The sequence below is a fragment of the Bradyrhizobium sp. AZCC 2262 genome, from assembly GCF_036924535.1.
In the GTDB taxonomy this organism is placed as follows: Bacteria; Pseudomonadota; Alphaproteobacteria; order Rhizobiales; family Xanthobacteraceae; genus Bradyrhizobium.
Genome location: NZ_JAZHRT010000001.1, coordinates 3,481,165 through 3,932,127, shown reverse-complemented (window position 1 = coordinate 3,932,127; position 450,963 = coordinate 3,481,165). Strand labels below are relative to the sequence as shown.

General features: G+C 62.4%; 438 protein-coding genes, 4 tRNA genes and 10 pseudogenes (1 of these 452 only partly in view). 251 read left to right on the top strand and 201 right to left on the bottom strand.

What is annotated here, in order from left to right; translation table 11 throughout:
- Positions 1 to 1,228 carry the 3' portion of a glutamine--tRNA ligase/YqeY domain fusion protein gene (locus V1283_RS18740; protein WP_334387927.1) on the top strand. The gene continues 455 nt to the left of window position 1, outside the view, so 1,228 of the gene's 1,683 nt are visible here — the last part of the coding sequence; the start codon falls outside the window, past its left edge; it ends in the stop codon at positions 1,226 to 1,228.
- A gap of 9 nt (positions 1,229 to 1,237) precedes the next feature.
- A complete protein-coding gene (locus V1283_RS18735) occupies positions 1,238 to 1,642 on the top strand; it encodes a nuclear transport factor 2 family protein (protein WP_334387926.1) in 405 nt (134 codons plus the stop codon).
- 12 nt (positions 1,643 to 1,654) lie between these two features.
- Here V1283_RS18735 and V1283_RS18730 read toward each other — a convergent pair whose 3' ends face one another.
- Complete coding sequence (locus V1283_RS18730) at positions 1,655 to 1,912, bottom strand: hypothetical protein (protein ID WP_334387925.1); 258 nt, start codon at positions 1,910 to 1,912, stop codon at positions 1,655 to 1,657.
- A gap of 154 nt (positions 1,913 to 2,066) precedes the next feature.
- On the opposite strand from V1283_RS18730, the gene V1283_RS18725 reads away from it, so the two are divergent.
- Positions 2,067 to 4,358: a ComEC/Rec2 family competence protein gene (locus tag V1283_RS18725; RefSeq protein WP_334387924.1), complete on the top strand. Its 2,292-nt coding sequence runs from the start codon at positions 2,067 to 2,069 to the stop codon at positions 4,356 to 4,358.
- A 68-nt stretch (positions 4,359 to 4,426) separates the two neighbouring features.
- Here the strand turns inward: V1283_RS18725 and V1283_RS18720 are convergent, their stop codons facing one another.
- From V1283_RS18720 to V1283_RS18700, 5 genes are all read right to left on the bottom strand, one after another.
- On the bottom strand, positions 4,427 to 4,708 hold the full coding sequence (locus V1283_RS18720; RefSeq protein WP_334387923.1) for a hypothetical protein: 282 nt from the start codon (positions 4,706 to 4,708) through the stop codon (positions 4,427 to 4,429).
- A 37-nt stretch (positions 4,709 to 4,745) separates the two neighbouring features.
- Entirely contained in the window at positions 4,746 to 5,162 is a 417-nt protein-coding gene (locus V1283_RS18715) for a hypothetical protein (RefSeq protein ID WP_334387922.1), read from the bottom strand.
- 223 nt (positions 5,163 to 5,385) lie between these two features.
- Positions 5,386 to 6,087 carry a transcriptional repressor LexA gene (gene lexA, locus V1283_RS18710; RefSeq protein WP_334387921.1) on the bottom strand — a complete coding sequence of 234 codons (702 nt, stop codon included), beginning with the start codon at positions 6,085 to 6,087 and terminating at the stop codon, positions 5,386 to 5,388.
- Positions 6,088 to 6,300: 213 nt separating this feature from the next.
- Positions 6,301 to 7,512, bottom strand: a complete 1,212-nt coding sequence (locus V1283_RS18705; RefSeq protein ID WP_334387920.1) for a molybdopterin molybdotransferase MoeA — start codon at positions 7,510 to 7,512, stop codon at positions 6,301 to 6,303.
- A gap of 113 nt (positions 7,513 to 7,625) precedes the next feature.
- On the bottom strand, positions 7,626 to 8,249 hold the full coding sequence (locus tag V1283_RS18700; RefSeq protein WP_334387919.1) for an HAD-IA family hydrolase: 624 nt from the start codon (positions 8,247 to 8,249) through the stop codon (positions 7,626 to 7,628).
- Between the two features lie 178 nt (positions 8,250 to 8,427).
- Between V1283_RS18700 and V1283_RS18695 the strand changes: the two genes are divergently transcribed.
- The 5 genes from V1283_RS18695 to V1283_RS18675 all read left to right on the top strand — a co-directional run bounded on the left by V1283_RS18695 (position 8,428) and on the right by V1283_RS18675 (position 15,769).
- Complete coding sequence (locus V1283_RS18695; RefSeq protein ID WP_334387918.1) at positions 8,428 to 8,727, top strand: hypothetical protein; 300 nt, start codon at positions 8,428 to 8,430, stop codon at positions 8,725 to 8,727.
- Between the two features lie 62 nt (positions 8,728 to 8,789).
- Positions 8,790 to 9,953, top strand: coding sequence for an NADH:flavin oxidoreductase/NADH oxidase (locus V1283_RS18690; RefSeq protein WP_334387917.1), 1,164 nt, complete (start codon positions 8,790 to 8,792; stop codon positions 9,951 to 9,953).
- A 266-nt stretch (positions 9,954 to 10,219) separates the two neighbouring features.
- A complete protein-coding gene (locus tag V1283_RS18685; protein WP_334387915.1) occupies positions 10,220 to 11,554 on the top strand; it encodes a S41 family peptidase in 1,335 nt (444 codons plus the stop codon).
- 267 nt (positions 11,555 to 11,821) lie between these two features.
- Positions 11,822 to 12,964 (top strand): hypothetical protein, encoded by a 1,143-nt coding sequence (locus V1283_RS18680; RefSeq protein ID WP_334387914.1) that lies wholly within the window; start codon positions 11,822 to 11,824, stop codon positions 12,962 to 12,964.
- A 1,257-nt stretch (positions 12,965 to 14,221) separates the two neighbouring features.
- Positions 14,222 to 15,769: a Do family serine endopeptidase gene (locus tag V1283_RS18675; protein WP_334387913.1), complete on the top strand. Its 1,548-nt coding sequence runs from the start codon at positions 14,222 to 14,224 to the stop codon at positions 15,767 to 15,769.
- Between the two features lie 403 nt (positions 15,770 to 16,172).
- Here the strand turns inward: V1283_RS18675 and V1283_RS18670 are convergent, their stop codons facing one another.
- The 7 genes from V1283_RS18670 to V1283_RS18640 form a co-directional block, all read right to left on the bottom strand.
- A complete protein-coding gene (locus V1283_RS18670) occupies positions 16,173 to 16,646 on the bottom strand; it encodes a cupin domain-containing protein (protein WP_334387911.1) in 474 nt (157 codons plus the stop codon).
- A 178-nt stretch (positions 16,647 to 16,824) separates the two neighbouring features.
- A complete protein-coding gene (locus V1283_RS18665) occupies positions 16,825 to 19,557 on the bottom strand; it encodes a bifunctional diguanylate cyclase/phosphodiesterase (RefSeq protein WP_334387910.1) in 2,733 nt (910 codons plus the stop codon).
- A 285-nt stretch (positions 19,558 to 19,842) separates the two neighbouring features.
- A complete protein-coding gene (locus V1283_RS18660; protein WP_334387909.1) occupies positions 19,843 to 20,103 on the bottom strand; it encodes a hypothetical protein in 261 nt (86 codons plus the stop codon).
- Positions 20,104 to 20,210: 107 nt separating this feature from the next.
- On the bottom strand, positions 20,211 to 20,744 hold the full coding sequence (moaC, locus tag V1283_RS18655) for a cyclic pyranopterin monophosphate synthase MoaC (protein WP_334387908.1): 534 nt from the start codon (positions 20,742 to 20,744) through the stop codon (positions 20,211 to 20,213).
- Positions 20,745 to 20,747: 3 nt separating this feature from the next.
- Positions 20,748 to 21,569 carry an indole-3-glycerol phosphate synthase TrpC gene (gene trpC, locus V1283_RS18650; RefSeq protein ID WP_334387907.1) on the bottom strand — a complete coding sequence of 274 codons (822 nt, stop codon included), beginning with the start codon at positions 21,567 to 21,569 and terminating at the stop codon, positions 20,748 to 20,750.
- 18 nt (positions 21,570 to 21,587) lie between these two features.
- Positions 21,588 to 22,601: an anthranilate phosphoribosyltransferase gene (gene trpD / locus V1283_RS18645; RefSeq protein ID WP_334387906.1), complete on the bottom strand. Its 1,014-nt coding sequence runs from the start codon at positions 22,599 to 22,601 to the stop codon at positions 21,588 to 21,590.
- A gap of 64 nt (positions 22,602 to 22,665) precedes the next feature.
- Complete coding sequence (locus V1283_RS18640) at positions 22,666 to 24,567, bottom strand: peptidylprolyl isomerase (protein ID WP_334387905.1); 1,902 nt, start codon at positions 24,565 to 24,567, stop codon at positions 22,666 to 22,668.
- A gap of 257 nt (positions 24,568 to 24,824) precedes the next feature.
- Between V1283_RS18640 and tpiA the strand changes: the two genes are divergently transcribed.
- Complete coding sequence (gene tpiA / locus V1283_RS18635) at positions 24,825 to 25,577, top strand: triose-phosphate isomerase (protein ID WP_334387904.1); 753 nt, start codon at positions 24,825 to 24,827, stop codon at positions 25,575 to 25,577.
- Positions 25,578 to 25,613: 36 nt separating this feature from the next.
- On the opposite strand, the gene V1283_RS18630 is transcribed toward tpiA, so the two are convergent.
- The 4 genes from V1283_RS18630 to V1283_RS18615 all read right to left on the bottom strand — a co-directional run bounded on the left by V1283_RS18630 (position 25,614) and on the right by V1283_RS18615 (position 28,756).
- Positions 25,614 to 27,020: an MFS transporter gene (locus V1283_RS18630; RefSeq protein ID WP_334387903.1), complete on the bottom strand. Its 1,407-nt coding sequence runs from the start codon at positions 27,018 to 27,020 to the stop codon at positions 25,614 to 25,616.
- 239 nt (positions 27,021 to 27,259) lie between these two features.
- Positions 27,260 to 27,793, bottom strand: coding sequence for a GNAT family N-acetyltransferase (locus V1283_RS18625; protein WP_334387902.1), 534 nt, complete (start codon positions 27,791 to 27,793; stop codon positions 27,260 to 27,262).
- Between the two features lie 36 nt (positions 27,794 to 27,829).
- The gene (locus V1283_RS18620; protein ID WP_334387901.1) at positions 27,830 to 28,183 is read right to left on the bottom strand and encodes a hypothetical protein; all 354 of its coding nucleotides are present in this window, start codon (positions 28,181 to 28,183) and stop codon (positions 27,830 to 27,832) included.
- Positions 28,184 to 28,189: 6 nt separating this feature from the next.
- On the bottom strand, positions 28,190 to 28,756 hold the full coding sequence (locus V1283_RS18615) for a helix-turn-helix domain-containing protein (protein ID WP_334387900.1): 567 nt from the start codon (positions 28,754 to 28,756) through the stop codon (positions 28,190 to 28,192).
- A 226-nt stretch (positions 28,757 to 28,982) separates the two neighbouring features.
- Here V1283_RS18615 and secG point away from each other — a divergent pair, with 226 nt between their 5' ends.
- From secG to V1283_RS44765, 8 genes are all read left to right on the top strand, one after another.
- Positions 28,983 to 29,363: a preprotein translocase subunit SecG gene (secG, locus tag V1283_RS18610; protein ID WP_334387899.1), complete on the top strand. Its 381-nt coding sequence runs from the start codon at positions 28,983 to 28,985 to the stop codon at positions 29,361 to 29,363.
- A gap of 167 nt (positions 29,364 to 29,530) precedes the next feature.
- A complete protein-coding gene (locus tag V1283_RS18605; RefSeq protein ID WP_334387898.1) occupies positions 29,531 to 31,162 on the top strand; it encodes a CTP synthase in 1,632 nt (543 codons plus the stop codon).
- A 181-nt stretch (positions 31,163 to 31,343) separates the two neighbouring features.
- On the top strand, positions 31,344 to 31,670 hold the full coding sequence (locus tag V1283_RS18600; RefSeq protein WP_334387897.1) for an NIPSNAP family protein: 327 nt from the start codon (positions 31,344 to 31,346) through the stop codon (positions 31,668 to 31,670).
- A 93-nt stretch (positions 31,671 to 31,763) separates the two neighbouring features.
- Positions 31,764 to 32,615: a 3-deoxy-8-phosphooctulonate synthase gene (gene kdsA, locus V1283_RS18595; protein ID WP_334387896.1), complete on the top strand. Its 852-nt coding sequence runs from the start codon at positions 31,764 to 31,766 to the stop codon at positions 32,613 to 32,615.
- A gap of 88 nt (positions 32,616 to 32,703) precedes the next feature.
- Positions 32,704 to 33,894, top strand: coding sequence for an MFS transporter (locus tag V1283_RS18590; protein WP_334387895.1), 1,191 nt, complete (start codon positions 32,704 to 32,706; stop codon positions 33,892 to 33,894).
- Between the two features lie 361 nt (positions 33,895 to 34,255).
- On the top strand, positions 34,256 to 34,723 hold the full coding sequence (locus tag V1283_RS18585) for a hypothetical protein (RefSeq protein ID WP_334387894.1): 468 nt from the start codon (positions 34,256 to 34,258) through the stop codon (positions 34,721 to 34,723).
- Positions 34,716 to 35,948 (top strand): HlyD family secretion protein, encoded by a 1,233-nt coding sequence (locus tag V1283_RS18580; protein WP_334387893.1) that lies wholly within the window; start codon positions 34,716 to 34,718, stop codon positions 35,946 to 35,948. Before V1283_RS18585 ends, V1283_RS18580 begins: the two co-directional genes overlap by 8 nt.
- A 241-nt stretch (positions 35,949 to 36,189) precedes the next feature.
- Positions 36,190 to 36,522, top strand: a complete 333-nt coding sequence (locus V1283_RS44765) for a hypothetical protein (RefSeq protein WP_442895757.1) — start codon at positions 36,190 to 36,192, stop codon at positions 36,520 to 36,522.
- A 60-nt stretch (positions 36,523 to 36,582) separates the two neighbouring features.
- On the opposite strand, the gene queF is transcribed toward V1283_RS44765, so the two are convergent.
- The 3 genes from queF to V1283_RS18560 are packed head-to-tail and all read right to left on the bottom strand — an operon-like array spanning position 36,583 to position 38,467.
- Positions 36,583 to 37,047, bottom strand: a complete 465-nt coding sequence (gene queF / locus V1283_RS18570) for a preQ(1) synthase (protein WP_334387892.1) — start codon at positions 37,045 to 37,047, stop codon at positions 36,583 to 36,585.
- A gap of 56 nt (positions 37,048 to 37,103) precedes the next feature.
- Positions 37,104 to 37,439, bottom strand: a complete 336-nt coding sequence (locus V1283_RS18565) for a c-type cytochrome (protein ID WP_334387891.1) — start codon at positions 37,437 to 37,439, stop codon at positions 37,104 to 37,106.
- Between the two features lie 35 nt (positions 37,440 to 37,474).
- Entirely contained in the window at positions 37,475 to 38,467 is a 993-nt protein-coding gene (locus V1283_RS18560; protein WP_334387890.1) for a Vgb family protein, read from the bottom strand.
- Positions 38,468 to 38,644: 177 nt separating this feature from the next.
- Between V1283_RS18560 and eno the strand changes: the two genes are divergently transcribed.
- The 3 genes from eno to V1283_RS18545 all read left to right on the top strand — a co-directional run bounded on the left by eno (position 38,645) and on the right by V1283_RS18545 (position 42,228).
- Positions 38,645 to 39,928, top strand: coding sequence for a phosphopyruvate hydratase (gene eno, locus V1283_RS18555; RefSeq protein ID WP_334387889.1), 1,284 nt, complete (start codon positions 38,645 to 38,647; stop codon positions 39,926 to 39,928).
- A 47-nt stretch (positions 39,929 to 39,975) separates the two neighbouring features.
- A complete protein-coding gene (locus tag V1283_RS18550) occupies positions 39,976 to 41,112 on the top strand; it encodes a zinc-binding dehydrogenase (protein WP_334387888.1) in 1,137 nt (378 codons plus the stop codon).
- Positions 41,113 to 41,226: 114 nt separating this feature from the next.
- Positions 41,227 to 42,228, top strand: coding sequence for an MBL fold metallo-hydrolase (locus tag V1283_RS18545; RefSeq protein ID WP_334387887.1), 1,002 nt, complete (start codon positions 41,227 to 41,229; stop codon positions 42,226 to 42,228).
- Between the two features lie 83 nt (positions 42,229 to 42,311).
- Here V1283_RS18545 and V1283_RS18540 read toward each other — a convergent pair whose 3' ends face one another.
- Complete coding sequence (locus V1283_RS18540; RefSeq protein WP_334387886.1) at positions 42,312 to 43,427, bottom strand: D-alanine--D-alanine ligase family protein; 1,116 nt, start codon at positions 43,425 to 43,427, stop codon at positions 42,312 to 42,314.
- Positions 43,428 to 43,753: 326 nt separating this feature from the next.
- Between V1283_RS18540 and V1283_RS18535 the strand changes: the two genes are divergently transcribed.
- A complete protein-coding gene (locus V1283_RS18535) occupies positions 43,754 to 44,305 on the top strand; it encodes an NADPH-dependent FMN reductase (RefSeq protein ID WP_334387885.1) in 552 nt (183 codons plus the stop codon).
- 264 nt (positions 44,306 to 44,569) lie between these two features.
- Positions 44,570 to 44,887, top strand: a complete 318-nt coding sequence (locus tag V1283_RS18530; RefSeq protein WP_334387884.1) for an FtsB family cell division protein — start codon at positions 44,570 to 44,572, stop codon at positions 44,885 to 44,887.
- 104 nt (positions 44,888 to 44,991) lie between these two features.
- Here V1283_RS18530 and V1283_RS18525 read toward each other — a convergent pair whose 3' ends face one another.
- Positions 44,992 to 45,942 carry a LysR family transcriptional regulator gene (locus V1283_RS18525; RefSeq protein ID WP_334393098.1) on the bottom strand — a complete coding sequence of 317 codons (951 nt, stop codon included), beginning with the start codon at positions 45,940 to 45,942 and terminating at the stop codon, positions 44,992 to 44,994.
- Between the two features lie 96 nt (positions 45,943 to 46,038).
- Here V1283_RS18525 and V1283_RS18520 point away from each other — a divergent pair, with 96 nt between their 5' ends.
- The 10 genes from V1283_RS18520 (at position 46,039) to V1283_RS18475 (ending at position 60,258) form a co-directional block, all read left to right on the top strand.
- A complete protein-coding gene (locus V1283_RS18520) occupies positions 46,039 to 47,019 on the top strand; it encodes a Bug family tripartite tricarboxylate transporter substrate binding protein (RefSeq protein ID WP_334387883.1) in 981 nt (326 codons plus the stop codon).
- 361 nt (positions 47,020 to 47,380) lie between these two features.
- Positions 47,381 to 48,400, top strand: a complete 1,020-nt coding sequence (gene pdhA, locus V1283_RS18515) for a pyruvate dehydrogenase (acetyl-transferring) E1 component subunit alpha (protein ID WP_334387882.1) — start codon at positions 47,381 to 47,383, stop codon at positions 48,398 to 48,400.
- A 107-nt stretch (positions 48,401 to 48,507) separates the two neighbouring features.
- Positions 48,508 to 49,899: a pyruvate dehydrogenase complex E1 component subunit beta gene (locus V1283_RS18510; protein WP_334387881.1), complete on the top strand. Its 1,392-nt coding sequence runs from the start codon at positions 48,508 to 48,510 to the stop codon at positions 49,897 to 49,899.
- Positions 49,900 to 49,905: 6 nt separating this feature from the next.
- The gene (locus tag V1283_RS18505) at positions 49,906 to 50,211 is read left to right on the top strand and encodes a DUF5076 domain-containing protein (protein WP_212419061.1); all 306 of its coding nucleotides are present in this window, start codon (positions 49,906 to 49,908) and stop codon (positions 50,209 to 50,211) included.
- Between the two features lie 2 nt (positions 50,212 to 50,213).
- Positions 50,214 to 51,551 carry a pyruvate dehydrogenase complex dihydrolipoamide acetyltransferase gene (locus V1283_RS18500; RefSeq protein WP_334387880.1) on the top strand — a complete coding sequence of 446 codons (1,338 nt, stop codon included), beginning with the start codon at positions 50,214 to 50,216 and terminating at the stop codon, positions 51,549 to 51,551.
- A gap of 129 nt (positions 51,552 to 51,680) precedes the next feature.
- Positions 51,681 to 53,099 carry a dihydrolipoyl dehydrogenase gene (gene lpdA, locus V1283_RS18495; RefSeq protein WP_334387879.1) on the top strand — a complete coding sequence of 473 codons (1,419 nt, stop codon included), beginning with the start codon at positions 51,681 to 51,683 and terminating at the stop codon, positions 53,097 to 53,099.
- A 175-nt stretch (positions 53,100 to 53,274) separates the two neighbouring features.
- A complete protein-coding gene (locus V1283_RS18490) occupies positions 53,275 to 54,516 on the top strand; it encodes a threonine synthase (RefSeq protein WP_334387878.1) in 1,242 nt (413 codons plus the stop codon).
- A 32-nt stretch (positions 54,517 to 54,548) separates the two neighbouring features.
- Complete coding sequence (locus V1283_RS18485) at positions 54,549 to 55,517, top strand: tripartite tricarboxylate transporter substrate binding protein BugD (protein ID WP_334387877.1); 969 nt, start codon at positions 54,549 to 54,551, stop codon at positions 55,515 to 55,517.
- A gap of 406 nt (positions 55,518 to 55,923) precedes the next feature.
- A complete protein-coding gene (locus V1283_RS18480) occupies positions 55,924 to 57,099 on the top strand; it encodes an efflux RND transporter periplasmic adaptor subunit (protein WP_334387876.1) in 1,176 nt (391 codons plus the stop codon).
- A gap of 21 nt (positions 57,100 to 57,120) precedes the next feature.
- Positions 57,121 to 60,258 (top strand): efflux RND transporter permease subunit, encoded by a 3,138-nt coding sequence (locus V1283_RS18475; protein ID WP_334387875.1) that lies wholly within the window; start codon positions 57,121 to 57,123, stop codon positions 60,256 to 60,258.
- Between the two features lie 18 nt (positions 60,259 to 60,276).
- Here the strand turns inward: V1283_RS18475 and V1283_RS18470 are convergent, their stop codons facing one another.
- The gene (locus V1283_RS18470; RefSeq protein WP_334387874.1) at positions 60,277 to 62,478 is read right to left on the bottom strand and encodes a lytic transglycosylase domain-containing protein; all 2,202 of its coding nucleotides are present in this window, start codon (positions 62,476 to 62,478) and stop codon (positions 60,277 to 60,279) included.
- A 485-nt stretch (positions 62,479 to 62,963) separates the two neighbouring features.
- Positions 62,964 to 63,914: a calcium-binding protein gene (locus tag V1283_RS18465; RefSeq protein WP_334387873.1), complete on the bottom strand. Its 951-nt coding sequence runs from the start codon at positions 63,912 to 63,914 to the stop codon at positions 62,964 to 62,966.
- 897 nt (positions 63,915 to 64,811) lie between these two features.
- Between V1283_RS18465 and ilvD the strand changes: the two genes are divergently transcribed.
- Positions 64,812 to 66,536, top strand: coding sequence for a dihydroxy-acid dehydratase (gene ilvD / locus V1283_RS18460; RefSeq protein ID WP_334387872.1), 1,725 nt, complete (start codon positions 64,812 to 64,814; stop codon positions 66,534 to 66,536).
- Positions 66,523 to 67,374: a tetratricopeptide repeat protein gene (locus tag V1283_RS18455; RefSeq protein ID WP_334387871.1), complete on the top strand. Its 852-nt coding sequence runs from the start codon at positions 66,523 to 66,525 to the stop codon at positions 67,372 to 67,374. Before ilvD ends, V1283_RS18455 begins: the two co-directional genes overlap by 14 nt.
- Positions 67,375 to 67,448: 74 nt before the next feature.
- On the opposite strand, the gene V1283_RS18450 is transcribed toward V1283_RS18455, so the two are convergent.
- The 3 genes from V1283_RS18450 to xth form a co-directional block, all read right to left on the bottom strand.
- Positions 67,449 to 68,816: an IS5 family transposase gene (locus tag V1283_RS18450; protein ID WP_334385573.1), complete on the bottom strand. Its 1,368-nt coding sequence runs from the start codon at positions 68,814 to 68,816 to the stop codon at positions 67,449 to 67,451.
- 256 nt (positions 68,817 to 69,072) lie between these two features.
- Positions 69,073 to 69,573 carry a GNAT family N-acetyltransferase gene (locus V1283_RS18445; RefSeq protein WP_334387870.1) on the bottom strand — a complete coding sequence of 167 codons (501 nt, stop codon included), beginning with the start codon at positions 69,571 to 69,573 and terminating at the stop codon, positions 69,073 to 69,075.
- Positions 69,570 to 70,361, bottom strand: coding sequence for an exodeoxyribonuclease III (xth, locus tag V1283_RS18440; protein WP_334387869.1), 792 nt, complete (start codon positions 70,359 to 70,361; stop codon positions 69,570 to 69,572). Before xth ends, V1283_RS18445 begins: the two co-directional genes overlap by 4 nt.
- 209 nt (positions 70,362 to 70,570) lie before the next feature.
- Between xth and V1283_RS18435 the strand changes: the two genes are divergently transcribed.
- From V1283_RS18435 to V1283_RS18420, 4 genes are all read left to right on the top strand, one after another.
- On the top strand, positions 70,571 to 71,701 hold the full coding sequence (locus V1283_RS18435) for an efflux RND transporter periplasmic adaptor subunit (RefSeq protein WP_334387868.1): 1,131 nt from the start codon (positions 70,571 to 70,573) through the stop codon (positions 71,699 to 71,701).
- 3 nt (positions 71,702 to 71,704) lie between these two features.
- Complete coding sequence (locus tag V1283_RS18430; RefSeq protein WP_334387867.1) at positions 71,705 to 74,833, top strand: efflux RND transporter permease subunit; 3,129 nt, start codon at positions 71,705 to 71,707, stop codon at positions 74,831 to 74,833.
- Positions 74,833 to 75,693 carry an amidohydrolase family protein gene (locus tag V1283_RS18425; RefSeq protein WP_334387866.1) on the top strand — a complete coding sequence of 287 codons (861 nt, stop codon included), beginning with the start codon at positions 74,833 to 74,835 and terminating at the stop codon, positions 75,691 to 75,693. The genes V1283_RS18430 and V1283_RS18425 overlap by 1 nt, the downstream gene beginning before the upstream one ends.
- Before the next feature lie 163 nt (positions 75,694 to 75,856).
- On the top strand, positions 75,857 to 76,174 hold the full coding sequence (locus tag V1283_RS18420) for a hypothetical protein (protein WP_334387865.1): 318 nt from the start codon (positions 75,857 to 75,859) through the stop codon (positions 76,172 to 76,174).
- A 110-nt stretch (positions 76,175 to 76,284) separates the two neighbouring features.
- Here the strand turns inward: V1283_RS18420 and V1283_RS18415 are convergent, their stop codons facing one another.
- From V1283_RS18415 to V1283_RS18400, 4 genes are all read right to left on the bottom strand, one after another.
- Complete coding sequence (locus V1283_RS18415) at positions 76,285 to 76,593, bottom strand: HigA family addiction module antitoxin (RefSeq protein ID WP_334387864.1); 309 nt, start codon at positions 76,591 to 76,593, stop codon at positions 76,285 to 76,287.
- Between the two features lie 8 nt (positions 76,594 to 76,601).
- The gene (locus tag V1283_RS18410) at positions 76,602 to 76,898 is read right to left on the bottom strand and encodes a type II toxin-antitoxin system RelE/ParE family toxin (protein ID WP_334387863.1); all 297 of its coding nucleotides are present in this window, start codon (positions 76,896 to 76,898) and stop codon (positions 76,602 to 76,604) included.
- Positions 76,899 to 77,096: 198 nt separating this feature from the next.
- Positions 77,097 to 78,065, bottom strand: a complete 969-nt coding sequence (locus V1283_RS18405) for a tripartite tricarboxylate transporter substrate binding protein BugD (protein ID WP_334387862.1) — start codon at positions 78,063 to 78,065, stop codon at positions 77,097 to 77,099.
- Between the two features lie 80 nt (positions 78,066 to 78,145).
- A complete protein-coding gene (locus V1283_RS18400; protein WP_334387861.1) occupies positions 78,146 to 79,219 on the bottom strand; it encodes a tartrate dehydrogenase in 1,074 nt (357 codons plus the stop codon).
- 223 nt (positions 79,220 to 79,442) lie between these two features.
- Between V1283_RS18400 and V1283_RS18395 the strand changes: the two genes are divergently transcribed.
- Entirely contained in the window at positions 79,443 to 80,348 is a 906-nt protein-coding gene (locus V1283_RS18395; protein ID WP_334387860.1) for a LysR family transcriptional regulator, read from the top strand.
- A gap of 319 nt (positions 80,349 to 80,667) precedes the next feature.
- Positions 80,668 to 81,597 carry a TAXI family TRAP transporter solute-binding subunit gene (locus tag V1283_RS18390; RefSeq protein WP_334387859.1) on the top strand — a complete coding sequence of 310 codons (930 nt, stop codon included), beginning with the start codon at positions 80,668 to 80,670 and terminating at the stop codon, positions 81,595 to 81,597.
- Positions 81,598 to 81,685: 88 nt separating this feature from the next.
- On the opposite strand, the gene erpA is transcribed toward V1283_RS18390, so the two are convergent.
- Positions 81,686 to 82,015 carry an iron-sulfur cluster insertion protein ErpA gene (erpA, locus tag V1283_RS18385; RefSeq protein ID WP_334387858.1) on the bottom strand — a complete coding sequence of 110 codons (330 nt, stop codon included), beginning with the start codon at positions 82,013 to 82,015 and terminating at the stop codon, positions 81,686 to 81,688.
- A gap of 123 nt (positions 82,016 to 82,138) precedes the next feature.
- Here erpA and V1283_RS18380 point away from each other — a divergent pair, with 123 nt between their 5' ends.
- The 11 genes from V1283_RS18380 to V1283_RS18330 all read left to right on the top strand — a co-directional run bounded on the left by V1283_RS18380 (position 82,139) and on the right by V1283_RS18330 (position 93,285).
- Complete coding sequence (locus V1283_RS18380) at positions 82,139 to 83,347, top strand: deoxyguanosinetriphosphate triphosphohydrolase (protein ID WP_334387857.1); 1,209 nt, start codon at positions 82,139 to 82,141, stop codon at positions 83,345 to 83,347.
- A 9-nt stretch (positions 83,348 to 83,356) separates the two neighbouring features.
- Positions 83,357 to 85,150 (top strand): arginine--tRNA ligase, encoded by a 1,794-nt coding sequence (argS, locus tag V1283_RS18375; protein ID WP_334387856.1) that lies wholly within the window; start codon positions 83,357 to 83,359, stop codon positions 85,148 to 85,150.
- A 117-nt stretch (positions 85,151 to 85,267) separates the two neighbouring features.
- Positions 85,268 to 86,758, top strand: coding sequence for an SPOR domain-containing protein (locus tag V1283_RS18370; RefSeq protein WP_334387855.1), 1,491 nt, complete (start codon positions 85,268 to 85,270; stop codon positions 86,756 to 86,758).
- Between the two features lie 52 nt (positions 86,759 to 86,810).
- On the top strand, positions 86,811 to 87,833 hold the full coding sequence (gene nagZ, locus V1283_RS18365; protein ID WP_334387854.1) for a beta-N-acetylhexosaminidase: 1,023 nt from the start codon (positions 86,811 to 86,813) through the stop codon (positions 87,831 to 87,833).
- Complete coding sequence (locus tag V1283_RS18360) at positions 87,830 to 88,657, top strand: segregation and condensation protein A (RefSeq protein WP_334387853.1); 828 nt, start codon at positions 87,830 to 87,832, stop codon at positions 88,655 to 88,657. Before nagZ ends, V1283_RS18360 begins: the two co-directional genes overlap by 4 nt.
- 17 nt (positions 88,658 to 88,674) lie before the next feature.
- Positions 88,675 to 89,406 (top strand): SMC-Scp complex subunit ScpB, encoded by a 732-nt coding sequence (scpB, locus tag V1283_RS18355; protein ID WP_334387852.1) that lies wholly within the window; start codon positions 88,675 to 88,677, stop codon positions 89,404 to 89,406.
- Between the two features lie 190 nt (positions 89,407 to 89,596).
- The gene (locus V1283_RS18350) at positions 89,597 to 89,842 is read left to right on the top strand and encodes a twin-arginine translocase TatA/TatE family subunit (RefSeq protein WP_334387851.1); all 246 of its coding nucleotides are present in this window, start codon (positions 89,597 to 89,599) and stop codon (positions 89,840 to 89,842) included.
- 102 nt (positions 89,843 to 89,944) lie between these two features.
- Complete coding sequence (gene tatB / locus V1283_RS18345) at positions 89,945 to 90,460, top strand: Sec-independent protein translocase protein TatB (RefSeq protein ID WP_334387850.1); 516 nt, start codon at positions 89,945 to 89,947, stop codon at positions 90,458 to 90,460.
- A complete protein-coding gene (gene tatC / locus V1283_RS18340; RefSeq protein ID WP_334387849.1) occupies positions 90,457 to 91,278 on the top strand; it encodes a twin-arginine translocase subunit TatC in 822 nt (273 codons plus the stop codon). Before tatB ends, tatC begins: the two co-directional genes overlap by 4 nt.
- Before the next feature lie 213 nt (positions 91,279 to 91,491).
- Positions 91,492 to 92,823, top strand: a complete 1,332-nt coding sequence (serS, locus tag V1283_RS18335) for a serine--tRNA ligase (protein WP_334387848.1) — start codon at positions 91,492 to 91,494, stop codon at positions 92,821 to 92,823.
- A 72-nt stretch (positions 92,824 to 92,895) separates the two neighbouring features.
- The gene (locus tag V1283_RS18330) at positions 92,896 to 93,285 is read left to right on the top strand and encodes a hypothetical protein (protein WP_442895756.1); all 390 of its coding nucleotides are present in this window, start codon (positions 92,896 to 92,898) and stop codon (positions 93,283 to 93,285) included.
- Between the two features lie 238 nt (positions 93,286 to 93,523).
- On the opposite strand, the gene V1283_RS18325 is transcribed toward V1283_RS18330, so the two are convergent.
- Genes V1283_RS18325 through V1283_RS18310 form a run of 4 tightly spaced genes read right to left on the bottom strand, consistent with a single transcriptional unit; the run spans position 93,524 to position 95,737 of the window.
- Entirely contained in the window at positions 93,524 to 93,796 is a 273-nt protein-coding gene (locus V1283_RS18325; RefSeq protein ID WP_334387846.1) for a helix-turn-helix transcriptional regulator, read from the bottom strand.
- A 38-nt stretch (positions 93,797 to 93,834) separates the two neighbouring features.
- On the bottom strand, positions 93,835 to 95,241 hold the full coding sequence (locus tag V1283_RS18320) for a phage/plasmid primase, P4 family (RefSeq protein ID WP_334387845.1): 1,407 nt from the start codon (positions 95,239 to 95,241) through the stop codon (positions 93,835 to 93,837).
- Entirely contained in the window at positions 95,238 to 95,561 is a 324-nt protein-coding gene (locus V1283_RS18315; protein WP_334387844.1) for a hypothetical protein, read from the bottom strand. The genes V1283_RS18320 and V1283_RS18315 overlap by 4 nt, the downstream gene beginning before the upstream one ends.
- The gene (locus V1283_RS18310; protein ID WP_334387843.1) at positions 95,558 to 95,737 is read right to left on the bottom strand and encodes a hypothetical protein; all 180 of its coding nucleotides are present in this window, start codon (positions 95,735 to 95,737) and stop codon (positions 95,558 to 95,560) included. The genes V1283_RS18315 and V1283_RS18310 overlap by 4 nt, the downstream gene beginning before the upstream one ends.
- A 425-nt stretch (positions 95,738 to 96,162) precedes the next feature.
- Here V1283_RS18310 and V1283_RS18305 point away from each other — a divergent pair, with 425 nt between their 5' ends.
- The 4 genes from V1283_RS18305 (at position 96,163) to V1283_RS18290 (ending at position 98,787) form a co-directional block, all read left to right on the top strand.
- Positions 96,163 to 96,768 carry a hypothetical protein gene (locus tag V1283_RS18305; RefSeq protein ID WP_334387842.1) on the top strand — a complete coding sequence of 202 codons (606 nt, stop codon included), beginning with the start codon at positions 96,163 to 96,165 and terminating at the stop codon, positions 96,766 to 96,768.
- Between the two features lie 101 nt (positions 96,769 to 96,869).
- On the top strand, positions 96,870 to 97,421 hold the full coding sequence (locus tag V1283_RS18300; RefSeq protein ID WP_334387841.1) for a recombinase family protein: 552 nt from the start codon (positions 96,870 to 96,872) through the stop codon (positions 97,419 to 97,421).
- Positions 97,422 to 97,933: 512 nt separating this feature from the next.
- Positions 97,934 to 98,197 (top strand): SDR family NAD(P)-dependent oxidoreductase, encoded by a 264-nt coding sequence (locus V1283_RS18295; protein ID WP_334387840.1) that lies wholly within the window; start codon positions 97,934 to 97,936, stop codon positions 98,195 to 98,197.
- Positions 98,167 to 98,787: an SDR family NAD(P)-dependent oxidoreductase gene (locus V1283_RS18290; RefSeq protein ID WP_334387839.1), complete on the top strand. Its 621-nt coding sequence runs from the start codon at positions 98,167 to 98,169 to the stop codon at positions 98,785 to 98,787. The genes V1283_RS18295 and V1283_RS18290 overlap by 31 nt, the downstream gene beginning before the upstream one ends.
- 213 nt (positions 98,788 to 99,000) lie before the next feature.
- Here the strand turns inward: V1283_RS18290 and V1283_RS18285 are convergent, their stop codons facing one another.
- The 4 genes from V1283_RS18285 to V1283_RS18270 form a co-directional block, all read right to left on the bottom strand.
- Complete coding sequence (locus V1283_RS18285; protein ID WP_334387837.1) at positions 99,001 to 99,813, bottom strand: Crp/Fnr family transcriptional regulator; 813 nt, start codon at positions 99,811 to 99,813, stop codon at positions 99,001 to 99,003.
- Between the two features lie 345 nt (positions 99,814 to 100,158).
- A complete protein-coding gene (locus V1283_RS18280; RefSeq protein WP_334387836.1) occupies positions 100,159 to 100,296 on the bottom strand; it encodes a hypothetical protein in 138 nt (45 codons plus the stop codon).
- Between the two features lie 12 nt (positions 100,297 to 100,308).
- Positions 100,309 to 100,956 (bottom strand): hypothetical protein, encoded by a 648-nt coding sequence (locus V1283_RS18275; protein WP_334387835.1) that lies wholly within the window; start codon positions 100,954 to 100,956, stop codon positions 100,309 to 100,311.
- Entirely contained in the window at positions 100,956 to 101,363 is a 408-nt protein-coding gene (locus V1283_RS18270; protein WP_334387834.1) for a hypothetical protein, read from the bottom strand. The genes V1283_RS18275 and V1283_RS18270 overlap by 1 nt, the downstream gene beginning before the upstream one ends.
- A gap of 13 nt (positions 101,364 to 101,376) precedes the next feature.
- On the opposite strand from V1283_RS18270, the gene V1283_RS18265 reads away from it, so the two are divergent.
- The 11 genes from V1283_RS18265 (at position 101,377) to V1283_RS18215 (ending at position 106,623) form a co-directional block, all read left to right on the top strand.
- Complete coding sequence (locus tag V1283_RS18265; RefSeq protein WP_334387833.1) at positions 101,377 to 101,565, top strand: hypothetical protein; 189 nt, start codon at positions 101,377 to 101,379, stop codon at positions 101,563 to 101,565.
- A 77-nt stretch (positions 101,566 to 101,642) separates the two neighbouring features.
- Complete coding sequence (locus V1283_RS18260) at positions 101,643 to 101,861, top strand: hypothetical protein (RefSeq protein ID WP_334387832.1); 219 nt, start codon at positions 101,643 to 101,645, stop codon at positions 101,859 to 101,861.
- The gene (locus tag V1283_RS18255; protein WP_334387831.1) at positions 101,851 to 102,234 is read left to right on the top strand and encodes a hypothetical protein; all 384 of its coding nucleotides are present in this window, start codon (positions 101,851 to 101,853) and stop codon (positions 102,232 to 102,234) included. Before V1283_RS18260 ends, V1283_RS18255 begins: the two co-directional genes overlap by 11 nt.
- Positions 102,234 to 102,557 carry a hypothetical protein gene (locus V1283_RS18250; protein ID WP_334387830.1) on the top strand — a complete coding sequence of 108 codons (324 nt, stop codon included), beginning with the start codon at positions 102,234 to 102,236 and terminating at the stop codon, positions 102,555 to 102,557. The genes V1283_RS18255 and V1283_RS18250 overlap by 1 nt, the downstream gene beginning before the upstream one ends.
- A 4-nt stretch (positions 102,558 to 102,561) precedes the next feature.
- Positions 102,562 to 102,855, top strand: coding sequence for a hypothetical protein (locus V1283_RS18245; protein ID WP_334387829.1), 294 nt, complete (start codon positions 102,562 to 102,564; stop codon positions 102,853 to 102,855).
- Positions 102,855 to 103,637 (top strand): hypothetical protein, encoded by a 783-nt coding sequence (locus V1283_RS18240; protein ID WP_334387828.1) that lies wholly within the window; start codon positions 102,855 to 102,857, stop codon positions 103,635 to 103,637. The genes V1283_RS18245 and V1283_RS18240 overlap by 1 nt, the downstream gene beginning before the upstream one ends.
- Positions 103,637 to 103,834, top strand: coding sequence for a hypothetical protein (locus V1283_RS18235; RefSeq protein ID WP_334387827.1), 198 nt, complete (start codon positions 103,637 to 103,639; stop codon positions 103,832 to 103,834). Before V1283_RS18240 ends, V1283_RS18235 begins: the two co-directional genes overlap by 1 nt.
- Complete coding sequence (locus V1283_RS18230; RefSeq protein WP_334387826.1) at positions 103,812 to 104,006, top strand: hypothetical protein; 195 nt, start codon at positions 103,812 to 103,814, stop codon at positions 104,004 to 104,006. The genes V1283_RS18235 and V1283_RS18230 overlap by 23 nt, the downstream gene beginning before the upstream one ends.
- The gene (locus V1283_RS18225) at positions 104,003 to 104,371 is read left to right on the top strand and encodes a hypothetical protein (protein WP_334387825.1); all 369 of its coding nucleotides are present in this window, start codon (positions 104,003 to 104,005) and stop codon (positions 104,369 to 104,371) included. The genes V1283_RS18230 and V1283_RS18225 overlap by 4 nt, the downstream gene beginning before the upstream one ends.
- An 855-nt stretch (positions 104,372 to 105,226) precedes the next feature.
- On the top strand, positions 105,227 to 106,126 hold the full coding sequence (locus V1283_RS18220; RefSeq protein ID WP_334387824.1) for a hypothetical protein: 900 nt from the start codon (positions 105,227 to 105,229) through the stop codon (positions 106,124 to 106,126).
- A gap of 5 nt (positions 106,127 to 106,131) precedes the next feature.
- The gene (locus tag V1283_RS18215) at positions 106,132 to 106,623 is read left to right on the top strand and encodes a hypothetical protein (protein WP_334387823.1); all 492 of its coding nucleotides are present in this window, start codon (positions 106,132 to 106,134) and stop codon (positions 106,621 to 106,623) included.
- Between the two features lie 242 nt (positions 106,624 to 106,865).
- Here V1283_RS18215 and V1283_RS18210 read toward each other — a convergent pair.
- A pseudogene (locus V1283_RS18210) lies at positions 106,866 to 107,136 on the bottom strand (hypothetical protein); the annotation flags it as partial.
- A gap of 266 nt (positions 107,137 to 107,402) precedes the next feature.
- Positions 107,403 to 108,764 carry a tyrosine-type recombinase/integrase gene (locus V1283_RS18205; protein WP_334387822.1) on the bottom strand — a complete coding sequence of 454 codons (1,362 nt, stop codon included), beginning with the start codon at positions 108,762 to 108,764 and terminating at the stop codon, positions 107,403 to 107,405.
- Positions 108,765 to 108,938: 174 nt separating this feature from the next.
- Here V1283_RS18205 and surE point away from each other — a divergent pair, with 174 nt between their 5' ends.
- Positions 108,939 to 109,712: a 5'/3'-nucleotidase SurE gene (gene surE / locus V1283_RS18200; protein WP_334387821.1), complete on the top strand. Its 774-nt coding sequence runs from the start codon at positions 108,939 to 108,941 to the stop codon at positions 109,710 to 109,712.
- Between the two features lie 43 nt (positions 109,713 to 109,755).
- Here surE and V1283_RS18195 read toward each other — a convergent pair whose 3' ends face one another.
- Together V1283_RS18195 and V1283_RS18190 are read right to left on the bottom strand one after the other, a co-directional pair.
- A complete protein-coding gene (locus tag V1283_RS18195; RefSeq protein WP_334393411.1) occupies positions 109,756 to 109,914 on the bottom strand; it encodes a hypothetical protein in 159 nt (52 codons plus the stop codon).
- A gap of 9 nt (positions 109,915 to 109,923) precedes the next feature.
- Positions 109,924 to 110,157 (bottom strand): DUF6894 family protein, encoded by a 234-nt coding sequence (locus tag V1283_RS18190; protein ID WP_334387820.1) that lies wholly within the window; start codon positions 110,155 to 110,157, stop codon positions 109,924 to 109,926.
- Positions 110,158 to 110,399: 242 nt separating this feature from the next.
- On the opposite strand from V1283_RS18190, the gene V1283_RS18185 reads away from it, so the two are divergent.
- Complete coding sequence (locus tag V1283_RS18185) at positions 110,400 to 110,585, top strand: hypothetical protein (RefSeq protein WP_247838274.1); 186 nt, start codon at positions 110,400 to 110,402, stop codon at positions 110,583 to 110,585.
- Positions 110,586 to 110,725: 140 nt separating this feature from the next.
- On the opposite strand, the gene V1283_RS18180 is transcribed toward V1283_RS18185, so the two are convergent.
- The 3 genes from V1283_RS18180 to V1283_RS18170 form a co-directional block, all read right to left on the bottom strand.
- A complete protein-coding gene (locus tag V1283_RS18180; RefSeq protein ID WP_334387819.1) occupies positions 110,726 to 111,721 on the bottom strand; it encodes a hypothetical protein in 996 nt (331 codons plus the stop codon).
- Between the two features lie 252 nt (positions 111,722 to 111,973).
- Entirely contained in the window at positions 111,974 to 112,156 is a 183-nt protein-coding gene (locus V1283_RS18175) for a hypothetical protein (protein WP_334387818.1), read from the bottom strand.
- A 9-nt stretch (positions 112,157 to 112,165) separates the two neighbouring features.
- Positions 112,166 to 112,399, bottom strand: a complete 234-nt coding sequence (locus V1283_RS18170) for a DUF6894 family protein (protein ID WP_334387817.1) — start codon at positions 112,397 to 112,399, stop codon at positions 112,166 to 112,168.
- Positions 112,400 to 112,703: 304 nt separating this feature from the next.
- Between V1283_RS18170 and V1283_RS18165 the strand changes: the two genes are divergently transcribed.
- The 4 genes from V1283_RS18165 (at position 112,704) to V1283_RS18150 (ending at position 114,615) form a co-directional block, all read left to right on the top strand.
- On the top strand, positions 112,704 to 113,045 hold the full coding sequence (locus V1283_RS18165; RefSeq protein ID WP_334387816.1) for a hypothetical protein: 342 nt from the start codon (positions 112,704 to 112,706) through the stop codon (positions 113,043 to 113,045).
- 173 nt (positions 113,046 to 113,218) lie between these two features.
- Positions 113,219 to 113,809, top strand: coding sequence for an NADPH-dependent FMN reductase (locus tag V1283_RS18160; RefSeq protein WP_334387815.1), 591 nt, complete (start codon positions 113,219 to 113,221; stop codon positions 113,807 to 113,809).
- Positions 113,810 to 113,959: 150 nt separating this feature from the next.
- The gene (locus V1283_RS18155) at positions 113,960 to 114,313 is read left to right on the top strand and encodes a hypothetical protein (RefSeq protein ID WP_334387814.1); all 354 of its coding nucleotides are present in this window, start codon (positions 113,960 to 113,962) and stop codon (positions 114,311 to 114,313) included.
- Between the two features lie 119 nt (positions 114,314 to 114,432).
- Positions 114,433 to 114,615 (top strand): hypothetical protein, encoded by a 183-nt coding sequence (locus tag V1283_RS18150; protein WP_334387813.1) that lies wholly within the window; start codon positions 114,433 to 114,435, stop codon positions 114,613 to 114,615.
- Between the two features lie 105 nt (positions 114,616 to 114,720).
- Here the strand turns inward: V1283_RS18150 and V1283_RS18145 are convergent, their stop codons facing one another.
- Positions 114,721 to 115,626 carry a ketopantoate reductase family protein gene (locus V1283_RS18145; protein ID WP_334387812.1) on the bottom strand — a complete coding sequence of 302 codons (906 nt, stop codon included), beginning with the start codon at positions 115,624 to 115,626 and terminating at the stop codon, positions 114,721 to 114,723.
- Between the two features lie 154 nt (positions 115,627 to 115,780).
- Between V1283_RS18145 and V1283_RS18140 the strand changes: the two genes are divergently transcribed.
- The 4 genes from V1283_RS18140 to V1283_RS18125 all read left to right on the top strand — a co-directional run bounded on the left by V1283_RS18140 (position 115,781) and on the right by V1283_RS18125 (position 118,822).
- Positions 115,781 to 116,056, top strand: coding sequence for a hypothetical protein (locus tag V1283_RS18140; protein ID WP_334387811.1), 276 nt, complete (start codon positions 115,781 to 115,783; stop codon positions 116,054 to 116,056).
- Positions 116,057 to 116,233: 177 nt separating this feature from the next.
- The gene (locus tag V1283_RS18135; RefSeq protein WP_334387810.1) at positions 116,234 to 117,640 is read left to right on the top strand and encodes an adenylate/guanylate cyclase domain-containing protein; all 1,407 of its coding nucleotides are present in this window, start codon (positions 116,234 to 116,236) and stop codon (positions 117,638 to 117,640) included.
- 33 nt (positions 117,641 to 117,673) lie between these two features.
- Positions 117,674 to 118,051, top strand: a complete 378-nt coding sequence (locus V1283_RS18130) for a cupin domain-containing protein (RefSeq protein WP_334387809.1) — start codon at positions 117,674 to 117,676, stop codon at positions 118,049 to 118,051.
- Between the two features lie 186 nt (positions 118,052 to 118,237).
- Positions 118,238 to 118,822 (top strand): septal ring lytic transglycosylase RlpA family protein, encoded by a 585-nt coding sequence (locus V1283_RS18125; RefSeq protein ID WP_334387808.1) that lies wholly within the window; start codon positions 118,238 to 118,240, stop codon positions 118,820 to 118,822.
- Positions 118,823 to 118,843: 21 nt separating this feature from the next.
- Here the strand turns inward: V1283_RS18125 and hisC are convergent, their stop codons facing one another.
- A complete protein-coding gene (gene hisC / locus V1283_RS18120; protein ID WP_334387807.1) occupies positions 118,844 to 119,908 on the bottom strand; it encodes a histidinol-phosphate transaminase in 1,065 nt (354 codons plus the stop codon).
- A gap of 91 nt (positions 119,909 to 119,999) precedes the next feature.
- A complete protein-coding gene (pdxY, locus tag V1283_RS18115; protein WP_334387806.1) occupies positions 120,000 to 120,848 on the bottom strand; it encodes a pyridoxal kinase PdxY in 849 nt (282 codons plus the stop codon).
- Positions 120,849 to 120,957: 109 nt separating this feature from the next.
- Here pdxY and V1283_RS18110 point away from each other — a divergent pair, with 109 nt between their 5' ends.
- A complete protein-coding gene (locus tag V1283_RS18110) occupies positions 120,958 to 121,227 on the top strand; it encodes a DUF2312 domain-containing protein (protein ID WP_334387805.1) in 270 nt (89 codons plus the stop codon).
- A gap of 103 nt (positions 121,228 to 121,330) precedes the next feature.
- Here V1283_RS18110 and V1283_RS18105 read toward each other — a convergent pair whose 3' ends face one another.
- On the bottom strand, positions 121,331 to 121,504 hold the full coding sequence (locus V1283_RS18105; protein WP_166816488.1) for a hypothetical protein: 174 nt from the start codon (positions 121,502 to 121,504) through the stop codon (positions 121,331 to 121,333).
- A gap of 152 nt (positions 121,505 to 121,656) precedes the next feature.
- Here V1283_RS18105 and V1283_RS18100 point away from each other — a divergent pair, with 152 nt between their 5' ends.
- From V1283_RS18100 to V1283_RS18090, 3 genes are all read left to right on the top strand, one after another.
- On the top strand, positions 121,657 to 122,577 hold the full coding sequence (locus tag V1283_RS18100; protein WP_334387804.1) for a DMT family transporter: 921 nt from the start codon (positions 121,657 to 121,659) through the stop codon (positions 122,575 to 122,577).
- Positions 122,578 to 122,710: 133 nt separating this feature from the next.
- Positions 122,711 to 123,688, top strand: coding sequence for a hypothetical protein (locus V1283_RS18095; RefSeq protein ID WP_334387803.1), 978 nt, complete (start codon positions 122,711 to 122,713; stop codon positions 123,686 to 123,688).
- Positions 123,689 to 123,708: 20 nt separating this feature from the next.
- On the top strand, positions 123,709 to 123,885 hold the full coding sequence (locus V1283_RS18090) for a hypothetical protein (RefSeq protein ID WP_334387802.1): 177 nt from the start codon (positions 123,709 to 123,711) through the stop codon (positions 123,883 to 123,885).
- A 49-nt stretch (positions 123,886 to 123,934) separates the two neighbouring features.
- On the opposite strand, the gene V1283_RS18085 is transcribed toward V1283_RS18090, so the two are convergent.
- Positions 123,935 to 124,279 carry a tRNA-binding protein gene (locus V1283_RS18085; RefSeq protein ID WP_334387801.1) on the bottom strand — a complete coding sequence of 115 codons (345 nt, stop codon included), beginning with the start codon at positions 124,277 to 124,279 and terminating at the stop codon, positions 123,935 to 123,937.
- A gap of 7 nt (positions 124,280 to 124,286) precedes the next feature.
- On the bottom strand, positions 124,287 to 124,703 hold the full coding sequence (locus tag V1283_RS18080) for a hypothetical protein (protein ID WP_334387800.1): 417 nt from the start codon (positions 124,701 to 124,703) through the stop codon (positions 124,287 to 124,289).
- A gap of 105 nt (positions 124,704 to 124,808) precedes the next feature.
- Here V1283_RS18080 and V1283_RS18075 point away from each other — a divergent pair, with 105 nt between their 5' ends.
- Together V1283_RS18075 and V1283_RS18070 are read left to right on the top strand one after the other, a co-directional pair.
- Positions 124,809 to 125,447, top strand: coding sequence for an FMN-binding negative transcriptional regulator (locus V1283_RS18075; protein WP_334387799.1), 639 nt, complete (start codon positions 124,809 to 124,811; stop codon positions 125,445 to 125,447).
- Entirely contained in the window at positions 125,437 to 126,405 is a 969-nt protein-coding gene (locus tag V1283_RS18070; protein ID WP_334387798.1) for an oxygenase MpaB family protein, read from the top strand. Before V1283_RS18075 ends, V1283_RS18070 begins: the two co-directional genes overlap by 11 nt.
- Positions 126,406 to 126,425: 20 nt before the next feature.
- On the opposite strand, the gene V1283_RS18065 is transcribed toward V1283_RS18070, so the two are convergent.
- Positions 126,426 to 127,607, bottom strand: a complete 1,182-nt coding sequence (locus V1283_RS18065) for a serine hydrolase domain-containing protein (RefSeq protein WP_334387797.1) — start codon at positions 127,605 to 127,607, stop codon at positions 126,426 to 126,428.
- A gap of 56 nt (positions 127,608 to 127,663) precedes the next feature.
- On the opposite strand from V1283_RS18065, the pseudogene V1283_RS44760 reads away from it, so the two are divergent.
- From V1283_RS44760 to V1283_RS18045, 5 genes and pseudogenes are all read left to right on the top strand, one after another.
- A pseudogene (locus V1283_RS44760) lies at positions 127,664 to 128,008 on the top strand (Crp/Fnr family transcriptional regulator); the annotation flags it as partial.
- Positions 127,903 to 128,355 (top strand): Crp/Fnr family transcriptional regulator, encoded by a 453-nt coding sequence (locus tag V1283_RS44755; RefSeq protein WP_442895870.1) that lies wholly within the window; start codon positions 127,903 to 127,905, stop codon positions 128,353 to 128,355. The pseudogene V1283_RS44760 and the gene V1283_RS44755, both read left to right, overlap by 106 nt.
- 199 nt (positions 128,356 to 128,554) lie before the next feature.
- Positions 128,555 to 129,268 carry an ROK family protein gene (locus V1283_RS18055; protein ID WP_334387795.1) on the top strand — a complete coding sequence of 238 codons (714 nt, stop codon included), beginning with the start codon at positions 128,555 to 128,557 and terminating at the stop codon, positions 129,266 to 129,268.
- A 211-nt stretch (positions 129,269 to 129,479) separates the two neighbouring features.
- Positions 129,480 to 130,466 (top strand): Bug family tripartite tricarboxylate transporter substrate binding protein, encoded by a 987-nt coding sequence (locus tag V1283_RS18050; RefSeq protein WP_334387794.1) that lies wholly within the window; start codon positions 129,480 to 129,482, stop codon positions 130,464 to 130,466.
- A 165-nt stretch (positions 130,467 to 130,631) separates the two neighbouring features.
- Entirely contained in the window at positions 130,632 to 131,618 is a 987-nt protein-coding gene (locus tag V1283_RS18045; protein WP_334387793.1) for a tripartite tricarboxylate transporter substrate binding protein, read from the top strand.
- Between the two features lie 112 nt (positions 131,619 to 131,730).
- Here V1283_RS18045 and V1283_RS18040 read toward each other — a convergent pair whose 3' ends face one another.
- The gene (locus V1283_RS18040; protein WP_334387792.1) at positions 131,731 to 132,453 is read right to left on the bottom strand and encodes a BA14K family protein; all 723 of its coding nucleotides are present in this window, start codon (positions 132,451 to 132,453) and stop codon (positions 131,731 to 131,733) included.
- Between the two features lie 926 nt (positions 132,454 to 133,379).
- Here V1283_RS18040 and V1283_RS18035 point away from each other — a divergent pair.
- On the top strand, positions 133,380 to 134,414 hold the full coding sequence (locus V1283_RS18035) for an SH3 domain-containing protein (protein ID WP_334387791.1): 1,035 nt from the start codon (positions 133,380 to 133,382) through the stop codon (positions 134,412 to 134,414).
- Between the two features lie 75 nt (positions 134,415 to 134,489).
- Entirely contained in the window at positions 134,490 to 134,825 is a 336-nt protein-coding gene (locus V1283_RS18030; RefSeq protein ID WP_334387790.1) for a cytosolic protein, read from the top strand.
- Between the two features lie 89 nt (positions 134,826 to 134,914).
- On the opposite strand, the gene V1283_RS18025 is transcribed toward V1283_RS18030, so the two are convergent.
- On the bottom strand, positions 134,915 to 135,265 hold the full coding sequence (locus V1283_RS18025; protein ID WP_334387789.1) for a zinc ribbon domain-containing protein YjdM: 351 nt from the start codon (positions 135,263 to 135,265) through the stop codon (positions 134,915 to 134,917).
- A gap of 203 nt (positions 135,266 to 135,468) precedes the next feature.
- On the opposite strand from V1283_RS18025, the pseudogene V1283_RS44750 reads away from it, so the two are divergent.
- Positions 135,469 to 135,676 (top strand): annotated as a pseudogene (locus V1283_RS44750) (hypothetical protein); the annotation flags it as partial.
- Positions 135,677 to 135,753: 77 nt separating this feature from the next.
- On the opposite strand, the gene V1283_RS18015 reads toward V1283_RS44750, so the two are convergent.
- Positions 135,754 to 136,602, bottom strand: a complete 849-nt coding sequence (locus V1283_RS18015; protein ID WP_334387788.1) for a hypothetical protein — start codon at positions 136,600 to 136,602, stop codon at positions 135,754 to 135,756.
- A gap of 520 nt (positions 136,603 to 137,122) precedes the next feature.
- Between V1283_RS18015 and V1283_RS18010 the strand changes: the two genes are divergently transcribed.
- The 6 genes and pseudogenes from V1283_RS18010 to istB all read left to right on the top strand — a co-directional run bounded on the left by V1283_RS18010 (position 137,123) and on the right by istB (position 142,701).
- Positions 137,123 to 137,383, top strand: a complete 261-nt coding sequence (locus V1283_RS18010; RefSeq protein ID WP_334387787.1) for a PepSY domain-containing protein — start codon at positions 137,123 to 137,125, stop codon at positions 137,381 to 137,383.
- 260 nt (positions 137,384 to 137,643) lie between these two features.
- On the top strand, positions 137,644 to 137,859 hold the full coding sequence (locus tag V1283_RS18005) for a hypothetical protein (protein ID WP_334387786.1): 216 nt from the start codon (positions 137,644 to 137,646) through the stop codon (positions 137,857 to 137,859).
- 315 nt (positions 137,860 to 138,174) lie between these two features.
- Positions 138,175 to 138,270: pseudogene (locus V1283_RS18000) on the top strand (FMN-binding negative transcriptional regulator); the annotation flags it as partial.
- Between the two features lie 401 nt (positions 138,271 to 138,671).
- The gene (locus V1283_RS17995; RefSeq protein WP_334387785.1) at positions 138,672 to 139,502 is read left to right on the top strand and encodes a DUF3616 domain-containing protein; all 831 of its coding nucleotides are present in this window, start codon (positions 138,672 to 138,674) and stop codon (positions 139,500 to 139,502) included.
- Positions 139,503 to 140,338: 836 nt separating this feature from the next.
- Positions 140,339 to 141,829 (top strand): annotated as a pseudogene (gene istA, locus V1283_RS17990) (IS21 family transposase); the annotation flags it as partial.
- Between the two features lie 8 nt (positions 141,830 to 141,837).
- The gene (gene istB, locus V1283_RS17985; protein ID WP_334387784.1) at positions 141,838 to 142,701 is read left to right on the top strand and encodes an IS21-like element helper ATPase IstB; all 864 of its coding nucleotides are present in this window, start codon (positions 141,838 to 141,840) and stop codon (positions 142,699 to 142,701) included.
- 122 nt (positions 142,702 to 142,823) lie between these two features.
- On the opposite strand, the pseudogene V1283_RS44745 reads toward istB, so the two are convergent.
- Positions 142,824 to 143,177: pseudogene (locus tag V1283_RS44745) on the bottom strand (SIR2 family protein); the annotation flags it as partial.
- A gap of 419 nt (positions 143,178 to 143,596) precedes the next feature.
- A complete protein-coding gene (locus V1283_RS17980) occupies positions 143,597 to 147,346 on the bottom strand; it encodes a vitamin B12-dependent ribonucleotide reductase (RefSeq protein WP_334387783.1) in 3,750 nt (1,249 codons plus the stop codon).
- Positions 147,347 to 148,091: 745 nt separating this feature from the next.
- Between V1283_RS17980 and V1283_RS17975 the strand changes: the two genes are divergently transcribed.
- Complete coding sequence (locus V1283_RS17975) at positions 148,092 to 148,988, top strand: DMT family transporter (protein WP_334387782.1); 897 nt, start codon at positions 148,092 to 148,094, stop codon at positions 148,986 to 148,988.
- A gap of 35 nt (positions 148,989 to 149,023) precedes the next feature.
- Here V1283_RS17975 and V1283_RS17970 read toward each other — a convergent pair whose 3' ends face one another.
- Positions 149,024 to 149,986, bottom strand: a complete 963-nt coding sequence (locus V1283_RS17970; RefSeq protein WP_334387781.1) for a Bug family tripartite tricarboxylate transporter substrate binding protein — start codon at positions 149,984 to 149,986, stop codon at positions 149,024 to 149,026.
- A 284-nt stretch (positions 149,987 to 150,270) separates the two neighbouring features.
- Between V1283_RS17970 and V1283_RS17965 the strand changes: the two genes are divergently transcribed.
- The gene (locus V1283_RS17965) at positions 150,271 to 151,335 is read left to right on the top strand and encodes a ketopantoate reductase family protein (protein ID WP_334387780.1); all 1,065 of its coding nucleotides are present in this window, start codon (positions 150,271 to 150,273) and stop codon (positions 151,333 to 151,335) included.
- Between the two features lie 80 nt (positions 151,336 to 151,415).
- On the opposite strand, the gene V1283_RS17960 is transcribed toward V1283_RS17965, so the two are convergent.
- The 4 genes from V1283_RS17960 to V1283_RS17945 form a co-directional block, all read right to left on the bottom strand.
- Positions 151,416 to 152,132, bottom strand: a complete 717-nt coding sequence (locus tag V1283_RS17960; RefSeq protein ID WP_334387779.1) for a RibD family protein — start codon at positions 152,130 to 152,132, stop codon at positions 151,416 to 151,418.
- A gap of 125 nt (positions 152,133 to 152,257) precedes the next feature.
- A complete protein-coding gene (locus V1283_RS17955) occupies positions 152,258 to 152,596 on the bottom strand; it encodes an HNH endonuclease (protein WP_334387778.1) in 339 nt (112 codons plus the stop codon).
- Positions 152,597 to 152,698: 102 nt separating this feature from the next.
- Complete coding sequence (locus tag V1283_RS17950; RefSeq protein ID WP_334387777.1) at positions 152,699 to 153,505, bottom strand: hypothetical protein; 807 nt, start codon at positions 153,503 to 153,505, stop codon at positions 152,699 to 152,701.
- Between the two features lie 430 nt (positions 153,506 to 153,935).
- A complete protein-coding gene (locus tag V1283_RS17945) occupies positions 153,936 to 154,898 on the bottom strand; it encodes an alpha/beta fold hydrolase (protein ID WP_334387776.1) in 963 nt (320 codons plus the stop codon).
- Between the two features lie 875 nt (positions 154,899 to 155,773).
- Here V1283_RS17945 and V1283_RS17940 point away from each other — a divergent pair.
- Both V1283_RS17940 and V1283_RS17935 read left to right on the top strand, forming a co-directional pair.
- On the top strand, positions 155,774 to 156,010 hold the full coding sequence (locus tag V1283_RS17940) for a hypothetical protein (RefSeq protein WP_334387775.1): 237 nt from the start codon (positions 155,774 to 155,776) through the stop codon (positions 156,008 to 156,010).
- Between the two features lie 82 nt (positions 156,011 to 156,092).
- Positions 156,093 to 157,691: a recombinase family protein gene (locus V1283_RS17935; RefSeq protein ID WP_334387774.1), complete on the top strand. Its 1,599-nt coding sequence runs from the start codon at positions 156,093 to 156,095 to the stop codon at positions 157,689 to 157,691.
- A gap of 16 nt (positions 157,692 to 157,707) precedes the next feature.
- Here the strand turns inward: V1283_RS17935 and V1283_RS17930 are convergent, their stop codons facing one another.
- The gene (locus tag V1283_RS17930) at positions 157,708 to 159,945 is read right to left on the bottom strand and encodes a CHASE3 domain-containing protein (protein WP_334387773.1); all 2,238 of its coding nucleotides are present in this window, start codon (positions 159,943 to 159,945) and stop codon (positions 157,708 to 157,710) included.
- A gap of 15 nt (positions 159,946 to 159,960) precedes the next feature.
- Positions 159,961 to 160,368 carry a response regulator gene (locus V1283_RS17925; RefSeq protein WP_334387772.1) on the bottom strand — a complete coding sequence of 136 codons (408 nt, stop codon included), beginning with the start codon at positions 160,366 to 160,368 and terminating at the stop codon, positions 159,961 to 159,963.
- 178 nt (positions 160,369 to 160,546) lie between these two features.
- Here V1283_RS17925 and V1283_RS17920 point away from each other — a divergent pair, with 178 nt between their 5' ends.
- Entirely contained in the window at positions 160,547 to 161,437 is an 891-nt protein-coding gene (locus tag V1283_RS17920; protein ID WP_334387771.1) for a DMT family transporter, read from the top strand.
- 59 nt (positions 161,438 to 161,496) lie between these two features.
- Here V1283_RS17920 and V1283_RS17915 read toward each other — a convergent pair whose 3' ends face one another.
- Positions 161,497 to 162,135, bottom strand: coding sequence for a BA14K family protein (locus V1283_RS17915; protein ID WP_334387770.1), 639 nt, complete (start codon positions 162,133 to 162,135; stop codon positions 161,497 to 161,499).
- Between the two features lie 268 nt (positions 162,136 to 162,403).
- Here V1283_RS17915 and V1283_RS17910 point away from each other — a divergent pair, with 268 nt between their 5' ends.
- The 3 genes from V1283_RS17910 to V1283_RS17900 all read left to right on the top strand — a co-directional run bounded on the left by V1283_RS17910 (position 162,404) and on the right by V1283_RS17900 (position 164,099).
- A complete protein-coding gene (locus V1283_RS17910; protein ID WP_334387769.1) occupies positions 162,404 to 162,814 on the top strand; it encodes an NADH:ubiquinone oxidoreductase subunit NDUFA12 in 411 nt (136 codons plus the stop codon).
- 73 nt (positions 162,815 to 162,887) lie between these two features.
- Entirely contained in the window at positions 162,888 to 163,328 is a 441-nt protein-coding gene (locus V1283_RS17905; protein ID WP_334387768.1) for a MarR family winged helix-turn-helix transcriptional regulator, read from the top strand.
- 69 nt (positions 163,329 to 163,397) lie between these two features.
- Entirely contained in the window at positions 163,398 to 164,099 is a 702-nt protein-coding gene (locus V1283_RS17900) for a hypothetical protein (RefSeq protein WP_334387767.1), read from the top strand.
- 35 nt (positions 164,100 to 164,134) lie between these two features.
- Here V1283_RS17900 and V1283_RS17895 read toward each other — a convergent pair whose 3' ends face one another.
- The 3 genes from V1283_RS17895 to V1283_RS17885 form a co-directional block, all read right to left on the bottom strand.
- Positions 164,135 to 164,512, bottom strand: a complete 378-nt coding sequence (locus tag V1283_RS17895; protein ID WP_334387766.1) for a KOW motif-containing protein — start codon at positions 164,510 to 164,512, stop codon at positions 164,135 to 164,137.
- Between the two features lie 403 nt (positions 164,513 to 164,915).
- On the bottom strand, positions 164,916 to 165,521 hold the full coding sequence (locus V1283_RS17890; protein WP_334387765.1) for a glutathione S-transferase family protein: 606 nt from the start codon (positions 165,519 to 165,521) through the stop codon (positions 164,916 to 164,918).
- 54 nt (positions 165,522 to 165,575) lie between these two features.
- The gene (locus tag V1283_RS17885) at positions 165,576 to 166,286 is read right to left on the bottom strand and encodes a DJ-1/PfpI family protein (protein ID WP_334387764.1); all 711 of its coding nucleotides are present in this window, start codon (positions 166,284 to 166,286) and stop codon (positions 165,576 to 165,578) included.
- Between the two features lie 111 nt (positions 166,287 to 166,397).
- Between V1283_RS17885 and V1283_RS17880 the strand changes: the two genes are divergently transcribed.
- Complete coding sequence (locus tag V1283_RS17880; RefSeq protein WP_334387763.1) at positions 166,398 to 167,336, top strand: GlxA family transcriptional regulator; 939 nt, start codon at positions 166,398 to 166,400, stop codon at positions 167,334 to 167,336.
- Positions 167,337 to 167,351: 15 nt separating this feature from the next.
- Here the strand turns inward: V1283_RS17880 and V1283_RS17875 are convergent, their stop codons facing one another.
- The 6 genes from V1283_RS17875 to V1283_RS17850 form a co-directional block, all read right to left on the bottom strand.
- Positions 167,352 to 167,759, bottom strand: coding sequence for a hypothetical protein (locus V1283_RS17875; RefSeq protein WP_334387762.1), 408 nt, complete (start codon positions 167,757 to 167,759; stop codon positions 167,352 to 167,354).
- 268 nt (positions 167,760 to 168,027) lie between these two features.
- Positions 168,028 to 168,915 carry a hypothetical protein gene (locus V1283_RS17870; RefSeq protein WP_334387761.1) on the bottom strand — a complete coding sequence of 296 codons (888 nt, stop codon included), beginning with the start codon at positions 168,913 to 168,915 and terminating at the stop codon, positions 168,028 to 168,030.
- A 187-nt stretch (positions 168,916 to 169,102) separates the two neighbouring features.
- The gene (locus tag V1283_RS17865; protein ID WP_334387760.1) at positions 169,103 to 169,399 is read right to left on the bottom strand and encodes a hypothetical protein; all 297 of its coding nucleotides are present in this window, start codon (positions 169,397 to 169,399) and stop codon (positions 169,103 to 169,105) included.
- Between the two features lie 180 nt (positions 169,400 to 169,579).
- Positions 169,580 to 170,797, bottom strand: a complete 1,218-nt coding sequence (locus tag V1283_RS17860) for a citrate transporter (protein WP_442895869.1) — start codon at positions 170,795 to 170,797, stop codon at positions 169,580 to 169,582.
- A 49-nt stretch (positions 170,798 to 170,846) separates the two neighbouring features.
- Positions 170,847 to 171,794, bottom strand: coding sequence for an alpha/beta hydrolase (locus tag V1283_RS17855; protein ID WP_334387758.1), 948 nt, complete (start codon positions 171,792 to 171,794; stop codon positions 170,847 to 170,849).
- Positions 171,795 to 171,916: 122 nt separating this feature from the next.
- Positions 171,917 to 172,696: an SDR family NAD(P)-dependent oxidoreductase gene (locus V1283_RS17850; RefSeq protein ID WP_334387757.1), complete on the bottom strand. Its 780-nt coding sequence runs from the start codon at positions 172,694 to 172,696 to the stop codon at positions 171,917 to 171,919.
- 397 nt (positions 172,697 to 173,093) lie between these two features.
- Between V1283_RS17850 and V1283_RS17845 the strand changes: the two genes are divergently transcribed.
- The gene (locus tag V1283_RS17845; protein ID WP_334387756.1) at positions 173,094 to 174,086 is read left to right on the top strand and encodes a DUF2155 domain-containing protein; all 993 of its coding nucleotides are present in this window, start codon (positions 173,094 to 173,096) and stop codon (positions 174,084 to 174,086) included.
- Between the two features lie 131 nt (positions 174,087 to 174,217).
- Here V1283_RS17845 and aat read toward each other — a convergent pair whose 3' ends face one another.
- Positions 174,218 to 174,898, bottom strand: coding sequence for a leucyl/phenylalanyl-tRNA--protein transferase (gene aat, locus V1283_RS17840; protein WP_334387755.1), 681 nt, complete (start codon positions 174,896 to 174,898; stop codon positions 174,218 to 174,220).
- 102 nt (positions 174,899 to 175,000) lie between these two features.
- On the opposite strand from aat, the gene V1283_RS17835 reads away from it, so the two are divergent.
- Together V1283_RS17835 and V1283_RS17830 are read left to right on the top strand one after the other, a co-directional pair.
- Positions 175,001 to 176,443 (top strand): DASS family sodium-coupled anion symporter, encoded by a 1,443-nt coding sequence (locus V1283_RS17835; RefSeq protein WP_334387754.1) that lies wholly within the window; start codon positions 175,001 to 175,003, stop codon positions 176,441 to 176,443.
- 7 nt (positions 176,444 to 176,450) lie between these two features.
- Positions 176,451 to 177,392 carry an AEC family transporter gene (locus V1283_RS17830; RefSeq protein WP_334387753.1) on the top strand — a complete coding sequence of 314 codons (942 nt, stop codon included), beginning with the start codon at positions 176,451 to 176,453 and terminating at the stop codon, positions 177,390 to 177,392.
- Between the two features lie 14 nt (positions 177,393 to 177,406).
- Here the strand turns inward: V1283_RS17830 and V1283_RS17825 are convergent, their stop codons facing one another.
- Genes V1283_RS17825 through V1283_RS17800 form a run of 6 tightly spaced genes read right to left on the bottom strand, consistent with a single transcriptional unit; the run spans position 177,407 to position 182,044 of the window.
- Complete coding sequence (locus V1283_RS17825; protein ID WP_334387752.1) at positions 177,407 to 178,282, bottom strand: amidohydrolase family protein; 876 nt, start codon at positions 178,280 to 178,282, stop codon at positions 177,407 to 177,409.
- A gap of 24 nt (positions 178,283 to 178,306) precedes the next feature.
- Positions 178,307 to 178,690 carry a RidA family protein gene (locus V1283_RS17820; RefSeq protein WP_334387751.1) on the bottom strand — a complete coding sequence of 128 codons (384 nt, stop codon included), beginning with the start codon at positions 178,688 to 178,690 and terminating at the stop codon, positions 178,307 to 178,309.
- Between the two features lie 25 nt (positions 178,691 to 178,715).
- Positions 178,716 to 179,519, bottom strand: coding sequence for a 2-oxo-hept-4-ene-1,7-dioate hydratase (gene hpaH, locus V1283_RS17815; protein ID WP_334387750.1), 804 nt, complete (start codon positions 179,517 to 179,519; stop codon positions 178,716 to 178,718).
- Positions 179,520 to 179,522: 3 nt separating this feature from the next.
- Complete coding sequence (locus tag V1283_RS17810) at positions 179,523 to 180,383, bottom strand: fumarylacetoacetate hydrolase family protein (RefSeq protein ID WP_334387749.1); 861 nt, start codon at positions 180,381 to 180,383, stop codon at positions 179,523 to 179,525.
- A 54-nt stretch (positions 180,384 to 180,437) separates the two neighbouring features.
- The gene (locus V1283_RS17805) at positions 180,438 to 181,055 is read right to left on the bottom strand and encodes a flavin reductase family protein (protein WP_334387748.1); all 618 of its coding nucleotides are present in this window, start codon (positions 181,053 to 181,055) and stop codon (positions 180,438 to 180,440) included.
- 11 nt (positions 181,056 to 181,066) lie between these two features.
- Positions 181,067 to 182,044 (bottom strand): Bug family tripartite tricarboxylate transporter substrate binding protein, encoded by a 978-nt coding sequence (locus V1283_RS17800; protein ID WP_334387747.1) that lies wholly within the window; start codon positions 182,042 to 182,044, stop codon positions 181,067 to 181,069.
- A gap of 167 nt (positions 182,045 to 182,211) precedes the next feature.
- Between V1283_RS17800 and V1283_RS17795 the strand changes: the two genes are divergently transcribed.
- On the top strand, positions 182,212 to 183,009 hold the full coding sequence (locus V1283_RS17795; RefSeq protein ID WP_334387746.1) for an IclR family transcriptional regulator: 798 nt from the start codon (positions 182,212 to 182,214) through the stop codon (positions 183,007 to 183,009).
- Position 183,010: 1 nt separating this feature from the next.
- On the opposite strand, the gene V1283_RS17790 is transcribed toward V1283_RS17795, so the two are convergent.
- The 9 genes from V1283_RS17790 to V1283_RS17750 all read right to left on the bottom strand — a co-directional run bounded on the left by V1283_RS17790 (position 183,011) and on the right by V1283_RS17750 (position 192,311).
- Positions 183,011 to 184,102: a sensor histidine kinase gene (locus V1283_RS17790; RefSeq protein ID WP_334387745.1), complete on the bottom strand. Its 1,092-nt coding sequence runs from the start codon at positions 184,100 to 184,102 to the stop codon at positions 183,011 to 183,013.
- Positions 184,099 to 184,539 carry a response regulator gene (locus tag V1283_RS17785; protein ID WP_334387744.1) on the bottom strand — a complete coding sequence of 147 codons (441 nt, stop codon included), beginning with the start codon at positions 184,537 to 184,539 and terminating at the stop codon, positions 184,099 to 184,101. The genes V1283_RS17790 and V1283_RS17785 overlap by 4 nt, the downstream gene beginning before the upstream one ends.
- Positions 184,536 to 186,065 carry a sensor histidine kinase gene (locus V1283_RS17780; protein WP_334387743.1) on the bottom strand — a complete coding sequence of 510 codons (1,530 nt, stop codon included), beginning with the start codon at positions 186,063 to 186,065 and terminating at the stop codon, positions 184,536 to 184,538. The genes V1283_RS17785 and V1283_RS17780 overlap by 4 nt, the downstream gene beginning before the upstream one ends.
- Positions 186,066 to 186,184: 119 nt before the next feature.
- Positions 186,185 to 187,543, bottom strand: a complete 1,359-nt coding sequence (accC, locus tag V1283_RS17775; RefSeq protein WP_334387742.1) for an acetyl-CoA carboxylase biotin carboxylase subunit — start codon at positions 187,541 to 187,543, stop codon at positions 186,185 to 186,187.
- Between the two features lie 24 nt (positions 187,544 to 187,567).
- A complete protein-coding gene (gene accB / locus V1283_RS17770; RefSeq protein WP_334387741.1) occupies positions 187,568 to 188,059 on the bottom strand; it encodes an acetyl-CoA carboxylase biotin carboxyl carrier protein in 492 nt (163 codons plus the stop codon).
- Between the two features lie 78 nt (positions 188,060 to 188,137).
- Positions 188,138 to 188,605, bottom strand: coding sequence for a type II 3-dehydroquinate dehydratase (gene aroQ / locus V1283_RS17765; RefSeq protein WP_334387740.1), 468 nt, complete (start codon positions 188,603 to 188,605; stop codon positions 188,138 to 188,140).
- A gap of 396 nt (positions 188,606 to 189,001) precedes the next feature.
- Positions 189,002 to 189,841, bottom strand: coding sequence for a DUF1236 domain-containing protein (locus tag V1283_RS17760; protein WP_334387739.1), 840 nt, complete (start codon positions 189,839 to 189,841; stop codon positions 189,002 to 189,004).
- A 186-nt stretch (positions 189,842 to 190,027) separates the two neighbouring features.
- Entirely contained in the window at positions 190,028 to 190,795 is a 768-nt protein-coding gene (locus V1283_RS17755; RefSeq protein WP_334387738.1) for a DsbA family protein, read from the bottom strand.
- Positions 190,796 to 190,904: 109 nt separating this feature from the next.
- Positions 190,905 to 192,311: a M48 family metalloprotease gene (locus V1283_RS17750; RefSeq protein WP_334387737.1), complete on the bottom strand. Its 1,407-nt coding sequence runs from the start codon at positions 192,309 to 192,311 to the stop codon at positions 190,905 to 190,907.
- A gap of 251 nt (positions 192,312 to 192,562) precedes the next feature.
- Between V1283_RS17750 and V1283_RS17745 the strand changes: the two genes are divergently transcribed.
- The 3 genes from V1283_RS17745 (at position 192,563) to V1283_RS17735 (ending at position 195,874) form a co-directional block, all read left to right on the top strand.
- Complete coding sequence (locus V1283_RS17745; protein WP_334387736.1) at positions 192,563 to 193,753, top strand: pyridoxal phosphate-dependent aminotransferase; 1,191 nt, start codon at positions 192,563 to 192,565, stop codon at positions 193,751 to 193,753.
- Between the two features lie 120 nt (positions 193,754 to 193,873).
- On the top strand, positions 193,874 to 194,431 hold the full coding sequence (locus V1283_RS17740; RefSeq protein ID WP_334393097.1) for a biotin transporter BioY: 558 nt from the start codon (positions 193,874 to 193,876) through the stop codon (positions 194,429 to 194,431).
- Positions 194,432 to 194,545: 114 nt separating this feature from the next.
- Positions 194,546 to 195,874: a dicarboxylate/amino acid:cation symporter gene (locus tag V1283_RS17735; RefSeq protein WP_334387735.1), complete on the top strand. Its 1,329-nt coding sequence runs from the start codon at positions 194,546 to 194,548 to the stop codon at positions 195,872 to 195,874.
- A gap of 68 nt (positions 195,875 to 195,942) precedes the next feature.
- Here V1283_RS17735 and V1283_RS17730 read toward each other — a convergent pair whose 3' ends face one another.
- On the bottom strand, positions 195,943 to 199,143 hold the full coding sequence (locus V1283_RS17730) for an Rne/Rng family ribonuclease (protein WP_334387734.1): 3,201 nt from the start codon (positions 199,141 to 199,143) through the stop codon (positions 195,943 to 195,945).
- 734 nt (positions 199,144 to 199,877) lie between these two features.
- On the opposite strand from V1283_RS17730, the gene V1283_RS17725 reads away from it, so the two are divergent.
- The 6 genes and pseudogenes from V1283_RS17725 to V1283_RS17700 all read left to right on the top strand — a co-directional run bounded on the left by V1283_RS17725 (position 199,878) and on the right by V1283_RS17700 (position 209,747).
- Entirely contained in the window at positions 199,878 to 201,218 is a 1,341-nt protein-coding gene (locus tag V1283_RS17725) for an N-acetylmuramoyl-L-alanine amidase (RefSeq protein WP_334387733.1), read from the top strand.
- 240 nt (positions 201,219 to 201,458) lie between these two features.
- Positions 201,459 to 203,972 (top strand): penicillin-binding protein 1A, encoded by a 2,514-nt coding sequence (locus V1283_RS17720; protein ID WP_334387732.1) that lies wholly within the window; start codon positions 201,459 to 201,461, stop codon positions 203,970 to 203,972.
- A gap of 161 nt (positions 203,973 to 204,133) precedes the next feature.
- A pseudogene (locus tag V1283_RS17715) lies at positions 204,134 to 206,660 on the top strand (penicillin-binding protein 1A).
- Positions 206,661 to 206,751: 91 nt separating this feature from the next.
- Positions 206,752 to 207,883, top strand: a protein-coding gene (prfB, locus tag V1283_RS17710; protein WP_334387731.1) for a peptide chain release factor 2 whose coding sequence is annotated in 2 segments (ribosomal slippage) — positions 206,752 to 206,820 and positions 206,822 to 207,883 — 1,131 coding nt in all. Because the reading frame shifts where the segments join, the coding sequence is not laid out codon by codon here.
- A 3-nt stretch (positions 207,884 to 207,886) separates the two neighbouring features.
- Positions 207,887 to 208,759 carry an NAD(P)-dependent oxidoreductase gene (locus V1283_RS17705; RefSeq protein WP_334387730.1) on the top strand — a complete coding sequence of 291 codons (873 nt, stop codon included), beginning with the start codon at positions 207,887 to 207,889 and terminating at the stop codon, positions 208,757 to 208,759.
- 82 nt (positions 208,760 to 208,841) lie between these two features.
- The gene (locus tag V1283_RS17700) at positions 208,842 to 209,747 is read left to right on the top strand and encodes a DMT family transporter (RefSeq protein ID WP_334387729.1); all 906 of its coding nucleotides are present in this window, start codon (positions 208,842 to 208,844) and stop codon (positions 209,745 to 209,747) included.
- On the opposite strand, the gene V1283_RS17695 is transcribed toward V1283_RS17700, so the two are convergent.
- On the bottom strand, positions 209,738 to 211,900 hold the full coding sequence (locus V1283_RS17695; RefSeq protein WP_334387728.1) for a carbamoyltransferase C-terminal domain-containing protein: 2,163 nt from the start codon (positions 211,898 to 211,900) through the stop codon (positions 209,738 to 209,740). The two genes, V1283_RS17700 and V1283_RS17695, sit on opposite strands and share 10 nt — an antisense overlap.
- Positions 211,901 to 212,086: 186 nt before the next feature.
- Here V1283_RS17695 and V1283_RS17690 point away from each other — a divergent pair, with 186 nt between their 5' ends.
- Complete coding sequence (locus V1283_RS17690; RefSeq protein ID WP_334387727.1) at positions 212,087 to 213,310, top strand: ABC transporter substrate-binding protein; 1,224 nt, start codon at positions 212,087 to 212,089, stop codon at positions 213,308 to 213,310.
- Between the two features lie 131 nt (positions 213,311 to 213,441).
- Here V1283_RS17690 and V1283_RS17685 read toward each other — a convergent pair whose 3' ends face one another.
- The 7 genes from V1283_RS17685 to V1283_RS17655 all read right to left on the bottom strand — a co-directional run bounded on the left by V1283_RS17685 (position 213,442) and on the right by V1283_RS17655 (position 220,184).
- Positions 213,442 to 213,891: an SRPBCC family protein gene (locus V1283_RS17685; protein WP_334387726.1), complete on the bottom strand. Its 450-nt coding sequence runs from the start codon at positions 213,889 to 213,891 to the stop codon at positions 213,442 to 213,444.
- A 213-nt stretch (positions 213,892 to 214,104) separates the two neighbouring features.
- Complete coding sequence (locus tag V1283_RS17680; protein ID WP_442895755.1) at positions 214,105 to 215,424, bottom strand: O-antigen ligase family protein; 1,320 nt, start codon at positions 215,422 to 215,424, stop codon at positions 214,105 to 214,107.
- Between the two features lie 20 nt (positions 215,425 to 215,444).
- Positions 215,445 to 216,875, bottom strand: coding sequence for a glycosyltransferase family 4 protein (locus V1283_RS17675; RefSeq protein ID WP_334387725.1), 1,431 nt, complete (start codon positions 216,873 to 216,875; stop codon positions 215,445 to 215,447).
- Entirely contained in the window at positions 216,872 to 217,612 is a 741-nt protein-coding gene (locus tag V1283_RS17670; RefSeq protein ID WP_334387724.1) for an ABC transporter ATP-binding protein, read from the bottom strand. Before V1283_RS17670 ends, V1283_RS17675 begins: the two co-directional genes overlap by 4 nt.
- A gap of 3 nt (positions 217,613 to 217,615) precedes the next feature.
- Entirely contained in the window at positions 217,616 to 219,538 is a 1,923-nt protein-coding gene (locus V1283_RS17665) for a glycosyltransferase (RefSeq protein ID WP_334387723.1), read from the bottom strand.
- A gap of 7 nt (positions 219,539 to 219,545) precedes the next feature.
- The gene (locus tag V1283_RS17660) at positions 219,546 to 219,971 is read right to left on the bottom strand and encodes a hypothetical protein (RefSeq protein ID WP_334387722.1); all 426 of its coding nucleotides are present in this window, start codon (positions 219,969 to 219,971) and stop codon (positions 219,546 to 219,548) included.
- Positions 219,972 to 220,019: 48 nt separating this feature from the next.
- Complete coding sequence (locus V1283_RS17655) at positions 220,020 to 220,184, bottom strand: hypothetical protein (protein WP_334387721.1); 165 nt, start codon at positions 220,182 to 220,184, stop codon at positions 220,020 to 220,022.
- A gap of 116 nt (positions 220,185 to 220,300) precedes the next feature.
- Here V1283_RS17655 and V1283_RS17650 point away from each other — a divergent pair, with 116 nt between their 5' ends.
- Both V1283_RS17650 and V1283_RS17645 read left to right on the top strand, forming a co-directional pair.
- On the top strand, positions 220,301 to 221,173 hold the full coding sequence (locus V1283_RS17650) for a DUF6502 family protein (protein WP_334387720.1): 873 nt from the start codon (positions 220,301 to 220,303) through the stop codon (positions 221,171 to 221,173).
- Positions 221,170 to 222,336 carry a DUF5666 domain-containing protein gene (locus V1283_RS17645; RefSeq protein WP_334387719.1) on the top strand — a complete coding sequence of 389 codons (1,167 nt, stop codon included), beginning with the start codon at positions 221,170 to 221,172 and terminating at the stop codon, positions 222,334 to 222,336. The genes V1283_RS17650 and V1283_RS17645 overlap by 4 nt, the downstream gene beginning before the upstream one ends.
- A 79-nt stretch (positions 222,337 to 222,415) precedes the next feature.
- On the opposite strand, the gene V1283_RS17640 is transcribed toward V1283_RS17645, so the two are convergent.
- Together V1283_RS17640 and V1283_RS17635 are read right to left on the bottom strand one after the other, a co-directional pair.
- A complete protein-coding gene (locus V1283_RS17640) occupies positions 222,416 to 223,771 on the bottom strand; it encodes a M23 family metallopeptidase (protein WP_334387718.1) in 1,356 nt (451 codons plus the stop codon).
- Between the two features lie 98 nt (positions 223,772 to 223,869).
- Positions 223,870 to 224,652, bottom strand: coding sequence for a redoxin domain-containing protein (locus V1283_RS17635; protein ID WP_334393095.1), 783 nt, complete (start codon positions 224,650 to 224,652; stop codon positions 223,870 to 223,872).
- A gap of 216 nt (positions 224,653 to 224,868) precedes the next feature.
- Here V1283_RS17635 and V1283_RS17630 point away from each other — a divergent pair, with 216 nt between their 5' ends.
- Positions 224,869 to 228,549, top strand: a complete 3,681-nt coding sequence (locus V1283_RS17630; protein WP_334387717.1) for a YhdP family protein — start codon at positions 224,869 to 224,871, stop codon at positions 228,547 to 228,549.
- Positions 228,550 to 228,562: 13 nt separating this feature from the next.
- Here the strand turns inward: V1283_RS17630 and V1283_RS17625 are convergent, their stop codons facing one another.
- Positions 228,563 to 229,810 (bottom strand): MFS transporter, encoded by a 1,248-nt coding sequence (locus V1283_RS17625; protein WP_334387716.1) that lies wholly within the window; start codon positions 229,808 to 229,810, stop codon positions 228,563 to 228,565.
- A gap of 69 nt (positions 229,811 to 229,879) precedes the next feature.
- Positions 229,880 to 231,133 (bottom strand): tyrosine--tRNA ligase, encoded by a 1,254-nt coding sequence (tyrS, locus tag V1283_RS17620; RefSeq protein ID WP_334387715.1) that lies wholly within the window; start codon positions 231,131 to 231,133, stop codon positions 229,880 to 229,882.
- Between the two features lie 178 nt (positions 231,134 to 231,311).
- Between tyrS and V1283_RS17615 the strand changes: the two genes are divergently transcribed.
- The 3 genes from V1283_RS17615 (at position 231,312) to V1283_RS17605 (ending at position 233,573) form a co-directional block, all read left to right on the top strand.
- Positions 231,312 to 232,412, top strand: a complete 1,101-nt coding sequence (locus tag V1283_RS17615; RefSeq protein ID WP_334387714.1) for an anhydro-N-acetylmuramic acid kinase — start codon at positions 231,312 to 231,314, stop codon at positions 232,410 to 232,412.
- Positions 232,413 to 232,564: 152 nt separating this feature from the next.
- Positions 232,565 to 233,236 carry a glutathione S-transferase family protein gene (locus V1283_RS17610; RefSeq protein ID WP_334387713.1) on the top strand — a complete coding sequence of 224 codons (672 nt, stop codon included), beginning with the start codon at positions 232,565 to 232,567 and terminating at the stop codon, positions 233,234 to 233,236.
- 7 nt (positions 233,237 to 233,243) lie between these two features.
- Positions 233,244 to 233,573 (top strand): DMT family transporter, encoded by a 330-nt coding sequence (locus V1283_RS17605; protein WP_334387712.1) that lies wholly within the window; start codon positions 233,244 to 233,246, stop codon positions 233,571 to 233,573.
- Between the two features lie 104 nt (positions 233,574 to 233,677).
- Here V1283_RS17605 and V1283_RS17600 read toward each other — a convergent pair whose 3' ends face one another.
- A complete protein-coding gene (locus tag V1283_RS17600) occupies positions 233,678 to 234,325 on the bottom strand; it encodes an alpha/beta hydrolase (RefSeq protein WP_025589847.1) in 648 nt (215 codons plus the stop codon).
- Between the two features lie 276 nt (positions 234,326 to 234,601).
- Here V1283_RS17600 and V1283_RS17595 point away from each other — a divergent pair, with 276 nt between their 5' ends.
- The 8 genes from V1283_RS17595 to V1283_RS17560 all read left to right on the top strand — a co-directional run bounded on the left by V1283_RS17595 (position 234,602) and on the right by V1283_RS17560 (position 242,221).
- On the top strand, positions 234,602 to 235,756 hold the full coding sequence (locus V1283_RS17595; RefSeq protein WP_334387711.1) for a cysteine desulfurase family protein: 1,155 nt from the start codon (positions 234,602 to 234,604) through the stop codon (positions 235,754 to 235,756).
- 89 nt (positions 235,757 to 235,845) lie between these two features.
- Positions 235,846 to 237,327 carry a Fe-S cluster assembly protein SufB gene (sufB, locus tag V1283_RS17590; RefSeq protein WP_334387710.1) on the top strand — a complete coding sequence of 494 codons (1,482 nt, stop codon included), beginning with the start codon at positions 235,846 to 235,848 and terminating at the stop codon, positions 237,325 to 237,327.
- A 124-nt stretch (positions 237,328 to 237,451) separates the two neighbouring features.
- Positions 237,452 to 238,204 carry a Fe-S cluster assembly ATPase SufC gene (gene sufC, locus V1283_RS17585; RefSeq protein ID WP_334387709.1) on the top strand — a complete coding sequence of 251 codons (753 nt, stop codon included), beginning with the start codon at positions 237,452 to 237,454 and terminating at the stop codon, positions 238,202 to 238,204.
- Positions 238,205 to 238,215: 11 nt separating this feature from the next.
- Entirely contained in the window at positions 238,216 to 239,541 is a 1,326-nt protein-coding gene (gene sufD, locus V1283_RS17580; RefSeq protein WP_334387708.1) for a Fe-S cluster assembly protein SufD, read from the top strand.
- Entirely contained in the window at positions 239,538 to 240,785 is a 1,248-nt protein-coding gene (locus V1283_RS17575; RefSeq protein WP_334387707.1) for a cysteine desulfurase, read from the top strand. Before sufD ends, V1283_RS17575 begins: the two co-directional genes overlap by 4 nt.
- Complete coding sequence (locus V1283_RS17570; RefSeq protein WP_161854417.1) at positions 240,782 to 241,153, top strand: SUF system Fe-S cluster assembly protein; 372 nt, start codon at positions 240,782 to 240,784, stop codon at positions 241,151 to 241,153. Before V1283_RS17575 ends, V1283_RS17570 begins: the two co-directional genes overlap by 4 nt.
- 77 nt (positions 241,154 to 241,230) lie before the next feature.
- The gene (locus V1283_RS17565; RefSeq protein ID WP_334393094.1) at positions 241,231 to 241,626 is read left to right on the top strand and encodes a HesB/IscA family protein; all 396 of its coding nucleotides are present in this window, start codon (positions 241,231 to 241,233) and stop codon (positions 241,624 to 241,626) included.
- A 145-nt stretch (positions 241,627 to 241,771) separates the two neighbouring features.
- The gene (locus V1283_RS17560; protein ID WP_334387706.1) at positions 241,772 to 242,221 is read left to right on the top strand and encodes a TfoX/Sxy family protein; all 450 of its coding nucleotides are present in this window, start codon (positions 241,772 to 241,774) and stop codon (positions 242,219 to 242,221) included.
- Positions 242,222 to 242,228: 7 nt separating this feature from the next.
- Here the strand turns inward: V1283_RS17560 and V1283_RS17555 are convergent, their stop codons facing one another.
- On the bottom strand, positions 242,229 to 243,296 hold the full coding sequence (locus V1283_RS17555; RefSeq protein ID WP_334387705.1) for a GGDEF domain-containing protein: 1,068 nt from the start codon (positions 243,294 to 243,296) through the stop codon (positions 242,229 to 242,231).
- 127 nt (positions 243,297 to 243,423) lie between these two features.
- On the bottom strand, positions 243,424 to 244,962 hold the full coding sequence (locus V1283_RS17550) for a DEAD/DEAH box helicase (RefSeq protein ID WP_334387704.1): 1,539 nt from the start codon (positions 244,960 to 244,962) through the stop codon (positions 243,424 to 243,426).
- A 382-nt stretch (positions 244,963 to 245,344) separates the two neighbouring features.
- Between V1283_RS17550 and V1283_RS17545 the strand changes: the two genes are divergently transcribed.
- The 4 genes from V1283_RS17545 (at position 245,345) to V1283_RS17530 (ending at position 250,536) form a co-directional block, all read left to right on the top strand.
- Entirely contained in the window at positions 245,345 to 246,847 is a 1,503-nt protein-coding gene (locus V1283_RS17545; RefSeq protein ID WP_334387703.1) for a caspase family protein, read from the top strand.
- Between the two features lie 1,000 nt (positions 246,848 to 247,847).
- Complete coding sequence (locus tag V1283_RS17540; RefSeq protein ID WP_334387702.1) at positions 247,848 to 249,167, top strand: O-antigen ligase family protein; 1,320 nt, start codon at positions 247,848 to 247,850, stop codon at positions 249,165 to 249,167.
- Between the two features lie 194 nt (positions 249,168 to 249,361).
- Positions 249,362 to 249,850, top strand: a complete 489-nt coding sequence (locus V1283_RS17535) for a Twin-arginine translocation pathway signal (protein ID WP_334387701.1) — start codon at positions 249,362 to 249,364, stop codon at positions 249,848 to 249,850.
- A 17-nt stretch (positions 249,851 to 249,867) separates the two neighbouring features.
- A complete protein-coding gene (locus V1283_RS17530; protein WP_334387700.1) occupies positions 249,868 to 250,536 on the top strand; it encodes a ferric reductase-like transmembrane domain-containing protein in 669 nt (222 codons plus the stop codon).
- A 105-nt stretch (positions 250,537 to 250,641) separates the two neighbouring features.
- Here the strand turns inward: V1283_RS17530 and V1283_RS17525 are convergent, their stop codons facing one another.
- The 3 genes from V1283_RS17525 to V1283_RS17515 all read right to left on the bottom strand — a co-directional run bounded on the left by V1283_RS17525 (position 250,642) and on the right by V1283_RS17515 (position 255,265).
- Entirely contained in the window at positions 250,642 to 251,904 is a 1,263-nt protein-coding gene (locus V1283_RS17525; RefSeq protein ID WP_334387699.1) for an acyltransferase family protein, read from the bottom strand.
- A 703-nt stretch (positions 251,905 to 252,607) separates the two neighbouring features.
- The gene (locus V1283_RS17520) at positions 252,608 to 253,102 is read right to left on the bottom strand and encodes a septal ring lytic transglycosylase RlpA family protein (RefSeq protein ID WP_334387698.1); all 495 of its coding nucleotides are present in this window, start codon (positions 253,100 to 253,102) and stop codon (positions 252,608 to 252,610) included.
- A 468-nt stretch (positions 253,103 to 253,570) separates the two neighbouring features.
- Positions 253,571 to 255,265, bottom strand: a complete 1,695-nt coding sequence (locus V1283_RS17515) for a sulfatase-like hydrolase/transferase (RefSeq protein WP_334387697.1) — start codon at positions 255,263 to 255,265, stop codon at positions 253,571 to 253,573.
- A gap of 216 nt (positions 255,266 to 255,481) precedes the next feature.
- Between V1283_RS17515 and V1283_RS17510 the strand changes: the two genes are divergently transcribed.
- From V1283_RS17510 to V1283_RS17470, 9 genes are all read left to right on the top strand, one after another.
- Positions 255,482 to 256,066: a hypothetical protein gene (locus V1283_RS17510; RefSeq protein WP_334387696.1), complete on the top strand. Its 585-nt coding sequence runs from the start codon at positions 255,482 to 255,484 to the stop codon at positions 256,064 to 256,066.
- 280 nt (positions 256,067 to 256,346) lie between these two features.
- Positions 256,347 to 257,756 (top strand): 3-isopropylmalate dehydratase large subunit, encoded by a 1,410-nt coding sequence (gene leuC, locus V1283_RS17505; protein ID WP_334387695.1) that lies wholly within the window; start codon positions 256,347 to 256,349, stop codon positions 257,754 to 257,756.
- Position 257,757: 1 nt separating this feature from the next.
- The gene (gene leuD, locus V1283_RS17500) at positions 257,758 to 258,417 is read left to right on the top strand and encodes a 3-isopropylmalate dehydratase small subunit (RefSeq protein WP_334387694.1); all 660 of its coding nucleotides are present in this window, start codon (positions 257,758 to 257,760) and stop codon (positions 258,415 to 258,417) included.
- Positions 258,414 to 259,553, top strand: a complete 1,140-nt coding sequence (leuB, locus tag V1283_RS17495; protein WP_334387693.1) for a 3-isopropylmalate dehydrogenase — start codon at positions 258,414 to 258,416, stop codon at positions 259,551 to 259,553. Before leuD ends, leuB begins: the two co-directional genes overlap by 4 nt.
- A complete protein-coding gene (locus V1283_RS17490) occupies positions 259,553 to 260,599 on the top strand; it encodes an ABC transporter substrate-binding protein (protein ID WP_334387692.1) in 1,047 nt (348 codons plus the stop codon). Before leuB ends, V1283_RS17490 begins: the two co-directional genes overlap by 1 nt.
- Positions 260,596 to 261,429 (top strand): ABC transporter ATP-binding protein, encoded by an 834-nt coding sequence (locus V1283_RS17485; protein WP_334387691.1) that lies wholly within the window; start codon positions 260,596 to 260,598, stop codon positions 261,427 to 261,429. The genes V1283_RS17490 and V1283_RS17485 overlap by 4 nt, the downstream gene beginning before the upstream one ends.
- A complete protein-coding gene (locus V1283_RS17480) occupies positions 261,426 to 262,298 on the top strand; it encodes an ABC transporter permease (protein WP_334387690.1) in 873 nt (290 codons plus the stop codon). The genes V1283_RS17485 and V1283_RS17480 overlap by 4 nt, the downstream gene beginning before the upstream one ends.
- Before the next feature lie 47 nt (positions 262,299 to 262,345).
- On the top strand, positions 262,346 to 263,563 hold the full coding sequence (locus tag V1283_RS17475; RefSeq protein ID WP_334387689.1) for an FAD-dependent oxidoreductase: 1,218 nt from the start codon (positions 262,346 to 262,348) through the stop codon (positions 263,561 to 263,563).
- Between the two features lie 229 nt (positions 263,564 to 263,792).
- A complete protein-coding gene (locus V1283_RS17470; protein ID WP_334387688.1) occupies positions 263,793 to 264,560 on the top strand; it encodes an outer membrane protein in 768 nt (255 codons plus the stop codon).
- A 93-nt stretch (positions 264,561 to 264,653) separates the two neighbouring features.
- Here the strand turns inward: V1283_RS17470 and V1283_RS17465 are convergent, their stop codons facing one another.
- The 4 genes from V1283_RS17465 to parE form a co-directional block, all read right to left on the bottom strand.
- Positions 264,654 to 265,424, bottom strand: coding sequence for an SDR family NAD(P)-dependent oxidoreductase (locus V1283_RS17465; RefSeq protein ID WP_334387687.1), 771 nt, complete (start codon positions 265,422 to 265,424; stop codon positions 264,654 to 264,656).
- A 33-nt stretch (positions 265,425 to 265,457) separates the two neighbouring features.
- Positions 265,458 to 265,643, bottom strand: coding sequence for a hypothetical protein (locus V1283_RS17460; protein WP_334387686.1), 186 nt, complete (start codon positions 265,641 to 265,643; stop codon positions 265,458 to 265,460).
- Between the two features lie 417 nt (positions 265,644 to 266,060).
- The gene (locus tag V1283_RS17455) at positions 266,061 to 266,864 is read right to left on the bottom strand and encodes an outer membrane protein (RefSeq protein ID WP_334387685.1); all 804 of its coding nucleotides are present in this window, start codon (positions 266,862 to 266,864) and stop codon (positions 266,061 to 266,063) included.
- Between the two features lie 223 nt (positions 266,865 to 267,087).
- Positions 267,088 to 269,142: a DNA topoisomerase IV subunit B gene (gene parE / locus V1283_RS17450; RefSeq protein ID WP_334387684.1), complete on the bottom strand. Its 2,055-nt coding sequence runs from the start codon at positions 269,140 to 269,142 to the stop codon at positions 267,088 to 267,090.
- Positions 269,143 to 269,515: 373 nt separating this feature from the next.
- Between parE and V1283_RS17445 the strand changes: the two genes are divergently transcribed.
- The 6 genes from V1283_RS17445 to V1283_RS17420 all read left to right on the top strand — a co-directional run bounded on the left by V1283_RS17445 (position 269,516) and on the right by V1283_RS17420 (position 275,073).
- Positions 269,516 to 270,046: a DedA family protein gene (locus V1283_RS17445; RefSeq protein WP_334387683.1), complete on the top strand. Its 531-nt coding sequence runs from the start codon at positions 269,516 to 269,518 to the stop codon at positions 270,044 to 270,046.
- A 200-nt stretch (positions 270,047 to 270,246) separates the two neighbouring features.
- Positions 270,247 to 271,236, top strand: a complete 990-nt coding sequence (locus tag V1283_RS17440; protein ID WP_334387682.1) for an MBL fold metallo-hydrolase — start codon at positions 270,247 to 270,249, stop codon at positions 271,234 to 271,236.
- Positions 271,237 to 271,544: 308 nt separating this feature from the next.
- Positions 271,545 to 272,231 carry an FMN-binding negative transcriptional regulator gene (locus tag V1283_RS17435; protein WP_334387681.1) on the top strand — a complete coding sequence of 229 codons (687 nt, stop codon included), beginning with the start codon at positions 271,545 to 271,547 and terminating at the stop codon, positions 272,229 to 272,231.
- Positions 272,228 to 273,208 (top strand): N-acetyl-gamma-glutamyl-phosphate reductase, encoded by a 981-nt coding sequence (gene argC, locus V1283_RS17430; RefSeq protein ID WP_334387680.1) that lies wholly within the window; start codon positions 272,228 to 272,230, stop codon positions 273,206 to 273,208. The genes V1283_RS17435 and argC overlap by 4 nt, the downstream gene beginning before the upstream one ends.
- A gap of 38 nt (positions 273,209 to 273,246) precedes the next feature.
- Positions 273,247 to 273,840, top strand: a complete 594-nt coding sequence (locus tag V1283_RS17425) for a class I SAM-dependent methyltransferase (RefSeq protein ID WP_334387679.1) — start codon at positions 273,247 to 273,249, stop codon at positions 273,838 to 273,840.
- A 33-nt stretch (positions 273,841 to 273,873) separates the two neighbouring features.
- Positions 273,874 to 275,073, top strand: coding sequence for an MFS transporter (locus V1283_RS17420; protein ID WP_334387678.1), 1,200 nt, complete (start codon positions 273,874 to 273,876; stop codon positions 275,071 to 275,073).
- A 19-nt stretch (positions 275,074 to 275,092) separates the two neighbouring features.
- Here V1283_RS17420 and V1283_RS17415 read toward each other — a convergent pair whose 3' ends face one another.
- Together V1283_RS17415 and V1283_RS17410 are read right to left on the bottom strand one after the other, a co-directional pair.
- Entirely contained in the window at positions 275,093 to 275,491 is a 399-nt protein-coding gene (locus tag V1283_RS17415; RefSeq protein WP_334387677.1) for an MAPEG family protein, read from the bottom strand.
- Positions 275,492 to 275,561: 70 nt separating this feature from the next.
- A complete protein-coding gene (locus tag V1283_RS17410) occupies positions 275,562 to 277,367 on the bottom strand; it encodes a PHA/PHB synthase family protein (protein WP_334387676.1) in 1,806 nt (601 codons plus the stop codon).
- 285 nt (positions 277,368 to 277,652) lie between these two features.
- Between V1283_RS17410 and V1283_RS17405 the strand changes: the two genes are divergently transcribed.
- The 5 genes from V1283_RS17405 (at position 277,653) to V1283_RS17385 (ending at position 282,684) form a co-directional block, all read left to right on the top strand.
- A complete protein-coding gene (locus tag V1283_RS17405; RefSeq protein ID WP_334387675.1) occupies positions 277,653 to 277,940 on the top strand; it encodes a hypothetical protein in 288 nt (95 codons plus the stop codon).
- A 258-nt stretch (positions 277,941 to 278,198) separates the two neighbouring features.
- Positions 278,199 to 279,419: an LL-diaminopimelate aminotransferase gene (locus tag V1283_RS17400; protein WP_334387674.1), complete on the top strand. Its 1,221-nt coding sequence runs from the start codon at positions 278,199 to 278,201 to the stop codon at positions 279,417 to 279,419.
- 26 nt (positions 279,420 to 279,445) lie between these two features.
- Complete coding sequence (locus V1283_RS17395; protein ID WP_334387673.1) at positions 279,446 to 280,765, top strand: homoserine dehydrogenase; 1,320 nt, start codon at positions 279,446 to 279,448, stop codon at positions 280,763 to 280,765.
- A 77-nt stretch (positions 280,766 to 280,842) separates the two neighbouring features.
- Positions 280,843 to 281,841, top strand: a complete 999-nt coding sequence (glpX, locus tag V1283_RS17390; protein ID WP_334387672.1) for a class II fructose-bisphosphatase — start codon at positions 280,843 to 280,845, stop codon at positions 281,839 to 281,841.
- A 123-nt stretch (positions 281,842 to 281,964) separates the two neighbouring features.
- Positions 281,965 to 282,684 (top strand): haloacid dehalogenase type II, encoded by a 720-nt coding sequence (locus V1283_RS17385; protein WP_334387671.1) that lies wholly within the window; start codon positions 281,965 to 281,967, stop codon positions 282,682 to 282,684.
- A gap of 14 nt (positions 282,685 to 282,698) precedes the next feature.
- On the opposite strand, the gene V1283_RS17380 is transcribed toward V1283_RS17385, so the two are convergent.
- Positions 282,699 to 283,793, bottom strand: a complete 1,095-nt coding sequence (locus tag V1283_RS17380) for a methyl-accepting chemotaxis protein (RefSeq protein WP_442895868.1) — start codon at positions 283,791 to 283,793, stop codon at positions 282,699 to 282,701.
- A 311-nt stretch (positions 283,794 to 284,104) separates the two neighbouring features.
- On the opposite strand from V1283_RS17380, the gene recJ reads away from it, so the two are divergent.
- From recJ to V1283_RS17360, 4 genes are all read left to right on the top strand, one after another.
- Positions 284,105 to 285,946 (top strand): single-stranded-DNA-specific exonuclease RecJ, encoded by a 1,842-nt coding sequence (gene recJ / locus V1283_RS17375; RefSeq protein WP_334387669.1) that lies wholly within the window; start codon positions 284,105 to 284,107, stop codon positions 285,944 to 285,946.
- Between the two features lie 33 nt (positions 285,947 to 285,979).
- Complete coding sequence (locus V1283_RS17370; protein WP_334387668.1) at positions 285,980 to 286,789, top strand: glucose 1-dehydrogenase; 810 nt, start codon at positions 285,980 to 285,982, stop codon at positions 286,787 to 286,789.
- A 3-nt stretch (positions 286,790 to 286,792) separates the two neighbouring features.
- Positions 286,793 to 287,305 carry a hypothetical protein gene (locus V1283_RS17365; RefSeq protein ID WP_334387667.1) on the top strand — a complete coding sequence of 171 codons (513 nt, stop codon included), beginning with the start codon at positions 286,793 to 286,795 and terminating at the stop codon, positions 287,303 to 287,305.
- Positions 287,306 to 287,830: 525 nt separating this feature from the next.
- Positions 287,831 to 288,034: a hypothetical protein gene (locus tag V1283_RS17360; RefSeq protein WP_334387666.1), complete on the top strand. Its 204-nt coding sequence runs from the start codon at positions 287,831 to 287,833 to the stop codon at positions 288,032 to 288,034.
- Between the two features lie 135 nt (positions 288,035 to 288,169).
- Here V1283_RS17360 and V1283_RS17355 read toward each other — a convergent pair whose 3' ends face one another.
- Positions 288,170 to 289,402 (bottom strand): lytic murein transglycosylase, encoded by a 1,233-nt coding sequence (locus V1283_RS17355; RefSeq protein WP_334387665.1) that lies wholly within the window; start codon positions 289,400 to 289,402, stop codon positions 288,170 to 288,172.
- A gap of 169 nt (positions 289,403 to 289,571) precedes the next feature.
- Between V1283_RS17355 and V1283_RS17350 the strand changes: the two genes are divergently transcribed.
- Positions 289,572 to 290,051, top strand: coding sequence for a carboxymuconolactone decarboxylase family protein (locus V1283_RS17350; RefSeq protein WP_334393093.1), 480 nt, complete (start codon positions 289,572 to 289,574; stop codon positions 290,049 to 290,051).
- A gap of 138 nt (positions 290,052 to 290,189) precedes the next feature.
- Positions 290,190 to 290,936 carry a C13 family peptidase gene (locus tag V1283_RS17345; RefSeq protein WP_334387664.1) on the top strand — a complete coding sequence of 249 codons (747 nt, stop codon included), beginning with the start codon at positions 290,190 to 290,192 and terminating at the stop codon, positions 290,934 to 290,936.
- Between the two features lie 76 nt (positions 290,937 to 291,012).
- Here V1283_RS17345 and V1283_RS17340 read toward each other — a convergent pair whose 3' ends face one another.
- The 4 genes from V1283_RS17340 to V1283_RS17325 form a co-directional block, all read right to left on the bottom strand.
- On the bottom strand, positions 291,013 to 292,593 hold the full coding sequence (locus tag V1283_RS17340; RefSeq protein ID WP_334393092.1) for a M23 family metallopeptidase: 1,581 nt from the start codon (positions 292,591 to 292,593) through the stop codon (positions 291,013 to 291,015).
- Between the two features lie 155 nt (positions 292,594 to 292,748).
- A complete protein-coding gene (efp, locus tag V1283_RS17335) occupies positions 292,749 to 293,315 on the bottom strand; it encodes an elongation factor P (protein WP_334387663.1) in 567 nt (188 codons plus the stop codon).
- Positions 293,316 to 293,482: 167 nt separating this feature from the next.
- On the bottom strand, positions 293,483 to 293,701 hold the full coding sequence (locus V1283_RS17330) for a hypothetical protein (protein WP_334387662.1): 219 nt from the start codon (positions 293,699 to 293,701) through the stop codon (positions 293,483 to 293,485).
- Positions 293,691 to 294,116, bottom strand: a complete 426-nt coding sequence (locus V1283_RS17325) for a hypothetical protein (RefSeq protein ID WP_334387661.1) — start codon at positions 294,114 to 294,116, stop codon at positions 293,691 to 293,693. The genes V1283_RS17330 and V1283_RS17325 overlap by 11 nt, the downstream gene beginning before the upstream one ends.
- A 257-nt stretch (positions 294,117 to 294,373) precedes the next feature.
- Here V1283_RS17325 and epmA point away from each other — a divergent pair, with 257 nt between their 5' ends.
- The 7 genes from epmA to V1283_RS17290 all read left to right on the top strand — a co-directional run bounded on the left by epmA (position 294,374) and on the right by V1283_RS17290 (position 300,455).
- Positions 294,374 to 295,426, top strand: a complete 1,053-nt coding sequence (epmA, locus tag V1283_RS17320) for an EF-P lysine aminoacylase EpmA (protein ID WP_334393091.1) — start codon at positions 294,374 to 294,376, stop codon at positions 295,424 to 295,426.
- Positions 295,423 to 296,514 (top strand): lysine-2,3-aminomutase-like protein, encoded by a 1,092-nt coding sequence (locus tag V1283_RS17315; protein ID WP_334387660.1) that lies wholly within the window; start codon positions 295,423 to 295,425, stop codon positions 296,512 to 296,514. The genes epmA and V1283_RS17315 overlap by 4 nt, the downstream gene beginning before the upstream one ends.
- Before the next feature lie 240 nt (positions 296,515 to 296,754).
- Complete coding sequence (locus tag V1283_RS17310) at positions 296,755 to 297,015, top strand: hypothetical protein (protein WP_334387659.1); 261 nt, start codon at positions 296,755 to 296,757, stop codon at positions 297,013 to 297,015.
- A 31-nt stretch (positions 297,016 to 297,046) separates the two neighbouring features.
- The gene (locus V1283_RS17305; protein ID WP_334387658.1) at positions 297,047 to 297,427 is read left to right on the top strand and encodes a TonB-dependent receptor plug domain-containing protein; all 381 of its coding nucleotides are present in this window, start codon (positions 297,047 to 297,049) and stop codon (positions 297,425 to 297,427) included.
- 15 nt (positions 297,428 to 297,442) lie between these two features.
- Positions 297,443 to 298,636: a lanthionine synthetase C family protein gene (locus tag V1283_RS17300; RefSeq protein WP_334387657.1), complete on the top strand. Its 1,194-nt coding sequence runs from the start codon at positions 297,443 to 297,445 to the stop codon at positions 298,634 to 298,636.
- 109 nt (positions 298,637 to 298,745) lie between these two features.
- Positions 298,746 to 299,084, top strand: a complete 339-nt coding sequence (locus V1283_RS17295; RefSeq protein ID WP_334387656.1) for a DUF6665 family protein — start codon at positions 298,746 to 298,748, stop codon at positions 299,082 to 299,084.
- 48 nt (positions 299,085 to 299,132) lie between these two features.
- Positions 299,133 to 300,455, top strand: coding sequence for a TAXI family TRAP transporter solute-binding subunit (locus V1283_RS17290; RefSeq protein WP_334387655.1), 1,323 nt, complete (start codon positions 299,133 to 299,135; stop codon positions 300,453 to 300,455).
- Between the two features lie 16 nt (positions 300,456 to 300,471).
- Here the strand turns inward: V1283_RS17290 and V1283_RS17285 are convergent, their stop codons facing one another.
- From V1283_RS17285 to V1283_RS17255, 7 genes are all read right to left on the bottom strand, one after another.
- Complete coding sequence (locus V1283_RS17285; protein WP_334387654.1) at positions 300,472 to 300,822, bottom strand: hypothetical protein; 351 nt, start codon at positions 300,820 to 300,822, stop codon at positions 300,472 to 300,474.
- A gap of 294 nt (positions 300,823 to 301,116) precedes the next feature.
- Complete coding sequence (locus V1283_RS17280) at positions 301,117 to 302,205, bottom strand: 3-deoxy-7-phosphoheptulonate synthase (protein ID WP_334387653.1); 1,089 nt, start codon at positions 302,203 to 302,205, stop codon at positions 301,117 to 301,119.
- 326 nt (positions 302,206 to 302,531) lie between these two features.
- Complete coding sequence (locus tag V1283_RS17275; protein ID WP_334387652.1) at positions 302,532 to 303,116, bottom strand: HdeD family acid-resistance protein; 585 nt, start codon at positions 303,114 to 303,116, stop codon at positions 302,532 to 302,534.
- A gap of 113 nt (positions 303,117 to 303,229) precedes the next feature.
- On the bottom strand, positions 303,230 to 304,267 hold the full coding sequence (locus V1283_RS17270; protein ID WP_334387651.1) for a PrsW family glutamic-type intramembrane protease: 1,038 nt from the start codon (positions 304,265 to 304,267) through the stop codon (positions 303,230 to 303,232).
- A gap of 241 nt (positions 304,268 to 304,508) precedes the next feature.
- Entirely contained in the window at positions 304,509 to 305,735 is a 1,227-nt protein-coding gene (locus V1283_RS17265; RefSeq protein WP_334387650.1) for an MFS transporter, read from the bottom strand.
- A 14-nt stretch (positions 305,736 to 305,749) separates the two neighbouring features.
- Positions 305,750 to 306,982, bottom strand: coding sequence for a Zn-dependent hydrolase (locus tag V1283_RS17260; protein WP_334387649.1), 1,233 nt, complete (start codon positions 306,980 to 306,982; stop codon positions 305,750 to 305,752).
- A gap of 1,027 nt (positions 306,983 to 308,009) precedes the next feature.
- Positions 308,010 to 308,084, bottom strand: a tRNA-Glu gene (locus tag V1283_RS17255).
- Between the two features lie 235 nt (positions 308,085 to 308,319).
- On the opposite strand from V1283_RS17255, the gene V1283_RS17250 reads away from it, so the two are divergent.
- Positions 308,320 to 308,580, top strand: coding sequence for a PilZ domain-containing protein (locus tag V1283_RS17250; RefSeq protein WP_334387648.1), 261 nt, complete (start codon positions 308,320 to 308,322; stop codon positions 308,578 to 308,580).
- A gap of 80 nt (positions 308,581 to 308,660) precedes the next feature.
- Positions 308,661 to 308,912 (top strand): hypothetical protein, encoded by a 252-nt coding sequence (locus V1283_RS17245; protein ID WP_334387647.1) that lies wholly within the window; start codon positions 308,661 to 308,663, stop codon positions 308,910 to 308,912.
- An 88-nt stretch (positions 308,913 to 309,000) separates the two neighbouring features.
- On the opposite strand, the gene V1283_RS17240 is transcribed toward V1283_RS17245, so the two are convergent.
- From V1283_RS17240 to V1283_RS17230, 3 genes are all read right to left on the bottom strand, one after another.
- Entirely contained in the window at positions 309,001 to 309,648 is a 648-nt protein-coding gene (locus V1283_RS17240) for a glutathione S-transferase family protein (RefSeq protein WP_334387646.1), read from the bottom strand.
- A gap of 192 nt (positions 309,649 to 309,840) precedes the next feature.
- Positions 309,841 to 310,038: a hypothetical protein gene (locus tag V1283_RS17235; RefSeq protein ID WP_334393410.1), complete on the bottom strand. Its 198-nt coding sequence runs from the start codon at positions 310,036 to 310,038 to the stop codon at positions 309,841 to 309,843.
- 73 nt (positions 310,039 to 310,111) lie between these two features.
- Positions 310,112 to 310,564, bottom strand: a complete 453-nt coding sequence (locus V1283_RS17230) for a VOC family protein (protein ID WP_214489464.1) — start codon at positions 310,562 to 310,564, stop codon at positions 310,112 to 310,114.
- Between the two features lie 688 nt (positions 310,565 to 311,252).
- Here V1283_RS17230 and V1283_RS17225 point away from each other — a divergent pair.
- Together V1283_RS17225 and V1283_RS17220 are read left to right on the top strand one after the other, a co-directional pair.
- Positions 311,253 to 311,549: an HU family DNA-binding protein gene (locus V1283_RS17225; protein ID WP_094896974.1), complete on the top strand. Its 297-nt coding sequence runs from the start codon at positions 311,253 to 311,255 to the stop codon at positions 311,547 to 311,549.
- A gap of 286 nt (positions 311,550 to 311,835) precedes the next feature.
- Positions 311,836 to 312,105 carry a hypothetical protein gene (locus V1283_RS17220; RefSeq protein ID WP_334387645.1) on the top strand — a complete coding sequence of 90 codons (270 nt, stop codon included), beginning with the start codon at positions 311,836 to 311,838 and terminating at the stop codon, positions 312,103 to 312,105.
- An 81-nt stretch (positions 312,106 to 312,186) separates the two neighbouring features.
- Here V1283_RS17220 and V1283_RS17215 read toward each other — a convergent pair whose 3' ends face one another.
- Positions 312,187 to 312,348, bottom strand: a complete 162-nt coding sequence (locus tag V1283_RS17215; RefSeq protein WP_334387644.1) for a Flp family type IVb pilin — start codon at positions 312,346 to 312,348, stop codon at positions 312,187 to 312,189.
- A gap of 241 nt (positions 312,349 to 312,589) precedes the next feature.
- On the opposite strand from V1283_RS17215, the gene V1283_RS17210 reads away from it, so the two are divergent.
- Positions 312,590 to 312,745, top strand: coding sequence for a hypothetical protein (locus V1283_RS17210; RefSeq protein ID WP_334387642.1), 156 nt, complete (start codon positions 312,590 to 312,592; stop codon positions 312,743 to 312,745).
- Between the two features lie 71 nt (positions 312,746 to 312,816).
- Positions 312,817 to 313,113, top strand: a complete 297-nt coding sequence (locus tag V1283_RS17205; RefSeq protein WP_334387641.1) for a putative quinol monooxygenase — start codon at positions 312,817 to 312,819, stop codon at positions 313,111 to 313,113.
- A gap of 28 nt (positions 313,114 to 313,141) precedes the next feature.
- Here the strand turns inward: V1283_RS17205 and V1283_RS17200 are convergent, their stop codons facing one another.
- A complete protein-coding gene (locus V1283_RS17200) occupies positions 313,142 to 313,369 on the bottom strand; it encodes a hypothetical protein (RefSeq protein WP_334387640.1) in 228 nt (75 codons plus the stop codon).
- A gap of 112 nt (positions 313,370 to 313,481) precedes the next feature.
- Here V1283_RS17200 and V1283_RS17195 point away from each other — a divergent pair, with 112 nt between their 5' ends.
- The gene (locus V1283_RS17195) at positions 313,482 to 313,667 is read left to right on the top strand and encodes a hypothetical protein (RefSeq protein WP_334387639.1); all 186 of its coding nucleotides are present in this window, start codon (positions 313,482 to 313,484) and stop codon (positions 313,665 to 313,667) included.
- A 53-nt stretch (positions 313,668 to 313,720) separates the two neighbouring features.
- On the opposite strand, the gene V1283_RS17190 is transcribed toward V1283_RS17195, so the two are convergent.
- The 3 genes from V1283_RS17190 to V1283_RS17180 all read right to left on the bottom strand — a co-directional run bounded on the left by V1283_RS17190 (position 313,721) and on the right by V1283_RS17180 (position 315,217).
- Positions 313,721 to 313,915 (bottom strand): hypothetical protein, encoded by a 195-nt coding sequence (locus V1283_RS17190; RefSeq protein WP_334387638.1) that lies wholly within the window; start codon positions 313,913 to 313,915, stop codon positions 313,721 to 313,723.
- Between the two features lie 170 nt (positions 313,916 to 314,085).
- Positions 314,086 to 314,232, bottom strand: a complete 147-nt coding sequence (locus tag V1283_RS17185) for a hypothetical protein (RefSeq protein ID WP_334387637.1) — start codon at positions 314,230 to 314,232, stop codon at positions 314,086 to 314,088.
- An 814-nt stretch (positions 314,233 to 315,046) separates the two neighbouring features.
- Positions 315,047 to 315,217: a hypothetical protein gene (locus tag V1283_RS17180; protein ID WP_334387636.1), complete on the bottom strand. Its 171-nt coding sequence runs from the start codon at positions 315,215 to 315,217 to the stop codon at positions 315,047 to 315,049.
- 313 nt (positions 315,218 to 315,530) lie between these two features.
- On the opposite strand from V1283_RS17180, the gene V1283_RS17175 reads away from it, so the two are divergent.
- From V1283_RS17175 to V1283_RS17105, 15 genes are all read left to right on the top strand, one after another.
- The gene (locus tag V1283_RS17175; protein ID WP_334387635.1) at positions 315,531 to 316,292 is read left to right on the top strand and encodes an SIR2 family NAD-dependent protein deacylase; all 762 of its coding nucleotides are present in this window, start codon (positions 315,531 to 315,533) and stop codon (positions 316,290 to 316,292) included.
- 199 nt (positions 316,293 to 316,491) lie between these two features.
- The gene (locus tag V1283_RS17170) at positions 316,492 to 317,157 is read left to right on the top strand and encodes a cold-shock protein (protein ID WP_334387634.1); all 666 of its coding nucleotides are present in this window, start codon (positions 316,492 to 316,494) and stop codon (positions 317,155 to 317,157) included.
- A 178-nt stretch (positions 317,158 to 317,335) separates the two neighbouring features.
- Entirely contained in the window at positions 317,336 to 317,782 is a 447-nt protein-coding gene (locus tag V1283_RS17165; protein WP_442895867.1) for a DUF192 domain-containing protein, read from the top strand.
- Positions 317,783 to 317,857: 75 nt separating this feature from the next.
- Positions 317,858 to 317,934: transfer RNA gene (locus tag V1283_RS17160), tRNA-Pro, on the top strand.
- Between the two features lie 289 nt (positions 317,935 to 318,223).
- Positions 318,224 to 318,442 (top strand): helix-turn-helix transcriptional regulator, encoded by a 219-nt coding sequence (locus V1283_RS17155; protein ID WP_334387633.1) that lies wholly within the window; start codon positions 318,224 to 318,226, stop codon positions 318,440 to 318,442.
- Between the two features lie 118 nt (positions 318,443 to 318,560).
- The gene (locus V1283_RS17150) at positions 318,561 to 318,776 is read left to right on the top strand and encodes a hypothetical protein (RefSeq protein ID WP_334387632.1); all 216 of its coding nucleotides are present in this window, start codon (positions 318,561 to 318,563) and stop codon (positions 318,774 to 318,776) included.
- Positions 318,757 to 320,127: an AAA family ATPase gene (locus tag V1283_RS17145; protein ID WP_334387631.1), complete on the top strand. Its 1,371-nt coding sequence runs from the start codon at positions 318,757 to 318,759 to the stop codon at positions 320,125 to 320,127. Before V1283_RS17150 ends, V1283_RS17145 begins: the two co-directional genes overlap by 20 nt.
- 454 nt (positions 320,128 to 320,581) lie before the next feature.
- A complete protein-coding gene (locus tag V1283_RS17140) occupies positions 320,582 to 321,295 on the top strand; it encodes a hypothetical protein (protein WP_334387630.1) in 714 nt (237 codons plus the stop codon).
- A gap of 298 nt (positions 321,296 to 321,593) precedes the next feature.
- The gene (locus V1283_RS17135; RefSeq protein ID WP_334387629.1) at positions 321,594 to 322,127 is read left to right on the top strand and encodes a hypothetical protein; all 534 of its coding nucleotides are present in this window, start codon (positions 321,594 to 321,596) and stop codon (positions 322,125 to 322,127) included.
- On the top strand, positions 322,127 to 322,711 hold the full coding sequence (locus V1283_RS17130) for a hypothetical protein (protein WP_334387628.1): 585 nt from the start codon (positions 322,127 to 322,129) through the stop codon (positions 322,709 to 322,711). The genes V1283_RS17135 and V1283_RS17130 overlap by 1 nt, the downstream gene beginning before the upstream one ends.
- Complete coding sequence (locus V1283_RS17125) at positions 322,701 to 322,901, top strand: hypothetical protein (protein WP_334387627.1); 201 nt, start codon at positions 322,701 to 322,703, stop codon at positions 322,899 to 322,901. Before V1283_RS17130 ends, V1283_RS17125 begins: the two co-directional genes overlap by 11 nt.
- Positions 322,888 to 323,412: an HK97 family phage prohead protease gene (locus V1283_RS17120; RefSeq protein ID WP_334387626.1), complete on the top strand. Its 525-nt coding sequence runs from the start codon at positions 322,888 to 322,890 to the stop codon at positions 323,410 to 323,412. The genes V1283_RS17125 and V1283_RS17120 overlap by 14 nt, the downstream gene beginning before the upstream one ends.
- Complete coding sequence (locus tag V1283_RS17115; RefSeq protein ID WP_334387625.1) at positions 323,409 to 323,609, top strand: hypothetical protein; 201 nt, start codon at positions 323,409 to 323,411, stop codon at positions 323,607 to 323,609. Before V1283_RS17120 ends, V1283_RS17115 begins: the two co-directional genes overlap by 4 nt.
- 314 nt (positions 323,610 to 323,923) lie before the next feature.
- Complete coding sequence (locus tag V1283_RS17110; RefSeq protein ID WP_334387624.1) at positions 323,924 to 324,259, top strand: P27 family phage terminase small subunit; 336 nt, start codon at positions 323,924 to 323,926, stop codon at positions 324,257 to 324,259.
- 1,229 nt (positions 324,260 to 325,488) lie between these two features.
- Positions 325,489 to 325,692 (top strand): hypothetical protein, encoded by a 204-nt coding sequence (locus V1283_RS17105; protein WP_334387623.1) that lies wholly within the window; start codon positions 325,489 to 325,491, stop codon positions 325,690 to 325,692.
- A 186-nt stretch (positions 325,693 to 325,878) separates the two neighbouring features.
- On the opposite strand, the gene V1283_RS17100 is transcribed toward V1283_RS17105, so the two are convergent.
- The 3 genes from V1283_RS17100 to V1283_RS17090 form a co-directional block, all read right to left on the bottom strand.
- Complete coding sequence (locus tag V1283_RS17100) at positions 325,879 to 326,208, bottom strand: hypothetical protein (RefSeq protein ID WP_334387622.1); 330 nt, start codon at positions 326,206 to 326,208, stop codon at positions 325,879 to 325,881.
- Positions 326,209 to 326,537: 329 nt separating this feature from the next.
- The gene (locus V1283_RS17095) at positions 326,538 to 326,846 is read right to left on the bottom strand and encodes a hypothetical protein (RefSeq protein WP_334387621.1); all 309 of its coding nucleotides are present in this window, start codon (positions 326,844 to 326,846) and stop codon (positions 326,538 to 326,540) included.
- A 93-nt stretch (positions 326,847 to 326,939) separates the two neighbouring features.
- Positions 326,940 to 328,202 (bottom strand): tyrosine-type recombinase/integrase, encoded by a 1,263-nt coding sequence (locus V1283_RS17090; protein ID WP_334387620.1) that lies wholly within the window; start codon positions 328,200 to 328,202, stop codon positions 326,940 to 326,942.
- A 298-nt stretch (positions 328,203 to 328,500) separates the two neighbouring features.
- On the opposite strand from V1283_RS17090, the gene V1283_RS17085 reads away from it, so the two are divergent.
- The 3 genes from V1283_RS17085 to V1283_RS17075 all read left to right on the top strand — a co-directional run bounded on the left by V1283_RS17085 (position 328,501) and on the right by V1283_RS17075 (position 329,782).
- Entirely contained in the window at positions 328,501 to 329,079 is a 579-nt protein-coding gene (locus V1283_RS17085; RefSeq protein WP_334387619.1) for a CAP domain-containing protein, read from the top strand.
- A 69-nt stretch (positions 329,080 to 329,148) separates the two neighbouring features.
- Positions 329,149 to 329,373 carry a hypothetical protein gene (locus V1283_RS17080; RefSeq protein WP_108519488.1) on the top strand — a complete coding sequence of 75 codons (225 nt, stop codon included), beginning with the start codon at positions 329,149 to 329,151 and terminating at the stop codon, positions 329,371 to 329,373.
- Positions 329,374 to 329,497: 124 nt separating this feature from the next.
- On the top strand, positions 329,498 to 329,782 hold the full coding sequence (locus V1283_RS17075; RefSeq protein WP_334387618.1) for a hypothetical protein: 285 nt from the start codon (positions 329,498 to 329,500) through the stop codon (positions 329,780 to 329,782).
- Here the strand turns inward: V1283_RS17075 and V1283_RS17070 are convergent.
- The 5 genes from V1283_RS17070 to V1283_RS17050 are packed head-to-tail and all read right to left on the bottom strand — an operon-like array spanning position 329,779 to position 333,711.
- Positions 329,779 to 330,546, bottom strand: a complete 768-nt coding sequence (locus tag V1283_RS17070; protein WP_334387617.1) for an ABC transporter permease — start codon at positions 330,544 to 330,546, stop codon at positions 329,779 to 329,781. The genes V1283_RS17075 and V1283_RS17070 overlap by 4 nt on opposite strands.
- Entirely contained in the window at positions 330,543 to 331,307 is a 765-nt protein-coding gene (locus V1283_RS17065; RefSeq protein WP_334387616.1) for an ABC transporter permease, read from the bottom strand. The genes V1283_RS17070 and V1283_RS17065 overlap by 4 nt, the downstream gene beginning before the upstream one ends.
- Positions 331,304 to 332,107: an ABC transporter ATP-binding protein gene (locus V1283_RS17060; RefSeq protein ID WP_334387615.1), complete on the bottom strand. Its 804-nt coding sequence runs from the start codon at positions 332,105 to 332,107 to the stop codon at positions 331,304 to 331,306. Before V1283_RS17060 ends, V1283_RS17065 begins: the two co-directional genes overlap by 4 nt.
- Before the next feature lie 3 nt (positions 332,108 to 332,110).
- Positions 332,111 to 332,809 carry a GntR family transcriptional regulator gene (locus V1283_RS17055; RefSeq protein ID WP_334387614.1) on the bottom strand — a complete coding sequence of 233 codons (699 nt, stop codon included), beginning with the start codon at positions 332,807 to 332,809 and terminating at the stop codon, positions 332,111 to 332,113.
- An 11-nt stretch (positions 332,810 to 332,820) separates the two neighbouring features.
- The gene (locus V1283_RS17050) at positions 332,821 to 333,711 is read right to left on the bottom strand and encodes an ABC transporter substrate-binding protein (protein ID WP_442895866.1); all 891 of its coding nucleotides are present in this window, start codon (positions 333,709 to 333,711) and stop codon (positions 332,821 to 332,823) included.
- A 121-nt stretch (positions 333,712 to 333,832) separates the two neighbouring features.
- Between V1283_RS17050 and V1283_RS17045 the strand changes: the two genes are divergently transcribed.
- From V1283_RS17045 to V1283_RS17035, 3 genes are read left to right on the top strand one after another with little or no spacing between them, the layout of a single operon-like run.
- Positions 333,833 to 334,816, top strand: a complete 984-nt coding sequence (locus V1283_RS17045) for a fumarylacetoacetate hydrolase family protein (RefSeq protein WP_334387611.1) — start codon at positions 333,833 to 333,835, stop codon at positions 334,814 to 334,816.
- 49 nt (positions 334,817 to 334,865) lie between these two features.
- Entirely contained in the window at positions 334,866 to 335,642 is a 777-nt protein-coding gene (locus tag V1283_RS17040; RefSeq protein WP_334387610.1) for a cyclase family protein, read from the top strand.
- A 40-nt stretch (positions 335,643 to 335,682) separates the two neighbouring features.
- The gene (locus V1283_RS17035; RefSeq protein ID WP_334387609.1) at positions 335,683 to 336,780 is read left to right on the top strand and encodes an amidohydrolase family protein; all 1,098 of its coding nucleotides are present in this window, start codon (positions 335,683 to 335,685) and stop codon (positions 336,778 to 336,780) included.
- A 3-nt stretch (positions 336,781 to 336,783) separates the two neighbouring features.
- On the opposite strand, the gene V1283_RS17030 is transcribed toward V1283_RS17035, so the two are convergent.
- Together V1283_RS17030 and V1283_RS17025 are read right to left on the bottom strand one after the other, a co-directional pair.
- Complete coding sequence (locus V1283_RS17030; protein WP_334387608.1) at positions 336,784 to 337,059, bottom strand: ATP-dependent Clp protease adaptor ClpS; 276 nt, start codon at positions 337,057 to 337,059, stop codon at positions 336,784 to 336,786.
- A 294-nt stretch (positions 337,060 to 337,353) separates the two neighbouring features.
- Positions 337,354 to 337,641, bottom strand: a complete 288-nt coding sequence (locus V1283_RS17025) for a hypothetical protein (protein WP_334387607.1) — start codon at positions 337,639 to 337,641, stop codon at positions 337,354 to 337,356.
- A 335-nt stretch (positions 337,642 to 337,976) separates the two neighbouring features.
- On the opposite strand from V1283_RS17025, the gene V1283_RS17020 reads away from it, so the two are divergent.
- Positions 337,977 to 339,785 (top strand): carbamoyltransferase family protein, encoded by a 1,809-nt coding sequence (locus V1283_RS17020; protein WP_334387606.1) that lies wholly within the window; start codon positions 337,977 to 337,979, stop codon positions 339,783 to 339,785.
- A 16-nt stretch (positions 339,786 to 339,801) separates the two neighbouring features.
- On the opposite strand, the gene V1283_RS17015 is transcribed toward V1283_RS17020, so the two are convergent.
- On the bottom strand, positions 339,802 to 340,962 hold the full coding sequence (locus V1283_RS17015) for an OpgC domain-containing protein (protein ID WP_334387605.1): 1,161 nt from the start codon (positions 340,960 to 340,962) through the stop codon (positions 339,802 to 339,804).
- A 224-nt stretch (positions 340,963 to 341,186) separates the two neighbouring features.
- On the opposite strand from V1283_RS17015, the gene V1283_RS17010 reads away from it, so the two are divergent.
- Complete coding sequence (locus tag V1283_RS17010) at positions 341,187 to 341,492, top strand: ETC complex I subunit (RefSeq protein WP_334387604.1); 306 nt, start codon at positions 341,187 to 341,189, stop codon at positions 341,490 to 341,492.
- A 27-nt stretch (positions 341,493 to 341,519) separates the two neighbouring features.
- Here V1283_RS17010 and V1283_RS17005 read toward each other — a convergent pair whose 3' ends face one another.
- Both V1283_RS17005 and V1283_RS17000 read right to left on the bottom strand, forming a co-directional pair.
- Entirely contained in the window at positions 341,520 to 342,017 is a 498-nt protein-coding gene (locus V1283_RS17005) for an Lrp/AsnC family transcriptional regulator (protein ID WP_334387602.1), read from the bottom strand.
- A 19-nt stretch (positions 342,018 to 342,036) separates the two neighbouring features.
- A complete protein-coding gene (locus V1283_RS17000; protein WP_334387601.1) occupies positions 342,037 to 342,705 on the bottom strand; it encodes a TetR/AcrR family transcriptional regulator in 669 nt (222 codons plus the stop codon).
- Between the two features lie 179 nt (positions 342,706 to 342,884).
- Between V1283_RS17000 and V1283_RS16995 the strand changes: the two genes are divergently transcribed.
- From V1283_RS16995 to V1283_RS16975, 5 genes are all read left to right on the top strand, one after another.
- A complete protein-coding gene (locus tag V1283_RS16995; RefSeq protein WP_334387600.1) occupies positions 342,885 to 344,057 on the top strand; it encodes an isovaleryl-CoA dehydrogenase in 1,173 nt (390 codons plus the stop codon).
- 111 nt (positions 344,058 to 344,168) lie between these two features.
- The gene (locus tag V1283_RS16990) at positions 344,169 to 345,773 is read left to right on the top strand and encodes a carboxyl transferase domain-containing protein (RefSeq protein WP_334387599.1); all 1,605 of its coding nucleotides are present in this window, start codon (positions 344,169 to 344,171) and stop codon (positions 345,771 to 345,773) included.
- Between the two features lie 2 nt (positions 345,774 to 345,775).
- Positions 345,776 to 347,782 (top strand): acetyl/propionyl/methylcrotonyl-CoA carboxylase subunit alpha, encoded by a 2,007-nt coding sequence (locus tag V1283_RS16985; protein ID WP_334387598.1) that lies wholly within the window; start codon positions 345,776 to 345,778, stop codon positions 347,780 to 347,782.
- Entirely contained in the window at positions 347,779 to 348,687 is a 909-nt protein-coding gene (locus V1283_RS16980) for a hydroxymethylglutaryl-CoA lyase (protein WP_334387597.1), read from the top strand. The genes V1283_RS16985 and V1283_RS16980 overlap by 4 nt, the downstream gene beginning before the upstream one ends.
- A gap of 252 nt (positions 348,688 to 348,939) precedes the next feature.
- Complete coding sequence (locus V1283_RS16975; RefSeq protein ID WP_334387596.1) at positions 348,940 to 349,617, top strand: GntR family transcriptional regulator; 678 nt, start codon at positions 348,940 to 348,942, stop codon at positions 349,615 to 349,617.
- Positions 349,618 to 349,690: 73 nt separating this feature from the next.
- Here the strand turns inward: V1283_RS16975 and V1283_RS16970 are convergent, their stop codons facing one another.
- From V1283_RS16970 to V1283_RS16960, 3 genes are read right to left on the bottom strand one after another with little or no spacing between them, the layout of a single operon-like run.
- Positions 349,691 to 351,049: a TRAP transporter large permease gene (locus V1283_RS16970; RefSeq protein ID WP_334387595.1), complete on the bottom strand. Its 1,359-nt coding sequence runs from the start codon at positions 351,047 to 351,049 to the stop codon at positions 349,691 to 349,693.
- Positions 351,046 to 351,600, bottom strand: a complete 555-nt coding sequence (locus tag V1283_RS16965; protein WP_334387594.1) for a TRAP transporter small permease — start codon at positions 351,598 to 351,600, stop codon at positions 351,046 to 351,048. The genes V1283_RS16970 and V1283_RS16965 overlap by 4 nt, the downstream gene beginning before the upstream one ends.
- Positions 351,597 to 352,619 (bottom strand): TRAP transporter substrate-binding protein, encoded by a 1,023-nt coding sequence (locus tag V1283_RS16960; RefSeq protein WP_334387593.1) that lies wholly within the window; start codon positions 352,617 to 352,619, stop codon positions 351,597 to 351,599. The genes V1283_RS16965 and V1283_RS16960 overlap by 4 nt, the downstream gene beginning before the upstream one ends.
- A gap of 397 nt (positions 352,620 to 353,016) precedes the next feature.
- Here V1283_RS16960 and V1283_RS16955 point away from each other — a divergent pair, with 397 nt between their 5' ends.
- On the top strand, positions 353,017 to 353,256 hold the full coding sequence (locus tag V1283_RS16955) for a pentapeptide MXKDX repeat protein (RefSeq protein WP_108519462.1): 240 nt from the start codon (positions 353,017 to 353,019) through the stop codon (positions 353,254 to 353,256).
- A 216-nt stretch (positions 353,257 to 353,472) separates the two neighbouring features.
- Here V1283_RS16955 and V1283_RS16950 read toward each other — a convergent pair whose 3' ends face one another.
- A complete protein-coding gene (locus tag V1283_RS16950) occupies positions 353,473 to 353,826 on the bottom strand; it encodes a DUF6481 family protein (protein ID WP_334387592.1) in 354 nt (117 codons plus the stop codon).
- A gap of 126 nt (positions 353,827 to 353,952) precedes the next feature.
- Between V1283_RS16950 and V1283_RS16945 the strand changes: the two genes are divergently transcribed.
- On the top strand, positions 353,953 to 354,135 hold the full coding sequence (locus V1283_RS16945) for a hypothetical protein (RefSeq protein ID WP_334387591.1): 183 nt from the start codon (positions 353,953 to 353,955) through the stop codon (positions 354,133 to 354,135).
- A 33-nt stretch (positions 354,136 to 354,168) separates the two neighbouring features.
- Here the strand turns inward: V1283_RS16945 and V1283_RS16940 are convergent, their stop codons facing one another.
- Positions 354,169 to 354,393, bottom strand: a complete 225-nt coding sequence (locus V1283_RS16940) for a hypothetical protein (RefSeq protein ID WP_334387590.1) — start codon at positions 354,391 to 354,393, stop codon at positions 354,169 to 354,171.
- Positions 354,394 to 354,587: 194 nt separating this feature from the next.
- Here V1283_RS16940 and V1283_RS16935 point away from each other — a divergent pair, with 194 nt between their 5' ends.
- Together V1283_RS16935 and V1283_RS16930 are read left to right on the top strand one after the other, a co-directional pair.
- The gene (locus tag V1283_RS16935; protein ID WP_334387589.1) at positions 354,588 to 354,833 is read left to right on the top strand and encodes a hypothetical protein; all 246 of its coding nucleotides are present in this window, start codon (positions 354,588 to 354,590) and stop codon (positions 354,831 to 354,833) included.
- A gap of 44 nt (positions 354,834 to 354,877) precedes the next feature.
- Positions 354,878 to 355,192 (top strand): hypothetical protein, encoded by a 315-nt coding sequence (locus V1283_RS16930; RefSeq protein ID WP_334387588.1) that lies wholly within the window; start codon positions 354,878 to 354,880, stop codon positions 355,190 to 355,192.
- Positions 355,193 to 355,673: 481 nt separating this feature from the next.
- Here V1283_RS16930 and V1283_RS16925 read toward each other — a convergent pair whose 3' ends face one another.
- On the bottom strand, positions 355,674 to 355,802 hold the full coding sequence (locus tag V1283_RS16925) for a hypothetical protein (protein ID WP_334387587.1): 129 nt from the start codon (positions 355,800 to 355,802) through the stop codon (positions 355,674 to 355,676).
- Positions 355,803 to 355,936: 134 nt separating this feature from the next.
- Here V1283_RS16925 and V1283_RS16920 point away from each other — a divergent pair, with 134 nt between their 5' ends.
- On the top strand, positions 355,937 to 356,089 hold the full coding sequence (locus V1283_RS16920) for a hypothetical protein (protein ID WP_334387586.1): 153 nt from the start codon (positions 355,937 to 355,939) through the stop codon (positions 356,087 to 356,089).
- Positions 356,090 to 356,393: 304 nt separating this feature from the next.
- On the opposite strand, the gene V1283_RS16915 is transcribed toward V1283_RS16920, so the two are convergent.
- Entirely contained in the window at positions 356,394 to 357,242 is an 849-nt protein-coding gene (locus V1283_RS16915; protein ID WP_334387585.1) for an outer membrane protein, read from the bottom strand.
- Between the two features lie 131 nt (positions 357,243 to 357,373).
- Positions 357,374 to 357,790, bottom strand: coding sequence for a septal ring lytic transglycosylase RlpA family protein (locus tag V1283_RS16910; RefSeq protein ID WP_334387584.1), 417 nt, complete (start codon positions 357,788 to 357,790; stop codon positions 357,374 to 357,376).
- A gap of 507 nt (positions 357,791 to 358,297) precedes the next feature.
- Here V1283_RS16910 and V1283_RS16905 point away from each other — a divergent pair.
- Entirely contained in the window at positions 358,298 to 358,621 is a 324-nt protein-coding gene (locus V1283_RS16905; protein ID WP_334387583.1) for an H-NS histone family protein, read from the top strand.
- A gap of 109 nt (positions 358,622 to 358,730) precedes the next feature.
- Here V1283_RS16905 and V1283_RS16900 read toward each other — a convergent pair whose 3' ends face one another.
- From V1283_RS16900 to V1283_RS16880, 4 genes are all read right to left on the bottom strand, one after another.
- Positions 358,731 to 359,036, bottom strand: a complete 306-nt coding sequence (locus tag V1283_RS16900; RefSeq protein WP_334387582.1) for a hypothetical protein — start codon at positions 359,034 to 359,036, stop codon at positions 358,731 to 358,733.
- A 197-nt stretch (positions 359,037 to 359,233) separates the two neighbouring features.
- Positions 359,234 to 359,485 (bottom strand): PilZ domain-containing protein, encoded by a 252-nt coding sequence (locus V1283_RS16895; RefSeq protein WP_334387581.1) that lies wholly within the window; start codon positions 359,483 to 359,485, stop codon positions 359,234 to 359,236.
- A gap of 583 nt (positions 359,486 to 360,068) precedes the next feature.
- Positions 360,069 to 360,353 (bottom strand): DUF3551 domain-containing protein, encoded by a 285-nt coding sequence (locus V1283_RS16885; RefSeq protein ID WP_334387580.1) that lies wholly within the window; start codon positions 360,351 to 360,353, stop codon positions 360,069 to 360,071.
- Between the two features lie 128 nt (positions 360,354 to 360,481).
- On the bottom strand, positions 360,482 to 360,739 hold the full coding sequence (locus V1283_RS16880; RefSeq protein WP_334387579.1) for a hypothetical protein: 258 nt from the start codon (positions 360,737 to 360,739) through the stop codon (positions 360,482 to 360,484).
- A 223-nt stretch (positions 360,740 to 360,962) separates the two neighbouring features.
- Here V1283_RS16880 and V1283_RS16875 point away from each other — a divergent pair, with 223 nt between their 5' ends.
- Complete coding sequence (locus V1283_RS16875) at positions 360,963 to 361,145, top strand: H-NS family nucleoid-associated regulatory protein (RefSeq protein WP_442895865.1); 183 nt, start codon at positions 360,963 to 360,965, stop codon at positions 361,143 to 361,145.
- Between the two features lie 379 nt (positions 361,146 to 361,524).
- Here V1283_RS16875 and V1283_RS16870 read toward each other — a convergent pair.
- Positions 361,525 to 361,601 (bottom strand) — tRNA-Arg (locus V1283_RS16870).
- Positions 361,602 to 361,928: 327 nt separating this feature from the next.
- Here V1283_RS16870 and V1283_RS16865 point away from each other — a divergent pair.
- From V1283_RS16865 to V1283_RS16840, 6 genes and pseudogenes are all read left to right on the top strand, one after another.
- Positions 361,929 to 367,139, top strand: coding sequence for an alpha-2-macroglobulin family protein (locus V1283_RS16865; protein ID WP_334387578.1), 5,211 nt, complete (start codon positions 361,929 to 361,931; stop codon positions 367,137 to 367,139).
- A gap of 125 nt (positions 367,140 to 367,264) precedes the next feature.
- On the top strand, positions 367,265 to 369,379 hold the full coding sequence (gene pbpC, locus V1283_RS16860) for a penicillin-binding protein 1C (protein ID WP_442895754.1): 2,115 nt from the start codon (positions 367,265 to 367,267) through the stop codon (positions 369,377 to 369,379).
- A gap of 79 nt (positions 369,380 to 369,458) precedes the next feature.
- A pseudogene (locus V1283_RS16855) lies at positions 369,459 to 371,202 on the top strand (ArnT family glycosyltransferase).
- Position 371,203: 1 nt separating this feature from the next.
- A complete protein-coding gene (locus V1283_RS16850; RefSeq protein WP_334387576.1) occupies positions 371,204 to 372,049 on the top strand; it encodes a phosphatase PAP2 family protein in 846 nt (281 codons plus the stop codon).
- 103 nt (positions 372,050 to 372,152) lie between these two features.
- A complete protein-coding gene (locus V1283_RS16845) occupies positions 372,153 to 372,896 on the top strand; it encodes a glycosyltransferase family 2 protein (RefSeq protein ID WP_334387575.1) in 744 nt (247 codons plus the stop codon).
- Positions 372,896 to 373,234: a lipid-A-disaccharide synthase N-terminal domain-containing protein gene (locus V1283_RS16840; RefSeq protein ID WP_334387574.1), complete on the top strand. Its 339-nt coding sequence runs from the start codon at positions 372,896 to 372,898 to the stop codon at positions 373,232 to 373,234. The genes V1283_RS16845 and V1283_RS16840 overlap by 1 nt, the downstream gene beginning before the upstream one ends.
- On the opposite strand, the gene V1283_RS16835 is transcribed toward V1283_RS16840, so the two are convergent.
- Entirely contained in the window at positions 373,235 to 374,923 is a 1,689-nt protein-coding gene (locus V1283_RS16835; protein WP_334387573.1) for a Na/Pi cotransporter family protein, read from the bottom strand. It abuts the gene before it with no gap.
- A gap of 282 nt (positions 374,924 to 375,205) precedes the next feature.
- On the opposite strand from V1283_RS16835, the gene V1283_RS16830 reads away from it, so the two are divergent.
- Entirely contained in the window at positions 375,206 to 375,451 is a 246-nt protein-coding gene (locus tag V1283_RS16830) for a PilZ domain-containing protein (RefSeq protein WP_334387572.1), read from the top strand.
- Between the two features lie 168 nt (positions 375,452 to 375,619).
- Positions 375,620 to 376,447, top strand: coding sequence for a tetratricopeptide repeat protein (locus V1283_RS16825; RefSeq protein ID WP_334387571.1), 828 nt, complete (start codon positions 375,620 to 375,622; stop codon positions 376,445 to 376,447).
- A gap of 128 nt (positions 376,448 to 376,575) precedes the next feature.
- On the opposite strand, the gene V1283_RS16820 is transcribed toward V1283_RS16825, so the two are convergent.
- From V1283_RS16820 to V1283_RS16800, 5 genes and pseudogenes are all read right to left on the bottom strand, one after another.
- Complete coding sequence (locus V1283_RS16820) at positions 376,576 to 377,859, bottom strand: AAA family ATPase (protein WP_334387570.1); 1,284 nt, start codon at positions 377,857 to 377,859, stop codon at positions 376,576 to 376,578.
- Positions 377,856 to 378,590 carry a CpaD family pilus assembly protein gene (locus tag V1283_RS16815; RefSeq protein ID WP_334387569.1) on the bottom strand — a complete coding sequence of 245 codons (735 nt, stop codon included), beginning with the start codon at positions 378,588 to 378,590 and terminating at the stop codon, positions 377,856 to 377,858. Before V1283_RS16815 ends, V1283_RS16820 begins: the two co-directional genes overlap by 4 nt.
- A 40-nt stretch (positions 378,591 to 378,630) precedes the next feature.
- The gene (locus V1283_RS16810; RefSeq protein ID WP_334387568.1) at positions 378,631 to 380,100 is read right to left on the bottom strand and encodes a type II and III secretion system protein family protein; all 1,470 of its coding nucleotides are present in this window, start codon (positions 380,098 to 380,100) and stop codon (positions 378,631 to 378,633) included.
- Between the two features lie 17 nt (positions 380,101 to 380,117).
- Positions 380,118 to 380,912 carry a Flp pilus assembly protein CpaB gene (gene cpaB, locus V1283_RS16805; RefSeq protein WP_334387567.1) on the bottom strand — a complete coding sequence of 265 codons (795 nt, stop codon included), beginning with the start codon at positions 380,910 to 380,912 and terminating at the stop codon, positions 380,118 to 380,120.
- 300 nt (positions 380,913 to 381,212) lie between these two features.
- A pseudogene (locus V1283_RS16800) lies at positions 381,213 to 381,407 on the bottom strand (cystathionine beta-lyase); the annotation flags it as partial.
- 369 nt (positions 381,408 to 381,776) lie between these two features.
- Here V1283_RS16800 and V1283_RS16795 point away from each other — a divergent pair.
- The 4 genes from V1283_RS16795 to V1283_RS16780 are packed head-to-tail and all read left to right on the top strand — an operon-like array spanning position 381,777 to position 386,296.
- Positions 381,777 to 382,793, top strand: a complete 1,017-nt coding sequence (locus V1283_RS16795) for an amino acid ABC transporter substrate-binding protein (protein WP_334387566.1) — start codon at positions 381,777 to 381,779, stop codon at positions 382,791 to 382,793.
- A gap of 23 nt (positions 382,794 to 382,816) precedes the next feature.
- Positions 382,817 to 384,019: an amino acid ABC transporter permease gene (locus tag V1283_RS16790; protein ID WP_334387565.1), complete on the top strand. Its 1,203-nt coding sequence runs from the start codon at positions 382,817 to 382,819 to the stop codon at positions 384,017 to 384,019.
- Positions 384,019 to 385,542 carry an amino acid ABC transporter permease gene (locus V1283_RS16785; protein ID WP_334387564.1) on the top strand — a complete coding sequence of 508 codons (1,524 nt, stop codon included), beginning with the start codon at positions 384,019 to 384,021 and terminating at the stop codon, positions 385,540 to 385,542. The genes V1283_RS16790 and V1283_RS16785 overlap by 1 nt, the downstream gene beginning before the upstream one ends.
- Positions 385,543 to 385,552: 10 nt before the next feature.
- On the top strand, positions 385,553 to 386,296 hold the full coding sequence (locus tag V1283_RS16780; protein ID WP_334387563.1) for an amino acid ABC transporter ATP-binding protein: 744 nt from the start codon (positions 385,553 to 385,555) through the stop codon (positions 386,294 to 386,296).
- Positions 386,297 to 386,403: 107 nt separating this feature from the next.
- Here V1283_RS16780 and V1283_RS16775 read toward each other — a convergent pair whose 3' ends face one another.
- The 4 genes from V1283_RS16775 to V1283_RS16760 form a co-directional block, all read right to left on the bottom strand.
- The gene (locus V1283_RS16775; protein ID WP_334387562.1) at positions 386,404 to 387,444 is read right to left on the bottom strand and encodes a cysteine synthase A; all 1,041 of its coding nucleotides are present in this window, start codon (positions 387,442 to 387,444) and stop codon (positions 386,404 to 386,406) included.
- A gap of 91 nt (positions 387,445 to 387,535) precedes the next feature.
- A complete protein-coding gene (locus V1283_RS16770) occupies positions 387,536 to 388,765 on the bottom strand; it encodes a cyclopropane-fatty-acyl-phospholipid synthase family protein (RefSeq protein ID WP_334387561.1) in 1,230 nt (409 codons plus the stop codon).
- Positions 388,766 to 388,820: 55 nt separating this feature from the next.
- On the bottom strand, positions 388,821 to 389,678 hold the full coding sequence (locus V1283_RS16765; RefSeq protein ID WP_334387560.1) for a DUF1365 domain-containing protein: 858 nt from the start codon (positions 389,676 to 389,678) through the stop codon (positions 388,821 to 388,823).
- A 2-nt stretch (positions 389,679 to 389,680) separates the two neighbouring features.
- Positions 389,681 to 391,006, bottom strand: a complete 1,326-nt coding sequence (locus V1283_RS16760; RefSeq protein WP_334387559.1) for an NAD(P)/FAD-dependent oxidoreductase — start codon at positions 391,004 to 391,006, stop codon at positions 389,681 to 389,683.
- A 402-nt stretch (positions 391,007 to 391,408) separates the two neighbouring features.
- On the opposite strand from V1283_RS16760, the gene V1283_RS16755 reads away from it, so the two are divergent.
- From V1283_RS16755 to V1283_RS16705, 11 genes are all read left to right on the top strand, one after another.
- The gene (locus V1283_RS16755; RefSeq protein ID WP_442895864.1) at positions 391,409 to 392,851 is read left to right on the top strand and encodes an efflux transporter outer membrane subunit; all 1,443 of its coding nucleotides are present in this window, start codon (positions 391,409 to 391,411) and stop codon (positions 392,849 to 392,851) included.
- Positions 392,841 to 394,283 carry an efflux RND transporter periplasmic adaptor subunit gene (locus V1283_RS16750; protein WP_334387558.1) on the top strand — a complete coding sequence of 481 codons (1,443 nt, stop codon included), beginning with the start codon at positions 392,841 to 392,843 and terminating at the stop codon, positions 394,281 to 394,283. Before V1283_RS16755 ends, V1283_RS16750 begins: the two co-directional genes overlap by 11 nt.
- Positions 394,284 to 394,330: 47 nt before the next feature.
- Positions 394,331 to 397,480, top strand: a complete 3,150-nt coding sequence (locus tag V1283_RS16745; RefSeq protein ID WP_334387557.1) for an efflux RND transporter permease subunit — start codon at positions 394,331 to 394,333, stop codon at positions 397,478 to 397,480.
- The gene (locus V1283_RS16740) at positions 397,481 to 400,585 is read left to right on the top strand and encodes an efflux RND transporter permease subunit (protein ID WP_334387556.1); all 3,105 of its coding nucleotides are present in this window, start codon (positions 397,481 to 397,483) and stop codon (positions 400,583 to 400,585) included.
- A 132-nt stretch (positions 400,586 to 400,717) separates the two neighbouring features.
- Positions 400,718 to 401,449 (top strand): tRNA-uridine aminocarboxypropyltransferase, encoded by a 732-nt coding sequence (locus tag V1283_RS16735; protein ID WP_334387555.1) that lies wholly within the window; start codon positions 400,718 to 400,720, stop codon positions 401,447 to 401,449.
- Between the two features lie 203 nt (positions 401,450 to 401,652).
- Complete coding sequence (locus tag V1283_RS16730) at positions 401,653 to 402,126, top strand: hypothetical protein (RefSeq protein ID WP_334387554.1); 474 nt, start codon at positions 401,653 to 401,655, stop codon at positions 402,124 to 402,126.
- Between the two features lie 206 nt (positions 402,127 to 402,332).
- A complete protein-coding gene (locus V1283_RS16725; RefSeq protein ID WP_334387553.1) occupies positions 402,333 to 403,013 on the top strand; it encodes a hypothetical protein in 681 nt (226 codons plus the stop codon).
- Between the two features lie 365 nt (positions 403,014 to 403,378).
- The gene (gene thrS, locus V1283_RS16720; protein WP_334387552.1) at positions 403,379 to 404,590 is read left to right on the top strand and encodes a threonine--tRNA ligase; all 1,212 of its coding nucleotides are present in this window, start codon (positions 403,379 to 403,381) and stop codon (positions 404,588 to 404,590) included.
- A 2,115-nt stretch (positions 404,591 to 406,705) separates the two neighbouring features.
- Positions 406,706 to 407,419: a YkgJ family cysteine cluster protein gene (locus V1283_RS16715; RefSeq protein WP_334387551.1), complete on the top strand. Its 714-nt coding sequence runs from the start codon at positions 406,706 to 406,708 to the stop codon at positions 407,417 to 407,419.
- Between the two features lie 291 nt (positions 407,420 to 407,710).
- Positions 407,711 to 407,784 (top strand) — tRNA-Cys (locus V1283_RS16710).
- Between the two features lie 342 nt (positions 407,785 to 408,126).
- The gene (locus V1283_RS16705) at positions 408,127 to 408,327 is read left to right on the top strand and encodes a hypothetical protein (protein WP_334387550.1); all 201 of its coding nucleotides are present in this window, start codon (positions 408,127 to 408,129) and stop codon (positions 408,325 to 408,327) included.
- Positions 408,328 to 408,370: 43 nt separating this feature from the next.
- On the opposite strand, the gene V1283_RS16700 is transcribed toward V1283_RS16705, so the two are convergent.
- The 4 genes from V1283_RS16700 to V1283_RS16685 are packed head-to-tail and all read right to left on the bottom strand — an operon-like array spanning position 408,371 to position 410,991.
- A complete protein-coding gene (locus V1283_RS16700) occupies positions 408,371 to 409,048 on the bottom strand; it encodes a hypothetical protein (protein WP_334387549.1) in 678 nt (225 codons plus the stop codon).
- 16 nt (positions 409,049 to 409,064) lie between these two features.
- Positions 409,065 to 409,328, bottom strand: coding sequence for a hypothetical protein (locus V1283_RS16695; protein WP_334387548.1), 264 nt, complete (start codon positions 409,326 to 409,328; stop codon positions 409,065 to 409,067).
- Between the two features lie 26 nt (positions 409,329 to 409,354).
- Positions 409,355 to 409,825, bottom strand: coding sequence for a PIN domain-containing protein (locus V1283_RS16690; RefSeq protein ID WP_334387547.1), 471 nt, complete (start codon positions 409,823 to 409,825; stop codon positions 409,355 to 409,357).
- Positions 409,822 to 410,991: an ImmA/IrrE family metallo-endopeptidase gene (locus V1283_RS16685; protein WP_334387546.1), complete on the bottom strand. Its 1,170-nt coding sequence runs from the start codon at positions 410,989 to 410,991 to the stop codon at positions 409,822 to 409,824. Before V1283_RS16685 ends, V1283_RS16690 begins: the two co-directional genes overlap by 4 nt.
- A 620-nt stretch (positions 410,992 to 411,611) precedes the next feature.
- Between V1283_RS16685 and V1283_RS16680 the strand changes: the two genes are divergently transcribed.
- Positions 411,612 to 411,944, top strand: coding sequence for a hypothetical protein (locus V1283_RS16680; RefSeq protein WP_334387545.1), 333 nt, complete (start codon positions 411,612 to 411,614; stop codon positions 411,942 to 411,944).
- A gap of 253 nt (positions 411,945 to 412,197) precedes the next feature.
- On the opposite strand, the gene V1283_RS16675 is transcribed toward V1283_RS16680, so the two are convergent.
- Positions 412,198 to 412,407 (bottom strand): DUF2934 domain-containing protein, encoded by a 210-nt coding sequence (locus V1283_RS16675; protein ID WP_334387544.1) that lies wholly within the window; start codon positions 412,405 to 412,407, stop codon positions 412,198 to 412,200.
- Positions 412,408 to 412,620: 213 nt separating this feature from the next.
- Here V1283_RS16675 and V1283_RS16670 point away from each other — a divergent pair, with 213 nt between their 5' ends.
- Complete coding sequence (locus V1283_RS16670; protein WP_334387543.1) at positions 412,621 to 413,718, top strand: pentapeptide repeat-containing protein; 1,098 nt, start codon at positions 412,621 to 412,623, stop codon at positions 413,716 to 413,718.
- A gap of 84 nt (positions 413,719 to 413,802) precedes the next feature.
- Here the strand turns inward: V1283_RS16670 and V1283_RS16665 are convergent, their stop codons facing one another.
- Entirely contained in the window at positions 413,803 to 413,982 is a 180-nt protein-coding gene (locus tag V1283_RS16665) for a hypothetical protein (RefSeq protein ID WP_334387542.1), read from the bottom strand.
- Positions 413,983 to 414,239: 257 nt separating this feature from the next.
- On the opposite strand from V1283_RS16665, the gene V1283_RS16660 reads away from it, so the two are divergent.
- Positions 414,240 to 414,497, top strand: coding sequence for a hypothetical protein (locus tag V1283_RS16660; protein WP_334387541.1), 258 nt, complete (start codon positions 414,240 to 414,242; stop codon positions 414,495 to 414,497).
- A 12-nt stretch (positions 414,498 to 414,509) separates the two neighbouring features.
- Here the strand turns inward: V1283_RS16660 and V1283_RS16655 are convergent, their stop codons facing one another.
- Positions 414,510 to 415,160, bottom strand: coding sequence for a TetR/AcrR family transcriptional regulator (locus tag V1283_RS16655; protein ID WP_334387540.1), 651 nt, complete (start codon positions 415,158 to 415,160; stop codon positions 414,510 to 414,512).
- A 100-nt stretch (positions 415,161 to 415,260) separates the two neighbouring features.
- Between V1283_RS16655 and V1283_RS16650 the strand changes: the two genes are divergently transcribed.
- The 5 genes from V1283_RS16650 (at position 415,261) to V1283_RS16630 (ending at position 422,208) form a co-directional block, all read left to right on the top strand.
- Positions 415,261 to 416,082: an NmrA family NAD(P)-binding protein gene (locus tag V1283_RS16650; RefSeq protein WP_334387539.1), complete on the top strand. Its 822-nt coding sequence runs from the start codon at positions 415,261 to 415,263 to the stop codon at positions 416,080 to 416,082.
- A 2-nt stretch (positions 416,083 to 416,084) separates the two neighbouring features.
- Entirely contained in the window at positions 416,085 to 416,570 is a 486-nt protein-coding gene (locus V1283_RS16645) for an anthrone oxygenase family protein (protein ID WP_334387538.1), read from the top strand.
- Positions 416,571 to 418,308: 1,738 nt separating this feature from the next.
- On the top strand, positions 418,309 to 418,494 hold the full coding sequence (locus V1283_RS16640; protein WP_334387537.1) for a hypothetical protein: 186 nt from the start codon (positions 418,309 to 418,311) through the stop codon (positions 418,492 to 418,494).
- A 2,196-nt stretch (positions 418,495 to 420,690) separates the two neighbouring features.
- A complete protein-coding gene (locus V1283_RS16635; RefSeq protein ID WP_334387536.1) occupies positions 420,691 to 421,374 on the top strand; it encodes a hypothetical protein in 684 nt (227 codons plus the stop codon).
- Positions 421,375 to 421,599: 225 nt separating this feature from the next.
- Positions 421,600 to 422,208, top strand: coding sequence for a hypothetical protein (locus tag V1283_RS16630; protein ID WP_334387535.1), 609 nt, complete (start codon positions 421,600 to 421,602; stop codon positions 422,206 to 422,208).
- Positions 422,209 to 423,290: 1,082 nt separating this feature from the next.
- Here V1283_RS16630 and V1283_RS16625 read toward each other — a convergent pair.
- The 9 genes from V1283_RS16625 to V1283_RS16585 form a co-directional block, all read right to left on the bottom strand.
- The gene (locus V1283_RS16625; protein WP_334387534.1) at positions 423,291 to 424,736 is read right to left on the bottom strand and encodes a GntP family permease; all 1,446 of its coding nucleotides are present in this window, start codon (positions 424,734 to 424,736) and stop codon (positions 423,291 to 423,293) included.
- Positions 424,737 to 424,847: 111 nt separating this feature from the next.
- Positions 424,848 to 425,864: an urea transporter gene (yut, locus tag V1283_RS16620; protein WP_334387533.1), complete on the bottom strand. Its 1,017-nt coding sequence runs from the start codon at positions 425,862 to 425,864 to the stop codon at positions 424,848 to 424,850.
- 64 nt (positions 425,865 to 425,928) lie between these two features.
- On the bottom strand, positions 425,929 to 426,879 hold the full coding sequence (locus tag V1283_RS16615; protein WP_334387532.1) for an urease accessory protein UreD: 951 nt from the start codon (positions 426,877 to 426,879) through the stop codon (positions 425,929 to 425,931).
- Positions 426,876 to 427,520 carry an urease accessory protein UreG gene (ureG, locus tag V1283_RS16610; protein ID WP_334387531.1) on the bottom strand — a complete coding sequence of 215 codons (645 nt, stop codon included), beginning with the start codon at positions 427,518 to 427,520 and terminating at the stop codon, positions 426,876 to 426,878. The genes V1283_RS16615 and ureG overlap by 4 nt, the downstream gene beginning before the upstream one ends.
- 18 nt (positions 427,521 to 427,538) lie before the next feature.
- Positions 427,539 to 428,261: an urease accessory protein UreF gene (locus V1283_RS16605; protein ID WP_334387530.1), complete on the bottom strand. Its 723-nt coding sequence runs from the start codon at positions 428,259 to 428,261 to the stop codon at positions 427,539 to 427,541.
- Positions 428,242 to 428,937 (bottom strand): urease accessory protein UreE, encoded by a 696-nt coding sequence (gene ureE / locus V1283_RS16600; protein ID WP_334387529.1) that lies wholly within the window; start codon positions 428,935 to 428,937, stop codon positions 428,242 to 428,244. Before ureE ends, V1283_RS16605 begins: the two co-directional genes overlap by 20 nt.
- 10 nt (positions 428,938 to 428,947) lie before the next feature.
- Positions 428,948 to 430,669 (bottom strand): urease subunit alpha, encoded by a 1,722-nt coding sequence (locus V1283_RS16595; RefSeq protein WP_334387528.1) that lies wholly within the window; start codon positions 430,667 to 430,669, stop codon positions 428,948 to 428,950.
- Positions 430,670 to 430,713: 44 nt separating this feature from the next.
- Positions 430,714 to 431,151, bottom strand: coding sequence for an urease subunit beta (locus V1283_RS16590; protein ID WP_334387527.1), 438 nt, complete (start codon positions 431,149 to 431,151; stop codon positions 430,714 to 430,716).
- 20 nt (positions 431,152 to 431,171) lie between these two features.
- Positions 431,172 to 431,474, bottom strand: coding sequence for an urease subunit gamma (locus V1283_RS16585; protein WP_334387526.1), 303 nt, complete (start codon positions 431,472 to 431,474; stop codon positions 431,172 to 431,174).
- A 268-nt stretch (positions 431,475 to 431,742) separates the two neighbouring features.
- Between V1283_RS16585 and V1283_RS16580 the strand changes: the two genes are divergently transcribed.
- The 7 genes and pseudogenes from V1283_RS16580 to V1283_RS16545 all read left to right on the top strand — a co-directional run bounded on the left by V1283_RS16580 (position 431,743) and on the right by V1283_RS16545 (position 437,069).
- Complete coding sequence (locus V1283_RS16580; protein ID WP_334387525.1) at positions 431,743 to 432,579, top strand: hypothetical protein; 837 nt, start codon at positions 431,743 to 431,745, stop codon at positions 432,577 to 432,579.
- A gap of 116 nt (positions 432,580 to 432,695) precedes the next feature.
- Positions 432,696 to 433,442, top strand: coding sequence for a hypothetical protein (locus V1283_RS16575; RefSeq protein ID WP_334387524.1), 747 nt, complete (start codon positions 432,696 to 432,698; stop codon positions 433,440 to 433,442).
- Between the two features lie 15 nt (positions 433,443 to 433,457).
- Positions 433,458 to 433,742 carry a hypothetical protein gene (locus tag V1283_RS16570; protein ID WP_334387523.1) on the top strand — a complete coding sequence of 95 codons (285 nt, stop codon included), beginning with the start codon at positions 433,458 to 433,460 and terminating at the stop codon, positions 433,740 to 433,742.
- Positions 433,743 to 433,806: 64 nt separating this feature from the next.
- Positions 433,807 to 434,520, top strand: a complete 714-nt coding sequence (locus V1283_RS16565) for a Bax inhibitor-1/YccA family protein (RefSeq protein ID WP_334387522.1) — start codon at positions 433,807 to 433,809, stop codon at positions 434,518 to 434,520.
- A gap of 81 nt (positions 434,521 to 434,601) precedes the next feature.
- Positions 434,602 to 435,306 (top strand): carbonic anhydrase, encoded by a 705-nt coding sequence (locus V1283_RS16560; protein ID WP_334387521.1) that lies wholly within the window; start codon positions 434,602 to 434,604, stop codon positions 435,304 to 435,306.
- A gap of 30 nt (positions 435,307 to 435,336) precedes the next feature.
- Positions 435,337 to 435,491, top strand: a pseudogene (locus V1283_RS16555) (GntP family permease); the annotation flags it as partial.
- Between the two features lie 99 nt (positions 435,492 to 435,590).
- Complete coding sequence (locus tag V1283_RS16545) at positions 435,591 to 437,069, top strand: alpha/beta hydrolase (RefSeq protein WP_442895753.1); 1,479 nt, start codon at positions 435,591 to 435,593, stop codon at positions 437,067 to 437,069.
- Positions 437,070 to 437,122: 53 nt separating this feature from the next.
- Here the strand turns inward: V1283_RS16545 and V1283_RS16540 are convergent, their stop codons facing one another.
- From V1283_RS16540 to V1283_RS16490, 11 genes are all read right to left on the bottom strand, one after another.
- The gene (locus tag V1283_RS16540) at positions 437,123 to 437,596 is read right to left on the bottom strand and encodes a DUF992 domain-containing protein (protein ID WP_334387520.1); all 474 of its coding nucleotides are present in this window, start codon (positions 437,594 to 437,596) and stop codon (positions 437,123 to 437,125) included.
- A 382-nt stretch (positions 437,597 to 437,978) separates the two neighbouring features.
- Positions 437,979 to 439,286, bottom strand: coding sequence for a proton-conducting transporter transmembrane domain-containing protein (locus tag V1283_RS16535; RefSeq protein WP_334387519.1), 1,308 nt, complete (start codon positions 439,284 to 439,286; stop codon positions 437,979 to 437,981).
- Positions 439,287 to 439,606: 320 nt separating this feature from the next.
- Positions 439,607 to 441,139 (bottom strand): complex I subunit 5 family protein, encoded by a 1,533-nt coding sequence (locus V1283_RS16530; protein WP_334387518.1) that lies wholly within the window; start codon positions 441,137 to 441,139, stop codon positions 439,607 to 439,609.
- On the bottom strand, positions 441,139 to 441,480 hold the full coding sequence (locus V1283_RS16525; protein ID WP_334387517.1) for an NADH-quinone oxidoreductase subunit K: 342 nt from the start codon (positions 441,478 to 441,480) through the stop codon (positions 441,139 to 441,141). Before V1283_RS16525 ends, V1283_RS16530 begins: the two co-directional genes overlap by 1 nt.
- On the bottom strand, positions 441,477 to 442,418 hold the full coding sequence (locus V1283_RS16520) for an MnhB domain-containing protein (RefSeq protein ID WP_334387516.1): 942 nt from the start codon (positions 442,416 to 442,418) through the stop codon (positions 441,477 to 441,479). Before V1283_RS16520 ends, V1283_RS16525 begins: the two co-directional genes overlap by 4 nt.
- Complete coding sequence (locus tag V1283_RS16515; RefSeq protein WP_334387515.1) at positions 442,415 to 442,708, bottom strand: monovalent cation/H(+) antiporter subunit G; 294 nt, start codon at positions 442,706 to 442,708, stop codon at positions 442,415 to 442,417. The genes V1283_RS16520 and V1283_RS16515 overlap by 4 nt, the downstream gene beginning before the upstream one ends.
- 15 nt (positions 442,709 to 442,723) lie before the next feature.
- On the bottom strand, positions 442,724 to 442,990 hold the full coding sequence (locus V1283_RS16510; protein ID WP_334387514.1) for a monovalent cation/H+ antiporter complex subunit F: 267 nt from the start codon (positions 442,988 to 442,990) through the stop codon (positions 442,724 to 442,726).
- The gene (locus tag V1283_RS16505; protein ID WP_334387513.1) at positions 442,983 to 443,522 is read right to left on the bottom strand and encodes a Na+/H+ antiporter subunit E; all 540 of its coding nucleotides are present in this window, start codon (positions 443,520 to 443,522) and stop codon (positions 442,983 to 442,985) included. The genes V1283_RS16510 and V1283_RS16505 overlap by 8 nt, the downstream gene beginning before the upstream one ends.
- An 863-nt stretch (positions 443,523 to 444,385) precedes the next feature.
- Positions 444,386 to 444,586: a DUF3551 domain-containing protein gene (locus V1283_RS16500; RefSeq protein ID WP_334393085.1), complete on the bottom strand. Its 201-nt coding sequence runs from the start codon at positions 444,584 to 444,586 to the stop codon at positions 444,386 to 444,388.
- A 252-nt stretch (positions 444,587 to 444,838) separates the two neighbouring features.
- A complete protein-coding gene (locus V1283_RS16495) occupies positions 444,839 to 447,892 on the bottom strand; it encodes an efflux RND transporter permease subunit (RefSeq protein ID WP_334387512.1) in 3,054 nt (1,017 codons plus the stop codon).
- The gene (locus V1283_RS16490; protein WP_334387511.1) at positions 447,889 to 448,956 is read right to left on the bottom strand and encodes an efflux RND transporter periplasmic adaptor subunit; all 1,068 of its coding nucleotides are present in this window, start codon (positions 448,954 to 448,956) and stop codon (positions 447,889 to 447,891) included. The genes V1283_RS16495 and V1283_RS16490 overlap by 4 nt, the downstream gene beginning before the upstream one ends.
- An 828-nt stretch (positions 448,957 to 449,784) precedes the next feature.
- On the opposite strand from V1283_RS16490, the gene V1283_RS16485 reads away from it, so the two are divergent.
- The gene (locus V1283_RS16485; protein ID WP_334387510.1) at positions 449,785 to 450,870 is read left to right on the top strand and encodes a PAS domain-containing sensor histidine kinase; all 1,086 of its coding nucleotides are present in this window, start codon (positions 449,785 to 449,787) and stop codon (positions 450,868 to 450,870) included.
- Positions 450,871 to 450,963: the final 93 nt, after the last annotated feature.

Sequence of the window (450,963 nt, the reverse complement as noted above, 5' to 3'; positions counted from 1 at the left end):
CACGGTGGACGAGAACCTCGACCTCTTCAGGCGCATGAAGGCCGGCGAATTCCCGAACGGCACCCGCGTGCTGCGCGCGAAAATCGACATGGCCAGCGGTAACATCAACCTGCGCGATCCCGTGCTCTATCGCATCCTGCATGCCGAGCACCCGCGCACCGGCGCCAAATGGTCGATCTATCCGAGCTACGACTATGCCCACGGCCAGTCGGACGCGATCGAAGGCATCACGCATTCGATCTGCACGCTGGAATTCGAGGATCACCGGCCGCTCTATGAATGGCTGCTCGACAAGCTGCCGGTGCCGTCAAAGCCGCGCCAGTACGAATTCGCCCGGCTGAACCTGACCTACACGCTGCTGTCAAAACGCGTGCTGACGCAGCTCGTCCGTGACGGCCACGTTTCCGGCTGGGACGACCCGCGCATGCCGACCATTGCCGGGTTGAAGCGGCGCGGCGTGCCGCCGGCGGCGGTGCGCGAATTCGTCAAGCGCATCGGCGTGGCAAAAGCCAACAGCGTCGTCGATGTCGGCATGCTGGAGTTCTGCATTCGCGAGCACCTGAACAAATCAGCGCAGCGACGGATGGCCGTGTTGCGGCCGCTGAAGGTCGTGATCGAGAACTACCCGGAAGGCCAGGTCGAGGAGCTGGAGGCCGTCAACCATCCTGACGATCCTTCGTTGGGCACGCGAAAGATTTCGTTCGGCCGCGAGCTCTATATCGAGCGCGACGATTTCATGGAGAACCCGCCGAAAAAATTCTTCCGCCTGTCGCCGGGCAATGAGGTGCGGCTGCGCTACGCCTATTTCGTCAAGTGCACCGGCGTCATCAAGAATGACGCCGGCGAAGTTGTCGAACTGCGCTGCACCTACGATCCCGCGACCAAGGGCGGCAACGCGCCCGATGGCCGCAAGGTCAAGGCCACCATGCACTGGCTGTCCGCCGCGCAGTCGGTGCCGGCGGAAATCCGCGTCTATAATCAGCTGTTTGCAAACCCAAGCCCGAACGCCGCGAATTTCGCGGCCGACCTCAATCCGGAGTCGCTAGAAATATTGCCCGACGCGCGGATCGAGCCGTCAGTGGCCGCTGACAATTCCGGCGAGGTGATGCAGTTCGAGCGGCAGGGCTATTTCGTGCGGGACAAGGATTCAATGCCCGGCAAGCCCGTGTTCAACCGCACCATCGGCCTGCGCGACACGTTTGCGAAGGAAGTCGGCGGAAAGGGTTGAAGTCAACCGATGGCATCCTCTGGACGCAGCGCGACCGACGGCGTCGTCTCCGGCATCATGGGCCAATGGGCGACGGCCTTCAGCAAACTGGATGCCAAAGCGCTGGCCTCGCTTTATTCACGGAACGCGTTCTTCTTCGGTTCGAACCCGACCTTCTACCGCGGCAATGATGGCGTGGCCGCCTATTTCGAGGGGCTGCCGCGATGGCAGTCGCCATCAGTTCAATTCACCGATGTCAGGACCGCGCACGCGGCGGCCGACGAGATTAATGTCGCGGGCACGGCGACCTTTGCCGTCGAGAGGGATGCCGAGCCGCTAGTCGTGAAAATTACCTGGGTGATCGTCCGCGAGGACGGCGACTGGAAGATCGTCAGCCATCACGTCTCGTCTAAGACGCCGCTGATCGCGCAATAGGCCCGGTGGCGCCTAGCAACCCCGGCAAATGCTACGCAGCGATTTTGCGAGTACGGCATCTTCCTGCGTCATGGGCTCGTAGGGCTTTTGCTCTGCGGCCTGTCGGGCCTCGTCGGCCTTCTGCCGGGCGGCCCGCGCCGTTTCCTGGCGCTGGTAGCACGCCTCGCGCTCCAGCCTCGCTTCGATGAAGCGGCATTGCTCGGTCGCAGCCAGTGCGGGCGGAAAACCTGATATCGCCAGCGCGATCGAGATACCGGCCGCAAGCTTCATTGTGATCTCCGACCTTCTTCCGAATCCCGTGGTGCCTCAAGTGTAGCGCCAAGCGATGTGCATTTCTTCCGGTTTCTGCATCCGTTCCGCTAGCGGCCGCAGTACACCGTCCGGTAGTCTTGCGTTCTCCACGAGATCGTAAGGTGTAACCAGCGTGGCGGAGCAGGGCGACATTTCGGGCCGGAAGCGGGGCTATGCCGGGACATGGCCGCCGCGCGCCGCCGCCCCGGCCGGCGGCTTCGTGCCGTCGCGTCCCGCTCTCTGGCCGCCACTCATCGAAACCCTGCGCGCATGGGCGCGTGCGGAAGCGGGCGCCGGGCGGTTGCTGCCCTGGGTGCCCGTGGCGTTCGGCACCGGCATCGCTTTCTATTTTGCCGCCGATCATGAGCCGGTTTTGCCGGTGGCCGCCGTCGTGGCCGTCGCGCTATGCGCGGTGGCGGTTCTGTTACGGCGGCAAAAATTCTTTCCCATAGCCGTGATGATCGCGGCCGTCGCGGCGGGCTTTGCGATCGCGACCTGGAAGACGGCGCGGATTGCGCATGGTGTGCTGGCGCGGCCGATGTTTTCGGTATCGCTAACCGGCTTCGTCGAGACCCGCGACATCCGCGAGCGCACCGACCGTTTTGTGCTGCGCGTCGTCACCATGGAAAGCGCGCGTGGAGCGACCAGGCTGGAGCGCGTGCGGCTGTCGGTAAAGAAGGGCACGGCGCCCGCGGTCGGCAGTTTTGTCGAGCTGAAGGCGCGGCTGCTGCCGCCGCTTTCGCCGGTGCGGCCGGGTAGCTACGATTTCAGCCGCGACATGTTTTTCGCCGGCATCGGCGCCTCCGGATTCGTGATGGGCGCGATCAAGGCCGCGGAGCCCCCGGAAGGCGGAGGGCTTCGCCTGCGCTATTCCGCGGTCATGCAAGGCTTGCGCGATGCGATCGATGCGCGGATCAGGACCACGCTGGAAGGCGACAAGCGCGCGATTGCCACCGCGCTGTTGACGGGGCGTCGCGACGCGATCTCTCAACCGGTGAACGACGCGATGTTCATCTCGGGTCTCGGCCATGTACTCTCGATCTCCGGCTATCACATGGCCGTCGTCGCCGGCGTCGTGTTCTTTGCGGTGCGGGCGCTGCTGGCGCTGTTTCCCGCGCTCACGGTCGGCTACGCCATCAAGAAATGGTCGGCGGTGGCGGCGTTCGCGGCCGCCGCGTTCTATCTGCTGCTGTCCGGGGCGGAAGTGGCGACGCAGCGCTCGTTCTTCATGACGGCCGTGGTGCTGATCGCGGTCATGGTCGATCGCCGGGCGATCACGTTTCGCACGCTCGCGGTCGCGGCCCTGATCGTGCTGGCGGTCGCGCCGGAAGCGCTGGTGCATCCGAGTTTTCAGATGTCGTTCGCCGCCACGCTCGGCCTGGTGGCGCTGGTGCAGATCGGCATGCCGTGCCTGTTCGCGACGGCAGATCATACCGCAACCGCGCGAGCTGCGCTGTGGGGTGGCCGCGAGGTCACAATGCTGCTGCTGGCATCGCTGGTCGCGGGGCTTGCGACCATGCCGTACGCGGCCTTTCACTTCCACCGGGTCACGCCCTATGGCGTGCTGGCCAATCTCGCGGCGATGCCGGTGGTGTCAGCGGTCGTGATGCCGGCGGGCCTGCTCGGTCTCGTCGCGATGCCGTTCGGCTTCGATCGCCTGTTCTGGGCGATCATGGGCGTCGGCATCGACTGGATGATTTCCGTAACCCAATGGGTCGCGGCGTTGCCTGGCGCGGTCGGCCGGGTGCCGGCGTTCGGCATCGGCCCGCTGATTGTGGCCAGTCTCGGCATCATCCTGCTCGGCCTGTTGCGAACGCCGCTGCGCTGGTCGGGCGCCGTGCTGGTGCTGGTAGCGGCGCTGTGGGCGGCGAGGGTGCCGCAGCCGGACATCCTCATCTCCGCCGACGGCCGCCATGTCGGCGTCCGCGGGCAGGATGGCCTGCTGCATCTGATGCATGCGGCCAAAGGCTCCCGCGATGTCTTCCTGCTGAAGGAGTGGCTGGCGGCGGATGCGGACGCGCGAACGGCGGCTGACGCGTCGCTCACCGCAGGCGTCTCATGCGACGACCTTGGCTGCGTGATGCAAACCGGCGGCGGCCTGATCGCGCAGGCGCACAAGCCCGAGGCGCTGGCGGACGATTGCGAGCGTGCGGCGCTCATTGTGACCATGCGGCAGGCGCCCGCTTCATGCACGGCTTCCGTCATAAATGCCGAACGGCTGCGGCGGCAGGGCGCGATGGCGTTGCGGCAAGGCCGTGAGGGATTTGTCGTCGAGGCGGCAAAACCGAGGGGCATCGACCGCCCGTGGTCGCCGGCCATCGCCGACGAGAGCGAGGCAGACACCACCGTGCTTGCGCCGCGAGTGGTGCCGCCGCGCGCCGTCGACGCCACCCCCGCCGAGGCCGACCTTCAGGCGGAGGAGTAGGCGAAACATAGCGTTTTCGAGCGAAGTGGAAGCCGGTTCGCGTAAAGAAAACGCGTCAAGACAAAAAACTAGTGCTCGTCGAGCGAGGGACTTGAGGGGTGGGCCGGTATTTCGAAAGCGCCGAGGTGGAATTCCTCGGGCGCGTCGGGGGTCGACGGCAGGTTGACCAGCGTGAACGACGCCTCGGGGAATTGCCGCCAGATCGCGAGATCTTCGGCCGTGATGGTGAGCCAGCCGTACCGGAACATGTACCGTCCGGGTTCCGTGACGCGACCGGCTCTTTGCCATGTGACTTTGTTGACCACCGACCGCCCCTCGGTGCCGAGTTTCTCACAAAACCATATCAGCATGATCCGCCGGCATAAACCGGCGGATCAAGCGCGTCGTCTAACCGGTCACGATGGATTCGGCCGGTGGCGCTTCCGTCACCTTCGCCGCACGTTCGCCCTCGGTCACAGGCAATTGCAGCACGGTCGCGCGCTGGCCTTCGCAAAGCTGCGTCACCAGCACATGGCTTCCGTCGGGAAATTCGATCGCGTCATGGTGGCGATCGGACACTTCGGGCTCGATCTGGTTGAACTTGGCGACCCGCCAGTCGGTGGTTCGCGTCCAGATCCACCGGTTGTCGTATCGGACGTCCTGGGCGAACGCCAGTTCGGTGCCGGGAAGCATGCAGACCGCCACTGCCGGCTCGCGTTCCGACGCAAAGCCGCGGGTCGATGTACCGCGGAATGTCGTGGTGATCAGCGTCTCGCCGACCTGGGCAGGCCGCGTCTTCACCGCATGCAGGCTATAGTCACACATCGGATGGCTCCCTCGTTTGAGATAGCGGACCCGTGTCTGGAAGGAGGCACCGGCCTCTATCAGAGCTGACTTGGCGCACAGCGTTTTCTTGCTTCTGGGCAATTCTGCGACTGGCGCACTACGTCTAAATCACAAACGCGCTAACGCGGCTTGGTTCCAGGCGCGCACAAAAAACCCTCGCCGAAGGCCGGGGCGTCGCAGTCGTGTCCGCAAAGCCAGCCGGTCAGTATTTGCGGTAAAGCCCGATCAATTTGCCCTGAATCCGGACCCGGTTCGGCGGCAGGATGCGGACTTCGTAGGCAGCATTGGCGGGCTCCAGCGCGATCGAGGCGCCGCGGCGGCGGAAGCGCTTTAGCGTGGCTTCCTCCTCGTCGATCAGCGCCACCACGATGTCGCCGGTGTCGGCGGTCTCATTGCGCTGGATCAGCGCCATGTCGCCGTCGAGAATGCCGGCGTCGATCATGGAATCGCCGCGCACTTCGAGCGCGTAGTGCTCGCCGGAGCCGAGCATGTCAGGCGGCACGCTGATGGTGTGGCTGCGGGTCTGCAGCGCCTCGATCGGCGTACCGGCGGCGATCCGGCCCATCACGGGGACGGCGACCGGGCGATTGCCATCGTCCTCGGTAGTCGGCGCGCTCACCGTGCGCTTGCCGAGCGTGCCTTCGATGACGCTCGGCGTGAAGCCGCGGCGGCCGTTGCCGGCGGCTGCCAGCTCCGGCAGCTTGATGACTTCGATGGCGCGGGCGCGGTTGGGCAGGCGGCGGATGAAGCCGCGCTCTTCCAGCGCCGTAATCAGGCGGTGGATTCCGGATTTCGAGCGCAGGTCGAGCGCATCCTTCATCTCGTCGAAGGAGGGCGGTACGCCGGCCTCTTTCAGCCGTTCATTAATGAAACGCAGAAGTTCGTACTGTTTGCGCGTAAGCATCGCGAGCATTCCCCCGGTTGGCACAAATCTTTCGGTCCCGAATCTCTGGGGTCCATCACGAGAGTCCCCAAAACTCCCAGTCATAGACACTAGCAGTCGAAACAAATCATGAACGGACACTATATGTTCGATATGTGTTCCGCAACCACTTAATTTCAGGTGAACGCGTCGCGGCTTCGGCCCAAGACCACCTTTACAGGCACGCTCAGGACGTCATTCCGGCAGCCGGAGCAGCTCGCAAGGCGAACCCTTTGCGGCAGCCGGCGCGAACGGCGGACGTATCACAAGTGCCCGTGCCGCAGCGAGATTCCCGAGCAGCGATGAATCCTGGAGATTCACCGGCACCGCGATCAGCGTGCCGTCCTCGCGCGCTTCGAGGCGTGCGCGAAGATAGTCTTCGCGCTGGTCGTTGGCGGCGAGATCGCGCCCCAACAGGGCGCTTTCGCGCCGGTGATGGATTGTGTCGCGGCCCGACAGCGCACGAATCAACGGGACCAGAAACAGGAAACCGCAGACATAGGAAGAGACGGGATTGCCGGGCAGGCCGATCACGCGCATCGTGCCGAGCCTGCCATGCATCATCGGCTTGCCGGGCCGCATGGCTATGCGCCAGAACGCCATGGTCGTGCCCTCGGCCTCCAGCGACTGTTTGACGAGGTCGTGGTCGCCGACCGAGGCGCCGCCCATGGTGATCAGGATATCCGCGTCCGCCTCGCGCGCACGGCGGATGCCTTGCGTGGTGGCGGGGACCGTGTCGGCGGCGATTCCGAGATCGACGACCTCGGCGCCCTCGGCGCGCGCCAGCGCCCGCAAGCCGTAGCCGTTGGAATAGACGATCTGGCCAGGGCCGGGGATCTCGCCCGGCATCACCAACTCGTCGCCGGTGCCGAGGACCGCGACTTTCGGGCGGCGGTGCACCGCAAGCTCCGGATAGTTCATGCCGGCGGCGAGCGACAGATCGCGGTCGGCGAGGCGGCGTCCGCGATTGAGCAAAACATCGCCCTCGCGGAAATCGACGCCGGCGGGCCGGATATGCCGCCCCGCAACGGCGGCTTCCGTGATGGTGATCTGATCGCCGTCGACGCCGGTATCCTCCTGGATGATGACGGCGTCGGCGCCATCAGGGATCACGCCGCCGGTGAAGATCCGCACCGCTTCGCCTCGGCCTACCTTCCGCTCGAACGGGCGGCCGGCGGCGACCTCGCCGATCACCTTCAGCCGCACCGAGAGATCGGGGGAATCCGCCGCGCGCACCGCGTAGCCGTCCATCGCCGACATCGCCTGCGGCGGCTGCGTCCGCCGTGCCGCGACGTCGCGCGCCAGCACGCGATGAAAGGCATCGTCGAGCGCGATCATTTCCTCGGGCAGGGGGACCGCGCCGGCAAGGATCGCAGCAAGCGCATCGGCGACAGGCATCAAGGCCACGGGCAGACCTCCAGGAGCATGATCCGGAAAGGTGGACACCGGTTTTCCGAATAGATTATGCTCAAATCAAAGGGATAGAGCGGGATGACGGTTCGAAGCAACGTCATCGCGCTCTAAACTTCAAGTGCGGTCAGTGCCCTTGCCACGTCATCCGTCGATGTCACGTGGATGGCACAAAGGCCGCGCGCCCGCGCACCTTCGATATTGGCGGCCGAGTCGTCGAAGAACAGGATCCGCGACGCCGGCACGCCGATCGCCTTTACCACATGATCATAGGCCTCCGCGTCGGGTTTGCGCAAACCGATGCTCGAGGACAGGAATATCTGGCGGAAATGGCTGAGTACGTCGGCATAGGCCTGCGAGAAATGCGCGACATGGGCCGGATTGGTGTTGGAAAACGCATAGAGCGGCATGCGTTTGGCGGCGCTTGCCAGCAGCGGCGCAATACCGGGCATCTCGCCGGTGAAGATCGCGTTCCAGCCTTCCAGGAACTGCGCGTCGGTGAGGCCGATGTCGAGGGACTGGCGCAGGCCCGCAAAGAACGCCGCGTCGTCGATACGGCCGGTCTCGTGATGCTTGAAACTGTCGTTGACGACAAAGCGCCCGGCGAGGTCGGCAGGCTCGCAGCCCGCGTGCCCTGCCCAGTTCACCATCACGGAATCGAAACTGATATCGAGCACGACACGGCCGAGGTCGAACAGCAACACGTCGACGGAGGAGGGGGGCGGCACTTTCATGGCAATCGTTTACAAAACTGGTCAGGCATGGGCAACGGGCTGGACCGATTTCGGCCCGATCCAGCGCTTAAGCCGGTGTCCGAGCTGTGCTATAGCGGTTTGGGGCGAAGTGGATGTCGGCTCGCGTGAAGAAAGCGCGTCAAAAATAGCGCCTTGGTTTGAAATAGGGAGTGGCGGCATGAAAATCCTGGGCAGAATCTTGGGCGCAACATTTGTGATCGCCTCACTCGCCGGTCCGGCTTGGGCCCAAGGCGGGCCCGCCAGATACGGTGAGCCCGACAAGCCCAAGACGCCTGCGGAAATCGCGGCCGAGAAGGACGCCGAGCGGGCCTACCGGAGGTCGCTCGGCAACATACCGGAACAACAGAAGACGGACCCCTGGGGAACGGTGCGCAGCGACAGTGCGCCGCCGAAAGCGGCGGCCAAGGCGCCGCCAGCCAAGCCGAAGGCCAAATCCGCCGAGGGCGCCGCAAAGTAATAATTAAGAAGGCACTTCCCGGCGCAGTGCCGGGATAATGATGCCCGATGCGAGGAAATGACATGACGGAAAGGCTGCTGTTTTCCCCGATGACGATCCGCGGCGTGACGCTGAAAAATCGCATCGTGGTGCCGCCGATGCATCAATATTCGGCGGTGAAGGGTTTTCCGACCGACTGGCACCTGATGAATGCCGGCAAGTTCGCCGCCGGCGGCGCCGGCCTCGTGGTCGTGGAATCGACCAAGGTCGAGCGGCGCGGCTGCGGCACAGTCGGCGATCTCGGCATCTGGGATGATGCCTTCGTCGAACCGCTCGGCCGCCTTGTCAAATTCATCAGGCAGCAGAATTCAGTCGCCGGCATTCAGCTCGGCCATTCCGGCCGCAAGGCGCGCGTGACGCGACCGTGGGAGGGCGACCGCCCGCTGCAGCGGACATCAGACATCGAGGACTGGGACGCGTGGCAGCCGGTGGCGCCGAGTGCGATCGCCCATAGCGAGAAATGGCCGGTGCCGCAGGCGCTGGCGCGGGGCGAGGTGAAAGACCTGGTGCAGGCCTGGGGCAACGCGGCGCGGCGCGCGCATGAAGCTGATTTCGACGTGCTGGAGTTGCACGGCGCGCACGGCTATCTCGTGCATCAGTTCCTGTCGGAGCGGTCCAACGCGCGCAGCGACGAATATGGCGGCTCCGAAGCCAATCGCATGCGCTTCATCACCGAAATCACCGAGGCGGTGCGCGCGCATTGGCCGGACCACAAGCCGCTGTTCGTCCGCCTCTCGGTCGAGGACAATGCCGGATGGGGACCAGAGCAGAGCGCGCGGCTGGCAAAAATCCTGAAAGCCAAGGGCGTCGACATCATCGATTGTTCGTCCGGCGGCATCACCGAGATGGCGCCGATCCTGGGCAAGGAAATCAAATACAGCTATCAGGTGCCGCTGTCGGAATATGTGAAGCGCCATGCCGACATCATGACGATGGCGGTGGGCCTCATCATCCATGGCGACCAGGCTGAGCAGATCCTGCGCGACGGCCAGGCCGATTTGATCGCGGTGGGGCGCGAAATCCTCAACAACCCCAATTGGCCGATGGACGCCGCACTCAAGCTCGGCGTGGAAGGCCCGTTCCGCAACGTTCCGCCGCAATTCGGCTACTGGCTGGGCACCCGCGCCAAGCGTGGTTTTGGAACCCGGCCCTCCACCTGGCAAAACGGGCTGCAGGAAGCCGAATAGCTTCGAATCCGTAGCCCGCATGAGCGCAAGCAATATGCGGTATTGGGGAACGAAGCGAGCCCCGGATATCGCTTCCGCCTGCGCTCTGCCACGGCGGACAAGCCGCTCATCCGGGCTGCCGGGCTGGCCGGAAGCCGATCAAAAGCCGTAATGGGCCGGGTCGGCGTGCCTTGATCCGACCAAAAAGCCATTGTGAGTTGGCGGTGCCGGGACAGGGGCGCCGATTCATCGCGGGCGTCCGCACAAAGAACAAGGGACGCCCCACCATGCGCAGGAATTTTGCCTTTCTTCTCGGCACGGTGACGGGCGCGTGTCTGGCCGTTGCCGTGACGGGACCGCAGGGCGCGAATCTGGTGGCGGCGGCAAAGGCCGCGGCCCGTTCCGACGCCTACACCCAGCTCAATCTGTTCGGCAGCGTGTTCGAGCGGATCAAGACCAGCTACGTCGAGAGGCCCGACGATTCCAAGCTGATGGAAGGCGCCATCAACGGCATGATCTCCGCGCTCGATCCTCATTCGCGCTACATGAATGAGAAGGGCTGGAGCGACATGCAGGAGACCACCCATGGCGAGTTCGGCGGACTCGGCATCGAGGTCACGATGGAAGACGGCCTCGTCAAGGTGGTGACGCCGATCGACGATACGCCCGCGGCCAAGGCCGGCATGCTGTCGGGCGACGTGATCACCCAGATCGACGACGAGGCCATTCAGGGCATGACCCTCGAACAGGCGGTGAGCCGGATGAAGGGCCCCGCCAACAGCAAGATCCGGCTGAAGGTCGTGCGCAAGGGTGTCGCCGCACCGATCGATGTCGCCATCATGCGCGAGATCATCCGGGTGCGGCCGGTCCGCTACCACACCGACGGCGGCGATATCGGCTATATCAGGATCACCCGCTTCAACGAGCAGACCACCGACGGCCTGAAAAAGGCCATCGCCAGCATTTCGAAGGAGATCCCGGCCGACAAGCTCGCGGGCTATGTCGTCGACCTCCGCAACAATCCCGGCGGATTGCTCGACCAGGCGGTGTCCGTGTCGAGCGCCTTCATGTCGCGGGGCGAGGTGGTCTCGACGCGTGGCCGCACCGCGGAGGAAACCCAGCGCTTCACCGCGCGCGGCGGCGACATCACCAAGGGCAAGCCGCTGGTCGTGCTGATCAACGGTGGCTCGGCTTCCGCGTCCGAGATCGTGGCGGGCGCCTTGCGTGACCACAAGCGCGCCACCCTGATCGGGACGCGTACCTTCGGCAAGGGCTCGGTGCAGACCATCATTCCGCTCGGCGCCGGCAACGGCGCGCTGGCGCTGACAACGGCGCGCTACTTCACGCCGTCGGGCCGCTCGATCCAGGCCCAGGGCATCGCGCCTGACATGGAAGTGCTGCAGGACGTGCCGGATGAACTGAAGAACCGTGCCGAACTGAAGGGCGAAGCCTCGATGCGCGGCCACCTCGCCGCCGACGGCGCCGAGCAGGCCGGCTCGCAAGCCTGGGTTCCGCCGAACGAGAAGGACGACAAGGCGCTGAACGCGGCGTTCAATCTGCTGCGCGGTGTGACGGTGAATGCGAATGCGCCGACGATGGCGAAGCGGGCGGTGCCGAACTGAACTCTCGCGCCGGCCGCGAAAGGGATTGCGCTCTTGTAGCCCGGATTGAGCTGCGCTCCATCCGGGCTACCGCTCTTCGCAATGACGGAACCCAGATGCCGTTCAACGGCACATCGCGAGGTCCAGACACAAAATCGCGAAAACAACCCCATGCAAAGTAGAATGGGTGTCCTTTTTTGAAACTCCGCCTCTGACCCAACCGTAGCTCGCGCGCGAGATCCTTCACCAGGCCGGTTCCCGCTCCCTGCGCGTTTGAACGGAGTAGTCATGTTGCGAAAATGGACATTGCTGACCCTGATCCTGTCCCTCGATTCGAGTGGAACCCTGCAAGCAAATCCGCTCGATTCACCCGGCGTCGTTTATATCGATGGGCTGCCGTGCAACCGCGCGTGCCAGTCCTACATGGCCTGGTCCTATCGGGCATTGTCTGCCCGGCACCACCAGGAACGCGAGACCAGCGTCGCGGTGCCGGATGAGGCGGAAATACAACGGGTTGAACCGGTAGCCCGTCCGCTTGTGACACGGCATGCCGTGCCGGCTTCGCGCACTGCGCCGCACGCCGGCAAGGCGGCGTCGAATGTCCGACTGCCGAACACCAAGGTGTCGAACAGCAAAAAGATCGCGGCCCCCAATTCCGCACCTCAAGGGCCGGCCAAGGATATTCCGGCAGCCACGGCGGCGGTGACTCCGGAAAAGGCCGCAGAAGAGACCGTCGCAGGAATTCAAAAGCCGGAGCGCAAAGTAGAGGGTTCCGACAGGCCGGAGCCGACGCAGGGGGCCGCCATTGTCGCGTCGCAGCCCGCGGAGGCCCCCAAATCCGGGATCAAGTCCGAGGTCACCCTGCCGCCGCCTGCTACGCTCGAGATTGCCGCGGCACCAGCTGCGTCCGAGAGCGCCGCGTTGCCTGCCACGGCAGGCGCTGCTCCCGCTTCTGCACCCCGCACAATTCAGCAGCAGGTCGTGGAAGCGACGGCAATGGCCGATCTCGTCACAGCCATCGGGACGGGACGGGAAGCGGCCGACAAACCGGACAACCCGGCAACTGGGCCCGGTGAGGCCGGCGATACCGCCAAGCCAGCGTCCGCATCGCCAGACAACCGGGACAATCTGGTGGCGCTTGTCCTGGCGCGTCCGGAGATCAATTCGCTGTCCGACCTGAACAACAGGAACATCGCGATCGAGGAGAAGCAGTCCGCAGCGAGCGGAAGCGTCAGCGCCGCGCTGATGGCGGCGGGCGCCGCGGAAGTGCAGTTCAGCGAAGCAAAAGCCGGCGCGATCGAGCGGCTGATCAGCGGCGAAGTCCCGGCCGCGGTCCTGACGCTGGCGTCGCGCGAAGCCGCCGACTGGTTTCCCGACATCAAAGGCTTCAGGACGTTTCGGATTCCGCTCGCGCTGAAGGCGCGACTCTAGCAAGCGGAGCCCGTTAATTACGGCGACAGTGCGCTAAAATTCGCAGGCGATGTTACAAGGGGCGTGACGGCAATTGAGTAGTCACCGTAATTCCGTCATTCATCAAGCTATCGTGAGAGCCCCGGAAGCGCGCCGCGGATATGATTGGTAAGATTGATTAGCGCAGCGACGAAGGCAACGAATTGCATGTATGAGGTGTCAAATGTCTGCACCCTGCAAGTTCGAGCTAAGTATCCTAAATCACGATGAGAAAGCGCTCGTACAGACCTCTCATCACCCCGAAATTGGCGACGCGGATCGCGCGGCACTTGAAAACCTGAAATCATCGCTCAGAAAACTGCGGGACAGGGAGCGTACGCTCGCCTTCGGCCGGCGTCGGATCAGCAAAGGCACCGCCGAACCGCGCGGCCAAAGCGTTTCGGGGACCGCAGAGCATTCTCTCCATCGTAAGCAGGTTTTCGCGGCCGCCCTGAAGCGGGTCAACAAGGAGCTCGCACGTCTCCAGAAATTTGAAGCGAGGAAGGAACTGGGAGAAGCTGCCCGGCGAGCGCTGTCGCTTCGTAGAGCACAGCAATTCTCCCGCCCGACAAATGAGCCAACCTCCCATGAAGGCATGAAGGCGATTCCTAATCGCCGACGAAGTGTCAAACTCCCGCGGTCAACAATTGGACGGGTGTCACAAGCGAACAAGAGAGCACAGGCCGCAAGAGATTCCCGCCGCTAGACGATCAGCGCCTTGATAAGAAAGCCCCGCCGACCAGCACGCCGGCGGGCTAGTTTAATGCGATGGTGCTCCTAACCGTCAGACTGAACGGCTCCTGTCTGTGTGCCGTTTCACAATTGAACTACGAGTTTCGGTGGCAGGTCCCCAGGACGAATTAGCCGAAGGCGTAATCCGCCGCCTCGTCGCGTGAGCGTCCCCGGCCTTCCCGCGGCGGGAATACCGGACGCATTTCCTCTCGGCTGTTGAAAAGCTGAATCGAAGAACTCTCCGCGTTATTGCCTGCGACGAACGCGAAGCGTTTGCGCAAGAGAGACCAAGCGACGATTTGTCCGCTGTTGCTCGAAGAGCAAGGACGGAAGCAATCCGTTCTTCCATTGCTCAGCAGCGTCGCTCGAAAACTTTGCGCCGGCCGTCAGGCGATTTTGGCAGTTCATTTCTAAACATTAATTCCCAAGCCAGCATCGCGTAATGCAGGAGTCCGCATCTACAGGGCGTTCGGCTTTGCGCTTAATCATCATCCTGGAGAATTTGTAATGGACCAACGTAACCTCGTTTCTCATGGGCAGCGGAAGCGCTCGCTCTTCTCGGCACGAAAAGTGGCATTGATGGCATCTGTCGTGACCGGGCTTGCGATGTATGGCTTCAGCGCTTCGCCCGATCGCATTGATGTCTTTGGCAGCGCGGCCCATGCCCAGGCTGCTAACGCCGCATCGGGCGCCACCCAGCAACCCACCGGCTTTGCCGATGTGGTGGAGCGGGTGAAGCCGTCGGTGATCTCGGTCAAGGTCACAATGAAGGACAAGACCACCGACGCGAGCGACAAGGACGATTCCGACGAGCAGGGCTCACCCATGGAGCGCTTCTTTCGTCAGTTCGGCGGCCCGAATGGCGAATTTCAAAATCCCGGGCGCAACGGTCGGCATGGCATGATGGGGCAAGGTTCCGGATTCTTCATTTCATCCGATGGATACGCGGTTACCAACAACCATGTCGTTGAGGGAGCCGACAAAGTCGAGGTAACGACGGACGCCGGAAAGACTTACACCGCGAAAGTAATCGGGACAGATGCGCGGACAGACCTTGCCTTGATCAAGGTTGAGGGCGGTTCAGATTTTTCGTTTGCGAAGCTTTCTGCGGGCAAGGCCAGGATTGGTGATTGGGTACTTGCAGTCGGCAACCCGTTTGGCCTGGGTGGCACCGTAACCGCCGGTATTGTTTCGGCCAACGGCCGTGACATCGGAAACGGTCCTTACGACGATTTCATCCAGATCGACGCGCCCGTCAACAAGGGCAATTCAGGTGGCCCGACCTTCAATATGCAGGGTGAGGTCGTCGGCGTAAACACAGCGATCTATTCGCCATCCGGCGGCAGCGTGGGCATCGCATTTTCGATCCCGGCAACGACGGTCAAGAACGTGGTCGCGCAGCTGAAGGACAAGGGTAACGTCAGCCGCGGCTGGATCGGCGTTCAGGTTCAGCCGGTCACCCAGGACATCGCCGACGGCATGGGCTTGAAGCAGGCGCAGGGTGCGTTGGTGGCCGATCCGCAGAAGGACGGACCTGCGGCAAAGGCCGGTGTCGAGGCGGGCGACGTCATTACTGCGGTAAATGGCGAGCCGGTCAAGGATGCACGTGAACTCGCCCGCGTCATCGGGGGCCTGGCGCCTGGCAGCACCGTCAAGCTGGACGTTCTGCAGAAAGGTAAGAGCAAGGTCGTCAGCCTGACTCTTGGGAAACTGCCGAATGACAAGCAGTCCAAGGCTGACATTGAAGGCGATGGCAAGCCGTCAGCGCAAGGTACCGACGTTCCGCGTCTGGGCCTCACGCTCGCGCCTGCTGGGAAGGCAGACGGCAAGGACGGCGTCGTTATCGCGAAGGTAGAGCCGAATAGTGCTGCCGCAGATCGCGGAGTCAAGAAGGGCGACGTGATCCTCGAGATTGCCGGAAAGAGCGTGGCAAAGCCCGGCGACGTTGGCGACGCGCTTGAAGCTGCCCGTAGCAACAAGAAGAGCAGCGTGCTGATGCGGCTTCGCTCCGGCGACGCATCCCGTTACGTCGCTTTGCCGCTCGCAAACGGCTGACGCAACTCGGCTGGCAGCGGCTGCTTTGTCGCTGCCAGCCGTCCTTTGCCGCGGCATCGAGTTCGGAGCCCTTCGAATATTAGGGATCAGTGATGGCTAACAGCAGCGATGCTCATCCTGCCGTGCGTTCGGATCTGGGACAGGCATGGGCTGGCGCCTGGCATCTCTGGCGGGTCATCATTCCGAGGCGATCGATTACCGGTCGGCTCGTTTGGGGAATGGTGTGGCGGCGCAACCATGGGGGGCGCTGGATATACAAAAAGTTCGTTGAGCATTCGGATGATCTTGATCGGAAATCTGTCTCCTAGGCCGTGAACCCACAAAATCTGCCGAGCGAATGGCTTGCCAAGTCTGGGATGGGCCAAGGGGCGAACATTCAGGCTGAGGCGGCGCCACCGCTGACCTACTTCTTCGCTTGTTCAATCCTGACGGTGCTGCTCGGACCGATACTCGTCGCTTGAAGAACCACCTCGCCGTCCTTTGCCATCGCGTAATGGGAGATTTTCGCTGGTTCAACCAAGAACGAGCCGGGTGGATATGCTTTGAATTTACTTTCATCCCACTGATCACCGTTCGCGTAATAAAAGGTGCCGGACAGAACGATGGCCATTCGTGTCTCACCATGCCAATGCGGCATGATCTTGAAGCCAGCAGGGATTCTCACCCGTTCCGAAAATACTCCCGCTTTTTTCGGGTCGCCATATAGGGTAGCGAGCCCCACCGCTCCGACCGGTCCCTCGAAATGAATGTCCTGAGGAAGCGTTGCGACAACCGAATCCTGGGCAAAAGCCGGCGTCGATCCGCCCAGCGTGAGAAACGCCGCAGTCGCAAGGCCAATCAATGAAGGTGCCAGCCCTGTGGAAATCGCGTGCGTCATGTCTCGATCCTTCCTGGGTCGGCGGTTGGGGCCGGAGGGCATCGGTCTCAGGGCCGCGCGTGTGCGGGGGCGAACTACACCACGGGCCTAGGCAAAAATATGGCCGCCTAGACTGGTTTTCGTGTGGGAGGGCTTGCAAAGCGGCTCCGACATGTGCCTGCTTTCATGGCCCCGAACTTCACGCCGTCCGCACGACGGATTTTTGCTTGCAAGCGCGGCTCGGGCTTGTCGTCTCGGGCTCTGGCCGGTGCGCGGATAGCATCGGCCTGATGTCTGCCGCCGGCTTCGGCGGGCTGAACAAATAGCCCTGCATTTCCGAACAGCCGAGTTCGCGCAGCAATTCGCGCTGCTGCTCGGTCTCGACGCCTTCGGCCGTCGTCGTCATGTGGCGATCGGCGGCGATGGTCACCACCGCTTGCACGATGCTGGACGAGCCTTCCGGCTCGGCGATGTCCGTGATGAAGCAGCGGTCGATCTTGATCTTGTCGAACGGGAAGCGCTGCAGGTAGCTCAGCGAGGAATAGCCGGTGCCGAAATCGTCGAGCGCGATGCGGACCCCGATGGCGCGAAGGTCGTGCAGAACAGCGAGCGCCGCTTCGTCGTCGCGGATGAGGACGGCCTCGGTGATCTCGAGCTCCAGCCGGCTCGCGGCAAGACCGGATTCGGCCAGCGCCGCCATCACTTTCAGCGCCAGCGTGCGGCTCCTGAATTGAACCGGCGAGACATTGACCGCAAGCCGGATATTGCCGGGCCAGCTCGCGGCTTCCCTGCAGGCCGTGGTCAGCACCCACTCGCCGAGCTGGTTGATCAGCCCGGTGTCCTCCGCGAGCGGGATGAACTCGGCGGGCGAAATCATGCCGCGCTGCGGATGGCGCCAGCGCACCAGCGCCTCGCAGCCGGTGATCGCGTTGGTCTGCAGGCCGAGGCAAGGCTGGTAATAGACCTCGAAGCCGCCGTCGACGAGCGCCTGGCGCAGATCCATTTCCAGGCTGCGGCGGGCGCGGACCTCGGCCTCCATCTCCGTTTCGAAGAAACGATAGGTACGGCGGCCGGCGGCCTTGGCCGCGTACATCGCCAGATCCGCGTTCTTCAGGATCTGGTCGATATCGGAACCGTCGCGCGGCGCCAGCGCGATGCCGATGCTGGCGTCGGTGGTCACCTGATGGCCGAGGCATTGATAGGGCGAGCGGATCGCCTGAAAGATGCGGCTGACGAGCATCATCACGTCGTCGATATCGTCGATCCCGGTCTGAACGATGGCGAACTCGTCGCCGCCGAGCCGGGCCACGAAGTCGGTCTTGCGCGCGCAGCCGGCGAGGCTGGCGGCGACCGATTTCAAAAGCTCGTCGCCGATCATGTGACCGAGCGAGTCGTTGACGCTCTTGAATTCGTCGATGTCGATATAGAGCACCGCCAGTTGCCGGTCCGGCGCGGCGTGGGAAAGCTCGCGCTTGAGCCGTTCGTGGAACAGGGTGCGGTTCGGCAGTTCGGTCAGCGCGTCGTAATGGGCGAGGTGAGTGATGCGCTCCTCGGCGCGGCGGCGTTCGGTGATGTCTTCATGGGTTGCCAGCCATCCGCCGTCGGGCACCGGTTCGTTGACGATCTGGATCGAGCGTCCGTCCGGCGTCGATATGATCATGGCGTTGCGCCGCGTGATGTCGCCCAGCACCTCCTCGATGTAGTGATCGATGTCGCCGACGAACGAGCCGGTTTCCTTGCGGTGGGCGATGACGTCGCGGAAACTGCAACCGGGCTTCACGATTTCGGCCGAGAGGCCGTACATATCGAGATACCGCTTGTTGCAGATGATGAGATGCTGCTTCGCATCGAACAGCAGCAGGCCTTGCGTCATGTTGTTGACGGCGGTGTCGAGGCGCTGTTTTTCCACCGACAGCCGCTGCTTGGACGCGCGGTGCTGATGTGAAAGCTTGCGGACGACAAGAAACAGCAGGGCGGCGATCGCCAGCACGGAAAGTCCGGCGATCATGATCAGGATTCCGATCTGCTCGCGCCAGTCGGCCAGCGCGGCCGATGTCGTCGTCGAAGCGATGATCACAAACGGAAAATTCATCAGGGCCCGTGACGAGAACAGCCGGTCCTCGCCGTCGATCGGGCTGGTGAGGCGCGACGTGCTGCTGGGCTGCTCGAATATCTGCCGCCGGGCGGCCGGACCGGTCTTGAAGTTCTTGCCGACCAATTCCGCCACATGCGGGTAACGGGCGAGCAGCGTGCCGTCGCTGTGGTACATGGCGATGGAGGCGCCGGGTCCGAGCGCCACGGTTGCGAAGAATTTTTCGAAGTTGACGGGTTCGATGCCGCGGCCGATGACGCCGAGAAATTCGCCCTTCGGCCCGGTGACCTTGCGTGCGATCACCGTGGTCCAGGCGCCGGTGACGCGGCTGTAGACCGGCTCGACCAGCATCTCCGGCGATTGCTTGGCGGACCTGAAGCTTGTGAAGTAGGGGCGGTCCGCGACGTTGACGATGGGCGCCGGCCAACCGGCCGATGCGTTGATCAGGTTGCCGTCAGCGTCGAAGACGTTGATGCCGCCGACATAGGACACCGCCTCGATCTTGGACTTCAGCATCAAGTGGATGTCATGGCCGGACATCCGGCGCTTGTAGTTTTCCGCGGTCGCGATCCCGCTGGAGCGCATGAACGCGATCAGGTCGCTCTGGACGACCTGGAAGTCTTCGAGCTGCTGGTCGAAATGGCGGGCGAGCAGCAGCACGGTATTTTCCAGCTCGCGTTCGCTGCTGCGCAGCGCGCGCTCGCGGAAATTGCCGGCCATGATGGTCGCGCCGATGGCGATGGCTGCGATCAGGAGCGTGCCGCCCAGGATCAGCCAGCGGATCGGGCCGCCGCGGAAGGCGGACGCAATCCTGACTGAGACGGTGCCGGTCGAAGCCATTGAATGCGATCGCTGCCAGAATGATCTTCCGGAAGCAAAGTTCTCACAACCCCCGGGTTCATGGCTTCGATACCGCAGCCAAATGGAGTTGACGTTAGCAAGTCTGGTTAATGAAACGTTAGTCCGGTGGCGGAAGGCTCCGGCGGCACCCCCTGGAAGACTTGCCGGGCGATGGAACCTGACAAGGCGCGGCCACGCCATATCGGCTGGCCCAATGTTGGCGGGACGCCAATCGATTTCGCAGAATTTTGCAGGACTATTGCTTCGGCGAACGCGGTGCCGCGGTCACTGCATGCGTATCGCGGATCTGTGCGTTCGCCTTTTCACGACGTCGACGGTTTGAGGGTTGCCCGCCATGGGGCCGCCCTGATTGAGGCGCAGCCAGGCGTCACCGGTATAGGGGTTGCCCGGCCCCTTGTTCTGGCAATTGGCGTTCGGATAGTAGAACGCGCAATAGCCGGGTTCGCCCATGACCTGCTGGGCCATTGCAGGTGCGGTGATCAGAGCCAACGCAGCCGCCGTACCAAGAAGCCTGTAGATCGCCATCGGATTCCTCCTTGTGAAGGTCTCGATGGAAATAACCCCGCAAGCCAGGGGACATTCCTCGCCGCGCCGGTCACGCACACGTGACAACAGCCGACGCGGTCGTCAGGTCAACGCCCTGCGCGATAATGGCCGGACTTGCCGCCGATCTTCTCGACGAGATGGATGCCCTCGATGCGAACGCCGCGTTCGACCGCCTTGATCATGTCGTAGATCGTGAGACAGGCAACCGATACCGCCGTCAGCGCTTCCATCTCGACCCCCGTCGGTCCGGTGACCTTGACGGTGGCGCGGACGATGCAGCCGGGCAATTTCTTGTCCGGGGTGACGTCGACCGTCACCTTGGACAGCGCCAGCGGGTGGCACAGCGGGATCAGTTCCGACGTGCGCTTGGCCGCCATGATGCCGGCGATGCGCGCCGCGCCCAGCACATCGCCCTTCTTGGCGTTGCCGGAGGTAATCAAATCAAGCGTCGCTTTGCCCATGACCACGCGTCCCTCGGCCACGGCCGTGCGCTCGGTCGCCTCCTTGGCCGAGACGTCGACCATTCGCGCTTCGCCCGATGCATCGATGTGGGTGAGGGCGGAGCCGCCTTTGAAAGCCTTGTCTTTGGAAGCCTTGTTTTTGGAAGTCTTGCCGGCCATCTGCTAGCCGGTCCCGGTCGCGCGCGGTGTGTCTGCGCGCGTCAGCAGCGCGCGGGTCGCGGCGGTCACGTCGGCCTGCCGCATCAGGCTTTCGCCGACCAGGAAGGTCGACATGCCGACGCGCTCGAGGCGGGCGAGATCCGCCGGCTGAAAGATGCCGCTTTCGCCGACCATCAGGCGGTCGCGCGGGATCAGCGGCGCCAGCGCCTCGCTGGTCGCCAGCGTGGTCTCGAAGGTCCGCAAGTTGCGATTGTTGACGCCGATCATCGGCGAACGAAGTTTTAGCGCGCGATCGAGTTCGGCAGGATCGTGGATTTCGATCAGCACGTCCATGCCGAACGCAATGGCCGCGTCCTCGAGATCCTTCGCGACGGCGTCGTCGAGCGCGGCCATGATGATCAGGATGCAGTCGGCGTTATGGGCGCGGGCTTCCACCACCTGATAGGTGTCGAACAAAAAGTCCTTGCGCAGCACCGGCAAACCGGTCGCCGCGCGCGCTGCCACCATGAAATCGAGATGGCCCTGGAACGAAGGCGCATCCGTCAGCACCGATAGGCACGCCGCGCCGCCGGCCTCATAGGCCTTGGCAAGCGCCGGAGGATCGAAATCGGCGCGAATGAGCCCCTTGGACGGCGAGGCCTTCTTCACCTCGGCGATCAGCGCGTAGTCGCCGCGCGAAAGCTTTTCACGGATCGCACGCAGGAAGCCGCGCGGCGGCGAGGCCGCCTTAGCGCCGGCTTCGACCTCGGACAGCGGATGCGCCCGCTTGGCCGCGGCGATTTCCTCGCGCTTGTAGGCCTCGATCTTGTTCAGGATATCGGACATCTCTTACCGCTCCTCGGATCAGCCGCGCGAGACCGCGATCAGGTGTTTCAACCGGGCGGCCGCCGCGCCGCTGTCGAGCGATTTGACGCCGATCGCGACGCCTTCCTTCAGGTTCCCGGCGCGGCCGGCCACGATCAGCGTCGCCGCGGCGTTCAACAGCGCGACGTCGCGATAGGGGCTGGGCTTGCCGTTGAGCACGCTCGAGAGCGCGCCCGCGTTGGCGTCCGCATCGCCGCCCCTGAGCGCGTCGCCGCTGCAACAAATGAGGCCTGCATCCTCCGGCGTCACCTCGAAAGTGGTGATCTTGCCGTTGTCGAGGCTGGCGACGAAACTTGGCCCGGTAAGGGTGATTTCATCAAGCCCGTCGGAGCCGTGCACGACCCAGACGGATTCGGAGCCGAGATTTTTCAGCACCTGCGCCAAGGGCTGCACCCAGTGCCTGGAGAACACGCCGACCATCTGCCGCTTCACGCCGGCCGGATTGGAGAGTGGACCGAGCAGGTTGAAGATCGTGCGGGTGGCGAGTTCGACCCGGGTCGGGCCGACGTTCTTCATGGCCGGATGATGCGCAGGCGCGAACATGAAGCCGATGCCGGCCTCGGCCACGCAGCGGCCGACCTGATCGGGTGTCAGGTCGATCTTGACGCCAAGGGAAGCCAGCACGTCAGCAGCCCCCGAGCGTGACGACAGCGCGCGGTTGCCGTGCTTGGCGACGGGCACGCCGGCGCCCGCGACGATGAAGGCCGCGCAGGTCGAAACGTTGACCGAACCGGAACCGTCGCCGCCGGTGCCGACCACGTCGACGGCGTCCGCGGGCGCCTGGACCCGCAGCATCTTGCCGCGCATCGCCGACACCGCGCCGGTGATCTCGTCGACGGTTTCGCCGCGGACCCGCAGCGCCATCAACAGCCCGCCCATCTGCGAGGGCGTGGCCTCGCCGGACATCATGCTGTCGAAGGCGGAGGCCGCCTCTTCACGCGACAGCGTCGCGCCGGTGGCGACTTTTCCGATGATAGATTTGAGGTCGTCCATCGCTTGGGCTTTCAGGATTGGGTGTCGTCTTGAAGCATGACCGGTTAGTCTTGGCCGATCATGCTCAGTTGTTAGCGCCCGTCACCTGCGCGAAGGCGGCCTGGTTGATGGAGGTGCCGATCTCGGATTCGATCTTCGTCACGTATTGCGCGATCTGCTCGTCGGTCATACCGCGCTGCAGGGTGTCCTTCAGTTTCTTCAGCTCTTCGGAAGCGATGTCGACCGGCGGCACGGTCACGTCGGTGACGCGGTACACGATCCACTCGTTGCCACCGGTGCCCGGCGTTTGCCCGACGCCGTCCTTGGCGGTCCGGAACGCGGCCGTGATGGCGGCCGAGGGTACGCCTGAAAGTGAAGCGTCGCGGCGGAAGCCGGTCGCGGTCTCGACCTTCGATCCGACCGCAGCCGCCTCCGTGGCAAGGCTGCCGCCTTGCTCGAGCTTCTGCACCATCTCGGTCGCTTTCGCGCGCAGCTTGTTCGAAATCTGGTCTTCGCGCCATTTCGCCTCGACCTGGCTGCGAACCTCGTCGAGCGGGCGCTCGCGCGAGGGCGTGATGCCAAGCACGTCGTACCAGACATAGCCGCCGGCAAACTGGATCGGTTCGTTATCGACGCCGACATCGCTGTTGAAGGCCTGCGAGACCACGTCCAGGCCGCGCGGAATGTTGGCCACGGGCTGGCCGTCGGGCTTACGGCCGGAGCGGTCGACGGCGTCGATCGTGATTGCGGTCAGGCCGAGCTTCTGCGAAGCCTCCACCACATTGGCGCCGCCAGAGCGCTCGTCTTCCATCTTGTTCTGGATTTCGTTGACCTTGGCGCGCGCGCGCTCGGTCGCGAGTTCCTTCTTCACTTGCGCCGCGACGCTTTCAAACGTTGGCGTCGTGCCCGGCTCGATCTTGCCGATCTTGACCAGCGCCACGCCAAACTGTCCCTGCACGGGCTGGCTGACTTCGCCCGATGGCAGCGCGAACGCCGCATCCGCGATCGCCGGGTCGATGATCGCAGTCTTTGCGATCATGCCGAGGTCGACGTCGGCCAGATTGAGATTGCGCTCCTTGGCAAGGTCGTCGAACGACATCCCCGAGGTGATACGGGCGCGCGCGGCCTGCGCCTCGCCTTCGCTGGGAAACACCATCTGCTGCACTTCACGCTTTTCCGGCGAGCCGAGCCGGTCGCGATTTTGTTCGAAAATCTTCTTCGCGTCCTCGTCGGTGACCTCAGTCCACTTGCCGATCTCTTCGGGGCTGATCACGACAAAGGACAGTTTGCGATATTCGGGTGCGCGGAACTGGGTCTTGCGGTCCTCGAAATAGGCGGCCAACGCCTCGGGCGAGGGCGGATCGATCGTGCCGGCCTGCGCAGCATCGAGTTTGACGTACTCGATCGAGCGCTGCTCGTTCTGAAAACGGGTCATGGCGTCGATCAGGACCTTCGGCGGCTCCACCCCGGCCGAGACGGTGCCGGCGATCTGGCGCCGCAGCCCGAGGCGCCGCTGTTCGGCGAGATAGCGCTGCTCGGTGTAACCGAACTGGCGGATCGTGGCCTGAAAGCGTGCCGGGTCGAACTTGCCGCCCAACCCCTTGAAGTTCGGGTCGCTGTAGATCAGCCGCATGGTTTCTTCCTGGGACTGGGCGAGCCCCATGCGCCGCGCTTCCTCATCCAGCGCGGCATCGGCGATGGTCTGTTGCAGCACTTGCCGGTCGATCCCGAAGGCGCGGGCCTGTTCGGAGGTCAGCGGACGGCCGAAACTGCGGCCGAGCTGCTGCAGCCTTTCCGTGTAGATCTGGCGGAATTGCTCGGTCGAAATCTCGGTCTTGCCGATCTTGGCGAGCGACGACTGGCCGAACCCCTTGAAGATATCGGCGATGCCCCAGACTGCGAAACTGACAATCAAAACGCCCATCACAACGGCCATCACGGCCTTGCCGAGCCAGTTTGATGAGGCTTTCCGAATTCCTCGAAGCATAGGTCCAACTTGTTTTTGCAGGAGAGGGGAACCGGGTCGTGCCCGGCGAAAATTCGATTCCGTTCAGGATCGACTTCCGCAACAGGGCGTCACCGAGTTGAAAACGCATCATAAAGTGGCAGCGCCCCCCTCGCAACCTCGGCAGCGTGGGCCATTTGAAGCGGTTAACGGCCTGGGGACCGCCCAACCGGTATCTGGAACTGGCGGCGTGCCTCTGCTAGCGCATCTGCAACGCTGACATTGCGGGGATAATCGACATGACCGACGCCATCCGGCCCCTGATCGCCGGCAACTGGAAAATGAACGGCCTGAAATCCGCCTTGGGTGAATTCGAGGCCATGATTGCGGGGGCGGGTGCATTGGCCAGCAAGGCCGATCTGCTGGTCTGTCCCCCGGCCACCCTGATCGCCGGTTTCGCCGACAAGGCGCTCGGTTCGAAACTCGCCGTCGGCGCCCAGGATTGCCATGCAAAGGCCTCGGGCGCCCATACCGGCGATCTCTCGGCGGAAATGCTGGCGGATGCCGGCGCCAGCGCCATCATCGTCGGGCATTCGGAACGGCGCGCCGACCATGGCGAGACCGACGCGCTGGTCCGGCAGAAGGCGGAAGCCGCCTGGCGGGCCGGTCTCGTGGCCATCGTCTGCATCGGCGAAACCCAGAAGCAGCGCGATGCCGGCCAGACGCTGGATATCTGCGGCGGACAGCTCGCGGGCTCGTTGCCGGATGGCGCGACGGCGGCCAATCTGGTGGTGGCCTATGAGCCGGTCTGGGCGATCGGTACCGGGCTGACGCCGACGCCTGCAGATGTCGAGCAAGTTCATCGCTTTATCCGCGGTGTTCTCACTAGCCGATTTAAGGCGGAGGGTAGCAGGATCCGGATTCTCTACGGCGGCTCCGTGAAACCGTCCAACGCGGCGGAACTGATGGCGGTCGCCGATGTCAATGGTGCGCTGGTTGGCGGTGCCAGCCTGAAAGCAGCCGATTTCCTCGCGATCGCAGCGGGGTGTTAGGTCGCGCCCCAAGTTTCTCGGCGGAACCTGGAACGCTCAACCCGACACGTCTTTTTGAGAAGCGTCTTTTTGAGAAGATTTGGCCGGAAGCAAGATGATCGCAGCGGCGATGGCGGCCAGCGCGGCAAGCGTCGCGAGGGCGAATGGTGCCGCGAACGCCGTTGCCATATCGGTCCTCGTGAGCGTCGCTCCCAACGCCGCAATGCTGATGGCAAAGCCGGCCTGACGCACGATCATGGTCACGGCTGAGGCCATGCCGGCTTGCGTGGGCGGTGCGAGCGCCAGCACCACGCTCGACATTTGCGGATTTGCCAGGGCGGCGCCGACGCCGATTGTGAGCATTCCGGCGATGGTCGCTGCAAGGCGCATTGCCGGACTGGTGGAGACGGCGGCCAACGCAAGCAATGCGTCTCCGGCGGCGATGACGCCAAACGCAACGACGAAGAAACACCGCCATCCCCACTGCGTAACAAAGCGGCCGCCGATCAGTGGTACCAGGAGCATCGGCAGCGTCGCGGCAAGCAGTGCGACACCTGCCACCTCCATCCGCACGAGGAGCCCGGTGCTCAAGAACAGGGGCAAGTAGACGAGCACGGCCCAGTAGCCAAACTGGATGGCGGCGAGCAACGCGCCGACCCCGGCCATCGCCGATGTTGCGAATACACGGGGATCGAGCACCGGACGCGAACTGCGCCACTGCTGCAAAACGAACAACATTGCCGCCATGGCGCTGCCGGCGAGGCAGCCGGCTCGAATTGCCAATGAGCCGTCTCGCCGAAGCAGTGCATCGATCGCCAAGCCAAGCGATATCGTGAGCAACGCGACACCCACGGGGTCGAGCGGTGGCCCGTCCGGATCATTCGTCTCGGCAACAAATCGCGGCACGACGAGGGTCAGCGAAAGACAAAAGGGGATATTGGCGTAAAAGATCCAGCGCCAGCCGAACCATGAGGCGAGCAAGCCGCCCAAGGTCGGGCCCAAGGCCATGGCGGCGCCGGCAATTACCCCGATCATGCCGAACGCCCGTGCCCGCTGATCAAGATTCGGAAATGCACCGGCGATGAGCGCGGTTGCGCCCGTGACCATGAAGGCGGCCCCGACGCCCTGCACGACCCGCGAGGCCAACAGCATCGGGCCATCCGTCGCCAGGCCGCATGCGATAGAAGCAACGAGGAACACGGCGTTGCCGATCAACATCGAACGGCGGCGGCCGAAGCGGTCTGCAAGCGCCCCGGAAGCAAGCAGAGCACCTGTGAAGGCAAGGCTGTACGCGTCGATGACCCAGGCGGCGCCGGCAACGGCGAAGCCGAGGTCCTTCGCGATGCCGGGCATGGCGACCACGACCGCGGTCACGTCGAACAGCGTCAGAAATGCGCCGAGGCCAAGGGCAAATGTGATCGGGACAATTCGCCCATCCGCCGCAGGAGATGTACGTTCGTGCATGCCGACCCGTCGATATCGGTGATTGGAAGGCAGATCCAAATCGAAGGCGCGCGCAACGCGCGATTGATTGACGGACGCCGAAGATTCCTTAAGTCAGTTCTGCTGACAGCGTGGTGTCAGCAGCTTGTGATGCGGCGCTCCGAATCCCTTTTCCGGTCGGGCCGACCGGGGGCGGCTCGCACGCATCGCGCTGCCAAAGCTTGCACCATTCAGGTGAGGCCGGTTGGCCGGGCAGGAGGCTATGCCGGCACGGCATCCTGCAGCCGCTTCCAGTAGATCAGCGTGCCCGTGAGGCCGCCATGGGGTTTCAACGCGTAGTCCGGAATCAGTCCGGTGAGTTGAAATCCCATCCGTTCGTAAAGTCCGGCCGCGCCCTCGTCCTCGGCGGTATCGAGCACCAACAGCCAGCGCCCGCGCGCGATCGCGATGCGCTCGGCCTCGCGCAGCAACAACGTTGCAATGCCGCGGTGGCGGTGACTGACCCGCGTCATCATCTTCGCGATCTCGGCGCGATGCGGCTGGTTCTGCGCGAGGTTGAGCACGAGCGTCACGGTGCCGATCAGGTCTTCGCCGTCAAAGGCGCCGAGAACGATCCGCTCGCCTCGGTCGGCCGAAGCAAGCGAGTTGCGCCAGAATTCGTTGGCCGCTTCGAACGGAAGAGGGTGCATGAAGCTGACCGAACCGCCATTCTCAACGGTTTCAACCAACATTTCACCGAGCGTCGCGCAGATATCAGGCGAGGATTTCAGTGTTCTGATCTGGATCTCAGGCATCAATTATCGGCTCCGGGCGAATGCGTTTCCGCGGGTTCAGCTTCGATTCCTGCCTGCGCGGGCAGCGCGCGCCTGCTTGATCTCTGCAATCCGTTCGACATCCTCGATCTGCAGGTGACGGCCGCGTTCGAGGATTTCCAATGTGTATTCTTCGTAGGTGAGGCCGAGCCGCTCGGCTTTTTTGATGCGAAACGCGACGATGCCGGGCGAAGGGTTGTGCCACGCGGCGCGATGCGCCGCCTTCCAGTAGAAATAATTCCCGATTCCGCCGTGGCCCCATTCAGGCCGGTGCTCGTCGTCGAGCGGCGGACCGTGATTGTGGCCGGCGGGAACGGGGTTTTCCGAACTTGCCGGGTCGGCCGGAGAACGCCTGATTTCGCTCTCCGCCATCGCCAGCTAGCTCCGGGCAAGGGCAACGACGTAAGTGCAGGGCGCGGCGCTCTCGTTGGCAAACGTCACTTCCGCCGGCGGACCGAATCCGAGGCAATCGCCGGCACGGAGTTCGTGGCGTTCGCCGCCATCGATCAGGACGAGCGCGCCCGACAACATCCAGAGCGCCTGGCGGATGTGTGCGTAGGATGAGGCGGGCAGCGTCACGCGCTGCTTCGCGGGCATCTCGACCTTGATGATTTCGATGGGATGATCGGGCCGGTTGAACACCTGGCGGCGCAGATAGCCGGTCTCGGGATCGCGCCACACCGGCTGGTCGGCGGCGCGGGAAAGGCGCCCACCCTGGCCTTCGGCGCGCAGCATCAGGCCGGCGAGGGTGAGATCGAAGGCGCTGGCGAGCCGAACCAGCACGACCGCGGTCGGACTGACCTCGGCGCGCTCGATCTTGCTGATGGTGGCCTTCGAAACCCCGGAACGCTCGGCGAGATCAGCCAGCGACCAGCCGCGGCTGTCGCGCTCAAGCCGGAGACGCTGGGCGAGGCGGGTGCTGAGATCGTCTACTATAGTATCCATTTGTCTATTATAAGAGAAATTGACGCGACCTCAAGTCCGGATTTGAACGTCGGCAAGAGCTGGGGACAGCCTTGCCATCGCCCCTGCGGCAATTATCTCCGGGGCTGCGGTTGGGGGTGACAATGCCCCGTCCGATCGTGTAACACCGCGCAACTTCAGGAAAACCCGCAAGCTCTTGGTGCAGCCGAAGCCCGGCGCTGTCAGCTTGTGACGGAAGGTTTTTAAGATGCAGACCGTCATTATCGTCGTTCACCTCATGATCGTCTCGGTGCTGATCGGCGCCGTGCTGCTGCAGAAATCCGAAGGCGGCGGCCTCGGCATGGGCGGCGGCGCCGGCTTTATGTCGAGCCGCGGCACCGCCAACCTCTTGACGCGGACGACGGCGATTCTGGCCGGGCTCTTCTTCCTGACCAGCATGGCTCTGGCCTGGATCGCGGGTATCGACCGCAAGCCGAGCTCGATCCTCGGCACCGCGCCGGCGACGCAGTCACAGCCAGGTGGCGCGACGCCGATCGCCCCGCCGACCTCCGGCGGCGTGCTCGACACGCTCAAGAAGGTGGATGAACAGCAGGCGCCGTCGGGTCCGCAGGCGCCGCGTTCGCAATAAAGCAGGGTGGCTATGCAGGAACAGGCTCTACTGTCCTGCATCAGGACTTCCCATTAGTGCTTTGAAATCGCTTCAAATTTAACGTCACCCACAGCCCGGCAGAATGTTTCCCCCGGCAAGCGATTCGTTTTGGCGAATCGGGGCAGTGGCCTTAAAGGTAGAATCCCATGGCGCGGTACATATTCATCACCGGCGGCGTGGTTTCTTCGCTCGGAAAGGGTCTGGCTTCAGCGGCACTCGGTGCCCTGCTGCAGGCTCGCGGGTACAAGGTCCGTCTCCGCAAACTCGACCCCTATCTCAACCTCGATCCCGGAACGATGTCGCCGTATCAGCACGGCGAAGTGTTCGTGACCGATGACGGCGCCGAGACCGATCTCGATCTCGGCCATTACGAGCGCTTCACGGGGCGGCCGGCCACCAAGGCCGACAACATCACCACCGGGCGCATCTATCAGGATATCATCACCAAGGAACGCCGCGGCGATTATCTCGGCGCGACCATCCAGGTCGTTCCGCACGTCACCAACGCGATCAAGGAATTCGTGCTCTCGGGCAACGATGAATACGATTTCGTGCTGGTGGAAATCGGCGGCACCGTCGGCGATATCGAAGGCCTGCCGTTCTTCGAGGCGATCCGCCAGCTCAAGAACGAACTGCCCCGCGACCATGCGGTGTACATTCACCTGACGCTGTTGCCCTTCATTCCGAGTGCCGGCGAACTCAAGACAAAACCGACCCAGCACTCGGTGAAGGAACTGCGCTCGATCGGCATCCAGCCGGATATCCTGTTGTGCCGCACTGATCGCGAGATCCCGAAGGAGGAGCGGCGCAAGCTTGGCCTGTTCTGCAACGTGCGCGAAAGCGCCGTGATCGAGGCGAGGGACGTCGACAACATCTACGCCGTTCCCGAGGCCTATCACGCCGCCGGCCTCGATGGTGAGGTGCTGGCCGCCTTCGGCATCACGCCAAAGATTCCGCCGGCACTGCAGAGCTGGAACGTCATCAACGAACGCGTGCGCAACCCGGAAGGCGCGGTGACCATTGCCATCGTCGGCAAGTACACCGGCATGAAGGACGCCTATAAATCGCTGATCGAGGCGCTCTCCCATGGCGGCATCGCCAACAAGGTGAAGGTCAATCTCGACTGGATCGAGAGCGAGGTGTTCGAGAACGAGGACCCGACGCCGTTCCTCGAACACGTCAACGGCATTCTGGTGCCCGGCGGCTTCGGCCAGCGCGGCGCCGAGGGCAAGATTCGCGCGGCGCAGTTCGCGCGCGTGCGCGACGTGCCGTATTTCGGCATCTGTTTCGGCATGCAGATGGCGGTGATCGAAGCCGCGCGCAATCTGGTCGGCATTGAGGCGGCCAACTCCACCGAGTTCGGCCCGACCAAAGAGCCGCTGGTCGGCCTGATGACGGAATGGCTGCGCGGCAATGAACTCGAGAAGCGCTCGAAGTCCGGCGATCTCGGCGGCACCATGCGGCTTGGCGCATATCCGGCGGCGCTGAAGCGCGGCAGCCGGGTGTCGGAAGTCTATGGCGGCGCCACCGAGATTTCCGAGCGCCACCGCCACCGCTACGAGGTCAACACCGCGTATAAAGACCGGCTCGAACAGCACGGCCTGCGCTTCTCGGGCCTGTCACCCGACGGCGTGCTGCCGGAGATCGTCGAATACGAGGACCATCCCTGGTTCATCGGCGTGCAGTTTCACCCCGAGCTGAAGTCGCGCCCGTTCGAGCCGCACCCGTTGTTTGCGTCGTTCATTCAGGCAGCGATGGCGCAGTCGCGGCTGGTGTAATTTTCGTAGGGTGGGCAAAGCGAAGCGTGCCCACCATTTTGCACCGCATATGGGATGGAATGGTGGGCACGTCGCTTCGCGCCTTTGCCCAGCCTACGGCTCCGCCTTTGACGAACGATTGAATTGTTGCGACAAACGCCTCCCGTGAACTGCAAGAACAATAATTGAGGGAGCACCACCAATGATCATGGAAATGCGCGTCTATCGCTGTCTGCCGGGCCGCCTGCCGGCGCTGATGAAGCGGTTCGATACGCTGACGCTGAAACTGTGGGACAAGCACGGCATCAAGCAGGCCGGCTTCTACACCACGCTGATCGGCACCTCCAACCAGGAACTGACCTATTTCGTCGCGTGGGACTCGCTGGCCGATCGCGAGAAGAAATGGACCGCATTCCAGTCCGATCCCGACTGGATCGCCGGCCGCGCCAAGAGCGAGGAGGACGGCCAGATCATCGACAACATCGTCAGCCAGTTGCTGGTGCCGGCGGCGTTTTCGGCGGTAAAATAGCCGGCGGTGCAACCCTGATATTTTGGGGTTAAACGGGGTTGATCCTGAAAGCGCGGACCGGCATGGTCCGCGCTGGCTACGAAGGAAAATCCCTTGAACGCGAAACTCGATGCAGCCCCGGTCGTCTCGGTCGGCGAGGTCAAATTCGGCAACGACCTGCCGATTTCGATCATTGCCGGGCCGTGCCAGCTCGAGAGCCGCGCGCATGCGCTCGAAGTCGCGACCGCGCTGAAGGAGATTGCGGGCCGCCTCGGGATTGGCCTCGTCTACAAGACTTCGTTCGACAAGGCCAACCGCAGCAGCGGATCGGCCGCACGCGGTATTGGTCTGGCGCAGGCGCTACCGATTTTTGCAGAAATTCGCTCTTCGCTGGGATTATCTGTCCTCACCGACGTGCATGAGACTGCGCAATGCGCCGAAGTTGCGCAAGCGGTCGACGTGCTGCAGATCCCGGCATATCTGTGCCGGCAAACTGATCTCCTGCTGGCGGCCGCCGCGACCGGCAAAGCCGTCAACGTCAAGAAGGGCCAGTTCCTCGCGCCGTGGGACATGGCCAATGTCGTCGCGAAGATCACCGGCGGCGGTAATCCGAATGTGCTGGTTACCGAGCGCGGGGCGTCGTTTGGCTACAACACGCTGGTGTCGGACATGCGCGCGCTGCCGATCATGGCGCGCACCACGGGCGCGCCCGTCATTTTCGACGCTACCCATTCGGTGCAGCAGCCGGGCGGCAAGGGGACGTCGTCGGGCGGCGAGCGCGAATTCGTTCCCGTGCTGGCGCGCGCTGCGGTCGCCGTCGGCGTCGCCGGCGTGTTCATCGAGACCCATCCCGATCCCGATCGCGCGCCATCGGACGGACCCAATATGGTGCCGCTGCGCGACTTCGAAGCGTTGGTGAAGCGGCTGATGGACTTCGACGCGCTGGCCAAGAAAGCGCAACGCTAGAGCATGATCCGGACCCGAAGGGACGCGTTGGCGCAAAGCGGAAACCGGTTTTCCGGAAGGATCATGATCTCATGACGCGGATGCGGCCGTGACCGACTCGAGCCGCCTGCCGCCCGCCCTCAATATCATTACGCTCGCGACGTTTGCCGCCAGCCTGTCGGCGCGCGCGCTTGACCCGGTGTTGCCGCACGTGGCCGACGATTTCAGCGTCAGCATCGCGACCGCCGCCAGCTTCGCCGCTGTCTTTGCCTTCACCTTTGCGATCATCCAGCCGGTGCTCGGCGCGGCGGCCGATCTGTTCGGCAAGGCGCGGCTGATGATCGTGTGCCTGGTGCTGCTGGGCATTGCCAACATCCTCGGCGCGATGGCGACGTCGTTCTGGCTGCTGTTCGCCTCGCGGATCCTCGCCGGGATCGGCTCCGGCGGCGTATTTCCGGTCGCGCTCAGTCTTACCAGCGATCTGGTCGGTCCTGAAAAACGCCAGATCGCAATCGGGCGCACGCTGATGGGGTCCATGACCGGAAATCTGCTGGGGGCTTCCGTTTCCGGCCTGATCGGCGATCTCCTGGGTTGGCGCGGCGTTCTTGCTGCGCTCGGCGGCCTGGTCATTGTGGCCTCGATCGCCGTGGCCGCCGGATTTCGCGGTGCTGCGTTGAAACGTCCTCCCAAGACGAACTTCGCGTCGCTTAAACACGGCTATCGCACCATCTTCTCCAATCCCAACGCTTTTTGTTACGTGGCCGTGTTTGTCGAAGGCTGCTGTGTGCTGGGGCTGTTTCCCTTCATCGCGTCGTTTCTGTTCGAACTGGGCGAAACCAGCCTGTCGGTTGCCGGCCTCGTGATCGCCGGCTTCGCGGTCGGAGGCCTTTTTTACACGCTGAGCGTTTCGCGGTTTCTGCCGTGGCTTGGCGTCAAGGGGATGATGATATCAGGCGCCACGCTGGTGGGGTTGCAACTCGCCGTCGTCGCTTTGGGTCCCGGCGCAAAGGCTCAGGCTTTGAGCCTGATCTTCATGGGCTGGGGCTTCTACATGATCCACGGCTGCCTGCAGGTGTTCGCCAGCGAATTGTCGGTGGAAGCCCGCGCGACCGCGCTGTCGCTGCATTCGTTCTTTTTCTTCATGGGCCAGACCATCGGCCCGATCGCTTACGGGTTCGGCCTCCAGCATGCCGGCAAGGTCCCGACCTTGCTCACGGCGGCGACCGTGATGATCGCGCTCGGCTTTGTCTGCGCGAAGCTGTTGCGCCAGACGCGGCCGGCGGATGCGGCGGCGATGTAGCGGTCTTCAGCCGCTTTTGCCGGCGGTGAGGCAGTTGCGTTCGAGATTGTGGCGACGAGACAGAGCGGGGCAACCAGCCCGAAAATGACGGAAAAGGTATTGTGCATGTGCGGTGGTCGGTCACACCCTCCGTCTGGTTCAAGGCGAACGATTGCGATCAACCCCTCTCACGTCGCAGGCGCACGTTCTGCGCTTGCCAAGTTTCCATATTGTGCAAGGATGAGCCGGCGCTTCGACTGTCGGCGCTCTCGGCTGTTCGGCTTGACCTAAATCAACGATTAACTCTCTCAACGGGGTCGAATTTGGCCTCGTGCCCTAAGTGGTCTGCGGAATAATCGCGGGCATTCGAATGGAGAGCCCTTTGAGCGAGTCGATTCACCCCGCCGCCCCCCATCATCTCCCAGGATTCATCACCGCGCCAGGCGACACCGACGTCCTGATGGTCGCCGTCGGCATTTTTCTGATCGTCGCCGTTCTCGCGGTCGGTAACTTCTATTTGCAGCTGCACTCGCTGCCGGAGCGGATGGCCCACAAGTCGCAGAAGTTCCAGTTTGAAGTCGTGGCCGTGTTGTGCCTGCTAGCGCTGTTCACGCACAATCACCTGTTCTGGGTAATCGGCCTGTTCCTCGCCATGATCGACCTGCCGGACTTCAGCACGCCGCTGCGCAGGATTGCCGGATCAGTCGAGAAGATGGCCGGCGTTCCGCCTGAACAGGACCCAACCGAGCCGCCAACTGGAGAGGCGACGCACGCCGCCGCAACCGACGAGGCCAAGGCCCGCATCGAGAAGGCTGCTGGCGCCAAGAGCGAGGTGCATAGCCATGCTTGAGCTGCTCCTCTGCTCGCTGCTGACGATATTTCCGGACTATCTCTATCGCCGCTACTGGCAGGGAAAGCGCATCGGCAAAGAGATCACGCTCTATTCGGTCTGGTTCGAACTGCGCTTTGGCATCATCGGCTGCCTGATGCTCACGGTCTCGCTGATCACGATGATCTTCTACTTTCATCCGTCGACCACTTCGGCGACGTTGTTCTATCGGACCGTTCCGATTATGTCCGAAGTAACCGGCCGGGTGGCTGAGGTTCACGTCGAACTCAGCGCGCCCGTCAAGCAAGGTGACGTGATTTTCAGGCTGGACAGCACCAAGCAGGAAGCGTCGCTACTGACAGCCAAACGCAAGATCGCCGAAACCGATGCCGCCATGCTGGCCGCGGAGGCCGATATCATGAAGGCGGAAGGCCAGCTTCAGGAGGCAAAGGGCTCGCTGCAGCAGGCGCAGGACGAACTCAACACCAAAAGCGAACTGCAGAAGCGCAACCCCGGAATCGTGCCGCAACGCGATATCGAAAAGCTAACAGTGGCCGTCGCGGGTCGCCAAGGCTCTCTCGACGCCGCGACCGCTTCCAAGCAGTCCGCGGCGACGCGGCTGACCGCGCTGCTGCCGGCGGAAAAGGCAAGCGCGGAGGCGGCACTGGCCGAAGCGCAGGTTGATCTGGATAAGACCTTTATTCGCGCCGGCGTCGACGGACGGGTCGAGCAGTTCGGATTGAGGCCAGGTGATATCGTCAATCCAATGATACGGACGGCTGGCGTTCTGATTCCAGAGGGGGCGGGGCGGCAGGCTCTGGCGGCAGGGTTTGGGCAGATCGAGGCTCAGGTCATGAAGATCGGAATGGTGGCCGAGGCCACCTGCATTTCCAAGCCGTGGACGGTCATTCCGATGGTGGTTACCAGCGTGCAGGACTACATCGCGGCGGGCCAGTTCAGGGGCGGTGAACAACTGATCGAGGCGCAGCAGGTCGCGCGTCCGGGCACCATTCTCGTTTTCATGGAGCCGATCTACAAGGGCGGGCTGGAGGGCGTGACGCCCGGCAGCAGTTGTATTGCCAACGCCTATACCAGCAATCACGAACTGATCTCGTCAGGCAAACTCAGCGCGCTCAAGAGCTTCGGGTTGCATGTCGTCGATGCGACCGGACTTGTGCACGCTTTGCTGTTGCGGATTCAGGCGCTGCTGCTGCCGATCAAGACGCTGGTGCTGAGCGGGCACTGAGCGGGCCGCGGCGAGCCGTCGAGAGCGTGGCAACCCCGCACGTTCCGGCATCGGGCTCGATCACCGATGCAGGTTGAGCGCGGAGCGCTGATCTGGACAAACATAAGCAAAAATTTTGCTGCCCATCAGAATTTCAAAGTCGCAATTTTAGAGCACGTGGGTCAATTTCGCTTCGCAATCTTCGAACGAGGCATCAGCACAGCGTGGGAGCGAGGCCAACTTGAATCGGTTCAGGGCGATCATGTTCGACGTCGACGGAACCATGGCGGAGACCGAGGAATTTCACCGACGCGCATTTAATGAAGCTTTCAGCTATTTCGATCTGCCGTGGAATTGGGATGTCGCAACTTACGGCAGGCTGCTGCGGGTCGCAGGTGGAAGAGAGCGTATCAGGCATTTTTGGCAGTCGCTGCCCGAAGATCGCTTCGATCTCGGAGATCGCTTCGATCTGCCAGATAGCCAGCTGATCACCCGCAGCCTGTATTTTCGAGACGAGGATTTTACAGGCGCGGCCTGCGTCACTGATGATTTAACAGACTTACCTGATGACTTCTGGTTCGATCCTGACCTCTGATCCACCGGTGGCACCTTTGGGAAGTGCTGACGGGCTCTGAGGGCCGGGACATGCGATGGTTCACCCCCGCCCGCGATAGGGCGCGACGCCCTGGTCGGGCACCCACATGCCCTTGGGCAGTTTGCCGGTCTGCCAGAACACGTCGATCGGGATGCCGCCGCGCGGGTACCAGTAGCCGCCGATGCGAAGCCATTTCGGTTTGATCTCGGCCGCGATCCGCTTGCCGATCATGACCGTGCAATCCTCGTGAAAGGCGCCGTGGTTGCGGAAGCTGGCGACGTAGAGTTTTAGCGACTTGGACTCCAGCAGCCATTGGCCCGGCACATAGTCGATCATCAGATGCGCGAAGTCCGGCTGGCCCGTCACCGGACAGATCGAGGTGAATTCCGGCGCGGTGAAGCGGACCAGATAATTGGTGTCCGCCTGCGGATTGGGGACGCGGTCGAGCTGCGCCTTTTCCGGGCTGTCCGGCCATTCCACGGCGCGGCCGAGCTGCAATGATTTCGGCAATGATTTCTTGGCCATCATGATCGTCCTGTTGCGAGGGCTGACATGGACGCAACGGGGTCGATCGTCAACCGCTAGCGCGATGCAGGATCGGACAGAAACCGCACCAGCGCCTGGCGCTCGGCCGCATCCTCGATCCCGCGCATCGACATCCACAGCCCCGGAAACATCGCGGCGGGATCAGCGAGGAAGGTTTCGAGGCGCTTTGCGTCCCAGCGCAAGCCCTCGTCGCGCGCCTTGCGCAGCGCCGGCGAATAGTCGAATTCCGCGGCTCCGCCGACGTCGCGGCCGATCACGCCTGAGAGATTGGGGCCGGGCAGGTTGCGCTCGGCCGGATCGAGGCTGTGGCAGGCGCGGCAGGGCGTGAACGCCCGCGCACCGTCTTCCTCCGCATTGGCCGAAGCAGACATGAGAACTGACACCAGCAGCAGGACCGCGAACAATCTCACGCAGGCGCGACCGTTTGAATCATCACGAGGCGGTCATTGCCGGATTCGCCGCCCCAGGTTTCACCGGGCCGGCCATCGAGCTGGCGCACATTCGCGCCCGCTTTGTCGCTCGGAAACGCGTTGAACTTTTCCGTCACGGGATCGAAGCGCAGAATCGCATTGGCGCCGAAATCGGTGACCCAGACCTTGTCCTTGTCGTCGACGTAAACAGCATAGGTGCGCGGATTGCTGCCGGGCAATTTCCAGGCCTTCCAGGAACCATCGGCGGGATCGTGCACCGACACATTGCCGCTGTTCCATTCGCTGACCCAGATCCGCCCCTTTGAATCCGACCACACGCGCCGCGCGCCCTGGTTGGGCGTCGGCGGCTCGACGACGGTGGCGTTGCCGGTAGCGGTGTCGATTTTGGCAATGTGGTTGCCGGCGAGCGAGGCGTACCAGATGTCGCCCTTCGGCGTGATGGTCATGCCGTAGGTGCCGCGCCCGCGCGGCGACTTGAAGACGGTCATGTCGCCCGATTTCGGGTCGAGCCGGCCATAGATGCCGGATTGTCCGGTGAACCAGTAGGTGCCGCTCTTGTCGAACACGGCGGTGTTGAGGTTGGCGTAGGCTTCCTTTTCGGGCAGGCGGAACAGCGTCACCTTGTGATCACCGGGGTCGACGCGGGCAATCGCGTTCTGGCCGCCCTCGGTCACCCAGGGCGCGCCGTCAGGGCCGATGATGACGCCATGGGGCGCCGCGCCCTTGCCGAGGTCGACCAGTCTGTAGGACCCGTCGCGTGGGTCGAGCCGGCCCAGCGTGCCGTTGCGCTGGCCGCAGAACCAGATCGTGCCATCGGGGGCGGGGGTGGTGTCGCGGGAGCCGATGCCTGCCGTGACCGGATAATATTTGACGCGGAACGGGCCTTCCTGGGCGGCGGCCCTTCGCGAGAGGGCGGGGGCGGCGAGGACGCCAAAGGCGGCGGTTCCAAGAAACTGGCGGCGATTCATTGCGTTACCTCGACTTGTGAACGTGAAGGTTTGGACGCTGTGATCAACCTTGAAGCAGTCTATCCTGACGGGCTTCTACCGTCCGGAAAAGGCCGCCGGTCGAGCGTTCACATTTGCTTGCGCGCCGTGTAAGACGCCCCCGAAACCTGACCCACCACTCCCAGGAAAGTTCAAGACATGACCGCCATCGTCGACATCATAGGCCGCGAAATTCTCGATAGCCGGGGCAATCCCACCGTTGAAGTCGATGTGGTGCTGGAAGACGGCTCGATCGGTCGCGCTGCGGTGCCATCGGGTGCCTCCACCGGCGCGCATGAGGCGGTCGAACTCAGAGACGGCGACAAGAAGCGCTATCTCGGCAAGGGCGTGCAGAAGGCGGTCGAGGCCGTCAACGGCGAAATCTTCGAGGCGCTGAGCGATCAGGCCGTCGAGGAACAGGTGCAGATCGACCAGATCATGATCGATCTCGATGGCACGCCGAACAAGAGCCGGCTCGGCGCCAACGCCATCCTCGGCGTCTCGCTCGCCTGCGCCAAGGCGGCGGCTGAATCTTTCGACATGCCGCTCTATCGCTATGTCGGCGGCACCTCGGCCCGGACGCTGCCGGTGCCGATGATGAACATCATCAATGGCGGCGTGCATGCCGACAACCCGATCGATTTTCAGGAGTTCATGATCCTTCCGGTGGGAGCTGCGAGTTTTGCCGAAGCGCTGCGCTGCGGCTCGGAAATCTTCCACACGCTGCGCGCCGAGTTGAAAAAGGCCGGCCACAACACCAATGTCGGCGACGAGGGCGGCTTTGCGCCAAACCTGCCGTCGGCGGACGCCGCGCTTGAATTCGTGGTGAGCGCGATCGGCAAGGCCGGCTACAAGGCGGGCGATGACGTGATGCTCGGCCTCGACTGCGCGGCGACCGAATTCTTCAAGGACGGCGCTTACGTCTATGGCGGCGAGAACAAGACGCGCTCGCGCTCCGAGCAGGCGAAATATCTCGCCGATCTCGTCTCGCGCTATCCGATCGTCACCATCGAGGACGGCATGTCGGAAGACGACATGGACGGCTGGAAGGAATTGACCGACCTGATCGGCAACAAGTGCCAGCTCGTCGGCGACGATCTGTTCGTCACCAATGTCACCCGCCTTGCGGAGGGTATCAAGAACGGCCGCGCCAACTCGATCCTGATCAAGGTCAACCAGATCGGCACGCTGACGGAAACGCTCGCCGCCGTCGAACTGGCGCACAAGTACGGCTATACCTCCGTGATGTCGCACCGCTCCGGCGAGACCGAGGACTCCACCATCGCCGATCTCGCGGTCGCCACCAATTGCGGCCAGATCAAAACCGGCTCGCTGGCGCGCTCCGACCGCACCGCCAAGTACAATCAGCTCCTGCGCATCGAGCAGCAACTCGGCGAGCAGGCGAAATATGCTGGCAAATCGGCGTTGAAGGCGCTGGCATAACGCGCCAACGTATCCAGATACAACGAACACAAACGGGAGGGGTTACGATGAGCGACGGCAAAAGCGGGCTGCAACTGCGTTCGCTGCTCAAGAAGAGCGGCGAACTCGAACTGTCGCTGGTGGATGTCCCGACGCCCGAACCGGCCGACGACGAAGTCGTGGTCCGGGTTGAGGCCACGCCGATCAATCCGTCCGATCTCGGACTGCTGATCGGCCCGGCCGACATGTCGACCGCCAAGGTTTCAGGCAGCACGGACACGCCCGTGGTCACCGCAAAAATGCCGGAAGCCGCCCTGCGGATGATGGCGGCGCGGCTCGATCAGTCGCTGCCCGTGGGCAATGAAGGCGCCGGCGTCGTGATCAGGACCGGATCGTCGGATGCCGCCAAGGCGCTGATGGGCAAGACCGTCTCGATGATTGGTGGCGCGATGTACTCGCAGTACCGCACCATGAAGGTGCGGGACGTCATGGAGCTGCCGTCAGGCACCACGCCCGCCGACGGCGCGTCGTGGTTCGTGAATCCGCTGACCGCGCTCGGCATGACCGAGACGATGCGGCGGGAGAACCACAAGGCGCTGGTGCATACCGCCGCCGCCTCCAACCTCGGGCAGATGCTCAACAAGATTTGCATCAAGGACGGCATCGGCCTCGTCAACATCGTGCGCAGCAAGGAGCAGGCCGATATCCTGCACAAGATCGGCGCCAAACATGTCGTCGATTCCACCGCTGATAGCTTCATGGACGATCTGACCAATGCGTTGGTGGAGACCGGCGCAACGATTGCGTTCGACGCCATCGGCGGCGGCAAGCTCGCGGGGCAAATCCTCACCTGCATGGAGAGTGCGGCCAACAAGACCGCCAAGGAATACAGCCGCTACGGCTCCAACGTGTACAAGCAGGTCTATATCTACGGCAGCCTCGATAACCGTCCGACCGAATTGAGCCGGGCGTTCGGGTTGACCTGGGGCGTCGGCGGCTGGCTGTTGACGCCATTCCTGCAGAAGATCGGCCCCGCCGAAATCGGCCGGCTGCGTCAGCGCGTGGCCTCCGAACTCAAGACCACTTTTGCCAGCCATTACACGCAGGTGGTGTCGCTGCAGGAGACGCTGCAGCTTTCCAACATCGCGATCTACAACAAGCGCTCCACCGGCGAGAAATTCCTGATCAACCCGAGCAAGGGCTGACGAGGGCGGCGACAGGCGGCTCTCTTTCCGACTTGCGTTCTCCCGGCAACGGGAGAACATTTGCGGCGCAAATGAATGCGGAACAACCGCAGCTGGCGCAGGGGAGTATTCGCCATGACTGATCTGGATCGCCGCCAACTGCTTGGCGGTGCCGCCGCAGCGACTGCTGCGGCCGCGCTTTCGTCATTTCCGGCATCGACCGCTGGCGCTGCGGTGCCGCCATCAGGCACGCAGGCGCCGGGCTTCTATCGCTACAAGGTCGGCAGTTTGGAATGCACCTCGATCAATGACGGGGCGCGTTCGTTCCCGATGCCCGATACGTTCGTCAAGAACGTCCCGAAGGAGGAGGCGCTGGCGGCGGCCGAGGCCGCTTATATGCCGAAGGGCATGGTGACGGTGCCGTTCAACCCGCAGCTCATCAACACCGGCAGCAAGTTGGTCCTGATCGACTGCGGCAACGGAATCGCCAATTTCGAACCGAGCAAGGGTGCGGTCGGACGGACCTTGCAAAATCTCGCGGCGGCCGGCGTCGACCCCAAGAGCGTCGACGTGGTGCTGATGTCGCATCTGCATCCCGACCACACCAACGGCATTCGCGCCCTCGACGGCTCGATGGCGTTCCCGAACGCCGAGATCATGGTCCCGGCGAAGGACTGGGAATTCTGGATGAGTGAGGAGAACGCTGCGAAAGCGGAATCCAACCAGATGATGAAGAATTATTTTGCGAACGTGAAGAAGATCTATGCCGGCATCGAGTCCAAGGTCACCCGCTATGACTGGGGCAAGGAAGTAGTACCCGGTGTCACCTCGGTTGCGACGCCCGGGCATACGCCGGGACATACGTCATTCGTGGTCGCCTCGGGCAATTCCAAGGTGCTGATCCAGTCCGACGTCACCAACATTCCGGAATTCTTCCTGCGCAATCCGGACTGGCACGTCGCCTACGACGTCGATCCTGAGACGGCGCAGGCGACCCGTCATAAATTCTACGACATGGCGGCGGCCGAGAAGGCGACGGTGGTGGGCTTCCACTTCACCTTCCCCTCGATCGGTCATGTCGAAAAGGATGGCCCGAAATACCGGCTGATCCCGTCGGCGTGGAATCCGACGATCTGACGTTCATGACCCCGAAGGGCCGCGGCTGCGGCTCTTCGGCGGCCCGTTGATTTGGCCGGCGAGAGCGAGGCGGAGCGCTTGTTCTACTCGCGCTGGAAAGCCAGGTTCCTGGAGACCTTGTGACGTTCCAGCGCATGGCCGATCAACACATCCATAAGGTCGGATTGCGGTAACCCGCTGGCCTCCCATAGCCGCGGGTACATGCTGATATTGGTGAAGCCGGGAAGGGTATTGGCTTCGTTCACGAACACCTGCTCGCCGCTGAGAAAGAAATCGATACGCGCCATTCCTTCACAGCCCAGCACGCGGAACGTCTTGATTGCGAGCTCCTTGATGCGGTCGGCCACCGGAGCGGGCACATCGGCCGGAACCTGAAGAGCGGCGCCATCATCGTCAAGGTACTTCGCATCGTAGGAATAGAAACCGTGCTTGTCGGCAGGGACGATCTCGCCGAGTTGAGACGCACGGATGTTGCCATTCGCATCTTCAAGCACGGAGCACTCGATTTCCCGCACCGGGGTGACACAGCGCTCAATCAATATCTTCCTGTCGAAGCGAAACGCCAACCTGCAGCAAGCTTCGAACTCTTCGGCGGTTCGAGCCTTCGACACGCCCACCGACGAACCCATGTTGGCCGGCTTGACGAAGACCTCTGGCGAACCAACGGCGCCGACCGCGTCGTCATGCGTGAGTGGTGACATGGCCGACATGGCGACGTAGGGCACGACCGGCAAGCCCGCATCGCGCATCAGCCGTTTTGCGACGTCCTTGTCCATCGAGGCGGCCGATCCCATCACACGAGAGCCTATGTAGGCCACGTCGCACAGTTCGAGTGCGCCCTGAACCGTGCCATCTTCGCCATTGGGGCCGTGCAGGACCGGGAAGAAGAGGTCAAACGCCGGCAATTCTCGAATCCCTGCGGTATTCCGCTCAAGCGCCAGCGCGCGGCCATGTCCGCCCGGCAACAGGGTCAGCTGCGGTCCATCGTCCGGAATGGCCAGCGCAACAGCGCCGATGCCGGCGCCGTTACCCGCGTCAGCGAGAATCCAGCGGCCATCCCTGGCGATGCCGATCAGCGTGACGTCATACCGGTTGGGGTCGAGGGAACGAAGCACGTTCGCTGCGGACGCCCTGGATACGTCGTGCTCCGCGGAGCGCCCGCCGAACAGGATAGCGACCCTTGTCTTGCGTTCTGCCATCGTTTCGCTTCTCGTTAGTCAGCCGAAAAATGCAGCGTTCTGCTTGCATATAGTCAAACGAACACGTCCACAATTTGGCGCCAACGCGGACCGGTCTGCGCGTCGGGGCATCTCGGCTTCTGGCCCATCGCGTCATCGGCATGGCTGCTTCTGCGTCGCTTTTCCTGCACGGCCTTGTCCGTGCCCGCCCCGCGACCCCAATTCCCTGCCGATCGGCCAGTTTTCAAAAACGATGCGTTTCCAAAATTGCGCAGTCCATGCGCTTGCATCTATCTGGCGATATCGGTAGGTGAGGGGGCAGGCGTTCTGCTTCACAAGGAAAATCCATGGCCCACACCATCGTTACCATTGTCGGCAGCCTCCGCAAGGAGAGCTTCTCGCTCAAGATCGCCAACACTTTGGCCAAGCTCGCGCCTGATACGTTGAAGCTTGACGTCACGACGCTTCAGGGCATTTCCTTCTTCAACCAGGATCTGGAAGCCAATCCCCCGGCCGACTGGCTGGCGTTCCGCGAAAAGCTGCAAAAGTCGAACGGCGTGCTGTTCATCACGCCGGAATACAACCGCTCGATCCCCGGCGTGTTGAAGAACGCCATCGACGTCGGCTCGCGCCCCTATGGCAAGAGCTCGTTCCTCGGCAAGCCGGTCGGCATCATCAGCAACTCTCCGGGGCCGCTGGGTGGCGTCAGCGCGGCCAAGCATCTGCAGAACATCCTCCCGGGCATCTCGGGTCCGATCCTGGGCCAGCCCGAAATCTACCTGAATGCTGTCGGCGATGCCTTCGACGAAAAGGGCGAGTGCACCAAGGAAGCGCTGCAGAAGGTGCTGCAGCAATATATCGATGCCTTTGCGGCGTTCATCGAGAGGCAGAACAGCTAACCACTCTCTCAGCGTCATTGCCTGCGACAAACGCGAAGCGTTTGCGCGAGGGGGCGAAGCGACCAGGCAATTCATCTGTCCGTTATGCCGCGCTATGGATTGCTTCGTGGAGGCTGCCATCACTGTGCGAGCGCAATTGCGCTCGTCGCGGGGCGCGCATCCGCGCGACCCGTCGGCTGGCAATGACGGCGGAGAGGGCGGGTCCATTCTTGCCCACACCCGTCGTCTTAGGATTCCATTAACCCGGCCATCGCATCTTGGGCCATGGTCTCCCGCGCCCGATTGAAGTCCATCCTGACAGGCCTCGCCCTCTACACGATGGCGGCGCTGATGGTCGGCTATTTCGGCGTCAACGCCTATACCGGCAAGTACGGACTGAACGCGCGACAGGAACTCGATCAGGAGATCGTCGCGCTCACCTCGGAACTGGCGCGGCTGAAGCGGGAGCGGGCGCAGGGCGAACAGCGGGTGTCATTGTTGCGCTCCAATGGGGTCGATCCCGACATGCTGGACGAGCGCGCGCGCTTCCAGCTCGACTACGCCAATCCGCGCGATCTGATCCGGACCATCAAGCCGAACTAGTCTAGGTCGCGGACTCGCTAGCACACAGCCAAATGCGGCGATTGCGATCCGGCATTTCCGAGACTATCCCCTACCGGACATGACGCGGAGCGGCGCTTTTGACCCTAACAAGGCCTTCGAATTGTGCCACTGATTCCGGGATCGGTGGGAAGATCCCTTGCGGCCCGACGCACCAGGCTCACGAAGTTGCGAACCACTGGCGACGATTCGCCGCGGCGGGATGCGAGGTTCAGGACGGCTTTCGGCTGAGAGACGCCCTTGAGCGGCCGGTACGCGATGCCGTTCATCGTCATTTGCTGCATGCAGGCCGGCACTAGCGAAATGCCGAGCCCGACGGCGACGAGGCTCAGCGCCGATGTGATACGAGGCGCTTCCTGGCCGAGGCGAGGGCTGAACCCTGCCTTGAGGCATGCCGCCATCGTCGCCTCATAGAACGCGGGTCCGAGCTGCCGTGCGTAGACGATGAATGTTTCACCGGCAAGATCCCTCAATGAAAGGGCCGCGCCGCCGCGATCGCGCTGCGCCAACGCGTGATCTCTCGGCAACGCGACCACCATCGGTTCCACCAGTAATGGATTGACGACGAGGCTCTGCGGTTCGGCAAGGGGTGCGCGCATAAAAGCAACATCCATCCGGTCATTGCGCAGGCGTTCGAGCGCCTCCGTCCTGAGACACTCGTCCAGCGTTAGCGACACCAGCGGGAAGGCTGTGCGAAACGCGCGGATGACGAAAGGCACAAAGGGATGAAACGGAGCGGTCGGCATGATGCCCACGCAGAGGCGGCCTAGCTCGCCCCGCGCGGCACTGCGTGTGGCTTCGAACGCGCCGTCGTATTGCGCGAGCGTCGCGCGGGCACGATCGAGGAAAACCCGCCCCGCTTCGGTTAGCTCGACCCCGCGCGCCTTGCGGCGAAAGAGCTGGACATCGAGCTCGGTTTCGATCGCCTTGATCCGCTGGCTAAGCGGCGGTTGCTGCATGCCGAGCCGCTCCGCGGCCCGCGTGATGTGTCCCTCTTCGGCGACGGCGACGAAGTGTCGGAGATGTCGCAGCTCCATGCCATATCCATTTCGATATGAATTGTGCCTGATCCATATAATACCTCGGCTACCTCGCAAATGATATACCGGCCTTGCTCGATACAGGAGATGGTCATGACGCTGCTGCGCCGGCAATTTCTGCATCTGACGGCGGGCTCGCTTGTCGCGCCCGCGCTGTCGTCCTTAGCATTTGCGCAGACCTACCCGGCGCGGCCGGTGCGCGTGCTGGTACCTTACGCGCCTGCCGGCCCGGCCGATATCTTGGCGCGGCTCGCCGCGCAGAAGCTTTCCGATCAGTTGGGAAAACAGTTCTTTGTTGAGAACATCGGCGGCGCTGGCGGCAATATCGGCATGGGTCAGGGCGCCAGAGCGCCCGCTGACGGCTACACCGTTCTGGTCGTTCCGCCGAACATCGTCGTCAATCCGGCGATGTACGACACGGTGCCCTACGATCCCTACAAGGACTTCGACCCGGTCACGATTGCCGTCAGCGCGCCCACGGTGCTGTCGGTGCATCCGTCGCTGGCGGTCCAAACGGTCAAGGACCTTGTTGCCCTGATCAGGTCCGGCGGCGCTAGATACAGCTTTGCGTCGCCGGGCACCGGCACTCCGCCACATCTGATCGGCGAGCATTTCCGCCTGTCACTTGGGCTCGACCTCGTACATGTGCCGTTCAACAGCGCGGGCCAGGCCGTCGCCTCGGCGCTCGCCGGGCACACGCCGATTGTATTCAGCTCGCTGCCCCCTGCCGTGCCGCAGATCAAGGATGGCAAGCTACGTGCGCTGGCCGTGACCAGCAAGAAGCGCTCGCCGGCGCTTCCCGACGTGCCGAGCATGGTGGAAGCCGGCTATCCCGAGATCGAGGGCGAGGGATGGTTCGCCTTCATCGTTCCGGCCGGAACGCCAAGCGAGATCACTGCGCTCCTGAACCGCGAGATCGTCAAACTGATCGCGCTGCCCGACGCCAAGGAGAAAATGGCGGTGCTCGGGTTTACGGCGATCGGCACGACGCCTGAGCAGGCGGCCGCGCTGTTCCGGACGGAGAGCGCCAAATGGGCAAAGGTCATACGCGAGAGCGGCATCAAGGCCAATTGATGCTGCGCGCGTCCTGCGCCGAGTATCGACCGTTTGAAGTCAGGTTCTGGGCCCTTTTCGGACCCCACGCGATGTGAGACTTGAGTCCGGAATTCGCATCAAAGCGGGCGTCCGTAGACCACTCTGAGTTTATGGGGTCACGCCCTGGTTTTCAAACCGATGTCACGAACGCCGCCGACGTCAGATTGGCGTCCGCGCGCCGATCCGCAAATTTCAAAAAACAGCAAAATCGATTTCGAAAATGTCGTGGCTCGCGCTGCAGTGCGGCATAAGCAATATTTTCTCCAGCGCACGCAATCCTTTCACGCCGGTTTGAGTTGGGATAGAGAGGGCTGATCGGTCTCTCTCACCCGGAATTGCCATGGCTGCACCCAAGAAAAGCGTCGAGAAGGAATCAGGGCAAAAGGCAAACGGGTCCCCACCGGAATTCACCAAGGCGCAGGAGCTCGCTGCGCTCCGGGACATGCTGCTGATCCGCCGCTTCGAGGAAAAGGCCGGCCAGCTCTACGGCATGGGCGCGATCGGCGGTTTCTGCCATCTCTATATCGGCCAGGAAGCCGTCGTGGTCGGGATGCAGATGGCCCTGAAGCAGGGCGATCAGGTCATAACGGGATACCGCGACCACGGCCACATGTTGGCCTGCGGAATGGAAGCCAACGGCGTGATGGCCGAGCTCACCGGACGCCGGGGCGGCTACTCCAAGGGCAAGGGCGGCTCCATGCACATGTTCAGCATGGAAAAGAATTTCTACGGCGGCCACGGCATCGTCGGCGCCCAGGTCTCGCTCGGCACCGGTCTCGCCTTCGCCAACCGCTACCGCGGCAATGATTTCGTCAGCGTCGCCTATTTCGGCGATGGCGCGTCCAACCAGGGCCAGGTCTACGAGAGCTTCAACATGGCGGAGCTGTGGAAGCTCCCGGTGATCTATGTGATCGAGAACAACCGCTACGCCATGGGCACCTCGGTGACGCGCTCCTCCGCCCAGACCGATTTTTCCAAGCGCGGCGACTCCTTCAACATTCCGGGCCAGCAGGTCGACGGCATGGACGTGCGTGCCGTGAAGGCCGCCGGTGACGAGGCCGTCGCCTGGTGCCGCGCCGGCAAGGGGCCGTTCATCCTGGAAATGCAGACCTATCGCTACCGCGGCCACTCGATGTCGGACCCGGCGAAATACCGGACCCGCGAAGAGGTCGAGAAGATCCGCCACGACCAGGACCCGATCGAGCAGGTTCGCAACCGCCTGCTGGCGGCCAAGGTCAGCGAGCAGGAACTGAAGGCCATCGACGCCGAGGTCCGCGAGATCGTCAATGCCTCGGCGGATTTCGCCCAGCGCGATCCCGAGCCCGATCCTTCCGAGCTCTGGACCGACGTCTACCGCTAAATTTCAAGACGCGCAGAACAAACTAAGAGCATGATCCGGAAAAGTGGAAACCGGTTTTCCGAAAAGATCATGCTCAAAAGATCTAAAGAGTGATTTCGGGAGCTGATATGCCCATTCAAGTGCTGATGCCTGCGTTGTCGCCCACCATGGAAAAGGGCAACCTTGCGAAGTGGCTGAAGAAGGAAGGCGAGACCATCAAGTCGGGCGATGTCATCGCCGAGATCGAGACCGACAAGGCGACGATGGAAGTCGAGGCGACCGATGAGGGCACGCTCGGCAGGATCTTGATCCCCGAAGGCACCGCCGACGTCGCGGTCAACACGCCGATCGCGACCATTCTGTCCGACGGCGAAAGCGCCGCCGATCTCGGCAAGATGGCGGCGGCACCAGCCGCGCCCGCACCGCCGGCTGAGGCCAAGGCGGAGGCGCCTCAGCCGAAGGGCGATGAGAAGAAGGCGCCGGCTGCACCGGCCGCTGTCGTCGCCGAGCCCGATCCGGAAGTCCCCGCGGGCACCGAGATGATCACCCAGACCATCCGCGACGCGCTGCGCGATGCGATGGCCGAGGAGATGCGGCGCGACCCGGACGTGTTCCTGATGGGCGAAGAGGTCGCGGAATATCAGGGCGCCTACAAGGTCAGTCAGGGTCTGCTGCAGGAATTCGGCGCGCGGCGCGTGATCGATACCCCGATCACCGAGCATGGCTTTGCCGGCATCGGCGTCGGTGCGGCGATGTCGGGCTTAAAGCCGATCGTCGAGTTCATGACGTTCAACTTCGCGATGCAGGCGATCGACCAGATCATCAACTCCGCCGCCAAGACGCTGTACATGTCCGGCGGCCAGATGGGCTGCTCGATCGTGTTCCGTGGGCCCAACGGCGCCGCGTCTCGCGTCGCAGCCCAGCACAGCCAGGACTACTCGGCCTGGTACTCGCAGGTTCCGGGCCTGAAGGTGATCGCGCCGTTTTCGGCCGCCGATTACAAGGGACTGTTGAAGGCCGCGATCCGCGATCCCAACCCCGTCATCTTCCTCGAAAACGAGATGCTGTACGGCCATTCCGGCGAGGTACCAAAACTCGACGATTACGTGATCCCGATCGGCAAGGCGCGGATCGTGCGAACGGGCAAGGACGTCACGTTGATCTCGTGGTCGAACGGCATGACCTACGCGCTCAAGGCCGCCGATGAACTCGCCAAGGAGGGCATCGAGGCCGAGGTGATCGACCTGCGCACGCTGCGTCCGATGGACACCGAGACCATCGTGGCGTCCGTGAAGAAGACCGGCCGCGCGGTGACCGTGGAAGAGGGCTGGCAGCAGTCGGGCGTCGGCGCCGAGATCGCCGCCCGCATCATGGAGCACGCCTTCGATTATCTTGACGCGCCGGTGGCGCGGGTGTCCGGCAAGGACGTGCCGATGCCTTATGCGGCAAACCTCGAAAAGCTCGCATTGCCCAACGTGGCCGAGGTGGTCGCGGCCGCCAAAGCCGTTGCCTATCGGTAGGTCGATATGGCCGGTCCCAACGAACAGCCATTGCCGCCTGACGTCATTGGCCGCGAGGATGCCGTCGAAGTGCTGCGCGCCTTCGTGGTCGATGGGGGACTCTCGATCGCGTTCCAACGCGCCTTCGAGGAGCCCGACATGTGGGGCCTGCTGCTGGTCGACATCGCGCGCCACGCGTCCCGCGCCTATGCGCGCGAGAGTGGCTACACCGAGGACGAGGCGCTGACGCGTATCGTCGACATGTTCGAAGCCGAAATCAATCGGCCGACCGATGTGGGCTCAACCACGTCCCGGTCGCAACAGGGTCACTGACAATGCCGATCAACATTTTGATGCCCGCGCTGTCGCCCACGATGGAAAAGGGCAACCTTGCCAAGTGGCTCAAGAAAGAGGGCGACAAGGTCAAGTCCGGCGACGTTATCGCCGAGATCGAGACCGACAAGGCGACGATGGAAGTTGAAGCCGTCGACGAGGGCACGATTGCGAAGATTCTGGTGCCGGAAGGCACGCAGGACGTGCCGGTCAACGATATCATTGCGGTGCTGGCCGGCGACGGCGAGGACGTGAAGGCGGCCGGTGCCGGAGCAGGGGCCGCGCCCGCTCCGAAGCCCGCTGAGGCCCCGAAGCCCGCCGCGGCTGCGCCAGCGGCTCCAGCACCGGCGCCCTCGCCTGCAGCGGCTCCCGCGCCAGCCCCTCAGGCTGCGGCCGCCAAGGGCAACGGTCACGCCCGTATCTTCTCGTCGCCCCTGGCGCGCCGTCTCGCCAAGGATGCGGGCATTGACATCGCGCGCATCAACGGCTCCGGCCCGCATGGTCGCATCGTTGCGCGCGACGTCGAGGGCGCGAAATCCGGCAAGGGCCTGAAAGCCCCGGCCGCCGCGCCTTCTGCGGGTCCAGGCCTTGCGCCCGGGATGTCCGACAAGCAGATCCTCGCTTTGTTCGAGGAGGGCTCCTACGAGGTCGTGCCGCATGACGGCATGCGCCGCACGATTGCGCAGCGCCTCACCGCATCGGTGCAGACCGTGCCGGTTTTCTACCTGACGATGGACTGCGACATCGGCAAGCTGCTGGTGGCGCGCGAGGAGATCAACGCCGCCGCACCGAAGGACAAGGAAAAGAAGCCGCTCTACAAGCTCTCGGTCAACGACTTCGTCATCAAGGCGATGGCGGTCGCGCTGCAAAAAATTCCGAACTGCAACGTGAGCTGGACCGAAGGCGGGATGCTCAAGCACAAGCATTCCGACATCGGCGTGGCCGTGGCGATGCCCGGCGGGCTGATCACGCCGATCATCCGCAAGGCCGAAACCAAGACGCTCTCCACCATCTCGTCCGAGATGAAGGACTACGCAGCGCGCGCGCGGGCGCGCAAGCTGAAGCCGGAAGAATATCAGGGCGGCACCACGGCGGTGTCGAACCTCGGCATGTACGGCATCAATCATTTCACCGCCGTGATCAATCCGCCGCAGGCGACGATCCTCGCCGTCGGCACCAGCGAGGAGCGCCCGGTGGTGCGCGGTGGCAAGATCGAGATCGCGCAGATGATGAGCGTGACGCTGTCCTGCGACCATCGCGCCATCGACGGCGCGCTCGGCGCCGAGCTGATCGGGGCATTCAAGCAGCTGATCGAAAACCCCGTGATGATGATGGTGTAATAGCCGTCATTGCGAGCGCAGCGAAGCAATCCATCTTACTCGCGACAATGTGGATTGCTTCGTCGCAAGGGCTCCTCGCAATGACGAAAGAACCGTGATGGTCGCACGATAAAAGCGAGCGAGTAGCCAATGGCCGATACATCCTTCGACGTCATCATCATCGGCTCCGGCCCCGGCGGCTACGTCACCGCGATCCGCGCCGCCCAGCTCGGCTTCAAGACGGCGATCATCGAAAAATCCTATCTCGGCGGCATCTGCCTGAACTGGGGCTGCATCCCGACGAAAGCGCTTTTGCGTTCCGCCGAGATCTACCACTACATGCAGCACGCCAAGGATTACGGGCTCTCCGCCGAGAAAGTCTCGTTCGATCCGAAGGCCGTCGTCGCGCGCTCGCGCGGCGTTTCAAAACGCCTCAATGATGGCGTCGGTTTCCTGATGAAGAAGAACAAGGTCACGGTGATCTGGGGTGACGCGTCGATCGACGCGCCCGGCAAGGTCACGGTGAAGAAGTCCGCCGTCGAGGCGCCGAAGGGCGCGCTGGGCGAGGGCACGTATCAGGCAAAACACGTCATCATCGCGACCGGGGCGCGGCCGCGCGTGCTGCCGGGGCTCGAGCCCGACAAGAAGCTGGTCTGGACCTATTTCGAGGCGATGGTGCCGGAGCGGATGCCGAAATCGTTGCTGGTGGTGGGCTCCGGCGCGATCGGCATCGAGTTTGCCTCGTTCTTCCATACCATGGGCGCCGACGTCACCGTGGTCGAGGTGCTGCCGCAGATTCTCCCGGTCGAGGACGCGGAAATCGCCGGCCTCGCGCGCAAGCAGTTTGAGAAGCAGGGCATCAAGATCCTCTCGAACACCAAGGTGACAAAACTCGAGAAGAAGGCCGATAGCGTCGTCGCTACTATCGACGATGGCAAGAAGCCGCAGACGGTCGAGTTCGAGCGGGTGATCTCGGCGGTCGGCGTGGTCGGCAATATCGAAGGCCTTGGGCTGGAGAAACTCGGCGTCAAGACCGACCGCGGCTGCGTCGTGATCGACGGCTACGGCAAGACCAGCGTGCCCGGCGTCTACGCTATCGGCGACGTCGCAGGCCCGCCGATGCTGGCCCACAAGGCCGAGCATGAAGGCGTGGTCTGCATCGAGGCGATCAAGGGCCTGCACCCGCACGCCATGGACAAGAACCTTATTCCCGGCTGCACCTATTGCCACCCGCAGGTTGCTTCTGTCGGCCTGACCGAGGCGAGAGCGAAAGAGGGGGGACGCGAGATCCGGATCGGCCGCTTCCCCTTCGTCGGCAACGGCAAGGCGATTGCGCTCGGCGAGGATCAGGGCCTGGTCAAGGTGATCTTCGACAAGAAGACCGGCCAGTTGTTGGGCGCGCACATGGTCGGCACAGAAGTGACCGAGCTGATCCAGGGCTACGTGGTCGCGATGAATCTGGAGACCACGGAAGAAGAGCTGATGCACACAATCTTCCCGCATCCGACCCTGTCGGAGATGATGAAGGAAGCCGTGCTGGACGCCTATGGGCGCGTGCTGAATATGTAACGGAGCGGAGCGACAATAGCAGCCCCGTCATCCTGAGGTGCTCGCGTAGCGAGCCTCGAAGGATGCACGGCCCGGATCGAACAGCAGGGCTCGTCGCCCTTCGAGACGGCCGCTTCGCGTCCTCCTCAGGGTGACGGATCTGCCAGCGAAAAGACCAGAACAAGAAAGAACAATCGTGAAAGACAACGACAATCTGACCATCGAACGTCCTACGTTCGTGACCCATCTCGAATGCGCGATGGAAGGCGATCATTATCCGGCCGACCAGATCCACAATCTCTCCAAGGCAGGCAAGCCGCTCTTGGTGCGCTACGACCTCGCGGGCGTGAAGAAGGCGCTGACCAAGGACGCGCTCGCAGGGCGTCCCGCCGACATGTGGCGCTATCGAGAGCTGCTGCCGGTCCGAAAAGCTTCCGATATCGTCAGCCTTGGCGAGGTTACGACGCCGCTGATCCGGTTGCCGAAGCTTGCAAAGAAACTCGGCGGCGGCGAGATCATCGTAAAGGATGAAGGCCGGTTGCCGACCGGCTCGTTCAAGGCCCGTGGCCTGGTGATGGCGGTGTCGATGGGCAAGGCGCTCGGCATCAAGCATATGGCGATGCCGACCAACGGCAATGCCGGCGCGGCGCTGGCGGCCTACGCGACCTCCTGCGGGATCAGGACCACCATCTTCTGCCCGGCCGATACGCCCGAAGTGAACGTCAGCGAGATCGAGCTGCAGGGCGCCACTGTGTATCGCGTCAACGGGCTGATCGACGATTGCGGCAAGATTGTCGGCGAAGGCAAAGCAAAGGCCGGCTGGTTCGATACCTCGACGCTGAAGGAGCCGTACCGGATCGAAGGCAAGAAGACGATGGGGCTGGAACTGGCCGAACAGCTCGGCTGGGAAGTACCTGACGTAATCTTCTACCCGACCGGTGGCGGCACCGGCCTGATCGGCATGTGGAAAGCTTTTGCCGAACTGGAATCGATCGGCTTCATCGGCTCGAAGCGGCCGCGGATGGTCGCGGTGCAGGCGTCCGGTTGCGCGCCGATGGTGCGTGCTTTTGAAGCGGGCACCGAGCACGCGCCGCGCTGGGAAGACGCCCACACCATCGCGTCAGGCATCCGCGTGCCGCAGGCGGTCGGAGATTTTCTGATCCTGCGCGCGGTCCGCGAGAGCAAGGGATTTGCGATTGCGGTCCCTGATGAGAAGATTTCTGCTGCGCTAAACGAAGTGGCGCGCGAGGAGGGGCTGTTGCTGTGCCCCGAGGGGGCTGCGACCTACGCCGCCTACCAGCAGAGCCTCGCCGACGGACGCGTGACGAAAAATGATCGCGTGATGCTGTTCAATTGCGCCACAGGGCTTAAATATCCGCTGCCGCCGGTCACGCGCACGCTTGATCGACATCAGCCGATCGACTACGCGAAACTCTGACAGTCGTGCGGCGGTTGTGATGGGAGCTTGAAATGCGAAAGATAGTTCTGTCGATCCTCGCGATGTTCGCATTCGGCAGCGCCGCGATCGCACAAAACTTTCCATCGCGTCCCATCACCATCATCGTGCCGTTCTCCGCCGGCGGTCCGTCGGATGCGATGGCGCGGATCCTTGCCGAGCGTATGAAGACCACGCTCGGCGAAACGGTGCTGGTCGAAAACGTGACGGGAGCGGGTGGTTCGGTCGGCGTCGGCCGCGCGGTGCGTTCACCGCCTGACGGCTACACCATCAGCTTCGGCCATCTCGGCACTCACGTCGCGAACGGCGCGATCTACAAGCTCGGCTACGACCTCGTCACCGATCTCGAACCGGTTGCCTTGCTGCCGAGCAATCCGATGATCATCGTCAGCAAGAAAGAGGTTCCGGCAACGTCGCTGAAGGAATTGCTGGCGTGGCTGAAGGCGCAGCCGTCGCCGCCGACGGCCGGCACCGCAGGCGCGGGCTCCGGCAGCCACATTGCCGGGCTCTATTTCGAGAACGTCGCCGGCGTCAAGCTGCAATACGTGCCGTATCGCGGCACTGGCCCAGCGATGAACGATCTCGTCGCCGGCCAGATCGATCTGATCGTCGACCAGACATCGAACTCGATCGGGCAGGTGCGCGCCGGCAACATCCGCGCCTATGCCATCACCGACTCCAGGCGCGTAGAGTCTGCCTCCGACATTCCGACCGTCGACGAGGCGGGGTTGCCCGGATTCCACATGACGCTGTGGTCCGGCCTTTGGGTGCCCAAGGACACGCCAAGGGACGTCGTCGCTAAGCTGAATGCCGCGGCGGTCGACGCCCTGAGCGATCCGGCGGTGCGCAAGCAGCTCGAAAATCTCGGCCTCCAGATGCCGCCAAAGGACCAGCTCACGCCCGAAGCGCTCGGCGCCTGGCAGAAGGCCGAAATTGCAAAATGGTGGCCGATGATCAAGGCCGCCAACGTCAAGGTGGAGTGAACGGCCGAAACCGGACAACCGCATTTTCCGAGATTCCCCCTGACCAGGCACCCCGAAATCCGCGCCAATGACCGGGAGCGGGCATTCCGGGCGATATGCACTTCTTGATCCCTGGCTGCGACTCGACCCGCATGCTTTGGTCCCCCTGTATGACACCGGCTTGTGGGGCCTTCTTGACCGGCGAGCGCGTAGAGCTGCGGGGGGGGCGGCCGCGCGATTTTCTTTGTCTTGGGTTGCGCGGCGGAGGTATCGTCCAGAGCAATCGGTTCTGATTGAATCAGAACCGAAACTCTAGATTCTCGTTTTGACGCGTTTTCTACCGCAGATAAGTCTACGCAATCTGCGTAAACTTGATTGCTATGCGAACTAATATCCACGTCGCTCGGAAACGCCATAGGGCATGTCAATGACCGCGAAAGCGCCTTTGCTCCGACTGCTTGCCCCGTTGTTCGGTGCGACGTTGGTGGCATCGTTCGCCGTGGCCGAAGGCCCCATGAAAGGGGCGGACTTTTTGCGTGTCGTCGCGGATCAAATGCATCAGTTGCAGATCGTGAAGGTCGGGACTTTTGCGTTCCGCGTGCAAACGTCGGCAATCGGCCAGATCGGATACAATGAGGATGCCAGCACGATCGTTCTGACGCCGTTCTCCGGCCGGGTTACCCGTTTGATTGCCAAACCCGGCGATCAGGTCAAGAGGGGTGATCCGCTGCTGGAAATCGATAGCCCTGAACAATTCGCGCAGCAGAACGACTTCATCGCAGCACAGGCTGCAAAAAGAAAAGCAGGCTCCCAGCACAATCTGGCACAAATCGTCGAGAGGCGCGTTCGCGATCTTCATGAGGGCAAGGCTGCACCGTCCAAGGATTTGCAGCAGGCCGAGGCGCAGCTCGCGGCGGCCGAAAATGACCTGCGATCGGCGGATACGGCGTTCGAGGCCGCGCGCGCCCGGCTGCGGATTCTCGGCCGTACCGATGAGGAAATCCTGAAACTCGAGCAGACCGGTATGCTCAGCCGCGTGACCACGATCACGGCGCCGATCGGCGGCACCGTCGTTTCACGCAAGGTAGGGCCTGGACAACATGTCAAAGCCGATTCGGGGGACGCCCTGTATACGATCGCCGATCTCTCGACGATGTGGCTGAAGGCCCAGATATTCGAGCAGGATATCGCGCAGATACGTATCGGCCAGGAGATCGAGGCCAGGGTTTCTGCTGTGCCGGGCAGGATCTTCAAAGGCCGCATCGACGCCATCAACTCGGCTTCAGACTTGACGACGCGCCGCATTGTCGTCCGGTCCGAGATCGAGAATGCCGACCGTCTGCTCAAGGCCGAGATGTTCGCGATGTTCAAGATCAGCATCGACGATGCATCATCGGCCCCGGCGGTGCCGACGGACGCGGTAATCCGCGAGGGGGATATTGCCACCGTTTGGGTCGAGACCGAGCCGATGCTGTTCAAACGCCGCGTGGTTGACATCGGTATCCAACAGGACGGTTTGACGCAGATTCGCAGCGGTCTCGATGCCGGAGAATTGGTGGTCGCGCAGGGGGCGATCTTCGTTGACAACGAGTGGCGCCAATGAGTAGGCGGTACGGGGCCCTTGATGCTGCGTAGTCTGATCGCATTCTGCCTCTCGCGGCGGCTGCTGGTGATGGTCGCGTTCGCGGCCTTTCTCGGTCTTGGCAGCGTTGCTTTCCTGACCTTGAACATCGAGGCCTATCCCGATCCGGCGCCGCCGATCATCGAGATCATCGCCCAGCAGCAGGGCCAATCCCCCGAGGAAGTCGAGCGCTACATCACGATTCCGATCGAGATCGCAGTCGCCAGCACGCCGGGCCTGAAGTTCATCCGCTCCAACACCGTCTACGGGCTCGGCTTTATCCGTCTGCAGTTCGAATACGGCCGCGACTATCATTTCGTTCGTCAGCAGACCATCAACCGGCTGAAGGATGCGGTTCTGCCGGCCGGCGTCCTGCCGGTGATCTCACCCGCCGGAGGCATCAGCGAAATCTTTCGCTACGAGCTTGTCGGGCCTCCGGGCATGGACGTCATGAAGCTCAAGACGCTGCAGGACTGGGTGGTCGAACGCAAGCTGCGCATCGTGCCCGGTGTTGCCGACGTCGCTGTGCTCGGCGGAAAGACCAGGGAGTTCCAGGCCGAGATCAATCTCGACCGCATGATGGCTTACGGGCTGACGCTGCCGCAGATCATGACCGCGATTTCGGCGAGCAATTCCAATGTCGGCGGCCGCACCATCGCGATCGGCGAACAATCGGTCAATGTCCGCAGCATCGGCGTCGTCACCTCGATGGACGACATCGGCAATATCGTATTGACCCAGCAGGGCGGCGTGCCGGTGCTGGTGTCCGACGTAGCCAAGGTCCAGATCGGCTACGCGCCCCGGCTCGGTCTCGCCGGCCGTGACGACAAGACCGACGTCGTCACCGGCATCGTCCTGATGCAGAAACTCGAACGCACCATGGACGTAGTCAAACGCGTACGCGTTGCGGTGGAGCGTATCAACTCCGATGGATCGCTGCCGGTCGGCGTCAAGATCGTGCCATTCTATGACCGCGGTGATCTCGTTGCGATCACGGTGCAGACCGTTCTGCATAATTTGCTGTTCGGGGTCGCGCTCATATTCCTTATCCAGTGGGTGTTTCTCGGCGACCTCCGCTGCGCGTTGATCGTCGCTGCCACAATTCCGGTGGCGCTGTTGCTTGCAGTGATGATCACGGTGATGCGGGGCGAGTCCGCGAACCTGTTGTCGGTCGGTGCTATCGATCTCGGCATCATCGTCGACGGCACCGTCATCATGGTGGAAAATATCTTCCGCCAGATCGCCCATCACTCGCCACGGCTGCCGGCGGGGCGCAGCGCCAGGCTCAGCGACAAACTTGGCTGGATCCTGACCGGCGCGGTCGAGGTCGACAAGGCGATCTTCTTTTCGGTCATCATCACCATCGCAGCGTTTCTGCCGCTTTTCACGATGCAGGGCGTGGAGGGCCAGATCTTCGGGCCGATGGCGCGGACCTACGCCTATGCATTGCTCGGCGCCGTGATCGCGACTTTCACGGTCACACCGGTGCTGGCCTCATATCTGCTGCCGGCTCATGTCCAGGAAGTCGAAACCTTCGTGGTCCGCCATATCCGCAAGCTCTACCAGCCCGTTCTGGCGCGCGCGGTCCGCAACTATCGCCGCGCCGCTGTTATCGCAGCGGTGTTTCTCGTGCTGTGCCTCAGTCTGGGGTTACGGCTCGGCACCGAGTTCCTGCCCAAGCTGGAAGAGGGCAATCTCTGGATCCGCGCCGTGATGCCGCCGACCATCACGCTCGAGGCCGGGATGGAAACGGTGGCCAAGATCCGCGCCATCATATCGAGCTATCCGCCGGTCCAGACCGTGTTTTCCGAGCAGGGACGCGGTGACGAAGGCACCGATCCCGACGGCTCGTTTCTCGCCGAGTTCTTCGTTCCGCTCAAGCCGGCTTCCACGTGGCCATCGGGGCTGACCAAGGAGCAGATGGTCAAGCAGATGAGCGAGAAGCTCAACCGGGAATTCGTCGGGGTCGATTTCAACTTCTCGCAATACATCCAGGACAATATCGAGGAAGCCGTCTCCGGCGTGAAAGGCGAGAACTCGATCAAGATCTTCGGCAGGGACCTCAATGAACTGGAACGGCTGTCCAAGTCGGTGAAGACCGAACTCTCGGGCGTCCGCGGCGTCGCCGATCCCGCCAGTTTCAACCTGCTCGGCCAGCCCAATTTGATCGTCCAGATCGACCGCGCCAAGACCGCGCGCTACGGATTTTCGATCAGCGACATCAATTCCGTGGTTCAGGCCGCGATCGGCGGCCAGGAAGTTTCCAAGGTCTATGAAGGCGAGATGATCTTCGCGCTGACGGTCCGCCTGGCGCCGGAATACCGCAGGAATGTCGACGCCATTCGCGCGATTCCGGTAGCGCTTCCAAACTCGGATCCCAAGACGCCGACGGCCTATATTCGGCTTGGCGATCTTGGCGAGATCAAGCTCGTCAGCGGCGCGGCCTATATCTACCGCGAGAACAGCCAGCGCTTCATCCCGCTGAAATATAGCGTCCGCGACCGCGATCTCGGTTCGACCGTGGTCGAGGCCCAGGAGCGGGTTCAGAAGAACGTTCCGCTCCCCCAAGGCTATTCGCTCGAATGGTCGGGCGAATACGGCGCTCTGGTGGACGCAAAGAAGCGGCTCGGGCTGATTGTGCCGTTGAGCCTGCTTCTGATCCTGATGCTGCTCTACAGCCTGTTCAATTCGATACGGGACAGCCTGCTGGCGCTGTCGGGCATTCCGTTCGCGGTGGCCGGCGGAATCCTTGGACTCTATATCGGTGGCCTGAATTTCAGCGTCTCGGCCGCGGTTGGCTTCATCTCGCTGTTCGGCGTGTCGGCGATGGATGGCATCCTGCTGATGTCCTATATCCGCCGCGACATCGAGGAAGGCATGGGGACGGAGGACGCTATCATCCGCGCTTCCGAAACAAGGATGCGGCAGATCTTCATGACAGGGCTATCGGCGTGTATCGGCCTGGTCCCGGCTGCCATCTCGACAGGGATCGGCTCGCAGGTTCAGCAGCCACTGGCGTGCGTCATCGTCGGCGGGATGCTGCTGTCCCCAATCGCCAGCCTGCTGGTCATTCCGGTATTGGCAAGACTGTGGATGCCAACGATAAAGGAAACCGGGATGCGTGAGGTTGCAATCCGCTGACCTATCGGTACGGCGAACTTACTGGGCCGCGCGCGGCACCGGCGCCGCGTTCGTCTCCTGCGTAACAACGCGCGCGTCGGTCTTCGACGCCACTGCCGCGTCACTGTCAAAACGCTTGCGGTAGACCGCCAGATTCTCGATCACCCGCTGGACATAGTTCCGCGTTTCCGAAAACGGAATGCGCTCGACCCAGTCGACCGCATCGACCTTGGGGTCACGCGGGTCGCCATAGGCCTTGACCCAGTCCCGCACCCGGCCCCGGCCGGCATTGTAGCCGGCAAAGGTCATGATGTGATTGCCCTTATAGTCGCTCAGCAGCGCGCTCAGTTCGGCGGCGCCCATCTGCGTGTTGTAGACCGGATCGGAAACCATGCGGTCCCAGTCGTAGCTGACCTTGAAGCGTTTTGCGGTATCGCGTCCCGCTTCCGGCGTCACCTGCATCAGGCCGACCGCATTTGCCGCAGACTTGTCGCGCTGGTCGAACGCGCTCTCGGTGCGCGCCACCGAATAGATGACGCTGCGTTCGATTTCGGGAGCAACCTGGCGGTGCGGCGGAATCCCGATGGTGGGAAAGGCGTAATGATCGAGCGCCAGCCCGCGGCCGAGCGAGGGTTTTCCGACCTGTAGCATTGCGCGGGCATCGTTGCGGCGGCCTGTGAGTTCGCCGAGCGCTTCGAGCAGGGCAACATCAGCGCTTTGTTCGCCGAGATCGGCGGCAAAGTAGAGCACGACGTCGCGCTCGCCGATCTCGTAGAGCATCTCGGCGGCGCGCACGCGTTCGTCCGTGACCGAAGCATCGGCGGAGGCGAGAACGGGTGAGGGGGCGCGCAGTTCGATCTGGTCGCGGCCGAGTCTGGCGCGCGCGAGTTGCCCGTAATAGGCGGTCGGATAGCGTGCAGCCGCTTCATAGCTCGAGCGCATCGCATCTTTCTCGCCGAGGGACTCGGCGGCGCGCCCGCGCCAGTAGTGCGCCCGCGCCAGCACGGTCGGGTTGACCTGCCCCTCATCGATGCGGGCGAAATGCCGCGCCGCGGTGGCGGGGTCGTCGAGGTAACGTAGGGCGATCCAGCCGCACATGAAGTGGAAGTCGGACCGGTAGTATTCATTGGCCGGCAGCGCGGCGGGGCGGACCACATCGTAGGCGGTCTGGAACTTGCCGTCATCGAGCAGCTTGCGGGCGAGCGTGCGCCGCTCGCGCCACCATTGATCGGTGTCCTGCAGCGCCATGGTTTCGGGCGCCGCGGCCAGCATCAGGCGGGCTGCATCGTCAATTCGGTTTTGGGCGAGCATCCACTGGATGCGGCAAAGGGTGTAGCCGAGATCCTGCCGTGCCTCGACTGCGACATCGTCGAGCGCATCCTTCGCCTTGTCGGCTTTTCCCTTGACTGCGGCACAAGCCTTCACGATCGCAAGCTCGTCGTCGCCAAGGCGCTTCGCGGCGCGCTTCGCGCCGGCGAGGTCCTTGGCGCCGATGCGCCTGTCCATGCGCGCACGGTGGTCATCGCGATTGAGAAGGTCGCGGAACGTCTCGAGCACATCGGTCTCCAGGCGCTCCGACAATTCGTCCGACCGCCATGCGTCGCGCGCCAGCCTGGCCGCGCCGTCCCGATCGCTCTCAGCGAGCAGCACGCGCGCCAGCGCCAACTTGCCCTTGGCACTGGTGGGCCGATCGCCGGTGAAGCCGCGAACCGTTGCCGCATCGATGCGCTGCTCCCACAGCCGCGCCTCTGCGCGCCGGCGCAGCAACACCGCGCTCGGCCATTCCGGATTAGCGGCGATGAACGCCGCGTAGCGGCTGAAAGTCGCTATCGTCGCCGGGTGGCGCAGGATGAACCATTCGATGAGTTTTTGCGCCGCCGGATCCGCGATCCGGTTCCTTATGTCTGTCGCCTCTTCGGTCTTTGCCTTGCGTGCGAGATCGATGGCTTCTTTCACCAGCGCAAGATCGCCCATCAGCGGAGCGATGGCCTCCTTGGGAGCAGGCGCAGCCTCCGGCCGCTTCGCCTTGCGTTGTGCGGAAACGTGCTTGGCGTGTCGATTTTTTCCGAGCGCCGCGCTGCGCTGAGAGCGAGTTTCCTTCGCTGCGTGCGACTTCTTGGTCGCCTCGTGCGCCTTCTGGGCGTGTGGCTTATAGCTGGCCCGCGCGGTCGCATCCGTCGAGAAGAGGGCGAGCCCAGCGAGCGTGAAAAAACAAGACAGCGAGCGCAAGCACCGGTTCATTCCATGGTCCCCCTGCGAAACCCACGTCACAAACGCTGTTAGAACCAAGAGATCTTGCAAAACCAAGAGATCGCGTGATGCCTATGGCCCTGGACTGTTCGAAAGATACCACAGCGCCCGAAGTGCAAGTGTCACGTGTGCACAACAAACGCGTGCAAAATGAGGCAGATGGAACCCGAAGAGTTCCAGCGTATGCGTGGAATCGCCTTCGACCGCGGACGAAGCGGGCCTGTCGGGCTCAATGCCGCGCACGTTGATGCGCTGAACGATCCGGCGGGGCGCAAGCAGTCGAAGATCCCGGTCTGCAGATGCGCCGCCAAAGGACAAGCTCACGCCCGAAGCGCTCGGCGCCTGGCAAAAGGTTGGTGTAAAGAAATCGCGTAAACGAAGTCCAGCGCCCGGTGACGAGTGAATCGACACCGGACGCTGGAGGACAAGGGCCGGGAGGCGGCCCTTGTCCGTGATCGTGTCTTATTGTTCTCGGTTTACATGTGCATGCCGGCCATCGCCGTCGCTGTGTCGTGGTGGCCGCCATCCGTTCCGCCATTGGGAAGCACGCCGTCGTCCTCCAGTTCGAAGTGCGCGCCGTTGAGTTCGCCGACCTTCTCGTAAGCGCCATACACCGTCTGGGTAACGGCGATATCGCTTTGCTTCACGAGGTTGCCGTAGACGGTGATGGTGCCGAGCAGATCCTCGTCATGCGCGCCGGCATTGCCTTGCTGGCTGATGACGGTGATCACGCTGTAGTCGTTCCTGCCGTCGCCGTTGCTGTCCTTGTACTCGATCGACTTGACTTCGGCGGTGTGCGCCGAGATTTCGATCTTGTCGCCCTGGGCGCGGTTGAAGTCCCGGATCACATCGTTGCCGAAGCCGTCGACCCAGTGATCGTGAACGGCGTTGTTCTCGCCGGTGACGCCAACCCAGTCGATCGTGCCGTCGGCGTCGACGTGCTTGGCCACGATCTCGTCCTTGGCGTTGACCATGCCTTCGAAGCGGAAGGTGTCGCCGCCGGCGCCGCCGGTCAGCGTATCGTTGACGGCTTTGAACGCAGCGGTCTCAGTCGCGAAGATCTGCGTCTTGCCGTCCTGGGCTGCGACCATCTCACCCGCATCCGAGCGGCTGAGCAGGACGTCGTTGCCGGCACCGCCATCCATCCGGTCGGCGCCGAAGCCGCCGATGAGAACGTCGGCGCCGGAGCCGCCTGACAGATTGTCGTTGCCCGAGCCGCCCCAGATCTTGTCGGCGCCGGAGCCGCCGTTCAGCGTGTCGTTGCCGGCCATGCCGGCGACGTCGTCATCGCCTGAGCCTCCGAACAAAGCGTTTCCGCCTGTCGTGCCGTTCAGGTGATCATGGCCGGAGCTACCGCCCGTAAATCTAGCGAAGAAATCCTCGAAGCGGCTATTGTCGAGGAAACCGTTCAGATTAAAGCGTGCCATTTATTCAAACCTCTTACTCAGAGGCCTCACGAGCTACAAACGACCACCACGGTTTTGGGAATCGTCAGGTGATGCGCGCGGGGAGAACGTGAGGCAGGATTCCCTCACCCGCATCGAAGAATGAACAGCCAAACGGGCCGGTGGCTGGACGTGCGCGCGGCGGATTTGCGCGGGGCAGGGGCAATATGGTGACGCGAAAGGCGGTCGTGCGGCCGATCTTTTGGCGCGCGCCTCATTTCCGACGGCGATCAAAAACGTCTGCGACAAATTGCGCACGACGTTGTTCTGCCTTGCGTATGAAAGAAGTCCGCTGTGGACGCACGTGTCGCGGGCTGCATCATCGCGTGACGAAAACGCGCGCAGAAAGCGCCGGCCGCACAAAAATGACGCGATCCCTTTCGAACACGATTGATGTCAGACGTTGTAACTTCGGCGTGCGCAATGGCGGCGATCGAAAGATCAGGCGCTGCAAATGTCGTGCGAATCGTGTTGTCCGATTCTCGGCAACGCGCGGGCCATCCTTAATTCAGTCTGGTCGCACGATGGCGTGCGAGGTGATTCGCGCGTTGGAGAAACTTCGTTGTCGATCGCCCTCAGGTTGTGACTGGTCAACGCCCCCGACGCTTCCGTGGACGAAGTCTGCTCACAGTGGGTGGCGCAGGGCTTCAAATTAGCCCGAATAATGGTTGCTGCTGGGCCACGATTGTTGCGCGACCGCAACAGTAGGCGGGCATTTGGTTAACCGCCCCGCCTGGCTCTTGCTTGCGCCGCTTTTTAGCCACACCCCTCCATGAAACCATTTCTTTCATAGCTGATTGGCCTCAGCGCCGATGAAGGCGACGGGAAATTGCTCTCCCGAGACCGACAGGGAGATGGCTGAGGAAACAGGTTCCGCGGATGGACGCCAAGACCGACATCAAGAAGAGATTGCCGAGCCGTCACGTGACGGAGGGGCCGGAGCGCGCCCCCCATCGGTCCTATCTCTACGCGATGGGGCTGACCACCCAGCAGATCCACCAGCCCTTCGTCGGCGTTGCGTCCTGCTGGAACGAGGCCGCCCCCTGCAATATCTCGCTGATGCGCCAGGCGCAGGCGGTCAAGAAGGGCGTCGCGGCTGCCGGCGGCACGCCGCGCGAATTCTGCACCATCACCGTCACCGACGGCATCGCCATGGGCCATGACGGCATGCGCTCGTCGCTGCCGTCCCGCGAATGCATCGCCGATTCGGTCGAGCTGACCGTCCGTGGCCACGCCTATGACGCCCTGGTCGGACTCGCCGGCTGCGACAAGTCGCTGCCGGGCATGATGATGGCGATGGTCCGGCTCAACGTGCCATCGATCTTCATTTATGGCGGCTCGATCCTGCCGGGCAATTTCCGTGGCCAGCAGGTCACAGTGCAGGACATGTTCGAGGCCGTCGGCAAGCATTCGGTCGGCGAAATGTCGGACGCTGACCTTGACGAAATCGAGCGGGTGGCCTGCCCCTCGGCAGGGGCGTGCGGTGCGCAATTCACCGCCAATACGATGGCGACGGTGTCCGAGGCGATCGGGCTGGCGCTGCCCTATTCGGCCGGCGCGCCAGCGCCTTACGAAATCCGCGACGCGTTTTGCTCCGCCGCCGGCGAGAAGGTTGTGGAGCTGATCGCAGCCAATATCCGGCCGCGCGATATCGTCACCCGCCGCTCGCTGGAAAACGCCGCGGCGGTCGTTGCCGCCTCCGGCGGGTCGACCAATGCTGCGCTGCACCTGCCGGCCATCGCGCATGAGTGCGGCATTAAGTTTGACTTATTCGACGTCGCCGAAATCTTCAAAAAGACACCATATGTCGCGGATTTGAAGCCAGGGGGCCGTTATGTTGCCAAAGACATGTTCGAGGTTGGCGGCATACCGCTTCTGATGAAGACGCTGCTCGACAATGGCCACCTCCACGGAGATTGCATCACCGTCACGGGCCGTACGATCGCCGAAAACCTCAAGAGCGTGAAATGGAATCCGCACCAGGATGTAGTGCGGTCCGCCGACAACCCGATCACCGTCACAGGCGGCGTTGTCGGGTTGAAGGGTAATCTCGCTCCGGAGGGTGCGATCGTGAAGGTCGCGGGCATGTCGAAGCTGAAATTTACCGGTCCTGCCCGCTGTTTCGATCGGGAAGAGGACGCTTTCGAATCGGTCCAGAAGCGGACCTACAAGGAAGGCGAGGTCATCGTGATCCGCTACGAGGGGCCGCGCGGCGGTCCTGGCATGCGGGAGATGCTCTCGACCACGGCGGCGCTGACCGGGCAGGGGATGGGCGGCAAGGTCGCCTTGATCACCGACGGCCGGTTCTCCGGCGCCACCCGCGGGTTCTGCATCGGCCATGTCGGGCCGGAAGCGGCTGTGGGCGGTCCGATCGCGCTGTTGCAGAATGGTGACATTATCGAGATCGACGCCGAGGCCGGGGTCCTTAACGTAAAATTGACCGACGCCGAACTCGCAGATCGTAAAACCAAATGGGCACCTCGACAGACTAATCATACGTCGGGTGCGCTGTGGAAATATGCCCAACAGGTTGGGCCGGCGGTGGATGGGGCTGTGACCCATCCTGGCGGTGCGCACGAGAAACAGTGTTATGCGGACATCTAGGCGTATCATTCTTGCGTTGATGTTGGGGGCCGCACCGGTGGCCGCTCCTGGATTCGCATTTGATGGCGCGCCGGTGAAGCCGGACGCGACGCTGCCGATGGGCAGCCAGCCCGACGCCGCGCAAGCCGTCACGGCCCAGGCCATGAAGAAGGTCCCGCCCGCAGCGCAGACTGCGACGGCAACTGCAGTTGCCGCCCCCTCTCTGAACTCGCTGCAATACGCCGCCGAGGGTGGCCATCCCGTCGCGCAGTGGAAGCTTGGCCGGATGTATGCCGATGGCGATGGCGTCATCCAGGACGATGTGCGCGCCTTCGAATATTTCAGCCGCATCGCCAACGCGCATGCCGAGGACAGCCCATCTGCGCCGCAGGCGACGATCGTCGCCAACGCCTTCGTGGCGCTGGGGCGCTACTACCTCAACGGCATCCCGAATTCCAAGATCAAGGCCGACACCGATCGCGCCCGGGAGATGTTCTCCTATGCCGCGTCCTATTTCGGCAACGCCGACGCGCAGTACGATCTGGCGCGGCTTTACCTGAAGACGCCGGACGCCTCGCGGGACGATTTCCGCTATGGCGCGCGCTGGCTTGGTCTGGCCGCCCAGAAGGGCCAGCATCAGGCGCAGGCCATGCTCGGCCAGATGCTGTTCAACGGCGACCGGCTGCCGCGGCAGGCCGCCCGTGGCCTGATGTGGCTGACGCTGGCGCGCGACAATGCGGCCCCCGACGAGAGCTGGATCCGGGAAAGCTATAACCGCGCTTTCACCAAGGCCTCCGACGAGGACCGCGCCGTGGCGTTGCAGATGCTCGAGCACTGGGTGCAGGGCAAGAAGGACTGACGGCGATAGCCGATCTGTGAAGCTGCCGTAGGGTGGGCAAAGGCGCGTAGCGCCGTGCCCACCATCTCTCCAAATTAGTCGGCCGTGAAGAATCCTGGATTTTCAGGCTGGATTGACCCGGGGAAGGTGGCGATGATTTGCCACAACAAGAGCCTGAGCCAGCAGATCAGGCGGCGGAAGTTATAGCCGACGGCGGCGAGGACGGCGTTGATGGCGTCGCCTTCACGATGCCAGAGGTAGTTGCGGCCCATGCGGTGCTCGGATTTGAGGTGGCCGATGACCGGCTCGACGGCGGAACGCCGTCGCAGCTGGCGCTTGATCTGTGGCGTCACCCGCCGCTTCTGTCCTGAGATGAACACCCTGAACTTGTAATCGGGCGGAGCGTTGTGGCCGCGATAGCCCTTGTCGAGGAGCGCGCGCTCGATGGTGTTGCCGATCAGCGCCTCCATCTCGGGGATGACGGTTGCAAGTGTGTGGCCGTCATAGGGGTTGCCGGGCAGCGCCTTCACATGGCTCACGAACTGCCCGCCCTTGGCGTGCGCCAGCGTAGTGGCGACCGAGACCTTGACGCCGAACTCGTAAGGCCGGTGCGCCTTGCCCTTGCCGATGCATTCCACCTCCGGCGCGTGCAGCGAGTAGAGCTTCGGGCCACGCTGGCGCTGCTTCTGCTCGAGCACTTGTCGCGCCCGCGCCAGCATGCGCTCCAACACGACCCCCCCGAGCAAGTCGGCGTTGCCGCCGAGTTTGCGGCCTATGTCGCGGATGATGCGGCCGAGATAGATTTTGAGCTTCTTCAAGGCTCTGTTGGCGCGCTTGAACTGCTTGGCGTGGGCATAACGCTGGTGCTTGATCAGCGCGAACTTGCCCACCCTGGCATAGGACTGGCGCAGCTTGACACCATATCGCTTCGCCAGCCGGACCAGGATCTCGCGGGCGCGGTTCAGCAGCCTGGCATCGGTCGGGAACATCACGTTCTTGGGCTGCACCGTCGTATCAATGATGACCCGATTAAGATCGGCCGGTTTGATCGCCTCGGTCTTGCTGGCCACCGCAAGGCTCTCCTGCAGCAAGGCCTGCAACTTCTCCTCGCCCATCCGCTGTCGCCAGCGCGTCAGCGAAGAGCGATCGAACACCAACCGGTGCTGGAAGAACTCCTCGCCGCAGAAGAACTGGTAATAGGGGTTCTCCACCCAGCGCTCGCACAACACCTCATCAGAGAGGTCGTAGGTGTGCTTGAGGATCGCGAGTCCCGCCATCAGGCGGGTCGGCAATGGCGGCCGGCCCGGCTTGTCCTCATAGACCGCCCCGAACCGCTGCTCCAGGAACGACCAGTCGATCGTCTGTGCCAGCTTCACCAGCGGGTGGCCCATGTCGATGATCGCGTCCAGCCGCGAGCGCAGAAGATCGGCTTGTCCCGTCTCTCGTCGTTCCCTTGGTCGCATCGCTCCCTCCGATGCGATGACGGAATCACGGCTCGCGATTCGACGGAATCCTCAAAAATGAAATTGCAAGCTTTTGGGCAGTCAAAGCCCCAAAGCTTGCAATCTCAAAGCCAATCTCGCCCGGAAAATCGATTCTTGATCAACCGCTTGGATGGTTCTTCACGGACGACAAATTAGTTGGCATGAATGGTGGGCACGCGGAGCCTGTCATCGGGCGCGCATTCGCGCGACCCGGTGGCTTTGCCCACCTTACGGACTACCGCGGCGCGACCATCTGCTTCGACATCGGATAACCAGAGCTCGTGCCGAACTTGCCTTTCGGCACTCCGTCGTCGACATAACCAGCCGACTGATAGAAGCGATGCGCCGTCTCGGTGCTGATCAGCGCGCAACGCGTGTTGCCTCGCTCCGCCGCTCTGCCTTCGAGCGCGCTGAGCAAGGCACGGCTGATGCCGCGAAATCGTGCATCGGGCGCCACATAGTTCAGCGTGATCTCGCCTGCGTCCGTCACGGATCCCACCGCGAGGACGGCATCGCCCTCGACGGCGAGCAGGAGCGAGCTACCCTTCTGCGCAGCCCACGCGGCCACGATTTCCGGCGTCTTGTTGGCCAGCCATGCATTCAGGATCGCCGGATCGTCGCGGTGATCGGCAACACATAGGCTGGATATCGATTCCCTCAGGACGCGGCATGCCGCGACGGCATCGCCGGGCGCAGCGTCCCGAATCGTCACGTTCTCCGCGCTGGTCGCGCTCAAGCCGTCTCCAGGTCGAAATCCGCCCAGACCGGCACGTGGTCGGAGGGCTTCTCCCAGGCCCGCACATAGCTGTCGACGCCGACATTGCTCAGGCGGTCGCTGGCCTGCGGCGAGAGCAGGAGGTGGTCGATCCGCAGGCCCCAGTTCTTCTGCCAGGCGCCCGCCTGGTAGTCCCAGAACGTGTAGAGGTTTGGCTCGTCGGTCACCGCGCGCAGCGCGTCCGTCAGCCCGAGACCGAGCAGCGACTGGAAGGCCTCGCGGGTCTCGTGGCGGAACAGGGCGTCGTTGGCCCAGGCGGCGGGGTTATAGACGTCGCGAGCGGCCGGAATGACGTTGAAGTCGCCTGCGAGCACCAGCGGTTCTTCCGCCTTGAGTCGCTCCCTCGAATACTCAAGAAGGCGAGACATCCATTTGAGTTTGTACGGATATTTGTCCGTGTCCGGCGGGTTGCCGTTGGGCAGATAGAGGCAGGCGATCCGCATCACGCCGGTCTTCAGCGTCACCACGCCTTCGAGGAAGCGGGCATGAGCGTCCTCGTCGTCGCCGGCGAGCCCCGACTTGGTCTCGTCGAACGGCAGTTTCGACAACAGCGCCACCCCATTGAAGGTCTTCTGGCCGTGGGTGACGACGTTGTAGCCCAGCTCTTCGATCTCCAGCCGCGGAAACGCCTCGTCAACGCATTTGATTTCCTGCAGGCAGACGATGTCCGGCGAGCACTCCTTGAGCCAGGTCAGCAGAAGGTCGAGCCGCTGCCGGATCGAATTGACGTTCCATGTGGCAATACGCATGAAATGGGACCCGAACTGGGAGCATATCCGGGAAATCCCGGGTTTCTGTGCTCGAACAGGAAGTAGTAACTACACATTTTCCAGCAGTGGCATACCATGTGCAGCAAGGCTGTGATAACCGTTTAGAGATAAGGCGCGAAGATCGCCGTCAAGGGGCTAGGAGAAGACCGTCCCGTCCTTTTTGCTGGGACCGGCGGGCATGAAAAACTATGAAAAAACGTACCCTTATACTTCTCGTCGGCGCCGTCGGCATTGCCGCCACGGCTGGTTTTATTACCCGCTCCTCGTGGATGGGCGGCAGCAGCAACGCCCAGGGCCCGCAACGGCCGCGGATGGTTTCCGTCGAGCTGGCCAAGGCGGAGCGCAAATCCATGCCCGTCGATGTCGATGCGATCGGAATGGTGACGCCGATCTCCAGCGTGGCGCTGAAGTCGCGGCTGGAGACCACCATCCTCTCGGTTCATTTCGAGGACGGCGCCAAGGTCAACGAAGGTGATCTGCTGTTCACGCTGGATAGCCGCCAGATCGACGCGCAGATCGAGCAGGCCGAGGGCGTGCTCGCCAAGGATCAGGCGCAGCTCGAGGGCGCGCAGCGGGATCTCCGCCGCTACAACGATCTCGTCGGCAAGGGCGCCACCACGCAGGTCAATGTCGACAACGCCAGGACCCAGTCTGACATCCTGATCGGCACCATCAAGGCCGATCAGGCCGCGCTCGACAATCTGAAGGTCCAGAAAAGCTACACCGCGATCCGCGCGCCGTTCTCGGGACGCATCAGCGCTGCCAATGTGAAGGTGGGTAATTTCGTGCGGCCGGCCGATACGACCGCGCTTGCGGTCATCAACCAGATGGCGCCGGTCTATGTATCTTTCGCGGTGCCGCAGCGCGTGCTGGTCGATCTGCGCGAGGCCATGGCCAAGGGCGTCTCGGGCGTAACCGCCACCATCCCGGGCCATCAGCGCTCCGAGACCGGCAAGGTCGCGATGGTCGAAAATACCGTCGATCAGACCACGGGCATGGTCACCGTGCGCGGCATCATGAACAACGAGAACGAGACGTTATGGCCGGGCACGCTGGTCGCCACCAAGCTCATCATCCGTGAGGAGGACTCGGTCGTGGTGCCGACGGTCGCCGTACAGCGCAGCCAGAACGGCAATTTCGTCTTCGTGGTCAAGGACGGCGCCGCAAAGGTCCAGCCGGTCAAGGTCGACCGTACCGCGCAGGGTATGTCGGTGATCTCGGAAGGGCTCGACGGGGGCGAAAGCGTCGTCGTCGATGGACAATTGCTGCTGTCGGACGGAACGCGGGTCGAAGCCCGGACTAAAAAGGCCGGAGCGTAACCTATGACGCTCTCCGAACTCTGCATCCGCCGACCGGTCATGACGACGCTGATCACGGCGTCGATCATCGCGTTCGGCATTTTCGGCTTCCGCCTGCTGCCGGTGTCGGCGCTGCCGCGGGTCGATTTCCCGACCATTGCCGTCACCGCGACCCTGCCGGGTGCGAGCGCGGACACCATGGCGGCCTCGGTCGCCGGCATCATCGAACGCCAGCTCTCGACCGTTGCCGGCATTTCCTCGATGTCGTCGAGCTCCTCGCAGGGCACCAGCGTCATCACCATCCAGTTCGACCTCAACCGCAACATCGACGCTGCCGCGCTCGACGTGCAGACCGCGCTGACGATCGCGCAGCGCCGGTTGCCGATCGAAATGACGATCCCGCCGAGTTTCCGCAAAGTGAACCCGGCCGACTTCCCGGTGCTGTTCGTCTCGCTCGGCTCGGCGACGCTGCCGCTGTCCAGCGTCAATGAGTATGGCGACATCACCATCGGGCAGACGCTGTCGCAAATTCCCGGCGTGGCGCAGGTCCTGATCTACGGCACACAGAAATTCGCGATCCGCGTCCAGGCCGATCCGGAAGCAGCCGCCGCCCGCGGGCTGTCGCTCGAGGACATCAGGGCCGCGGTCTCGCGCGCCAATTCGTCAACGCCGGTCGGCACGCTGAACGGCCCGAAGCAGGACGTCTCCCTGCAGGCCTCCGGCCAGATGGACAAGGCGGCCGACTACAGCAAGGTCGTGGTGGCCTGGCGCAACGGTTCGCCGGTCAAGCTCGACGAGGTCGCGAAAATCTACGAAAGCGTCGAGAACGACAAGATCGCGACCTGGCTGAACGGCGAGCGGGCAGTCGTGCTGGCGATCCAGAAACAGCCGGACGCCAATACAGTCGCCGTTGTCGATTCCGTGCTGGCGAAATTGCCGGCGCTGCGGGCGCAGATTCCGCCGTCGGTCACGATGCAGGTGATGATGGACCGGTCGGTGTCGATCCGTCAGGCGGTGGCCGACGTCGAGGAGACCTTGCTGATCGCGGTTGGGCTGGTCATTCTGGTGATCTTCCTGTTCCTGCGCTCTGCCTCGGCCACCTTCATTCCCGCGCTGGCGGTTCCGATCTCGCTGTTCGGTACCTGCGCCGCGATGTACGCGCTCGACTATTCCATCAATAACATGACGCTGCTGGCACTGACGCTGTCGGTCGGCTTCGTGGTCGACGACGCCATCGTCATGCTGGAGAACATCGTCCGCCACATCGAGCACGGCATGCGGCCGTTCGAGGCTGCGCTCAAGGGCGCACGCGAAATCGGCTTTACGATTATCTCGATCACCTTCTCGCTGATCGCCGTGTTCATTCCGGTGCTGCTGATGGGAGGCATCGTCGGCCGCGTGTTCCGCGAATTCGCGGTGACGGTATCGGTCGCGATCATCGTGTCCGGATTCGTGTCGCTGACGCTGACGCCGATGCTGTGCGCGCGCGTGCTGCGGGCTCATGACGCGACCAAGAAGCCGAACGTCGTGCTTCGCGTCTTCGAGGCGATGTTCGAGTCCTGGCTGCGCGCCTATGAATGGGCGCTCGACTGGGTGCTGGCGCGCAAGGCGCTGATGCTGATCGTTACGCTCGCCACCCTCGGCGGCACCGTCTATCTCTACATGATCGTTCCGAAGGGCTTCTTTCCGCAGGAGGACACCGGCTTCCTGGTCGGCGTGACGGAAGCAGCGACCGACACCTCGTTCGAGGCGATGAAGGAGCGGCAGCAGGCGCTTGTAGAGGTGCTGAAATCCGATCCGTCGATCGAATACATTAACTCCACCGTCGGCTCCGGCGGGCCCAACTCGACGGCCAACTACGGCCGCCTGTTCCTCGCGCTGAAACCGAAGAAGGAGCGCGACAACATCAACGCAATTATCGGGCGACTGCGCACCAAGGCGCGGCAGATTCCGGGTATGCAGGCGTTCTTCCAGCCGATCCAGAACCTCAATATCGGCGGCCGGATTTCGAAGAGCCAGTACCAGTACGTGATGCAGAGCGGCGACACCGAGTCGCTGTATCGGCTTGCGCCCGAGATGCGTGACAAAATCGAGAAGCTGCCGGGCCTGCTCGACGTTACTACCGATCTCTACATTAAGAACCCGCAGATGACGGTCGATATCGACCGCGAAAAGGCGGCGGTCTACGGCATCACCGTCGATCAGGTTCGCAACCAGCTCTACAACGCCTATGGCGCGCGCCAGGTCGGCACCATCTACATGCCCTCGAACGACTACCAGATCATCCTGGAAGTACAGCCGCAGTTCCGCGTCGACCCGTCTGATCTCTCCAAGCTCTATATGAAGACCCAGAACAACGTGACCATCCCGCTGTCGGCGGTGGCGAGGCTGGTGCCGACCGTCGGTCCGTTGCAGATCAATCACCAGGGCCAGCAGCCCGCGGTGACGATCTCGTTCAACCTCGCGCCCGGCTACTCACTGGGATATGCGGTCGATCAGATCACCACGATCGAGCAAAACTCAAACCTCCCGGCAACGATTGCCACCGGCTTCTCCGGCACGGCGCAGGTGTTCCAGGATTCGCTGCGCGGACAGGGTGTCCTGATCCTGGCCGCCGTGTTCGCGGCCTTCGTCATTCTCGGCATTCTCTACGAGAGCTTCATTCACCCGATCACCATTATCTCCGGCCTGCCGTCGGCCGGCATTGGTGCGATCCTTACCTTGATGCTGTTCGGGATGGAGTTGTCGGTCATCGCGATGATCGGCATCGTGATGCTGGTCGGCATCGTCAAGAAGAACGCCATCATGATGGTGGACTTCGCGCTGGAGCGCCGCCGCGTCGGCTTGAGCGCCGAGCACGCGATCCGGGAAGCGGCGCTGTTGCGATTCCGCCCGATCATGATGACGACGTTTGCCGCCATCTTCGGCACGCTGCCGATTGCGCTCGGCGCCGGCGCCGGCGCCGAATTGCGCCAGCCGCTCGGCATCGCCGTGGTCGGCGGCCTCTGCCTGTCGCAATTGCTGACGCTGTTCATCACGCCCGTGATCTACATCTATCTCGACCGCATCGACCGCCGTCTGCGGCGCAAGCTCGAACCGCAACTGGAAGACGCGGGCGAGGGCGAACGGCCGCACGTCGTCGCCGCCGAATAATGGCGTTCGGGCGGGCGATACGCTCGGCGGCCCGCAACGTCGCCATTCTGATTGCGCTCGCCCTTGTCGCCGCGAGCGGCCCGGCCCGTGCGGACGAATCGATCGAAATCTTCGACGCGCACCTGCACTACAATTGGGAGCCAAAGCCCTATTACAGCGTCGATGAGGTGCTGGCGCTGTTCAAAAAGCACCGCGTCACCGGCATCCTCGCGACCAGCCGCCCGAACACGGGCACGCATGCGCTTGTTGATGCGAAGCCGCCGGGCCTGCAGGTCGTCCCCTTCATCCGGCCGTATCGCGTCCGTGCCGACATCCAGACCTGGTTCGGCGACCCCTTCATCTTCGACCTCGTGCAGGAGGAATTCAAACGCGGCTATTACCGCGGCATCGGCGAATTCCACCTCTCGGGCAGGGCGGCCGATACCGAGTGGGTAAAAAAGACCGCCGATTTCGCGGTCGAGCACGACCTCTATCTGCATGCCCATGCCGACGACATCGCTGTCGAAATCCTGATGCAGCACAATCCGCGCGCCCGCATCATCTGGGCCCATACCGGTTTTGGGCTTTCGACCGACCGTGTCGCAGAGATGCTGTTAAAATATCCAAAACTATGGGGCGAATTGTCCTACCGTAGCGGCATCGTCGACGGCAGCGGCAAGCTGACGGCGGAATGGCGCACCTTGTTCGAGCGTTTCCCGGACCGCTTCCTGCTCGGATCCGACACCTGGATCAACGAACGCTGGGAGCGTTACGGCGAGATCATGGCCGGGTATCGGGCGTGGCTCGCGCAGTTGCCGCCAAAGATCGCGGCGCAGATTGCCAACGGCAATGCGAAGGCGCTGTTCTCGGCGAGCCGCTAGGGTCGTCGTGACCGTATGCTGAAACAGCAAGCCAGATTCAATGTCGCTCAATTTCCTTCGAGACTTTCTAATTTCACGTTGGCCCCGAGCTATTGAGCATCAACTGGCGACGGCATAGTGGTCATTGAAAAGGCGCGCTTGACGCCGGCGTCGGAGACACAAAATGCTGGAGCGACAGGACGCTTTTGATGGCGATCGTCAGATTATCCAGGCCGATCTCGATCGTGCGTTGATGACGGCTTTTTGCCGTGCGCTCGACATTCCCGGCGTGAAGCCCATGGACGTGATGATGGCTATGGCTGCAGCTCTTGGCGCCACTTATCGTCAAGTGGCCGATGCTCACCAGGCCCAGCCATGCCCTTGCGACTGGCAACCCGCATCGCTATCCGACATAGATACATTGAAACTGGCTTTCGAAGCTGCGGCAGCGCCGCAGTCAATCCAACGGCTTTTGACGATGCAGGCGTTGGGTCGGGCATGAAGGACATGTGCGGGTAGCTGCTTGCCGTTCAGGATCGCCGGGCCGCTTACCGATGGCAATGCGAAGGCGCCGCTTGCCGCGGCGCAGTGAGGGCAGCCTCCGTCTCGGCGCTACGCCGCCGCCACGAGCCGACGCGCACGCTTGATCCGTTCGCGTTCGCGTGGCGAGTTCATCGCTTCCCACAAGTCGCTGCGTCGCTGCACGTTCAGCCAGAAGTCGGCGCTATTGCCGAACACACGGGCGAGGATAAGTGCTGTTGGAGCGGTCACCGCCCTGCGGTTGTTGCATAATTCGTTGACGTGCTTGCGCTGAACGCCCATTGCCTTCGCCAAAGCGCCTTGGGTCAAATCCATCGGCTCCATGAACTCCTGAACCAGGATTTCGCCGACACTTGCTGGTTTGCGCTTCGTGGTCAGCATCGCTTACCTCACCTGTAGCTGTGGTCGTCGAGATAGACGTCCGTTGCTTCGCCCCGGCTACCGTCCCATTTGAAGATAAGCCGCCATTGCTGGCTGACGCGGATCGAATGGAAATCGGCCAGTTTGCCGCGTAGTTTCTCGAAATGATTGCTCGGGGGAACACGCAAGTCTTGATCGGTGGTGGCGTCGTCGATCATTTGGAGCTTGCGGAATACCCGGCTTTCCAGGTCCGGTGGGATATTCCGCGACCGGATGTCATCCACGAAGAACGTACGCAGCCAATCGTCGCGGAAATTGACGATCATTCCCGACCTCAAACTTGAGCTAGTGTACCACTCTATGGGTCAGAGATCAAGCCGGTACCTTGGCAGAGTCAAGGGGTCCTTTCAGAATGATCTGGCTAGGTGAGGGACGCTGCGGCTCATGGGCGCACATCGTTACTTCCACGGCGGATCAATTCGGATGTCGCTTCCGCCACCGCGGATGGCAGCGGCTCTCTCTTCTCAATCCGCGAATTGATTGCCGGTGCGGATGATCGGCTCCCAGCGATCGACTTCGCTGACCAGCTTTGCCTTCAAGGCTTCGGGCGTCGCTTCGTCCTGCGGCACCGGTTCGGTGTTGATGTCATTGAACCGCTTCACCAGATCCGGGTCGCGCAACGCCTCCTGCAGCGTCTTGGACAGCTTCCGGATGATCTCGTCTGGCGTGCCCTTTGGCGCATAGATGCCGTGCCAGGCGCCGACTTCAAAGCCCTTCAACCCGGCTTCATCCGCGCTCGGAAGATCGGGCATGGACGCGAGCCGCGTCTTCGTCGTGATGGCGTAGGCCTTGACCTGCCTGGACGCGATCGGGCCCGTGGTGTTCGTGGTCTGGTCGCAGGAGAGATCTATCTGCTTGCCGATCAGATCGTTCATCACGGGCGCATTGCCCTTGTAGGGCACTGTCAGGATTTCCTTGCCGACCGCGTTCATGAACAGCATGCCGCAGAGATGCGAGGCGGCTCCCAGGCCCGCATTGGCAAACGTCATCTTGTCGCCATTTGCCTTGATGTAGGTCACCAGCTCGGCCAGCGTATTCGGCGGCAGATCGGGCCGGCCGATGATCGTCATCGGCGCATTGGTCACGAGCCCGATCGGTGCAAACGCGGTCTTGGTATCGTAGGCGAGCTTGCGATACAGCGTAGCGGCGGTGGAAATGCCGATATGGTGGATCATCAGCGTATAGCCGTCCGGTTCGGCGCGCGAAGCGCGGGTGGCGGCGATGGTGCCGCCGGCTCCCGTGGCGTTCTCGATGATGATGGTCTGGCCCAGCAATTTTGACATCGACTGCGCCGTTACGCGGGCGACGGTGTCGGTCGCGCCGCCGGCGGCGAACGGGACCAGCAGGGTGATCGGCCGGCTCGGATAGTTCTGCGCCAAAGCGGCGGAACTGATCATCGCAAATGCCGCGGCCATCATGGCTGTCTTCTTCATGGGATCTCCCTGAGCGTTTGGCCTATGGACCTTTTCCGGCCCTTGCATCGCCGTCGATCCGCCGTGTTGACGGCGGACCTTCACACGTTGGAGCTATGGATCGCCTCCACAACTGCCTCGGTGACAACCTTCGTCGTCGCGGTGCCGCCGACATCGGGCGTCGTAATGCCGGCGCCGGTGACCTGTTCCACGGCGCGCATCAGCCGTGCGGAGGCCTCGGCCTCGCCAAGATGATCAAGCATCTGAGAAGCGGTCCAAAAACTGGCGACCGGGTTGGCGATGCCCTTGCCGGTGATGTCGAACGCCGAGCCGTGGATCGGCTCGAACATGGACGGAAAGCGGCGCTCGGGATCGATATTCGCGGTCGGGGCGACGCCGAGGCTGCCGGCCAGCGCGCCGGCGAGATCGGACAGGATATCGGCATGGAGGTTGGTCGCCACGATGGTATCGAGGCTCTGTGGCTTCAGCGTCATCCGCACCGTCATCGCATCGACCAGCATCTTGTCCCAGGTGACATCGGGGAATTCCTTCGAGACCTCGTCGGCGATCTCGTCCCACATCACCATGCCATGCCGCTGCGCGTTCGATTTTGTAACGACCGTGAGCAGTTTTCGCGGGCGCGACTGCGCCAGCTTGAAGGCGTAGCGCATGATACGCTGGACGCCGACGCGGGTGAAAATTGCGACCTCCGTGCCGACTTCTTCCGGCAGCCCGCGATGCACCCGCCCGCCGCAGCCGGCATATTCGCCCTCGGAGTTTTCCCGCACGATCACCCAGTCGAGATCACCGGGGCCGGCATGGCGCAGCGGCGAGGTGATGCCGGGCAGGATCCGGGTCGGCCGCACGTTGGCGTATTGGTCAAAGCCCTGGCAGATCGGCAGGCGCAGGCCCCACAGCGTGATGTGGTCGGGAACATCGGGCGCGCCGACCGCGCCGAAATAGATCGCGTCGAATTTCTTGAGCGTGGCGAGGCCGTCAGCAGGCATCATCACCCCATGCTTGCGGTAATAGTCGGAACCCCAATCGAAGGTTTCGACGTTGAACTTCACGTCGCCCAGGCGCTTCTGCAGGCTTTCGAGCGCGGTGACGCCTGCGGCGATGACCTCAGGGCCGATCCCATCGGCCGGAATCGCCGCGATTGAATATTCACGCATCGAAATCTCCATTGAAGCGGCTATCGCTGGTCTTGCCGTCATTGCGAGGAGCGAAGCGACGAAGCAATCCATGTCGCTACGAGTGCGGAGAGAAATGGATTGCTTCGCTTCGCTCGCAATGACGGCGTCTGCGGGCTCTCGGAGTATCTTGCGGCCGCAGCGGGCGAGAGGCAATTGCCTCGCGTTTATACAAAAAATTGATATAATCGCCGCGGGAGGCTCAATGGATCTTCATCACTTGCGCTGCTTCGTGGCGGCGGCCGAAGAGTTGCATTTTGGCCGGGCGGCGCAGCGGCTCGACATGCTGCCGTCGGCGCTTGGGCGCTTCATCCGGCTGCTCGAAGACGATCTCGGCACGCGGCTGATGACGCGCACGACGCGCAGCGTCGCGCTGACGGATGATGGCGCCGTGCTGCTCAGGGAAGCGCGGGCGCTGTTGGTGCAGGCCGATGCGCTCGCCGGCCGGTTTCGGACGCGCGGCCGCAAGCGGGCTGCGATCATTCGCGTCGGCGCCATCGACAGCGCCGCTGCTGGCCTGCTGCCGCGGCTGCTCCATGATTTCCGCAAGCGGCAGCCCGATGTCACCGTGCAACTGGTCGAGGAAAAGACGGTCCGCTTGCTGCCGCGGCTGCTGTCCGGCCGGCTCGATCTCGCCTTCGTGCGCCCGCCGGAGCGGCCCGACAAGCGGCTGGAGTTTCTCTTCCTGCTGCACGAGACTGCCGTCGTCGCGGTCGCCGACCGTCATCCGCTGGCATCGCGGAAGCGCGTGACCATCGCCGATCTCGAAAACCAGCCGTTGATCGTGCCCGAACGCCGCTCGCGTCCGCACAGCCATGACCTCACCATGAAACTATTCGCCGAGGCCGGGTGCGAGGCGCGCGTTGCCCAGATCGCCGACGAGAAGCAGACCATCGTCAACCTGGTCTCCGCGGGATTGGGCGTCGCCATCGTCCCGCGCTGGACCTCGCGCATGGCCACGCGCGGCGTCCGCTTCATCCGCCTTGCAGCCTCCGACATGAACAAGCTGCCGCTGGCGGCTGCCTTCACCCGCGGTACCCGCGATCCGATGCGCGATGACGTCCTCGAAATGCTGAAAGCCGATTTGCCGCGCTACGCGCGCGAGGCGTAGATCGCCCGGGCTCGCAACACCGGTCGGAAGCCGCCGCGCGAAAATGTCGATTTTCCCGGCTTCTGGCCGCCCGAGCCTTCCACGCTAGCGGACAACTACACCAATGGCTGGAAATGGACGATGCCGAAACCGACGGCAGTTGGACGGAACATTAGACAGCCGGAAGTAGACTTTTCCTGGCCTTACGCCCTAGACATGCCGCAATTATCTCCCCAGATCCGCCACAACCATCTCCCCTGAAATCGCCGTAACTCCCATGACGCAGCCGTCAGTTTATAGGTCCCCATATCCGGCCGACCATAACGCGAGGTAGTGAGTGATGAAGCTTCCTGTTGCGGTCATTGTGCTTGCTATGTCCCTCTCGGCTGCGCCGCAGATGGGAATTGTCACAGGGAATGTAACTGGCACCTACATCAAGATTGGCGAGGACATCAAGAAGATCGCCGAACCGAGCCACATCTCGTTGCAGGTTTTTGAATCGGCCGGTTCTATTCAGAACGTATTCGATGTTCGCAGGAAGCGCGGTGTCCAACTCGGTATCGTGCAGTCGGACGTGCTCGATTATATCCGCGACATTTCCGACGACAATGAACTGAAAACTATCGCCGCCAAGCTTGCTGCCGTTTATCCGCTTTACAAGGAGGAGGTCCACGTCCTCGGTGATCTTTCCTTGAAAACGCTGCAGGACCTGCACGGCAAACGTGTTGCGATAGGTCCTCAAAGAAGTGGCACGTACCTGACCGCAAAGACGATCTTCTTCCAGACGGGGGTCACTCCTTCGAAAGAGGTATTTCTCGGAGGCAAGGAAGCGCTGGACGCACTGCGCAAGGGCGAAATTGATGCAATGTTCTATGTGGCTGGCGCGCCGGCAACGCTCTTTTCGGAGGGCACAACGGCCGATGATAAATTCCAGCTCATCGGGGTGGACGACAAAGCCCTCGACAGCTATCTCACGGCAGTCATCCCTGCGGGCACATACAAGTGGCAGGAATCCGACGTGAAAACGGTAGCCGTCAAAGCCGTTCTGATAACGTTTAGCTACGCCGGCGAGCAGTGCCAAAACGTGGCCAAGGTGGCCAAAATTATCCACGAGAACAAGGCTTGGCTGGATGCGAACGGCCATCCGAAATGGCGCGAAGTAAATCTCGATGAGAGATTACCGAAGTGGCCGCAATATGAATGTGTGGCGGCAACGCAGGAGCAGCCGCAGCCTAAGCCAAAGGGCCCGAATATCAAGATCGTGCGCTAGATTGGACGTTGACGCCGCGGTGCCGGCGGCGCGCCGGATACCCGCATGCGCGGGCCTGACGACCTTGATTGGGGAAACGAAGCGCCTCTCAGATCGAAAAACTCGTCCCGCAGCCACACGATGCGGTGGCATTCGGATTGACGACACGAAACGATGCGCCGATCAGGTCGTCGACGAAATCGACTTCGGAGCCCGCGAGGAACGGCACCGAGGCCGGATCGACCAGCACCACCGCGCCCTCGCGCGCGATTACCAGGTCATCTTCGGCTTTGGCATGGTCGACGTCGAATTTGTACTGGAAGCCGGAGCAGCCGCCGCCCTCGACCGAGATGCGCAGCATGGCGCCCTCGCCTTCGACTTTAAGGATTTCGCCGATGCGGCGGGCGGCCCGCTCGCTGACGGTGATGGCAGTGGTCATGGCATGCTCTCCGGCCCCGTCATACCCAATTCATTTGGTATGGTCGGCCATACTTGGTATGGCCCGTCAGACATAGTTAAGTGCGTAATCTCGCGGAATCAAATGGATAAGGACTAAAAAATCGTGTCGGTCGGAATGGCTGCCCCCCGCGCGCTTTATGGCTGCGACCCCGATTCCAGCCGCGGCCGGCTGTTTGCGGAGCCGCCGAGCCGGACCCGCAGCCCGTTCCGGCGCGATTGCGACCGGGTGATCCATTCTACCGCCTTCCGCCGCCTCAAGCACAAGACGCAGGTGTTCGTGTTCCACGAGGGCGACCACTACCGCACGCGGCTGACCCATTCGCTGGAAGTGGCGCAGATTGCCCGTGCGCTGGCCCGGCAACTCGGCCTCGACGAGGACCTCACGGAAACCCTGGCGCTGGCGCACGACCTCGGCCATCCCCCGTTCGGCCATGCCGGCGAGCGGGCGCTCGACAAATGTCTCGCCGCCCATGGCGGCTTCGACCACAACGCGCAGGCGCTGCGGGTGGTGACCTCGCTGGAGCATCGTTATCCCGAATTTGACGGGCTGAACCTGACCTGGGAAACGCTGGAGGGCATCGTCAAGCACAACGGCCCGCTGACCGAGCCGGGCGGGGGCCCGGCCGGGCCATACCGAGAAAGCGGCATTCCCGTCGGTATCGCCGACTTCAATCAAAAATTCGATCTGGAGCTGTGGAGCTACGCCTCGCTGGAGGCGCAGGCCGCAGCCTTCGCCGACGATATCGCCTATGATGCCCACGACATCGACGACGGCCTGCGCGCCGGTCTGTTCGGCGTCGATGATTTGAAGGTCATGCCGCTCACCGCAGCCATTATTGCCGAGATCGACCGGCATTATCCTAATCTCGACGACGCCAGGCGCGGCGCGGAACTGGTGCGCGAGCTGATTTCCTACATGATAGGGGCGGTCATGTCGGAGGCGGGCAGTCGGCTTGCGGCGGGAAAGCCGCAATCGGCGCATGACGTCCGCCACCACCATCAGCCGCTGATCGCCTTTCCGCCGGCAGTCGCCGCGGAGGAGACCGCGATCAAGGCGTTCCTGAAACAGCACATGTACCGCCATGCGCGGGTGATGCGGGTGATGGGCGAGGCGGAAGGGATCCTGTTCGACCTGTTCGCGCGCTACCAGGCCTCTCCGGGCGACCTGCCAGCGGAATGGGTCGAGGGGACCGAGCGCGAGAGCGAGGGCGAGCGGGCGCGCCGGATCGGCAATTTCATCGCCGGAATGACCGACCGTTTCGCCTTGATCGAGCACCAAAGGCTTTTTGACTCGACCCCGGATTTGCGTTAGGCGGCGGCCATGTCCGACAAGTCAGCTTCACAACATCTGTTTGCCGACGTGCTGGCGCGCGTGCAGGCGATCTGCGCCGCGATCGCGGCCGAGGGCCAGTGGCCCGCCGGCGTCGATTTCTCCCGCGTCGTGGTCGAGCCGCCGCGCGATGCCAGCCATGGCGACATGGCGACCAATGCCGCAATGGTGCTCGCCAGGGACGCGAAGGCAAAGCCGCGCGATCTCGCCGACAAGATCGCGGAGAAATTGCGCGCCGACGATCTGGTCGCCGCCGTCGAGGTCGCAGGTCCGGGGTTCATCAATCTCACCTTGAAGCCCGAGGTCTGGACGGCCGAGCTGCTCACGATGCTGCGCGAAGGCGCGTCCTACGGCAAAAGCGCGATTGGCCACGGCGCCAAGGTCAATGTCGAATACGTCTCGGCCAACCCGACCGGGCCGATGCATGTCGGCCACTGCCGGGGCGCGGTGTTCGGCGACGCGCTGTGCGGCCTGCTTGATTTTGCCGGCTACGATGTCACGCGCGAATATTACATCAACGATGCCGGCGCGCAGGTCGACGTGCTCGCGCGCTCGGCGTTTCTGCGCTACCGCGAAGCGCTCGGCGAAATCATCGGTGAAATTCCGGAAGGATTCTATCCCGGCGATTATCTCGTTCCGGTCGGGCAGGCGCTCGCCACGGAGTATGGCGACAAGCTGAAGGCGATGTCCGAGAATGCGTGGCTGCCGATCGTGCGCAGCAAGGCCATCGATATGATGATGGAGATGATTAGGGGCGATCTCGCCGCCCTTAATATCAAGCACGATGTGTTCTTCTCGGAACGTTCGCTGATCGAGACAGGCAACAACAAGGTCTCAGAGACCATCGATTTCCTGCGCTCCAAGGGCGACATCTACGAGGGCCGACTGCAGCCGCCGAAGGGCAAGCCGGTCGAGGATTACGAGGACCGTATCCAGACCCTGTTCCGCGCCACCGCCTATGGTGACGACGTCGATCGTCCACTGATCAAGTCGGACGGCAGTTACACCTATTTTGCCTCCGACATCGCCTACCACAAGAACAAGATCGATCGTGGCTTCAACGATATGATCGACGTGTTCGGCGCCGATCATGGCGGCTACATCAAGCGCATGCAGGCGGCCGTGAAGGGCGTCAGTGCCGGCAAGGCTGCGCTCGACGTCAAGGTCGTGCAACTCGTACGGTTGTTGCGCGATGGCGAGCCAGTGAAGATGGGGAAACGGGCCGGCCAGTTCGTCACGCTGCGCGAGGTGGTCGACGAGGTCGGTTCCGACGCGGTGCGATTCATGATGCTGTTCCGCAAGAACGACGCCGTGCTCGATTTCGACCTCGCCAAGGTGATCGAGCAGTCCAAGGACAATGCGGTGTTTTACGTCCAGTACGGTCACGCCCGCGGCCATTCGATCTTCAAGAACGCGCGCGAAGTGGTTCCGGACCTGCCCGAGGATGATGCCTCCCGGTCGGCTTGGCTGGGGGACGCCCCGGTGGCCCTGCTGACCGATCCGGCCGAACTGGACCTTTTGAAGCGGCTGGCGCTCTATCCCCGGATGGTCGAGGCCGCGGCGGTCGCACATGAGCCGCACCGAATCGCTTTTTATCTATATGATTTGGCCAGTGAATTTCATGCGCTCTGGACGAAAGGGCGGGATTTGCCCTATTTACGCTTCATTATAACTAATGATGCAGAGATCACGAGGGCGCGACTGGCGATGGTTCAGGGCGTCGTCTCGGTTCTTGCGTCGGGCTTAGCCGTTCTTGGCGTCCACGCTCCAACTGAGATGCGGTAGGCAGGGGCGAAGGCCTTCACGAATGGGGGTTCGTGGGGTATCTGGCAGGGGCCACGCTCGTCATGGTTTGTTCGACATGGCGGGTTGGCGCTGTCCCGTAGGGGATGCATCATCACGATGGCTGATCGATATCAGGACCGACCTTTTCCTTCCGCCGACCAGGCTCGCGGCGAGAGTGATCCGCTTGCGGAGCTCGCAAGGCTAATCGGGCAGAATGATCCGGTGGGGGCCGCAGCCAAGCCCGCGCCTCGCCCGCTGCAGTCGCGCGCCAACGTGCGTCCACAGCACTATGATCCGCCGGAAGAAGAGTTCGATGCTCCTCCGAGCCCGCCGGCATGGATGCAGCGCGCGCGTCACGAAACCGCGCTGCCGCCGCTTCCGCCGCCAGTGCCACAGGAATACGATGACGAGCCGGAGTACCAGCCGGCGCCGGTGCATCCCTTGCATCGCTACGCGGCCCAGCCACCGCAGGTGCCCGCGCATCATGCGCCGCCCGCGCAGGACTATTACGAGGAGCCTCAGCAACGATACGCCGAGGAGCCACAGCAACAATACGCCGACGAGCCGCTGCACGACCCGTCGCGCTATGACGACGCGCTGTATGGGCGGCTAGAGACCGGCGAGCACGACTATCAGCGCGATCCCGCCTATCCGGACGATCCCTACGCCTACCAGGGCGAATATGAGGAAGAGCCCGCGCCGAAGAAGCGCTCGCGCGGCCTGATGACGGTCGCCGCGGTGCTGGCGCTGGCCGTGGTTGGGACGGGGGCTGCTTTTGCCTATCGCACCTTTGTCGGTTCGCCCCGCAGCGGCGAGCCGCCGATCATCAAGGCCGACAACAGCCCGACCAAGGTGATGCCGGCGCCGTCGGACGCGAACGCCAAGACCCCCGACCGCATGCTGCCGGGCGATGGCGGCGAGAAGCTCGTGTCGCGCGAAGAGACGCCGGTCGACGTCAATTCCCGCTCGGGGGGGCCCCGCGTGGTGTTTCCGCCGCTGAACCAGAACGCCAACCCGCCGGCGGCCGCGAGCGTATCTCCGTCGGCGCCGATGCCTGCGGCCGCCACCGGCACGATGCCGAACAACGAGCCGCGCAGGATCAAGACGCTCGCCGTCAAGGGCGACGCCGACAATGGCGGCGTTCCCGCAGGCGCCAGCGCGCCGCCACCGAGGCCGCCGACGCGATCCGTCGCCGCTCCGGCCGCTGCTCCCGCCGCCCCGCCGGCGCGTAATCCGGCATCGGCCAATGCCAGCGCCAATTCGCCGATGTCGATCGCGCCGCAGGCGCCCGAATCGGAGCCGCCGACCCGCATGGCTGCGACCAATCCGACGCAAACCGCTCCGGCTGGAGCTCCAGAAGGTGGGCCCAGTTTTCTGGTCTCGGTGACGTCGCAGGACAGCGAGTCCGCGGCCAGGGACTCGTTCCGTATGGTGCAAGGCAAGTACGCGTCAGTGCTCGGTTCCCGTTCGCCGGTGATCAAGCGGGTGGATCTGGCTGATGGGAAGGTCAAATATCGCGCGATGGTCGGGCCGTACCGGACGCGGCAGGAGGCTGTCCAGTTCTGCACCGAGCTGAAGGCCGCCGGGGGACAGTGCTTTATCCCGTAGAATTATCTGCGGTTTCCTTGACCCCCTAGCGGGGTACGGTTAATCGGCCCTCATGAGCACACGGGCCTTCATTACCGGCATATCCGGAACAGGACTGACCGCCGCGGAGCGTGAGTTCATTCGCGCCGAGCGCCCGTGGGGCTTCATCCTGTTCAAACGCAATATCGAGGCCCCTGATCAAGTCTCTGCGCTTGTGGGGGAATTACGAAACTGCCTGGGCGAGGCGGATGCCCCGGTGCTGATCGACCAGGAAGGCGGGCGGGTGGCGCGGCTGGGGCCGCCGCATTGGCCGGCCTATCCGCCGGGCGCCACCTTCAGCGCGCTCTATGATCTGGACCCGGCTCTGGGCCTCAACGCCGCCCGGCTGAGCTCCCGCCTGATCGCGGCGGACCTGATCGACCTCGGCATAACAGTCGATTGTCTGCCGCTGGCGGACGTTCCGGTGGCCGGCGCGGACGCCGTGATCGGCAACCGGGCCTATGGAACCAACCCGGCCAAGGTCGCGGCAATCGCCCGCGCCGTTACGGAGGGGCTGGAGCAGGGCGGCGTGCTGCCGGTCCTGAAGCACATTCCCGGCCACGGACGGGCCACCGCGGATAGCCATTTCCGGCTCCCGACCGTTGATACGTCGCGGGAAGAGCTGGAACGGACGGATTTCGCCGCGTTTCAACCGCTGGCGAACCTGCCGATGGCGATGACCGCACATGTTGTGTTTAGCGCATTAGACCCCGCCCAACCGGCGACGACTTCTGCGACAATCATCCGGCAGGTGATTCGCGGCGGAATTGGGTTCCAAGGCTTGTTGATGAGTGATGACGTGTCCATGAATGCATTGGCGGGATCGATCGCCGAACGGACACGCGCCATCGTCAACGCCGGCTGCGATGTGGTCCTGCATTGCAACGGCAAGCTCGACGAGATGCGCGACGTGGCGCGCGAGACGCCGGAGCTGGCGGGCGAAGCCCTGGATCGTGCCAGGCGGGCGCTGGCCTCGCGGAGAGAGCCAGAGCCCTTCGACCGGCAGGCGGCGCGGGCTGAACTTGAAGCGTTGATGGATCGGGTTGGAACGGCATGACGGCTGAGATTCTATCGTTTGAGACCGGACGGCCTGCCGAAATCACCGACGGCGAGCCGGCGCTGGTCGTCGACGTCGAGGGCTATGAGGGCCCGCTCGACCTGCTGCTCACGCTGGCGCGGCAGCAGAAGGTCGATCTCGCCAAGATTTCGATCCTGGCGCTGGCCGATCAGTATCTGACCTTCATCGAGGCTGCGCGAAAGATCCGACTCGAGCTCGCGGCCGATTACCTCGTGATGGCCGCCTGGCTGGCGTACCTGAAATCGCGGCTGCTGCTGCCCGAACCGGCGACCCCGGACGGACCCAGCGCCGAGGAAATGGCTACCGCGCTCGCCAACCGGCTGCGCCGGCTAGAGGCCATCCGGGAAGCCGCCAACCGGCTGATGAACCGGCCGCAGTTCCAGCGCGATATCTTTCCGCGCGGCAATCCGGAATCGATCGCCGAAATCCGCCATCCCAAATTCACTGCGACGCTGTTCGACCTGCTCACGGCCTATGCCGTGCAGCGCCAGCAGCGCGTACTGGCGACGGTGCATCTGGCCAAGCGCACGGTGTGGTCGCTTGCAGAAGCGCGCGCCTCGCTGGAGCGGCTGGTCGGCATGACCGAGGCCGAGGACTGGAGCTGCCTCGACGATTTCCTGCTCAGCTACGTGGTCGATCCCTCGCAGAAGGCGACGGTGTTTGCGTCGAGCTTTGCCGCAGCGCTCGAACTGGTGCGCGAAGGCGAAATGGAATTGAACCAGAAAGAGGCGTTCGCGCCGCTGTATTTTCGTAAGCGTCCGCCGCAGGCAGCGATGCCTGCGCCGGATATGACGGTCGAGTAGTGGAAGGAGACCTAGCCATGGCAAGCCTGGCGGAAAAACGCATGGAAGATGCCGAGGATCATCCCATCGACCAGAATACCGAAGTTGAGGCGCGGCCCGAGGAATTGCGGCTTCTCGAAGCGCTGCTGTTTGCCTCCGCCGAGCCGATCGATCAGGCGGCGCTGGCCAAGCGCATGCCCGATGGCGTCGACGTCAAGGCGGCGCTGGCGCAACTGCAGGCGGAATATGCCCCGCGTGGCGTCAATCTGGTGCGCGTCGCCAACAAATGGACCTTTCGCACCGCCGGCGATCTGTCGTGGCTGATGACGCGCGAAAGCACGGAGACGCGGCGCCTGTCGCGCGCCGCGATCGAGGTGCTTGCGATCATCGCCTATCACCAGCCGGTGACGCGCGCCGAGATCGAGGAGATCCGCGGCGTGATCACTTCCAAGGGAACGCTGGATGTGCTCCTGGAAACCGGCTGGATCCGCCCCCGCGGCCGCCGCAAGACGCCGGGCCGGCCGTTGACTTTCGGCACGACGGAGGCGTTCCTCTCCCAATTCAGCCTGGAAGCACTCGGCGACCTGCCGGGGCTGGAAGAGCTGAAGGGTACGGGGCTACTGGATTCGCGGCTGCCTTCCGGCTTCAACGTTCCGACGCCGTCCGACGACGTGGCACTGCGTGAGGACGAGGATCCGCTGGAGGCAGGCGATAATCTGGAACTGCTGCTGGCACCGGCCGCCGAGCCTGAAGAGGGCGGCGGAAGCTAGTTCCCAAGGCGCCGCCAGCTATTCCCAAAGGCGCCGCCGACTATTCGCCCAGGCGCGGTTAATAATAGCCATAATACGTAGCCGTGACAGCGATTTGCCGCGGCATGGGTCCTTGTTTTTGACGCCTCTCGGGCCTACCTTCCGCCAAAGCTTGGCCGGTATCCGGCCGTCTCTTTTGGAGGGTTGCAGGATGGGTTCGCTTAGCATTTGGCACTGGATCGTCGTGATTGCAGTGGTCCTGCTGCTGTTCGGCCGCGGCAAGATTTCGGACCTGATGGGTGATGTCGCGCAGGGCATCAAGGCCTTCAAGAAGGGCATGCAGGACGACGACAAGACGGCTGCCGAGAAGCCCGCAGAACCGGTGAAGACCATCGATCACAACGCGGCGCCGGCGCCGACGGCGGCACGGACGGATGTCGGCAGCAAGGCTGTCTGAACCGGACATCGGTTGAAAGCCGGTTTGAGAAAAGGCGCGGGCGGCCCCAAATCTGCTAAATAGGGATTTGGGCGCGGACGTCTCGCGCGAGCGGAAGAATTCATGTTCGATATCGGGTGGAGTGAACTGGTCGTCATCGCGGTTGTCGCGCTGATTGCCATCGGCCCGAAGGAGCTGCCGGGCGTCCTGCGCATGATCGGGCAATGGATGGGCAAGGCCCGCAAGATGGCCGCCGAATTCCAGGGCCAGTTCCAGGAAGCGATGCGCGAGGCCGAAATGGCCGACCTCAAGAAAAGTTTTGACGAGGTCAAGGAAGCCGCGACCGGGCTCTCACCCAGCAATCTCATGACCTCGCTGCAAAAGGACGTCGGCGACGCCCTGCAGATCGGCGATATCGACAAGCCTGCCGCCACAGCCAACGATGCGCAGGTGGCGTCCGCGATCGGCGAGCCCGTTACGCCGACGACGCCGGCAGAGCCTGTGCCGGAAACCTTCGTCGAGGCCGAGGCGCACGCGGCAGCCTCCGAGCCGCTTGCGATCACACGTGAAGTTCAGGCGACAGCGCAGGATATCGCGCCGGCGGCGCCTGACGTTCTCAAGGACGCCAAAGCGTCATGACCGTCGAGGACATCGAGGCCAGCAAGGCGCCGTTGATGGATCATTTGATCGAGCTGCGCTCGCGGCTGATCAAGGCGCTGCTCGGCTTTGGCATTGCTTTCATCTTCTGCTTCTTCTTCGCCAAGCAGATCTACAACGTGCTGGTCTGGCCGTTCGTCTGGGTCGCGGGCGCGGAAAATTCGAAATTCATCTACACCGCGCTGTTGGAATATTTCCTCACGCAATTGAAACTCGCGCTGTTCGGCGCGGGGTTCATCTCCTTCCCGATCGTGGCGACGCAGATCTACAAATTCGTGGCGCCCGGGCTCTACAAGCACGAGCGCGGCGCGTTCCTGCCTTACCTGATCGCAACGCCATTCTTCTTCGTGCTCGGCTCACTGCTGGTCTATTTCGTGGTGCTGCCGATGCTGGTGCGGTTCTCGCTCGGCATGCAGCAGGTGGGCGGCGAGGAGAGTGCGCAGATCCAGTTGCTGCCCAAGGTCGGCGAGTATCTGTCGCTGATGATGTCGCTGATCTTCGCCTTCGGCATCGCGTTCCAGCTGCCCGTGATCCTGACGCTTTTGGGGCGGATCGGCATCGTCACCTCGCGGATGCTGCGCGAGAAGCGGCGCTATTTCATCGTCATCGCCTTCGTGATCGCCGCCGTGCTGACGCCGCCCGACGTGCTCAGCCAGGCCTCGCTCGCCATACCCTTGCTCGGCCTCTACGAGGGCTCGATCATCGCCGTCCGCATCGTGGAAAAGAAGGCCGCTGCCGCGCAGGCCTCGACCACGCCTCCGCCCGCCAGCCCGCCCCCGGAAGCCAACCCGGCGGAATAGGGCGCCGTTCTCGGGCCCCCATCAGGCGTCATTCCCCGCGAAGGCGGGGAATCCAGTACGCCGCGGCGTCTCGATTCAGCACAGACGCCTCTGGAATACTGGATCGCCCGCCTTCGCGGGCGATGACGGATGTGGTACGGGATGCGCAAACTAAACGTTAAATGTCAACATAATGCGTGACATTCGACGCAAGCGCCCCAGGACTTACCGCCAATGCACGACATCAAATCGATCCGCGACAACCCTGCGGCGTTCGACGCCGGATTGAAGCGCCGCGGCCTGGCGCCGCTGTCGGCTGCGCTGCTGGCGATCGACGAGAAGCGCCGCGGGGCGATCCTGGCCTCGGAGCAGGCGCAGGCGCGGCGCAATGCGGCGTCCAAGGAAATCGGCGAGGCCAAGAAGGCCAAGGACGACGCGCGTGCCACCAAGCTGATGGCCGAAGTGGCCGAACTCAAGACCACGATGCCGGAGCTCGAGCTTGCCGCAAAGACCGCGGACGAGGAACTGGCGAAAGAACTCGCCGCGATTCCGAATTTGCCGCTCGATGACGTGCCCGAAGGCGCAGACGAGCATGGCAATGTACAGCGTCATGTCTACGGCAAGATCCGCAACTACGCCTTCACGCCGAAGCCGCATGATGATCTCGGCGGCGCGCTCGGCTACATGGATTTCGAAGCCGCCGCGAAGCTAAGTGGTGCACGCTTCGTGGTGCTGAAGAAGGGGCTGGCGCGGCTGGAGCGCGCGATCGGTCAGTTCATGCTCGATCTCCACACGGGCGAGCATGGTTATACCGAGATCAACCCACCGTTATTGGTGCGCAACGACGTGATGTTCGGCACGGGCCAATTGCCGAAATTCGAGGACGACCAGTTCTGGGCCATCAAGGGCGAATTACTCGTGGCGCCCGATGAGCGGTTGAAGACCGAGCGTCTCGGTCTCATCCCAACCGCCGAAGTCTCGCTGACCAACCTCGTGCGCGAATCCATCGTCGACGAAAAAGAACTGCCGATGCGGCTGACCGCGCTGACGCCGTGCTTCCGCGCCGAAGCGGGCGCGGCTGGGCGCGATACCCGCGGCATGATCCGGCAGCATCAATTTACAAAAGTCGAACTGGTCTCGATCGCAACCCCCGAGACCAGCCGTGACGAGCACGAGCGCATGCTGTCTTGCGCCGAGGAAGTGTTACGGCGGCTCGACCTGCATTACCGCGTGATGACGCTGTGCTCCGGCGACATGGGATTCTCCGCGCAGAAGACCTACGACATCGAGGTCTGGATGCCGGGGCAAGGCGAGGGCGGGGCTTACCGCGAAATCTCGAGCTGCTCGGTGTGCGGTGATTTCCAGGCACGCCGCATGGACGCGCGCTCGCGCGGGCCCGACGGCAAGCCGCGTTTCGTGCACACGCTCAACGGCTCGGGCACGGCGGTTGGCCGGGCGTTGATTGCGGTCATGGAAACCTATCAGCAGGAAAACGGCGCGATCGCGGTGCCCGACGTGCTGCAGCCCTACATGGGCGGGCTCAAGACCATCGAGCGGGACAAATAGCGCAAGGCGAAAATGGCATTGCATCGCGACATCTTTTGGATCGGGAGGCAATGGGCTGTTACCGGCCATGGGATGCAATTGATTGATCAGCGGCTGGAGGGGGCCTTCGATATCGAAATGGCCCGGTTGTGGGACGACGATCTCATAGAGAGCTTGCGTGCCAAGGCGTGGCTCAAGGCCGAGGATTTCGAGAAGGGGCTGTCGGTTGCGCGGACGCGACATCCGCAGCCGCAGGCGGGATCGGCGCCGGAAGCTGCGCCGGTTCTGGCGATTGAGCCCATCGCGCCGCCGGAGCCGCTCGCATCCGTCGAGCCGCCGCCGCCTCCGGTCCCGCCGGAGGCCGTGAGCCCGCAGCCGCACACCGTCGAGCCGTCACAGCAGGAATTGCCAGCCCTGCAGATCAAAATCGACGGCGGCGCCAGATTCGCACGCCCCTGGCGCGTCTGGATGAAGAAAACATAAGGAAATCGGCCGGTTTGCCTCAGCCGCGATAGCCGGATAAGACGACGCCAAAGGCAACAGTCTGCCTCGACCTGAACCAGAAGGCATTTTGACGGATGCGAATTCTCTGCACCAATTTTGTCAATTCGCTTAACCAGCTGATTTAACTACACAAAAAAATAGCCCGAGAAGCTCGGGCTAACGTCGGGCTAATCTCAGGTGCTTTTTGGAGTTGGAAGCACAGGAAAATCAGCAACGGTTAATTGCCGCGCCGCGCGCGCAGGGCCATTGTCTGCGAGAGTGTGCTATCCGGGTCTTGCAGGGCCTTCTGCCAAGCTACGACCTCATCCTGAAACCACAGCTTGCGGTGCGGGGTGATCGCCTGACCCAGCGGAAACAGCTTGTCCCTCTCCAGCCGGAACAGCGTTGTGCGGCTGACCGGGATCAGTGCGAGCACCTGTTCAGCGGTGAGCATCTCGCGCACCTCCTCCCGCTGCGGGGCGCGCGGGGGCTCGTGGACGGTGTCGGTCATGTCTCGGCTCCTTACAGCATCAACAAGGGGGTCGTGCTTCATGACTCGTCACTCCAATGCGGTTGGATTTTCAGCCTGATTCTCCGGCACCCCTTGGTGCCGAGCGCCTTGATCGCCTTCACCTCGAAGCCGCGAAACCGGAGGTTTTCGTTGAACGTTGCCTGCGTGCCAGCCACCTCGCCATGGGCCTTGGCGAACAGCGACCACGACCCGAACAGGTCGACGGACTTCTCCATGAGATGTTCGTTCTTCGGATCGACCTCGCAGGCCTCTTCCAGCCACTGCCGGAAGACATCCTGCTCGTCGAAGTATTGCGTGGTGGCTTCGCTGATGGCCTTCGGCACCATGAGGCCATGCTCATACCAGTCGACCGCGCCCTTGATCATCCACCGCAGGATGCCCGGCCACTCCCTGGCAAGGATGTCGTCGAGGCGCAGGTCCGGCTCCACCGGCTTGTGGTTGAACGGCACCACCAGAAACCGGCGCTGGATCGCAGTTTCAAGGTTGGTGATCGCCGGTGCGTGATTGCCCAGGAACGTCAGCTTGAACTTCGGCCGGAAGTCGAAGCTGTTTTCGAACAAGTGTCTCGCGGTGACGGCGTCACCGCCGGTGAGCAACTTCACGCGGTTCGCGCGCCACTTGTGTCCGGCCTCGGTCTCCGACGCCACCACCATTCGCATGCCGTCGAGGCGCGCGATCTGCTCGGGATGCTGTTCGAACTTCGCGTCGGCGAAAGTCTCCATCGCGGCCGAGATCGCGTAGTCCCCCATGATCCCTCGCAACGTGGCAGCGAAGGTGCTCTTGCCGGTGCCGCCAGGACCCAAAATGAACGCGAGCTTCTGCTCCCTGGTCTCGCCGGTTAGACAATAACCGGCCCATTGCTGCAGGAAACGCCTCAGCGCCGCGTCACCGGCGGTGACCTGGTTGATGAATTGCAGCCACCGGAGGCAGTCGGCGATGTCGTCGGGATCGACGGCGGTGGAGCGCGTGATGAACAGCTCGGGCGCGGGGGCGAAAAGTTCACCTGTCCGAAGATCGACGATGCCGCCCGGCGTGCCTAGCACCTCGATGTTCCGGTCCCAATGGTCGTGCGTGACCGCAATCCGCTGATCGGTGCGTGCAAACCGCTCCACACCATCGGCGAACTTGAGCGAGCCGAGACGCCGCCGGTCTCCGGCGCTCTTTTGGTTGCTCGCCAAGCCGCGCACCAGGCTGCGAGTCCAGGCGAAGGCAACGGCAGTCGCGTCCCTCTTCCAGCGGTTCCCCGACCAAACGTGCCAGCGCTTTTTGGTGTGGTCGAAGCGAACGGCGTCAATGTTCCGTTCGACGAACTCGAGCGCGACATAGTCCTCGGACAGCTCTGGGGCGATGTCCTTCGCGGCTTGTTCGGCGCTAAGGCGCTCGTCGAAGTCCACCAGGGTCGGCTTTGCTTTGGGCTCGCTCATGACCGGCTCCGCAGGCGGTAGTAGCGGCGTTCAGGCTCGCTGAGGCGGTTTCGTGCGAAGGTGCAGAAGGTGGTGACGTCGGCGATGTCGCAGATCGCCGCTGGCACCACCTGCGGGGTCGGCATAAGCGCGCGCTCGGCCACATGCGCGAGCTGCTGCATGTCGATACCAGCATCGACCAACGTGACAGCGTTCATGTCCGCACACGTGCAGGCGCGTGCGACTATTGCGGCAGCGGCGGCGACAGGATAATTGTTGAGCGTTCCGAACTCTTCGCATTCCTGCCACGACCCGCCTTGCAGCGACGGGTCGTGGTTCATGCCGCCTGTCCCCGCTCCTCACCACCGTTTTCTGCCGCTAGGCCGCGCTTGACGAGCACGCGCATCGCTTCCGCTATCGTCGGGATGACGGCCTGCCGGCGACGCCAGTGGTCGATCTGCGCTATCTCCGGTTCGTCGAACCAGGCCTGACAGGCCTTCTTCTCACGCTGTGACATCTGCACCTCCGCTCGTTGAACCAGCCTTTTCACGATAAGGAGGTGCCGATCCCTGCGCTATGCGTCGCAACAGTTGAAGAGGCGATGTTACAGCCGCTGCATTGCTGTAACACTTCATTGAAACGCAGGTAACGCGCGGTCGCGGCCTCCTACCGGCCACACTGTTTCAATGCAAAAACACGGTGCATGCTTGCAACTAACCTGTTACGCAGCTCGCAAATGCCCGACACGGTGCGGTTGAAAAACGCTTGCGAAAAAAATTTGGCAGGGCCGATCTCGGTCTCAGGTTTCCGGTGGTTTCCGAAACCTTCAATTATCGGCTACACGCGCGCGCCTGTGAGATACAAACCCGAAGTTTCTGGAAACTGGCAGAAACCGGAAACCAGGCTATTGGCCATCACGCCTGCCGGTGTAGGGTTAAACACATGCCAGCTCTCACAAACCAGAAGCACGAGAACTTCGCCCAGCTCACCGTTCGGGGCGCTACCCAGGGTCTCAGCCAGGCGCAAATCTACCAGATGGCCGGTTACGCGGCCGAAGGACATGCCGCAGCAATGGCTGCATCCCGGTTGATGAAAAAAGATGAGGTCCGCGCACGTATTGCCGAGCTGACGGCTCCGGCGGAGCGGAAAACGCGGACAACGGTCGACACGCTGACCGAGCAATTCGACCGGGTCTTCGACGGCGCGGTCGCCGCCGAACAGTTCGGTGCCGCGAGCAACGCGGCGGGCCTGAAGGCGAGGCTGCTCGGGTTCATGCGCGAGAGGATCGAGATCGGCCCTCCTGGCGCGTTCGGTGACCTCACGATCGAGAAGGTGACCTCGGACATGATCGAGCAGCTCGGCGGCGGCGACGCGGCCTCGGCGCTCTCGGCCTTCGACGAGATGATCGCCGAGGTCCGTGCTGACCTGGAGGGCCGTGCAGCCGCTGGTGCGACGATCGTCGACCCGACGCCACCGCCGAGTAACGAAGCGGCGCTCGGCCTTGCGATGCTCCGGCCGACACCGAAGGGCCAGCGCCGGCTGGCCTGACGCACTTTCAAAAAGTAGCCTCTTTGCAAGTTATCTGTAGACCCTGGTTTTGCCGCATGTTCTAACTTGCAATTATTTGGGTTTCAAAACTGGGGCAGAACATGGCAAAGATCGGATATGCGCGGGTCAGCTCGAAGGGCCAGGACTACCAGGGCCAGGTGGCTGCGTTGAAGGCGGCCGGTTGCGAGAAGATTTACAGCGAGAAGGTCTCGGGCAAAAACACAGAGGACCGCCGCGAGTTCAATAAGCTCATGAAGGCGTTGTTGCCCGGCGATACCGTCTATGTCGCCAAGCTCGATCGTCTAGCGCGGTCATCCCGCGACCTGGCCAACATCCTGCACGATCTTGATGAGAGCGGCTGTGGCTTCGTCAGCCTCGGCGAGAGCTGGTGCGACACCTCGACCCCGGTTGGCCGGTTGCTGGTCACGGTCATGAGCGGCGTCAATGAGTTTGAGCGCGGCCTGATCCGTGCTCGCTGCGAGGAAGGCATCGAGCGCGCCAGGGCCAAGGGCACGAAGTTCGGCCGCAAGGTCAAGCTGACGCCGGAGCAGCGCCGCGTCGCCGCCGCGCGCTATGCCAAGGGCGAGACGCAAGCCGAACTGGCGAAGGTCTACGAGGTCTCCGAGGCCACGATGTACCGCGCGCTGGCCTGACGGCCGCCTGGCGCGGCCTGACGAGATCAGACCGCGATCCTGTGACGGACCCGTTACCCCCACCCGGCACCGGGGATCGGGCGTGGCCTCTTCTTTTCTTTCCCTCACTCTCCCCATGCTCGCCAATTTCCCGTCAAATTTTCCGGAAGTTTTTTGGAAATTCTTTCCGGGCCTTGATGCACGGTTTTATCTCCGGTCCGGGGGTTTGACGCGCTCTACCTTCATGGAGAGTGTGGCCCTGTAGTGATGCTGGGCTACACCCGGACCGGGACATTTGTGGTCGGGCTTGCTCATGATCTCCGCACGACCGCATGGCGGGCTTCCGTGAGCCGACGCGGCGATCCAATTTCCGCTGTTGCGGGCAGAGCGGACATCGATCGTGACGGACGGGTGGTCGGCTTTTGACCCAAACCGGACACGGCGGGCGCACCTGTAAGCTTAAGTACTATAAACTCAGCGAACCCAGATAGGTATCTGCCAAGGCCAATTGCAAAAGCAACGGAAACACGCACATGCAAGACCTTACCGGACGGACAGCCTTCATCACCGGAGCAGCATCAGGCATCGGGTTAGGGATCGCCACGGCGCTGTCGCAGGCGGGAGTGAAGGTCATGTTATGCGACATCGAGGAAGAGGCGTTAGCAACGGCGGTAGCGAAATTGAAACTTACCAACGCCGACGTTGACGGCGTGAGAGCGGATGTATCGCTTAAAGCAGACCTCCACGCCGCGCGGCGGATGCCACCGTGTCGCGCTACGGAAAAGTCCATATTCTAGTCAACAATGCGGGGGTCGCCGGCGGCCGGGGTTATGGTCATTGGACAGATGCGGGTTGGAATTGGGTTCTCGACGTCAATCTGATGTCGGTGATTTGGGGCATCGAGATTTTCGGTCCGCTGATCGAGGCGCACGGCGAAGGAGGGCAAGTTGTTTCCACGGCGTCCGTCTTCGGGCTGATCGCTGGAGGAAGTCCGCAGTATGATGTGACCAAATATGGAGTGGTGGCTCTGTCCGAAGGACTGCGGCCGGTGCTCGCGCCGCGGAAAATCGGGGTATCCGTCCTGTGTCCGGGCGTTGTCCGCACTCATATCTTTAATTTTCGTCGCAACGTGCCGCAGCGGATCGTCGAGAAGATCGGCAGTCCGCCGACGGAAGGACCGATCGCCGATATTATCAAGGCACTCCAGGAGCGGATCAACAAATTTGGCATCGATCCGCTCTATGTCGGCGAACTGGTTCGCGAGGCAATCGAAAATGACTGGCCCTACATCTTCACCGACACCGAGCACGAAGCCACGATCGACAGGCGCTTCGCCGCGATCAAGCAGGGCTTCGACCGCATCCGCGGAAGGACGCCGAGGCGTTAGCTATCGCATCTGCTCACGGCCGATGTCTGCTGTTGGCACTTTTCGGACCTGACAGGCTTGGCTGATGATGTCCGTTATTGAAAGCAAAGCCGACCTCCCTGTTGAGCATCCAGACTTCCGAGTTTGACCCAAACCGGACGTCGTTGCATCGCAAGACCTGCGCTGCGTCGGGATGTCCTGTTACCAAAAGTGCGGGACATCTAGAGCCAAGGGTTAAGCTATGTCATCCGTGGCTAGAGTCTGCCGCGCGGTCTTTTCTTGTGCGATGATTCCTTCCAGCCGCGATATGTTCTCGAGCAAGCGCTGGCTGGTTAGCACAAGAACGTAATAGCCGAATTGTGGATTCTGAAAATAAATCTCGAGCAGCTTTTCATAAGTAATAGTCATCACTTGCCCGTCTTCGATGCATTCGACGGTAGCGGTTCTCCGCTGATTGGGAGTAAGGAAACCGAGTTCGCCCATGAGACGTCCCGGCGGAAGCTCGACGCCGATTTCCTTGACCAAAAACGTTCCTGTGACCGTTAGAAACATTTCGGAAGCTGCATCATTCTTCTTGAACAATTTGTCTCCCCGGCGATATCTGCGCTCAGTCATGAACGGTTTGAGCGGTTCCAATGAGGTATCTCCCTCCGTCGCAATACGTGCCCTTTTGATCAGATTGAGCATTTGACGGAGGCGGATTGCATTGACCGGCAGCAAGAGCAGATAGAGGATGAAAGCCCCGAAATTTCCCGAGAGCGCGCCATAGGCGACGAAGAACATGCAGCCGACCATGTTCGCGACGCGCAGTGGCACGATTGTCTGCATCAGCAAGGTAGCGACAAGAAAGATGGCCCCAACCACGGCAAACATATTGGCAAGCGTGATGTTGGCCAGCACAATTTCCAGCAGCCGGTTGAATAGTGCGTCGTAGGTGATGTTGTTCGGATCGAGACCCATCTGAACCAGAATCTTTTCGATCCTGAGATTGTCCGCCGCCGTATCAAGAATGCGGTCTAGTATCGAAGCTGCACTGTTGGACCCCATCGGATCATCCTCCGCGCAAAGCCGTCGGTATTCGTCGGGGTATCGTTCGTTGAGACGACGCCAAATCGCCCGGGAACGGCGCGTTTGCAAGACAAATCAAGTTGGTTTGACGCGGTCTTGTCCCGCTGGCATGCTAACGGCCGACCGTAGCGGGAGACATAGCCCCGTCGGGGGATGTGCGAATGTCCGCTCAGGGTCTGGTTTTGCCGTTGTATCTGCCCCTGAGCTGAAGAGAGGTAATGCCGGCTCCTCGGCGACTTTCGCAAGTGGAGGGCAATAGCGTCGCAAAAATCGGGAACTTCCGAGTCTGGCGCTTAACGGACATCTGTAGCCGCGCCAACGACGTCAGCTTGTTGCTGCAAAGCGGACATCATGGCTGCGCCGGCAATCATCGCACTTATTGACCGGCGTGTGCCAGAAGCCGACCTGGTCGCCGCGCGCCGGTTCTTCGAGCTGGATGTTCGGGGTGAAGGTCGAAACCATGGCGGGTGCCTCTCACGCGAGTTCGAGCGTGGCCGGCGCGGAAATACGTTTTGCTGAACGTACTGGCAGTGCTGGCTTCGGCGGCGGATCGGGAGGGAAAAATTCGAGTAAATCTTGTTCGTTGCGGATCGCGGCATGCAACGCAACGGCGGCGAGCCGGAAGGTGTCGTTCGACCAGTTTTCACCGATCGCGATGGCGGCACGTCGCACCATGCCCTGGCTGAAGTATATCGACCGGCCGACGTTGGCGGTGCCGTTGCAGTAGGGCGGCCGTGCGACGGGTTTGCGGTTCGCCTTGATCGCAGTGCTCTGTCGCCAATGGCTCCAGACGCTGTCAGGATGGTTGAACCGGCGAAGGCGCTGCTCATCGAGGGTGCTGCGCCATTTCTCGATCGCGGCGATGTTCTCCATGCACTGCAGGAGCCGATAGCGGACCTGTTGCCCGATGTCGTCGAACTGGTTGGCTCGCAACCACTCCGCCATGAACCGTGTGTAGACCTTGCCGAACGGCACGTTCGTGCCGGCGGCCTTCAGCGCCTCCGTCCGGCCGACCTGCAGCGCGTGGCCGACCTGCATCCAGTCCTGCCACAGCTTTCGCTCGCGCTCGCGGAGTCGCTGCCACGCCTGGCGACCGGTTTCGATGGCGTCGATGTCGTTCATCACCCGCCAATTCCCTGAACAATGCGAAGGGTGAGGATCGCGCTCGACATCGCGCTCGCATTGAGCCGGATGCCAGCGAGTGGACCGCTGAAAATGTTGATCGATGAGTTCGCGGTTGTCGCCGATGAGAGGGCGAACCACGCGACGTTGGCCGACGACGTTTGCTGCAGGTCGTCAAGCGCACCTTCGACGATGTAGGAAAATGTTCCGCTGCTCGATCCGGTAACCGAAAAGCTCGTGAACTTCGAACTCATCCAGTCCAAGTCGACGGCGCGCCCTATGCCTGACGAGGTCAACGTGACTAAAACAGGCATCCCCATCTTGACGCTCCGGATATTAGAAGCAGTGCTCGCACCTTGCGTGTCCGACGCCATAGGATTATTATCCGCCAGCGTTTCCGTTGTCAAAGGAGTCGATCCGGTGACCTATTTCACGTCGAGAGCGCAGGACGCTGCGCAGAAAATCAAAGAAGCGCAGATCGAGGTCGAGACCGCAACGCGCGCCTACAGCCGTGGCGTCGGTGTCGATGCGCTGAACCAGGCAAATCGCAAGTTGGCCGACGCGCACAACGATCTCTACATCGTCAACGCCGGTAGATGCGAATACTGACCGCGATCATGTCCGCCGTTGTCATGTGACGGTCAGATGAGAAACCGATCCGCGAGGATCGAGAACAGGCAAGGCTCATGGCGCGACCCCAACGCTTCCCGGTTAAATTCGAATTTTGGTCGACCGAGCAGCAACTGGCGGGTCTCGAAATGCTTTGCAGCGATGGCCTGTCCGACAAGGCAACGCATCTGCGGCAAGCGCTGGCGATGTATCTCCGCGCTGCCGGCATCTCACAGAAGCCGGCGCAGCCTGCGAACGGCCAACAACATCATCAGGAGCGCGTCAATGGCCTATGAACATCGAGCCGTTATCGAAGCGCAATATCAACGGCTCGCCGCAGATCGAGCAGAGGCGGTCGCGCGATACGAGTCGGGCAGAATTTGCGAAGACGAGTATGAAACGATGAACGCAGCCAACACCATACTCGAGATGGACCAAAAGCGCGCCGCGCTCGACCGGATCGCGCAAAACTTCGTCATCTCCCAGCAGCAGCCGCGCGGAAACAGATACGGCTTGAACGAGGACGAAATCTCTATCGCGAACGGCATTGCCGGCAGCGATCAGAGCATCACCAACGAACAGCGTCAGCAGGCTTACGCGGCCAATAAAGAGCGGCTTCGCCACATGCGTGCGACCGGCCAATACCGCGATGATCAAGGCTCACGATAATGGTCCTGACATTTCGCTCCTCGATCCCGCAATCGTTCACGATCACCGGCCGCGACGCCGATGGCCGGACACGCACCGCGATCGCGACCCGCGAGCACGGAGACTTCAACTGGAACATGCGGCTGCGGCACCCATCGGGCCGCTCCTGGGATGCGACCTATCACGGCGAGGCCGTGCTCGACGCGCTCGGCGAGCTGATCACCAGCAAAGACACCGAGTACAAGCAGGACAAAGGCAGAGGCGACCGCCTACCGCAGCAGCCGTACGATCACAATAGACAGGTCGGCTCGGTTGCGCCGATCATTCCGATCATCCGGAGGTAACACCATGTCGCTTGAAGATCGTTTGAAGGGATACGCCAACCCGCAGCGCGGCCCGCACGGTGCCGGCCGAGATCAGAAGAACCTCGACTATTGGGCCGACCGCGCCAAGGCGAACAGCGAGATCGCGCCGCGTGCATCCCGCACGATGAAGCTGGCGGACACCGGCAAGATGGATGTGCGCAGCTCGCAGATGGGCCCGAAGGTTTCGCGCAAGGTCGAAGCCAGGATGGCGGCGACATCGGACATGAACGTCGCCGATGACGACAACTACATGCCCGGCGTTCGTCGAGACGCCTGATGGCAGTTCGGCGCAAATACGTTTCGGCCGCCGTCGCTGATGCGCCGATCGAACCACCTATGCCCGTGGCGGCCCAGGCAGCCCCACCGGCTGCTCCGTTGCCGCCACCAGGTGGTGATGCCGGCAACGAGCTGCAGCGAGCCCTGGCGGCCCAGCAGCACGCCGAGGCGCTGCAGCGTCAGCAACAGCCGCAGAGCGTCGAGCAATACATCGACCGGCTGCCCGACCTGTCCGACCACAAGCGAGACTTCCTGAAGAAGTTTCCAGTGTTGCTGGACCCGACGATCGCCCCCGTTATGGCGCGAATCTGGCGCGCCGGACTCGACGCGGGCCTGCAGGACGACACGCCGGAGCTGGATAATTTTGTCGTCGACAATGTCGCGCGCGAGGTCCAGCACCATCAGAAGCTGACCTCCGCGCAAGCAAGGTCGACGCCGGAGAACGCGCAGCGGCACCACGAGGTGGGTATGGCCGTTGAAGACCTCAACTCTGAAGCAGAGGCGCTGCTCGGCGAGGCCCTGGCCGCGCATGAGCCGGCGGCACCGCCGGCAGCGCCACGAAGATCAGTCCCGTTCTCAGCGCCCGTTTCTCGCGAGGTACCGATGGCAACAGGTGGACGACGACAGTCCGAGAACACGTTGACTCCGGAGGAGCGTGTGATCGCGCGCACATCGTTCAGCGCGCCGAACATGTCGAACACAGAGAAGGAATATCTCTACTTGCAGAATAGAAAGAAGATGCAGGCGATGAAGGCAGACGGTCGCATCCAGGGAGACCGCTGATGCCGATCGTTTGCTCCGATTCGGCGGTGCAGGCTTTCTGTGAGAAAGAGGCCTGGAACATCTCGCCGTACTCCCAGCCTGAGCATGTCATGTCAGGTTGGGAGCTGTTCCAGGCAGCGCGCCGTCGCTTCGGCGACTATCGCTGCATCGATTTGGAAATGTGGCTGCACTTACATGGCTATCCCGACTGCCTTTGACCGCAGCCTGGGCGAGATCGACGACGCCGCCGGCAGCATCATGGTCCAGCTCCGGACAATAAAACACGCCGACCCTCGCGACATCCCGAGACTGCGCGAGACTCTGCGTGAGCGGCTGCGGTTCTATGTCGATCAGGCCCTGGCGCTCGCCGATGAGAGCGCCGCGCGATGAGCAAGGAATTTCGTATCCCGCTCAAACTTGAGGTGAAGGACCGCAAGGCGCGGTTCGAAGGCTTGAACGAATACGTCCGCGCGCGGCACGGCTGGCTGACGTCGGTCCCCGGTGCGCGGGACGTCACCATGGAATGTTTGCCAGGGTCGACCTTGCCCGGTGATTTGCGCAAGCTCGGCTACACCGTCGAGGCGAACGGGGAGGGCGAACGCATCCTGCCAGCGCCAATCACTGAGCAATTAGTTATCGGCGTCAATGGCGAGATCGAGCCAACAACAGCAGGCTCAACGCGGGCCATAGCGCGTACTGTGACGCACGCTGGCATTGTCAACGTCAACCGCTTCCGGTTTTCGCAAACCGGCTAACACGCACACTACGGAAGTGTAGGCGAGCCAAATAAGTAAAAAGCAACGCCAGAGGTGGGTGACAAAGTGCAATCTGAGCGGTTCAGAGAAACGGCTCCGGCTATTGGCGCGAGAACCACGGCCCAAGAGTTCGACGATCTCTTCAAAAGATCATCCCGCCTAAAACGCCGCAAAGCCGTGGTGATTCGCGTTCAGGGGCTTAGTTACTTACTGCCTATCCACAGGCAGTGAGGGCCCCGCTTGCGTCACACGCCGTCATTTCGCGTCATCTTGCCAATCCAATCTTGCGGTTCGGTAAAACTACGTATCAGGGATGACATTCATAGTTCGACGATAAGGTATTGATAAATAAGTAATTCTATAAATGAAAATTATGAAACATCGCCCCTCTTACCGAACCGCAGAATTGGATTGGCAAGATGGCGTGAAATGACGGTATGAATTGCTGTGAAAATCGCAGGCAAGCATCAACCTTCGCTTGCACGAACCAAAAACTCTGGTATGTACCGTAGAGAGCCCCATTAGCGGCTCGTGCAAATTGATGTTTGTCGAGAACATCACGCACGAACCGCCGATAGGTGGCTATGACGGGAGTTAAGGCCTCTCCGTCAACGGGGTTCGGACAGTGGCCTGTCGCGAAGCTGTATCACCGTGACTGTGTATGCCACGATTCCGACCCCCGTTCAAGTCTCGCCTTGACGGAGGGTTTCGACGTGCGTCGTTTTCACCTGCTGATTTAAGCCTTGCTTAATGCGTGCTGACGCGCGGCAAGCATGAGCGGTCGCGTGTCAGTCTCACCAATTCACTTTAACCAGCGCGGGGCTTTGCTCCGCGCATCGCCCCGGTTGAAGCAATATGACTGACGATCAAGATCCTCCGGCCGCTTTACCTGGAATGGTGGCGAAGAATATCAGGATAGTAAAAAAGCCCGGAGTGGTGGCGAAGAGTATCAGGATGGTAAAAAAGCCCGTCCAAAAGGAAGCGGGCCGCGAAATGTCGTCGATTGGCTTTCCTTACCAAGACCTTGAATCCGCAATCACTGTCGCGCGCGCCATGCTGCAGTCTGGTGGCGTGGCGCTGACGCGTGAGCAATTGGCTGGCGTGATGAATCAGTCTGCCGGCAGCGGGGCCTTCGTGACCAAGGTGGCGACTGCTCGAATGTTTGGGCTGATCCTTGCAAATAATGGCAAGTACGAACTGACAGACACAGGCTTTGAGATATTGGATTCGGATGAGCGGCGTCAGAAAGCAGCGCGGGCAAGCGCTTTTCTCAATGTCCCGCTGTTTCGCAAGACCTACGACGAATTCAAGGGGAAGCAGTTGCCGCCCCGTCCAGTCGGGCTTGAGATGGCCTTTGTTCGGTTCGGGGTCGCCTCGAAGCAGAAAACAAATGCCCGGTTGGCGTTTGATAAGTCTGCGGCGCAAGCAGGCTTTTTCCCCAATGGGCAGGACAGGCTCATTGAACCGATTATCGGAAATTCGCCTTTGCCAGCGTCACCCCGGAATTCGTGGGATGAGCTTGAATCCGTTGATCATGACGGCCCCGCCGTGGTTGCGCAAAAGGAGCCGGAAGAAAGCAAGCATCACCCTTTTATTCAAGGCCTGCTCGATACATTGCCCGAGCCGCAAACTAACTGGACAATCGAGGGACGAGCAAAGTGGCTGCAAGCCGCCGCCAACATTTTCGACCTAATCTACAAGGGCAGCGGTCAAATTAATATCAGCACGAAGGGCGGCGACACGCCAAGCGAGTAATTTGAATGTTCGCCTCGATTCTCAAAGTAGCGCCATACGACATCGAGGTGGATATTATCGATGGCTGCCCTGCTGTGACTGTAAATATTGCCGAATGTCCTGATAGGAACAAAATCGTATCGGTAGTTTGTGAGTTGGCACAAACAAACATTTGCGCCGAGCCCTGTTGGGAATTCTCTTTCAGTATTGACGTGTTCGCCCTCGACGGCTGCATCGAACCCTTTCGCACGCACGATCGTCAAATGGCTGCGCCGTATATTCCGGCGGAGATTCGCGGAAAGATCATGGATGTGGTCTGCCACGGCCTCTTGGCGCTCATCGAACACGCAAATTGCGGGCTGATTTACCGAGTAACAAAAGATCGTGACCCCACTGAAAATAGTCTCAAAAAGCACCATTTGTTAACGGAAACTCTTGAAAATGCTGGATATTCTGTCCTCGACGAGGGAACGGACCCGTTCGATAGGCGTTTTTGGTTAATGCAAAGGCCGGATTGACCGCAGACTACCCGTGCATGTACGGTTTCCGCTGATGTTGAGAAGGAGGGTGCCATGTTAGCCCGCACTCCATGCCCTAATGTGCGAAAATACGCGAGCCAGCGTGTTTTCGAGGGAACCCGGCCGCTGAGCGCAGACCGGGTGGCGAAGCTGCGCGCCAACTACTACCGTACCCAAACCACCCCCGTGTTCCGGTTGGTGGTACAGCCTGCGCGGCGCGTTTGGCGGTTGCTGGTCGCGCGCTAAGCCGTACCCTGAGATAGTAACATTTCTGTCGAGCGAGGCCCCGCCCACAAGCGGGGCCTTTTGCTTTTTAGGGAATTTTGCCCGGTGCTCACCGAGAATGGCATTGGGCGGGTTTCATGCGGCGGCGGCATTGTCTTATCCGCGCCACGCGCCACGATTTTTAAAGCCTCATCCGGCAGCGGGCGCTGTAGCGCCTTTGCCTCGTCCCAGGGCGCGCATCCAGACGTCACGCACCTCGTCGGTGGTCAAGATCACCGGCATCGCCTTCGAGTCCGAAGCTGGCGCGGGCTGCTCGAAATCGAGGGCTCCCGCGTTTTCGAGCGCCGGCACCACAACCGGGAGGGCAGCCGCCCGTTTGCGCTGCCGGTACGCCCTGGCGCGCTCGGCCGGCGTCTTGGCGCGCGCCGGTTGCGGTTGATGCAGTGTGACGATGGATGCAGAAGTAGTGTCAGCCATTGGAACTGCTCCTAACAGTTGGAATGGTTAGGGCGCGGCGTCGTGCTTCCAACACGACCCGCGCCCGGTGTGAGGGTTTAGGCGGCCGTCAGAAGCCGGGGCGGCGCAGGTAGCTCTATCGAGCCGCCGCGCGGCAGACCGAAGATTTCACGCAGCGCGTCATCGAGGTCGTTCAGCGCACTGACGCGCGGGTCGACCGGGCGGGCGATAATCTGAACGGGAACGAGGTAGTGGTCGCGGGTAACCGACGCAGCGTCCTTGTCTGCGGTCTTGTGCGTCATCACCCTGCCAATGACGCCATCGGAATAGCCAAGCTGCTCAAGGATGCAAGCCCCGGTGCGCCGCAGATCGTGGGGCGTCACATCGTCCAAGCCAAGGTATTCGCAGATGCCCATCCGGCTGTTCTTTTTTGTTGTTCTGGACCCCATCAAGACGCTCAGTGATCCCTGCGCCATGTGGCCGCCGGTCTTCCCGCTGGTGCCGGGGAAGGCATAGCGCCGCCCCTCGTCGCCCGCGAATACCTCGCCAAGGATTTCCTGCGCCAGACTGTTCAGCGGCTGCACGACGTCTCGCGCCTTCTTGGAGCGGCGACCCTTCGCGACCGCGAGCGGGATCGTCACCGTGGTGGCCGTGATTTTGTTGCGCTCGATGGCAACGCACTCGCCCGTGCGCAGCAGCGTGACCAGCGACAGTTTCAGCGCCAGCCTCGCGCCCCTGGTGCCGGGGCACTTCGGGTCATCGAGGCCGAACCAGAGCGTGCGAAGTTCGTCGGCGGTCAGGACGCGCCCGTCGTCGATGTCGGCCTTCTCGATTGCCTTGTCGTCTTCCAGTTGCTTGGTGCAAGGATTGACGGCGAGATACCTCCGGTCGTCGTGCATCGCCCAGACGAACATGGTGCGCAAATTACCCCGAACCATGTTCGCCTGCGCCGGGTGCTTCTCGCGGACATAGCTTTCGTACAGTTCCTTGATGTCGGCGCTGGTGATCTCGCTGGCGACCCTGTTGCCCCACCATTTCAGCGCACGGGCGAGGGAATACTGGATGCCCCTCCAAGTTTCCTTTCGCGGCACGGTGCCCCAGCGCCGATCGACCGGCTGTTTGCAGAAGGAGATGTATTCGTCATGGACCTGCTTGAAGGACACGCCCTCGGCACGGTCCCGCGCGATCTTCTGATGGCGGATTTGCTTGATGTCTTTCTCGCCCGCGACCAGGCCGGCGAGCCGGGTTGCTTCGGTGCGCGCCCGTGCAGGGGTCCATTCGGGGTGTGCGCCGATCAGGTGCCAATCGCGCCTGCCGGTCTTCTTATTGAGGTGCTGATAGTAGAACGTGAACACGCCATTCGGTGTGGTGCGAAGCGCGAAGCCGAGTTGCTTGCTGTCGCTGATGGTCTTTCGCTTGTCGCTTGCTGCGAGATGCTTTTCGGTGATGAGGACTGGCATCGTAATTTCCCGATGGGATGATGACGGGTTGTGATTAGCCCGGCGTTTTGGTTGGATTAGCCCCGGCTAACCGGAAGGTCAGAAACACCGGGGAGGCGATTGAAACATGAGACCTGAGTGTGTAAGAGAAGCTGCCTGTTTGTAAGGGTTTCTCTTTTTTCTCTAACGGTCTCAATGTCCTATCGTATCCTCTGCACCAACGACGATGGCATCCATGCGCCGGGGTTGAAGATCGTCGAGGAGATCGCGCGCGGGCTTTCCGACGACGTTTGGGTCGTGGCGCCGGAACTCGATCAGTCCGGCGTCTCGCATTCGCTGTCGCTCAACGATCCCTTGCGCCTGCGCGAAGTCGGCCCGCGTCATTTCGCAGTGCGCGGCACACCGACCGACTGCGTGATCATGGGATCGCGCCACATCCTCGGCGAAAAGGGGCCCGATCTGGTGCTGTCGGGCGTCAACAGGGGCCGCAACGTCGCCGAGGACGTCGTCTATTCCGGAACCATCGCCGGCGCCCTTGAAGGCACGATCCTGGGAATCCCGTCATTTGCGCTGAGCCAGGAATTTTCCATCGAGACCCGGCACGCGCCGCTGTGGGACACGGCGCTGAAATTCGGCCCCGATATCCTGCGCAAGGTGATCGATGCCGGCGTGCCGAAGAACACCGTGATCAACGTCAACTTTCCCGCTTGCACGCCCGACCAGGTCAAGGGCGTGCGCGTGACCCGTCAGGGCAAGCGCAATCTCGGCTTCCTGAAAGTCGACAAGCGCCACGATGGCCGCGGCAATCCGTATTTCTGGATCGGCTTTGAGCGCGCCGCGATGATGGATACGCCGGCCGAAGGCACCGATCTGGCGGCGCTTGCGGCACGCTACGTATCGGTCACGCCGCTGCGGCTCGATCGCACCGATGAAGCGTTCTCGGATGCGCTGACGACGACGTTGAAGTGACGCCAGTAGCCCGGATGGAGTGCAGCGCAATCCGGGCTACGGGTTACGCACTACGCCCCTGATGCTTCGCATGCCATTTCGGGCCGGGGCCGCGCATGTAGTGCAGCTCGGGGCGGTAGGGGTTGCGGGCAAGGTCGACCAGCCTGTGCCAATGAATCACGATCTCTGTCAGGTGTCGGAGCAGCGGTTGCATGGCCAGCATGGCGATCTCTCAATGCGGCTTGCCGAGCATGGACGAAAACGGCAGGGCGAAGATTTCGTCGTTGAGATCGTCGCTGACATGCAGCGTCCAGTCGCGCCAGTCTTCCGGGCCCTGCGCGGTGATCAGCGATTGCACGACGCGGGCGGCGTGGTTGCGCACATCGGTCAGGTTTCCGACGGCGGTGCCGCGCTGGTCGACGCATACGCCCTCGGAATTGGAGTAGTGAAAATAGACCTTTGCCATGTCCGACTCCCGCGATTGCGACTCACGCAGAAAAATACCAGTCGGAAGACCGGCTTGATATTCGGGGAGATTGCGGACGGGATATTACGGGGACCGCAGGTGGAACCGCGCGATCCCTAAACTTGTCCGAAAATTATCTGTCGCAGCGGGAGGAACGAGGCTTTCGGTTCGGCAGTTTTCACGAGGAAGCCGCGACGAGCGAAACGTCGCGGCATGGACTGGTGGAACCCCGGGAGAGCGACATGATGTCGGAAATGCAGATCCACACGATTGCGCGCCAGATGATGGAGAAGCACGGTCTCACCGCGATCGCGCAAGCCGCACACAATGCACTGGCCTGCGAGAGCAAGGGCGACGCCGAGGAAGCCAGGGAGTGGCGTCATATCGAAGACGCCATGAAGCTGATGCGAGGTCCGCATCAGAGTTAAGTTCCGCGCGATCCGAAGGCCCTGATGGATCCAATAGGGCGCGTGAATGCGCGCCCCGCGAGCGCAATTGGGCTCGCGCAGTCGCGACGAGCGCCATTGCGCTCACGCAGTGATGACAGGCTTCGTGTAATCCGACTTGCTTACCGCACCGGCATCGGCGGGCGTACCACCGGCGCGCCGTCATCGGCGATCGTTTGCTGGGGCGGTGCGGGCGGCAACGGTGCAGCGGCCTGCGCCGGCGGTAGCGGCGCTGCGGGAGCGGCAGCAATCGGCGCGGGCGCGTAGGACGGCGAATAGGAATAGGCCGGCTTCGGCTTTCGCACCGGCGGCGGCGCAGCGGGCCGCGGCGCAGGCGGCGTCAGCGCCGACACCCTGGGCCGCAGGTTCTGTTCGGCAGGCCTGGTTTCGGCCGCTTTGGGCTCTGACGCCTTGGCAAGCTCACGCGCCATTTGGGCCTGGCTCGCCTTCAGCTGCGCGATGGTGGCTTTCAGCTCCTCGACCTGCTGGCCCATCGTGGCGAGATCCTGCGCCATCGATTGCACCTGGGTCGATTCCGCAGAAGGAGCGGCCGCTGCAGTGGCCGTCGCGACAACGGGTTCGGGCTGAGTCGGTGCTGCCGCTGCCGCCGGTTGCGCGACGGCCGGATCCGTTGTGGCGGCTTCGTTGGCCGGGGCGTTCGGTTGCTCCGCGACGGGAGGCGTGGTTGTCGAAGGCAATGCAGCCAGAACGAAGGGCGGCGCCCATTCGGCGGCCACCGCCTTGGCCTGATCGCCATAATGCTGCCAGGCAGCGGCGGCCATGGCGCCGCACAGGCCGAGCAGCCCCATGACCACGCGCTTCACCCATTTGGCGGTCGCAGGCTCGCCCAGAGGCTTGAGACCATCTACCTTGATCTCGCCTGGCCTGACATTCTCGACCTGAATATCGCCCACATCAGGGGCGCCAAACGTCGGTTCAAGCTGCGGAATTGCCGCGCTGGCCGAAATCGGGGGCGCGACGTGAACTTGCGGCGCCACCGAAGGGGCGGCCGGATCGTGGGCCAGCGGCGGCGTCTTTTCGGCATGTGCGGCCAGCAGCGATTCGATTGCAAAGACGTCGTGCGGATCGGTGTCTTTCAGCGTTGGCGTGGATTGCATTGGCGGTCCCTTGCTCTGTCCAATGTCACCCGCAACGGGCGGCGAGCATTGCTTTGCGGCGTCGAAAACCCCCGAAAGCCGTTTCCAAGCCGCCACACGGCCAGCGCGGTTTGACCAAAGCAAGGCGATCTCGTGGAGAGGTTGCGGCTGCGGGTTCCGGTTGCTGGAACCGGCGCACAAGGAAAGCGCAAAGGGAGTGCGGGATTTTCTGGATCGGGCGCAGAACGCGCCGGGTGCGCGGTTGGCCGCGTCCTAGAGGGCAACGCCTGTGATGTCAGCGCGATGTCTGGCGTGCCATTTCGGGCCAGGTCCGCGCATGTAGTGGCGCTCGGGACGATAGGGGTCGCGGGCGCGCTCGATCAGGCGGTGGCAGCGCGCCACGATCGCATCGAGGCGGCGGAGCAGCGGCATGAAGGGCGGTCGAGCCGGCAGCATGGCAACCTCTCAGTGCGGCTTGCCGAGCACGAAGGCGAACGGCAGAACGAAGATCTCTTCGTCGAAATCGTCGTTCACGTGCACGACCCAGTCGCGCCAGTCTTCCGCGTCGCGTCCCATGATCAGCGACCGGACGATGCAGGCTGCGCGGTCGCGCGCCTCGGCGAGGTCGCTCACCGCTTCACCGGCTCGATCGAGCCGGACTTCCCGGGAGTTGGAGCAGTGGAAATAGACTTGCGTCATGTTGGCCTCCTGTAAGCGAAGCTGCTCTTATTGGTACGATGCTAACGCCAGAAGGTTCTGCCCATCCGTGATGCACCTCACATCCAGTCGTTAAGATTTTATTAATGCTGTAGTGGTCAAACTTTAGGCATGGAATCGCAGCGGAACCGGACCTCCCGAGCCGGCAGTTGCAAGAGAAGGCCGGTGGCGTAACGCCCGCCGGCCTTTTCTCTCGTCGGCGAGACTCACCGCGCCGTGAAACCGGCCTCTGGAACCAGCATCTCATCTCGCTCGTTCGCTCTCATATTGAGATGGAGAATGAGCAATGACGAAACTGACACTGCTTGGCGCGGCCGCGATCCTTGCGACCGCACTCGCGACGCCTGCGATGTCGCAGGAAGCGACCCAGGAGCCCGGCATGATCGGGTTCAACTACCCGAACTCCAACTATCTGCGCGGCGGATATGGCGTGCGCACGCCGAGCCGCTATGACTACAGCTACTACGGACCTCGCGTGTACTACGGGCCTCGCGTCCATTACGGGCCCGGGCCCGTTGGGCTTGCGGCTGGCGTAGCCGCCGGTGCGATCGGAACGGCGGCTGCGATCGCGGGCGCCCCGTACGTTGATTCCTACGCCTATTACGGCGATGAACCCGGTTATTGGTGAACCGGATTGTCACTTCATCAAAGCGGCCTTACGGCCGCTTTTTTTGGCGCGTAGCCCCGGATGAGCGCAAGCGATATCCGGGACCCCTCGCGCAGCGCCCCGGATGTCGCTCTTGCATGGGCAGAGCCCGCATGGTTCGAGTGCGTTATCCAATGTCTTAAGGGGCAGGTGTCATGGGTAACCGCATTCTCGTCTTTTACGGCTCCTACCGTTCCGACCGCATGGGCATCCGGCTCGCGCAATTCGTCGTCGAGGGGTTTGCGGCGCGTGGCGACGATGTCGAATTGATCGACGCCAAGGCGATTGGCCTGCCGATGCTGGACAGGATGTACAAGGAACATCCGAAAGGCGGCGCACCGGAGGTGCTGGAGAAACTTGCCGAGAAGATCCGCACCGCCGACGGCTTTGTGTTCGTCACCGGCGAATATAATTGGGGCATGCAGCCGGGACTGAAAAACCTCACCGACCATTTCCTCGAGGAATGGTTCTGGCGCCCCGCCGCGATCGCCAGCTATTCGGCCGGCCGCTTCTCCGGCGCGCGCGCTGCGCTCGCATGGCACGGCACGCTTTCGGAAATGGGCATGGTGGTGATTTCGAGCTCGATCGCGGCCGGGCCGATGGCGCAGACGCTTACCGAAGACGGCAAGCCGGCCGGCGAAGGCGGCAAGGCTCTGTCACACGCGTTTCCGCGCTTTGCCGACGATCTCGCGTGGTGGATGGAAGCGGCAAGGGCGCAGCGGGAAAAGAAGAAGCCGCCTTATTGAGATGACGCCGCGATTGGAACGCAATGATGGCGGAAGCGCACCCACTTTTCGCCACGCCTGGACAGCAGATTGCGCTTCGCCTGCCATCTTCCGCCTTCTTCCCCGAGCCGCCGCCGGCGGCTCATCTGCCTCCGCGTACCGGAAAAACTGATGTCGCCAACGAAAGCGCGCTGCGGTCTCTTTGTTCTTGCCGCCATGGCGGCGCTGGGCGGATCGGTGGCGGTTGCGCAGAATCTCGATAAGGGCAAACCGGCGCCAAAACTGTTCGCCGAAAGTTGCGTGTCCTGCCATCGCAGCCCGCGCGGGCTCGCCAAGGACCGCTTTCACCTCACCCTCTATCTGTTTCTGCAGAAACACTATTCCAGCAGCTCCAGCTCGGCCTGGGCGCTGACGTCCTATCTGGAATCCGTCGACAGTGGAAAGCGCGTCGCGGCGAAGTCCGCGGCCAAGACCGGCGCGTCGCGGTCATCAGTGCGGCCGCCGGCGCCGGTGCCGGCGCGATAGACGCCGCGATCGGTCACGACTTGCTCACGGCTAAGCTACGAAATCTCCCCAGCCCTGCCATCTTTTCGACCTTTGCCGGCCTAGCATCCTAAGCGTGCGTGTGGCGGGGAGTAACGACGATGGTGGTGGCTGAGCTGAAGACCAAGGTGGAGAAATACGAGACGAAAGCCTCGCGCTGCGAACAGCAGGCGCGGGCAGCAACGGACAAGGCCGAGCGAAGCTTTTACGAGGTTCTGGCCGGCTATTACGGCAGCCTGGCAACGGATTTTCGCAAGATACTTGAGAAGCGCGTGATCGCATAAGCGACTGCCGCCGTAGTCGTAGCCCGGATGAGCGCCAGCGAAATCCGGGGCGGTGTTGGCGTGGTCCCGGATGTCGCTAGCGCTCATCCGGGCTACGGCGGCGGGCTACTTCCGCGACATCCCCTTGCCCCGTTCGGTCAGCTTCACCATCACCTGCAGGGCGTGATTGGTCGGCGTGGGAATGCCGAGTTCGGCGCCCTTGCGCACCACATAGCCGTTGAGAAAATCGATCTCGCTGGGCTTGCCGCGCGCCAGATCCTGCGCGGTGGACGACATCTGGTTCGGCATGATGGCCGGGATGTTCAGGATATGCGCGAGGAGATCGTCGCCGATCGATACGCCGCAGGCGCGAGCGACCGCTGTCGCCTCCAGCACCGCGCGCGTGACGACATCGCGCGTGCCTTCGACTTCCAGCATCGGGCCGTAGGAAATGCCTGCGACGGCGGAAAGCGCGTTGAAGGCGCAGTTGATGATCAGCTTGCTCCACAGCGTCTTGTCGATGTCGTCCGCGATCGTGATGCCGATGCCGGCGGCCGCAAGCGTCTGCGCCAGTGCTTCGCTCGCGGCGGAGGGGCCGATGGCGAGGTCGCCGCCGCCGTGATGCCTGACATGGCCGGGCCCGGCCATCTCGCTTCCGACATAGACGACGACAGGAATGACGGCGTGGCCGGTGACGGCAGAGAGACGCGGCGCATTATCAACGCCGTTCTGCAGGCTGAGAACGGATGTTTCCGGCAGCAGGCGTCCGGCGAGCGACCGGCCGGCCTGCTCGGTATCGGCCGACTTCACGCACACCAGCACCAGCTCGGGCGGGGCAAGCGCGGTAGCATCGGTCGCGGCTTTGGCGGGCAGGCGGCCGCTGAAAGTCCTGGTGTCGAGCAGCAGGCCATGGGCGTTGATGGCGTCGACATGGGGCTGCCTGCCGATGAAGGTCACGTCATGTCCAGCCCGGAGCAGCACTCCGCCGTAGTAGCATCCGACCGCTCCAGCACCGACGACCGCGATTTGCATGTTTTTTCTCCCGGCAGGCCCTGCTGCTAACTGGTTGGGCTCTCACCATTAATTGAGTATGGGGAACTGCATTGTTGCAATGCAATATCGTGATATCGCATTGCAACAAAAGAGGTATAGGTTGCGGGCTCGAATCGTACCCCGGAGAATTGAAGTGAAAAAGACCTACCTATCCATCGCAGCCGCCGCCCTGATCTCGATTGCGGGCGCCACTGCCGGTTTTGCGGCGGAGTTGCCGAGCTATGAAGCGAAGGGCCTGCCGATATCGGCGGTGCAGGTTGGCGTGCTGGGCGCGGCGAATGTCCGGGAACAGTCACCGGCGCTGACCTCCACAGCCACTGCGCATCAACTGAGCGTCCTGACACCGCGGACGACACGGACGGCCGAGACGGCCGCGCCAGCCCCGACCACCGGTCGCGCCATCCGCTGACCGGTATCGCCATCGCCGCTTGAGCAAAAAGCCCGCGATTTCATCGCGGGCTTTTTGTCTTGAATGACAGGCTCCCCGCATTTGCGCCGTGCGCAAGCCGACCAGCGAGGGCTATGACGACGCGCACGTGATGGGTAGCGGGTGTTCGCGCTGCCTTCTTTCAGGTAGCATTGTCTCATGAGCGAAACCGAGACCTTGTTTGCGGCCCTGCGTCAGTCGTCCGACGAAGCCGTTGTGGACTTGCTCGAGCGCATGGTGCGGGATGCCCCGGATCATGCCCTGAACAAGATGAACGCGCTCGATCTCGCCGGCACGGCGGGCATCGACGAAGAGCGGGTCATCGCCGCACTCCTGAATGCGGTCGGGCTCGGCATGTTCGAGATGACCTGGAACGTGATGTGCCCGAGCTGCGCCGGGGTTCTTTCCGCCAACAAGAGCCTGAAGACCCTGGATCGGTCGCAGTATAATTGCGCTTTCTGCGCCGCGGGCTACGAGACGACGCTCGACAATCTGGTCGAGGTGACTTTTACGGTAAGCCCGCGCCTGCGAAAGATCGCGGCCCATAATCCCGACGAACTGTCCGCGGCCGAATATTATCGCCAGATCTTCTGGAGTTCGGCGATCGATCTTCCGGACGATCTGGAGAGCCTGCTGGACGACGTCACGCTCGAAATCGTCGACTTGCCGGCAGGCGAAAGGGCCATCCTTTCCCTGCAGGTGCCGCAGGGCACGTTGATCGTGTTCGATCCCGTGACGCATGCGGCCCAGTTCCTGGAGGTCAGCGGCGAAGAGACCAGCGAGCGCCAGAACCTGTCGGTGATCTTCAACAAGATCCAGGTTCCCGTCGACACCGTTGGCTTGCGACCCGGGCCGCTGCGCCTCGCCCTGGATAACCGCACCGACGGTCGCGTGTTGCCGGCGGTATGGGTGGCGAACCCGGCGCTGGACGACATCCTCAAGCGACGAAAGTCGGTTCTCACGGCAACGCGTCTGCTCACCAACCAGACGTTTCGCGATATCTACCGGACCGACACGCTCGCCATCGGCCAGCGCCTCAAGATCCTGAGCCTGACTTTCCTGTTCAGCGATCTCAAGGACTCCACCGAGCTTTATGAGCACGTCGGTGACCTCGTCGCTTTCGATCTAGTCAACGAGCATTTCAGGCTGTTGCAGGAGATCATCGCGTCCGAACGAGGGGCGGTCGTGAAGACCATCGGCGATGCCGTGATGGCGACCTTCGAGACACCCGACCGCGCCATTGCCGCGGCGATCCGCATGCGCGAGGCGATGAGCGATCTTGGCGCCGAGCGTCAGCACCAGAGCCTGCGCCTGAAGATGGGCATCCATGAAGGCTCATGCCTCGCGGTGACCCTCAATGGCCAGCAGGACTATTTTGGCCAGACGGTCAATATCGCCTCGCGCGTCCAAGGCCTTGCGGCCTCACGCTCGATCGTGGTGACGGAGCAGGTGGTGGAGAACGCGCATGCCCGCACCCTGCTCGAGACCAGCGGGCTGAAGCCGACGCCGAGACGCGTGGCGCTGACCGGCATCGCGGAAAAGGTGTCGGTCTACGAAATTTCCTGAGCGAAGCGGAGCAACATTTTCGGAGAAGAAGCCATGAACAAGCCTTCGCCCGTCAACCCGCCCGAACTTCGGTCGACCTTCGTCGCCGCCTCGTCGATGCCCTGGCAGCGAACGGAGTTCGACGGAATAGAGATGAAGATCCTGTACAAGGACGACGAAGGGCGCTCGACCATCCTGTTCAAGATGGCGCCCGGCGCGGTCGTGCCGCTGCACGAGCACACGGCGCTCGAACAGACCTTCATGCTCGAAGGATCGCTGGAAGACGCCGAAGGGAGCTGTGGCGCGGGTGACTTCGTGTGGCGGCCGGGCGGCAACATCCATGTTGCGCATGCTCCCAACGGCGCGACGTTCCTCTCCGTGTTCAATCGCCCGAACCGCTTTTTCGATGGAACGAAATTTTTCACTTCCTGAAGAACGCAGGTAGGACGCATCCGGCTTACCGGCTAATTCCTGTGACACAATCACCACACTCGAACCGAATTGCGCTGTGGAAACCGTGCCTGATCGCATTCGGCCACGCTTCCGCCCGGATTCGGTCCCGCCATTGCCGCGTGTTGGTTTTCGGCTTGGGCTGGGGCGTGAGCGGGGGATTGCAACATGTCGTCCATTGGCTGCACCAGTACTTCGTGCGTCGACGTCAGAGCAGGCCTTACTCAACTTGAAGCGCCGTTGATCCCGGCCGCGCGTGCAGGGAAATTCATCCGGCTGCTTGCTGTAGCGCTCGCAGCCGCATCGCTTGCGGCCTGCGCGCAGTCCTCGGTCGTCAGCCAAAAATCCGAACTTCGCGCCAGCCGGCAGGCGTCGGTGAGCGATCGAACGACATCGTCAATGACCAGGCGCGTGGCGGCCGTGAGAAGGCATACGCCGTTCGCGTCGCGCAGGGATGCAGGCGGCATCAAAACGGCCTCGCATGGGGTGGCCAGCTTCTACACCGAGGGAACGAAGACCGCGAACGGCGAAAAATTCAACACGCTCGATATGACCGCGGCCCATCCGACGTTGCCCTTCGGCACCAAATTGCGTGTGACGAACGTCGCGAGCGGCCGGTCGGTGATGGTGCGGGTCAATGACCGCGGTCCCTATGTTCCGGGGCGCGTTGTCGACGTCTCCTATTCCGCAGCCGACGCGCTGGGAATGGTCGGGAAGGGTGTTGCCAAGGTCAAGCTCGACGTCGTGGAGTAGCGGGTGGCGCGCGGGGCCGGGCTACTTGCTGCCCAGGATGTCCGATAGCGCCGACAACAGCCGGTCGATTTGCTCGTCTCGGCCCACGGTTATCCGCAGATGGTCGGAGATCCGAGGCGCGGAAAAATGGCGGACGATTACCGCCCGTTGGCGCAGTGCAGTGGCCAGCGCCGCGCCCTCATGCGCCGGATGACGTGCGAAGACGAAGTTGGCGGAGGACGGCAGCACCTCGAAACCAAGCCCCACAAGGCCGCGGTTCAGCCGCTCCCGGCCTTCGATCACGCGAGCGCGGCTCTGTTGAAAATAGGCTTCGTCCTCCAGGGAGGCGATGGCGCCGGCCTGGGCTGGGCGGCCAAGCGGATAGGAATTGAAGCTGTCCTTCACCCGGGTGAGTGCCTCGATCAGGTCGGCGTCGCCGATCGCATAACCAACCCGCAAGCCGGCGAGGGCCCGGGACTTGGACATGGTTTGAACAACCAGAAGGTTCGGGTGGGAGGCAACCAGCGGTATCGCGGTCTCGGCGCCGAAATCGACATAGGCCTCGTCGATGACAACGGGCGCGTCAGGATGTTCCTCCAAAAGGGTAGCGATCTCGGCTCGCGACAGCGCAACCCCCGTTGGCGCATTCGGATTGGGGACGATGATCGCGCCGGCCGGCCGGCGATAGTCGGAAATGCGGATCTGCATGGCCTGATCGAGCGGCACGGCCTCGTAGGTGATGCCGAACAGGCGACAATAGACTGGGTAGAAACTGTAGGTGATGTCAGGGAAGAGCAACGGCGCATCATGCTTCAGCAGCGCGGCGAAGGCGTGCGCCAGCACCTCGTCCGAGCCGTTGCCGACGAATACTTGTTCTGGGCGTACCTCGTGGTAGGTGGCCAAGGCAGCCCGCAGCGCTGACGCCTGTGGGTCCGGGTATAGACGCAGCGTATCAGCCGCCTCGCCGCGAATGGCTTCCAGCGCGCGTGGGGACGGACCAAATGGGCTTTCATTGGTGTTGAGCTTGACCAGCTCCGCCATGCGGGGCTGTTCGCCCGGCACATAGGGTTTTAAGTCGTGCGTCAAGCTGCTCCAGAAACGGCTCATTTTTTGTCCTGCGGATAGTAGCCCGGATGGAGCGAAGCGAAATCCGGGGTGGTGTTAGAGTGATCCCGGATTGCGCTGCGCTTCATCCGGGCTACGGGGTGATCGCGATACATTCGAATTTGCGCGGCGGATGCACGAGCCACTCGGCGCTCTCGACGATGCGCATTTCCTCAGTACCCCGAGCGGCCGTGCGTTCCAGCACGGCGAAGATGGCGGAGGCGGCATGGCTGAGCGCATCCGGCGTGTCGGCGCCACGGACGCGCGCGGCGACCAATAGCGCGGCAAACAGATCGCCGGTGCCGTTCGGGCTGATCGGCAGTTTTGGCGTGCGCACGCGAAAGGCGTTTGCGCGCTCGACTGCCAAGGTCTCGATCTCGTCTTCAGGCGTGTCGGCAAGCTCGGCGCTGGTGACGACGACCGTCCCACGCGCCATGAACGCGCGCGCCGCCTTGATCATCTGACTGATTGTGGTGGCCTTGGTCCCGCACAGCCATTCGAACTCGAAATGATTGGGCGTGATGATGTCGGCTAGCGGACAGAGAAGATCGCGCACCAGCGGCGGGATGTCGGCGTGGACGAACAGGCCGCGGTCGCGATCCCCCAGCACGGGATCGCAGCAATAAAGCAGCGCGGGGTTTTTGGCCTTGGCGCGCGCGACAAAATCCGCGACCACGGCGGCGTTATCGGCCGAGCCGAGATAGCCGGACAGGATCATCTGCGCGGCATCGACAGCGCCGCGCTCCTCGATGCCGCGCAGCAGATCGGCAAGCAGTTGCGCGTCGAGCACGCGGCCGCGGATCGTCGGATAGCCCGGCCGGTTGCTCAACAGCGTGGTCGGCACCGCCACCACGTCGATCCCGTGCATCTGCATCGGAAACACCGCGGCGCTGTTGCCGACATGGCCGAAAGCGACCTGCGACTGAATTGAAATTACGTTCATGGTTAAGTCTGGAAATTATCTGATTTGCCGGGGTGGGAACCTTCCGAGGTTAACACATTGGTTATTTGTTTGCGGGCATTTTCACAACCTCATTCAACAGGGAGGCACCATGTCTGACGTCACCATTCCCGGCGGCAAGATCCGTTCTTTCGTCGAGCGGATCGAGAACATCGATGGCGAATTGGCCGAGCTGAACGAGCAGAAGAAGGAAGTGTTCGCGGAGGCCAAGGGCGAAGGGTTCGATGTGAAGATCCTCAAGGAGATCATCAAGCTGCGCAAGCAGGACCAGGACGAGCGCGATGAGCGCGAGAGCCTGCTCGATCTCTACATGCGCGCGATGGAAACCGCGCCGCCGGAAAAGGTAGCGAAGGCGGCCTGAGCGAAGCAGCGAACGTAGCCCGGATGAGCGAAGCGATATCCGGGGCGGTGCGAGAGTGGTCCCGGATGTCGCTGCGCTCATCCGGGCTACTTGCTACTTGCTATCACCTGAACAGCGCGACATAGATCACATAGAGCCAACCCAGGATGCCGTGGATGATCGCCCAGAGGATCGAGTGGTTGTTGGTGTAGGAGATCGCGATGGCGAGTGCGGAGCCAAAGCCCACGCCATATTTCGCGCCCTCAACCCGAACCCCGTAGTATCGATTTCCGTTCATGGTGATCCTTTCCGCGAGCAAGGTGAGTTAGCGTAACCCACCAGCCCGTCGCGCGTGAACGGCGAATTGCGAAAGGCCGGTCGGCCGATGCGCTCGTCAGCCCTGCATGGGCACGGGTTGAACCGTTGTGCGGGCCAAGTTAAGCCTCCGCGATGAACGAGCCGACCCGCGGCGCTGAATCTCCAACGCGAAAATCCGATACGAAACCGGCCCTGCTTGGGGTCGCATGCGGTGCTGGCGCGGCGCTGTTCTGGGCGCTCGGCTTCGTGGCGACACGGCACGGGCTGAAGCTCGGGTTCACGCCTGCGGATTTGCTGATGCACCGCTTCCTGTGGTCGGGCATCGTGTTCCTGCCGATCGTGCTGCGCGCCGGCATCGGCAATCTCTGCGGCATCGGATGGGGCCGCGGACTGGTGCTGATGGTGCTGGGCGGCCCTGTGATGTCGCTCATCAGCTATACAGGATTCCTGTTCGTGCCGCTCGGCCATGGCAGCGTCATCCAGCCTTCCAGCGCGACGCTCGGCGGCCTGTTGCTCGCCGCGGTGTTCTTGCGCGAGCGGGTTCCGTTCTCGCGCGTGTTGGGGGCGGTCGCGATCGTCGGCGGTCTCGTGGTGATCGGGGCTGAATCGATCGGTCATATCGGCCCTGACGGCGTGCTTGGCGATTTGCTGTTCGTGCTGACCGGATTCATGTTCGCGGTGTTCGGCACGCTGCTGCGGCATTGGCGCGTCAACGCCTTCTCGGCGGCCACCGTCATCAGCGTGCTGTCGCTCTCGCTGCTGCCCCTCTATGCGGCCTTCGGCAGATTCGCCCGCGTGGCGGCGCTCGGCCTGACCGAAAACGCGCTGCAGGCGCTGGCGCAGGGCATCCTGGCCGGTCCCGCGGCGCTGTATCTTTTCGCGTTCTCGATCCAGACCATCGGCGTCGCCCGCGCCGCGGTGTTCCCGGCAACCGTGCCGGCGCTGACGATACTCATCGGCTGGCTCCTGCTCGGCGAGCCCCCGACCGCGCTGCAGGCGGCGGGACTGGTCACGGTGCTCTGTGGATTCTATCTGGCGCAGCGGCAGCGGTAGGGGGTGATCGGGCGCAGGAGTGGGCCGGATGTCGTTTCGCTCATCCGGGCAATCTGGTTAAAATTTGATCAGTTCGCGGGAGCCACCGGTAATGCCTCGCCCTTAGGGTGTGACACCTTCAGGGGTTACACCAATGTATGTTGTCAGAAATTCCTCGCGCGCGCTGTTCGCGGCACTGATACCGCTCGCCGTGGTGCACGCCGTTCTGCTTACCATGGCCGTACTCACAACGCAGACCGTGCCGGCGCAGGCAGTCCTGCCGCCGCCGGACAAGCTCCTGTTCTTGTACGCCGGCCGGCTGGCGCTGGATGGCGTTCTGCTGTTTGCCGGCCATTCGGTGCTGCGGCAGTTTAATATCTGCGGCAGGATCGCCTATGCGCTGATCGGCGGCGTCATGGCCGCAACGAGCTACCTGCTTGCGGTGCGCAACGGCCTGTTGTTATTCCCGCCGCCGTCGGGCAGCGAAATCACTGCGGGCTTGCTGCCGACGGCGGCAGGCATGCTCGCCGGCTTCCTCTATGGCCAGTTCGCCGGACTTGAGGTCGTCGCCGCTGCTCCGCGGCCCGCCGTTGCAGCCACCGAGGCCGCCGCCATTCCGCCGCGCGTATTCGATGGCCCGGTCCGTGTTCGCTCTTCGGTTGGCGCGATCGCTATCGCCGTGACCGTGCCGGCTGCGATTTCGGCCGCACTGGCGTTCATGGTGCTAGCGCTCTTCGGAACGGCAGGTCCTGACTCGATCATCACCGCGGCACTTCCGGCACAGGTGTTCCTGACAGTTCTGATCGCGACCACCGTACCATCGGCTATTCTCGTGCTCGCGATACATCACATTGCAAGGGCGCTTCGCCGCAGCCGCGGAGGCGAGTATGCCGCGATCGGAAGCCTGGTGGCCGCGGGATGCGTCGTACTTCTCATGCCGGTATTCGGAGCGATGCCCCTCCTGCTGGCGACGGCGGTCGTCAACGGCGCCATCATGGGCGCGCTGTACCGCCGCTTTGCCGGAATTGAGCCGGTGCCATTGCCGGAAGTCGTGATCGCAACCGACACGCAGGCGTTGGTCAGTGCCGATCATCCGTCCAGACGCCAGCACGGCGTTATCCTCTCCAACTAGCGCATTTCAGGGAGATCGAGATGAAGGGACTCGCCGCTATCGCCGTAGCTGGCTTGATGGCAGTCGCCGGGGCGCTCTGGTTTCAGACCAGTCCGAATGTCGTCACCGTAAAGGTGGCCCCGATGCAGCCGAACGCCAGCTTGCCGACGTTCAAGCAGGTACAGGACGAGGTGCGGCAAGAGAAGATGAGGCAGTAAGAAGATCACGCTGGCGCGGTGCGGTTTAGCAGGAGCTTAGCACGTGGCGTCAAAAGACCGGCTCGCCGATCGCAACATCGCTACGCGGGGCGAGCACGATCACGTTGCCGTTCGCGTCCTTGGCGCCGAGGATCAAGAGTTCGGATGTGAAGCCCGCGATGTTCTTCGCGCCGAGATTGCAGACGCACACGACCAGCGAGCCGAGCAGTGCCGCCGGCTCATAGTTCGTGATCTGTGCGCTCGACCACATGATCCTGTCGGCACCGACGTCGACGCCGACCTTGTAGGACGGATGGCGCGCGCGGGGAAACGGCTTGATGTCCACGACCTTGCCGATCCGGATGTCGAGACGGGCGAAATCGTCGTAGGTGGCCTGGGGTTTTAGTGGGGGCATGTCTTGCTCACGGCTTGCGCTTCCGGCCGCCGAAGACATCCGCGTCGAATTTCTTGGGATCGACGGGATCATAGCGCGACCAGTCCATGGAGGGGTCGTTGCCGTAGCGCGCTTGCCAGGCCGCATCAGTCTGCGTCGTGCCGGGGGCGACGGGGCGGATCTCGAAATGCAGGATCGTGGTCGGGCCGATCTCGCCGATCCTGTCTGCCTTTCTGAGCGTCGCGCCCACCGCGATCGGCCGGCCGTCGACGCCGGCGATGCGGCCAAGCTGGGCATAGCGGGTGAAGACGACGCGCCCGTTGGGATAGCTATGCTTCAGCACGATATAGCGCCCGCAATGGCCGATGCCGAAGGCGTCGACGGAGGCCTGTTCATCCTGCTCGACGCCGACGGCTGCACCTCTGCCACCTCCGTGATATGGCACAACAGGAATGCCACCGGAAGTCAGGCAGCGGCATCGGTGACCTCTGGAGCAGAATGCACTAGCCTTGCCTGAACCAACCATCCTCCAGCCGTTCGAGCGCACGCCATGCATGTCCTCCGACCCCGGTTTCGCATCGAGGAGAGCCGCGCGCTGGCGTTTGCGGCCGACCGCGGTTTTGGCGTGATCATTGCCGCGGACGCGCGCGGCCCGCGCGGGTCGCACGTGCCCTTTGTGATCCAGCAGCGCGACGATCGCGTGATCATCCAGATCCATCTCACGGCCAGAAATCCGCTGGTCGAGCTCGCCGACGGCGTCAGGCGCTTCCTCCTGATCGTCGCCGGCGACGACGCCTATATCTCCAACGACTGGTATGCCTCGCGCGACAATGTTTCGACCTGGCTTTACGAGGCGGTGCATCTCTCAGGTGTCGCGCATCTGCGCGAGCGCGACGAGAACCGAGACCATGGCGACGCGCTGCTCGCAATCTCCGAGGCGCGCCTGCCGAAACAGCCCTGGGATCTCGCGCAGATGGAGCCCACCAAGCGCGAGACGATGCTCGCCTCGATCCGCGTCATCGATCTCGTCGTTGACCAGATCGAGGGACAGTCAAAGCTCAACCAGCACAAGAGCGATGAGGATCATGTGGCGGTGGCGAACCAGCTGGCGCGCGCGGAGGACACAGGCGGCCGGCGGCTGGCCGAGAGGATGCGGGCATTGCGGCCGGGGCTTGGGTATGAGCGATAACCCGCCTGAGGACATGCTGTCATTGTTGTCCACGGATAATTTTGAAAACAGTCTCGACATCGTTCGCGAGGCGGCGGCCGGACCCATCGAGGGAATCTTCGGTCCGGAGTCGCTGACGTGGCGGGTCGACCGCGAGGCGGCGATTTTCCTTGGTGCGGGGCGGGCGCTGTTGCTGCAATTGGCGCACCCCTGGGTCGCCGCCGCCATATCAGAGCATTCCAGAACCTTTGCCGATCCGGTCGGCCGGTTTCACCGGACATTCAACATCACGTTCACGATGGTGTTCGGCACGCTCGATCAGGCGCTGGCCGCAAGCCGCCGGCTACATCGGCGTCACGCCGTGGTGACGGGAATATTGCCGCAGGCGGCCGGGCGCTTCGAAGCCGGTTCGGCTTACCACGCCAATGAGGTCTCGGCGCTGCGGTGGGTTCACGCCACGCTGGTGGAGACCGCCTTGCAGACGCATGACCTCGTCCTGCCTGCGCTTACGAGTAGCGAGCGCGAACAATACTGGGTCGAGGCCAAACTGTACGCGGCGTTGTTCGGCATTCGACAGGCCGATTTGCCTGCGGACTGGACGTCGTTCGCTGCCTACACCGAGGCGATGGCGCAGTCGGATATTCTCGCGGTCAGTCCCGCCGCCCGCAACATTGCGGAGCAGATCTTTTCAGGCTCCGCCACAGGATTGCGTGTGCCCAGATGGTATCGCGCGCTGACGGCCCATTTGCTGCCGGCGCGGCTGGCCCAGGAATTCGGATTTGAATTCGGCGAACGCGAAGCGCGCAGCATGAACCGGGCGCTGGCGTGGATGCGACGCATCTATCCCCGCCTTCCCATGCGCCTGCGCGCGGTGGGCCCCTATCAGGAAGCGCTGGCGCGCCTGCAAGGCGACAAGCAGCCGGACCTTGCCGTGCGCTGGCTCAACCGGCTTTGGATCGGCCGGCCGATGATGGAATGATGGAGCTTCGGGGCTGCGCGCTACCCGCTCCGAGCCAGTGCCGCGATGGTTTCCCTGACCAGGCGTTCCACCGCGACGTGGTCGTCATGCGGCGTATAGGCCCAGCCGAGTTTGACGATCACGAGGTCATGCGAGGGGATGACGATCGTGTATTGGCCCTGGCTGCCGATCGCCATAAAACTGTCGGCCGGGAAGCCGGCGGCAATGCGTTGGCGGGCGGCGGCGGAGTTGCCGCGCTGGGTCCAGAATCCCGCGCCGTAGCCGTATTCGTCGGCGCTTAGCGGCGTCAGCCGGGCCGAGTAGTCGACCCAGCCTTCGGGCAGCAGGCGTTGGCCGCTCTCCGTTACGCCGTCCTGCAGGTACAGCAAACCAAAGCGTGCCCAATCGCGGGCGCTGGCCCAGAGATGTATAGTGCCGAGCGGGGCGCCGGCGCTGTCGTATTCGAGCGTGGCGTGCTCAAAACCGAGCGGCGCGAACAGTTCGCGCTCGATAAAGCTTCGCGCCGATTTCGCATCACCGCCAGCGGCATCGCGGATCAGCCGCGACAGCAGCACGAAATTGCAGTTGGTGTACCGCCACTCCGTTCCGGGCGCTGCGCGCAGGCGCGCATTGCCGGCGAAGGCCGATTGGTCGGCCATGTCGAACTCCATCTGGGTATCGGCATCGAAGAGCGTGGTAAACCCTGTTTGCAGCGACTGACCACAGCGAATGCCGCTCACCATCCGCAGCAACTGATCCGGCGTGATGACGCGGCGCGGGTCCTCCGGCGCCGCCGACCATTCGGCAATCGGCGCCGGCTTCTGCATGTCCAGTTTTCCTTGCCTGACAAGAATGCCAAGCAGCGCATTGGTCACGGACTTGGTCATCGACCAGCCGATCAGCGGCGTCGCCGGCGTGATACCGGCCGCATAGCGTTCGCCGACAACGCGGCCGCGATGTAGCACCACGACGGCCTTGGTGAAGCGGCGCGGCCCGGATTCCGCTTCGGCAAACGCGTGATCCAGCGCCTCGGACAATTTTGCGTTCGCCGGCGCGACGACTTCAGGACCGGCGAGCGGCGGCAGTGACGGGATGGGTGGCTGGCGCGCGTCGCCTTCGCTCGTTGAGAAACGCGCCTCGCGGCCGGGATGCAGGACGCGGCATCCGAAGCGCCCATCATGAACCGCGCGGCTATGCACGAGGCCGGCAAGGCTGATGCGCACCTCCTGCCGTTGCCGGTCGACTTCATACCGGATGAAGTTGCTGATCGGGGCGAGCGATGACGCCTGAGCAACTGTCCGTTCTGAACGGCAGCGAATGGTTTGCCGCGTTGGAGCCAGCGTTTCGAGAGGCCGTGCTGGGATCGTCGCGCGTCAAGCTGTTGGCATCAGGCGAAACCGTATTCCACCGCGGTGACCCCAGCGACGGCATCTATTGCGTCCTGTTGGGCGCCGTTTGCTTCGGCAGCATCGCGTCATCGGGTCGGGCATCGATCGCAGCACTCGCCGAAGCGCCGCAATGGTTCGGCGAAGTCGCGCTGTTCGACGGCGGCGCGCGCACCCACGATGCATGGGCCGACGTCGCCTCGAACGTGCTGCATCTGCCTTCGCGTCACCTGACGAGAATTCTCGCCGACGATCCGCTCCGATGGCAGCAGATGGGACGCTTGCTGGTGCACAAGCTCCGCATCGCGCTCTCGCTGCTGGAAGACATGGCGCTCGACCTCCGAGGGTTCGACTGGCGCGGTGCCTTATCCACCTGCTCGAAGGCTACGGCCAGCGCAAGGCCGCGCCGTCCTGCCACGTGCGCGTCTCGCAAGAGCGGTTGGGGACGATACTTTCGCTCAGCCGCCAAACCGTCAACGAGTTGCTCCGCCATCTGGAGCAGGAGGGGGTCATTCAATGCCAACGCGGCGGAGTGCGCATTCTCGATCCGCGCCGTCTCCGGGATGCAGCGCAAGCTCCGTCGTGATTTTTTCGTGGCATCCGCGGGCAAACACGAAGCAAACGCATTGTTAAGAATTGGCTCGCGCTGATTTGCGCGATTCCGATTCGTTCTTTGCGAACAAAATGGAGTCGGATGGAGAACAAGCTGTGGTGCTGTTTGTTTCTCTGCTTCAGGTGAGTATCGGCTGGAGCTATGATCATCCGACCGAGTAGGGCGCGAATTCATGGCGAAGAAAACGGGCAAGCGGGCATCGCGGCAGACGGTCCTTGCGATCGACATCGGTGGTTCGCGCGTGAAGGTCATGACCAGCACGGAGCGAACCAGGCGCGCGTTTACGTCCGGTCCCGACCTTTCCGCGAGAGTGATGGTAAGGAAGGTCAAGGCGCTGACGAAAGACTGGTCCTATGATGTCGTCTCGATCGGATATCCGGGGCCTGTGGTCAACAACCGGCCCTTGTCGGAGCCGCACAATCTCGGTCTCGGGTGGGCCGGTTTCAATTTCGAAAAGGCCTTCGGCCGCCCGACGAAGGTCGTCAACGATGCGTTGATGCAGGCGATCGGCAGCTACCAGGGCGGCCGGATGCTGTTCCTGGGCCTGGGAACGGGTCTTGGCTCCGCGATGATCGTGGATGGCATTCTGGAACCGATGGAGTTGGCTCACCTGCCGTACCGCAGCGGCAAGACGTTCGAGCAATGCGTCGGCGCCGCAGCCCTCAAGCGTGTTGGCAGGAAGAAATGGCAACGCTTCGTCGATGACGTCCTGAAGCGTCTGCTCGCCGCACTGGAGCCGGATTACGTCATGCTGGGCGGTGGAAACGCCGACAAGATCGACAAGCTGCCGCGCAAGGTCCGGCTCGGCGCCAACACCAACGCGTTCGAGGGCGGATTTCGGCTGTGGAAGAAGGGCGTGGTCAAAGCGGCCGGCGCACGCCGATAGAGAATGCCGTCCTGGCTGCCCGCAGAAAGTCCGCGATGTCCTCGCGGGCTTTTGTCGCAAAAAAGCAGGCTTTGCAGTTTCGCTCGCACCTCATAAGCTGAGGCCAGCCGAACGCGCCCCATCTCCGGTTACCAATCGACGGCCGGAGGCAAGGAAAAAGAACCGCAGCAAAGCTGCGACGTGGCGCATGGCGTGCAAGGGGAGGACACCGATGCCGCTGTCTATCGACCGCCGTCGCGCGCTTGCGCTCCTTGGCTCTTTCGTTGCCGCGCCGCGGCTGGGCCGCGCTGCAGAGGCCTGGCCGATCCGTTCCGTAAAATATGTCAACGGCTTTCCGGCCGGCGGCGCCACCGACACGCTGTCGCGCTTGATCTGCCAGAAGATGAGCGAATTGTCCGGGCAATCCTTCGTGGTCGAGAACAGGGCCGGGGCCGGCGGTGTGCTGGGCGCGGATGCGATCGCAAAGGCGCCGCCAGACGGCTACACGGTCGGGCTCGGCGGCATCGCCTCCAATGTGCTCGCGATCGGCAGCTACGCCAAGCTGCCGTATCATCCGCGCGAGGATTTCACCTTCATCTGCGGCATGTGGCAACTGCCGAACATCCTGACGGCGAAGAAGGACCTGTTCTCCGCGGACCTCAAGCAATTGCTCGCGGCGTTCAAGAAGGAGCCGGGCAAATACACCTACGCGTCCGCCGGCTTCGGCACCACGCTGCATCTCTCCGGCGAGATGATGAACAGCATGGCAGGCGTCCAGGTCCGCCACGTCCCTTACCGCGGCGGCGCGCCGGCGCTGAACGATTTGCTTGGCGGCAATGTCGACCTGCTGTTCGACAATCTGCCGGGCTCGCTGCCGAGCGTGCGCTCCGGCGCGATCAGGGCCGTTGCGGTCACCGCGAAGACGCGGCTGGCAGATCTTCCCGACGTGCCTGCGATGGCCGAACTGTTGCCCGGCTACGAGCTCACCTCCTGGGCCGGCCTGGTGGGACCTGCGAACATGCCGGCCGACCTCGTCGCGCAAATCAACGCGCTCACCGTGAAGGCGCTCAACGACCCCTGGCTGCAAAAGCGCTACGCTGATCTGGGCGCCAGCACCTGGCCGACCACGCCGCAAGAGATGTCAGCCTATCGCGACAGCGAGGAAGCACGGCTGCTGCCGATCATGAAGGCAGCCGGGATCAAGCCGGAGGGCGGGTGAGAGGGCGCCGTCACCTTTTCAATTACCGGTCAGGTCCGTTGCGCCAATGTGCCGGCACTTCTCCTTGACATGTTGGCGCTTCGCCGTCCGAATGACGAATAGCGCATAAGCGCGCGTCGCGGTGTCGCACCCGGCGCATCAAAAACAAAGGGGGAGGGTTTGCGAATGTTTCGCCAAGTGTCTCGCCATGTCAGGAATTTCGCGCTTTTCGCGCTTGCGGCCGCAAGCCTGCTCGGCGCCGGAAACGCAAAGGCCGACTTCCCGGAGCGGCCGATCACGCTGATCGTGCCGTGGGCCGCCGGCGGCGGCACCGACGCGGTCGCGCGCCAGATCGCCCACATGCTGGAACGCGATCTCAAGCAGCCGGTGAACGTCGTGAACCGCACGGGCGGGTCGGGCGTGGTCGGCCACCAGGCGATCGCCACCGCCGCGCCTGACGGTTACACGTTCGGTCTCATCACGCTCGAGATCAACCTGATGCACTGGGTGGGGCTCACCGATCTGACCTTCGAGAAGTATACGCCGCTCGCGCTGGTCAACCAGGACCCCGCCGCGATCCACGTCAAGGCGGATGCGCCCTACAAGAACGTCAAGGAGCTGTTCGCGCAGATCAAGGCGAACCCGAACAAGCTGGTAGCCTCGGGCACCGGGCAGGGCGGAAGCTGGCATGTCGCGCTCGCCGGCCTGATGCAGGCCGACGGCGTTTCGCCCGGTTCGATCCGTTGGGTGCCGTCCACCGGCGCTGCGACCGCGCTGACCGATCTCGCGGCCGGCGGCGTCGACTTCGTCGCGTGCTCGATGCCGGAAGCCGAGGCGCTGATCAAGGCGGGGCGTATCCGCAGCCTGGTGTTCTTCTCACCCAACCGCGCGCCGAACTTCCCTGATGTGCCGACCACCGAGGAGGCGACGGGTCACAAGTGGCACAAGGGCGTGTGGCGCGGCTTTGCGGCGCCCAAGGGCCTGCCGAAGGAGATTGCCACGCAGTACGAGACCGCGATCAAGAAGGTCTGGGACAGCGCCGAGTTCAAGGAGTTCATGAACCGGCGCGGCTTCGACATGATCTATCTGGATTCGGCTGGCTTTGCGGAGTTCATGAAGGCGGACGACGAGGACAACGGCAAGGCGCTGAAGTCGCTCGGGCTGGCGAAGTGAGTGAGTAGCGCCGTAGCCCGGATGAGCGAAAGCGATATCCGGGGCGGTGGCAGAGTTGTCCCGGATGTCGCTTCGCTCATCCGGGCTACTCGTCAGCCGCGTCCGCGTTCGCCTATCGGCAAGAACGCGTCTGGCCGTCGTAGCCCCGGTAAGTCCCGGACGACGGATTGTAGGTGCGGAAGCGGGTGCAGAGCATGACCAGGGTCCGCTCGCGCGGCTTCTGGGCTGCCCTGGCCGGTTGCACCGGTTTACTGGGCTCTGCCGTTCTGCTGCGGGACGCGCCTTCGGGTTGCCTGGCGGCTGACTTCTGCTTCAAGGCGGGCTTCTTGTGCGCAACCGCTGGTTTTTCCCCGGCAGGAGCCAGCTTCTGCTCGACAACCGCAGGCTTCGCGTCCGGGATGGCCGATGTCTGCTCGACGATGGCAGGTTTTTCGTTCGCGGCAGTCGGCTTCTCCTCGGCGGCTACGGGCTTGTCCTGCGCAACTGGTGAGGCCGCCTCGGTGGGGGCCGGCTTCTGCTCGACGATGGCAGGCTTGTCGTCCGTGGCAGCCGACTTCTCTTCCACCGCCGCGGGCTTGTCCTGCGCGATGGCTGGCTTCTCCTCCGCGGGCGCCGGCTTCTGCTCGGCAATGGCGGGCTTGTCGTCCGCGGCAGGCGGTTTCTCTTCTGCAGCGGTCGCAGGCTTTTCCTGCTCTGCCACTGAAGGTTGCGCTGCGGTCGGGCCCGGATTGTCCGTGGCCGACGTCTGCGCGAGCGCTTGCGCGCTTATCACCATAAACAAGATACAGCAAAGCACGCCGGCGCGCTCGGCGGCGGCGGTCGACAGAACTGACAAACGCATGGGTTGATACTCAGCTGATGGTCCCCATCAATGCTCCACACGCATTTGCGGCAAGTCTGTGAACAGCGCGGCTCTTTCGCTGATGACGACGCACTTCACGCCGAGAGTGTGTGCCGGCTGCCACACCACCCGTCTTGAGGTCTGGCGCCAAAACAGCGAAAGCATCTTAAGGGTGCAGCTATGAAAAGAGACCTGCTCGCTCCACAACCAAAACGGGCGTAGCCCGGATGAGCGCCGGGATATCCGGGGTGATGTTAGAGCAGTCCCGGATGTCGCGGAGCCTGTCATCACTGCGCGAGCGCAATCACGCTCCTCGTCGGGCGCGCGTTCGCGCGACCCGTTGACTCATCCGCACTACTTGCTAACCGCGGTCAAGATCCGGTCGTTCGGTCAATGGCTCGACCTCTTGCCCATCAGCGCCCTCAGACGGCTCGGACACTGCCGACGCCTGGTTGTCCCGGATGTCGGATGGCGTCGTGAGCCTGCGCTCATAGTGGGAGGCCAGTTGCAGCAGGCGCCGCTTGATCAATGGATCAGCTCGCTCGGCGAGGGCCCTGACTGTCCTGGCCCTTTCCCTGCAAAACTCCTCGTCCATATCCGTCCCCGGAACTCGAGCACCATGGGCGAAAGTGTAGGGCAGGTGGCTTGAACCGCGTATGGGCCAGATCACAAATCCGGATCGAGTGGCCTTCTCTGAGCAAACGCGGATATTGCTTCCGCCTACGCTCTGCGAGCTACGGCGGACAAGCCGCTCATCCGGGCTACTTGCTACGCCCCGACCCATTGGCCCATCCCGGAATGACAAACAAGAGCGGCGCGTCTCGCGCCTGCGAGACGCCTGCGTCCTTCGGCCAACGCGACCACTCCTCAGGGAACGCTTGTTTCGCTACGGCGTTCCTACTCATGAGGAGGAACTCGCCATGAAACTGAGAGCATTGTTTATCGCAGCAACCGTGCTGCTGATGCCGGCCGCCGCACTGGCGGCGCCGGGCATCGTCACCACCACGGTCAGCCTGAAGGCAGGACCCGGTGCAGGTTTTCCGACGGTCGACCGCATTCCCGGCGGCGACCGTGTCAACATCCACGGATGTCTCAAAGGCACCGCCTGGTGCGATGTGAGCTGGTCGGATGATCGTGGCTGGGTGTCGTCGCAATATCTCGAATATCTCTACCGCAACCGCTACGTCTATCTGCCGGACTATGTCGACGAGATCGACGTTCCCGTCGTGCCGTTCGTGCTGACCTCGTACTGGTCGAGCTACTATGCGGGACGTCCCTGGTATCAGCGCCGCGCCCACTGGAACGGCTACTGGCAATCGCATGAGCGTTTCGCGACGCGGTTGACGGTCGACCGCTCGGCGGCCCGGATCGGCCGCGCGGCGGCAGCGCGCGACGCGGCGCTCCCCGAGGCAAGGACGCGTGCAAAGGAACGTGTCGGTGTCGAGGAGAGGTCGCGTGCCCGTGTCGAGGAACGGACGCGCGCCGGTGCAACGGAGCGGACCCGCGCCGGTGTGACCGAACGCGTGACGCGGGAGAAAGACATCGCACCGCGTAACGCGCGGGAGGTGCGCGAACGCGCGGCGGTGCAGCCCCGCATGACGCGCGAGAACGCGCGGATGACGCGTGAGAGCTCAAGAGCGACCGTGCGCGAACAGCCGATGGCCCGCACCCGCACGCAGACGCCGCCGATCATGGCCCGCGGTCATGACGAACCGCGTGCGGCTGCACCGCGGATCGAGCGTGCCACGCCCCACATGACGCAGCCCAATGCGGCGCGCGGCGGCGGTGGCCCGCCGATGAACGCACGCGCGCAGATGCCGGCCCCGGCCGCCCCGCGCGCAGCAGCGCCTGCGATGCCGCAGGGCGGCGGCGCGCCACACATCAACGCCGCACCACGCGGTGGTGGCGGCGGACCGGGCGGTGGCGGAGGCCACGGTCAGGACAAGCGCCAATGAATGAAAAGCCCGGCCTTGAGCCGGGCTTTTTTGCTCGACGAGTTGCTGGCGGCTTGACGGGCTACGCAACTGGATATGACGGGTGAGTTCAGTCCAATCGCGAAGGAAGATCCGATGAAATCGCTTTTGCTGCTCACGGCGAGCGGTCCGCTGCTCATTCTCACATCGCACGAGTCCTTACGCGATCAGAAGCTTCTTGAGGTGCTCAAGCACAAAGGGATCGGCAAGTTCGTCGCGTTTGAGGTTCCATTGTCGCTCGCGAAGGAGCGCTACGGCGGGCATTTTCAAGCGGCCGAAAGCAATCTGCACGAGACTGATGATTTGAGGATCCTCGACTTCAACGGCCAGCGGGTCTTTCAGCTCTTCCGTTTCGATGAACTCGGTTCGCCGATCCTGCAAGAACAGCCGTGATCTGGTTTTTGTGGCTTTAGCCACGCTCTGGCAGCAGCCCGTGGGTCGAGCCCTTGCGCTCATCGCCGAGTGTGCATTCTCGCGACTTGCTACGCCTTCTTCACGAATTCCGATTTCAGATTCATCGCGCCGATGCCGTCGATCTTGCAGGCGATGTTGTGGCCATCGGTCGCCTCGGTCAGGCGGATGTTCCTGACCTTGGTTCCGCCTTTGACGACCGATGACGATCCCTTGACCTTGAGATCCTTGATGACGACGACGCTGTCGCCATCGACAAGCAGGTTGCCGTTGATATCGCGGACGCCCGGCTCGGGCGAGGTCTCCGTGGCTGCGGCCGCCTCGGCGCTCCATTCATGCGCGCATTCCGGGCAAACCCACAGGCCGCGATCCTGATAGGCATGCTCGGAATTGCATGCCGGGCATTTCATTGCATCGTCCATAATCGGTCTCGTTACCCTCTTGGCGGAGCGCACCGTAGGGTCATGCCCGGGCAAATCAAGCGAAAAGGGGGACCGCAGGCGTCAGGCTTGACGTTCGTCCGATCGTTGATGCCTTCGGCTACAAAATCTCGATCAGGGCAAAAGCGACATCCGGGTTTCGAATGATCCCGCATCTCGCTGCGCTCATGCGGGCTACTCGCTCGCTGTCAGCGATCCGCGTGATCGACCTCGTCGTCGACGAGATCGAGGAGCAGGCCAAACTCAATCAGCACAAGAGCGATGAGGATCACGTGGCAGTGGCGGATCGGCTGGCGCAGGCGAAGGAAGAAGATGCGGGGGCTGCGGCCGGGGTTGGAGTATGGAGGGGAGGGCGGGTTAGCCAACGGGTCGCGCGAAACGCGCGCCCGATGATAAACTCCGCGTAACCAGCCGCTGTGTGCGCCGCGCGGACGAATGGTGGATTACGCCTTCCGCCTTCGTTCGTTGAGCTACGGCGGACAGGTCGGCTGATCTACCCGATGCGCAGCGTGACCGTCATGCGAAAATCGTCGGATCAATCCCCAGGCGACGGCGGCCGTGGCTGCCGTCGCGATCAGATGCTTCAACGTGTGTCCGGTGACGAAGCCGAAAGCGGTCGCGATCTCGTGGTCGAGCACCTCGGCGACCTTGGCCAGGATGTACAGCGCCATCGCGGTGGCGAAAGCGATGCGATCGGTGCGCGGGCAGCGATAAATCGCTTGCCATAGCGGGATGAGGATGAGCGCGAGCCCTTGCAACAGGAGATACGGTCGCAGGTCACCCGCGCCGTTCCTGTCCGTGATGGCCCACCATGCGACGCTGGCGACGGCGTAGAGGGCGAGAACGATCACGTCGATCCCGGTGTTCGATCCGTCCCTTATGTCTCCGCGGACGCCGGCGAGCAGGCCGGCGCAAACCAGCGCGATCGGCAGCCTGTCCCAGATCAGGCGGGCATTGTCCGGGGCGAGATGATAGAACGCGGACCCGAAAGCGGTCAGGAACAGTCCGATCAGGAACAGCCTGTAGCCAGGCCATCCGGCGCGCAAATGCTCGCTGGCGCGTCGGGGCCGCAATGTCAGCCAGCCCCAGATCGCGACCAGCGCGAACCCCGCGTTGGAAAACACATCGGCTGCGTGGGGAATGCCCAAGGAGGCCGACTGGTCGGCGAATTCGTGGTAATGCGCCGGCTGCGCAATACGTCCGTGCAGCGCCAGGATCACGATCATGCCGACGGTGATGATCGTCGGAGCGTGCTTGATCCATGGGGCCATGGGCTGGCTCTGGCCGATCGAGACGTCCGTACCGGGAGCGGGTTGCATTGTCGGATTCTCCAGTTTTTGAGCGTTGCTCAAATATGAGTAATCCAAAAATGAACAATGTTCAATAAGAATTTTCGGTAGGAGCCTTGGCTATCCGGGGATGATCGACCTTGTCGTCGATACGGCCGGGGGGGGCGACTTCTTCTCGTGCATCATGGGTTGCGCTCTATTAATGGCGGTGGCTCTATCTATGGTTGATAGCGAGTAGGGGATTAGCGAATGCGTAACCCGCCAGCGCAGAACGGCGGATTGCTTGCGCTCATTTGAGCTGCGCTTGCTGCGAGCCGCGACCATTTGTTAGAAACTGATCCGCGCCTGTTTGCGCTGATGCGATTCGTTCCATGCGAACAAAATGGAGTCGGATGGAGAACAAGGCTGCGTGATGTAAGTAGGGAACTGCCACCAAAACGCCCCAACTGCCGAAGTTTCATGCTGTTCCGCGATCTCCAATGTCGGAACACATTGCCGCTGCCGCTCGTTCTAGCTGGCGTATCGGCTCAACGTTCGACAGGAGTGCTCCATGCGACGTGTCATTCTTCCAATCGTTACCGCCCTGGCGCTTGGCGCAGCGTCACCTGCCATGGCCCAGGATTCCGGTGGCCAGATCTCGATGCAGGTCGCGCTCGACGTCGCGACCGATCTCGGCATCATGACGGTGTCTCACACCGAGTTCCAGGGCGATCAGTGGGAGATCGAAGGCCGCGACGGCCGCGGCCGATGGATGGAGGTCTATGTCGACTCGCGAACCGGCGAAGTGCGCCACGTGAATCGCGGATGGTGAAATTCGAAACCTTGCTCCGTCATCTGAACCCGACGTGATTTTGCAAAGCTAACATGACTCAGCAGGCTTTCCTTCGCAAAGGAAGGCCTGCTGACACGTAGAATTTCGAGAATTGCTACCGGGCGCGGCCGTGGACGCAGCGCGAGGCAAAAGGCCCGCGCTGGCTCAATTGGCATTGCCGCGATTTAACTAGTGCATTTTGCCGGATCAGGGCAACACCCGGCGGCGCTGGGGCGCGAGGACTTCCTTCCATTCAAACGATGCCGGATACCGAAATCACCGAGGAATGCCGCGCCCTGATTGCGAGCGTGTTCGAACCCCCGTCCGGACAGCGCCTGCCGAACGGCAACTGGCGGACCGAGATCGACGCGGCAACGTGGCAATGGCTGCAGAGATTGCGACTGCAAGACGAGTCGATGTCTGACTGCATCATTCGCATCGTAATCATCGCCTTGCATAAGCGCGGCTTGCAATAAAGAGGCATCGAGCGAGTAGGGCGGGTCAGCTAACTGGTCGCGCGAGTGCGCGCCCGATGACAAACTCCGCATTACTGGCAAGTTAAGTGCACTGTCACCATGATTCAGCTGCAGCCGCCGCCGCTTGATCAATGGATCAGCTCGCTCGGCGAGGGCCCTGACGGTCCGTGCCCTTTCCCTGCAAAACTCGTCGTCCATATCCGTCTCCGGAACTCAAGCACATGGGCGAAGGTGTAGGGCAGGTGGTTTGAACCGCGTATGGGCCAGATCACAGATTCGGGGCGAGGGCCTCTGAGCAATCTCGGATATCGCTGTGCTCATCTTCGTGAGCGCGACGAGAACCGCAGGCACGGCGGCGCGCTACTCGCGGTCTCCGAGGCGCGCCTGCCGAAACAGCCCTGGGAGCTTACCTAGATGGAGCCCACCAAGCGCGAGACCATGCTTGCCTGCATTACGTGCATTACGGTGCACTCAATGGATCGCGCCTCGGTCAGCATCACCGGCAAGTTAGGTGCACTGAAGATCATCTAGCCGGCCTTCGCGACCAAGAAGGCGGTGGAGCTAAAGTGAGTTCGAAGTCATCGAATTGGCCACGAGGAGGCGAAGATGATGTACAGCGGAATTGATCTGCATTCCAACAACAGCGTTGTCGCCGTAACTATGTAGGGTAATCCGCTTGCGCTCGCTCGAAAGTTGCGCAACCATAGGTGCAGGGAAACGGGGGAGACGACTATGGCGGAGATTAAATCCGAATTCGAATTGATTCAGGACTCCTATCTCAAGGTCTGGCAGATATTCATGAGTTGGTTCACGTGGTTCTCTGTCTGCTTAGCAATGACGATTCGCAATATGCGCAATTTGTCCAATTGAATAATGGTGAGCTCATAGCTGGTCCAACGATTAAGCTCATCGACGATACCTTCAACGGTAAACCGCTGTTGCTAAACGGCGAGGGAGTTGCGTTTTCGAACGAGTATTTTTACGTCATAGGATCGCACGGGCGTCCTCGTGGTATCGGCCCGAAGGAGATAGATGAAGCGCTCAGGGCGCGCAACGCAGCGAACAGTCAGATTGTAAGATTCAAAATGACCGCTCAACTCGATCCCGCATCTGCTGTTGTTGAACGGACGAGTCGGCTGAGCAAGATTATTGCCGCCGAACCTGCCTTAGCCCCGTTCATGGGCCAATGGCCGGAAAACAATGGCGTGATAATTGAGGGAATCGCGATCGACGGCCGCGGCGAAACCCTCTTCGCCGGTTTCCGCGGACCGATATTGAACGGATCCCGCGCTGCTATCTTGGGAGTCCGCATCGATGTTTTGTTCGGCGGGTCAGGTACTGCGCATCGGCTATTCCGGCTTCCCTTGGGCGGCCGAGGTGTGCGAGATCTCGCGATCTTCGAAGGTCGCATTCTCATTCTTGCAGGCCCTTCATCAAGCGTGCCCGGTCGCTATGCTATCTATAGCTGGGATGGTGAGAGTAACGACGTGAAATTGTTATCCGAATTGCCGTTCGATCCTGCGCGGAAACCCGAGGGGCTGCTGCCGTTGGGCAAAGAAGGCCCAGGTCATTTGAGAGTGTTGGTGATGTTTGACGCAGAGAAAGAAGGCGCGCCGACGCCAATCAAGATTAAGCTGCCCTGACGCGTCTGCACCTTGCGGGGAAAGCAAAGTTTTGCCGTGGTCCAAGATACGAAATGCCTTTCGCACGCCTCCGAAACGAAAACTGAAAAGTCGCGAGGCATCTTGTTACAGGACCGAAAGGTCGAGCATAGCCCGGATGAGCGAAGGGATATCGGGGTGAGGTTAGAGCTGTCCCGGATGTCGCTCTCGCTCATCCGGGCTACGCTTGTTTAGAGATACGGAGTGTGGTCAGGAATCAGCTGCGCGTCCTTAGGGTGCCTTTTTAATATTCGATTGGCTTGGGCATTAACGGACCGGGGCAGCTTCTCCTTAGGATACTTGAGTGCCCCCGATAGCGATCGAACCGTCACGTTAAATGGCGCGCTGAATAGGGGCGGTGCCGGGCCATTGTCGTCCACTGACTTTAGCAGCAAGAAGAGGAGTCCAGTCTGGTATCCTAGAGCATAGGTAGCGTTCCAATGATCTTTGCTCTTCGATAGCTCCTCTATTCGATGTTCGTAGCTGTGAATCCGCGCGTGGACGGAGATTTTCGAGTGATATTCCCCGGTTCTCCGCATTCGCAGGATTCGTTGGAGCGCGTGAATTAGACCATCCTGATAGCTCAGGAGGAAGATAAGAAGAGGGTGTTGCTTGCGAATAAATGCGTCCGCTGTTTTGTTGTGGCTCGCAGCGACTTCGTCAAGCAATTCGGCGCAGTAGTTAAACGCTTCATCGCGGATGATTGTCATTCGGCCTGCAATATTGACCCCCTAAGCCGGGGGATCGGCGTCCAAAATTGACCCCCTACAGATTGATCTGTTGCGCTGCCTGCTTTGGAACGAAGCAGGTGGTGGGGGATGCTGATCGTGGAGACGATTGCCCGGATCCGGCGCGAGCACTTCATCAAGGGCAAGACGATCAAGGAGATCGCCCGTGACCTGAAGGTGTCGCGGAACACGGTTCGGAAGGTGCTGAGGTCGGGAGAGACCTCCTTCGAGTACGAGCGGCAGGTGCAGCCGCGGCCAAAGCTGGGACGATGGGCAGTAGAGCTTGACGGATTGCTGGCGGCGAACGCGGCTAAATCGGCTCGTGAACAGCTGACGTTGATCCGGATCTTCGAAGAGCTGCGCGGCCGCGGCTATGACGGCGGTTACGATGCGGTGCGGCGTTACGCCAGACGGTGGAGCAAAGAACGCGGGCAATCGACCGCGGCCGCTTATGTCCCGCTGAGCTTTGCCCCAGGCGAAGCCTACCAGTTCGACTGGAGCCACGAGGTGGTCTTGCTGAGCGGCACCACGGTGATGGTGAAGGCCGCCCATGTCCGGCTCTGTCACAGCCGCATGCTGTTCGTGCGGGCCTATCCACGGGAGACGCAGGAGATGGTGTTCGACGCCCACGACCGGGCGTTCGCCCTGTTCAAAGGCACCTGCACCCGCGGCATCTACGACAACATGAAGACCGCCGTAGAGACGATCTTCGTCGGCAAAGGCCGTCTCTACAATCGCCGCTTCCTGCAGATGTGCAGTCACTATCTGGTCGATCCGGTCGCCTGCACGCCAGCGTCAGGCTGGGAAAAGGGGCAGGTCAAGAACCAGGTCGGGCTGGTCAGGGAACGCTTCTTCACGCCGCGGCTGCGGTTCAAAAACCTCGACGAGTTAAACGCCTGGCTGCTCGACAAATGCATCGCCTACGCCAAGGCGCATCGCCATCCGGAGCTGGTCGATCAGACGATCTGGGAAGTGTTCGAAGCCGAACGCCCCAAACTCGTTCCCTATGCCGGCCGCTTCGACGGCTTCCATGCGGTGACGGCATCGGTCTCGAAGACCTGCCTGGTGCGCTTCGACAACAACAAGTACTCGGTCGCAGCCAGCGCAGTCGGACGACCGGTCGAGGTTCAAGCCTATGCCGATCGCATCGTGATCCGTCAGGATGGCCGCATCGTTGCCGAGCACCCGCGATCCTTTGGCCGCGGCGAGACTGTCTACGACCCCTGGCACTATGTGCCGGTGCTCGCCCGCAAACCCGGCGCCTTGCGCAACGGCGCTCCGTTCAAGGACTGGGTGCTGCCGGCCGCGATCGAGCGGATCCGGCGCAGGCTCGCCAGCACCGATGACGGCAACCGGCAGATGGTCGACATCCTCAACGCGGTGCTGACTGACGGTCTGCCTGCGGTGGAAGCCGCCTGTGCCGAAGCCCTCGGTCATGGCGTCCATTCCGCCGATGTCGTGCTCAACATCCTGGCTCGTCAACGCGAACCCACCCCACCGGCCAACATCATGACGCCGGCCGCACTGACGCTCCGCCATGCGCCGATCGCCGATTGTGCCCGCTACGACAACCTCCGGAGGACCATCTGATGGAACGAACCCAAATCTTCGACCTCATGGGCGAACTCAAACTCTACGGCATGAAGGCTGCCTTCGACGAGATCATGGCAACTGCCGTCAAGCGCCAGCACGAACCTCAGCGCATTGTCGGCGACCTGCTCTCCGCCGAGATCAACGAGAAGCAGGCCCGCTCGATCAAGTACCAGCTCACCATTGCCAAGCTGCCCCTTGCCAAGGACATCGCCGACTTCCAGTTCGAAGGCACGCCGATCAATCAGACTCTCGTCAATGATCTCGCTGGCGGCGGCTTCATCGCCCAACAACGCAACGTCGTGCTGGTCGGCGGCACCGGCACCGGCAAGACCCACCTGGCCATTGCCATCGCAAGAAGCTGCATCCGATCCGGTGCCCGCGGCCGCTTCTTCAACGTAGTCGACCTCGTCAATCGCCTCGAGACCGAGACCCGCAACGGACGGCAAGGACGGCTCGCCGAGCATCTGACCCGGATGGACTTCATCGTGCTGGATGAACTCGGCTATTTGCCCTTCGCCCAGTCCGGTGGCCAGCTTCTCTTCCACCTCGTCAGCCGGCTCTATGAGCGCGCCTCCGTCATCGTGACCACCAATCTCGCATTCGGCGAATGGCCGACCGTGTTCGGCGACGCCAAGATGACCACCGCGCTGCTCGACCGGTTGACCCATCACTGCGACATCGTCGAGACCGGCAACGATAGCTGGCGGTTCAAAAGCCGAGACGACGATCACGCCACCCGCGCTCGTCTCGCCTCCGCTATCCCGGCCAGCTCCGACGAGACGAGCGCTACCAGCAAACCCCGCCGCGCAAAGGGGTCAAAATTGGACGCCGATGAGGGGTCAAATTTGCAAGCCGATTGACAGATGATACCACACCGTTCGGCTAATCTGGCCCGTGCGCTTTCGAAGAAATATGAGCCGTCCGTTTCAATTGGAATCAAAGATACGGGAGCCCTCGCGAGCTTTTGGTCATCGATTATTGGCGAGATAAAGTAGGACTGCCGGAGATTGCCTTGCATTAGCCGTGCAATATTAGCCAACAGCTGAAGATAATTCTCGTCCGACAAGGAATATCCGACATAGATGACGGTCTTGCGCGCAATTAGTGACTTAAGTTGGGCTCCCAATGGTCCATCGTTTAGTCGCTTAAACGACTGCTCGTAGTCACTCGTTGTGGCAACCAAAGATCCGAAATTTGTTATTGAGCCGTGGATCTTCATGACCCGTCGTTTGGACGCATCCCAAAAGGCCAGATCGCTGTCATAGACGAAGGCGTCGAAATTGCATGTTCTCTCGAAAAAGTCGTCCCAATTTGTCGTAACTACGTCCTTGATCATGTGGAGCGGTGATATCGCACGATGAAAGCGCGTCATCGGTCGAATGAAATTGTCAAACGACAAGAAATAGTCGAACCGGCTTTTTATCTTTTCTAGAAGTTTGATTCTGCCGTCAGGCTGGGCGCAATAGGCGTCCATCAACTCGGGGAAAGATAGGTTGGTGACTGACTTTAGTTCTGATTGTATCTGTTCATAGAGAGAAGATTGACAGTGCGACCTATTCTCGGTGCTGATTCCTGCTCCTGCGAAGACTACGACGTCTCCACTTGCAATTTTATCGAGCAGATGCTCAGGAAAGTCGAAGTCCTTTTCGTTGCGGCAAATTGCACATGCGCATTCATCTGGATGTGATTTCTTCATGAGAGGCCATAGTTAAAGCCCTCGGAACTAACTGTTCGTTGGTTCCGAGGGCTGAAGGTTTACGAACACCCCGTCGTGCTTCCGCACGTATCGCACTTCATGCACGTCCCGTTCCGCACCAGCGTGAAGTTGCCGCACTCCGAGCACATCTCGCCTTCGTAGCCTTTGGCCTTGGCTTCCGCCCGGCGTTCGGCCTTGCTCGGGGCGACCGCGACTGCCGCGCTGCCGGCCTTGCTCCACTTCAGGGCGTCCAGCCTTTCCGTTGGCGACAGGTCGTGGCTGGTTTCCTGCTTCAGCGCAACCGCGCCTTCATGCGCGTCGGAGGCGCGCGCGCTTGCGCCGTGGCCGGCGATCGCGGTGACGTTGCCCGAGCCGCGGGCGTCGGCATCGACGCCGCGCATCACGACCAGCTTATCCGTGCGCGAGCGGGTCAGGCCCTTGGACAGATATTTGGTCGCCTGCTGGCTCGCGCCGTCGGACGGCTCCTTGCCTTCCTCGACGCCTTTGCCCATCGCGTCGAAGTTGGACTCGGAGGGATCGACATGCGCGAGATCGAAGCGCGACATGTAGCTGACCGCGAGTTCGCGGAACACATAGTCGAGGATCGAGGTCGCGTACTTGATCGAGTCGTTGCCCTGCACGGGGCCCGCCGGCTCGAAGCGGGTGAAGGTGAAGGCGTCGACATACTCCTCCAGCGGCACGCCGTATTGCAGGCCGAGCGAGACGGCGATGGCGAAGTTGTTGATGAAGGAGCGGAGCGCGGCGCCTTCCTTGTGCATGTCGATGAAGATCTCGCCGAGACGGCCGTCGTCATACTCGCCGGTTCGCAAGTACACCTTGTGGCCGCCGACCACCGCCTTCTGGGTGTAGCCCTTGCGTCGGTCCGGCATTTTTTCGCGCTCGCGCATCACGACGATACGCTCGACGAGCTTCTCGACGATCTTTTCCGAGACCTGGGCGGCACGCGCGGCCATCGGCTTGTCGTAATACGCCTCGGTCGCATCGTCCTCGTCGTCATCATCGCTGATGAGCTGCGAGTTCAGCGGCTGGCTCAGCTTCGAGCCGTCGCGGTAGAGCGCGTTGGCCTTCAGCGCGAGTTTCCAGGACAGCAGATACGCCGACTTGCAATCCTCGACGGTGGCGTCGTTCGGCATGTTAATGGTTTTTGAGATCGCACCCGAGATGAACGGCTGCGACGCCGCCATCATGCGGATGTGGCTCTCGACCGACAGATAACGTTTTCCAATTTTGCCGCAGGGATTGGCGCAATCGAACACCGCGTAATGTTCGGCCTTGAGGTGGGGAGCGCCCTCGACCGTCATCGCGCCGCAGATGTGCACGTTGGCGGCCTCGATCTCGCGCTTGCTGAAACCGATCGCCGAGAGCAGGTCGAAGCCGGGGGCAGCGATGGCTTCCGGCGCTATGTTGAGCGTCTCGCGCAAAAAGTCCTCGCCAAAAGTCCACTTGTTGAAGGCGAACTTGATGTCGAACGCGGTCGGCAGCGCCTTTTCAACCTTGGCCAGCGCTTCGTCGGTGAAGCCTTTGGCCTTCAGGGTGGAGACGTTGATGCCGGGCGAATTGGAGAGCGAGCCATGGCCGACGGCGTAGGCCTCGATCTCGGCGATATCAGCTTCGCTGTAGCCGAGCGTCCGCAGCGCCACGGGGACTGCCTGGTTGATGATCTTCCAGTAGCCGCCGCCGGCGAGTTTCTTGAACTTCACCAGCGCGAAATCAGGCTCGATGCCTGTGGTGTCGCAATCCATCACGAGACCGATGGTGCCGGTCGGCGCCACCACGGTGGTCTGCGCGTTGCGGTAGCCGTTCAATTCGCCGAGTTCGAGCGCCTTGTCCCAGGCCGCCTTGGCGTGGGTGATCACGTCAGCCTGCGGGCAGGAGGCGTGATCGAGCGGCACGGGATTGACCGCCAGCGCCTCATAGCCACGGCTTTCGGCATGCGCCGCGCGGCGATGGTTGCGGATCACGCGCAGCATGTGCGCCGCGTTCTTCTTGTAGCCGGGGAAGGGGCCGAGCTCCTTGGCCATCTCGGCCGAGGTGGCGTAGGCCACGCCGGTCATCACAGCGGTCAGCGCGCCGCACAGCGAACGGCCTTCCTTGGAGTCGTAAGGCAGACCCATGGTCATCAGCAGGCCGCCGATGTTGGCAAAGCCGAGGCCCAGCGTGCGGAACTCGTAGGAGAGTTCGGCGATCGCCTTCGAGGGGAACTGCGCCATCATCACGGAGATTTCGAGCACGATGGTCCACAGACGACAAAGATGCTCATACGATTCGACGTCGAAGCGTTTTGTCGTCGTCGAATAGAACGTGATCAGGTTGGCGGAGGCGAGGTTGCACGCCGTGTCGTCCAGGAACATGTATTCCGAACACGGGTTCGACGCGCGGATATCGCCGGACGCCTTGCAGGTGTGCCAGTCGTTCATGGTGGTGTTGAAGTGCAGGCCGGGATCGGCCGAGGCCCAGGCGGCGTGGCCGATCTTTTCCCAGAGCTCGCGGGCCTTCAAAGTCTTGGTGATCTTCTTGTTGGTGCGGCCGATCAGGTTCCAGTCGCCGTCGGTTTCCACCGCGCGCAGGAAATCGTCCTTCAGCGAAACCGAGTTGTTGGAGTTCTGGCCGGAGACAGTGAGATAGGCTTCCGAATCCCAGTCGGTGTCGTAGGTCGGGAAGTCGATGTCCTTGTAGCCTTGCTTGGCGAACTGGATCACCCGCTTGATGACGTTGTCGGACACCAGCGCGCGGCGTGCGAGCTTGATTTCGCGGCGGAGCGCCGGGTTCTTTTCGGGATCGAAGCAATCGTCGCCGGAGCCTTCGCAGTTCACGCAGGCCTTCAGCACCGCCTTCAAGTGCTTCTGGTTGATCTTGGAGCCGGTGACCAGCGCGGCAACCTTCTGCTCCTCCTTCACCTTCCAGTCGATATAAGTCTCGATGTCCGGGTGGTCGGCGTCGACCACGACCATCTTGGCCGCGCGGCGCGTGGTGCCGCCGCTCTTGATCGCGCCCGCGGCGCGGTCGCCGATCTTGAGGAAGCTCATCAGGCCGGACGAGCGGCCGCCGCCGGAAAGCTTTTCGCCTTCGCCGCGCAGGCGGGAGAAGTTCGAGCCGGTGCCGGAACCGTATTTGAACAGGCGCGCCTCGCGCACCCACAGGTCCATGATGCCGCCCTCGTTGACGAGGTCGTCACCCACGCCCTGGATGAAGCAGGCGTGCGGCTGCGGATGCTCGTAAGCCGACTTCGATTTTGTCAGTTTGCCGGTGAACGGGTCGACGTAATAATGGCCCTGGCCCGGTCCATCGACGCCGTAGGCCCAGTGAAGGCCGGTGTTGAACCACTGCGGCGAGTTCGGCGCGACCATCTGCTTGGCCAGCATGAAGCGCAGCTCGTCGAAGAACGCCTGCGCGTCTTCTTCCGTGGAGAAATAGCTGCCCTTCCAGCCCCAATAGGTCCAGCAGCCGGCGAGGCGGTCGAACACCTGCTTGGCGCTGAGCTCGCTGACATAGCGCTCGGATTCCGGGAGGAGGGCGAGCGCCTCGGTGTCGGGCACCGAGCGCCACAGCCAGGACGGAACCGTCTCTTCCTCGACCTTCTTCAGACGCGCGGCGACGCCCGCCTTGCGAAAATACTTCTGGGCCAGGACGTCGGAGGCGACCTGGGACCAGAACTGGGGCACTTCGACATTTTCCAGCCGGAACACGATCGAACCGTCAGGGTTGCGGATCTCCGATGTCGTCAGCCTGAAATCAATCCCTGCATAGGGTGACTGGCCGGAAGTGGTGTTGCGCCGTTCGATTCGCATGGTCGTGCCCCGTCTTATTGACCGGTCCGCATTTGGCGCGGTTGCCGGATGTTATCAATGAGCGAACCGCCGGCACCAAGGTTGAAGGCAACCTTGGGCCTTAGATCCGCAAGCTCTACCGGTGGACCCGGCCCTGTTTTCTGTCTTCGCCGCCCCAAGGGGTTCGTCCCGCCCGCCAGCGAGGCCAACCCCTCCACCCAACGCCCGTAACTCGTCACGTGAGCCATTCGGCTCGTTTTTCAGCGCCCCTGGTCGCCCCCCTTTTTTGGGCAGACGAACCCCCGATCCGTGCCTCAACCGGCTGACGGAGTGATCGTTCTGGAACCCATTTGGGAGCGACCGGCGGGACCCAAAACTCACTCGCGCCGAACAGGAAGAAGGCTAGGCCAAACCCGTCGGGCCCGTCAAGGACTAGTACGAGTTCCTGAATCAAATACTAAATATGGTGGAAAGTAAGGGATAACAGGGGGTGATGCCGCCCCTGTGATGCTGCCAAGTATCAGTGAGTCCTCAGGGATTCCCAAGGGAAAAAAATTGTTGCGGCGTGTGGAAACCACCTTCGCCCCGCTGTTCACAGGGCGGGTATTTTTTCAGCCGCCGGGATTGCACTGGAGAGACTCACGTGAGGTTACGGAGCGCGCCGTTAAGGCTACGGGCAGGGGAGGTCTGGCATGTCTGCGCACCCGTGGTCGGAAGCGCGGATACGCGCCATGGTGCGTGCTGATTCCATCCCTTGCCGGGCTCCATGACAGAATCAAAACCCACCGCGCCGGCGCGGATCGCGCCCGCAGGCCTGATGTTCCTCGCCATCACCTCGGTGGGCTGGGGCTTTAACTGGCCTGTCACAAAATATCTCCTGAGCGAGTTGCCGCCGCTGACCTTGCGTGGCTCGACCGGCGTGATCGGCGCGGTGCTGCTGGCGGTGCTGGCGCTGGCGCGCTCCCAGAGCCTGAAGGTCGAGCGGCATTTGTGGCCGCGGCTGATGCTGGCGGCGCTGCTCAACGTCACCGGCTGGATGGTGCTGATGGGGCTGGCGCTGCTGTGGCTGCCGGCGAGCGAGGCGGCGCTGATCGCCTACACCATGCCGGTATGGGCCTCGCTTCTGGCCTGGCCGGTGCTCGGCGAGCGGCCGACGGTGTTGCGCACGGTCGCGCTGGTGATGGCGTTTGCCGGATTGGCCGCCATCATGGGCGGCAACGGCATATCAGCCACATCAGAAAAACTGCCGGGCATCGTGATGGCGCTTGGCGGCGCGCTCGGCTTTGCGCTCGGCACGGTGCTAGCGAAGAAGCTGCCGGTGCCGCTGCCGCCGATCCCGGCCGCGGCCTGGCAGATCGGGCTCGGATGTTTTCCGATCGTCATCATCGGCTATGCCTTCGAGACCACGCATATCGAGAAAGTGACGCAGCTCGGCTGGTGGCTCCTGATCTATTCGACCGTGATCCAGTTCTGCATCGCCTATGTCAGCTGGTTTGCCGCGCTCGCCCGCCTGCCGGCCTCGGTCGCGGCGATCGGCACCATGGCGGTGCCGGTCATCGGCGTGGTCGCATCCGCGATCGCGCTCGGCGAGCCGCTCGGGCTGACGCAGGTCGTGGCGCTGGTCTTCACGCTGGCCGGCGTGGTGCTGGCGACAAGGTCCTGAGGACGTCTGTCCCTTTCAAGCCCGGCGTGAGTTTCTCACTCGGCCCGGATTTTCGCGGCCTCGGCAACCCTGCCGAATTTCTCGCTCTCCGACCGCACGAAGCTGCGCAGCTCGGCGAGCGTCATCGGCCGCGGGACGATGCCCTGTATCAGGAGCTTCTCCATCGTCGCTTTTTCCTGCAGCGCGTTCGACACGACTTCAAACAGGCGCGCCTGTAACGGCTCCGGCGTGGGCGATGGCGCGAACACGCCGAACCAGTTGAGCAGCTCATATCCGGCAAGCGCCGGTGCACCTTCGCTCAACGGGGCCACGTCGGGCAATTGCGGCATGCGCTCGCGCGATGTGACGGCAACCGCGCGCAGACGTCCATCCAGAATCAAGGGGAGCGCCGCGCCGAGGCTGGAAAAGCTCATCGTCACCGCGCCGACAGCCACGTCGGTCACGGCCGGTGCAGACCCTCGATAGGGAACATGCAGGACGTCGGTGCCGGCCATGCGGTTCATCAGCTCGCCGGCAAGATGCTGCGGGTTGCCGACGCCCGACGAAGAGAAGGAAAGCTTTCCCTTGTTCGCCAGCGCGTAGGCGATCAGCTCTGCCGGTGTCTTGACCGGCGTGGTCGCCGCCACGACCACCACGCACGGCACGATGCCGGCGAGCGCCACCGGCGTAAGCTCCTTCTGCGGATCGTAGGCCATCCGCTCCTTATAAATATGCTGATTGACCGCGACCTCGCCGGCCGCCGAGACCAGCAGCGTATGGCCGTCGGGGGTCGCCCGGGCCACCGATTGTGCCGCGATCATCGCGGCCGCGCCGGGCTTGTTTTCAACAAGCACCGCTTGGCCGAACGCCGCCTTCATCGGGTCCGTGAGGAGCCGGGCGACAATGTCGACACCGCCGCCGGCCGGATAGCCGACGACCAGGCGGATGTTTTGCGTAGCAAAGGCGCCTTGCGCGCGGGCGCTGCTTCCCCCGGCGAGGACCGCGGCAGCGGCGGACATTGAGAAGGCGCGTCGCGTGAACACGTTATTGTCCTCCGTGCCGTTGACGGCCTCGCCGAATACCCATCGATTGTGTGGTTTCGAATCCCACGCTTCCACGGACGGAAAAAGGCGTCAATCATTCCCGGCCGCAAGGGCGATCTGCCTGCCGCAGGAGATGAAAAAGAGGGGCGCTATGTGATTGTAACGCCTATCAATTCGTTGTATGCCACGGACGAAATTTTCGGCCTCGCTGGGGTCGGGCCATCAGAGAGAATTCTGGTATCACCTGTGAAAGAGAGAGTATGGCGCGCAACATTTTGATCCTTGGGGCCTCGTATGGCTCGCTTCTGGCGACGAAGCTTTTGATGGCGGGGCACAACGTGACCCTGGTTTGCCGGAACAAGACGGCCGACCTCATCAATCGCGACGGCACCGAAGTTCGCATCAAGCTGCGCGACGAGGCGGTGCACCGCGCGATCTTCTCGCGCGACCTACCGGGCAAACTGGACGCGACCACGCCCGCAAATGTCGACCTTTCCCGTTACGATCTGGTGGGTCTTGCGATGCAGGAGCCGCAATACACCAACCATACGATCCGCGTTCTGATGATCAAGATCGCCGCGGCGGGGCTTCCTTGCCTTTCGATCATGAACATGCCGCCGCTGCCCTATCTCAAACGGATCCCGGCACTGGCGGACATGGACCTGGAGGAGGCCTATACCAATGCGTCGGTATGGGAGCGGTTCAAGCCGGGACTGGTGTCGCTCTGCTCGCCCGATCCGCAGGCCTTCCGTCCGCCGGAAGAGGCGGCGAATGTCCTTCACGTCGGACTGCCGACCAACTTCAAGGCGGCCGCCTTTGAAGACGCGCAGCACAACAAGATGCTTCGCGAACTCGAAACCGATATCGACGCGGTGACGCTGGATGGCAAGGACGTTCCGGTGAAGCTCAAGGTGTTCGACTCGCTGTTCGTTCCGCTGGCGAAATGGTCGATGCTGCTGACCGGGAATTACCGCTGCATCACGCCGCACGAGCCGCAGTCGATCCGCGACGCCGTGCACGGCGACCTGAAACTTTCGCAGTCGATCTACGACCATGTCGACGGCATCGCCCGGCGTCTCGGCGCCGACCCGGCGGATCAGGTTCCTTTCGCGAAATATGCCAAGGCGGCGGAAAGCCTGCTCAAGCCGTCGTCGGCCGCGCGGGCGGTAGCCAGTGGCGCGCCCTTCATCGAACGGGTCGATCTTCTGGTGAAGCTGGTTTCCGATCAACTCGGCGTGCCCAGCGCCGAGATCGACCGCACGGTCCAGACCGTCGATCAGAAGCTCAACGAGAAGATCGTAGCGGGTGGATCGGGCTCGCAGTAGGGGCGGGGAAGGGCGGGTGATGACAGGCTATGTCACCCGACAGCCCCAGCGGACCAAGGTGGCCAAGTTCAAATAAGTAGTCAGCCTGGCCCACGTTCCACGGCGTGCCGCAACCACACCATGCCGCCTTCGAGCGTTTCGCAGTGCGTGAGGCGCAGTGATTGCCCTGCTCCAGGGCGGTCGTCCTCGGGCCCGTCATAATCCACGATGCTTTGCGTACCGGCCACGCCATCGACGGCGGGATGGATCAAGGTGCTGAACTCATCAATAAGCTTGTGCTTCAGAAAAGCGCCGTTGATCCTGCCGCCGCCTTCGAGAAGAAGTGTCTTGACGCCAAACAGCGAGGCGATCTCTTCCATCGCGCGGCGCAGATCATCGCCCTTGGGTCCAGCGAAGACATAAGACGCGCCGTCCTCACGCAATTCCGCGAGGTACGCATCGGATACTTCCTCGCCCAGAACGGCGACCACATGGTCGCCGCCGATATTGTCCTTGCCGTAATGAACGCGGCCCGATGGATCGATGCCGATCGCAAGCTTGCGGCCGTCACGCGCGGCAATATGCGCCTTGCGCGCTACTTTGGGTGCATCTCTAGCCGGCCGTTCCGCTCCCTTCGCCATCTCGCTCATCGTCATGCGGCCGACGATCCATCCATCGGCGCCGAACTGATCATGGACGCGTTCATAATGTCCACGCAGGACATCTCGAGAGATGCCCTGCGCAGGCGAGGTGAAGCGGCTCGGATGCAGGCGACCGTCGATCGACGTGCCCATATGGCAGATGATGTAGGGTCGCATGGGTCTTTCCTCACCTACCGACGGTTTCTCAAATCGATCAGCGCGACGACTAATGGCGACGACTGACAGCGGCTCGGGTAGCAGAGATGATAGCGATCAGCGCCAACGCGGTTCTCGGGCGCGCATTATGCCCCTTCGGCAACTTGTTTCACTAGCTCGGGCAGGAGCCGTTTGAGCCGCCCGTGACTGATGAGCGGCGAAGCGGCGATCTCGGCAAGCCGCCGTTCGACGTGGGGCCATTGATTTGTCTCGCGCGGGTCGGTGTCACCCTTGGCGAGATTGCAGGGGTAGCAGGACAGCACGCGGTTGCTCCTGCTGTTCTGACCTCCCTTTGCGAGCGGGATGAAATGGTCGATGCTGGCCTTGACCTTGCCGCCCGTCTTTATCCGGGGGAGTCCAACGTCGCAGTAGGCGCATCGTCCGCCCCAATCGAAATAGCAGCGCTTGTAGATCACGTCGGCCATTAGTCTTGGCTCTTCCCCAGAATCCCTTCGTCCAACGTCTCACCTTTCATACATCAAGTCGGCATTGAAAACGACGCCGCACCAGGAGAGGCTTGCCCCTTGTCACTGCAAGTCCGGATTCATGACACACAATGCGTCGCCGAACCGTGCCTGCATCGAGCCGACGGCAGCCTGGCCAAACGTCAGTTTGTCGACCTCCACGATCGACGGATCGGCGAACGCCCTTTCATCCCCGATCGACTGCACGGTTTGATTGTGGTCGCCCTCCCTTGCGAAGGCTCGCTCAAAGGCCACCGCACCGAGCTTGCGCTCGCAATCGATGACCCACACCGCGTCACGTGCATCGACGTGCCGGCCATCAGCTAGCTGCGTGCCGCCGAATTCATAAAGGCGCACCGACGCCGCCCGGTACTTGCCGATTGTTCTGACACCCCCGCTTGCGAAATAGAGTCCACGCAGCGGGCTTTCGAGAAAATGCTTCCATCCGCTCTTTGCCGGCAAGCCTTGCACACCCAGCAGTTCGCCGTCGCACAAAGCCGTGACAAATCGTTGATACATACCTTTGGGGGGTGATTTCAGATCGCTGGTTTTGAACCCTACAACCGCAGTTGGTGGCGTCCCATCTTTCGCGACCTCCGCAACCGGCGACGCAGCCAGTTGGCGCAATCGACAATCCGCGATGAGGGCAAGGTCGATGGGGCCCCGCGCGTCGCTTGCGGGAGGAGTTTCCTTCACGGTGACACTCACCAGATCGCGCCCTTGGGCGTTGAACCTGACCGCCGTCGCGGGATAGAACTCCAGAACCGCTCCACCCGCGGCATCATGGGCGAAGGGGGACAGCGCTGCCGCGTTTGCCAGCACGTTAAGCGCACCGAGCGCGAACACGATGACGATCAGGCGCTTGACCATGAAAATCCACCGAACCATCCGGTGCCGTCTGACCATTTGGCTTCGCTCACTATCTTGTTCCGCATTTCAAACCGATCACGACCGGCGTATGCGGCGACGCGCTGGAGCTTCGCTTTCGCCTAACTCATAACTGCAGCGAGGCATTTTTTAGGCACGTATTCCGAAGTGGTGCGCCACAGCCGATGAAGATGGGCACTACTTCCTCGCGATTCCCCTATGATGCCGAAGCCCGCGATACGCTACAATCGGCAAGTCTACGATGCTCTGCCATCTAGCACTACGCATCGTGGATCCCCCGATGTTGCGGGGTGCTCCGCTTACCCCTCAACAGCGGTAATCTCGATCAGCCTCCCAGATAGACGCGAAGGGCCAATGCACAAAACGCGACATTGCGTTGCTTTCCGCGTCTACGCAAGTCCCCGTTCGCGATCTATAACTGTTTCAGGAATTCCAGGAGCGCATTGCTTACGTCTTTGGCGCGCTCTTGCTGAGTCCAATGACCGCAACCTTTCAAGACTATTGTCTCGCGAAGCAAGGGCACGAACTGTTTCAGGCTAGGGACGAGATGGCTCCAACTCGGCGATCTGTAAACCCCGTCTCGATCGCCAACGACATAGAGTGCCGGGACCTGAACCTTTGCGCCGGACCATGGTGCGAGCAACTCCCAATTGCGATCAATGTTGCGATACCAATTCAAACCTCCTCCAAAGCCGGTGCGCTTGAACTCTTCAACGTAAAATTCGATGTCACTGTCCGTGAGCCACGTCGGCAATGATTGGGTTGTAGGCTTCCCATCAAGCCACCCCCCCTCACTAGGAAGCATCGTGAGCGACGCAGGATCTTCAACCGGCGCATCGCCAGATAGGGCGAACAATGTCGTCTTGATTGCGTTGTGGACGTCTTTTTCGAGTTCTGCCTCGGCAACGCCCGGTGTCTGGAAATACAGTTGATAGAAGCGCTGCTTTTCGGTCCTCGGCATGACGGTGCTTGGTCGGTTGGGACCACGCACCTGAAACGGCACGCTCAAGCCAACGACGGCCCTAAATCGATCCGGTCTGAACAGAGCGCAGCGCCAAGCGACCGGCGCTCCCCAATCATGTCCGACAACGACTGCTTGATCCGTGCCGATCGCGTCGAGCAATCCGACCATGTCTCCGGTCAAATGCAATAGAGTGTATTGATCGATCGCAACAGGTTTGTCCGTCTGCCCGTAACCACGCATGTCGGGCGCGATGGCGCGATATCCGGCGGCAGCGAGCGCTTCCAATTGGTGCCGCCACGAATACCAGCACTCCGGAAAGCCATGGCAGAGAAGCACGGTGGGGCCGCTCCCTGCTTCGGCCAGGTGCATTCGAATGCCATTTGTCTCGATAAATCGATGCGAGATCGTCATTGCCAACCTCCGTAAGATCCAGTCACATTGTGAGCTCCAACCACAACCGAAGTTGTTCCGCCGACACCCAGTCGAACGGCGGACCGCCAAAACGACATGCTCTACGAATTTATTTTCGAGCCCGCACCGCGCCTCCGGCAGCATCGGCGCAAGGTCGGCTTCGGGTCAATCGCGTCGATTTTGCGACGTCTGCTTTAGCGTCCGCTATCCACAATACCGGACATTCACGTCCGATTGGGACTGGCCTGCCTGTCGCCTTGCCGCGCCCGAATTGCAAACGACCGGCGCAGCCGCGGCAGCTCCGGCGTTCTGCCCTCGACCGGCTAAGAGACATGAGCTGCACCTGCGGTCGACAAAGACCCGGCATATCAACTGCGCCAAATCCACGCGGAAGCTGCTCGCGTCATGCTTGTCCTGGTTTTTGTCGGATGGCGGTTTGGCGAACGATAGCGCAGGACCGGCGAGGCGCAGACAACCGACCGCTTGATAGCAGGATAAAAGGCGCAAGGTGCGCTGCGGTCGGTCGTGTGTCAGTTCATAGGCTTATCGCAACTTTTCTGGCACAGTCACACCTTGCAAGAATCCAGGTTCTCCTTTGCGCTCAAGAAGTCGGCACAATGTGTTTGGTATTGCCGAGACGTCAGTGTCTATCGAGGCGATGCCGGACCAGTCGACACTGGTCAAGGCTCGCGCCTTGCGCGCCCGGCTCCGCGGCTGACGGCCTTGACAAGCGTCGCCTGCCCCGGCCTTTACGGCCATGCGCTGATGGCTCAGCGCGAGCGAGGGGCCGCTCCTCGCGTTACAGGGGCACGCCCTGGCGGCGGACAAACTTGCGCCGTTCTCTCCGGATGGAGTCTGCGTGCCGCAGGGACGCCATGGCTCATGATCAAAAATCTCGACCAACGCGATCGCTGGGCTCGTTGCCCGACGATCTCTATGACTATCTGCAGCCTGCAACTCGACGAAAGGGACGCCCGGCTAAGTCGGTTCGGTCCGACTGGACCGTGACCGACGACTGGCCTGCGGACGTCCCGATCACCGAGGCCGAGATCGAGGTCTTCGAGGCCTGGTTCGGTGACCTGTTCGATGAATTGTTTTCGACCCGCCAATGACCCTCTTGTTTGGAGATCGCCATGACGATGCCGGTTCGTGCTGCCCTCTACCTGCGAGTCTCGACCGGCCGGCAAGCCCACAATGATCTTTCCATCCCGGACCAGCGCCGCGAGGCAAAGGGATATTGGCGCGTCCCGAAGATGGGAGATCGTTGCCGACTACGTCGAGCCAGGCGCGTCAGCAACCGACGATCGGCGGCCGGAATTCCAGCGCATGATCGACGCGGCAACCACCAAGCCGCCGGCGTTCGATGTGATCCTGGTGCGCAGTTTTAGCCGCTTCTTCCGTGACCAGTTCCAGCTCGAGTTCTATGTGCGCCGCTTCGCCAAGGCTGGCGTCCGGCTGGTCTCGATCACCCAGGAGCTCGGCGACGATCCCATGAGCAACATGATCCGGCAGATCATGGCGCTGTTCGACGAGTACCAATCCAAGGAGAACGCCAAGCACACGCTTAGGGCCATGAAGGAGAACGCCCGTCAGGGCTTCTGGAACGGAGCCTTGCCCCCTATCGGTTACCGGATCGTGGAGGCATCCGAGCAACGCGGGCACCGCATCAAGAAGACCCTTGAGGTCGACCCGGTCCAGGCCGAGACGGTCCGCCTGATCTTCCGATTGGCCCGGGAAGGGGACGGACGCGCGGGCGCGATGGGCGTCAAGTCCATCGCCACTCACCTTAATGCCAAGGGAATCCGTACCCGTGACGGCGGGCGCTGGGGTGTCGATGCCGTCCACAAGGTGCTGAGACGGACGACCTACATCGGCCGGCACCGCTTCAATACCAAGTTCTGGAAGACCCGCGAGCGCAAGGCAGAGAGCGAAATCGTCGAAATGACGGTGCCAGCAATTGTCGACAAGGAGGAATTTGAGGTCGTCCAAATGCTGCTCAAGAGCCGCAGTCCGGCGATGGTCGCCCCAAGAGTAGTCAGTGGCCCCACGCTACTCACCGGCATCTGCTTCTGCGCCGGCTGCGGTGGAGCAATGACGCTGCGCACTGGCAAGAGCGGCCGTTACCGCTATTACACGTGCTGCACCAAAGCCCGCCAGGGCGCGACCGGCTGTTCGGGTCGCACTGTCCCGATGGAGAAGCTCGACAATCTGGTGGCGGAGCACATCGAGCAGCGTCTGTTGCAGCCGAGCCGCCTTGAGCGACTTTTGTCGCACGTGCTCGATCGCCGCAAGGATCGCGCCGAGCGCCGAAGGTCGCACATTGCCGACTTGTGCAAGCGGGCGACCGAGGCGGATGCCAAACTCAGGCGGCTCTACGACGCCATCGAGAATGGCATTGCCGATCTCTCCGATCCCCAGTTGAAGGACCGTGTCACCGAACTCAAAGCAACACGCGACCAGGCCCGCCTTGACGCAGAGCGGGCCGAGGATGCGATTGATCGGGCCGGGCCGACCATGACGCCGCAGACTCTCAGGACGTTTGCCAGGACAGCCCGCAAGCGAATGCGGACCGACAACGGCGGCTACCGCCGCGATCACCTTCGCGCGCTCGCCCAACGGGTCGAAGTCGATCAGAAAGAACTGCGCATCATGGGATCGAAAAGCGTACTTCTGCGCACGCTCGTCGCCGCTTCAGGCGCAAAAACGGCTGGTTTTGGCGTGCCCAGCTCTGTACCGAAGTGGCGCGCCCGACACGATTCAAACGCGCGGCCTTTGCCTTCGGAAAGGGGGTAACACCACTTTCGCCCGTTCACCCCGTCAGCGCGCGGCGGACCATGTTCGCCAGTTGGGATTTTCGATACGGTTTTGTCAGCAGCAGCACCCCGGGGTCGAGGCGGCCCTGATGCACGATCGCGTTGTCGGTATAGCCTGATGTGTAGAGCACCCTGATGCCGGGCCGGAGCTTCGACACCTTGTCCGCCAGTTCGCGGCCGGACATGCTGCCGGGCATGATGACGTCGGTGAACAGGAGATCGAACTTCTGGCCGCCTTCGATCAGGTTCAGCGCCGCTGGTCCATTGGCGGCGCCCACCGTGCGGTAGCCGAGGCTCTGCAATTGCGTGGTGACGAAATTGCGCACCAGCGCGTCGTCTTCCACCACCATGATGGTTTCGTTGCCGTGCGGCAGCGGCGCGGCGGCGACCGGCGCCGCCTCGACCTGGCCGCGGGCAGGCGGCAGATAGAGCTTGATCGTGGTGCCGTGCCCGACCTCGCTGTAGATCCGGATGTGCCCGCCCGATTGTTTGACGAAGCCGTAGACCATGCTCAGGCCAAGGCCCGAGCCCTTGCCGACCTCCTTGGTGGTGAAGAACGGTTCGAACACCTTGTCCAGCACGTCCTGCGACATGCCGGCGCCGGTGTCGCTGACCGCGAGCATCACATAGGAGCCTGGCTTCACGCCGGGGTTGGCCTGCGCATAGGCTTCGTCGAGCACGACGTTGCGCGTCTCCAGCAGCAGCTTGCCGCCGTTCGGCATCGCGTCGCGGGCGTTGATCGCCATGTTGAGCAGGGAGTTGGCGAGCTGCGAGGCGTCGATATGGGCGGTCGCCGTTTCCTGCTCGAGGATCGAGTTGACCTCGATCTGCTCGCCGAGCGTTGGCCGAAGCAGTTTTGCGATGTCGAGCACGGTAGCGTTGACGTCGACATTGCGCGGCCGCAGCGGCTGGCGGCGGGCGAAGGCGAGCAGATGCTGGATCAGCTCGCTGCAGCGTTCCGCCGCCTGGTCGATCAATTCGGCCGTCTTCTGCAACTGAGGCTCATGCGCTAGGCTGGCGACCAGCGTTTCGGTGGTGCCGGTGATCACCGTCAGCATGTTGTTGAAGTCGTGCGCGACGCCGCCGGTGAGCTTGCCGATCGCGTCGAGCTTTTGCGATTGCAGCAGCTTGTGCTCGGTTTCGCGCGAGGCGGTGGCGTCGTGATAAACCAGCGCCGCGCCGCTGATGGTGCCCGCGGCGTCGCGCAGCGGCCGGCCGCTGATCATGAGATGAAGCGGCGGATTGCCGCTGACGGGGCGCACCACGATTTCGGTGGCGTCGAACGCTTCGCCCCGCAGCGCACGCGAGGCGGGCATGTCATGGACCAGCAGCGGCGTGACGCCGTCGGCATGAAAGACCGTGCTGAGCGAGCGCAGCAGTTCGACCGTCATGCCCGGCCGGAAGCGCAGCATCTTCTCGGCGGCCGGGTTGGAGAGCAAAATCTCTCCCTTGGTGTCGATGACGAGCACCGCCTCCGCCATGCTGTGGAAGGTGCTGCGCAGGACGGCGGCCGAAAGCCTGAGTTCGTCATGGGCTGCGACCAGATGCTCGGTGCGTTCGGCGACCGCGGCCTCCAGTGCCTCGTTGGTGGCCTGGGTGGCGCTCAGCGAATCCTGCAGTTTGCGACGCGAGCGGCGGGTCGACACCGTCAGAACGGTGGCGAGAACCAGAATCAACGCGACGCCGGCGAGATCGATCGCCAGCAGGAACGTTCCGTTGGTTTCGGATTCGGCGCGTCTGGCGTAAAGCAGCCGGCGCTCTTCCGCTACCGCCTTTTCAAGGTTCCCGGCGATCGCGGCCGTCGCCGCGCGATCCTCCTGGCCGACGAGCGCTGCGACCGCGGCGTCATCTCCCGCGATCCGGAACCTGATCAGCTCGCCATTGATGGCAATCTGGCTTTGCACCAGCGCATTGGCTTCTTCGATCAGCTGCCTTTCGGTGGGATTGTCCTTGACGACCTCGATCAGTGCCGCGAGCGCCGGCAGGATCGTGTCGCTGGCGTCGCGGTATTCCCTGGCGAATTGCTGATCGCCGGTGAGTGCGAAGGCCCGCGCCGCGCTTTCCGACCGGCGCAGCAGCGGGCGCATATCCGAGATCTTGCTGAGGATGCCAAGCGCACGGTCGACGGAAGCGGTATCGGCCCGCGACTTGAGGTCCAAACCGATCGAGGCCGCGCCGATAACGAGGAGGATGGCGAGCCCAATTCCAAGGATGATGCGCTGCTGCGACGGCATTGCCAGCTGCTTACTTCACGATTTCGAGTGACGCGCGGTAGTTTTCGGTGTGGTGATGCATTGATTGACCGAGGTCAACAGCGCGTCCGGCGTGAAGGGCTTGCGCAGGCAGCATGCCGCGCCGAGTTCGATGGTCATCCGCAGGAAATCCGGTGCGCGCTCGGTGTTGGCGAAGGCGTAGCCCGACATCGCGACGATCGGCACGTCCGGCCTGCGCTCGTGAAACATCCGAATCGATTCGAAGCCGCGCATATGCGGCATGAATACGTCGATCAGCATGACGTCGAAATCGGAGGCTTCGAGTGCGCGCATTCCCGCTTCACCACCGTCGGCAACGGTGACGTCGAAACCCTTGCGCATCAGACAAACCTCGATGGCAACGCATACCATCGGGTCGTCATCGACCACGAGAACGCGCGGCACGATGATTCCTTCTTCTTTGGGTGGCGGCCAGATGACCAGCACATCCCATGTGACGATTAAGTCGAAACGCCGACAGGTCGTCTTTATGATAGAGTGCACATAAAAGTTGTTGAGGCAATTGCGTTTCGCTGTGCAGAACGAGAACAAATATACTTCCGGTTCCGGATCCAAGCCCGCCATGCCCCCGATCAATCGCGCGGGGCGGCTGTCGCCGCTCGGGCTCGTCCTGCTTGCCATTGCATCGGTCGGGTGGGGCCTCAATTTCCCGATCATGAAAAATTTGCTGACGGAGTGGCCGCCATTGTCCTCGCGCGGCCTGTGCGGCATTGCCGGCGCTGCGGCGCTGGCGCTGTTTGCGCTCGCGCGGCGGCAAAAAATGAGCGTGCCGCGGCCGATGCGGCTGCGGTTGCTGCTGGTCTCGATGCTGACGATCGGTGGCTGGATCGCGTTCATGGGGCTGGCGCTGTTGTGGCTCGATGCCAGCGAGGCGGCGGTGCTCGGGATATCGATCCCGGTCTGGGTGGCGTTTCTGGCTTGGCCGATCCTGGGCGAACGGCTCTCGCCGCTACGTGGCGTCGCGCTGACGGTTGCGCTCGCCGGCCTCGCTGTGCTGATCGGCGGCAATGGCATTGAGGCCAGCGTCGAAAAATTGCCGGGCATCGCATGCGCGCTGGCTGGCGCAGTGTGTGTCGGCCTCGGCACCGTGCTGACCAAGCATTTCCCGCTGGCGATGCCGCCGCTGTCGCTGGCTGCCTGGCAGATCGGGCTCGGCTGCCTGCCGATTGCGATCGTTGGGCTTGCGGTCGAGCAGCCGCAACTGGCCGCGTTGTCATATGTCGGCTGGCTGTCGCTGCTTTATATGACGCTCATTCAGTTCAGCCTTTGCCACGTGTGCTGGTTTGCCGCACTCGAGCGGCTGCCGGCGGCGACGGCCTCGATTGGAACCTTGCTGGTTTCGGTCATCGGGGTGCTTGCGGCGGGGGCGCTGTTGCATGAGCCGCTCGGCCTGCGCGAGTTCGCGGCGCTGGTGTTCACGCTCGGCGGCGTTGCCGTGGCGCTGCGCGCCTGATCTGCAACGAAAAGGGCGACGCACCGGAATGCGCCGCCCTCCGAACTTACGCTATCGTCTTATTGCGCCGGGCAGGGATGCCGTTGGCCGTCATTGCCGAGATAGGTTCCCGACGCCGGATCGTAGGACCTGTATCTCTGCGTGCAGTACGCCACGGCCTCATCGTCGCTCGGGGGCGCTGCGGCGACGGCGCTGTCGTCATAATATCCATACGAGTCATCGTAGTATGGGCTGTTGTCGTAATAGCCGTAGGTCGACCCGACGCCGACTCCGACCGCGACGCCCGGCCAGAAGCCGCCGCCGCGGTGGTAATGGCGATAGCCGCCGCCGTAATAGCCGCGGCCGGCATAGCCACCGCCCGCATAACGATTCCCCACGCCGCCGCCGCTCACGACGGGTGCGCCGCCGGTACCGGGAGTGGGGCGGAATCCCGCCGTCGGGGCAGGCCGGAATCCGGCAGGTGCGCCGCCCATTGAAGGTGCGCTGGCGGCGCCGGCTCTAAAGCCTCCGCCTCCACCACCGCCGCCGGCCCTGAAGCCTCCGCCGCCACCGCCGCCGATGGCTGCACCGCCACCGCCGGCCCTGGCAGCGCCGCCACCGGCGGGCACGCCGCCTCTGTCCTGCGCCTGGACGGCGCTGACCGTCGGCAAAATAAGTGCGATCGCTGCCGCTGTACTCAAAACCTTCAGATTGATCATTATCGGCTCCATTTGCGGGATATAAGTCCTAACCCGTTCAGCGGGCGGACGTTCCCGAGCCCGCGTATCGATTGCGCGCAAGTCGAGCCTGTCAGAGCGGAACTGTACCCGGAATGAACGGATTGCGCCGATTCCGCGTCGAGGCGCGGGCGCGATCAGGCCCTCCAAAACACCGGTCCGGCAGGGCTGCAATATCAGCCTTTGTCTGGACAATCGGCCCTGCCGGTGGCATCAGAGCGACACGACATCTCGAACCGGCCGAGCCCTCATGAAGCTGTTTCTGCTGAAATTTTTCACTTGGTGGAACGGTCAGACGTTCGGCACGCAATTGTGGACGTGGCGATTCGGCGAACTGGTCGGCCAGGACGAGCAGGGCAACCACTACTACCGCACCAAGGGCCGCAAGATCGATCCGACGCTGGGCTTCGAGCGGCGCTGGGTGGTCTATAACGGCTATGCCGAGGCGAGCCGGGTGCCGCCGTCATGGCATGGCTGGCTGCATCACACCGTCGATGTCGCGCCGACCGAAGAGAATTACACGCCGCGGGAATGGGAAAAGCCGCATGTTCCCAACATGACCGGCACGCCCGCGGCCTACCGTCCCTCCGGCTCGACGCTTTCCAGCGGCCGCCGCCCCAAGGCGACAGGCGATTACCAGGCCTGGACGCCGGGAAGCTGAACCCCCGATAAGTTTACTCCGCTTTCGCTGCAGGCATCTTGCCGGGCATCATGGGTGTATATACACTTATCGTATGAAACAACCGTCCGATCGCGATACCGATTACATGGAAGCAGCCGGCTGCTTCTGCCTTGCGTCGCGACAGGCCGCGCGGAAGATCACCCGACTCTACGATTCCTACATGCAGGGTTCTGGCGTCCGCGTCACGCAGTTCACCATCCTGTCGCAATTGATGCTCCGCGGTGAAATGCCGATCGGCAAACTCGCGGGCCTGCTTGGGATGGAGCGCACCACGCTGAGCCGCAACCTGACCCTGCTGGAAGGCAAGAACTGGGTTTCGATCAGCGCCGGCGAGGATCCGCGCGCGCGCATAATCACCATTACCGCGCAGGGACGCGGCCTCGTTCGCCGCGGATTTCTCTACTGGTCGAAGGCTCAGGCGCATATCGGCAAGCTGCTCGGCGCCGACGGCCAGGCCGCATTGAAGCTTTTGGGTTCCCGGAATCTGGGGTGAGACGAACCGGACGGCTGGTCGACATTTCGCTGATCTCAATAGGTGTAACTACACATAAGGAGATATGTCATGCTGGACTTCATCGGAACCATGGTTCTCGCTGCCGCGATCATGGTCAGCGTCAATGCGCTCACCGGCGCGATGCCGATCAGCACATCGCAACGTCTCGCGCTTTCGGTCGGCGCCGGTCTGTGGACGGGCCTGGCTGCCGCGCTCGCGAGCGCGAACCTGTTCCTCGGAACAAATCCGGTGGGGCCGCCAACCATCGGCATGATGATCGTATTTCCGCTGGTTGCGACCGCCGTTGCGGCGTCGGTCTCGCCGTCGGTGCGCGCTTCGCTGCTCGGAATGCCGATGCCCTTCCTGATCGGTCTGAACGTCTGGCGCGTGGCGGGAGGATTTTTTCTTCTCCTCGCGGCCGAAGGCCGGCTTGCCGGACCGTTCCCGACCTCGGCGGGCTGGGGCGATGTCATAACCGGCGTGCTGGCCTTACCCGTGGCCTGGCTTGCGCTGCGTGGGCAAAGCAGGCCGCTGGTCTGGGCCTGGAATGCATTCGGCATGCTCGATCTGGTGGCCGCGCTTGCATTCGGAATTATCTCCGCGAATGGCTCCCCGCTGCAGATCATTCACGCCGGACAAGGCTCCGAGGCGGTGCAGGCGCTGCCTTGGTCGCTGATTCCGACCGTGCTGGTGCCGATGTATCTGATTGTGCACGGCATTATCTTTGCGAAGCTGGCGCAGGCCAGCCAGCGCGCGCCCGCCGAAGCGTGATGCTGCGATGCGGTAGTGTCTCAGTTCGAAGTGTCTCAGTTTGAATTTTCTGGCACCAATTCGATCTGCCTAAGTGCCAAGTCCACTGGGGTAGCGCGGCCGTATGTCTGAACGGCCACTTTGACGGTCTGTTCGTCTACTTCCTTCACTTCGCCCCGAAAACCAGTAAACGGACCATCGATGACCTGTACGATGCGGCCTTCGAGTCCCTGATGATGCTTTCTCATACGACTATCCTTCTTGCCTGCCTCTCTTGCGAAGCTTACCGCTCCAGCCTTTCTTCCAGCGGGCCGCAGCAGCTGCGGATCATCTGGGAACGTCTTGTTCATGTGCACCATATCACAAATCGCGCGATAGACGTCGCTGGCAATGCCGTCCCGGCGCTGACGAGTTGCCTTCTGGCGCAGAGACACTACCTGCGCTGCCGATGCGTTCCGTGTTTGCACTGCCTCGCCTGTGGATAGCGGGATCAGTGGGTACAACCGTCGCGGCCGTCTTGTCCTCTTCGCGGGCTTGGGGCTCAATGGGGACATCTTACGGAGATGGGAAACCATCGCGTCGGTGTCGGGCTCCAGTTCGCGACTGCCCCGACGAGCAGCGGCACCCGATCAGGATACGGCTGGGAGATAGGCCCCCGGTGCAGAGGTTCTGAAATCGCCCGTCAATGTGGTGCTGTCGTGAGACAGGAAAGGTCGTCTGGGAAACCAGGCGGCCTTTTTCTTGGGCCGTCTTCTTTTGCCGTCTTCCTGGGCCGTCGCTGGCACACATCGGCATTGCCGCGCGGTCGCCTTATGGAGGCGCTCACCGATCCAGGCATCAGGGCTGGGTCAATCGAAAAGCCGGTTCGTTGGCAAGCTGTTTCGTCAAAGCGCTCAGGCGAGGCATTTCTTTGGTTGTATCGATTCCCAGCCCACGCGCGAGCCGTTCGGCTACAAATGCCGTTACGTCCGCTTGAGTCAGGCGGCCGAGGAGCAAATAAGGCCTGTCCGACACGATCATCGCATCGACTGCCGTCAGGGCGTTCGTTACCTGCGCCATGCAGTCGTCGATCCAGGGCTGATGAAGCTTCTCCGGCGGATGGTGGTTGCGCTCATAGGCTGCCTGAAGCCCTTTGTCGCACGCTCCCATCATGATCGCCGCAACCTTCATCACGGCCCGTCGGTCTGGTCCCGCGGGCGGCGTTAGTGCGCGGTCGCGACCGAATGCCTCATCCAGGTGGTCGATGATCGCGCCGCTATCGACCAGTACTTCGCCGTTGTCGAGCATCAGCGCCGGGATACGACCCAGCGGATTGGAGACCCGCACTTCGGCTCGATCATTGAAGCCGGAAAGTGGGAGCTGCTCGTATGGCATCCCATAGACCTTGAGCGTGATGGCCACGCGACGCGTGAATGGCGAGCGATTTACCCCAACGAGCATCATTTCAACGATAGTCCTTCGAGCATCTCAAGCCGACCGGCGGGGCCACGCACTCAGTCAGGCCTCCGTCAGCCGTGCGGCGGCGCGGTCGATCATCTCGCCGCGGCGGATCTGCGCCGGCGCAATCCGGTCTTTCATGAAGGCCAGGACTTCCGGCGGCGCGGTCTCGGGCGAGCCGGAATTGAAGGGCGGCGCCGGATTGTATTCGAGCCGAAGCTGGATCGCTTCCGCGGTCCGCTGGTCGTGCAGCAACGAGACCAGCGTCAGCGCGAAATCGATGCCCGCGGTGACGCCGCCGCCGGTGACGCGGTTGCCGTCGACGCAGACGCGCGTCTTGGTCGGGATTGCGCCGAAGGCTTTGAGAAAGTCCATCGCCGTCCAATGCGTCGCCGCGCGATAGCCTTTGAGCAGGCCGGCGGCGCCGAGCACCAGTGAACCCGTGCAGACCGAGGTGACGTATTTTGCGCCTGGCGCCTGCTTGCGCAGGAAGGCCAGCATCTCCTCGTCGTTGATCATGTCGTCGGTGCCGAACCCGCCGGGCACGCAGATGACGTCGAGCTGCGGGCAATCCGCAAACGTCGTGGTCGGCGTCAGCATCAGCACGGAATCGCTCGTGACCGGTTCGATCCGCTTCCAGACCAGATGAACTTGTGCGCCGGGCAGACTGGAGAACACCTGCAACGGACCGGTGAAGTCGAGCTGGGTGACGCGTGGGAACAGCACCAGACCGATCTGCAGCGGCGTAGGCGTGGGAGACGGTGCGGACATCGTGACCTCCGGAAAATTTGGCTTGACGGGAGGCATCCTGACATGGTCGCTTTGTGTCCGAAACGGCATATTTCCCTCATTTTCGGACAAAAGCCAGAAAGCGCAGGAATCATGATCGGCGTTCTCGTGTTTCCGGATTTCCAGTTGCTCGACGCCGCCGGCCCGATTTCGGTGTTCGAGATAGGGGCGCGCTTCGCCGAAAACGCACCTTCGATAAGGGTTGTGGCGGTGACGCCGGGACCGGTGCGCTCTTCCTCTGGTGTCGAGATGCTCGCACGCGGGCTAAAGCCGTCGGGCGCGATCACCACGCTGATCGTGGCGGGCGGTGAGGGCGTGCGGCAGGCGGCAACCTGCGAGAAAACGCTCGGCTTCGTGCGCGCGCTCGCCAAACGTGGCGTCCGCATCGCCAGCGTCTGCTCCGGCGCCTATATCCTCGCCGAGGCCGGCCTGCTCGATGGCCGCCGCGCCACCACGCATTGGCAGCGCACGCGGCATTTTCTCAAGGCCTATCCGCAGGTGAAGCTTGAGCCCGATCGCATCTTCGTGCGCGACGGCGACGTCTGGACTTCGGCCGGGATATCGGCCGGCATCGACCTGTCGCTGGCGATGATCGCGGAAGACTATGGCGACGAGATCGCGCAGAAGGCTGCCAAGCAACTGGTGCTCTATCATCGCCGCAGCGGCGGCCAGTCGCAATTCTCTTCACTGCTGGAATTGAAGGCGCCGAACGGCCGGTTCGGACCTCTATTGGCCTGGGCCCGCGAGCATCTCGACGCGCCGCGTACCGTCGAGGACCTTGCCGAGCAGGCCGGCATGAGCTCGCGGCACTTTACCCGCGCCTTCATGGCGGAGACCGGCACCACGCCGTCAAAGGCAGTGGAGCGGTTGCGCATCGAGGTGGCGCGGCAGCGCGTGCAGTCCTCCAGCGAGGCGATCGAGCGTGTCGCGCAGACCACCGGTTTTCGCGACCCGGAGCGGATGCGCCGCGCCTTCATCCGCGCCTTCGGCCAGCCACCGCAATCGCTGCGCCGCGCGGCGCGGGCGGGGTAGGGGCATTGGAGAAAGTTATCTCCGGAAATCGACCCGGCCTTGCGAAAAGTACCCGTCTATTCGCTGATCGCTCACCACCAGGCCGACCCAGGGAACCGTGATCTCCGGGTTGTTCAGGTTGATATACTTGCCCACCAGCCGGCGCGGACCTTCGCGCCTTGCGTCGATCAGGCCCCTGCGCGCGCCGGAATCCCAATCGAATAACAGGTACACGCGGTCTTCGACGACACGCGCTTCGCCCTGGCCCTGTTTCCATTTGTCGGGGGCATCGCCCGGGATGGTGGGATCTGTTGCACCCTTCCAGCGGCTCGACCATTGACCTTCGATCGTGCCGTGCTGGTAGCTGCTGTCTTGAGCGCTCCACGGGTTTGCATTTTCGTCGGTGGCGGATTCTTCCGGCAACGTGTCGCGGGCAAACTGCATCACGCCATCGTCGTTGGGATTTGGAACGTCCATGACGCCGAATGGATTTCGGATTGCCGTATCTTTTTCGGACACGACGTTTTGCTGAGCGTTTTCGGATTTCAATGGTGTCTCCAACTGCGATGGCCTGCTTCGCTCTGAACGGCATGGCCGGCTTCGTGAGCGTTGCGATCGCAGAATGGAGGCGTGGCGGCCACCCGATTTCCGGGAGAACCTTGCTGGCTATGAACCTCCCCGGCGCTCGATTATCCGGCGCCGCTCGGCTGGCTCAGGCAACGTCGGCTTGCGCGCTCGGCGTCTGCGTCTGCTCCGTGAGCAAGGCGTCGAGATCGACCAGCTGCGGATCGTCAGCCTCGGGTTCGCCGAGTCCTGCACTGCCATGAAGATGCATCAGGGTCTGCACGCGGCGGGCGTTGAGATGGTCCACGTGCTGATGCTGCAGCGCCAGCGGCAGCAGCGCTTTGGGAAGCCCGACCAGCGCAAAGGCGGAAACCCTGCGCACCTCGTCGCCCTCGCGCCAGAGCAGGGGATGGAGGGTGTAGATCAACTGCCGCTCGATCTCCGGCGACGACGGCTGTTCCGATTCGGACGGCGCGAGGCTGGCGAGATTGGCGTTGCCCGCACGCGTGCGTACCGCAGCCGATCGCAGCTCCCAGCATATCAAGTCCGCCGCAGCGAGAACCTCACGGCGCACGGCGTCCACGTTGCTCGAAAACCTGGTCGCTTCCGGTATCGACATCACGCTTTTGGTGACGGCCTCGACCAGCGCAGTGGCGCCGGTATCAAATCCCGGCGCGGCCCGCTCGATCGCCGCAGCCATCGCCTCGATCTGGTCAGCCATCGTGTCGCGGTCGCGCTGAGCCTTGGCATCGGCCAGGGCGCGCTCGGCCGAGGCAACCTGCTCGTCGAATTCCGCCAATTCGGCGCGCCAGGTCTTGGCGCGGTCATCGACGGCGCGCATGGCGGCTTCGGCGCGATCGAGCCGGGCATTGGCAGCCCCGGCTACCGCCAGCCGTTCGGCGGCGGTGCGCTTTTCTGCAAGTTCCGTTTCGGCGACGCTCAGCCGGTCGGCCAGCTTCTGCCGTGCCGCCTGCTTCTCTTTCAGCGCGTTCTCGAAGCGCTCGATCGGGCCGAGCTCGCGCTTAAAAAATGCCATGGCAATATACCCCCGCGCCTCACGATCGTCCGCCGAATCAGCGGGCCGATTCGTTACATGCAAAAACTAGCCTGAAACTTGGATGACATTGCGGCTTAAGTCTGTTTTGCGAAACCGGTCGGTGGATGATGGCCGGCGAAGGGCCGGCCATCATCTTCGCTTTGTATGAGCTGAGTCGCGGCGCCGCTCAATTATGCTTCTTCAGGAAGATGCGCCCGCTCTGGATATTTTGCGCGGCGTGGATGCGGGCGCGCTCGAGCGGTGTGACGACACCGTTCGCCTTGGCCTTGTTCTCAAGGTTCTGCACCCGCGCCTGGCCCTTCAGCAGCTTCTGGGTTTCGGTGAAGTTCAGGTCGCCGCCCTGGATACCCTTGAAGATGCGGTGCTGTTGGGCGTTCTGGCGCGCGTCGATCAAGGGCGTGCCGGCGAAGCTGCTGGCCGATGTAACGGCCAGAACGAGCGAAGCAAGAATAAAAGTCCTCATCACAATTCTCCTTTGCGCTGCTGTCGCAGGCTGCGACGACATCATGTCGGCGCTCGACCCGCGACACGCACAGGATGGGTGACGCGGGCTGCGCGGAATGTGCGCGCCGTCACGAAATCGCGTGGGATTACAAAGGTTTAATGGCCTCGAAGATGAATGGATTGTCAGAATTGAAAGCGGCTAATGCGGCGCATCGGGGTGCCAGCCGAGCACCGCCAGCATCACGAAAAATCCGACGACATAGGCCAAAGCCACGGGCCAACCCTGGCTGACCCAGCGGCCGACGGACTTGGCTTCGGGATACATGTTCGACAGCGCGACGCCCGCCGACGAGCCGAACCAGATCATCGATCCGCCGAAGCCGACGGCATAGGCCAGATAGCCCCAGTCATAGCCGCCTTGCTTCAGCGCGAGCGCGGTGAGGGGAATGTTGTCGAACACCGCGGAGACGAAGCCCAAGCCCAGCGCGGTTGGCCATGAAGCGGCGGGCAGCTTCTCGACCGGCATCAACGAGGCCGCGGTGACGAGCGCGAGGAGGAAGATGGTTCCCTTGAAGGTTTCGGGCATCACCTTCCAATCCGGTGCGCGCAGGCCCGCCGTCAGCAGAATGACGGCCCAGACGGCTGTGCCGAGAACCGGGACGGCATCGAGCAAAGCGGGGTATTTCAAATTGGCGGTGATGTTCGCGGCCAGCGCGGCAATCAGAATGGCCGCGACGATGAAGACCCGCGCCGGGTCGATCTTCAGGCCCTTCGACGGGTCTTTCTGGATTGGTGAGTAGCGCTGCTGCTGAATGGAGGCGGGCACCGCAAAGATCAGCATGGCGACGATGGCCGCGACATAGGCCTCAACTACGGCAAGCGGGCTGACGCCCGCGATCCACATCATGGTCGTGGTGGTGTCGCCGACGACGCTGCCCGATCCGCCGGCATTGGAGGCTGCGACGATGGCCGCGAGATAGCCGATGTGAACCTTGCCCTGGAACACGTGTCGCGCAACGGTGCCGCCGATCAGGGCGGCGGCGATATTGTCGAGGAAGCTCGACAGCACGAACACCAGGACGAGCAGGACAACGCCGCCCTTCCAGTCGTCCGGCAACAGCGCCGGCATCTCATCTGGAATCCGGCTCTCCTCGAAATGCCGGGACAGCAGCGCAAACCCCATCAGCAGCAGGAACAGATTGGTGAGCGTGACCCACTCATGCGCCATGTGATGGGCAAGGCCATCGAGGCCCGCGCCGTGCTTGAAGCCGGTGAAGACGAGCTTGTAGGCGACGATCGCGGCAAGGCCGGTCAGCGCGACTTGAAGCGTCTTGTGATGGAATAGCGCGACACCGAGCAGCGTCAATGCGAACAGGATGAAGTCGACGGGAATTCCAAACACAACGATTGGTTCGATCACAACGGCCTCGAATAGGCGCAGGATGGATGCAGGGTATAACAGTGCGTTATTTCAGCGCCTTCAGCCAGCCCGCGATTTCGCTGACTGCGACATTGGCCTGTTGCAGCAGCTTGCCCATGGTGAAGAAGCCGTGGAACTGGCCGGGGAAGTGGCGGTAGGTCATGGGCACCCCAGCTTCCTTGAGCCCTGCAGCATAGTCGGCGCCCTCATCGCGCAGCGGATCGGCGCCGGCGGTCAGCACATAGGCCGGCGGCAGGCCAGCGAGCGTTTTCGCGCGCGCGGGCGAGGCCTTCCAATGATCGATGTCATCAGCGCCGTTCAGGTAGTGGTTACAGAACCATTTGATCACGGAGTGCGTCAGCAAGATGCTGGTCTCGGGCTCGCTGTGCGAGGGATACTTCATCGCAAAATCGGTGGCGGGATAGATCAGCACCTGACCAGCGAGTTTTGGGCCGTTGCCGTCGCGCGCGGCCAGCGCCACGACGGCGGCGAGATTGCCGCCGGCGCTGTCGCCACCGACCAGCAGGTGCCCGGCGTCGATGCCGAGTTGCCCGGCATTGACGGCAATCCATTTGGTCGCGGTGATGGCGTCGTCGACAGCCGCAGGAAATTTATGTTCCGGTGCCAGCCGGTAGTCGACCGAGATCACGATCAGCTCGCCCTCATGGGCCAGCTTCTGGCAGACCACTTCATGAGTATCGAGATCGCCAATCACCCAACCGCCGCCGTGAAAGAACACCAGGCATGGTGCAAGCCCGTTGTTCTTGCGCAGCGTCTTCGGCGTGTAGATGCGCGCCGCAATCGTGCCATGCGGCGCGGGGATCGACAGCGGTTTGTTCGATTCAAGCGCGGGCGGCTCGGGGTTCATGACGACGCGGGCGTTCCGATAGTACTCGCGCGCTTCCGGCGCGGTCAGCGTCTCATAGGCGGGACGGCCCGCTTCCTGGAAAGCCTGGTAGATGGCAGCGGCATCGGGATCGAGAGTTACGGGCATGGGTGGAGACCCTTCGTTTCAGGTTTGTCATTCCGGGGCGCGCAGCGAACTACGGTGCGCAATTGCGCACCTGAGAATCTCGAGGTTCCGGGTCTGGTCCTTCGGACCATCCCGGAACGACGTCAGGCGGCGGTGCGGCCGCCGTCAACGGTGTAAGCGGAGCCCGAGACGTAGCTTGCCTCGTCGGAGGCGAGGAACGCCACGATGGAGGCGACTTCGGACGCCTGTCCAAGCCGCCGCGCCGGAATCCGGTCGACGATCTTCTCGTTCGGCGGCGGCTCGTTGCCGGGATTGCGGCCCTGCAGGATCGTGCTCAGCATCCGGCTGTCGATCAGACCGGGGCAGACGCAGTTGACCCGCACGCCGGTGCCGGTGCATTCCCAGGCAGCGCTCTTGGTGAGACCGATCACCGCGTGTTTGCTGGCGCTGTAGACGGCGATCATCGGCGATCCCATCAGGCCGGCGATCGAGGCGGTGTTGATGATGCTGCCCTTGTTCTGCTTCAGCATCACCGGCAGCACATGCTTCATGCCGAGAAAGACGCCGACGACATTGACGTCGAGCACGCGGCGAAAGCTGTCCAGCGGATATTCCGGGATCGGCTTGATGTCGCCCTCGATGCCGGCGTTGTTGTAGAACGCGTCGATCGCGCCGAACCTGTCGACCGTGGCGCGGACATAGTCCGCGACCTCGTCCTCCCTTGTGACGTCAGCCGTGACCGCGAGCGCTTCGGCCGAGGCGGGCAGGTCCTTGATGGCGGCCTTGAGGTCGTCTTCCTTGCGGTCGACAGCGACGATGCGGGCGCCGCGTTCGGCCAGGAGGCGGATGGTCGCGGTTCCGATGACGCCGGCCGCGCCGGTCACGACGGCAACCCGGCCATCGAGGCGAATTCGATCGGGCATGTCTTAAGGTTTCCTCTCGCTCCTCCGGTTATCCCGGATTTTGATGGTTTTCGCGCCGAGAGCGGGCACCCTCGCGTGAACGGAAGCGACTATTTCATCTGAAACGGGGCATGACTAGATCATGGGGTGCTATCGAAACCGGTTTCCGCCCTCCCGGGCCATGATCGGGATCATGCCGCGACGATCGAAAGCCGGTTTCGGCGTTCCCGGGCCATGATCGAGATCACCGAGCGACTTGGAAAACCGGCTTCCGCCTTTCCCGGCCAGGATCGAGTGCGGCGGGAAGGGGGCAAGTCGCCCTTTCCGCGCCGTATTCGCCGTGTTAACCGGTTGGGACGCGAGCGGCGGATAAGTCTGTACTATGTCGCGAGCCCGATTCGCCTGTAAAAGCCGCGAGATGCTTCGAACCATCGCCCTGACCGGTCTTGCGGCCCTGATCGCCGCCACCATGACGTCGCTTGTGCCCCCGGCGCAGGCGCAGATCGGCAATATCTTTTCCGATCCGCCGCTGCGGCCGCCGGGCGCCATTCCCCGCGGCAATCAGCAGCAGCAACAAATCCCCGACGACGACGAGGAAGTGCCGGAACTGCCGCGCGGCCGCCTGTTGCCGACCCCGAACCGTCCGCCGCCGGGGCAGGGCGCTCCGCCGCCGGGAAGCTTCCAGTCACAGCCGCTGGCGCCGCCGCCAGGAACGACCGTCGCGCCCCAGGGCACGCAGCCGGGCGTTGCCGCTCAGCCGCCGCAGCCGGGCCAGCCTCAGCCGGGCGTCGCCAACGCGCCACCGGGCCAGCGCCAACCGCCAGCCAAGGGCGTGCCGCAATCGCCGGCGACGCTGCAGCCGGGTGACGAGGTCGTGTCCGAGCCGCCGGCCACCAAGATCACCAACAAGAAGGCGAGCTTCTCCGGCCTCGACAAGATCACCGGCCGCATCATCAATTTCGACGAGGATATCGGCGAGACCGTGCAGTTCGGCGCGCTGCGCGTGAAGACCAGTGCCTGCTATACACGGCCGTCGACGGAAGCCGCCAACACCGACGCCTTTGTCGAGGTCGACGAGATCACGCTGCAGGGCGAGGTGAAGCGGATCTTCTCAGGCTGGATGTATGCCGCGAGCCCCGGCCTGCATGGCGTCGAGCACCCGGTCTACGACATCTGGTTGACTGACTGCAAAGGCCCCGACCAGACCATCGTCAGCGCGCAGCCCGATCCGCCGAAGGGGGCGGCCCCGCCGCCGGCCGCAAAACGTCCGCCGCAACCGAAGCAGGCAGCGCCGCGTCCGCCGGGAGCGCCGCCGCAGCCGCAATTCCAGCAGCAGCCGCAACAGGCTCCGCCACCACCCCCACCGCAGCAGCGGCCGGGTGGACTGTTTGGCGGATTGTTCGGGAATTAGCAGCAAAGAACGTAGCCCGGATGGAGCCACCGGGTCGCGCGAATGCGGGCCCGATGACAGGCTCCGCGAAATCCGGGACTGCTCTCTCCGTGGTGGAGACCGATCCCGGACTGCGCTGCGCTCCATCCGGGCTACGCGGTTGGACGTTTCGCGATAATCGCGAGCGCTTCCTCGCCGCTGACGCTGGCTTGTAACCGCATGAAATCCGCAGGCTCGCCCGCGATCGCCTTGTCGAGCAATACGCGATAGCGGTGCCTTGGAATTTCGACCGCACCGAAGCTGCGCAAATGTTCGGTGACATATTGGGTGTCGAGCAGCTCGAACCCGCCTGCGATCAGCCGCGCCACCAGATGCACCAGCGCCACTTTCGACGCATCACGGGCGCGATGGAACATGCTTTCCCCGAAGAAAGCCCGCCCGAGGCTGACGCCGTAGAGGCCGCCGACGAGGTCGCCGTCCTGCCAGACCTCGACGCTGTGGCAGTGGCCGAGCTCGTGGAGCCCGACATAGAGATCCCTGATACGCTTGTTGATCCAGGTGTCGTCGCGGCCAGGCTGCGGCGCAGCGCAGCCCGCGATCACCGCCTTGAAGGCGGTATCGACGGTCACGCTGAAGGTATCCGAGCGCACGGTGCGGGCCAGCCGCGAGGCAATGCGGAAGCCTTGAAGCGGAATCACGCCGCGCATTTCCGGCTCGACCCAGAACAGCGTCGGATCGCCGGCGCTCTCGGCCATCGGGAAGATGCCGCAGGCATAGGCCCGCAGCAGCACTTCGGGCGTGATTTCGGAAACGGCTGACTCGCGCGATGTCATGCGTGGCAGAATAGCAGGACGGCGCGGGCCTATGCTACGCTTCCGCAAAAAAGGCGGCCGCCCGAATATCGACGATCGCCAGGAGGAAGAAAGAGGGGACGCGTGAAAATCACCTGGAAGACCGTTGTGCCACTGCTGATCTGGCTGGCGCTCTATCTCACGCCGGTTCCGGCCGGCCTTAACGCCAATCAATGGCACTATTTTGCGATCTTTGCCGCCGTGATCGCAGGCCTGATCCTGGAATCGATGCCGGTCGGCGCCGTCGGCATTATCGGCCTGACGTTCGCGGGTATCTCGGGATATGTCGAGCAGGATCCCAACAAGGCGCTGCGCTGGATGCTGGGCGGCTTTTCCGAAAGCACGGTGTGGCTGATCGTCGGCGCCTTTGTGTTCTCGATCGGCTACCGCAAGAGCGGGCTCGGCCGGCGGCTCGCGCTGCTGCTGGTCAATCGCCTTGGCCGCCGCACCATCGGGCTCGGCTATGCGGTTGCCTTCTCCGACCTCGTGCTGGCGCCGGCGACGCCGTCCAACACCGCGCGCAGCGGCGGCACCATCTATCCGATCGTCAGCAACATCCCGCGCATCTATGGCTCCGAACCGGGGCCGACCGCCGGCAGGATCGGCACCTATGTGATGTGGACGGCGTTTGCGACCACCGCGGTGACGAGCTCGCTGTTCCTGACCGCGCTGGCGCCCAACGCGGCTGCGCTCTCTATCGCCAAGAAGATCGCAGGCGTCGAAGTCGGCTGGTCGCAATGGTTCATCGGCTTCGCGCCGCTCGGTGTCCTGCTTTTGATCCTGGTGCCGCTGCTGAGTTACGTGATCTGCCGGCCGGAGGTGAAGGAAAGCCCGGAAATCGTCGAATGGAGTTCAACCGAGCTCAAGGTGATGGGGCCGCTGTCACGCAACGAATGGATCATGGCCGCCCTCGTGCTGCTGGCGATGTTCCTGTGGATCTGCGGTTCCAACCCCACCATCAGCCTGCCGCTGCTGGGGTCGAACTTCATCAACGCGACCATGGTGGTCTTCGTCGTGATCTCGCTGATGCTGTTGACCGGCGTGATCGAGTTCGACGACATCGTCCGCGAAAAGAGTGCGTGGGAAGTGTTCTTCTATTTCACCTCGCTGTTGACGCTGTCCTCGGGCCTGAACGAAATCGGCTTCATCAAATGGGTGGCGGAGGGCTATGCCAGGGAGCTGGCGGGGCTCGGTCCCACGGTCGGGATGATCCTGCTGGTCTCCTTCTTCTTCTGGGTCCACTATTTCTTTTCCAGCATCACCTCGCATGCGGCGGCGGTGTTGCCGGTGGTGCTTGCGGTCGGCAGCAGCATTCCGGGACTGTCGATGCCGATACTGACGCTGCTCTGCGTCTATTCGCTCGGCCTGATGGGGGTGATCTCGCCCTACGCGACCGGGCCGGCGCCGATGTATTACGGCAGCGGCTATATCGGGAAGGGTGATTTCTGGAAATTCGGCCTGATCTTCGGCGTGATCTATTTTGCTGGCCTGTTGCTGATCGTGATGCCGTGGCTGGGGGTGGTGTGATCGGAACATGAGCGCGCTGTTGATCGTCGTTCCGGTGTTCGCGTTGATCGCGGCCGGCTATGCGGCGGTGGCGCTGCGTTTCATTTCGCCTACGGCGCACAAGGGAATTTCTGAGTTCGCCTTCAGCATCGCCATTCCTGCGCTCCTGTTCCGGATCGTGGTCGTCGCAGAATTTCCCGCCGTCAACGCCTTCGCGGTGTGGAGCGCCTATTATGGGGCAACGGCGGCGACATGGATCGTCGCGCTCCTGGCGACATCCGTTCTTCGGCAATCCCGGGCCGACGGCGTGGTGCTCGCGATCGGCTCGATCTACGGCAACATCGTGATGCTCGGCCTTCCCCTGACGTTGTCGGCTCTGGGAAGTCAGGCCGCTGGCTCGATGGCATTGATCCTGTCGGTCAATACGCCGCTGCTTTGGCTTTGCGGCACGCTGCAGATGGCATGGGCCGAGCGGAAGTCTTCCGAGAGTGCGCCGCTTCTGGCCCTTCGGGCTATCAGCGAGATCGCGCGCAATCCGATCATGCTCGCGCTCGGCTTTGGGTTCCTCTGGCGCCTCACCGGATTGGGATTGCATCCCGTAGCGGACAAGACGCTGGAGTTGCTGGCGCAGGCCGGTTCGCCAACGGCGCTGATCGCGCTCGGAATCAATCTCTTCGGATTCAAGATCAAGGGCCGGGCGCTCGCGATGGCGGTGAAGTGCGCCCTCAAGCTGCTGGCGATGCCGGCCATCGCCGCGATCCTCGCGTTCTACTTCCTGGCGCTGCCGCCGATTTCCGCGGCGGTGGTTGTTCTCTTTGCAGCGATGCCGACCGGCGCCAATGCCTACATCTTCTCCGCCCAGTACGGACGGCTGAACGAAGCCGTCTCGGGCGCAGTGGCGCTCGGGACGGTCCTGGCCGCGGTGACATTGCCCGTCATCGTCGCATTCATGACGGTCGCGCTGCGCTAGGCGTGCGACAACCTCTACTCCTCGTAGCCGAACAGCTTGGCCGGGTTGGTCACCAGGATTTTCTTCAGCTCGGCCTCGTCGGCCACGTAGCGATAGAGCAGCTCGAGCAGGTCGGCGTCGTTGGGCGGCTGCACCACCGAAACCGGGTGCGGCCAGTCGCTCGCCCATACGCAGCGGTCGGGAGCGGCTTCGATATAGGCGCGCGCGATCGGGATGACGTCGTCCCACGGCGGGCCCTTCTTCGAGGTCTTCTCGCCGAGCGACAGCATCACCCAGAAATTGCCCTTCGACAGAAGCTCCAGCATCTTTTGCAAATTCGGGTCTTCCTTGCCGCGCACAGGGTCCGGCCGGGCCATATGGTCGATCAGCACGGGGACGTCGAGATTTTCGTATTTCGCGGCGCTGGAGACGATGCCGTCCTTCTCCGGCTGGATTTTTGCGTACCAGCCGAGCTCGCGAATTTTCGCGATCGCGCGCGCAAAATCCTTGTCCGAGAGCACTGCGCCAAGTTCCTGCCGGAAACTGAAGCGGGCGCCGCGCACGCCGGCGTCGTGAAGTTTGGCGAGATAGGCATCATCGGCTTCGGCAAACACCAGGGCGTTGGCGCAGCCGCGGTAGTTCGGTCCCATCGCCGCGAGGGCGTCGAGCACCACGGAATGATCGGCGCCATAGGTCGTGGTCTGCACGATGATGCCGCGCTCGATGCCGAGCGTCTTGTGGACGCGAAGCGCCGCTTCCCAGGTCGCCGTCGGCATCTGGTAGGCGGCGCCCGGGCGCACCGGATATTTGTCGAGCGGGCCCAGCACGTGAAACTGGCTGTCGATGCTTTTCGGCGGCGGCAGTTTTGAGGGGCGTCGCGGGTTCGGATCGAAGGGTAGATAGGCCGGCATGTCAGGTTCCTTGTTCGGTCGCGATCAGCCGATCACGGCGGTGAAATCGCATTGCACGAGCGCGCCGTTTTCCATGTCCATCTGCAGCGCGTGACGGGCCGGGCGCGAATGCTCGTCGGGAAACATTTTCAGCCACTCGGTGTTCACCGGCGCGCGCTGCGTGCGATCCTGCAGCCACACCGTCATCTTGATGATGTCGGAGGTCGCCCCGCCGCCGGCCTCCACGATCGCCTTCATGTGGCCGAACATGTTGGCGCACTGGTCTTCGATCTTTTCCGGCATCTTGCCGGTGGCGGGGTCGCGGCCAAGGATGACGCCGGACATCAGGAGATTGCCGATGTGGCAGGCGTTGGGAATGGGATTGGCGTGCTTGAATTCGCCGATATGAATGCTCTTGCGCCTTGTCATCTCTGTTCTCCCGGGACGTTTTTGTTCAGACGAACTGGCAGGACACCGATCCGAACTGACCGTAATCGGCATGAAACGTGTCGCCCCTGATGATCTCGACCGGACGTGTAAACGATCCCGCCAGCACTACCTCGCCGGCGTCGAGAAACTCGCCCTGGGCGGCCAGTCGGTCGGCGAGCCAGGCTACGCCGTTGGCGGGATGATTGAGAACGCCGGCGGCAATGCCGGTTTCCTCGATCTGGCCGTTGCGAAATAACAGCGCGCCGATCCAGCGCAGGTCGAAATCGAGCGGACGGATAGGCCGGCCACCGACGACCAACGCCGCATTGGCGGCGTTATCGGAAATCGTGTCCATCACCTTGCGCGGCGCTTTCGTCTCGGGATCGACGCGGTGCATCCGCGTCTCCAGGATTTCGAGCGCCGGCGTGACGTAGTCGGTGGCGTTGAGCACGTCGAACAGCGTGCACTCGGGGCCTTCCAGCGGCGTCTTCAGCACAAAGGCCAGTTCGACCTCGATACGGGGCGCACGGAAACGATCGAACGGGATCGCCGACGCGTCGGGATAGAACATGTCGGCGAACAGCACGCCGTAATCCGGTTCGGAAATGCCGACGGCGTTCTGCATCGCTTTCGATGTCAGGCCGATCTTGTGCCCCCTGACGATGCGGCCGCGCGCGAGCTGCAGCTTCGTCCAGGCGCGCTGAATGGCGTAGGCGTCCTCGATCGTGAGGTCGGGATATTCGCGCGTGAACGCAGCAATCAGCGACTTGCTGCGTTCGGCGTCATCCAGACGCTGCGCCAGCCGTTCGATGGTCTGTTGATCGAGCATCGGCTACTGCTCCTCCGCCACGGTGTTGCGGAGGATGCCGATTCCAGAGGATTCCACCTCGACGACGTCGCCTGGCTTGAGCCAGCGCGGCGGCGTGAACCGGGCGCCGGCGCCGATCGGGGTGCCGGTCGCGATCATGTCGCCGGGTTTCAGGGTGGCAAAGGTGGAGAGATAGGCGATCAGGAAATCGAACGGGAACATCAGCCGCTCGGTGGAATCGTTCTGGCGCACTTCGCCATTGACGCGGGTAATAATGTCATGGGGCCCGCGCGGATCGCATTCGTCCGACGTGACGATCCACGGCCCGATACTGCCCGAGCGGTCGAAATTCTTGCCCTGGGTGACGTTGAACTTGCCGTGGTGCAGCCAGTCGCGGACGCTGCCCTCGTTGCACAGCGTCATGCCGAAGATGTGGTCCCAGGCGCGCTCGCGGGGTATGTGCCGTCCTTCCTTGCCGATCACGATCACAAGCTCGCCTTCATAGTCGAGCTGTTCGGAGATATCAGGCTTTTCGATCGGCTGACCGGAGCCGACGACGGAAGAGGGGTTGCGGACAAACAGGCTCGGATATTTCGGCAGGTCCGAATTGTCCTTGTACTCGGCGTTGCGGTCCTTGTAGTTGACGCCGATGCACCAGAGTTTTTCCGGGTTGGGGATCGGCGGCAGCAGCACGAGATCGTCGAGGGCATGGCTCGGCTTGAGGCCGGCGACCATTTGGCGCGCGACTTCCAGACCGTCCTTGGCGATCAGGGTCCGAAGGTCAGGACATTTCGGTCCGAGCCGTTGAGTGAGGTCAACCACGCCGCCGGCAACGGCCGCGCCGAAATGCGGCTCGCCATTTGCGAGAAAACTCAAGAGTTGCATGCGGTGGATCTCCGGATCAGTGCCGCGTTCACGCAGGCGTCGCCATGCGATGCTTCAGGATTCAGTTTTCGAGGTCTGGAACACGGGTTTCAGGGTGACGATCTCGCCAAGCTTCGCGTAACGCGGACCGGCGATACGGGCGATCGGATCGAGCGCCTTGGTTTCGATCTTGCCGTTTTGCAGCAGCCCATCCCTGATATGGAACACCAGCACCTCGCCGACGATGAGCCGGCTGCGGGTCTCGCCGAATTCGAGGCACTGCCGGAAGCGGCATTCCATCGCAACCGGAGCTGCGGCGAGACGAGGCACCTTGATGCGTTCTCCCGGCAGCGTCGAGAGCCGCAATTCCTCGACCTCGCTGACGTCAGGCGGATGCTCGGTGGAGCTCTCGTGCACTGCCGTCATCAGGCTGGAATCCGCGATGTGAACGACATACTCCTCGTTGTTGAGGATGTTCTGCGCGGTATCCTTGTATATTCCACCCTTGCGGCCGACGCTGATGGCCAGCATCGGCGGCTTCGGCGAAACGAAGGTAAAAGCGCTGAACGGGGCGAGGTTGACGACCCCGCTGTTTGACAGGGTGGTGACCCAGGCAATGGGCCGGGGCACCACGACGCCGGTGATCAGCCTGTAGGCCGTTTCGGCGTCGAGATATGCCGGATCGATCCGCATCGGGATGCGCCTCAGTCAGCCTTGATGTTCGCCTTGCGGACCACGGGAATCCACTTGGCGTCCTCGCGCTCGAGATAGCTCGTGAACTCTGCCGGTGTCATCGATACGGCCTCGGCGCCGAGCGCGTTGAACTTCTCGACGATGGCGGGATCTTTCAGGATCTCCGCAAGCGTATCGTGGAGCGTGGTCATGATCTCGGCCGGCGTGCCTGATGGCGCGAACAGGCCGGTGAAGGTCTGGCCGTCAAATTCCTTGTAGCCGAGTTCGGTGAAGGTCGGGACATCAGGCAGCCAGGAGGCGCGGTGGCTACCGGTGACGGCGAGCGGGCGCAGCATGCCGCTCTTGATGGAAGGCAATCCGACCGAGATCTGATCCAGCGCGAATTGCACCTGTCCGCCGATCAGGTCGTTGAGAGCGGGCGCGTTGCCGCGGTAGTGCACCGTCAGCCATTCCAGGCCCAGCGTCGACTGCATCAGCTCGCTGAGCAGATGGTTGGTGGTGCCCTGGCCAGGCGAGGCCATCGTCAGCTTGCCGGGATCGCGGCGCGCAAGTTCGATGAATTCCTGCAGATCTTTGGCCGGCACCGACGGGTGCACTTCGAGCACCAGCGGCGTCATCGTGATCGAGGTGATCGGTGCGAAATCCCGCTTCCAGTTATAGGCATCACGCTTGGCGATCTCGGGTGCGAACAGCACCGGCCCGTTGGCGCCGACGAACAGCGCGTAGCCGTCGGGTTTGGTTTTCGCGAACGCCTCGCCGGCGATCAGGCCGCCGGCGCCGGCCTTGTTTTCCACGATGAACGGCTGGCCCAGCTTCGCCTGAAGCTTGTCGGCGATGACGCGCGCCGCGCTGTCGACATTGCCGCCTGCCGGGTAAGGCACGATCAGGCGTACTTGCCGCGCCGGCCATTGCTGGGCATCGGCCGGCGTGCTCAACGAAGCCGCTGACAGTACCGATACAGCGACGCCTGCGATCGCGAAAAATTTCATCGCATTCTCCCGAAAAGCGACATGTCTGCCGCCACATTTGTTTTGCGCGGGCCCCGTCCCAGCGGCATGCGCATCTATTGTTCCGCGCCGCGATCTTGCGCGCAGCCCTTCCGCTGTCGACCAAATTGTGGTGTTTTTGTCCACATTGTGGACATGGGACAGTACGTATGACTAACGGTCGGCTAAAGCCGCGCAGGCGAGGGCCGCGGCAGGGCGGGCAGGCAATCCGCCGCGCGTTGAACGTGCTGCGCACGCTCGCGGTTGGCGGGGAAAAAGGCGTGCCTCTGGTTGAGATCGTGCAAGCGACCTCGCTCGCCCGCCCTACGGTACATCGCATCGTGCACGTGCTGGTCGAGGAGGGGATTGTCGAGCGCAGCGACCGGACAGGAAACTACGTCGTCGGCCGCCAGGTGCCCGAACTGGCGCTGGCGCGTCCATCGCGCTCACCCCTGATGGTTGCAGCCGAGCCGTATCTCGCGGAAGCGTCGGCGCAGCTCGGCGATACCTTGTTCCTGACGGTACGCACCGGGCTCGACACGCTATGCGTGGCGCGCCGCATCGGCGGCTATCCGATCCAGGTGTTGTCGATCGAGGTCGGTGTGCGGCGTCCGCTGGGCGTCAGCAGCGCGGGTGTGGCGATACTGGCCGCCATGCCTGCTGCGGAGGCACGCAAGATCGTGCTCGCCAACGAACCGCGATTTGGCGCCTATCGGACCGATACGGCCACCGTCCTCGGCCAGATCCAGCTCGCGCGCCGCCGGGGCTACAATCTGCGCGATGTCGGCCTGGTGCAGGGAACGAAGTCGCTTTCGGCCTGGATCCGGACACCGGACGGCCAGCCCGCTGCGGCGATTACGCTCTCCGCCATACGAAACAGAATGAGCCCGCGCCGGGCGATCGAGGTGGCAGACGTTCTTCTGGCGGCTGCGCGTGCGATCGAAGCGGCGACGCCGAGGGATTCGTAGCCTAGCCCGCCGCGGCGTTGGTCGATTTCGGCGCCACCGCCGGGACGCGGCGGAAGCGCAGCACGATCCTGGTGCCATGATGGTCCGGATCGCGCTCGGCACTGGCGTCCAGCTTGGCGGCCATCGCGCTCACGATGCGTTGCCCCATGCCGGTGGAGCGCGGATCGGCCTTGGCGTTGAGGCCGACGCCGTCGTCGGCAATCGCGACCACGAGGTCGTCGCCCTCAGGCTTGAGCTCGACGTGAATGGGACCTGCACCGTCGGGATAGGCATATTTGACGGCGTTCATCACCAGCTCGTTGACGATGATGCCGATCGCGACCGCGCGGTCCGGGTCGATCTCGATCGGTTCGGCCTTGAGCGTCAGCCGCGACATCTTGTTGCCCTCGGCCGAACGCCGGAGATCTTCCAGCAGGGCTTCGAGATACTGGTTCAGCAGCACGCTCTTGAGATCGTGCGAGGTGTAGAGGCGGCGATGCACCTGGGCGACCGCGGCGACGCGGCCCATCGCATTGGTCAGCGCCGCCTTGACGTCGTCCTGGGTGGTCGAATTGGCCTGCAGATGCAGCAGCGAGGCGATGATCTGCAAGGAGTTGCCGACGCGGTGGTTGACTTCGCGCAGCAGCACTTCGCGTTCGGCGGCGAGCGCCGCATAGCGGTCGCGCGAGCGGTGAACCTCGGCTTCGGCCTCGTCGCGGGCGCGCTGAAGCTCGGCCTGCCGCAGCGCGCCGTTGACGGCGACCTGAAGCAGCGGAATGAAATCGCCCCTGATGTCCTTGACCAGATAGTCGGCGGCACCGGCTTTCAGCGCCGTGACTGCGATCGCCGAATCCTGAGAGGCTGTGACGAACACCACCGGCGGCGCGTTCGGGATCGCCATGATCTGTTCCAGTGTTTCCAGCCCGTCGAGCCCGGGCATGTACTGGTCGAGCGCCACGACATCGATGCCGCCTTGCGCCAGCCGGGCCAACCCCTGGTCGCCACCGGCCGCATGGACGACCTTGAAGCCCGCCCGCGTCAGGCCGCGGTCGACCAGCCGGGCCAACCCGGCGTCGTCGTCGATATACAGCAGTGTCGGCATCGCGGGTTTCATGTGGCGGCCGGGGGTACCTGAATGACGGAAAAGAACAGACCGAGCTGACGAACGGCGTTGGCGAAGCTTTCGTAGTTCACGGGCTTGGTAATGTACACGTTGCAACCGAATTCGTAGCAACGCTTGATCTCGTGAGAATCGTCGGTCGTGGTCAGCACCACCACGGGCGTTGTCTTGAGGTATCTGTTTTCCTTGACCCGCTTCAGAATGTCGATGCCGGTCATGTCGGGCAAATTGAGGTCGAGCAGGATCAGGAGGGCGCTGCCCTTGTGGTCGAGACCCGTCCCGTCCTTGCCAAACAGGTAGTTCAGCGCGGCTGTACCGCTGGTGAACGGCTTTATCTCATTGTTGACACCGGATCGGCGTATATTGCGCTCAATCAGGCGGGCATGCCCCTCATCGTCCTCGATCATGATGATGGTGACTGGATTATTCATGTCCGTGTGTTCCGGTTGGCAGACCAATTAACGGGCAGCGTGATCGTGAACGTGCTGCCCCGGTGAAGTTCCGACGCGACCGACATGGTTCCTCCCAGCCGGCGCACCAACGCGCGGACATGGGCAAGGCCGATGCCCTGTCCCGGCCTATCCTGGGTTCCCGCGCGGCGGAACAGCTCGAAAATGCGCTGATGGTCCTTGGGGTCGATACCACGCCCATTGTCCGATAACTCGAAAATCGCAAAGCCGAGCTTGGTGCGGCCGCGCACCGTAATTTCGCCGGGGACCCCGGTCTTGAGGTATTTGAGTGCATTGTCGATCAGATTGGAGAAGATCTGCTCCACCGCAAGGCGATCGCTGACGATATTCGGCAGCGTGTCGATCCGGATCTCGGCCTGGGCTTCGGCGGCCTGATGGGCCACGGTCGTCACGATGGCCTCGATCAGCTCCTTTGTATCGATCCACACCGGCTCGAACTCGCGCCGCCCCTCGCGGGTGAGGCTGAGGATCGCCGATATCAACCGGTCCATCTTGCCGATCGATGACTTGATGAAGCCGAGCGCCTCGGAGAAATCTTCCGAGAGCTGCTTATCGGGGCCCTCGAGTACGGGTTCGGCGGTATCGGTGGCGTTTTCCGGGGCCGATGGTGCGGCGGACTGCTCGCGGGAAAGCGCTGCGATCCGTTTGAAGATGTCGCCGCGCAATTCCTCCAACTCGCTGGTGAAGCCCATGATGTTCACCAGCGGCGAGCGCAGATCGTGGCTGACGATGTAGGCGAAGCGCTGGATCTCGTCATTGGCTTCGCGCAGGTCCGCGGTGCGCTCGTCGACCGTGGCCTCGAGGTTGAGATGGCTGTCGCGCAGCCTGGCGGCGGCCTGGTCGCGTGCGTGCGACGAACGCCGGACCATGAAGATCGCGATGCCGGCCAGCACGACCACGAAACCCGAACCGATGCCGGTGATCGAGGCCGCCAGCGTCTGGCTGCGATCGGCGTTGGTCGTGCGCTCGACAAACAGGCGGTCTTCCTCGGTCCGCATCCGCACCGCGAGATCTTCGATATGTTTCATGGTGTCGCGCCCGATGCCCTCGCGCACGATCTTGGCGGCGTCGCTCATGCGCTTCGACCGGGCCAGTTCGTTCGTCGTACGGAATTCCTCGATCCGCTGGTCGTAGAGCGGCATCATTTCGTTGATGAGCCGCCTTTGAACCGGATTGTCGGTGATAAGTTGGCTCAACTTCGTCAGCGCCGGCGTCAGTTCGGATATGGCTTGCTCAAAATCGGACTGAAAATCCGGCCGCAATGTCGCGAGATAGCCGCGCTGTGCGCTTTCGGCACGCCGCAACTGCAGTTGGACGAGCGATATCTGGTTTTCAACCTCAAGGGTGCGCAGAACCGTGCGCGCGTCCTCGCGCGCCTCGTTCACCAGATGGACCGAACCGGCGCTGATGACGGTCAACACCAAGAGCCCCGCCGCAAGCAGCAGGATATGCCCGATGGCGCGCTTGCGCTGGGCGTCAGCGGTCACGGTGATCTCGCGTCATGAACAAACGGAACAAGCGCCCCTGGCAGCCCCTTTTGCACACCAACGTGCGATGGAACCCATCGGTTCCATGCGCCGTCGAATATTTCAGGAGTTTTTTTGGATCAGGTCTTGCCGTCCACCGGCTGGCCGGCGAGGTACTGCTCGAGCCAGTGAATGTGGTAGTCGCCGTTGATGATGTCGGCCTCCCGGACCAGCGCCCGGAACAGCGGCAGGGTGGTTTCGATGCCGTCGACCACCATCTCGTCGAGCGCCCGGCGCAGCCGCATCAGGCATTCCGCGCGGGTCTTGCCGTGCACGATCAGCTTGCCGACCAGCGAATCATAATAAGGCGGAATAACGTAGCCCTGATAAACGGCGGAATCGATCCGCACGCCGAGCCCGCCGGGCGGATGGAATTGCGTGATCTTGCCGGGTGACGGGCGGAAGGTCTGCGGGTTCTCCGCATTGACGCGGCATTCGATGGCATGCCCGATGATGGCGATCTCTTCCTGCTTCGCGGGCAGGTCGCCGCCGGCGGCGATGCGGATCTGCTCCAGCACGAGGTCGATGTCGGTGATGCTCTCGGTGACGGGATGCTCGACCTGGATGCGGGTGTTCATTTCGATGAAATAGAACTCGCCATCCTCATAGAGGAATTCGATGGTGCCGACGCCGAGATATTTCATGTCCCGCATCGCCTTGGCGCAGGTCTCGCCGATCCTGGCGCGGGCGGCGGCGGAGAGAACCGGCGAGGGGCCTTCTTCCCAGACCTTCTGGTGACGGCGCTGCAGCGAGCAGTCGCGCTCGCCGAGATGGATCGCGCCGCCGCGGCCGTCGCCGAGAATCTGGATCTCGATGTGGCGCGGCTTCTGCAGGTATTTTTCGAGATAGACCGAGGCGTCGCCGAACGCCGATTTGGCCTCGTTGGACGCGGTCGACAGCGCCATCATCAGATCGTCGGCGGAGTGCGCGACCTTCATGCCGCGTCCGCCGCCGCCGGCGGCCGCCTTCACCAGCACGGGGAAGCCGATCGCCTTGCCGATAGCCAGGGCATCGTCGTCGGGCGAGACCGCGCCATCGGAACCCGGAACGACGGGGATGCCGAGCCGCTTGGCGGTCTTCTTGGCCTCGATCTTGTCGCCCATCAGGCGAATGTGCTCGGCCTTCGGGCCAATGAAATGCAGATTATGCTCGGCGAGGATTTCGGCGAAGCGGGCGTTCTCCGACAGGAAGCCGTAGCCGGGATGCACGGCGTCGGCGCCGGTGATCTCGCAGGCCGCGAGCAGTGCGGGGACGTTGAGATAAGAATCCTTTGATGGCGGTGGGCCGATACAAACGCTCTCGTCGGCGAGCCGCACATGCATGGCGTCGGCATCGGCGGTGGAATGCACCGCGACAGTGGAGATGCCGAGCTCCTTGCACGCGCGCAGCACCCGGAGCGCGATCTCGCCGCGATTGGCTATCAGAATCTTGTCGAACATCGCAGCGCCTGACGTTGACGAATTTTATTCAATGATCACGAGCGGCTCGCCGAATTCGACCGGCTGGCCGTCCTCGACGAGAATTTGCGTCACCGTGCCCGCGCGCGGCGATGGGATCTGGTTCATCGTCTTCATCGCTTCGATGATCAGCAGCGTTTGCCCGGCCGATACCTTGGTGCCGACGTCGATGAACGGCTTGGCGCCGGGCTCGGGCGCCCAGTAAGCGGTACCGACCATCGGCGAGGGGACCACGCCCGGATGCTTGGCCAGATCGGCACCCGCAGCGGGGACCGCTGCCGCGGCAGCAACCGGCGCCGGCTGGAAGCCCGCCGGCATCGCCGCCGACACGGTGATGTTGCGCGCGACCCGCACCCGCAGGCCGGCGCGCTCGATTTCGATCTCGGTCAGGCTGGTCTCATCCAGCAGCAGCGCGAGTTCGCGAATGAGCGCGCTGTCGTCGCTCTTCAGGTTTGCGGCAGAATTGTCCGCTGACTTGTTGTCGGGCTGGCGGGCCATGCTCTTGATCCGGAATTCTCGATGTGGGTGACGGCGTAAGCGTCAGGCTTGGTGTCGTTCGACGTCAGGTTTTTGAAGTTAGGTTTTGGCTTTGGCGCCGATTTTGGCGGCAAGGCCTGATATTGCGAGCCGGTAGCCATCGATGCCGAAGCCGCAGAGCGACGCAAAGGCGGCCATGGCCGTGTAGGAGTGATGACGGAAGCTCTCGCGGGCGTGGATGTTGCTGATATGCACTTCCACCGTCGGAATCTTCACCGCGACCAGCGCGTCATGTAACGCGATCGAAGTGTGCGAATAGCCGCCGGCGTTGATGATGATGCCGGCCACCTTTTTGGCATGCGCCTCGTGGATGAAGTCGATCAGTTCGCCTTCGCGGTTGGACTGGCGGCAATCGGCCTTCAGGCCGAATTGCGCCGCGGTCTCCACACACAGCTTTTCGACATCGGCGAGCGACGCGTGGCCGTAGGTTTCGGGCTCGCGCGTCCCCAACATGTTGAGGTTCGGGCCGTTGAGGACATAGATCGTCGCGGCAGAGGCTTGGGCCATCCGGATTCCAGCAAATGGGGGCGGGCAGGTCGCGGGGTTATAGGTAACAATGGGGTCAAGGGGAAGTCTTTAGGCCGCTCCGGCCGCCTTTCAAACGCCTCATCCTGTTCATAAAAAGGCACGCAGAACCTGCTGAAATTGCACGTTAACCCAATGCCAAAGAATCGGCCGGGGGCGTGTCAGCGCGCCGTCATCCACCGCCACGTGCCTTAAAGACGCAAGCTCAGACCAAGACCGGCACGGTTGTGCTGCCCGAACCCCCGCGTTGTTCCCAGCCTTCACTCGAAATGATGAATTCGCTGGGAGTTCACCCGGTCGCAGCAACTCGACGAGTCTCGGCCAAGCAAAAAAGGGCGGGCATTTCTGCCCGCCCTGATATTTGCGAAAAGCCTGTTGTCAGGATTCCAGAACTGCCACGATCTCGTAGGTGTTCGGGTCGACGATCACGATCTGCTCCTTGACGAGGATGAACTTATACCTGCGCCATTCCGGATAGATCGTCACCACTCGCTCCGGCAACGCATGGAAGGTCACCTCGCGCGGTACGCGGGTGCCGACCGAAATCGAGAAGTTCACGTTCGTCACCGGCGCAACGCGCTGCTCGTGGATCACACTGGTGATCTGGCTGCGCTGCTCGGTCGAGAGCTTGCCGGCCGCACCGGCCTGACCCGTGGTGGTCGTGCTCTGGCCCGCGGCTCCGCCCTGAGTCTGGGTCTGCATGCGGTCCTGCTGGCCCTGGGCCTTCTGGTCCTTCTGGTCATGGCCCTGCGTTTGATCGCGGCCCTGGGTCGTCGTCTGGTCACGGTGCTGGGTCGTGCTTTGATCACGCTGCATCGTACCCTGGCCGGTCGTCTGACCCTTCTGCTCGGACTTCATGCCGCCGCGGTCTTCCTTACCCTCGGCCTTCATATCCTTGTCTTGCCGGCCTTCGGCCTTCATGTCCTTGCCGCCCTTCATGTGGTCTTCGGCGCGCTGGTTCTTTTCAGCGCCCATCGACTTAGGCTCGGACTGCGCGCCCTTCATGTCGGACTTGCCGCCGCTGTCCTTGCCGCCGCTATCGCGCTGCATCGTGCCCGACGAAGCGCCGCCGCGATCGGAAGAAGAAGGCGCGCTCTGCTGAGCCGGGGAACCGGCCGACCCTGCGTCGCGGCCCATACCGGTACCCTGCGCGTTCGCAAAGCCGGTTCCGGCGATCAGGGCCGCTGTCGCGACCGAAATCAAAAAGCGGTTAGTCATCGAATGTCTCCTCACATGTCTGCATTGCCCGACCGACAACGAAAGGAATTGCGCGATGTTCCTGATCATCGGCGGTTCCGCTGACTTTGTTTTGTGAATGCGGGATGAACCGCCGCGCCGTGGAACGCCGCAAAGAAAAAGGCCGGCTGTTGAGCCGGCCTTTCATCGCAATACGTGCAGTTCGCCTCAGCAGGTCGCCTTGCCGCAGCGGGCGTTGCTGATCTTTTCCCGCAGGTTCTCGACGCCGACCGCGCCGATCACGACCTGCTTGCCGATCACGTAGCTCGGCGTGCCGTTCATCCCCATCGCTTCGGCGAGCTTGAAATTTTCCTCGAGCGTGCTGCGCACCTCGGCGCTCGAAAGGTCCTTCTCCAGCTTCGCCATGTCGAGCCCGACTTCCTTGGCGACGGCCATCGCGCGCGCCTTGTCGGCGGCGCCGCGGCCGCCCAGAAGCTTCTGGTGGAAGTCGAGATATTTCTTGCCACTCGGATCCTGCATGCGCACCGCGACGCCGACCTGTGCGGCTTCGACCGAGCCTGCGCTCAGCACCGGAAACTCCTTGAGCACGACCTTCAGCTTCGGATCGGCCTTCATCAGTTCCATCATGTCCGTCATCGCGCGCTTGCAGTACCCGCAATTGTAATCGAAGAATTCGACGAAGGTGACGTCGCCGTCCTTGTTGCCGAGCGTGACGTTGCGCGGCGAATTGAAGATCGCGTCCGAATGGTTGGCGACGCCGGCTTCGTGCTTGGCGGATTCCGCCGCGGCCTGACGCTTGCTGAGTTCGGTCATCGCCTCTTCGAGCACCTCGGGATGCGCGATCAGGTAATTCCGGACGATGGTCTCGATGTCACCGCGCTGGGTGTCGCTGAAGCTCTGCGCGGAAGCGGACATCGGCGCGCCGCAGAACGCGACAGCGAACAATGCGGGAATGAGAAGACGGAACGAGGGCATCGCTAAATCCTTATGCGTCGGGTTCCCGGGCAATTCTGCTGAAGGGCCGGCTCCTGGGGATCTTGGTCCGTGGTGGTCAGGTCCGATTATAGCGGAACCCGGTTGATTTCTAGTTGCTCTTCTGGCCTGGCAACGGCTTGGCGCTCACAATGTCGTCAGCCTTGACCCATCCCGGCGTCCCGATCGCAAAGCGCGTTTTCGCGCGCGATGCAAGATCGCGCGCCGTCTTGCTGTCGCCGCGAAGGTAGGCGGCCTGGGCCGACGCCAGATCGGCCTGCGCATAGTCGCCCTTGCGGCCATAGGCCATTGCAAGCTGGGTGTAGCCGATTGGCGCTTCGCTCTCGCGCGCCACCGCCGCACGCAGGATGGCGATTGCCTCGTCGGTGTAGGCGTTGTTGCCGGTTGCCACGAGGGCCTGCCCAAGCAGCATCTCGATGAGCGGGGAGTTGTTGGAGAGTGCGACCGCTTTGCGCAGCGGCGCAATCGCCTCCTGCGGCTTGCCGCCCTCCATCAGCGCCTGACCGCGCACCTCGTGGAAATAGGGATTGTTGGGCTGCTGCTGGATCAGGGCGTCGATCTGGGAGAGCGCGCTGCGCAGGTCGCCGTGCAGATAGGTCGTGATCGCGTGGGCATAGCGCGCAGGCAGGCTGTTATTGGACATCGGATAGCGCCGGGACACGGTTTCCTGCCGCTCCATGAAGGCCGAGATCTTGGCGCGCACCATGTCGTGGCGCAGCTGCAGGGCAGGGTCGTCCTTTTTGTCCCAGTAGGGGCTCGAACGCGCCAGTTCTTCCAGCGCGGCGACGCGCTCAGCCGGCATCGGATGCGATTGAACGTAGGGGTCCGAGCCGCGCGAGGCGAACAGGCTCTCGTCGGTGAAGCGCTTGAAGGTCTCATACATGCCCCGGGCGGACTGGCCGGTGGCGGTCAGAAATTTCACGCCGGCCCTGTCGGCGTTCTCCTCCTGCTGGCGCACGTAGGAGAGCAGGTTGCGGCGGATCACCTCTCCCTGCGCGGAGAACATCGCCGCACCGGCGTTGGTCAACCCGCCGCTGCCGCCGCCGGTCTTCGCGCCCGCGACCATCGCGCCGGCGCCGAGCAGCATGGCAATGATCATCTGGGTCTGGGCCTGCGCCATCTGCTCGCGCATCTTGGCGAGATGGCCGCCGGCGAGGTGGCCGGTTTCGTGCGCCATCACGCCGATGATCTGGTTCGGCGTCTCCGACTGCATGATCGCGCCGTAGTTCACGAAGATGCGGCGGCCGTCAGCAACGAAGGCGTTGAAGACGCCCTGGTTGATGATCACCATCTGGATGTTCTGTTTTTCCAGACCGGCGGCGCGCAGGATCGGCCTTGTATATTCGCGCAGCAACTGCTCCGTCTCGGTGTCGCGGAGCACCGGCGGACCCTTGTTCTCCTGCGCCACAGCCGCCATTGGCGCAACGGCAAGTGCGATGGCTGTGGCCAGTGCGGTCAATTTCAGTGGTTTCTTGCGTAAGGCGATGCGCAGCAGCATGAGCGGTCTTTGGTGATTGGCGATGCGCCCGGATTGGCCCGGACGCCGGTTCGGTTTCCGGTTAGATCAGAAACGGGTCCCAGTTTGTTGTTTCAACGCGTTTCTTTCACCCGAGCCGGGGTATCACTGCGTGAACCCGGTATCACTTCGCGGGAAAAAGCTATAACAAGCCATCGAATACGGCCAGTCTGGGGCGGCAGCCGGTTCGGGAACCTGAATTCGGCGCGCGCCCGTGCAAATAACAGATATCGATGCTGGAATCGACACTTAGAGACCGCGCGAAAGCGCTGCTGACGCCCTCGGTGCGGAGCGATGTTCCGCCCTTCATGGTAATGGACGTGATGGCGGCCGCGGCCCGCATCGAGGCGGCCGGCGGCCATGTCATTCACATGGAAGTGGGACAGCCGGCGGCGTCGGCGCCCAAGGTCGCGATCGCGGCCGCGCATACAGCGCTCGATGCGGCGCGGATCGATTACACCTCCGCGCTCGGCATCCCCTCGCTGCGCACGCGAATCGCAAAACACTACCGCGATACTTACGGCTGTGCGGTCGATCCCGATCGCATCGTGATCACGACCGGCTCGTCCGGCGGATTCATTCTGGCGTTTCTGTCGATGTTTGAGCCGGGCGACCGGGTGGCGGTCACGGTGCCGGGCTATCCGCCGTACCGGCATATCCTGACCGCGCTCGGCTGCGAGCCGGTTTTGATCGAGACATCGGGCGCAACGCGGCATGCGTTGACGGGCGAGGCTTTGCTGGCCGCGCACCGCAAGTCGCCGCTGAAGGGCGTGCTGGTCGGCAGCCCCGCCAATCCGACGGGAACGATGATGTCGCGCGAGGCGCTCACCGGCCTGATCGGTGCAGCGGAAGGCGCGGGCATCCGCTTCATCTCCGACGAAATCTATCATGGCCTCGACTATGCGTTTCCGGCGGTGACGGCGGCAGAGCTTTCGCCGCATGCGCTCGTGATCAATTCGTTCTCGAAATATTTCTGCATGACCGGCTGGCGGGTCGGCTGGATGGTGGTGCCGGAGTCTTTGGTGCGGCCGATCGAACGCCTGCAGCAGAATCTGTCGATCTCGGTGCCGACGTTGTCGCAGATCGCGGCCGAAGCGGCATTCGAGGGCCGCGAGGAGATGGAAGCGATCAAGCGCGGCTATCAAGAGAACCGCCGCATCCTGATCGAGGGATTGCCGAAGGCCGGTCTCACCAAGTTCCTGCCGGCGGATGGCGCCTTCTACCTCTACGCAGACGTTTCGGATTTCACCTCCGACAGTTTCGAATTTGCCGGCCGCATGCTGGAGAAGGCGCATGTGGCGGCGACGCCGGGCGTCGATTTCGATCCGATCCACGGCCGCAGCTTCATTCGCTTCTCCTACGCGCGCTCGGCCGACGAGATGCGCGAAGCGGTGACGCGCATCGCGCGCTGGCTTGGATCGTAGCCAGCGGGCCACCATCCACATCATTGTTTGTCTTGCCTTCAATCAACCGGGGAGCCATCCGTGTCTGCCAAAACCATGCCTGAAACCATCGCGCCGCCACACTTCCTGCTCTCCGCCCTGCTGTGGCCGCAACGCGCCGGCGGATCGTCGGGCGTGTTGCGCGGCGTGATTCTGGTCGCACTGGGAACGGCGCTTTTGACCTTGTCGGCGAAGGTCAATTTGCCGTTGCCTTATGTTCCGATGACGCTGCAGACGCTGGCCGTCCTGGTGATCGGCGCGGCGTATGGCGCGGGGCTCGGCACGGCTACGGTGGTGGTCTATTTGGCTGAAGGGGCGATGGGATTGCCGGTATTCGCGGGCCCGGTCGGTGGGCTTGCGCCGCTGTTCGGGCCGACGGCCGGATATCTCTTCGGCTTCGTGGCTGCGGCCTTCGTGACGGGTTGGCTGAGCGAACGCGGGTGGGACCGATCGGTGCTGCGCCTGTTCGTGGCGATGGCATTCGGACACCTTCTCATTCTCGCCGCCGGGTTTGGCTGGCTGGCGTTCGGCATGAAGCTCGGCGTCGAAAAGGCGTGGCTGGTCGGCATCGTGCCGTTCATCGCGGGGTCGCTGATCAAGAATGCACTCGGCGCCGCATTGCTGCCGGCGATTCGGCGATTTCTCGATCCGCGCGGCTAGACCGGTCGTCGCTGCGGCGACATCTTGACTTCGCTGCCCCGAAGGACTTTGGCTGTGTGCGACGGATTGGCGCAAGTGCGACCGTTCCGCTGCTTCTGAGGGGGAGTAAACGTCATGGCGGCAACCATTGCGACCGCAGCACCGGCGAGTGCGGCAAAGCCCTGGTACAGGGTTCTCTATGTTCAGGTTCTGATCGCCATCGTGCTCGGCGCGCTGTTCGGCTGGCTGTGGCCTGCGCTTGCGACCAACGACTGGATCAAGGCGCTCGGCGACGGCTTCATCAAGCTGATCAAGATGGTGATCGCGCCGATCATCTTCTGCACCGTGGTATCCGGCATCTCGCATATACAAGATGCCAAGAAGGTCGGCCGCATCGGCGTCAAGGCGCTGGTCTATTTCGAGGTCGTCTCCACCTTCGCGCTGGTGATTGGTCTCCTCGTCGGCAATCTGATCAGGCCCGGCGCGGGTTTCGGCGGCAGCATGGCGAACGCGCAGGCGGTCGCCGGCTACGCCAAGCAGGCCGAAGCGCAGAAGACGGTCGATTTCTTCCTGCACATCATTCCCGACACGGTGGTGGGCGCCTTCGCGCAGGGCGAAATCTTGCAGGTGCTGCTGTTCTCGATCCTGTTTGGCTTCGCGTTGATGGGTCTTGGCGAGCGCGGCCATACCATCCGCACCTTTGTCGACGACGCCGCCCACGCCGTGTTCGGCGTGATCTCGATCGTCATGAAGGCCGCACCGATCGGCGCGTTCGGCGCGATGGCGTACACGATCGGCAAGTTCGGAACCGGCGCGATCCTGAACCTGGTCGGGCTGATCGCGACCTTCTACCTGACCGCGGCGCTGTTCGTGTTCGTGGTGCTCGGCGTGATCGCGCGCATGGTCGGCTTCTCGATCTTCAAGTTCCTGGCCTATATCAAGGACGAGCTTCTGATCGTGCTCGGCACGTCCTCCTCGGAGAGCGCGCTGCCGTCCTTGATGGAAAAGCTCGAACGGCTCGGCTGCTCCAAGTCGGTCGTGGGCCTCGTGGTGCCGACCGGCTACTCGTTCAATCTCGACGGCACCAACATCTACATGACGCTGGCGACCCTGTTCATCGCGCAGGCGCTCGGCTTCGATCTGACCTTCGGCCAGCAACTCACCATCCTGCTGGTCGCGATGCTGACCTCGAAGGGGGCGTCCGGCATTACCGGGGCCGGCTTCATCACGCTGGCGGCGACGCTCGCTGTGGTCGATCCTCGGCTGGTTCCGGGCATGGCCATCGTCCTCGGCATCGACAAGTTCATGAGCGAGTGCCGGGCACTGACCAATCTGTGCGGCAACGGCGTCGCCTGCGTGGTGGTGTCGTGGTGGGAGGGCGAACTCGACCAGGCCAAGCTGCACGCCAATCTGAACAAGCAGATCGATCCGACCGACATGGAGACCGCGATTACGACGGGGTAGCACCCCGCTCGATGCAAATAAAAAAACCGCCCGGTTTTGGCCGGGCGGTTTTCTTATTGGCTTGATCCTTACTCGCCGCTGCCGAAGCGCCGCGACCACCAGCCCGCCTTGCGTGGCGCGGCTTCGTCCGATGCGGCCGGCGCAGGTTCGGCCGGAGCAGGCGTGACAAGCTCTGGCGCGCTCTGGCTGACCGAGGGCGACGCCGGCTCCGCCTGCGGGCTGGTCATGAAGCTGACCTTTTCGCGCACCGTCGAACGCCGTCGCGCCGCAGCCCGCTCGGTTTCCTGCGCCGTTTCCTCGGCGGTTGGGGCGGCCGGGGCAGTGGGGGCCGGTTCGGGTTGGGCATAGGCCGCGGGCCGCGATTCAGCCGGTTGCGAAACCGGTTCGGGTTCGACCAGCGAGGGCGCAGGCTCGGACGAGCCTCCGTCGAAATCGGCAACGGCATTGGTGGCTTCCGGAGCCGAAGTGGGCCCGAGTTCGTCCGCGATCGATCCGGCAAGGCCATCTTCCAGCTCGGCGCCACGCCGGCGGCGTCCGCCGCGACGGCCGCGACGGCGCGGGCGCCGCTCGCCGTTGGCAGGCTGATCGCCGCGGGCCATGCCGGGCTGTTCGTCGCCTTCGTCCTCGTCGGCTTCACCGTCCTCGGCGGTCGCGCCTTCGACGGCCTCGCCCGCGACGCGCATCGCGTCACTGTCCTCGCGCGGGGCGCCGCCTTCACGCGGCTCGCCACGGCCGCGCCGGCGTCGGCGCCGCTTGCGGCGGTGGCCGTCTCCTTCGCCTTCGCCCGCCGCCGCCTCGGCGGCATCGTCGGCCAAGCCCTCGGTCTCTTCGGTTTCGATCTCGGATTCGGTGTCGAGGTCAAACGCCTCGTCGTCGTCATAGGCCTCCTCGACCTGCGGCGGAAAGGCGGCAGCCTGCGCCGCCAGCAACGCCTTGGCGGCTTCCAGCGTGTGTACCTGTTCGCCGCGGTCGATGATGAACGACTGCTGGCCGGCGACGGTTGGATCGGCGCTCACGGCGAGCGACACCTTGAAGGCGCTTTCGAGATCGCGCAGATGGCCGCGCTTGTGGTTGAGCACATAGAGCGCGACGTCGGTGCGGGTGCGCACCACCAGATTGTGGGTCGCGCCCTTCATCAAAATCTCTTCGATGCCGCGCAGCAATTGCAGCGCGACCGACGAGACCGAGCGCACATGACCGCTGCCGCCGCATACCGCGCAGGGCTCGGTCGAACTCTCCAGTACGCTGGCGCGGATGCGCTGGCGCGACATTTCCAACAAGCCGAAATGCGAGATGCGCCCGACCTGGATGCGCGCGCGGTCCTGCCGCAGGCAGTCGGACAGCTTGCGCTCGACCGCGCGGTTGTTGCGCTTCTCGTCCATGTCGATGAAGTCGATGACGATAAGGCCCGCAAGATCGCGCAACCGCAGTTGCCGGGCGACTTCCTCCGCCGCTTCCAGATTGGTCTTGAGCGCGGTGTCCTCGATGTGATGTTCGCGGGTCGAGCGGCCGGAGTTGACGTCGATCGAGACCAGCGCCTCGGTCTGGTTGATCACGATGTAGCCGCCGGAACGGAGCTGCACGGTCGGCGAGAACATCGCATCGAGCTGGCTCTCGACGCCCATCCGCGAGAACAGCGGCTGGCCGTCGCGATATTGCCGAACCGCCCGCACGTTCGAGGGCATCAGCATCTTCATGAAGTCGCGCGCTTCCTGGTAACCGGCTTCGCCGGCGACCTGGATCTCGTCGATCTCCTTGTTGTAGAGGTCGCGCAGCGAGCGCTTGATCAGCGAGCCTTCCTCGTAGACGAGGGTGGGGGCCTGCGACTTCAGCGTCATGTCGCGCACGGTTTCCCACATGCGGATCAGATATTCGAAGTCGCGCTTGATCTCGGGCTTGGTCCGCGAGGCGCCGGCGGTGCGCAGGATGATCCCCATGCCCTCGGGCACGTCGAGATCCTGCACCACTTCCTTCAGCCGCGAGCGATCCTGCGCGCTCGTGATTTTGCGGCTGATGCCGCCGCCACGGGCGGTGTTGGGCATCAGCACCGCGTAACGGCCGGCCAGCGACAGGTAGGTCGTGAGCGCCGCGCCCTTGTTGCCGCGCTCTTCCTTGACGACCTGAACCAGCATCACCTGGCGGCGCTTGATGACTTCCTGGATCTTGTACTGACGGCGCGGGCGGAACGGGCGCTCCGGAACTTCCTCGAGCACGTCGTCGCCACCAACGGATTCGACGACTTCCTCTTCGGCATCCTCGCCGTCGTCTTCATCATCGTGGCCGTCGTCGCGTTCGGAAGCCGGCGCGAGTTCGTCGGGAGAGGCAATCGCGTAGCCTTCGCCGGCGTGCTCGATATGCGGTGCGTCGTCGGCATGGGCCGCGTTTTCGCGCGCCTGTTGCTCGTCATGATGCTCATCATGAGGGTGTTCGGTATGAGCGTGTTCAGTATGAGCGTGTTCAGTCGCAGCCTCGGGGGCGGTCGCCTCGATCGGCGCCATGGCAGACGTGCCGGATTCCAATTCCGCAACCGGTGCTTCGCCTGCGGCGTCTGACCGTTCGTCGGAACCTCGCGCATCGTCATCATGGTGACGATCGTGGTCGTGTTGAGGCTCATGATCGTGCGAATGGTCGCGATCGTGACCATGCGTCTCGTGATCATGCGCGTCATGGTCGTGATGCGCCGTATCCTCATGATGCCCAGCATCATTCTCATGATGCCCAGCATCATTCTCATGATGCCCAGCATCATTCTCATGATGCTCAGCGTCGTGCGGATGCACTTCGCCGGCATACGCACCTTCGTGCTGATACGCTTCGCCTTCATAGGGCTGGGCGGCCTGTGAGGGATCCTGGCCAGCGTTCTCGACAACGCCGCTCTGGACACGGTCGCCATGGCCGCGGCGGCGCGCATTGCGGTGGCGCGAGCGGCCACGGTGGCGGTTGGAGGAGCGGTTCTCGCTCTCTTCCTCGGCCTCGCGATGGGCGCGCTCGTCGGCCTCGATCAGCGCCTGACGGTCGGCGACCGGGATCTGATAGTAGTCCGGGTGGATTTCGCTGAAGGCCAGGAAGCCGTGGCGGTTGCCGCCATATTCGATGAACGCCGCCTGCAGCGACGGTTCTACGCGCGTGACCTTGGCGAGATAGATATTGCCGCGGAGCTGCTTGCGTTGGGCGGTCTCGAAATCAAATTCTTCGACGCGATTGCCGCGGACCACAACGACCCGGGTCTCTTCCGGGTGGGTGGCGTCGATCAACATCTTGTTGGGCATTTTGGAACTCTTGACGGCGGCGGGCGCGGTGCATGGCGCGCGCAAATTGCGCGGCCCGGTGACGCGACGGTCCACCTGATTCGGGGGTGAGGGGAAGGCCAAAACGCACTTCTTGGCGCCGCGCCGAACGGGGAGCCACCTGAGCGATGCGACGTGCGAAGCTTTCGCCTCGCGTCGGCGCGATCGTTCCGTGGATCCTGGTCGGCAATACAGTCTGGCGCATCAAGCGTCGGCCCGTCTAAACATGTTGGCGGAAAAGGATACCGCCGTATCTATCGCTGAAGGCCCGGTGCGGCGCCTAGACGCCCGCCGGCCATCGCATATCGGACCGTTTTGGGTCCGGATAATCAGTTTTGCCGTGTCTCAAACCGTCCCTGGAAAAGGTACCTGGGACCGGACGCCGCTCGGGCTCGAAACCGTCACTCCGTGTCAGCCGCGCGCGGCGCAGGCTGTGGAGGGATCGGGAAAGACGCAGGTTCCTCCGGCTTCGAAGGTTCCGGCGCTGCACCAAGAGGCTGAACGCGACACAACCGGGAGTATTAGCCGTCAGCACCTCGTACATACGTGGATTGGGGGCTGCGTGCAAGGGAAGGGCAAGGGAACCCGAAGGGAACCCTTTCTCGGAGCGTCGCGGCGCGGCAACACTTGCTCCTTTTCACAGATTCGACCTTAAGGTCGATTAACGCTGTGGTCCTAATGCGGTAAGGGAAGGCTCCTCCGGAGGCACCGAATCGTTGGCGAGCCGCGCAAATCACCCTATTTTGCTGGGATGTGGCCTATTGTGCGCCGCAGCATTGCTGTGCACCCCCAGCGCGGCCCAGGCGCCGGCTTATCAAGCACCACCCGCCTATCAAACACCGCTTTATCAAGGACCGGCCGCCATTCCGAGCCCGGGGGCGGTATCGAGTTTCCCGATCGCGTCTGACGCTCGCCTGGCCGGCGATGCCAAACAGACCCGCTTCATCCTCGATCTCGACAAGCCGGTCCAGTTTCGGGCGTTTACGCTCGCGGACCCCTATCGCGTGATCGTCGACCTGGCCCAGGTCAATTTCCAGCTCCCGGCGGCTGCCGGTGCTGCGGGGCGGGGACTGGTCAAGGCGTTCCGCTACGGTCTCGTCATGCCGGGCGGATCGCGGATCGTGTTTGACCTGACCGGACCGGCCAAGATCGCCAAATCCTATGTGCTGGAGGCGGCCAACGGCCAGCCGCCGCGGCTGGTGCTCGAATTTGAAGAGGTAGACCGCACCGCCTTTGTGCAGTCGCTGGCGCCCGAAAACCGGCCCGAACTGCGGCCCGGGATCGCCGAGGCCAATGCAGCCGTTGCACGGGTGGACGCGCCAGCCGCGCCGGCGACGCCGACGGACAAAAGGCCCGTGGTCGTGATCGATCCCGGTCATGGCGGCGTCGACAACGGCACCCAGGCTGGTGGCGGCGACATCATGGAAAAGAACTTGGTGCTGGGCTTTGGCCTGGCGCTGCGCGATCGGATCGAGAAGTCGGGCAAGTATCGCGTCGTCATGACCCGGACGGACGACACCTTCATTCCGCTTGGCGACCGCGTGAAGATCGCGCGCAACGAGTCGGCGGCGCTGTTCGTCTCGATCCATGCCGACGCCTTGCGGCGTGGCGAAGGCGACGCCCAGGGCGCCACCATCTACACGCTGTCGGACAAAGCCTCCGACTCCGAGGCCGAGCGGCTGGCGGACACTGAAAACAAGTCGGACGCGATCGGCGGGGTCAGTCTTGCCGACGAGCCGACCGAAGTCGCCGACATCCTGATCGATCTGGTGCAGCGGGAGACCAAAACCTTCTCAAACCGTTTCGCGCGGATGCTGATGGGCGAGATGAAGACCACGGTGCGGATGCACAAGCACCCGCTGAAATCGGCCGGTTTTCGGGTCCTCAAGGCTCCCGACGTGCCCTCCGTCCTGGTCGAACTCGGCTATGTCTCCAACAAGGGGGACCTGGAGCACCTGGTGTCGGAAAACTGGCGGAACCGGACGGTCGGATCGATGGCGCAGGCAATTGATGCATTTTTGGCCAAGCGGCTGGCAACTGCCGGACCGGGCAAATGAATAGTTCAGTGCGCATGGCGTAAGCGCAGGCTGAAAAGCGTGCCGTCCGGTGGTCCAAGCCCTAGTTTGGCCACAGCGGCAACGGTATAGAAAATCGGCTGTTGGTCTTCGGAATCGGTCAATATTGTCCGCCGGACCTTTTATTGTTCGACCGCGTGGCGGCAACTCGTTCGGTGGGATTGCCGTGTTAGGATAGACGCTGCAGATTTCGGCGCACAGGGTTGGAACGGAACTTCGATAATGCGCTTTCTGGTCCGGTTTTTGGGTTTCCTATTCGCTGCCGGCACCGTCGTCTTCCTGGTCGGCGTGGCCGGCGTCGCGGGCGCGATCTGGCATTTTTCCAAGGACTTGCCCGACTACTCACAGCTTCAGGATTACGAGCCTCCGGTGATGACGCGCGTGCATGCGTCCGACGGTGCGCTGCTCGGCGAGTATTCCAAGGAACGCCGCCTCTATCTGCCGATCCAGGCGGTGCCAAAGCTCGTCATCAATGCGTTCCTTGCGGCCGAGGACAAGAACTTCTACGAGCACGGCGGCATCGACTTCACCGGCATGGCGCGCGCGGCCGTCCTCTATGCGCAGAATTTCGGCTCCAACAGGCGTCCGCAGGGTGCCTCGACGATCACCCAGCAGGTCGCAAAGAACTTTCTTCTGACCAATGAAGTGTCGTTCGCGCGCAAGATCAAGGAAGCCTTGCTGGCGATGCGCATCGAGCGCGCCTATTCGAAGGACCGCATCCTCGAGCTCTATCTCAACGAAATCTATCTCGGTCTTGGCGCTTACGGCATTGCGGCCGCGTCGCTGGTCTATTTCGACAAATCGGTGAACGAGCTCACGATCGCGGAAGCCTCCTATCTGGCGGCGCTGCCCAAGGCGCCCGCGGCGCTGCATCCGGTGCGCAACCGCGACCGCGCCGTCGAGCGGCGCAACTATGTGGTCGATCGCCTGCTGGAAAACGGCTGGATCAAGCAGGCCGACGCCGACAAGGCCCGCAAGGAGGCGCTCACGGTTAGCAGTCGCGGCAACGGCGCGCACATCTTCGCCGGCGAATATTTTGCCGAGGAAGTCCGGCGCGACATCTTCGAACGCTACGGCGAAAAGAAACTCTACGAGGGTGGATTGTCGGTTCGTGCCACACTCGATCCGAAGATGCAGGTGATGGCGCGCAAGGCCATGGTCGCCGGCCTCGTCAAATATGACGAGGCGAGCGGCTGGCGCGGCGCGCCGTCCAAGCTGGACATTTCCGGCGACTGGGGCGTGAAGCTCGCCGATGTCAAATCGCTGGGCGACATCTCGCCCTGGCGGATGGCCGTGGTGCTGGAGACTTCCGATCAGTCGGCGCGGATCGGTTTCCAGCCGGGCCGCGAACTCGGCGGCGCCGTCAGCAAGGTCAGGCAGACCGGTATCATCACGCTCGATGGCGTGCGGTGGGCAAAGCCCACGTCGGGACCCGCAAAGGGCAGGACACCGACCTCGGTCGCGCAGGTTCTGGCGGCCGGCGACGTGGTCTATGCTGATCCGCTGTTCGACAAGGATGGCAAGCCAGTCGAAGGTCAGTATCGGCTGCGCCAGTTGCCGGAAGTTTCCGGCGCCATGGTCGCGATGGACCCCTGGACCGGCCGCGTGCTGGCGATGGTCGGCGGCTTCTCGTTCGACCAGAGCCAGTTCAACCGCGCCACGCAGGCTTACCGACAGCCGGGTTCGTCGTTCAAGCCGCTGGTCTATTCGGCGGCAATGGACAACGGCTATACGCCGTCGACCGTCGTGGTGGACGCGCCCATTGAAATCGATCAGGGGCAGGGCGGCGGCGTGTGGCGCCCGGAAAACTATTCGTCGGGAAAATATCAGGGACCGGTCACGCTGCGCAATGCGCTGAAGAATTCGCTGAACACCGTGACCGTGCGGTTGGCGCAGGACATCGGCATGCCCTTGATCGGCGAATATTCCAAGCGCTTCGGCGTCTACGACGATTTGCCGAACTATCTGTCCTATGCGCTCGGCGCCGGCGAAACCACCGTCATGCGGATGGTGACGGCCTATTCGATGTTCGCCAATGGCGGCCGTCGCGTGAAGCCGACGCTGATCGATCGTATTCAGGATCGTTACGGCCACACCATCTTCAAGCATGACGCCCGCGAATGCCGCGGTTGCGACGCGCCCGGCGGCTGGAAGAGTCAGGCCGAGCCGCAGCTCGTGGACCGCCGAGAGCAGGTGCTCGATCCGATGACGGCCTACCAGATCACCTCGATGATGGAATATGTGGTGCAGGCCGGCACCGCGACGGTGGTCAAGGAAGTCGGCAAGCCGATCGCCGGCAAGACCGGCACCACCAACGATGAAAAAGATGCATGGTTCATCGGCTTCTCGCCGGACCTCGTGGTCGGCATCTATGTCGGCTTCGACAAGCCGCGCAATCTCGGCCGCGGCATGACCGGTGGTCATCTGGCCGCGCCGATCGCCAAGGACTTCCTGAAGCTCGCGCTCGCGGACAAGCCCGCGATTCCCTTCAAGGTGCCCGCCGGCATCAAGCTGGTTCGCGTCGACCCCAAGAGCGGCATGCGCGCCGGTCCGGGCAATGGCGGCCTTCTGGAAGCCTTCAAGCCGGGCACTGCGCCGCCGGATAACTACTCGGTCATTGGCGTGGCCGATGCGGACGGCCGGATGCCGCAGCCGGGATACCCGCAAGGGTATCAGCAAGGGTACCAGCCCGACGGCGGCAATATCATGCGCCCGGGAACCGGCGGGCTTTACTGATCCGCACGAAGTGTTCACAACCCAAAGGCGCATCTTCATCGCATTATAAAGATATTTGGACCCGGTGGATCTGAGCGATCCGTGCGGGAGAGGAAATGTCCGATGGACACGGGAACAAGCGCTGGCTGTTACGGCGCAAGGGTTGGAATGGAACTTCGGTAATGCGCTTTCTGGTCCGGTTTTTGGGTTTCCTGTTTACCGTCGGGACAGTCCTGTTCCTGGTCGGCGTGGCCGGCGTCGCGGGCGCGATCTGGCATTTCTCCAGGGACTTGCCCGACTATTCGCAGCTTCAGGATTATGAGCCGCCGGTGATGACGCGCGTGCATGCGTCCGACGGTGCGCTGCTCGGCGAATATTCCAAGGAGCGCCGCCTCTATCTGCCGATCCAGGCGATGCCAAAACTCGTCACCAACGCGTTCCTCGCGGCCGAGGACAAGAATTTTTACGAGCACGGCGGCATCGACTTCACCGGCATGGCCCGCGCGGCCGTGGTGTATGCGCAGAACTTCGGCTCCAACCGCCGGCCGCAGGGTGCGTCGACGATCACCCAGCAGGTCGCGAAGAACTTCCTTCTGACCAACGAGGTCTCCTTCACCCGCAAGATCAAGGAAGCCCTGCTGGCAATGCGCATCGAGCGCGCCTATTCGAAGGACCGCATCCTCGAACTCTATCTCAATGAAATCTATCTCGGCCTCGGCGCCTACGGCATCGCCGCGGCGTCGCTGGTCTATTTCGACAAATCGGTGAACGAACTGACGGTTGCGGAAGCCTCGTATCTTGCAGCGCTTCCGAAAGCGCCGGCCCAGTTGCATCCGGTGCGCAACCGCGATCGCGCGGTCGAGCGGCGCAATTACGTGATCGATCGTCTGTTGGAAAACGGCTGGATCAAGCAGGCCGATGCCGACAAGGCCCGCAAGGAGCCGCTGGCCGTGACCAGCCGGTCCAACGCTGCGCACATCTTCGCCGGCGAGTATTTCGCCGAGGAAGTGCGGCGCGACATCTTCGAGCGCTACGGCGAAAAGAAACTCTATGAAGGCGGCCTGTCGGTCCGCACCACGCTCGATCCGAAGCTGCAGGTGATGGCCCGCAAGACCGTGGCCGCTGGCCTGGTGAATTTTGACGAGGCCCAGGGCTGGCGTGGAGCCATGAGCAAGCTCGACATTTCCGCGCGATTGGGGCGTCAAGCTCGCCGAAGTCAGGTCGCTCAGCGATATCTCGCCGTGGCGGATGGCCGTGGTGCTCGAGACCTCAGACCAGTCGGCTCGCATCGGTTTCCAACCCGGCCGCGAACTTGGGGGCGCGATCTCCAAGGACCGGCAAACCGGGATTATCACGCTGGAAGGTGTCAGATGGGCGAGGGCAGCTTCCGCTCAGGCTCGCGGCAAGACGCCGATCGCGGTCTCGCAAATTCTTTCGCCGGGCGACGTGATCTACGCCGATCCGCTGTTCGGCAAGGACGGCAACCCGATCGAAGGTCAGTATCGCCTGCGACAATTGCCCGAAGTGTCCGGCGCCATGGTCGCGATGGACCCCTGGACCGGGCGCGTGCTTGCGATGGTGGGCGGCTTCTCGTTTGACCAGAGCCAGTTCAATCGCGCGACCCAGGCCTATCGACAGCCGGGATCGACGTTCAAGCCGCTGGTCTATTCGGCGGCGATGGACAATGGCTACACCCCGTCGACGATCATGATCGACGGGCCGATCGAGATCGATCAGGGGCAGGGCGCCGGCGTCTGGCGTCCGGAGAACTTTTCGGTGGGCAGTTACCGCGGCCCCATTACGCTGCGTGAAGCCCTCAAATGGTCGGTCAACACCGTGACGGTGCGGTTGGCGCAGGATGTCGGCATGCCCCTGATCGGTGAATATGCCAAACGCTTCGGCGTCTATGAGGAATTGCCGAACTATCTTTCCTATGCGCTCGGCGCCGGCGAAACCACGGTCATGCGGATGGTCACGGCGTATTCGATGTTCGCCAATGGCGGCCGGCGGGTGAAGCCGACCCTGATCGACCGCATTCAGGACCGCTACGGTCGCACGATTTTCAAACATGACGCGCGCGAGTGCCGCGGCTGCGACGCGCCGGGCGGCTGGAAGAATCAACCCGAGCCCCAGCTTGTCGACCGCAGGGAGCAGGTGCTTGATTCGCTGACGGCCTACCAGATCACCTCGATGCTGGAGGGGGTGGTGCAGGGCGGCACGGCGTCGATCATGCGCGAGGTCGGCAAGCCGATTGCCGGCAAGACCGGCACCACCAGTGACGGAAAAGACGTCTGGTTCATCGGCTTTTCGCCGGATCTCGTCGTCGGGCTCTATCTTGGCTATGACAAGCCCCGCAGTCTGGGCAGGGCCGCGCAGGGCGGCCATACCGCCGCGCCGATCGTCAAGGATTTCATGAAGCTCGCGCTCGCCGACAAGCCGGCGACCCCGTTCAAGATTCCCGCCGGTATCAGGCTGGTTCGCATCGATGCCAAGAGCGGCATGCGTCCCGCTCCGGGCGAGGGCGGCCGCACCATCCTGGAAGCGTTCAAGCCGGGCACCGCGCCGCCGGACAGTTACGCCGCCGTAGGCGTCGCCGATCAGGATGGGCGCATGCCGCCGCAGGCAATCCCGCCCGACGCAGGCAATATGCAGGGAATCTCGCCTGACGCCGGCAATATCATGCGTCCAGGAACCGGCAGGCTTTATTAGCGGCCGGTTTGCGGATTGCGCTTTGTGGTGCGGGCCGCTACATCCGACGCATATCATCCAGTAGCGGTTCCGACCGCAGACAGAAGAGACCATGCGCGCCGAAGTCGAACGCCTCGTAGAAGAGATCAAGCAGTCAGTCGGGCTGCTGAGGAGGCATCTTTGACGTCGAGAAATCCACGGCTCGGCTCGCCGAGCTGAACAAGCTCGCCGAAGACCCCAATCTCTGGAACGATCCCCAGAAGGCGCAGAAGCTGATGCAGGAGCGCACCTCGCTGGTGGATGCGCTCGAGGGCATTGGCAAGGTCGAGCGCGAACTCGACGACAATGTCGAGATGATCGCGCTTGGCGAGGCCGAGAACGATGAAAGTGTGGTGGTCGAGGCGGAGAACGCGCTAAAGGCCCTGAAGAAGGAAGTCGCGCGCCGCGAGCTGGAAGCGCTGCTGTCGGGCGAGGCCGACAAGTTCGACTCCTATCTCGAAGTGCATGCCGGCGCCGGCGGCACCGAAAGCCAGGACTGGGCGTCGATGCTCTTGCGTATGTATACGCGCTGGGCCGAGGAGCACGGCTTCAAGATCGAATATCTGGAAGAAACTCCCGGCGAAGAAGCCGGCATCAAATCCGCGACCATCCAGATCAGCGGGCACAACGCCTATGGCTGGCTGAAGACGGAAGCGGGCGTGCACCGCCTGGTGCGAATCTCGCCGTTCGATTCCAACGCGCGCCGGCACACGTCGTTCTCGTCCGTCGCGATCTTTCCCGTCGTCGATGACAGTATCAAGATCGATATCAAGGAATCGGACGTGCGCACCGACACCATGCGCTCCGGCGGCGCCGGCGGCCAGCACGTCAACAAGACCGAATCCGCGGTTCGGCTGACGCATATCCCGACCGGTGTTGCCGTGGTCTGTCAGGCCGGCCGCTCGCAGCACAAGAACCGTGCGCAGGCCTGGGACATGCTGCGCGCACGGCTCTACGAAATCGAACTGAAGCGGCGCGAGGAACAGGCCGCCGCCGATCAGGCCGCCAAGACCGATATCGGCTGGGGCCACCAGATCCGCTCTTACGTGTTGCAGCCCTACCAGATGGTGAAGGACCTGCGCACCGGAGTGCAGACCTCGGATACCTCCGGCGTGCTCGACGGCGACCTCGACGAGTTCATGGCGGCAACCCTGGCGCAGCGCGCGTTCGGCACCACGCCCGGCGCGGTCGAGGATGTGGACTAGCGCATGACAAAGGTCGGCTTCATCGGGCTCGGCCGCATGGGCCATGGTATGGCCGGCCGCTATCTCGATGCAGGTTTTACGGTTGCGGTTTGGAATCGCAGCAAGGCAAAAGCGGAAGACCTGATCGCGCGCGGCGCGCGCTGGGCCTCGTCGCCTGCGGACGCTGCCGATGGCGCGGATGCCGTCGTGACCATGGTCGCCGACGACGAGGCCTCGCGCGCCGTCTGGCTCGGCAAGGATGGCGCGGCGGCAACGATGAAGGCAGGCAGTCTTGCGATCGAATGCTCGACCGTCTCGCACCAGCACGCGCTCGACATGGCGCGCGAACTGCGTGGCCGCGGGCTCGTCTATATCGACTGCCCCGTCACCGGCCTGCCGCAAGCGGCGGCTGCCGGAAAGCTGACCTTGCTGGTCGGCGCTGACGTGGCCGATCTCGATTCCGCAAAACCCTATCTCGCGCCGATCGGCGACGTTATCAGGCATTTCGGCGCGGTCGGCACCGGCACCGTCTTCAAGCTGATCAACAATCTGATGGGTGCGGTGCAGATCGCGAGTCTGGCCGAAGGCGTCGCGATGGCCGAGCAGGCCGGGCTCGACATGAACCTCGTAGCGGAAGCGCTGGCGACCGGCGCGGTCGCGAGCCCGCAGGTGATCCGCCATTCAAAGCGCATGGTGGCGCGCGATTTCTCTGGCGCATCGTTTACATCAGCCCTTCGTCACAAGGACGCGGCCTACGCGGTGAAACTGGCCGAGAGCCTGCTCGCCAACGCGCCGCTGGTCGGGCGTGCCGCGGTCGAAGCCTACGCCCAGGCAAAGGCCGAGATGCCCGATGACGACGAAGGCAGGATGATCGAGATCGTCTCGCGGCCGAAATAGCCGCCGCGAACCTGTATCCGGAATCGGGTGGGAAAGCCCTGCGTAGCGGAATAAATCTGCGGAATCGCAGATATGAGCTGCTATGACCGCCAAAGACGCTTCGATCGACGCCCGCGACTGGTCGCTGCTCGGCCTGCTCTCGATCCTGTGGGGCGGATCGTTCTTCTTCAACGGCGTGATACTGAAGGAATTGCCGCCGCTGACGGTGGTTTTTCTGCGCGTGGCACTTGCGGCCCTGATGTTGCTGCCGCTGCTGTGGCTCTACCGCATTCGTTTCCCGGCTGGCCTGTCGGGATGGAAGCCCTTTCTCGCGATCGGGCTTCTCAACAACGTGCTGCCTTTCTCGCTGATCGTGGTCGGGCAGACCTATATCCCCGGCGGGCTGGCCTCGATCCTGAACGCCACGACGCCGCTGTTCACGGTTGTCGTGATGGCGGAGGCGGGTGAAGAGAAGCTGCACGCGCGGCGGATCGCCGGCGTCGTCGCGGGCCTGATCGGCGTGGTGATTCTCCACGGTGACGGCGTTGGATTGGAGAGCGGGCAGGGGTTCGGCATTCTGCTCTGCCTTGCGGCCGCTTTGTCTTACGGCCTGTCGGCACTGCTGGCGCGACGGCTGCTGTCGAATTCCCCGCCGCTCGGCACCGCGACGTTCCAGATGCTGGCCGCGGCCGCGATGATGACCGTCGTCGCCGGGCTCGTCGAACGTCCCTGGCTGTTGCCGATGCCGGGGCCATCGACATGGCTCGCCGTGATCGGGCTTGCCGCGCTGTCGACCGCGCTCGCCTATATCGTGTTCTTTCAGATCCTGCGGCGCTCCGGCGCCACCAATGTCATGCTGGTGACCTTGTTGATCCCGGTTACCGCGATCCTGCTCGGCTATCTGGTGCTCGGTGAGAAAATCTCGCTGCGCGAGATTGCGGGCGCGCTTGTGATCGGCAGCGCCCTGCTATTGATCGACGGGCGCGTGCTGAAAATCTTTCAGCGCTGACTGACCTGCGTGCGGCTTTTCCATTCTTGATACCAGCCGGTGAACCGGCCGCTATCGCGCTCACCTCCATGCCAGGCCGCGTGGACTTCGCCGTCGTCTGCTACCAGCACCACGACATCGAGCCCCTTGGAGCGGCGCAGCGTATCGATCGCCTGTTGCGGCGTCTGAGCGATGGGGCCTGCGACATTGAAGGATGTATTGACGGATAGCTCCACGCCGATGTGGCGGCCGAGCGCCTTCAGATAGGCATAAGTGAGGGGATCGTCCTCAGCGCGCACGATCTGGATGCGGCCGGTGCCGTCGGCGTGAATGACGGCCGGAATTTTTTCGCGCGCGTGCGGCTTCGAATGCGCCGTCAGCACCATGTAATTGTAGGCGTTGTAGTTGGCGTCCGCGGCGCCCGGCAGCAGTTCGAAATATTCTTTCGCCGCCTCCAGCGTTGCCATCGGCGCCAGCGGGCGAATGGCCTCGCGGTATTTGACGCGCTCGTTGAGCCGCTCCCGCACCTCGGGGTCACAGGGATTCGCCAGGATCGAGCGATGGCCGAGCGCGCGGGGGCCGGTTTCGGCCGCGCCCTGATACAGCGCGATCACGCCGTTCTGCGCCACCATGAACGCCATCAATTCGGCGATCGCGTCGCGGCCTTCAGGCGTGGAGATATCGCCGATCGGTTGCGAGGCGATGTCATCGGCGTTCAGCGCGCTAGTGATGTCTTGCCGCGACGGCGACGTGCCGCAGTAGAAGGCGTGCGTCATCGGCGCGCCGCGCGGCGCGCTGGCCAGGTGGGCGAACAGCCAGGCGGCGCCGATGGTGACGCCGGGATCGCCCGGCACCGGCGGGACCCAGAGCTGCAGGCGCGCGTTGCGCTGCTGCGCCTTGGCGAACCAGGCCTCATTGAAATGTTCGAGCAGACGCATATTGCCGACCGCGTTCAGCGCCACGCCGCCGGTCAGCACCAGCCGGTGCGCGCCCGTCACCCGCAACAGATGATCGATGACGTGGATCATGGCGTCCTCGAACACCAGTTGCGTCGCGGCGGCCTTATCGAGGCGATCCTGGGTGTCGGGACGGTGATGGATGTCCTCGACGCGCAGCACGGCGTCTGGATTCCAGAGCTGATCGGGCTTCAGGGGCTCGCCGAGAATGTCGGTCAGCGCTTTCTTGTAGGGATGATAGGATGGATCGCAGTGCCAGTTCGCCATGGCGCGGTTAAGCTGCACCTGGCCTTCGCTGCCCAAATGCAGGACGTCTTTCAGCCGCGCGTAATAGCGGTTGGTTGACCGGTCCATGTCGCCCCAGGCGGCGGCGCCCATGTAACGGCCTTCGCTTGACAGCAGGGTCCAGCCGCCCTGCGTCGACGAGATCACGCTGTAGAAGGCGCCGATCGAGTCGAACATGCTGTCATTGCAATAAACCTGCCGCATCGCGGCGCGCTCGACGACATAGAGCGAGATCGAGCCGGCGTCGCCGGTGCCGTCGAGCACCGCGACAGCAACCGGTTCTTCATCATCGGCAAAAGGCGATGCCGCGTGGGAGAACCAGGCGTGATTGTCATGGTGCGGCATGCAGATCAGCGGCACGCGCTCGGCAAGGCCAAGCTGCCGCGCCAGTATCTTTGGCGAGCGCGTCATCTGGTCGAGGCGGCGGGCGTCGAAGCCAGGCGCCTCCGTGATGCGCAACATCGTGAGACTCTGCGGCAGCTCTTCCAGCACCGCGCGCGCGGTCGTGCCGGCAAGCGTCGGGTAGTCCCAACTGGTGAGCCAGGCGTCGATATCGCCGACATCGCGGCCCATGGCGCGCAGCGTCGCGACCAGCTCGTCGAGCGAGGATTTCGGATATTCCGTGGTGTGCTTGTTGCCGGAGAAACGCTCCTCCTCATTATTGACGATCAGGCGTGGGCCGCTCGCCTGCGTCACCTCGACCAGCGCTGCGCCGGAATTATGCGTGCCGGCAAGCCCGAGGCCGACGAGAAATACGGTTTCGCCGCGGCGAAGTTTTTCGCGCACGCGGGCCAGGCGGTCGTTGGCGAGATCCGAGCCGAGTTGGTGGAATCCGGCCGCGGCCATGGTTTTGCGCGCCAGCCATCGCACGAAGCGAAAGCCGGCGGCGCCGAGTTTTGGATGTCGTGGACCAATTCGTATGTTCGGTTTCAACCTGTCTAACCTTTGGGCCTTGAACGCACGACCTTGCACGCACGGTAATGACGCGAACCTGCATCAATCACAATTGGCGCCGGGCAACAATGCCGTTTCGTCATACGGAATAAGCACATGCTTGCAAGTGTTGATGCGACTTGCGAGACTTGGCAGCAACAAGACTGAAAAAACGGGGAGAAAACGATGCCGGTTCGTATGCAGAACCTTGTTGCCCTGACGGCGTTCGCCGTCGCCGCAACGGTCGCCACCACGGCCCACGCGCAGAAGAAATACGATCCCGGCGCCAGCGATACCGAAATCAAGATCGGCAATATCATGCCGTATAGCGGCCCGGCCTCGTCTTATGGCGTGATCGGCAAGACCGAAGAAGCCTTTTTCAAGATGATCAATGCCGAGGGCGGCATTAATGGCCGCAAGATCAATTTCATCACCTACGACGATGCCTACAGTCCGCCGAAGGCGATCGAGCAGGCACGCAAGCTGGTGGAGAGCGATGAGGTCCTGTTGATCTTCCAGCCGCTCGGTACGCCGTCCAATTCGGCGATCATGAAATACATGAACGCAAAGAAGGTGCCGCAGCTTTTTGTCGCCTCCGGTGGAACCAAGTTCGGCGATCCCAAGAACTTCCCCTGGACGATGGGTTTTCAGCCCAACTACCAGAGCGAGGGACGTATCTACGCCAAATACATCAGGGACAAGTTTCCCAACAGCAAGATCGCGGTGTTCTGGCAGAACGATGACGCCGGCAAGGACCAGTTCAAGGGCTTGAAGGACGGCCTCGGCGACAAGCTCGGCATGATCATCGCCGACAAGTCTTACGAAGTCAGCGATCCCAGCATCGATTCGCAGATCGTGGCGCTGCACGATTCCGGCGCTGACATCTTCTTCTCCTGGGCCGCGCCCAAGGGATCTGCGCAGGCGATCCGCAAGGTGGGCGAATTGAACTGGAAGCCGAAGTTCTTCCTGGCCAACACCGCAACGTCGGTGGCCTCGGTGCTCAAGCCGGCCGGTCTTCAATATGCCAAGGACATTATTTCGACGTCCTATCTGAAGGACCCGACCGATCCGACCTGGGACAAGGATCCGGCGGTCGTGAAGTGGCGGGCGTTCATGGACAAATATTATCCCGACGGCGACAAGACCAACGCCAACAACCTCTATGGCTACGTGCAGTCAGAGGCGATGCTGCAGGTTCTCAAGCAGTGCGGCGACAATCTCACCCGAGAGAATGTCATGAAGCAGGCCGCCAATTTGAAGAATTTCCACTCCGACCTGATGCTGCCCGGCATCATGGTCAACACCGGGCCGGACGACTATTTTCCGATCGAGCAGATGCAGTTGATGAAATTCAACGGCGAGGCGTGGGAACTGTTCGGCGACGTCATCACCGGCGAGGTGGGGCACTAGAGTCCGGATCAGAACCGGACTCTCGAATCTTTCTTTTGACGCGTTTTCTTAACGCGAACCGGTGTCCACTTCGCTTCAAAGCGCTCTGGAGGATAAGACACCACAGCGTGGTGCCTTATCCTCGACCCTCACTATCCCGGAATATCCGGCTCCACGAGCAGTGCGAGCTGGGCGAGCGACTGTTGCCAGCCGAGATAGCAGGCTTCGACCGGAATCACCGTCGGCAGGTTTGTCTGTTCGATGTTGATCTCGGTTCCGACCGAGACCGCTTTCAGGGTCACAGTGACCTCAATAAGGCCGGGCAAATTGGGATCGTCGAAACGATCGGTATATCGGATACGCTCGTTGGGCACGATTTCCAGATATTCTCCGCCGAACGAATGGCCCGAGTTCGTGGTGAAATTCGTGAACGACATCCTGAACGTGCCGCCGACCTTCGCCTCCAGATGATGGACCTTGCAGATGAAGCCGTAGGGCGGCAGCCACTTGGCCATGGCTTCCGCATCGAGGAAGGCGCGAAAGACTTTCTCCGGCTTGGTGGCGAGGACACGATGCAAACGAACGGTATTGCCTTGGGACATGACGCTATTTTCTCCATTACTGAGCGGAGTATATCGCAGGATTTGGTTGGGTTCGCTCAGTCTCTGCCATAAGGACGCCTGGCCTCCCTGCGAGCCGACATGGGCCCAAAAAAAATTTTCTGACGCGGGCGCCGCGCGCCGGTTCCGGCTTAGGTGACTGTAGAATAGGGAAAATATTCCACGCGCGAGTCCGCCAGTTCTGACCGTACGATGCTAGCCTGAGTTCGGTCTCACGCCCGTATGAAGCGGCATCGCCGGCGCCCGACGGCGTTGGGCCGCGCGCAGCGACATGCCGCCGGCAACGCCCACGCCAAGCACGTACAGCCAGCCTTCGTGGAAATCGAACAGATGCGAATTCAGGAGTGAGCTGACGACGTTTTGAATGACGACGACAAGCCCGATCCACGCCGCGAGCGTTCGTCCGGTGAACAGCAGGAGATGGTTGAGCCACATCGCGTAGAGCAGCATGACGCCGAGCAGCCCCCACTGCACCGCGACGGCGAGCGTCTGGTTGTGCGGGTTGCCGACGATTTCGGCCTCCAGCCCGGTCTGCCCGACCGCATCGCGCTCGAATTGTGCCTTGACCGAGCCGCTGCCGTGGCCGAGCAGCGGGGCCTCGGCAAGGAACTTGATCGACTTGCGCCAGTAGGTCAGGCGCTGCGCCGTCGACGCGATCCCGGTGATGTCGTGCGCCTGATATTCGACACCGATGTCGCCGATGCGCTGTCGCAGATAGGGCGAGCTCGTCCAGATCAGCGAAGTGGCGACGATCGCGCCCGCGAGCAGCGCGAGCATGGCGCGCCGGCCGAGATGACGCCAGGCGAACACTACCAGCAGCACCGCCATGTAGATCAGCGCGGTCCGCGCAAGCGCCACGAACAGCATGTTGGCGATGAAGGCCAGCTCCAGTGCAAGATAGCCTGTGGCCAGCTTCCATTTCCCCCGACGCCGCGCGATCAGCGCCGGCAGCGCCAGCGCGAAGGCGCAGAGCGCGAATTCCTGGTTCTGGTCGATATAGTTCTTGACCGGAACGCCGGCGGAGAGGGTGTGCGCGGGCTTTAAGCCGGGGACGAACAGCACGATCCAGGACAGGATCATCAACAGCGTGCACGAAGCGAGGAAGGCGGTCAAAACCCAGAAGCCGCGTTGGGTTCGCTGGAAGTGGTAGAGAAGGACCGGGATCAGCAGCAGCTTCGCTACTGGCTTGATCCCGTGCAAACGCACCGCCCAGGGGCCGTCCGCCCATACGGTGCCAAGGATGACGAGCGCCACGAACAGGACCGGCAAGGCGCAGGCCGGATGGGCCAGATCGCGCACAAACGCCTCCCAATCGATGCTGGGAGCGACGACGATCACCCAGAGCGCGACCAGGACGGAGGTCGCCGAGGTCGACCATGGCAGCGAGGCCGCGGTCATCACGGCCAGGACGTCAACGGCCAGCAGCCAGATCGCCGAGCGGCGCCATGTGTCAGGCCGATCAAACCAATGCGCTAGTCTCGTGGGCGTGTGCATGGCGCCGGATTCGACCATCATGTGCTGTTGTCCCGAAACGCCTAGGTGCCGTGCGCGGCGAGGCCGTCCAGCAGCGGCGCGCTCGCGGCGGCGGTGCGGGGGACCGATGCCTGGCTTTCGCCGGCAGGCTGGAGGGTGAGGAAGTCGCGGGCCTGGGTGTGATGGCCGAAGCGCTCGGCAAGCTCCTCGCGCCGCGCGCGGATCTTGCCGCGCCATTCGTCCTGCCCTGCCAGCACCCGCGTGACGGAGGCGCAGATCGATTCGGTCGAGAACGGATCAAAGTAGTCGGCGAGCTCTCCGGCGACTTCGCGAAACACCGGGATGTCAGAACACAGCACCGGCGTGTTGGCGGCCAGCGCCTCGATGATCGGCACGCCAAAACCTTCGGCAAAACTCGGCATGATCAGGCCGTGCGCCTCGGCGATCAGCGTCGCCTTCTCGTGCTCGTCGACATAACCGGCAATGCGGATGTTCGGCGGCAGGCTGCGCATCCGGCTTGCGCCGCCGGCGTAGCCGATCACGACGAGGTCGGCCTGCGGCATCTTCCTGAAGGCGCGGATCACGGCGTTGACGTTCTTGCGCGGCTCCGCCGACACGATGACGACAAAGCTCGGTTGAACGGGCTGAGCGGCGGTGGCCGGAAGCCGCGCCACGTCGGCGGCATCGAAGCGCGTGCGCGGATAGACCACCCGCGCCGGCAGGTGGGCAAATTGCGGCAGCAGCTCCCTGAAGCGGTTCCGGCTGTAGTTGGAGACGAAGGCCAGCTCGTCGGCCTGGTGCAGGCTGGTGAACAGGCGGGACAGGAACAGCCGTGTCGCGACGTCGCTGAGCCGGAGGTCGGTCAGCGGCAACAGATCATGAACCACGCAGACGACCTTGGCGTTGGCTCTCCGCTTGATCGCCACCCGCGTCGGCGTATCGATCAGGATGATGTCGTAGTCGCGCGCATCGATCTGCGGCGGCGGCAGCCGGATCAGCGCGGAAGTGTCCTGATAGCTGTAGAATCCGGGCTCGAGCATGAAATGCCGGAACAGCTGGAGATGGCGAAGGTCGGTCGGGATATATTCGAAGCCGCCGGACTTGTTCTCGATCAGCTTGACGCTCGGCGGCAAGACGCCGATGGCGCGAAGGAAGCACAGCCCGAACTCCCACGAGGTGCACATGCTGATACGATGCTTGAACCAGTCGATCGTGCTGCGCAAGGCGCTACGCGTCATGGTTTCGTTCATGTCGGTTTCGTCGAGGAATCTGTAGAGCGCGAGCAGCTCGATCAGGCGCGAATCCGCCGGCAGCAGCCGCGACAGCCGCTGCCGCCTGCGCAGCTTGCGATAGCGGCGCGTGGTTTCGACAACGAGCGTCAGTTCGTGTCCTTCGCCGGCGAGCGAGCGGATCAATTCGCGCGTGAAATGAAAGATGCCGCGCTTGTGGTTGGGCTCGCCGAGAGATTCGCTGACGACCAGTATCTTCTTCATGCTCGCTTCTCTCGCAGTTCAAAAGGGTAGGGGGGCCGGGTGTCGGGACAGACCGTGTTGACGATGCGGCCACGGTCGAGATTGACGATGCTGGTGCAGGTACGGCGCAACAGTTCGTGGTCATGGGATGCGATGATGACGATCGCGGCCTGCGAGACCAGCTTGAGCAGCCGCTGCTCGGCTTTCGCCGAGAAATTCTCGTCGACCACGCTGAGCCACTCGTCGAGCAGGAGGATGTCCGCCGGAAAGGCGGTGGCGGTCGCAAACAGCACGCGCATCAGCATGCCCGAGGAAAACATGCGCAGCGGCAGCCGCTGCATGCGCTCTTCGAGCTCGGTGAACGCCCAGATCTCGTCGATGAGCGCGGGTGTCGGTTTTCGGCCGCTGATCCGCAGCAACAGGCTGATATTGTCGGCCGCGACGAAGTCCATATTGACGCCGGCGTTCAGGCCGAGCAGTGGCATGATATTGCCGGTGATCTCGACATGGCCGCTGGTCGCCGGATAGACGCCGGCGATCAGCCGCAGCAATGTCGATTTGCCGGAGCCGTTGGGGCCGGCGAGACCGATGCGCGCGCCGGCGGAAGCCTCGATCGAAATATTGTCGATCGCGCGGATCGTTTGTATCGGGGCTGCGGCGCCGGCCAGCCGTCCGAGCAGGCGGCGCTTGAGCGAGAAGTCGTAGGCGCCGTAAAGCGGATAATCCAGACAGATATCGCGGAGAGTGATGCTGGCCATGCGTCAGATCCAGAACGCGGCTTTGCGCAGGCGCGCAACGGCGACTGTGCTCGCGATCGCCAGCACGATAAGGCCTGCGAGCACATAGGCGACGCTTGGCATCGCAACATGGCCGGTGGAGAGCGGCTCGCGCCAGATCGCGAACAAATGTGTCAGCGGATTGAGGCGCATCACCGTCGAAGCCTGATTGATCATTTCCGGCGACCAGATGATCGGCGACGACAGGAAGGCCAGCGTCAGGCCCGATTCGATGATCGGCTTGAGGTCACGGAAGCGCGTCGCCATTGCGCCGAGCACGAGGCCGAGACCGACCGTGCAGACAATGAACACCGCAAGTCCCGGCAGCGCCGCGACCGCGCCGCCAAAATCCTTCGGTACCAGGAAAAGCCAGAGGATCAGCGGCACGCAGGCATTGTGGAGCGCGAACAGCCCTTGCCGGAACACGCATTGCAGCAGGAAAATGACTGGCGGCAGCGCGCGGTCCTTGATCAGGCTCGCCGAATTTTGCAGCGCGGTGGTAGCGTCCAGCACCACGCTGTTGAGGAAGGTCCATGCCGTCAGGCTGAGGGCGAGCATCGGGAGACGAGCGACCGCGCTCGCATTGGAGAAGTGGCCGATCACAGAACCCAGAACCGCCACCATGATCGCCATCTGGATCGACATCCAGAACGGCCCGAGCAGCGAGCGGACATAGCGGTGGCGCATGTCCGACCAGGCGAGCGCCGCCGCGATCTGGATGGTGTGCGGCCATCCGATCGCGGCGGCTCGTGAGGCGCGCACCGTCGGGGCTGGCGCGGCTGCGGCCTCGCGATAGATCGTTTCGATTCCCTTGCTGAAAGCTGCGGTGGAATACTCTGTCGTTGCGCGCTGGCGCGCGGCTTCGCCCATCCGCCGGCGGCGTTCCGGGTCGGCGATCAGGCTGTCGATTGCTTCGCCAAGCTTTTCGGAATCGCCCGGCGGCACGGTGACCGCCTCGATGCCGTGGCGGGCGACTTGCGGAACGGCGGTGTCGAGCGAGGTGTTGACGACCGGCCGTCCGGCCGCCATGGCTTCCAGCTGGACCAGCCCGAAGGTTTCCGCATTGCTCACCGAGGGCATCACGAACACATCGGCGATGCACATCAGTTTGACGCGTTCGCTCTCCGGGACGGAGCCGAGCAGGCGAACGCGATCCTGAACGCCGAGGCTCTTTATCAGTTCTTCGAGCCGCAGCCGTTCGCGGCCCTCGCCAACGATCCAGACCTCGAAAGACCGATCGACGGCGGCGCGAACCAACACGTCAAAACCCTTGTAGGGAACGAGCCGGCCGCAGGCCAGCACCAGCCGTCCGCGCGCATTGACGCGGTCGAGCCGAAGCGCCGGCAGGTTGTATTTCGATACGTCGATGCCAAACGGGACAGTGTGGCATTTGTCGGCGAACTCCCGCAGCAACGGCGTATTTTCGATCAGCACGGCGTCGGACACGATGATGGCCTGGGCCCGCTGCAGCGTCCGCCGCATCAAGGGCTCCACGAAGGGCCGCAACGCCGCGTGCGAGACGATGTCCGCATGCCAGTGCACGACCAGCGGCCGATTGCGGCCAAGTCCGAACGCGAACACGAGGTCGGCGAGCGGGAAGGGCGCATGCAGCGCGAGCAGATCGTGCTCGGCGATCCGGCGCCACAGTCGCAACGGATAGGTCGGGGCCGCGGGCAGCGACAGCACATCGCCGAACGAGCGCACCCGTTCCACCGCGACGTCGTTGATGACGATCCGGCTTTTGCCGCCGGTCCTGGAACAGACCAGGACGCCGGCCGAGAAGATATCCTTCAGGCCCGCACAGATGTCGCGGATCACCGAAAGCGTCCCGCCGAACAAATCGGGGTAGTAGACCTTGAAGATGTGAAGCACCGACGGGCGCCGGGCGGAATGGTGTGCAGGGATCATGGACAGCTCACTGATCTTGGGTTTGCTCTTCGCAGCGGCGCTCGACCCGCCGGTTCAGGAATTTTCGAATCGCCGAGATGTCGAACGCGATCTTCTCGGTTCGCGCCGGCGCATGTGGTTCGAGCTCGACCACCACGCGCTTGCCGCCGTGTGGCGCCAGGACGATCGCGACGGATATCGCGTCCGCGCTGGCTTTCAGCGCGCAATGCACGCGACTCGCATATTCGCCGGCCCGCAGGACGTCGAAACCGAAGGTCAGCAACCGGCCGTAGACGTAGAGCGTGAGCAGATCGGTTTCGTCGAAGGTGCGAGGAGATCCGGGGACAGCGCCCGGCAGGCAGGGATAACCGCCGACAGCGATCGTCAGGATGAAGTCATCATAGGAGACGTCCGCCATCCTGCACGCATCCGCCAGCCACAAGTCAAAGCGCATGGAAGTGTCACCGTTGGTTGATCCGCCTTCGCGCAAGTGTCGGGGCCGTCAGCGCGCGAGCAGTGCGACGACGAACGGCGCCGCTAATCCGGCGAGGAAGATCACGCCGCGCAGCAGGGCCGGCAGCATCGGCGTGATGGCCACGCGCTTGTCGCGCTCAGTCAGGACATTTCTGGTGGAAGCAGCGGAAACTCGGGCCGAAAGGCGAGACATGCGTCGATTTCCCCGTGGTTGACGTTTTCCTAATATGTGGGAAAATTTCACACGTCAATCTTAATCGGCAAAAAAGTGGGATTGTCTCCCACGCCTAACGCCGGTACAATTTTGCCATGAATGCCAAGTCCCGGAACTCGACGCCGGCCTCGCACCAGCCGAACGCCGCGGCGAAGCTGCATGCGCCGCTGGCGCGGCTGCTGCGTCCGCTGGTCCGGCTTTGCATCCGCAGCGGCATGACATTTCCGGCATTGGCGCAATTGTTGCGCGAGCTCTTTGTCAATGTCGCCGAGCACGATTTCGCGCTGGAGGGGAAAGAGCAGACCGACAGCCGCGTCAGCCTGCTCACCGGCATCCACCGCAAGGAAGTGGCGCGGCTGCGCGGCGCCGGCGCGCCGGTCCATGAGGCGCCGGCCACGCTGTCACGCACCAGCGCAATCATCGCGCGCTGGCTCGCCGCGCCTGAATTCGCCGACGCGAAGGGCGAGCCGCTGCCGCTGCCACGCACGGCGGAGGGCGGTGCGCCGTCGTTCGAGCAACTGGTCGAGTCGATCACCAAGGACGTCCGCCCGCGCGCGGTGCTCGACGAATGGCTGGACCGGAAGCTTGTCACCATCAATGGCGACGACGAGATCGTGCTGATCGACACCGGCTTCGTTCCGCGCGGCGACGACGATCGCAAATGGCACTATCTCGGCCGTAACCTGCATGATCACGTCGCGGCGGCCGCGGAGAACGTCTCCGGTCCGGCGCCGCGCTTCCTCGAGCGCGCGGTGCATTACGACGGCCTGTCGCCGAAGCTGGCGAAGCGGCTGGAGGCACGCTCGCGCGAGCTTGCGATGGAGGCATTGAAGGTCGCGAACCGCGAAGCCAACCGTGCGCTCGCCAAGGATAAGGGCGGCAACAGCCGCTGGAATTTCGGCGTTTACGTCTTCCACGAAGATCCCGACGGCACGCCCGATGACGGCAGCGAAGGCGGTCCGTCATGACAAAGCCGCCGATCATTTCGCGTCGCTTGCTGCTGGCGGGATTTTGGCTCGCCGGGACGTCCCCGCTGTGGGCTCAGGTCAAGCGCGGCACCGATCAAGGCATCGGCGGCACCGGGATTTCGCGCGGCGATGATCATGGCATCGGCGGCACCGGCATCGTCGGCGTCATTCAGCGATTCGGCAGCATCTTCGTCAACGGCGAACGCATCGGTTACGCGCCTGACGTGCCGGTGCGGATCGATGGCGAGGCCGCGTCGGTGAAGGCGCTGCGGATCGGGCATGTCGCGCGCGTGGTGGCGCAACGCCAGGCCAACGGCATGCTGACCACCAACCGCATCGATGCGGTCAGCGAGGTTGTGGGGCCGATCGAAAGCGTCAAGAGCGGCGAGATGACCGTTCTCGGCCAGAAGGTCGCGTGGACCGGCCGTGAAAACTGGCGCGTCGGCACGCAGGTGGCGGTCTCGGGGTTGCGGCGCACCGACGGCGTGATCGTCGCGAGCCTGGTCGAGCAGCGTCGCAATGCCACTGCGCGGGTGACAGGACCGCTCGAACGCGATCGCGACGGCCTGCGGATCGGCGGTCTGCGGCTCGAAGGCATCGATGCCGCACTCGTCGGTCAACGCGTTCAGGCCGAGGGACGCATCTCACAAGGCGGCAAGCTGCAGATCGCGCGCGCACGCGCCGACGATCTCTCTGATTTGTCCGGCGCCACACGCCTGTCGATCGAAGCCTATGTGCGGCGCGTCGGCGCTAATCTGCAGCTCGGGTCGGGCTATGTGGCGCGCGACTCGTCGCGCTTCGAGCCGGGCCAGGATGCACGCGTGGTGGTGAATGCCGTCCGCGATGGCTTGCAGGGCCTGCGCGTTGAATCGGTCCAGGCGGTGAGTCACTTCCCGGGATCGTCGATGCAGGGCCCCCGTGCGCCGGATCGTGCACCCGGCGGAACGCCGGGTCACGGCGGTGGCGGACCCAATGTCCCCGGCGGCAGCCGTCCTGATGCGCCCGGCGGGCGTGGCCCCGGCTCAGGCGAGCCTCCCGGCGGCGGTCCTGGCGGACCCGGCGGTGGTTTTGGACCTCCGGGCGGTGGCCCAGGCGGTCCCGGCGGATTCGGTGGTCCCGGTGGATTCGGCGGTGGGCCGCCGGGTGGAGGCGGGCGCCGGTGACCAGTGCTCTCCACATCGCATTGGCGCGGCCGCGCCGGAGACGCACCGCGTGTCCTTCTTCCGGTTTTAGGGTGGGCTCCTAGCCCGAGCTGAGTCGGACGCCCGCGCGCAAAAACTTCTGCGGATCGACGGCATCGCCGTCGACCCGTGTTTCGTAGTGCAGGTGCGGGCCGGTGGAGCGGCCGGTGGAGCCGACCGCGCCGATTACCTGTCCGATCTTGATGACGTCGCCGACCTTGACGTGAATTTCAGAGAGATGGCCGTAGCGGGTCGACAACCCGTTGCCGTGGTCGATCTCCACCATGCGGCCATAGCCACCCATCCATCCCGATGACACGACCTTGCCGTTCGCAGTGGCGCGGACGGGATCGCCGGTGGCGGCGCGGAAGTCGAGGCCGGTGTGCATGGCGGGGCGGCCGAGGAAGGGATCGCTGCGGACACCGAAGCCCGAGGTGAATTCGACCTCGCCGATAACCGGCTTGCGGTAGGGCACCAGCGCCAGGGTCGCGTTGAGACGCTGCATCTGCGAGCGGGCGATGTTGATCCTGTAGAGCTGCCGCTCGAACGTGCCGGCATCGGCCGAAAGCTTCACCGGCACGAACGGGCCGCCAATGGCCGAGCGCGGCGTCGCCGCTTCGAGCTGCGCCATGTCGAGGCCGAGATCGGTGAACACGCCGCGCATCCGGCGAACGCGCGATTCCATGCTGTCCTCGACCGCGGTCAGTGCCGCCATCTGGCGCCGCTCGACGGAATCGAGCGAGGTCTGCAGGCGTACCAGCACGTTGTCGAAACCCTGAACCTTGGCAAACTGATTGGGCTGCGGCTTGACCACGATCGGCACGCGCGATTCGAGCCGCGCTTCGCGATCCGGCGGCGCCACGAAGATCACGGTATCGCTGATCGGAGAGGGCTTTGGCGTGCCGGAAGCCGGCGTCTCCACGGCCGCGCCACGGGCCTGAGGTCTGACCGAACCGGTCGCCGCCGCATCCGGGATCGTGCCGAGGGCGGTGGCGCGCGATTCGAGCGCGGTCTGACGGCGCATGATCTGGTCGAGCTTCTGGTCGAATTGTTCCTGATCGAGCAACTGGCGGCTGGTGGTGCGGTCGACCTTGGTACGCAATTCCGCGATGCGGTCTTCATAGGCGTATTGCATCTCGGCCTGACGGGCGATCAGCCGGGTCAGCACGTCGTCGCGAAACGCGAAATAGGTGGCAGTCGCCGCCGACCACATGCCGAGCAACACGATGGTGCCGACAACGATCCAGAACACGACAGGGCCGAGCCGGACCTGCTTGCCGGCATGCACGATGGTGTAGCCGTTACCGTCTATCGCGGCCGCCTTTGCCGGATAATTGGCGGGACGCCGGGCCGGCGTCCGGCCATGATCGTGAGGGTGGTGGTGATCGGAATAATGGTGACCGGAACGGTACGACATCGGCACTCCCGCGCCGGTCGGAGATGAGTTCCGTACGGCTCAATTTGCGTGCCGATTTGACCCTTTCATGGTTAATTTTTGGGAAAGGGAAGCCCCACTCAGATGGCGCGGACCGCGGCCAGCACCTCATCGGCATGGCCGTCCACCCGCACATTGCGCCAGATTTTGACGATCCGCCCATCGGCGCCGATCAGAACCGTGGTTCGAATGATTCCCATGAAGCTCCTGCCGTACATCGATTTTTCGCCCCAGGCGCCGTAGGCCTCCAGCATCTCATGTTGTTCATCTGAGATCAGAGGAACCGAAAGCTGGTGCTTGTCGCGGAAGGACTCCTGGGCTTTTACGGTGTCTGCGGAAATGCCGAGCACCGCGGCTCCCTCATCGGCAAATGTGCTGTCGAGCCGCGTGAAATCGATCGCTTCCCGCGTGCAGCCGGGAGTGTCGGCGCGGGGGTAGAAGAACAGCACGAGTTTCTTGCCGGCATAGTCGGCCAGCGAGACGCTGCCGCCGCCATCGCGGGGCAGGCTGAACGGGGGAGCCATCGCACCCTCGACCGATTCGGTTCCCGCATTCGGCTTGGGCGGAGCCGATAGATTGGATTTTAACGATTTCGATGGCGGCTTGTGCGACGCTTTGGTCGAAGCGGTTTTGGCCGTCTTTTCCGGTTTTCCGACAGCCGCTTTGGCGGCGGATCTGGCCGTCTTGTTGGCGGTCTTGTTAGTCGCCTTGGCGGCGGGCTTTTTGGCCGACGTCGTGTCGCTGCGGCCCGCGGTCTTGCGGGCGGCCTTGAGGGTGGTCTTGGCCGCGGACGGTTTTGGGGCGGGCGTCTTGCGGCTTTTGGGGGCTGGCTTGGAGGATTTCGTGCGCGTTTTCTTGGACATACGCCTTCCTTTCGTCGCTTTCCGCAGATCAACCATTAGGGTATTGCGGGTCTTGCCTTTGACCGTCGGATTCGCTCCGGCCGCTGGGCAAGTTTGATGACCCGGGAGTATGGTTACAAGGAATTCGACGCTACCCCCGTCCGCTCGTCGATGGGACAGCCCAATCAGTCCTTGGGCCCGACCACGAGTAACAGTATTAATCGAGGATTGGCAGCGATGCCGGCACGGGAGCGTTCGATAACGATCGAAGAGCGCGCCCCTGGCGGCGATCAACCTCAGCGCCAGCACCGAGAGGCAATGGCTAGGAATACTTCGCCCAAGGGGTCGAATCCGCGTGCCGAGGCCCACATCTCGCAGTGGGACGATGCGGCCGGCTGGGAACAAGAGACCGACGAGGCGGCGCGCCACCGGACAAAGCGGCTGCTCTCCCGCCAAAGTTCGGGTTTTCACCGGCTGGGCGACAAATTTGCAGCGCTGCAGCTTTGGCTGACCGGCGAACGCTGGATCAAGCGCCTGGTGGTCGTGATTGCCGTGCTGGCGGTAATCTTCACCGGCTGTTTCGGCGGTTTGTGGTGGCGGCTCGGCGCCGGACCCATCAATCTCGACGTGGCAACGCCCTGGCTGGCAGCCGCCATCGAGGAAAACATCGGCCACGGCAATACGGTCGAGGTCGGCGGCACGCAGATCGAGCGGGCCGGACGGATTCGAATCGCGGTGCGAATCCGCGACATCGTCGTGCGCGACCACGACAAGGTCATCGTCGCCACCGCGCCGAAGGCCGAGGTGAAACTGTCAGGCACGGCGCTTCTGATGGGACGGCTGCGTGCTGAAAGCCTTAATCTGGTCGATGCCGAACTCGCGGTACGAATCACGTCGGACGGCCAGGTGACAGTGTCTGCCGGCGACACCGCCAAACCACTGGCGACCGGCGTCGCCTCCAAGCGCGATGCCGGCATGGCGCCGACATTCCCCCGCCAGGCACCTGCGCCCGCCCAGGGCGCTGTTGCGACCGCGCCCGACACGACTCCGAACGGATTGCTGGCCGGCCTTGACTGGCTCGACAGCCTTAGCCTGACCGGACTCGATGGGCAGAACCTGAACGAGATCGGCCTCAAGAACGGCAATCTCGTCGTCGACGACCAGCAGCGTGGCAATAAGTGGACGTTCGAGAATATCAGCCTCAGCATGCGCCGGCCGAGCAGCGGTGGGGTCGCGGTGAGTCTTGGCGAGGAGGGCGCGCGCCCATGGTCGCTCAAGGTCGTGGTCGGGCCGCCGCAGAACGGCGTGCGGTCGGTCGATCTTCGCGCCGACAAGGTGCCGGCCGCCAACATCCTGCTGGCGATGCGGGTCAAGGATCTCACCTACGGTGCCGACCTGCCGCTTTCCGGCGAGCTGAAAGGTGAATTGGGCCGCGACGGCTTGCCGACCTACTTCCGCGGCAAGATCACGGCAGGCGCCGGGAACCTCATCGACAGCGATACGCCGGATTATCCGATGCCGATCGATTCGGCGGAGATGAGCGTCGAATGGGATGCCGGACGGCGCGTGCTGGTCGCACCCTTCAAGGTCGTTTCCGGCGCGAACCGGATTACGCTGCTCGGCCATCTCGAACCGCCGAACGGCGCCACCACCGAATGGCAGGCCGGCCTTAGCGGCGGCACGATCCTGCTGGCCGGCACCGACAACGAACCTCCGCTGATCTTCAACCGGATTGCGATCGGGATGAAGTTCGACACCGACCGGAAGCGTGTGCTGCTCACCCAGGCCGATATCAGCAATGGCGAGATCGGCATCGCCGGCACCGGCAGCATCGACTACGCGAACGAGGCGCGTCTCCAGCTTGGGTTTGCGGGTACGCCAATGTCGGCATCCGCCCTGAAGCGGATATGGCCGATCCTGATCGTGCCTGAAGTGCGTGAGTGGGTGATCGAGCGGATCGAGCGCGGCACGCTCCAGCGCATCGAGGTCGGCGTCAATTCGCCGGTGCGTAACCTGTCGCGCAAGGGGCCGCCGATTCCGGACGACGGTCTCGCCGTCAACATCGTTGCGTCGGGCGTCACGGCGCGTCCGGTCAACGGCATGCCCGCGGTCCGCGATGCGGATTTGAAAGCGCGGGTTACCGGGCGAACGGCAACGGTGACGATCGGGCAGGGAATTGCCGATACGCCCGCCGGGCGCAAGATCAACATTTCCGATTTCTCGTTCGAGGTGCCGGACATGGCGCCGAAGCCGTCGCCCTCGAAGGTGAAGTTCAGGGTGGATTGCCCGGTGCCGGCGGCGGCCGAGATACTGGCTTCCGACCGCATCAGCGATTTCTCCGGCACGCTGATCGATCCGAACGCCAGCAAGGGGACGGTTGCCGCCAACATCACGCTCGCCATGCCGGTCACAGGCTCGATGACCAAGGCCGACACCACCTACGCCGTCATGGCCGATGTCGGCGGGTTTGCGGCCGACAAGCTCGTGATGAACCAGAAACTGGAGGCCAACACGCTGAAGGTGCTGGCCAACAATGGGGGCTACCAGGTCAAGGGCGACGTCAAGATCAACGGGCAGCCAGCCTCGCTGGATTATCGCAAGCCGAGCGAAGGCGACGCCGACATCAGGCTGCAGGCCACGCTGGATGACGCCAGCCGCGCACGCCTCGGAATCGATCTCGGATCTGCCGTGAGCGGCTCCATTCCGATCAAGGTGATCGGCAAGATCGGCGAGAACGACAGCCGCGTCGGCATCGAGGCCGACCTGACCTCGCTGCGTCTCGACAACATCCTGCCGGGCTGGGTCAAGGTGCCCGGCAAGTCGGGCAAGGCGACGTTCATCGTGGTGAAGAAGGAACAATCGACGCTGTTCCAGGACATCGTGGTCGAAGGCGGCGGCGTTTCGATCAAGGGATCGCTGGAAGTCGACCAGAATGGCGACCTGTTGAACGCGAACTTTCCGACCTACGCGCCGTCGGACGGCGACAGGGCGTCGCTGAAAGCCGAACGCGGCGCCGACGGCGTCGTGAAAGTCATGATGCGCGGCGACGTGTTCGACGGCCGCGGATTCCTCAAGTCGGCGATATCAGGCAAAGAGGCCGATCCCAAGAGCAAGTCCAGGAACATCGACCTCGACATCGACCTCAAGCTCGGCGCGGTGGCGGGATTCAATGGCGAGGCGTTCCGCAGCGTCGATAGCAAGTTCTCGCGCCGCAACGGCATCGTCCGAAGCTTTACGCTGTCCGGCAAGGTCGGGAAGGATACGTCGTCTGTGACGGCCGATCTGCGCGGCCGCGGACAGACACAGGGACGCGACGTCATTGTGCTGCAGACCAATGACGCCGGCGCCTTCTTTCGTTTCACCGATATGTACTCCAAGGTTACTGGCGGCCAGCTCGAGCTCGCCCTGGAACCGCCGACGGTCGAACCCAGCGCCAAGGAGGGCCTGATCAACGTCCGCGGCTTCTCCATCAAGGGTGAGGCTTCGCTCGACCGTGTGGCCGCAGGCGGTTCTACCGGCACTCAGAGCGGCGTTTCCTTCACGGCATTGCGAGCCGAGTTCACCCGGCAGAATGGACAGCTCACGATCCGCGATGGTGTCGTGAAAGGACCGATGGTCGGTGCGACCATCGAAGGCAGCATCGATACCGTCGCCAATCAGGTTCGGATGAGCGGCACCTTCGTTCCGATGTACGGATTGAACAACATGTTCGGCCAGATTCCCGTGCTTGGCCTGTTCCTCGGCAACGGCAACAATGAAGGTCTGATCGGCGTGACCTATGAGGTCGTCGGCACGCCTGGTGCGCCGGTGCTGCGTGTTAATCCAATTTCGGCGATCTTTCCCGGCGTGACGCGAAAGATCATGGAATTCAACACCGGCAAGCAGAACAATCAGATCGAATTGCCGCCGAATAATTGAGCGGCGGGCGAAGTTAGCGCCGCAGCGCCCGCACGACCAGGAACGGGATCATTCCGAGCACCACGGCGACCAGCGCGAACGCGATCACGGGATCATAGCTGTGGCTCCAGTCGTGGATCAGGCCGCCGGCCCAGGCGCCGAACCCTGAGCCGAGGCCGCTGCCGATCGAGATCGTGCCGTAGATGGTGCCGACCCGCTCGCCGCGAAAGATCTTCATCGCGGTCGCCGTGATCAGCGGGCCGCGCGAACCGATCATGCTGCCGAAGGTCACGACGAAAGCGCCGAGCAGCCAGAAGTTCGGATAGAACTGCAGCAGCCACAGCAGGATGATGCCGACGATCGAGATGGCGTAGCTGAGCAGCACCGACGGCCTTCGTCCGATCATCGTATCGAGTTGCGTCACGCCCAGCATGCCGAACAGCAGCACGACGCCGGAAAAACCCCAGGCGGTCGCCGCCTGCAGCGGCGGGAAGCCGGCGTCGATCAGATAGGCGACGATCTGCGCCGAGATCGCGTACATGCCGATGGCGGTGAAGAAAAAGGTCGAAAACAGCGCCCAGAACGCGTGGTGGCGCATCGCGCTCTCCAGCGTCCAGCCTCCGTCGACGAAATCAGGATCGGCCTTCCTGGCGATGTGCGGCGAGCCCGTCGAAAACAGGCGCCACGGCAGCAGCAGCAACGGCAACAAAAGGCACAGCGCAACGATGCCGAAGGTCTGGTAGGCGCCGCGCCAGCCGATGTGATCGATCAGCAGCTGCGAGGCCGGCAACAGCACCAGCACGCCTGCGCCGGTCGCGGAATAGACGATCGCCATCGCCGTCGGCAGGCGCGGGCCGAACCAGCGGCCGAGCAGGATCGAATTCGGCACGTTGCCGATGAAGGCGATGCCGATCCCGACGCAGAGGCCAACGCTCAACTGGAATTGCCACAGCGCCTGCGCCTGTGACGCCACCAAGAACGCGCCGCCAAGCAGCAACAGTCCCACCGAATAGACGGTGCGGGGGCCATAGCGGTCGAACAGCCGCCCGACCACCGGCGCCATCAGCCCGCCCGCCAGCCAGGTCAGCGAATAGACCGAGACCACTTGGGCGCGGTCCCAGCCGAAATTCTCCGAGATCGGTTTGAGGAAAACCGTAAAGCTCTCGCCGAGGCCGCGGCCGATAAGCGCCAGCGTAAAGCACAGCGCCAGCACGTTGAGCGCAACCCGCTCCGGCTTGAGCGGCTTGGCTAACGCGTCTCCCTCTGGCGTCTTGTTGTCCATGGGACGCAGGGAGCGCGTTTCCGCAGCTCCCCGCAAGCATCAAAAGCGAATGCGCCTATGCACGCCCGATCAGGCGGGTTTCAACAGGACGTGCTTTTTCTTCCCCATGGAAAGCTTGATGACGCCTTGCGGCGTGAGGTTGGACGGCGTCAGAACCATCTTCTCGTCGGTGACGGCGGCATCGTTGACGCGCAAGCCGCCGCCCTTGATCTGGCGTCGTGCCTCGCCGTTCGAGGCCACGAGACCCGCTTTCACGAACAACCCCAGCACACCGGCGCCGGCTTCGAGCTCGCCGCGCGAAACTTCCACGGTGGGCAGGCTCTCCGCGATCGCGCCTTGCTCAAACGTCTGCCGGGCGGTTTCGGCGGCGATGTTGGCGGCGTCGCGGCCGTGCAACAATGCGGTGGCCTCTGTCGCCAAAACCTTCTTGGCCTCGTTGATCTCGCCGCCCTGCAGCGCCGCCAGCTTTGCGATCTCGCTCATCGGCAGGATCGTGAACAGCTTTAGAAATTTTACGACGTCGGCGTCCTCGACGTTGCGCCAGTATTGCCAGAAATCGTAAGGTGAGAACTGGTCGGCATTGAGCCAGACCGCGCCCTGCGCGGTCTTGCCCATCTTGGCGCCTGAAGCCGTCGTCAGCAGCGGCGTCGTCAGCGCGAACAATTGTGCTGTCCCCATGCGGCGGCCGAGATCGACGCCATTGACGATGTTGCCCCACTGGTCGGACCCGCCCATCTGCAACCGGCATCCCGTGCGCCGCGCCAGCTCGACGAAGTCGTAGGCCTGGCAGACCATGTAGTTGAATTCGATGAAGCTCATCTCCTGCTCGCGTTCGAGACGGAGCCGCACCGAGTCCATCGTCAGCATGCGGTTGACGGAGAAATGCCGGCCGATATCGCGCAGCATCTCGATCCAGTTCAGTTTCGTCAGCCACTCCGCATTGTCGAGCATGATGGCATCGCTCGGGCCGTTGCCGTAGCGCAGTACCTTCGCGAACACGCCGCGGATCGAGGCCTTGTTGGCCTCGATTTCCTCGATCGAGCGGATGGCGCGCGATTCATCCTTGCCGGAGGGGTCGCCGACCATGGTGGTGCCGCCACCCATCAGGGTAATCGGCTTGTTGCCGCTCTGCTGCAGCCAATGCAGCATCATCATGGTGAGGTAGTTGCCGATATGCAGCGACGGCGCCGTGCAGTCGTAGCCGACATAGGCGGTCGCCTGGCCCTTCGCGGCAAGCGCGTCGAGCCCCTCGAAATCGGAGCATTGGTGGATGAAGCCGCGTTCCTGTAAAATGTTCAGGAAATCTGATTTAAATGCGGTCATGGCCGGGCTGCTTTGATCATTCTATTTTCACTGTAATTGTAACTGTTTTGCGGAACCATGGCGGAACGGGCTGCCGCAAAGGCGGGCGCTGTGGCATTATAAGATGTGCGTGTTTGGCACAAGCTGGTCGTCGTCGGCGGGACGTATCGAGCAGGGCGTTTCAAAGGCACGATTTGCTATGATGTTGACGGCATTAGGCTTGATGAGCGGCACCTCGCTCGACGGGGTCGATGTCGCTTTGATCGAAACCGACGGCCGCCGGGTGAACGCCCTGGGACCGTCCGGATACCGGCCCTATACCGACTCCGAGCGCGGCCTGCTGCGCCAGGCGCTGTACGAGGCAGCCGACCTGCCGGATCGCGCGGCGCGGCCCGGCTGCCTGCGCGAGGCCGAGCGGGTCGTGACATCTGCGCATGCCGAGGCGGTGGCCGCCTTTACCGCGCAACACCGGATGCGCTTTGACGACATCGACATCGTCGGCTTTCACGGCCAGACCGTGCTGCACCGGCCCGAGAAAAAGCTGACGGTCCAGATCGGCGACGCGCTGACGCTCGCCAAGACGATTTGCATCCCGGTCATGTACGATTTCCGCGCCGCCGACGTCGAAGCCGGCGGGCAGGGTGCGCCCTTTGTGCCGGTCTATCACCGCGCCCTCGCCCAATCGCTGGAGTGGGAGGGGCCGACCGTCGTGGTCAATATCGGCGGGGTCGCCAACATCACCTATATCGACGGCGACACGCTGATCGCCTGCGACACTGGTCCGGGCAACGCGCTGCTCGACGACCACATGTTCCGCCGCATGAACCAGCGTTTCGATACCGAGGGCCGCACCGCCGCGCTGGGCAAGGTCGATGCAGCCTGGATCGCCCGCGCGCTGAAGATGCCGTTCTTTTCGCTGCCGCCGCCGAAATCGCTCGACCGCAACGATTTTGCGGGGCTGAAGCTCAGCGATACACCGCCCGAGGATGGCGCGGCGACGCTGACCGCGTTTACCGTCGCCGCGATCGCCCGCGTGGCGCCGCTGCTGCCGAAGGAACCCAAGAACTGGATCGTGGCCGGTGGCGGCGCCCGCAACCTGACCATGCTGCGGATGCTGCGCGAGTGCCTGGCGCCGGCGACTGTCCGCGCCGCGGACACACTGGGTTGGGCGTCCGACGCCATTGAGGCCCAGGCGTTCGGATTTTTGGCGGCGCGGGGCCTGAAAGGCCTGCCGTTGAGCTATCCCGCCACCACGGGCGTGCCGTTTCCCATGACCGGCGGGATGATCGCGCGGCCCTGACGCCCGAGCGTTCTCTCAACGTCTTCATCGATTGGATGTCGAAGTGCACCAACGTGCACACACTTTGTTGTGCGGCGCGTGCCAGCGACCGGTTGACATTTTGATGCACTTGCATCTAAATAGATGCAGGTGCATTAATCAGAGGATTTGCCATGGCCGCCCTGAAACTGATCAGCCACAAGCTTTGCCCCTATGTGCAGCGCGCGGTGATCGCGCTGAACGAAAAGGGCGTTCCGTTCGAGCGCATCGATATCGATCTCGCCAACAAGCCGGACTGGTTTCTGAAGATTTCGCCGCTCGGCAAGGTGCCGGTGCTGCTTGTTGAGACCGACGGAGGCGCGGCGCTGTTCGAGAGCAATGTCATCTGCGAATATATCGAGGAAACGCAAGCTGGTGCGAAACTGCATCCACGTGATGCGCTCAAGCGCGCGCAGCACCGCGCCTGGATGGAATTCGGTTCGACCATTCTCAGCGAATTATGGGGCCTGGAGACGACGGGCGATCCCGCAATCTTCGAGAGCAAACGGCGGGCGGTCGCCGCGAAGTTTGCGCGCGTCGAGGAGGCGCTGGGCGCGGGTCCATATTTTGCGGGAGAGAATTTCAGCCTGGTGGACGCGGTGTTTGCGCCGATCTTCCGCTATTTCGACGTGTTCGATCAACTGACCGATCTCTCGGTCTTTGCCGACGCGCCCAAGGTGCGGGCATGGCGAGTGGCGCTGGCGAAGCGGCCGAGCGCGCGCACGGCAGTCGGGCCCGATTATCCGCAATTGCTGCACGCGTTCCTGGTGCGCCATGACGCGCATATGCTGAAGCTCGCCGCATAGCACGACCATGTCGCCGCAGATCGCCTGGGTAGCACTTGTAACCGCCGGCCTTCTCGACGTCGGCTGGGCGATCGCGATGAAATATGCCGACGGCTACACGCGCCTCGGCTGGAGCATCGTCTCGCTGGTATTGCTGGCCGCGTTCGTCTTCCTGCTTGGGCGGGCACTGCAGGTGCTGGAAATCGGCGTCGCCTACACGGTGTGGACCGGCATCGGTGCGGTCGGCACCTTGACCATGGGCGTGCTGCTGTTCGGCGAGGCGCTGAGCCCGATGAAGATTGCAGGTATTGTGCTTGTGCTGATCGGGATCGCGGCGCTGAAGTTCGCGCCGACGTGAGCCTGTAGCCCGGATGGAGCGCAGCGCAATCCGGGAATCGTCACCGCTTGCAGCGGCCCCGGATTTCGCTGTGCTCCATCCGGGCTACAAGTGGGCGAACTGTCTTAGCGAACGTTGGCGAGCCGCATGTCGAGATAGCCGGTCACCGTCTCCATCAGCGGCTCCAGCTTGCCGTCGAAGAAGTGATTGGCGCCGGGGATGATCTGCTGATCGATCACGATGCCCTTTTGGGTCTTCAGCTTCTCGACCAGCGTGTTGACGTCCTTTGGCGGCACCACCGCGTCTTTCTCGCCATGCACGATCAGGCCGGACGACGGGCAGGGGGCAAGGAAGGAGAAGTCGTAGAGATTGGCGGGCGGCGCGATCGAGATGAAGCCTTCAACTTCGGGCCGGCGCATCAGAAGCTGCATGCCGATCCAGGCGCCGAACGAAAAGCCGGCGACCCAGCAAGCGCGCGCTTCGGGGTTGATGGTCTGCGCCCAGTCGAGCGCGGACGCCGCGTCGGAAAGCTCACCGGTGCCGTGATCGAACGACCCCTGGCTGCGGCCGACGCCGCGAAAATTGAAACGCAGCACCGAAAAGCCGCGATGCGCAAACGCGTAGTAGCACTGGTAGACGATCTGGTGATTCATCGTGCCGTGGAACTGCGGATGCGGATGCAGGATCATCGCAATCGGCGCGTTCTTCTGCTTGGCCGGATGGTAACGGCCTTCGAGGCGGCCCGCGGGGCCGGTGAAAATTACTTCAGGCATTGATGATCCCTAGGCAACGGACGTGATCCGGCGGAGAAAATGTGATCACGCGTCGTTGGCGATGCGCGAACGGGCGCTCCCGTGAACTGGTTGCGGCCTTCTAGCATGAGGCGAGGGGCGAAAAGCAAGCATCTTGAACATCTGGAAGGCAGCTCAAGGCGTTAGGCGATGATTGTAAGAGACGGCGCGATCCCCAATTGCCATAAGGCGTCTGGCGCCGGCGTGGGGCCGAGGCTCGCGGCAGTTACTCGCCGATATAGGTAATATTGTACGGAAATGTCCGACCGGGTCTATCTCGACTGGAATGCGACGACGCCGCTTCGCCCTGAGGCCAGGCAGGCGATGGCGGTCGCTTGGCACATGGCCGGCAACCCGTCCTCCGTCCACGCGGAAGGGCGTCAGGCGCGCCGGCTGGTCGAGGACGCCCGCGCCGCCATTTCCGGGGCCGTCGACGCCCGGCCGCAGGATGTGGTGTTTACGTCTGGTGGTACCGAGGCGAATGCGCTGGCGCTGACGCCAGGACTACGCCGGGGCACGGGCGAACCGGTCCAGCGGCTATTGGTCTCGGCCATCGAACATACGTCGGTGCTGTCAGGGGGGCGTTTCCCGCCCGAGGCGATCGAGACCATCCAGGTCACCGGATCCGGCCTGATCGACATCGAGCATCTGCGGAGGCTTCTTGCGGTTGGGCAGCCAGCGCTTGTCTCGGTCATGCTGGCCAATAACGAGACCGGCGCGCTTCAACCGGTCGGCGAAGTCGCTGGCATCGTGCATGAAGCAAGCGGGCTGCTGCATGTCGATGCAATCCAGGCGCTGGGAAAAATATCGTTTGATATCAAATCTTTGAGAACCGATCTGATCACGCTTTCCGCGCACAAGGTTGGTGGTCCGAAGGGCGTCGGTGCGCTGGTTCTAGCCGAGGACATGCAGGGTCTGGAGCCGCTGCTGCGCGGCGGCGGGCAGGAACTGGGGCGCCGGGCCGGGACTGAGAATGTCGCAGGCATCGCGGCCTTCGGTGCGGCGACGACAGCCGCAATGGCCGCGCTGGCGGGGGATGCCACACGTCTGCACGCCTTGCGCGAGCGACTTGAGAAGGGGCTCCAGCAAACCTCTGGTATGATTGTATTTTCGGCGGAGGTGCCGCGGTTAACTAATACCACCTTGTTCACGGTTCCCGGCCTTAAGGCCGAAACAGCCGTGATCGGCTTCGATCTCGGCGGTATTGCGGTATCGTCCGGCTCTGCTTGTTCGTCCGGCAAGGTCCAGCCGTCGCACGTCCTGGCTGCTATGGGATTTGGCAAGGAACTGGCGCAGGGAGCGGTGCGGCTCAGTATGGGCTGGTCTACATCAGAGGCAGACATTGATTTGGCCCTGGAGGCTTGGCGAAAGCTTGCCGATGCCTTACTTAAAGGGCGACGAAACACAGGTTGAACCGTTCTAAGCGCGTTTCGCCGGAACGCTTCGGCACTGATTTGGAATTGTTCCACCGCGGTCCTTGAAACCGCGAGCGGAGGATGTGAATGCCAGCCGTACAAGAGACGGTCGAGCGCGTCAGGCGCATCGACGTCGACCAGTACCGATATGGGTTTGAGACGCTTATCGAGTCCGACAAGGCCCCCAAGGGACTGTCGGAGGACACCGTCCGCTTCATTTCCGCGAAAAAGAACGAGCCGGCCTGGATGCTGGAATGGCGCCTGGAGGCCTATCGCCGCTGGCTGACCATGACGGAGCCGACCTGGGCTCGCGTGAACTACCCCAAGATCGACTACCAGGATCTCTACTACTACTCGGCGCCGAAGCCGAAGAAGCAGATCGGCTCGCTCGACGAAATCGATCCGGAAATCCTCAAGACTTACGAGAAGCTCGGCATCCCCCTGCGCGAAGTCGAGGTGCTGGAAGGCGTCGTGAAGCCGGAAGGCGAGCGCAAGATCGCGGTCGATGCCGTGTTCGACTCGGTTTCAGTCGCCACCACCTTCCAGAAGGAATTGAAGGCCGCCGGCGTGATCTTCATGCCGATCTCGGAGGCCATCCGCGAACACCCCGAACTGGTGAAGAAGTATCTCGGCTCGGTCGTGCCGACCTCGGACAATTACTTCGCGACGCTGAACTCGGCGGTGTTCTCCGATGGCTCGTTCGTGTACGTGCCGCCGGGTGTGCGCTGCCCGATGGAGCTGTCGACCTATTTCCGCATCAACGAGCGCAATACCGGCCAGTTCGAGCGCACGCTGATCATCGCCGACAAGGGCGCTTACGTCAGCTATCTCGAGGGCTGCACCGCACCGCAGCGCGACGAGAACCAGTTGCATGCCGCCGTGGTCGAACTCGTCACGCTCGACGATGCCGAGATCAAATATTCGACGGTGCAGAACTGGTATCCCGGCAATTCCGAAGGCGTCGGCGGCATCTACAATTTCGTCACCAAGCGTGGCGACTGCCGCGGCAACAATTCAAAAATCTCCTGGACCCAGGTCGAGACCGGGTCGGCGATCACCTGGAAATATCCGAGCTGCATCCTGCGCGGCGACAATTCGCGCGGCGAGTTCTACTCGATCGCGATCTCGAACGGTCACCAGCAGGTCGATAGCGGCACCAAGATGATCCATCTCGGCAAGAACACCACCAGCCGGATCATCTCAAAGGGCATCGCAGCCGGCGTGTCCCAAAACACCTATCGCGGCCTCGTCACCGCCCACCGCAAAGCGACCGGCGCCCGCAACTTCACCGCCTGTGACTCGCTCCTGATCGGCGACAAATGCGGCGCGCACACCGTTCCTTACGTCGAGGCGAAGAACTCGTCCGCGACCTTCGAGCACGAAGCGACCACGTCGAAAATCTCCGAGGACGTGCTGTTCTATTGTGTCCAGCGTGGGCTCTCGCAGGAAGAAGCCGTCGGCCTCGTCGTCAACGGCTTTGTGAAGGACGTGCTGCAGCAACTGCCGATGGAGTTTGCGGTTGAGGCGCAGAAGCTAATCTCGATCAGTCTTGAAGGATCGGTTGGATAGGACCTCATCCTGAGGAGGGCGCGCAGCGACCGTCTCGAAGGATGAGAGGAAACATTGTCGGTCACGTCCTTCGAGACGCGCCTATCGGCGCTCCTCAGGACGGGGGTAACAACGGAAAAACGATATGTCATTGCTCGAAGTGAAAGATCTGAAGGTTCGCGTCGAGGATCGTGAGATTCTCCACGGACTGACGCTCACCGTGAACCCGGGCGAGGTGCACGCGATCATGGGGCCGAACGGCTCTGGCAAGTCGACGCTGAGCCACGTGATCGCGGGTAAGCCGGGCTATGAAGTTACCGATGGCCAGATCTTGTTCAAGGGCGAGGACCTTCTGGAGATGGCGCCGGACGAGCGCGCCGCCAAGGGTGTGTTCCTGGCGTTCCAGTATCCGGTGGAAATTCCTGGCGTTGCGACCATGACATTCCTGCGCACCGCGCTGAACGCCCAGCGCAAGGCGCGCGGCGAGAGCGAATATTCGACGCCGGACTTTCTGAAGAAGGTGCGCGAGGTCGCAAAGTCGCTGAACATTCCGCAGGACATGCTCAAGCGCGGCGTCAATGTCGGCTTTTCCGGCGGCGAGAAGAAGCGTAACGAGATTCTGCAGATGGCGCTGTTCGAGCCTGCCGTCTGCATCCTCGATGAAATGGATTCCGGCCTCGATATCGACGCGCTGCGGGTGGCTGCCGACGGCGTCAACGCGCTGCGTTCGCCTGATCGTGCCATGGTGGTGATCACACACTACCAGCGACTGCTCAACTATATCGTGCCTGATTTCGTGCACGTGATGTCGAAAGGCCGGGTCGTCAAAAGCGGCGGCAAGGATCTGGCGCTGGAACTCGAGGCTTCCGGCTACGCCCAGTTCGAAGACGCAGCCTGACAGGTATCGTGATGAATTTGGCTTTGGCAAAGAACGAGACCGGACGCGCGCTGAACGACAGCTTTGCGGTCGCGCGCGACCGGCTGCCGGGCACGGGCAGGGTTGCCGAGGCGCGAAGCGTCGCCTTCGAGGCCTATGAACGTACGGGCCTGCCGCACCGTCGGCTCGAGGACTGGAAATACACCGATCTGCGCGCGCTGATGCGCGAGGTGCTGCCGCTCGCGCCAGCACCCGATGCGGCTGCGCTGAAGCGGGCTGCAACGGCTGTGAAGCTGCAGGCGGTCAAGGGTGCACGCCGGCTAGTGCTGGTGGACGGCGTGTTCGCGCCGAAGCTTTCCGACCTCGACGGGATGGAGACCGGCCTTGCCGTCCGCACCCTGCGGGAAGTGCTGGAGGCCGGTGACGCCGCGCTGCAGGCGCAGTTGCTCGCGCCCGATAACGCCAATCCGATGGTCGCGCTCAACAGCGCAATGATGACCGATGGCGTGGTGATTGAGATTGCCAACGGCGTCGTGCTGAAGCAGCCGCTGCAAATTATTCATGTCGCCAGTAGCGCTACGCCTGCGGCGATGTTCACCCGCTCGCTGCTGCGGCTCGGCAGGGATTCCAGCGTGACGCTGGTCGAAAGCTACATCGCAGCCGATGGAGTGAAGACCTATCAGGTCCACGACTCGCTGATCGTTGCGATCGGCGACAATTCGCGGCTCGACCATGTTCGCCTGATCGAGGATGGCCGCGACGCCTTCAATATTTCCTCCGCCGTGGTGACGCTAGGCGCGCATGCGCACTTCAACACCTTTGGCATGGCCTCGGGCGCTGCCGTCAGCCGCTACCAGGCGACCATCGCGTTTGCCGGCGAGGGCTCCCGGGTCGAGACCAACGGCGTCAATCTGCTCAATGGCCGCCAGCATGCCGACACGACGCTGTTCATGGACCACGCGGTGCCGCATTGCGCCAGCCGCGAGGTGTTCCGCGCCGTTGCCGACGATCGCGCCCATTCGGTATTCCAGGGCCGCATCATCGTGCGCCCCGACGCGCAGAAGACCGACGCCAAGATGATGACGCGCGCGCTGCTGCTGTCCGACGAGGCCGAGGCCGACAACAAGCCGGAACTCGAAATCTTCGCCGACGACGTCACCTGCGGCCATGGCGCCACCACCGGCGCGCTCGACGAGAGCCTGCTGTTCTACCTGCGCGCCCGCGGCCTGTCCGAGAAGGAAGCCCAGGCGCTGCTGATCCAGGCCTTTGTCGGCGAGGCCATTGAATCGATCGTCAACGATGATCTGCGCGAACTCGCGATTGCAGCGGCGCAGCGTTGGCTGGAGGCACGGGGATGACAATGCATCCGGCCGTCAAGAATGGCGCCTATGACGTCGCCCGCGTACGGGAGGACTTTCCCGCACTGGCGATGAAGGTTTACGGTAAACCGCTTGTCTATCTCGACAACGCCGCTTCCGCGCAGAAGCCGACCGCCGTGCTCGACCGCATGACGGAAGCATACAAGAGCGAATACGCCAACGTGCATCGCGGCCTGCATTACCTCGCGAACGCCGCGACCGAGGCTTACGAGGGCGGCCGCGCCAAGGTAGCAAAATTCCTCAACGCCGGGCGCACCGAAGAGATCATCTTCACCCGTAACGCCACCGAGGCGATCAACCTGGTGGCGTCGTCATGGGGCGAGCCGAATATCGGTGAAGGCGACGAGATCGTCATCTCGATCATGGAGCATCACTCGAACATCGTGCCCTGGCATTTTCTGCGGGAACGTCATGGCGCGGTGATCAAATGGGCGCCGGTCGATGACGAAGGCAATTTTCTGATCGACGAGTTCGAGAAGCTTTTGACCGATCGCACCAAGATCGTCGCGATAACGCAGATGTCGAACGCGCTCGGCACCCTCGTCCCCGTCAAGGACGTGGTGAAGCTGGCGCACGCCCGCGGCATCCCGGTGCTGGTCGACGGCAGCCAGGCCGCCGTGCACTTGGCGGTCGACGTGCAGGACATCGACGCTGATTTTTACGTTTTCACCGGCCACAAGCTGTACGGCCCGACCGGCATCGGCGTGCTCTATGCCAAGCATGAGCACCTCGTCGCAATGCGGCCCTACAACGGCGGCGGCGAGATGATTCGCGAGGTCACCCGGGACTGGATCACCTACGGCGATCCCCCGCACAAGTTCGAAGCCGGCACGCCGGCGATCGTGGAATCGATCGGACTGGGCGCTGCGATCGACTACGTCACTTCGATCGGCAAGGAACGCATCGCCGCCCACGAGCACGATCTTGTGACCTATGCCCAGGAGCGTCTCCGCGAGATCAATTCGCTGCGCCTGATCGGTACCGCGCGCGGCAAGGGACCGGTGATTTCCTTCGAGATGAAGGGCGCCCACGCCCATGACGTCGCGACCGTGATCGACCGCCAGGGGATTGCGGTGCGCGCCGGCACCCATTGCGTGATGCCGCTTTTAGAGCGGTTCAATGTCACAGCCACCTGCCGCGCGTCGTTTGGAATGTATAATACCCGTGAAGAAGTCGACCATCTGGCGCAGGCGCTGATCAAGGCGCGGGAATTGTTCTCATGAGTGATACGGCCGAAGTCAAAACCGCCAACATGGAAACCCAGTCGGCGCTGCCGCCCGAGGAGACCGAACGGCTGGGCACCGAAATCGTCGCCGCACTGAAGACGGTTTTCGATCCGGAAATCCCGGCCGACATCTATGAACTCGGCCTGATCTACAAGGTCGACCTCAAGGACGACCGTGCCGTCGATGTGACGATGACGCTGACCACGCCGAACTGTCCGGCGGCCGGCGAACTGCCGACCATGGTGGAGAATGCGATCGCCAGCGTTCCCGGCGTCGGCGTCGTCAATGTCAATCTGGTGTGGGATCCGGCCTGGACGCCGGATCGCATGTCCGACGAGGCGCGCCTCGTCCTGAATATGTGGTGAGTGTTGCGTGAGTGCTTACAGCTTTGCGGGAAGATGACTGGCATTGATTTGCCGTTGGGAATGATCACATGAATGACATGACGTCAGCTTCACCCACGCCCGTTGCCAAGCCGAAGCCGCGGCCTCGCCCGCAGGTCATGAAACTGACCGAGGCAGCCGCGCAGCGGATTACGGAACTGACCAAGCGCGCCGATTCCGAGATCGTCGGGCTTCGCGTCGGCATCAAGAATGGCGGCTGCGCCGGCCAGTCCTACACGGTGGAATATGCCCATGAGATCCGTCCGACCGATGAAGTGGTCGAGGACCGGGGCGTGAAGATTCTGGTCGATCCCAAGGCCGTCCTGTTCCTGCTCGGCACCGAGATGGACTACAAGGCCGACAAGATGCAGGCTCAGTTCATCTTCAACAATCCGAACCAGGTCTCCGCCTGCGGTTGCGGCGAATCGGTGCAACTGACGCCGGCGAAGGTGTAGTATCACCGCACACGCAGACCTCATCCTGAGGAGCGCGCATTGCGCGCGTCTCGAAGGATGGCCGGAAGCGAGATAGGGGCCTCATGGTTCGAGACGCCGCCAGCGGCTCCTCACCATGAGGGGCCGACGTCGGGGCTGAAGCCACATGGACCGCGACTTCCTGATCGACCTGTTCGCCGATTTCGGCCCCGTCACCATCCGCAAGATGTTTTCCGGATTCGGCATTTCCGCCGACGGCACCAACTTCGCGCTCGCGCTGCGCGCCGGTCTCTATTTCCGCGCCGATGACCACACCATTCCGCAATTCGAAGCGGAGGGATCGCAGCCGTTTCAGTATCAAACACGCGCCAAGACCGTCACCGTGAACTCCTACTGGCAGTTGCCGGCGCGGCTGTTCGACGACTCCGAGGAACTGGCCGATTGGGCGCGGGCGGCGCTGGCCGCGGCACAGCGCGCGGCGTTGCGCAAGCGGCCGAAGGCGCGCAAGGCGGCGAAGCCGAAGGTTTCGAGCAAGGCTGCGAGCAAGCCGGCTGTCGGCCGCAAGCCGCCCGCGAAGCGGCGCACAGCGAAAGCGAGGAAGGCGACGCGCCGGTAATTGGCGCTTAAGCGACTTGGCTGCGCGTCTCGGCGGCGTATTCGGGGTCGACTTCGCAGATCACGCGGTTGCGGCCGTTACGCTTGGCGGCGTAGAGGCAGGCGTCCGCGCGCTCGATCAGCGAATCCGTATCATCGTCCGGTTTCAGCAAGGAGACGCCGACGGAGATGGTGACGCGGCCGAGAATTTCGCCGGTGGACTTCTTCTTCAATTCCTTCGCCATCACGGCGCGGCGAATGTGGTCGGCGACGGTCAGGGCCTGACGCAGCCCCGTGTTGGGCAGCACCACCGCAAATTCCTCGCCGCCATAGCGGGCGGTAATGTCCTGGCCCTTGATGGTCTGTTTGAGCGACATCGCAACCAACCGCAACACCTGATCGCCGGTGAGATGGCCGTAGGAATCGTTGAACGATTTGAAATGGTCGATGTCGAACATCAGGAGCGACAGCGGCTCGCCGCTTGCCAGCGCCGCCCGCACCGCCATCTCGAACGAGCGGTCGAAATATTTGCGGTTGCCCAATCCGGTCAGCGGATCGGTCAGGCTTTCGGCGCGGATCGCCTCGAGGCTGTGCTGCAGATTGCTGATCTCGGTCTTCGACAGCGACAGCCGGTTCTCCAGCGCCTTGTTGGTCTCCTGCATCTCGCGGGTGGACTTCATCAGGCCGTCGACGACCGCCTTGATTTGATCGCGGGTCTTTGCGTTCCTGAGGCTCTCGTTCGCGCCGGTCAGCTTGGCGTCGTAGCTCTGCGACATGCCGAGCGCATCCGTGATCAGGGTCATCACGTCGTCGATTTCGCCGATCACGCGCGCGCCGACCTTGTCGATGCGGTCGGAAGCCTTGATGTGCGAGAGATAGGTTTCGTAGATCTGTTCGAGATCGGACTCGCTCAGCCTGCCGTTGCGCGCCAGCGTCTCGTTGATGATCTTGTTGAGGGGGGCATTGTATCCGGTCGCATAGACGTACCAGATTTCGTAATTGCGCGGGACCGCGGTCTGCCGGAGGGATTTGATCTGGCCCAACGCGACTTCGGCAAACGCCAAGGTGCGTTCGTGTTCGTCCAGCAGCTTGACCACTGATCCGTCCCCAATATCGAGCAGCGCCGCTCGTAGCCGTGCGCAGGAATGAATAAATTATCGCTGGCAGGCTAATGGAGGAGAGTGAACGGCCGGTAAACCGGCCGCTGGGTCATGCCGAATTCGTTCAGACGCGGGCGCGAACCGGCCGCAGCAGGAACGCCGGAAGATGCGAGTGATCGGCGGGCTCCGATTCAACGTCGCGCTGGGCGCGTCGCGGTTCCGGACGACCGATCGAGGGTACGCGCGAAGGCTGCGCAGGGGCGGGCGGCGTGAAAGCTGCGGCCGCTGCCTGCGGCTGTGCGTCGGCATTGCGGCCCGCGCCCCTGGCATGCCGCGGTTCGCGTTCGCCCTTATCGCTGCGCTTGTCAGTATCCCTGGCGGGGCGCGGCTCGCGTTCGCTGCCATTGCTACCCCGGGCGGCGCGCGGCTCGCGTTCACGTCGCGGCTTGCGGCCGCCGCGCGAACCTTCCCGGGAACCCTCGCGTGAGCGATGTTCGCGCGGCTGATCGGTTTCGTCGGAGGAAACCGACTGCACGGCATAGTCGCCTTCGGCGGCAGGAATGGTCTGGCCGATCAGCCGTTCGATCGCAGCAATCGATTTGTTGTCGAGCGGGCTGACGATCGAGATCGCGGTGCCGGCGCGACCGGCGCGCCCCGTTCGGCCGATGCGATGCACGTAATCGTCGGCATGATGCGGCACGTCGAAATTGAAGACGTGGCTAACGGCTGGAATATCGAGGCCGCGGGCGGCGACATCGGAGGCCACCAGCAACGGAATCTCGCCCTTGCGGAACTGATCGAGCGCCGCCGTGCGGGCCGACTGGTCCATATCACCGTGCAGCGCGCCGACACTGAAGCCGTGCTTCTGCAGCGATTTGTAAACGACGGCGACTTCGCGCTTGCGGTTGCAGAAGATGATCGCGTTCTGAAGATCCTTGGCGTCGCGCAGCAGGCGACGCAGGATCTCGCGCTTCTCGTGTACCTCGCGTCCGGCGGGGACCTTGAATTGCGACACGCCTGTCGCGGTCGTGGCGGGCCTCGTGACTTCGATACGCTCGGGATTGTGCAGGAAGGCTTCCGAGATGCGGCTGATTTCCGGCGGCATCGTCGCGGTGAAGAACAATGTCTGCCGCGTGAACGGCACCAGCTTGCAGACGCGTTCGATGTCGGGGATGAAGCCCATGTCGAGCATGCGGTCGGCTTCGTCGATGACCAGCAGTTCGACGCCGGTGAGCAGGAGGCCACCGCGTTCGGTGTGGTCAAGCAGGCGGCCGGGGGTCGCGATCAAGACGTCGACGCCGCGCGTCAGTTTACTGTCCTGGTCGCCGAACGAGACGCCGCCGATCAGGAGCGCGACGTTGAGTTTCTGGCCGACGCCGTATTTGTCGAAATTCTCTTTCACCTGTGCCGCGAGTTCGCGGGTCGGTTCGAGGATCAGGGTGCGGGGCATTCGTGCCCGGGCGCGGCCCTTTTCGAGCATGGTGAGCATGGGCAGGACGAAGGCAGCGGTCTTCCCGGTGCCAGTCTGGGCGATGCCGAGAACATCGCGGCGCGCCAGCACGTGGGGGATCGCCTGTTCCTGGATGGGGGTAGGGGTCGTGTAACCTGAAGCCGCCACAGCGGCGAGGACCTTATCGGAAAGGCCGAGATGGGAAAAAGACATTGAGCCTCTAGTCGACACCGCCGTTCGGAATCGAGGGTAAAAAGGCTGTCGCGTTTTGCCCCGAAACGGCGCGCTTTAGGAAGCTGGGGGCTCTGACTTACGCAGACGAGCGGCAAACCAGGGAATCGCGTTTCGATCCAAGGCCGCGTTGAGCCGCAACATAGGGTCGAAATGGCCAAAGTCAATCTTGGAACGACAGGATGGCCAAAAAAGCTTAATGTTTTCGCACAAATAACGGCCAGAATCGTCATTTGGCCGTCAAATCGAGCCGGGGGATTCGTAATCAATCGAAACCGTTGAACCGTGGTCAATGGCGTGCCGACTATGGCATGAAGCGGTTTGCACGGCCCAAACAGGACCATTCGTGCGCGTGGGGAATTCGATGATCTCCTGGTTTTCCGGACTCCTGGCCGCGACAGGCATTGTGGCGGCCTGCCTCGCATTCGCTGCGCCCGCGCATGCGGAAAAGCGCGTTGCGCTGGTGGTTGGCAATAACGACTACCGGAACGTGCCCAAGCTGCAGAAAGCGGTCAACGATGCCCGCACCATGGGCGATACGCTCAAGCAACTCGGCTTCACGGTGATGGTGGCGGAAAACCAGAACCGGCAGGCGTTCAGCCAGACGCTGCTGGCGTTCGACAATGCGGTCGAGGCAGGCGACACCGCGTTCTTCTTCTATGCCGGCCACGGCTTCGAAATTGCCGGCCAGAATTTCCTGCTGCCGACCGATGTGCCGGCGGCGACGGAAGGCCAGGAAGAGCTGGTGCGCGACGCCTCGGTTCTGGCCGACCGCATCATCGAGCGGATGCAGAACCGCAAGGTGCGCACAGCCATTCTGGTGTTCGATGCCTGCCGCAACAATCCGTTCGAGCGCGCCGGCACGCGTGCGATCGCCGGCCGTGGCGGGCTTGCGCCGATGACGCAATTGCCGGAAGGCGTGTTCTCGATCTTCTCGGCCGGGCCGCGGCAGACCGCGCTGGACCGGCTGTCCAATGACGACGCCAATCCCAATTCGGTGTTCACCCGCACCTTCGCCAAGGAGCTGACGCAGCCCGGCGTCAATCTTGTCCAGGTCGCGCAGCGCACGCGGCGGCTGGTCAGCGAAATGGCGGAGACCGTCCGCCACAAGCAGATCCCGGTTTACTTCGACCAGATGGTCGACGACGTGTTTCTGAATGGCATGGCGAGCAAGGCGCAGCCCGAGGTGGCGGTGAAGCCAGCCGAGTCGCTGCAAAAGCTGGCGGCCCTGCCGCCAGTGCAGCAGCTCAAGCCGCAGAACGATTCCGTCAACGCGCCGATCGCGATGTTCTCGCGCCACAATGGCGGCTGGACTGTCGTGTTCTCGATCGCCGATCCGACGCTCGGCATTTCCTGGCGGCTGGGCGACGCCGGCGATTTCCGCGAAACCGGCTTCATCGACACGCTCGACCCGCGGACCCGCAAGCGGATGCCCAACCCCTCGATCGAGCTGCCGGCGGATGCGCCGGCGGCCATGATCCAGGTGCGCTATGTCGACACCAACGGCGAGTTGCAGGGCCCGTTCCCGATCCGCTTCGACCCCGAGGCAGCGCTGATCCGCGACCAGCGCAAGATCCTCGACATGACCGCGACGAGCTGGCTGTCGTTCCGCGAATTCAACGGCCTCCTGGTCTACTACACGCACCTTATGTCGTATCGCTGCGCGATCCGCGAAGTGCGCGTCGGCATCGACAGCACGGTGCCCGACAAGGTGCTGAAAATGCCGCCGTGCGATCCCCGGGACCCCAGCGTGATTCCGCATGACGCGACGCCGTATCTGAAGCTCGCGCCCACGACCAAATCGGTGTCGGTCGAATTGACCTACCGCGACGGCAGCGTCTCGGAGATCAAGAGTTTCAGGCGCTGATGGCCGCATCGGCGCCTCATGGCTCGAGACGCGCGAAGACGCGCTCCTCGCCATGATGGTCTGAGACCTCACCCATGCCCCAGCTGTCATGCCCCGCGAAGGCGGGGCATCCAGTACGCCGCGGCCTATCGGTTCAATCATCGACGTCTCTGGAATACTGGGTCACCCGCCCCAGTGCGCAATTGCGCACAAGGCGGGTGACGACAACTGAATGTGTATCTGCGTTCTCGCGACGCGTTGCGCCCGAGCTTTGCTGAAATTCCTTTCCCTCAAATGAGAGGGAGCAGGGAATGCCGGGTGCTTGCTGCACCCGCGGTCTCGTGTGCAAGATGTAGATAGATGCGCACACGAGCATACAGGTACAGCCGGAGCACTCCGGCATTCCCTGCGCAATGGGTTGACGGCTTATGCTGCGCTCTCCCTGGAGACGAATTCCTCTTGCCTCCATCACTGCCGGCTTGATGGCTGATCGATCCGGTTGGATCGAAGTCGCCACCGACAGCTTGGCACCAGCCACGGGTGTCTGGACCACACGGTTTTGCCGTACGCGTAAAGCGCCGATCATCTTGCGCGCCGTGCTCGCTCACGGATAACCGCCCTGCAAACACGCTTCGCGCCTGACGCCCTCGCGTCCACCGCATCCCGTCCCGCGTTCGTGACGACGCGCGATCCGCCCCTCTTGTCGAGACGGGACAGTGCGTAAAAAGCCACTGATTTGGGGGTGAAGGAAAGCGGAATATTTTTGCGCGGGAGGCTGGATGACCCAAATCAGCCGGAAATTATTCAACAAATCGCCGTTTGCGCGCAGCGATATTGGGAGCCTTCCGAGGGCGGGCCTGAAGCGAGGCCACACGTCCAGGTAGTTCTTTGTCCAGTAAGGTCGCGTATATGTGCGTGTTTCAGATGATCTTTCGAAAGCCGAGCCGATCGCTCCAGGACCGCGTCCGCAGGCATCGCTGCGGTTCTTCCTCGCAGATCATGATCGCGTTGTAGGCGTGCGATGTCAGAGCTGACCGCTGCTTCCATCGCACGGCCGGGAATTCCTGCGCTGATCGGCGCGTGGCCGCAATCCCGGTTCTGGCTTCTCTGCGCCGACCTTTACCCGGCACTGGCCGCCGCTTCGCTGCCATGGTCGACAACGGCAGTTTCCGTTTTCATGGTGGTGTGGCTGCTCGTGATTGTTCCCACGATCCGCTGGCAGGCGTTTCTTGAGGCGTTGCGGGCACCGGCCAGTTACCTGCCGCTGGTCTTCCTCGCACTGGCGTTCGCCGGCCTGTCCTGGACCGAGGACAGCTGGGCGACAGGAATTCAAGGCGTCGCGCCGGTATCAAAGCTGCTGGCCGTTCCGCTTCTTCTCTATCATTACGAACGCTCCGAGCGCGGGCATTGGGTGTTGTTCGCGTTCCTTGCTGCCTGTGTCCTCCTCATGGGATTGTCATGGGTGACATACTTCGCCGACTGGAAAGCGTCGCCGGGTGGGTTGGCTGGAGTGCCGGTCAGAAACTACATCGATCAAAGCCACGAGTTCGCGCTGTGCCTGTTTGTCATGGCGCCGCTGATTCTGTCATTGGCAGCCAACGGCCATCGCGCGTGGACCTTCGCCTTCGCCGCCGTCATGCTGGGCTTCTACTTCGACATGCGGTTTGTCGCGACTTCCCGTACCGCATTCCTCTACTTCCCGGTGTTGTTGATCCTCTTTGCCGTCAAATATCTGAACCGGAGACATGCGATCTATTTTCTGATGTTGGCGGCCGTCGTCGAGTCCGGAGTTCTGCTCTCATCGCCTTATCTGCGTGACCGGGTCGGGCGCACAGTGCAGGACTACAGGGTGGATCGCGATACCAATGTGGATCGTGATACCAATGCCGCCGCTGCTGCGACCTCGAATGGCCTGCGACTGGCGTATTGGCGCGTTTCCATCAGGTCGATTTCCGAGGCGCCGGTTTTTGGGCACGGCACCGGATCAACCCAGCAGCTCTTCAGTCGCGAAGCCGAAGGCAAGAGCGGCGAATGGGGCAACATCGTCCGCAACCCGCATAACCAGACACTTTACGTTGCAATCCAGTGGGGCGTGCTCGGTTGCCTCGTCCTCTATGCGATGTGGTACTTCCATCTGCAGCTGTTTCGGGAATCCCTTTTTGCATCATGGATCGGCCTGGTGATCGTGGTTCAGAACTTCATCAGTTCGCTGCTCAATTCCCACCTGTTCGATTTTCACGAAGGGTGGGTATATGTGTTGGGCGTTGGTGTCGCGGGCGGCATGGCCGCTCGTGCGCAACGCCTGTCCGGTTCTGCGCAGGCTCGGAATAGGCAGGTGTGATCTCGGCGAGGCGGGTCGCCCAAGAAAAGCGCGCAAGGTAAGCGCGCCCCGGCCGTGGCGGTGAGCGGCCGGCACACCCGTTCACAACACTGTTATTGCGACCTGTCGCGCTCTTCGCCTTCCTCAACTGGGCGTCTCGCGCTTGTTGTTGTACCCTCGGCGAAGCATCTGCACGATCGCCAGGAGGGATTAACATGACATCAGTCGTACTCAACCGCCGCAACCTCCTCGCCGTTGGCGGCTCCGTCCTGGCAACCGGGGTTTCCGGGCTCCTGTTACCCGCCCGCGCAGAAGGCCTCGCACCGACCCCTTCGATGCAGGGCGGGTCCAACAACTACCGCGCGGGCGCGCCGACCGTGGATCGGATCGGCAAGGGTGGCTTCTGGATGAGCGGCACGGTGCGCCGCGCAGGCGACGGGGCTCCGCTTGCCGGGCAGCGCATCCAGATATGGGCGCACACCACCGAAGGACAGGAGCACGAGCCGCAGAGCCATGGCGCCACGCTGACCGACAAGAACGGGGCGTTCCGTCTCGAGATGCCGCAGATCATTCCCATCTTCGGCCAGCCTCATGGTCACCTCGCCTATGACAGCGGTGAATTCAAAACCGTCTTTCTGCGTCCCGTGATGCGCAGCGCAAAGGAAACCAGCCTGGAGGCGCACTTCGTCCTTCAGCCGGCCTGACGGAAACGGATCAAGGGATGAGAGTGGTCCGGCTGACCCTGATCTGGGCCGCCCTTACAGCCGCCGTTTGCGTGCCGATCGCCGCTGCAGCGGCGAGCCCGCTGCTCGCATGGCGCGGTCCGGTCTACATACTGGCAGGATTCGCAGGGATTATCGCACTCGGTCTTGTGCTCGTTCAGCCCTTGCTGATTGGCGGATACTTACCGGGTCTATCGGCCTATCGTGGACGGCGTGCACATCACTGGATCGGGGGCGCGCTGGTCGTGGCCGTGGTGGTCCACGTCGCCGGCCTTTGGATCACCAGTCCGCCGGACATGATTGACGCCCTTCTCTTCTCATCGCCGACGCCGTTCTCCCCCTTCGGTGTGATCGCCATGTGGGCCATCTTCGCCGTCGCGATTATAGCTGCACTCCGCCGGCGATTGGGACTGCGAGCGCGAACGTGGCGTATCGTCCATATACCCCTCGCGATTGTCATCGTCGTAGGAGGTGTGGTCCATGCCATGCTGATCGAGGGGACGATGGAGACAGTGTCGAAGGCGGCGCTTTGCGCACTGGTCCTCGGCGCGACCATAAAAGTCATGGCTGACCTGCGGGTGTTGAGGAGGCGAGGGACGTTGCGCGGAGAACGTCTGCCCACACCCTTGCATGGCGATTCAAGCCAGCGAATTACGATTGATCGCTAGCCCTCCGCGTCTGTTGTTACAGCTTATGGTGCTGCACAGGTTGCGCAGGAGTCATCATGGTAAATCCCTTCGCTTGACGGGTTTGAGCTCTGTGACGCAGCAGGACTAGCCCACGCTCCGAGCTGCGCTACCGCCCGTGAAGTTTGCCTCTGCCCGGATGGGCAGCGGAAGGCGCAGCCCAGCAGGCGGACTCGGAAGGCTGGATGATGGCGCTGATTTTGGACGCAGTCTGAAGTTTGAAACGAATTCCGTCAGCAGCCGTCGAATGGCTGGCTCCACCTTCGCGCAGATGAACCAGCAGACCGGAACAAGCATGGCTATGCCGGCCCATACAGCCAGGGAGGCATCCAGGCCGGCATCGGTCAGGACACGAATGATCGCAGTGCCGGTGACGTTGTGGGTCAGATAGAGCGGATAGGTGATCAGCCCGAGCGTTCTCAGATAAGCCGGCGCTTCAGGAGAAGTGGTGCCGGCAGCCTGCCTGCTTTTGTTCGCGGCGAAGGCAATGAGCAACACCGCCGCAGCCCAAACGAGGACCGGCAAGAAGACCGATTCATCCGAAATGGCGGGTATGGCTTTCAAAAGGAAATCGGAAAAATAGTAGATCTCGGCACACCCGGAGAGGCAAGTCACGGCCACGGCAACCCATTCGACAGTCGTCAACGTTCTATTCGCCGAAATGAACAGCCAAATCCCGAGCGCGAAGAAGCAGCCATGGTTCAACATCCATGTTGCGCCCGGCACGCGGAACATCAAGACCATCCAATAGAGCATGTTGGATTCTAACGCACCCGATAGCACCACCATGGAGAAGGCGTTGAACGCGGCGCTATAGATGGTGAGACCCCAGGCCAGATGCCGCAGCGTGATTTTCTTCGTAAGCAGCGTGCAAAACACCAGCCCATAAAAGGCCATTTCCGCTGCCAGCGTCCAATAGACGGCGTCAAGCCACTTACCGTTGATCCCCTTGGGAATGAGCAGCATTGCCTGGAAATAGGGAAGGATGAGCTCGGATGCCTTGTCACGCAGAAAGATGAGCAGAATGAGCAAGCTCAAGGTGGAGGCAATCCAGACCGCCGGATAAAGCCGCAGTGCACGCCCGAACAGAAACTCTTTTGGGGAAGACTTGCTCGCGGAGTTCGCGATGACGAAGCCGGAAATGACAAAGAATATTTCAACGCCCACCCAGCCGAACCACGTGTAAGGCGCGGCGTTCGGAAATTGGACGTCGGCGGCGAAGTAATGCTCGAAGCCTTGACGGGCGCCGATCGAAGACCCGGCCCAGGAGTAGAACATCAGGTGAAAAACCGCGACGCCGAGAGCAGCCCCGAAGCGCAGCGGATCCAGCAATGAGAAGTAGTTTTTCACGGGAATTCACCAAATCCATGGAGCAATCCCGTCGTAAGTACTGGGTCTGTTCAACAGGCTCTTTGACGAAGGTCACACAGCGATAAGCGGGCAATTCCCGGGCCCGCTGGCGTGCCTCACAGGGGCGACGACGGCTATTCTGGCGATGCCAGGCCGACCAATGAACAACGATTGATTAACCTCGCGATGCAAAGCCGACGTTAGCGATTGATGCCGCATTCGGCAGCAAGGTGCAGTTCTGACCGTATGAGAGAAATGATTGTCGTGTGGACCCTGCTCGCAACCATCGTCGGGTGGGGTTCGTATGTATTTGCAAAGCGCGACCCGCGCTCGACTTCGTGGACGAAGATTGCCTTCGCGGCCGTTCCTTTAGCGATCTTTGGTTTGATCGCTATCTGCTTGTTCCTTCTGCCCGGTGAAACTCTGGTCCCCAGAGGCACTCTACCCGAGGGGCTTCTCGCACCCGGACTGCTTATCTTCTTTGGGGCGACGGCTGCTATCGGCGCGCCTTTGTGTATCGGCTGCATCACGGGCATTCTGCTTGGGACGTACCGACAGCAACACGAACCGTCTCCGCTTGCCGCACCGATCCCAAGTCGAAATTCCTGATTGACATCAGGGCGAGAAGTCGGACGGCGTACGGGCCATCGAGGTGTTCCCCCTGTCCAGGAGAGCCGTGCGCGACTTCTTTCGCGTGCCATGTTCAGCCAACCGGTCCGGGAATCCAATAGTCGCCGAAAAGCGGCCTGACTATTACGCTATAAATTACCCCGAGCTGCAGGCTTGGATCGAAATAGCGCATCGCCCGCTCATTGAGGTCAATGATGCGGCCAGGCGTTAGTGGCCCCACGTCATTTATCTTGACGATGACCTTCTTGCCCACAGCCTCAACGAGGGCATACTTCGGCCTCGCGCCAAATTGGACCCCACCAAATTTCTGGCGCAAGCTCGTCTTGATGGCAGCCGCCCAGACAGAGGGATCATAGCGCTCGCCGGAGGCTGTGTTCGGGCCGCCCTCCCGCCATCCAGGCCGAAACGGATTGTACGTGGATGCTGCGCCAACGATCGCATCCCCGGAAGCGGCATTGACGACAGCGCTTGAATGAACTGCACCATCTTCACTTCGAGCAACGATAACAGAAATGGCAAGCGCAAGTACGGCGCCGCAAATTGCGGCGCCTGAGCGAAACAACATCATAACTCCTTGATTGATTTTCTAGAACGTTCGGTTCCCGATGCCGCAAGACATGCTCAAGCGAACGCGGATGCGTTGACGAACTCGAGCCAGTATTTTTGCGGATACGTGCCAATCCTGGCGACGGAACCGTTGTGGGAACCAGTGTGGTCCACGCACAGGTGTTCTTAGTTCTCACCGACTAAGACAGAAATTGCGTCAGCACCATGACTGAATAGAGTTCCCTGGTCAGGGCGTGAGTAAGAGCAAGCGTCTGACAGATGTCCGCTCGGGTCATTCGCATCGGTTCGCCGCACCGCTCACTACTTCCGCTCTTCCTCAACTGCAGACATCACGCATTGAGACGACGACACAAGTACCTTCCGATGATTTTGATCGACGCCTATGGCGGCTGGTGTACGTCCGCGCGTATCTTAATCCCGGCATGTCGTGGTCTTGGCCGGTGTCAGCGGACGTAGCAAACTCATTCAATCACTTCGTCGGCGTGGGCGAGTAGCGGCCGCGTTGAACGCTCGGCCCCATGTCTATGATGCCGAGATCCACAAGCGTACGATGGAATCGGCGCTTCCGTTCGGAAGGCGATGCAAAGTAGGTTTCCCGGCAATGCTCAAGCAGGCTGGCGCGGGTGGCAAATATCGGATCGAGCGGCAGGCCCGCTTGCTGCAGCGCCACAGTCCCAAGAAAAGCAATATCCAGGTCCGCACCCGGTCCGGAAGCCAGGCGATCGGGGCGGATGTTGAGCGTCTCCATCGCATAAAATGTGCGGAACGCACGCCGCGCATCGCTGGAAAGCTTGAGTTGCCGATCGATCCGCTTCGCCATTACGGGCTGATGGTCTCCGTAGTGCACGATGAGCATCGGACGCCTGGGAAAATTCGCTGCCAGCGCAAGCCTGAGCCTTTTCCAGGTCGCGGCCGTCTCCGCAAGCCTGGCATAGTACTCGGCATATTGAGCATCCGGGAGGCTTGATGCGGCAAAGGTGCGTTCCCTCTCGAACTGTCCGGGGGCTGCCAGCCTTCGGTTGTGGGGGCCGTGATTGAAGTTGGTCAGTGCATATAGAAAGCGGGGCGCCGGGTCGTCGGCGATAGCCTTCGCATGGGCCGCGAACGCCGCTTCGAGAAAAATGGCATCGGAGTTTGTCGTCTCGAACTGCCGGACGTCAAACGGGGGAGGGAAGTCGTCCGAGAAGATGCGCTCGCCAATGCCAATCGAACGATAAAATTCATCGTAGCTGAGGAAGCTGCGACGACAGCTCGACGCGAGCATGGTCCTGTACCCGAGCGCAGCCAACGCATGGGGAAGACTGTTGTGAAACCGGCCCGCGCCTTGCTTGAAAAGATAATAGGCATTTGAACCGAAGCTTGCACTGGAAAGACCGGTCAACAGGCTGAATTCGGATTGCCACGAGCCTCCGCCGAAAATGTCGACGTTGAGGATTCCGTGGAGACCATTCCCTGGAGACAGAAAAGCTTCGACCGTCGGCTCGATCGGAAGTCCCAAAATGCGGGGATCGAAGATCGATTCATGCTGGATGATGATGATGTCGGGGTAGTCGATGGTGCGCGCCGGGACGGCTGCCATGAGCGGCAACGGGTCATTTGCGATATCGCTCAAAGCCAATCCGCCGGCTTGCCGCCAGGAATGTGGATCGATCAGCGAAGCCATAAACGTCGAATAAAAGCACCGCCGCTGGGCCATGATCCGCTGGAAGGAGATGCCGCCGCCGCTGAGCCGGAAGGCTATTGCAACGCAAACAAGCGTAATGCCGAAGAAAAAAACTCTGACATCCAAAGGGACTGACGGCCCGGTGCCGTGGATCAGCGTAGCGATGACAGCCAGGATGAGTGCGACGGTTCCAGTCAGAGCGGCTAATACGGCACGCGGGTACTGCGATACAAAAAAGGGAGCTGTGCCTGCAAACATCAATGGCAAGTCGGTTACGATCAGCTTAAGCGCGCTGTAATTATGTTTGATAGTCGATGCGGCGGTGATCGCTGCGGCCAGCACGCCAGCCAGCAGTATCGCCCTGTCGAAATCGCCCACGATGAATGAGATTGCGGCCGCGCTAAGGGAGAGCGTCGCGATCGCGAATGGCAGGTGCTCGGCGCTGCGTTCCGCCAGCACAATGACACCGATAGCTGCCAGCAATATCAGGGTCAGGATCATGTGAGTAAGGTAGCTGGAAGTGAGCGGAATTCAACAATTGCCGCGTCGTTGAGGCAAGTAAGATAACCTTCGTTTTGAGAAGCGCGCGTCTGGCGCGAGCCGCCGGGATGCCCGCTCTGGCGCTACCAGCGAGCGGTCGACCGTTAGGGGACTTTGAACGCCGGCTGCTCCCACTGCGTCTAATAGATGTGTCGGCAAGCAGCTCTGGGCGTTCCGGTGAAGACAGCATTTCGACCTGCGCGCTGGGTTTGGATCCTTTTCCTGGCGATTATTCCGGTCCGGCTTTCGGCGGAGCCCGGACGCTCGCTCGAAGTGCTTCGCGAGATCACACTCGACATCGACCAGGACGGAAAGCGGGATCGTGCCGTGTTGACGCGAAATGACGATGAGAGCTCCTATGTGGACCTCCACATCTATCTGGACGACGATACGGACAAGTCCGATCTTTCGCGCAAGCCGTCCATTGTAAAACGACATCTGGCGAGCGGTCATGTTTATGAGATGGCAAGCAGCGGCAACGGATCGCTGCGCGTCGAGGTTCGCTGTGGTGGGTGCAGCAATGATTACGATACTGTTTTCAGCATCGCTTATCGCGCCGGAGATTTTCTGGTCGGAGGGCTCACAAGAAGCTGGGAGCTGCGCGATGGGAGAATCGGCAGTTGCGACGTCAATTATCTGACGGGAAAGGCTGTGGCGTCGAAGGGGCTGCCCACGCGCAACAAGGTGATCAGGACGGCGTTGATGCCGATCAAGCTTGCTGACTGGTCGGAGCAGAAAACACTCAGGGCATGCCGACCTTGAGGCTCGATTGTGCCCGATCGTGCACTTGCGATGATTAAGCAGCCGGGCGTCGGGCACCGCCGCAAATACATCACGATCTCGAGAAGGAAAATGAGCGGTTTTGATCCGGCGGCATCCCGCGCCACGCATGCCGCCCGACCCAAATCAGACATTGGCCCAAAGCCTCCAGTATGTTTTGATGACCGCGTTCGGGCAGAGACCTGAATGACAGGCCGTGCAAAACGGCCGGTGGCGGTGCATCAATCTGCCATGGAAGAAGAAAAAACGGGAGGATACGGCAGTGCAAACCCCCGGCCGAACCTTGCTGGCCAAGATCTGGGACCAGCATGTCATCTGTCGCGTCAGCGACGACACCGATTTGCTTCACGTCGACCGTCATCTGTTGCACGATCTGGGCGGCTCGCGCGGCTTGCTCGATCTCAAAAGCCGCAACTTGGCCGTCCACAATCCGGAACTGACGTTCGCTACGCCGGATCATGCGATTTCGACGGCGCGCGGACGGGCCGGCACCAGCAAGGTCGGGCAGGAGCTTCTGGCGGGCTTGCGGACCGAGACGTCGGCGACCGGAATCCGGATGTTCGATGTCGACGAGCCCGGGCAGGGCATCGTCCATGTGATCGGGCCCGAGCTTGGCCTCAGCCTTCCCGGCTGCCTGATCGTCTGCGGCGACAGCCATACCTGCACCCATGGCGGGCTGGGCGCCCTGGCATTCGGCATCGGCTCCAGCGAGTTGACCCATGTACTGGCGACGCAAGCGCTGATTCAGCGACGGCCAAAAACGATGCGCGTGCGGTTCGAAGGCCGGCTGCCATCAGGCGTCACGGCCAAGGACCTCATCCTGGCCCTGATCGGTCACGTCGGCGCCGCGGCCGGCACCGGCTACGCGGCCGAGTATGCCGGCAGCGCCATTCGCGATCTGCCGGTCGAGGGCCGGCTCACCCTTTGCAATCTTTCGATCGAGCTCGGTGCCAAAATAGGCATGATCGCGCCGGACGAGAAAACCTACGAGTATCTGCGCGGCCGTCCCTACGCGCCGCAGGGCGAGATGTGGGAGCGGGCGGTCGCGGCGTGGCGAAAACTGCCGAGCGATCCCGATGCGGTGTTCGACCGCGAAGTCGTCATCGATGTCGAAAAAATCATTCCGCAGGTGACCTGGGGCATCAGTCCGGAACATGTCATCGGCGTCGATGGCCGCGTGCCGGATCCGAGCGAGGTCGCTGACCCCGCGCGCCGCGCAGCGATCGAAACGGCGCTTGACTATATGGGTCTTGTACCCGGCGCGCCGATCGCCGGTACGCCGGTTGATTGGGTCTTCATCGGGTCATGCACCAACAGCCGGCTAAGCGATTTGCGGGCCGCCGCCGAGATTGCGCGCGGCCGCAAAGTTGCATCGGGCGTCCGTGCCTGGGTCGTGCCGGGTTCGGAGACCGTCAAGCGCGATGCGGTGGCCGAAGGGCTGGACAAGGTCTTTACCGATGCCGGCTTCGAATGGCGAGAGCCGGGATGCTCGATGTGTCTTGCCGCCAACGGTGAAACGGTTGCTCCCGGTCAGCGTTCGGTCTCGACCTCCAACCGCAATTTTGTCGGTCGCCAGGGCCCGCGGGCGCGCACCCATCTGGCAAGCCCGGCAAGTGCAGCCGCAGCCGCCATCACTGGGGCCATCGCCGACGTGCGAACGATGGGGCGCTGACATGCCGAAACCGTTCAACACCCTGACGGCGATTGCTGCCCCCATCATGCGCGGCAACATCGATACCGACGTCATCATCCGTATCGAGCGGCTGGTCGGAAACTCCATTCGTGGGACGCTCGGCAAATGGGCGTTCGGCGCGCTCCGCTATCTGCCCGATGGTTCGGAAAACCCCGAATTCATCCTGAACCGCGAGCCTTATCGAAGTGCGGAAATCCTCATTACCGGTCCGAATTTCGGTTGCGGCTCCTCGCGTGAAGGCGCGGTCTGGTCGTTGCAGGAAATGGGTATCCGCGCCGTCATCGGCTCGAGTTTTGGCGACATCTTCTTTGCCAATTGCTTCCAGAACGGCATCCTGCCGATCGTTGTCGACAAGGAGATCGTCGATAGCCTTGCTGCAGATGTGCAGCAGACCCAGGGGGCTGGGCGCATCAGCATCGACCTGCAGCAACAGACGATCATCTCGCCTTCGGGACAGCGACACGAATTTGCAATCGATCCGCGCCGGCGCGCCGGGCTGCTGGAAGGTCTCGATGAGGTCGCGCTGACATTGCAGCGCGATGACGAAATCCGGGCCTTTCAGGCGGCCGACCGGGCGGAACGGCCCTGGATCCACTTCGCAAGAGAAACGGCAAGAAAAACGGCGGGCAACAAGACATGAATAATCCGTCCAACATGATCAAGGTCGCCGTGGTCGGCGGCGAGGGCATCGGCCCCGAAGTGACCGCGCAGTCGCAGCGGGTGCTCAACTGGTTTTCCGCCAGGCGCGGCGTTCCCATGGTGTTACGCGAAGCGCAATACGGCATCGTTCCGTATCTTGCGACCGGCAAGGTGATGCCGCCTGACACCGTCGAGGCGATGGAGGAGGCCGACGCGATCCTGTGGGGCGCGACCGGCGGGCCGGAGACGAAGGAAGTTCCGGCGGCGGCGCGCAAGGCGGGGAGCCTGCTGGGCCTGCGCAGCAAATACGATCTTTACGCCAATCTCAGGCCGATCGTTGCCCATCCGGCGCTGGCGGATTCGGCGCCGCTCAAGGCCAGCGTGCTCAGGGACGTCGATTTCGTCATCATCCGCGAACTGACCAGCGGCATTTATTTCGGCGAGCCGCGCGGCATCGAGACGCTCGCCGACGGGCAGCGCCGTGGCTTCAACACCGAGCAATATACGACCGATCAAATTCGCCGCGTCGCGCGTTCCGCCTTTGAGCTGGCGCGGACGCGACGGAACAAGGTCTGTTCGGTCGACAAGGCCAACGTGCTCGAGACCAGCGTGTTGTGGCGCGAGGAAGTCATTGCCTTGCACGCCGCGGAATTTGCCGATGTCGAGCTCACGCATATGTATGTCGACAACGCCGCGATGCAGATCGTGCGCGAGCCGGCGCAATTCGATGTGATGGTCACCGGAAACATCTTCGGCGACATCCTGTCCGACTGCGCGGCGATGGCGTCCGGGTCGCTCGGCATGCTGCCGTCGGCCTCATTGGGTCCGGTCGACAGGTTCGGCCGGCGCAAGGCGCTCTACGAACCGGTTCATGGCAGCGCACCCGACATCGCGGGCAGGGGCATTGCTAACCCGCTTGGCTCCATCCTCAGCGTTGCCATGATGCTGCGCATGACGCTCAACCGGCCAGAAGACGCGGACCTGCTGGAAACGGCCGTGGCCAGTGCCCTGTCGGGCGGCGCGCGTACCGCCGATATTGCCGAGGCTGGCGCAAAACGACTTTCAACCCAGGAAATGGGCGACGCGGTGCTGAATGCGCTGGAGAAGGTCGCTGCCAAGGAGAAGGAGCGCGTGTGATGGCACATTTCACCAGGCGTTCGGCGCTGACGATCATAGCGGCTGGCGGCGCCTCCATCGCATCACGCAAGGCATGGGCCGAGGACAAGCCCGGCCGCGTGATCTATCCCGTCGCGGTGCCGGTCTATCAGACGCAATTCGTCGCCGACAAACTGGGATACTTCAAGGAGGCCGGCCTCGACTGCAAGCTGATCCAGGGTGGCAGCGGCGTCAAGACGCGCGAAATCATCGCCTCCGCGCAGGGCGACATCGGCATCGGCGATATCACCCATCCGATGCAGCTCTCTAATCGCGGCCGCAATGGCCGCGTGCTGATGCCGGTCGATACCCGTTCCTCTTCGGTGATGTTCATCATCCGCAAGGATCTATGGGATCAGGGCATCACCTCGCTGGAGAAGCTGACGGAATGGAAACGCCCCGATGGCCGCAAGCCGATCGTCTCGGTGTCGTCGCTGGGCGGCACCAACCATGTCTGGTCGTCCTATTACATGGAGACGATGGGGCTCGACCAGAAGGTCACCTGGATCGGCACCGGCAATGTCGATACCATGCTGGGTTCGCTGAAGACCAAGCAGGTCGATGTCCTCGTCAGCTCGCTGTCGCTGCTCAACGATTCGAAGGAACAAGGTTGGGGCACGCTGCTGTTCGACGGCACCGATGAGACGATCTGGAACAAGTATATCGGCGGCAAGGTCCCGGTGACGGCGCATTTCACGCTGCAGGCGACCATCGACAAGGACCCGCCCAAGATGCAGGCCTTCGTCACCGCGATCTGGCGGGCGACGCAATGGATCAAGAAACATACGTCCGATGAAATCTACGAGACGATCGAGCCCTATGTCGGCAGCACTTCGCGCGCCGCCAACATCCTCGAGATCACTGCGTTGCAAAAGGTCACCGACTACGATGCGTCGATTGATGCTGCGGCTTTCGCCCGCGGCGAAAAGGTCTGGTTCCGGGAAATGACCGGCATCAAGCCGCTGACGCCGGCCGATCTGGTCAGCCCGACCTTCATCGAGGCAGCGCGAAAGGCGTATCCGGCTTGAACGTCCAGAACCGTTCCGCTGATCTGCCGGGTGGACAATCCAGTGTCCAGCGCATTGACGTCAGGGGATTGAGCAAAACGTTTCAGCTCGCGGGGACTGCGATCGAGGCGGTGCGGGATGTTTCGTTCGGGGTCCGCCGCGGCGAGTTCGTAGCGCTTCTGGGGCCGTCCGGCTCCGGCAAGAGCACCGTTCTCAACATGATCGCGACATTGATCAAGCCGACCAGCGGTCAAATCCTGATTGATGGCGTGCCGGTCGTTGCCGGCAAGGCGACGCCCAATGTCGGTTACATCTTCCAGCGCGATACGCTGTTCCCCTGGCGCACGGTCGCCGACAACATCGGCTACGGCCTGGAGTTGGCGGGCGTTCCGGAGGCGGCGCGCAAGGAGCGCATCGCGGCCTGCGTGGCGCAGGCGGGCCTGCAAGGCTTCGAACACGCTTATCCATCGGCGCTGTCGGGCGGCATGCGTCAGCGTGCGGCGCTGATGCGAACCCTGGTCGTGGAGCCGCAGATCCTGCTGATGGACGAGCCGTTCGGCGCGCTCGATACCCACACCAAGATCGACATGCATGACGTGCTGCTGCGGATCTGGGAACGCGAGCAGCAAACCGTTCTGTTCGTGACCCATGACCTCGGCGAAGCCTTGACTCTGGCCGACCGCATCATCCTGTTCTCGGCGCGGCCCGGGCAGATCAAGGACATGTTCGAGGTGGATTTTTCGCGACCGCGCGATGCGGTGAAAGTGCGCGAGACGCCGCGCTATGCCGAGCTGTTCCAGCACATCTGGCACTCGCTCGGGGAGGAGTTCGTCAAGGGACGCAAGCCATGAGGACACGTCGTGTTGGTAATACGCTGGCCTGGCAGATATTGATCTGCGTGGCCGTGCTGTCGATCTGGCAATGGGGATATGACCTGCATGACAAAATCCCGTGGCTGGTTCCCGATCTGCTCGATCCCTATTTCGTGTCAAAGCCCTCGCAGATCTTCGAGCACTTCCTGATCCTGAGCTGCCTCAAATCCAAGCTCGGCGTGTTCAACGGCTGGTTCAACGGCGACTTTGCCAAATGCATGGTGCGCAACGAGAACAATCTCTGGATCGCGACCGCGATCACGCTGAAGAACACGTTCTTCGGTTTTGTCACGGGCGTGTCGAGCGGCTTTGTCGCAGGGCTTATTCTTGGACGTTCGGACCGGCTCAGCGCGATCTTTCAGCCTTTCATTACGGCGGTGAATTCCATACCCCGGATCGCGCTGGCGCCGATTATCGTGCTGGCATTCGGGATCGGCGACACCTCGAAAATCGTGACCTCGTGGATCGTGGTGGTGTTCCTGGTGTTCTTCAATACCTTCGAGGGCGCCCGTTCGATCGACGAAGGCTTTATCAATGTCGCGCGGCTGCTGGGCGCGAGCGAATGGCAGATCACCCGCACCGTCGTGATCCCCTCGACCATGGCCTGGGTGTTTGCCTCGCTGTCGCCGGCGATCTCCTTTGCGTTGATCGGCGTCATTGTCGGCGAATTCATCGGCGCGGAGCGCGGCATCGGCCGGCTGATCATCGAGTCGGAGGCACGGGCAGAAGCCTCAGGCATGATGGTCGCGGTGATCGTGTTGATGCTGGTGGGGGTGGCGCTTTCGGCCATGATCTGGCGGTTGCAGGCCCATCTACTGCGCTGGCAGCAACACAATATGGTCGAGTAGGCTTGATGGTCGAGTAGCTCGGCTCTACCGAAGCGAGGGAGCGAGCGATGAAAACACGTTGCTGTATCGTCGGCGGCGGGCCCGCGGGCATGATGCTTGGCTATCTGCTCGGACGCGCCGGTGTCGACGTCGTGGTGCTGGAAAAACACGCCGATTTCTTTCGCGATTTTCGCGGCGACACCGTGCATCCCTCGACGCTGCAGGTGATGGACGAACTCGGGCTGATCGACGGCTTTCTGAAACTGCCGCATCAGCGCCTGCAGAAGATGGAGGGGATGTTCGGCGGCGAGACGGTGCGGATCGCCGATCTCGGCCGGCTCAGCGTCAAATATCCGTTTATCGCCTTCATGCCGCAGTGGGACTTTCTCAATTTCCTGCGCGAGAGCGGCAAGCGGTTTGCTTCGCTTGATGTGATGATGTCGACGGAAGCGGTCGATCTACTTCGCGACGGCGAGCGCGTCACGGGGGTGAGGGCGAAGACGCCAGACGGCGTCATCGATATCGCGGCCGACCTGACCATTGCCTGCGACGGCCGCCATTCGCTGGTGCGCGAACGCGCCGGCCTCGAGGTCGAGGAAATCGGCGCGCCGATGGATGTATTGTGGTTTCGCGCCGCCAAGCGGGAGGGCGAAACCGAAAACCTGTTTGCCCGGGTCGATCCCGGCAAGATGATGGTGACGTTCGACCGCGGCGACTATTGGCAGTGCGCCTATGTCATCTCGAAGGGACAGTATGACGCCGTGAAGGCGAGGGGACTGCCCGCGCTGCTCGAGGACATCGCGCGGATGGCGCCGATCCTCAAATCAGGATTGTCGGAGGTGAAAAGTTGGGACGACGTCAAGCTGCTGACGGTTGCAGTCAACCGGCTGAAGCGCTGGACGCGGCCGGGGCTGCTTTGTATCGGCGACGCCGCGCATGCGATGTCGCCGATCGGCGGCGTCGGCGTCAACTTGGCGGTGCAGGACGCGGTCGCGACCGCGAATCTGCTGTCGTCGAGGCTGAAGATGGACTGGCTGCCCGAGGAGGACGAACTCGACGCCGTGCGCCGGCGCCGCGAGTTTCCGGTCAAGATGACGCAGCGGATGCAGGTCGTCGTGCAGAACAATATCGTCAATGCCGCGCTCAAGCCGGGCAATCAGCCGCTGAAAGCCCCGTTCGTGATGCGGCTGCTCACCGCCGTGCCCTGGCTGCAGGGGATCACGGCGCGCTTTGTCGGCCTCGGGGTGCGGCCGGAACATGTGCAGTCGCCGATTCGCGGCCATTAGGCCCATTCGGGTGTGGTGGCGGGACGCTACCGGCGGGTAATTGTGCAACAAAAGCCCCTGACGTTGCCGGAACCCGTAATGGTTGATTAACTAAACGGTAATTCACGACCGCAATCGGGACGTGCGAAGGGCAAATCTACCTCACTGTTGCAGCGTGGTTACAGCCTTCCCGAGTGTTTCTGGATATTTTCACGGCAGAATTTGGGTTTTGTCAGTGGTGGGAAATATTATGAAAAAGATCGCTATTGCAGCCGCCGCCCTCATGATGGGTTCCATGTCTGCTTCGGCCGCGGATCTGGCGGCGCGGCCCTATACCAAGGCGCCGGCACCGATCGCCGTTTACAACTGGGGCGGTTTCTATATCGGCGGCAACGTCGGTGGCGCCTGGACCAACCAGGAGTGGGTCAATACCGCCAATACCACGGCGTTCGGCGACCTCGCACCCGGCCAAGGCTTCCGTCAGCGCGGAACCGGCATCATCGGTGGTGGCCAGATCGGCTACAACTGGCAGGCCAGCAACTTCGTGTTCGGTCTTGAGGGCACCATCTCGGGCCTCGATACCCGCGGCAGCGTGCTCAACAACGTCTTCGGCGCCGGGCTTGATGATGTGTTCAGCTGGCGCGCCGACTGGATGGCGACGATCACCGGTCGTGCTGGTATCGCAGTGAATAACAACCTGTTCTACGTCAAGGGCGGCTGGGCCGGCGTGAACAACCGCCTGGCGGTCTCCGATACGGTACCGGCGAACACGGGTTCGGGATCGTCGACGCAGTGGCACAACGGCTGGACCGTCGGCGCCGGTTGGGAATACGGCATCACCGCGAACTGGATCGTCGGACTTGAGTACGACTATTCGGCCTTCGAGACCAAGAGCTACCAGCTCGCTGGAGCAGCGGCTCCGGCCGTCTACACCTTCGATGCCAAGCCCCGCGACATTCAGTCGGCTGTGGTCCGTCTGAGCTACAAGTTCGGCGGCCCGGTCGTCGCGAGGTACTGATCAACAACAAATATCCAGACGAGGAAGCCCCGGCGCAAGCCGGGGCTTTTTCTTTTGGGTCGGTCAGGCAAACAGCCGGTCTCTGATTCCGGCCTAGCCCATGATCGAGTAGCCGCCGTCGACGGGAATCGCAGTGCCGGTGACGAAGTCGGAGGCGGGCGAGGCGAGGAAGACCGCGATCCCGGCAAAATCATCGATGGCGCCCCAGCGTGCTGCCGGGGTGCGTCCCAGCACCCGGTCGTGCAGGCCGTCGATCTCCTTGCGGGCGCGCTTGGTCAGATCCGTGTCGATCCAGCCCGGCAGCACGGCGTTGGCCTGGATGTTGTCGGCGGCCCAGGCGCAGGCGCAGGAACGGGTGAACTGCACGATGCCGCCCTTGCTGGCGGCATAGGCCGGCGTGAAGCTGGCGCCGAAGATCGACATCATCGAGCCGATATTGATGATCTTGCCGCCGCCGGCCGCCTTCATGGCGGGATAGACCGCCTGTGAGCACAGGAAGGCGCTGGTGAGGTTGGTCTGGATCACGCTGTTCCACTCGGCGATATCAAGCGCGTGCGGCGGCTTGCGGATATTGATGCCGGCATTGTTGACGAGGATATCGATTCGGCCGAACTCGCCGGCGACGCGGCTGACCATGGCGGCGACCGCTTCCTTGTCGGTGACGTCGGCCGCGACCGCAATCGCCCTCGCGCCGCCTTGCGCAAGCTCCGCGACCGCAGCCGCCGACTTGGCCTCGTTGCGGCCGACCACCGCGATCGCCGCGCCGGCTTGTGCAAGGCCCCGGGCCATGCCGAGCCCGATCCCGCCATTGCCGCCGGTGACGATGGCGACTTTGCCTGAGAGATCGAATAGTTTTGCTGCCATAGCTGTTGTCCAGTTTCTGTAGGATGGGTGGATCTAGCGGTTGCCTTGCCAGATCAGGATCAGGCCGACGGCGCCGAGCACGGCGCCATATCCGGCCCATTGCAGTTGATTGATCATGAAGCTCGATGGCGGCCAGCGAATCGCGCCGGTGCCCTGACCGATCCACAGCAGGCCGATCGCAAGCGCCAGAAAGCCGACGATCGAAAGCGATCTGGCCATGGATTTCTCCCCTGTTGCCGTTCCGGTCGCTGGGTGCCGCGCGGCTTGCGATGAACTGCCGCTAGGAACCAATGCCAGCGGTCGCAGTAGCCACCGATCGAATAGGATGGCGGCCGGTTCCGCAAGGCCGGAAGTCATCTCGGGGCTTGAGTGCTGTCGTGGAGGCGTCTTGGGCCGCAAGGATTGTGCTGGCGCTGGCGCGACTGGCCAAGCCCGGGCGGGGACTGGGGCGAGCGGAGCGAAGCTCTTCACGAGGCCTAGCCGGTGGGCTGGATTGCTTCTTCGCTTCCGCCTTCGCTCGTTGAGCTATGCCGGATATGCCGCTTCTCCCAATGACGATCGAGCAAGCGTCCATATTCGAACAACAAAAAAGCCCCGGACGATGCCGGGGCTTTTGAGCTGCTGAATTAGCAGAGATCAGTACTTTGCCTGGACCGGAGCGCCACCCCAGTTGAAGCGGTAGACCAGCGAAGTGCTGATGGTCTGCGTCCAGGGCTTGAAAGTGACCGCCGTACCCGTCGGGCCCGCGAGGCCACTAGCCGGAGCAAAAGTCTCGGGCAGGGAGATGCGGTCATAGAATGCCGACCGGTATTCGGTCTTCATGAACCAGCCGGGTGCCGCGATACCAAAGATGTCGAGGTTGTTCTCGACGCCGCCGCCGATGAACCAGCCATTACGCTGGAAGGAGCCGGTGGTGGCGAGGGTCGGACTGCCGCCAGCGCCGATAAAGGACAGATTCGAGCCCGACCACTCCGATCCGGAGTAACCGCCGTTCACGTAGGACAGCACATTCGGAGCAACGAGATAACCTACTCTCACACCGGCTGCGTAGCTGGTCTTGAGCTTCTCGCGGCCTTCAAGGAAGACGGTCGGATCGCTGAGGGAACCGCGGATGTCTCCGAACTGGCCATCACCGAAGATACCGGCCACCCACCGGCCGTTGAACTGCCAGTCATAACCGATACCAACCGTTCCGAACCAGCCGCTGCCACCCATGCGCTGATCGCGGGTGATGGCAACACCGCCAGGTGCAGTTTGCACGTTGCTGTCGGCATTCCATAGGCCGCCGCCGCCGCCACCGAAGATGTAGAAGCCGGTCCAGTTGTACACTGGAGCGACTGCCATCGGTGCCTTCGTGTACGGGCGGGCCGCGAGATCAGCCGCCGAGGCCGATCCGGTGAATGCCGCAACCGCGGTCAGAGCGAGCACCAACTTCTTCATGTCCAAATCCCCAATTCCTAGTTCGCTTGACGAGCAGCGCGAGCGCCGATTCCCAAAATCCAGTACCGTGACTATACGTGGATCCGGCGAAAAAGCTGTTGCGGGAGGAGCACACCTTCCTACAAACGAACGCCGGGGAAAGGTCTGAAAATTGGGCGGATTCCAGCTCCAACCGGCCCAAGAAGGCCGGAAATAGTCCCGGAAAGTGCCAATAACGGTAAAATCAGACGTCCAGCAGGTCGTCGCTGGCGAATTCCGCCTTGTCGGAGATGAAGGCGAACCGGGCCTCGGCCTTGGTTCCCATCAGCCGCTCGACGGAATCGGCGGTGCCTTCGCGGTCGTCGGCCAACAGCACCACGCGGAGCAGGGTGCGCCTGGCCGGGTCCATGGTGGTTTCCTTAAGTTGGGCCGACATCATCTCGCCAAGCCCCTTGAACCGGCTGACGTCGACCTTGGCATTGGCGTTGAACTCGCTCTTCAGCAGCGCTTCTTTGTGGGCGTCGTCGCGGGCGTAGATCGTCTTGCTGCCGTGGGTCAGCTTGTACAGCGGCGGCACCGCCAGATAGAGATGCCCCTCGTCGATCAACCGCGGCGTGAGCCGGTAGAAGAACGTGATCAACAGCGACGCGATATGCGCGCCGTCGACGTCGGCGTCGGTCATGATGATGATGCGGGAATAGCGCAAATCCTCTTCGCGATAATGCGCAAGCGTGCCGCAGCCGATCGCCTGCATCAGGTCGGAGAGCTGGGCGTTGGCGGTGAGTTTGTCCTTGCCGGCGGAAGCGACGTTGAGGATTTTTCCGCGCAAGGGCAGGATCGCTTGCGTCTTGCGGTCGCGCGCGTGCTTGGCGGTGCCACCGGCCGAGTCGCCCTCGACGATGAACAGCTCAGAGCCTTCGGCTGCCGTATTCGTGCAATCGGTGAGCTTGCCCGGCAGGCGCAGCTTCTTCACCGCGGTCTTGCGCGAGATTTCCTTCTCGGCGCGGCGGCGCAGCCGTTCGTCGGCGCGCTCGATGACGAAGTCGAGCAGCTTGTTCGCCTGCAGCGGATTGCCGGACAGCCAATGATCGAACGGGTCCTTGATCGCCTGTTCGACGATCTTCTGCGCTTCGGCCGTGGCCAGCCGGTCCTTGGTCTGGCCCTGGAATTCCGGCTCGCGCACGAACACGGACAACATCACGGCCGCGCCCACCATGACGTCTTCCGACGTGATGGGTGCGGCCCGCTTGCCCTGGCCGATGCGCTCGGCGTGGTCCTTCAGGCCGCGCAGCATCGCGCTGCGCATGCCGGACTCGTGGGTGCCGCCGTCGGGCGTCGGCACGGTGTTGCAGTAGGAGGAGAGGAAGCCGTCGGCGTCCGCCGTCCAGGCGACCGCCCATTCGCAGGCGCCGTGGGCGCCGTTGCGTCCCGATTTGCCGGAGAAGATATCCGGATGCACCAGCGTGTCGGCGTGAATGGCGGCGCCGAGATAATCCTTCAGGCCGCCCGGGAAGTGGAAGCTATCCTCGGCCGGCACATCCTCGATGCCCTTCAACAGCGCGGGATCGCAGCGCCAACGGATCTCGACGCCACCGAACAGGTAGGCTTTCGAGCGCGTCATCTTGAACAGGCGTTGCGGCTTGAAAGCGGCCTTGGCGCCGAAGATGTCGGTGTCGGGCTTGAAGCGGATGCGGGTGCCGCGGCGGTTGTTGATCTTGCCGAGGTCTTCGAGCTTGCCCTTGGGATGGCCGCGCTCGAAGCTCATGCGGTGGAGTTTCTGGCTGCGCGCGACTTCGACCTCGAGACGTGAGGAAAGCGCGTTGACGACGGAGACGCCGACGCCGTGTAAACCGCCCGAGGTCTCGTAGACCTTGGAGTCGAACTTGCCGCCGGAGTGCAGCGTGCACATGATGACTTCGAGCGCGGATTTTTTTGGAAATTTCGGATGCGGATCGACCGGGATGCCGCGGCCGTTGTCGGTGACGGTCAGAAATCCGTCGGCGCTCAGTTCGACCTCGATGAACGAGGCGTGCCCCGCCAAGGCCTCGTCCATGGCGTTGTCGATGACTTCGGCGAACAGATGATGCAGCGCCTTTTCGTCGGTGCCGCCGATATACATGCCGGGGCGGCGGCGTACCGGTTCCAAGCCTTCCAGCACCTCGATATCGGCCGCGGTATAGCCGGCCTCGGCGCTGGTCGCCCGCGAGGCGGCCTTAGGCGCAGCGCGGCCCTTCGGTTCCGCCCCAAAGAGGTCGTTGGCAGATTTGGGTTTTGCAGCTGATTTCAATGATTTGGACATGGCTCTTTAGGTGTTGCGCGCGATATCGCGCGAGCGAATCGGTCACTCTGACTATGCCACGGATGGGCTCAAAAGGTGACGGTGGGGCGAGCGCCAGGCGCCTTCTTCCCACCGATGCACCGGATTGCGAGCCTCTATCAGGCCTGAGCGGCGCTGAACAGATGGCGGCAACGCCGTCGGCTATGATTTGGAGAGACCACGGATTTTCGCCGGCGCGGAAGGCCGGCGGGGCGATCGAAATTAAGCGATGATCACAGCCCGTGCCAGCCTTTGTGACTTGAAGACACGCAGGCGGCTGGCTTAGCTGTCGCGAGCCCTTGAATCAGCAAAAAGATTCAACGGCGCAAACGGGGCGGAGAAGGCGTTTCAGAACATGCAAGATTTTGCGCGCGCTCTGGCTGATTTCGTGCGCGACAATCAGGCCTGGGCCGCACCCATTGTCCTGGTGCTGGCGTTTTGCGAATCGCTTGCCTTCATTTCGCTGCTGGTGCCGGCCTGGGGGGCGCTGGTCGCGATCGGTGCGCTGATCGGCGTCAGCGGCATCAGCTTCTGGCCGGTCTGGCTGGCCGGCGGCCTGGGTGCTGCGCTCGGCGACTGGGTCTCCTACTGGTTCGGCTACCGCTACAAGGAGAACGTCGCCGAGATGTGGCCGCTGTCGCGCTATCCGGAGATCCTGCCGCGCGGCGAGGCCTTCGTCCAAAAATGGGGAGTGCCCTCGATCTTCATCGGACGGTTCTTCGGGCCGCTGCGGGCCTCGGTGCCGCTCGCCGCCGGCATTTTCGAGATGTCCTACTGGCCGTTCCAGATCGCCAATTTCGTCTCGGCGCTGGTCTGGTCGGCCGCCCTGCTGCTGGTCGGCGACGTGATGGGGAAACTCGCCGAATGGCTGTGGCGCGCGGCGTAGGGGTAGGCTGGGAATAAGCCGACGACGGGGGTGTTAGCTCCAACGTACGTAGATCAGAGCATCTTCGCACTGCCGTCGCTTGGCCGTCGTCGCGCTATCGCAGAAACGCTGCTAGATTTCGGCAACAAGCGAACAAAGGGCACGCATCAAAGCGGGCAATCCCGCGAACCGCATCCATCGTCTCACTGGGAGGACATCACATGGAAATGACACGACGTCACGCACTCGCCGGAGCCGCGGCGCTGGCTGCTGCGCCCCTGCTGTCTAACGCGCCCGCCAACGCCGCCGCGCCGATGGCCGACAAGCAGGCGCCGAGTTTCTATCGCTACAAGGTCGGCGACGTGCAGGTCACCGTCATCTCCGACGGCGTGAACACGTTCGCGCTCGGGGATAGCTTCGTTCTCAACGCGAAGAAGGACGACGTCGCCGCAGCGCTCGAGAAGGCCTACATGCCGAAGGACAAGGTCAGCATCCAGTTCGGGCCGCTGGTCATCAATTCCGGCGGCAAACTGATCGTCCTCGACACCGGCAACGGTCCGGGCGCGTTTGCATCGAGCAAGGGCGCTGTCGGCCAGTTCGCTACCAACATGGCCGCGGCCGGCTTCGATCCGAAGAACGTCGACATGGTGGTGATCTCGCATTTCCATGGCGATCACATCAACGGTCTGCTCAATGCGGAGGGAACGCTCGCGTTCGCCAACGCCGAAGTGCTGGTGCCGTCGGTCGAGTGGAAATACTTCATGGACGACGGCGAAATGGCCAAGCAGACCGGCGAGCGCATGCCGGGCGTGTTCAAGAACGCCCGCCGCGTGTTCGAGGCAGGGCTCAAAAAGAAGGTGACGCCCTATGAGTGGGGCAAGGAAGTGGCTCCCGGCCTGCTCGCGGTCGAGACCGCCGGCCACACGCCGGGCCACACCTCCTACGTGCTGTCCTCGGGCTCGGGCAAGGTGTTCATCCAGTCCGACGTCACCAACATTCCCTACCTGTTTGCCGCCAATCCCGGCTGGCACGCCTTCTTCGACCAGGATCCCGCCATGGCCGAAACGGCCCGCCGCAAGACCTACGACATGCTGGTGGCGGACAAGCTCCAGGTGCAGGGTTTCCACTATCCGTTCCCCGGGCTCGGCAACGTCGAAAAGGACGGCAACGGCTACCGGGTGATCCCGGCGCCGTGGAATCCAGTGATCTGAGGCAGTGTCATTCCGGGGCGATGCGCAGCATCGAACCCGGAATCTCGAGATTCCGGGTTCGCTCGCTTCGCTCCCGCCCCGGAATGACGGTGCAATCTCTTGACGCCGGGCGGGCGCGGCCTTATAGCCGCGCCCATGATCAACGCTTCGACCATGTCCGCCGCTCGCCGCCGCCGCATTATCGCGGTTCGGGCGGTTGTCTGCGTTTAAGATCATCGCCCCTGCCGCCGGATCCGGTCCCGCGGCTTTTTTCTTTTTCCAGAAACGCGGTCTGAACTGGCGGCTCCTACGTCAAGCAGGAGTTTGAGATGTATACGCCTCCACCGTTCAAGTCCGACCGCGCCGCGAGCCTCGCGTTCGCGGAAGCGCGCGGCTTTGGGCTGGCCTGCGCGTGGGATGGCAACAAGCCCGTCGCCTCGTCGCTGCCGTTCTATCTGACCTCGGCCAATGACGGCACGCCGCGCGCGGCGTTTCACGTCGCGCGTCACAATCCGCTGGTAAAGCTCGCGGACGGGGCGACGTCCTGGCTGCTGGCCGTCAACGGCGCGGATGCCTACGTGTCGCCGGACTGGTACGTTTCGCCGGACCAGGTGCCGACCTGGCTTTATCAGGCGGTGCATCTGACCGGCCCGGTGCGGGCGATGTCCGACAGCGAACTCGCCGCGCAGATCGAGGCGCTCAGCGCCAAATTCGAGGCGCGGCTGCTGCCGAAAAAGCCGTGGCTGTCGTCGAAGATGACGGCCGGGCGGCTGGAGGCGATGAAGAAAGCGATCGTGGGCCTTGAGATGACGGTTGAAGAGGTTGAGGGCAGCTTCAAGCTGAACCAGCACAAGTCCGAGACCGACTATGTGGCAATTGCCGGGTCGCTGGCCGCGCAAGTCGACGCCGGCGCGCAGCAGATCGCGCATTTGATGAAGCAAGCGCGGCCCAACGTCTTTGCAAGCGAACAGGCCTTTGCCAACGAAACGAACCAGATCGAAAGGACCGTGCCATGACCCTCACCGACAGCCATCAGCCGAAAACCGCCGGCGCCGCGACCAAGCCCGCCGTGTTCGTGGACGGCGCGTCCGGAACCACGGGCCTCGGCATTGCCGAGCAGCTTCGGCTGCAGAACGACGTCGTCGTGAAAAGCATTGCCGAGGAGAAGCGCAAGGATGCCGGCGCCAAGCGCGCGCTGATGGAGGAGGTGGATCTCGTCATCCTCTGCCTGCCTGACGATGCCGCCAAGGAAACCGTGGCCTTGATCGACAGCATGGGCGCTTCCGCTCCCAAGGTGCTCGATGCGTCGACGGCTTTTCGAGTGGCCAGCGACTGGACGTACGGCTTTCCGGAACTGACGCCTGATCAAGCCGACAAGATACGGACCGCGCGCAAGGTCTCCAATCCCGGCTGTTATCCGACCGGCGGCATTGCGCTGCTGCGGCCGCTCGTCGATGCCGGTCTCGTGCCGGCGGACTATCCCGTCACCATCAATGCGGTGAGCGGCTATTCGGGCGGCGGCAAGTCGATGATCGCGAGTTTTGAGGACGGCAGCGCGCCGTCTTTCGAATTGTACGGCCTCGGCTTCGAGCACAAGCATCTGCCGGAGACGCAGCTTTACTCAAAACTGACGCGGCGGCCGATCTTCGTGCCGTCGGTCGGCAATTATCGGCAGGGCATGCTGGTCTCGGTGCCGCTGCATCTCGACACGCTGACGGGCAAACCCAGCGGAGCCGACCTGCACGCGGCGCTGGCCAAGCGCTACGCCGGCAGCACCTACGTCTCCGTCATGCCGATCGAGAACGCGGCATCCAAAGGCGGGAAGCTCGAGCCCGAGGCGCTCAACGAGACCAACAAGCTCGAGCTTTACGTCTTTGCCAGCGAAAAACATCGTCAGGCGGTGCTGGTCGCGCGGCTCGACAATCTCGGCAAGGGCGCGTCGGGCGCAGCTGTGCAGAATATGCGGCTGATGCTGGGCCTGGCCGACAAGTAACTGACACGGCATTTCCGCAGGGGAGAGAGGGGCGACAGGTGGACGAAGCGACGTTGCAATTCTACCGCGGCAACGCCGAGGCCTATGCCAAGCGTACGTTCACCTCGCGCCAGGCACGGCTGATGGCGTTTCTGGCGCAGCTTCCGCCGGGCGCTTCCATTCTCGAACTCGGCTGCGGCGCCGGCGGCGACACCGCGGAAATGCTGGCGCGGGGGTTCGAAGTTCGCGCAACCGATGGCTCGCCGGAAATGGCTGGCGTCGCGTCAAAGCATCTCGGCCGCACGGTCGAGACGCTGCTGTTTCATGACCTCGACGAGGTCGGGGCCTATGATGCTGTTTGGGCCAACGCCTGCCTGTTGCATGTGCCGAGGACGGAGCTCGCGGATGTCCTCGCGCGGATCTGGCGTGCGCTGAAGGCCGAGGGCGTCTTCTATGCCAGTTACAAGGAAGGCGATGGCGACGGCCGCGACACGCTCAATCGCTACTACAACTATCCGTCGTCGGACTGGCTGCGTGCGACCTATGCCGAGGCGGGCAAATGGGACTCGCTGGAGATCGAAACCGGCGAAGTCATAGGTTTCGACAATCAATGGGCCACGATGCTGTTCGTCGTGGCCAGGAAGAGCCGCTGACGCCCGGTTGGGCATCGCGGCTGGCGAAGAAAGATGCGGTCCTTGAAGTCCGGCAAGAAAATCATCGGCGTACTTGTTGTCGTTGCGATCGGGCAGGTCATTGGATGGGGCACGGTCGGCCTTCTAGCCGTCGTGGGTCGGCAAGTCGCCGCTGATCTCGGCATGGACATCTCGGCTGTGTTCGCCGGCAATTCGATCTTCTATGTGGCTACGGGTTTGTCCGCGCCCGTTCTGGCCAAGGCATTCATCCGGTTTGGGGCACGGCGTGTGATGATCGCCGGCACCTTTGTCGCCGCGCCGGGCTTCGTTCTGCTGTCCAGTTCGACCGGCCCCGCGTCGTTCTTCGCAGCATGGGTCATCCTCGGTACGGCCGGCAGCGCGACATTGGCCACCGCCACCTACATCCTGCTCAATGAGATTGCGGGCCGCAGGCGTGCGATCGGCGCTCTGATGCTGGTGACGGGGCTGGCCAGCAGCGTTTTCTGGCCGACCACCTCGTTTCTCTCGGATGCGATGGGCTGGCGTGGCACCTGTCTTGTCTATGCCGGGCTGATGGTTCTGGTCTGTCTGCCGCTCTACGCGTTCGGATTGCCGCGTCGCACCGAGCGGAAAGAGGATGTCGGTTCGTTGGGTTTGCCTGGCGAGCCCCACATCGTCCGGAAAAGCACGTTCTACCTGATCGTATCGGCGACCGTATTGTGCGCTTTCGTCACCTTCGGATTCGGCGCCACGATGATCGAGCTCCTGAAAGCGGAGGGCCTGTCGCCGACGCAGGCCGTCACCTTCGGTTCGATGCTGGGCGTGATTCAGGTTAGCGCCCGCGGTCTCGATTTTCTCGGTGGTGGGCGGTGGGATGGGATCACGACGGCGCTAATCGCCGCCTCAACCCTTGTCGTGGCAATACTTCTTCTGATGATCGGCGGCGGATCGCACTGGATGATCGCCACCTTCATTCTGCTGTATGGCCTCGGCAGCGGTGCGCTTGCGGTCGCGCGTGCGACCATTCCACTGGTATTCTACGACAACGCCGAATTTGCCAAGGCAACTTCGCGCATCGCGTTGCCACTTAATCTCATCTCCGCAGCTTCGCCGCCAATTCTCGTCGGCCTGCTGTCGAATTTTGGAAGCAACGCCCTGCTTGGTTTCGGCATGCTATGTGCGAGCGCTGCTCTGCTGATGCTGTATTGGCTCAGCCGCCACCGTCCGCCCATCCGGCGGATCGCCGCGAGCTGAGCCGAGGGTTCGGCCGAGCTTACAGCACCTGGAAGATCGCCAGCGCGAGCACGGCTTGCGCCAGGAAGCCGACGGTGAAGGCCAGCGTACGGAACACCGGCAGGCCGAGCGTGTAGACGATCAGATGGGCGACGCGGGCCCAGAAATATACCGCGCAGGCCATCACGGTCCATTTGTCCGAATAGTCGATGGCGTTGAGGATCAGGACCAGCGGCGCGAAGATGATCAGGTTTTCGATCGCGTTGTCGTGCGCGAACATCAGCCGGTTGGCCCAGTCGGCGTGCGGCTTGTCGTTGCGCGAGGGGTTGGCCATGGCGCCGGAGAGGCCGCGTACCTGACAGCGGTTGAGGATGTAGGGGACCCAGAGCAGCCCGGTCAAAATTACGGTCAGAGTCAGCCAGAACAATTCGCGCGTCATCGTTTCCCCCTCACTCGAGTTCGAATCCCGGCACGGGACGATTGATTATAGCGAACTGCCTGCGGCAGCGCTACGCGCGGACCTTGACGTAGCTGCCCGGCGCGTCCTCGATCGGCGGCATCTCCTCGGAGCCGACGGCGCGCGCGGGCACTTGCTCGGCGTCCAGGCTCTCCAGCCATTGCCGCCAGTCGGGCCACCACGAACCCTTGTGTTCGGTCGCGCTCTTCAGCCAGTCGGCGAGCGTGACGTCCTTGATGTTGTCGTTGGTCCAGTACTGGTACTTGCCGCCGGCCGGCGGGTTGACCACGCCGGCGATGTGGCCGGAGCCGGACAGCACATATTTGACCGGGCCGCCGAAGAACTGCGAGCCGTAGAGAACCGAATCCGCCGGCGCGATGTGATCCTCTTTGGTCGCCAGATTGTAGACGGGCACCTTGACCTTCGACAGGTCGAGCAGCGTGTTGTCGAGCACCATGCTGCCGGTGGAGAGCCGGTTCTCCAGATAGCAGTTGCGCAAGTAGAAGGAATGGTTGGCCGCCGGCATCCGCGTGGCGTCGGAGTTCCAGTGCAGCAGGTCGAAGGCGGAGGGCGGGTTTCCCTTCAGATAGTTGCTGACGACATACGACCAGATCAGGTCATTGGAGCGCAGCATGTTGAAGGCCATCGCCATCCTGCTGCCTTCGAGCACGCCGGCTGCGTGCATGTCGCGCTCAAGCGCCGAGATCTGGTCTTCATCGACAAAGACAAGCAGATCGCCGGCATGGGTGAAGTCGACCTGCGCGGCAAAGAACGTCGCCGACGTCACGCGCTGGCGCCGCTTCTCCGCGAGCCAGGCCAGCGTCGAGGCGAGCAGCGTGCCGCCGACGCAGTAGCCGGCGGTATGGACCTTCATCTCGCCCGTCACCTTTTCGATGATGTCCATCGCGGTGAGTGGGCCTTCCTTCATGTAGTCGTCGAAGGTTTTCTTGCCGAGTTCCTTGTCGGGATTGACCCAGGAGATCACGAACACGGTGATGCCCTGGTCGACGCACCATTTGATGTAGGATTTTTCCGGCTTGAGATCGAGAATGTAGAACTTGTTGATCCAGGGCGGCACGATCAGGAGCGGCGTGCGCAGCACCGTCTCGGTGGTCGGCGTGTACTGAATGAGCTGCATCAGCTCGTTCTGGAAGATCACCTTGCCCGGCGTCGTCGCCATGTTGATGCCGACGACGAGGTTCGACGGGTCGGATTGGCGGATGCGCAGCGTGCCGTGGCCGGCCTCGATGTCTTCGGTAAGCATCTTCATGCCACGCACGAGGTTGTCGCCGTTGGAGGCCAGCGTCTCGCGCAGCACTTCGGGATTGGTGAAGACGAAATTCGACGGCGCGATCGCGTTGGTAATCTGTTGAACGTAGAATTCGGCCTTTTTGCGGGTGTGCGGATCGACGCCTTCGGCGTTCTTCACCAGTTCTTGCGCCCACTGCGTGGTGAGCAGATAGAGCTGCAGCACGAAATCGAAGAACTGGTTCGATTTCCACTCCGGATCCTTGAAACGCTTGTCGCGCGGCGACGGCTCGATCGCAGGCTTGGCCGCTTCGCCGGCCATGCGGCGCGCGGCCTGGCCCCAGAGATCGAGATAGGCCTTACCCATTTTGGTCTGCAGCTCAGCGGCGCGCTCGTTATCGGAGAGCCAGTATTCCGCGACCTTGGTGAAGGTCTTGACGACCTCGCCGATTTCGCTGGGCGGCTTGTCCTTTGGCTCACCGTCCTCGCGCGGCTTGAGATAGGCCGCCAGCGCCTGGCCGCTCGTTTCCATCGCTTTTGCGATGTTCATGGCGAAGGCTTCGGCGTTGAAGGTCTTCGAAGCGTGGGTTTCGGTGTCGACGTCACTCATATCAAGGACACTATAGCTTCATTTCGCGTTCGTCACCGCGTGGATTGATGACAAGAGGGTTGGCGTTAACCCTGTTGCACTGCGATAAAGTTTGCGTGTTCACACAAGTTGCACACATTGCAGCCGCACCGATCACATTTGCTCTTTGGGCTTTAATCGTTTCGGGCGACAATGGTTTGAACGGTTCTAGCGAAATCAACGCCGCGGGACGGCTTGGCGTTGCAAAGCTCGTACCACCGCATAGATGCGTGCGCGGTGCAGAGGTAGTTGGGGACTTCCGGACGGATGCCGGTCAATCGGACGATAAGGCTGTGGTCGATTGCCGCGCTGTTTGCGTCGGCATTGGCCCTCGGCGGCTGCTCGACGCAGATCGCGGATATGCCGGGCGTTGGCCTGCCGACGGACGCGCCCGAGCGTCCGAAGGAAGCCGGCGGCTATCTGCCGGTTCATGACCTGCCTCCAGAGCGCAACGAAGAGGCGATCAAGCCGGCCGAACTGGCTAAAATCCAGTCAGAATTGACGGCCGCCCGGGACCGTCAGGCGACAGCCTCTGCAAAGCCTGCCAAGAAGTGAGAAGGTCGCTGTCCTGGCGCGAATCGCCCGGACCAGGGGCGGGGCGGGCGTAAACGCCATAAAAACTGGCGCTGCCGGGCTCCCGTGGTAAAAGAACCCAATTCAACCGCATTGCGGGTCCAGAGCTCCAGGGATCTCGCGCCTGAATTCGCTCTAAATCCTTGATTGAGCGCGACTTCTGACCGAAACCCAATCCGGTTTCGATAGCCGCGAAGGTTCCCCCGATTCTGTCCTGCCGGTTGTCGGAGCAAGGGTCCCATGGAAGATTTTTACCGCATCCGCCGCCTGCCGCCTTACGTGTTCGAGAAGGTCAACCAGGCCAAGGCGGCCGCGCGCAATGCCGGGGCCGACATCATCGACATGGGCATGGGTAATCCGGACCTGCCGACGCCACCTCATGTGCTGGAGAAGCTGAAGGAGACGCTCGGCAAGCCGCGGACCGACCGCTACTCGGCCTCACGCGGCATCAACGGCCTGCGCAAGGCGCAAGCCGCCTATTACGGGCGGCGGTTCGGCGTAAAACTCAATCCGGACACCCAGATCGTCGCGACGTTGGGCTCGAAGGAAGGCTTTGCCAATGTGGCGCAGGCGATCACCGCGCCCGGCGACGTCGTGCTGTGCCCCAATCCGAGCTATCCTATACATGCCTTCGGCTTCCTGATGGCGGGCGGCGTGATCCGCTCGGTGCCTTCGGAACCGACGCCGCAGTTTTTCGAGGCGGTGGAACGCGCGATCATCCATTCGATCCCGAAGCCGATCGCATTGATCGTCTGCTATCCCTCCAATCCGACCGCCTATGTCGCCGACCTCGATTTCTACCGGGATCTGGTGGCATTTGCGAAGAAGCATGAGATCTTCATCCTGTCGGATTTGGCTTACGCCGAAGTCTATTTCGACGACAACAATCCGCCGCCCTCGGTGCTGCAGGTTCCCGGCGCGATGGACGTCACCGTCGAGTTCACCTCGATGTCGAAGACGTTCTCGATGGCGGGCTGGCGCATGGGCTTTGCCGTCGGCAACGAGCGGATCATCGCAGCGCTGGCGCGCGTGAAATCCTACCTCGACTACGGCGCGTTCACGCCGATCCAGGTGGCCGCTACCGCGGCGCTGAACGGGCCGGACGATTGCATCAAGGAAATGCGCGACACCTACCGCAAGCGCCGCGACGCGCTGGTCGAATCGTTTGGCCGGGCGGGCTGGGAGATTCCGCCGCCGCAGGCCTCGATGTTCGCCTGGGCGCCGCTGCCCAAGACCTTCGAGGGCGTCGGCAGCATGCAGTTCGCGACCCTGATGGTGGAGAAATCCGGCGTGGTGGTTTCGCCCGGCGTCGCCTTTGGCGAGCATGGCGAGGGCTATGTCCGCATCGCCATGGTGGAAAACGAGCAACGTATCCGCCAGGCCGCTCGCGGGGTGCGCCGCTTCCTTGAAAGCGGTATTGAAACGTTGCACAACGTGGTTCCTCTCGCCAATCGGCGCTAATTTCTTTTATTGCAGGTTACCTCATTATGGTCGCACCCCTGAGAGTGGGTATCGCAGGGCTCGGCACGGTTGGCGCCGAAGTCGTCCGCCTCATCGAAGAGCAGTCGCGGACGCTGTCCGAGCGCAGCGGGCGTGGCGTGCGCGTCGTTGCCGTCACCGCGCGCTCAAAGGCAAAAAAGCGCGCACTCGACCTGCGCGGCATCGACTGGGCCAAAAGCCCGCTGGCGCTGGCCTCTGACCCCAACGTCGATTGCTTCGTCGAGCTGATGGGCGGCTCCGGCGAGCCGGCGCTGTCGGCGATCGAGGCCGCGCTGAAGGCCGGCAAGTCGGTCGTAACCGCCAACAAGGCGCTGATCGCCAAGCATGGAATTCGGCTGGCGAAGGCCGCCGAGAAGCATGGCGGCGCCCTGAATTTCGAGGCGGCGGTCGGCGCCGCCATTCCGGTCATCAAGACCCTGCGCGAGGGCCTTGCCGGCACGGGCGTCAACCGCGTCTACGGCATCCTCAACGGCACCTGCAACTACATCCTGAGCCGGATGGAGCAGGAGGGTCTGTCATTTGCCGAATGCCTGAAGGACGCGCAGCGGCTCGGCTATGCCGAAGCCAACCCGTCCTTCGACGTCGACGGCCATGACACCGCGCAGAAGCTTGCGATTCTTGCGAGCCTCGCCTTCGGCACCAAGGTGGCGCAGAGCGCGGTCTATGTCGAAGGCATCTCCTCGATCGCGCCGGAAGATCTGCGTGCGGCGGAAGAACTGGGCTACCGCGTCAAACTGCTGGGCGTGGCGGTACGGACCGCCAAGGGCATTGAGCAGCGCGTGCATCCGACCATGGTGCCGAAATCATCCTCGATCGCGCAGGTGATGGGCGTCACCAACGCCGTCACCATCGATGGCGAAGGCATTCCGCCGATCACGCTGGTGGGACCCGGCGCCGGCGGCGCCGCGACGGCGTCCGCGGTCGTTGCCGACATTGCGGATGTGGCGCGCGGCATTCACGCCAAACCTTTCGGACGTCCCGTGGATCGGCTGCGCGAAACCAGCAAGGCGCCGATGGAGCGCCACGAGGGCGGCTACTACATCCGCCTGATGGCGCGCGACCTGGCCGGCACCGCCGCCACCATCGCCACCCGCCTAGCCGAACAGAAGATCTCGCTGGAATCGATCGTGCAGCGCCATCCAGAAGGCGTCGATGCGAATGGCTCCGCGAAGAAGCCGTCACCGGTTCCGGTTATCCTGATTACCTACGCAACTTCCGAGGACGCGGTCTACCGCGCGCTGGAAGCCGTTCAGCGCGACAAGGTGATCAGTGGCCGGCCGCAGGTGATACGGATCGAAAAGAACTAGCGCGCGTTCTGTTCGGAACGCGTCAGAGGATTGATTGCGGCCGCGGGGCCGCTATGCAGGTTTAAGGGAGTAAGCTGATGTCGACCCATATTTCCGTTCCGCCGCAACTGCTGCTCGAGCGTATCCTGACGCTCGAAATCGTGCGAGTGACGGAGCGTGCTGCGGTTTCGGCCGCGCGGCTGCGCGGCCACGGCCAGGAGAAGCCAGCGGACCAGGCCGCGGTCGATGCGATGCGCCGCGAACTCAACAAGCTGCCGATCGAAGGCACCATCGTGATCGGCGAGGGCGAGCGCGACGAGGCGCCGATGCTGTTCATCGGCGAGAAGGTCGGGCTGAACGCCGGTCCGCAGGTCGATATCGCCGTCGACCCGCTGGAAGGCACCACGCTCTGCGCCAAAAACATGCCGGGCGCGATCGCGACCATGGCGATGGCCGATGGCGGCACGCTGTTGCACGCGCCCGATGTCTACATGCAGAAGCTCGCGGTTGGCCCGGGCTACGCCAAGGGCGTGGTCGAACTCGACGCGTCGCCTGCCGACAATGTCCGCCGGCTCGCCAAAGCGAAGGGCGTCGAGCCTGGCGCGATTACGGTGCTGGTGCTCGATCGACCGCGCCACGCCGATATCATCGCCGGCGTCCGCTCGACCGGCGCCGCGGTGCGGCTGATCACCGACGGTGACGTGGCGGGCGTGATCCATTGCGCCGATCCCGATAACACGGGTGTTGACATGTATATCGGCACCGGCGGTGCGCCCGAGGGCGTGCTGGCCGCGGCGGCGCTGCGCTGCATCGGCGGCCAGATGCAGTGCCGGCTGATCCTCGACAGCGACGAGAAACGGGAGCGCGCGCACAAGATGGGCGTGACCGATCCGAAGATGATCTACGGCATCGAGGACATGGTGCGGGGCGACTGCCTGTTCGCGGCAACCGGCGTCACCACGGGCTCGCTGCTGTCAGGGGTCAAGTTCCGCAAGGACGTGATCGAGACCGAAACGGTGGTGATGCGCTCGGTGACGGGCACGGTGCGCTATATCAAGGCCGAGCATCGGCAGCTGGATAAGTTTCATTTGGATTGATGATACCCCTCGTCGTTCCGGGGCGATGCAAAGCATCGAACCCGGAACCTCGAGATTCCGGGTTCGCGCTGCGCGCGCCCCGGAATGACGGCGTCAGAAAAACAAAAACAGGGGAGGGCTCGCATGTCCGATGTGTCCGCGGTGAAGGCGCTGGTGTTCGATGTGTTCGGCACCGTCGTCGACTGGCGCACCAGCCTCATCAACGATTTCACCAAATGGTCGGAGACCTCAGGCATCAAGGTCGACTGGACCGCTTTGGTCGACGGCTGGCGCGCCGTCTATGCCGCCTCGATGGACGAGGTGCGCAAGCATCCCGAGCGCGGCTATCAGATCCTGGATACGCTGCACCGGCAGTCGCTGGAAAAACTGGTCGCGCAGTTTTCGATTCAAGGCTTGAGCGACGCCGATTTGCATTACCTGACGATGGGCTGGCACCGCCTGCATCCCTGGCCCGACAGCGTCCCCGGCCTGACGCGGCTGAAGACAAAATACATCATCTCGCCGCTCTCCAACGGCAATGTCGCGCTGCTGACCAACATGGCAAAGTTCGCCGGGCTGCCGTGGGACCTCGTCATGTCGGCGGAGTTGTTCGAGCACTACAAGCCCGATCCCGAAACCTATCTTGGTGCGGCCAAACTGCTCTGCCTGCCGCCGGAGCAGGTGATGATGGTCGCCGCCCACAACAACGATCTGAAGGCCGCGCAGAAGCTCGGCCTCAAGACCGCCTTTGTCGCAAGGCCGACCGAATACGGCCCGCACCAGAAATATGATTTCGAAGCCAGGGGCGACTGGGACATCGTCGCCAAGGATTTTGGCGGGATCGCCGACCGGTTGGGCTGTTAGCGGCGTTCGCGAGCCTACCCGGCCCCGCCCTGGATCACGCCGAACCAGCCAAGGCCCTTATAGGTTTCGTAGCCGGGCGTGGCGTGGAAGGCGACCAGTGCGCCGGAGCGGTCCTGATGGAAGCCGGAGCGTCGCCCCTCCAGCGGAAGCGAGACGCGTTCGGTGAGCAGGCCCTGGCCGTCGGATGCTGCGATCACCCGGAAATTCGAATCGACCAGCAGCACGCGCGCCTTGTCGGCGGCGCCCACGCGCACGCCCTGGACGATGGCGCGGGCTTGCGGCTCCCAGTCGAAATGGACCGCGAGCACGCCGGTCGGCTTGCCGTTGGCCTTGCCGCCGGCGCGAACGCTGGCGCAATAGGTCACCACCTGGGCGTTGCCGAGCAGGGGCTGGCATTCGACGTCGCCGACGGCGTAATCGTCGCCGGAGCGCAGGTCCCGTGCCCCGCGAAACCATTTTGTGTGCGCCACGTTCTGGCCCACGACGCCAAAGCGATCGGCGCGGCCGTTGACGCGCACATTGCCGTCGAGATCGCATAGCCAGAGGTCGAGATAGACGGTGTAGGCGCCGAGGATCACGGCCATCCGTTCCGACGCATGCGCGACCGCGGCGGTCTCCGGCGCCGCCGCGCAATCGACGACGGCGGAATCGGTCGCCCACCAGCGCACGTCGCAGGTGCGCTCATAGAGGTTGCGGTCGATCAGCTCGATGGCGTTCAGCGACAGATCGACCATGCGCTCGCCGCGTGAGCGGTCGGCCATCTGCGCGATCGAGTTCATCAGATTGCCGGTCCGGTTGGTGAGCTGGCTTTCAAGCTCGCGGGCGATGGTCTCGACCTGCTGGCCGACATTGCGCACTTCCTGCGCCACCACGGCAAAGCCGGCGCCTTGGGCACCGGCGCGCGAGCTCTCGATCAGCGCGTTCAGCGCCAGCATCTTCATCTGGTTGGTGATCTTCTGGATCGACTTGGTCTTCTCGCAGGCGACCTGGTTGACCTCGGCGGTCAATCTCGCGATCAGCGCGGAAACGTCGGCCTCGTCTTCGGCGCCCGCTGCATTGGCTGACTGTTTTGCGGTCGTTGCGGTTTGGGAGCGAAGCGCGACGGACATTGGCGGCAATTCCTCAGTCTTTGTGCTGATGTCGATCTTCTGCGGATCGGCGGGACTCAACGAGAGCGTGTTGTCTCCTTTGTCGGGGATCATGGCTAACGATTGGTTTAATTTCCGGCGTCCCGCGGGTAGTATTACGGGGACAAGTTGCATCTTCTTTGTGCAAGTCGTTTTTGTCGGCATAGGCTCAAAGCTGACGGGGCCGAGGTTGTGTCAGCTTCACCGCAACGATTCGCGCGCAGCCGCTTCCGCCATCGCCCTTGCTTTGCGTTTGCCGAAGGGCCGCTTTGGCCCTATTTCTCGAAGGCATCATGACGCTTCCCGCATCCGCACTTCCCGTTGAACTGCCGCCGGCGTTTCTCGGCGTGTCGCGTTCAGCGACGGGTAAATTGTGGCGCGACCGCCTCGACGCCAGGGGAGCGGTGCGGGCGCTGGCGATCACGCAGCGCTACCAATTGCCGGAGATGCTGGCGCGGGTACTGGCGGGGCGCGAGGTCGGGATCGACGAGGTCGAGGACTTTCTCGATCCGACCATCCGCAAACTGATGCCCGACCCCCACACCGTGACGGCGATGGAGACGGCGGCGAGGCGCATCGCGGATGCGGCTGTGCGCGGGGAGAAGGTCGCGATCTTCGGCGATTACGACGTCGACGGCGCGACCTCGGCGGCGCTGCTGGCCTGGCACCTGCGCCATTGCGGACTTGATCCCTTGATCCACATCCCCGACCGCATCTTCGAAGGCTACGGGCCCAATGTCGAGGCGGTGCGCGCGCTTGCTGGCAAAGGCGCCACGCTGCTCGTCACCGTCGATTGCGGCACCACCAGCCTCGAGCCGCTGGCGGAAGCGCGGAAGCTAGGCATGTCGGTCGTCGTCATCGACCACCACCAGACCGGCGACGAATTGCCCGAGGTCGATGCGCTGGTGAACCCGAACCGGCCAGACGATCTCTCCGGCCTCGGCCATCTCGCTGCCGTCGGCCTCGTGCTAATCACGCTGGTCGCGGTGAACCGTGAATTGCGCGGCCGTGGCTTCTGGAATGCCGAGCGTCCGGAGCCGGATCTTCTGGGTATGCTGCACCATGTGGCGCTCGGCACCGTGGCCGACGTCGCGCCCCTGACCGGGCTCAACCGCGCCTTTGTTGCCAAGGGGCTGATCGCGATGCGCCGCCGCGACCATGTCGGCCATACCGCGCTGATGGATGTGGCGCGGCTGAACGGGCCGCCCGAGGCCTGGCATCTCGGCTTCATGCTGGGGCCGCGCATCAATGCTGGGGGCCGGATCGGGCGCGCCGATCTCGGGGTGCGGCTTTTGCTGGAGGGCGACGTCTCGGAGGCCGCGCGGATCGCGGCCGAACTCGACCGGCTCAACGGCGAGCGCCGCATCATCGAGCAGGCGGCGGAGGCGCAAGCCGAGGCCGAGGCGCTGGCCTCGCTCGGGCTAGAGGACAAGGGCGCGGTGATCGTGACCGCCGCCGAGGGCTGGCATCCCGGCATCGTTGGTCTCGTCGCTTCGCGGCTGAAGGAGAAATTTGCGCGGCCTGCCTTTGCAATTGCGCTGGAGCCGGGCGGCATCGGCACCGGCTCGGGCCGCTCGATCTCGGGCGTAGATCTCGGAAAAGCCGTGCGGCAGGCGGTGAAGGAAAAATTGCTGATGAAGGGCGGCGGCCATGCCATGGCCGCGGGTGTCACGCTGCGGAAAGAGAAGCTCGCGGAGTTTCGCGCCTTCATGGAAAGCGCGCTGGCCGAGGACGTCGCCAATTCCCGTCACGAGCACGAGCTGTTCATCGATGGCGCCGTCAGCGCGCGCAGCATAACCGTGGAGTTCGCGACGATGCTGAACCGCGCCGGGCCGTTCGGCGCGGCCAACCCGGAGCCTGTGATCGCACTGCCGGCGCATCAGCTCGTCTATGCCGACGAGGTCGGTCAGGCGCATCTGCGCCTGCGCTTCAAGTCCGGTGACGGCGCCGTCGTCAACGGCATCGCGTTTCGCTCGGTCGGACAAAAGCTCGGCCACGCGCTGACGCAGAACCGCGGTCAGCCGCTGCATGTGGCAGGATCGCTCGCGGTCGATCGCTTTCAGGGCTCGGAACGCGTGCAGTTGCGCGTGCTCGACGTCGCGGTGCCGGATCCGGGACCGGCCTTGATCAGATAATTCGACAACCAAGAACAACAAACGGGAGTGGAAATGACAGGGCAGGTTCAGGGCAAGGTCGCGCTGGTGACGGGCGGCGCTTCCGGCATTGGCGAAGCGGTTTCCGAATTGCTGGCGCGCGAAGGCGCGTCGGTCGCTGTGACCGATGTCGACGATCTCAGAGGCCCCGAGGTCGTTGCGCGGATCAAGAAGGCGGGTGGGGAGGCGGCCTTCCTGCACCACGACGTCACCAGCGAGGAACGATGGATCGAAGTGGTGGCCGACGTGATGAAGCGCTACGGCCGGCTCGACGTGCTGGTTTCGAACGCCGGCATCGGCATTGCCGTGCCGTCGATCACCGAGATGTCGCTTGAGGATTGGCGGCGGCAGACCGCGATCAATCTCGATGGCGTGTTTTTGTCGGTGAAGCATTGCCTCCCGGCGATGCGCAAGACCGGCGGCGGCTCCGTCATCATGATGTCGTCGCTGGCGGGCCTGCGCGGCGCGGCCAGTCTTTCCGGTTACTCCGCGACCAAGGGCGGTGTCCGGCTGTTCGCCAAGTCGATCGCGATGGAATGCGCGACGTTTGGCGACGGCATCCGCGTCAACTCCGTGCATCCCGGCATCATCGACACGCCGATCTGGGGCAAGATCCCGACGGGAGCCGCAGGCAGCGGGCAGAACGCGCCGATCGATCCCGAGGAGCGCGCGAAACTTGTAACCCCGCTCGGCCGCGCCGGCGAGGCTGCGGAAATTGCGCAGGGCGTGCTGTATCTGGCGTCGGATGCCTCGCGTTATGTGACCGGCACCGAGCTCGTCATCGATGGCGGCATGAATGCCGGTGGAGTGGCGCGGAGGGCGTGAACAATGCCCTCTCCGGAGGACGTCGCGGCGGACAATGCAGAGTTTTTAAATCTTGTCAGGACGGCCTTTCCAGTAGCGCCGCTACCTGTCCAATTTTTTTGGGCCGAAGGGAAAGACTCGTTCGATCGCGACATACGCCAGGAACTCGGAAACAGGATATCCGGGCGTCCGTGGACGGAAGTTAGCCTTATGGATTGGAGAATGGTCGGGGCATCGCCCGCCGTAGCCAGAGGCTATTTCGAGCCCACGACCTTCATGTATTACGTTCCCTCGATCATTCTTGGAGTATCTCGGGAGATTGATTTTGTTGACTATGCCCTCGAAGCGATAGTTCCTCACAACAAAGATCATGCGCCGCGTGGAAAATGGTGGACCGAGTTCTCAGGTATTGCTTCTCCGCGTCAGCGAACGGCACTCTCTGCGCTTCTAGCGCACGTCCGGCTCGTGTTTTGGGGCACGCTTGGCCCTGCTAACCAGCATTTATTGGAGCGCGCAGAAGATATTTGGTCCAGCTAAGGGATCGCTTTTCGTCATCATCCGATGATGCGAACCGTGGGAGCACTGTTCAAGCGTCGGCCAAACACAATGCTTCTGGCTCAGCCTGGCATGGTAGGCAGTGCCCACGAACACAAGCAAAAATGCCCGCCAGCGGACATGCCGGCGCTTCCGCCAATTGACGACAGCTTGAAATTTTCGAACCCAGCCGGCCGCGCGGGCGTTCTAAAATTGCCAGCACGCAACAAATTCCGCACCTCGTGAGCATAAAACATTTGACGCGCTGAAGTTTCTCTGCGTTTAGATCACGACATTCGTCACGGGTGAAATTGCCTGCACTCCTGAGGACCTAATGCGCCACGCACGCACACACATCGCAGAGACTGCCGCCCGCGTCCGGCCGCTTATTCGGCTGGCCGATTGGTCGTGCATGTCCGTGATGACACGGGGTCCGAATTTTCAGCTCGAAGCGGGGCTGATCCGCAAAGCAAGAGTGTAACTCTCGGTGCAGGGCCGCTCCCTCCGCCGAAACGGCAGGAGGGCAAGATGAACGCCCGCAACGACGTCAAGAGACCATCCGATCGGAGTTTGGACGCGAGGTTTGTGCTGGCAGCGGCTCAACTGCGATTTGCCGCGCGGGTTGATTTTCTCGTGGCTCGCTGGCTTGAGCGCTGCGCCACGAACGCCGAGGCCGCACAACGGTTGTTCGAGACCGATCCGAAGCCCACACGTGAGTTCGGGATGGGGTGAGTCTTGTCGTTTCATTTCCACATAGGGATGAGTCCCCATGACGGGGCGGGCGGCTGGGCGGGGATAGCATCAAGGTATTGAGAGAGGCTGCCTACATGGCAGCCTCTCTCACCCTATTGCAGATCAGCACACGGCCTAACCGCCTTGCCTCAACCGCGCCAGCACCTTTAGCCCGCCGTAACCGTCGGCGGGCAATAGCCCCATCTTGGTCTGATAATCCTTCACCGCCTTCATGGTGTCGTTGCCGACGCGGCCGTCGGTGCCGCCGGTATCGAAGCCGGCTTTGGTCAGCCGCGTCTGTACTTCCTGGACTTCGGCGAGTGTCAGCGCGCGCTCGGATCCGGGGAAGGGGTGAATGAAGGGTGGCGCGCCCAGAATGCGGTCGCCGAGATGGCAGATCGCCAGCGCGTAGTTCATCGATGGGTTGTAGCTCTTCACCGAATAAAAATTCGGACCCAGCAGGAACGCCGGGCCACCCGCAACCGGCACCCACATCTGCGCTGACGCGTTCGGTTGCGGGAACGGTTTGCCGTCGGCGCGCGTCACGCCCGCGCTGGCCCAAGCCGCGTACGTCCGGCTGCCGCTCGAAGACCCTGAGCCGTTGACCTCATAGCCCCAATGCTCGCCGCGGTGATACTTGCCGCGGTTGAGCAGATAGCGCGCGCTGGAGCCAAGCGCATCGTCGGGCTTGCCGAACGGCGAGACGCGGCCGTCCTTGTCGTAGTCCATGCCGACATTGAGCCAGACTTCCGGCATCCATTGTGTATGACCCATCGCGCCGGCCCAGGATCCCCGCATTTCCTCCGGTGTGCTCCAGCCACGGTCGACGATCTTCAACGCGTTGATCAGCTCGGTTTCCCAATAGACGCGGCGGCGCGGCTCGTTCCAGGCAAGCGCTGCGAGCGCCGGGAAAACCGGGCGCATATGGTTCTGCTGCACCAGCGGATCGCCGTAGGCTGACTCGACGCCCCACAGCGCCAGCAGCGTGCCGCGCTCGACGCCAAAATCCTGTTCGATCCGGGCGAACAGCGCCTCGTGCTTCTTCAGCGCTTCGCGGCCGTTGATGATGCGCCAGTCCGAGACGCGGCGGTTGATGTATTGCCAGATCTGCTCGTTGAATTCCGGCTGTTTCTGCATCTGCCGGAACACGCTCATGTCGGGTTCGATGCGGCCCATCACCCGCGTCCAGGTCGCATCCGAGATGCCTTTGGCAAGGGCGCGCGCGCGAAAATTGTCGCGCCACTGGTCGAAGCCGGGCGGCGGCGCCGCAAACACGGCAAGTGGCGTGACAAGCAGGGCGCCTGCGCCGATGCTGGCCTGCAGCAGGGCGCGGCGGGTCGGGGCTATCCGGGAATCAGGCTGTTTCATGCCCGACATTCTAGCGGTGCGGCGGGCCTCCGCCAAAAGCCATGACGCCGCGGGAACCGCAATTTTGCTGACAATCTTGCCGCGATTTCACTTGCCGCGCCCGGCCATGGACGGGGTGCAGGGGCCTCCTATAATGCACGGGAGGACCGACAACAAAAGGCCAGGAAAAATGACGCACGCCCGCAGCGAGTACAAGGATTTCATGTCGCTGACACCGGACGCCTACAGTGCCGTGCTGGCGCTCGGTCAGGTCGCGGCCAAGGCGGGGATGGACAAGCAACTGCTCGAACTGATCAAGCTGCGCGCCTCGCAGATCAATGGCTGCGCATTCTGCGTGCAGTATCACATCCTGGAGGGCGAGAAGCTCGGTGTGCCCGCCGATAAACTCAATCTGGTAGTGGTCTGGCGCGAGGCGCCGCAGTTCTCGCAGCGTGAACGTGCGGCACTGGCCTGGACGGAAGCGCTGACCTTGCTCAGCGACGGTGTCAGCGATGAAGTTTATACGCAAGCGAGCGCCGAGTTTTCGGAGAAGGAGCTGGCATATCTCACCTCGGCAATCGCCTCGATCAATGTCTGGAACAGGTTCGGCGCCGCCTTTCGTTGGACACCACCGGCTCGGAAGCAGGCCGTGGACGCGGCAGCATCTTAGAAGTCACGACGTCCACTCGCTAACGCCGAACAGGATGCTGATTGGTGCAAGTTTGATGAAGGCCAGATCGTTGGCCACCAGCGCGTGTCGCGGGTTGGGCTGCTATGCTATAGTAGCCATAACGAGACAAGGTTCGCAATGACGTCCAACTCCTGGATCAGCCGGCTCGGCGCAGCGCTCATCGCGCTTGTTTTGACGGTCGTGCCGTCGGTTTCGCCGACGCACGCGGTTGAGGACGCTCCCAGGGTGAGCGTGGTGTCCTTTGGCCTTTTCGGCGATCAAGGCGTGTTTAGACGCGAGGCGACCGGCGCAGCACAGGTCGTGGCGGGCCGTTTCGGGAGTGGCCCAGTCAACGTGCAATACAATTCGAAGAAAGGCGGAGGCGCAACGATCGAGGCCCTGGCCATGTCGTTGCAAGTGGCAGCCAATGGGATGGACGCCGAGAACGACGTTCTGTTCCTGATACTGACCTCGCATGGCTCCCCCGACGGTCTTGCAGTCAAAGCGGGGCGGCTCGAGCAAACGCTCACGCCGTCCAATCTCGCCGATATGTTGGCGCGGACGAGCGTGCGACACAAGGTGGTGGTCATCTCGGCCTGCTATTCCGGAGTCTTTATCCCTCGTCTCGCCAACCCCGATGTCCTGGTTATCACCGCGGCCGATGCCAACCATCCATCGTTCGGCTGCCAGGACAAGGCCAAGTGGACCTATTTCGGTGATGCCTTTTTCAACGTGGCGCTCCGGCGAGCCAGAAGCCTGAAGGAAGCCTATGTTGTTGCGCGCGCGCTCGTCCGGAAGCGAGAACTGCGACAGCGCTTCGAGCCGTCGAATCCCCTGATGGCGGGCGGCGCAAACGTGCAGCCATTGCTCATCGCGAGTCCTTGAACAATCCCGTCGTGGGCCTGGATTGCCTGCCAAAGGCGGACGTCTGGTGGCCGCTTCGCATTTATAGGTGCGGGGCCTAGTTCTCGCGGCCTTCTCGCGGGCTGCGACGAACCACATCCTCCGGCAACGCGTGGGCCACGGCGGCTGCTGCCGGAGGATCGGTGCCGATCTCGCGGCCGCGGCTGCGGATCAGGCGTTCATAGGATGCGATCAGGGTGGTGTAGGGGTTGACCCAGATCCAGCCGTCGCGCGTGAACACCTGCACGTCGAAGTGCAGGTGGTACGAGGTGCCGTTCGGGAAATCGAGATAGTTGGAGACCACGCCAATCTTTTCGCCCTCGGCGACCCGGCGCCCGTTGAGAATGCCGTCCGCATCCAGGGCTGACGGGTTCATGTGCATGTAGCGAAAGCGGATGTGCTCGTTGCTTGTATTGATCTGCAGCGTTGCGGCCTGCTGCTTCAGCGAACGGATGACGACACCGTCGCGGACGGCGACGACGGCCTGCTTTCTCGGATGGCAACTGCTTTCGCTGTTGCTGTTCGGCGGGCAGGGCGCGGGGCGGATGTCCTGGCCCTGGTGCCCGAAGCCGGCGGCGCATTGCCCGACCTGGAAGCTGCGGGCTTCGCAAAAATTGTCGCGCCACGGATAGATGCCGCGGCCCACCTGGGAATTTTTCCTGCCGAAGGATTGCGAGCGGATGGCGGCCGGCGTTTTCTCCAGCGGAAAACGGATTTGCGAATAGGCCGCGAAATCGGCGCGACCGCCGCGCCGCCGCACGCTGCTGCGGGCGATGATGTCGCCGCCCGGGTAATAGCTGAAGTCGGGCGAAACCGCCGTCGGCCGTTCGACGATCTCGGTTGAGATGTCGTGGCGCGGCTGCGCCGGCTGTCCGCCAGCGATGCGCAAGGCTTTCAGAAAGCGCTCGGCAATAGGATAGGCCTCGCGACATGCCAGCCGCCGCGCCCGCGGCGCCGAGTCCAGACACTGGATCGACACCACATAGGGCACCCCGAAGCGCGTGAAGGCGTAGCGCACATAACCTTCACGGATGAAGCGGCGCACGTCCGGGAACTGCGCCGCCAGCGCCTTGACCGGCTCGCCCCTGCCGCCAAGCGAATCGGCGAGGTCGTAGATGAGGATCGAGCCCGTGATCTGCACTTCGACCGGCCTGGCGAAGGTCCGTGACGGCAGACCGCCGCCCGCGCCGGGCTGCAGCGAAAACACCGCGTCGTAGCCGGCCGGACCGGCGTGAAACAGGTCCGCGGGGCGGAAGTCTGCCTGGTAGTTCGATAGCGGCAGCGGCGTGCCGTCGGCCTGGTCTTCGAGATAGCCCGCGGTATCGAACGGCAACAGCACCGGCACCGGACTGCGTCCGATCCCGGCGAAGATGCTTGCGTTGATCGCGTTCAATTGCACCAGCGCGGGCGTCGAGCGCGGATCCCATGCCGGCACGCGCCGCTGACCGGCGAACGTGAATCGGGAAGCGATCGTCGGCTGGGTGGCGATCTCGGTGCGGAGCTGATCGAGAACCGCCCGCCATTCGACGCGGACGGCCGTGATCGACGGCGTCCGGAACTCTTCGGCGGCAGCGCCGGCGAGCCCGGCCGGGAGCAAACAAAGGACTGCCAGCCAACGCCTGAGCAAGGGGACAGCCATCGTATTCAATGCAATCGCCCCCCGGCGTGCCCGAATTCCAGAGAATTATCGGTTCTGATCGAATCAGAACCGACGCTTTAAAATTCTTGTTTTGACGCGTTTTCTTTTACGCGAACCAGTACGCACTTCTTTTCAAAACACTATGCTGCGCGGTCTTAATCCTTCGCGCGCTCGACGTAAGAGCCGTCCTCGGTCATGACCACGATCCGCGTTCCCGTTCCGATGTGCGGCGGCACCGCGGTGCGAACGCCGTTGGAGAGGATAGCAGGTTTATAGGAGGAAGACGCGGTCTGACCCTTGGTGACCGGCTCGGTATCCACGACTTCCAGCGTCGCGCGCTGCGGGAGCTGGATCGCGACCGGGTTCATGTCGTGAAGCGAGAGCTTCACGGTCATGTTCTCCTGCAGATAGGGCGCGGACGAACCGACGATTTCCTTGGAGACCTGGACCTGGTCGTAGGTCTCGGCGTTCATGAAGTGGAAGCCGTCGGCATCTTCGTACAGGTAATTGAAATTGTGATCCTCGACGGTGGCCTTCTCGACCTGGTCGGTGGTCTTGTAGCGTTCCGAAATCTTTACGCCATCGCCGATCCGGCGCATTTCGATCTGGCTGACCGGGGTTCCCTTGCCGGGATGGATGTTTTCGGCGGTCAGGACGACGTAGAGCTTGCCGTCCTGCTCGATGATGTTGCCCTTGCGAATAGAACTGGCGATGACTTTCAAAGCTGTTTTCCTGAATTTCTGGCCATCGGCCAATCCGGACATGGGCGTCCGTGGGGCCGATCCGGCGGTTTCGGGCTGCAACATACTGATTTTGCCCGTCGATGCCAGCGTTTTGCCGCCATTCCCAGGGGAATGCCTCAGGCCGTAACGGCCCTATTTTGTTGGACTTATCGGCCGCGCCGGTCGGGGAACTCGACTGCTTTGGCGTTGTGGCCGGCGAAATCGGAGGGAATCGAGAATTGCCCGGTCTTCGTATCGAAGACACAGCGCCAGTCCTCGATCCAGGGTAGCGGCTTGTCCTCACCCTGTGAGTCGAACGAAAGGGTGAGCATGATATAGCGGCTGTCAGGCCAATGCTTTCCCATCCCGGCGTAATTATCGTCCATCCCCTGGACCAGATGTACCTGCAGGTGATTGAGCGAATCGCGATCCCTGGATTTCCGGTGCATCTTCCTGGACACCGGCTGGCTGAAGAAATAGTCCCAGGCCATGTCGCCCAAGGGCTTCGGCGTCGCCGTTGAAAATTGATCGCCGGTCCGCCGGTACAGAAACAGCGCGATTCAGCAGCGCGCCGTGCTGATGCTTCTCGTCGAAGGTCCAGAACTGGTACGCGAGATCGTATTCGCCCTTCTTCTTCGAATATTGTTCAACACGTATCTGGCCGTCGGGTGAAGTGAACGTGTCGTCCGCATCCGGCAGCCGTTCCAATTCGCTGCCAGGGCTGTCGGCGGTGGCCGGCATCACCGTGACCAGTACCATCAACAAGAGGATTGCAGTTCTTCCCAACCAGCCGCCAGACATGCGCGTATCCTGTTGCAAATTCTGGCCATTGGACTGCGGAGCCGGGCACAAGGTTCAGCGCTCGGCCTCGGCCTATCGAGCGGAATGGACAAGGTGAGCTGGTTTCGTCATGACAGGATGGATTAGGCGCGAGACTTTGCCGCCCGCGCGCGGTCACACAGAGAAAGTCGAACAATTTCAATGGCATTTGCCGATTTCTTGAATGGCTTTTCAGGCTCTGCGGAGAGCGCTCCGTGGCTCAGCAAGGACCGTTGCTGATGGTCGGGACCGCCCAGCCCTCGCCATGGTGGTCGCCTGCGCGCCACGCCGACCGCAAGCCGTTCCTGATGGCGCGAAATGCGATCACGAAGGCGGTGCGGGCCTGGTTCGACGAACAGGGTTTTGCCGAGGTCGAGACCGCCGTCCTGCAGGTCTCGCCGGGCAACGAGACGCATCTGCATGCGCCGCGCACCGAACTGACCAGCGGCGACGGCACCCGCGCGACGCGCTATCTGCGGACGTCGCCGGAGTTCGCCGCCAAAAAACTGCTCGCCGCGGGTGAAGCCAAAATATTCGAGTTCGCGCGTGTGTTCCGCGACCGCGAGCGCGGCGATCTGCATCTGCCCGAATTCACGATGCTGGAATGGTATCGCGCGGAAGCGAGCTACGATGCGGTCATGGCTGACACCATCGTCGTGATCGCGCATGCGGCGCAGGCCACCGGAATCGGCCGGTTTTTGTTCCGGGGCCGAACGGCCGATCCGTTTGCCGAACCGGAATTGCTGACGGTGGCGGCGGCTTTCGAGCGCTTTGCCGGGATCGATCTCTTGGCCACCGTCACGAATGGCGAGGGTGATCGCGCGGCGCTCGCCGCGGCTGCAAATGGACGGGTGCGGATCACCGATGACGACACCTGGTCGGACATCTTCAGCAAGGTGCTGGTCGAGCATGTCGAACCGAATCTGGGGCAGGGGCGTTTGACGGTTCTGTTCGAATATCCGGCGCCGGAAGCGGCCCTTGCACGGGCGAAGGCGGCCGATCCGCGGGTCGCCGAACGGTTTGAGGTCTATGCCTGCGGCGTCGAGCTTGCCAACGGCTTCGGCGAATTGACTGACGCTGCCGAACAGCGCCGCCGTTTCGCCGCCGATATGGACGAGAAGGAGCGGCGCTACGGCGAGCGCTATCCGCTGGATGAGGATTTTCTGGCAGCCGTTGCCGCGATGCCGCCGTCAAGCGGCGTCGCGCTCGGTTTCGACCGGCTGGTGATGCTGGCGGCCGGCGCGCTGCGGGTCGATCAGGTGGTATGGACGCCGCCGGCAGGAGAGACATGAACAGGATAGATCCGAAACTGGCGGCCACGCTGCGGCAGCCCGCCGAGCTCGTGGAGCGCGGGTTGGCGAAGGCTGCCGATCTCGCCGACCTCGAACGCGTCGCCGCGCGCTATGCCATCGCCGTGACGCCTGATATCGCCGGCCTGATCGACACCGAAAGCCCCGACGATCCGATCGCGCGGCAGTTCATTCCGATCGCGCTGGAACTGGTGAGCGGATCAAGCGAAAACGCCGATCCGATCGGCGACGACGCCCATTCGCCGGTCCCCGGCATCGTCCACCGCTATCCCGATCGCGTGCTGTTCAAGCTGGTTCATGTCTGCGCGGTGTATTGCCGGTTCTGCTTTCGCCGCGAGATGGTCGGGCCGGGCAAGGCGACCGCGCTGTCGGAAGCCGCCTATCGCGACGCGCTGGACTATATCCGCGGCCACAACGAAATCTGGGAAGTCATCCTGACCGGCGGCGATCCGCTGATGCTGTCGCCACGGCGGCTTTCCGAGATCATGGCGGACCTCGCAGCCATCGATCACGTCAAGATCGTCCGCATCCACACCCGCGTGCCCGTGGCGGCGCCGGCGCGCATCGATGAGGACATGGTCGAAGCGCTGCGCGTTGACGGCGCGACGACCTGGGTCGCCGTTCATGCCAATCATCCGCGTGAACTGTCTGATGAGGCGCGCCTGGCCTGCGCGCGGCTGGCGGATGCCGGCATTCCGCTGGTGAGCCAGACCGTGCTGCTCCGCGGCGTCAATGACGATGCCGCTGTTCTGGAAGCGCTGATGCGGGCTTTTGTCGAAAATCGAATCAAACCGTACTATCTGCATCATGGCGATCTGGCGCCGGGAACCGCGCATCTGCGCACCACGGTCGCAGAGGGTCAGGAACTGATGCGCCGTTTGCGGGGCCGCGTCTCCGGCCTGTGCCAGCCGGATTATGTGCTCGATATTCCCGGCGGCCATGGAAAGGCGCCGATTGGCCCGAATTATTTGTCGCATGCAAGTTCCAGGGAATGTGTTCTATCCTCGGAAACGCGGTATCGTGTCGTCGACTATTGCGGCGACGTTCATCTCTATCCGCCAGAGCCGTGATCGGGCGATGACGGAGGACGGCGAGAGCAAACGGGAGCCGCCGGAAGATGAAGGCAATCGCACGGTCGAAAACGCCGTGCTGCTCGGCTTCTTCGTGGGCTGGTAGCCGCCGGAATCTGGTTGCTCGGCACCATGGCCGATGTACGAAAGGCACAGGACTGCGCCGGCCAGGGACGCCGCAATTGCGCAACGATCGACGTGCCGGCGCGATAACAAGAGACGGGAAACGGGAGAACCAACATGCGAACATCAATCCTCTCGATAGCACTGGTGGTCCTGATCGGCGGGGCGGACGCGTTCGCGCAGGGGTCGTCGTCCGTTCCGAAGAACTCCGGCGGAAGCGGAGGCGGCGGCGGGGTGATACAGGCGCCGGTCGGCCATCGCCAGCCGCGCGCCGGCGACGTGCCCAGCGAGAAGAATCTGAACGATCCGAACGATCCCTTGAGCAAGGAAAACGCCGCGCTCGACCGCAAGATCAAGAGCATCTGCCGCGGCTGCTAGAGCGCGCAGGATAGCCGAGATGGGAGGTCGCATGCCCGCCCAACTGTTGCGAATGATCGCCGTTGCCGCTGTCTGCTTTTGCAACGGCGCGTCTGCCGTCGCCGCCGGAGAGCCGCGTCATACGCCGGCGTCCGTTCAGGGGCCGGCCAGCTATTCTCGATCCGACGCGCTCAGGGCAACCCGGCATGCGACGCAAAACGCCGCCCGGAGGCAGGCCGCCGACCGCGATTCCTATGTCGACCCGGCGGCGCCCTACAAGGCCAATCGCCTTTCCCCGCCGCGGGCGGCCGAACCGATCCTCAACATTCCCGGGCAAACCACCGTCCTGACGCGGGAAGTGCTCGATGACATGAAGGCCACGAGCATCAGGGACGCCTTGCGTTCAACCGCGGGCGTGACGGTCGGAAGATAGGGGGCCGCCTCAGGCATGATTGTCCTCGGTCGTCATCGTGCGCTTACACAGGACGCCTGGAATGAACCGGCTGTCCGGGCTGCGATCGAAGAGATTGCGACCGATGCAATCGCCCATTTCGATCCCGACACGTTCTGGCCGGCTCACCCCAGTGACGATGGGGTGGGCGACGGTAACCCCAGCTTCTACTGGGGCGCGGCCGGCGTTATCTGGGCGCTGGACTATTTGCATCGCATCGGGGCTGTCAACGTCACCAAAGACTTCCGCCCCGTGCTTCCAAAGCTACTGGAGCGGACGATCGCCGCTTTCGAAAGCCTTTCGCCAAACGATTATGCGAAGCATGGCTCGCTGCTGTTCGGCGACATGGGTACGGCGCTTGTCGCGATGCGCCTTGCGCCCACGTCGAGCCTCGCCGATCTGGTTCACGCTCGCGCCGAAGCAAATATGGAACTGCCGATCCGGGAACTGATGTGGGGCATGCCCGGATCCATGCTGGCCGCGATTCACATGGCCGAGATGACAGGTGAATCCCGGTGGCGGGGCCTGTTCGAAACACAGGTAGCGCGGCTGTTGGGCGACCTGGAGGACACGCCGCAAGGGCCACTTTGGACGCAGGATCTTTATGGCACCAACGACCGTTGGCTCGGACCGGTTCACGGTTTCGCTGGCAACGCCATCCCGTTGTTGCGCGGGTGGGATTGGTTGACGCCGACGCAGCAAGCGCAGGTGGCTAAGTTTGTGCCGAAGACGCTTGCAGCGAATGCGTGGCAGTCTGAAGCTGGAACCAATTGGGGCGCGAGAAGCAAGCGCGAGACACCGCCAAAGATGTGTCAGCACTGTCACGGTGCCCCCGGCATGGTGACGACCTTTGCAGATGCGCCGTTCGCGACCCCTGAATTTGACGCACTTCTTTTGGATGGCGGTCGCTTCAACTGGGCCGCCGGACCGCTTACCAAGGGCTCGAACCTTTGCCACGGTACGGGCGGCAATGGCTACGCATTCCTGAAACTCTACCGCCGCACCAACGACCCGATCTGGCTCGACCGCGCACGCCAATTCGCGATGACGGCCATCGTTCAGTATCGCGGCTCTCAGATGGCCGTTGGCCGCGGACGATATTCCCTTTGGACCGGCGACATCGGTTTTGCAATTTACCTTTGGGACTGCATCACAGCGGAGCCTCGTTTCCCGACGATCGACGTGTTCTGACCCACATCCGAGTCAGCAAATACGCGCGTCTTGTCTTGAACAGCTCCCTGCCGACCAATAAGATGACAGATAATTGTAATTTGCAGGCCACGTTTCGGAGCGCGCCAATATGGCGTTGAATCTACTTCATTCCGGATACGCCACTCTCGAATACGAGATCGCCGAGGAGAGGGCCTCAGCGCTCGGACGGCTTGGACGGCGGCTCGAGGCCGCGTTGACGGCACTTGCTGCATGCCCGCGAACGGCCAATACCGATCGAAAAATCCGCACTGGCCTCGTCGAACAGGCGGGATATGCGCTCTGGCTTTTCGTCGTGCAGCGCGAGGCCTGCGGTCTCAACAACACCGCCCATGTGCTGCAGGTCTACAGGGTGCCGAACGAGGTGTATGCCGGGATGGGGCCACTGACTACGCCGAGCGTCCGTCCGACGAAGACCATAGAGGGTTGAGGAAGCGCCGGCGCCAATCCATCGGCCGACACGTCTGGAGTGACGAGCATGATGTCGACGAAATTGCCGCTTTGGCTTCGTTTTTTCCTGCTTATCGGTGTCGCCGTTTTTGCCGCAGGCGCAGGTCTCCTTGCCTATCGGTACTACACCCGCCCGGCAACACTGACCGTGGCGGTCGGTTCGATCGACGGCGAGGCTGCCAAGGCAATGTCAGCGATAGCAGGCGAACTCGTTTCGACGAACGCGCCGGTGCGGCTCAAAGTTATCGACAGCGGCACCGCGCTTGAGGCCGCTAACGCCTTCTCCGCTGGTAAGGTCGATCTGGCTGTGGTTCGCGGCGATGTAGGTGACTTGTCGCAGGCGCAAGCCGTTGTCGTCGTCAGCCATATGGTCGTCCTGATCATCGCGCCGCCGGGATCGTCAATCGACAGCGTAGCCAACCTGAAGGGGCGCACGGTCGGCGTCGTCGGCGGAGCAGTGAACGCCAAAATTGTCGACGCGTTGACCAACGAATATGATCTGACGAGCGCAAAAGTTGTATTCAAGAACCTTGCTTTGACGGATGTCCGGCAAGCCTTTCAGTCAAAACAGGTCAGTGCCCTGCTCGTCACGATCCCGCTCGCCGAAAAATACCTCTCGCTCGTTCGCGGATTTTTTCAGCTCGACCACAAAAAGGCCCCGGTACTGATTCCAATCGAGTCCGCGGCAGCAATTGCAGAGGCCCAACGTGCCTTTGAAAGTTTCGACGTCCCGAAGGGCACGCTGCGGGGATCGCCGCCGGTTCCGGAAGATGACCTGACGACCCTGAGGACCTCACTATACCTGGTTGCGCAAAAGAAGCTCGGCATTGATCTGGTAACCAGCCTCACGCAGGCGATCATGAGCGTACGCAGGAATCTTCTGCGCGAGCAGCCGATTTTCGCGCAGATCACCGCGCCCAGCACCGACCAGGATGCTTACCTTCCGCTGCATCCTGGCGCAGCAGCCGTCTACAACAGCACCACGCAGAGCTTCATGGATGAATACGGCAACTGGATCTATTTGACGCCGATGGTACTGGGTGGTGCTGCCACCATGCTTGCGGCGGCGTGGAAATTCCTGGGCATCGGCAACCGCGCGACCGAAGGCCCGCTCGATTCTCTCTATGCCCTGTCGCGCCGGATCCGGAAAGTCGATGCAGAGGCTGAACTTTCGGATATCGAAGACGAAATCGACGACATTCTAAAGGCGGAGCGCGCCAAATCCGCTGCTGGAGACGAGAGCGCGGTGGATGATGCCACACTGAACGTGGCAGCCCACCGGCTGGAGAGCTTGATTCACGATCGACGCACATTGATCGCTAAGGGACCCGCAGTTGCCTCCGCGGCCTAGCTAATGAATCCAAGCGCTAGTAGTCGAGATCCGACAAGAATGTGGTGTTCTCGATTTCGAACTCGGACTCTCGCCAGCTTTTAATTAGCGCCGCGCGCGCCAAACGATGCGTTGCAGAGTCTGACGTGCTGCAATTCACCGCCTCGTGATCGATGCCTGAAATCTCGAGCAGCGTGTCAAAGCTTGCCTGACGATCCTCGCGATTCTCGACTTCGGCGAAGTAGATCGTATGGTCGTGCTTTCCCATCGCCCAGCAGAATTGAACGTGAGTCTCGTCAGCGGCATTTGCCAAGTTTGGGACAAGGAGAGCAGCGATCAGCAGTAGCCGGATGGCCGGGGCAAAGGTGTTCACAATCCTTGGCGTCATCGCACGATTCCAGACATTGGTTGAGTTGCCCGGCCCGAGGCCGCTACAGCTTGGTGACGGGCCTGACGCGGTAGGAACGTATATTTCGGAGTGCGATTTCTTCATGTGAGGTACGCCACAGGCTGGGTGGTTTTGCCATGTGTACGGCGTGTGCCTGTCGGGGTAGTCATGCATTTGGAGGAGAGGTGATCCGGATTCGTGCGTTCACGGTCCGGATCGAGGTTGCAGCTTCGATCAACGGGAGCAGGGCGCGCCGACTGCGTGCCCTGCTCCGCCGTCATCCGGCCCGGGCGGCTAGGCCGAACGCTCCTCACGCAACTTGCGCGATTGCGCGTTCCTCCGCGTCTCCACCGCATCGGCCAGCACATTCAGTGCGGACACCGTCGTCTCCCAGTCGATGCAGCCGTCGGTGATGCTCTGCCCGTAGGTCAGCGGCTTGCCCGGCACCACGTCCTGGCGGCCGGCCACCAGATTGCTCTCGATCATGACGCCGGTGATGCGCTGCTCGCCTTTCGAGATCTGCTGCGCGATGTCGGCCACGGCAAGCGGCTGGTTCTCCGGCTTCTTGTTGCTGTTGGCGTGGCTGGTGTCGATCATGAGCCGCGGCGCCACGCCGGCACGGACAAGTTCGAGGCACGCGGCATCGACGCTTTCCCGGTCGTAGTTCGGCTGGTGACCGCCACGCAGGATGATGTGGCAGTCCTCGTTGCCGGTGGTTGCCGCAATCGCCGAGCGCCCGCCCTTGGTCACCGCCATGAAATGGTGGGGATGCGAGGCCGATTTTACGGCGTCGGCCGCGATGCGGACATTGCCGTCGGTGCCGTTCTTGAAACCGACCGGGCACGACAGCCCGGAAGCCAGCTCGCGGTGGATCTGGCTCTCGGTCGTGCGCGCGCCGATCGCCGCCCACGCCATCAGGTCGGCAATGTATTGCGGCGTCGTCATGTCGAGGAATTCCGTTCCCGCCGGCAGGCCGAGATTGTTCACCGCCGACAGCACGTTGCGCGCCAGCCGCAGGCCCCTGTTGATATCGAAAGAGCCGTCGAGATTGGGATCGTTGATCAGCCCCTTCCATCCCACCGTGGTGCGCGGCTTCTCGAAATAGACCCGCATCACGATCTCGAGGCGGTCGGCAAGTTTTTCCCGCAAGGCAGCGAGGCGTTCGGCGTATTCCACGGCCGCGACGGGATCGTGGACCGAGCAGGGGCCGACCACGACCAGCAGGCGGTCGTCGGTGCCGTTCAGGATGGCGTGGATGGCGTTGCGCGCCGCCATCACCACGCGTGTCGCGGTCAAGGTGCGCGGGATCTCACGCATCACCTCCTGCGGCGTACTCAGCTCTTTCAGTTCGCTAATTCGAAGATCGTCGGTGGTGCTCAACACGGCTATGGCTCCTGTTTGTTGGGAACCTGCCGGCCAATAAAAAAAGCCGCCAGGTTTGGCGGCTGTTCGGACTTCTTGGCTTCAATTCGTCAGATTGAGCGCGATCCTCCCACCGCCAGCGAGCTGTCGAAGCTAAAATACCAAAAGTTGCTGGCGGCGATCATGATCATGGCCGGCTCTATAGCGCACCGGTCCGGGCTTGTCACCCCCTAGAGCCTTTTCCGTTCCGATTGAATCGGAACGGGGCTCTAGGTTTCTGTTTTGACGCGTTTTCTTGGCGCGAACCGGTCTCCACTTCGCTGGAAAACGCTCTCTAATCGGCGGGCTCAGGATTTGCGCGCGGCGAGCGCCATGCCGACCATCGATGCGCCGCCAAGCACGAGGTTGATCCCGACCAGGAGGCCGATCGCCCATTGCGCCGAATCCGGCAGGCCTGCGACGATGATGAAGGCGATCAGGAGGTCCATCACTCCCGAGATCAGCAGCCAGGACCAGCGCTCCGACAATTCGCGGCGGTGCTCCAGCGCGTACATGATGGTGACGACGCCTTCGGCCAGAAAATACGCGCCAACCACGACGGTGAGCGTGAGGGTGCCCTGCTCGGGCTTTGCGAGCAGGATGCCGCCAGCCAGAACGGCCAGCGCCGCCGAAAACAGCGACCACCAGAAGCCCGGCATCTGCCGCGCCCAGTAGGTGACGAACAGCCCGGCAATGCCGCTGATCAGGAACATCCAGCCGAGGAAGATGGTGACGGCGAGGCTTGCCAGCGGTGGCACGATCATCGCAGCAAGGCCGAGCAAAGCGAGCACGATGCCCTCGAACAGGAAGGCCTTCCAATGCGCCTTCACCCTGGCGTTCATTTCGGACTGCAGTTTGCCGATGTCCGGGGGAAGATCTTGGGGAAGGGTCATTGGAAACTCCCGATGCCTGCCGCGCTGATTGACCAATATAGCCCGTGCGCTCTCTGCCGGTAAAATTTGTTCTCCGGGCTTTTTGCGCAAGATCAACGACGGAAGGATGACGTTCAGCCGGGGCCGGGCGCGGACGAAAAGCCTTCCGAACTGGTTCGGATACGGTTCCGGCCGAAAATATAGATGGCGGTGGTGGCTATCAGCAGTGCAAGGCCGATCAGGATCGAGGTGAGGCCGAGCGGGATCAGCAGCAGCGAAACGTTGCGGTCGGGGTTGACGAACCAGTGGTGGAGCGAGGTCACCAGGAAGGCCACGCCGGCAAAGCCCGCGCCGCCGCCGGCAACCAGCAACGCCCACATCCGCCGCAGCTGGCTTAGCCGCTCACGCGCGATCTCGGTGCGCGGCGCATGATGCCGGCCGACGCGCCGCACCAGCCGTATGGCAAATCCGATCGAGCTGAATCCGATCAGCAGGCTCGCCGCCCCGAGCAGCATTCGCGTGGTGGGGCCGAGATCGGGATGTTTCTGCAATGTCAGCAGCGGAAAATCGAATGCGGCGTGCAACGCGACCGGTGCGAACAGCGCCAGACACCAGCTCGAGATACGGGCCCAGTCGCGATGATGCCGATGCGCGCCCAGCGCCGTTCCGGCGCGCGCGATCGCGATATAGGCGCCCGCGATAATGCCAAGCGCGCCATGAAACGGCACCGTCAGCACGCTGCGCAAGGCGGCGAGCGATCGCCACATGTCGGAGTGCTGCACGAGATAAGCGAGGTTTTCGTAAGCCGCGAAGCCGAGGCCCGCGGCCGCGCCGTAGACCACGGTATCCATCGGGTCCGCGAACGTACGCCGCCGCACCGACACGGCGATGATCACGAGAACCTTCACGATCTCTTCGGGCGCGGCGACGCCGAAGACCGAACGCAGGCCCTGCGTCATCCAGGGATTTCCCGGCACCGCAAGGATCGCGGCAAACGGGGCGCGTGCAATTCCCAATAGAGAAATGCTGGCGGCTCCGAGCAGGAAAGCGAGCCATACCCGCGCGGGCGGGCCGGGGCGCTCGTCGGCGGCAACGACGAGCCAGAGCACCAGCAATGCCGGCGCAATGGCGGCAACGCCGATCGATGTGGGGAGGGCCTGCAGCAGCAACATGGGGGAACTTTACCTCGCCTACGAAAATGGCCGCAAGGTCAGCCGTTTGCAAGAAAGTCTTACGCGACTCCTTGTCGCCAAGCGGGTCTGAAATTCCGGGCTCCCGGACACATCGGGCGCGTACCCGTATTCGGTGCGGGGCCCCTGGCGGAATCTGGTGTCGTCGCCGTCCGGCGTGGAGTGGCGGCTCGCCAACGGCCTTTCACTGATGGTGGAGGCGGGCAGCGCGCTTGCCGGCTGTTCAATCCGGCGTCGGGCTGGCCGGTCCGCTGCCGATCTTGCCATGGACCATCAGCAAACCCGCCAGCGCGACCAGCGCGAAGCCGGCGCCGGCCAGGAACGTTCCCTGCGGCCCGGTGATGTCCCAGAGCGCGCCTGCAATGATGCTGGCGGCGAGCATTGCCAGACCGGCGAGCAGGTTGAAGAATCCGTAGGCCGTGCCGCGAAGCTCGGCCGGCGCGGTATCGGCAACGAGGGCGGCCAGCAATCCTTGCGTCAGCCCCATATGCAGGCCCCAGAGCACGACGCCGAGTGCAACGCCGCCGACCGACGGCAGCAGCGCCAAAACGATGTCAGCGGCAACCAGCACCAGAATGCCGGTCGCCAGCACGGCCGTGCGGCTCATCCGATCCGACATGACGCCAGCGGGATAAGCCGCGACGGCATAGACCACATTCATCGCCACCAGCACGATCGGCACCAGCGTGATCGGAAGCCCGACGCTCTGCGCGCGCAGAATGAGGAACGCCTCGCTGAAACGCGCCAGCGTGAACACGCTTGCCACCGCCACCACCCACCAAAAGGCCGGCCCGAGGTTTTTGATTTCCGCCAGGCTGACCGGATTGCGCACGGTACGCAACTCGCTCGGCCGGTCCGGCTCCCGCACGGCGAAGACGATCAGCGCCAGCGCCAGGAAGGCAGGAATCACGGCAAACCAGAACACGGCCTTGAAGTTGTCTGCGGTCCACCACATCAGGGCAATGGCGAGCAGGGGGCCCATGAAGGCGCCGATCGTATCGAGCGATTGGCGCAGGCCAAAACTCGCGCCGCGCAGATCGGGCGGCGAGAGGTCCGCCACCAGCGCATCGCGAGGAGCGCCGCGAATCCCCTTGCCGATCCGGTCGACGAAACGCGCCGCCACCAGCCAGTCGATGGTTGGCGCGAGAGGAAACACCGGCTTGGTGAAAGCCGCGAGACCGTAGCCGGCGGCGGCGAGCCATTTGCGCTTGCCGAGCCAGTCCGAGAGCGCGCCGGAGAATATTTTTGTGATGGAGGCGGTCGCTTCGGCGATGCCTTCGATGACACCGACCGTCACCATCGATGCGCCCAGCACCGAAACCAGGTAGATCGGCAGCAGCGCGTGGATCATCTCCGACGAGACGTCCATCAGCATCGAGACGAAACCAAGGATCCATACGCCCGGTGGAATATCCCGGATCGAATAGGTCGGCTTGGTGCCAGCAGCCATGTCGTCCTTCGGTCTCACCTCGCCAAAAGTCGCCGGCACGCTTCGACAAAGACCTCGGCCCCCATGACGATGTCGGCGTCAGCGGTGTTCTCGGTCCAGTGGTGAGAGATGCCGCCGATCGAGGGCACGAACAGCATGCCGGCCGGCATCACGGTCGCGAGAATCTGGGCGTCGTGACCGGCGCCGCTCGGCATGCGCAGTGACTTGCCGCCGGCAAAGGCTGCGCTGGCTTGTTCGATGGCCTGCTGGAAGACGACATCCATCAGCGCGGGCGCACCGGTGCGAATGCGCTCCACCGCGACGCTGCAGCGACCCTGTTTGTCGACTTCTGCGGCCATGGTGCGCAGCAGATCCTCCAGCCGCGCAATCACGGCCGGATCGTCGTCGCGAATCTGGAACAGCATTTCCGCCGCGCCGGGGATGATGCTCGGCGCGCCGGGATCGAGGGTGATACGGCCGGTGGTCCACACCGTGCGTGGGCTGCAGGCCGCCGGGAAGCGCTCGTCGATATCGACGCAAAATCTGGCGAGTGCGAGGCCTGCGTCCTTTCGGATGGCCATCCGCGTGGTGCCGGCGTGATTTTGTTCGCCCGCAAACGTGATGCGGTATTGCCAGATCCCGACGATGGACGTGACGACCCCAATCTTGAGGCCGCTGCTCTCCAGCGTCTCGCCCTGTTCGATATGGGCTTCGAGATATCCGATATGCCGACCGCGTTCGCACTGCGCGCGGGCGCGGCCGGCGAGGCCGGCGTCGCGCAGCGCGTCGCGCATGCTCCTGTCGTTGTTGCGGTCGCGCGCCGCGTCGATATCGGCTTCAGTGACGCCGCCGACATAGGAGCGGCTGCCGAGGAAGTGTCCGAAATGCCCTTCCTCGTCGCACCAGGACGCCACTTCGACCGCGCCGCTTGTATTCGGATCGCGATTGATGACGCGGGCGGCTTCGAGCGCATAGACCACGCCAAGCGGTCCATCGAGCCAGCCCGCATGGTTCTGGCTTTCGAGATGCGATCCCGCCAGCAGCTTTGGCCCTGACTTCGTGCTGGTGCCGAGGATGTTGCCGATGCCGTCGATCTCGCCCGTGAGACCGGCCTCGGGAAGCCGCTGCACCAGCCACGTTAGCGAGCCGAGATGCGGCTCGGAGAAAGTCGGCTTGTGAACGCCGGTCTTGTAGGCGCCGATGGCGCGCAGCGCGTGAAGGTCGGAGAGAACGCGGGCGCCGTCGGCGCGCAAGAGATTGTCAGCCATGGAGTTTTACGTACCTGCCCGTAGTTCTCCGGAGGAGAACAAAGTTCCTGATGTGGCTTCGCTGCAGTAGAACAAAGTTCCAGGGACATCGCCAGGTGGCTCTATTTTTTCCTCCGGAAAGCAACGCCAACGCGATGACTGCAAGCCATGCCACGATGACGAGCGCCGCCACCGCGCCGGCGGTTATTTTCGCCTTCTCCTTTAACGTGTAGTCGCGCATTGTTTCCGCAAAAAATGTGTGAGAACGAGTCCGTGGCTTGCGGGAGGATATTCACTCACGCCATCGCATCGGGAAAGAAATAGTTCTCGTTGTGCGCGTGGAAAGTTGCGATGCGAGCGCCACGGCCGCCGTTTCGGCCGGTCGCCAGCGGCGGCTCCGAGCGAACCGAAAGGCTTTGCTTCAGGCGTGATGGAAAGTCGCGTCGGCGCCGGGAGCGTTCGCCTCGCCGCATACTGGCCATGGCGCGATCTTCGGCTTGGCGGTTCTTCATCGCCGCGACGACCTGATCGGCAAACGCAATAGAGAATCGGTCGACGCTAGACGGTCAGCTTGAGGTGCCTTCGATCGGTATCCGACCTGGGCTTCGAATGCACGCACATGATCCCTCGGGCCTCGTGAGGAGGAGCCGTCAGGTGTCTGGCGGAAAGTAGGTCCGCAACGTCAGGCGGAGTACGAGGTAAAGTGCGATGCAGGTTGTGATTGCAATAGCGGCCGTATCCATTTTCCCTGTCCCTTATTCTTGCGCACTGATGTCCGTTTGCCGGACTATCAGCGGATGGAACCTGGGCCGTGAAAATGGTTCCCTTAAGCCTTGAACGTGGTCGCCTTCGGCTTTGAAAGTGTTTGCAACGTGATGGCGCTTCGGCGGGATCAGGTATCCGGCGGAAAGTACCACAGCGTCCATCGGACTGCGAAGGACAATGCGACGCGGATTGCGCCCGCGATGCTGCTGCCTCCGTGCGCACGCACTTATTGTCCATGTGTTGGACAGCGCTGCCGGCAGGGAAGGCTAGCCATTGAAATGGCTGGCGCTCCCTAGCGGAATCGAACCGCTCTCTCCACCGTGAAAGGGTGGCGTCCTAACCGATAGACGAAGGGAGCAAAACAACAGGAATATCAAGATGTTGTCTGCTTGATGAGCCATGTTGGCCGCCGGCCGTCATGTTTCATGGAGGCGGCGACGGGCGAACGTATAGTGGCGTTTGGCCGGGTGGGCAAGCCGCTCGAAAACCCGTTTTTTCGGCCGTTCTGGATCTCCGTCGACGCTCGGGATGGCGGGGATGCAACGGATTTTAAAGCCGCATGACGTAAGGCTGGGGTCGGGGGAACTTCCGACATGGCCTTGCTGTCGAGCAAAAAGCGCGAGTCGCGCAAATCATTGAGTCAGCCTGGGTGGATCACGCTTGAGGGCGGTTTTGCCGCGCGCCAATGCGTGGTGCAGGATCTGTCCACGACGGGGGCGAAGGTCACGATCGACGATCCCAATTCGCTGCCGGCGAAGTTGCGGTTGGCGTTTTCGCGCGACGCCAGAACCGGACGCCGCTGCGAGGTGGTCTGGCGCCGCGGCAAATCGGTCGGCGTCAAGTTCGTCCGCTAAAGCGTTTTCCGGCTTCTTGCCGGTTCATTCGGAACGGGCTCAGATCTGGCATCGATCCGCAAGCGGGGATAAAAGGCGGGATGCGAAAACCCCTCATGGTAATGATCGCCGTGTTGCTCCCTTCGGTTGCCGCGGCTGCCGAGCAGCCCCGTTCCCAAAAGCCCGACAAGGCGGCAGCGTCCGGCAAGCTGCTTCCGCTGAAGCGCTCAAATTCGGCCAACGCCTGCGCAGAGTACGGCACGGGCTTCGTCAAGATCGAAGGCACCAACACCTGCATGAAAATCGGCGGCGCGATAAGCGTCGGCGCCGGTGTGTCCAGCGGCTCGCGCTGACAAGAATGGCAACTTCCATCATGCCCGGGGACATCGGCGCGAAGACACGCTTCGCGCTTTTGCCCGGGCACGACACGCTTCAAGGTGCTTACGTCATCGGTGGCGCGACGAACTTGACGAAGCCGGGACGCGCCGCGAACTGCGCAAACCAGCGATCGAGGTTCGGCAGTGTTGGCTTGGTGACGCCCTCGACGCCCAGCCAGCGCCGCGCATAGGCGCCGAGCGCGATGTCGGCGATCGTGAATTGGTCGCCTTCGATGAAGCGCCGTGTCGCCAGTTGCGCCTCGACGATCCGCCACACCACGGCTTCCGCATCGACATCCTTCTGGATCGCGACCATGTCGCGCTTTTCGGCCGGCGTTCGCACCAGCGCCCAGAACACCGGCCGGTCGACCGGCTGCAGCGTCGACAGCGTCCAGTCGAGCCAGCGGTCAACGCCGGCGCGCGCCTTCGGCTGTGAGGGGTAGATCGGCGAACTCTCGCCATAGGCCATGCAGAGATAGCGCATCACCGAATTGGATTCCCACAGCACGTAGTCGCCGTCGACCAGCGTCGGCACGCGGCCGTTCGGATTCATCGCCAGATACGGCGCCTCGGTGTTCTTGCCGAACTGCATGCCGGCATCGATGCGCTCATAGGCAAGATCGAGTTCGGCAAGGCACCACAGCACTTTTTGTACGTTGACCGAATTGGCCCGGCCCCAGATGGTGAGTTGTTGCTTCTTGTTGTCGGCCACGCGTTGTCGCTCCCGTTGATCCGTGTGAGGCGTTCATAGCCGAAGATCAACGAAAATGCGCGCGGTTTGCGGCAGGACACGGTTGCAAAATCAGGCTTACAAAAATCAGGCTCCGCCGCAGTGCGACAGAGCCCCGATTCTCACTCAACGCGTCCTCACTCAACGCGTCGTGGTCTGGCGTCAGTCAGCCGGTCAGTGGCCGAAGAACAGCCATAGCAGAATGATCACTGGAATAGGCACGCCAAGCAACCAAAGCAGAATTCCTCGTCCCATCATTTCCTCCTCAAAATACATCGAGGAGAAAACGCGCGATGTCACGGCCAGTTCCTGCGCAGAAAAGAAGCCTGCGCAAAGGAACGTTTTAGGATTTCGGAATTCCGCGAGCGACAATCCAATCCGCGTCCGCGCGTGTCTCGAGCCGGTAGCTCAGATGCCGGACGTGCACGAAGACGTTGTACAAGGCCTACCAGTGGCCGGTGTTCGGCATCGAGGTCCACGGCTCCGCCGGCGGCTTCGGTTCGCCCTTCTGCAACAGCTCGATCGAATGCAGATCGGGCGAGCGCACGAAGGCCATGTTGCCGTCGCGCGGCGGCCGGTTGATGGTGATGCCGGCCTTCATCAGGCGGTCGCAGGTGGCGTAGATGTCGTCGACCTCATAGGCGAGGTGGCCGAAATGACGGTCCTCGCCGTATTTCTCCTCGTCCCAATTGTAGGTGAGTTCGACCAGCGGCGCGCCGCGGTTCTGCGGCGCAGCCTTGAACAGGCCTTCGTCTTCGGGCGCGCACAGGAACACCAGCGTGAACCGGCCCTTGTCGTTGTCGACCCGGCGTACTTCCTTCAGCCCCAGCGCGTCCTGGTAAAACTTCATCGCGGTGTCGAGATTGCGGACGCGCAGCATGGTGTGGAGATAACGCATTTTCTTATCCTCCTGAGAACATTAAGAGATTTTGTTTTGGTTCGGGCCGTTCGGGGCACTAAATAGCAGCAAATCGCATCAGAGGGCAGGCTTACCCGTGACTTTTGCGTGCCACTCGTCCTCGGTCTTTTCGCCCGGATTACTGACGGGCCGATTTTCGAGGATGCGCGGTATTGGCCTGCGTCGTTCTTGGTCTGCTACGCGTTCTCGATTCCTCCTCTACTCGTTACAGCGTGGATAGGCCGCCGACTTTCTCGTTCGCGTGGTCTAGCGGGCTTCTGAATTGCAACCGGGCTCTATTACATCCTCATGCATGAGGGTGGCTCGGCAGAAGATGCAAAGAAGTTTCAGCGGCACTGGTTCAGTGTTGGACTTGTGTGGGGTTTACCAGCGCCGGTGTGTTCGTGGCTGGCGGGTAAAGAGATGGCTCAGGAAGGACCGTACCAATGAATATTTCTGTGAGTTCGGTCATCCTGCCACTCTCCAAACAAGCCATGATAAGTACCACCGGGACGCCGTAGCCTGGGTGGCGAGGTCCGCACCCACGCCCAACTGCTGCTTGCGTTTTGGGCCTCTATGGGTTTTAAGCCCGGTGACCTTATGACCGTAGGCATGAATCAGAAGCGCGCCGCGTGGTTTCGCCGGGTCCTAAGCAGAGTTACGTAAATCGCGCAAAAGGAATTCAGAAATGGCGAAGATGACGAAAACTCAATTGATCGACGCAATTGCCGAAGGCACGCAGCTTTCAAAGAATGATGTGAAGTCGGTCATCGAGTACATGGCGACTGTTGGGTACAAAGAGCTCAATGAGTCCGGTGAGTTCGTTATTCCGGGCTTTGCGAAAATGTCTGTGGTGAACAAGCCTGCTACCGAAGCCCGGATGGGCGTCAATCCGTTCACGAAGGAGCCGATGCAGTTCGCGGCGAAGCCGGCGAGCAAGTCGGTGAAGGCTTCACCGCTGAAGGTGGCGAAGGACGCTGTTTAAATTCCGAGGCGGGGCGAAGCCCAGGCGGGCGGCGTGGTGGCGCTGTTGTTGGCTTTTGAATTCACAGCCCTCGGAATTCGTTATTGAGACAGCTCCCCACCATGCGGGCGCTGCTCCGCTTGACGATGTAACCCAGACGTCGTTAGCCGCTTTTTGGAACTGCCTTGAATCACCGGAACGCAACTCGGTTGCTTAAAAACTCAAAAATTAACCGGGGTGCGGAACAGCAAGTTCCTGCAACACCCTCGTTCGGCAAGCGTTAACCCGGCAACGGAAAGGAGCGCATATGCGAAAGATAGGACTTACTCTCGCAGCCGTTGCCGCGCTTGCGACAACCGCTGTCGTAAACTCTCCCGCTGAGGCGCGTGGCGGCCGTAACGCGGCCATCGGCTTTGGCGTGGCAGCTGGTGTTCTAGGCGCGGCCGCGGCAGCCAATGCGGCCAATAACGGTTACTACTATGGCCCGAGTTACGGCTACTACGGTGGTGGACCGTATGCGTATGACGATGGGCCGCGATACTATCGCCGCCACTATCGGTACTACGACGGTTGGTAAGGAAGAGCCCGGAGCAATCCGGGCTTTTTCTTTGCGCGTAGGGACGTGCGTCGTTTTAATCCTTAATCGTCACCTGACGCGTCAGGGCAGGGTCAATGCAGGTATGAGACTCTCGAACAGTGCGACGAGCCTTTGACCGGTCATCCCGACCGCGGCGATAATGGCCAGGGCGATAAACCCGGCGATGAGACTGTATTCGATGGCGGTCGCGCCGTTCTCATCGCGCAGAAATTTCCGAAGCATTCATGGTCTCCCGAGCTCTGACAAAGACGGTGTGGCACGCCCAAGTTGCTATTAGAAAAAGCAAAAGCGTAAAATTGTAGGATATTCGCGGCGCCAAGGGGCTTGAAGCGCGTTCGGGCGCGGCTCTGTTTTTGGATGATTATCTTTTGGCGAGCCGGAACGCCGCGTGTCACCAGCGTGATCCCTCACACATACGCGATTGGGCTCTCCCTCCATCGTGGTGCCAACGGAGGGATCGACCATGTACCTGCTTTACGGCCTGCTCATTCTCGCGATGATTTTCTTTTTCGTGCTGCCAATTACCGACGCCAGGACGGCCCGAATGAAATTGTCCGTGGTGGGCAGCCTCGGCGTGCTGTTGGCGGTATGCGCTGTGGTGCCGCGCCTGATACACTGACGGACAGTTCAGCCCGCCTCGACGCCGAACGGCGCCCGCAGGACGCGGGCCGGAGCGCAACGGGGGAACGCATGATTCTCGTAACGGGCAGTATTCTGGCGCGCGAGGAGGCATTCGACGATGTGCTCCGCGCGTGCCTGGAGCATGTCGAGCGGTCGCGCAAGGAGCCAGGCTGCATCTCGCATGATGTGCATGTCGACTGCCAGAACCCGATGCGGCTGTTCTTCTTCGAGCAGTGGGCTGACGAGGCGGCGCTGCGTACGCATTTCGCCGTCGAAGGCTCGAAGGCGTTTGTAAGATCGCTCAAGGGCCGGATCGTCGAGACATCAGGGACGAAGATCTATCGCGCCGAGGCGATACCGCGATAACAACCGCCGCCTGCGCAGAAAGCCATCGCTAGAGCAGGGGATTGTACAGCCAGTCTTCGGGCCAGAACCTGTTTCCGATCCAGCCGAGGCCCGCCACCACCGCAAAAAAGACGACCGCGGTCGGGATCAATTCGTCGATCGCAAAGGCTGTGGCCAGCAGCGGGCCGGCCAGATGCGCCGTCAGCCCGGCAAAGCCGATCCCGATGCCGAACAGCACGGCTTGAATGATCCAGACCATCATGTCCCGAAGCAGCATCATGCCTCGACGATAGCGCCGGCGCAGGCGAAACGGATGTGACCGGACGCACAGTGCTGTTCTGTCGGCCCGCTAACCTTCGCGTATCGGCTTTCATCCTGGGAGGCTTAAGATGCTGGCATGGGTTTTATTGGTCGCGAATATGCCGACGATCGTGTGTACGATTTGCTCCGCCTTCCTCGCTTACAAGGAAAGGCCGCAATGGGTCTGGTTCGCTGGATTAGCGGTGCTCGCCGGCATAGGCGGCCTGCTCACGCTCGGTGTCGTGCACGCACAACAGTCCGCATGGCGATCGTGAGCGAGAAGGGCCGGACGCCGTCTAGCCTCGGCGCAAAATTGGTATTCGTCAGGTCAGACCTTGACGTCCACCAGGGACGGTTCTTCGGTCTGTAAATCGGCAAGGGCCGTTTCTAGCGCGGCTGCCTTGGCGTGGTAGACGGCCTGAAGATCCTGGTTGATCGTCATCGGTGGCGCCTTGGCGTTCTGATCGACGACGAGTTGTATTCTGGCCTGCGTCACTTCAACCGGCATTGGGTAAATGACCATGGGATAACCCTCCTGCGCAAAATCTGTCAGGTGGTCATTTACGCTTTGTAAAGAGGTTCGGTTAACGGCGCGGCATTTCAGGGAGGTTCGGTAAATGGAGGCTTAAGTTTCCATGTCCGGCGTCGAAAAAATTTATAGCGTTTTCGAGCGAAAGCCTGAATCGAAGCGAGCTAATGAGTTTGTTCCAGCCGCTCGGCATAGAGGCGGAATTCCTCGGCCATCTCGATCAGCTTCTTTGAGGCTTCCGGATCCTTGACGGCTTCGGCCAGCTGCCGGGCTCTGTTGGACTGGTCTCGGTAATGGTCGGCTTGGGTCATGGCAGCACCTTTTTAGATGAGTACGGATGACGTCAAAAAGGTTCGACGTCCGTCCGCGCAGCACGCGCGAGGGACGGTTCGGTGAGGCCAACTTCGTCGGGTGAGTGCGTGGAAAAAGCAGCGAGGTAACAGTATCTTAAGAGAGCAGCGGCGCCGGAAAACGCACCCCCTGTTCGTTCCAGGAGAACAAAAGGAGTCTTCCGCTTTCAACCCCGTGATCGGCGCTGCATGGTGGTCGGCCTGCTGTTTTGCCTTGCCTTGCCTTTGTCGTCATCAGCTTTTCGTTGCGGTCGCAAGCTGAAGGCGGTCATGCCCTGGTCAAGGCCGACAGGCTCGTCCGCACCGCGCGTGAACCGCACAAGGCAAACCAGCGCTCCGACGGTTGGGGCACTTAACGATCCGGGAATTTCTTATCTGGCGATCGGTGATAGGTCGCGATGGCGATGAAGCCGGCATAACCGATCACATTGATCAGAATTTCCATCCACACGGGCATGACGCACCTTTCCCCGCAGACAAACTCCGCAAGGGCCGTGTTAGTTCCTGCATAATCCGACGGTCAGACCCGCGCGATCGCATGGCTCGCGATCGCACACGGCTGGCAGTCCGCGAAAACGAAAACCCCGCCCACATTCGAAGATGCAGACGGGGTCTTTCATGCTTCACCTCTCGCAAGGTTGCTGCACTTAAAATAAAAACGTCGACGCATAGGCTCCGTTCCTGCCGTTACCGGAATTCTCTCTTGCGGTTCCACGCGACTTATTTCGTCGGCGACAACGGCGAAGGCGCCGGGCAAGCTTCTGCCGGTTCCGCCTCAACGCCAGAACGAGAGCCGGCCCGATCCGTTCAGCGCATTGGCCAGGGTCGTCTCGTAATACTCCTCGCGCTCGCGTTCGAACTTCTGCTGGGTTTCCCTGAAGCTCGCGACGCGCGCTGCGATTTCGGCGCGGTCGCGCGCGAGTCTTTCTTCCTTCGTCATCGCCATCCGCTGTCTTGTTTGATTCGCGCTCCGCCATCATTGGCGCGCGCGAATGAGGCGCGAATGCGGAAGCGAGGTTGCAGCATTGTGATGCCTGCCGTTGCGAAGCGAAGGCGGTGGATAAGCTATGGCGTATTCTTGTCGCTCACGTGAGTTCCCGTCAGCGAAAGAGAGCCGAAGGAACAGGTCGCCAAGCCGCGTGATCAAGGCAGATTGATGCGCGTGCTTATAAGGCGGCCTGATAGCGGCCGACCCGACGATGCGGCATGAAACGGCCGTGCTATAATCCGCACGCCCCAACCATTCGGAAATATCAGCGGTGATCGCCAAGGATTTGCACAGCGGCGTCGAGCAGCTCGGCAACATGATCGCCGAAGCGGCGTGTATCGTTCCCTTTACCGGAGCCGGCATTTCCACCGAATGCGGGATTCCGGATTTCCGCTCGCCCGGCGGCCTGTGGACCCGTAACCGCCCGATCGCGTTCGACGAATTCGTCTCCAGTGCCGATGCGCGGACCGAAGCCTGGCGGCGGCGCTTCGCGATGGAAGAGACTTTTGCAGCGGCGAGGCCCGGCCGCGGGCATCGCGCGCTGGCCTCGCTCTACAAGGCCGGCAAGACCCCGGCGATCATCACCCAGAACATCGACAACTTGCATCAGGCGTCAGGCTTCAAGGCCGATGACGTCGTCGAACTGCACGGCAACACTACCTATGCCCGCTGCATCGGCTGCGGACATGCCTATGATCTTCCTTGGGTAAAGGCGCGTTTCGAGGAAACCGGCAGCGCCCCCGACTGCTCCATCTGCGATGAGCCGGTGAAGACCGCGACGATCTCGTTCGGGCAGGCGATGCCGGAAGATGCGATGCGCCGCGCCACCGAACTGGCGCAGCAGTGTGACCTCTTTCTGGCGATCGGATCGTCGCTAGTCGTTTGGCCGGCCGCAGGCTTTCCGCTGATGGCCAGAAACAGCGGCGCGAAGCTGGTCATTATCAACAATGAGCTGACGGAACAGGACGATATCGCCGATCTGGTGATCCGTTTCGACATCGGCGAGACGCTCGGACCGTTCGTAGGCAATTGATCGCCAACTGATTCGCGCCTGTGCAACCTGTTCATAGCCCCCGCAATTTTGTTTTTTTTAGCTATGCGCGGCAGGCGAGAGTGTTATCTTTTGATTCGAGAGATTCGCGCGGCGTTGCATGAGTGTCATCGATGAGCGCGTGTTCCGGTCCCGCCAGGGCGATGGCGGGCCGCTTTTTTGAAGTGTGGGGTCCGGGGTCATGGGGTCGGACGAATTTGTGTCCAAGAAGCTCGGGGGGCCGCCGTCAGGCGGGACAGGGCAAAACAGACTTGGACCAGGCGAATACGCAACCGGAGCGCAACGCGATCCGGCGGTGGATGCTTTGTCGGGGCTCGGCGATTCCGCCGCCAACCTTGTCGAAATATCCGGCGTCATCAAATGGTTCGACGCTTCCAAGGGTTATGGCTTCATCGTTCCGGACAATGGCTGGCCCGACGTGCTGCTGCATGTCACCGTGCTGAGGCGCGACGGCTATCAGACCGCCTATGAAGGCGCGCGGCTGGTAGTCGAGTGCGTGCAGCGGGCAAAAGGCTATCAGGCGTTCCGGATCGTCTCGATGGACGAATCGACGGCGATCCATCCGGCGCAAATGCTGCCGCCACGGACCCATGTCAGCGTTACGCCGACCAGCGGGCTGGAGCGGGCGCAAGTCAAATGGTTCAACCGGCTGCGCGGTTTCGGCTTCCTGACCTGCGGCGAGGGTACGCCCGACATTTTCGTCCACATGGAAACGCTGCGCCGCTTCGGCATGACCGAGCTGCGTCCGGGCCAGTACGTGCTGGTGCGCTTCGGGCCCGGGTCCAAAGGCATGATGGCGGCCGAGATCCATCCCGAGACCGGCCCGTCGGCGCTGTCCTCGCATTGATACCCTGACACCGCTGACGGAAACGTGAGCCGGACGCCGCGCACCCGCGCGGCGGCCTCTGGCATTTGCCGCAATCGTCGGGTTAGGGTTCCCCGGCAATTCCCAGGTATCCAGCATGAGTGCATTGATGAATTTCGCTTTGATGGTTGCGCGGCTTCGCATCGGCGGCCGCCTGGTGATGTCGCTGGCTGCGGCATCCGCCGTGCTTGTCATGCTCTGCGCCAATCCTCCCGCGAGGGCCGCGAGCGTTCAGCCACTCGAGATCGCCACCAAGTCAGGCGTGCGGGTGTTCTCGGTCGAGATGGCGACGACGGAAGAGGAGAAGACCACCGGACTGATGTACCGGAAGGAGCTACCTGACGGTAAAGGCATGCTGTTCGATTTCTCGCCGGAGCAGCAGATCTCGATGTGGATGAAGAACACCTATATCTCGCTCGACATGATCTTCATCCGCGCCGACGGCCGCATCCTGCGGATCGCCGAAAATACCGAACCGCTCTCCACCAGAATCATCTCGTCAGGCGGGCTCGCCAAGGGCGTGCTGGAAGTCATTGCGGGCACAGCGCAAAAGTATGGAATTCAGCCCGGCGACCGGGTGGCGCACCCGCTCTTCAACAAGCACTGAGCCCTTCAGATCGCCTTGCAGATCGCCTTGATGGCCGGGGTTTAAGCGTGTATCGACGCATTTCCCAGCACAGATCGGGGTATAGCGCAGCCTGGTAGCGCGGCAGTTTTGGGTACTGCAGGTCGTTGGTTCGAATCCAGCTGCCCCGACCAACTAAATCAATGACTTAGCATAAACCAGAGGAGCTGAGTTTCTTACGAATCGCCACCGGGTAGCCACCGGGGCAACCCTTGATGGGCATGGGGCCGAAATATTTTTTTCTGGCTCGGCAACCGTTTTCGCGCTCTCAGGGCCTAGCCTGTTGCACCGATCGGAATTCGGCGGCGCACACCGAAATCGACGGGACTGATTTAGTATTTTTCGCCACCGATCGTACTACGTCTGTATACGCCGACTGGCCCTGGCCGGGGCGCCGATATCCCTCCCTCACGGGGGTCTTTCGTGAACTTCCTATCAATCGACGATGTTTCGGCCCTGACCGGCCTGTCGGCCTCGACGCTCGCCAAGCGCCGCATGGCTGGCACCGGTCCGGCCTTCTTCAAAATCGGGCGTACCGTTAGGTATGCCGCAGCCGATGTCGACGCCTGGATAATGACCCGGCGGCGAACCTCAACATGGGCCGCCAACGACAACAAGCAGAGCGGCGCCCAAGCCGCCTAGACCCCAGCACGATCGGCCTCAATACCCGCCGAGTGCACCGCTCCGAAGGAGCTGCCCCTTAGAGGGGATTCCCACCTTGAAGATACTTTCAATAAGGCCATCGCCTCCGGGCTCGACGGTGCTCGCGCGTTTCGATCTCGAACTGAACCAGCACATTCGGCTGTTCAATCTCGCGCTTCGTCAGCGTGGCGATGAGCCGGCGCACGTCATGGCGCCGAACGCCTTCCAAGAGCGCACCGCCGGCTTCTCTGCGTCCTTCAATAAGGCGCTTGCCGAACTCGCCCTAAATTCCCTCGTGGAGCTACAGACCGAAAATGACACCCGTAAATATTAAAGAGATAGAGGCCTCGATTGCACGCTCTGATGAGGATCGCGACACACTCGTCAAGTTCCGCGACGTCAATTGCGCTGGTAGCGGAGAAATCGTTAGAAGCGAATCTGGCGCCTGGCTTCTGATCGGCGCGCTGTACGAAGGCGGGTTGTGCGACCTCGAACTAAAGGCGGATGGCACAGCGGCGATTAAGAACAGCTATCGCGCCTCGGGGCGCGCTCGTGGGAAGCAGTCGGCGCCGGTTGCCGCGAACGACAACAAACCTCCCGCGACATATCCCGGCATTCAATCTAGCGCTGACTTTATCCGAGGTTTTACGCCTCCAGACTACCACGTCGACGGCATTTCTCAGAAGGGATATCTCTACTCGACGACCGCAATGACTGGCACGGGCAAGACGGCTGTTCTGCTCTTGCTTGCAGCCTTGACTATGATGGGGAAGCCACTCGGAGACCGCGAGGTTGAAAAGGGTCGCGTCGTGTACTTCGCGGGCGAAAACCCGGACGATGTTCGTATGCGCTGGATTGCAATGGCGCACCACTTGGACTTCGATCCCAACTGCGTTGACGTCCACTTCATTGCCGGAACATTCAGCGTCGCCGAGATGTTTGAGCGCATCAAGGCCGACGTCGAGAAGATTGGCGATGTAGACATGATCGTCGTCGATACCAGCGCCGCATATTTCCATGGTGATGACGAGAACTCCAATACACAGCTTGGCGCCCACGCTCGCAACTTGCGCAGGCTTACAACCTTGCCCGGCAAGCCCTCGGTATATGCCGCGTGCCATCCCGTGAAGAACGCAGACCCATCGAACTTACTGCCGCGCGGCGGTGGTGCGTTCATTGCGGAGGTGGATGGCAACCTCACACTCAACAAGGGCGAGACCGTCAAGCTCCACTGGCAGGGGAAGCACCGCGGACCTGACTTTGACCCGATTCACTTCGAATTGAAGACAGTCACAGCGCCGTCGTTGGTGGACAGCAGGGGCAGGCCGGTGCCGACCGTAATGGCTGAGGCGCTGACGAAGGGTGAGAGCATCAAGCGAGCCGACAAAGCGCGCAACGATGATGACGAGGTGTTGCTCGCGATCGAGCGCGGCAAGGGCGCTTCGCTTGCCGAGTTGGCTGAGTTCCTTTGTTGGTACACGTCCAGCGACGCCCCCCACAAGGACCGTGTTCGCCGCGCAAAGGACCGTCTCTACGGCAAAAAGTTGGTTGACGCCGCACGGCGTGGGGGGTGGCAGTTGACCCGTAAAGGCGCTGAGGCCGCCGTAGAGGCCCGCACGGATAAGCACAGTGCGGAATCCGCATCAAAGTTGGCAGCCCGCCTCTTGCGTAATCGCGATGGCTGACCGCGCGCCAACCGTGCGCGCACGAAACTAACGCACCCGGCCGCACGATATGACGAATATCATATCATCTACAAGGACTTACACGAATGAGCGCGGCGCGCGATTTGAACCAAACAACCACTGTTTGCTGTGTGGTGTGTGATTCATCACACCCACACACAGGGAGATATCGTGCGGGAACACCGTGCGCCCTTCTCTCTAGGGGGCGGCAACACGCACGATATGCAGATAAATTCAACAACGGCAATGATTTAGCAGCCGTGCGAGAACGAAAAACGTGCGCACGATTTCCGCACGGGCAGGCGGGCCAACACCCTAGAGCCAACACTCCCGCTACCGGCCCATCAACGAAAATGTCGCATCCGCAAAACTGAGAATCTAGATCGGCCCCGCGCCGACAGCACAGAGCCGCACCAAGACGGCCAATAAGCACAGCACCACGTCGAGGACTAAAATGCACCACGCAAACGACAATGGCCCGGTACAGGCCGGCGACTTCCCAGATACCCCAGAAGGCCTGGCCGCCCGCCGTGCCTGGCTGGAAGCCGCCCCAGCAACACATGCCACACACCGCGCTCAGTCGCCCTGTGCGACGTGGGCCAAGCGGGAGGGGGATGAAGCCACGTTCTTCGGCCTCCGGCTTTGGCGGGACCTGAACGCGCCTCCGCGTATGGCCGCGAACGACAATGAGGAGGACGAGCCAGATGAGGCCAATGAGCCGCGGTCGCTGCCCAACCTGGACCGCGAGCTGATTGACGTCAGCGCGAAGCAGATCATCTATGCCCATGAACACGGGATGACGCGCTGGGTCGACAACAGGCTGGTGAAAGTGTGGAACGGCCACAAGTGGGTTGGGCCGGAGGCCGAGTTCGGCGAGGTACGACAACGCAAGAGCGATAAGGCCGACACCGAGCACTTCGACGCCGAGATACCAGATGCGCAAATGGAGTTGGCTCGGGCGATGGACGCCGAACGGCTGCGCAACAGGCTGGGCCACAAGATGGTTGCCGTCCTGGACATGGCGTCATCGGATAGCACTCTGGCTGAGATCGGGGAGCATCTGGGTTTCGGCGGCCAGTATGCCCCCAGGATGGCCGGGAGAGAGGTTCGTGCGGCGGTGGCTGCCCTGAACGCAGCGCTGGCAGAAGAGGGGCGGCAGGCGGCTTAGATTCTGCGTGATTCCCCCGCAGCGCGCCTTGCCCGCGCGTTATTCTGGACGACCGCGCCCAAAGTAGCCCTCGCGCAGCGGCCGCAACCACGAGCCACGACAAGGGCGTGTACGCTCGCAGAGCGGCCAAACCCTTTAGCACTTATCAGGCTGCGTCTTGTAGCCCGACGTGATGTGCACTTGGCGCGCTGGCCTCCACCCGGCGCCGCCCTTTTCCCGACGACCGCGGAAGTAACGGCGTCGGCTTTTATTTAGCCAACTAATCGCAATTCCTAAATCTGAAAGGAGAGCGGCCCCAATGGCCACACTCAACAATACGCTCGACGCAATCGAGCGTCACATCGGATTCCCGCGTTCGCGGAGCACTGGAATCGCCAGGCGTTTGCAGGAGGCCGACCTTTTGCCTTCTGGCATGCCCGGCGTCCCTCCCAAATTGGATCAGGCGGACGTATGCCTGCTGCTGGCCACCCTCATGAGCGCGCCCAAATTGCACGAAGCCGTGGATCATGCGCGTGCCTATGCGGGGATGACACCTGGTGGCGCAGTCTTGTCGGCTGATGCACCGGATTCTATTCCGCGCTCGGCGCTTGAGTATCTGGAATTGAAATCCGAGATCGTTATCAGCGGCGAGCCCGACGCCGTGGAAGACGTCCGCGGCCACCGTTTCGAATTCGTCCACGGCTGGCGTGAGCTTTCAGCACACACCCCCGAAGGCACGGTGACCCGGTTCGTTCTGCCGGGAAAGTTGGCGTCGCATCAACAGGCGCCGCACCGCATCGCTGGCGTGGTGAAGGGCGAGGCATTCGTAGAATTGATGAAGGAAATTTTCTGATGGCACCACTTTTGAAAAAGACTGCGGCAGAACCGTTCCGCGTCCCGTCATTGGCGGAATCGAGCCAGGAATATGCTGGTCTGACCGCTAAACAGACTGAGCTACATAACCGCTACACCGAACTCCGCGCTGAGCGCACAAAACTTAACGGCGAAATTGAAGCGGAGAAGGCGGCCGGCGGTCAGAGTGTCGCGCCCGAAGTTGCGCGGCTTCTCGGGGATCCCGAGGACTCTGTTACGGGATTGTCGCAGCGGCTCCGCGCGGTGGCGACTGAGATGGGAAACATCGAAAGCGCGCAAGAAATTCTACGTCGCAGGATGGAAGAAGCGCGCGGTAGAGCCAGCGCGATGGTTTGTGCAACCGTGCGGCCTGAATACGATCGCCGCCTTGGTGTTCTGTGCAAGTTGCTGAGCGAGGTAGAAACCGCCCGCCAATCGCACGATGAATTGCTTGACGACTTGGAACGCGAGGATGTTGCGAAAAGCTACTTGCGGCCGGTGATTCCGTTCTTTCTTGGTGATCGAAACGACGGCCATATTCCGCGGTTCATGCGTGAAGTGACGGAGGCTGGCTATGTCAACTGACCATCGCGCCCTTGAGAAGGCTGACGAGCGACGAACCAAAACGAAGCGGCGCATCTCCATCCGTGGCAAATATTATAAAACGGACGACACGGATCCGATCGCAATTGCACGCGCATTGAGGAAAGAATCTAAGCTCGGTAAGCGCGAGGCGCGCTTGGAGCAGGCGGAGGCAAAGGTTGGTCGACGCTAAGACTATTTGGGGTTACGCCGTTCTGTGGGACACCAGCACAACCATCGCAAACGAATTCCGCGAGAAGTTCGCAAAGGGCTCCCTAACGCGCAGCATCGCAGAGGATGACGTGAGGATGCTACTCGACCACGACTCTGGCCGTGTCGTCGGGCGCACGTCCTCGGGGAGCCTTCGTTTGCGGGAAGATGCCCTCGGACTTCGATACGAGGTTGATGTCAATCTGGACACGCCGGATGGACAATCGCTTGCCGGAACCGTTGGCAGGCGAGATGTGTCCGGGATTTCGCCCTCGTTTATCGTGAGGGCGGAGAGTTGGGATGATGGTGGCAGCAGGTTGCCGCTCCGCACCATCACCGATGCGCGTCTGGTCGAAATAAGCGCTGTCGCGTGGCCTGCTTACCCGCAGACAACCGCCGTGATGCGTTCCACCACCGCCGCGGCCAACGACGCGGCAGCGAAAAGTCGGATAGCGGCCCGGCGTGAGGCAATGCGCAAGCGGGGGATGCTATGAGGGTTGGATCCCTGCAGCGCGTTGTCTGTGACGATGGCGTGGGCCGGCTACGGCTGGTCGACGACACCGGAGCCCATTTCGTCATCACTCGCAAGATGATGCGTGAAACTGGCGTCGTCAGGCCGCTGGCCGGCGCCACGTTTGAATTCTTGGTAACGAGCGATGGGCACGCAGCCCAGTTGCGGGCGATATCGTGATTGCTGTTGAGCGGTACGCTGCCGAGTTCGCCACCACGGATGGACGAGGGCGGCAGACCTGGCAATCATGCGACGTTGTCGGGATATGCGGAGAGCCGAACGACATGCAGTTCATTGTGGTTGTTCGTGGTCCGATTGAATACGTCGATCGTGTTCCGGAAGTGCGTCGACCGCTGCCGTCAGCGGAGCCGCTGTAGCCCTACCGGGGGAGGGGTGCCAAATGGCCTTCCAAGATTGCGCGCCGCGCACCGGTGCCAAACCTCTTCAGCCGCGCGCGCTGCCCCGGTTCAACAAAAATTTTGGAGACCTTGGCTGTGACCGCCAAAACACCCGCCCACCTTCGGCCGGCCACCGGCAAGTGGTGGCGCTCTGTAAACGCCGATTTCGACCTTGATCCGCATCATGTCCGATTACTCACGCTGGCCGCAGAGGCATGGGATCGTGGGCAGCAGGCGCGCGAGATCATCGACGCCGAGGGCATGACGTTCATCGACAGGTTCGGCAGCCCGAAACCTCGCCCAGAAGTCGCGATTGAGAGGGACTCCCGGATTGGATTCGCCCGGTTGCTGCGCGAGCTGGCGCTTGATGGCGTTGACGGGCCTGAGGCGCCGCGCGCGCCTCGCACACCCGATTATGGAAACCGCCGCTAGTGCCGGTCAGGAAACGACGGAAAAAACGTACGCAAGCGGCCGGTCTCGATGAGTGGTCGTGTGCGTTTGAGTCCGAATTCGACCTTTTCGGCGACTTGGACGGACTAGTTCAGACGGATGCCCACGGTCGTCCTTCCCGGCAGGATGCAGAGGATGCGTGGCAACGGTTCGGCGGTGCGTTCCTGGCGGAATTCGAGACGCGCGGTGGGCACTTCGTGCCCTGGGCGTTGCGGGAATTCGGCGAGCCGCGCTGATGCCCGCCCGACAAAGACGAAACAAGCGCAGCCGTTCTGCGCACATCACACCCGAGGCAATCCAACTTTTCCGGCGCGGCCTCGACAATCCACACGACCAGGACATCAGAATCGCCCTTGCCGCCGCGCTAGGCCGGAGCAAGTTCCGCGCGAGCCCGCTGGATCTCAAGCCACGATCGTTGATCGGCTGCGACACAGAGCCTGTCGAGGTCGCGCTCGGGCTTCGGGCGCAGCTGCGGAGCCGGATATGACCAGCCAGATTGACGCAACTCGGGGCGAAACATGCGACCGCCAAGGCGAGGACACGCCGTAACCACACGCGCCACCCTGTGCTGCATGTCGTCATGCCGGGGCTTGAAGTGGCGAGGCGACGCTCGACCCGGATTTCGACGAACCGGAAACGGCCGACGCGGAGTTCGCCAGGTGGCGTTGGCCAGAACGTGACGATGCCTAACCTGCCAACCACGACGGTTTGAGCCGACCGCCGCGAAGTGCTTGATCCAATGCCTTCGCCTCTCGGACTTTTCCCGTTGGGATACCGAGCTGAGTATGGGAGTAATCACATTGCCGAGTCAGCATAATTCGTCGTTGTCGCTGCGATCTGATGGCAGGGAATGTGGTGCACTGGCCCTACAATGGTATTTTCGAACCAAAGGAGATCGATGGGTTCATTGCTGCGAAATAGCGGTAACCGTTGCGCTTAGTGGATTGCGGCGATCCAATTTATCGCAAGAAGAAATTGACGAGTGGGCCGCCGGCTTCAGACAGGCTCTCGGAAACTTACCTGGAGCCGACGAGATCTTGGAAGCCACCTAACTGTCCTTCGGAATCTTTCGCTCGCGGAGGATTTTCATGAACGTTAGATTGCTATCCTTATGATCCCAAGCCGCCTTGATGTGCGCTGTCAATCTCGGGCGGTCGTGGTCGATAGTACTGACCCACAAGTTCGGATCGTATTCGTATACTCGGAGCATATTGTCGACGTCGAAAATTGGCGCGGTGCCTTTTGAGCGGATGAGGGCGATCGGTTTATCCTCGGCTAAGGTAGCGACGCTAGTAGGTGCGCTGCCGCACGATCCGCTGCCGGGCTGGCTGAACCGCCTGCGCGACTCGTTCGCGGAGGATATCTACGCGCTGCCCGCGCTGTCGGCTTGCGATAGAGTCGAAGCGGCGGAGTAGAGCCACTCTCCGCGGCCAGTCATGGCCTGATACCCATCAAGCCCGTGCCGCTAAGGCGCCTCGTCAGAAATGGCGGGGCGTCTTTATATAAAGGCTGGTTTCCAAAAGCTGGGAGAGAAAGCGGGGAAGCCAGGCGCATGCTTGCGGCTGCGGCGTCGCCTGCGCGGTGGGAGCCGGCAGTGTGCATTAGAGCGTGACTTGGTTGAGGATCGCGTCCGCAATTCGCTTCAGAACATCGGGCGATTCCGACTTGGCACCGCTAAAAATATGGAAACGAAGGATCAGAGAAGGACGGGTGTCCTTTTTACCTTTACCGTCCGCCATTGAAAGTGGACCAAAATATTGCAGGCTGCAATTGTCTTCGGTGGAGAGTTCCAGACCACGAGATTTTGCTTCTTCGGTCAGATCCGTGATGCGATGATGCTGCCATCTATCTTCTAAAGCATCCCTGTTCGCCAAAGGATTCTTGCTCGCCAAATACGCCTTCAACGCGCATTCGATCGCATGATAGACCAAGAATAGCCTAACCCAAGTTTCGCTGACCTCACACGATGCCCTGAGGAAGTTGGTTGCAATAGCGCTATACTCGCGCGTGACACGATTACCCGCGCTTCCAGCACTAAGGAAGTGAATTGGCTTGCGAACCATCCCCGCGGGCCCGTGGTAAATTGAGGATGCGGAATGAATGTCCGCGCCGAGATAACATACGAAGCAATTTCGGATACGCAATGCCGCTCTGTGATAACTATCAACTCGCTCGTCAGACCGAGCGGAGCGTCAGTTGCCACCGATTGGTTCTGGTGTCCCTCTCCACCAACCGGCGGATGGCAGGCGACCTGTGGCGGTCAATCGGCGACCTTTTTGATGGCCGCCCTGTCCCTCCAAATACCTACTCTGTTTCCGATCGCCACCCCAACAACGGGCAGGACATAATATGCAGATACACCGATCGCGCCGCCCAAGGCCGCAACCCCTACACCGCCAACCAACAATCCAATGAGAAAACCTGCCGCTGCTCCAAAAATTGACCAGTAAAATTCTTTCGGCCTAGCTTTTCGAAAGTCTGAGACCGCGCCAATCCAGCGTTTAATTGCATTTGACAACGTCAAATTCCTCCCTGCGCCAAGATAAGTGTTTATTTTTTTGGTCTTCAATCCCAACTCCACCAGCCTGCGAATCGCTGTCCGGCCGGCCGGACAGATCGTCTTGATTGCGCCGCAGCCCGCCTTCCAAGGGGCGGGCTGTTTCTATTTCCCATTCATCGCGTCGGCAATCTTGCCGGCGATTAGATCCGCAGCCCGCTTCGCGGGATTGACCGCAATGTGTGCATAGCGCTGCGTTGTGCTCGCCTGTGTGTGGCCCAACAGACGCCCAATGATCGGCAGACCGAGATCAGAGCCCGCGCCGACGCTGGCGAACGAGTGTCTGAGGTCGTGGATGTGGACGTCTTCGATGCCAGCGCGCCTGCGGATTGCTCGCCAAGGCCGGTTGAGGTCGGCGCGCGGAGTCTCGTCCTTCGTGCCAGCCGACTCGCTGGCGATGACGTAGACGCCGATGCGGGGCAGGGTGTCCAATATCGCGATGGCTGGCGCCGATAGTACCACGGGTTTCTGGCCAGTTTTGGAGTCCGGCAGGAACGCCAAGCCGCGACCGGCATCATATTCCCTCCAGCGGAGATTGAGGATTTCCCCCAATCGGCAGCCGGTGAACAAGAGCAAGCGCAACGCTGCGGCGGCATGTTGATCAATCTTGGTGAGTCGGTTCTCAGGCTTGGGCGCGTGTTTCGTTTTCTTCGTCGGGTCGGGCTCCCACGGAATCCCGACCGTCTCAGCCTCACTGAGCGCCGCCCCGAGCCGCTGCAGTTCATCTCCGGTGAGATAGCGCTGACGTGGCTTCTCGTCGAACATTTTAATGCCGCCGGCGGGATTCTCAGTACCCCTGGGAAGTATTTTTTCTTCGAGGCCGAACTCATAGATTGTTCCGATCAGCGACACGACGCGATTCGCTGCGACAGCGTACCCGGCGTCTTTTATCTTGAGGTGGAGGCGGTTAACGTCTGAACGCGTCACAGCCTTGGCCTTCTTTTTGCCGAGGGCAGGGCGAATATGATTCTTGATATAACCAGCGTTGAGTCGGATCGTGCCCGCCTTGCATTTTGGTTTGAGGTGGTCCTTGACGAAACTGTCGATCAACTCGTCGACCGTTTCGGCCTTCCTGGCAGCGCCGCGCTCGGCCGCCGGGTCAGCCCCCAACTTAACCTTGGCCAGCAACGTCTCAGCGGCGTCACGGGCCTTCTCAGGCGAGAGCGTGGCGGGCGTACCTATCACCATGCGGCGCTTTGCAACGCGCCTGCCGCCTTCTCCCGGGCGGTATTCGACTATCCATGATAGGGCACCCGAAGGCATCGCCTTGACGCCGAAGCCGGTCAGGTCGGAGTCGTAAAAGATCGTCGGCTTTGATACAGCGGGCAGGCCGGTAACGGCACGTCGTCCTAGCTTTAGAACTGGCATCGCTTTCTCCGAATAGCCACCGAGTAGCCACCGGATCATGTATTGAGCGGAAACGACGGGAAAGCAACGGAAATGGAATGTTCGAAATACCACAATATAAGCAATCAGTTAGATGGCGGGAGGCAATGGACGGCACGCAATGGAATCGGTCGGAAAATAACCTGTTAAGTTTTGGGTACTGCAGGTCGTTGGTTCGAATCCAGCTGCCCCGACCAACTAAATCAATGACTTACTGCGTCTTTTTCGGATTGAATCTTCCCAGTGGTCCCAATTGGGAAGGGGCAGGGGAATACTTGTGATGGGCAGGAAGACAGCCTTTCCGGCGCGGCAGGCACTTTTGCTGGGGCTGTCGCTTTGTTTTGCCACCACAGTCTTGGGCCGGACGGCTGTGGCCAATCCCGCGCAGATGATTTCTGACTTTCGGCTAAAGCACGGGGAGAAGCGCGTAACTTTGGACGCGACTCTCACGCGGATTGCACACGACCAAGCCCAGGCGATGGCCGCCAAGGACCAACTGGATCACGACGTGCTCGGCCGATTCAATACGCGCGTCGATCCGGCGGGCGCCGGCCGAGCCGCGGAGAACATTGCGTATGGCTACGACAGCTTTCCCAAAACCCTCGACCAGTGGATCAATTCGTCAGGGCACCGAAAAAACCTCCTGCTGCCCGGCGCCACGCGCGTCGGTGTCGCCAGCGTGAAAAGTGCGAAGACCGGTCGCATGTATTGGGCCATGGTGATTGCTGGCAACTATGAGCATCCCAAGCCGGCGAAGCCTCCAAAGGCTACGAAGCCGCCGAAGCAGGTAGCTTCCTCGAAGCCAAAATCTCGCGCAGTGGAGAACTGCCGAATGAAAATTCTGAGTATTTGTTTCTAGCTCCCTCGGGGTAGCTTGCAATGTTGTTCTCGTTATGTTCTTGTGTTGGTCATTCCTCGGAGGTGACCAATGGATGTCGAGAAGCAACGGGAAATAATCCGGCTCTGGAATCGCATGCGCCAGGTCGAGGGTCCGGTCGCGGAGGAAATCCGTATCCAGATTCTTGAATGCTTCGCGCAGCGCGAGCCATCCAGCGCGCGGATGAGCGATCGTCGGGAGGTGTTGAGCCGTGTGCGGGTTCCGACCGGTCAGGTGCATCGCATCGGCGAGCGCGGCAACAACGCAACGCTTTGACGGCTTCGTACCTCGGCGAGGGCGATTCGGCGGCCGTCAAGATTGACGGAATCGACGTGCGGTGCATGCTGCGCATATGTTGTCGCGCGTGCGCAGTCATTTTCAAGGTACGAAGTTCGCCCGCATGAGCAGCGGGACGTACTGCATCATCCGCGATCTCGGGCTGGTCAAGGGCGGCAAGGGGATGCGGCACCACGAGGTGCTGGTCACCTTCAGTCCCCAGGCGTTCTGGCGCTGGATCGCATGCGTTGCCGGCGACGTGGTGAGCGCGGGGAAGCGGCGATTGCTCTGGCTTCAACGCGAGCCGCAGCGCTTCGGCACGGATGTTCCAACGTCCGCCGTGCCGGAAAGTGCGCGTCGCGCGAGGTCGCCGATGGCGTCCCGCGCGCGGGTAGCCAGCATCGATTAGCGCTGCGAGGCCTGCCATGCCAACAGCCGATGCTCGGCAAGCGACATCGCCACCGACGTCACGTAGCCGGTGACGCCTAGCAGGATGACACCGGCGAACAGATCGGCCGAGCGGAACGCGCGGGCCGAGAGCAGCACCCAGTGGCCGAGCCCGTCGAGGCCGGCCAGGATTTCGCAGACCACCGAGAGGATCAGCGCCACCGTCAGGCTGAGGCGCATGCCGGCGAGAATGTCGGGGCTGGCGGAGGGCAATGCGATCTTTGAGATCACGGCGAACCGCGACATCTGCAGCGACCGCGCCACCTCATAGAGCCGGGGCTCCACCGCCGCAAAGCCGTGGATGGTCGCCAGCATGATCGGCCAGATCGCCCCGAAGGCGATCACGAACAGCGCCATTGCCTGCGTCAGCCCGAGCATTGCGATCGCGACCGGGATGATCGCCGAGACCGGCAGCGGCCGCAAAAACTCCAGCGAGGGCGCGACATAGGTCCGCATCGTGCGCGACGATCCGATGATTGCGCCGATCGCGACGCCGGCAATGGAGGCGGCAAGCCAGCCATAGGCCATATGCTCGAGCGTGCCGGCGAGCTTGCTCCAGAGATCGCCGGAGGAAAATCCGCGCACCAGCGAGGCCCAGGCGCGATCCGGGCCCGGCAGGAACACCGGCGAGACCAGTTTCAGATTGGCGATCAATTGCCAGAGCGCAATGAAACCGGCGGCAACCGCGAAGCTCGCCACGCGCCACATGATGACGGCCCGATTCATTGGCCGTCTCCGCTCAACGCGGCGCGGCCGAACAGGCGCTGTTGGGCCACGGTAAGAAGGATGTTGAGCGCGTAGCCGATGATGCCGATCCAGACCAGATAGGCCAGCATGAGGTCGGGACGCAGCGCCTGCTGCGCCAGCATGATGCCGGCGCCGAGGCCGAGCGGGTTGATGGCGATTTCGACCGTCACGGCGACGATCAGGGCGATGCCGGCCGACAGCCGAAAGGCCACGAAGATGCGCGGCAACGCCGCCGGGATGATGATCTTCCAGACCCGCTGTGCCGGCGGCAAGCGTAACGCCCGCGCCACCTCCATCAGCCGCGGCTCGATGCTGCGCACGGCCGCGCGCGAGAGGATCAAGACCGGCCAGACGCAGGCAAACGCCACGATCACGATTTCCATGCGGTAGCCGAAGCCGAGCGCGATCAGCGCGATCGGCAGCAGCGCGATCGAGGGGATCGGCCGGATCGCCTCGACCGTCACTTCCATCAGGCGGTTGAGGGTATCGGAAATTCCGAACGCAATGCCGAGCGCGAGGCCGCTGATCGTGCCGATTGCCAGTCCTGCGAAGGCCGAGAACAGTGTGTCGCGGGTCGCCGTCAGGATCGAGAAATCGGCGAAGGCACCAAAGAGCGCCATGACGATCTCGCTCGGCGGCGCAAGGCTGTCGCTTTGCAGATGGGTGGCGCGCGCCCAGATTTCGAACGCCAGCAGAACGGCCAGCGGCAGCGCCAGTGCCTTGGCGGAATTGCCCGTCACTGCTCGGTCGCCTTGATGAAGTCGAATAACTGCCGCCGCAGCCGCAGGAATTCCGGATGCTCGCGGGTCGACAATTGATCGCGCGGGCGCGGCAGGTTGACCGAAAGTTCGATGCCGATCCGTCCCGGATGCGGCAGCAGGCCGATGACGCGATCCCCGAGATAAATCGCCTCGTCGAGGTCGTGGGTCACGAAGATCACCGTGGCGCCGCTGGCCGCCACCAGCGACAGCACCTCGTCCTGCAAACCCTGCCGCGTCATCGCATCCAGCGCGCCGAACGGCTCGTCCATCAGCAGCGTCTTCGGCTCTTGCGCCAGACATCGAGCGATCTGCAGGCGCTGCTGCATGCCGCCGGACATTTCGGAGGGATATTTGCCGGCGTGGCCGGGCAGGCCGACGGTGCGCAGCAATTCCTCGATCCGGGCAGGGCGCCCGGCCGACGGCATGCCGCCCGCTTCCAGCGCCAGCGAGACGTTGCCGGCCGCGGTGCGCCACGGCAGCAACGCCTTGCCGTAGTCCTGGAACACGATCGCGATTTCGCGGCGCGGCTCGCGCATCGGCTGGCCGTCGAAATTCACTCTGCCACTGGACGGCTGGTAGAGCCCTGCCGCCAGACGCAGCGCCGTGGTCTTGCCGCAACCGGATGCGCCGACGATGCAGAGGAATTCACCGGGGCGGACGCCGAGGCTGAGATTTTCGATGATGGTCTTGCCGCCGAGTACGAGCGTGACCCCGTCAAATGCGATCTGCGGCGTCGGCTGGCCGGGAACGGCTTCGAGACGTTTTGCGGCGCTTGCCATGGTTCAGCTCTCGCTGCCTGAGGGATAGACGAAGTCCATGGTCGAGCGCAGATGCGCTTCCAGCATCGCTTGCGACCCGGGAATATCGCGCGCGATGATACGGTCGGCGAGCAATTGGTGCGCACGCACGAATTTTTTGCCGCTGTCGAAGGAGCGCATCATCACCCGGCGATAGCGATAGGCCTGGTCGTAGAGATCGGAATGGGCGGCCATCATGCGCTTTGAGCCGCACGCGGCCAGCAAAGCGGTATGAAAGCCCTTGTGCAGCCGGTCGAAATCCTCCGCACCCTCGCGGAATTCATCCCCGGTGCGCTCGATGTGCCGGCGCATCTGGTGCAGCGCACTGACGATTCCCGCCTCCCAGGCGTCGTCGCCATGGACGATGGCGAGCCGGATGGCCTCGACTTCGACCGCCGTGCGCATGGTGGTGATGTCAAGCAGATCCTCGCGGCTGACGTCAGCGACGCGAAAGCCGCGCTGTCCGGTGCCAACGATCAGCCCGCGCGACATCAGCCGTGACAGGCCCTCGCGCAGCGGCGTCGCGCCGATCTCGTAGCGTTGCACCAGGTCGACGATGCCGAGCCGCGATCCCGGCGCCAGATGGCCGGCCAGGATGTCCTGCTCGACCAGCATGGCTGCGCGCTCGGTCAGCGTGGCGGCCTCGGTCACCGGTCGGTTCAATTGGCGCTCGGAGGCCGGCATCGCGAAATCCTCTACTTCAGGACCAGCTTCGAAGTATCGAGCTTGGATTGCAGCATCTTTTGCGTCGACATCACTTCGATCCACCAGGCGAGTTGTTCGGGCTTCAGCGCCGGTTCGGAGCGGTTCGGTGGCGTCGCCTTGACCAGCTCGACCGGCTGCTTGGTGAATTTTGAAATCGAGGCCGATGCCTTTTCGCGGTCGTTGTTGACGATGACTGCGGATTCGGCGAGCGCATCGCGGAATTTCTTGATCGCTGCCGCGTTCTTTTCCGCCCATTCGCGCGACGCGGCATAGAAGATGATCGGATCGGTGCGCGCGAGTTCGACGGCATAGCGCGCGCCGACCGAGCCCAATCCGGCATTGGTCATGCGAGTCACGAACGGCTCGGCGGTCAGCACGGCGTCGACGCCGCCGGACTTGATGATATCGGCCATGGTCGGGAAGGTGACCTCGACGAAATTGACGCTCTTGGGATCGACGCCCTTTTCCACCAGCCATTTCACGAACAGCACGTGCAGGAAGGCGTTCAGCCCGGGCGCGCCGACTTTCTTGCCGACGAAATCCTTCGGCTCCTTGATGGTGATGCCGTTGCGGACAAAGGCGGTGATGTTGCCGTTCGACACCGGGCTCATCACGGTTGCACCGGCGATGGCGACGAGATCGAGGCCGCCGTCGGCTGCCTGCAGGAACACGGTCGAGGTCGGACCGCCGATCTGGATCGAGTTCGACAGGATCGCGGCCGGGATATTCGAGTTGATGCCGATCGGCGTCATCTCGACCTCGAGCCCGTGCTTTTTGAAGATGCCCTCATCGATCGCCACCATCGCCGAGGCGCAGTCCGAGGTCGCCGTGCAGCCAACCTGGATCTTGGCCTGCGCAAAGGCGGTGCCGGTCAGCGTCACGCTGACCGCAAGGGCGGCAAGGGCCTTTTTCACGACATTCTCCCCATCACACATTTTTCTGACTTGTTTATCGATATTTTTTTTGATCATATATTTCATCGGAAAACAAGGGGTACCCCCAGTGAAACTCGCGACATTCAAATCCGGCGGACAGGAAAAGATCGGAATCGTGCATACGGGCGATACGCTTCTGTTCGATCTCACAGCCGCCGCCAACCGAAGCGGAAGCGCCAATCCCGCCTTCGCATCGATGCTGGCATTGATCGACACCGGCGACGCCGCGCTCGAACAGGCAGCAAAAGTGTTCGAGAAGCACGGCAAGGACGAGAGCCTGTCCATCAAGACCGAGACGGCTGAGATTCTGGCGCCGGTCCCGGAGCCGCGGCAGATGCGGGACGGGATGTCGTTTCCGCTGCACATCCTGCAGGCCCCGCGCGGGCAGCTCAAGCTCGCCGCGCGCGCCAAGAACGACATGGCCGAACTGGCGCGGATCGAAGCCGAGCCGCTCGGCGAGTTGCCGGAGGTCTACCGCAAGCAACCGATCTACTACATCACCAACCGCTTCAGCGTGCGCGGCACCAACACCACGGTGAAATGGCCGCGCTATAGCCAGGTGATGGATTACGAATTGGAATTCGGCATCATCACCAAAAGCAAGGGCGCCAACATCTCCGCGGCCAAGGCCAGGGATCACATCTTCGGCTATACGATCTTCAACGACTTTTCCGCGCGCGATGCCCAGCGCATTGAAATGGAGGGGCGGCTGGGGCCGGCGAAAGGCAAGAGCTTTGACGGCGGCAACGTGATGGGGCCGTGGATCGTTACCCCGGACGAGATCGGCGATCCCTACAAATTGAAGATGGAAGCGCGCGTCAACGGCAAGATGCGCTCCCAGGGCGTGACGGAGGGCATGCTATTCTCGTTCGAGGAGATCATCGCCCATGTCACCAAGGACGAGACCCTGATGCCCGGCGAATTCATCGGATCCGGCACCGTCGGCAATGGCTGTGGCCTCGAGCTCGGCTGGTATCTCGAGCACGGCGATACCATCGAGCTCGAAGTCGAAAAGATCGGTACGTTGAAGAACCGGGTCGAGCGGCAATAGCCGCATCCCGACACGTCAGCCCAGGAAGAACATCAAGCGAGGAAACGCCATGGCGCGCAAGTTGATCGATATCTCCGTTCCCCTGCAAAACGACGTGCCGGCCGATCCGCCCGGCAATCATCCGACCATCCAGTACATCGATCACCAGCAGGGCCTGCCGCGAATGCTGCAGTTCTTCGACGGGCTGAAGGCGGAAGATCTGCCTGATGGCCAGGGCTGGGCAGTGGAGCAGGTATCGCTCTCCACCCATAACGGCACGCATCTGGACGCGCCCTGGCATTTCCATCCCACCATGAATCGCGGCGAGCGTTCCTGGACCATCGACGAGGTGCCGCTGGAATGGTGTTTTCAGCCGGGCGTGAAGCTGGACTTCCGGCATTTTGCGGACGGCTATGTCGCGACCGCCAAGGATGTCGAAACTGAGCTGAAGCGCATCGGCCATACGCTGTCGCCGCTGGAGATCGTGGTGATCAATACCAGTGCCGGCGCTAAATATGGCCGGCAGGATTACGTCACCTCGGGCTGCGGCATGGGCTATGAAGCCACCATGTATCTGCTGGAGCGCGGCGTGCGGCTGACCGGCATCGACGGCTGGAGCTGGGACGCACCGTTCGTCTATACCGCGAAGAAATATGCCGAGACCAGGGACGCCAGCCTGATCTGGGAAGGCCACAAGGCCGGCCGCCATATCGGCTATTGCCACATCGAAAAGCTGCACAATCTCGAGCAACTGCCGTCGACCGGCTTCATGGTGTCGTGCTTCCCGGTGAAGATCGAGCGCGCCTCGGCGGGCTGGACACGGGCGGTTGCCATTCTCGACGGCTGAAGGCTGCACGCAACGAAAAACAAAATCGGGGAGAGAACGAATGACGGATTTGCGTATGCCCTCGCTGCAGGGCTGCTTCTGCTGCGGCCAGCCAAGTCCGTCGCTTTCCAACCCAGGCCGGCGCGGCTTCATGCTCGGCGCCGGCGCGCTGGCGTTGACGACAGCGGCGGGTGGCGGCCGGGCATCGGCGCAAAGCGCAGACACAAAGCCGTTCCGGATTGACGTCCATCACCATCTGTCGCCGCCGACCTATGTGACGGCGTCGAACGACAGCGGTTTTGGCGATCCACTGATGAAGAACTGGACCATCGAAAAATCGCTTGATGACATGGACAAAGCCGGCATCGCCACCGCGATGCTGTCGGTGACTACACCCGCGGTCAATTTCACCAAGGGCGATGCGGCGCGAAAGCTGTGCCGCGAGTCGAATGAGTATGGCGCAAAGCTGGTCGCGGATTATCCCGGGCGGTTTGGCAATTTCGCAATGCTGCCGCTCACCGACGCTGAAGGCAGCCTGCGCGAACTGACGTATGCGCTCGATACGCTGAAGGCCGACGGCATCGCCTTGATGACGAGCTATGGCGACAAGTGGCTTGGCGATCCATCATTCCTGCCCGTGATGGAAGAAATCAACCGCCGCAAGGCGCTGGTCTACACCCATCCGACGGCCGCCAATTGCTGCGTGAACCTGGCGCCGACGCAGCCACCTGTGATGATCGAGTTCGGCACCGATACGACGCGCACCATCGCCGACATCGTATTCTCCGGCAACGCGCGGCGGTTTCCCGACATCCGCTGGATCTTCTCGCACGCCGGCGGGACGATGCCGTTCCTGATCGAGCGTTTCGTCCGCCATCCGCTGCTGGTGCCGAAGGCCAAGGAGACGGTGCCGGATGGCACGCTCGCCGAGCTGAAGCGCTTCTTCTACGATACCGCGCAGACCTCCAACCGCGGCTCGATGTCGGCGCTCGCGGCGATCATTCCGCCGTCGCAGATCGTGTTCGGAACAGATTTCCCGTACCGGACCGGCACCGATCATGTGAAGGGGCTGCGCGAGGCGGGTGTGTTCACGAACGAACAGATTGCGGCCATCGAGCGAGGCAATGCACTCAAGCTGTTGCCACGGCTCGCAAGCTAGAAATCAGCTCATCAAGCCTGGCTCGGTGACACAGCGCAGGGGATAGCCGTTGCGATCGGCCAGCGCGGCTACACGCGCGACGATGGTTGACGCCTGTCCAACCGTATAGACACCACATTCGCCACTTCCATCGCGGTGGATCTCCAGTACCAGCTTGAGCGCCTCCTCGCGTGTCTTTCCAAAAACGCTCTCAAGCACTTGAACAACGAACTCCATCGTCGTTTCGTCGTCATTCAATAGCAGCACTTTGACCATCGCTGACCCATCGGCGTCACGCATTGCGGTCTGCTCCGGATAGAACTGGCACCATACTTGGGGTCGAGCCTTCGGATCGCAAGGTTGGATGCTGGCCCATCGCGTCATTTCGCTTCTGCGCAGCAACCGAGTTGTCTCAGGAGCAAAACGGACATTAATTTCGACGCGTCACGCCATCGGCTCTATGAGAACACGGCCTTGTTCAGCGGCGGAGCCGTCTGCTTATCGCGTGATCCGATCCACCAAAAAGAAGAGGCGCGCCGGTTGCCCGGCGCGCCTGGTTCGCGGTCGCGTTATGCGACAGCGATCAAGCCTATATCACCACCTGCAGACGCGGACGCCGTAGACGTTCCACCAGCAGCGGGGACCACCGCCATAGAAGCCATAACCTCGGCCGTAGTAGCCCCGGCCGCCATAAAAGCCTCTGCCGCCGCCGCGATAAAAGCCTCGGCCGCCGCCGCCGCGAAAGCCGCCGCCTCTGCCGCCTCGAGCCAGCGCGGACGTAGTCGTCCCGCCGACCAGAATCGCAGAGGTGCTGGCGACGTAGACGAACAACAAAGCCAACGCTGCGAGGCAGCGGGTCAGGATATTGTAGCGTGTAGCCATTCAGGAATCTCCGGGTCACTTCCAGACATCTGGACTTCGGCACCATCTCACTTAGACGCGCGAGGCTGCTTTCGGTTCAGATGCACTAAGACAATATTTCTAAGGTTCTTTCGGACTTTGAGGACTTTATTAAGAAGGGCAGATAAGGTCAAGTTATGGCCGGTTTGCCGAGGTTTTTTGCATTGCGCCGTTCATCTTCCTGAATGTTTCCTGAACGCCGATGACGGTGCGCTGCAGAACTTAGAGAGAAGCTACGGCAAGGCCACGCCAGCATCTTGATGTCGACACGATCTCCATTTTTCAGCATACGACGATCCCCGCCTTAACGAGTACCCATGTCCAAAAAACACACTTATGTCCTTGGCCTGAACACTTACGACCATGATGTGAGCGCCTGCCTGTTGCGCGACGGCGCCATCGCCTTTGCGATCGCCAAGGAGCGGATCACGCGGGCCAAGCACGCGTCAGGCTTCTACAAAGAAGTGATCGACTATTGCCTCGAAGCCGAGGGCATCACACTCGACGACGTCGATCTGGTGGTTCGCAATTGCTACATCCTGCCGGTCCAGGAAATGGAGGAGCGGCTGGTCTATTTCGATGCGCCGGGCTTTCTTCCGGATTTCGAGCGGACCGACGCGGCCAAGCACCCGCTGTATCTGTCGCGTCAGGACAAGGTCGTCACGATCTCCCACCATCTGGCGCACGCCTACAGCGCGTTCGCAGTGTCGCCGTTCGAGGATGGTGTCGTTATGATCGTCGATGGCGTCGGCAGTTACCGTTCCGACGTCATGGAAGCCTTTCCCGCCAGTGACGCGGCGACGCCGTTGGCACGCGAGTCGGAGAGTTACTACAAGTTCAGCGGCACGACGCTGGAATGCCTCAAGAAGGTCTGGATGGAGCCGGACCGCGGCTTCCTCAGCGACGAATTCTACACCATGCCCGGTCTCGGCGCGCTCTACAGCCGTGCCTCCACCTACATTTTCGGCGACTGGAATAAATGCGGCGAGCTGATGGGGCTGGCACCCTATGGCCGCCGCGACCAGGTCAAGCCTCTGCTCGAAATGAACGACGGCAAACTGCACGTGCCGCACTGGACCGCTGACCTCAAGCAGCCTTTCGTGTTCGATGGCAGCAATTGGGAAAAGAGCCCGGCGATGCGGCACTGGGAAGATCTGGCCTGGCGCACGCAGGACGACACCGAAAACGTGCTGCTCGCCCGTGCCCGCTGGCTGCGCGAAACCACCGGTGCGAAGAACCTCTGCATGGCCGGCGGTGTCGCGCTGAACTGCGTGGCGAACGGGCGGGTCGCCCGCGAATCCGGATTCGAGAATGTCTGGATCCAGCCGGCGGCGGGCGACGACGGGATTGCGATCGGCTGCGCCTATTACGGCTGGCTCGAAATTCTGAAGCAGCGCCGTGACTTCGTGATGGACCATTCCTATGTCGGCAAACGCTACAGCGATCAGGAGGCCGCGAAGGAGCTGCAGAAATTTCTGGTGCGAATCCAGGTCGACGCCGTCAAGAGCGAGAATGTCTGCTGCGACACGGCAAAGCTGCTCGCCGATCAGAAGGTGATCGGCTGGTTTCAGGACCGGTCGGAATTCGGACCGCGCGCGCTCGGCAATCGCAGCCTGATCGCAGATCCACGCAAGCCCGAGATGAAGGATATCCTCAACAGCCGCGTCAAACACCGGCAGGCGTTCCGCCCCTTCGCGCCGATCGTGCTGGCCGAGCGTATGAAGGAGATATTTGAGGGCGAGGAGGATTCGCCCTTCATGCTGATAGCCAAGCCGGTGCGCCCGGAGTGGCGGGACAAAATCCCGGCGATCGTGCATGTCGACGGCACCGCGCGGGTCCAGACCGTGCGCGAAGCAACCAATCCGATGCTCTACCGATTGCTGAAGGAATTCGAGGCGCTGACCGGCGTTCCCGTGCTGATCAACACCTCATTCAACATCAAGGGTGAGCCGATCGTGGAAACGCCGCAGGATGCCGTGAACTGCTTTCTGACCACGGGCGTCGATCATCTGGTCATCCACGATACGATCGTCTCGAAGACCGCCATGCACAAGGTGGTCGCGCCGGTGCTTAACGTCTACGCCGACGTGCGGACGCTGGTGGCGTCGACCGCGCAGCCGGCCTGAGGGTGGCTGCCCAGGATCAGCCGGGAGCCGCTCCGGCGGCTTTCGGCGCCGGCGGCTTGAGCGGCTTGTCCTGCCGCTTCGACCACGAAATGTAGTAGGCAACGATGGTCATGATCGCGATGCCGGTCACGCTGACGAAGATCTGCGCGAACAGCGAGCCTGAGCTCATCGACAGTTCGAAATGCCCGACGAACGACAGGAATACGCCGACGCAGAACACGGCCAGTGATTGCTGGCCGCAGACCACCAGCGGATCGAAGATCTTCCACTCCAGGCCCGACCAATCCTTCGGCACGAAGCGGATGACCAGGATCACGATCACCACGAAGTGCAGGAAGCGATAGGGCGCGAGGTTGGTCTTGTCGTTCGGGTTGAACATCGAATACAGCCACTGCGGGAACAACTCGCCGAACGCCGGAAACTTGCCGGCCATGGTCATGACGAGCGCCAGGATCATGTAGGCAATGCAGAAATAGAGCGTGATCGGCGAGTTGATGATGTGGAGATTCTTGCGGGCGCCGCCGAGCGCGCACCATGCGCCGAACACGAACAGCACCTGCCAGGCGAACGGATTGAAGTACCAGGTACCCTGCGGGTAGGCGGGCAGGTTCCAGCCGGTCTGCCGCGACACCAGCCATAGCGCTAGGGCGGCGATCATGGTCCAGTTGGGCTGGCGCAGCATGATCCACAGCACCGGCGGGAACAGGCCCATCAGCACGATATAGAGCGGCAGCACGTCGAGGTTGACCGGCTTGAACTTCAGGAACAGGCCCTGCCGCAGCGTTTCGGTCGCGTTGTCGATAAGGCCGGCGACGTTGAAGTCGTTGACCAGTTGGGAATCGCCAAAACGCAGTGCGAGATAGCTGATCGAAGCGATATAGATCACGAACAGGATGATGTGGGCGACATAAAGCTGCCAGACGCGCTTGGTCAGCCGCGTGGCGCCGACGATGAAGCCGCGTTCCAGCATCATCCGGGCATAGACGAAGGAGGCGGTATAGCCGGAAATGAAAACGAACAGGTCGGCGGCGTCGGAAAACCCGTAGTTGCGGGTGGTGATCCAGTTCACGACATTATCCGGAATATGGTCCAGATAGATCGCCCAGTTCGCGACCCCCCGAAACAGGTCGAGCCGGAGGTCGCGTCCTTTTTCTGGCAGGGTGGCGTTGATTTTCATGGCTGCCGTTTCGCAGTGATGCTTTCGGGGGAGGATGGCGCAGGTCCCGGCCGCCGGATAGCCCTAGATTGTCACAGTACGGCATAATGACTATACCGGTACGGAAATGGTACATCCGGGTAGCTGGAATCACCGATCAAATTTCCTGAAAGATGTCTCTATACTATCCCGGCTGTTTCCGCCAAACGCTACCCTGTCGCATAGGCTTGAGGACCCAACCATCCATGACCGCACGCATTTTTAAACCCGCCAAAAACGCGATGCAATCGGGCAGGGCGAAGATCCGGGAATGGCAGCTCGACTACGAGCCGGAGCAGCCGCGGGCGGTCGAGCCGCTGATGGGCTGGACCTCGTCGGGCGACATGAAGCAGCAGCTCACCTTGCACTTCGACACCAAGGAAGACGCGATAGCCTATTGCGAGCGCAAGGGCATTGCCTACCAGGTGATCGAGCCGAAGGATTCGGTGCGCCGGCCGGTCGCCTACGCCGACAATTTCGCCTTCAAGCGCGTCGAACCCTGGACGCATTAGGCCGGACGCCGGGAGTCCGGACCAGGGCTATCGCCCCAGGCCGGATGCCGCCGGATCGCCTGGTATTGGCAGCGGCGCGTCCTTCGCGACACCTAGCACCGGGAAGGTTCTGATGTTGCGCACTTCAGGTATCGCGGAAAACTGCAGAAGCTGCTGGTGCATGCCCTCGACGTTTCGCGCCACGCATTTGAGCAGATAGTCGGCGTCACCCGAAATCCGCCAGGACTGCAGGACCAGCGGGACCGCCGCGATCGATTTTTCGAACGCCTGCAGCGGGGCCTGGGCCTGGCTCTGCAACTGGATCAGGACAAAGGAAATGACCTCGTAGCCCAGCAGCGTTTCGTCGAGCGTGGCCCTGATGGCGCTGACATAGCCGCGCTCGCGGAGCGCGCGAACGCGCCGCCGGCACGGTGGCTCCGAAAGGCCGACCCGCTCAGCCAGTTCGTTGTTGCGTATCCGTCCATCCCTTTGCAGCTCGGACAGTATCTTGAGATCGATGTCGTCGAGGGGCTGGCGTTCCGTCATAGGTTCCTCTTGGGCAACCTCATCGGCGCTCCAGCCTGCCACGCGTCGCGGCGCTCGGGGAGGGGGAGCGTTTGGCTTGAGACCTGTTGGGTGTTGCACCCGGGGCGACGCTCGACAGCACCAGCTTTTCGTGGGCGGCGACGATGGCCTCCTTGGTGAGCCGCCCGCCCGGGCGATACCAGGTGGTGAGGCCGGTCAACAAGGCCAGGATCGCAAAGGTCGCCACCTGGATGTCCACGACCTCGAACTCACCTTCCGCCACGCCGTGGCTGAGGATTTCCGCCAGCCGCCGCTCATAGGCGCCGCGCAGCGCCACGATCTCTTCGTAATTCTTCGGCTCCAGGCTTCGCAGCTCGGAATTGGCGATGAAGACCTCGCGCTTCCTGGTCATGTGATAGGTGACGTGGAAGGCTGTGAAGGCGCGGAGCTTGTCGACCGGCCGCTGTTTGCCCTGCAGGGCACGATCGAGCTGGCGAAGCAATTCGTTGATGTGGTCCCGCACCAGCTCGAACAGCAGCTCCTGCTTGGTCGAGATGTGGTTGTAGAGCGATCCCGACTGGATACCGACCTCGGCGGCGAGCTGGCGCAGGCTCATGGCGGCATAGCCGTGCTCGAAGATCAGGCGCAGCCCGGCTTTCCGGATCGCCTCCATCGTCTTCGGGCCGTGAGAACCGATCGTCCGCGCCATGGGACCTCCAGGCATTCGCCGCCGTGGAAACGAGCGGTCGATCGTATAATTCTGTCACGAAATGACAGTAATTTCAATCGCCTGTAGCCATCATTTGAGTTCAGGCAGGTTCCACTTGCAGCCGATTTAAAAAAACGTATGATCGTTTAATTACAAGGAATACACCCCCGGAGGAAATGATGGCCTCAAACTGGGCGCTGCTTCTCAACTTCGATCTCGGCGAAACCGCGGATGCGATCCGCGAGACGGTATATTCGTTTTCGCAGAACGAAATCGCGCCGCGCGCCGCCGAGATCGACCGCAGCAATCAATTCCCGCGCGACCTCTGGCCCAAAATAGGCGCGCTCGGCCTGCACGGCATCACCGTCGAGGAGGAGTATGGCGGCACCGGCCTCGGATATCTCGAGCACTGCATTGCGGTGGAGGAGATGTCGCGGGCCTCGGCTGCGGTCGGCCTGTCCTACGGCGCGCATTCCAACCTCTGCGTCAACCAGATCCGCCGCAACGGCAGCGAGGCGCAGAAGCGGAAGTATTTGCCGAAGCTGATCTCGGGCGAGCATGTCGGCTCGCTGGCGATGTCGGAGCCGGGCGCCGGCTCGGACGTGGTCTCGATGAAGACCCGCGCCGACAAGAAGGGCGACCGTTTTGTGCTGAACGGCAACAAGATGTGGATCACCAACGGACCCGTGGCCGACACGCTGGTGGTCTACGCCAAGACCAATCCCGAGGCCGGTCCGCGCGGCATGACCGCCTTCATCATTGAAAAGGGCATGAAGGGATTTTCCACCGCGCAGAAACTCGACAAGCTCGGCATGCGCGGCTCCGACACCTGCGAACTGGTGTTCGAGGACTGCGAGGTGCCGGAAGAAAACGTGCTCAGTGAAGTCGGCCGCGGCGTCAACGTGCTGATGTCGGGCCTCGATTACGAGCGCGCCGTGCTGGCGGCGGGCCCGATCGGCATCATGCAGGCCTGCATGGACGTGGTGCTGCCCTACGTGCACGAGCGCAAGCAGTTCGGCGAACCGATCGGCACCTTCCAACTGGTGCAGGGCAAGATCGCCGACATGTACACCACGATGAACGCCTCGCGCGCCTATGTTTATGCGGTGGCAAAAGCCTGCGACCGTGGCGAGACCACGCGCGAGGATGCGGCCGGCGCGATCCTCTATGCCGCCGAAAAGGCAACGCAATGCGCGCTCGACGCCATCCAACTGCTTGGCGGCAATGGCTACATCAACGACTATCCGACCGGGCGTCTGTTGCGCGACGCCAAACTCTACGAGATCGGCGCCGGCACCAGCGAAATCCGCCGCATGCTGATCGGCCGGGAACTGTTTGAAAAGACGGCTTAAGCTTCACAACGGGGCAAAGATGATACAGGCTGTCGCATTCTCTCCGAATGGGCTGTTCCGACCATCCTGAAGCCATCCCGGGCACTCCAGCATCCAAAGAAAACGCCGACCATGCCGCTTCATTGCACCATCGATCCCACATCCTCCGAGTTTGCCCGCAACGCCGACGTGATGCGCGGCCTGGTGGCCGAACTGCGCGAGAAGCTCAAGGTTGTGTCCGGCGGCGGCGGCGAGACGTCGCGCAAGCGGCATACGTCGCGTGGCAAGATGCTGGCGCGCGAGCGTGTCGACCTGCTGGTCGATCCCGGCACCGCGTTCCTGGAATTGTCGCCGCTTGCGGCCCACGGCCTCTATGGCGGCGATGTCCATTCCGCCAGCGTCATCACGGGGGTTGGGCGTATTTCGGGCCGCGAATGCGTCATCGTCGCCAACGACGCCACCATCAAGGGCGGCACCTATTATCCGATGACCGTGAAGAAGCATCTGCGCGCGCAGGACATCGCGCGGCAGAACAATCTGCCCTGCGTCTACATGGTCGATTCCGGCGGCGCCTTCCTGCCGATGCAGGACGAGATCTTTCCGGACGAGCGGCATTTCGGCCGCATCTTCTATAACCAGGCGCAGATGTCCGCGCAGGGCATTCCGCAGATCGCGATCGTGATGGGCTCGTGCACCGCCGGCGGCGCCTATGTGCCTGCCATGTCGGACGAGAGCATCATCGTGCGTAACCAGGGAACGATCTTCCTCGGCGGCCCGCCGCTGGTGAAGGCTGCGACCGGCGAGGTGGTTTCCGCCGAAGAACTCGGCGGCGCCGACGTGCATTCGCGGCAATCCGGCGTCACTGATCATTATGCGCAGAACGATGCCCATGCGATCGGGATCGCCCGGCGCATTGTTGCCACGCTGAAGCCGCCGACGCGTGCGGCGCTCAACATGCGCGAGCCGCGCGAGCCGCTGTTTCCGGCGGAAGAAATCTACGGCGTGGTCTCCGCCGACGGGCGCAAGCCGTTCGATGTGCATGACATCATCGCCCGGATCGTTGACGGCTCGGAATTCGACGAATTCAAGAAACTCTACGGAACGACGCTGATCTGCGGCTTTGCCCATATCTGGGGCTATCCGGTCGGCATCATCGCCAACAACGGCATCCTGTTCAGCGAGAGCTCGCTGAAGGGCGCGCACTTCATCGAATTGTGCTGCCAGCGCAATGTCCCGCTGGTGTTCCTGCAGAACATCACGGGCTTCATGGTCGGCAAGAAATACGAAGCCGGCGGCATCGCGCGCGACGGCGCCAAGCTGGTGACGGCGGTTGCAACCGCTGGTGTGCCGAAATTCACCGTCGTGATCGGCGGCTCCTATGGCGCCGGCAATTACGGCATGTCTGGCCGCGCCTACTCTCCGCGCTTCCTGTGGATGTGGCCGAACGCGCGCATCTCCGTGATGGGCGGCGAGCAGGCGTCCATGGTGCTGAGCCAGGTCCGCCGCGACAATATCGAGGCCAAGGGTGATAGCTGGTCCGCCGAGGAAGAGGACAAATTCCGCGCGCCCATTCGCGCGCAATATGAACACCAGGGTAGCCCCTATTACGCCACCGCGCGGCTGTGGGACGACGGCGTGATTGATCCCGCCGACACAAGGCTGGTGCTCGGCCTTGGTCTATCAGCCGCAGCCAACGCGCCGATCGAACCCACGAAATTCGGCCTGTTCAGGATGTGATGATGGACCGTGCAAAACTCTACCGGCGTTTTCGTACGCTCCTGATCGCGAACCGGGGCGAGATCGCCTGCCGCGTCATCCGCTCCGCCCGCGCCATGGGCCTGCGCACCGTCGCCGTCTATTCGGAAGCCGACCGCGACGCCATGCATGTCGCCATGGCCGACGAGGCCGTGCTGCTCGGACCGGCGCGGGCCCGCGACAGCTATCTCAATATCGCGCGCGTGATCGAAGCCGCACGTCAGACCGGCGCCGAGGCCATCCATCCCGGCTATGGCTTCCTGTCCGAAAATGCAGAGTTCGCGCAAGCCTGCCTGGATGCCGGACTGGTGTTCGTCGGCCCGACCGCCGCGATGATGACCGCGATGGGCTCAAAATCCGGCTCCAAGGCGCTGATGGAGAAGGCCGGCGTCCCGCTGGTGCCCGGCTATCACGGTGAGGCCCAGGACGAGGCGACGCTCGCAAAATCCGCCGACAAGATCGGCTTCCCCGTATTGGTGAAGGCGTCCGCCGGCGGCGGCGGGCGCGGCATGCGGGTGGTGAATTCGGCCGGCGAACTTTCAGCGGCGATCGTCAGCGCCAAGCGCGAGGCGAAGGCTGCGTTCGGTGACGACCGCATGCTGATCGAAAAGTTCGTGCAAAACCCCCGGCATATCGAGGTGCAGATCATCGGTGACAGCCATGGCAATCTGCTCTCGCTCTGGGAGCGCGAATGCACGCTGCAGCGGCGGCACCAGAAGGTGATCGAGGAGGCACCGTCGCCGACGCTGGACGCCAAACAGCGCGAAACGGTCTGCGCCGCCGCGCGCAAGGCGGCGGGTGCGGTGAACTATGTCGGCGCCGGCACCATCGAATTCGTCTCCGACGGCAAGGAGGTGTTCTTCATCGAGATGAATACCCGGTTGCAGGTCGAGCATCCCGTGACCGAGCTGATTACCGGCGTCGATCTGGTCGAATGGCAGTTGCGGGTAGCGTTCGGCGAGAAGCTGCCGCTCAAGCAGGACGAGATCAGGCTGAACGGCCACGCCATCGAGGCGCGGGTCTATGCCGAAAATCCGCAGAAGAACTTTATGCCCTCGGTCGGCCGGATCAAGACCTGGCGTACGCCGGATGCCGTCGACGGCCTGCGGGTCGACGCCGGCTATCGCGAAGGCGATACGGTCTCGCCCTATTACGACGCCATGCTGGCAAAAGTGATCGCCTGGGCGCCGACGCGGCAGGCCGCCATCGAGCGGCTCAATCGCGGTCTGGAAGAGACCGACGTCAGGGGCATCGTCACCAACATCCCGTTCCTGTCGGCGCTGATCACGCACCCGCACGTGCGCGCCAACACCATCGACACCGGCTTCATCGAGCGCGAACTGAAGAAGCTGACGGAAGCCGCAAGCGCGCTCGGCGATCTCGAGCTTTGCGCCGCGGTGGCTGCGATCGTCGTCGAGGAGCAGAAGGCCGCGCACCGGGAAGCGCATTCGCCGTGGCAAACCTTCGGCTGGATGCCGGTCGGACAGCGGCAACGGGTCTTTTCGTTCCGACAGGGGCAGGGCGCCGAAATCAAGGTGACGCTGCGATATGGTAACGGAGCATCGACAGTATCGATCGGCAAACATCAGTTCGTTTTCACAACCTCGCCTGCCGAGGGCGGTGGTTTCGACCTGACGATCGATGGCATGAAATCGCGTGTCACCGCCGTGATCGAGGGGCATGAGCTTTATCTGCGTACCCGCAACGGCCGCTTCGATCTGCACTGGGTCGATCCGTTCGGCGGCGAGACCGAGGAGCAGGTGGGCGAAGACAAGATCGTGGCGCCCCTACCGGGCACGGTCGTCGCGCTGCTGGCCGAGGAGGGCGCAATACTGGAAAAGGGTGCTGCGATCCTGACGCTGGAAGTCATGAAGATGGAGCAGACCCTGCGCGCGCCGTTTGCGGGCGTGTTGAAGAAGATCAAGTGCAAGGTCGGCGATATCGTCGGCGAAGGCGTCGAACTCGCCGAAGTCGAGCCGGCGGCGTCATGAGCGATCGCGTCCACATCGTCGAAGTCGGCCCGCGCGACGGGCTGCAGAACGAAAAGACCCCGATCAGCGTCGCCGGTCGGATCGCGTTCATCGAGGCGCTGATCGCTGCGGGCCTCCACACCGTCGAAGTCGGCGCGTTCGTCTCGCCGAAGGCGATCCCGCAAATGATCGGGTCGGCCGAGGTACTGCGCGGCGTCAGCCACCACGCGAATTGCGAACTGCCGGTGCTGGTGCCAAACGAGAACGGCTACGAGGCTTCACAAGCCGCTGGCGCCAAGCTGATCGCGGTGTTCGCCGCGGCATCGGAAAGCTTTTCGCGCGCCAACATCAATTGCTCGATTGCGGAATCGATCGAGCGGTTCAAGCCGGTGCTCGCCCGCGCCAAGGCGGACGGCGTGCGGGTGCGCGGCTACATCTCCACTGTGCTCGGGTGTCCCTATGAGGGCGAGATCAAGCCGCAGGCCGTGGTCGATGTCGCAAAGGTGCTGTGGGACCTCGGCTGCTACGAAATCTCGCTCGGCGACACCGTCGGTGTCGGGACGCCGCTGAAAGCGCGGCATCTGCTGCGCGCTGTGGCCGGCGATGCGCCAATGGCCAATCTCGCGATGCACTTCCACGACACCTACGGCCAAGCGCTCGCCAATCTCTATGCCGGGATGGAGGAGGGCTGCCGCGTGATCGATTCCGCCGCCGGCGGCCTCGGCGGCTGCCCCTACGCCCCCGGCGCGACGGGGAACGTCTCGACGGAGGACGTGGTCTACATGCTGGAGGGTATGGGCATTGCGACTGGCGTCGATATGGACAAGCTGGTGGCTGCAACCAACGTCGTGAGCGGGCTGATTGGCCGTCCGCCGGTCAGCCGCGTGGCGGCGGCGTTGAACGCGAAGATGCGGGCCGCGAAATAGGCCGCCTACGCGGCCTTCAACCCGACGTTCGGTAGCAACGGCCGGTTCTTTCAGCGCTGTCGCTATCATGGCTTCGCCTCTGCCTTCTCGTGCGGCTCGACCATAAAGAGCCCTGCTGTCAGTATAATTTATACCATCTTGTCAAATGAAGATTACGAAGGCTCGTTAGCTTTTGCTGGGTCGGGACCACGTCAACGTGCGAAACAGGGCCCGCCTCGATCGGAAGGGCCGGCCATGACGACGGAAGATCAAATGAAAGGCGCCCTGAAGCACCGGACGCTGTCGGCTGCGATCGTCGACCAGCTCAGGCAGTCGATTCTCGATGGGACCTATCCGGCCGGCTCGCAGCTTCGGCAGGACGCGCTGGGCGATGTTTACGGCGTGAGCCGCATTCCCGTACGCGAGGCGCTGTTTCAGCTCGAAGCCGAGGGGCTGGTGCGGATCGTCCCGCAAAAAGGCGCGATCGTCTCGGAGCTGTCGCTGGACGAAATCAACGACGTATTCGATCTGCGCGGGATCATGGAGCCGCGGCTCCTGGCGCAGTCGGCGTCGCATTTTACGGAACAAGACTTTGCCGGGCTGGACGACATCCAGAAGCGCTTCGAGAAGGCGATCAAGGCGGGCAACATCAGTGAGTGGGGCCAGCTCAATGCCGATTTCCATATGGCGCTGTACGTTCACGCGCGGCGGCCGCGGACCAAGGCGATCGTCATCGCATTGCTGCAGACCAGCGACCGCTACACGCGCCTGCAGCTCTCCAACACCAAGGCGATGGGGACGGCCGAAAAAGAACACGCCCACCTGATCGCGCTATGCCGGGCGCAGGCGATCGACGAGGCCTGCCGGTTTCTGCAGCAGCATATCGAGGCGGTGAGGACGGACTTGCTGCGCGTCGTCGGTGGCGGCTCGATCGGGCTCCGTGTCGGGTGAAGAGGCGAATAGCGAATAGTGAGTAGCGAATGGAGGCTTCCATTCGCCATTCGCTACTCACTATTCGCCTGTCTCAACGCCCCCCGTCCGGCCCCATCACCAGGTCCGGCAGCCCGGTTGAAATCCCCGGGAAGAAGCACAGCAACAGCACCGCCAGCATCATCAGCAGCACGAACGGCAGCGTGCCCCAGATCACCTCGCTCAAGGGGATATCGGGCGCGACGTTGCGGATGACGAAGATGTTCAGCCCTACCGGCGGGTGGATCAGCCCCATCTCCATCACGATGGTCATGACGACGCCGAACCAGATGATGTCGAAATTGGCGGCGCGCAGCGGCGGCAGGATGATCGGCGCCGTCATCAGGATGATCGACACCGGGGGCAGGAAGAAGCCGAGCACGACGACCATCAGCAGGATCGCGACCAGCAGCTCCCAGCGCGGCAGATGCATGGCGACGATGGCTTCGGCCGCTGACTGCGAGATGTGCAAATAGCTCATCACGTAGGAATAGAGCAGCGACATGCCGATGATCATCATCAGCATGGTGGATTCGCGGATAGTGGATTTCAGGATCGGCGACAGGTCGCTCGGCCGCCATACGCTGTAGATCACCGCGATCAGCACCAGCGCCAACAGGCCGCCGAGGCCCGCGGTTTCCGATGGCGTGGCGTAGCCGCCATACAGCGCAATCATCACGCCGGTGAGCAGCAGCACGAACGGGATCACCCGCGGCAGCATGGTGAAGCGCTCGGCCATCGTGAACTCGTCGCGATGCAGGATCGCGGATTCGGTTCCGGTCTTTTCGTAGAGAACCTTCGCCGCCGCATACTCCTTGCGGAAGCGGAATACCGCGTAGATGCCGAATAGTGTCACCAGCAACAGTCCCGGGCCGATGCCGGCGAGGAACAGCCGGCCCAGCGATTTCTCCGCGGCGACCGCGAACAGGATCATGGTGATCGAGGGCGGCAGCAGGATGCCAAGCGTGCCGCCGGCGGCGATGATGCCTGCGGCAAAGCCGCCGGAATAGCCGCGCTTGCGCATCTCGGGGATACCTGCCGAACCAATCGCCGAGCAGGTCGCGGGCGAGGAGCCTGCCATCGCGGCAAACAGCGCGCAGGCGAATACGTTGGCTACGCCCAAGCCTCCCGGTACGCGATGCAGCCAGGCATGCAGCGCCGAATAGAGATCCTGACCGGCGCGGGATTTGCCGATCGCCGCCCCCTTGAGGATGAACAGCGGGATCGAGAGCAGCGTGATCGAGGCCATTTCCTCGTAGACGTTCTGCGTCACGGTATCCAGCGATGCCGTGGGCATGTAGATCGCCATGAAGACGACGGCGACGGCGCCCAAAGCAAATGCGATGGGCATGCCCGAAAACATCGCAAACAGGGTCGCAACGCCGTAACTGATACCAATTCCAAGAACGCTCATCGACGTGAAGCACCAGCAAAGGGAATAATGATCTGCAACAGGATCTGCAGGCACAACAGCGTCATGCCCAAAGCCATCAGCACGTAGGGAATCGCAAGCGGGGGCGACCACATCGAGTTCGACACCTGGCCGTCGACCCAGGCCTCATGCGCCAGCGTCCAGGATTTCCAGGCAAAGAAGGCGCAGAACAACAGGCTCGCGACATCGACCAGCCATAGCCGGATGCGGTTGGCGAGCGGCGACAGCAGCCCGACAAAGGCCTCGATGCCGATATGGCCGCGCTGACCCTGCACATAGGCCGCCGTCATGAAGGTGGCGCCGACGAGCAGAAACACCGCCGCCTCGTCCTGCCAGTAATTGGCGCTGTGGAACAGGGCGCGGCCGAGCACGCTGTAACTGAGGATCACGCAGGCCGCGATCAGTGCAAGCGCGGCAAAGACCACGATAACGCCGTTGCACAGCGCCATCGCCTGGCCGAGCGCCGCCACGAGCGGATTGCCCGTGGCGGTGTCGGAATGGTCTTCTTGATCCGGAAGCGGACCATGCATCATGCGGAGACGTCGCTTGCGAGCTTCAGCAGGTTGGCCGATGTCGCGGTCTTGGCGCTATAGTCCTTCCACGCGGTATCGCGCGCAATGTCTCGCCACTTGCCGACGGTCGCGACATCGAGCTTGCTGACCTTGGCGCCGGCCTTCTCATAGACCTTGGCGACCTCGATATCGTCGTCCTGGGCGCCCTTGCGGCCGAACGCTTCCAGTTCGCTGCCGACCGCCAGGATGATGTCCTGCTGCTTCTTGGGCAGTTTGTCGAAGATCGCCTTCGACATCATCAGCGGCTCCAGCATGAACCAGTAGGAGGCGCCGGCGCCCGAGGTCAGCGACTTGGCGACCTCTTCGAGGCGGAACGAGATCAGGCTGGTGGAGGAGGTGATGCCGGCGTCGCAGGCGCCGGTCTGCATCGCGGCGTAGATTTCGTTCGACGGCACCGACAGCACGGCGGCGCCCGCGGTCTGCAGCACCATGTCCATTTCGCGCGAGCCGCCACGCACCTTCATCCCCTTGGCGTCTTCGGGGGCGACGAGCGGCTTGGTACGGCTGGCAACGCCGCCGGCCTGCCAGATCCAGGTCAGCAGGATGATGCCCTTGTCGGCGAGGAAATCGGTCAGCGCCTTGCCGACCGGCTCTTTCTTCCAGCGCATGCCCTGGTCGTAGGTTGCAACCAGGCCCGGCATCAGGCCGATATTGGTCTCCGGCAATTCGCCGCCGGCATAGGGCATCGGATAGAGGCTGATATCGAGGGCGCCTTTGCGCATCGCCGAGAATTGCGCGTTGGTCTTGATCAGCGAGGAATTCGGATAGATCTCGGCGGCGATCTCGCCACCGGAGCGCTTGGTGACTTCGGCGGCGAACATGCGGCAAAGCCGGTCGCGGAAATCACCCTTGTCGATGGTACCACCTGGGAATTGGTGCGAGATCTTCAGTGTCGTGGCGGCATGGGCGGTACCGATGCCGAAACGAAGGACGGTGGGCGCAGCAAGTGCGGATGCGATGATGTGGCGGCGTGTGAGCATGGTTTATCCCCTGCTAATAGTTTGTTAGGTCGGCAATCCGGACCGGCTTCTGCCCATGTTAGCCGGTCTTCGTCCGAAGTTGCTCTGGTCTGACAGTTCGAGGCTGTGTGATAGGTCGGGGCGGCATACGACGGCAAGCCCAGATTCCAGCCCTGAGACCAAAGCCTGATACTGCTGCAGCGCACACCCCGGAAACAGCCGTTCGCAGAAGACTCCGACAATAATACGTCCGACTTGGGCACTCGCGGAGCGTTAGCCGCCATCAATTTGCCCGTTTCAACTATCCGTGACCAGGGAAGAACTTTGGGGCCTGGCCGGTAACAAACCCGGTCGCGGCATCGTCGTTGGAGAAGCGGCAGACGTCGCTTTCGAAAAACCAACCCAAAGGACGACCCCCATGACCACCACGACCCGTATCGGCCTCGGCCTGTCTGCCGCGCTCGTTTCGCTCGGCCTTGCGTTTGCGCCAGCCGTCTTCGCTCAGGACAAGATGGGCAAGGACGACGGCATGAAGAAGGAATCGATGTCCAAGGACGCGATGAAGAAAGACGACGGCATGATGAAAAAGGACGGCATGAAGCACGATGGCATGATGAAAGACGGCATGAAAAAAGACGATGGCATGAAAAAGAACTGAGCCGCGCCGTCATTCCTGCGACAAACGCAAAGCGCTTGCGGAGCGGTGCGCAGCATCGGCCCTCGGAGGTTCGAGATTCCCCGATGCGCCATTTTGCATCCGGGGTCTGGATTCATCCGGGGGTCTGGCGCTCGCGCATCAGCCTGGAATGACAGGAGGGGCTGAATCCGTCACCGGCAAGAGACGGCGGTGCGCGTCTCGCCCGCGTCCTCTTGCCTACCTCTTCTTGCCCTTGCTTTTGCGCGCAGCGTAACGCGCGTCGCGCTTGGCCTTCTGGTCTACCTCCAGCGCGGCCTGCCTGGCGGCCTCTTCTTCCTTCTCGCGCGCGATCCTGGCGGCCTCGGCCGCGGCGGCCTCGGCTTCGAGACGCTTCTGTTCGGCCTTTGCCGCTTCCTTGGCCTCTCTTGCCTTGGCGCGCACGGCGGCTTGCGCTTCCCGCTCGGCCTGGCGGCGCTTCACCTCGGGATCGTCAGCTCCCGGTTGGGCGCGAAACTTGTTCAGAATGTTCTGCCGCGCCTGCATCGCGGCCTTCTGGCGGTCCGCGAAGTTCGGTTCCTTGAATCCACTCATAGAAAAGGCCTTGTCGCTTTCACTCTCGGGGTTGGACGCGCCACTCGCGCGGAATGCGCCTAGGTAAGTGAACCCGGGGCAAAATGCCAGCGTCGAAATGGGGCCGGTAGAGCAGGGGAGACTTGCGTGAACAGCAAATGGCCCAAACTGACGCTGATGAGCGGGATTACGTCAGTCTGGCTGCTCTACGAGATGGCAACGGCGACCGAAGCCCCAAGCCGGGCGCTGGCGATCCTGCAATATGGCCTTCTCGCCTGCGCGCTGATCGGTCTGATCGGCTCGCTGGTGATGCTGGCTTCGGAAAAGTGACCGCACAATCCTGGAAGTTATCGCGCCTGGAAGTTATCGCGCCTGGAAGTTATCGCGACGGCTACCGGGGCCAAGCACGCGCGCGACCGTCATCGCCGTCATCGCGACCCGATCCGCCATCCGCTGCGCCTCCAGCCTGTCGCGGGCATTTTCCCTGATCATGATCTCGATCAGCTCGCGCCGCCTGGTCTCGTCGACCGCTTCCGCCAGCAACTGCTTGTACCTGGTATAGTCGTAGCCCGTTTCCTGCTCGTCCATCGCACGCCCCGCACACGCGCTCGCCCAACGCGCAGTGTCGATCAAGGGTTGTGCGCACGCAACGGATTTGCGCGAGTTATACCCATGTCTGCGTCAATCCGGCTCACGCACAAACCCGTGTAGTGTGAACCTGTTCACAAGGACTGTGGCGGGTCGTTCCTATGTTCCTCGCATCTCAAACAGGAGCGACCGCCATGCCCTACAATTGGTGGACCCGCAAGAACCTCGTTCTCGTCGCCGCTGTCGTTGCGCTGGCCTTCATTGGCTTCGTCGTGATCGGCGTGTCCTATCCCGAGCCGGCTGCCAGCGCCGCTCTCGGTCCGGACTGGCAGTGCAGCCGGCTGGCCTTCGTCTTCACGACCTGTAGCCGGGCCAGGCGTAGCCAGGCGATGGCTATCCACCTCGCCAAAATCCCGGTGTGCGGACGGCTGCGGACATAATAGGATCGGGCCGGAAACGGAGTTGGCCAGTACCGGAGTTTTCCATGCAAAAACTGTCACGTCTTGCGCTGGTCGCGTCGGCGGCGGCTTTCGTCGTGTTGCCGGCCGGCGTCGCGCTGGCACAGGACGCGCCGAGCGGCGGAACCGCGCCTGCGGCCACGTCCAGTACCGCGCCGGAAGCCACGGCGCCTGAAGAGGCTCCCGAAAAGGAGAAGGCGGCGCCGAGGAAAAAGAAACCGGCCAGGATGACCCGGCAGCAGGAGATCGACCGTTCGATCGACCGTGGCACGGTGCCCGCGCGCTATCGCAGTTCGGTGCCAAAGGAATACCAGCAATATATTCCGTTCGATAAGCGATAGAACGCGGGCCTGACCACGTCGTTGCGAGCCAGCGGGTCGCGCGAACGCACGCCCCCCGCGACGAGCGCAATTGCGCTCGCGCAGTGATGAGAGGCTCCGCGAGGCAATCTATTCTTTGTCTTATGCTGTGAGACGGATTACTGCGCGTGCAATGGACGGTCGGGCCGAGTTTTGCGGTCACGCGTGCGGGACACACGCAAGGAATATGCGCACGAAGATCGCACCGTACTCATACGGATAGGCTGCGCGTGCACGGCGCATCTATAACGACGTCGCTTGCAGCGGGGGGCAGGGCGTTCACCTAACGGCGAACGGCTACCACTGGAGGCCACGAGGCCCGGACTCCTAGGCACTCCGGGCCTCGTATACTCCCCATCGCATCGGTCGAGCCGCTTCCGCCGCTCGGTCAGCTCACCGGCACCATCGCAATCGAAAAACGCGAGCGCGGGCACGCGGTCATTGGGCCTCGCGTGGCCTGCGTTCAAAGCGATCCGGGAAATTGCCAGATGATCAGCAGCACCACGATCACGAGCATGACGTAGATGATCTTGCGGGCAATTCCACTCATCGCACTTCCTTTCGGCTTCGCGCTTGAAATCGACGCTGGCATTTGGTCGGTCGGGCTTCAACGCCGGCGGTGGGCTCGCTGGTCAGGCCGGGGGCCACTGTGGTGTCCGGGTTCCGAATTCACCTTAAGTTCGCCTTTTGCTCCGCCGGCGGTTCGGTGTGCTAAGGGGTAGCGCCATGTGGAATGGTTGGAAAAAAGCGGCCATCGGATTGAGCGCGCTGCTCGCCTTCGTTCTCCTGGAGCTGATAGCGGTCATCGGCGGCGTTGCCGCATTCCTGGGCCTTGTCATGGACCTGGATTTGCCATTCTTCGCGACCTCCGAGGAATAGCAGTCTCGGGGATTCCGCCCCGTTTTTTGCGCCTTTTCGGTTCCCTTGAAGCCCGGATGGCAGCGCCGGCTATGGCCGCGATCATAAAACCGTTATGATTCAACGGATTTTTAAATGGTCATTAAGTTAGAAATGAGTTCCTGTTCAGGCCGCACCGCCGCGCGGCCCGAATAGCCGGGCGCCGCCCCTTCACCTACCCCAGGGAGACGCGCGCTCGGCTATTGTGGCGGCGCGGCCCGCAGCCACCGCTTGCCGGGTCCCGCCCGGCTTTCTGGGGCTTTATCGTCGCCCCCGGTGTTTCGGCCTACCGGGCCGCCCAGCGGTAGTTCAGGCCGACCCGCAGAATGTTGTCGGTGATATGCGAGCTGTATCGGCTGGTCAGCAGGCCGCCGCTGAGACCGGTGACCGGCGTGACGAACGAGCCGGATACGTCCCCGAGGTCGACATAGAGATATTCGAGTCTGGCGGTCCAGTTTCCGCTGACGACGCCCTCGATGCCGGCTCCGATCGTCCATCCGACGCGCGTGGTGGTGCTGTTCGCCGATCCCGCTACCGGCGTCAGCGCAAACACGTTGGTACCCTGTGCTCCGGTGATGTTCGTGCCGGCGACCGCGTTGGTCGTCGTGACCTCGCCATACGCCAGACCGCCGGTAACATACACCAGCACCGTCGGGGTCACCGTTGGGCCGATACGGCCGCGAACGGTGCCGAACCAGTTGAGCTTCTGGCTGATCTCGCTGGTGACCGGAAGGGCTGCGACGTTGAACGGCGTGGTATCCCCGATGTGCCCGGTGGAGCAGGCGCTGTTGAGGGTCGCCACCGCTGTCAGCGCGCCGCCTGCGCAAGCGCCGCCCGCGCCGCCTTTCTGGTCCGAACCCTGGAAGTCGGCCTCAAGGCCGAACACCCATTTGTTGTCGAATTGCCAGTTGTAGCCGAGCTGGCCGCCGCCGATCACGCCGTTCATGTCGTTTCGCGTGTTCGCCGAGCTGACGGTTGCCCCCGCATCGGTAAACCAGAGCGTGCTTGCAGAGCGGCCCCAGCTATAGCCGACATTGCCGCCGATATAGAACCCGGTCCAGTTGTAGACGGGATTGGCGAGGGCGCCGGTCGCGGTGACGGCGAGAACGGAAATCGCGAGTGCCAGCCTCTTCATGGAAATGCCACCAAAAAAAGGAATTGCGCGAAACCGGGTCAGACTATCGGATTCTTGCGCGGGCGATGTCACCCGGCGGCAACAGCCGCGCGGTTTAGACGACAGCCTGAAGCTGAGCCGGGTTAGGCTTGCTACTCGTAGCCGGCGCGGCGCACGGTGACGCGGCACAAGCCATCGCAACCGATCTGGCGCGCGGCGCCGAGCGAGAAGTCGAGAACCCGGCCGCGTGTGAAGGGGCCGCGGTCCTGCACCGGGCAGCGGATCTTCTTGCCGTTCTCGATATTGGTGACGACGAAGATAGTGCCAAACGCCTCGGTGCGATGCGCGCAGGAGACCTCGTTGGCCTTGAAGCGCTTGCCGCGTGCATCCCACTTGTCCTCCCAGTAGACGGAGGCCTCTTGATCGTCTGCCGGTGGTCGGGCGATCCGCCCCATCCACATTTGCTGAAAGGTTTCGGCGCATGCATGCGACGAGGTCAGCGCCAGCGCCACTGCCGCAAACCGCAGCTTGGAAGCACCGCGGCCATTGCGGTGGCGATACGCAGCCATGACGCCAACATTCTGTTGCGGAGACAGGCTCGCGCCCGCCGGAGGTTGCCAGGTGCAAAGTTCCAATTCGACTTTGGCGCCGGCGTGGCGCGGGTGCGGCGGCATTGCGCCAAGTTTGCGCTTGCTTCACCCGCTACCGTCTCGCCTGGAAGCGCGGCGCAAATGCTCGAACAACGATTGAATGTGGTTGCGCGATTAGGGAACCGTCAACAAGAGGTTCGTAGTGATCTTCAAAATGCCTTGCGCCTCGCGCCGGGCCAATCTATCACTGGTTGTGAGAGGAAAATTTGGATGCAGATTCCGTCATGGTTGTATTATCTGAAGAGGTCAACCGGATGGAACTTTACAATCTAAAGAGGTCAACCACGTGGAACTTTATCGCCTCAAAGGCGTACTTAAATCGTCTGAAAGAGGTACTTAAAGATGTGCTGAATCGGCCTTATTCTGCTCAAGTTTTCTACCAACGATGACAGACTACACTATATCGAATCATGATTGGGGACGGTCGTGAACCGGAATGACTTCAAATCGATGTCCACGGATGAGTTGTGGGCACTGCACGAAGAAATCGCTTCCAGGCTTGCAGCAGCGCTGCTTGCCGAGAAGCGCGTGCTCGAAAATCGCCTCAAGCAACTCAAGGGCGTCGTCGAAATTGAGCGCGAGAGTTCGTCGACAGGGCGGCGCCCATATCCAGCGGTCGTTCCGAAGTTTCGGAATCCGGATCGGCCGTCCGAGACTTGGGCGGGACGAGGAAAGACGCCGCGTTGGCTGGCTGCAAAATTGAAGTCCGGCAAGCGGATCGACGACTTCCGAATACGGCAGGTAGCTTAAGCAGATTTGCAACCGGTCGGTTGCGGATCTTTAAAGCGCGCGAACTGCTGTTCGGCTTGGAAAGTCTGCCGGCGTTTCGGCAGCATTGCTGGGTGATATCGATCTGGAGTCAGATGCTGGCGTCACGGTCGCACTTCAGTTTACCTCGATCTTGATCCTGACCTTGGGGCTCGGGAGCGAGTGTTGTCCTTTCGACGCGCGCTTCCAGGGCTCTGACAATTCCCATGCGCGCAAACAGCATGGGTCCGCGATCTTCGGCGGCATCGATCAGCATCTGGACAGCAAGCCGCCATTCCTGACAGTCACGTTCTGGCAGAGGTAGCTTCCTGACGTAGTCGGCGGCGTCTCGCAGGGTTTGCGCGGGCGGTCCCTCCGGGAGCGGGACAGGTTGAGCGAACGGACGATCCCAGGACATACTGAACTCCCGTCATAGACCCCCGAGCGGCCCCAGCACGGAAGTGACGCGCCAGAACGATCAACCCCGTTTGGGGGGCGTGTTCCGGAGGAACCGGAAGCACGGGGATTCGACGCGGAGTTTCGATGTTAGTTCCAATTGCCCCGGGTTTTGTTCGTTCGCCGTGGGTTCCCCGGTTCCATTTGAGTGCAGATTAATCAGTTTTGAAACGCAACGCCGACGAAATCACCTTGCCGCCAGATTACGCGGCAGTCACGAACGGTGTGAAATTTGTCAAAACTCAATTCGAAATTCAGCGGCAATAAATTGAGGGTATGGAGTTCGATTCCGGCCCCGGAATTCGTGACGTCCTGAACGCGGCAAGTAAGGACACCGCGCTGCGCGTCAAAGAACAGCAGCGCGTCTTTCGAGATCGTCGTCCTCGCTATCGATCGGCGTTCGAATTCCATCGGAGTTACCAATTGTTCGCGCCAGGCCCAGCAGAGGCTGGCGAATTGCGCTCAGGCGGCAATCAGGTTCGGCCTTTTTCGTAAACAATCAATTTTAATGATCGCGGAAAGTCCGCATTTCACGGGCGCGGCAGCCTTCGCCAGGACCGTGCCGTGGCGGGTTAAGCACAGCTCCAAGTGTTCCGCGTACGGAACTCACATTCAGGCTTGATGCGCCGGTGAAAGCCAGCCTCTCTTGATAAACAGAGGGGAATCACATGGGCCTACGTTGGATGTGTGTGCTGGCGCTGTGTCTTGGAATACCAAGCGCTGGAGTTGCGGGTGAACAATCCGGTGTCTTGCGTCGAATTTCGTGTCCTGTGGTGCGCTACTACGTGGCGCAATACAGTGCGTCCGCCGCCGAGCAGTGGGCCCGAGGCAAAGGGGCGAGCGACGCTGAGATCGAAGCAGCCCGGCGCTGCCTGAAGCCTGACACGACGCGAACCGCCAAGGCCCCATCGAGGCCGCTCGCGCTCGGCACTTATGGCTGGTGAATGGCGCGTGCGCGGTCGGCGGAATGCCAGGCCTTTAAATCGAGCGCTCTTCAATATGGCTGAGGCCGCTTTTGGCGCTTGCTGCGCCCGGCTTTCGGCCCGCCGTAATATGGATTGACCACGCATTGCGCGGCGCGACCCGACGCCGACGCCGCGCACTGCGCCATCGTCCGGTAATGGCACTCAAAATAGTAGTCCACCATGCCCTGGTAGACCTGCAGGCAAACGGGGTAGCTCGGATCGTAGGTCTGGGCTCGCGCAGGTGCGGGCAGGGCGATCGTCGCGGCCAAGATCGTCAAAACCGTTGCTGTGGCAGATGCGTGCGGCAGCTTCATCCTGATGTCCTCCCAGACTTCCCGTAGTGGCAAGTAGCCCGCATGAGGAGGACGAGACATGCGGGCTGCAACAAACGACCCCCCGGATGTCGCCAGGCTGGCTAGTACGCTTGCCACGAGCCTGCGTTTCAGACTTCCCGATCCTCAAATCCATATTCTCGATAGATGACGGCGCGATCGGCGTGGGGGTTCAGCCGGCACTTTGCCTGGGCGAGATGCAGGTTGAGGGTCCCGGGCTGGCAATTGGCCGCCAACAGTTTCCGGATATCGTCCATCTGCTGGCGCGATTGCTGGGTCGGTTCGAGCTGCTCAAGCGCGATCAGTGCCGTTGCCAGCGCTTCCGTGACGACCCATTCGTCGTGGCCGGTAATTCCCTTTTTGGGCATGACGATCCGCATCCTTTGCCAGGGCAACGGAGCAATTTCCGGCCGGCATTATAAGCCCAAACCGCAAATCGTCACCCGTGTCGCTTCAGTTTTCTTAGCCCTGAACGGAGCGATGCAAGCGAAGTCCGCACCATCGGTTCCTCCGCGGCAGTCCGGCTGGTGCAATCAATCTCTGGTTGTTCTGCCGGAATGGGGAAATCTGACCTGAGATGGCAAGCGCGTTCTGAATCGGCCTTGTCATGCTCGCGCAAATATCGGAATCCGGAGCGGCCGTCGGAGACTTGGACGCGGCAAGAAGCCCCGCTGGCTCGCCGCACACCTAAAGTCCGGCAAGCGGATCGACGACTTTCGGATCAGCCACGCAGCGCAGGCAGATCAGCTGGCCCGACTGGCTTCGGCTTTCTGAACCAGCTTACGCAGTGCCTGCACCTCGGCCAGCCGTCTGGCGAGGCTTGCGGCCGCTTCACGGGTTGGCTTCCGTGAGGCTGAGGGATGTCGTTTGGTTCTGTTGCGCGCTGCTTTCGCCGCCATCGTGGTTGCGCCTTCCTGAAGTTCTCCCCGCGGCGCAGATGCTCCCTTGCCGGGGTCGTCGGCTAGTGCCGGCGCGACACAGCGCGCGCGAAGATCGGTCGCGGTTCCACTTTTGGGACCCGCCGTGCTATCCGCGCAACATGAGATGCTTTATCGGTCTTCGAATTACATTAATTTAATAAATGGGACCATGCCTCTCGGGCGCGGGCGCACGTGGACATGTTGAAAATCGGGGCGAGGCCGCTGAAAGGCAGTGGCGATCCCAGCAGGATTCGAACCTGCAACCCACGGAGTAGAAATCCGTTACTCTATCCAGTTGAGCTATGGGACCGTCCGGGCGGTAGCCGCCCTAGATATTCGCCTTATAGGCTTTCCTTATCTAGCACTGCCAATATGAAAAATCCGCTTCCCCGCCAAGACGGTCGAACCGATTTCCTCAAGTTCGCGACCAAGGCAGACGGCGGGCCATAGTCTATGGTCCGCCCCTGACATAAAGCCAGCCGCCGGCACCCCCGCCGGGCGGGGCGGCCGGGACCGTTTGGACTGCCAGCGCCATGCATGCGACCTTTTCGCAAGCCGTTTCCACCGTCATCAGTCCGTCACCTTTTCGCGCATTTTTCGACGTTACGCGGCTGATGTCCGCGGCAAGGAGCCCATCATGATCGGTTTGGTTCGCGCCACAGTGATTTGCGCCACGCTGGCGCTTGGCCTGACGGCGGCAGGGGCCGCAGACAAGGCGTTCAAGCGCGACGAGCTGGCCGATTCGGCCGTCAAGCTTGAGGCCCAGATCAAAAGCGAGGCGGGGCCGGTCGCCAAATCCTCCGCGACGCTGCGCAACGACGCCGACGCCGCCTTCAGGCGGTCCGACTTCCGGGTGGGTTTGCAGATCCTCGGCCAGATCGCCGCCACCACGCCCGAGGACAGCGCCAACTGGCTGAAACTCGCCAAGACCATCTTCCAGATCCGCTCCGCCAGTTCCAGCGAACAGACCTTCCTGTACGAGCGCGCCTCGACCGCGGCCTACATCGCCTATCAGCGCGCCGGCAACCAGGCCGAGGAGGCTGATGCGCTGGCGGTGCTGGGCCGGGCGATGTCCGAGCGCAAGCTGTGGCGTCCGGCGCTGGATGCGTTGCGGCTGTCGCTCGACATGCGCGAGGTGGCTGAGGTCCGCGGCCAGTACGAGAAGATGCGCGATGAGCACGGTTTCCGGCTGCTCGACTACACCGTCGATTCCGACGGGGCCTCGCCGCGCGCCTGCTTCCAGTTCTCCGAGGACCTTGCCAAGCGGGTCGACTTCGCGCCGTTCCTCGCGCTGGCCGGCACCGACAAGCCGGCGCTGACCAGCGAGGGTAAGCAGCTCTGCGTCGACGGGCTGAAACACGGCGAGCGCTACAACATCAATCTGCGCGCCGGCCTGCCGTCCACGGTGAAGGAAACCCTGCCGAAATCGGCCGAGTTCAACATCTATGTGCGCGACCGCAAGCCATTCGTGCGCTTCACCGGGCGCGCCTACGTGCTGCCACGCACCGGCCAGCGCGGCATTCCGCTGGTCAGCGTCAACACGCCGTCAGTGAACGTCAACGTGTTCCGGATCGGCGACCGCAATTTGATCAATACGGTGGTCGACAGCGATTTCCAGAAGACGCTGTCGAGCTACCAGCTCTCGGACTTGGGCAACGAGCGCGGCGTCAAGGTCTGGTCCGGCGAACTCGCAACCACCTCCACGCTGAACCAGGACGTCGTGACGGCGTTCCCGGTCGACCAGGCGCTCGGCGACTTGCAGCCCGGCGTCTATGTGATGACAGCGTCGGCCAAAGGCCCCGGCAGCGGCGACGATGACGGCTCGCTGGCGACGCAATGGTTCATCGTCTCCGACATGGGACTCACCGCGTTTTCCGGCAATGACGGCATCCATGTGTTCGTCAATTCGCTGGCCTCGACGGAGGCCGTTGCGAAGGCCGAGGTGCGGCTGGTCGCGCGCAACAACGAGATCCTCGCCACCCGCAAGAGCGACGATGCCGGCCACGTGCTGTTCGAGGCCGGGCTGGCGCGCGGCGAGGGCGGGCTCTCGCCGGCGCTGCTGACGGTCATGAGCGACAAGGCGGACTACGCCTTCCTCAGTCTGAAGACCAATGCCTTCGACCTCACCGACCGCGGCGTCTCCGGGCGCGTCGTGCCGGCAGGCGCCGACGCCTTCCTCTATGCCGAGCGCGGGGTCTACCGGTCGAACGAAACCGTTTATCTGACTGCCCTGCTGCGCGACGGGCAGGGCAACGCGATGGCCGGCGGGCCGCTGACGCTGGTGATCGAGCGGCCGGACGGCGTCGAATTCCGCCGCGCCCAGCTTCCTGATCAGGGCGCGGGCGGCCGTTCCATGGCGGTGCCGCTCAATTCCGCCGTCCCGACCGGGACCTGGCGGGTGCGGGCCTTTACCGACCCCAAGGGCTCGTCGGTCGGCGAAACCACCTTCATGGTCGAGGATTACATCCCCGAACGGATCGAATTCGATGTCTCGGCCAAGGAGAAGATGATCAAGGCTGAGACTCCGGTTGAACTTAAGGTCGCCGGCAAGTTCCTTTACGGCGCGCCGGCCTCGGGCCTGCAACTCGAGGGCGACATGCTGGTTGCCCCCGCTGCCTCCGGGCGTCCGGGCTATCCCGGCTATCAGTTCGGCGTGGCGGATGAGGAAACCGCCTCCAACGAGCGCACCCCGATCGAGAATCTGCCGGAGGCCGACGCCAACGGCGTTGCGACCTTCCCGGTATCGCTGGCCAAGGCGCCGACGTCCACCCGTCCGCAGGAAGCGCAGATCTTCATCCGCATGGTGGAGACAGGCGGCCGCGCGGTCGAGCGCAAGCTGGTGCTCCCCGTGGCGCCGCAGGCGGCGCTGATCGGCATCAAGCCGTTATTCGGCGACAAGAGCGTGGCCGAAGGCGACAAGGCCGAGTTCGACGTCATCTTCGTCAGCGCTGACGGCAAGCAACTGCCGCGTGACGGCCTGCGCTACGAACTCCTGAAGATGGAGTCGCGCTATCAATGGTATCGGCAAAACTCGTCCTGGGAATATGAGCCGGTCAAATCGACCAAGCGCGTCGCCGACGGCGACCTGACACTCACCGCCGACAAGGCGGCGCGGGTGTCGCTCGCGCCGCAGCCGGGCCGCTATCGCCTCGACGTCAAATCGACCGAGGCGGACGGACCGGTTACTTCAGTGCAGTTCGATGTCGGCTGGTACTCGGACGGCAGCGCCGATACGCCTGATTTGCTGGAGACCTCGATCGACAAGCCGGAATACGTGTCCGGCGACACCATGATGGTGTCGGTCAATGCCCGTACCGCCGGGAAGCTCACCATCAACGTGCTCGGCGACCGCCTGCTGACGACGCAGACCGTGGACGTCAAGGAAGGCACCCAGCAGGTCAGGCTTACCGTCGGCAAGGACTGGGGCACCGGCGCCTATGTGCTGGCGACGCTGCGCCGTCCGCTCGATGCGTCCGCGCTGCGGATGCCGGGACGGGCGATCGGACTAAAATGGTTCGGCATCGACAAGAAGACGCGCACACTGCAGGTCGCGCTGTCGCCGCCACCTTTGGTGCGGCCCGGCACCAGCTTGAAGATCCCGGTCAAGCTCGGCGGGCTCAATCCCGGCGAGGACGCCAAGATCGTCGTTGCCGCGGTCGATGTCGGCATTCTCAACCTGACCAACTACAAGCCGCCGGCACCTGACGACTATTATCTCGGCCAGCGCCGCCTGACGTCTGAAATCCGCGACCTCTATGGGCAATTGATCGACGGCATGCAGGGCACGCGCGGCCAGATCCGGACCGGCGGCGATTCCGCCGGTGCCGAGCTGCAGGGCTCGCCGCCGACGCAAAAACCGCTGGCGCTCTATTCGGGGATCGTCACGGTCGGCGCCGACGGCACCGCGGAAATCAGTTTTGATATTCCGGAGTTTGCCGGCACGGCCCGCGTCATGGCGGTGGCGTGGAATTCGACCAAACTCGGGCGCGCCACCATCGACGTCACCGTGCGTGACCCCGTGGTGCTGACGGCGACGCTGCCGCGCTTCCTGCTCAATGGCGACAAGGGCACGATGAGTTTCGACCTCGACAATGTCGAGGGCGCGCCCGGCGATTACAGCATCAGCGTCAAGACGTCGGGCCCTGTGAAGGTGACGGGTAGTCCGACCACGTCAGTCAAACTCGCCGCCAAGCAGCGGACCTCGATGGCGCTGGCGCTCGATGCCGGCGGCGCCGGCACCGCCAATCTCGACGTCGACATCAAGGGCCCGAACGGGCTGACGCTGGCGCGGCATTATGCGCTCGACGTCAAGGCGGCGACGCAGGTTCTGGCGCGCCGCTCGATCCGGACATTGGCAAAAGGCGAGAGCCTGACGCTGACGCCGGACATGTTCTCCGACCTCGTGTCGGGCACCGGCAGCGTGTCGCTCTCGGTCAGCCTGTCCACCGCGCTCGATGCGGCGACCATTCTGAAGGCGCTGGATCGCTATCCGCACGGCTGCTCCGAACAGATCACCAGCCGCGCGATGCCGCTGCTCTACGTCAACGACCTCGCGGCCGGCGCGCATCTGGCGATGGATACTGCCGTCGACCAGCGCATCAAGGACGCGATCGAACGGCTGCTGGCGCGGCAAGGCTCGAACGGCTCGTTCGGCCTGTGGTCGGCCGGCGGCGACGACGCCTGGCTCGATGCCTACGTGACGGATTTCCTGACCCGCGCCCGCGAAAAGGGGTTTGCGGTGCCGGACGTGCTGTTCAAGAACGCGCTCGATCGCATCCGTAACTCGGTCGTCAACGCCAACGAGCCGGAAAAGGATGGCGGCCGAGATCTGGCCTATGGCCTCTACGTGCTGGCTCGTAACGGTGCTGCACCGATCGGCGACTTGCGCTATCTCGCCGATACCAAGCTCTCCAACCTTGCTACGCCGATTGCGAAATCGCAGCTCGCAGCCGCACTGGCCTTGGTCGGCGACAAGACGCGGGCGGAGCGGGTTTATGGCGCGGCGCTGGATGCGCTGGCGCCGAAACCGGTGCTTGAGTTCGGCCGCGTCGACTACGGTTCGGCGCTGCGCGACGCGGCGGCGCTGGTCTCGCTCGCCAGCGAAGGTAATGCGCCGCGGGCAACGCTGACACAGGCTGTCGCACGGGTCGAAGTGGCGCGGGGGCTTTCGCCCTACACCTCGACGCAGGAGAATGCGTGGCTGGTGCTGGCCGCGCGTGCGCTGTCGAAGGAGACGCTGGCGCTGGATATCGATGGGTCGCCGGTGAAAGCCGCGGTCTATCGCAGCTACAAGGCCGACGCGATGGCGGGCAAGCCGGTCAAGGTCACCAACACCGGCGATGCGCCGGTGCAGGCGGTGGTCTCGGTCTCGGGCTCGCCGGTCACGCCGGAGCCGGCGGCGTCGAACGGCTTCAAGATCGAGCGCAATTACTTCACGCTCGACGGCAAGCCCGCCGACGTCACCAAGGCCAAGCAGAACGACCGCTTCGCCGTGGTGCTGAAGATCACCGAGGCCAAGCCGGAATACGGACACATCATGGTGGCCGATTATCTGCCGGCCGGGCTCGAGATCGATAACCCGCATCTGGTGTCGTCGGGTGACTCGGGCACGCTGGACTGGATCGAGGACGGCGAGGAGCCGGAGCATACCGAGTTCCGCGACGACCGCTTCACGGCGGCGATCGATCGCGCCAGCGACGACAAGTCGGTGTTCACGGTGGCCTACATCGTGCGCGCGGTATCGCCCGGCAAATACGTGCTGCCGCAGGCCTATGTCGAGGACATGTACAATCCCTCGCGCTACGGCCGCTCCGGCACCGGCTCGGTCGAGGTGCGTGCGGCGAAATGAGTGGTGGTGGAATGAGCGACGCGGCGTCACCGCAATCTCAGTCGTCATGCCCGGGCAAAAGCGCGAAGCGCGTCTTCGCGCAGGTGACCCGGGCATCCACGCCTGTTGTTGCCGGAGAGAAGGACGTGGATGGCCGGGTCAAGCCCGGCCATGACGGCCGTGGAAGGCGACGCGTTGTGCTTTTCGCTGCCGCTATCGCGATTGCACTTGGAGCTACCTTCTCGGCCTGGGTTGTCTCGCTCGGGCCGTTGCCGCTGGAAGAGGCGCGAAAGGTTTCCACCACGATTGTCGACCGCAACGGCAAGCTGCTGCGCGCCTATGCGATGGCGGACGGCCGCTGGCGGCTGCCGGTCGATGCGAAGACATCAGTCGATCCCGGATATCTCAAGCTGCTGCTGGCGTATGAAGACCGCCGCTTCTGGTCACACAGCGGCGTCGATCCGCTGGCGCTCGGGCGCGCGGCGCTTCAACTCGGCACCCGCGGCCACATCGTCTCGGGCGGCTCGACCATCACGATGCAACTGGCGCGGCTGATGGAGCCGCGGCATGAGCGCTCGGTGCATGCAAAGCTGCGCCAGATGGTGCGCGCGGTCGAGCTCGAGCGGCAACTGAGCAAGGACGAGATCCTCGATCTGTATCTGGCGCTGGCGCCGTTCGGCGGCAATCTTGAAGGCATCCGCGCCGCATCCATCGCCTATTTCGACAAGGAGCCGAAACGGCTTTCGCTTGCCGAAGCCGCATTGCTGGTCGCGCTGCCGCAATCGCCGGAACGCCGCCGGCTCGACCGATATCCGCAAGCTGCGCACGCCGCGCGCGACCGCGTGCTCGCCCGGATGGTCGAGGATGGCGTCGTGTCGAAAGAGGACGCAGCGCAGGCGAGGGCAGTGGCGGTGCCGCGGCTGCGCAAACCGATGCCTATATTGGCGCCGCATTCCTCCGATGCTGCGATGGCGACGGTGAAGGATACGCCGCTGATCAAGCTGACGCTGGATTCGAGTTTGCAGAAGACGCTGGAGGCGCTGGCGCGCGACCGCGCGGTGGCACAGGGACCGAACATTTCGGTCGCCATCATCGCGGTCGACAATGAAAGTGGCGACGTGCTGGCGCGCGTCGGCTCATCCGATTATTTCGACGAGCGCCGCGCCGGGCAGGTCGACATGACCCGCGCGGTGCGCTCGCCGGGCTCGACGCTGAAGCCGTTCATCTATGGCCTCGCCTTCGAGGACGGCTTCGTACACCCCGAGAGCCTGATCGACGACCGTCCCATTCGGTTCGGCTCTTACGCGCCGGAAAATTTCGACATGACGTTCCAGGGCACAGTGCCGGTGCGCAAGGCGCTGCAGCTCTCGCTGAACGTGCCGGCGATTGCGCTGCTTGACCGTGTCGGCTCCAGCCGGCTGTCGTCGCGGCTGAAGCAGGCCGGCGGCAATCTGGTGCTGCCGAAGGATGAAGCGCCGGGCCTCGCGATGGGCCTTGGCGGCGTCGGCATCACCTTGCAGGATCTGGCGCAGCTCTATGCCGGGCTGGCGCGGCTTGGCGCGGCGCGGCCGCTGCGCGAGATCATGCTGGCCCAAGAAAAAGATAACTCCGACCGTGAGCCGCTGCGGCTGATGGACCAGGCCGCCGCCTGGCAGGTCGGCAATGTGCTGCTCGGGACGCCGCCGCCGGAAAACGGCGTGCACAACAAAATCGCGTTCAAGACCGGCACCAGTTACGGCTATCGCGATGCATGGTCGGTGGGGTTCGATGGCCGCATCACGATCGGCGTGTGGGTCGGGCGACCCGACGGCGCGCCGGTGCCGGGCCTGGTCGGCCGCACCGCCGCCGCGCCGATTCTGTTCGACGCGTTTGCGCGCACCGGAAAGATCCCGGCGGCGCTGCCCAAGGCGCCAAAGGGGGCGCTGATCGCCAGCAACGCCAAACTGCCGTTGCCGTTGCGGCGCTTCCGTGCCGTCGGCGAGCTGATCCAGACTGGCAGCGATCAGATGCCGCGCATCCAGTTTCCGCTGAACGGCTCGCGGATCGACGTCGACCGTTCAGGCGGCGGGCAGGCCGCGCCAATGCCGGTCAAGGTGGCGGGTGGTGTGCTGCCGCTGACCATCATGCTGAACGGTACCTCGGTCGGCGAGATCGACAGCCGGCGCCAGCGGCTGGTTGACCCGCCCGGGCCCGGTTTTGCACGCCTGACTGTGATCGATGCGACGGGGGCGGCCGATACTGTGGTGATCCGGGTACAGTGACGAAAAGCGGCCTGATGACCACAGGTTAGGGGAATTTGTGGTGTTGTTTGCAGTGCGGTTTCATCGTATGCGAACAAAGATGGTTGAAACCTTGCAACCCCCACGCTTCGGAGCGGGCCAACAGCCTGTAAAACCTACGCATTCCAGCCGCAGGCTGGCCGCGGCGTTCGATTACGCCACCGCGAGCCACGCTCGTGCCATCGCGTTCCTGGTGCTCTGCGGCATCGTGTTTTTCCTGCCCGGCTTCTTCAATATCCCGGCGATCGACCGCGACGAGGCGAGGTTCGCGCAGGCGACCAAGCAGATGGTCGAAAGCGGCGACTTCGTCGACATCCGCTTCCAGGACGATGTCCGCTACAAGAAGCCGGTCGGCATCTATTGGCTGCAGGCCGCCGTGGTCGAAACCGCCTCGTCGCTCGGCCTGCCGCGGGCACAATTGCGCATCTGGCTCTATCGGATTCCCTCCCTGATCGGCGCCGTCGGAGCGGTTTTGCTGACCTACTGGACGGCACTCGCCTTCGTCACGCGGCAAGGGGCCGCGCTGGCAGCGCTGATGATGTGCAGTTGCGTCCTGCTCGGCGCCGAAGCCCGGCTCGCCAAAACGGACGCGATGCTGCTGTTGACCGTTGTCGCCGCGATGGGGGCGATGGCGCGGGTCTATCTGTCCTGGCAGCGCGGTGAGGATCCGGTGCATCCGCCCTGGAGCGCGCCCGCGATCTTCTGGACCGCGCTGGCCGGCGGCATACTGCTGAAGGGAACCGCTGATTCTGATGTTCGTCGGGCTGACGATCCTGGCGCTCGCGATCCTGGACCGCTCGGCGGCATGGCTGTGGCGGCTGCGCCCGGTCTGGGGCCTGATGTGGACGCTGGTGCTGGTGCTGCCATGGTTCGTTGCGATCTTCTGGCGCGCCGGCGAGGCGTTCTTCTCCAATTCGCTCGGCGGCGACATGCTGAGCAAGCTCGGCGCGCAGGAATCCCATGGCGCGCCGCCTGGCCTCTATCTGCTGCTGTTCTGGATCACGTTCTGGCCGGGCGCGGCGCTGGCGGGGATGGCGGCGCCGGCAGTGTGGCGCGCGCGGCGCGAGCCCGGCGCGCAATATCTGCTGGCGTGGCTGGTCCCGTCATGGATCGTGTTCGAACTGGTGCTGACCAAGCTGCCGCATTACGTGCTGCCGCTCTATCCGGCGATTGCGATTCTCACCGCCGGCGCGCTGGAGCGCCGCGTGCTGTCGCGATCCTGGCTGAGGCGCGGTGCGGCCTGGTGGTTCGTCATTCCGGCAGGGGCATCCGTGATCGCCGTCATTGGCGCCATCAAGCTGACGCATTACCCCGCCTTTCCGGCCTGGCCGTTCCTGGCGGCGGCAATGATCGCCGGCCTGATCGCGTGGTGGATGTTCGAGGACAGCCGCGCCGAGCGCTCGCTGTTGAATGCGGTGGTCGCGGCGATGTTTCTGGCAGTCGGAATCTACGGCATCGTCATGCCGTCGCTGACGACATTGTTCCCAAGCGCCGAGATCGCCCGCGCGCTCCGCAACGTGGTCTGCGTCGGGCCGAAAGCCGCCGCGGCGGGCTTTCACGAGCCAAGTCTGGTCTTCATGACCGGCACCAGCACGCTGCTCACCGACGGATCGGGCGCTGCGGATTTCCTCGGGCAGGGCAGCTGCCGCTTCGCGCTGGTGGAATCGCGCACCGAACGCGCCTTCGTCCAGCGCGCCGAAGCGATCGGGCTGCGCTACAACGTGGCGAAGCGGATCGAAGGCTACAACATCTCGCAGGGCAAGGCGGTTTCGATCGCCATCTTCCGCTCGGAAGGTACGGAGTAAGATGGCCGGAAGCCCTGCTGTCATTGAATCCAAAAACTATCTTTCGCGCTTCGGGACGCTGGCGTGGCTATCACTGGCGCAACTCGTGCGCACGCCGTCGCATTCGCGGCGCGCCGAAGCCGCCCGCCGGGCGGCGCGTCACATCTTGTGGATTTCGGCCGGCCTGGGCGTTGCGATCGTGGTGCTGATGTACGCGCTCGATGCCTGGGAAATCGCCCAGATGCCGAAGCGCGGAAATCCGTCGCTGTGGTGGGTTCGCATTCTGACCGATTTCGGCAAAGACGAATATGTGCTCTCGGTGCTGGCGGTGCTGTTGATCCTGGTGGCGGTGGCGTCACCGGCCTTGCGCGGAATCCAGCGCTCGCTGTTGCTCGGGCTGGGAACGCGGCTACAATTCCTGTTCCTGGCGGTAGCCGTGCCCGTGCTCGTCACGGAAATCCTGAAATGGATCGTTGGCCGTGGCCGGCCGTTTGTCGGCGGCGAGGCCAACGCCTTCAACTTTTCGCACTTCGCCGGAAACCCGGCCTACTACAGTTTCCCTTCCGGGCATGCCACTACCGCATTTGCGCTCGCTTTCGCGGTGTCGGCCGTCTGGCCGAAGGCTCGCGTTGCGATGGTGGTCTATGCCCTCATCATCGCGGCGACCCGTCTGGTGCTGGTAGCCCACCACCCCAGTGACGTGGTGGCCGGTGCGCTGGTCGGGATCATCGGTGCGATGTTCGTGCGCTATTGGTTTGCGGCCCGCCGGCTCGGGTTTGCGATCCGGCACGATGGCACCATTGTGTCCCTTGTTGGACCCTCGTCCGGCCGCCTCAAAAGGGTTGCCCGGGGCGCTTCCGCCCCATAAAAGCGGACGCCGCCAACAGCCTGACAGGACTGGTTCCGGCTTCGGGCAAATCCACCCAAGAAAATTCACCCAAGAAAATCCACCCAAGACACGAGCGCCGATTTTGCTTTCCTCCGATAAAGATGCGGTTGCCGTTTCCATCGTTGTGCCGGTGCGCAACGAAGCTGACAACGTCGCGCCGTTGATTGCGGAAATCATTGGCGCGCTCGACGGCCGCTGGAACTACGAGATCATCTACGTCAATGACGGTTCGACGGACGCGACCGCCGAGCGGCTGGCGGTCCTGATGAAGCAGCACCCCCGGCTCCGGCAACTGAAACATGCCACGTCATCCGGGCAATCGGCAGCGGTGCGCAGCGGCGTGCGGGCCGCACGCGGCGCCATCGTCGCGACGCTCGACGGCGACGGCCAGAACAATCCGGTGTTCCTGCCCGATCTGATCGCGGCCGTCGAAAAAGGCAGCGGCCGCATCGGCCTCGCGGCCGGCCAGCGGGTCGGACGCAAGGACACCGGTTTCAAGAAATTGCAGTCGCGGATCGCCAACGGCGTGCGCAAGGCAATCTTGAGCGATGGCACCCGCGATACCGGCTGCGGCTTGAAGGCATTCCCACGCGAGGTGTTCCTGTCGATGCCTTATTTCGACGGGCTGCACCGCTTTCTGCCGGCGCTGGTGCGCCGCGAAGGTTTTGACATCGCCTATGTCGACGTGATCGATCGCCCACGCCATTCCGGCGTGTCCAATTACGGCTTCTTTGACCGGCTATGGATCGGGATCATGGATCTCGCTGGCGTGTGGTGGCTGATCCGCCGCAAGAAGTCCACGCCCGTTGCGACCGAGGTTCTCTGATGCTGATTCAATACGGCCAGGCGCTTGGCGATTATCTCTACGACGTTTTCGTCGCCAAGTTCGATTTCTGGCTGGCCTTCGGGCTGGTCGCGCAATTGCTGTTCACCGCCCGCTTCCTGGTGCAGTGGATATCGAGCGAACGCGCCGGTCAAAGCGTGGTGCCGATGGCGTTCTGGTTCTTCTCGATGGGCGGCGGCATGATGACGCTGATCTACGGTATCGCCAAACGCGAACCCGTGATCATCATCGGCCAGTCGCTGGCCACCATCATCTACATCAGAAACATCATGCTGATCGTGAAGAACCGCGCCACCGCGTCGAAGACGCTGGATCGCTGATTACGGGCGGCCGGGCACCGGCGCCGCCAGCGTCGGCAATTCAGTTTCGGTCTTGCGATAGGCGGCCAACTCACCCGCGGCATCCAGCACAGGGTAGGCGACCGAGCAGATGTGCGAGTGGATACGCCTGAGGTCGCGCAGCACATCGAGATGAAGCGAGGTGGTCTCGATGGTTTCTGGCCGGCCTTCGCGCAGGCGGTCGAGATGCCGTTCGGTCGCGGCCAGCTCGGCGTTGCGCAGGGCGGCCTTCTCGGCCAGCAGCTTTCGCGCCTCATTGACGTCTCCGGACATGAAGATGCCGAACGCGATCCGAAGCGAATCCATCGTGCGCTTGTGGAACGCAGACAGCTCCTCGGCGCCCTCGGCCGAAAACTGGAACCGGCGCTTGATCTTCTTGGTTGCGAGCTCGCTCAAATTCTTGTCGATGATGTCGCCGATATGCTCGAGGTTGATGGCGAAGGAGACGATCTCCATCGCCCGCTGTCCCTCGCGCTCGTCGAGACTGCCGCGGGTGAGCTTTGTGACGTAGAGCTTGATCGCCTCATCGAGGCTGTCGACGCTGTTGTCCATCTGCGAGACCTGGTCGACCAGCGCCCGGTCGTTGGTCATCATCGCCGCCATCACCTTGCGCAGCATGATTTCGACGTGATCGCCCATATGCAGGGTCTCGCGGGCGGCATCGGCCAAAGCGAGCGAGGGCGTCTCCAGCGCGCTCTCGTCGAGATAGCGCGGCCCTGACGCGTTGGCCTCCTTGACGCGCTCGGGCAGCAACCTCTTCAACAGCTGCGCCATGCCGTCGAGCAGGCCGATGAAGAGAGCTGCGGTCACGACGTTGAAGGCGATGTGGAACAGGGCGGTCGCCTTGGCGAGATCCGGCTGCCACAAGATCAGCAGGTCCGCGATCGGCTGCAGGAACGGCACCACCAGCAGGATGCCGGCAAGCCGGTTGACGAGGTTGCCCAGCGGCAGGCGATAGCTCGCGGGATTGTCGCGGCGTGCGCCCTCGACGATCGGATTGATGGCGCTGCCGAGGTTGGCGCCGAGCACGAGCGCCAGCGCCGCGTAGGGCGTGATGAAATGCGCATAGGCCAGCGACATCACCAGCAGCACGCTGGCGACGCTGGAATGCACCAGCCAGGTCACGATCGCGGCGAACAGGATGCAGAGCACGGGATCGCCGGTGATCGCGTTCATGAACACGCGCACACCCGGAGCGTTCTCCGCAGGCGCCAGCGTATTGAGCAGGATATGCAGCGCCAGCAGCATCAGGCCGAGCCCGATAAAGACACGGCCGATGTCCTTGATGCGCGAGCGCGGCCCGCTGCGGAAGGCGACCAGGCCGATGATGAACAGCACCGGCGCCACGGCTGATATGTTGAACGACAGGACCTGCACGATCAGCGTGGTGCCGACATTGGCGCCGAGCATGATGGCGAGCGCGGGCACCAGGCTCACGAGTCCCTCCGACGTAAAGGAGCTGGTGATCAGCGCGGTTGCGGTGCTGCTTTGGAGCAGGGCGGTCAGACCAAGGCCGGCGCCAAAAGCGGTGAAGCGGTTGCTCAGGGCCTTCGCCAGCAACAGGCGCAGGTCCGCCCCGAACGCGCGCAGGATCCCGCTGTGGACCATATGCAGGCCCCACAGCAGCAACGCGACACCGCCCATCAAGTCGAGAAGAACCAGACTTCCCATGCGCTTTTGTTTCCGCCAAATCGAGTCGAGGGGTCAGGCTATCGCCTAACGAGGGGGGATCAACCCTTTAATTTGCCGAAAATTGCGACGCCGAGCGCCGCCGGCAGGCGCGGCTGTCGGCCGCTCGAGAACCTCGGCCTTCAGCCAGGCGGCAGGTTCGGTAAACGGAATTCGAATACAACCGTTACATTGCGAGCCGCCGCGATAGGCCAATTCCAACAATTCTTCGGTAAAGCTGATCCACCATCGGGTGAATAACATCAAGCAGGGTCAGGGATAGACATGTATGCGAATCGCCGCAGCAGCGAACGTCGGGCGTGCAGAAGCTTTGCAAAAATACAGTTCGCAACCGGCGGATTGCCGCGCGATTGCATGATTTCCGACATGTCGGATGGCGGCGTGAAGATCATCGCCGAATATCCCGAAATTCCTTCCGAATTTACGGTGATCTTCTCGGAGGGTAGGCCGCGTCAGTGCCGGCTGGCCTGGCGAATCGGCTGCGAGCTCGGCGCGCAATTCCTCGACTAGGCGCTCGGTTGCGCCGGTACGGGACGGCTCGGGCTGGATGCAGGCGCCCGGCCGGCGCGTAGCGGGCTGCAAAGGTCACCGATTACCGCAAAGGTGGGCGAACTTAACCTGAACTTAGGGTTAAGCTGTGAGTGTTTCTGGACAGTTCCCGCCGTGAGTCCAGCTACAATGCGACAGAAGTTGCTCAATCCATCCCGCCTTGCGCGACTTCTTGCGTGCACATCGACCCTGATCCTGGCGTTGGGGCTTGGCAGCTGCCAGACCGCGGGACTGTCGGACATTACCGGTTCGATCGACGAGAAGGCCGACGCCGGTCGCGCCAGCGATCCGCGTCGCGACGCCGACCTCTACCAGGAACGCTATCGCGCCGATCCGAAGGATGCCGACGCCGCGCTGAAATACGGCAAGGCGCTCCGCGCCTCAGGACAGCGGGCGCAGGCGGTTGCGGTGCTCGAACAGGCAACGATCGCCCATCCCGGCAACAAGCTGCTGCTCGCCGCCTATGGCCGCGCGCTGGCCGATAACGGCAACTTCCAGCAGGCCTTCGAGGTGCTCGGCCGCGCCCATAGCCCCGACGATCCCGATTGGCGGCTGCTCTCGGCGCAGGGCGCGACGCTGGATCAGCTCGGCCGCTACGAGGAGGCGCGGCAATATTACTCGAGCGCGCTGAAGATCGTGCCCGGCCAGCCGCTGGTGCTGTCCAACCTCGGACTGTCCTACGTGCTTTCGAAAGAGCTGCCCAAGGCCGAGGAGACGCTGCGCCGCGCCCACGGCCTCGCGCCGACCGATCTGCGCGTACGCGCCAACCTGGCGCTAGTGGTTGGCCTGCAGGGCCGGTTCGCCGAGGCCGAAAAGATCGTGAAGGCCGATCTGCCGCCCGCCGAGGCCGCCGCAAACGTCGCACAGTTGAAGCAGTTACTGTCGCGCAAGGAAAAAGAGAATGCGCGGGCCGAAGTCGAGAAGATGCCGATCGCGGCCGCCGGACGCACCGAGTAAAGGCATTTTCCAGCGAAGCATGCCCTCGGACTTGATCCGCAGGTGACGCGCCAAGAAAACGCGTCAATCGATTCCATCGCAACCGAGCAAGGCGGCAACGACCCAGCCGCTGCCGCCTTTGTTCTTGCTCAGGCCCTGCGAGCCTTCGTGCCCTGCAGCTTCTTGATGATCGGCTCCAGGAACGAGACCCGGGACCGCTTGGTTACCGCGTGGCCGGTCAGGCGCTGCGCCATCTGCAGGAACATCGCGGTGGTGCGATGCTTGGCCGATATTTGCGCGATCATCTGGCCGTTATTGGCGGCGGTGCCGAACATCTTCGAGTCGAACGGGATGGCCGCGATCGGCTGACTCTCGATCGCCTTGGCGAATTCGCGCGTGGAGATCTCCGGACGCTTGTGCATGCCGACCTGGTTGAGGCAATAGAGCGGTGGCCGGTCGTTGGGCCGCGCCGCCTTCAGCACGTTCAGCATGTTCTTGGCGTTGCGCATGTTGGCGAGATCGGGTTCGGCGACGATCAGAATGTCGTCCGCGCCGACCAGCGTGCGCTTGGTCCACGCCGACCATTGATGGGGGACGTCGAGCACGATGCAGGGGGTGGTCATGCGCATCGTATCGAAGATTGCATCGAACGCATCGGCGCCGAAATCATAGACCTGGTCCAATGTTGCCGGCGCCGCCAGCAGGTCGAGGCGGTCGGTGCATTTCGCCAGCAGGCGCTCCATGAAGGCGGAGTCCGGCCGTTCCGGCTGGAAGACCGCATTGGCGATGCCTTGAACCGGATCCTGGTTGTAATCGAGGCTGGCGGTGCCGAAGGCAAGGTCGAGATCGATCACGACGGAATCGAGCGCGAGATCGCGCGCGATCGCCCAGGCCACGTTGTGCGCGACGGTGGAGGCGCCGACGCCGCCCTTGGCGCCGACCACGGCGATGATGCGGCCGACGGCCGCAGCCTCGGAGGCCGCGTAGAGACCGCATATTGCCCGCACGACATCGATCGGTTCGACGGGGCCGGTCACGTAGTCGCTGACGCCGCGCCTCACCAGTTCGCGATAGGGCGTGACGTCGTTGGCGTTGCCGATCACGACGACGCGGGTTCCGGCGTCGCAGACGGTCGCGAGTTCATCGAGCCCTTCGAGGATGTCCTTGCCGGGTTCGGTCTCCAGCAAAATGACGTTCGGCGTCGGCGCCGTGTGGTAGGCGTCGATGGCCGCGGCGATGCCGCCCATGTGAACCGAAAGGTGGGCCTTGCCGAGACGGCGGTCTTCGCTCGCTGCGCGCGCCGCGGTTGCGACCGCGACACTGCCGCAAAAGGCCTGCACTGATACGCGTGGCGCCGGCGAGATGTATTCCTCGGGCTGCGCCGGCGTGTCGTCGAGTTGATCGTCTGAGTTTTGAAAGACGCGGCTGATCATTTGCCTGTATCGCTGAGTTTGGCTTTATCGGATTCGGGATAGCTGGTCGCTGTCGAAATGCCCTTGCGGTATTTTTCAAAGCCGACATCGCGCCGTGGCGTATAGGCGGGGCTTTCGGGGCGCGGCTGTTCGAGATCGGCGGGATTGTCGATCATCGCGGCCAGGTTGCGCTGGGTGGCGCAGCCGAAATTGTGGAACGGGCGATTTTCATTGTAGGCGACATTGTCGATATTCGGTCCGAGGTCTTGCGGCCACAGGCCGCAAGGTCCGGCGACGGCGGTAATTTTCGGATAGCTGAGCCGGATCGTCGGCAGCGTACGGGCATCGTCGGGCCGGTAGTGACGCAGCGTGATGGCGCGCGAGGGCACGCCGCCCGCCATCAGCACCGACTGGATTTCCCGGAACGATGCCGCCGCCGCGCGCGCGTTCGGCGTATCGATCGGGACATCGGCGATGATGGCGCCGGTGCCTTCACGCACCCAGGTCTGCGCCAGTCCCATGACGTCGGTACGTTGCGACCCGGAGAGGCCGCCGCGGGCATGACCGACGAACACCACGATCGAGCGGTCGGCTTCGGTCACCGCGATCGGATGACGGTCGCGGTAATCGACGCTGGCGGTCGTGATTTCCGTGGTGTGCGGCACGCAGGCGCCCAGCGCCGACGAAAGCCCGAGCAGGGCGCCAAGCATCGGCAAAGCCTTGACCCGATAGAGCGGAATTCTCGTTGTCATCGTTCTGTCCTCGTCCCCACTCGGTGAACAGTCCTGCATCTCAATCAATGATGAAGCCGAAATTGCCCTGCATCCCGCCGACGGGATCGACGCGGGCGGCGACGCCGTAGATTCGGTTGATGCGCCCGAGCAAAGCGGATTGTGAATCGGATGCCGGGGCAAAGCCGTCATCGGGCCGCGACAGTTCCTTCTGCGCCACCGCGCGGACGACATAGGGTGTCACGATGACCATCAGCTCGGTCTGATGGTTGACGTAGTCCTGGCTCCTGAAAAGCCCTCCCAGAATCGGGATCTGGTCCGCGCCGGGCATTCCGTTGATGGCCTGCTTGGTTTGTTCCTGGATCAGTCCCGCCATCGCGACCGAGCCGCCGGACGGAATTTCCAGCGTGGTTTCCGCGCGCCGCGTCTTGATCGAGGGAATCGTTGTTCCGCCGGCACCGCCCTGCAAAGCGTTTTCGGTCGAGACTTCCGACACTTCGGTCATCACCCTCAGGCTGATCCGTCCCTCGGTCAGCACGACCGGTGTGAAGTTGAGCGAGATGCCGAACTTCTTGAAACTGACCGTCTGCACGCATTGTCCGATCGCGCCCGCCGTCGTCGTTTGGCAGGTGACGCCGGTCGGGATCGGAAATTCGCCGCCTGAAATGAATGTCGCGGACTCGCCGGAGATCGCCGTCAGATTTGGCTCCGCCAGCGTCCGCACCACGCCCGCGCTCTCCATCGCGCGCAGGGTCGCGGTGACCGACGGCAGACCAGCTTTGTTCAAGGCCGCCGCAGCCAATCCGTTGCCGGCGACGAGCGGAGCATTATTGGCGGTGAACGGATTGCTATTGTTGAAAACGACCGCCGCGGTGCCGTAATTCATGCTGGCACTGAGATCGACGCCCAATTGCTTGACGATGTCGCGCCGCACTTCCGCGACGGTGACCTTGAGCATCACCTGGTCGCGGCCGCGGACGACGATCGAGTTGACAACCTTCTCGGCGCCGCCGACCAGCCGCGCCGCGATCTCGCCGGCTTGCTGGGCCTCGACCGGAGAGGATACGGAGCCGGTCAGGACGACGCTGTCGCCGACGCCCTCGATCTGGATGCCGGGCAGGGTCTGCTTCAGCGCGGCGCGCACGCCGTTGAGGTCACGCTTGACCGCGATGTCGTAGGAGGCGACTTGCTGGCCATCGGCGTCGAAAAACACGACGTTGGTCTGGCCGACCGCGCCGCCGATGATATAGGCGCGTTGCGAGGAACGAACGACGGCATTGGCGATCTTCGGGTCCGCGACCAGCACATCCTTGACGTCGCGGGGCAGATCGACGACCACGGACTTGCCGATGCCGAGCGACAGGAAGCGCATCTTGGCCGGGCCGATGGCGGAGGTCGTCACGGGATCCTTGTCGGACTCGGCGGCGACGACGGGCAGCAGCGGAGCGAGCGTCAGCGTGGCGACGGCCGATAACAACAGGGTGCGCGCCGCCACGGTTCGCATCGCTGACTTATTTTCCCCAAACTTCATCTCGGGCGTCCTTTCGGTCACTTCTGTGCCGTCGTTGGATTGGCGATCCCGTAGCGAACCACGTTGACGCTCTCGTTTCGTTTTTGAACCTGATCCCGGCCTTCAGCCGGCGCGTTGACATCGGTGATGCTGCGCAGCGCAAGCGCCAGCGTGCCGTTCTGGCGCGAGCGCGCCAGCAGCTCGGCCTGCTCGGGCTTCAGTTCGAGCGTGACGGTGCGTCCGACGAGGGTGTTGTTTCCCTCTTTTTCCTTCGGCGCCTGATCGATCGCCAGCACACGGATATTGGAGAGAATGATTTCGGACTGGGGGACATCGGCTCCTTTGCCGTCCGGATTCTTTTCGCGCTTGGTGAGGATGACGTCGACGCGGTCGTTGGGCAGGATGAAGCCGCCGGCGCCGGTTTCCGGCGAGATTTCGGTCGAGATCGCCCGCATGCCGGTCGGCAGGATGGCCGCCATGAAGCCGGAGCCGTTGGCCTTGACCAGCTTCTGCTCACGGATCGGCTCGCCCGCGATGAAGGGAGAGCGTGCGATCGAACCTGCGATTTCCTTGATGGCCTCGGCCCTGCTGGCGCGGTTGACCAGATTGCTGCCGGCGGTCGAAGCCGGCCAGGTCTGCCATTGCAGGTCTTCGGGTTTGACTGGCTGGCCGAGCCCGATGTCGGACTTCGCGACCAGAATCTCCACCGTCGGCAACTGCGCGACCGGTTCGGCCACGGGCAGCGATTTATCTTCCGTGCCACGGGCGAGATAGGCAGCGACACCGCCGGCACCCAAGGCGATGATCAGAACGAAGACACGTGCGATATTCATACGCTTTACTACTCTTACGCAGGGACGCCCCAACTGCACGGCAATGACGGCCATCCCCGAAGGTATGACTAGGCATCAAAGGTATAAGGGAACTTGAGGCGTGAAAGTTTTGGTTGATCGGACGGCGGGTTTCACCTTCATGGTGAATGGGTGGTTATCGTTTAGAGAAAACCACTCCGCAAAAGTCCGGAGCTTGCCGCGGGCGACGGGTGAATGCCGCAACCCCCGGTGGCGCAGGGCCGTAATCCCCGGCTGCCTCGGCAGCAGCGGGTGGGTCCGGACTGTCGGTCGGTCGAAGCTTCAGGCGGCCGTCAGCGCCCCAAAACCACGCTCGAGATCGGCCTTGAACTCGTCGACATTCTCCAGGCCGATGGGGAGCCGCAGCGTCGGCCCGCCGGGGGACCATTTGGTCGCGGCGCGATATTCATTGCAGTCGAACGGGAATGATGAGGCTTCAAAGCCGCCCCACGAAAAGCCCATGTCGAACAGCCTGACGGGTTGGACGGACCGACGTTCGAAAAGCTCATGCGTTTGCATTATCCAAGACGTTATGCCGCAGCCACAACTTGATCGCGAAAACAACGCCGAACGGCGGGGCAGGACCGGGTAAGTTAATCACGGGACACAGAAGACGGCAGTCAACCCCTTGACCCGGCACGCCAGTCGTTCTGTGATGCATGCCAACTATCATCGCCGCAAGTTGAGGGGCCTGCCGCGATATCCGACCCATTGCCCGACCGGACTGCACGTCAAACTGCACGGCCGGGGGGACGCTTTTCAGCGAGGGATCAGCGGGTTGGCCCCATAACGTCAGGCGTTGCCTAAAAAACGATCTCCGGACGACCCCCTTGAAAGGCCCAGCCCATGAAACGCGTATCTCTGGTTGTTACCCTTGCCCTCGCCGCCGGTCTCTCGGCCCAGGCCGCCTCGGCGCAAACCCTCAAGACGGTCAAGGACCGGGGCATGCTGTCCTGCGGCGTCGGCCAGGGTCTTCCGGGGTTCTCGTCACCCGACGACAAGGGTAACTGGACGGGGCTCGACGTCGACGTTTGCCGGGCCATTGCAGCCGCGGTCTTCAACGACGCTACCAAGATCAAGTTCGTGCCGCTCTCGGCCAAGGACCGCTTCACCGCGCTGCAGTCGGGTGAAATCGACGTGCTGTCGCGCAACACCACCTGGACGCTGTCGCGCGATACCTCGCTCGGCGCTAACTTTACTGGCGTAACCTATTATGACGGCCAGGGCTTTCTGGTGAAGAAGGCGCTGAAGGTGAATTCGGCGCTGGAACTGAACAGCGCGTCCGTTTGCGTGCAGACCGGCACCACGACCGAGCAGAACCTTGCCGACTACTTCAAGGGCAACAACATGAAGTACGAGGTGATCGCGTTCGGCACCAACGACGAAGCTGTCAAGGCTTACGAGTCCGGCCGCTGCGACGTCTTCACGACCGACGTGTCCGGCCTTTATGCCGACCGTTTGAAGCTTGCCAACCCGGCCGATCATGTCGTGCTTCCGGAAATCATCTCGAAGGAGCCGCTTGGCCCGATGGTGCGCCATGGCGACGATCAGTGGTTCGACATCGTGAAGTGGACGCTGTTCGCGATGATTACCGCCGAAGAGCTCGGCGTTACCCAGAAGAACGTCGATGAGATGGCTAAATCGGACAAGCCCGAGATGAAACGGGTGTTCGGGACCGACGGCAATCTCGGTGAACAGCTCGGCCTGACCAAGGATTGGGTGTCGCGGATCGTGAAGGCCGTCGGCAATTACGGCGAGGCCTTCGATCGCAACGTCGGCGCCGGCTCCAAGCTCGGAATTGCCCGCGGCCTCAACGCGCTGTGGAACAAGGGTGGCATCCAGTACGCACCGCCGATCCGCTGATCGCCAGCACGAGGGCTGCGGCGATGGCCATCGAACCCCGAAAACCTCCGACGCAGTTTGTTGCCAAACTGCAGCGGATGCTCGGTGGAAGTGCAGGCTGGAGCGGCTTTGTCGTCCAGCTTCTGTTCGTCGCGGCGCTGTCCTGGATTGCCTACGAGATCGTCGCCAATGCCCGCGCCAATCTGCAGGCGCAGCGGATCACCGCGGGCTTCGGCTTCCTTGCCAACAATGCGGGCTTTGACGTCAGCCAGAGCCTGATCCCGTATTCGGGATCCGATCCCTACACGCGCGTCTTTCTGGTCGGCCTGCTCAATACGCTGCTGGTCTCGGTCATCGGCATCTTCTTCGCGACGCTGATCGGTTTCCTTGTGGCGCTTGGCCGGCTGTCGCCGAACTGGCTGCTGTCGCGCATCTCCGGCGGCTACGTCGAACTGCTGCGCAATTTGCCGGTCCTGTTCCAGATCCTGTTCTGGTACCTCGCGGTGCTCGCCGCGCTGCCCAATCCGCGGCAGAGCATTTCGATCTTCGACAGTTTCTTTCTTTCCAATCGCGGATTGGTGATTCCAAAGCCGATCGGCAATCCCGGTTTCGAACCTTTCGCCGCAGCCCTGCTGGTGGGAATCGTTGCGGCCATCCTGTTGGCGCGGTATTCGCGCCAGCAGCTGTTTCAAAGCGGCAGGGTGATCAAGGTCTGGCCCTATGTGCTCGGTCTCCTGATTGGTCTGCCGCTGCTGTCGACCTTGATCTTTGGCCTGCCGGTGACGTTCGAGGTTCCGGTGCTCAAGGGGTTCAATTTTTCCGGCGGCTCGCGCGTCATTCCCGAATTTGTCGCGCTGACGCTGGCGCTGTCGACCTACACTGCCGCCTTCATCGCCGAGATTGTGCGCGCCGGTATTCTGTCGGTGCACAAAGGGCAGATGGAAGCCGGAGCCTCGCTCGGACTGCAGCGCGGCTCGGTGCTGCGGCTGATCGTGATTCCGCAGGCGCTGCGCGTGATTTTGCCGCCGCTGACCAACCAGTATCTCAACCTGACCAAAAACTCTTCGCTGGCGGTTGGGATCGGTTATCCCGATCTGGTGTCGGTGTTTGCCGGCACGACGCTGAGCCAGACCGGGCAGGCGATCGAGATCATCGGCATTACCATGGGCGTCTATCTGCTGATTTCGCTGGTGACGAGCGCGATCATGAGCTTCTACAGCTGGCGTATAAGCCGGAGCATGGGCTGATGAGCGACACCACATCATCCGGCTTTGTCCGCCAGGACCTCGTCGCCGAACGCCCCGCGCCGGTGAAGACCACGGGCTTTGTCGGCTTCCTGCGCACGCGCCTGTTCAATTCGCCGACCAACATCCTGATCACGATCGTCAGCGCGCTGCTGCTGTGGTTCATCCTCGTCCCCTCGGTTAGATTCCTGCTGGTCGATGCGGTCTGGACCGGCAAGGATCGCACCGCCTGTCTCGCCGAGAATGCCGGGCATGTGGTCGGTGCCTGCTGGCCGTTCATCCAGGCGAAATTCACCCAGTTCATCTATGGGTTCTATCCGGAGCCGGAGCGCTGGCGGGTCAACTTGACGTTCATTCTGGCCGCGATCCTGCTGCTGCCGCTGCTGATTCCGCGGCTGCCGGCCAAGGCCCTTAATGCCGGGCTTTTCTTTGGCGCATTGCCCGTTGTCGCCTTCTTCCTGCTGCACGGCGGCGGACTGGGCGGGTTTGGTGTGAGCTGGTCGGCCGGACTTCTGTCAGGCTTCAACGACAGTATTGGCGACGGCGGTCGAAAGCTCGCGGCCGCGGGTGAGACGACTGCCGTGATCGGGCCGTTGCTGTGGCTGCTCGGAAAACTGATCGTGCTGGTGAGCGCGGTGATTGGATGGTTACTGCTGCCGCTGACCTGGCTGCGCGACCAGATCCAGGCTTTTGGCCGGCCGGTGTGGGCGGATTTTGCGCCTACCGCGGTCATCGCTTTCGCTTTGGTGTTCTGGTTGGGCGCCGGCAAACGCGACGGTTTGCGGCCCCTGGTCAATTGCCTTGCGATCTTCGCCGGCATCGGCATCGTCATCGCGGTGCTGGGGTTAGACCGGGGCGGATTGCCGGTCGTCGACACGCGGCTGTGGGGTGGCCTGCTGGTGACGCTGGTGGTGGCGGTTACCGGCATCGTCGCGTCGATGCCGGTCGGCATTGCGCTCGCGCTCGGACGGCGTTCGTCGATTCCGCTGATCCGGATTTTCTCGATCTCCTTCATCGAGTTCTGGCGCGGAGTTCCGCTGATCACGGTGCTGTTCTTCGCAACCTATATGTTGCCGCTGTTCGTGCCGACCGGTTTCACCATCGACGGATTGGTGCGCGCCCTGATCGGGATCGCGCTGTTTACCGGCGCCTACCAGGCTGAAAACATCCGCGGCGGCCTGCAAGCGATCCCGCGCGGGCAGGGTGAGGCGGCGAGCGCGCTCGGCCTGTCCTGGAGCAAGACCACGGCGCTGGTTGTGATGCCGCAGGCGTTGCGCCACGTCATCCCCAACCTCGTCAACAGCTTCATCAGCCTGTTCAAGGACACCTCGCTGGTTTCGATCGTCGCGCTGTTCGATCTCCTGGGATCGTTGCGCGCGGCGTTTTCCGATCCAAACTGGTCGACGCCGACCACGTTGTTCACCGGCTTTGCATTCACCGGGATCGTCTATTTCGTTTTCTGTTTTGGCATGTCGCGTTATTCCCTGTTCGTCGAGAACAGGCTGAACGCGCATCGCCGCAACTGAGTGTGGGACCATGAGCACAGACTCGATCGTTGGCATCCAAGGCCTCAATAAATGGTACGGCGATTTCCACGTCCTGCGCGACATCAACCTCGATGTTTCCAAGGGTGAGCGCATCGTGATCTGCGGTCCGTCAGGCTCGGGCAAGTCGACCCTGATCCGTTGCATCAACGCGCTGGAGGAATTCCAGGAAGGGCAGATCGTCGTCGAGGGCATCGAGCTCGGGCCGAACCTGCGGCGGGTCGACGAAGTCCGGCGCGAGGTCGGCATGGTGTTCCAGAGTTTTAACCTGTTTCCGCATTTGACGGTGCTGGAGAACTGCACGCTGGCGCCGATCTGGGTGCGCAACATCCCGAAAAAGGATGCCGAAGCGACCGCGATGAAATTCCTGGAGCGGGTCAAGATCCCGCATCAGGCCAACAAATATCCGGGCCAGATGTCGGGCGGTCAGCAGCAACGCGTCGCCATCGCCCGCGCGCTGACCATGAATCCCAAGGTGATGCTGTTCGACGAGCCGACCTCGGCGCTCGATCCCGAAATGGTCAAGGAAGTGCTCGACACCATGGTCGATCTCGCCAGGGAAGGCATGACCATGCTGGTCGTCACCCACGAAATGGGATTTGCCCGCGAAGTCGCCAACCGCGTCGTCTTCATGGACGCGGGGCAGGTGATCGAGTCAAACACGCCGCAGGAATTCTTCGCCAATCCGCAGCACGCGCGGACGAAACTGTTCCTGAGCCAGATCCTGCGGCATTAGGCAGGTGACGTAGCCCGGATGGAGCACAGCGCAATCCGGGTATCCCGCGCGCGATCGTCAACCCCGGATTACGCTGCGCTCCATCCGGGCTACGAATCCTGCTCCCCTCACACCTTCTCGAACGGGACGTCGATCTGGGTGCGCTTCTCCAGCCATTCCGGCACCGGCAGGTTCTTCGAGCGCATGAATTCCGGATTGAACAGCTTTGACTGATAGCGGTTGCCGGAATCGGCAAGGATGGTGACGATGGTCTTGCCCGGTCCGAGCTGCTTGGCGAGTTGGATCGCGCCGGCCACGTTAACGCCGGTAGAGCCGCCGAGGCACAGGCCCTCGTGCTCGAGCAGGTCATAGATCACCTTCACGGCTTCCTCGTCCGAAATCAGGAAGGCGTCATCCACCTTCGCGGTCTCGATGACCGGGGTGACGCGGCCGAGCCCGATGCCTTCGGTGATCGAGTCGCCCGGCGTCGATCTGGCGGTGCCGTGCTTGAACAGCTCGTACATCGCGAAGCCATGCGGATCGGCGCAGGCGTTGACGATGCCCGGGTGCTTTTCCTTCAGATAGCGGCTGGCGCCGGCCAGCGTGCCGCCGGTGCCGACCGAGCAGATGAAGCCGTCGATCTTGCCGCCGGTCTGCTCCCAGATCTCCGGACCGGTCGACTCGTAATGCGCCTTGGCGTTGTCGAGATTGTTCCACTGGTCGGCGAACAACACGCCGTTCGGCTCGGTCTTGCGAAGCTGGGCGGCCAGCCGCCGCCCGACATGCTGGTAGTTGTTCGGATTGGCGTAGGGCAGCATCGGCACTTCGATCAGCTCGGCGCCGCACAGCCGCAGCGTGTCCTTCTTTTCCTTGCTCTGCGTTTCCGGGATCAGGATCAAGGTGCGGTAACCGCGCGCGTTGGCGACGACGGCGAGACCGATGCCGGTATTGCCCGCGGTCGATTCCACCACCAGCCCACCCGGCTTGAGCTCGCCGCGCTTCTCAGCCTCCAGGATCATCCACTTGCCCGCGCGGTCCTTGACCGACTGGCCTGGATTCATGAATTCGGCCTTGCCGAGAATCGTGCAGCCGGTCAGCTCGGAAGCGCGATTGAGCTTGATGAGGGGCGTGTTGCCGATCGCTTCGATGACGTCTTTGTTAAAGGCCATGTTTTTCAAAATTGCCGGTTTGTTTGCCTAATCGTTGGGCGACCCTAAAGGACCGCCGCTAGCCATACAAGCCAGCGCTGAAACAGGGCTGTCAGCCCGATTTCGCAAACACCACCTGACGCACGTCGATATTTCCAGACAGGAACCCCGCCTCGCAATAGGCGAGGTAATACTCCCACAGCCGCCGGAAGCGGTCGTCGAAGCCTGACGGCGTCAGGTTGGGCCAGGCCGCCCGGAAATTGCTTCGCCAGATCGCGAGCGTCCTGGCATAATCTTGCCCGAAAATGCGCTCGCGGATGACGGGAACGCCGAACCGTTCACCGAGCGTTTTGAGGATCTGCGGCGAGGGCAGCATGCCGCCCGGAAAGACGTAGCGCTGGATGAAGTCGACTTCACGGCGATAGGTCTGGAACAGGCTGTCCTGGATGGTGATGGTCTGGATGCCGGCGAGCCCCCCGGCCAGCAGGCGGTCGCGCAACTGTGAAAAATATTTCGGCCAGAATTGCTCGCCGACCGCCTCGATCATCTCGATGGAAGCGATCCGGTCGTAGCGATCGCGCTCGTCGCGATAGTCCTGCAGCCTGATCTCGACCTTGTCGCTGAGCCCGGCGTTGTGAATGCGCGCCTGGGCAAAATCGCGCTGCTCCTTGCTGATGGTGAGTCCGACGACCTTGGCGCCGAACGTCTTGGCGGCGTATTCGGCAAAGCCGCCCCATCCGCAGCCAATCTCCAAAAGCTTCTGGCCTGGCCGCAGATCGATGGCCTCGGCAAGCCGGCGGTACTTGTTGTGCTGGGCTGCGGTCAGGTCTGCCGTGTCGTCCTCGAACAGCGCGGACGAATAGGTCATGCTGGGATCGAGCCACGCCGAATAGAACGCGTTGCCGATGTCGTAATGCGCATAGATGTTGCGGCGGGCCTGCCGCCTTGTGTTGCGGTTGAGCCAGTGTCTCACGGCCTGGAAGGTGCGTGCCAGCGGGTTGGCGACCAGCATCGTCTGCATCCAGTCCTGGTTGACGCAGAACAGATAGAGGAATTGCGTGAGATCAGGGGTGTCCCATTCGCCGCGCAGATAGGCTTCCGCAATACCGATGTCGCCGCCGCGCAGCAGCCGCGAGGCAAAGCCGTAATTGGAGACGGTCATGGCGGCTGCCGGGCCTGGCCCGTTGCCGCCCAGCCGGACAATGCGTCCGTCGGCCAGTGTCACGTCGAGCGTGCCGTGTTGCAGTTTTGAACCAAAGCCCAGCGCCAGCCGGACCAGGCGGGGCAATTCCGGAAACGCCGCGTGTACGGTTTCCAATGTGACCGAAATCAACTCGGGCATGGGCGATCCATCGAACGTCGGTTTACCCGGACTTCGCATGGCCAATCGGCCCTGCTCAGTCTTTGGCGTGGGCGGACAACGCGGGCGAAGTATAATCGTTGCCTTTCCCGGTCGCCAAGCCCGTATTGAGGGCTGCGTCGTTGCGCGGCACCGGCCGCGCGCCCTTCAGCCAGAGCCACAGCGCCTCCCAGTGGATCGCCGCCATGATCTTCATGGTGACCAGCGGGAGGGCGAAAAACGCGCGCAGCAACTCCCTGGTGTTGAGCATGCGACAATGGCCATTGAAAGTTGCAGCGAGGACGGGGCCTTCGCGGTCGGTTTCCAGAATTCGCAATTGGACGCGCTCGCCCGGCGGCAGCACGTGAAAATGGTAGCGCATCGCCATTTCGATGAAGGGCGAGACGTAGAACAGCTTGTCCTGCCGCTGCCGCACGCCGGCGGCGCTGATTTCGCTCGATGTCACCGGCAGGACGTAAGGATGGATGTCGCCAAAGGTGTTGCGCACTTCATAGATCAGCAGCGCCAGCTCCCCATCGGCGCGATAGCAGAAATAGACTGAAAGTGGATTGAAGGTATAACCGAGCAGGCGGGGGTAGCAGAGCAGCAGCACCCGTCCGCCGGCAAGGTCGATACCGCGCTCGGTCGCGCAAAATTGTGCGTAGGCGAGCAAGGATGATCCGTTCCGCTTGCCATGGTCGACCTCATGGAAGCTGTAGAGCGTCGCTCGGTTGACGCCGAACAGCGGCGATTGCCGGTCTGCGTCCGACAGCCGGTCGAGATCGATCAGCAGGCTCATCACGCGATAGCTGAAGCGATGGCCGATCGGCTTTAGCCGCGCATGCATGACGTTGCCGACGTAAAGCGCCGCGGCGTCGGAGGGCGGCTGTTTTGATCCTGCCGGTGTTGCGCGCATAACTACTCCGCGGCTTCCGACAGCTCTAGCGGCGTTTCGCGCCATGGCGCCACCGCGCCGAGCGCTTCGGCGACGGCGAGGCCGGATCGCAATCCGTCCTCGTGGAATCCATATCCGGTCCACGCGCCGCAGAACCAGGTGTGTCGCCGGCCCTGAATCTCGGGCAGGCGCTTTTGGGCGGCGAAGGCTGCGGCATTGTATTGCGGATGCTCGCACAGGTACTTGCCGAAGGTTAGTGAGGGATCGGGCGCGACCGGCGGGTTGAGGCTGACGAACAACGGCTTGTCGCGATCGATACCCTGCAACTCGTTCATCCAGTAGGTCACGGAGACATCGTTATCGACGCTGTGATCGAGGCCCCCTTGGCGCGGCCAGCGCAGGAAATTCCACGAGGCCCAGGCGCGCCGGCGCTTTGGCATCAGCGCGGGATCGCGATGCAGATAGATCGTGTTGGGGGAGTAGCCGATCGCACCCAGTACGGCGCGCTCGCGGTCATCGGCATCTGACAGCATCGCCAGCGCCTGATCGCTGTGGGAAGCGATCACGACGTGATCGTAGGTGCTGGCCTTGCCGTGGCAGTCGTGGATGACGACGCCTTGCGGGGTACGTTCGATGGCCGTGACGGCGCAGCCAAGCTTGATCCGGTCGCGGAATGAAGCGGTGAGTTTTTCGACATAGTGCTGGCTGCCGCCCTTCACGGTGCGCCATACCGGGCGGTCATATTGCAGCAGGCGATGGTTGGCGAAGAAGGCGACGAAATTTTCGGCCGGGAAATCCAGCATCTCGCTCGATGGTGCCGACCAGATTGCTGCGCCCATCGGCGCCAGATAGTCGGTCAACAGCCGCGGCGCAAAATGGCGCGTGCGGAAATAGTCGCCGAGCGTCAGCCCGGCGAGTCTGCCGGCCGCGTAATCCTCGATGCTCTGCTGGCTGAAGTTGATGATGTCACGCAGCATCCAGAGATAGGAGGGTGACAGCAGGTTGCTGGCTTGCGCGAACAATCCGCGCGCGGTCTCGAACCAGTTGTTGCCGCCGCCTTTCCACTCGAAGCGGCCGGTATCCGCCGTCACCGCAAAGCTCATGCAACTTTCGACGGTCTCGACACGGAGATGGGCGAACAGCGCCGTCAGGTCCGGATAGTTCAGCTCGTTATAGACGATGAAGCCGATGTCGACCGCAAGCCGGGCGCCGTCATAGTCGATGCTCACCGTATGGCTGTGGCCGCCGGGCCTGAGTTCGCGGTCGTAGACAGTGACCGGATAGTGATTCGACAAGGTCCAGGCCGCGGCATTGCCACTGATTCCCGTCCCGACCACCGCGACCCGCATTTTTGGCCCTCCATTGCACGTGCGAGGTACGGAGGGCTGTTCCCGGAGTTTCAAATCGGCCACAGGTCGCGGCAGAACGGGGGAAAAACCCCATGAAATCTTCGTAAGATTTCGGCGCCTCTGCCTCGTCCCGACATCGCGCAAACCCTATAAAACTAGGGGAAGTGAGCGCTTTGCCGGCTGTTTTGCGCACCGAATGGACGATTGCGGAGAGCTCCGCGGGGCTGTCCGCGCCCCAGTGGCAAGGCTAGTATCCGGCCCGGTTCCAACGGAAGCATCACCCGTGATCGTGTCGCAGACCATCAGGAGAAGCGCTCGTCTTGCGCCGAGCCGGGATTTGCCCGGTGGAGAACGGGTGTGACCCAGCGAATTGCGATTGCTGCGTTCAGAGGTTGGCCTGCTCTGCTTCCCGGCGGCAGGCGGCTGGCGCGGTCGTTTGTCGCGCTTGGCCTCGTCGCCAGCTCCGCGGGCTGCATTCTGACCAAGGATCTTCCCGATCCCGCGCTCGACATCCCCGAAGGCTACAAGGCGGCCCGGCTTTCGAGGCCTGCGGACGCGCCGCCGACGCTCGACTGGTGGCGCGGCTTCCGTTCGCGGGAGCTGACCGTCCTGATGGAAGAGGCGCAGACCGTCAATCTGGACATCGCGGCGGCCACTGCGCGGTTCAGGCAGGCCGACGCGCAGGCGCGGGTAGCGGGCGCGGCACTGCTGCCCAGTCTCAGCGGCGCCGGCCAGGAGACCTATTCCCGCACCTCGGGCTCCAGCGCCAGCGGCCTGACCAATGGCGGCCGCGAGGTGGTCAATTACTCGGCCTCGCTCAGCGCCAGTTACGAGCTGGACTTCTGGGGCAAGAACCGTGATGCCGCGCAGGCGGCCGAAGAGACCGCGGTCGCCAACCGCTTCGATCGGGACGTCGTCGCGCTGACCACGCTGACGACGGTTGCCAACGCCTATTTCCAGGTGCTGGCGGCGCAGGACCGGATCAGGACCGCGCAGCGAAACATCGCCAGCGCCGAGCGCATCCTCAATGCCATCCGCGACCGTTTCAAGGCCGGCACCGGCACAGACCTCGACGTCGCGCAGCAGGAAAGCGTGCTCGCCAACCAGCGCGCGCTGGTGCCGCCGCTGCGGCAGACGCTCGACCAGAATATCAACGCGCTGGCAACCCTGGTGTCGCGGCCGCCGGAAGCCGTGCGCGTCACCGGCGGTTCGCTCAACCAGATCGCCTCGCCGCGCGTCACGCCCGGCCTGCCGTCGGAATTGCTGACGCAACGCCCTGACATTCGCCGCCAGGAATCTCAACTCGCCTCGGCGACCGCCAATGTCGGCAACGCCCGCGCGCAGTTCTTTCCGAGCATTCAGCTAACCGGGCAGGGCGGTTATCAAAGCTCGGCGCTGACGTCGCTGTTTCAGCCGCACGCGGCGTTCTTCAGCATGGTCGGCAGCCTGACCCAGCCGATCTTCGACGGCGGCAGGATCCTCGGCAATTTCGAGTTCACCAAGGCGCGGCAGGACGAGTTGCTGCAGACCTATCGCAAGACGGTGGTGCAGGCCTTTGCCGATGTCGATAACGCCCTGATGTCGATCCGCCAGACCACGGAGAAGCTGCGGCTGCAGCGCGAGGTGGTGGCGGCATCGCGGCGGGCGTTCGAATTGTCCGAGCAGCAGCTACGGGCCGGCACTGCTGACATCGTAGTTGTGCTAAATACGCAACTGACACTATTTCAAGCTGAGGATGCGCTGTGGCAGGCCCAACTGGCCCGGCTGCTTGCGATCGTCAGCCTCTATCAGGCGCTGGGGGGCGGCTGGGAGCCCAGGATGGAAAGGCCGGTCGATGCTCTTTAAGCCGGAACAGAAGGACGACGCGAAGACGACGGGCAAGCGCGTCGCGCGCGGCATTGGCCGGCGGATGGTGTCGCTGACGGTCACGCTATTGATCCTCGGCGGGCTCGGCTATCTCGGCTGGTACGCCTTTCAGCAGAAACAGACCGGCCGTGGCGGCCCCGGCGCACGCCCCGACCTCCCGGTGCCGGTGCTGGCGGCTGTGCCGCGGACGCAGGATGTTCCGGTCTATCTCGACGCAGTGGGTTCGGTCCGCGCGCTGAACAATGTGCTCGTGCGCGCGCAGGTTGACGGCAAGCTGATCGCCGTGAATTTCGTCGAGGGCCAGGACGTCAACAAGGGAGACGTCCTCGGCGAGATAGATCCTGTGATCTATCAGGCACAATACGATCAGGCGGTAGCGAAGAAGGCGCAGGATGAAGCCCTGCTTGCCAACCAGAAGCTCGATCTCGCGCGCTATCAGCAGCTTGCGGCATCCAACGCCGGCTCCAAGCAACAAGCCGATACGCAGCGCGCGGTGGTGGCCCAGCAGGAGGCGCTGGTGAATGCCGACCAGGCTGCGATTGACAACGCGAAGGCGACGCTTGGCTATACCAAGATCATCGCGCCGCTGTCGGGGCGCGCCGGCCTGCGCCAGGTCGACCAGGGCAACATCATCCGCGCTTCTGATGTAACCGGCCTCGTCATCATCACCCAGTTGCAGCCGATCGCGGTAACGTTCAGCCTGCCGCAGCAGCAGATCGTGCGGGTCAACGCCGCCGCCGCCAAGGGCGTGCTGGCGGTGGACGTGTTCGGCAATGACGGCGTCACCGTCGTCGATACCGGTACGCTCAAGGGCATCGACAACCAGGTCGATCCGACCACGGGCACGCTGAAGCTGAAGGCCGAATTTCCGAACGCAAAATTCCAGCTCTGGCCCGGACAGTTCGTCAATGTGCGGCTGAAGGTCGAAACGCTGGACAAGGCGATCGTGGTGCCGGCATCGGCCGTACAGCGCGGCCCCGTCGGGACTTTCAGCTATGTGATCGGCCCCGATAACGTCGCAACCGCCAAGCCGGTCGTGGTGACGCAGCAGAACGAAAACGACGCCGTCATCGCCAGCGGTCTGTCGACCTCCGACCGTGTCGTGACCACAGGCTTTGCCAATTTGTCCGACGGCGCCAAGGTTCTGATCGGCACCGATGATCGGGCGCCAACCGCCGATCTGGCGCCGCGCAAGCGCAGCCGCAGCCCCGATGCCAAGGGAGACGTCAAGGGAGACGCCAAGGGTGGTCAGGGCAAGGATGGGCAGGCGAAGGAAGGTCAAGCCCGGGAAGGTCAGGGCAAGGATGGCGAACACCGCGGCAAGCGCGAGCGCGGTGAGGGTGACCAGAAGGGACAAACCGGCCCGGCACCAGCCGCGCCATCGGGCGGCGCTGCGAAGTCGCAGCCATGATCGACACGCCGCACGCCTGAAATGAATTCGCAAGTGAGGACGCAACCATGAGCGTCTCCGAACCGTTCATCCGCCGGCCGATCGCGACCTCGCTGTTGGGGATCGCGCTGATGATCGGTGGCGCGCTCGGCTATTGGGCGCTGCCGGTATCGGCGCTGCCGCAGGTCGACTTCCCGACCGTGCAGGTGACAACGCAACTGCCGGGCGCCAGCCCCGACGTGATCGCGTCGCTGATCACGGCGCCGCTGGAGCGCCAGCTCGGACAGATTCCGTCGCTGTCGTCGATGCAGTCGACCTCCTCATTCGGCGTCAGCCAGATCTCGCTGCAGTTCGACCTCAACCGCGACATCGATGGCGCCACCCAGGACGTGCAGGCCGCGATCAACGCCGCCGCGGGAATCCTGCCGAAAAACCTGCCGTATCCGCCGACCTACGCCAAAGTCAATCCAGCCGATGCGCCGGTCCTGACACTGGCGCTGACGTCGGAGACGATTTCGCTGCGCGCCATGAGCGATATCGCCGACACCATCCTCGGCCAGCGGCTCAGCCAGATCTCTGGCGTCGGGCGCGTCGCAATCCTCGGCGGGCTCAAGCCTGCGGTGAGGGTGCAGGCCGATCTGGCGCGGCTGGCCGCCTACGGCATCTCGATGGAGGATCTGCGCAACGCGATCGCGGGCGCCAATGTGTCGGGGCCGAAGGGATCGCTCGACGGCGCGCAACAGGCCTACACCATCGCCGCCAACGACCAGATCGCGGCTGCGGATGCCTACAAGCCGATCATCATCGCCTATCGCAACGGTTCGCCGGTCACGATCGGCGACGTCGCCATCATCATCGACGGGCTGGAGAACGACCGGACCGGCGGCTGGTATCAGGGCACGCCGGCTGTGATCATCGACATCCAGCGGCAACCCGGCGCCAACGTGATCGAGGTGGTCCGGCAGATCCGCGCGGAAATCCCGAAGGTGCAGCGTGCCATCCCGGCCGGCGTGAACCTGACGATCGTCTCCGACCGCACCGTCACCATCCGCGCCTCGGTGCGTGACGTCCAGTTCACGCTGATCCTTTCCGTGGTGCTGGTGACGCTGGTGGTGCTGCTGTTCCTGCGGTCGCTGCGCGCGACATTGATTGCGGGCGTGGCGCTGCCGCTCTCCCTGATCACGAGCTTCGGCATCATGTATTTTTCGGGCTTCAGCCTCGACAATCTGTCGCTGATGGCGCTGACGATCGGTACCGGCTTCGTGGTCGACGACGCCATCGTGATGATCGAGAACATCGTCCGTCACATGGAAAACGGCGAGTCCGTGATGGAGGCGTCGCTGAAGGGCGCCAGCGAAATCGGCTTCACCGTGATCTCGCTGACGGTGTCGCTGATCGCGGTCTTCATCCCGCTGCTGTTCATGTCCGGACTGGTCGGGCGCATGTTCCGCGAATTCGCGCTCACGCTGACGATCGCGGTCGTGACCTCGGCGATCGTCTCGTTGACGCTGACGCCGATGATGTGTTCGCGGCTCTTGAAGCATGTCGGCGAGGAGATGACGGTCCCGGGGTTGGCTGCCGTCAGCCGCGGTATCGACCGCATGGTGGACTTCTACCATCGCACGCTGCTGTGGGTGCTGCAGCGCCAGCGCGCGACCCTTGTGGTGACTTTCGCCACCATCGCAGCAACGCTCTTCATGTATGTGATCGCGCCGAAGGGCTTTTTGCCGCTGCAGGACACGGCGTCGATCACCGCGGTGACCGAGGCCGGACAGGACGTTTCCTTTGCGGAGATGCAGAGCCGGCAGGCGACGGCGGCGGCTGCGATCCAGGCCGATCCGGACGTGGTCGGCGTCGTCTCCGTGATCGGCGCCGGCTCGGTCAACCCGACCACCAATGTTGGGCGTCTGGTGATGACGCTGCGGCCGCGCGGCGAGCGGCACGATGATATTTCCGTCGTGGTCGACCGGCTGAAGCAACGCACCGCGTCGATCCCCGGCATGACCATCTACTTCCAGCCGGTGCAGGACGTGCAGATCTCGACCCAGTCGAGCCGCTCGCAGTACCAGTATACGCTGACCGGCACCGATGCCGCCCAGGTGACGCTGTGGTCGCAGAAGCTGGTTGCTGAAATGCGCCGTGATCCGCTGTTCCGCGACGTCTCGTCGGAAGCGCAGGAGGGCGGCTTGCGCGCCGCGCTCGACATCAATCGCCAGCGCGCCGGTCAGCTCGGTGTCAACATCCAGGCGGTCAACGACACCCTCAACGATGCCTTTGCGCAGCGGCAGATTTCGACCATCTACGGCCAGGCCAACCAGTACCGCGTGGTGCTGGAGGCGATGCCGATGTACCAGCGCGATCCCTCGATCCTGTCAAAGCTCTATCTGCCGGGGGCCGCGAGCACGACCGCAGGCGCCCCCGGCGCCCAGGTGCCGCTGTCGGCGGTGGCGACGCTGACCCGCACCACCGCGCCGCTGGCGATCTCGCATCTGGCGCAGTTTCCTGCCGTCTCGCTCAGCTTCAACCTCGCGCCCGGCGAGGCGCTGGGTGATGCCGTCGACGCCGTCAAGGCGATCGAAACCAGGATCGGCATGCCCGGCAGCATCGTCGGCGTCTATGCGGGCGATGCGGCCGAGTTCTCGAAATCGCTGGCCGGCCAGCCATGGCTCATTCTGGCGGCGATCGTCACGATCTACATCGTGTTAGGGGTGCTCTACGAGAGCTACATCCATCCGATCACCATTCTCTCGACGCTGCCGTCCGCGGGCGTCGGCGCCATTCTGGCGCTGATGCTGTTCGGCCAAGACCTGTCGGTGATCGGCCTGATCGGCATCATTCTCCTGATGGGCATCGTCAAGAAGAACGCGATCATGATGATCGACTTCGCGCTGGAGGCGGAGCGGCATCAGGGCATGTCGCCTGATGAAGCCATCGTGCAGGCCTGCCTGTTGCGGTTCCGTCCGATCATGATGACGACGCTGGCCGCGCTGTTCGGCGCGCTGCCGCTGGCGATCGAAAGCGGCACCGGCGCCGAGTTACGCTTTCCGCTCGGCATCTCCATCATCGGCGGCTTGCTGCTGAGTCAGTTGCTGACGCTCTATACGACGCCGGTGATCTATCTGGCGCTCGACCGGCTCAATCGGAAAATCGAAAAGGCGGTGCCGGACCCGGGGCCTCCCGGGCCGACGGTGGCCGGCGCGACCGAGGGGATGCAGTAGATGGCATCGATCTCGGAGCCCTTCATCCGCAGGCCGGTTGGCACCACGCTGCTGGCGATCGGGCTCTTTCTGGTCGGCATGGTCGCCTACATCTTCCTGCCGGTCTCGTCGGTGCCGAACGTCGATTTTCCGATGATCCGGGTGTCCGCCACGCGTCCGGGTGCTGACCCTTCCGTCATGGCCTCGACCGTTGCCGCGCCGCTGGAGCGGCGTCTTGGTCAGATTGCCGGCATCGACCAGATCACCTCGACCAGTTCGCTCGGCTCGACCAGCATCCAGCTTCAATTCTCGATCGGCCGCGACATCGACCGCGCCGCGCGTGACGTGCAGGCCGCGATCAACGCGTCGCTGGCGGATTTGCCGAGCGACCTGCCGTCGCTGCCGCGCTTCCGTAAAGCCAATCCCTCAGCCGCTCCGGTGTTCGTCCTGGCGCTGACGTCGAAGACGCTGACGACCAGCGCGATGTACGACGTCGCCGATACCGTGATCGCGCAGCGCATCTCGCAAGTGCCTGGTGTTGGCGAGGTCACCGTCTCCGGCGCCGACCAGCCCGCGGTGCGGATCGCGCTGAATCCCGTGGCGCTGTCGAATGCGGGGATCGCTACCGACGACGTGCGGCTCGCCATCATCAATGCCAATCCGCTGGGGCCGGTCGGCATCTTCAACGGTGGCCGCCAGAGCGAGACGATCTCGACCAACAAGCAGATGCGCACCGCGGCGGAATTCCGCGACATCATCGTCAAGAGCTCGGCCGGCAATTTCGTCCGACTGACCGACGTTGCCGACGTCGAGGACTCCGTCCGCAACAGCCGCTCGATCGCCTGGTTCAACAAGCAGCCGGCGGTGCTGATCCAGATCACCAAGCAGGGCGACGCCAACGTGATCGACACCGTCGATCGGGTGAGGGCGCTGATCCCGGAACTGAAGCAGTGGCTGCCCGGCGGGGTGGAAATTTCGACGCTGGTCGACCGCACCGGCACCATCCGCGCCAGCGTGCTCGACATGCAGTACACGCTGCTGGCGACCGCGTTCCTGGTGATGGTGGTCGTGTTCGCGTTCCTGCGGCGGGTGACGCCGACCATTGCGGCCGGCGTTTCGGTGCCGCTGGCGCTGGCCGGCACCTGTGCCGGCATGTGGCTCGCCGGCTTCTCGATCGACAATCTGTCGCTGATGGCGCTTGCGATCTCGGTCGGCTTCGTGGTCGACGACGCCATCGTCATGATCGAGAACATGTATCGCAACCTCGAGCACGGCATGGCGCCGTATCCGGCGGCGCTGGAGGGCGCCAAGCAGATCGGCTTTACCGTACTGTCGATCAGCCTGTCGCTGATCGCGGCGTTTACGCCGCTGATCTTCATGGACGGGATCGTCGGCCGGTTGTTGCGCGAATTCTCGCTGACGCTGACGTTTGCCATCGTGGTGTCGACCGTGGTCTCGCTCACGATCACGCCGATGATCTGCGCGCACTACATCAAGGAGGCGACCTCGGACCGCGCTACCTGGTTCGACCGCCTGATCGAGGGCACGCTGTCGCGCATCGTCTCGTTTTATACCTGGACGCTGCGGGCGGTACTGGGCTTCCCGTTCCTGACCCTGCTCGTGTTCTTTGCGACCATCGCGCTGACGGTGGTGCTCTACATCAAGACGCCGAAGGGCTATTTCCCGACCGACGACAGCGGGTTCGTGATCGGCGCGACCCGCGCATCCCCGGACATCTCGTTCCAGGCGATGCTGGGGCTGCAGCAACAGCTCGCCGACATCGTGATGGCCGATCCGGCCGTGGCCGGCGTTGGTTCCTCGCTCGGCGGCACTGCCGGTCCGGGCGGTGGCGGTTCCAACCGCGGCATCATGTTCATCAGCTTAAAGCCGCCGGAGGAGCGGGCGGGCATGTCGACCGCGCAGGTGATCGACCGGCTACGCCGCGATCTCTACCGGGTGGCCGGCATCCGCCTGTTCATGTTCGCGGCACAGGACATCCGCACCGGCGGCCGGCAGAGCGATTCCGACTATCAGTATACGCTGTCGAGCACCGACCTCGACCTGTTGCAGAAATGGGCGCCGCTGGTGGCCAAGCGCATGGAGACGGTGGAGGGCATCACCGACATTTCCAGCGACCGCGACCCCGGCGGGCTGCAATTGTCGCTGGTGATCGACCGCAAGACCGCCTCGAGCCTCGGCGTTCGCGTCCAGGATATCGACAACGCCCTGAACAACGCGTTCGCGCAGCGGCAGATCTCGATCATCTATACCCAGCGCAACCAGTACATGGTGGTGCTGGAAATCGACCCGAAATTCCAGAGCGATCCCTCAAATCTGGAGCGCATCTTCGTGGCCGGCGCCAACGATGCCCAGGTGCCGCTATCGGCCGTGGTGCGCTACCAGCGTGGCCTGTCGCCGCTCGCGGTGTATCACTCGCAATCCTTCCCCTCGACGACGGTCTCGTTCAATCTGCTGCCCGACGTGCCACTGGAGGTCGCGACCACAAACATCCAGCGCGCGGTCGAGGAACTGCACATGCCAGAAGGCATCCGCGGTAGTTTCGACGGCAATGCCGGCGATTTCAACAAGACCAGCGGGCGGCAGCCGTTGCTGATCCTGGGGGCGCTGGTGGCGATGTATATCGTGCTCGGCGTGCTCTATGAGAGCCTGGCGCACCCGATCACGATCATCTCGACCTTGCCGTCCGCAGGCCTCGGCGCGCTGCTGGCGCTTCAGGTGACGAACACGCCGCTGACGGTGATCGCGTTTGTCGGCATCATCCTGTTGATCGGCATCGTCAAGAAGAACGGCATCATGATGGTCGATTTCGCGCTGGACGCCGAACGCACCCGCGGCCTGTCGTCGGCGGAGGCGATCTTCGAGGCCTGCAGCGCCCGGTTCCGGCCCATCCTGATGACGACGATGGCGGCGCTGTTTGCCGGCATTCCGCTGGTCATTGCCACCGGCCCTGGCACCGAACTGCGCCGGCCGCTCGGTATCACCATCATCGGCGGGTTATTCGTTTCGCAGATCCTGACGCTGTACACCACGCCGGTGATCTACCTCCTGATCGACCGGCTGCGGCAGCGATCCCGGCCGGCCCCGCTTCCAGCGCCCGCCGAATAGAGCGTTTTCGAGCGAAGTGGACTCCGGTTCGCGTGAAGAAAACGCGTCAAAACAAAAGACAAGAGCCCCGTTCTGATTCAATCAGAACGGGGCTCTAGTTGAATTACGCGCCACGAAGCGTATAGCGGGCGGATGTCAGAACAAGCCAATCCCAGGTCCGGCTCCGCCGAAGAGGTGGTCCCGGACTGTCCGCATTGCGGCAAGCCGTTGCCGCTCTGCATCTGCGACAGCGTTACGCCGATCGAAAGCCGTATCTCGCTGCTGATCCTGCAGCACCCGCAGGAGCAGGACAGGGCGCTCGGCACCGCGCGGCTGACGGCCATGCATTTTGAGGATGCGGTCCTCAAAATCGGCCTGTCCTGGCCGAGCCTTTCCAAGGCGCTGGGGCGGAAGGTGGACGATCCATCGCGCTGGGCGGTGCTCTATCTCGGTTCGGCCAAGGTCAGCGACCTCGATACCGATGCCGAGATCGTCGCGATCAACCGCAAAGGCGAGGTCGAGCCGCACCAGCGCGCCATCCTCGCCGACATCGAAGGCATCGTGCTGCTCGACGGAACCTGGAGCCAGGCCAAGGCGCTGTGGTGGCGTAACGCGTGGATGCTGAAATGCCAGCGGGTCATTTTGGGCCCGAAGCGGCCTTCGCGCTACGGCAAGCTCCGCAAGGAGCCGCGTGGCGACGGCCTCGCCACCATCGAGGCCGCAGGATTGCTGCTGGCCGGACTGGAAAAGCGGCCCGAGATCGCGGAGGCGCTCAACGCCAGTTTTGACCGCATGCTGGCACGGTATCGGGAAGTGCAGGCCGAAATGCCGGAACTCGCCCCGAAGCCGAAGAAGCGGGATTACCGGCGGCGCAAGCGCGGCTGATTCCGGCTTTCAAAAGGGGCGTCGACGAAGACTTGCGCGCCTCATCGAATGTTCAGTGCTGCTCTGTCACCCCCGTGAATCCACCGTCATCACGGCCGGTTCCAATGTATGAATCAATACATAGCGAGCTGTGGACAATGATGACTTCCCGCTTGACGGTGCTAAATTCATTGCTCTCCGCGTAACAATTTGGAGCAAAGTCGATGACTTTAAGCACTGAAATCCTCACGCGCTCTCCATTGCTCGACGCTGACGATATCGAAGGGGAAATCGGCAACATCATCCACAGCACCCGGCGAGGGCCCGTCATCCGCGCCAACGGTAGCGATCGCCCGTTGCCGAATGGCCCGATGCCCGATTACGTCGAGCACAAGGAAGGCGTCAATCAGGTCGGCAAACTCTCGGCTGAAGCCGTGATCCGCGAATACGACGCAGCCGTGAAGGAGATCGAGGCGCTCGGTGTCGAACTGTCCGAGGCCGCCAAGAAATGCGAGGCGATGGTCGCGGGCGTTCACTCCATGGTCAACGAGATCAAGGAGTTGGCGGCGAACTATCGCGAGGAAGGCAAGCGCTACTTCTTGCAGATCGAGGATTGTTCCCTGATGACATCCGAAGTCCGCACTGTTTGCGAGACGCTCAAAAAGCGAATTGCCGCAGGTAGTAGTCGCGCCGGCTGATGTTCCGGCTGTGGCCGGTCCTGGTGATGGCCGCGCCGTTCGTTGTCGCGGCCATCAGCAGGGCATTCTAGGCCGCACGGCCCGTCACGTGATGCCTATGACGGCAGATGCGGCGCGAGTCCGCGGTCCAGATCGGCAGGTTCGACGGTTGCTCCACTGTTTCGCTCGCACTATGACGGTGCGTCGGAAGCTAGCGGAGCAACGGGATGGAATTGGTTGCGCGTTTGCGCCTGTCGAAACAGGCGTTGATCGATGTCGCTTTCTTCTGCGGCGTTCCGATCGTGCTGGCGATGCTTTCGGCCGTTCTCGGGCCATACGCGGCCATCATGGGAAGCGCCGGCGCGACCGTCTACGTCCTCTCGCTCGCCATTGTGCCCTGGTGCCTGACCGGCCTTGTCACCCAATTGGTGAGCAAAACAGCCGGGCGAAGCCTGCCGCTTTGGCTGGTGGCCGCCGTCGGTGCCGTCGCCTCGTGCCCGTTCGTGTCGCTGTACGCGTATGGCGTCAATACGATCGCGGGAGACATCTGGCCCGCTCTTGGCGCATTCTTGCCGGCGACGTTCAGCGCGCAACATCTCAAATCCGCCGCCTTGTCCGAGGGGCGGGCCGTCGTCCTGTGGATCGCCTTCGTTGTGATTTTCCATGAGACGCTGGGCTGGGCGAGGTTTGCGCCGCCAAACAGGGAAGCGGGCCGCGAAGACCGCTTTCAACTGAGCGGCGCGGATTGGACGGCGGAAGACGATGCCCTGCTGCGATCGTTGATCGGTAGCGGCAAGCCTCCGAGGGCCATCGCGCTTGAAATGAAGCGGACGGTTGGGGGCATTCGCGCCAGGACGGCCAAGCTGGGCCTTCGGAACAACCGTCTCGGCGATGCGTCCGCCGACTGAGGCGGCGTGGGCGAGCACAGCCCGCTCAACGAGACGCCGATCCAGCCACCATATCCGGCGCCACGCTCGCTTTGATCCGCGGGGCAGGCGGGTGTTGATGTCCCCGCACATCCATCCATATTCCGCGGCGCCGGGCGGCTGGCGTTGACGCCTGCGCGCTTTACCGCCATATACAGAGCATGAACAAGCTTCGATCAGCCGCATTGACCACCACGGCGACCGCTTACGGCGGATCGCCTGCTGGATGCGTGCGCTAGAGACAAGCGTACTTCACCCAGAAAAGGCCCCGCCCGGCGACGGACGGGGCCTTTTCTGGTTTTTGATGGTCCCCGTCCGCGCTTTTTCCCATCACAAGGAACATAGCCATGGACGATCTCGACCACAGAAATCTCGGCGTAAAACTCAAACTCTGGCACCTTCAGGAAGATGCGCCGGGCATGGTGTTCTGGCATCCGCGCGGCTACGCGCTCTATCGGGTGCTGGAGGACTATGTCCGGGGCAAGATGCGCCGGGCCGGCTATGCCGAGGTCCGGACGCCACAACTGCTGCCGCAGGAATTCTGGGGCCGAAGCGGCCACTGGGACAAGTTCGGCGAACAGATGTTCCGGATCGACGACGGCGAACTGGCAATGGCGCTGAAGCCGATGTCGTGCCCGTGCCACGTTCAGATCTTCAACAAGGGGCTGCGCTCGTGGCGGGAGCTTCCGATCCGCTATGCCGAGTTCGGCGCTTGCCACCGCAATGAGCCTTCCGGCTCGCTCCACGGCATCATGCGGACGCGCGCCTTCGAGCAGGACGACGCCCACGTGTTCTGCCGCGAACAGGAAGTGGAGGGTGAAGTCGCGAGCTTCATCGACCTGCTGGGCGAGGTTTATCGCGAGCTCGGTTTTCCCGACTACGAGGTGGTGCTGGCGACGCGGCCGGCGGTGCGCGCCGGCGACGACGCGACCTGGGACTGGTCGGAGGCGAAGCTCGGCGATGCCGCGCGGCAATGCGGCCTCGCGCCTCAGATCAATCCTGGCGAAGGCGCGTTCTACGGACCGAAGCTGGAATTCGCGCTGCGCGACCGGCTGGGACGATCCTGGCAGTGCGGCACGGTGCAACTCGACGGCGTGCTGCCGCAGCGGCTCGAGGCGTCCTACATCGCCCCCGACGGCAGCCGCGCGAGGCCCCTGATGATCCACCACGCCATCTTCGGATCGCTCAGTCGCATGATCGCGATCCTGCTCGAGCACCACGGCGGCGTGCTTCCCTTCTGGCTGTCGCCGGACCAGGTCGCGGTCGCGCCGATCTCGAAAGACCAGGCCGGATACGGCGCAGACGTTCTGGCGGCGTTTTGGGATGCCGGAATCCGGGCCGTTGCCTATGACGGCGCCGATACCCTTTCGCGGCGCATCGTGGCGGCGCATGAAATGTCGGTGCCGGTGATGGCGATTGTCGGCGGGCGCGAGATGAGGGACGGCGGGGTGAGCCTGCGCGAGCGCGACGGCTCACAGGCCGACGTTCCGCTGGCCGAGGCGGTGTCCCGCCTGCAGGCGAGGGCCCGGCCGGACGCTCTTGTGGCTGAAGCGATGTAGCGGACCTCCCTCGGCCGCTCGAACTTAGGGTTCACGCCCTGGTTCAGTTGATTGAAGGAATAGGCCAAACCAATTCGGCCGGACTGCAATCGCCGAGGTCATCACGCGCGAGGTATTGCGTTAGAGTTATCGCTGTCTCAACCCGGCGGCGGCTTTTTCGTGCCGCCTAGCCGGTACGGTTGGCATAGTGTTAGGTCTCATTGCCGAGCAAAAGGGAGGTACGGAAATGGCTTATTTCGCTCTGTGGATGATGTGGGTCTCCACCAATGCAAATGGTGCAGCCCCCATTAGTTCCTATCCAACGCTTGATGCTTGTAAAAAGGCGGCTACGGAATCCGTCTATATAGGGGCGCCAGGAGCCGGCCCTACTTATACATTCGTGTGCATTCAGAGTGGCAGGGGATGATTGAGCAAGGCCGCCTCAATTGGCGGCCTCTTTCATTCGAGCACTTCATATTCGATTATCCTGGCCTCAGCGGCGCGACCTGACCATCACCAGTAGCCGTACGCGTGGGAGGGACGAACACGGAGCCTGTACCGGGCATCGAAGCCCGGAGCATAGCTCCTCGTGGATCCGCCGTAATAGGGGGGAGGACGAACACCGCTGCTGTACAGGATGGTCGGAACATATCCCGTTATGAGTGGAGATCCGCCGTACCCATAAGGAGGGGCATACCTGCCGTAGTAAGTGTAGCCGCTATCATAGCCGGGGCTATAAGCGTAGCCATTGAACGTTACGCCACCCCGCCACCTTGCTTCGGCAGGGGATGGGATCGCCAAGGCAGTCACCGCAATGGTGGCTGCGGTTGCTAACGCCAATACTGCTTTTTTCATACCTAAAGCCCTTCGAGTCGGTTCATTTCCAAAAGACCTTACCCCAACTGGCGGGTGAGCGTATAGTTGCCGCCGCAGTGGGGCGACCTCGTTCATTCGAGGACCCCGCACTCGAACGCTACGCATTCAGGGTCATTTGCTTCGCGCCGCTGCCCAATCTTCCCTGTCCGCGCCGCGCGCCACGATCCTGAGCGCATCGTTCGGCAATGGCCGTTGCCGCGCCTTCACCTCATCCCACGGCGCTCGCATCCCGAGACTTGAAGATTCGTCTCTATCTGTCAGTTCATACGAAGAAAAGCCTTCAGGCAAGGATAGTGCGTAGCAAGATCGACCACAAAATTACCGAATGTGCCGATGGCGGGGCGTTTTATGCTCTTATCCCCTGCTCGAAGGTGCGCGCAGCGGGGCCGAATCCAGCGCCAGAGGCGCGGCCCGGTACAAAGAAGGGCAGCCATACGTCCGGTGTTCGCCCGCTCCCCCGCCTGGAAGCCGACTAGAACCACTCACCCGGAAGATATTGATCCAAGATCAATACGGACAGTGAAACGAGTAAGCCGATCCCACAGAAAATCGACGTTGAAATGAAGGCGTCGAGATCGTCGACCAACGATGCCGATGCACGTGGCAGAAGCCAAGCAATAGCTGCGTTCATAACAAACTCCCATATAAAAATGCGCCAATAGCCCAAGAAGATCAGTCATTTGTTTCAGGTTTATTTCGCATAATCCGAGAAACGACTTCATCGAGGCTCGCCGAAGATGACCCATTGTGGCGGAATCCCCGCGCTGCTGCGGCATAGAACCTTTGAGGCCCAGCGCGAAAAGACGTCTTTGGAAATGGGGCCACGTGGCGGAGTGGTTACGCAACGGTCTGCAAATCGCAGGCGGGTTCACAGGGGTCACCCACGTCCGAAATTCTGGAAGCGCTAAAAGTTTCAGGCACTTCCGTGATTTTCGATTTGAGGTCGGAGTCGCACTCATACGCTACCGCAGTCACTTCATTGCTGTAACGGTCGCAGCGCTACCCGGCGTTGTTTAGCGTCGCCAATCAGTTCATCCGTACGCCAATGTTTCACCGACGCGAGGCGAGGTCATGCTCGATCTTGCTGCGGACGAATTCGTGCACTTCCTCCCTCAGCGAGGGATCGCAGGACGCGATGGCACAAAATTAGGAAAGTGATCGAGGTAAGCTGGCCATTGCCGGAAAGATTCGGGCCTCTACTGCAGAACCTTACCAGTGTCCTAAAGACGTCGGCCAACGCAAATAAAATGGAGATTTCGCATGGATTTGCAGCACGCCATTGATCGCGTCTCGGCCGAAATATCTGAGGTCGGCGCGCTGATCCGGTCGCTCGCCGGTCGCTACGAGGGAGTATTTGCGCTGCTCGGATCGGAGTTGGGCGTGACTCTCGGTCGATCCGAGACCATGGCTGACGCGGCCCGGCATGCGATTGCCTTCGCGGATGCGGCCGCCGCGACCTTCCGGGAGAGCTATCCCAACCAGCCCATCTACGACTGCAAGAGCGGCTGCAGTGCGTGCTGTCACCTTTATGTAGCCGTTCCGCCGGGCGTGGCTGCAGTTATCGCGGAACATATAGAGAAGACGTTCACACCCATTGAGCGCGAAAAGCTACGCGCCAGGCTTCTGGAAGCAGCCGCGGCGGCGAATGCCGCGGAGAATCCGACCCGACTGCGGCTGAGATGCCCGCTCCTCGACGAGGGCGATCAGTGTTCTGTCTATGATGTGCGACCCTTGTCCTGCCGAGCCTTTACCTCGACCTCCGTCTCTCGCTGCCGCCAAATCGTCTCCGATAAGGAATCGCAGGCCGGCGGAGTCGATCAAAATCCGGCGCACTTTCGCATCCACATGGTAGCCACGCTCGCCCTTGAACAGGCAGCCCGGTCCCGTGGATTGCCTGCCCAGCAGAAAGGCCTGGCGCAAGCGCTACTGGATGAGCTCACGGTAATACCCTCACCGGCAACCGGATCGGTCTAGCTGCCCGGCTCAAAGGTCGCCACGTGAGCGACTATGAGTTGCGATCTCCAGGTTGCTGAACGAGGGCTGTTTATGCGCAGTCCCGATACTTGCAAGAAACTAGAGCAACTTCAGTGATTTATATAGAATTTTGGGGGAAGGCTTGGCATCAAAGGCAAAATGCGCGTTCGGAACGAACCACGCACGCTAGTTTCAGAAGTCCTACGGAAAATGAATTTCAGAAGTTTTAGGGGGCGCGGTCGAGGCAGGTTGCCTAAGTGATTGATCGCCTGTATTCATCCGCCGCAATGGGGCCACGTGGCGGAGTGGTTACGCAACGGTCTGCAAAACCGTGTACACCAGTTCAATTCTGGTCGTGGCCTCCACTTTTAGAAACAAGCACTTAGCCCGTATTCTCCTCGCCAAAATCGAACGCAGATTTTCCATTTGGGGAGACTGTAGGGAGACTGGCTTAGCCCGCACCGAACTTCTCGCGGTCGCCCGTGCGTCGGCGATCGCCGGGTCGCGGGGATGGTGTCAGCAGGGCAGGGTGCGCGCCTGGGCGGGGCTGGCTGGCGGCTTCAAGCAGCGGCGGCGGTGCGCTCGATCGGGGGCTTCGCGGCAAAGTGCCCACACGTCAGAGATTTCCACAGACTATCCGGGGTCCGCTCTGGCGTCCCTTTCCGTGAGCCCCAATTTCTACTGGGGTGAACGAAAGGGAGAAGACGATGACCGTAAGCAATATTGAGCCGTTCTCACTGGACCACGAGAGTGAAGCCGACGACTACCTCGGTGCCCTTCCGGAGCAACCGAAGTACCGCAACATCCGCGAGGTCGAGAAGCGCGCGAAGGCGCTGATTAGAGACGACCGTCTCAGGGAGCGGTTCATCACCAAGGGGACGCAGGCCATCCTTGCATCCCAATCATAGACACTCGACGGACAGTGTGCCGGGGCAACGGCGCAAGCGATCTTTAAGCACTTAGACGTGCTGGAGGGGTTCTTAGGTATTCGGAATGCGCCATCAACGGGCTCAGTACGCCAAGGCGATGATAAAAGGCATTAATGAACTCAACACCTGTTAGTACTGACCAACTTGCGAGTGACGGGGACAAGCATTTGTGAGGAAAGAAGTTGCTGGATGGATGAGCAAATACCGGCTTCTCAAACTGAAGTCGCTCAAGTTGGGCGAATAGCCGCTGTTCATCCATCTCGTCACCCCATTTGGATTTATAATGGATAAGTTCGTTGCGGAGCCTAACGAGAAGTGCCGCATCCTGATACGGATTTGCACCCCGATCGAATGCGGGCTTTCGGAGGAGATGCAAAACTAGGTCGTACCTGCGGAGACTTGGCTCTCCATCGATGGTTTCGGCCAGAGGACGAAGGAACTCACGCGCCGCCACATCAGTGCCGTTTGAACCCAGGTGATGACCGGGACCGTGGATTGTAATTTCAGAAATCTCGGCCTCAATCGCCGCCGTGGCTTGCGTTAAGGAACCCACGACGCACGCGACATGCTCGGACCGCAGTTCCTCTGAGGTGGAAATGCCAGCATCCCCGTCCAAAACCCACGCGCGGCGCGCGAAAATTGCGGCCCCGCGTAGGAACTGAGCTGTGAAACTGTATCTTGTTGTTGCTGTTGCACCCATCGCTCTGTCCGTTGGCTTACGCGAACAACTCGCTACCGGCTTGGCCGAACCGCACGAACGTTCCGCTCTCGTGCGACGTTAGCCAGCCACGCTCGATTGCGAAGTCGAGCCCCGCGACATACTCTGTCGGTGTGCCTTTGTCGACGTGCAGAAACGGGCCATTGATCGCCTCGATGTAAAACCTGCCATGCTGCACCGCCTCGAAGGCGTGCGCGTGCTGCATCAGTCGACGCGCGGCCTTCTCTGGATCAGCGAAGGGACGATCGACGGCGAGCTTCATCGGCTCGGCACGCCCCATTTGCCTGATCAATTGAACGTCCAGCCGATATTTCGCATGAAGCCTTCGAGATTGGCGCTCTGGATCCCGAAGTGTTCGCACACCGTCGGGATTTTTGCGCTGTGCGGCTTTGCCCTTTCTTCGGTAACTACCGTACCTTTGCGCACTGCCGCCAGGGCGATGACAAACGGGTCGGCCACAGGGGTTCCGTTTAGGCGCGCCTTTGTGCCGATGATCTGTTGGAAATGCGGAACGGCAAGAATGCGGCCAACGAACGCTGTCTCATCACCAATCGGTGTTGTGAAGACGCCGCCGTTTTGCTTTGCCCAGGTGAAAACGTGATCTGGGTCTTCGCGCTCAAGCTCGCGCAGCACCTCGCGTGTCGATATGATCTCGCCCGCAGCGACGGCATCGTTAAATTGCTGCCAAAAGCCGGGAAAAATGTCGGGATAATATGAATTCAATCGGATGAATGAGCTTGTGTCAAAAATGTAGGTCATGCCGCGCCCCTCAGGACGAGGTCCTGAAAGGCGTCGAAGTTCTTCGGTTTCACGCCGATCATTTCGGCGGCTTCAGATTTTGAAATCACTCGCCGCGAATAACCTGACACGACGTCGCGCAGAAACCTCTCGCTGAGATAGGCACCTTGCGTGTTGTAGTAATCGCCACCCGAACCGCCGCGACCGCGCTGGTTGGCCCACTCCCGATCTTTCTCAAGATAGAATGCTTCTGACACCTGCCCTTGATCGAGGAAGCGGCGGAGGATGACGCTCCGGCTGACGTGATAACGCCTCGCCACGGCGGCGAACTCTTCATCACTTGCATGGAGCGGGTCGAGGCCGCGTACTGCGATGGCAAAATCTCGCGCTGGGACGAGGATTTCAGCGGCTACCGAATTGCAGAATTTCTCTATCGCGCGATCCTGCGGCGGGAGTTCATCTATTCCAGCATCGTCAAACCGGCTGATGCCGCTGCGATTAAAGAGCAGGTGAGCAAGTTCGTGCAGGAGACTGAATGTCTGCCGCGTTTTTGTGGTGCTGTTGTTGATCAAGATGATCGGAAACTCTTCATGCCGAAGGCAGAAGCCGGAAATCTCTCCCTGCTTGAAACTGTCCTTGAACACGAACACGCCGCGAGCCTCGATTGCCCGCCTCCACAATTTCAGGGCCTCATCATCGGTGGAGGCTTCCTCCACCTGCTCAAGGGAGACGCCTAACAAGTCGCGCACGCGTTGGGCCTGAGGGGAAACGGCACGCTGCGTTGACAGAGACGTTTCGCGCCAGAGCGGACGTTCTGTCGGATTGCGTCCCTGATAAAGTTCTTCAAGCGCCGCTTGAAATGCATGACCCTTGCGGATCAGCAGGACTGTATGGCGCTGTAGCGAAGACAGATCGGCGTCCGGCAGTGATCGAAATTCGGTGCGGGGCTTCGGCTCATCGGGCGGCGAGGGCAGAAAAAATATAGCGAGGGGTCGCTTGTAAATTTCGTAGGCAAGGCGCTCAAGTTGAGCATATGTCGGTCCGCCTTCACCATTTTCCCACGCCTCTATTTCCTCCGGGCGCTTTTTGAATTTCTCGGCCACGTCAACGATCGTCATGTTCGCACTATCGCGCGCCCATCTGAGCAGTTCCGGCTGAACACCGATTGATTTTGTCTGGGCCGCCATCGAGAAGATTAATCCGTTTCGGTGTGGTTCAACGTGCAGCGCATCAGTTATTTAATATATACCTAAATGCCTACCGAGGCCTTTACCCTGGCTTCATCGGACTGGCACCTTCTCGCCGCGATCTCTCAACGCATTTTTGAACGCCGTCCATCGTTGCTGATCGCGCCATTCCTCGAAGTCGGCTTCGGTTCGTCGGGATAGAAATACGCGCCATGCGGTCTCGAATGCGGCGCGCGCTGCTTCAATCGTAGGCGACCGCTCGACCATGAGGCCAGCGTCAGGCCCGGGACGCCGGGTGTACGCAATTTGGATGCGCAACTCTTTCGACAGTAGTCACTCCTTGCTTAAGCGCTCTCCCGGCCAGCATCTTGGCGACGGGAAGTCTATCGAAACCTTCGTCGACTTGCAGCCGCGCGAACCGATGCGCCGTAAATGCTTTCCCGAGATTTTGTGCCCATTGCCCATCAAAGCGCGTCCTACCGCCTGAGGCAACCTGCCTCATTAGTGGTGCTGGGTATTAGCCGAGCCACTTCATTCGTGTAGGTTGGAACTGGGCTTCGACCAGCAGGTTCTTATGATCTCAGGGCGCGCCGGGCCGAGCGTGCCAAAGGAGCCTTTCGATGGCCAGCAATTCATCCGACCCGCGACATCCGCAAAATAGGGATGCGGGAACCCGCACTCGCTCACCAAGTGAAACGAACGGGTCGTCAGTTGTTTTGCATCGAGCAATTTCAGGGAACGACAACGTAGCCGATAGTCATCGGCCGACAAATGTAGACCAGCAAGAAACATCTGAGTGGCTACCAGCGCGCGAAGAAAATCCCATATCTTCCGCAGATGTCGCCAGGGGGAAAGCAATCATCATCGTTTATTTTTTGAGCGCCATTCTGGTTATGCTGGCGTGGTTTTACTTGCTTAGCCTCCCTGCGATGCGGATTACGGAATGGCTTTGAGAAGGAGACACCGCACCGATATTCCAGTTGCAGGATTTCAGTATGGTCTGACCGCAGGAATGGTCAATCTCCAACGACAATCCGAAAAAGACAGTAGCTTTGGCGGCAATGTCCGCATCGGCGTCGGAATGCGCTGGAGTGCTGTCTGCAAGCAACAGCTTCCAGTGTTGAGGGTTTAAATGCGCGGGCAGTTTGGCTCCCGGCAACGTAGCCAAACGCGGCATCCGATCACCATCCGATGCGATTGCCTTCGCTAAGCGGCCCGCACCTTCTTTGAAGGCGTCTTCGCAGACTTCTTAGGGGCGCGGGGCGTTGGTGAGACGTTCCCTAGGATGCCCAAAGATGATGCCAAGACCTCGCGCTGTGCAGCCAACCAGTGCGCTTCGGCATTGCCCTCTTGGCGGCCATCGGCAGTCCAGAGGTGATAGGCGCGCTCGCGAATAGCCTGTTCTAAATCCTGCATGTCGAAACTCCTGCTGTGTTGCCCCGCAGCAATTTATTGAACCGCCGCATGGTTAATAAAACGTAAACACCACGAGGGCCGACAGCCTTAGCGGGGAGCCGCGAGACGCACGGCGCATTTCTTGAGATGATAGGCGACTGGGGCCTGCCCGATCTGATCCGTCGGGGCAACGCCGGCGACGGCCAGACGGGCGAACTGTTGGGAGGAACTCTTATGACGGACAAAGCTCACATCGCTCAGCTTAAGAAGGGGGTGGCTGCCTGGAACGCGTGGCGTGACGAGAACCCCGACATCCGTCCGGACCTGAGCGGAGCGAACCTCTACAGGGCGCAGCTGTCCAAGGTGAACCTGGGCGAGGTGAACCTGCGCGAGGCGAACCTGAGCGAGGCGTCCTTGTACGACGCAAGGCTCGCCGGGGCGGACCTCCGGAAGGCGAAACTCTACCAGGCGGACCTGAACTTTGCGAAGCTAGGCGGGGCGGACCTGAGCATGGCGAACCTAAGTGGGGCGCGCCTGCGCACGGCGGACTTGGCCAATGCGAAACTCTTCCGGGCGAACCTGAACGCGGCGCACCTCGGCAACGCGAAGCTCGTCAAAGCGAACCTCACCGGGGCGGACCTCCAGTATGCCCTCCTGGTAGAGACGGACCTTACGGGCGCTGACCTTACGGGCTCTCGCACCCACGGTGTGTCCGCGTGGGGTTTAAAACTGGATGGGGCCAAGCAGCAGAACTTGGTCATCACACCCGACGACGAGCCAGAGGTCACCGTCGATAACATCGAGGTCGCGCAGTTCATCTATCTCCTGCTCCACAACGAGAAGATCCGCGACGTAATCGACACCATCGGAAGGAAAGGCGTGTTGCTACTTGGCCGCTTCACTGAAGGCCGGATTGAGATTTTGGAGCGGTTGCGGGACGAACTTCGAAATCGCGGCTACTTGCCGATCATTTTCAACTTCGACAAGCCGGAGACGAAGAACTTCACTGAGACTGTCAGGCTGCTCGCCGGGCTCTCGCACTTCGTGATCGCAGACGTCACGAACCCAAAATCCGCTCCCCTTGAACTACAGGCGACAGTACCTGAGGTCATGGTGCCGTTTCGACCCATCATCCAGGAGGGAGAGAAGCCCTTCGCGATGCTTGCGGATTTGTGGATACAGCATCGCGATTGGGTTTTCGAGCCGCTCTATTACTCTTCTCTCGATGCCCTCGTAGGGGCGTTGGATGAAAAGATCATCGGGCCCGCGAAGGCCAGGTTCGCCGAACTTCTGGCGAGGAAGGCCGAGAAGATGAAAGGAGAGCATGTTTAGAGAGGATCAAACGTCTTGATGTCGCGTTTGCTCGTTGGCTTAGACCGATTAATTATATGAGAGGCCGCGGCAAGCCGGCCGCGATCAGCAGGCGGCGTACCAGCCCTCGGGAAACGGCAGCAGCGGCCAAGGGCCCCGGTTGTCGTTGGCGGCGCGCGGCGACGGATAAGAGCGCTGGGTCTGGACCACGAAATCATCCTCCGGGGCTGGCGCAATGGCCGTCTGCACGGCTTCCAGCAGCAAATTGTATTCGACTTCGCTCATCGCGCTCTCCGGGGTTCCAGAGGCGAAGGTCGCAAAAGTATTTTGTTTCCAGATTGAGCGGATCGTTCGAATTTTAACGGTTCGGCGACCGCGGCAAAGCTGGTTACTAAAGCGTTAAGTTCCCCACGCAGTCACTAACCCCGCGCAGGCGGGATGCAGTGTGAGAAAAATCACATTTTGCAAAAATTAGTTCGCGTATCCGCCTGGGAATGACGGCTGCCTTGTCAAGGCGAGCATCATCCAGGGAGGACGCGGTCATGAAGGCAAGGTTTGCGCGAAGTGCGGCACTTCTGGGTCGTTACCGCCGGGCTTCGGTGCTCGGCTTCCTGCTCGCGCTGATGGCGAGCGGCTCGGCCTGCGCCCAGCAAGGCACCCCCGAACAGCGGCGGGCCTGCACGCCCGACGTCTACCGCCTCTGCGCCGGCGAGATCCCGAACGCCCGGGCCATTACCGCATGCTTGCGCCGGCAGAAGTCGAGCTTGAGCCCGGCCTGTGCTGCGGTGTTCGGGCAGTAAGTCTCGACTCCTTTATATCTCCAGCAGCGCGGCCAGATTCTTCGGCAGCATCCGCTTGAACAGGTTGAGAATCCGGGCTGCTTCCTTCGGCCCTAACGTGATCGCGTGGCGGACGGTCGCGGCGATCAGCGTCATGATCAGTTGGGAAAACGAGGCGAGGGCGGTTGCGGGCGCGCCTGGCGCGATACGTTGCAGCGCGTCGCCGAGCAGCCCGGCGAGATAGATGCCGTCTTCCTCGTCGAGTTTTTGCAGTGCCCGGTCGGCCTGCGTCGCTTGCCAGATGTCGCGCATGACCGGCTCGTCGATGAACATCTGATAGTAGCTGTCGGTAATGCGACACAGGGCCGGATGCAGATCCCTGATGTGCTTGACCACGGCAAGGTCGCGCCGGACGCAGTCGCGCCCGATCGCGTTGTAGCGCTCCGCCAGCGTGCCGATGATCGCGGTCTTGTCGGGAAAGTATTGATAGAGCGAGCCGAACGGCACGCCGCTGCGTTCGACGACGTCGCTCATGCGGAACGCCTCGCTGCCTTTCCCAGCCATCAGCGCTGCCGCGCATTCGAGAATTTTCTCGAATCGCTCGCGGCTGCGCTGCTGGGTCGGGACGAGGCGCGCCAGTCCCGCAGCCGCGGCTGTCTTCCGTCCGGCTTTCTCCCTCGGCATCGGCCCTCTCACACAAAAGCAACTTGACGTTACCAATACGAGAGTTTATCGGGTTTTGCAAATACGAGATATTATCGTATTGTATCCCGAAAGGATGACCATGTCAGAACTCCCGATCCTGATTATCGGCGGCGCGGGCAAGACAGGTGCGCGCGTCAATGCGCTGCTAAGGGCGAGCGGCGTCCCGACGCGGCCGGTGTCGCGTTCGACGCCCGCGCCGTTCGACTGGACCCGGCCCGCGACGTGGCCGGCCGCGCTTGCCGGTGTCTCGATGGCCTACGTCACCTACCAGCCGGACCTTGCGGTCGAAGGCGCCGTTGATGCGATCGCCGAGGTCAGCCGGCTGGCGCGCGAGAACGGACTTGAGCGCGTCGTATTGCTGTCGGGCCGCGGCGAGCCGGGCGCGCAACGGGCGGAGGCGGCGTTGCAGCAATCCGGCGTTCCCTGGACGATCGTGCGCGCGAGCTGGTTCGACCAGAATTTCTCCGAAGGCTATCTGCTCGACGGCGTGCTGGCCGGTGAGATCGCGCTGCCGGTCGGCGCCGTGCCCGAACCGTTCATCGACGCCGATGACATCGCCGAGGTGGTCGTCGCCGCGCTGACGGATCGGCGTCATGCCGGCAAGGTTTATGAGGTGACGGGGCCCCGCGCGCTGACTTTTGCGCAGGCCGTGGCCGAGATCGCCAGCGCTGCGGGGCGGCCGGTCAACTACCGGCAGATCGGTTCGGAAGAGTTTGCCGACGGCATGCGGCCCCATGTCCCCGAGGAATACATCGCGCTTCTGCGCGAGCTGTTCACCGTCGTGCTCGACGGGCGCAATTCTGATGTCGCGCACGGCGTCGAGCAGGCCCTCGGCCGTCCCGCGTGTGACTTTGCCGACTATGCCCGCCGCACCGCCGCGACCGGCGTCTGGAGGGCATGATCATGCTGCAGATGTTGATAGTCGGCCTGCTGTGGTTTTCCGCGATCGGCTGCGGCCTGCTCGCTGGTCTTTATTTCGCGTTTTCGACCTTCATCATGACGGCGCTTGGCCGCATCGGGCAGGCGGCCGGCATCGCGGCGATGAATGCGATCAACGTCGCGATCGTGCAATCGCTGTTCCTGCCGATCTTCCTGGCGACGACGGCGGCGAGCACAGCGCAGGCGGTGATCGCGCTGTTTCGCTGGGGCGAGCCCGGCGCGATGGCGATGGTGGCCGGCGGCGTGCTCTATGTGCTCGGCATGTTCGGCGTCACAATGATCTTCAACGTGCCGCTGAACGACGCGCTTGCCGCGGCCGATCCCGCAAGCCACGAGGCCGCATCGCTGTGGTCGCGCTTTCTGACCAACTGGACGTTGTGGAACCACGTGCGGATGGTCTCGTCCACGGCGGCTTGCGCGCTGTTTATTGCCGCGATTGCGGGAAGGTAGGGCGTCAGAGATGCCGACAAAACAAAAGCCGCCCGGATCGGGCGGCTTTTTAATGGCTTTCGCCGCGTGCAGGGACCGCCATACGCTCGACTGTCATTTCCGGATGCCAGCTAGTTCAAATGCCAGCTGGCTTTCCCTTGGTCCGCCAGTACATTGATAAGTCGTTACATCTCATCGTCGTGGGGGCGAGTCATGATGAGCGAATGGGAATCTATGACGAACGAGGATCTGTTCGCACTGCGCAAACAGATGCAAGAGGTCCTTAGCGCAAAGCTGACGGCCAGAAAGGTCTGGCTGGAGCATCGATTGCGGACGCTCAATCAATGGTCGATGAAGTCTCGGCCGACGCCGCCTGGTCAAGTGTGCAATTGATTTTCCGCGGACGGAGCGAAGGTGTTTAAACGGTCGCGGCGACGTGCCCTCAGACTATTGCGACGCTTCGAAGCCTCTGCCAACTGAATTGCCAGCCTGAGCTTGTGAAGTTCGGCCCTTAGATTGCGGAGATCGGCCGTGGTCTGCGCGAGGTATTGGTGGTCGAAAACGCGAACAGTCTGTGCCATGCTCAACCCCCTGACGCCTGCAAAACCGAACACTGTATTGCCAGCATTGGTCGCGAAGGTCTGTGCATTAGTTCACAGTGAGCCAACAAGATCATTTGATCGGATAATCCAATCCACTCCACTGCAGCCCTGTGGAGAGGCAGGCTTCGTGTTTGATCATGCGGATGCGGTGTGCCGCCATTCCAATCGATGCTACGGCCGGGCTTGTCGACGTTGGCCCAGACTATGACGACGCCTCCCACGGCTTGGGCTGGCCTGCCGATTTGGTTGATGCCGACTGCCGGCAAGGGATGCGCTTGATCCGCCACTCGCCGGCTTCTGAATGAGAAACGGCCCCAGCTTGGGGGCAGAACGCTGGGGCCGCCACTTTCTCCCGGTTTGTCTCCACGATCCCCCGGGAGCGATGGATTCGACTCTCGGCAACACCGCAGGTTCCCAAGAACCGGCCCCGACGCGAGCTGGTGGGCTTAGCGACCGTCCGCGTTGTGTTCACTATTGAACAGACGGTGCCATCTTTTCCCGCTACTATCGCTACGCCAGATGGGTACCCACTACTCCGCCTGGCAATTTGAAATGGGAATACTTTAATTGGCCTCGGCGCAGAACCTCGCGCTGGGGCCATTTTAACGACAAGTCCTCGCGAGGAGCGGGACAGTCTCGGCTAAGGCCCTGCGTTGTAGTGCCCACTTGGCCTTTGTCTTTGGGGGGCGGGGCCGCCTCTAGGGCAAGAAGCGACCCCTGATCACGCAGTACGCAGGCCAAACTGAGCGCGGCCAATCTGCGTGACTTGCAGCCACGTTAGACCTGTTTGGGTCGGCCGCAATTAAACTCGCATGTTAAGCTTGATGTCCGCGTTGCGGGTTAATTCAGGAACACCGGCCAATCCAGTTCATTCAGAACCTCATACTCAAAGGCTGCGCCTTCGTTTTCCTCGAACCGTGTTTCCGCGGCGTCCGTGGTGGCGAAGACCTTGATGTGCTCGGGGTCGCCAACCTGCTTAAGCGCGCAATTCCGCCAAAAAAGTCACACCTGGGAAATACCCGAGCAATTTGCCCAATTCCGTGCGCCGGACTTGTATGGAAGTCCGAGATGTCCCGATACAATGATGAGCCGATTACGACTCATGATTGTGGGGGCGCGTCATGGAGAGTAGTGAGTGGATGTCCCAGTGGGAATCCATGACTAACGATGAACTGTTCGCTCTGCGCGAGCAGATGCAGGAGATACTCAACGCCAAGCTACTCGCCAAGAAGGTGACGCTTGAGCGTCGATTGCGGACACTCAACGAACTATCGGGCAATGCCTCGGCAGCGAAGCCCCGAGCCGTCAAGCGCGCAAATCATGTCCAGCGGGCGGAGCGATGACACTCCGGTCCATTGTGCTTTGGCCGGGGCTAAGCTTCGAGGCTTCTGCAGCTTCGATCAACTCTCTCAGCTTCCGAATTTGGGCCATTCTCTTGCGGAGATCGAGCGAGCTCAGCGAACGACGCCGCTCCAAACCTTCAAAAGACTGTTTCATTTGATACTCCCGACACGAAAAACCAAGGCTGCCTGAAAACCAAGGCTGCCTGAAAACTAAGGCTGCCCTAAAATGACTAGCCAGCAACGGTTATGCAGCGCGCCCGCGTTGGGGCCCATTCTTTTGGGGTACGAAGTTACGCTAACTTCGTTTTATGAAGCTTTCCACATTGAAAAAATGAAATCTTGGCAACTCGGCCAGTCCGGTCGGCACTTCCTGCAGCGTGAAAGCTTCGCCGCAATGAAGAGGGCGGCCAACGCCGCGACCAGGACGACGAGCCCGATCGTATCGGTTTCCATGACGCGCCCCGCCAAAGTGTGCAGGAAGCGCGCAGGCACCAAAAATCGGCTCCAAGGAAGCCGACCTGTTTTCCGCTAAGCGATTGATTTGGATTGGCTCCCCGGGCTGGGTTGGGCGCGGGCTATTCGCTTGAGCACCTCGTATTCTAACGTCACGCCCACGGGGTCGTTTCAATCCGCGTAATTCTAACGAGGAAGCACCGCCCAATAGTGCCGACCATTTGTTCGAGGGTCCGAATTATCGCTGGCAGAGAACAGCACGCCTCTGATTGTCCGCCAACCGGACTTGGGGTTGTCGTTCCAGTGAGAATAGCGACCACGGCCGATCTCCTGGATGTCTGGGTGGGCGCTGTGGGGTGGCCCGAGCGGCGTCAGGTTCTCGTACAGGATGATTGGTGAGCGCTGATTGCCAGGATCATTGTCCGCGTACCGTAACAGGAGGGGCGTAGGCGCCCGATAGGAAAATCCCTCAACGTGCAGGAACCCAGCGAGCGGTTCGACCCTTTCTCCCTGCGGCATTTCAATAGGAACGTAAGTGTGCCCCAACCAAAGGGCCGCTGGGAGATACACTGCATAAATCGCCGCACAGAGAACGAGAGCCATCATCGTTCGATCTGGCTGTTGAGCATTTTCCATGGTGAACGCAGTCCCGAGTCCAATCCTGTTCATTCCAGAACCTCATATTCGAAGGCGACGCCTTCGGGTACTCGAACGACGTTTCTGCGGGCCGCCCAGATTCGCCTATGCGCTGGCGGCGAGTGGCCCGCACTCGACAGCCGGCAAATCCCCGACGCACCCAGAGCGCTCCCTGAGTCTTGGCGGGCCTATCCTCAGAATAGGGGAGCAGCCCGTGCGAGCGCCTCGCCCATATCAAAGCCAGCGAGCGGTGTCGCCACCGGTACGTCAAGCGCCGTATTCGATCGCGCGCCGCAATCGATCTGCCGACACAGCGCCCACAGAGCGGGTGGGCGAGGATCTGGGATTTTTGGCTAAGTGCTTGGGTTCGTTGGCTCCCCGGGCTGGATTGCTATTTTACATCCATCCATTTGAAATAACGCGGGAATTAGCCGTTTGAATTGCGGCGTACCTACAGCGTTGCCTACTCGGCCGCCTGTAGGCAAAATAATTTTTGAACCAACAGCCAGCGAGCCTCGGGCCCGGCGTCATGGTGGTGCGACTCGACACTCACCTGTCCAATTTTAGACAGCAGTGAACCCCCGCCAACTTGGCGGGGGTTGTCACGCATGCTGGAGCAGGTGCTGACGCAGCCTGCGCCGGCCGAGCCCGAGGCTGTGGCCGTCGAGCCCGAGCTGCCCTCGCGTGAGCCAGGCGAGACGCTGCAGTGATCGCCAACCCGTAACTCATGCTGGGAGCATGCGTGACAGCGCGCCGCACGTTGCTTGCAAAACGATCTCTGCAATTCCGATTTTCATGTAACAGCCGCGCGCCGAGATGCGGCGCACTGTGCGCCGCATGCCTGATTTCATAGGGTTTGCTGAACTTGCGAATGACGTTGGAGCTATAAAACCCCTGTGCCGCAGTGGTTTCTTGGCTTCCGACCGGACTGCGGATAAAGTATCGGCCTCGGTGTGATCCGAGGTGGCCGCGCCGGTCTAAGAAATACCCCTCGCCAGGGCTGTACGTCACCTTCGACCCAAGGGAACGCTATATGCTTTTTAGTACCCCGAACACCAATGCGCAAGCATCATTGGCTCCTGCCATAGTCCTCGCTGCGAGGTCGTCATGAGCAGGAGACGCCCCACCATCACCGGACAATTCCATGCTCGCAGCATCGAGCTGCTGGAGAGCCCCGCCTATCGCGTGCTGAGTGTGTCGGGCCACCGCATCCTTGACCGTGTCAGCATCGAACTGGCGCATCATGGCGGCAAGGACAACGGCAAACTGCCCGTGACCTATACCCAGTTCGAGGAGTACGGCATCCACGACAAGGGTATTGCGCCCGCGCTCCGCGAATGCTGCGCGCTCGGTCTTCTGGTGATGACCGAACAGGGCCGGGCCAGCGCCGGAGAATTTCGCAGGCCCAGCCTGTTCCGAATCCCCTGGCTCCATTCGCACAAGGGCGAGAAGCCGACCAATGAATGGATGCGGATCGAGACCATGGCACACGCGGAGTTCATTGCTCGCGCTGCCAGGAAGGCGGGCGAGAAGCCGAAGAAGCGGCAGCCGGTTGTCGGCGCTTACGCGCCAACCTGGCGGGCAAACGGCACGGCACATGTGATGGCAGGTGCTACGGCCAAAAACAAAAAGCCGGGGGTGGTTTTTTCCCAATTCGAGGGGTGGAAACCACCCCTCGAAAACAAAAAGCCGAGGGTGGAAACCACCCGTACTGCCCAAGGGGTGGAATCCACCCGTACCTCTATATCTCGGGGTGGGGACAGCACAGCACTTACCGCTGTGTCGTCATGAGCCCGGCTGGTGCCGGGCATTGGCTATCGGCACCAACGGTGTAGCGCGTGACAGGAGCGCAGCCCAAAGGCGCAGCGGATGTCACACGCGAGAGGGAAGCGATGAGCCGGAGCCGCCACACTGAGCGAAGTGTAACGATACATGGTGTGAGGTCGCGCCCACATCATCGAGCACGTCACTCTGAAACATGCTTGAACTCTCGCGAGACCAGCGTAGGCTGAAACCATGGCAATCCTCAAACGACCTCGCCGCGAGAAGTTCGCCCAGAACATCATCAAAGGCCTCAAAGCCGGTGGGAGCTACACCGACGCCTACCTCCAGGCCGGCTATCGCGGCGACGGTCACACCGCAGAAGTCGGAGCATCACGTTTGATGAGCCAAGATGAGATAAGGAACCGTATCGACGAGTTGACGCGGCCAGCGGTGCGGAAAGTAGGCGTCACGGTGGCGTCGCTCCTCGCCGAGCTGGCGACGACCATCGAGGACGCGCGCCGGGCAAAGCAGCACGGCACCGTGGTCGCGGCGCTGACGCTCTCAGCGAAGCTCGTAGGTCTTCTGAAGGACCAGGTAGAGGTCGGCGGGCCTGGCAGCTTCGATCGGCCATCCACGATCGAGGAGATGATTGCCGAACTCGGCAACGGCGATGCTGCCACGACGCTGCTCATGATTGACGAGATCGTCGCCGATGTCCGCGCTGATCTGCAAGCCGCCGCAGCCGCTCATGCGAAGATCGTCGACGCGCCGGCACCGACGCCTCGCCGATCGGAGGCGGCGATCAGCCTTGCAATGCTCCGGCCGACGCGGCCGAACAGCCGCCAAAGCCGCGATCTGTAGGCATCGCTGTAGGCAACCCCGGCGGTCGTCGAGCTGATCATCATTAATATCAACTGGTTGTCGGACTAACGACGATCCTGCCGGAGGAGCCGGCATCACAGATCACGACCTCGGCCGCGCCGCGCCGGTGGCGCGCGCCACCGGCAACCTGGTGCGAGATCGACCTCGGCGCTGTAACGGACCCTTCACCCCCACCGGGGGGCGGGGATCGGGCTGGGGTTGTTTATTTCTTTCACGATGTTGGTCTTCTTCACTTCGACTTTCCAAAAATATTTCCCGGCACATTTTTTCCGTTATCTCGCTCCGGCTACAACGCGCGTTCGTCCATCGGTGTCAGACAGGCCGTAGGATCGCCAGCGCGGCCCGTCCAGCGCGCTGGGGCCCATGGCCGCACTCCGGGAGCCCGCGCTGTTGAACGCATGAGAGGGTGTTCGAAGTTGTTCCCAAGATTCGAAGTTGTTCCCAAGAAATGACGGTGCCTCCACTTTGCCAGACGTCCCGTGATCATCGCCGCATGATGATTGTGATCTTGCGTATGATTGTGCTGGCGACCGGCCGCGTTGGAGAGACGGCGATCTCGGCCGGGCTGCGGCCTCGTATCCTTTTGCGCACGGAGAAATTCGATTGTCCGCTGTTGCGGGCAGGGCGGGCAGGTTTTGGCACGATGCACCTCCAGAATGCGCCGTGATATCAAGTGATCACCCCAGTTGCAGAGGAGGAATCACCCTTGCCGAAAATGGGAAAGCCTGCCCGGTTTTCGATGGAGTAACGCAGTCGATCATTTGGTCGGCGGCAATGCCGTTTCCCGCGACGGTTGGGCACGAACTCGCCGACTGCCATAGTGCGGATGCCTTCCACCATGATGACGCCAGGAGCGATGCTTGTGCGGCGTCATATTCGTATTCGGTGTTGCACTCCTTGGCGCAGACGCCCTTTGGTCGTTCGATTGGGCCACCGACAGATTTTGAGGCACTGCAACTGCCGTCAATGCGCCGATGATCAGGGCGCTGCATACAAGTCGGATATTCATGCTCGCCTCCGTGTGTTGCGGCAATCTGCCAAAGTCGCGATAGCCTCTGTCATCAAAATGATCCAAACACCGTGCCCAGGACCAGGACAGCGGCAAGTGCAATGATGCAGGTGACGATCACGGTCATCACCATATCGAGATAGCTCTCGCGGTGAGTCAGTCCGCTGATCTGAAACAGCAACAGCACCGTGCCATTGTGTGGCAGGGCATCGAGCGTACCAGCGCCAATCGTGGTCACGCGATGCATCAGCGCGGGATCGATTCCGTGCTCGGCGGCGAGCCCCAAGAAGGTGTCGCCGAGGATATTGAGCACGATTGCCATTCCCCCGGAGGCGGTACCGGTAAGCGCAGCGAGCGCGTTCACGGCGATCGTGAGAGAGATAAGGGGACCTCCGCCAACCGCGAGTAGCGCGTCACGTACGTCCGCGAACGCGGGCAGCGCGGCAATGACAGCACCAAAGCCGACGAGACTGGCAATCATCAGGATTGGCATGACGGAGGAAGCGGCGCCAGCATCCAAACTTTCCCGCAACGCCGGGAAACGCCTGAAGTTGAGCACTATGACGGTCAGGGTCGCAGTCGCGAGCGCAATAACGACCGACCAGACGCCGGCCACCGCTCCGATCGTGGTCTCGCCCCACACCTCTTTGGCCAAGAACGAAAAATCCAGCCGTGGGAGGACGACTAGCGACAGTAGGAAGTTAGTACAGATGACTACAACCAGCGGCAATGCGGCAATCACAAAGGGGGGCAGGCTGGCACTGTGCTTGCCATGCTGAAATTCAGCTGGATCAAAATCGCCGGCAGCTGACGCCTGCATACGAACGGTCTCGTCGATGGCGGGAGACTCCTCCGACTTGCGATCATAGCCCTCGCCGGCCCTGCGCGCGGCGGCTTCTGCACGGCGGAGCCACCACATGCCGATAACAAAAATGATGATCGAAGCGATGATACCCAGACCCGGCGCCGCGAAGGTGGTTGTGCCGAAGTACGGCATCGGAATGGCATTGTTGACAGACGGCGTTCCCGGCATTGCCGACATCGTGAACGTGAACGCCCCAAGACCGATGGTCGCCGGCATCAAGCGGCGCGGGATGTTCGCAGCCTGGAACATCTCTTTCGCCATGGGGACCAACACGAAAAAGGCAACAAAGACGCTCACGCCGCCGTAGGTAACCGCTGCCGAAGCCAGCACCACTGAGAGTATGGTGCGGTGTGTTCCCAACCGTTCAGTCAGGAAACGCGCGATAGAGGTGATCGACCCGCTGTCGTCCATCAGCTTGCCAAACAACCCGCCAAGCAGGAACATCGGAAACCACTGCGTAACGAATCGGCCAGCACCGGGCATAAAGGTCTGCGTCCAATGAGCGAGAAGCGGCTCACCCGAAATCGCAGCGGCCAGCATGGCAGCCACCGGCGCCACCATGAGTACACTCCACCCTCGGTAGGCAAGCCACATCAACAGAGCGAGCCCGAGCAGTATCCCGACGAGTCCCATGGTTCAGTCCTCCACCAGCAGCATCTTGAAATCCGCGCGATGACATCCGAGTTCGTACGGGAGTACCAAGGGACTTAGGTCAGACATGTGGGCTTCCAAAAAAGCAAAGATCTATGTTGTGTGCGCTGTCGCGGCATCGTCCGTTGCAGCCGACGCCGGCTCGAAACACTGGCGTGGAAGAAGGAAGATCCATGTGACGAGCACAAAAGGCGCGGTAAGCGCAGGGATGGCGAAGGGCGTCAAGGCAACGTTCAGCGCCGCTTGTGCGATGACCGTAAACAGCGTGCCCAGCAGGGCGTAGATCGCGACTCGCCAGCTCGGTCGATAGAACACGGCGCCGAGCGCGATCGCCGTCAGAACAGGGCTGAAGCCGAGAAGACCGCCGGTGATCAGCTCGCTTTCGGCACCGAAAAGATGGGCCGTCAGGACTGCCAGTATCGCACCGGCGAGAGCGAATGCGGCGGCGGCCAATGAGTTCACAGCCAGGCCAGCGAGAAACAGAAGGGCGGCCACACCGTTCGCCTTCAGGAAGACCTGCGAGATGCTTTGAAGCACACCCTGGAGGAGATCGATCAGCTTGAGTGGGCTGGCTTCGTAGCGTTGAAACGCAACGACAACGTCGCCAGCCGGTAGCGCAGCCCCTGTGAGGCCGGAAAATCCATACGTGGCCAGCAGAAGGAGCCACGTCGTGAGCACGAACGGAAACGTGAGGCTGGACACCCCCCAGGGCTTAAGGGCGTTGACGGTCCCAAGCATCGTGATGACCGAAACTGCCGCCCCCAACACCACATAGACCCACATGAGTGCGCTCGGAGCTAGAAATGTCGCCAACGCAAGTCCGACAAGGACGCCGTTGTATCCATAGAGCCCGGCATGGAGCGACTCGCTATCGGCGTTAAGCCATTGGGCCGTCAGGTTTGCCACGACGACAGCGAGGACGCCGGCAATTGCCGCTCGGGGGACGCCAGCCGCGTATGAAGCCCAGGCGATCGCGGCCAGAAAGAGAAGCCCGGTTAGCGGGTTGTTCTGAAACATAACTTGCCCGATGCTGCGCAAATTAATGTCCAGGAACCGCACTATGCCTGACGACGCAGAGAGGCTTTCCCACCTTGCCAATACCTTTTCCACTGCTGCCTCCTCGAACGTGTCGACGTCGGCCGTTGGAGATCACCCGGTTGGCACCGTCGATCCGTTAGCGCCACAGATAGGGCGGAGGTAGTGCGGCGCCGATGATCTCCTGACGCACCACGCTCCAGAACTCGCGCACCTTCGCTTTCACTTGCGCGGTTTCGCGGCCCAACACCTTGAAGATCAGCCCGGCGTCATTGGGCAAACGACAAGCGCCGAACGCAATACCGTCCGCAAGGTTGATATCGGCCTCCGCACGCTCGTGGATCCGGTCTGCCTTGTCCTTGGGCGCGCACAGGATCACGTTGGCGAGCACATCAAAGGAGTCCATCACGCCGGTCTGCCGCATCTCATATCGCCGCGGCTCGATTACCAACTTCTCAGCGAACAAGGAGCGACCATCGGGCCGCACCGCTGCCGTTGATATCGACAGCACGGTTGCCCCGAAGCACTCGTCGGGATGATGGTGCTTTCGGCCCGGTTGAATAATTTCCGAGAGGAGCAATGTGGCCGACGGGGCGACGCAAATTTGTGTGTCACTGATAAATCGTGCGTGCCGGTGCGGGATCACGGGTTCGGGAAGAAACTCCAGGTATGCGTCATCAGCAAGCGCAATAGTTTGGCTTTGCGCCGCATAATTGGCGTCCATCGCATGGATCTTGGTTGCCGATTGAGAGGTGAGGTGAGCTTGCGCACGCGCATGAAGGGTGATGTCCAGGGACAGCCTGTCTCCCTGCAGCAAGCAGCCCGTGGTGGTGATCAAGAACACATGAGCCAAACCTGGCATTTGTTCGTCACAATGCAACGCGCGCTGCACCATGTAGGGAACGCGGCGTTCCAAGGTCGCCAGGATCGTTTTGCCAGAGCGGTGCTCGAAACCCAGACGGAGGAAACCCGTCTTGCCCACAGTGCCGCTGCTCATCTGCGGCGGCTCATCCTGGAACGAGGCGAATTCCGGCATCGATGCGCCGAGCGCTTCAGCGCGTGCCCAGGGAGGGAAGGGCGCCGGTATCATGCTGAACGCCGTGCGCGCGGGTTGATGTCGAACAGGAACTCCCGCTCGATCAGCGCGACCAGCTCCGGAATACCTTCCCCCGTCTTGCAGTTCGTGAACAGGAACGGCTTGCTGCCGCGCATCATCCGCGAATCCTGCTTCATCACCTCAAGGCTGGCGCCGACGTGGGGAGCAAGATCTGTCTTGTTGATCACCAGGATGTCGGAATAGGTGATCCCGGGTCCGTTCTTGCGAGGGATCTTATCGCCTGCGGCGACGTCGATTACATAAAGGAAGTAGTCGACCAGCGCCGGCGAAAAGGTCAGCGTCAGATTATCGCCCCCGCTTTCGATCAGCACGACGTCGGTATCCGGAAAGCGCCGTTCCATATCCTCGACCGCAGCCAGATTCATGCTCGGGTCTTCGCGCACCGCTGTATGAGGGCAGGCGCCTGTCTCCACTCCGAGAATGCGTTCCTGAAGCAGAACCCCCTTGAGGGTACGCTGAACATGCTTGGCGTCTTCGGTCGTCACCACGTCATTGGTGATGATAAGAACCTTGATGCCGAGATCGAGCAAACGCGGTGTGATGGCTTCCACGATCGCGGTCTTGCCTGACCCGACCGGGCCGCCGATGCCGATGCGCGTGATATTCTTCGACATCCAAAACTCCCTTCAAGGTCAGCTCATGAACAGGCGCACATGCGCTCTGGTATGGACGGCGGTCAGAATTTCCGCCAACGGCGCAAAGCTCGCCATGTCCGACAGCCGCGCCGCCGCAGCGGCCTCGTACGCCTCTGCAGCCTGTCCGGCCAGCTCGTAGAGAATCTTCTGCGTCTCGATGTGGCTGATCTTCATCAACCGCAACGCCGCGCTGAGGATCGTTGTCGCAACGCCATACTGGTGCACAGCAAACGCCTGGCTGGCAGGCAGATCCTGTACGGCGAAATTGATGGCCAGGGCTATCGGGTAGCAACCGGGGGTAACAGATTTTTCAATGCATTCACGCCAGGTGCGAAGTAGCGGCGCGCCCACCACCTCCACACCCATCTCCGTGAATTTCTTGCCCATGCGAACCGACATTGTCCGCGCTTCGTCTGAAAGCTTGCGCGCGTATACCTGCGCATCGATTCGGGCCAGGGTCTCGACATCGCCGACGGTTGCCGCGCGATGCGCGGCGATCAGCGCGATGCAGTCACCGCGCGCCGCCTGCTCCAACGCGGTGCGCGCGAACGCGCGAAGCGTTGCCGCGTTGGTGACGACACCTTCCTGAATGGCGGATTCCAGGCCGGAGGAAAACGCGAACGCGCCAATGGGAAACATCGAGTCACCAAACTGCAGCATCCGCGAGAGAAATGCGGCATTGCTCGACGCCTCGACGCCATCATTCTCGATGGTGGTCATGAGCAGAACCGGCCGTTGCCGGCGATGTTTGTCCCTGAGCGGCGGCTCCCGGATGGGCGTGGACGTGCGTCGGAGGATGTCCGTACACGTGTCCCGTCTCGGCCTCGACGCCGGCATAGCTCTCATGCGTGTGCGAATGTACCGGCCCCTCCGCGCCACCGAAGAGCCGCCGTGATTCATGCGGCGCGAGATAGGGAATAACGTCCCGGCCGGGTACGAACTCGTAGCGGATTCCCTCAAAGCGGTGCGTATTCATGACGGACGCCATCACCTTGCGATCGACGGTGAGCGGGACATAGACGAGGTTGTCCTTGACCAACGCCGGCCAATGCTGATTGCCCATCGCGTGGCCCAGTTCAACGCATGTACGCATTGCCGTTTTTGGCGCGAGGCTCATCAGTTCGTCCAGGTGCACGATCATCACGTCACGCAGTTCGATTCGCGCGACAAGCGCCGAGAGCGCCTGGGCATCCCAGAGCAGCACGTCTCCATCGCGGATATGAGTGTTGCGGTCGATTGAGACGGCGATCTCCAAACCCTTTGCAGTCGTCTTGCGGAAGCGGCTCTTCTGCGCTTCCCACTGGTCGATCTCCAGCAAGTCCGTGTTCGCTGCAGACAAGCGCTCGGCCCATTCGCGATCGCCGATGTTGCCCAGAACGGTCTGGATGAGAATCATGGCGAGCGCCTCAACTGAAGAAATACTTCTGGTTTAGCGAGACCGTGGTCAGCGGCTGCACGGTCGCGTGCTTGCCGTCGACGGTCACCGCGAAAGTTTCCGGACTGACTTCAATTTTCGGGGTGCCGGCGTTTCTGATCATATCGCGCTTGCCGATCTTGCGCACGTTTCGCACCGGCATCACCTGCCGGCGAAGTCCCAGTCGCTCCTTGACCCCGGCAGCATGGGCGACGCCGGAGACGAACGTGATGCAATTGGCCGCCAGCGCATCACCATAGGCACCGAACATGGGCCGATAGTAGGTGGGCTGTGGCGTCGGCAGCGACGCGTTGGGATCGCCCATCACGGCCCAGCTGATAAAGCCGTTCTTGATGATGATCTTGGGCTTGGCGCCGAAGAACGCCGGCTCCCACAGGACGAGGTCAGCGATCTTGCCGACCTCGACCGAGCCCAGCACGTCGGCAATACCATGCGAGATCGCCGGGTTGATGGTGATCTTCGCGACGTAGCGCAGCACCCGGAAATTATCGTTGCCGAGGGCATCCTCCGGCAGCTTGCCGCGCCCGGTCTTCATCGCATCGGCGGTCTGGATGCAACGCAGCCAGCATTCCCCGATGCGTCCCATGGCCTGGGAATCGCTTGAGAACATCGAGATGACGCCGAGGTCCTGAAGCACGTTTTCCGCGGCGATGGTTTCAGCTCGGATGCGGCTTTCAGTGAATGCAACGTCCGACGGGATGTCGGGGCTGAGGTGGTGACAGACCATGATCATGTCATAGAGCTCCGCCTGCGAGTTGATGCCGTAGGGGAGCGTGGGGTTGGTCGAAGACGGCAAGACGTTGGGAAGGCCCGCGATCTTGATGATGTCAGGCGCGTGGCCGCCGCCGGACCCTTCGGTATGGAACGAATGAACCGTTCGTCCCTCAAACGCCTCGATCGAATCATCGACGAAGCCGGATTCGTTCAGCGTATCGGTATGGATGCACACTTGAGTGTCCGTCTCGTCTGCGACGGTCAGCGCTGACCGAAGCACCGCGGGGGTGGTGCCCCAGTCTTCGTGACATTTCACGCCGACAGCGCCCGCCTCGATCTGTTCAACCAGAGCCGCTTTGCCATGTCCGTGCCCCTTGCCGAGAATGCCGACGTTGAGCGGCCAGTTTTCGAACGCGCGTAACATCATGCGGATGTTTCCGGGACCCGATGTCACCGTCGTCGCGTAGGAACCGTCCGAAGGACCGGTACCGCCACCGATCAATGTCGTAGTGCCGTTTGAGAGCGCCGCTTGAGCCTGCTGCGGAGAAATGAAATGAATGTGTGTGTCGATCCCGGCGGCCGTCAGGATCAGATGTGAGCCTGAGATAGCATCGGTAGCCAGGCCAATCTCCAGGCCTGGTGTAACGCGATCCATCGTTTGCGGATTGCCGGCCTTGCCGATCGCGCTGATACGGCCGTCCCTGATCCCCACATCCGCTTTCACTACGCCCAGCACCGCGTCGATCACGGTTACGTTGGTGATCACGAGGTCAGGAGCGCCGCCCGCCCGCGTCACCTGGTTGTCCATGCCCATGCCCTCACGCATGCTCTTGCCACCGCCGAAGACGAGTTCGTCGCCGTAGCCGCCGCGTAGATCGCGCTCAATTTCGACGAACAAGCCCGTATCGCCCAATCGGATGCGATCACCCGTCGTCGGACCGAAGAGGCCGACATATTCTTGCCGAGACATGGTAGGCATACTGGCCCTCGTTCAAGGTTTGTCTTTCGACGCAAACTCACGCCTTATGTCGAGCGGAAGCCTCGCTTGGCCGCCTGCGCCACCGCCCTGGATTTGACCGTGGCGGCGTCCTGGCCTGCGGTAGGACCATCGACGAGATTGTTAAAGCCGTAGACGGCGCGTTTGCCTCCGTAGGGAACGAGCTGGACCTCGCGTTCGTCACCGGGCTCGAACCGCGTTGCCGTCGATGATGGAATGTTCAGGCGCAGCCCGAAGGCCGCCGCGCGATCGAATTCCAGCGCACGATTGACTTCGAAAAAATGGAAGTGCGATCCGACCTGTATCGGGCGGTCACCCGCATTGCGCACCTTGAGCGTCGTCACCGGACGATCGGCATCGAATGTGATCGCCGCTGAACTGCACACGTAGCCGCCGACCGGCACGTCCTTTGTCGCCGGGTCGACGTTTGCGGCAACAGCGGGGCCCACTTTTGGTCCGGCCATGTTAGCCTCCTGTCAGGCACTCACTGGACGGGCGTGTGAACCGTCACCAAACGGCTGCCGTCGGTGAACACCGCCTCGATCTGCACCATCGGAATAAGATCGGCGACGCCATCCATCACATCGGCCTTGGTCAGGACGGTGCGCGCCTCCTTGGTTACGTCTTCGATTGTTTTCCCGGCACGCGCGCCATCAAGGGCGACCGCTGATATGATAGCGACGGCTTCGGGATAATTGAGCTTGAGGCCCTTGGCTCTTCGCTTTAACGCGACATCTGCCATCATGTAGATAAGCAGCTTGTCGAACTCTCTCGGAGTGAGCTGCATGCAATCCTCCGGGCCCTTGCTCTACTCAGGGAAGGCAGGGGCACGATTGAGCTGATTGGCTGTCGTCCCATGGAACGGTTGTCAGGATCTCCGTACAACGACAGCTACCCAGCAGTAGGTACCCCACAACCGGACGCGTCAATCAGGGCTTTCCCCGGGCTTTCTATCGGAATTACCCTGATGGACCCGCCGTCGTGGGCGGACGTACCGTTTTGGGCTATCCGCGCGAAAGCGCCCTTGGCTTCGATGCCATCCCGAAACGTGCGCAATGACCGGAGCCGCCCTGAACGTCGTGTCCTTCCTGTTTCTCGGCTTCTTCCTCGGGATGCGGCATGCGACCGACGCCGACCACGTGGTCGCCATTGCGACGATCGTCAGCCGCGAGCGCAGCGTTGCGGGCTCAGCGCTGATCGGGGCCGCCTGGGGCGTCGGGCACACCGTCACGGTCATGGCGGTCGGTACGGCAATCATCGTGTTCGGGGTCGTCATTCCCCCGCGGCTCGGCATGTCGATGGAATTCGCCGTCGGCATCATGCTGGTCCTGCTCGGCATTCTCACCTTGACAGGCATGGGCCGCGTCGCCCGCGCCGCCCATGCGCATGCGGGCGTCTCCGCCGGACGGGAGCTCGACCTCCACGATCACCTCCATACGCACGGCGACTACGTGCTCCGGCACCAGCACGGTCACGGCCCCGGCGCGCACGGGCACGCCGAGGGGCACACGCCGCTGGCGCGGCTCGACCGCAGCGGGCTCGGTAGGACTGCGCTCTATGACTGGCTGCGACCCTTCGTGGTCGGCCTCGTGCACGGCCTGGCAGGGTCGGCTGCCGTCGCCCTGATGATCCTGTCGATCATCCGCGAACCGGTGGCCGCGCTCGGGTATCTGCTGCTGTTCGGGCTCGGCACTATCGGCGGAATGATGCTGATCACGCTGATCCTGTCGGCGCCGTTTGCGTTCACGGCTGTCAATCTGCCGAAATTCAATTGGCGGCTCCGCGTGGCATCGGGCCTGGTCAGCTTCTCCTTCGGGGTGGTCCTCATCTACGGCATCGGTTTTGCCGAGGGCGGCCTGTTCACCGACGCGCCGATTTGGGAACCTCATTGACGCCGTGCGCATCGCCGCTCTCGTCCGCTCCGGCAGGAGTCCATTCAGGCGGAGAACACAGGCGGCAGCATTTGTCTTTCAGGGTAATTTCTGGTCTCCACTAAGGTGATCATCTGATGCCGCGCGGTGCGGCAGTGGCGCAGTCTCGCGGAAATATCGTCGGTGCGGCGTGGAGACACGCGTGCAGGTCTACGACCGCGAACAGACGGGCAGATACCGCAATTGTATTGCTCATGACTGAACTTGATGCGTCGTCAGGTCACAATACTGGGGATCATAGCGCCAGTACGATCAGGCTGGTTCGCCGACAGCTGCCCTTCCTCGCCATACTCGTGCTGGCAATCGGGGGCGTGGCCTATACCAACATTTCGCAGCGGCCTCTTGTCGGCTATTGGGAGTTTTTGGCCATCGCGATGGGCCTCGTATGCGTCATTACCCAATGGTCGGAGCTCGAGGACAAGCAGGCTCGCGTTCGACTGATGTGGACTCAGGCGCTGCATTGGCTGGCTGTTCTCGTGACGATGAACATCATGCTGTTTTCGGGCGTGCAGCAGGTGTTACCTACGCTGGCCACCGGTCTCGTCCTTCTCATATTGCTGGCGCTAGGTACGTTCCTCGCCGGTGTCCACCTGGTGTCGCTTCAAATCGGCTTTCTCGGCCTTGCGTTGGCGCTGGCGGTTCCGGCGATCTCATGGGTCAAGCAATCCGCGCTGTTTTTGATTCTGGCCGTGGTATTCTTTGTCGGGCTCGCCATGGCGTTCTGGTCCTATTGGGGCGATGCGCATCCAGCGGCCTCCGAGCGCAAGAAGGCCGCATTTCCCGATCAGGCAAAGGCCATGACGGGAGGGAGCCCCAATGACTAAGGGAGCGAAATGGTCATGAAGCGCCTCACTGTGGTAGCGGGTGTAGGGACGGTGGTCATATGCGCGGCGTTCGCCGCGGCCGCGAAACCCAGCACCTCCATTGAGCGCAGTCTGAGAATGGTCACCGATACTGTCATGGACGATGTCCGTACCGCGGCCGTGGACGATACTGCTGCCAGGAATGCCAGCCCGCAAAGGTCGCATCGAGTCCGCAGCCGACGGCCGCACACGACTGCGTTGCCGCGAGGGAAGAGCGAGCGCAATATTCGGCTGCGCCAGCAACAACAGAAATCCGATTGATCGGCAGATTTGGCCTATGGCTTCGGTGAGAAGCGGGTCGTCGGGATCAGGGAGGAACAAGACCATGTCGGATTACGATCGAAATGTAGCTGCTTCCGGCCTTCCCGCCGACGGCGCCATCGCGATAGACGCCGGCCTGCGCGCTTACATGCTGCGCGTCTACAACTACATGGCCGCGGGTGTTGGCCTCACCGGCGTTGTCGCGTTTCTTACCTATCAGTTCACCGGCCCTGAATTACTTCAGAATCCGCTGATGTGGGTGTTCATACTGGCGCCGCTGGGGTTGGTGTTTTTTATCAGCGCCCGGATCAATACGTTGTCAGCGGAAGCTGCGCGAGCGCTGTTCTTCGTCTATGCGGCCCTGGTCGGGGTTTCATTGTCGACCATTTTTCACATCTACACGCAATCCTCGATCACGCGAGTGTTCTTTATCTCGGCGGCGGCCTTCGGCGCGCTCAGCATCTGGGGCTACACCACCCAGCGAAACCTGTCGGGATTCGGAACTTTCCTGTTCATGGGTCTGATCGGCATCATTATCGCGAGCCTGGTCAATATGTTCCTGAGATCGAGCGGGCTGGACTGGATGATTTCCATCATCGGCGTTGGCGTCTTTGCGGGCCTCACGGCGTACGATACCCAGCGGATCAGGGGGATGTACGATCCTGGCGATGACGCCACTTTGGCAGGCCGCAAGGCCGTGATGGGCGCGCTTTCGCTCTACCTCAACTTCATCAACCTTTTCATGATGCTGCTGCGCCTGATGGGCGGGCGCCGCTAAAGCATGGGGTTTTGGAAGCGCGGAGCGAATGGAGGCGGGGAGGGCAATGGGGAAAAATGAAAATAGGGAAGGATAAATCTTATGTGCGATTCTTGTTCGCAAGCAGGTCCCAACCGTCGGTCGCTGCTGCTGGGCGGCGCTGCACTCGCAACGCTTCCTCTCGTCGGGCGTGTTGCTCGAGCTCAGCCCGTGTCAGCCGCCGACACGCCGGATGCAGCGTTGAAACTATTGACTGAAGGCAATGAGCGCTACGTGGCGAACCAGCCGCGCGAACGGGATTTCTCTGCTGGACGCGCGAGCCGAGGGCTTGGTCAGGCTCCCTTTGCAGCAATTTTAGGCTGCGCAGATTCGCGGGTCGCACCCGAGCTGGCTTTTGATCAAGGACCAGGGGATCTGTTTGTTGTGCGCCTTGCAGGCAATTTCGTAACGACCGAGGGTCTTGCGAGTTTGGAATTTGGTGCTGCAGTGCTTGGCACCAAGTTGATCATGGTGCTCGGCCACAGCAGTTGTGGTGCGGTCAATGCCACCGTGGCGGCACTTCAGAAAGGCAATGATTTGCCCGGGCACATCGCGGATCTGGTGCGGGCCATGAAACCGGGTATTGAAGAGGAAATGAAAAAAACCGGTCCGGATATTGAGCAGCGCGCGGTTGTTGCAAATGTACGCCATAATGTGAAGCGACTGGAACAGGCAACCCCGATTCTGGCGGAGATGGTGGCCAACAAGAAGCTCCGCGTGGTCGGTGCAGTATATGATCTTCCCACAGGGAAGGTCGCCCTGGTTTAGTTTCGGATATCCGAAGCGTTTGGCCCCATCAGCTTGCCGCACAATGCGGCTGTCGTGACGCTGCTCGCCGTTTGTGGCTCGACGCATCGCGAAAGTTGTCTCGATATTGTCATGGTTGGCATTGTCAGCGCTCTCATCGCCCGGTGGCGGTTATTGCCCTGGGTTCGATGTTCCGCTCCTTCTAAAGTGATGCGAGTGCGGGTGCGAAGCTGATCTCAGCGGGACATTCCCGGTTGCTTCCTGGCGGTCTTCCACAGCATCATCGCGGTTGGAGAGTTTCGATCATGCGAGCGAAAGTATTCAAATATGTGAAAATCACGGGGGCGTTGCTCTGCGTGTCCCTGCTGACGTTCTTTGCCGTCCGCATCTATGACACGCAGAGGGGATTGCCACTCGAACCTTGGCACACCCATGTTCCGCATGAACTGAGCAGGGAAAAGCTCGATGCGGCCAATTGGACGGAATATCTGGCGGCTGAGGCCAAGATCTTCGACGACGTCCAGCGCGAGGTTTCGCGGAAGCTCGATGCGGCCGATCGTGTGCCGGCCAATCGGTATTTTGAGGGCAGTCCGGTCTATCCGGGGCACTTTGTGCAGGATTTCAATCGGTCCTTTGTGCTCGAGCCGAAGGGAAGGCCGGTCGGTGCTGTCGTGCTTCTGCATGGGCTGACGGATTCTCCCTACAGTCAGCGCCATATCGCAGGTTTCTATCGCGATCGCGGCTTTGTGGCTGTTGTGCCGAGGATGCCGGCGCATGGCACCGTTCCGGCCGCCCTGACCGACGTGGAGTGGGAAGACTGGATGGCGGCGACGCGGCTGGCGGTACGCGAAGCACGCAGCCGCACCGAGCCGTCCGCGCCGTTGCATCTGGTTGGCTTCTCCAATGGCGGTGCGTTAGCTTTGATCTATGCGCTCGATTCCCTCAGCGACGAAAAGTTGGCGCGGCCGGACCGCCTGGTATTGATTTCGCCGATGGTCGGTATCACACGCGCTGCACGCTATGCCGGCCTGGCAGGCCTGCCGGCGATCTTGCCCGCCTTCGCCAAGGCAGCATGGCTCGGCATCGTGCCCGAGTTCAATCCGTTCAAATACAATTCGTTTCCTGTTAACGGCGCGCGCCAATCCTATCGTCTGACTCGAGATCTGCAGGAGCGGATCGCTCGCTATGCCCGCGAAGGTAAACTAGGACAGTTGCCGCCGATCCTCACCTTTCAATCGCTGATCGATTTCACGGTGAGCACCCGGGCCATTGTATCGGCGCTCTATGCGCAGCTTCCCGAGAACGGCCACGAGTTGGTGCTGTTCGATGTTAATCGCACGGCCAAGTTCGGCCCTTTGCTCCGCTCCAGCGCCGACACCGCACTGGCGCGTATCGTACCGAGCGGTCCGCGACGCTATCGCCTCACAGTCATTACCAACGCCAAAGACGATAGTGACGATGTGATCGAGCGCGTTACCGAGGCCGGCAGCGGCGTCGAGAAGTCGCGCCCCCTCGGGTTATCGTATCCGCGGGGGTTCTATTCACTGTCACACGTCGCGTTGCCGTTTCCGGTCAGCGACGCTCTGTATGGGGCCGAGCCGGATCCGACCGAGAATTTCGGAGAAAATCTCGGCACCCTGGCGCCCCGAGGCGAACGCAATGTCCTGATCGCCAGCCTCGACTCGCTGATGCGGGCATCGTCAAACCCGTTCTTCCCGTATATGACTGACCGGATCGGCGAGGGCATTCCCGCTTTGGAAAGCGGCGTTCGGCCAATTCAATAGGTGATCCGATCTGCATTCTTGCGGCTGGTCCAACGCCCAAAGCCAGGCACTCGTCATCGGAGTGTGAGATTCGCCACGCCCACCGCCACATTAACTCCGATCTGGCCTTCGACCGACAGCGGCTGCAACGTTATCGTGCGGCGGGATCCGCCGATCAGCACCTTGGCGCCCAGACCCAGGCCAACGGCAACATTGGCGCTGGCGCCGACGTAACTTCCCCTTAACGTGCCTCGGCCGATTTGGCTGTTTCGCGCAAAAACAGCCCAGAATAGCGTTCCCCCTCTTGTCACACCAATATCGACGCCAAGGCGCCTGATAGTTCCTGTGTAGACGTATTGTTGTCCCGTTGCGCTCGCAACGAAGACACATCGCATATCCTGCCGTGAACCCAGGACCAGGCCGACCCTGGGACCGGTGCTGCATGTCAACCCGCCGACTCGAAAAGGCGGCCGCGCTTGCGCGGTTGCCGCGCCGAAAAGAACGGCCAGGAATACGCATACGATCGTCCGCATGCGAATGCCGGACATTGCCGCCCCCGCCAACGAGACCAGATGGGTGATTACGGAGATGAGCTGGAAAGTGAAACCGCGCGCCGTGTACCGTCGTCGTGCGCAATTAATCCGCATGATAGTATACTCACGGAAACCGAAGCAGGATCTGCCGAACTCGACCTGTCATATGATGCCGATGTCTTGCGCGCGAGTTGATAGGAAAAAACCCTGACCTCTCCGGATGAATACCCCGATTGGACGTTGCCGCTGCGGCTGGCGGTGGGTGTAGTCCTTCGCGGAAGCTCCCGTCACATCGGATGACTCGAATCGTCGGCAGAGTTGAAGCGGAGCGCGCGGCGGCGCGTCTGCTCCTTGCCGATAGCCGGGATAGGGTGCTCGCCCGGCGATTCTGCGCAATTTACCGCGCGAATACCGCTGCACCCAACGCGATGGTCACCATAAGCAATGACACGCCGGCTGTGGGCCACTGACGAAGAACGCTGTCCATTCGTCCGAGCGCCTTGCCCCACGTGACAGCCATCTGCATTCCGCCGTCCAGTGCCACAATGATGTCTCCCTTGGGAATGCGTGGCAACGAACGCCACCAACGCCACAGCGCAATTGCCAGCCCGGCACCGAGCAGAACTGGCCAAAGCGCTTTCCATAGCACCGCAGGAGAAAGCGGGTCGGGCAGAGTTCCGCTCGGGACCGTCAGATACAGCGTCCACGGCACGACGAGCGAAACCAATGCGGTCGCCAGCCACGGCCAGACAAGTCCGGCGGCTGCCGTCGCTTGCGGATCTTGCGACGCCGACTTCGCAAGGCTGCGCAAGAACTGCAACATCAGCAGGGTCGTGCCGACCGCAGACAGCGTTGCAATTGCGCTCGCGGTACTGTCCCCCAGCAGCTCGTCGGCAACGAATTTTGCCAATGCGCCGCCGGTAAGCGGGAGGCCGCCGAGGCCGATCGCAATGATTGCCGAGGGCAGCAGCATCAGCCATAGCCGGTGGCTGCCGGTTGCGGCGATCACGCCCACGGACAGGAACAGCGCGCCTTTCACCAGGACGTGGTGCGCGGCATAGAAGGCCGCTGCCAATGCGGCGCGGCCGTCCCCTGCCAGCATTCCCATCCCGATGATCGCGACGATAAATCCCATCTGGCTCACGCTTGAATACGCCAGCACGACCGTGGGATTGCGTTGCGTAATTCCGATCACGACGCCGTACAGCGCGGCAAAAAGTCCTGCGGCGGCGAGTGCCGTGCCCCAGTCGGGCAGCGCGGTTTCGAGCGGTAAAAACCGGATCATTCCAAGGATGCTTGCCTTGACGACCGCACCGCTCAGCACAGCGGAAGCCGGCGTCGGCGCCGCCGAATATGCCAGTGGCATCCAGAAGTGAAATGGCACCAGGCCTGCCTTCATGCCGAGGCCGGCTATCAATAGGGCAAGTATCAGATCGCGCTGGGGCGAGGTCGGCAGCGCTGCCGCGGCGTCGCGGATTAACAGGCTATCGCCCGGGATTTGCGCCGCCAGTAGCACGAAGGCCATCAGCAGGAGGGCTTCGGCCAGTAGGGCGAGCCCGATATAGACCGCGCCGGCGCGCCATGCGCCGGGCGTTTCGTGGTAGATGACGAGGCCACAGGCCCCGAGCGTGAGCAGCGCGAGGAGAAAATAGAAGCCCACCATGTCGGCGGCCAGAAATACGCCGACGCAGCCGGTCAGGGTCATCAACCAGCACACCACGAATCGCCCGCGGTTCGGCCGGCCCTGCAGATACTGCGAAGCGTAAGCACCTGATGCGATCCACAACAGCGCCGAAACGCCCAGCAGCATGGCTCCAGGACGGTCCAGGGCGAAGGTCAAATGGAGGCGTGTCGAACCTATAGCCAGCGAGGAATCAGAGGCGACAAGCAGCACCGCAGCCAGCGCCGGGATCGGGGCGAACGCCAGCAACGAAGGCATCCGGTTCAGCGCCCGCGGCCAGAGGCATGCCAACAGCATGCCGAGGGGCACGACGAAGACGCTGGCCAGCAATGTACTTTGCCCAATCATCGCGACCCGCCCATTATTGCCTCCGGGCGGCCAACCTGGAGAACATCGATAGGGCCGAGCGCGACCAGACCCAGCAACAGCGACGTCAGCGCCAACGCCAGCGCCGCTGCTTCCTGATATCTCGGCACAGCGACGCGGAGCTTGAGAGGCGCACTCGACGGCGCAACTGCGCTCGATAGCACGATGAACATATAGCCGCTTGTGAAGAGGCCGCCCGCGAGCATCACGATTGCCCACCACCATTGACCGGTTTCGACCGCTGCCCCGAGCAGCAGCCATTTCGCCAGAAAGCCGCCACTTGGCGGCAACCCGATCAGGGACACTCCACCGAGCGCAAACGCGAAGATGGTCATGGGAATCGCCCGTGCGATCCCTCCGAGCTCGGCGATGCGATCATGTCCGAGCGTGGCATAGATGAGCCCGGCCGCCATGAACATGGCCGCCTTTGCGGTCGCGTGCGATATCGCCTGAAGCATGCCGCCGGTCAAAGCGCCGCTGCCCTGGAGCTGCCCTGAGACCGTGTCGAGGGCGAGCGGAAACATCAGGAACAGGTAGCCTATCTGCGCGACCGTCGAATAGGCGATCAGGAGCTTCAGTCGCTGCTGTCGCAGTGCGACGACGCTGCCGAATACAATGGCCGCCGCGCCCAGCGCACCGAACAGTTGCGCGCCGGCTGGACCGAGTATTCCTGGCATGACGTCGAACCAGAGCCGCACGACGATGAAGAACGATCCCTTCACCACCACAGCCGACAGAACCGCGCTGGCGGCCGCCGGCGCACCGGCATGGGCTGGCGGAAGCCATAGATGCAGGGGAAAGAGAGCGGTCTTGGCGAAGAGGCCGATGGTCATCAGCGTGGCGGCAACAAGTGTTGCGGGCTCCATATGAACCCGGCGGGAGAGCAGGACGATGTCGAGCGTTGCATAGCTGCCGTAGAGCAAGGCCGTTCCGGCCAAATAGAGGATCGAGCCGAGCAGGGCGAAGAGCAGGTATCGTAGCGCGGCCTGCAATGTCTCCGCCCGGCCATCGAGACAGACCAGCGGTACCGCGGCGAAGGTGAGGAGCTCGATCGCGACATATAACGTGAACAGATCCCCGCCCAGGAAGATCAGATTCATTGCCCCCCAGATCGCCATCAGCAGGATCCAGAACGCGAACGGCGCGCGGGCTTCGACGGACCCTGCGCGCGTGCCGAAGTCCGCGTGTGCAAAGACGGCGACCGCGCAAATCACGATCGCCATTGCTACCATCATCGCCGCCGAAAGTCCGTCGGCGCGCAACGCAATCCCGAGCGGAGGTTTCCAATCCCCAACGATGTAGACCAGCCGGTGGCCGCTTTGCCACACGTCGGCGAAGATGATCGTTGCAAGGAAGAAGCCGGAGGGCAGCAGAACGGAAGCAATCCTTTGAGCGTACCGCCCGCCGAGGACGAACGACAACAGAACGCCCGCGGCCGGCAATACGATTGCCAGAACAAGGAGAGCCCCATCTGTCGTTGTCGCGTCGGGCAAGACGCTTGCGTCCGGCATCAGGAGTTGCCTCTGTCCGTATTTGTGCCTCCAGGATTATCGGAGTTGAGCGTGGATCGGCCGGTTTCCTGCAAAAGTCGCAGCACCAGTGCGATAGCCATGGCCGTAGCTGCGAAGGCAACAACGATTGCGGTAATGACCATCGCCTGCGGGACTGGATCACCCCCGAGACCGGAAGCGGCGGCTCTCCTGGACACGACGCCGAACACGAGAAATACGCCGCTTCCCAGCAGGTTGAATGCCAGTATCTTGCGTAGCGGTTCGGGATTTGTGACGAGCCCGTACAATCCAAAGCCTACCAGCGCTGCGCCACTTAACCCGAACAACGTTGCGGCGTTCATTGTTGTTGCACCCGTTCCGGCGGGCCCGCGGCCAGCAGGCCCAGTGCCACACCGATCGAAAGCGTCAAGGCGACCTCGACCGCGACAATCAACGGTTTGGCGTAGCCCGATGGATAATCAAGAAAGGCATTCGCCAGCACCATCCCGGCGAGTCCGATGGCAAGGAAAATCACCGGTCCGACGACGAGCAGGAGACGTAACCAGGACTGGCTGATCGAAGGCACAGTCTTCAGGCCTGCGATCATGACAAGGAGCCACATCGCGGCCAAGACCGTGCCACCTTGAAAAGCGCCGCCCGGTTCTTTCGCGCCGACCCAGCACATATAGATTGCCACCACGATTCCCACCGGTGGCAGAAGCTGTGCGAGAAAAGTCAACGTGCTGCTCGGCTGTGCATAGATACGCAGTCCCGGTATTCCGCCCCACACGCTGTCCGGCGCCAACGACCAGACGCCGAGCAAAGCGAGTATCAGGACTACTTTCTCGAGCAGTGTGTCGAGCGCGCGGTAAACGAACAGAACGCCGGCGACAGGATTGCCGAGGCCGCTCTGCGCTAGATTCTCCATCACCATAGGCGCGAGTGTGGGAACAGCTTCGGGCGGAGACAGGATGGCGATTGCAAGGCCCGCCGCGACAAGCGCGCACATTACTCCCGCCGCGAAACGCACCGGCAGGCTGGCGCTGATGTCGTTGCCTTTGGCAAGGCGCAGGCGTGCGACCGCACCGAGCAACAACATGCCAGTCATTCCACCGCCGATTGCCGCCTCCGTCAGCGCGACATCGACCGCAGAGAGCCTGACCCAGGCGATGGCCAACAGCAACCCGTAGACGACGAAGCCGATAACGGCTGTGAACGCTTCGCGCGCGGCGATCGTCGATACCCCGATCCCCAGGATCAGGACGACAAGACCGACATCGAAGGCAGACGAGATGGTCATCCATGTGGTCCGCGTTGTCGAACCGCGCCTGCAATGAGTTGTGTAGCAATCGCGCCGGACAACTGGACCAGCAGCCAGATGCTCACCAACTTCAACGCGCCGAACGGTCCGTTCGCCTGTGGCAACAGGCCCAGAACGACAAGGCCAAGGCCAAGATTATCCACCTTGGTCAGGGCGTGCAGGCGCGTCAGCGAGTCCGGGAAGCGGAGCAAACCGACCGTTCCCGCCAAAAAGAAGAACGCCCCCGCCGAGACGGCGGAAACGGTGAAGATATCAAGCACGAGGTTCATCTGCTGCTCGTTGTCTTAGACCTCGCTCTCCTGGCCGGACGCGCTTCTCACGAACGCGACGGTCGCGAACGCAGCAAACAGCGCCAACAGCAACGCAACGTCCGCGATCGGCGGTGTCTCGGTCGCCGCGGCCAGCAAGAGAAGTATGGCGACGCCGCCGGTGCCCAGTAGCTGCGCCGCCATCATGTGGTCAACCTCGGCCGGGCGCCGAAAAATCACGACCAAACCAAGCGCCACCGTAGTCAGCACGAAGCCCGCGGCTCCGAACAGGAAGCTAGCCATTGCGCTGCGCTCCTCCGAGTGTCTGCACGTACAGGGCTTCCTCCGCAGCCAGTTGCTCGGCCACCGGCTGCGTCACATCGAGACAATGAATGGTTAGGCCATTGCTTTCCACGGGCCCGCACGGAAGCGTGCCCGGCAGCAAGCTCATGACAGCGCAGAACGCATTTCTCTGCGTGCCCGGCCGGAGGCGCGCTTGATAGACCACGAAGCCCGGCCGGAGCGACAGCCGAGGATGAAGTGCGAGCAACGCGACATCCGTTCCAGCGGCAATCGATTGACGCAAAAAGTGCAACACGAACCTTGCAAGCGTGATGGGATTTACATGCCATTGCTCGGCCGGCATGAGGCGCAGACTTGCCCATGTTGCCGTAACAGCAGCCACCAATCCGGCCGCGAGATCGCCAGCATCGGCGCCGGTCAGCACCAGCCAGAAAGCAAAAAATCCGGCAGCGCGGGAAATCGCACTCCCAAGAGTGTCTGGACCGTTTACGGGCGGCTCCGCGGGCCTGCTTTGCTCCTCCGATGAGTTCATGACCCTACTGACCTCCATATTGCCCGATCCGGCAGCGGTGCTTCGCACACCCACTGGCGTATCGGCACCAAATCACCTGGTGAGGATCAGGAGGCAGCGCTCGAGGTACAGTTGCCTTGTGCAGAGGTATGCAGCCGAGCGCTGACAAAACCAAGGATAGTTGGCGAACTCCGGCCTTGGCGTAGGCGTCAGCAATTGAAAAATCGTTGTCATTCGACTGTGGCCCGGAGCAAAGCCGGATCGGCTGCAACTCCAGCGGAGCTGCAGCCGTATCACAACACTGCATCAGGGACGGATTCCCATTCGCCTTGCACAGTCGCGATAGGCCGAAACACCCCTTGCGTTTCTCTCTGCAGTTGCACCAGTGCTAGCTAAGTTGACAGCCGCTGCCGCCTCATTGGCTTGCCGGAAGCATTCTGCTCGTGCCGCATCGGCCGACTGCCGCTGCTTCTGCGCCGCCGCCTGGGAAACTGACAATGCGAGAAGCGCGGGAACAAGCAGGACAAATGCGAATCGTGCCGTCGGGTTATGCATCATCGCCTCCTTTTTAGGGTATCGGCACAATGCATGGTCAGAGTGCATCACGATATCGGGTGATCACCTAGGTGCAGATGAGGAATCACCCTTACCGAAAGCGATGGTTGCACTGGCTTGGAAGGGACCGATCCAGCCGAACGCAAATGAAGGGGCCGGCCCCTTGGGAGGAGGCCGGCCTATGGTTTCGATCTTTGAGAATCTGGCTTGGACAAAGTTGTAGCGACTGCGAACGGGGCGGGCCGCGTCGCGCCATGCGGTACTCGGAGGCGAGATCGTCATGCGTCGAACATCAAATGCACAAACAGCGCTTTTTGATGATTAGCCCTCTAACGGCGCTTGCGTTGGACGCAAGTGCCGCCTCTTCCGCTGACGGCCGCCTGGCACTGCGCTCGGGTCTCGTACGCACAATTCGTGTTTCCTTTCCTTCTGGAGCACCATTCTGCTCCTTGCGCGTCTGCCGGCGTAGCGAGGGGTATCATGCCCGCCGTCATCGCGATTAAGGTCGCTGCGAGAATAGATGTGCGCATTGGCGTTGGGGCTAGCAGTGAAAATGAGAATGGCGCTTTCGAGTTCAGCATGATTGCCTCCGTTTTTTTGGGTGCTGGCACGATGCATAGTCGGAACGCATCACGATATCAGGTGGATCACTAGGTCGAGGATGGGGAATCACCTTACCGAAAATGCCAAGAGCGCCACGGCTTTGGATTGAGTAGTTTCCTGTACCGAGGTCTCGCGATCTGGACGCGATGAAGGCGCGAAGCTGCGCGCAATTTACATGACTATACGGGCTTCGAAGAAGCCTCTGGCGATTCCGTTCCCTTGAACCAGGTCACATATAATGTAGGCAGAAAGATCAGTGTTAAAATGGTTGCGACAAGCAGGCCGCCCATGATCGCAAAGGCCATCGGCCCCCAGAAAACTGTCGGAGCGATCGGGATCATGCCGAGGACGGTCGATACCGCGGTCAGCATGATCGGACGGAAACGGGAACTGCTGGCATCGATGGCGGCTTCCCAGGCATTCTTTCCCTGGGAACGCTCCGCCTCGATCTGGCCGATCAAGATCACCGCATTCTTGGTGATCATGCCCAGCAGCGCCAGGATGCCGAGAATGGCAACGAAGCCCAGCGGCCTGCCAGACAGCAAGAGCGCCGCGACGACACCGATCAGGCCGAGCGGCGCTACGCTAAGGACCAGGAACAACCGTTGGAAGCTCCGCAGCTGCACCATGAGGACAGTGAGCATGATAAGCAACATGACCGGCACGACGGCGATGACGGAGGCCTGTGATTTCTTGCTTTCTTCGACCGTCCCGCCGACGACGACTTGATACCCTGTAGGGAGCGTCTTTGTCAGGGCCTCCACATCGGGCGAAAGTGAGCTCACTAGCGTCTCCGGCAGGGCTCCCGCGACGATGTCGGCTTGTACCGTCAGGGTCGGAACGCGGTCGCGCCGCCAGATCAAGGGATATTCCTGCCCGTATTCGAAGGTCGCAAACTGACTGAGCGGAACAGTTCGCCCGCCCGGCAGCGGCACTTGCACGGTGCGTAGGGTAGCAAGTGAGACACGCTGTTCATCTGTCGCACGTGCGATGACATCGACCAGATAGATATCATCGCGCACCTGGGTAACGGAGGTGCCGGAGGTTACGGTATTTAGAACACTGGCCAGTGCCTGCGAGCTGAGGCCCAACAGGCGCGCCTCATCCTGGTCGACACGAATGCGCACCTGGCGGGCGGGCTCTATCCAGTCAAAGTTGACCTTTTCGGCCTTGGGGTTGGTCGCGACGATCTGGGCAAGCTTGAGAGCGATCTCGCGCACCTGACCAGTGTCAGGTCCACTGACACGATATTGTACAGGCCATCCGACCGGAGGCCCAAGTTCAAGCGGGTAGACCCGCGAAATTGCGCTTGGAAACTCGTCAGAGAGGATCTTTTCCAGCTTCAGCCGAAGACGTTCGCGCGCCGCAACGTCCTTTGCAACAATGACCGCCTGGGAAAAGAAGTTGTTCGGCAACTGAACATTGAGAGGCAGGTAGAAGCGAATGGCGCCGCGACCCACATAGGTGCTCCAGCGCGCGACATCCGGATCGCCCTTCAGAGCGGCATCGAGGCGTTGCGCTGCGGTTTCGCTGGCATAGATCGACGCATTCTGCGGCAGACTGAGGTCAACGAGCAGCTCCGGACGATCCGAGGATGGAAAGAACTGCCGAGGGATGAGCGGAAGCGCGAGAAAGGACGCCACGAAGAGCGCCAACGAAACGAAGATCGTCAGCCATTTCGCTCGCATGGCGAAGGTGAGGAAATTCCGATACCATCGAAAAATCCTGCCGGGATCGCGGGTCGCCGCGGCCCTCGGTGGCTTAAGGATGATGACACCCAGCAGCGGCGCAAAGATCACCGCAACGAACCATGACACGATCAGCGCGATGGCGACCACCGCGAAGAGCGAGAATGTGTATTCTCCGGCCGAACTGGCCGCAAAGCCGACAGGGACGAAGCCTGCGATCGTCACCAGCGTTCCCGCGAGCATGGCAAGTGCGTAGGTCCGGAACGCGTATGTCGCGGCCTCGACCTTGTCGTCGCCCGCCGCCAAACGATTGAGTGTGGCGTCGGTTGTCGTCATCGCGTCGTCGACGAGCAATGCGAGGGCAATGATCAGCGCGCCGAGGGATATGCGCTGCATATCGATGCCCGCCATTTTCATGATCGGAAAGACGATGGCCAGCGTCAACGGAATGGAAAGCGCGATGATCAAGCCGGGGCGGACGCCGAGGCTGATGAAGCTCACGACGAGAATAATGGCGATCGCCTGTAGCAGCGACGTCATGAATTCCGAGATGGCGCCTTCGACGGTGACGGCTTGGTCCGCAATGAGCTTCGGCTCGATGCCGACAGGTAAGTCTGCGGTGATCCGCGCCATCAGTTGCTTGATGTTTGCGCCGAGAGCAAGAATGTCACCGCCGTCCCGCATCGCGATCGCAAGCCCGATGGCCGGTTCGCCGTTTATGCGAAATTGCGGCTGAGGTGGATCGGAATAATCACGCCGTACTCGCGCGATATCGCTGAGGCGGAGCACGCGTCCGCCAGCGACGAAATTGGTGTTCGCGATATCCTGCTCCGAGGCAAATGCGCCTGAAACCCGAAGCGAAAGACTTTCATAACCTGTTTCAATCGTGCCGGCTGGCCGTACGATGTTTTGCGCTTGCAGCGCAGCGATGAGTGCAGACCGGTCAATGCCCAGGCTGGCGAGTTCCTTCATCGAGAATTCGACGAAGATCCTCTCGTCTTGTGCCCCTAACAATTCGATTTTTGATACGTCCGGCACCAGAAGCAGCTTCGAGCGGATTTCCTCGACACGATCACGCAGTTCGCGATGCGTGAAACCGTCGCTGGTAAAGCCGTAGATAATCCCGAACGTATCGCCGAAATCGTCATTGAAGCCGGGCCCGACAATTCCTGCCGGGAGCGTGTGACGGATATCGCCGACATTCTTGCGAACCTGATACCAGGTGTCCAAAACCTCTTTTGCGTTCGCGCTGCCCTTCAGGTTGACAAAGATTGTCGTAACGCCGGCACGCGTGAAACTGCGCAGAAAATCCAGATGAGGCGTTTCCTGCAGTTTGCGCTCAAGCCGCTCGGTTACCTGCTTGAGGGTCTCTTCGACGGTTGCTCCCGGCCAGGCTGCTTGAACGACCATGGTCTTGATGATGAAGGTAGGATCCTCGCTGCGGCCAAGTCGGAAATAGGACAGGACGCCTGCGATGACGGCGACGATCATGATGTAGGCGACGAGCGAGCGGTGATTGAGCGCCCATTCGGAGAGATTGATCATGGCTCCAACCCGAGCAGGCGAATTTTCTGGCCCGGGTGAAGGGCCTGAACGCCCGCAGTGACCACGACCTCGCCGGTGTCCAGCCCCTGCGAAACGACCACCCGCGCCTGGTCAAAGCGCAAGACGTCGACGTTCCGGATTGAAACCGTTTTGGTCGATGGATCGACAATCCATACCGCAGGTCGCTGATTGATCTTCGTCAGTGCCGTTGCCGGAATATCGATGATCGGCACGGCATCGGTTCGCATGCGTCCGACGACGGTTGCCCCAAGCCGCATGGCTGGTGGAGGGTCAGTCAAGCCGACTTTGACCTCGAAGGTCCGGGTTACAGGATTGGCTTGAGCGGCGACCTCGCGGATTCGCCCCTGCGCAGTCACTGCCGGATCGTCCGTCAGGCTGACGGTAATCTGGGGATCGCTGGGTGCTGATCGAAGCAACTGGGCCGGAACGTCGAAGACCGCGTCGCGACCGTCTTTCCGTGCAAGCCTGGCGATCATTTGCCCCGCCTGAACAACTTCCCCCGCGCCGGGGCCTGTCGCGGTTATTGTCCCCGGCGCGTCGGCCTTGAGTTCCGTAAAACTCACCAAATCATGTGCGGTACGCAGCTGGGCTTCGGCGGCATCGACTTGCGATTGGGCGGTTTGTTGCGCCTGTGTCGCGACCTCGAAGTTGGCCCGCGTCGTCCATCCCTGCGCAAGAAGCGTCTCCTGGCGTTCGTAATGATTGCGCGCTTGCGTCAATTGCCCCTGGGCGGCCGCCAGACCTGCCTGCGCCTGCCGCAGTGTGTTCAACTCGTTTTGTGGTTCAAGTCGTGCCATGATTTGCCCGGCTTGCACCCGGTCCCCGAGCTTGCCGCTGTTTTCCAGCAGCCGTCCGGAAATCCGAAACGCCACGCTCACTTCGTCCTCAGCCTCGATACGGCCGGTAAATGTCAGCGCCTCGCCAGCCTCGCGCTTCTCAACAGTTGTGGTCCGAACTGGACGGGCTGCCGGAGCTGCGGTGTCTGTCTCTCTCTGACAGGCTGCGAGCGACAATGCCGGTGCGATCGCAACAAGCCCTGTCATCAGCGATCGACATAATTTCGTCCTGCCGGAGCGTGAAAGCATAGCAAGACCTATGAGCTGCAGATCGATCCCGATAAGTATCTTCGGTTGAGCGAAGACCCGCCGCCATCAGCAAATATACTGAGTGTTCCTGCCGATTGCCCCGGCCTTGAGTGAGGAGGCCGCGCGTATAACGGCTACGCTTCGTCGGCTAGCGCTATTCTCCTCCTTTGAGTCCTGTCTGGTCTGGGTCCTCTTGCTGGAAACAGGAATGCAAAGCCGCAACATTTGCCAAAGAAAGTCGGCGGAACGGCTTTCTGCGGCGGCCACTCGGGCGAACGTGTCGCAGTTCTGCATCACGCCTCCGTCGAGCACCTTGGGGCGACCGGATAGCTGCCTGCTATCGGAAAATGTACCGGGGCGTGCATAGTACTAGTTTGGAGTTTCTTCCCGGACCTCGGCCGCAGCGGTTCAAAAACACGTGGTGGTTCGGCCGCGGTAGGCAATTTGAGTGTTTTTGGGTGGCAGCCATTCTGGGCGGTAAGTGACTGAAATCGCGTTCAATCTTTAATTGTGGCCGTGCAAAACTGAAAAACTCGAATAAAGTTGGAATGTACGAAATGTGCCAAACGGGCTCACGTTATTTGGATAGGAAAACATATACTTGACGAGTGTTTTCCGAAGGGTATTTACTTAAGCAAGCCCGGAACGCGACGTAGACCTAACGTTGCCCAAGGAAGTCTTCGATCAGCCGCGCGATCTGGGAAATGCAGGGGCAAGACTGTGATGAGTCCCCGACCAGCGTATCCCAAGCTCCACTGGATACATGCTCCGGAATATCTCTTCGGAATGCAGATTTCGGATGCCGGCCAGTTTTTCTACGAGAGCATGAACCCGGCCTTCGAACGCTCGCTCGGAATTTCAATCGGCAGTGAAAGAGCAGTCCAGGACTGCATGAGCGAAGAGGACGCGAAGTCCATTTGCGCTTCCTGCGATGCATGTCTGGCCAAGGGAAGGGCGGTTCGTTACCGGCATCGCCTTACCCTGGGCGGACGCCGACGCGAGTTTGATACGACGATCAATCCCGTCCGCGATTCCGAAAGCGGGAATATAGTCAAGCTGGTCGGTAGCCACCGGGCGATTGAAGAGCGGACGAGTGTCGATGCTCTCGACAGGACGGCAAAAAGACGGGCTGCAGCAGAACTCGAGCTCCGTCTGTTATCGCTTCAGGAGGAGGTGCAGCAGCGGATTGCATCCGATCTACATGATTCGACTTGCCAGCATTTGATTGCCGCCAGCTTGAGCGTGATGCGGTTGAGGCGCGCGATGAGAGATAACGGTGGCGCAGAGAAACTCATCGATGATATTGATGCGTCGATCGATCAGGCGCAGAGAGAAATCCGTGCCTTTACCTACCTGCTGCATCCCCAGAATCTGCTAACCGATGGCCTGAAGAATACGATCGAACAATTCGTAGGTGGATTTTCGGCGCGTACTTCACTGAAGGCCAGTCTCGAAATCGCGCCCGAAGTTGACAGGTTATCCTACGAGCGGCAGCGCGCCGTGCTGAGAGTTATTCAAGAAGCTCTTGCGAACGTCTTCCGTCATGCCCGCGCGACGCTGGTGAAGGTCACAATGGAAGCTACGGATACGCATTTCAACCTTCGGGTCACTGACAATGGCCGCGGCATGCCAATCAATCAAGCGAGATCGGGTCCTAAGGCGATTTCATTTGGTGTCGGAATTCCGGCAATGAGAGCCAGATTGCGACAGCTGGGCGGTACTCTCGAAATCCATTCTCCATCAGCGGCAGGAGGCCGAGGTACTACGTTGTGCGCAGAGCTTCCGCACACTCTTCCGCTGAAGAGAGCGCGACACCTGGTACGGCGTCATAGCCATCTGGGACATCACAGGTCCATTGCTGAGCGGCATTAAAAGCGCCAGTCGCTCGAAACGTTGGAGGAATGTAGAGAATCCAGGAAAGTATGGAGGCAAACGGCAGGATGTCGATGCTGGACGCGACGGCAT

Bases quoted from the DNA above. Each gene is read 5' to 3' on its own strand.
- V1283_RS17700 (WP_334387729.1), top strand. From the start codon at position 208,842: ATGACCGCCAAAGACGCTTCGATCGACGCCCGCGACTGGTCGCTGCTC.
- V1283_RS17530 (WP_334387700.1), top strand. From the start codon at position 249,868: ATGAGAGTGGTCCGGCTGACCCTGATCTGGGCCGCCCTTACAGCCGCC.
- istB (WP_334387784.1), top strand. From the start codon at position 141,838: ATGGAACGAACCCAAATCTTCGACCTCATGGGCGAACTCAAACTCTAC.
- trpD (WP_334387906.1), bottom strand. From the start codon at position 22,601: ATGGACGACCTCAAATCTATCATCGGAAAAGTCGCCACCGGCGCGACG.
- V1283_RS17905 (WP_334387768.1), top strand. From the start codon at position 162,888: ATGAAACAACCGTCCGATCGCGATACCGATTACATGGAAGCAGCCGGC.
- V1283_RS16520 (WP_334387516.1), bottom strand. From the start codon at position 442,418: ATGACCATCTCGTCTGCCTTCGATGTCGGTCTTGTCGTCCTGATCCTG.
- V1283_RS18530 (WP_334387884.1), top strand. From the start codon at position 44,570: ATGGTCTCCCGCGCCCGATTGAAGTCCATCCTGACAGGCCTCGCCCTC.
- V1283_RS18325 (WP_334387846.1), bottom strand. From the start codon at position 93,796: ATGACCGACACCGTCCACGAGCCCCCGCGCGCCCCGCAGCGGGAGGAG.
- V1283_RS17085 (WP_334387619.1), top strand. From the start codon at position 328,501: ATGGGCAGGAAGACAGCCTTTCCGGCGCGGCAGGCACTTTTGCTGGGG.
- V1283_RS18135 (WP_334387810.1), top strand. From the start codon at position 116,234: ATGAGCGAAACCGAGACCTTGTTTGCGGCCCTGCGTCAGTCGTCCGAC.
- V1283_RS17290 (WP_334387655.1), top strand. From the start codon at position 299,133: ATGATGTCGACGAAATTGCCGCTTTGGCTTCGTTTTTTCCTGCTTATC.
- V1283_RS18640 (WP_334387905.1), bottom strand. From the start codon at position 24,567: ATGCTTCGAGGAATTCGGAAAGCCTCATCAAACTGGCTCGGCAAGGCC.
- V1283_RS18480 (WP_334387876.1), top strand. From the start codon at position 55,924: ATGACCGCGAAAGCGCCTTTGCTCCGACTGCTTGCCCCGTTGTTCGGT.
- V1283_RS44765 (WP_442895757.1), top strand. From the start codon at position 36,190: ATGTTCGACGTCGACGGAACCATGGCGGAGACCGAGGAATTTCACCGA.
- V1283_RS44755 (WP_442895870.1), top strand. From the start codon at position 127,903: ATGGTTCGGCGAAGTCGCGCTGTTCGACGGCGGCGCGCGCACCCACGA.
- V1283_RS17180 (WP_334387636.1), bottom strand. From the start codon at position 315,217: ATGGCGATGACGAAGGAAGAAAGACTCGCGCGCGACCGCGCCGAAATC.
- V1283_RS17820 (WP_334387751.1), bottom strand. From the start codon at position 178,690: ATGACAAGGCGCAAGAGCATTCATATCGGCGAATTCAAGCACGCCAAT.
- V1283_RS18625 (WP_334387902.1), bottom strand. From the start codon at position 27,793: ATGCCTGAGATCCAGATCAGAACACTGAAATCCTCGCCTGATATCTGC.
- V1283_RS17165 (WP_442895867.1), top strand. From the start codon at position 317,336: ATGTCGCTGGCTGCGGCATCCGCCGTGCTTGTCATGCTCTGCGCCAAT.
- V1283_RS18045 (WP_334387793.1), top strand. From the start codon at position 130,632: ATGTTTCGCCAAGTGTCTCGCCATGTCAGGAATTTCGCGCTTTTCGCG.
- V1283_RS18430 (WP_334387867.1), top strand. From the start codon at position 71,705: ATGACGCTCTCCGAACTCTGCATCCGCCGACCGGTCATGACGACGCTG.
- secG (WP_334387899.1), top strand. From the start codon at position 28,983: ATGCAGACCGTCATTATCGTCGTTCACCTCATGATCGTCTCGGTGCTG.
- hisC (WP_334387807.1), bottom strand. From the start codon at position 119,908: ATGAGCCGTTTCTGGAGCAGCTTGACGCACGACTTAAAACCCTATGTG.
- V1283_RS17395 (WP_334387673.1), top strand. From the start codon at position 279,446: ATGGTCGCACCCCTGAGAGTGGGTATCGCAGGGCTCGGCACGGTTGGC.
- V1283_RS16925 (WP_334387587.1), bottom strand. From the start codon at position 355,802: ATGCCAGCGTCGATTTCAAGCGCGAAGCCGAAAGGAAGTGCGATGAGT.
- V1283_RS18360 (WP_334387853.1), top strand. From the start codon at position 87,830: ATGACGGCTGAGATTCTATCGTTTGAGACCGGACGGCCTGCCGAAATC.
- pdxY (WP_334387806.1), bottom strand. From the start codon at position 120,848: ATGAACGTAATTTCAATTCAGTCGCAGGTCGCTTTCGGCCATGTCGGC.
- V1283_RS17785 (WP_334387744.1), bottom strand. From the start codon at position 184,539: ATGAATAATCCAGTCACCATCATCATGATCGAGGACGATGAGGGGCAT.
- V1283_RS18205 (WP_334387822.1), bottom strand. From the start codon at position 108,764: ATGCCAGTCCTCATCACCGAAAAGCATCTCGCAGCAAGCGACAAGCGA.
- V1283_RS18005 (WP_334387786.1), top strand. From the start codon at position 137,644: ATGCCGGATACCGAAATCACCGAGGAATGCCGCGCCCTGATTGCGAGC.
- V1283_RS18275 (WP_334387835.1), bottom strand. From the start codon at position 100,956: ATGAACGACATCGACGCCATCGAAACCGGTCGCCAGGCGTGGCAGCGA.
- V1283_RS17005 (WP_334387602.1), bottom strand. From the start codon at position 342,017: ATGACGGAACGCCAGCCCCTCGACGACATCGATCTCAAGATACTGTCC.
- V1283_RS16540 (WP_334387520.1), bottom strand. From the start codon at position 437,596: ATGTCCGGCATTCGCATGCGGACGATCGTATGCGTATTCCTGGCCGTT.
- V1283_RS17460 (WP_334387686.1), bottom strand. From the start codon at position 265,643: ATGGCCAGATCGCTTTCGATCGTCGGCTTTCTGGCGCTTGCGATCGGC.
- V1283_RS16960 (WP_334387593.1), bottom strand. From the start codon at position 352,619: ATGCTCACACGCCGCCACATCATCGCATCCGCACTTGCTGCGCCCACC.
- V1283_RS17420 (WP_334387678.1), top strand. From the start codon at position 273,874: ATGCGGTCCTTGAAGTCCGGCAAGAAAATCATCGGCGTACTTGTTGTC.
- V1283_RS16750 (WP_334387558.1), top strand. From the start codon at position 392,841: ATGCTCTTTAAGCCGGAACAGAAGGACGACGCGAAGACGACGGGCAAG.
- V1283_RS17865 (WP_334387760.1), bottom strand. From the start codon at position 169,399: ATGAGGACTTTTATTCTTGCTTCGCTCGTTCTGGCCGTTACATCGGCC.
- trpC (WP_334387907.1), bottom strand. From the start codon at position 21,569: ATGTCCGATATCCTGAACAAGATCGAGGCCTACAAGCGCGAGGAAATC.
- V1283_RS16490 (WP_334387511.1), bottom strand. From the start codon at position 448,956: ATGACAGGGCTTGTTGCGATCGCACCGGCATTGTCGCTCGCAGCCTGT.
- V1283_RS17015 (WP_334387605.1), bottom strand. From the start codon at position 340,962: ATGAAAATCAACGCCACCCTGCCAGAAAAAGGACGCGACCTCCGGCTC.
- scpB (WP_334387852.1), top strand. From the start codon at position 88,675: ATGGCAAGCCTGGCGGAAAAACGCATGGAAGATGCCGAGGATCATCCC.
- V1283_RS16820 (WP_334387570.1), bottom strand. From the start codon at position 377,859: ATGATCAGCCGCGTCTTTCAAAACTCAGACGATCAACTCGACGACACG.
- V1283_RS17975 (WP_334387782.1), top strand. From the start codon at position 148,092: ATGACAGAATCAAAACCCACCGCGCCGGCGCGGATCGCGCCCGCAGGC.
- V1283_RS18525 (WP_334393098.1), bottom strand. From the start codon at position 45,942: ATGGAGCTGCGACATCTCCGACACTTCGTCGCCGTCGCCGAAGAGGGA.
- V1283_RS17755 (WP_334387738.1), bottom strand. From the start codon at position 190,795: ATGCCCTCGTTCCGTCTTCTCATTCCCGCATTGTTCGCTGTCGCGTTC.
- V1283_RS17670 (WP_334387724.1), bottom strand. From the start codon at position 217,612: ATGGCCAGCATCACTCTCCGCGATATCTGTCTGGATTATCCGCTTTAC.
- V1283_RS17930 (WP_334387773.1), bottom strand. From the start codon at position 159,945: ATGCCGTCGCAGCAGCGCATCATCCTTGGAATTGGGCTCGCCATCCTC.
- V1283_RS17655 (WP_334387721.1), bottom strand. From the start codon at position 220,184: ATGTCTCGCCTTTCGGCCCGAGTTTCCGCTGCTTCCACCAGAAATGTC.
- argC (WP_334387680.1), top strand. From the start codon at position 272,228: ATGACCCTCACCGACAGCCATCAGCCGAAAACCGCCGGCGCCGCGACC.
- V1283_RS17370 (WP_334387668.1), top strand. From the start codon at position 285,980: ATGACAGGGCAGGTTCAGGGCAAGGTCGCGCTGGTGACGGGCGGCGCT.
- V1283_RS18015 (WP_334387788.1), bottom strand. From the start codon at position 136,602: ATGCAACCCGCTCCCGGTACGGACGTCTCGATCGGCCAGAGCCAGCCC.
- V1283_RS17675 (WP_334387725.1), bottom strand. From the start codon at position 216,875: ATGAAGAAGATACTGGTCGTCAGCGAATCTCTCGGCGAGCCCAACCAC.
- V1283_RS17365 (WP_334387667.1), top strand. From the start codon at position 286,793: ATGCCCTCTCCGGAGGACGTCGCGGCGGACAATGCAGAGTTTTTAAAT.
- V1283_RS17535 (WP_334387701.1), top strand. From the start codon at position 249,362: ATGACATCAGTCGTACTCAACCGCCGCAACCTCCTCGCCGTTGGCGGC.
- ureE (WP_334387529.1), bottom strand. From the start codon at position 428,937: ATGATTCTCATCCAGACCGTTCTGGGCAACATCGGCGATCGCGAATGG.
- V1283_RS18100 (WP_334387804.1), top strand. From the start codon at position 121,657: ATGAACGAGCCGACCCGCGGCGCTGAATCTCCAACGCGAAAATCCGAT.
- V1283_RS17025 (WP_334387607.1), bottom strand. From the start codon at position 337,641: ATGGCTACACGCTACAATATCCTGACCCGCTGCCTCGCAGCGTTGGCT.
- xth (WP_334387869.1), bottom strand. From the start codon at position 70,361: ATGCGTATTGCCACATGGAACGTCAATTCGATCCGGCAGCGGCTCGAC.
- V1283_RS16835 (WP_334387573.1), bottom strand. From the start codon at position 374,923: ATGGGAAGTCTGGTTCTTCTCGACTTGATGGGCGGTGTCGCGTTGCTG.
- hpaH (WP_334387750.1), bottom strand. From the start codon at position 179,519: ATGCTCGATCAACAGACCATCGAACGGCTGGCGCAGCGTCTGGATGAC.
- V1283_RS16900 (WP_334387582.1), bottom strand. From the start codon at position 359,036: ATGTCCTGGGATCGTCCGTTCGCTCAACCTGTCCCGCTCCCGGAGGGA.
- V1283_RS17750 (WP_334387737.1), bottom strand. From the start codon at position 192,311: ATGCTGCTGCGCATCGCCTTACGCAAGAAACCACTGAAATTGACCGCA.
- V1283_RS16705 (WP_334387550.1), top strand. From the start codon at position 408,127: ATGACCGTAAGCAATATTGAGCCGTTCTCACTGGACCACGAGAGTGAA.
- V1283_RS18250 (WP_334387830.1), top strand. From the start codon at position 102,234: ATGGTCCTGACATTTCGCTCCTCGATCCCGCAATCGTTCACGATCACC.
- V1283_RS18160 (WP_334387815.1), top strand. From the start codon at position 113,219: ATGGGTAACCGCATTCTCGTCTTTTACGGCTCCTACCGTTCCGACCGC.
- V1283_RS16715 (WP_334387551.1), top strand. From the start codon at position 406,706: ATGGATTTGCAGCACGCCATTGATCGCGTCTCGGCCGAAATATCTGAG.
- V1283_RS18505 (WP_212419061.1), top strand. From the start codon at position 49,906: ATGGCCGGTCCCAACGAACAGCCATTGCCGCCTGACGTCATTGGCCGC.
- sufB (WP_334387710.1), top strand. From the start codon at position 235,846: ATGCCAGCCGTACAAGAGACGGTCGAGCGCGTCAGGCGCATCGACGTC.
- glpX (WP_334387672.1), top strand. From the start codon at position 280,843: ATGTCGACCCATATTTCCGTTCCGCCGCAACTGCTGCTCGAGCGTATC.
- V1283_RS18475 (WP_334387875.1), top strand. From the start codon at position 57,121: ATGCTGCGTAGTCTGATCGCATTCTGCCTCTCGCGGCGGCTGCTGGTG.
- V1283_RS17030 (WP_334387608.1), bottom strand. From the start codon at position 337,059: ATGCGTGACGCCGATGGGTCAGCGATGGTCAAAGTGCTGCTATTGAAT.
- V1283_RS18620 (WP_334387901.1), bottom strand. From the start codon at position 28,183: ATGGCGGAGAGCGAAATCAGGCGTTCTCCGGCCGACCCGGCAAGTTCG.
- V1283_RS16740 (WP_334387556.1), top strand. From the start codon at position 397,481: ATGGCATCGATCTCGGAGCCCTTCATCCGCAGGCCGGTTGGCACCACG.
- V1283_RS17940 (WP_334387775.1), top strand. From the start codon at position 155,774: ATGGCTCATGATCAAAAATCTCGACCAACGCGATCGCTGGGCTCGTTG.
- V1283_RS16700 (WP_334387549.1), bottom strand. From the start codon at position 409,048: ATGGGTGCAACAGCAACAACAAGATACAGTTTCACAGCTCAGTTCCTA.
- V1283_RS17090 (WP_334387620.1), bottom strand. From the start codon at position 328,202: ATGCCAGTTCTAAAGCTAGGACGACGTGCCGTTACCGGCCTGCCCGCT.
- V1283_RS18280 (WP_334387836.1), bottom strand. From the start codon at position 100,296: ATGGTTTCGACCTTCACCCCGAACATCCAGCTCGAAGAACCGGCGCGC.
- leuD (WP_334387694.1), top strand. From the start codon at position 257,758: ATGCCGAAACCGTTCAACACCCTGACGGCGATTGCTGCCCCCATCATG.
- V1283_RS16505 (WP_334387513.1), bottom strand. From the start codon at position 443,522: ATGAACTCATCGGAGGAGCAAAGCAGGCCCGCGGAGCCGCCCGTAAAC.
- V1283_RS17970 (WP_334387781.1), bottom strand. From the start codon at position 149,986: ATGTCCGCCGCTGCCGCGGTCCTCGCCGGGGGAAGCAGCGCCCGCGCG.
- V1283_RS18350 (WP_334387851.1), top strand. From the start codon at position 89,597: ATGGGTTCGCTTAGCATTTGGCACTGGATCGTCGTGATTGCAGTGGTC.
- V1283_RS17300 (WP_334387657.1), top strand. From the start codon at position 297,443: ATGATTGTCCTCGGTCGTCATCGTGCGCTTACACAGGACGCCTGGAAT.
- parE (WP_334387684.1), bottom strand. From the start codon at position 269,142: ATGTCCAAATCATTGAAATCAGCTGCAAAACCCAAATCTGCCAACGAC.
- erpA (WP_334387858.1), bottom strand. From the start codon at position 82,015: ATGACCACTGCCATCACCGTCAGCGAGCGGGCCGCCCGCCGCATCGGC.
- V1283_RS18330 (WP_442895756.1), top strand. From the start codon at position 92,896: ATGCAATTGATTGATCAGCGGCTGGAGGGGGCCTTCGATATCGAAATG.
- V1283_RS17380 (WP_442895868.1), bottom strand. From the start codon at position 283,793: ATGTCCGTCGCGCTTCGCTCCCAAACCGCAACGACCGCAAAACAGTCA.
- V1283_RS17295 (WP_334387656.1), top strand. From the start codon at position 298,746: ATGGCGTTGAATCTACTTCATTCCGGATACGCCACTCTCGAATACGAG.
- V1283_RS16635 (WP_334387536.1), top strand. From the start codon at position 420,691: ATGAGCAGGAGACGCCCCACCATCACCGGACAATTCCATGCTCGCAGC.
- aroQ (WP_334387740.1), bottom strand. From the start codon at position 188,605: ATGGCCCAAGCCTCTGCCGCGACGATCTATGTCCTCAACGGCCCGAAC.
- V1283_RS17850 (WP_334387757.1), bottom strand. From the start codon at position 172,696: ATGCCCGATCGAATTCGCCTCGATGGCCGGGTTGCCGTCGTGACCGGC.
- V1283_RS18720 (WP_334387923.1), bottom strand. From the start codon at position 4,708: ATGCTGATATGGTTTTGTGAGAAACTCGGCACCGAGGGGCGGTCGGTG.
- V1283_RS16850 (WP_334387576.1), top strand. From the start codon at position 371,204: ATGGCCGGAAGCCCTGCTGTCATTGAATCCAAAAACTATCTTTCGCGC.
- V1283_RS18395 (WP_334387860.1), top strand. From the start codon at position 79,443: ATGGATCTTCATCACTTGCGCTGCTTCGTGGCGGCGGCCGAAGAGTTG.
- V1283_RS17635 (WP_334393095.1), bottom strand. From the start codon at position 224,652: ATGTCCAAGAAAACGCGCACGAAATCCTCCAAGCCAGCCCCCAAAAGC.
- V1283_RS17190 (WP_334387638.1), bottom strand. From the start codon at position 313,915: ATGGTCATTTACCCAATGCCGGTTGAAGTGACGCAGGCCAGAATACAA.
- V1283_RS17805 (WP_334387748.1), bottom strand. From the start codon at position 181,055: ATGCGGATCGATCCGGCATATCTCGACGCCGAAACGGCCTACAGGCTG.
- V1283_RS17690 (WP_334387727.1), top strand. From the start codon at position 212,087: ATGCCGGTTCGTATGCAGAACCTTGTTGCCCTGACGGCGTTCGCCGTC.
- V1283_RS18675 (WP_334387913.1), top strand. From the start codon at position 14,222: ATGGACCAACGTAACCTCGTTTCTCATGGGCAGCGGAAGCGCTCGCTC.
- V1283_RS16595 (WP_334387528.1), bottom strand. From the start codon at position 430,669: ATGCCTACCATGTCTCGGCAAGAATATGTCGGCCTCTTCGGTCCGACG.
- V1283_RS16830 (WP_334387572.1), top strand. From the start codon at position 375,206: ATGTATGCGAATCGCCGCAGCAGCGAACGTCGGGCGTGCAGAAGCTTT.
- V1283_RS17250 (WP_334387648.1), top strand. From the start codon at position 308,320: ATGGCCTTGCTGTCGAGCAAAAAGCGCGAGTCGCGCAAATCATTGAGT.
- V1283_RS17885 (WP_334387764.1), bottom strand. From the start codon at position 166,286: ATGTCCGCACCGTCTCCCACGCCTACGCCGCTGCAGATCGGTCTGGTG.
- V1283_RS17200 (WP_334387640.1), bottom strand. From the start codon at position 313,369: ATGCTGCTTCGGGACATGATGGTCTGGATCATTCAAGCCGTGCTGTTC.
- V1283_RS18055 (WP_334387795.1), top strand. From the start codon at position 128,555: ATGGCGAAGAAAACGGGCAAGCGGGCATCGCGGCAGACGGTCCTTGCG.
- V1283_RS16930 (WP_334387588.1), top strand. From the start codon at position 354,878: ATGCAAAAACTGTCACGTCTTGCGCTGGTCGCGTCGGCGGCGGCTTTC.
- V1283_RS18415 (WP_334387864.1), bottom strand. From the start codon at position 76,593: ATGCTGACCACGAAGCGCAAACCAGCAAGTGTCGGCGAAATCCTGGTT.
- V1283_RS16940 (WP_334387590.1), bottom strand. From the start codon at position 354,393: ATGGACGAGCAGGAAACGGGCTACGACTATACCAGGTACAAGCAGTTG.
- V1283_RS18110 (WP_334387805.1), top strand. From the start codon at position 120,958: ATGTCTGACGTCACCATTCCCGGCGGCAAGATCCGTTCTTTCGTCGAG.
- V1283_RS17445 (WP_334387683.1), top strand. From the start codon at position 269,516: ATGCAAGATTTTGCGCGCGCTCTGGCTGATTTCGTGCGCGACAATCAG.
- V1283_RS17225 (WP_094896974.1), top strand. From the start codon at position 311,253: ATGGCGAAGATGACGAAAACTCAATTGATCGACGCAATTGCCGAAGGC.
- V1283_RS17330 (WP_334387662.1), bottom strand. From the start codon at position 293,701: ATGGACGATAATTACGCCGGGATGGGAAAGCATTGGCCTGACAGCCGC.
- V1283_RS18630 (WP_334387903.1), bottom strand. From the start codon at position 27,020: ATGCACGAACGTACATCTCCTGCGGCGGATGGGCGAATTGTCCCGATC.
- V1283_RS17130 (WP_334387628.1), top strand. From the start codon at position 322,127: ATGGCACCACTTTTGAAAAAGACTGCGGCAGAACCGTTCCGCGTCCCG.
- V1283_RS17955 (WP_334387778.1), bottom strand. From the start codon at position 152,596: ATGGCCGACGTGATCTACAAGCGCTGCTATTTCGATTGGGGCGGACGA.
- V1283_RS17000 (WP_334387601.1), bottom strand. From the start codon at position 342,705: ATGGCGCGGACGATCGGTTCTCACGGCCCGAAGACGATGGAGGCGATC.
- V1283_RS17215 (WP_334387644.1), bottom strand. From the start codon at position 312,348: ATGCTTCGGAAATTTCTGCGCGATGAGAACGGCGCGACCGCCATCGAA.
- V1283_RS16840 (WP_334387574.1), top strand. From the start codon at position 372,896: ATGCTGATTCAATACGGCCAGGCGCTTGGCGATTATCTCTACGACGTT.
- V1283_RS18405 (WP_334387862.1), bottom strand. From the start codon at position 78,065: ATGAAGAAGACAGCCATGATGGCCGCGGCATTTGCGATGATCAGTTCC.
- V1283_RS16640 (WP_334387537.1), top strand. From the start codon at position 418,309: ATGACTAACGATGAACTGTTCGCTCTGCGCGAGCAGATGCAGGAGATA.
- V1283_RS16495 (WP_334387512.1), bottom strand. From the start codon at position 447,892: ATGATCAATCTCTCCGAATGGGCGCTCAATCACCGCTCGCTCGTCGCC.
- V1283_RS17960 (WP_334387779.1), bottom strand. From the start codon at position 152,132: ATGCGACCCTACATCATCTGCCATATGGGCACGTCGATCGACGGTCGC.
- V1283_RS18105 (WP_166816488.1), bottom strand. From the start codon at position 121,504: ATGAACGGAAATCGATACTACGGGGTTCGGGTTGAGGGCGCGAAATAT.
- nagZ (WP_334387854.1), top strand. From the start codon at position 86,811: ATGAGCACACGGGCCTTCATTACCGGCATATCCGGAACAGGACTGACC.
- V1283_RS17615 (WP_334387714.1), top strand. From the start codon at position 231,312: ATGATGTTGACGGCATTAGGCTTGATGAGCGGCACCTCGCTCGACGGG.
- V1283_RS17020 (WP_334387606.1), top strand. From the start codon at position 337,977: ATGTCCAAAAAACACACTTATGTCCTTGGCCTGAACACTTACGACCAT.
- V1283_RS17980 (WP_334387783.1), bottom strand. From the start codon at position 147,346: ATGCGAATCGAACGGCGCAACACCACTTCCGGCCAGTCACCCTATGCA.
- V1283_RS18735 (WP_334387926.1), top strand. From the start codon at position 1,238: ATGGCATCCTCTGGACGCAGCGCGACCGACGGCGTCGTCTCCGGCATC.
- V1283_RS18550 (WP_334387888.1), top strand. From the start codon at position 39,976: ATGAGCGACGGCAAAAGCGGGCTGCAACTGCGTTCGCTGCTCAAGAAG.
- V1283_RS17435 (WP_334387681.1), top strand. From the start codon at position 271,545: ATGTATACGCCTCCACCGTTCAAGTCCGACCGCGCCGCGAGCCTCGCG.
- V1283_RS18420 (WP_334387865.1), top strand. From the start codon at position 75,857: ATGCTGGAGCGACAGGACGCTTTTGATGGCGATCGTCAGATTATCCAG.
- V1283_RS17950 (WP_334387777.1), bottom strand. From the start codon at position 153,505: ATGGTCAAGCGCCTGATCGTCATCGTGTTCGCGCTCGGTGCGCTTAAC.
- V1283_RS17730 (WP_334387734.1), bottom strand. From the start codon at position 199,143: ATGCCCAACAAGATGTTGATCGACGCCACCCACCCGGAAGAGACCCGG.
- V1283_RS17345 (WP_334387664.1), top strand. From the start codon at position 290,190: ATGACGTCCAACTCCTGGATCAGCCGGCTCGGCGCAGCGCTCATCGCG.
- V1283_RS17455 (WP_334387685.1), bottom strand. From the start codon at position 266,864: ATGAAGAAGTTGGTGCTCGCTCTGACCGCGGTTGCGGCATTCACCGGA.
- V1283_RS17945 (WP_334387776.1), bottom strand. From the start codon at position 154,898: ATGACGATCTCGCATCGATTTATCGAGACAAATGGCATTCGAATGCAC.
- V1283_RS18715 (WP_334387922.1), bottom strand. From the start codon at position 5,162: ATGTGTGACTATAGCCTGCATGCGGTGAAGACGCGGCCTGCCCAGGTC.
- V1283_RS17195 (WP_334387639.1), top strand. From the start codon at position 313,482: ATGCTGGCATGGGTTTTATTGGTCGCGAATATGCCGACGATCGTGTGT.
- V1283_RS17115 (WP_334387625.1), top strand. From the start codon at position 323,409: ATGAGGGTTGGATCCCTGCAGCGCGTTGTCTGTGACGATGGCGTGGGC.
- V1283_RS18410 (WP_334387863.1), bottom strand. From the start codon at position 76,898: ATGATCGTCAATTTCCGCGACGATTGGCTGCGTACGTTCTTCGTGGAT.
- V1283_RS17185 (WP_334387637.1), bottom strand. From the start codon at position 314,232: ATGACCCAAGCCGACCATTACCGAGACCAGTCCAACAGAGCCCGGCAG.
- V1283_RS17040 (WP_334387610.1), top strand. From the start codon at position 334,866: ATGGCGCGCAAGTTGATCGATATCTCCGTTCCCCTGCAAAACGACGTG.
- V1283_RS16680 (WP_334387545.1), top strand. From the start codon at position 411,612: ATGGCCAGCAATTCATCCGACCCGCGACATCCGCAAAATAGGGATGCG.
- cpaB (WP_334387567.1), bottom strand. From the start codon at position 380,912: ATGAATATCGCACGTGTCTTCGTTCTGATCATCGCCTTGGGTGCCGGC.
- V1283_RS17140 (WP_334387630.1), top strand. From the start codon at position 320,582: ATGCACCACGCAAACGACAATGGCCCGGTACAGGCCGGCGACTTCCCA.
- V1283_RS18400 (WP_334387861.1), bottom strand. From the start codon at position 79,219: ATGCGTGAATATTCAATCGCGGCGATTCCGGCCGATGGGATCGGCCCT.
- V1283_RS16885 (WP_334387580.1), bottom strand. From the start codon at position 360,353: ATGAAGCTGCCGCACGCATCTGCCACAGCAACGGTTTTGACGATCTTG.
- V1283_RS16920 (WP_334387586.1), top strand. From the start codon at position 355,937: ATGTGGAATGGTTGGAAAAAAGCGGCCATCGGATTGAGCGCGCTGCTC.
- V1283_RS18225 (WP_334387825.1), top strand. From the start codon at position 104,003: ATGAGCAAGGAATTTCGTATCCCGCTCAAACTTGAGGTGAAGGACCGC.
- V1283_RS16655 (WP_334387540.1), bottom strand. From the start codon at position 415,160: ATGCCGAGGGAGAAAGCCGGACGGAAGACAGCCGCGGCTGCGGGACTG.
- V1283_RS17795 (WP_334387746.1), top strand. From the start codon at position 182,212: ATGACTAACGGTCGGCTAAAGCCGCGCAGGCGAGGGCCGCGGCAGGGC.
- V1283_RS16615 (WP_334387532.1), bottom strand. From the start codon at position 426,879: ATGATACCGGCGCCCTTCCCTCCCTGGGCACGCGCTGAAGCGCTCGGC.
- V1283_RS17665 (WP_334387723.1), bottom strand. From the start codon at position 219,538: ATGATCCCTGCACACCATTCCGCCCGGCGCCCGTCGGTGCTTCACATC.
- V1283_RS18605 (WP_334387898.1), top strand. From the start codon at position 29,531: ATGGCGCGGTACATATTCATCACCGGCGGCGTGGTTTCTTCGCTCGGA.
- V1283_RS17325 (WP_334387661.1), bottom strand. From the start codon at position 294,116: ATGTCTGGCGGCTGGTTGGGAAGAACTGCAATCCTCTTGTTGATGGTA.
- V1283_RS18670 (WP_334387911.1), bottom strand. From the start codon at position 16,646: ATGACGCACGCGATTTCCACAGGGCTGGCACCTTCATTGATTGGCCTT.
- V1283_RS17055 (WP_334387614.1), bottom strand. From the start codon at position 332,809: ATGCCGGCCTCCGAGCGCCAATTGAACCGACCGGTGACCGAGGCCGCC.
- V1283_RS18010 (WP_334387787.1), top strand. From the start codon at position 137,123: ATGCGACGTGTCATTCTTCCAATCGTTACCGCCCTGGCGCTTGGCGCA.
- V1283_RS17285 (WP_334387654.1), bottom strand. From the start codon at position 300,822: ATGACGCCAAGGATTGTGAACACCTTTGCCCCGGCCATCCGGCTACTG.
- surE (WP_334387821.1), top strand. From the start codon at position 108,939: ATGTCCTATCGTATCCTCTGCACCAACGACGATGGCATCCATGCGCCG.
- V1283_RS16975 (WP_334387596.1), top strand. From the start codon at position 348,940: ATGAAAGGCGCCCTGAAGCACCGGACGCTGTCGGCTGCGATCGTCGAC.
- V1283_RS17640 (WP_334387718.1), bottom strand. From the start codon at position 223,771: ATGTCGTACCGTTCCGGTCACCATTATTCCGATCACCACCACCCTCAC.
- accC (WP_334387742.1), bottom strand. From the start codon at position 187,543: ATGTTCGACAAGATTCTGATAGCCAATCGCGGCGAGATCGCGCTCCGG.
- V1283_RS17610 (WP_334387713.1), top strand. From the start codon at position 232,565: ATGGCCGCCCTGAAACTGATCAGCCACAAGCTTTGCCCCTATGTGCAG.
- V1283_RS18310 (WP_334387843.1), bottom strand. From the start codon at position 95,737: ATGTCACAGCGTGAGAAGAAGGCCTGTCAGGCCTGGTTCGACGAACCG.
- V1283_RS18685 (WP_334387915.1), top strand. From the start codon at position 10,220: ATGCGCAGGAATTTTGCCTTTCTTCTCGGCACGGTGACGGGCGCGTGT.
- V1283_RS17270 (WP_334387651.1), bottom strand. From the start codon at position 304,267: ATGTTGCTGCTGCAGGCCCTCCCCACATCGATCGGCGTTGCCGCCATT.
- V1283_RS17760 (WP_334387739.1), bottom strand. From the start codon at position 189,841: ATGACTAACCGCTTTTTGATTTCGGTCGCGACAGCGGCCCTGATCGCC.
- V1283_RS18680 (WP_334387914.1), top strand. From the start codon at position 11,822: ATGTTGCGAAAATGGACATTGCTGACCCTGATCCTGTCCCTCGATTCG.
- V1283_RS17385 (WP_334387671.1), top strand. From the start codon at position 281,965: ATGTCCGATGTGTCCGCGGTGAAGGCGCTGGTGTTCGATGTGTTCGGC.
- V1283_RS17900 (WP_334387767.1), top strand. From the start codon at position 163,398: ATGCTGGACTTCATCGGAACCATGGTTCTCGCTGCCGCGATCATGGTC.
- V1283_RS16880 (WP_334387579.1), bottom strand. From the start codon at position 360,739: ATGCCCAAAAAGGGAATTACCGGCCACGACGAATGGGTCGTCACGGAA.
- V1283_RS17830 (WP_334387753.1), top strand. From the start codon at position 176,451: ATGAGCGCGCTGTTGATCGTCGTTCCGGTGTTCGCGTTGATCGCGGCC.
- V1283_RS17595 (WP_334387711.1), top strand. From the start codon at position 234,602: ATGTCCGACCGGGTCTATCTCGACTGGAATGCGACGACGCCGCTTCGC.
- V1283_RS17135 (WP_334387629.1), top strand. From the start codon at position 321,594: ATGGCCACACTCAACAATACGCTCGACGCAATCGAGCGTCACATCGGA.
- V1283_RS18665 (WP_334387910.1), bottom strand. From the start codon at position 19,557: ATGGCTTCGACCGGCACCGTCTCAGTCAGGATTGCGTCCGCCTTCCGC.
- V1283_RS16970 (WP_334387595.1), bottom strand. From the start codon at position 351,049: ATGAGCGTTCTTGGAATTGGTATCAGTTACGGCGTTGCGACCCTGTTT.
- V1283_RS16955 (WP_108519462.1), top strand. From the start codon at position 353,017: ATGACCACCACGACCCGTATCGGCCTCGGCCTGTCTGCCGCGCTCGTT.
- V1283_RS17540 (WP_334387702.1), top strand. From the start codon at position 247,848: ATGTCAGAGCTGACCGCTGCTTCCATCGCACGGCCGGGAATTCCTGCG.
- V1283_RS18390 (WP_334387859.1), top strand. From the start codon at position 80,668: ATGAAGCTTCCTGTTGCGGTCATTGTGCTTGCTATGTCCCTCTCGGCT.
- V1283_RS18465 (WP_334387873.1), bottom strand. From the start codon at position 63,914: ATGGCACGCTTTAATCTGAACGGTTTCCTCGACAATAGCCGCTTCGAG.
- V1283_RS16795 (WP_334387566.1), top strand. From the start codon at position 381,777: ATGAAACGCGTATCTCTGGTTGTTACCCTTGCCCTCGCCGCCGGTCTC.
- V1283_RS17920 (WP_334387771.1), top strand. From the start codon at position 160,547: ATGCCCCCGATCAATCGCGCGGGGCGGCTGTCGCCGCTCGGGCTCGTC.
- sufD (WP_334387708.1), top strand. From the start codon at position 238,216: ATGAATTTGGCTTTGGCAAAGAACGAGACCGGACGCGCGCTGAACGAC.
- V1283_RS16580 (WP_334387525.1), top strand. From the start codon at position 431,743: ATGACCGGAGCCGCCCTGAACGTCGTGTCCTTCCTGTTTCTCGGCTTC.
- V1283_RS16990 (WP_334387599.1), top strand. From the start codon at position 344,169: ATGCCGCTTCATTGCACCATCGATCCCACATCCTCCGAGTTTGCCCGC.
- V1283_RS18450 (WP_334385573.1), bottom strand. From the start codon at position 68,816: ATGCGACCAAGGGAACGACGAGAGACGGGACAAGCCGATCTTCTGCGC.
- V1283_RS17790 (WP_334387745.1), bottom strand. From the start codon at position 184,102: ATGAAACCCGCGATGCCGACACTGCTGTATATCGACGACGACGCCGGG.
- V1283_RS18125 (WP_334387808.1), top strand. From the start codon at position 118,238: ATGTCGTCCATTGGCTGCACCAGTACTTCGTGCGTCGACGTCAGAGCA.
- V1283_RS17515 (WP_334387697.1), bottom strand. From the start codon at position 255,265: ATGATCCTGACCCTGATATTGCTGGCAGCTATCGGTGTCATTGTGCTG.
- V1283_RS17220 (WP_334387645.1), top strand. From the start codon at position 311,836: ATGCGAAAGATAGGACTTACTCTCGCAGCCGTTGCCGCGCTTGCGACA.
- ureG (WP_334387531.1), bottom strand. From the start codon at position 427,520: ATGTCGAAGAATATCACGCGCATCGGCATCGGCGGCCCGGTCGGGTCA.
- thrS (WP_334387552.1), top strand. From the start codon at position 403,379: ATGGACGATCTCGACCACAGAAATCTCGGCGTAAAACTCAAACTCTGG.
- V1283_RS17705 (WP_334387730.1), top strand. From the start codon at position 207,887: ATGACAAAGGTCGGCTTCATCGGGCTCGGCCGCATGGGCCATGGTATG.
- V1283_RS18155 (WP_334387814.1), top strand. From the start codon at position 113,960: ATGTCGCCAACGAAAGCGCGCTGCGGTCTCTTTGTTCTTGCCGCCATG.
- V1283_RS18425 (WP_334387866.1), top strand. From the start codon at position 74,833: ATGGCGTTCGGGCGGGCGATACGCTCGGCGGCCCGCAACGTCGCCATT.
- V1283_RS17400 (WP_334387674.1), top strand. From the start codon at position 278,199: ATGGAAGATTTTTACCGCATCCGCCGCCTGCCGCCTTACGTGTTCGAG.
- V1283_RS18500 (WP_334387880.1), top strand. From the start codon at position 50,214: ATGCCGATCAACATTTTGATGCCCGCGCTGTCGCCCACGATGGAAAAG.
- V1283_RS17845 (WP_334387756.1), top strand. From the start codon at position 173,094: ATGCTTCGAACCATCGCCCTGACCGGTCTTGCGGCCCTGATCGCCGCC.
- V1283_RS16630 (WP_334387535.1), top strand. From the start codon at position 421,600: ATGGCAATCCTCAAACGACCTCGCCGCGAGAAGTTCGCCCAGAACATC.
- V1283_RS18730 (WP_334387925.1), bottom strand. From the start codon at position 1,912: ATGAAGCTTGCGGCCGGTATCTCGATCGCGCTGGCGATATCAGGTTTT.
- V1283_RS18220 (WP_334387824.1), top strand. From the start codon at position 105,227: ATGACTGACGATCAAGATCCTCCGGCCGCTTTACCTGGAATGGTGGCG.
- V1283_RS17880 (WP_334387763.1), top strand. From the start codon at position 166,398: ATGATCGGCGTTCTCGTGTTTCCGGATTTCCAGTTGCTCGACGCCGCC.
- V1283_RS18025 (WP_334387789.1), bottom strand. From the start codon at position 135,265: ATGGACGATGCAATGAAATGCCCGGCATGCAATTCCGAGCATGCCTAT.
- V1283_RS18600 (WP_334387897.1), top strand. From the start codon at position 31,344: ATGATCATGGAAATGCGCGTCTATCGCTGTCTGCCGGGCCGCCTGCCG.
- V1283_RS18435 (WP_334387868.1), top strand. From the start codon at position 70,571: ATGAAAAAACGTACCCTTATACTTCTCGTCGGCGCCGTCGGCATTGCC.
- V1283_RS16485 (WP_334387510.1), top strand. From the start codon at position 449,785: ATGCAGATTTCGGATGCCGGCCAGTTTTTCTACGAGAGCATGAACCCG.
- V1283_RS18315 (WP_334387844.1), bottom strand. From the start codon at position 95,561: ATGAACCACGACCCGTCGCTGCAAGGCGGGTCGTGGCAGGAATGCGAA.
- V1283_RS18485 (WP_334387877.1), top strand. From the start codon at position 54,549: ATGCGAAAGATAGTTCTGTCGATCCTCGCGATGTTCGCATTCGGCAGC.
- V1283_RS17305 (WP_334387658.1), top strand. From the start codon at position 297,047: ATGCCCGCCCAACTGTTGCGAATGATCGCCGTTGCCGCTGTCTGCTTT.
- V1283_RS16810 (WP_334387568.1), bottom strand. From the start codon at position 380,100: ATGAAGTTTGGGGAAAATAAGTCAGCGATGCGAACCGTGGCGGCGCGC.
- V1283_RS17075 (WP_334387618.1), top strand. From the start codon at position 329,498: ATGAGCAGCGGGACGTACTGCATCATCCGCGATCTCGGGCTGGTCAAG.
- V1283_RS16585 (WP_334387526.1), bottom strand. From the start codon at position 431,474: ATGCAGCTCACTCCGAGAGAGTTCGACAAGCTGCTTATCTACATGATG.
- V1283_RS18195 (WP_334393411.1), bottom strand. From the start codon at position 109,914: ATGCTGGCCATGCAACCGCTGCTCCGACACCTGACAGAGATCGTGATT.
- V1283_RS18615 (WP_334387900.1), bottom strand. From the start codon at position 28,756: ATGGATACTATAGTAGACGATCTCAGCACCCGCCTCGCCCAGCGTCTC.
- V1283_RS17340 (WP_334393092.1), bottom strand. From the start codon at position 292,593: ATGGCTGTCCCCTTGCTCAGGCGTTGGCTGGCAGTCCTTTGTTTGCTC.
- V1283_RS18560 (WP_334387890.1), bottom strand. From the start codon at position 38,467: ATGAATCGCCGCCAGTTTCTTGGAACCGCCGCCTTTGGCGTCCTCGCC.
- V1283_RS18030 (WP_334387790.1), top strand. From the start codon at position 134,490: ATGACGGGTGAGTTCAGTCCAATCGCGAAGGAAGATCCGATGAAATCG.
- moaC (WP_334387908.1), bottom strand. From the start codon at position 20,744: ATGGCCGGCAAGACTTCCAAAAACAAGGCTTCCAAAGACAAGGCTTTC.
- V1283_RS16570 (WP_334387523.1), top strand. From the start codon at position 433,458: ATGAAGCGCCTCACTGTGGTAGCGGGTGTAGGGACGGTGGTCATATGC.
- V1283_RS18170 (WP_334387817.1), bottom strand. From the start codon at position 112,399: ATGACGCAAGTCTATTTCCACTGCTCCAACTCCCGGGAAGTCCGGCTC.
- V1283_RS18660 (WP_334387909.1), bottom strand. From the start codon at position 20,103: ATGGCGATCTACAGGCTTCTTGGTACGGCGGCTGCGTTGGCTCTGATC.
- V1283_RS18295 (WP_334387840.1), top strand. From the start codon at position 97,934: ATGCAAGACCTTACCGGACGGACAGCCTTCATCACCGGAGCAGCATCA.
- V1283_RS18520 (WP_334387883.1), top strand. From the start codon at position 46,039: ATGACGCTGCTGCGCCGGCAATTTCTGCATCTGACGGCGGGCTCGCTT.
- V1283_RS17745 (WP_334387736.1), top strand. From the start codon at position 192,563: ATGCTGGAATCGACACTTAGAGACCGCGCGAAAGCGCTGCTGACGCCC.
- V1283_RS16665 (WP_334387542.1), bottom strand. From the start codon at position 413,982: ATGAGCGAAGTCGAATACAATTTGCTGCTGGAAGCCGTGCAGACGGCC.
- V1283_RS16650 (WP_334387539.1), top strand. From the start codon at position 415,261: ATGTCAGAACTCCCGATCCTGATTATCGGCGGCGCGGGCAAGACAGGT.
- V1283_RS18235 (WP_334387827.1), top strand. From the start codon at position 103,637: ATGCCGATCGTTTGCTCCGATTCGGCGGTGCAGGCTTTCTGTGAGAAA.
- V1283_RS18165 (WP_334387816.1), top strand. From the start codon at position 112,704: ATGACGAAACTGACACTGCTTGGCGCGGCCGCGATCCTTGCGACCGCA.
- V1283_RS17645 (WP_334387719.1), top strand. From the start codon at position 221,170: ATGACAAAGCCGCCGATCATTTCGCGTCGCTTGCTGCTGGCGGGATTT.
- V1283_RS17205 (WP_334387641.1), top strand. From the start codon at position 312,817: ATGATTCTCGTAACGGGCAGTATTCTGGCGCGCGAGGAGGCATTCGAC.
- V1283_RS16775 (WP_334387562.1), bottom strand. From the start codon at position 387,444: ATGGCCTTTAACAAAGACGTCATCGAAGCGATCGGCAACACGCCCCTC.
- V1283_RS18070 (WP_334387798.1), top strand. From the start codon at position 125,437: ATGAGCGATAACCCGCCTGAGGACATGCTGTCATTGTTGTCCACGGAT.
- serS (WP_334387848.1), top strand. From the start codon at position 91,492: ATGCACGACATCAAATCGATCCGCGACAACCCTGCGGCGTTCGACGCC.
- V1283_RS17875 (WP_334387762.1), bottom strand. From the start codon at position 167,759: ATGCAGTTTGCCCGCGACACGTTGCCGGAAGAATCCGCCACCGACGAA.
- V1283_RS16815 (WP_334387569.1), bottom strand. From the start codon at position 378,590: ATGACAACGAGAATTCCGCTCTATCGGGTCAAGGCTTTGCCGATGCTT.
- V1283_RS16985 (WP_334387598.1), top strand. From the start codon at position 345,776: ATGGACCGTGCAAAACTCTACCGGCGTTTTCGTACGCTCCTGATCGCG.
- V1283_RS17410 (WP_334387676.1), bottom strand. From the start codon at position 277,367: ATGAGTGACGTCGACACCGAAACCCACGCTTCGAAGACCTTCAACGCC.
- V1283_RS16605 (WP_334387530.1), bottom strand. From the start codon at position 428,261: ATGACCACCATCGAGAATGATGGCGTCGAGGCGTCGAGCAATGCCGCA.
- V1283_RS18190 (WP_334387820.1), bottom strand. From the start codon at position 110,157: ATGGCAAAGGTCTATTTTCACTACTCCAATTCCGAGGGCGTATGCGTC.
- eno (WP_334387889.1), top strand. From the start codon at position 38,645: ATGACCGCCATCGTCGACATCATAGGCCGCGAAATTCTCGATAGCCGG.
- V1283_RS18215 (WP_334387823.1), top strand. From the start codon at position 106,132: ATGTTCGCCTCGATTCTCAAAGTAGCGCCATACGACATCGAGGTGGAT.
- V1283_RS18050 (WP_334387794.1), top strand. From the start codon at position 129,480: ATGCCGCTGTCTATCGACCGCCGTCGCGCGCTTGCGCTCCTTGGCTCT.
- V1283_RS16785 (WP_334387564.1), top strand. From the start codon at position 384,019: ATGAGCGACACCACATCATCCGGCTTTGTCCGCCAGGACCTCGTCGCC.
- V1283_RS18230 (WP_334387826.1), top strand. From the start codon at position 103,812: ATGGCTATCCCGACTGCCTTTGACCGCAGCCTGGGCGAGATCGACGAC.
- V1283_RS16790 (WP_334387565.1), top strand. From the start codon at position 382,817: ATGGCCATCGAACCCCGAAAACCTCCGACGCAGTTTGTTGCCAAACTG.
- sufC (WP_334387709.1), top strand. From the start codon at position 237,452: ATGTCATTGCTCGAAGTGAAAGATCTGAAGGTTCGCGTCGAGGATCGT.
- V1283_RS18260 (WP_334387832.1), top strand. From the start codon at position 101,643: ATGGCGCGACCCCAACGCTTCCCGGTTAAATTCGAATTTTGGTCGACC.
- V1283_RS18145 (WP_334387812.1), bottom strand. From the start codon at position 115,626: ATGCAAATCGCGGTCGTCGGTGCTGGAGCGGTCGGATGCTACTACGGC.
- V1283_RS17475 (WP_334387689.1), top strand. From the start codon at position 262,346: ATGAAAACACGTTGCTGTATCGTCGGCGGCGGGCCCGCGGGCATGATG.
- V1283_RS17910 (WP_334387769.1), top strand. From the start codon at position 162,404: ATGAAGCTGTTTCTGCTGAAATTTTTCACTTGGTGGAACGGTCAGACG.
- V1283_RS18285 (WP_334387837.1), bottom strand. From the start codon at position 99,813: ATGGGGTCCAACAGTGCAGCTTCGATACTAGACCGCATTCTTGATACG.
- V1283_RS17520 (WP_334387698.1), bottom strand. From the start codon at position 253,102: ATGATGTTGTTTCGCTCAGGCGCCGCAATTTGCGGCGCCGTACTTGCG.
- V1283_RS17570 (WP_161854417.1), top strand. From the start codon at position 240,782: ATGAGTGATACGGCCGAAGTCAAAACCGCCAACATGGAAACCCAGTCG.
- V1283_RS17855 (WP_334387758.1), bottom strand. From the start codon at position 171,794: ATGCCCGTAACTCTCGATCCCGATGCCGCTGCCATCTACCAGGCTTTC.
- V1283_RS18150 (WP_334387813.1), top strand. From the start codon at position 114,433: ATGGTGGTGGCTGAGCTGAAGACCAAGGTGGAGAAATACGAGACGAAA.
- V1283_RS17360 (WP_334387666.1), top strand. From the start codon at position 287,831: ATGAACGCCCGCAACGACGTCAAGAGACCATCCGATCGGAGTTTGGAC.
- V1283_RS16980 (WP_334387597.1), top strand. From the start codon at position 347,779: ATGAGCGATCGCGTCCACATCGTCGAAGTCGGCCCGCGCGACGGGCTG.
- V1283_RS16995 (WP_334387600.1), top strand. From the start codon at position 342,885: ATGGCCTCAAACTGGGCGCTGCTTCTCAACTTCGATCTCGGCGAAACC.
- V1283_RS18130 (WP_334387809.1), top strand. From the start codon at position 117,674: ATGAACAAGCCTTCGCCCGTCAACCCGCCCGAACTTCGGTCGACCTTC.
- V1283_RS17575 (WP_334387707.1), top strand. From the start codon at position 239,538: ATGACAATGCATCCGGCCGTCAAGAATGGCGCCTATGACGTCGCCCGC.
- V1283_RS18700 (WP_334387919.1), bottom strand. From the start codon at position 8,249: ATGAAAGTGCCGCCCCCCTCCTCCGTCGACGTGTTGCTGTTCGACCTC.
- argS (WP_334387856.1), top strand. From the start codon at position 83,357: ATGTCCGACAAGTCAGCTTCACAACATCTGTTTGCCGACGTGCTGGCG.
- V1283_RS18090 (WP_334387802.1), top strand. From the start codon at position 123,709: ATGAAGGGACTCGCCGCTATCGCCGTAGCTGGCTTGATGGCAGTCGCC.
- V1283_RS18175 (WP_334387818.1), bottom strand. From the start codon at position 112,156: ATGCTGCCGGCTCGACCGCCCTTCATGCCGCTGCTCCGCCGCCTCGAT.
- V1283_RS17470 (WP_334387688.1), top strand. From the start codon at position 263,793: ATGAAAAAGATCGCTATTGCAGCCGCCGCCCTCATGATGGGTTCCATG.
- V1283_RS16515 (WP_334387515.1), bottom strand. From the start codon at position 442,708: ATGAACCTCGTGCTTGATATCTTCACCGTTTCCGCCGTCTCGGCGGGG.
- V1283_RS17440 (WP_334387682.1), top strand. From the start codon at position 270,247: ATGGAAATGACACGACGTCACGCACTCGCCGGAGCCGCGGCGCTGGCT.
- V1283_RS17350 (WP_334393093.1), top strand. From the start codon at position 289,572: ATGACGCACGCCCGCAGCGAGTACAAGGATTTCATGTCGCTGACACCG.
- V1283_RS18695 (WP_334387918.1), top strand. From the start codon at position 8,428: ATGAAAATCCTGGGCAGAATCTTGGGCGCAACATTTGTGATCGCCTCA.
- V1283_RS16695 (WP_334387548.1), bottom strand. From the start codon at position 409,328: ATGAAGCTCGCCGTCGATCGTCCCTTCGCTGATCCAGAGAAGGCCGCG.
- V1283_RS17230 (WP_214489464.1), bottom strand. From the start codon at position 310,564: ATGCGTTATCTCCACACCATGCTGCGCGTCCGCAATCTCGACACCGCG.
- V1283_RS17735 (WP_334387735.1), top strand. From the start codon at position 194,546: ATGGCGGCAACCATTGCGACCGCAGCACCGGCGAGTGCGGCAAAGCCC.
- V1283_RS17625 (WP_334387716.1), bottom strand. From the start codon at position 229,810: ATGGACAACAAGACGCCAGAGGGAGACGCGTTAGCCAAGCCGCTCAAG.
- tatC (WP_334387849.1), top strand. From the start codon at position 90,457: ATGACCGTCGAGGACATCGAGGCCAGCAAGGCGCCGTTGATGGATCAT.
- V1283_RS16545 (WP_442895753.1), top strand. From the start codon at position 435,591: ATGCGAGCGAAAGTATTCAAATATGTGAAAATCACGGGGGCGTTGCTC.
- V1283_RS16780 (WP_334387563.1), top strand. From the start codon at position 385,553: ATGAGCACAGACTCGATCGTTGGCATCCAAGGCCTCAATAAATGGTAC.
- V1283_RS17965 (WP_334387780.1), top strand. From the start codon at position 150,271: ATGGCGCGCAACATTTTGATCCTTGGGGCCTCGTATGGCTCGCTTCTG.
- V1283_RS17210 (WP_334387642.1), top strand. From the start codon at position 312,590: ATGTACCTGCTTTACGGCCTGCTCATTCTCGCGATGATTTTCTTTTTC.
- V1283_RS16510 (WP_334387514.1), bottom strand. From the start codon at position 442,990: ATGGCTAGCTTCCTGTTCGGAGCCGCGGGCTTCGTGCTGACTACGGTG.
- V1283_RS18300 (WP_334387841.1), top strand. From the start codon at position 96,870: ATGGCAAAGATCGGATATGCGCGGGTCAGCTCGAAGGGCCAGGACTAC.
- V1283_RS17630 (WP_334387717.1), top strand. From the start codon at position 224,869: ATGCCGGCACGGGAGCGTTCGATAACGATCGAAGAGCGCGCCCCTGGC.
- epmA (WP_334393091.1), top strand. From the start codon at position 294,374: ATGGTCGGGACCGCCCAGCCCTCGCCATGGTGGTCGCCTGCGCGCCAC.
- V1283_RS17605 (WP_334387712.1), top strand. From the start codon at position 233,244: ATGTCGCCGCAGATCGCCTGGGTAGCACTTGTAACCGCCGGCCTTCTC.
- lexA (WP_334387921.1), bottom strand. From the start codon at position 6,087: ATGCTTACGCGCAAACAGTACGAACTTCTGCGTTTCATTAATGAACGG.
- recJ (WP_334387669.1), top strand. From the start codon at position 284,105: ATGACGCTTCCCGCATCCGCACTTCCCGTTGAACTGCCGCCGGCGTTT.
- V1283_RS17565 (WP_334393094.1), top strand. From the start codon at position 241,231: ATGACGTCAGCTTCACCCACGCCCGTTGCCAAGCCGAAGCCGCGGCCT.
- V1283_RS16965 (WP_334387594.1), bottom strand. From the start codon at position 351,600: ATGATGCATGGTCCGCTTCCGGATCAAGAAGACCATTCCGACACCGCC.
- V1283_RS17265 (WP_334387650.1), bottom strand. From the start codon at position 305,735: ATGGCTGCTGGCACCAAGCCGACCTATTCGATCCGGGATATTCCACCG.
- V1283_RS17080 (WP_108519488.1), top strand. From the start codon at position 329,149: ATGGATGTCGAGAAGCAACGGGAAATAATCCGGCTCTGGAATCGCATG.
- V1283_RS16765 (WP_334387560.1), bottom strand. From the start codon at position 389,678: ATGCGCGCAACACCGGCAGGATCAAAACAGCCGCCCTCCGACGCCGCG.
- V1283_RS17490 (WP_334387692.1), top strand. From the start codon at position 259,553: ATGGCACATTTCACCAGGCGTTCGGCGCTGACGATCATAGCGGCTGGC.
- V1283_RS17560 (WP_334387706.1), top strand. From the start codon at position 241,772: ATGGACCGCGACTTCCTGATCGACCTGTTCGCCGATTTCGGCCCCGTC.
- V1283_RS17870 (WP_334387761.1), bottom strand. From the start codon at position 168,915: ATGGCATTTTTTAAGCGCGAGCTCGGCCCGATCGAGCGCTTCGAGAAC.
- V1283_RS17480 (WP_334387690.1), top strand. From the start codon at position 261,426: ATGAGGACACGTCGTGTTGGTAATACGCTGGCCTGGCAGATATTGATC.
- V1283_RS16525 (WP_334387517.1), bottom strand. From the start codon at position 441,480: ATGAACGCCGCAACGTTGTTCGGGTTAAGTGGCGCAGCGCTGGTAGGC.
- V1283_RS17600 (WP_025589847.1), bottom strand. From the start codon at position 234,325: ATGCCTGAAGTAATTTTCACCGGCCCCGCGGGCCGCCTCGAAGGCCGT.
- V1283_RS18185 (WP_247838274.1), top strand. From the start codon at position 110,400: ATGATGTCGGAAATGCAGATCCACACGATTGCGCGCCAGATGATGGAG.
- V1283_RS18240 (WP_334387828.1), top strand. From the start codon at position 102,855: ATGGCAGTTCGGCGCAAATACGTTTCGGCCGCCGTCGCTGATGCGCCG.
- V1283_RS18075 (WP_334387799.1), top strand. From the start codon at position 124,809: ATGCATGTCCTCCGACCCCGGTTTCGCATCGAGGAGAGCCGCGCGCTG.
- V1283_RS16825 (WP_334387571.1), top strand. From the start codon at position 375,620: ATGCGACAGAAGTTGCTCAATCCATCCCGCCTTGCGCGACTTCTTGCG.
- V1283_RS18320 (WP_334387845.1), bottom strand. From the start codon at position 95,241: ATGAGCGAGCCCAAAGCAAAGCCGACCCTGGTGGACTTCGACGAGCGC.
- V1283_RS18245 (WP_334387829.1), top strand. From the start codon at position 102,562: ATGTCGCTTGAAGATCGTTTGAAGGGATACGCCAACCCGCAGCGCGGC.
- V1283_RS16535 (WP_334387519.1), bottom strand. From the start codon at position 439,286: ATGACCCTGACCGGCTGCGTCGGCGTATTTCTGGCCGCCGACATGGTG.
- V1283_RS16590 (WP_334387527.1), bottom strand. From the start codon at position 431,151: ATGGCCGGACCAAAAGTGGGCCCCGCTGTTGCCGCAAACGTCGACCCG.
- V1283_RS16645 (WP_334387538.1), top strand. From the start codon at position 416,085: ATGCTGCAGATGTTGATAGTCGGCCTGCTGTGGTTTTCCGCGATCGGC.
- V1283_RS16690 (WP_334387547.1), bottom strand. From the start codon at position 409,825: ATGACCTACATTTTTGACACAAGCTCATTCATCCGATTGAATTCATAT.
- queF (WP_334387892.1), bottom strand. From the start codon at position 37,047: ATGGCCAAGAAATCATTGCCGAAATCATTGCAGCTCGGCCGCGCCGTG.
- V1283_RS18580 (WP_334387893.1), top strand. From the start codon at position 34,716: ATGCTTGAGCTGCTCCTCTGCTCGCTGCTGACGATATTTCCGGACTAT.
- V1283_RS17935 (WP_334387774.1), top strand. From the start codon at position 156,093: ATGATCTTTCCATCCCGGACCAGCGCCGCGAGGCAAAGGGATATTGGC.
- V1283_RS17550 (WP_334387704.1), bottom strand. From the start codon at position 244,962: ATGTCTTTTTCCCATCTCGGCCTTTCCGATAAGGTCCTCGCCGCTGTG.
- V1283_RS17145 (WP_334387631.1), top strand. From the start codon at position 318,757: ATGACACCCGTAAATATTAAAGAGATAGAGGCCTCGATTGCACGCTCT.
- V1283_RS18085 (WP_334387801.1), bottom strand. From the start codon at position 124,279: ATGCCCCCACTAAAACCCCAGGCCACCTACGACGATTTCGCCCGTCTC.
- V1283_RS18095 (WP_334387803.1), top strand. From the start codon at position 122,711: ATGTATGTTGTCAGAAATTCCTCGCGCGCGCTGTTCGCGGCACTGATA.
- V1283_RS16670 (WP_334387543.1), top strand. From the start codon at position 412,621: ATGACGGACAAAGCTCACATCGCTCAGCTTAAGAAGGGGGTGGCTGCC.
- V1283_RS18510 (WP_334387881.1), top strand. From the start codon at position 48,508: ATGCCCATTCAAGTGCTGATGCCTGCGTTGTCGCCCACCATGGAAAAG.
- V1283_RS16935 (WP_334387589.1), top strand. From the start codon at position 354,588: ATGCCCTACAATTGGTGGACCCGCAAGAACCTCGTTCTCGTCGCCGCT.
- V1283_RS18370 (WP_334387855.1), top strand. From the start codon at position 85,268: ATGGCTGATCGATATCAGGACCGACCTTTTCCTTCCGCCGACCAGGCT.
- V1283_RS16530 (WP_334387518.1), bottom strand. From the start codon at position 441,139: ATGCCGGACGCAAGCGTCTTGCCCGACGCGACAACGACAGATGGGGCT.
- V1283_RS17680 (WP_442895755.1), bottom strand. From the start codon at position 215,424: ATGATGGTCGAATCCGGCGCCATGCACACGCCCACGAGACTAGCGCAT.
- V1283_RS18690 (WP_334387917.1), top strand. From the start codon at position 8,790: ATGACGGAAAGGCTGCTGTTTTCCCCGATGACGATCCGCGGCGTGACG.
- V1283_RS17415 (WP_334387677.1), bottom strand. From the start codon at position 275,491: ATGACGCGCGAATTGTTCTGGCTGACTCTGACCGTAATTTTGACCGGG.
- V1283_RS17890 (WP_334387765.1), bottom strand. From the start codon at position 165,521: ATGATGCTCGTTGGGGTAAATCGCTCGCCATTCACGCGTCGCGTGGCC.
- V1283_RS16725 (WP_334387553.1), top strand. From the start codon at position 402,333: ATGGAATTGGTTGCGCGTTTGCGCCTGTCGAAACAGGCGTTGATCGAT.
- V1283_RS17275 (WP_334387652.1), bottom strand. From the start codon at position 303,116: ATGACCCTTCCCCAAGATCTTCCCCCGGACATCGGCAAACTGCAGTCC.
- V1283_RS17810 (WP_334387749.1), bottom strand. From the start codon at position 180,383: ATGCAACTCTTGAGTTTTCTCGCAAATGGCGAGCCGCATTTCGGCGCG.
- V1283_RS16745 (WP_334387557.1), top strand. From the start codon at position 394,331: ATGAGCGTCTCCGAACCGTTCATCCGCCGGCCGATCGCGACCTCGCTG.
- tatB (WP_334387850.1), top strand. From the start codon at position 89,945: ATGTTCGATATCGGGTGGAGTGAACTGGTCGTCATCGCGGTTGTCGCG.
- V1283_RS16565 (WP_334387522.1), top strand. From the start codon at position 433,807: ATGTCGGATTACGATCGAAATGTAGCTGCTTCCGGCCTTCCCGCCGAC.
- V1283_RS16950 (WP_334387592.1), bottom strand. From the start codon at position 353,826: ATGAGTGGATTCAAGGAACCGAACTTCGCGGACCGCCAGAAGGCCGCG.
- V1283_RS18255 (WP_334387831.1), top strand. From the start codon at position 101,851: ATGGCCTATGAACATCGAGCCGTTATCGAAGCGCAATATCAACGGCTC.
- V1283_RS16685 (WP_334387546.1), bottom strand. From the start codon at position 410,991: ATGGCGGCCCAGACAAAATCAATCGGTGTTCAGCCGGAACTGCTCAGA.
- V1283_RS17035 (WP_334387609.1), top strand. From the start codon at position 335,683: ATGACGGATTTGCGTATGCCCTCGCTGCAGGGCTGCTTCTGCTGCGGC.
- V1283_RS17405 (WP_334387675.1), top strand. From the start codon at position 277,653: ATGCCGGTCAATCGGACGATAAGGCTGTGGTCGATTGCCGCGCTGTTT.
- accB (WP_334387741.1), bottom strand. From the start codon at position 188,059: ATGGCCCGCCAGCCCGACAACAAGTCAGCGGACAATTCTGCCGCAAAC.
- V1283_RS18535 (WP_334387885.1), top strand. From the start codon at position 43,754: ATGGCCCACACCATCGTTACCATTGTCGGCAGCCTCCGCAAGGAGAGC.
- V1283_RS16895 (WP_334387581.1), bottom strand. From the start codon at position 359,485: ATGGAATTCGAACGCCGATCGATAGCGAGGACGACGATCTCGAAAGAC.
- V1283_RS16625 (WP_334387534.1), bottom strand. From the start codon at position 424,736: ATGGGACTCGTCGGGATACTGCTCGGGCTCGCTCTGTTGATGTGGCTT.
- V1283_RS16770 (WP_334387561.1), bottom strand. From the start codon at position 388,765: ATGCCCGAGTTGATTTCGGTCACATTGGAAACCGTACACGCGGCGTTT.
- V1283_RS16730 (WP_334387554.1), top strand. From the start codon at position 401,653: ATGACTTTAAGCACTGAAATCCTCACGCGCTCTCCATTGCTCGACGCT.
- V1283_RS17825 (WP_334387752.1), bottom strand. From the start codon at position 178,282: ATGCCGGCCTATCTACCCTTCGATCCGAACCCGCGACGCCCCTCAAAA.
- V1283_RS17310 (WP_334387659.1), top strand. From the start codon at position 296,755: ATGCGAACATCAATCCTCTCGATAGCACTGGTGGTCCTGATCGGCGGG.
- V1283_RS18540 (WP_334387886.1), bottom strand. From the start codon at position 43,427: ATGGCAGAACGCAAGACAAGGGTCGCTATCCTGTTCGGCGGGCGCTCC.
- tpiA (WP_334387904.1), top strand. From the start codon at position 24,825: ATGACCGACGCCATCCGGCCCCTGATCGCCGGCAACTGGAAAATGAAC.
- V1283_RS17545 (WP_334387703.1), top strand. From the start codon at position 245,345: ATGATCTCCTGGTTTTCCGGACTCCTGGCCGCGACAGGCATTGTGGCG.
- V1283_RS17260 (WP_334387649.1), bottom strand. From the start codon at position 306,982: ATGGCTGACAATCTCTTGCGCGCCGACGGCGCCCGCGTTCTCTCCGAC.
- V1283_RS17010 (WP_334387604.1), top strand. From the start codon at position 341,187: ATGACCGCACGCATTTTTAAACCCGCCAAAAACGCGATGCAATCGGGC.
- V1283_RS16865 (WP_334387578.1), top strand. From the start codon at position 361,929: ATGATCGGTTTGGTTCGCGCCACAGTGATTTGCGCCACGCTGGCGCTT.
- V1283_RS18180 (WP_334387819.1), bottom strand. From the start codon at position 111,721: ATGCAATCCACGCCAACGCTGAAAGACACCGATCCGCACGACGTCTTT.
- V1283_RS17070 (WP_334387617.1), bottom strand. From the start codon at position 330,546: ATGAATCGGGCCGTCATCATGTGGCGCGTGGCGAGCTTCGCGGTTGCC.
- V1283_RS17355 (WP_334387665.1), bottom strand. From the start codon at position 289,402: ATGAAACAGCCTGATTCCCGGATAGCCCCGACCCGCCGCGCCCTGCTG.
- V1283_RS17245 (WP_334387647.1), top strand. From the start codon at position 308,661: ATGCGAAAACCCCTCATGGTAATGATCGCCGTGTTGCTCCCTTCGGTT.
- V1283_RS16660 (WP_334387541.1), top strand. From the start codon at position 414,240: ATGAAGGCAAGGTTTGCGCGAAGTGCGGCACTTCTGGGTCGTTACCGC.
- aat (WP_334387755.1), bottom strand. From the start codon at position 174,898: ATGACATCGCGCGAGTCAGCCGTTTCCGAAATCACGCCCGAAGTGCTG.
- V1283_RS16675 (WP_334387544.1), bottom strand. From the start codon at position 412,407: ATGCAGGATTTAGAACAGGCTATTCGCGAGCGCGCCTATCACCTCTGG.
- V1283_RS16915 (WP_334387585.1), bottom strand. From the start codon at position 357,242: ATGAAGAGGCTGGCACTCGCGATTTCCGTTCTCGCCGTCACCGCGACC.
- V1283_RS18305 (WP_334387842.1), top strand. From the start codon at position 96,163: ATGCCAGCTCTCACAAACCAGAAGCACGAGAACTTCGCCCAGCTCACC.
- V1283_RS17315 (WP_334387660.1), top strand. From the start codon at position 295,423: ATGAACAGGATAGATCCGAAACTGGCGGCCACGCTGCGGCAGCCCGCC.
- V1283_RS17125 (WP_334387627.1), top strand. From the start codon at position 322,701: ATGTCAACTGACCATCGCGCCCTTGAGAAGGCTGACGAGCGACGAACC.
- V1283_RS17915 (WP_334387770.1), bottom strand. From the start codon at position 162,135: ATGATCAATCTGAAGGTTTTGAGTACAGCGGCAGCGATCGCACTTATT.
- leuB (WP_334387693.1), top strand. From the start codon at position 258,414: ATGAATAATCCGTCCAACATGATCAAGGTCGCCGTGGTCGGCGGCGAG.
- V1283_RS18545 (WP_334387887.1), top strand. From the start codon at position 41,227: ATGACTGATCTGGATCGCCGCCAACTGCTTGGCGGTGCCGCCGCAGCG.
- V1283_RS17685 (WP_334387726.1), bottom strand. From the start codon at position 213,891: ATGTCCCAAGGCAATACCGTTCGTTTGCATCGTGTCCTCGCCACCAAG.
- ilvD (WP_334387872.1), top strand. From the start codon at position 64,812: ATGGACGCCAAGACCGACATCAAGAAGAGATTGCCGAGCCGTCACGTG.
- V1283_RS18035 (WP_334387791.1), top strand. From the start codon at position 133,380: ATGAAACTGAGAGCATTGTTTATCGCAGCAACCGTGCTGCTGATGCCG.
- V1283_RS16575 (WP_334387524.1), top strand. From the start codon at position 432,696: ATGCCGCGCGGTGCGGCAGTGGCGCAGTCTCGCGGAAATATCGTCGGT.
- V1283_RS16910 (WP_334387584.1), bottom strand. From the start codon at position 357,790: ATGGCTGCGTATCGCCACCGCAATGGCCGCGGTGCTTCCAAGCTGCGG.
- V1283_RS16735 (WP_334387555.1), top strand. From the start codon at position 400,718: ATGTCAGAACAAGCCAATCCCAGGTCCGGCTCCGCCGAAGAGGTGGTC.
- V1283_RS18455 (WP_334387871.1), top strand. From the start codon at position 66,523: ATGCGGACATCTAGGCGTATCATTCTTGCGTTGATGTTGGGGGCCGCA.
- V1283_RS17800 (WP_334387747.1), bottom strand. From the start codon at position 182,044: ATGAAATTTTTCGCGATCGCAGGCGTCGCTGTATCGGTACTGTCAGCG.
- V1283_RS16500 (WP_334393085.1), bottom strand. From the start codon at position 444,586: ATGCGCACATCTATTCTCGCAGCGACCTTAATCGCGATGACGGCGGGC.
- lpdA (WP_334387879.1), top strand. From the start codon at position 51,681: ATGGCCGATACATCCTTCGACGTCATCATCATCGGCTCCGGCCCCGGC.
- V1283_RS18470 (WP_334387874.1), bottom strand. From the start codon at position 62,478: ATGAACCGGTGCTTGCGCTCGCTGTCTTGTTTTTTCACGCTCGCTGGG.
- V1283_RS16760 (WP_334387559.1), bottom strand. From the start codon at position 391,006: ATGCGGGTCGCGGTGGTCGGGACGGGAATCAGTGGCAATGCCGCGGCC.
- V1283_RS17060 (WP_334387615.1), bottom strand. From the start codon at position 332,107: ATGGCAAGCGCCGCAAAACGTCTCGAAGCCGTTCCCGGCCAGCCGACG.
- V1283_RS17660 (WP_334387722.1), bottom strand. From the start codon at position 219,971: ATGCGCTTTGACTTGTGGCTGGCGGATGCGTGCAGGATGGCGGACGTC.
- V1283_RS17465 (WP_334387687.1), bottom strand. From the start codon at position 265,424: ATGGCAGCAAAACTATTCGATCTCTCAGGCAAAGTCGCCATCGTCACC.
- V1283_RS18565 (WP_334387891.1), bottom strand. From the start codon at position 37,439: ATGTCTGCTTCGGCCAATGCGGAGGAAGACGGTGCGCGGGCGTTCACG.
- V1283_RS17720 (WP_334387732.1), top strand. From the start codon at position 201,459: ATGCGCTTTCTGGTCCGGTTTTTGGGTTTCCTATTCGCTGCCGGCACC.
- tyrS (WP_334387715.1), bottom strand. From the start codon at position 231,133: ATGACCGCATTTAAATCAGATTTCCTGAACATTTTACAGGAACGCGGC.
- V1283_RS17650 (WP_334387720.1), top strand. From the start codon at position 220,301: ATGAATGCCAAGTCCCGGAACTCGACGCCGGCCTCGCACCAGCCGAAC.
- V1283_RS17170 (WP_334387634.1), top strand. From the start codon at position 316,492: ATGGGGTCGGACGAATTTGTGTCCAAGAAGCTCGGGGGGCCGCCGTCA.
- V1283_RS16560 (WP_334387521.1), top strand. From the start codon at position 434,602: ATGTGCGATTCTTGTTCGCAAGCAGGTCCCAACCGTCGGTCGCTGCTG.
- pdhA (WP_334387882.1), top strand. From the start codon at position 47,381: ATGGCTGCACCCAAGAAAAGCGTCGAGAAGGAATCAGGGCAAAAGGCA.